The sequence below is a fragment of the Nonomuraea sp. NBC_00507 genome (assembly GCF_036013525.1).
Classification (GTDB): domain Bacteria; phylum Actinomycetota; class Actinomycetes; order Streptosporangiales; family Streptosporangiaceae; genus Nonomuraea.
In genome coordinates, this window is the sequence record NZ_CP107853.1 from 5196650 (window position 1) to 5653418 (window position 456769).

Annotated in this window: 430 protein-coding genes, 6 tRNA genes, 3 rRNA genes, 3 pseudogenes and 1 riboswitch (2 of these 443 cut by a window edge); of the genes and pseudogenes, 239 read left to right on the forward strand and 203 right to left on the reverse strand. The window is 69.2% G+C overall.

From position 1 onward, the window contains the following. Together OHA25_RS25315 and OHA25_RS25320 are read left to right on the forward strand one after the other, a co-directional pair. Positions 1-1184 carry the end of a helix-turn-helix transcriptional regulator gene (locus tag OHA25_RS25315; protein ID WP_327589989.1) on the forward strand. 1657 nt of this gene lie to the left of the window's left edge, so the window shows 1184 of its 2841 coding nt (coding positions 1658-2841); the start codon falls outside the window, past its left edge; it ends in the stop codon at positions 1182-1184. Between the two features lie 112 nt (positions 1185-1296). After that, positions 1297-1764, forward strand: a complete 468-nt coding sequence (locus tag OHA25_RS25320; RefSeq protein WP_327589990.1) for a general stress protein — start codon at positions 1297-1299, stop codon at positions 1762-1764. Between the two features lie 72 nt (positions 1765-1836). Here the strand turns inward: OHA25_RS25320 and OHA25_RS25325 are convergent, their stop codons facing one another. Continuing rightward, positions 1837-2268 (reverse strand): CBS domain-containing protein, encoded by a 432-nt coding sequence (locus tag OHA25_RS25325; RefSeq protein WP_305915259.1) that lies wholly within the window; start codon positions 2266-2268, stop codon positions 1837-1839. 141 nt (positions 2269-2409) lie between these two features. Here OHA25_RS25325 and OHA25_RS25330 point away from each other — a divergent pair, with 141 nt between their 5' ends. Beyond that, positions 2410-3870, forward strand: a complete 1461-nt coding sequence (locus tag OHA25_RS25330; RefSeq protein WP_327589991.1) for a hypothetical protein — start codon at positions 2410-2412, stop codon at positions 3868-3870. Positions 3871-3917: 47 nt separating this feature from the next. Here the strand turns inward: OHA25_RS25330 and OHA25_RS25335 are convergent, their stop codons facing one another. Both OHA25_RS25335 and OHA25_RS25340 read right to left on the reverse strand, forming a co-directional pair. Then, positions 3918-4337 carry an SPW repeat protein gene (locus OHA25_RS25335; RefSeq protein WP_327589992.1) on the reverse strand — a complete coding sequence of 140 codons (420 nt, stop codon included), beginning with the start codon at positions 4335-4337 and terminating at the stop codon, positions 3918-3920. A gap of 86 nt (positions 4338-4423) precedes the next feature. Continuing rightward, a complete protein-coding gene (locus OHA25_RS25340) occupies positions 4424-5392 on the reverse strand; it encodes a CapA family protein (RefSeq protein ID WP_327589993.1) in 969 nt (322 codons plus the stop codon). Positions 5393-5588: 196 nt separating this feature from the next. On the opposite strand from OHA25_RS25340, the gene OHA25_RS25345 reads away from it, so the two are divergent. Together OHA25_RS25345 and OHA25_RS25350 are read left to right on the forward strand one after the other, a co-directional pair. Further along, positions 5589-5822, forward strand: coding sequence for an antitoxin (locus OHA25_RS25345; RefSeq protein ID WP_305915255.1), 234 nt, complete (start codon positions 5589-5591; stop codon positions 5820-5822). A gap of 76 nt (positions 5823-5898) precedes the next feature. After that, positions 5899-7386, forward strand: a complete 1488-nt coding sequence (locus OHA25_RS25350; RefSeq protein ID WP_327589994.1) for a cobyric acid synthase — start codon at positions 5899-5901, stop codon at positions 7384-7386. On the opposite strand, the gene OHA25_RS25355 is transcribed toward OHA25_RS25350, so the two are convergent. Then, a complete protein-coding gene (locus OHA25_RS25355; RefSeq protein ID WP_327589995.1) occupies positions 7328-8362 on the reverse strand; it encodes a 1-acyl-sn-glycerol-3-phosphate acyltransferase in 1035 nt (344 codons plus the stop codon). The two genes, OHA25_RS25350 and OHA25_RS25355, sit on opposite strands and share 59 nt — an antisense overlap. Before the next feature lie 24 nt (positions 8363-8386). Continuing rightward, entirely contained in the window at positions 8387-9199 is an 813-nt protein-coding gene (locus OHA25_RS25360) for a patatin-like phospholipase family protein (RefSeq protein ID WP_327589996.1), read from the reverse strand. A 100-nt stretch (positions 9200-9299) separates the two neighbouring features. On the opposite strand from OHA25_RS25360, the gene OHA25_RS25365 reads away from it, so the two are divergent. Genes OHA25_RS25365 through OHA25_RS25375 form a run of 3 tightly spaced genes read left to right on the forward strand, consistent with a single transcriptional unit; the run spans position 9300 to position 12011 of the window. Beyond that, entirely contained in the window at positions 9300-10211 is a 912-nt protein-coding gene (locus tag OHA25_RS25365) for an ABC transporter ATP-binding protein (protein ID WP_327589997.1), read from the forward strand. Beyond that, positions 10189-10980, forward strand: coding sequence for an ABC transporter permease subunit (locus OHA25_RS25370; RefSeq protein WP_327589998.1), 792 nt, complete (start codon positions 10189-10191; stop codon positions 10978-10980). The genes OHA25_RS25365 and OHA25_RS25370 overlap by 23 nt, the downstream gene beginning before the upstream one ends. Continuing rightward, the gene (locus tag OHA25_RS25375; protein WP_327589999.1) at positions 10980-12011 is read left to right on the forward strand and encodes a PucR family transcriptional regulator; all 1032 of its coding nucleotides are present in this window, start codon (positions 10980-10982) and stop codon (positions 12009-12011) included. Before OHA25_RS25370 ends, OHA25_RS25375 begins: the two co-directional genes overlap by 1 nt. Here the strand turns inward: OHA25_RS25375 and OHA25_RS25380 are convergent. The 4 genes from OHA25_RS25380 to OHA25_RS25395 all read right to left on the reverse strand — a co-directional run bounded on the left by OHA25_RS25380 (position 12001) and on the right by OHA25_RS25395 (position 15174). After that, positions 12001-12621 (reverse strand): LysE family translocator, encoded by a 621-nt coding sequence (locus OHA25_RS25380; RefSeq protein WP_327590000.1) that lies wholly within the window; start codon positions 12619-12621, stop codon positions 12001-12003. The genes OHA25_RS25375 and OHA25_RS25380 overlap by 11 nt on opposite strands. Before the next feature lie 5 nt (positions 12622-12626). Further along, positions 12627-13574 carry a quinone oxidoreductase family protein gene (locus OHA25_RS25385; protein WP_327590001.1) on the reverse strand — a complete coding sequence of 316 codons (948 nt, stop codon included), beginning with the start codon at positions 13572-13574 and terminating at the stop codon, positions 12627-12629. Between the two features lie 470 nt (positions 13575-14044). Continuing rightward, positions 14045-14935 (reverse strand): Vgb family protein, encoded by an 891-nt coding sequence (locus tag OHA25_RS25390; RefSeq protein WP_327590002.1) that lies wholly within the window; start codon positions 14933-14935, stop codon positions 14045-14047. After that, entirely contained in the window at positions 14929-15174 is a 246-nt protein-coding gene (locus tag OHA25_RS25395; protein ID WP_327590003.1) for an ATP-binding cassette domain-containing protein, read from the reverse strand. The genes OHA25_RS25390 and OHA25_RS25395 overlap by 7 nt, the downstream gene beginning before the upstream one ends. Before the next feature lie 161 nt (positions 15175-15335). On the opposite strand from OHA25_RS25395, the gene OHA25_RS25400 reads away from it, so the two are divergent. Next, on the forward strand, positions 15336-15884 hold the full coding sequence (locus tag OHA25_RS25400; protein ID WP_327590004.1) for a TetR/AcrR family transcriptional regulator: 549 nt from the start codon (positions 15336-15338) through the stop codon (positions 15882-15884). Between the two features lie 18 nt (positions 15885-15902). Here OHA25_RS25400 and OHA25_RS25405 read toward each other — a convergent pair whose 3' ends face one another. The 6 genes from OHA25_RS25405 to OHA25_RS25430 are packed head-to-tail and all read right to left on the reverse strand — an operon-like array spanning position 15903 to position 22201. Then, on the reverse strand, positions 15903-17531 hold the full coding sequence (locus tag OHA25_RS25405; RefSeq protein WP_327590005.1) for a serine/threonine-protein kinase: 1629 nt from the start codon (positions 17529-17531) through the stop codon (positions 15903-15905). Continuing rightward, complete coding sequence (locus tag OHA25_RS25410) at positions 17521-18336, reverse strand: HAD family hydrolase (protein ID WP_327590006.1); 816 nt, start codon at positions 18334-18336, stop codon at positions 17521-17523. The genes OHA25_RS25405 and OHA25_RS25410 overlap by 11 nt, the downstream gene beginning before the upstream one ends. Next, entirely contained in the window at positions 18326-19399 is a 1074-nt protein-coding gene (locus tag OHA25_RS25415; protein ID WP_327590007.1) for an ABC transporter ATP-binding protein, read from the reverse strand. The genes OHA25_RS25410 and OHA25_RS25415 overlap by 11 nt, the downstream gene beginning before the upstream one ends. Then, positions 19396-20238, reverse strand: a complete 843-nt coding sequence (locus tag OHA25_RS25420; RefSeq protein WP_327590008.1) for an ABC transporter permease — start codon at positions 20236-20238, stop codon at positions 19396-19398. The genes OHA25_RS25415 and OHA25_RS25420 overlap by 4 nt, the downstream gene beginning before the upstream one ends. After that, positions 20226-21050, reverse strand: coding sequence for an ABC transporter permease (locus OHA25_RS25425; RefSeq protein ID WP_327590009.1), 825 nt, complete (start codon positions 21048-21050; stop codon positions 20226-20228). The genes OHA25_RS25420 and OHA25_RS25425 overlap by 13 nt, the downstream gene beginning before the upstream one ends. Further along, positions 21047-22201 carry an ABC transporter substrate-binding protein gene (locus OHA25_RS25430; protein WP_327590010.1) on the reverse strand — a complete coding sequence of 385 codons (1155 nt, stop codon included), beginning with the start codon at positions 22199-22201 and terminating at the stop codon, positions 21047-21049. The genes OHA25_RS25425 and OHA25_RS25430 overlap by 4 nt, the downstream gene beginning before the upstream one ends. A gap of 112 nt (positions 22202-22313) precedes the next feature. On the opposite strand from OHA25_RS25430, the gene OHA25_RS25435 reads away from it, so the two are divergent. The 5 genes from OHA25_RS25435 to OHA25_RS25455 all read left to right on the forward strand — a co-directional run bounded on the left by OHA25_RS25435 (position 22314) and on the right by OHA25_RS25455 (position 28977). Continuing rightward, entirely contained in the window at positions 22314-23081 is a 768-nt protein-coding gene (locus tag OHA25_RS25435; protein WP_327590011.1) for a GntR family transcriptional regulator, read from the forward strand. Positions 23082-23139: 58 nt separating this feature from the next. Continuing rightward, the gene (locus OHA25_RS25440; protein ID WP_327590012.1) at positions 23140-23406 is read left to right on the forward strand and encodes a DUF6504 family protein; all 267 of its coding nucleotides are present in this window, start codon (positions 23140-23142) and stop codon (positions 23404-23406) included. Further along, on the forward strand, positions 23406-27017 hold the full coding sequence (locus tag OHA25_RS25445; protein ID WP_327590013.1) for a DNA polymerase III subunit alpha: 3612 nt from the start codon (positions 23406-23408) through the stop codon (positions 27015-27017). The genes OHA25_RS25440 and OHA25_RS25445 overlap by 1 nt, the downstream gene beginning before the upstream one ends. Before the next feature lie 130 nt (positions 27018-27147). Beyond that, positions 27148-28332 (forward strand): AAA family ATPase, encoded by a 1185-nt coding sequence (locus OHA25_RS25450; RefSeq protein ID WP_327590014.1) that lies wholly within the window; start codon positions 27148-27150, stop codon positions 28330-28332. A 6-nt stretch (positions 28333-28338) separates the two neighbouring features. Further along, positions 28339-28977, forward strand: coding sequence for an RloB family protein (locus OHA25_RS25455; RefSeq protein ID WP_327590015.1), 639 nt, complete (start codon positions 28339-28341; stop codon positions 28975-28977). Between the two features lie 54 nt (positions 28978-29031). Here OHA25_RS25455 and OHA25_RS25460 read toward each other — a convergent pair whose 3' ends face one another. Then, on the reverse strand, positions 29032-30438 hold the full coding sequence (locus OHA25_RS25460; protein ID WP_327590016.1) for a sulfatase family protein: 1407 nt from the start codon (positions 30436-30438) through the stop codon (positions 29032-29034). Positions 30439-30553: 115 nt separating this feature from the next. Here OHA25_RS25460 and OHA25_RS25465 point away from each other — a divergent pair, with 115 nt between their 5' ends. Further along, positions 30554-31555 carry an LLM class F420-dependent oxidoreductase gene (locus tag OHA25_RS25465; protein WP_327590017.1) on the forward strand — a complete coding sequence of 334 codons (1002 nt, stop codon included), beginning with the start codon at positions 30554-30556 and terminating at the stop codon, positions 31553-31555. 43 nt (positions 31556-31598) lie between these two features. Here OHA25_RS25465 and OHA25_RS25470 read toward each other — a convergent pair whose 3' ends face one another. Continuing rightward, positions 31599-33536 carry an FtsX-like permease family protein gene (locus tag OHA25_RS25470; RefSeq protein WP_327590018.1) on the reverse strand — a complete coding sequence of 646 codons (1938 nt, stop codon included), beginning with the start codon at positions 33534-33536 and terminating at the stop codon, positions 31599-31601. A gap of 43 nt (positions 33537-33579) precedes the next feature. Beyond that, positions 33580-34257, reverse strand: coding sequence for an ABC transporter ATP-binding protein (locus OHA25_RS25475; protein WP_327590019.1), 678 nt, complete (start codon positions 34255-34257; stop codon positions 33580-33582). Positions 34258-34348: 91 nt separating this feature from the next. On the opposite strand from OHA25_RS25475, the gene OHA25_RS25480 reads away from it, so the two are divergent. Further along, positions 34349-34996: a response regulator transcription factor gene (locus OHA25_RS25480; RefSeq protein WP_327590020.1), complete on the forward strand. Its 648-nt coding sequence runs from the start codon at positions 34349-34351 to the stop codon at positions 34994-34996. Positions 34997-35042: 46 nt separating this feature from the next. Next, positions 35043-35753: a DUF4328 domain-containing protein gene (locus OHA25_RS25485; protein ID WP_327590021.1), complete on the forward strand. Its 711-nt coding sequence runs from the start codon at positions 35043-35045 to the stop codon at positions 35751-35753. Between the two features lie 67 nt (positions 35754-35820). Here OHA25_RS25485 and OHA25_RS25490 read toward each other — a convergent pair whose 3' ends face one another. Continuing rightward, complete coding sequence (locus OHA25_RS25490; RefSeq protein ID WP_327590022.1) at positions 35821-36522, reverse strand: FadR/GntR family transcriptional regulator; 702 nt, start codon at positions 36520-36522, stop codon at positions 35821-35823. Positions 36523-36582: 60 nt separating this feature from the next. Here OHA25_RS25490 and OHA25_RS25495 point away from each other — a divergent pair, with 60 nt between their 5' ends. The 3 genes from OHA25_RS25495 to OHA25_RS25505 are packed head-to-tail and all read left to right on the forward strand — an operon-like array spanning position 36583 to position 39234. Further along, on the forward strand, positions 36583-37314 hold the full coding sequence (locus OHA25_RS25495; protein ID WP_327590023.1) for a (Fe-S)-binding protein: 732 nt from the start codon (positions 36583-36585) through the stop codon (positions 37312-37314). After that, on the forward strand, positions 37311-38702 hold the full coding sequence (locus tag OHA25_RS25500) for a lactate utilization protein B (protein WP_327590024.1): 1392 nt from the start codon (positions 37311-37313) through the stop codon (positions 38700-38702). The genes OHA25_RS25495 and OHA25_RS25500 overlap by 4 nt, the downstream gene beginning before the upstream one ends. Beyond that, on the forward strand, positions 38689-39234 hold the full coding sequence (locus OHA25_RS25505; protein ID WP_327590025.1) for a LutC/YkgG family protein: 546 nt from the start codon (positions 38689-38691) through the stop codon (positions 39232-39234). The genes OHA25_RS25500 and OHA25_RS25505 overlap by 14 nt, the downstream gene beginning before the upstream one ends. On the opposite strand, the gene OHA25_RS25510 is transcribed toward OHA25_RS25505, so the two are convergent. Together OHA25_RS25510 and OHA25_RS25515 are read right to left on the reverse strand one after the other, a co-directional pair. Then, entirely contained in the window at positions 39224-40234 is a 1011-nt protein-coding gene (locus tag OHA25_RS25510; protein ID WP_327590026.1) for a baeRF2 domain-containing protein, read from the reverse strand. The two genes, OHA25_RS25505 and OHA25_RS25510, sit on opposite strands and share 11 nt — an antisense overlap. Positions 40235-40237: 3 nt before the next feature. After that, complete coding sequence (locus OHA25_RS25515) at positions 40238-40648, reverse strand: DUF2795 domain-containing protein (protein ID WP_327590027.1); 411 nt, start codon at positions 40646-40648, stop codon at positions 40238-40240. A 77-nt stretch (positions 40649-40725) separates the two neighbouring features. Here OHA25_RS25515 and OHA25_RS25520 point away from each other — a divergent pair, with 77 nt between their 5' ends. The 12 genes from OHA25_RS25520 to OHA25_RS25575 all read left to right on the forward strand — a co-directional run bounded on the left by OHA25_RS25520 (position 40726) and on the right by OHA25_RS25575 (position 57711). After that, complete coding sequence (locus OHA25_RS25520) at positions 40726-41805, forward strand: GNAT family N-acetyltransferase (protein ID WP_327590028.1); 1080 nt, start codon at positions 40726-40728, stop codon at positions 41803-41805. Positions 41806-42009: 204 nt separating this feature from the next. Continuing rightward, positions 42010-43185, forward strand: a complete 1176-nt coding sequence (locus OHA25_RS25525) for a bifunctional cobalt-precorrin-7 (C(5))-methyltransferase/cobalt-precorrin-6B (C(15))-methyltransferase (RefSeq protein ID WP_305915221.1) — start codon at positions 42010-42012, stop codon at positions 43183-43185. Positions 43186-43255: 70 nt separating this feature from the next. Continuing rightward, positions 43256-44098, forward strand: coding sequence for a sirohydrochlorin chelatase (locus OHA25_RS25530; protein ID WP_327590029.1), 843 nt, complete (start codon positions 43256-43258; stop codon positions 44096-44098). A 60-nt stretch (positions 44099-44158) separates the two neighbouring features. Continuing rightward, positions 44159-45229 (forward strand): nicotinate-nucleotide--dimethylbenzimidazole phosphoribosyltransferase, encoded by a 1071-nt coding sequence (cobT, locus tag OHA25_RS25535; RefSeq protein ID WP_327590030.1) that lies wholly within the window; start codon positions 44159-44161, stop codon positions 45227-45229. Between the two features lie 60 nt (positions 45230-45289). Further along, positions 45290-46258 carry an agmatinase gene (gene speB, locus OHA25_RS25540; protein ID WP_327590031.1) on the forward strand — a complete coding sequence of 323 codons (969 nt, stop codon included), beginning with the start codon at positions 45290-45292 and terminating at the stop codon, positions 46256-46258. A gap of 80 nt (positions 46259-46338) precedes the next feature. Next, complete coding sequence (gene cobA, locus OHA25_RS25545) at positions 46339-47571, forward strand: uroporphyrinogen-III C-methyltransferase (RefSeq protein WP_305915217.1); 1233 nt, start codon at positions 46339-46341, stop codon at positions 47569-47571. Then, positions 47568-50480 (forward strand): dynamin family protein, encoded by a 2913-nt coding sequence (locus OHA25_RS25550; protein ID WP_327590032.1) that lies wholly within the window; start codon positions 47568-47570, stop codon positions 50478-50480. Before cobA ends, OHA25_RS25550 begins: the two co-directional genes overlap by 4 nt. After that, a complete protein-coding gene (locus OHA25_RS25555) occupies positions 50477-52099 on the forward strand; it encodes a GTP-binding protein (RefSeq protein ID WP_327590033.1) in 1623 nt (540 codons plus the stop codon). Before OHA25_RS25550 ends, OHA25_RS25555 begins: the two co-directional genes overlap by 4 nt. A gap of 245 nt (positions 52100-52344) precedes the next feature. After that, complete coding sequence (locus OHA25_RS25560; RefSeq protein WP_327590034.1) at positions 52345-52935, forward strand: single-stranded DNA-binding protein; 591 nt, start codon at positions 52345-52347, stop codon at positions 52933-52935. Positions 52936-54122: 1187 nt separating this feature from the next. Then, positions 54123-55202: a GGDEF domain-containing protein gene (locus tag OHA25_RS25565; RefSeq protein ID WP_327590035.1), complete on the forward strand. Its 1080-nt coding sequence runs from the start codon at positions 54123-54125 to the stop codon at positions 55200-55202. Positions 55203-55475: 273 nt separating this feature from the next. Then, a complete protein-coding gene (ettA, locus tag OHA25_RS25570; RefSeq protein WP_327590036.1) occupies positions 55476-57140 on the forward strand; it encodes an energy-dependent translational throttle protein EttA in 1665 nt (554 codons plus the stop codon). Between the two features lie 319 nt (positions 57141-57459). Next, positions 57460-57711: an SCO4226 family nickel-binding protein gene (locus OHA25_RS25575; RefSeq protein WP_327590037.1), complete on the forward strand. Its 252-nt coding sequence runs from the start codon at positions 57460-57462 to the stop codon at positions 57709-57711. Positions 57712-57715: 4 nt separating this feature from the next. On the opposite strand, the gene OHA25_RS25580 is transcribed toward OHA25_RS25575, so the two are convergent. Next, positions 57716-58162 carry an NUDIX hydrolase gene (locus OHA25_RS25580; RefSeq protein ID WP_327590038.1) on the reverse strand — a complete coding sequence of 149 codons (447 nt, stop codon included), beginning with the start codon at positions 58160-58162 and terminating at the stop codon, positions 57716-57718. An 88-nt stretch (positions 58163-58250) separates the two neighbouring features. Between OHA25_RS25580 and OHA25_RS25585 the strand changes: the two genes are divergently transcribed. The 3 genes from OHA25_RS25585 (at position 58251) to OHA25_RS25595 (ending at position 60520) form a co-directional block, all read left to right on the forward strand. Further along, on the forward strand, positions 58251-58862 hold the full coding sequence (locus OHA25_RS25585) for a TetR/AcrR family transcriptional regulator (RefSeq protein ID WP_327590039.1): 612 nt from the start codon (positions 58251-58253) through the stop codon (positions 58860-58862). 78 nt (positions 58863-58940) lie between these two features. After that, positions 58941-59360 carry an acyl-CoA thioesterase gene (locus OHA25_RS25590; protein WP_371825740.1) on the forward strand — a complete coding sequence of 140 codons (420 nt, stop codon included), beginning with the start codon at positions 58941-58943 and terminating at the stop codon, positions 59358-59360. Beyond that, positions 59357-60520 carry an MFS transporter gene (locus OHA25_RS25595; RefSeq protein ID WP_327590040.1) on the forward strand — a complete coding sequence of 388 codons (1164 nt, stop codon included), beginning with the start codon at positions 59357-59359 and terminating at the stop codon, positions 60518-60520. Before OHA25_RS25590 ends, OHA25_RS25595 begins: the two co-directional genes overlap by 4 nt. Here OHA25_RS25595 and OHA25_RS25600 read toward each other — a convergent pair. From OHA25_RS25600 to OHA25_RS25615, 4 genes are all read right to left on the reverse strand, one after another. Continuing rightward, complete coding sequence (locus OHA25_RS25600) at positions 60515-62017, reverse strand: glycoside hydrolase family 13 protein (RefSeq protein ID WP_327590041.1); 1503 nt, start codon at positions 62015-62017, stop codon at positions 60515-60517. The genes OHA25_RS25595 and OHA25_RS25600 overlap by 6 nt on opposite strands. Before the next feature lie 18 nt (positions 62018-62035). Further along, on the reverse strand, positions 62036-62416 hold the full coding sequence (locus OHA25_RS25605; protein WP_305915204.1) for a globin: 381 nt from the start codon (positions 62414-62416) through the stop codon (positions 62036-62038). 10 nt (positions 62417-62426) lie between these two features. After that, complete coding sequence (locus tag OHA25_RS25610) at positions 62427-63290, reverse strand: mechanosensitive ion channel family protein (protein WP_327590042.1); 864 nt, start codon at positions 63288-63290, stop codon at positions 62427-62429. 564 nt (positions 63291-63854) lie between these two features. Further along, a complete protein-coding gene (locus tag OHA25_RS25615) occupies positions 63855-64139 on the reverse strand; it encodes a hypothetical protein (protein WP_305915202.1) in 285 nt (94 codons plus the stop codon). 275 nt (positions 64140-64414) lie between these two features. Here OHA25_RS25615 and OHA25_RS25620 point away from each other — a divergent pair, with 275 nt between their 5' ends. The 5 genes from OHA25_RS25620 (at position 64415) to OHA25_RS25640 (ending at position 70487) form a co-directional block, all read left to right on the forward strand. Continuing rightward, positions 64415-65965: an XRE family transcriptional regulator gene (locus OHA25_RS25620; protein WP_327590043.1), complete on the forward strand. Its 1551-nt coding sequence runs from the start codon at positions 64415-64417 to the stop codon at positions 65963-65965. Continuing rightward, positions 65962-66459: a GNAT family N-acetyltransferase gene (locus OHA25_RS25625; protein ID WP_327590044.1), complete on the forward strand. Its 498-nt coding sequence runs from the start codon at positions 65962-65964 to the stop codon at positions 66457-66459. The genes OHA25_RS25620 and OHA25_RS25625 overlap by 4 nt, the downstream gene beginning before the upstream one ends. A 331-nt stretch (positions 66460-66790) precedes the next feature. Continuing rightward, positions 66791-68053: a DMT family transporter gene (locus OHA25_RS25630; RefSeq protein WP_327590045.1), complete on the forward strand. Its 1263-nt coding sequence runs from the start codon at positions 66791-66793 to the stop codon at positions 68051-68053. Positions 68054-68324: 271 nt separating this feature from the next. Then, positions 68325-69962, forward strand: coding sequence for a tetratricopeptide repeat protein (locus tag OHA25_RS25635; protein WP_327590046.1), 1638 nt, complete (start codon positions 68325-68327; stop codon positions 69960-69962). Positions 69963-70034: 72 nt separating this feature from the next. After that, positions 70035-70487 carry a hypothetical protein gene (locus OHA25_RS25640; RefSeq protein WP_327590047.1) on the forward strand — a complete coding sequence of 151 codons (453 nt, stop codon included), beginning with the start codon at positions 70035-70037 and terminating at the stop codon, positions 70485-70487. Between the two features lie 19 nt (positions 70488-70506). On the opposite strand, the gene OHA25_RS25645 is transcribed toward OHA25_RS25640, so the two are convergent. Then, a complete protein-coding gene (locus OHA25_RS25645) occupies positions 70507-72243 on the reverse strand; it encodes an NmrA family NAD(P)-binding protein (RefSeq protein WP_327590048.1) in 1737 nt (578 codons plus the stop codon). 86 nt (positions 72244-72329) lie between these two features. Here OHA25_RS25645 and OHA25_RS25650 point away from each other — a divergent pair, with 86 nt between their 5' ends. From OHA25_RS25650 to OHA25_RS25660, 3 genes are read left to right on the forward strand one after another with little or no spacing between them, the layout of a single operon-like run. Further along, complete coding sequence (locus OHA25_RS25650) at positions 72330-72956, forward strand: TetR/AcrR family transcriptional regulator (RefSeq protein WP_327590049.1); 627 nt, start codon at positions 72330-72332, stop codon at positions 72954-72956. Positions 72957-72972: 16 nt separating this feature from the next. Further along, complete coding sequence (locus tag OHA25_RS25655) at positions 72973-73743, forward strand: hypothetical protein (protein WP_327590050.1); 771 nt, start codon at positions 72973-72975, stop codon at positions 73741-73743. After that, a complete protein-coding gene (locus tag OHA25_RS25660; RefSeq protein ID WP_327590051.1) occupies positions 73743-74486 on the forward strand; it encodes an MBL fold metallo-hydrolase in 744 nt (247 codons plus the stop codon). The genes OHA25_RS25655 and OHA25_RS25660 overlap by 1 nt, the downstream gene beginning before the upstream one ends. On the opposite strand, the gene OHA25_RS25665 is transcribed toward OHA25_RS25660, so the two are convergent. Then, positions 74467-74910: an NUDIX hydrolase gene (locus tag OHA25_RS25665; protein ID WP_327590052.1), complete on the reverse strand. Its 444-nt coding sequence runs from the start codon at positions 74908-74910 to the stop codon at positions 74467-74469. The genes OHA25_RS25660 and OHA25_RS25665 overlap by 20 nt on opposite strands. Next, positions 74903-75265 carry an ArsR/SmtB family transcription factor gene (locus OHA25_RS25670; RefSeq protein ID WP_327590053.1) on the reverse strand — a complete coding sequence of 121 codons (363 nt, stop codon included), beginning with the start codon at positions 75263-75265 and terminating at the stop codon, positions 74903-74905. Before OHA25_RS25670 ends, OHA25_RS25665 begins: the two co-directional genes overlap by 8 nt. A 33-nt stretch (positions 75266-75298) precedes the next feature. Between OHA25_RS25670 and OHA25_RS25675 the strand changes: the two genes are divergently transcribed. Beyond that, on the forward strand, positions 75299-76180 hold the full coding sequence (locus OHA25_RS25675; protein WP_327590054.1) for an LLM class F420-dependent oxidoreductase: 882 nt from the start codon (positions 75299-75301) through the stop codon (positions 76178-76180). Positions 76181-76228: 48 nt separating this feature from the next. Then, complete coding sequence (locus OHA25_RS25680) at positions 76229-77194, forward strand: SDR family NAD(P)-dependent oxidoreductase (RefSeq protein WP_327590055.1); 966 nt, start codon at positions 76229-76231, stop codon at positions 77192-77194. A gap of 9 nt (positions 77195-77203) precedes the next feature. Here OHA25_RS25680 and OHA25_RS25685 read toward each other — a convergent pair whose 3' ends face one another. Beyond that, on the reverse strand, positions 77204-77836 hold the full coding sequence (locus OHA25_RS25685) for a DUF47 domain-containing protein (protein ID WP_327590056.1): 633 nt from the start codon (positions 77834-77836) through the stop codon (positions 77204-77206). Positions 77837-77861: 25 nt separating this feature from the next. Then, positions 77862-78809 (reverse strand): inorganic phosphate transporter, encoded by a 948-nt coding sequence (locus OHA25_RS25690; RefSeq protein ID WP_327590057.1) that lies wholly within the window; start codon positions 78807-78809, stop codon positions 77862-77864. A gap of 238 nt (positions 78810-79047) precedes the next feature. Between OHA25_RS25690 and purU the strand changes: the two genes are divergently transcribed. After that, a complete protein-coding gene (purU, locus tag OHA25_RS25695; protein WP_327590058.1) occupies positions 79048-79923 on the forward strand; it encodes a formyltetrahydrofolate deformylase in 876 nt (291 codons plus the stop codon). Here the strand turns inward: purU and OHA25_RS25700 are convergent. The 4 genes from OHA25_RS25700 to OHA25_RS25715 are packed head-to-tail and all read right to left on the reverse strand — an operon-like array spanning position 79920 to position 83550. Continuing rightward, positions 79920-80339 (reverse strand): cupin domain-containing protein, encoded by a 420-nt coding sequence (locus OHA25_RS25700; RefSeq protein ID WP_327590059.1) that lies wholly within the window; start codon positions 80337-80339, stop codon positions 79920-79922. The genes purU and OHA25_RS25700 overlap by 4 nt on opposite strands. Next, positions 80336-80686, reverse strand: a complete 351-nt coding sequence (locus OHA25_RS25705) for a VOC family protein (RefSeq protein ID WP_327590060.1) — start codon at positions 80684-80686, stop codon at positions 80336-80338. Before OHA25_RS25705 ends, OHA25_RS25700 begins: the two co-directional genes overlap by 4 nt. A 5-nt stretch (positions 80687-80691) precedes the next feature. After that, entirely contained in the window at positions 80692-81483 is a 792-nt protein-coding gene (locus OHA25_RS25710) for a helix-turn-helix domain-containing protein (protein WP_327590061.1), read from the reverse strand. 9 nt (positions 81484-81492) lie between these two features. After that, complete coding sequence (locus OHA25_RS25715; RefSeq protein ID WP_327590062.1) at positions 81493-83550, reverse strand: prolyl oligopeptidase family serine peptidase; 2058 nt, start codon at positions 83548-83550, stop codon at positions 81493-81495. A gap of 280 nt (positions 83551-83830) precedes the next feature. On the opposite strand from OHA25_RS25715, the gene OHA25_RS25720 reads away from it, so the two are divergent. The 3 genes from OHA25_RS25720 to OHA25_RS25730 are packed head-to-tail and all read left to right on the forward strand — an operon-like array spanning position 83831 to position 85398. After that, positions 83831-84340, forward strand: coding sequence for an HNH endonuclease (locus OHA25_RS25720; protein WP_305915182.1), 510 nt, complete (start codon positions 83831-83833; stop codon positions 84338-84340). Positions 84341-84396: 56 nt separating this feature from the next. After that, a complete protein-coding gene (locus OHA25_RS25725) occupies positions 84397-85194 on the forward strand; it encodes a GNAT family N-acetyltransferase (protein ID WP_327590063.1) in 798 nt (265 codons plus the stop codon). A gap of 3 nt (positions 85195-85197) precedes the next feature. Continuing rightward, positions 85198-85398 (forward strand): FmdB family zinc ribbon protein, encoded by a 201-nt coding sequence (locus OHA25_RS25730; protein ID WP_327590064.1) that lies wholly within the window; start codon positions 85198-85200, stop codon positions 85396-85398. Here the strand turns inward: OHA25_RS25730 and OHA25_RS25735 are convergent. From OHA25_RS25735 to OHA25_RS25750, 4 genes are all read right to left on the reverse strand, one after another. Then, positions 85395-86270 carry a serine hydrolase gene (locus OHA25_RS25735; RefSeq protein ID WP_327590065.1) on the reverse strand — a complete coding sequence of 292 codons (876 nt, stop codon included), beginning with the start codon at positions 86268-86270 and terminating at the stop codon, positions 85395-85397. The genes OHA25_RS25730 and OHA25_RS25735 overlap by 4 nt on opposite strands. A gap of 68 nt (positions 86271-86338) precedes the next feature. Further along, positions 86339-86833 carry a helix-turn-helix transcriptional regulator gene (locus OHA25_RS25740; RefSeq protein WP_305915178.1) on the reverse strand — a complete coding sequence of 165 codons (495 nt, stop codon included), beginning with the start codon at positions 86831-86833 and terminating at the stop codon, positions 86339-86341. An 89-nt stretch (positions 86834-86922) separates the two neighbouring features. Next, positions 86923-88761 carry a dihydroxy-acid dehydratase gene (gene ilvD, locus OHA25_RS25745; protein WP_327590066.1) on the reverse strand — a complete coding sequence of 613 codons (1839 nt, stop codon included), beginning with the start codon at positions 88759-88761 and terminating at the stop codon, positions 86923-86925. A 168-nt stretch (positions 88762-88929) separates the two neighbouring features. Further along, positions 88930-89757: a nuclease-related domain-containing protein gene (locus OHA25_RS25750; RefSeq protein ID WP_327590067.1), complete on the reverse strand. Its 828-nt coding sequence runs from the start codon at positions 89755-89757 to the stop codon at positions 88930-88932. Positions 89758-89960: 203 nt separating this feature from the next. Here OHA25_RS25750 and OHA25_RS25755 point away from each other — a divergent pair, with 203 nt between their 5' ends. Together OHA25_RS25755 and OHA25_RS25760 are read left to right on the forward strand one after the other, a co-directional pair. Next, complete coding sequence (locus OHA25_RS25755) at positions 89961-90251, forward strand: hypothetical protein (protein ID WP_305915175.1); 291 nt, start codon at positions 89961-89963, stop codon at positions 90249-90251. A gap of 8 nt (positions 90252-90259) precedes the next feature. Further along, positions 90260-90625, forward strand: a complete 366-nt coding sequence (locus OHA25_RS25760; RefSeq protein WP_305915174.1) for a TPM domain-containing protein — start codon at positions 90260-90262, stop codon at positions 90623-90625. 221 nt (positions 90626-90846) lie between these two features. Here the strand turns inward: OHA25_RS25760 and OHA25_RS25765 are convergent, their stop codons facing one another. The 11 genes from OHA25_RS25765 to pepN form a co-directional block, all read right to left on the reverse strand. Next, a complete protein-coding gene (locus tag OHA25_RS25765; protein ID WP_327590068.1) occupies positions 90847-91797 on the reverse strand; it encodes a hypothetical protein in 951 nt (316 codons plus the stop codon). Positions 91798-91826: 29 nt separating this feature from the next. After that, positions 91827-93101: a serine/threonine-protein kinase gene (locus OHA25_RS25770; RefSeq protein ID WP_327590069.1), complete on the reverse strand. Its 1275-nt coding sequence runs from the start codon at positions 93099-93101 to the stop codon at positions 91827-91829. 76 nt (positions 93102-93177) lie between these two features. Then, positions 93178-96006, reverse strand: a complete 2829-nt coding sequence (locus OHA25_RS25775) for a TIM-barrel domain-containing protein (RefSeq protein ID WP_327590070.1) — start codon at positions 96004-96006, stop codon at positions 93178-93180. Between the two features lie 11 nt (positions 96007-96017). Continuing rightward, positions 96018-99299: a TIM-barrel domain-containing protein gene (locus OHA25_RS25780; protein ID WP_327590071.1), complete on the reverse strand. Its 3282-nt coding sequence runs from the start codon at positions 99297-99299 to the stop codon at positions 96018-96020. 12 nt (positions 99300-99311) lie between these two features. Continuing rightward, entirely contained in the window at positions 99312-101741 is a 2430-nt protein-coding gene (locus OHA25_RS25785; protein ID WP_327590072.1) for a glycoside hydrolase family 31 protein, read from the reverse strand. Continuing rightward, positions 101738-102820, reverse strand: a complete 1083-nt coding sequence (locus OHA25_RS25790) for a glycoside hydrolase family 15 protein (protein ID WP_327590073.1) — start codon at positions 102818-102820, stop codon at positions 101738-101740. Before OHA25_RS25790 ends, OHA25_RS25785 begins: the two co-directional genes overlap by 4 nt. A gap of 19 nt (positions 102821-102839) precedes the next feature. Further along, entirely contained in the window at positions 102840-104099 is a 1260-nt protein-coding gene (locus OHA25_RS25795) for an ABC transporter substrate-binding protein (protein ID WP_327590074.1), read from the reverse strand. A 12-nt stretch (positions 104100-104111) separates the two neighbouring features. After that, entirely contained in the window at positions 104112-104918 is an 807-nt protein-coding gene (locus OHA25_RS25800) for a carbohydrate ABC transporter permease (RefSeq protein WP_327590075.1), read from the reverse strand. Next, on the reverse strand, positions 104911-105840 hold the full coding sequence (locus OHA25_RS25805) for a carbohydrate ABC transporter permease (RefSeq protein WP_327590076.1): 930 nt from the start codon (positions 105838-105840) through the stop codon (positions 104911-104913). Before OHA25_RS25805 ends, OHA25_RS25800 begins: the two co-directional genes overlap by 8 nt. A 37-nt stretch (positions 105841-105877) precedes the next feature. Further along, a complete protein-coding gene (locus OHA25_RS25810; protein WP_327590077.1) occupies positions 105878-107122 on the reverse strand; it encodes an ROK family transcriptional regulator in 1245 nt (414 codons plus the stop codon). Positions 107123-107257: 135 nt separating this feature from the next. Continuing rightward, positions 107258-109822: an aminopeptidase N gene (pepN, locus tag OHA25_RS25815; protein ID WP_327590078.1), complete on the reverse strand. Its 2565-nt coding sequence runs from the start codon at positions 109820-109822 to the stop codon at positions 107258-107260. Positions 109823-109912: 90 nt separating this feature from the next. Here pepN and OHA25_RS25820 point away from each other — a divergent pair, with 90 nt between their 5' ends. Next, complete coding sequence (locus tag OHA25_RS25820) at positions 109913-110533, forward strand: DsbA family protein (RefSeq protein WP_327590079.1); 621 nt, start codon at positions 109913-109915, stop codon at positions 110531-110533. A gap of 129 nt (positions 110534-110662) precedes the next feature. Further along, positions 110663-112066 carry an aldehyde dehydrogenase family protein gene (locus OHA25_RS25825; protein WP_327590080.1) on the forward strand — a complete coding sequence of 468 codons (1404 nt, stop codon included), beginning with the start codon at positions 110663-110665 and terminating at the stop codon, positions 112064-112066. On the opposite strand, the gene OHA25_RS25830 is transcribed toward OHA25_RS25825, so the two are convergent. Beyond that, on the reverse strand, positions 112063-112794 hold the full coding sequence (locus tag OHA25_RS25830; protein WP_327590081.1) for an SDR family oxidoreductase: 732 nt from the start codon (positions 112792-112794) through the stop codon (positions 112063-112065). The two genes, OHA25_RS25825 and OHA25_RS25830, sit on opposite strands and share 4 nt — an antisense overlap. Before the next feature lie 9 nt (positions 112795-112803). Continuing rightward, positions 112804-113289 carry a peptide deformylase gene (def, locus tag OHA25_RS25835; RefSeq protein WP_305915159.1) on the reverse strand — a complete coding sequence of 162 codons (486 nt, stop codon included), beginning with the start codon at positions 113287-113289 and terminating at the stop codon, positions 112804-112806. Positions 113290-113379: 90 nt separating this feature from the next. On the opposite strand from def, the gene OHA25_RS25840 reads away from it, so the two are divergent. Next, a complete protein-coding gene (locus OHA25_RS25840) occupies positions 113380-113847 on the forward strand; it encodes a ribose-5-phosphate isomerase (RefSeq protein ID WP_327590082.1) in 468 nt (155 codons plus the stop codon). A 10-nt stretch (positions 113848-113857) separates the two neighbouring features. On the opposite strand, the gene OHA25_RS25845 is transcribed toward OHA25_RS25840, so the two are convergent. Next, on the reverse strand, positions 113858-114007 hold the full coding sequence (locus OHA25_RS25845; RefSeq protein ID WP_305915157.1) for a hypothetical protein: 150 nt from the start codon (positions 114005-114007) through the stop codon (positions 113858-113860). Between the two features lie 14 nt (positions 114008-114021). Then, on the reverse strand, positions 114022-115248 hold the full coding sequence (locus OHA25_RS25850; RefSeq protein ID WP_327590083.1) for a GNAT family N-acetyltransferase: 1227 nt from the start codon (positions 115246-115248) through the stop codon (positions 114022-114024). A 118-nt stretch (positions 115249-115366) separates the two neighbouring features. Here OHA25_RS25850 and OHA25_RS25855 point away from each other — a divergent pair, with 118 nt between their 5' ends. From OHA25_RS25855 to OHA25_RS25865, 3 genes are all read left to right on the forward strand, one after another. After that, positions 115367-116482 (forward strand): PP2C family protein-serine/threonine phosphatase, encoded by a 1116-nt coding sequence (locus tag OHA25_RS25855; RefSeq protein WP_327590084.1) that lies wholly within the window; start codon positions 115367-115369, stop codon positions 116480-116482. 116 nt (positions 116483-116598) lie between these two features. Next, complete coding sequence (locus OHA25_RS25860; protein WP_327590085.1) at positions 116599-117903, forward strand: M50 family metallopeptidase; 1305 nt, start codon at positions 116599-116601, stop codon at positions 117901-117903. Between the two features lie 7 nt (positions 117904-117910). Beyond that, on the forward strand, positions 117911-118267 hold the full coding sequence (locus tag OHA25_RS25865; RefSeq protein WP_327590086.1) for an MmcQ/YjbR family DNA-binding protein: 357 nt from the start codon (positions 117911-117913) through the stop codon (positions 118265-118267). Positions 118268-118794: 527 nt separating this feature from the next. Here the strand turns inward: OHA25_RS25865 and OHA25_RS25870 are convergent. From OHA25_RS25870 to OHA25_RS25885, 4 genes are all read right to left on the reverse strand, one after another. Beyond that, entirely contained in the window at positions 118795-119256 is a 462-nt protein-coding gene (locus tag OHA25_RS25870) for a GNAT family N-acetyltransferase (protein WP_327590087.1), read from the reverse strand. A 557-nt stretch (positions 119257-119813) separates the two neighbouring features. Further along, entirely contained in the window at positions 119814-120272 is a 459-nt protein-coding gene (locus tag OHA25_RS25875) for a deaminase (RefSeq protein ID WP_327590088.1), read from the reverse strand. Continuing rightward, positions 120269-120928, reverse strand: coding sequence for a RibD family protein (locus OHA25_RS25880; protein ID WP_327590089.1), 660 nt, complete (start codon positions 120926-120928; stop codon positions 120269-120271). Before OHA25_RS25880 ends, OHA25_RS25875 begins: the two co-directional genes overlap by 4 nt. 67 nt (positions 120929-120995) lie before the next feature. Beyond that, positions 120996-122423: a helix-turn-helix domain-containing protein gene (locus OHA25_RS25885; protein WP_327590090.1), complete on the reverse strand. Its 1428-nt coding sequence runs from the start codon at positions 122421-122423 to the stop codon at positions 120996-120998. 136 nt (positions 122424-122559) lie between these two features. Between OHA25_RS25885 and OHA25_RS25890 the strand changes: the two genes are divergently transcribed. From OHA25_RS25890 to OHA25_RS25980, 19 genes are all read left to right on the forward strand, one after another. Then, positions 122560-122877 carry a hypothetical protein gene (locus OHA25_RS25890; RefSeq protein WP_327580676.1) on the forward strand — a complete coding sequence of 106 codons (318 nt, stop codon included), beginning with the start codon at positions 122560-122562 and terminating at the stop codon, positions 122875-122877. A 179-nt stretch (positions 122878-123056) separates the two neighbouring features. Further along, positions 123057-123272: a hypothetical protein gene (locus OHA25_RS25895; protein WP_327590091.1), complete on the forward strand. Its 216-nt coding sequence runs from the start codon at positions 123057-123059 to the stop codon at positions 123270-123272. A gap of 118 nt (positions 123273-123390) precedes the next feature. Further along, positions 123391-124335: a hypothetical protein gene (locus OHA25_RS25900; RefSeq protein WP_327580674.1), complete on the forward strand. Its 945-nt coding sequence runs from the start codon at positions 123391-123393 to the stop codon at positions 124333-124335. A 92-nt stretch (positions 124336-124427) separates the two neighbouring features. Then, positions 124428-125165 (forward strand): FtsK/SpoIIIE domain-containing protein, encoded by a 738-nt coding sequence (locus tag OHA25_RS25905; protein ID WP_327590092.1) that lies wholly within the window; start codon positions 124428-124430, stop codon positions 125163-125165. A gap of 167 nt (positions 125166-125332) precedes the next feature. Then, positions 125333-125506 carry a hypothetical protein gene (locus OHA25_RS25910; RefSeq protein WP_327590093.1) on the forward strand — a complete coding sequence of 58 codons (174 nt, stop codon included), beginning with the start codon at positions 125333-125335 and terminating at the stop codon, positions 125504-125506. After that, positions 125496-125696 (forward strand): hypothetical protein, encoded by a 201-nt coding sequence (locus tag OHA25_RS25915; RefSeq protein ID WP_327590094.1) that lies wholly within the window; start codon positions 125496-125498, stop codon positions 125694-125696. The genes OHA25_RS25910 and OHA25_RS25915 overlap by 11 nt, the downstream gene beginning before the upstream one ends. After that, a complete protein-coding gene (locus OHA25_RS25920) occupies positions 125693-126061 on the forward strand; it encodes a hypothetical protein (RefSeq protein ID WP_327590095.1) in 369 nt (122 codons plus the stop codon). Before OHA25_RS25915 ends, OHA25_RS25920 begins: the two co-directional genes overlap by 4 nt. Before the next feature lie 94 nt (positions 126062-126155). Further along, on the forward strand, positions 126156-126515 hold the full coding sequence (locus tag OHA25_RS25925) for an RRQRL motif-containing zinc-binding protein (RefSeq protein ID WP_327590096.1): 360 nt from the start codon (positions 126156-126158) through the stop codon (positions 126513-126515). After that, positions 126512-126769 carry a hypothetical protein gene (locus OHA25_RS25930; protein WP_327590097.1) on the forward strand — a complete coding sequence of 86 codons (258 nt, stop codon included), beginning with the start codon at positions 126512-126514 and terminating at the stop codon, positions 126767-126769. The genes OHA25_RS25925 and OHA25_RS25930 overlap by 4 nt, the downstream gene beginning before the upstream one ends. Continuing rightward, entirely contained in the window at positions 126766-127257 is a 492-nt protein-coding gene (locus OHA25_RS25935; RefSeq protein ID WP_327590098.1) for a hypothetical protein, read from the forward strand. Before OHA25_RS25930 ends, OHA25_RS25935 begins: the two co-directional genes overlap by 4 nt. Further along, positions 127241-127834: a DUF2637 domain-containing protein gene (locus OHA25_RS25940; protein ID WP_327590099.1), complete on the forward strand. Its 594-nt coding sequence runs from the start codon at positions 127241-127243 to the stop codon at positions 127832-127834. The genes OHA25_RS25935 and OHA25_RS25940 overlap by 17 nt, the downstream gene beginning before the upstream one ends. Before the next feature lie 3 nt (positions 127835-127837). Then, positions 127838-129463, forward strand: a complete 1626-nt coding sequence (locus tag OHA25_RS25945; protein ID WP_327590100.1) for a replication initiator — start codon at positions 127838-127840, stop codon at positions 129461-129463. A gap of 30 nt (positions 129464-129493) precedes the next feature. After that, positions 129494-129709 (forward strand): helix-turn-helix domain-containing protein, encoded by a 216-nt coding sequence (locus OHA25_RS25950; RefSeq protein ID WP_327590101.1) that lies wholly within the window; start codon positions 129494-129496, stop codon positions 129707-129709. Continuing rightward, complete coding sequence (locus OHA25_RS25955) at positions 129709-130368, forward strand: hypothetical protein (protein ID WP_327590102.1); 660 nt, start codon at positions 129709-129711, stop codon at positions 130366-130368. The genes OHA25_RS25950 and OHA25_RS25955 overlap by 1 nt, the downstream gene beginning before the upstream one ends. Before the next feature lie 376 nt (positions 130369-130744). Next, positions 130745-131713: a copper transporter gene (locus tag OHA25_RS25960; RefSeq protein ID WP_327586887.1), complete on the forward strand. Its 969-nt coding sequence runs from the start codon at positions 130745-130747 to the stop codon at positions 131711-131713. A gap of 241 nt (positions 131714-131954) precedes the next feature. Continuing rightward, positions 131955-132590: a helix-turn-helix domain-containing protein gene (locus tag OHA25_RS25965; protein ID WP_327586888.1), complete on the forward strand. Its 636-nt coding sequence runs from the start codon at positions 131955-131957 to the stop codon at positions 132588-132590. Positions 132591-132645: 55 nt separating this feature from the next. Then, positions 132646-134076, forward strand: a complete 1431-nt coding sequence (locus tag OHA25_RS25970) for a DDE-type integrase/transposase/recombinase (RefSeq protein WP_327586889.1) — start codon at positions 132646-132648, stop codon at positions 134074-134076. A 185-nt stretch (positions 134077-134261) separates the two neighbouring features. Further along, positions 134262-135077 (forward strand): ExeA family protein, encoded by an 816-nt coding sequence (locus tag OHA25_RS25975; protein ID WP_327586890.1) that lies wholly within the window; start codon positions 134262-134264, stop codon positions 135075-135077. A 71-nt stretch (positions 135078-135148) separates the two neighbouring features. Beyond that, entirely contained in the window at positions 135149-135757 is a 609-nt protein-coding gene (locus OHA25_RS25980) for a site-specific integrase (RefSeq protein ID WP_327590103.1), read from the forward strand. A gap of 84 nt (positions 135758-135841) precedes the next feature. On the opposite strand, the gene OHA25_RS25985 is transcribed toward OHA25_RS25980, so the two are convergent. Then, positions 135842-135915 (reverse strand) — tRNA-Pro (locus OHA25_RS25985). 89 nt (positions 135916-136004) lie between these two features. On the opposite strand from OHA25_RS25985, the gene OHA25_RS25990 reads away from it, so the two are divergent. After that, positions 136005-136078: transfer RNA gene (locus OHA25_RS25990), tRNA-Gly, on the forward strand. On the opposite strand, the gene OHA25_RS25995 is transcribed toward OHA25_RS25990, so the two are convergent. After that, on the reverse strand, positions 136047-136424 hold the full coding sequence (locus OHA25_RS25995; protein WP_327590104.1) for a hypothetical protein: 378 nt from the start codon (positions 136422-136424) through the stop codon (positions 136047-136049). The genes OHA25_RS25990 and OHA25_RS25995 overlap by 32 nt on opposite strands. A gap of 76 nt (positions 136425-136500) precedes the next feature. Between OHA25_RS25995 and OHA25_RS26000 the strand changes: the two genes are divergently transcribed. Both OHA25_RS26000 and OHA25_RS26005 read left to right on the forward strand, forming a co-directional pair. Beyond that, complete coding sequence (locus tag OHA25_RS26000; RefSeq protein WP_327590105.1) at positions 136501-137154, forward strand: uridine kinase; 654 nt, start codon at positions 136501-136503, stop codon at positions 137152-137154. 86 nt (positions 137155-137240) lie between these two features. Then, on the forward strand, positions 137241-138551 hold the full coding sequence (locus tag OHA25_RS26005; RefSeq protein ID WP_327590106.1) for a TrpB-like pyridoxal phosphate-dependent enzyme: 1311 nt from the start codon (positions 137241-137243) through the stop codon (positions 138549-138551). Positions 138552-138587: 36 nt separating this feature from the next. Here the strand turns inward: OHA25_RS26005 and OHA25_RS61495 are convergent, their stop codons facing one another. After that, positions 138588-138665 carry a 50S ribosomal protein bL37 gene (locus OHA25_RS61495; RefSeq protein WP_371825749.1) on the reverse strand — a complete coding sequence of 26 codons (78 nt, stop codon included), beginning with the start codon at positions 138663-138665 and terminating at the stop codon, positions 138588-138590. A 146-nt stretch (positions 138666-138811) separates the two neighbouring features. Here OHA25_RS61495 and OHA25_RS26010 point away from each other — a divergent pair, with 146 nt between their 5' ends. From OHA25_RS26010 to OHA25_RS26025, 4 genes are all read left to right on the forward strand, one after another. Further along, on the forward strand, positions 138812-139591 hold the full coding sequence (locus tag OHA25_RS26010) for a DeoR/GlpR family DNA-binding transcription regulator (RefSeq protein ID WP_327590107.1): 780 nt from the start codon (positions 138812-138814) through the stop codon (positions 139589-139591). Then, positions 139588-140661 (forward strand): galactose-1-phosphate uridylyltransferase, encoded by a 1074-nt coding sequence (galT, locus tag OHA25_RS26015; protein ID WP_327590108.1) that lies wholly within the window; start codon positions 139588-139590, stop codon positions 140659-140661. Before OHA25_RS26010 ends, galT begins: the two co-directional genes overlap by 4 nt. 68 nt (positions 140662-140729) lie before the next feature. Then, positions 140730-140866: riboswitch (cyclic di-AMP (ydaO/yuaA leader) on the forward strand. A 6-nt stretch (positions 140867-140872) separates the two neighbouring features. Further along, the gene (locus OHA25_RS26020; protein WP_327590109.1) at positions 140873-141862 is read left to right on the forward strand and encodes a coiled-coil domain-containing protein; all 990 of its coding nucleotides are present in this window, start codon (positions 140873-140875) and stop codon (positions 141860-141862) included. A gap of 36 nt (positions 141863-141898) precedes the next feature. Beyond that, complete coding sequence (locus OHA25_RS26025) at positions 141899-142399, forward strand: DinB family protein (RefSeq protein WP_305915146.1); 501 nt, start codon at positions 141899-141901, stop codon at positions 142397-142399. 21 nt (positions 142400-142420) lie between these two features. On the opposite strand, the gene OHA25_RS26030 is transcribed toward OHA25_RS26025, so the two are convergent. The 3 genes from OHA25_RS26030 to OHA25_RS26040 all read right to left on the reverse strand — a co-directional run bounded on the left by OHA25_RS26030 (position 142421) and on the right by OHA25_RS26040 (position 144623). Then, positions 142421-143362 carry a VOC family protein gene (locus tag OHA25_RS26030; RefSeq protein ID WP_327590110.1) on the reverse strand — a complete coding sequence of 314 codons (942 nt, stop codon included), beginning with the start codon at positions 143360-143362 and terminating at the stop codon, positions 142421-142423. Continuing rightward, on the reverse strand, positions 143352-144047 hold the full coding sequence (locus OHA25_RS26035; protein ID WP_327590111.1) for a TetR/AcrR family transcriptional regulator: 696 nt from the start codon (positions 144045-144047) through the stop codon (positions 143352-143354). Before OHA25_RS26035 ends, OHA25_RS26030 begins: the two co-directional genes overlap by 11 nt. Positions 144048-144143: 96 nt before the next feature. Then, a complete protein-coding gene (locus tag OHA25_RS26040) occupies positions 144144-144623 on the reverse strand; it encodes an ATP-binding protein (RefSeq protein WP_327590112.1) in 480 nt (159 codons plus the stop codon). A gap of 233 nt (positions 144624-144856) precedes the next feature. On the opposite strand from OHA25_RS26040, the gene OHA25_RS26045 reads away from it, so the two are divergent. The 25 genes from OHA25_RS26045 to obgE all read left to right on the forward strand — a co-directional run bounded on the left by OHA25_RS26045 (position 144857) and on the right by obgE (position 177579). Next, positions 144857-145723, forward strand: a complete 867-nt coding sequence (locus OHA25_RS26045; protein WP_305915142.1) for a helix-turn-helix domain-containing protein — start codon at positions 144857-144859, stop codon at positions 145721-145723. A gap of 168 nt (positions 145724-145891) precedes the next feature. Continuing rightward, positions 145892-147268, forward strand: a complete 1377-nt coding sequence (tig, locus tag OHA25_RS26050) for a trigger factor (protein ID WP_327590113.1) — start codon at positions 145892-145894, stop codon at positions 147266-147268. Positions 147269-147823: 555 nt separating this feature from the next. Beyond that, on the forward strand, positions 147824-148456 hold the full coding sequence (locus OHA25_RS26055) for a ClpP family protease (protein WP_305915717.1): 633 nt from the start codon (positions 147824-147826) through the stop codon (positions 148454-148456). Between the two features lie 11 nt (positions 148457-148467). Beyond that, entirely contained in the window at positions 148468-149091 is a 624-nt protein-coding gene (locus OHA25_RS26060; RefSeq protein WP_305915140.1) for an ATP-dependent Clp protease proteolytic subunit, read from the forward strand. A gap of 184 nt (positions 149092-149275) precedes the next feature. Beyond that, on the forward strand, positions 149276-150559 hold the full coding sequence (gene clpX, locus OHA25_RS26065) for an ATP-dependent Clp protease ATP-binding subunit ClpX (RefSeq protein ID WP_138718359.1): 1284 nt from the start codon (positions 149276-149278) through the stop codon (positions 150557-150559). Positions 150560-150719: 160 nt separating this feature from the next. Continuing rightward, entirely contained in the window at positions 150720-153293 is a 2574-nt protein-coding gene (locus tag OHA25_RS26070) for a valine--tRNA ligase (protein ID WP_442942136.1), read from the forward strand. A 436-nt stretch (positions 153294-153729) separates the two neighbouring features. Next, a 16S ribosomal RNA gene (locus tag OHA25_RS26075) occupies positions 153730-155253 on the forward strand. Positions 155254-155559: 306 nt separating this feature from the next. Beyond that, positions 155560-158666, forward strand: a 23S ribosomal RNA gene (locus OHA25_RS26080). A 74-nt stretch (positions 158667-158740) separates the two neighbouring features. Then, positions 158741-158857, forward strand: a 5S ribosomal RNA gene (rrf, locus tag OHA25_RS26085). The 16S, 23S and 5S rRNA genes sit together here, the layout of an rRNA operon. A gap of 141 nt (positions 158858-158998) precedes the next feature. Continuing rightward, positions 158999-160288, forward strand: a complete 1290-nt coding sequence (locus OHA25_RS26090; protein ID WP_327591041.1) for a bifunctional folylpolyglutamate synthase/dihydrofolate synthase — start codon at positions 158999-159001, stop codon at positions 160286-160288. Between the two features lie 32 nt (positions 160289-160320). Further along, a complete protein-coding gene (locus OHA25_RS26095) occupies positions 160321-160665 on the forward strand; it encodes a DUF4233 domain-containing protein (RefSeq protein WP_327590115.1) in 345 nt (114 codons plus the stop codon). Between the two features lie 11 nt (positions 160666-160676). Further along, positions 160677-162470: a hypothetical protein gene (locus tag OHA25_RS26100; protein ID WP_327590116.1), complete on the forward strand. Its 1794-nt coding sequence runs from the start codon at positions 160677-160679 to the stop codon at positions 162468-162470. A 158-nt stretch (positions 162471-162628) separates the two neighbouring features. Then, positions 162629-163039, forward strand: coding sequence for a nucleoside-diphosphate kinase (gene ndk, locus OHA25_RS26105; RefSeq protein ID WP_138669422.1), 411 nt, complete (start codon positions 162629-162631; stop codon positions 163037-163039). A 326-nt stretch (positions 163040-163365) separates the two neighbouring features. Next, a complete protein-coding gene (locus OHA25_RS26110) occupies positions 163366-164397 on the forward strand; it encodes a rod shape-determining protein (RefSeq protein WP_305925431.1) in 1032 nt (343 codons plus the stop codon). Then, the gene (gene mreC, locus OHA25_RS26115) at positions 164397-165296 is read left to right on the forward strand and encodes a rod shape-determining protein MreC (protein WP_327590117.1); all 900 of its coding nucleotides are present in this window, start codon (positions 164397-164399) and stop codon (positions 165294-165296) included. The genes OHA25_RS26110 and mreC overlap by 1 nt, the downstream gene beginning before the upstream one ends. 148 nt (positions 165297-165444) lie before the next feature. Continuing rightward, a complete protein-coding gene (gene mreD / locus OHA25_RS26120; protein WP_305925433.1) occupies positions 165445-165909 on the forward strand; it encodes a rod shape-determining protein MreD in 465 nt (154 codons plus the stop codon). Beyond that, the gene (mrdA, locus tag OHA25_RS26125; RefSeq protein WP_327590118.1) at positions 165906-167951 is read left to right on the forward strand and encodes a penicillin-binding protein 2; all 2046 of its coding nucleotides are present in this window, start codon (positions 165906-165908) and stop codon (positions 167949-167951) included. Before mreD ends, mrdA begins: the two co-directional genes overlap by 4 nt. Continuing rightward, positions 167948-169114, forward strand: a complete 1167-nt coding sequence (gene rodA / locus OHA25_RS26130; RefSeq protein ID WP_305925435.1) for a rod shape-determining protein RodA — start codon at positions 167948-167950, stop codon at positions 169112-169114. Before mrdA ends, rodA begins: the two co-directional genes overlap by 4 nt. A gap of 4 nt (positions 169115-169118) precedes the next feature. After that, entirely contained in the window at positions 169119-169298 is a 180-nt protein-coding gene (locus OHA25_RS26135; RefSeq protein WP_327590119.1) for a hypothetical protein, read from the forward strand. Between the two features lie 20 nt (positions 169299-169318). Then, positions 169319-171229: a TIGR03960 family B12-binding radical SAM protein gene (locus tag OHA25_RS26140; RefSeq protein ID WP_327590120.1), complete on the forward strand. Its 1911-nt coding sequence runs from the start codon at positions 169319-169321 to the stop codon at positions 171227-171229. A 168-nt stretch (positions 171230-171397) separates the two neighbouring features. Next, positions 171398-172159, forward strand: a complete 762-nt coding sequence (locus tag OHA25_RS26145) for a TIGR03936 family radical SAM-associated protein (protein ID WP_327590121.1) — start codon at positions 171398-171400, stop codon at positions 172157-172159. A 145-nt stretch (positions 172160-172304) separates the two neighbouring features. Next, positions 172305-175322 (forward strand): Rne/Rng family ribonuclease, encoded by a 3018-nt coding sequence (locus tag OHA25_RS26150; protein ID WP_327590122.1) that lies wholly within the window; start codon positions 172305-172307, stop codon positions 175320-175322. Positions 175323-175533: 211 nt separating this feature from the next. After that, a complete protein-coding gene (rplU, locus tag OHA25_RS26155; protein ID WP_049575732.1) occupies positions 175534-175836 on the forward strand; it encodes a 50S ribosomal protein L21 in 303 nt (100 codons plus the stop codon). A 15-nt stretch (positions 175837-175851) separates the two neighbouring features. Further along, positions 175852-176109 carry a 50S ribosomal protein L27 gene (gene rpmA / locus OHA25_RS26160; RefSeq protein WP_012893687.1) on the forward strand — a complete coding sequence of 86 codons (258 nt, stop codon included), beginning with the start codon at positions 175852-175854 and terminating at the stop codon, positions 176107-176109. Positions 176110-176226: 117 nt separating this feature from the next. After that, positions 176227-177579: a GTPase ObgE gene (obgE, locus tag OHA25_RS26165; protein ID WP_327590123.1), complete on the forward strand. Its 1353-nt coding sequence runs from the start codon at positions 176227-176229 to the stop codon at positions 177577-177579. Between the two features lie 233 nt (positions 177580-177812). Here obgE and OHA25_RS26170 read toward each other — a convergent pair whose 3' ends face one another. Beyond that, complete coding sequence (locus tag OHA25_RS26170; protein WP_327590124.1) at positions 177813-178583, reverse strand: SDR family oxidoreductase; 771 nt, start codon at positions 178581-178583, stop codon at positions 177813-177815. Positions 178584-178662: 79 nt separating this feature from the next. Between OHA25_RS26170 and proB the strand changes: the two genes are divergently transcribed. From proB to OHA25_RS26190, 4 genes are all read left to right on the forward strand, one after another. Then, the gene (proB, locus tag OHA25_RS26175) at positions 178663-179790 is read left to right on the forward strand and encodes a glutamate 5-kinase (RefSeq protein WP_327590125.1); all 1128 of its coding nucleotides are present in this window, start codon (positions 178663-178665) and stop codon (positions 179788-179790) included. 32 nt (positions 179791-179822) lie between these two features. After that, positions 179823-181121: a glutamate-5-semialdehyde dehydrogenase gene (locus OHA25_RS26180; RefSeq protein WP_327590126.1), complete on the forward strand. Its 1299-nt coding sequence runs from the start codon at positions 179823-179825 to the stop codon at positions 181119-181121. Positions 181122-181180: 59 nt separating this feature from the next. Continuing rightward, positions 181181-181357, forward strand: a complete 177-nt coding sequence (locus tag OHA25_RS26185; protein WP_305925444.1) for a hypothetical protein — start codon at positions 181181-181183, stop codon at positions 181355-181357. Between the two features lie 82 nt (positions 181358-181439). Further along, a complete protein-coding gene (locus OHA25_RS26190) occupies positions 181440-183278 on the forward strand; it encodes a serine/threonine protein kinase (protein WP_327590127.1) in 1839 nt (612 codons plus the stop codon). 144 nt (positions 183279-183422) lie between these two features. On the opposite strand, the gene OHA25_RS26195 is transcribed toward OHA25_RS26190, so the two are convergent. Continuing rightward, positions 183423-184454 carry a M48 family metallopeptidase gene (locus tag OHA25_RS26195; RefSeq protein WP_371826013.1) on the reverse strand — a complete coding sequence of 344 codons (1032 nt, stop codon included), beginning with the start codon at positions 184452-184454 and terminating at the stop codon, positions 183423-183425. 87 nt (positions 184455-184541) lie between these two features. Between OHA25_RS26195 and nadD the strand changes: the two genes are divergently transcribed. The 4 genes from nadD to OHA25_RS26215 all read left to right on the forward strand — a co-directional run bounded on the left by nadD (position 184542) and on the right by OHA25_RS26215 (position 186610). Then, positions 184542-185159, forward strand: a complete 618-nt coding sequence (nadD, locus tag OHA25_RS26200) for a nicotinate-nucleotide adenylyltransferase (protein ID WP_327590128.1) — start codon at positions 184542-184544, stop codon at positions 185157-185159. Between the two features lie 92 nt (positions 185160-185251). After that, a complete protein-coding gene (gene rsfS / locus OHA25_RS26205) occupies positions 185252-185647 on the forward strand; it encodes a ribosome silencing factor (RefSeq protein WP_305925448.1) in 396 nt (131 codons plus the stop codon). Between the two features lie 76 nt (positions 185648-185723). Then, positions 185724-186353 (forward strand): histidine phosphatase family protein, encoded by a 630-nt coding sequence (locus OHA25_RS26210; RefSeq protein ID WP_327590129.1) that lies wholly within the window; start codon positions 185724-185726, stop codon positions 186351-186353. Between the two features lie 181 nt (positions 186354-186534). Continuing rightward, a tRNA-Ala gene (locus tag OHA25_RS26215) sits at positions 186535-186610 on the forward strand. 304 nt (positions 186611-186914) lie between these two features. On the opposite strand, the gene dctA is transcribed toward OHA25_RS26215, so the two are convergent. The 5 genes from dctA to OHA25_RS26240 all read right to left on the reverse strand — a co-directional run bounded on the left by dctA (position 186915) and on the right by OHA25_RS26240 (position 193344). Then, positions 186915-188222 (reverse strand): C4-dicarboxylate transporter DctA, encoded by a 1308-nt coding sequence (gene dctA / locus OHA25_RS26220; RefSeq protein ID WP_327590130.1) that lies wholly within the window; start codon positions 188220-188222, stop codon positions 186915-186917. A gap of 228 nt (positions 188223-188450) precedes the next feature. Then, positions 188451-189500: a glycosyltransferase family 2 protein gene (locus OHA25_RS26225; protein ID WP_327590131.1), complete on the reverse strand. Its 1050-nt coding sequence runs from the start codon at positions 189498-189500 to the stop codon at positions 188451-188453. A gap of 444 nt (positions 189501-189944) precedes the next feature. Continuing rightward, positions 189945-191219: an extracellular catalytic domain type 1 short-chain-length polyhydroxyalkanoate depolymerase gene (locus OHA25_RS26230; protein ID WP_327590132.1), complete on the reverse strand. Its 1275-nt coding sequence runs from the start codon at positions 191217-191219 to the stop codon at positions 189945-189947. Between the two features lie 156 nt (positions 191220-191375). Further along, positions 191376-192308, reverse strand: a complete 933-nt coding sequence (locus tag OHA25_RS26235; protein ID WP_327590133.1) for a hypothetical protein — start codon at positions 192306-192308, stop codon at positions 191376-191378. A gap of 58 nt (positions 192309-192366) precedes the next feature. Beyond that, positions 192367-193344, reverse strand: coding sequence for a helix-turn-helix transcriptional regulator (locus OHA25_RS26240; RefSeq protein WP_327590134.1), 978 nt, complete (start codon positions 193342-193344; stop codon positions 192367-192369). A 46-nt stretch (positions 193345-193390) separates the two neighbouring features. On the opposite strand from OHA25_RS26240, the gene OHA25_RS26245 reads away from it, so the two are divergent. Beyond that, positions 193391-193831 (forward strand): hypothetical protein, encoded by a 441-nt coding sequence (locus OHA25_RS26245; protein WP_327590135.1) that lies wholly within the window; start codon positions 193391-193393, stop codon positions 193829-193831. On the opposite strand, the gene OHA25_RS26250 is transcribed toward OHA25_RS26245, so the two are convergent. From OHA25_RS26250 to OHA25_RS26270, 5 genes are all read right to left on the reverse strand, one after another. Next, positions 193818-194153 (reverse strand): hypothetical protein, encoded by a 336-nt coding sequence (locus OHA25_RS26250; RefSeq protein ID WP_327590136.1) that lies wholly within the window; start codon positions 194151-194153, stop codon positions 193818-193820. The genes OHA25_RS26245 and OHA25_RS26250 overlap by 14 nt on opposite strands. A gap of 106 nt (positions 194154-194259) precedes the next feature. Further along, positions 194260-194718, reverse strand: coding sequence for a hypothetical protein (locus OHA25_RS26255; RefSeq protein WP_327590137.1), 459 nt, complete (start codon positions 194716-194718; stop codon positions 194260-194262). 36 nt (positions 194719-194754) lie between these two features. After that, positions 194755-196551: a Na+/H+ antiporter NhaA gene (gene nhaA / locus OHA25_RS26260; RefSeq protein ID WP_327590138.1), complete on the reverse strand. Its 1797-nt coding sequence runs from the start codon at positions 196549-196551 to the stop codon at positions 194755-194757. Positions 196552-196578: 27 nt separating this feature from the next. Beyond that, entirely contained in the window at positions 196579-197268 is a 690-nt protein-coding gene (locus OHA25_RS26265) for a GAP family protein (RefSeq protein WP_327590139.1), read from the reverse strand. Positions 197269-197457: 189 nt separating this feature from the next. Then, on the reverse strand, positions 197458-198828 hold the full coding sequence (locus OHA25_RS26270) for a Dyp-type peroxidase (protein ID WP_327590140.1): 1371 nt from the start codon (positions 198826-198828) through the stop codon (positions 197458-197460). Between the two features lie 111 nt (positions 198829-198939). Between OHA25_RS26270 and OHA25_RS26275 the strand changes: the two genes are divergently transcribed. Next, a complete protein-coding gene (locus OHA25_RS26275; RefSeq protein WP_327590141.1) occupies positions 198940-199476 on the forward strand; it encodes a hypothetical protein in 537 nt (178 codons plus the stop codon). On the opposite strand, the gene OHA25_RS26280 is transcribed toward OHA25_RS26275, so the two are convergent. Beyond that, positions 199421-199915 (reverse strand): DUF523 domain-containing protein, encoded by a 495-nt coding sequence (locus tag OHA25_RS26280; RefSeq protein WP_327590142.1) that lies wholly within the window; start codon positions 199913-199915, stop codon positions 199421-199423. The two genes, OHA25_RS26275 and OHA25_RS26280, sit on opposite strands and share 56 nt — an antisense overlap. Positions 199916-200053: 138 nt before the next feature. Between OHA25_RS26280 and OHA25_RS26285 the strand changes: the two genes are divergently transcribed. From OHA25_RS26285 to OHA25_RS26315, 7 genes are all read left to right on the forward strand, one after another. Then, positions 200054-200416, forward strand: coding sequence for a hypothetical protein (locus OHA25_RS26285; RefSeq protein ID WP_327590143.1), 363 nt, complete (start codon positions 200054-200056; stop codon positions 200414-200416). Beyond that, on the forward strand, positions 200413-200799 hold the full coding sequence (locus OHA25_RS26290) for a hypothetical protein (protein WP_305922432.1): 387 nt from the start codon (positions 200413-200415) through the stop codon (positions 200797-200799). Before OHA25_RS26285 ends, OHA25_RS26290 begins: the two co-directional genes overlap by 4 nt. Before the next feature lie 31 nt (positions 200800-200830). Then, on the forward strand, positions 200831-201271 hold the full coding sequence (locus tag OHA25_RS26295; protein ID WP_327590144.1) for an SRPBCC family protein: 441 nt from the start codon (positions 200831-200833) through the stop codon (positions 201269-201271). Between the two features lie 191 nt (positions 201272-201462). Continuing rightward, a complete protein-coding gene (locus tag OHA25_RS26300) occupies positions 201463-202686 on the forward strand; it encodes a CynX/NimT family MFS transporter (protein ID WP_327590145.1) in 1224 nt (407 codons plus the stop codon). Continuing rightward, positions 202683-203510 carry a metal-dependent hydrolase gene (locus OHA25_RS26305; RefSeq protein ID WP_327590146.1) on the forward strand — a complete coding sequence of 276 codons (828 nt, stop codon included), beginning with the start codon at positions 202683-202685 and terminating at the stop codon, positions 203508-203510. The genes OHA25_RS26300 and OHA25_RS26305 overlap by 4 nt, the downstream gene beginning before the upstream one ends. A gap of 118 nt (positions 203511-203628) precedes the next feature. Next, complete coding sequence (locus OHA25_RS26310; RefSeq protein ID WP_327590147.1) at positions 203629-203844, forward strand: helix-turn-helix domain-containing protein; 216 nt, start codon at positions 203629-203631, stop codon at positions 203842-203844. Positions 203845-203848: 4 nt separating this feature from the next. Beyond that, complete coding sequence (locus OHA25_RS26315) at positions 203849-204379, forward strand: Clp protease N-terminal domain-containing protein (RefSeq protein WP_327590148.1); 531 nt, start codon at positions 203849-203851, stop codon at positions 204377-204379. 3 nt (positions 204380-204382) lie between these two features. Here the strand turns inward: OHA25_RS26315 and OHA25_RS26320 are convergent, their stop codons facing one another. Then, positions 204383-205276, reverse strand: coding sequence for an RNA polymerase sigma-70 factor (locus tag OHA25_RS26320; protein WP_327590149.1), 894 nt, complete (start codon positions 205274-205276; stop codon positions 204383-204385). 75 nt (positions 205277-205351) lie between these two features. On the opposite strand from OHA25_RS26320, the gene OHA25_RS26325 reads away from it, so the two are divergent. Together OHA25_RS26325 and OHA25_RS26330 are read left to right on the forward strand one after the other, a co-directional pair. Beyond that, positions 205352-205424, forward strand: a tRNA-Ala gene (locus OHA25_RS26325). A gap of 481 nt (positions 205425-205905) precedes the next feature. Further along, complete coding sequence (locus OHA25_RS26330) at positions 205906-206637, forward strand: NYN domain-containing protein (protein ID WP_327590150.1); 732 nt, start codon at positions 205906-205908, stop codon at positions 206635-206637. 507 nt (positions 206638-207144) lie between these two features. On the opposite strand, the gene OHA25_RS26335 is transcribed toward OHA25_RS26330, so the two are convergent. From OHA25_RS26335 to OHA25_RS26355, 5 genes are all read right to left on the reverse strand, one after another. After that, a complete protein-coding gene (locus OHA25_RS26335; RefSeq protein WP_327590151.1) occupies positions 207145-207618 on the reverse strand; it encodes an AAA family ATPase in 474 nt (157 codons plus the stop codon). Positions 207619-207621: 3 nt separating this feature from the next. Beyond that, positions 207622-208143: a nucleoside-triphosphatase gene (locus tag OHA25_RS26340; RefSeq protein WP_327590152.1), complete on the reverse strand. Its 522-nt coding sequence runs from the start codon at positions 208141-208143 to the stop codon at positions 207622-207624. Between the two features lie 12 nt (positions 208144-208155). Next, positions 208156-208566 carry a VOC family protein gene (locus OHA25_RS26345; RefSeq protein WP_327590153.1) on the reverse strand — a complete coding sequence of 137 codons (411 nt, stop codon included), beginning with the start codon at positions 208564-208566 and terminating at the stop codon, positions 208156-208158. Between the two features lie 184 nt (positions 208567-208750). Continuing rightward, positions 208751-208939 carry a DUF4236 domain-containing protein gene (locus tag OHA25_RS26350; RefSeq protein WP_327590154.1) on the reverse strand — a complete coding sequence of 63 codons (189 nt, stop codon included), beginning with the start codon at positions 208937-208939 and terminating at the stop codon, positions 208751-208753. A gap of 66 nt (positions 208940-209005) precedes the next feature. Beyond that, positions 209006-209209, reverse strand: a complete 204-nt coding sequence (locus tag OHA25_RS26355) for a DUF4236 domain-containing protein (protein ID WP_138666837.1) — start codon at positions 209207-209209, stop codon at positions 209006-209008. A 188-nt stretch (positions 209210-209397) separates the two neighbouring features. Between OHA25_RS26355 and OHA25_RS26360 the strand changes: the two genes are divergently transcribed. Continuing rightward, positions 209398-210159, forward strand: coding sequence for a metallophosphoesterase (locus tag OHA25_RS26360; RefSeq protein WP_327590155.1), 762 nt, complete (start codon positions 209398-209400; stop codon positions 210157-210159). Between the two features lie 469 nt (positions 210160-210628). Here the strand turns inward: OHA25_RS26360 and OHA25_RS26365 are convergent, their stop codons facing one another. Beyond that, positions 210629-214027 carry an alpha-L-arabinofuranosidase C-terminal domain-containing protein gene (locus tag OHA25_RS26365; protein ID WP_327590156.1) on the reverse strand — a complete coding sequence of 1133 codons (3399 nt, stop codon included), beginning with the start codon at positions 214025-214027 and terminating at the stop codon, positions 210629-210631. 197 nt (positions 214028-214224) lie between these two features. Here OHA25_RS26365 and OHA25_RS26370 point away from each other — a divergent pair, with 197 nt between their 5' ends. The 12 genes from OHA25_RS26370 (at position 214225) to araA (ending at position 228982) form a co-directional block, all read left to right on the forward strand. Next, positions 214225-215238 carry a LacI family DNA-binding transcriptional regulator gene (locus OHA25_RS26370; protein ID WP_305922446.1) on the forward strand — a complete coding sequence of 338 codons (1014 nt, stop codon included), beginning with the start codon at positions 214225-214227 and terminating at the stop codon, positions 215236-215238. A gap of 76 nt (positions 215239-215314) precedes the next feature. After that, entirely contained in the window at positions 215315-216301 is a 987-nt protein-coding gene (locus tag OHA25_RS26375; protein ID WP_327590157.1) for an ABC transporter substrate-binding protein, read from the forward strand. 176 nt (positions 216302-216477) lie between these two features. Continuing rightward, positions 216478-218013, forward strand: coding sequence for a sugar ABC transporter ATP-binding protein (locus tag OHA25_RS26380; RefSeq protein ID WP_327590158.1), 1536 nt, complete (start codon positions 216478-216480; stop codon positions 218011-218013). Beyond that, positions 218010-219023 carry an ABC transporter permease gene (locus OHA25_RS26385; RefSeq protein WP_327590159.1) on the forward strand — a complete coding sequence of 338 codons (1014 nt, stop codon included), beginning with the start codon at positions 218010-218012 and terminating at the stop codon, positions 219021-219023. The genes OHA25_RS26380 and OHA25_RS26385 overlap by 4 nt, the downstream gene beginning before the upstream one ends. Further along, on the forward strand, positions 219020-220003 hold the full coding sequence (gene yjfF / locus OHA25_RS26390; protein WP_327590160.1) for a galactofuranose ABC transporter, permease protein YjfF: 984 nt from the start codon (positions 219020-219022) through the stop codon (positions 220001-220003). The genes OHA25_RS26385 and yjfF overlap by 4 nt, the downstream gene beginning before the upstream one ends. Positions 220004-220202: 199 nt before the next feature. Then, complete coding sequence (chvE, locus tag OHA25_RS26395) at positions 220203-221312, forward strand: multiple monosaccharide ABC transporter substrate-binding protein (RefSeq protein WP_305922451.1); 1110 nt, start codon at positions 220203-220205, stop codon at positions 221310-221312. Between the two features lie 58 nt (positions 221313-221370). Further along, entirely contained in the window at positions 221371-222903 is a 1533-nt protein-coding gene (gene mmsA, locus OHA25_RS26400) for a multiple monosaccharide ABC transporter ATP-binding protein (protein WP_327590161.1), read from the forward strand. Then, positions 222900-224159, forward strand: a complete 1260-nt coding sequence (gene mmsB, locus OHA25_RS26405) for a multiple monosaccharide ABC transporter permease (RefSeq protein ID WP_305922453.1) — start codon at positions 222900-222902, stop codon at positions 224157-224159. Before mmsA ends, mmsB begins: the two co-directional genes overlap by 4 nt. 34 nt (positions 224160-224193) lie before the next feature. Beyond that, positions 224194-225213: a LacI family DNA-binding transcriptional regulator gene (locus OHA25_RS26410; RefSeq protein WP_305922454.1), complete on the forward strand. Its 1020-nt coding sequence runs from the start codon at positions 224194-224196 to the stop codon at positions 225211-225213. 54 nt (positions 225214-225267) lie between these two features. After that, positions 225268-226887, forward strand: a complete 1620-nt coding sequence (gene araB / locus OHA25_RS26415) for a ribulokinase (RefSeq protein ID WP_327591042.1) — start codon at positions 225268-225270, stop codon at positions 226885-226887. Next, positions 226884-227531, forward strand: coding sequence for an L-ribulose-5-phosphate 4-epimerase (locus OHA25_RS26420; protein ID WP_327590162.1), 648 nt, complete (start codon positions 226884-226886; stop codon positions 227529-227531). Before araB ends, OHA25_RS26420 begins: the two co-directional genes overlap by 4 nt. Beyond that, positions 227528-228982 carry an L-arabinose isomerase gene (gene araA / locus OHA25_RS26425; RefSeq protein ID WP_327590163.1) on the forward strand — a complete coding sequence of 485 codons (1455 nt, stop codon included), beginning with the start codon at positions 227528-227530 and terminating at the stop codon, positions 228980-228982. Before OHA25_RS26420 ends, araA begins: the two co-directional genes overlap by 4 nt. Here the strand turns inward: araA and OHA25_RS26430 are convergent. Next, complete coding sequence (locus OHA25_RS26430; RefSeq protein WP_327590164.1) at positions 228979-229326, reverse strand: PLD nuclease N-terminal domain-containing protein; 348 nt, start codon at positions 229324-229326, stop codon at positions 228979-228981. The two genes, araA and OHA25_RS26430, sit on opposite strands and share 4 nt — an antisense overlap. Before the next feature lie 80 nt (positions 229327-229406). Between OHA25_RS26430 and OHA25_RS26435 the strand changes: the two genes are divergently transcribed. The 3 genes from OHA25_RS26435 (at position 229407) to OHA25_RS26445 (ending at position 231904) form a co-directional block, all read left to right on the forward strand. Beyond that, entirely contained in the window at positions 229407-230615 is a 1209-nt protein-coding gene (locus OHA25_RS26435; RefSeq protein ID WP_327590165.1) for an FAD-binding protein, read from the forward strand. An 89-nt stretch (positions 230616-230704) separates the two neighbouring features. Then, on the forward strand, positions 230705-231475 hold the full coding sequence (locus OHA25_RS26440) for an LLM class flavin-dependent oxidoreductase (protein WP_327590166.1): 771 nt from the start codon (positions 230705-230707) through the stop codon (positions 231473-231475). A gap of 36 nt (positions 231476-231511) precedes the next feature. Beyond that, entirely contained in the window at positions 231512-231904 is a 393-nt protein-coding gene (locus OHA25_RS26445) for a DUF3224 domain-containing protein (protein ID WP_327590167.1), read from the forward strand. A gap of 53 nt (positions 231905-231957) precedes the next feature. On the opposite strand, the gene OHA25_RS26450 is transcribed toward OHA25_RS26445, so the two are convergent. After that, entirely contained in the window at positions 231958-233616 is a 1659-nt protein-coding gene (locus OHA25_RS26450) for a hypothetical protein (RefSeq protein ID WP_327590168.1), read from the reverse strand. Between the two features lie 100 nt (positions 233617-233716). Here OHA25_RS26450 and OHA25_RS26455 point away from each other — a divergent pair, with 100 nt between their 5' ends. The 4 genes from OHA25_RS26455 to OHA25_RS26470 all read left to right on the forward strand — a co-directional run bounded on the left by OHA25_RS26455 (position 233717) and on the right by OHA25_RS26470 (position 238833). Further along, positions 233717-235876 (forward strand): DEAD/DEAH box helicase, encoded by a 2160-nt coding sequence (locus OHA25_RS26455; RefSeq protein WP_327590169.1) that lies wholly within the window; start codon positions 233717-233719, stop codon positions 235874-235876. Between the two features lie 314 nt (positions 235877-236190). Next, a complete protein-coding gene (locus tag OHA25_RS26460) occupies positions 236191-236805 on the forward strand; it encodes a hypothetical protein (RefSeq protein ID WP_327590170.1) in 615 nt (204 codons plus the stop codon). Next, positions 236789-238042, forward strand: coding sequence for a WD40 repeat domain-containing protein (locus OHA25_RS26465; RefSeq protein ID WP_327590171.1), 1254 nt, complete (start codon positions 236789-236791; stop codon positions 238040-238042). The genes OHA25_RS26460 and OHA25_RS26465 overlap by 17 nt, the downstream gene beginning before the upstream one ends. Further along, positions 238039-238833, forward strand: a complete 795-nt coding sequence (locus OHA25_RS26470; RefSeq protein WP_327590172.1) for a hypothetical protein — start codon at positions 238039-238041, stop codon at positions 238831-238833. The genes OHA25_RS26465 and OHA25_RS26470 overlap by 4 nt, the downstream gene beginning before the upstream one ends. 114 nt (positions 238834-238947) lie before the next feature. Here OHA25_RS26470 and OHA25_RS26475 read toward each other — a convergent pair. The 3 genes from OHA25_RS26475 to OHA25_RS26485 form a co-directional block, all read right to left on the reverse strand. Next, positions 238948-239020, reverse strand: a tRNA-Ala gene (locus OHA25_RS26475). A gap of 102 nt (positions 239021-239122) precedes the next feature. Continuing rightward, entirely contained in the window at positions 239123-240610 is a 1488-nt protein-coding gene (locus tag OHA25_RS26480) for a vWA domain-containing protein (RefSeq protein WP_327590173.1), read from the reverse strand. A 189-nt stretch (positions 240611-240799) separates the two neighbouring features. Then, positions 240800-241819: a type III polyketide synthase gene (locus OHA25_RS26485; RefSeq protein ID WP_327590174.1), complete on the reverse strand. Its 1020-nt coding sequence runs from the start codon at positions 241817-241819 to the stop codon at positions 240800-240802. A gap of 42 nt (positions 241820-241861) precedes the next feature. On the opposite strand from OHA25_RS26485, the gene OHA25_RS26490 reads away from it, so the two are divergent. Then, positions 241862-242839, forward strand: coding sequence for a helix-turn-helix domain-containing protein (locus OHA25_RS26490; protein ID WP_327590175.1), 978 nt, complete (start codon positions 241862-241864; stop codon positions 242837-242839). Here the strand turns inward: OHA25_RS26490 and OHA25_RS26495 are convergent. Then, the gene (locus tag OHA25_RS26495) at positions 242820-243914 is read right to left on the reverse strand and encodes a class I SAM-dependent methyltransferase (protein WP_327590176.1); all 1095 of its coding nucleotides are present in this window, start codon (positions 243912-243914) and stop codon (positions 242820-242822) included. The two genes, OHA25_RS26490 and OHA25_RS26495, sit on opposite strands and share 20 nt — an antisense overlap. A gap of 104 nt (positions 243915-244018) precedes the next feature. Then, complete coding sequence (locus OHA25_RS26500; RefSeq protein WP_327591043.1) at positions 244019-244348, reverse strand: DNA glycosylase AlkZ-like family protein; 330 nt, start codon at positions 244346-244348, stop codon at positions 244019-244021. Between the two features lie 70 nt (positions 244349-244418). Here OHA25_RS26500 and OHA25_RS26505 point away from each other — a divergent pair, with 70 nt between their 5' ends. Continuing rightward, a complete protein-coding gene (locus tag OHA25_RS26505; protein WP_327590177.1) occupies positions 244419-245321 on the forward strand; it encodes a bifunctional helix-turn-helix transcriptional regulator/GNAT family N-acetyltransferase in 903 nt (300 codons plus the stop codon). Here the strand turns inward: OHA25_RS26505 and OHA25_RS26510 are convergent. From OHA25_RS26510 to OHA25_RS26525, 4 genes are all read right to left on the reverse strand, one after another. Then, positions 245260-246177 carry a pyridoxamine 5'-phosphate oxidase family protein gene (locus OHA25_RS26510; protein WP_327590178.1) on the reverse strand — a complete coding sequence of 306 codons (918 nt, stop codon included), beginning with the start codon at positions 246175-246177 and terminating at the stop codon, positions 245260-245262. The genes OHA25_RS26505 and OHA25_RS26510 overlap by 62 nt on opposite strands. Beyond that, positions 246177-246620 (reverse strand): VOC family protein, encoded by a 444-nt coding sequence (locus OHA25_RS26515; RefSeq protein WP_327590179.1) that lies wholly within the window; start codon positions 246618-246620, stop codon positions 246177-246179. The genes OHA25_RS26510 and OHA25_RS26515 overlap by 1 nt, the downstream gene beginning before the upstream one ends. A gap of 90 nt (positions 246621-246710) precedes the next feature. Beyond that, positions 246711-247280 carry a CGNR zinc finger domain-containing protein gene (locus OHA25_RS26520; protein ID WP_327590180.1) on the reverse strand — a complete coding sequence of 190 codons (570 nt, stop codon included), beginning with the start codon at positions 247278-247280 and terminating at the stop codon, positions 246711-246713. A gap of 68 nt (positions 247281-247348) precedes the next feature. Continuing rightward, positions 247349-247963, reverse strand: a complete 615-nt coding sequence (locus tag OHA25_RS26525) for a TetR/AcrR family transcriptional regulator (protein WP_327590181.1) — start codon at positions 247961-247963, stop codon at positions 247349-247351. Positions 247964-247990: 27 nt separating this feature from the next. Here OHA25_RS26525 and OHA25_RS26530 point away from each other — a divergent pair, with 27 nt between their 5' ends. Beyond that, a complete protein-coding gene (locus OHA25_RS26530; protein WP_327590182.1) occupies positions 247991-248362 on the forward strand; it encodes a hypothetical protein in 372 nt (123 codons plus the stop codon). Between the two features lies 1 nt (position 248363). Here the strand turns inward: OHA25_RS26530 and OHA25_RS26535 are convergent, their stop codons facing one another. Both OHA25_RS26535 and OHA25_RS26540 read right to left on the reverse strand, forming a co-directional pair. Continuing rightward, positions 248364-249191 carry an SAM-dependent methyltransferase gene (locus OHA25_RS26535; RefSeq protein WP_327590183.1) on the reverse strand — a complete coding sequence of 276 codons (828 nt, stop codon included), beginning with the start codon at positions 249189-249191 and terminating at the stop codon, positions 248364-248366. A gap of 85 nt (positions 249192-249276) precedes the next feature. After that, complete coding sequence (locus OHA25_RS26540) at positions 249277-250227, reverse strand: GlxA family transcriptional regulator (RefSeq protein ID WP_327590184.1); 951 nt, start codon at positions 250225-250227, stop codon at positions 249277-249279. A gap of 71 nt (positions 250228-250298) precedes the next feature. Here OHA25_RS26540 and OHA25_RS26545 point away from each other — a divergent pair, with 71 nt between their 5' ends. Both OHA25_RS26545 and OHA25_RS26550 read left to right on the forward strand, forming a co-directional pair. Further along, positions 250299-251570, forward strand: a complete 1272-nt coding sequence (locus OHA25_RS26545) for an MFS transporter (protein WP_327590185.1) — start codon at positions 250299-250301, stop codon at positions 251568-251570. Next, the gene (locus OHA25_RS26550; RefSeq protein ID WP_327590186.1) at positions 251567-252232 is read left to right on the forward strand and encodes a peptidyl-tRNA hydrolase; all 666 of its coding nucleotides are present in this window, start codon (positions 251567-251569) and stop codon (positions 252230-252232) included. The genes OHA25_RS26545 and OHA25_RS26550 overlap by 4 nt, the downstream gene beginning before the upstream one ends. A 15-nt stretch (positions 252233-252247) precedes the next feature. Here OHA25_RS26550 and OHA25_RS26555 read toward each other — a convergent pair whose 3' ends face one another. Then, positions 252248-253207, reverse strand: a complete 960-nt coding sequence (locus tag OHA25_RS26555) for a DUF3616 domain-containing protein (RefSeq protein WP_327590187.1) — start codon at positions 253205-253207, stop codon at positions 252248-252250. A 170-nt stretch (positions 253208-253377) separates the two neighbouring features. Here OHA25_RS26555 and OHA25_RS26560 point away from each other — a divergent pair, with 170 nt between their 5' ends. From OHA25_RS26560 to OHA25_RS26575, 4 genes are all read left to right on the forward strand, one after another. Then, entirely contained in the window at positions 253378-254175 is a 798-nt protein-coding gene (locus OHA25_RS26560) for a hypothetical protein (RefSeq protein ID WP_327590188.1), read from the forward strand. Positions 254176-254211: 36 nt separating this feature from the next. Beyond that, the gene (ftsH, locus tag OHA25_RS26565; protein ID WP_327590189.1) at positions 254212-256122 is read left to right on the forward strand and encodes an ATP-dependent zinc metalloprotease FtsH; all 1911 of its coding nucleotides are present in this window, start codon (positions 254212-254214) and stop codon (positions 256120-256122) included. An 83-nt stretch (positions 256123-256205) separates the two neighbouring features. Continuing rightward, complete coding sequence (locus OHA25_RS26570; RefSeq protein ID WP_327590190.1) at positions 256206-256859, forward strand: DUF937 domain-containing protein; 654 nt, start codon at positions 256206-256208, stop codon at positions 256857-256859. 19 nt (positions 256860-256878) lie between these two features. Further along, a complete protein-coding gene (locus OHA25_RS26575) occupies positions 256879-257460 on the forward strand; it encodes a nucleoside triphosphate pyrophosphatase (RefSeq protein ID WP_327591044.1) in 582 nt (193 codons plus the stop codon). Between the two features lie 534 nt (positions 257461-257994). On the opposite strand, the pseudogene OHA25_RS26580 reads toward OHA25_RS26575, so the two are convergent. Further along, positions 257995-259560 (reverse strand): annotated as a pseudogene (locus OHA25_RS26580) (zinc ribbon domain-containing protein); the annotation flags it as partial. A 156-nt stretch (positions 259561-259716) separates the two neighbouring features. Here OHA25_RS26580 and OHA25_RS26585 point away from each other — a divergent pair. Together OHA25_RS26585 and OHA25_RS26590 are read left to right on the forward strand one after the other, a co-directional pair. Then, complete coding sequence (locus OHA25_RS26585; RefSeq protein WP_327590191.1) at positions 259717-260481, forward strand: EI24 domain-containing protein; 765 nt, start codon at positions 259717-259719, stop codon at positions 260479-260481. 127 nt (positions 260482-260608) lie between these two features. Continuing rightward, positions 260609-261718: a DUF4192 domain-containing protein gene (locus tag OHA25_RS26590; RefSeq protein WP_327590192.1), complete on the forward strand. Its 1110-nt coding sequence runs from the start codon at positions 260609-260611 to the stop codon at positions 261716-261718. A gap of 580 nt (positions 261719-262298) precedes the next feature. On the opposite strand, the gene OHA25_RS26595 is transcribed toward OHA25_RS26590, so the two are convergent. The 3 genes from OHA25_RS26595 to OHA25_RS26605 form a co-directional block, all read right to left on the reverse strand. Next, the gene (locus OHA25_RS26595; protein WP_327590193.1) at positions 262299-262565 is read right to left on the reverse strand and encodes a hypothetical protein; all 267 of its coding nucleotides are present in this window, start codon (positions 262563-262565) and stop codon (positions 262299-262301) included. A gap of 328 nt (positions 262566-262893) precedes the next feature. Continuing rightward, the gene (locus OHA25_RS26600) at positions 262894-263250 is read right to left on the reverse strand and encodes a hypothetical protein (RefSeq protein ID WP_327590194.1); all 357 of its coding nucleotides are present in this window, start codon (positions 263248-263250) and stop codon (positions 262894-262896) included. A 523-nt stretch (positions 263251-263773) separates the two neighbouring features. Then, complete coding sequence (locus OHA25_RS26605; RefSeq protein WP_327590195.1) at positions 263774-264334, reverse strand: DUF5994 family protein; 561 nt, start codon at positions 264332-264334, stop codon at positions 263774-263776. 794 nt (positions 264335-265128) lie between these two features. On the opposite strand from OHA25_RS26605, the pseudogene OHA25_RS26610 reads away from it, so the two are divergent. The 3 genes and pseudogenes from OHA25_RS26610 to OHA25_RS26620 all read left to right on the forward strand — a co-directional run. Continuing rightward, positions 265129-265326: pseudogene (locus tag OHA25_RS26610) on the forward strand (hypothetical protein); the annotation flags it as partial. Between the two features lie 3 nt (positions 265327-265329). Beyond that, positions 265330-265635: a hypothetical protein gene (locus OHA25_RS26615; protein ID WP_327591245.1), complete on the forward strand. Its 306-nt coding sequence runs from the start codon at positions 265330-265332 to the stop codon at positions 265633-265635. Then, positions 265632-265811, forward strand: coding sequence for a universal stress protein (locus OHA25_RS26620; RefSeq protein ID WP_327590196.1), 180 nt, complete (start codon positions 265632-265634; stop codon positions 265809-265811). Before OHA25_RS26615 ends, OHA25_RS26620 begins: the two co-directional genes overlap by 4 nt. A 60-nt stretch (positions 265812-265871) precedes the next feature. On the opposite strand, the gene OHA25_RS26625 is transcribed toward OHA25_RS26620, so the two are convergent. The 7 genes from OHA25_RS26625 to OHA25_RS26655 form a co-directional block, all read right to left on the reverse strand. Further along, entirely contained in the window at positions 265872-266075 is a 204-nt protein-coding gene (locus OHA25_RS26625) for a hypothetical protein (protein WP_327590197.1), read from the reverse strand. After that, complete coding sequence (locus OHA25_RS26630) at positions 266072-266419, reverse strand: hypothetical protein (protein ID WP_327590198.1); 348 nt, start codon at positions 266417-266419, stop codon at positions 266072-266074. The genes OHA25_RS26625 and OHA25_RS26630 overlap by 4 nt, the downstream gene beginning before the upstream one ends. Before the next feature lie 504 nt (positions 266420-266923). Beyond that, positions 266924-267223, reverse strand: coding sequence for a hypothetical protein (locus OHA25_RS26635; RefSeq protein ID WP_327590199.1), 300 nt, complete (start codon positions 267221-267223; stop codon positions 266924-266926). A 55-nt stretch (positions 267224-267278) separates the two neighbouring features. After that, positions 267279-267563 (reverse strand): GlsB/YeaQ/YmgE family stress response membrane protein, encoded by a 285-nt coding sequence (locus OHA25_RS26640; protein ID WP_305922495.1) that lies wholly within the window; start codon positions 267561-267563, stop codon positions 267279-267281. Positions 267564-267790: 227 nt separating this feature from the next. Next, positions 267791-268762, reverse strand: coding sequence for a LysR family transcriptional regulator (locus OHA25_RS26645; RefSeq protein ID WP_327590200.1), 972 nt, complete (start codon positions 268760-268762; stop codon positions 267791-267793). A 138-nt stretch (positions 268763-268900) separates the two neighbouring features. Beyond that, a complete protein-coding gene (locus OHA25_RS26650) occupies positions 268901-269080 on the reverse strand; it encodes a CsbD family protein (protein WP_327590201.1) in 180 nt (59 codons plus the stop codon). A 12-nt stretch (positions 269081-269092) separates the two neighbouring features. Next, positions 269093-269647, reverse strand: a complete 555-nt coding sequence (locus tag OHA25_RS26655) for a UBP-type zinc finger domain-containing protein (protein WP_327591045.1) — start codon at positions 269645-269647, stop codon at positions 269093-269095. Positions 269648-269770: 123 nt separating this feature from the next. Between OHA25_RS26655 and OHA25_RS26660 the strand changes: the two genes are divergently transcribed. Beyond that, a complete protein-coding gene (locus OHA25_RS26660; RefSeq protein ID WP_327590202.1) occupies positions 269771-269920 on the forward strand; it encodes a hypothetical protein in 150 nt (49 codons plus the stop codon). A 292-nt stretch (positions 269921-270212) separates the two neighbouring features. Here OHA25_RS26660 and OHA25_RS26665 read toward each other — a convergent pair whose 3' ends face one another. From OHA25_RS26665 to OHA25_RS26675, 3 genes are all read right to left on the reverse strand, one after another. Further along, positions 270213-270992 carry a transglutaminase-like domain-containing protein gene (locus OHA25_RS26665; protein WP_327590203.1) on the reverse strand — a complete coding sequence of 260 codons (780 nt, stop codon included), beginning with the start codon at positions 270990-270992 and terminating at the stop codon, positions 270213-270215. Positions 270993-271244: 252 nt separating this feature from the next. Continuing rightward, on the reverse strand, positions 271245-271613 hold the full coding sequence (locus OHA25_RS26670; protein ID WP_327590204.1) for a hypothetical protein: 369 nt from the start codon (positions 271611-271613) through the stop codon (positions 271245-271247). Between the two features lie 167 nt (positions 271614-271780). Next, positions 271781-272125, reverse strand: a complete 345-nt coding sequence (locus tag OHA25_RS26675) for a hypothetical protein (protein ID WP_305922499.1) — start codon at positions 272123-272125, stop codon at positions 271781-271783. A gap of 224 nt (positions 272126-272349) precedes the next feature. Between OHA25_RS26675 and OHA25_RS26680 the strand changes: the two genes are divergently transcribed. Next, on the forward strand, positions 272350-272862 hold the full coding sequence (locus tag OHA25_RS26680; protein WP_442942137.1) for a DUF1707 and DUF4870 domain-containing protein: 513 nt from the start codon (positions 272350-272352) through the stop codon (positions 272860-272862). 41 nt (positions 272863-272903) lie between these two features. Here OHA25_RS26680 and OHA25_RS26685 read toward each other — a convergent pair whose 3' ends face one another. The 3 genes from OHA25_RS26685 to OHA25_RS26695 all read right to left on the reverse strand — a co-directional run bounded on the left by OHA25_RS26685 (position 272904) and on the right by OHA25_RS26695 (position 276122). Then, positions 272904-273530: a septal ring lytic transglycosylase RlpA family protein gene (locus tag OHA25_RS26685; protein WP_327590205.1), complete on the reverse strand. Its 627-nt coding sequence runs from the start codon at positions 273528-273530 to the stop codon at positions 272904-272906. A 537-nt stretch (positions 273531-274067) separates the two neighbouring features. Further along, complete coding sequence (locus tag OHA25_RS26690; RefSeq protein ID WP_327590206.1) at positions 274068-275591, reverse strand: ATP-dependent DNA ligase; 1524 nt, start codon at positions 275589-275591, stop codon at positions 274068-274070. A gap of 156 nt (positions 275592-275747) precedes the next feature. Next, a complete protein-coding gene (locus OHA25_RS26695) occupies positions 275748-276122 on the reverse strand; it encodes an FKBP-type peptidyl-prolyl cis-trans isomerase (protein WP_305922501.1) in 375 nt (124 codons plus the stop codon). Positions 276123-276200: 78 nt separating this feature from the next. Here OHA25_RS26695 and OHA25_RS26700 point away from each other — a divergent pair, with 78 nt between their 5' ends. Further along, a complete protein-coding gene (locus tag OHA25_RS26700) occupies positions 276201-276962 on the forward strand; it encodes an SDR family NAD(P)-dependent oxidoreductase (protein ID WP_327590207.1) in 762 nt (253 codons plus the stop codon). Positions 276963-277023: 61 nt separating this feature from the next. Here OHA25_RS26700 and OHA25_RS26705 read toward each other — a convergent pair whose 3' ends face one another. Next, positions 277024-278463: a GuaB1 family IMP dehydrogenase-related protein gene (locus tag OHA25_RS26705; protein ID WP_327590208.1), complete on the reverse strand. Its 1440-nt coding sequence runs from the start codon at positions 278461-278463 to the stop codon at positions 277024-277026. A gap of 96 nt (positions 278464-278559) precedes the next feature. Between OHA25_RS26705 and OHA25_RS26710 the strand changes: the two genes are divergently transcribed. Next, entirely contained in the window at positions 278560-279012 is a 453-nt protein-coding gene (locus OHA25_RS26710; protein ID WP_305922504.1) for a GyrI-like domain-containing protein, read from the forward strand. Positions 279013-279040: 28 nt separating this feature from the next. On the opposite strand, the gene OHA25_RS26715 is transcribed toward OHA25_RS26710, so the two are convergent. Next, complete coding sequence (locus OHA25_RS26715; protein ID WP_327590209.1) at positions 279041-279565, reverse strand: TetR/AcrR family transcriptional regulator; 525 nt, start codon at positions 279563-279565, stop codon at positions 279041-279043. Positions 279566-279639: 74 nt separating this feature from the next. On the opposite strand from OHA25_RS26715, the gene OHA25_RS26720 reads away from it, so the two are divergent. After that, positions 279640-280914 carry an FAD-dependent monooxygenase gene (locus OHA25_RS26720; RefSeq protein ID WP_327590210.1) on the forward strand — a complete coding sequence of 425 codons (1275 nt, stop codon included), beginning with the start codon at positions 279640-279642 and terminating at the stop codon, positions 280912-280914. Here OHA25_RS26720 and OHA25_RS26725 read toward each other — a convergent pair. Next, positions 280841-281962: a CaiB/BaiF CoA transferase family protein gene (locus OHA25_RS26725; protein ID WP_327590211.1), complete on the reverse strand. Its 1122-nt coding sequence runs from the start codon at positions 281960-281962 to the stop codon at positions 280841-280843. The genes OHA25_RS26720 and OHA25_RS26725 overlap by 74 nt on opposite strands. Positions 281963-282071: 109 nt before the next feature. Between OHA25_RS26725 and OHA25_RS26730 the strand changes: the two genes are divergently transcribed. The 4 genes from OHA25_RS26730 to OHA25_RS26745 all read left to right on the forward strand — a co-directional run bounded on the left by OHA25_RS26730 (position 282072) and on the right by OHA25_RS26745 (position 287395). Next, entirely contained in the window at positions 282072-283598 is a 1527-nt protein-coding gene (locus OHA25_RS26730; RefSeq protein WP_327590212.1) for a serine/threonine-protein kinase, read from the forward strand. Then, entirely contained in the window at positions 283595-284578 is a 984-nt protein-coding gene (locus OHA25_RS26735; protein ID WP_327590213.1) for an NAD(P)-dependent oxidoreductase, read from the forward strand. Before OHA25_RS26730 ends, OHA25_RS26735 begins: the two co-directional genes overlap by 4 nt. A gap of 203 nt (positions 284579-284781) precedes the next feature. Further along, entirely contained in the window at positions 284782-286131 is a 1350-nt protein-coding gene (locus tag OHA25_RS26740) for an FAD-binding oxidoreductase (protein WP_327591047.1), read from the forward strand. Between the two features lie 4 nt (positions 286132-286135). After that, positions 286136-287395 carry a class I SAM-dependent methyltransferase gene (locus OHA25_RS26745; RefSeq protein WP_327590214.1) on the forward strand — a complete coding sequence of 420 codons (1260 nt, stop codon included), beginning with the start codon at positions 286136-286138 and terminating at the stop codon, positions 287393-287395. 45 nt (positions 287396-287440) lie between these two features. On the opposite strand, the gene OHA25_RS26750 is transcribed toward OHA25_RS26745, so the two are convergent. After that, entirely contained in the window at positions 287441-288349 is a 909-nt protein-coding gene (locus tag OHA25_RS26750) for a zinc-binding dehydrogenase (RefSeq protein ID WP_327590215.1), read from the reverse strand. Between the two features lie 103 nt (positions 288350-288452). On the opposite strand from OHA25_RS26750, the gene OHA25_RS26755 reads away from it, so the two are divergent. Further along, complete coding sequence (locus tag OHA25_RS26755) at positions 288453-289097, forward strand: TetR/AcrR family transcriptional regulator (RefSeq protein ID WP_327590216.1); 645 nt, start codon at positions 288453-288455, stop codon at positions 289095-289097. 105 nt (positions 289098-289202) lie between these two features. On the opposite strand, the gene OHA25_RS26760 is transcribed toward OHA25_RS26755, so the two are convergent. From OHA25_RS26760 to OHA25_RS26775, 4 genes are all read right to left on the reverse strand, one after another. Next, on the reverse strand, positions 289203-289328 hold the full coding sequence (locus OHA25_RS26760; protein ID WP_305922513.1) for a hypothetical protein: 126 nt from the start codon (positions 289326-289328) through the stop codon (positions 289203-289205). A gap of 104 nt (positions 289329-289432) precedes the next feature. Continuing rightward, positions 289433-290395, reverse strand: a complete 963-nt coding sequence (locus OHA25_RS26765) for an aminoglycoside phosphotransferase family protein (protein WP_327590217.1) — start codon at positions 290393-290395, stop codon at positions 289433-289435. 10 nt (positions 290396-290405) lie between these two features. Continuing rightward, a complete protein-coding gene (locus OHA25_RS26770; RefSeq protein WP_327590218.1) occupies positions 290406-291062 on the reverse strand; it encodes an HAD family hydrolase in 657 nt (218 codons plus the stop codon). A 50-nt stretch (positions 291063-291112) separates the two neighbouring features. After that, on the reverse strand, positions 291113-292651 hold the full coding sequence (locus OHA25_RS26775; RefSeq protein WP_327590219.1) for a long-chain-fatty-acid--CoA ligase: 1539 nt from the start codon (positions 292649-292651) through the stop codon (positions 291113-291115). 125 nt (positions 292652-292776) lie between these two features. Here OHA25_RS26775 and OHA25_RS26780 point away from each other — a divergent pair, with 125 nt between their 5' ends. Together OHA25_RS26780 and OHA25_RS26785 are read left to right on the forward strand one after the other, a co-directional pair. Then, the gene (locus OHA25_RS26780) at positions 292777-294318 is read left to right on the forward strand and encodes a GMC family oxidoreductase (RefSeq protein WP_327590220.1); all 1542 of its coding nucleotides are present in this window, start codon (positions 292777-292779) and stop codon (positions 294316-294318) included. A 33-nt stretch (positions 294319-294351) separates the two neighbouring features. Beyond that, on the forward strand, positions 294352-295605 hold the full coding sequence (locus tag OHA25_RS26785; RefSeq protein WP_327590221.1) for a cytochrome P450: 1254 nt from the start codon (positions 294352-294354) through the stop codon (positions 295603-295605). A gap of 147 nt (positions 295606-295752) precedes the next feature. Here the strand turns inward: OHA25_RS26785 and OHA25_RS26790 are convergent, their stop codons facing one another. After that, positions 295753-297153, reverse strand: a complete 1401-nt coding sequence (locus tag OHA25_RS26790) for an MFS transporter (RefSeq protein ID WP_327590222.1) — start codon at positions 297151-297153, stop codon at positions 295753-295755. Positions 297154-297229: 76 nt separating this feature from the next. Between OHA25_RS26790 and OHA25_RS26795 the strand changes: the two genes are divergently transcribed. Further along, positions 297230-298069 carry an alpha/beta fold hydrolase gene (locus OHA25_RS26795; protein WP_327590223.1) on the forward strand — a complete coding sequence of 280 codons (840 nt, stop codon included), beginning with the start codon at positions 297230-297232 and terminating at the stop codon, positions 298067-298069. 3 nt (positions 298070-298072) lie between these two features. Here the strand turns inward: OHA25_RS26795 and OHA25_RS26800 are convergent, their stop codons facing one another. Next, positions 298073-299296, reverse strand: a complete 1224-nt coding sequence (locus tag OHA25_RS26800; RefSeq protein ID WP_327590224.1) for an RNA methyltransferase — start codon at positions 299294-299296, stop codon at positions 298073-298075. A gap of 229 nt (positions 299297-299525) precedes the next feature. Here OHA25_RS26800 and OHA25_RS26805 point away from each other — a divergent pair, with 229 nt between their 5' ends. Continuing rightward, positions 299526-300767, forward strand: coding sequence for a cytochrome P450 (locus tag OHA25_RS26805; protein ID WP_327590225.1), 1242 nt, complete (start codon positions 299526-299528; stop codon positions 300765-300767). Between the two features lie 3 nt (positions 300768-300770). Here OHA25_RS26805 and OHA25_RS26810 read toward each other — a convergent pair whose 3' ends face one another. Then, on the reverse strand, positions 300771-302477 hold the full coding sequence (locus OHA25_RS26810; RefSeq protein ID WP_327590226.1) for a hypothetical protein: 1707 nt from the start codon (positions 302475-302477) through the stop codon (positions 300771-300773). Between the two features lie 520 nt (positions 302478-302997). Between OHA25_RS26810 and leuS the strand changes: the two genes are divergently transcribed. Next, positions 302998-305478 (forward strand): leucine--tRNA ligase, encoded by a 2481-nt coding sequence (gene leuS, locus OHA25_RS26815; protein WP_327590227.1) that lies wholly within the window; start codon positions 302998-303000, stop codon positions 305476-305478. A 100-nt stretch (positions 305479-305578) separates the two neighbouring features. Here the strand turns inward: leuS and OHA25_RS26820 are convergent, their stop codons facing one another. After that, positions 305579-306544, reverse strand: a complete 966-nt coding sequence (locus OHA25_RS26820) for a TIGR03557 family F420-dependent LLM class oxidoreductase (RefSeq protein ID WP_327590228.1) — start codon at positions 306542-306544, stop codon at positions 305579-305581. A 422-nt stretch (positions 306545-306966) separates the two neighbouring features. Between OHA25_RS26820 and OHA25_RS26830 the strand changes: the two genes are divergently transcribed. Further along, on the forward strand, positions 306967-310107 hold the full coding sequence (locus OHA25_RS26830; RefSeq protein WP_327590229.1) for a S41 family peptidase: 3141 nt from the start codon (positions 306967-306969) through the stop codon (positions 310105-310107). 241 nt (positions 310108-310348) lie between these two features. Here the strand turns inward: OHA25_RS26830 and OHA25_RS26835 are convergent, their stop codons facing one another. Further along, on the reverse strand, positions 310349-311359 hold the full coding sequence (locus OHA25_RS26835; protein WP_327590230.1) for a MalY/PatB family protein: 1011 nt from the start codon (positions 311357-311359) through the stop codon (positions 310349-310351). A 163-nt stretch (positions 311360-311522) separates the two neighbouring features. Between OHA25_RS26835 and OHA25_RS26840 the strand changes: the two genes are divergently transcribed. The 3 genes from OHA25_RS26840 (at position 311523) to OHA25_RS26850 (ending at position 315246) form a co-directional block, all read left to right on the forward strand. Then, positions 311523-312368 (forward strand): aminoglycoside adenylyltransferase domain-containing protein, encoded by an 846-nt coding sequence (locus tag OHA25_RS26840; RefSeq protein WP_327590231.1) that lies wholly within the window; start codon positions 311523-311525, stop codon positions 312366-312368. An 89-nt stretch (positions 312369-312457) separates the two neighbouring features. Continuing rightward, the gene (locus tag OHA25_RS26845; protein ID WP_327590232.1) at positions 312458-313810 is read left to right on the forward strand and encodes a glycoside hydrolase family 43 protein; all 1353 of its coding nucleotides are present in this window, start codon (positions 312458-312460) and stop codon (positions 313808-313810) included. Continuing rightward, complete coding sequence (locus OHA25_RS26850; RefSeq protein WP_327590233.1) at positions 313807-315246, forward strand: family 43 glycosylhydrolase; 1440 nt, start codon at positions 313807-313809, stop codon at positions 315244-315246. The genes OHA25_RS26845 and OHA25_RS26850 overlap by 4 nt, the downstream gene beginning before the upstream one ends. 261 nt (positions 315247-315507) lie before the next feature. On the opposite strand, the gene lexA is transcribed toward OHA25_RS26850, so the two are convergent. After that, positions 315508-316215: a transcriptional repressor LexA gene (gene lexA / locus OHA25_RS26855; protein ID WP_327590234.1), complete on the reverse strand. Its 708-nt coding sequence runs from the start codon at positions 316213-316215 to the stop codon at positions 315508-315510. A gap of 1155 nt (positions 316216-317370) precedes the next feature. On the opposite strand from lexA, the gene OHA25_RS26860 reads away from it, so the two are divergent. The 5 genes from OHA25_RS26860 (at position 317371) to OHA25_RS26880 (ending at position 323665) form a co-directional block, all read left to right on the forward strand. Further along, positions 317371-317883, forward strand: a complete 513-nt coding sequence (locus OHA25_RS26860) for a LysM peptidoglycan-binding domain-containing protein (protein ID WP_327590235.1) — start codon at positions 317371-317373, stop codon at positions 317881-317883. Between the two features lie 542 nt (positions 317884-318425). Next, complete coding sequence (gene nrdR, locus OHA25_RS26865) at positions 318426-318881, forward strand: transcriptional regulator NrdR (RefSeq protein ID WP_327590236.1); 456 nt, start codon at positions 318426-318428, stop codon at positions 318879-318881. Further along, a complete protein-coding gene (locus OHA25_RS26870; RefSeq protein ID WP_327590237.1) occupies positions 318878-321691 on the forward strand; it encodes a vitamin B12-dependent ribonucleotide reductase in 2814 nt (937 codons plus the stop codon). Before nrdR ends, OHA25_RS26870 begins: the two co-directional genes overlap by 4 nt. A 232-nt stretch (positions 321692-321923) precedes the next feature. Then, a complete protein-coding gene (locus tag OHA25_RS26875) occupies positions 321924-322244 on the forward strand; it encodes a helix-turn-helix transcriptional regulator (RefSeq protein WP_327590238.1) in 321 nt (106 codons plus the stop codon). A gap of 185 nt (positions 322245-322429) precedes the next feature. Continuing rightward, on the forward strand, positions 322430-323665 hold the full coding sequence (locus OHA25_RS26880) for a PP2C family protein-serine/threonine phosphatase (RefSeq protein WP_327590239.1): 1236 nt from the start codon (positions 322430-322432) through the stop codon (positions 323663-323665). Positions 323666-323844: 179 nt separating this feature from the next. Here the strand turns inward: OHA25_RS26880 and OHA25_RS26885 are convergent, their stop codons facing one another. Continuing rightward, complete coding sequence (locus OHA25_RS26885) at positions 323845-324672, reverse strand: glycerophosphodiester phosphodiesterase (protein ID WP_327590240.1); 828 nt, start codon at positions 324670-324672, stop codon at positions 323845-323847. Between the two features lie 336 nt (positions 324673-325008). Between OHA25_RS26885 and OHA25_RS26890 the strand changes: the two genes are divergently transcribed. Both OHA25_RS26890 and OHA25_RS26895 read left to right on the forward strand, forming a co-directional pair. Then, positions 325009-325626, forward strand: a complete 618-nt coding sequence (locus OHA25_RS26890) for a hypothetical protein (protein WP_327590241.1) — start codon at positions 325009-325011, stop codon at positions 325624-325626. Positions 325627-325934: 308 nt separating this feature from the next. Further along, positions 325935-327329, forward strand: coding sequence for an MFS transporter (locus OHA25_RS26895; protein WP_327590242.1), 1395 nt, complete (start codon positions 325935-325937; stop codon positions 327327-327329). On the opposite strand, the gene OHA25_RS26900 is transcribed toward OHA25_RS26895, so the two are convergent. Beyond that, entirely contained in the window at positions 327289-327759 is a 471-nt protein-coding gene (locus tag OHA25_RS26900; protein ID WP_305922539.1) for a TIGR03618 family F420-dependent PPOX class oxidoreductase, read from the reverse strand. The genes OHA25_RS26895 and OHA25_RS26900 overlap by 41 nt on opposite strands. Before the next feature lie 16 nt (positions 327760-327775). Continuing rightward, entirely contained in the window at positions 327776-328174 is a 399-nt protein-coding gene (locus OHA25_RS26905; protein WP_327590243.1) for an ester cyclase, read from the reverse strand. 37 nt (positions 328175-328211) lie between these two features. Here OHA25_RS26905 and OHA25_RS26910 point away from each other — a divergent pair, with 37 nt between their 5' ends. Both OHA25_RS26910 and OHA25_RS26915 read left to right on the forward strand, forming a co-directional pair. Continuing rightward, positions 328212-329423, forward strand: coding sequence for an amidohydrolase (locus tag OHA25_RS26910; RefSeq protein ID WP_327590244.1), 1212 nt, complete (start codon positions 328212-328214; stop codon positions 329421-329423). A gap of 60 nt (positions 329424-329483) precedes the next feature. Continuing rightward, positions 329484-330569, forward strand: a complete 1086-nt coding sequence (locus OHA25_RS26915; RefSeq protein ID WP_327590245.1) for a PrsW family intramembrane metalloprotease — start codon at positions 329484-329486, stop codon at positions 330567-330569. Here the strand turns inward: OHA25_RS26915 and OHA25_RS26920 are convergent, their stop codons facing one another. After that, positions 330570-331433 carry an alpha/beta fold hydrolase gene (locus OHA25_RS26920; protein WP_327590246.1) on the reverse strand — a complete coding sequence of 288 codons (864 nt, stop codon included), beginning with the start codon at positions 331431-331433 and terminating at the stop codon, positions 330570-330572. Positions 331434-331489: 56 nt separating this feature from the next. Between OHA25_RS26920 and OHA25_RS26925 the strand changes: the two genes are divergently transcribed. Together OHA25_RS26925 and OHA25_RS26930 are read left to right on the forward strand one after the other, a co-directional pair. Next, entirely contained in the window at positions 331490-332077 is a 588-nt protein-coding gene (locus OHA25_RS26925) for a winged helix-turn-helix transcriptional regulator (protein ID WP_327590247.1), read from the forward strand. After that, positions 332046-332669 carry a pyridoxamine 5'-phosphate oxidase family protein gene (locus OHA25_RS26930; RefSeq protein ID WP_327590248.1) on the forward strand — a complete coding sequence of 208 codons (624 nt, stop codon included), beginning with the start codon at positions 332046-332048 and terminating at the stop codon, positions 332667-332669. The genes OHA25_RS26925 and OHA25_RS26930 overlap by 32 nt, the downstream gene beginning before the upstream one ends. A gap of 45 nt (positions 332670-332714) precedes the next feature. On the opposite strand, the gene OHA25_RS26935 is transcribed toward OHA25_RS26930, so the two are convergent. From OHA25_RS26935 to OHA25_RS26945, 3 genes are all read right to left on the reverse strand, one after another. Next, complete coding sequence (locus tag OHA25_RS26935; RefSeq protein ID WP_327590249.1) at positions 332715-332882, reverse strand: hypothetical protein; 168 nt, start codon at positions 332880-332882, stop codon at positions 332715-332717. Between the two features lie 320 nt (positions 332883-333202). Next, positions 333203-333646 carry a carboxymuconolactone decarboxylase family protein gene (locus tag OHA25_RS26940; RefSeq protein ID WP_327590250.1) on the reverse strand — a complete coding sequence of 148 codons (444 nt, stop codon included), beginning with the start codon at positions 333644-333646 and terminating at the stop codon, positions 333203-333205. Positions 333647-333737: 91 nt separating this feature from the next. Further along, positions 333738-334184, reverse strand: coding sequence for a hypothetical protein (locus tag OHA25_RS26945; RefSeq protein WP_327590251.1), 447 nt, complete (start codon positions 334182-334184; stop codon positions 333738-333740). Between the two features lie 76 nt (positions 334185-334260). Here OHA25_RS26945 and OHA25_RS26950 point away from each other — a divergent pair, with 76 nt between their 5' ends. Together OHA25_RS26950 and OHA25_RS26955 are read left to right on the forward strand one after the other, a co-directional pair. After that, positions 334261-335355 (forward strand): MFS transporter, encoded by a 1095-nt coding sequence (locus tag OHA25_RS26950; protein ID WP_327590252.1) that lies wholly within the window; start codon positions 334261-334263, stop codon positions 335353-335355. Positions 335356-335451: 96 nt separating this feature from the next. Continuing rightward, positions 335452-335703 (forward strand): hypothetical protein, encoded by a 252-nt coding sequence (locus tag OHA25_RS26955; RefSeq protein WP_305922549.1) that lies wholly within the window; start codon positions 335452-335454, stop codon positions 335701-335703. Here OHA25_RS26955 and OHA25_RS26960 read toward each other — a convergent pair. The 8 genes from OHA25_RS26960 to OHA25_RS26995 form a co-directional block, all read right to left on the reverse strand. Further along, entirely contained in the window at positions 335700-336803 is a 1104-nt protein-coding gene (locus tag OHA25_RS26960; protein WP_327590253.1) for a DNA glycosylase AlkZ-like family protein, read from the reverse strand. The two genes, OHA25_RS26955 and OHA25_RS26960, sit on opposite strands and share 4 nt — an antisense overlap. Positions 336804-336873: 70 nt before the next feature. Further along, positions 336874-338562 (reverse strand): ABC transporter family substrate-binding protein, encoded by a 1689-nt coding sequence (locus OHA25_RS26965; RefSeq protein ID WP_327590254.1) that lies wholly within the window; start codon positions 338560-338562, stop codon positions 336874-336876. 18 nt (positions 338563-338580) lie between these two features. Then, entirely contained in the window at positions 338581-340596 is a 2016-nt protein-coding gene (locus OHA25_RS26970; RefSeq protein ID WP_327590255.1) for an ABC transporter ATP-binding protein, read from the reverse strand. Then, positions 340593-341495: an ABC transporter permease gene (locus OHA25_RS26975; protein ID WP_327590256.1), complete on the reverse strand. Its 903-nt coding sequence runs from the start codon at positions 341493-341495 to the stop codon at positions 340593-340595. The genes OHA25_RS26970 and OHA25_RS26975 overlap by 4 nt, the downstream gene beginning before the upstream one ends. Then, positions 341495-342478 carry an ABC transporter permease gene (locus OHA25_RS26980; protein WP_327590257.1) on the reverse strand — a complete coding sequence of 328 codons (984 nt, stop codon included), beginning with the start codon at positions 342476-342478 and terminating at the stop codon, positions 341495-341497. The genes OHA25_RS26975 and OHA25_RS26980 overlap by 1 nt, the downstream gene beginning before the upstream one ends. A gap of 80 nt (positions 342479-342558) precedes the next feature. Beyond that, a complete protein-coding gene (locus tag OHA25_RS26985) occupies positions 342559-344907 on the reverse strand; it encodes an AAA family ATPase (protein ID WP_327590258.1) in 2349 nt (782 codons plus the stop codon). Between the two features lie 64 nt (positions 344908-344971). Beyond that, positions 344972-345868: a haloalkane dehalogenase gene (locus OHA25_RS26990; RefSeq protein ID WP_327590259.1), complete on the reverse strand. Its 897-nt coding sequence runs from the start codon at positions 345866-345868 to the stop codon at positions 344972-344974. Between the two features lie 15 nt (positions 345869-345883). Continuing rightward, positions 345884-347623, reverse strand: coding sequence for a tetratricopeptide repeat protein (locus OHA25_RS26995; RefSeq protein WP_442942138.1), 1740 nt, complete (start codon positions 347621-347623; stop codon positions 345884-345886). A 251-nt stretch (positions 347624-347874) separates the two neighbouring features. On the opposite strand from OHA25_RS26995, the gene OHA25_RS27000 reads away from it, so the two are divergent. Then, the gene (locus OHA25_RS27000; RefSeq protein WP_327590261.1) at positions 347875-349419 is read left to right on the forward strand and encodes an MFS transporter; all 1545 of its coding nucleotides are present in this window, start codon (positions 347875-347877) and stop codon (positions 349417-349419) included. 53 nt (positions 349420-349472) lie between these two features. Continuing rightward, positions 349473-350144, forward strand: coding sequence for a DoxX family protein (locus OHA25_RS27005; protein ID WP_327590262.1), 672 nt, complete (start codon positions 349473-349475; stop codon positions 350142-350144). 70 nt (positions 350145-350214) lie between these two features. Here the strand turns inward: OHA25_RS27005 and OHA25_RS27010 are convergent, their stop codons facing one another. From OHA25_RS27010 to OHA25_RS27045, 8 genes are all read right to left on the reverse strand, one after another. Beyond that, complete coding sequence (locus OHA25_RS27010; RefSeq protein ID WP_327590263.1) at positions 350215-351138, reverse strand: DMT family transporter; 924 nt, start codon at positions 351136-351138, stop codon at positions 350215-350217. A 135-nt stretch (positions 351139-351273) separates the two neighbouring features. After that, positions 351274-352689 carry a Si-specific NAD(P)(+) transhydrogenase gene (gene sthA, locus OHA25_RS27015; RefSeq protein ID WP_327590264.1) on the reverse strand — a complete coding sequence of 472 codons (1416 nt, stop codon included), beginning with the start codon at positions 352687-352689 and terminating at the stop codon, positions 351274-351276. 107 nt (positions 352690-352796) lie between these two features. Then, complete coding sequence (locus OHA25_RS27020) at positions 352797-353645, reverse strand: biotin-dependent carboxyltransferase family protein (protein ID WP_327590265.1); 849 nt, start codon at positions 353643-353645, stop codon at positions 352797-352799. Next, positions 353642-354247 carry a 5-oxoprolinase subunit B family protein gene (locus tag OHA25_RS27025; protein ID WP_327590266.1) on the reverse strand — a complete coding sequence of 202 codons (606 nt, stop codon included), beginning with the start codon at positions 354245-354247 and terminating at the stop codon, positions 353642-353644. Before OHA25_RS27025 ends, OHA25_RS27020 begins: the two co-directional genes overlap by 4 nt. Positions 354248-354252: 5 nt before the next feature. Continuing rightward, positions 354253-355008 (reverse strand): LamB/YcsF family protein, encoded by a 756-nt coding sequence (locus OHA25_RS27030; RefSeq protein WP_305922564.1) that lies wholly within the window; start codon positions 355006-355008, stop codon positions 354253-354255. 36 nt (positions 355009-355044) lie between these two features. Beyond that, entirely contained in the window at positions 355045-355833 is a 789-nt protein-coding gene (locus tag OHA25_RS27035; RefSeq protein WP_327590267.1) for a thioesterase family protein, read from the reverse strand. Between the two features lie 12 nt (positions 355834-355845). Then, positions 355846-357336 carry a hypothetical protein gene (locus OHA25_RS27040; RefSeq protein ID WP_327591048.1) on the reverse strand — a complete coding sequence of 497 codons (1491 nt, stop codon included), beginning with the start codon at positions 357334-357336 and terminating at the stop codon, positions 355846-355848. Between the two features lie 298 nt (positions 357337-357634). After that, positions 357635-357859, reverse strand: a complete 225-nt coding sequence (locus OHA25_RS27045) for a hypothetical protein (protein WP_305922567.1) — start codon at positions 357857-357859, stop codon at positions 357635-357637. A 154-nt stretch (positions 357860-358013) separates the two neighbouring features. Between OHA25_RS27045 and OHA25_RS27050 the strand changes: the two genes are divergently transcribed. The 3 genes from OHA25_RS27050 to OHA25_RS27060 all read left to right on the forward strand — a co-directional run bounded on the left by OHA25_RS27050 (position 358014) and on the right by OHA25_RS27060 (position 362792). Next, positions 358014-358583: an HhH-GPD-type base excision DNA repair protein gene (locus tag OHA25_RS27050; protein ID WP_327590268.1), complete on the forward strand. Its 570-nt coding sequence runs from the start codon at positions 358014-358016 to the stop codon at positions 358581-358583. Between the two features lie 217 nt (positions 358584-358800). After that, the gene (locus tag OHA25_RS27055; RefSeq protein WP_327590269.1) at positions 358801-360894 is read left to right on the forward strand and encodes a SpoIIE family protein phosphatase; all 2094 of its coding nucleotides are present in this window, start codon (positions 358801-358803) and stop codon (positions 360892-360894) included. A 242-nt stretch (positions 360895-361136) separates the two neighbouring features. Next, positions 361137-362792 carry an RNA polymerase sigma factor gene (locus tag OHA25_RS27060; protein ID WP_327590270.1) on the forward strand — a complete coding sequence of 552 codons (1656 nt, stop codon included), beginning with the start codon at positions 361137-361139 and terminating at the stop codon, positions 362790-362792. Between the two features lie 70 nt (positions 362793-362862). Here the strand turns inward: OHA25_RS27060 and OHA25_RS27065 are convergent, their stop codons facing one another. Next, on the reverse strand, positions 362863-363609 hold the full coding sequence (locus OHA25_RS27065) for a YaaA family protein (protein WP_327590271.1): 747 nt from the start codon (positions 363607-363609) through the stop codon (positions 362863-362865). A 151-nt stretch (positions 363610-363760) separates the two neighbouring features. Here OHA25_RS27065 and OHA25_RS27070 point away from each other — a divergent pair, with 151 nt between their 5' ends. After that, complete coding sequence (locus OHA25_RS27070; RefSeq protein WP_327590272.1) at positions 363761-364459, forward strand: GNAT family N-acetyltransferase; 699 nt, start codon at positions 363761-363763, stop codon at positions 364457-364459. A 191-nt stretch (positions 364460-364650) separates the two neighbouring features. Here OHA25_RS27070 and OHA25_RS27075 read toward each other — a convergent pair whose 3' ends face one another. Beyond that, positions 364651-364881: a DUF7455 domain-containing protein gene (locus OHA25_RS27075; protein WP_305922573.1), complete on the reverse strand. Its 231-nt coding sequence runs from the start codon at positions 364879-364881 to the stop codon at positions 364651-364653. 246 nt (positions 364882-365127) lie between these two features. Here OHA25_RS27075 and OHA25_RS27080 point away from each other — a divergent pair, with 246 nt between their 5' ends. Continuing rightward, positions 365128-367194: a DNA gyrase/topoisomerase IV subunit B gene (locus tag OHA25_RS27080; RefSeq protein WP_327590273.1), complete on the forward strand. Its 2067-nt coding sequence runs from the start codon at positions 365128-365130 to the stop codon at positions 367192-367194. A 197-nt stretch (positions 367195-367391) separates the two neighbouring features. On the opposite strand, the gene OHA25_RS27085 is transcribed toward OHA25_RS27080, so the two are convergent. Then, a complete protein-coding gene (locus OHA25_RS27085) occupies positions 367392-367886 on the reverse strand; it encodes a beta-class carbonic anhydrase (protein ID WP_327590274.1) in 495 nt (164 codons plus the stop codon). Between the two features lie 141 nt (positions 367887-368027). Here OHA25_RS27085 and OHA25_RS27090 point away from each other — a divergent pair, with 141 nt between their 5' ends. Beyond that, positions 368028-368345: a hypothetical protein gene (locus OHA25_RS27090; protein ID WP_327590275.1), complete on the forward strand. Its 318-nt coding sequence runs from the start codon at positions 368028-368030 to the stop codon at positions 368343-368345. Positions 368346-368874: 529 nt separating this feature from the next. Here the strand turns inward: OHA25_RS27090 and OHA25_RS27095 are convergent. After that, positions 368875-369438, reverse strand: a complete 564-nt coding sequence (locus tag OHA25_RS27095; protein WP_327590276.1) for a thioredoxin family protein — start codon at positions 369436-369438, stop codon at positions 368875-368877. Between the two features lie 39 nt (positions 369439-369477). Between OHA25_RS27095 and OHA25_RS27100 the strand changes: the two genes are divergently transcribed. After that, positions 369478-369849 (forward strand): VOC family protein, encoded by a 372-nt coding sequence (locus tag OHA25_RS27100; protein WP_327590277.1) that lies wholly within the window; start codon positions 369478-369480, stop codon positions 369847-369849. Between the two features lie 97 nt (positions 369850-369946). On the opposite strand, the gene OHA25_RS27105 is transcribed toward OHA25_RS27100, so the two are convergent. Continuing rightward, the gene (locus tag OHA25_RS27105) at positions 369947-372451 is read right to left on the reverse strand and encodes a DNA gyrase/topoisomerase IV subunit A (protein WP_327590278.1); all 2505 of its coding nucleotides are present in this window, start codon (positions 372449-372451) and stop codon (positions 369947-369949) included. A gap of 459 nt (positions 372452-372910) precedes the next feature. Here OHA25_RS27105 and OHA25_RS27110 point away from each other — a divergent pair, with 459 nt between their 5' ends. Next, a complete protein-coding gene (locus OHA25_RS27110) occupies positions 372911-373735 on the forward strand; it encodes a TauD/TfdA dioxygenase family protein (protein ID WP_327590279.1) in 825 nt (274 codons plus the stop codon). A gap of 227 nt (positions 373736-373962) precedes the next feature. Then, positions 373963-376080 carry a RecQ family ATP-dependent DNA helicase gene (locus OHA25_RS27115; protein WP_327590280.1) on the forward strand — a complete coding sequence of 706 codons (2118 nt, stop codon included), beginning with the start codon at positions 373963-373965 and terminating at the stop codon, positions 376078-376080. Positions 376081-376138: 58 nt separating this feature from the next. Here the strand turns inward: OHA25_RS27115 and OHA25_RS27120 are convergent, their stop codons facing one another. Further along, entirely contained in the window at positions 376139-377032 is an 894-nt protein-coding gene (locus tag OHA25_RS27120; protein WP_327590281.1) for a carbohydrate kinase family protein, read from the reverse strand. Between the two features lie 167 nt (positions 377033-377199). Here OHA25_RS27120 and OHA25_RS27125 point away from each other — a divergent pair, with 167 nt between their 5' ends. From OHA25_RS27125 to OHA25_RS27140, 4 genes are all read left to right on the forward strand, one after another. Next, positions 377200-380070, forward strand: a complete 2871-nt coding sequence (locus tag OHA25_RS27125; protein WP_327590282.1) for a bifunctional acetate--CoA ligase family protein/GNAT family N-acetyltransferase — start codon at positions 377200-377202, stop codon at positions 380068-380070. Between the two features lie 128 nt (positions 380071-380198). After that, a complete protein-coding gene (locus OHA25_RS27130) occupies positions 380199-380789 on the forward strand; it encodes a DUF5998 family protein (RefSeq protein WP_305922583.1) in 591 nt (196 codons plus the stop codon). A 316-nt stretch (positions 380790-381105) separates the two neighbouring features. Further along, on the forward strand, positions 381106-382281 hold the full coding sequence (locus OHA25_RS27135; RefSeq protein WP_327590283.1) for an alkaline phosphatase family protein: 1176 nt from the start codon (positions 381106-381108) through the stop codon (positions 382279-382281). Next, positions 382278-383138, forward strand: coding sequence for a sulfurtransferase (locus OHA25_RS27140; protein ID WP_327590284.1), 861 nt, complete (start codon positions 382278-382280; stop codon positions 383136-383138). The genes OHA25_RS27135 and OHA25_RS27140 overlap by 4 nt, the downstream gene beginning before the upstream one ends. Here the strand turns inward: OHA25_RS27140 and OHA25_RS27145 are convergent. The 4 genes from OHA25_RS27145 to OHA25_RS27160 form a co-directional block, all read right to left on the reverse strand. Beyond that, a complete protein-coding gene (locus OHA25_RS27145; RefSeq protein ID WP_327590285.1) occupies positions 383078-385672 on the reverse strand; it encodes a CHAT domain-containing protein in 2595 nt (864 codons plus the stop codon). The genes OHA25_RS27140 and OHA25_RS27145 overlap by 61 nt on opposite strands. A gap of 47 nt (positions 385673-385719) precedes the next feature. Then, a complete protein-coding gene (locus OHA25_RS27150) occupies positions 385720-386175 on the reverse strand; it encodes a hypothetical protein (protein ID WP_305922587.1) in 456 nt (151 codons plus the stop codon). Beyond that, the gene (locus OHA25_RS27155) at positions 386172-386702 is read right to left on the reverse strand and encodes an RNA polymerase sigma factor (RefSeq protein ID WP_327590286.1); all 531 of its coding nucleotides are present in this window, start codon (positions 386700-386702) and stop codon (positions 386172-386174) included. The genes OHA25_RS27150 and OHA25_RS27155 overlap by 4 nt, the downstream gene beginning before the upstream one ends. A gap of 72 nt (positions 386703-386774) precedes the next feature. Next, positions 386775-387788, reverse strand: coding sequence for a S8 family peptidase (locus tag OHA25_RS27160; RefSeq protein WP_327590287.1), 1014 nt, complete (start codon positions 387786-387788; stop codon positions 386775-386777). Between the two features lie 164 nt (positions 387789-387952). On the opposite strand from OHA25_RS27160, the gene OHA25_RS27165 reads away from it, so the two are divergent. Together OHA25_RS27165 and OHA25_RS27170 are read left to right on the forward strand one after the other, a co-directional pair. Further along, the gene (locus tag OHA25_RS27165; RefSeq protein WP_327590288.1) at positions 387953-388447 is read left to right on the forward strand and encodes a DUF3145 domain-containing protein; all 495 of its coding nucleotides are present in this window, start codon (positions 387953-387955) and stop codon (positions 388445-388447) included. Between the two features lie 387 nt (positions 388448-388834). Then, positions 388835-389443 (forward strand): dihydrofolate reductase family protein, encoded by a 609-nt coding sequence (locus OHA25_RS27170; protein ID WP_327590289.1) that lies wholly within the window; start codon positions 388835-388837, stop codon positions 389441-389443. Positions 389444-389450: 7 nt separating this feature from the next. Here OHA25_RS27170 and OHA25_RS27175 read toward each other — a convergent pair. From OHA25_RS27175 to OHA25_RS27215, 9 genes and pseudogenes are all read right to left on the reverse strand, one after another. Then, positions 389451-389610 (reverse strand): annotated as a pseudogene (locus OHA25_RS27175) (carboxyl transferase domain-containing protein); the annotation flags it as partial. A gap of 279 nt (positions 389611-389889) precedes the next feature. Continuing rightward, positions 389890-391122 carry a beta-ketoacyl-ACP synthase II gene (fabF, locus tag OHA25_RS27180; protein WP_305922592.1) on the reverse strand — a complete coding sequence of 411 codons (1233 nt, stop codon included), beginning with the start codon at positions 391120-391122 and terminating at the stop codon, positions 389890-389892. Between the two features lie 127 nt (positions 391123-391249). Beyond that, positions 391250-391489 carry an acyl carrier protein gene (locus OHA25_RS27185; protein ID WP_127935306.1) on the reverse strand — a complete coding sequence of 80 codons (240 nt, stop codon included), beginning with the start codon at positions 391487-391489 and terminating at the stop codon, positions 391250-391252. Between the two features lie 76 nt (positions 391490-391565). After that, positions 391566-392522, reverse strand: coding sequence for a beta-ketoacyl-ACP synthase III (locus tag OHA25_RS27190; RefSeq protein ID WP_327590290.1), 957 nt, complete (start codon positions 392520-392522; stop codon positions 391566-391568). After that, a complete protein-coding gene (locus tag OHA25_RS27195) occupies positions 392519-393415 on the reverse strand; it encodes an ACP S-malonyltransferase (protein ID WP_327590291.1) in 897 nt (298 codons plus the stop codon). The genes OHA25_RS27190 and OHA25_RS27195 overlap by 4 nt, the downstream gene beginning before the upstream one ends. Before the next feature lie 103 nt (positions 393416-393518). Continuing rightward, on the reverse strand, positions 393519-394643 hold the full coding sequence (locus tag OHA25_RS27200; RefSeq protein ID WP_327591049.1) for a PucR family transcriptional regulator: 1125 nt from the start codon (positions 394641-394643) through the stop codon (positions 393519-393521). 91 nt (positions 394644-394734) lie between these two features. After that, complete coding sequence (locus OHA25_RS27205; protein ID WP_327590292.1) at positions 394735-395166, reverse strand: DUF350 domain-containing protein; 432 nt, start codon at positions 395164-395166, stop codon at positions 394735-394737. Positions 395167-395191: 25 nt separating this feature from the next. Continuing rightward, on the reverse strand, positions 395192-396337 hold the full coding sequence (locus OHA25_RS27210) for a glutathionylspermidine synthase family protein (protein ID WP_327590293.1): 1146 nt from the start codon (positions 396335-396337) through the stop codon (positions 395192-395194). 3 nt (positions 396338-396340) lie between these two features. Continuing rightward, positions 396341-396730 carry a hypothetical protein gene (locus tag OHA25_RS27215; protein ID WP_327590294.1) on the reverse strand — a complete coding sequence of 130 codons (390 nt, stop codon included), beginning with the start codon at positions 396728-396730 and terminating at the stop codon, positions 396341-396343. A 101-nt stretch (positions 396731-396831) separates the two neighbouring features. Here OHA25_RS27215 and OHA25_RS27220 point away from each other — a divergent pair, with 101 nt between their 5' ends. Further along, complete coding sequence (locus OHA25_RS27220; protein WP_327590295.1) at positions 396832-397854, forward strand: PHP domain-containing protein; 1023 nt, start codon at positions 396832-396834, stop codon at positions 397852-397854. On the opposite strand, the gene OHA25_RS27225 is transcribed toward OHA25_RS27220, so the two are convergent. Then, a complete protein-coding gene (locus OHA25_RS27225; protein ID WP_327590296.1) occupies positions 397851-398216 on the reverse strand; it encodes a YciI family protein in 366 nt (121 codons plus the stop codon). The genes OHA25_RS27220 and OHA25_RS27225 overlap by 4 nt on opposite strands. A 267-nt stretch (positions 398217-398483) precedes the next feature. Here OHA25_RS27225 and OHA25_RS27230 point away from each other — a divergent pair, with 267 nt between their 5' ends. Then, entirely contained in the window at positions 398484-399212 is a 729-nt protein-coding gene (locus OHA25_RS27230; protein WP_305922599.1) for a helix-turn-helix transcriptional regulator, read from the forward strand. Positions 399213-399286: 74 nt separating this feature from the next. After that, the gene (locus OHA25_RS27235; RefSeq protein ID WP_327590297.1) at positions 399287-399646 is read left to right on the forward strand and encodes a VOC family protein; all 360 of its coding nucleotides are present in this window, start codon (positions 399287-399289) and stop codon (positions 399644-399646) included. A gap of 217 nt (positions 399647-399863) precedes the next feature. Here the strand turns inward: OHA25_RS27235 and OHA25_RS27240 are convergent, their stop codons facing one another. The 3 genes from OHA25_RS27240 to aceE form a co-directional block, all read right to left on the reverse strand. After that, positions 399864-400601, reverse strand: coding sequence for a maleylpyruvate isomerase family mycothiol-dependent enzyme (locus tag OHA25_RS27240; protein WP_327590298.1), 738 nt, complete (start codon positions 400599-400601; stop codon positions 399864-399866). Positions 400602-400611: 10 nt separating this feature from the next. Next, complete coding sequence (locus OHA25_RS27245; RefSeq protein ID WP_327590299.1) at positions 400612-402120, reverse strand: alpha/beta hydrolase; 1509 nt, start codon at positions 402118-402120, stop codon at positions 400612-400614. A gap of 112 nt (positions 402121-402232) precedes the next feature. After that, positions 402233-404980, reverse strand: coding sequence for a pyruvate dehydrogenase (acetyl-transferring), homodimeric type (aceE, locus tag OHA25_RS27250; RefSeq protein WP_442942139.1), 2748 nt, complete (start codon positions 404978-404980; stop codon positions 402233-402235). A 554-nt stretch (positions 404981-405534) separates the two neighbouring features. On the opposite strand from aceE, the gene OHA25_RS27255 reads away from it, so the two are divergent. The 8 genes from OHA25_RS27255 (at position 405535) to OHA25_RS27290 (ending at position 409257) form a co-directional block, all read left to right on the forward strand. Then, complete coding sequence (locus OHA25_RS27255; protein ID WP_327590300.1) at positions 405535-405714, forward strand: hypothetical protein; 180 nt, start codon at positions 405535-405537, stop codon at positions 405712-405714. 209 nt (positions 405715-405923) lie between these two features. Beyond that, positions 405924-406106, forward strand: a complete 183-nt coding sequence (locus OHA25_RS27260) for a DUF1918 domain-containing protein (protein ID WP_127935293.1) — start codon at positions 405924-405926, stop codon at positions 406104-406106. A 9-nt stretch (positions 406107-406115) separates the two neighbouring features. Next, positions 406116-406529 (forward strand): secondary thiamine-phosphate synthase enzyme YjbQ, encoded by a 414-nt coding sequence (locus OHA25_RS27265; protein ID WP_327590301.1) that lies wholly within the window; start codon positions 406116-406118, stop codon positions 406527-406529. 115 nt (positions 406530-406644) lie between these two features. Further along, entirely contained in the window at positions 406645-407073 is a 429-nt protein-coding gene (locus tag OHA25_RS27270; RefSeq protein WP_305922605.1) for a DUF3052 domain-containing protein, read from the forward strand. 85 nt (positions 407074-407158) lie between these two features. Continuing rightward, positions 407159-407620, forward strand: a complete 462-nt coding sequence (locus tag OHA25_RS27275; protein WP_305922618.1) for a peroxiredoxin — start codon at positions 407159-407161, stop codon at positions 407618-407620. A gap of 14 nt (positions 407621-407634) precedes the next feature. Next, positions 407635-407952 carry a hypothetical protein gene (locus OHA25_RS27280; protein ID WP_327590302.1) on the forward strand — a complete coding sequence of 106 codons (318 nt, stop codon included), beginning with the start codon at positions 407635-407637 and terminating at the stop codon, positions 407950-407952. A 241-nt stretch (positions 407953-408193) separates the two neighbouring features. Then, the gene (locus tag OHA25_RS27285) at positions 408194-409165 is read left to right on the forward strand and encodes an ROK family protein (protein ID WP_327590303.1); all 972 of its coding nucleotides are present in this window, start codon (positions 408194-408196) and stop codon (positions 409163-409165) included. A gap of 17 nt (positions 409166-409182) precedes the next feature. Next, a tRNA-Val gene (locus OHA25_RS27290) sits at positions 409183-409257 on the forward strand. Between the two features lie 68 nt (positions 409258-409325). On the opposite strand, the gene OHA25_RS27295 is transcribed toward OHA25_RS27290, so the two are convergent. The 13 genes from OHA25_RS27295 to OHA25_RS27355 form a co-directional block, all read right to left on the reverse strand. Next, on the reverse strand, positions 409326-410492 hold the full coding sequence (locus OHA25_RS27295) for a tyrosine-type recombinase/integrase (RefSeq protein WP_327590304.1): 1167 nt from the start codon (positions 410490-410492) through the stop codon (positions 409326-409328). Further along, entirely contained in the window at positions 410492-410707 is a 216-nt protein-coding gene (locus OHA25_RS27300; protein WP_327590305.1) for a helix-turn-helix domain-containing protein, read from the reverse strand. The genes OHA25_RS27295 and OHA25_RS27300 overlap by 1 nt, the downstream gene beginning before the upstream one ends. A gap of 31 nt (positions 410708-410738) precedes the next feature. After that, positions 410739-412352 (reverse strand): replication initiator, encoded by a 1614-nt coding sequence (locus tag OHA25_RS27305; RefSeq protein WP_327590306.1) that lies wholly within the window; start codon positions 412350-412352, stop codon positions 410739-410741. Beyond that, positions 412349-413446, reverse strand: coding sequence for a hypothetical protein (locus OHA25_RS27310; RefSeq protein ID WP_327590307.1), 1098 nt, complete (start codon positions 413444-413446; stop codon positions 412349-412351). The genes OHA25_RS27305 and OHA25_RS27310 overlap by 4 nt, the downstream gene beginning before the upstream one ends. Positions 413447-413568: 122 nt before the next feature. Next, the gene (locus OHA25_RS27315) at positions 413569-414252 is read right to left on the reverse strand and encodes a hypothetical protein (protein WP_327590308.1); all 684 of its coding nucleotides are present in this window, start codon (positions 414250-414252) and stop codon (positions 413569-413571) included. Further along, positions 414236-414727, reverse strand: coding sequence for a hypothetical protein (locus OHA25_RS27320; protein WP_327590309.1), 492 nt, complete (start codon positions 414725-414727; stop codon positions 414236-414238). The genes OHA25_RS27315 and OHA25_RS27320 overlap by 17 nt, the downstream gene beginning before the upstream one ends. Beyond that, positions 414724-415053: a hypothetical protein gene (locus OHA25_RS27325; RefSeq protein WP_327590310.1), complete on the reverse strand. Its 330-nt coding sequence runs from the start codon at positions 415051-415053 to the stop codon at positions 414724-414726. Before OHA25_RS27325 ends, OHA25_RS27320 begins: the two co-directional genes overlap by 4 nt. A gap of 84 nt (positions 415054-415137) precedes the next feature. After that, on the reverse strand, positions 415138-415491 hold the full coding sequence (locus OHA25_RS27330) for a hypothetical protein (protein WP_327590311.1): 354 nt from the start codon (positions 415489-415491) through the stop codon (positions 415138-415140). A gap of 23 nt (positions 415492-415514) precedes the next feature. Beyond that, positions 415515-416360: an FtsK/SpoIIIE domain-containing protein gene (locus OHA25_RS27335; RefSeq protein WP_327590312.1), complete on the reverse strand. Its 846-nt coding sequence runs from the start codon at positions 416358-416360 to the stop codon at positions 415515-415517. Positions 416361-416441: 81 nt separating this feature from the next. Further along, positions 416442-416903, reverse strand: coding sequence for a hypothetical protein (locus OHA25_RS27340; protein WP_327590313.1), 462 nt, complete (start codon positions 416901-416903; stop codon positions 416442-416444). Between the two features lie 117 nt (positions 416904-417020). Then, positions 417021-417989, reverse strand: coding sequence for a hypothetical protein (locus OHA25_RS27345; protein ID WP_327590314.1), 969 nt, complete (start codon positions 417987-417989; stop codon positions 417021-417023). Between the two features lie 115 nt (positions 417990-418104). Beyond that, positions 418105-418287 carry a hypothetical protein gene (locus OHA25_RS27350; protein WP_327590315.1) on the reverse strand — a complete coding sequence of 61 codons (183 nt, stop codon included), beginning with the start codon at positions 418285-418287 and terminating at the stop codon, positions 418105-418107. Positions 418288-418410: 123 nt separating this feature from the next. Beyond that, the gene (locus tag OHA25_RS27355) at positions 418411-418734 is read right to left on the reverse strand and encodes a hypothetical protein (RefSeq protein ID WP_327590316.1); all 324 of its coding nucleotides are present in this window, start codon (positions 418732-418734) and stop codon (positions 418411-418413) included. A 147-nt stretch (positions 418735-418881) separates the two neighbouring features. Between OHA25_RS27355 and OHA25_RS27360 the strand changes: the two genes are divergently transcribed. Next, positions 418882-419682: a GntR family transcriptional regulator gene (locus tag OHA25_RS27360; RefSeq protein ID WP_327590317.1), complete on the forward strand. Its 801-nt coding sequence runs from the start codon at positions 418882-418884 to the stop codon at positions 419680-419682. A gap of 10 nt (positions 419683-419692) precedes the next feature. Next, positions 419693-420334, forward strand: coding sequence for a 2'-5' RNA ligase family protein (locus tag OHA25_RS27365; RefSeq protein ID WP_327590318.1), 642 nt, complete (start codon positions 419693-419695; stop codon positions 420332-420334). 1515 nt (positions 420335-421849) lie between these two features. Here the strand turns inward: OHA25_RS27365 and OHA25_RS27370 are convergent. Further along, on the reverse strand, positions 421850-422695 hold the full coding sequence (locus OHA25_RS27370) for a tyrosine-type recombinase/integrase (RefSeq protein WP_327590319.1): 846 nt from the start codon (positions 422693-422695) through the stop codon (positions 421850-421852). Positions 422696-423607: 912 nt separating this feature from the next. Here OHA25_RS27370 and OHA25_RS27375 point away from each other — a divergent pair. Next, a complete protein-coding gene (locus OHA25_RS27375; protein ID WP_327590320.1) occupies positions 423608-424033 on the forward strand; it encodes a Clp protease N-terminal domain-containing protein in 426 nt (141 codons plus the stop codon). Positions 424034-424177: 144 nt separating this feature from the next. Here OHA25_RS27375 and OHA25_RS27380 read toward each other — a convergent pair whose 3' ends face one another. From OHA25_RS27380 to OHA25_RS27390, 3 genes are all read right to left on the reverse strand, one after another. Beyond that, on the reverse strand, positions 424178-425170 hold the full coding sequence (locus tag OHA25_RS27380) for a bacteriocin fulvocin C-related protein (protein ID WP_327590321.1): 993 nt from the start codon (positions 425168-425170) through the stop codon (positions 424178-424180). Between the two features lie 1134 nt (positions 425171-426304). Continuing rightward, the gene (locus OHA25_RS27385; protein WP_327590322.1) at positions 426305-426760 is read right to left on the reverse strand and encodes a hypothetical protein; all 456 of its coding nucleotides are present in this window, start codon (positions 426758-426760) and stop codon (positions 426305-426307) included. Beyond that, positions 426757-427104, reverse strand: coding sequence for a hypothetical protein (locus OHA25_RS27390; protein WP_327590323.1), 348 nt, complete (start codon positions 427102-427104; stop codon positions 426757-426759). Before OHA25_RS27390 ends, OHA25_RS27385 begins: the two co-directional genes overlap by 4 nt. 125 nt (positions 427105-427229) lie before the next feature. Here OHA25_RS27390 and OHA25_RS27395 point away from each other — a divergent pair, with 125 nt between their 5' ends. Both OHA25_RS27395 and OHA25_RS27400 read left to right on the forward strand, forming a co-directional pair. Continuing rightward, complete coding sequence (locus tag OHA25_RS27395) at positions 427230-428444, forward strand: helix-turn-helix domain-containing protein (RefSeq protein WP_327590324.1); 1215 nt, start codon at positions 427230-427232, stop codon at positions 428442-428444. Positions 428445-428474: 30 nt separating this feature from the next. Beyond that, a complete protein-coding gene (locus OHA25_RS27400) occupies positions 428475-428951 on the forward strand; it encodes an NUDIX hydrolase (RefSeq protein ID WP_327590325.1) in 477 nt (158 codons plus the stop codon). Positions 428952-429051: 100 nt separating this feature from the next. Here the strand turns inward: OHA25_RS27400 and OHA25_RS27405 are convergent, their stop codons facing one another. Both OHA25_RS27405 and OHA25_RS27410 read right to left on the reverse strand, forming a co-directional pair. Beyond that, positions 429052-429204, reverse strand: a complete 153-nt coding sequence (locus OHA25_RS27405) for a hypothetical protein (RefSeq protein WP_327590326.1) — start codon at positions 429202-429204, stop codon at positions 429052-429054. A gap of 468 nt (positions 429205-429672) precedes the next feature. Further along, positions 429673-430401, reverse strand: a complete 729-nt coding sequence (locus OHA25_RS27410) for a LysR family substrate-binding domain-containing protein (protein WP_327590327.1) — start codon at positions 430399-430401, stop codon at positions 429673-429675. Between the two features lie 54 nt (positions 430402-430455). Between OHA25_RS27410 and OHA25_RS27415 the strand changes: the two genes are divergently transcribed. Continuing rightward, positions 430456-430827: a DUF5997 family protein gene (locus OHA25_RS27415; RefSeq protein WP_327590328.1), complete on the forward strand. Its 372-nt coding sequence runs from the start codon at positions 430456-430458 to the stop codon at positions 430825-430827. Positions 430828-430935: 108 nt separating this feature from the next. Here OHA25_RS27415 and OHA25_RS27420 read toward each other — a convergent pair whose 3' ends face one another. The 5 genes from OHA25_RS27420 to OHA25_RS27440 form a co-directional block, all read right to left on the reverse strand. Next, positions 430936-431694, reverse strand: a complete 759-nt coding sequence (locus OHA25_RS27420; RefSeq protein ID WP_442942141.1) for a glyoxalase — start codon at positions 431692-431694, stop codon at positions 430936-430938. A 155-nt stretch (positions 431695-431849) separates the two neighbouring features. Next, positions 431850-435218, reverse strand: coding sequence for a putative Ig domain-containing protein (locus tag OHA25_RS27425; RefSeq protein ID WP_327590329.1), 3369 nt, complete (start codon positions 435216-435218; stop codon positions 431850-431852). Between the two features lie 14 nt (positions 435219-435232). Continuing rightward, positions 435233-437014, reverse strand: a complete 1782-nt coding sequence (locus OHA25_RS27430) for a putative Ig domain-containing protein (RefSeq protein WP_327590330.1) — start codon at positions 437012-437014, stop codon at positions 435233-435235. Between the two features lie 296 nt (positions 437015-437310). After that, the gene (locus OHA25_RS27435) at positions 437311-437889 is read right to left on the reverse strand and encodes a dihydrofolate reductase family protein (protein ID WP_327590331.1); all 579 of its coding nucleotides are present in this window, start codon (positions 437887-437889) and stop codon (positions 437311-437313) included. A 178-nt stretch (positions 437890-438067) separates the two neighbouring features. Next, positions 438068-439537 (reverse strand): hypothetical protein, encoded by a 1470-nt coding sequence (locus OHA25_RS27440; RefSeq protein WP_327590332.1) that lies wholly within the window; start codon positions 439535-439537, stop codon positions 438068-438070. Between the two features lie 480 nt (positions 439538-440017). Between OHA25_RS27440 and OHA25_RS27445 the strand changes: the two genes are divergently transcribed. The 4 genes from OHA25_RS27445 to OHA25_RS27460 all read left to right on the forward strand — a co-directional run bounded on the left by OHA25_RS27445 (position 440018) and on the right by OHA25_RS27460 (position 444502). After that, entirely contained in the window at positions 440018-441940 is a 1923-nt protein-coding gene (locus OHA25_RS27445; protein ID WP_327590333.1) for a hypothetical protein, read from the forward strand. 78 nt (positions 441941-442018) lie between these two features. Continuing rightward, the gene (locus tag OHA25_RS27450; protein ID WP_327590334.1) at positions 442019-442996 is read left to right on the forward strand and encodes an aldo/keto reductase; all 978 of its coding nucleotides are present in this window, start codon (positions 442019-442021) and stop codon (positions 442994-442996) included. Between the two features lie 13 nt (positions 442997-443009). Then, positions 443010-444020 (forward strand): LacI family DNA-binding transcriptional regulator, encoded by a 1011-nt coding sequence (locus tag OHA25_RS27455; RefSeq protein WP_327590335.1) that lies wholly within the window; start codon positions 443010-443012, stop codon positions 444018-444020. 5 nt (positions 444021-444025) lie between these two features. Beyond that, positions 444026-444502, forward strand: a complete 477-nt coding sequence (locus OHA25_RS27460) for a GNAT family N-acetyltransferase (RefSeq protein ID WP_327590336.1) — start codon at positions 444026-444028, stop codon at positions 444500-444502. 54 nt (positions 444503-444556) lie between these two features. Here the strand turns inward: OHA25_RS27460 and OHA25_RS27465 are convergent, their stop codons facing one another. Continuing rightward, on the reverse strand, positions 444557-444847 hold the full coding sequence (locus tag OHA25_RS27465; protein WP_305922254.1) for a hypothetical protein: 291 nt from the start codon (positions 444845-444847) through the stop codon (positions 444557-444559). Between the two features lie 203 nt (positions 444848-445050). Between OHA25_RS27465 and OHA25_RS27470 the strand changes: the two genes are divergently transcribed. The 5 genes from OHA25_RS27470 to nirD are packed head-to-tail and all read left to right on the forward strand — an operon-like array spanning position 445051 to position 452519. Next, positions 445051-446361 carry an MFS transporter gene (locus OHA25_RS27470; protein ID WP_327590337.1) on the forward strand — a complete coding sequence of 437 codons (1311 nt, stop codon included), beginning with the start codon at positions 445051-445053 and terminating at the stop codon, positions 446359-446361. A gap of 2 nt (positions 446362-446363) precedes the next feature. Next, entirely contained in the window at positions 446364-448385 is a 2022-nt protein-coding gene (locus tag OHA25_RS27475; protein WP_327590338.1) for a molybdopterin oxidoreductase family protein, read from the forward strand. Further along, positions 448382-449776 (forward strand): FAD-dependent oxidoreductase, encoded by a 1395-nt coding sequence (locus tag OHA25_RS27480; protein WP_327590339.1) that lies wholly within the window; start codon positions 448382-448384, stop codon positions 449774-449776. The genes OHA25_RS27475 and OHA25_RS27480 overlap by 4 nt, the downstream gene beginning before the upstream one ends. Continuing rightward, positions 449773-452202: a nitrite reductase large subunit NirB gene (gene nirB / locus OHA25_RS27485; RefSeq protein WP_327590340.1), complete on the forward strand. Its 2430-nt coding sequence runs from the start codon at positions 449773-449775 to the stop codon at positions 452200-452202. Before OHA25_RS27480 ends, nirB begins: the two co-directional genes overlap by 4 nt. After that, complete coding sequence (nirD, locus tag OHA25_RS27490) at positions 452199-452519, forward strand: nitrite reductase small subunit NirD (protein WP_305922259.1); 321 nt, start codon at positions 452199-452201, stop codon at positions 452517-452519. The genes nirB and nirD overlap by 4 nt, the downstream gene beginning before the upstream one ends. Before the next feature lie 68 nt (positions 452520-452587). Here the strand turns inward: nirD and OHA25_RS27495 are convergent, their stop codons facing one another. Next, positions 452588-452737: a hypothetical protein gene (locus OHA25_RS27495; protein WP_327590341.1), complete on the reverse strand. Its 150-nt coding sequence runs from the start codon at positions 452735-452737 to the stop codon at positions 452588-452590. Positions 452738-452914: 177 nt separating this feature from the next. Here OHA25_RS27495 and OHA25_RS27500 point away from each other — a divergent pair, with 177 nt between their 5' ends. Next, positions 452915-453466: a YybH family protein gene (locus OHA25_RS27500; protein ID WP_327590342.1), complete on the forward strand. Its 552-nt coding sequence runs from the start codon at positions 452915-452917 to the stop codon at positions 453464-453466. A gap of 85 nt (positions 453467-453551) precedes the next feature. Beyond that, a complete protein-coding gene (locus tag OHA25_RS27505) occupies positions 453552-454268 on the forward strand; it encodes a hypothetical protein (RefSeq protein ID WP_327590343.1) in 717 nt (238 codons plus the stop codon). A gap of 94 nt (positions 454269-454362) precedes the next feature. Here the strand turns inward: OHA25_RS27505 and OHA25_RS27510 are convergent, their stop codons facing one another. Both OHA25_RS27510 and OHA25_RS27515 read right to left on the reverse strand, forming a co-directional pair. After that, positions 454363-455022 (reverse strand): FadR/GntR family transcriptional regulator, encoded by a 660-nt coding sequence (locus OHA25_RS27510; RefSeq protein ID WP_327590344.1) that lies wholly within the window; start codon positions 455020-455022, stop codon positions 454363-454365. A gap of 47 nt (positions 455023-455069) precedes the next feature. Beyond that, positions 455070-456155, reverse strand: a complete 1086-nt coding sequence (locus tag OHA25_RS27515; protein ID WP_327590345.1) for an ADP-ribosylglycohydrolase family protein — start codon at positions 456153-456155, stop codon at positions 455070-455072. A 75-nt stretch (positions 456156-456230) separates the two neighbouring features. Between OHA25_RS27515 and OHA25_RS27520 the strand changes: the two genes are divergently transcribed. Continuing rightward, positions 456231-456769, forward strand: the start of a protein-coding gene (locus OHA25_RS27520) for a Xaa-Pro dipeptidyl-peptidase (RefSeq protein WP_327590346.1). 1384 nt of this gene lie beyond the right edge of the window; only the first 539 of its 1923 coding nucleotides appear in the window; the start codon lies at positions 456231-456233; its stop codon lies off the right edge, out of view.

The following is a 456769-nucleotide window of genomic DNA, read 5'->3' on the forward strand; positions in this document are numbered from 1 at the left end:
GCGACCGCTACGAAGTGCGCCTCACCACGGCCGCCATCCTCACGGACGTCCGCCGGCTCGACGAGGCCAGGGCCATGCTCCGGCAGGCACGTAAAGAGATGTTCGCCGGCGGCCATCTGGCCTGGGCCGCGGACGCCTCGGCGCTGGAAGCCCGCGCCGAGCTGGCCGCGGGCCGGCTCGACAGCGCGGCAGGCGAGGCCGAGCGCGCGCTGGACCTCGCCGGAGCGCTCGACACGCCCCTGACTGCCACGGTGGCACGCTCGGCGCCCGGCTCTGCGCCCGGCTCTGCGCCCGGCTCGGCGCCCGGCTCGGCGCCCGGCACGAGGGCAGGCATGGTGGCCGGGGCTGTGCTGGCCGCCGTGGCGCTGCGGCGTGGCGACCTGCGCGAGGCGGCACGACAGGTCGCCGAGCCGCCCGAGGGATCGCTGGAGTCACGTACCCGTCACGCCCTGCTGGCCGCGCAGATCACCGAGGCCCGCGACGGCCCGCATAGCGCCATGACCCTGCTCGCCGGCCTCTCCCGCCCGCTGGCGCTCGCCATGGAGCCGACGGCCGCCCCGTGGCTGGTGAGGGTCGCGCTCGGCGCGGGCGACCGATCGGCGGCCGAGTCCGCTGCCGCCGCGGCGGAAGCAATCAGCCGGGCCAACACGGGGTTCCCCGCGCTCGCCGCGTCCGCCGCGCACGCCCGGGGCCTGCTCGACGGCGACCGGGACGCTCTCGCGCTGGCCGCCGGGCAGGCCGTGGACACGTGGGCGCGCGCCTCCGCGGAGGAGGATCTCGGCGTGGCGCTCGAGAAGGCCGGGCAGCGTGAGGAGGCGGCCGGCAGCCTGGAGCGCGCCCTCGCGGGGTACGTCGAGACGGGATCCGTCAGGGACGCTGCCCGCATCCGGCAGCGGCTGCGCGGCATGGGGGTACGCCACCGGCACTGGAACTCCGCCAAACGGCCGGACTCAGGCTGGGACAGCCTCACCGAGACCGAGCACACCGTTTCCCTGCTGGTCGTGGACGGTTGGACCAACCGGCAGATCGCCGAGCAGATGTTCATCAGCGTGCACACGGTCACGTTCCATTTGCGGCAGGTCTACCGCAAGCTGAGCATCAACTCGCGCGTCGAGCTCGCACGTCTCGCGGTCGCGCAGGGGCGGGTCGACCCCGGCCGGGCGCGGGAAGGAAGACGGGGCTGACTACACGTCTGGGGGATGTGGCCGGGAAGCGCCAGGAGCAGGGTCGAAACTGTAGGCACAGGACGTCTCCGCATGTCTTGGCATGGGGAGGAGAGGAGGAGCCGTGTCTCACATGGTGTCGTCGACTCTCATCACGACCAACAAGGAACCGATCGCGACCTATCGCAGTTACCAGGAAGCCCAGAAGACCGTCGACTTCCTGTCCGACCACGGGTTCCCCGTCAAGGGCACACTCATCGTCGGTGTCGGGCTCCGCTCGATCGAGCAGGTCGTGGCGCGCATGACGTACCTGCGCGCGGCCGGCTGGGGCGCGCTGAGCGGAGCCTGGTTCGGGCTCCTCATCGGCCTGTTCTTCGCGATCTTCACGGCCACGGCCATGCCACAGATAGCCCTGGTGCTGTACGGGCTGCTGTGGGGTGCGGTGGCCGGAGCGATCTTCGGCCTGATCGCCCACTCGGTGCACGGCGGTCGCCGGGACTTCGTCTCGGAATCCGGCCTGGTCGCTGACAAGTACGAGGTCCTCGTCGACTCCGATCACGCGGCCAAGGCCCACGAGCTCCTCGGGAAGACGCCTCACTAGGCCGCTCGTTCGGGGAGTGGGGGGTTGCGGGGCGCACCAACCCGTTGATGAACGTGCTGGTGCACCTCCGTATCACGACGGCGCGTAGACCCGGTGGACGAACTCGGCGAGCTTGTTGTCCGGCAGTTCCTTCGCCAGGTCCGACTCGCTGACCATACCGACGATCCGGTGGTTGTCGATCACCGGCAGGCGCTTGATCTGGTGCTTCTCCATCTTCTGCAGCGCCTCTTCGACGCTGCTGTGGGCATCCACCCAGACCAGCCCGTGGGCGAGTTCGCTTGCCGTGGTCCGGTCGAGGTCCTTGCCCTCGGCGCAGCACTTGATCACGATGTCCCGGTCGGTGATGATGCCCTTGAGCCGGTCGTCGTCACCGCAGATCGGCAACGCGCCGACCCCCAGGTCGCGCATCATCTGCGAGGCCCGGCGCAGGCTGTCGCTCGCGCCGATGCACTGCGCTCCCTGGTGCATCACGTCCTGAACCGTCTTGCCTTGCGTTGTGCCCATTCTTTTTCGCCTCCCTGAGAAGAAGGATGGGATTTTCAGGGCACCCCTACCCAGCAGATTCCAGATCAGTGGTGGGCCGCCCGGCGAAATGCCCTGTGAACAGCGGATATGTTCGCCCAGGCCCTGGTTGTGGGGGTTGTCGTGGACGTGTGGCGTCGTTCTCCCGCGGTGACGGTCCCGCGTCCTGGCGCGGCCCTTGCCGCCCCCGAGCCCGCCGTGCGCCCGGTCGTGCTGCTGGCGGGGGTGAGCGTCCTGTACGGCGTGGCCCAGCTGTTGCTCGTCTCGCCGTATCTGGGCATCGGGTGGGACGAGGCCGTGTACGCCAGCCAGGTCGCCCCGCACGCGCCGCCTGCCGTGTTCAGCGCACCACGGGCGCGGGGCGTGCCGCTCCTGGTCGCCCCCGTGGTGGCGGTGACCGATTCGGTGTTCGTGCTGCGCCTGTATCTGACGGTGCTCTCGGTGGCGGCCCTGTTCGGGGCGTTCTACGTCTGCCTGCGGGTGCGGGCCGATCATGTGGTGCCGCTGGCCGCCCTGCTGTTCGGCGGCTGCTGGCTGACGGTGTTCTACGGCAACCAGGCCATGCCCAACCTGTACGTCGCGCTGGCCGCCGTCGCGGCCACCGGTTTCCTCGTCCTGGCCGGGCGTTCCCGGCCGGCACCGGTGGGGCTGGCGGCAACGCTGGCCGTCATGTCGTTGATGCGGCCATCCGACGCGCTGGTCGCCGCGGCGGCCCTGGCGGTGGGGGCGCTCGCCCTGGTGCCCCGCCGCCTGCCGGCCGTGCTGGCCGCCATCGTGGCCGGACTGGCGGTGGGGTGGGGCCAGTGGGCGATCGAGGCGCAGGCGAGCTTCGGCGGGTTCGCGACCCGGCTGCGGGACGCGGGCGAGCACAACGCCATGGGATGGAGCGTGTCGTTCCTCGAGCACGCCAGGGCGCTTGACGGGCCTACGCTGTGCCGGTTCGGCGCCGACTGTGGCCCGGTCTCCCCGGTGGCGCTCATCTGGTGGCTGGCCATCCCCATGATGGCCGCGCTCGGCCTGTGGGTGGCCTGGCGTGAGCACCGGCTGCCTCCGATGCTCCTGGCCGCGGGCACTGGTGTGGCGATGGCGCTGCCGTACCTGTTCTACGTGGACTACGCGGCGCCGCGCTTTCTGACGCCGGCGTACGCGCTGCTGTCGTTGCCGGTGGCGGAGGCGGCGGTGGCGGGACTGCGGCTGCGCCGCCTCGTCGCCGTGGCGGTGATCGCCGGACTGCTGGCGCACCTGGGGCTCCAGGGTGCGTACGCCTACGGGCATGGAGTCGGCAACCGTCACGGCAGGGACGACATCGGCCGGGCCGCGGCGGAGCTTCGCAGTCTGGGGGTGCGTCCGCCGTGCCTGATCTACGGGGAGAACGGCGTGCAGATCGGCTACCTGCTCGGCTGCGACTCGCAAGGAGTCATCCAGCGCTTCGCGCAGCGACTCCCGGCCCGCATCCGTCAGGCGTTGGAAGGCCGGACGCAGGTGGTGGCGGTGCACAAGGATCTGCGGCTCCCGCCGTACATGCTGACCTGGGTTGAGACCGATCTGTCCGGTCCTTGGACGGCCAGGTTCGCCCGCCGTTGAGTGCGCACGTGGCCGGGCCGGAGGTCATCCGGCCCGGGACAGGTTTCTCACCGCCTTCTTCTCGTCATGCCCATGCCCACGGTGACCAGGCCGAGGACGGTGATGATGGCGCCGACGATCACGTTGGTGGTGATCGCGCCGGCCGTGACGGCCTCGCCCCGGATCAGCCACGGGGCCACTATGGTCCACAGGCCGATGAGCGGGGCGGTCCAGGCTATGCCGTACGTGCGGCCGAATGCCGAGCTGAAGCCCAGCGCCAGCAGCGCGACGGCGATCCCGGTGACCAGGTTGTTCACGGTGAGGGATCCGAGGTTGACGAATCCCACGATCCACGGCGACAGCGCCAGGAACAGTCCGGCTACCAGGGTCAGCCCGTCCGCCAGTTGAACGGCCGGATTGGCCGCGGCGACCTCGTACCTTTCCCGCATACGGATGATGTCGGGATGACTCTCCATCTCGCGGGTCATCGGTGACACCACCTCCCCCTCGCGATGACGGGACCTTTTCCCGTTTCCCCGGATCAAACTACCCAAGCCGGGCATACGCACTCGCGTTAGCGCATGTCCGCGGTCAGCAGGCCGTCCTCCCAGATGGCGCTGGCGCCGAAGTCCGCGCACGCACTGGTGAAGCGACGGCCCAGCCAGGCGCGTTCGTCCCCCTCGGCCAGGACGGTCCGGGCGTACTCGAGCTTGAGCGGAACGGCCCGCAACCGCACCGGGCCGAGCTCGTCGACCGTCACCAGGAACAGGAACGACAGGTCGTTGCGCAGCTCGGGATCCACGATGTAGTCGTCGAGGAAGTCACCCATGTCGTACAGGACCGGCGGCGCGAGGCCGTGCACCACGTGCGCGGAGTGGCCGGCGACCAGGCTCGCTCCGGCATCGACCAGGGTCGTGGCGGCGGCGCTGATGTAGGGCTGCGGACCGGCCGTCATGTTGGGACCCCAATGGGGCGTCACCAGCACGGCGTCCGCCTCCGCGCGCATCGCGGCCACCGCGTCCGTCAGCCAGGACGGCACCCCGGAGGACAGGTCCGCGTAGGCCACGCCCGGCCGGTCGGGGCGGGCCGCGTAGTCCAGCGGATGATCGGTCGCGCCGATGACGCCGATGCGCAGTCCCCGCACGGACAGGACGACCGGCTGCCGCGCCTGCGCCTCGTCGGCGCCTGCGCCCACCGCGTGGACCTCCACGCGTTCCAGGTGCGCGCGGGTGTCGAGCAACGCGTCGTAGCCGTAGTCGAGCGCGTGGTTGTTGGCCAGCGTGACGCAGCTGACACCGATCTCGGCGAGCAGGTCCGCGGCCTGCGGGGGCGCGCGGAAGTGGAACGGCTTGCCGGGCGAGAGCCAGGGGCTGCCACGGTCGGAGATGCAACATTCGAGGTTCAGCACGATCGCGTCGGCCTCGGCGAGGTGCTCGCGGACTCCGTCCGACAGGTACGCGTCCGGATCCGTGGACGCGGCCAGCAGGTCGGCCACGCCGCGGCCGAGCATGGTGTCGCCCGCCAGCGCAAGCGTGACAGTCACGAGGGTCCCCTGCCTCACGAGGGCCCGTCCAAACCCGCTCCACCAGGCTAAACAGCAGGCCATCAGCGGCAAAACCCCGGTCAAGGCGGTGCGCCTCGCCGGCGGCGATCTGCGCAGCCGGCTCTGGCGGGTCCCGTGATTGTCCCGGTCGCTCGGGTAGGGGCGAGCGGTAGTCGCGAGAACGGGGAGAACGGTCATGAGCCGTATCGGGGAATGGCTGAGAAAAGCGGAGAGCTTCGCCAGAGGGCACTCCAAGCAGGCCGATCACCTGCTGGACCGGGTCGAGCGGTTCGCGAAGGAGCGGACCGGACACAAGTACGACCGGCACATCGAGAAGGGGACCGACGCGGTGCAGCGTCGCTACGGTGGCGCGTCCCGGCGCGGCAGGCCCCGGGGCCACGACCAGAACCCTCCCGGCCCGCAGGGCTGACGCCGATGGGGGAGGCCGTCCGCAGGCTCAGCCGCGGGCGGTCTCCTCGTACGTCCGCTCCCGGTACGGTGATCCCATGGTCACCGGGGGATTGCTGGTCGCGGGCACCACGTCGGACGCGGGCAAGAGCGTGGTCACCGCCGGCATCTGCCGCTGGCTGGCCCGCCAGGGCGTGCGCGTCGCGCCCTTCAAGGCCCAGAACATGTCGCTCAACTCCTACGTCACCGCGGAGGGCGCCGAGATCGGCCGGGCCCAGGCGATGCAGGCGCAGGCCGCGGGCCTGGAGCCCGTGGCGGACATGAATCCGATCCTGCTCAAGCCCGGCAGCGACCGCCGCAGCCAGGTCGTCCTCATGGGCCGGCCCGTCGCGGACGTGGACGCGACGGAATACGGCACGCTCAGGGACCTGCTGCGGACCGCGGCGCTGGAGGCGCTCGGCCGGCTGCGCGAGCAGTACGACGTGGTGGTGTGCGAGGGCGCCGGCAGCCCGGCCGAGATCAACCTGCGCCGCGGTGACATCGCCAACATGGGCCTGGCCAGGGCCGCCGGCCTGCCGGTCGTCGTGGTCGGCGACATCGACAGGGGAGGGGTGTTCGCCGCCTTCTACGGCACGGTGGGCCTCCTCGACGCCGAGGACCAATCCCACATTTCCGGTTTTGTCATCAACAAGTTCCGCGGTGCCAAGGAGCTGCTGGAGCCGGGGCTCGACATGCTCAGGCAACTGACCGGGCGCCCGGTATACGGCGTGCTGCCCTGGCTCGACGGGCTCTGGCTGGACGTCGAGGACTCCCTGGCCCTGGACGGCCGCCGGGTCGCCGCCCGCGCCCCGCACGGCAGGCAGACGCTGCGGGTGGCGGTGGTGCGGCTGCCGCGGATCTCCAACTTCACCGACCTGGACGCGCTGGCCGCCGAGCCCGGCGTCGTGGTGCGCTTCGTGAGCGAGCCCGCCGAGCTGGACGACGCCGACCTGGTGGTGCTGCCCGGGTCGCGGGCCACGGTGGACGACCTGGCCTGGCTGCGGGCGCGGGGGCTGGCTGCGGCGATCATCGGCAGGAAGGGGCCCGTGCTCGGGATCTGCGGCGGGTTCCAGATGCTCGGGCGCGAGATCGTCGACCACGTCGAGTCGGGCGCCGGCACGGTCGAAGGACTCGGCCTGCTGCCCGTACGGGTCGCGTTCGAGGGGGAGAAACGGCTCGGCCGTCCGGAGGGCAGCGCCTACGGGCACCCGGTGCGCGCGTACGAGATCCACCACGGCCGGGCCACGGTGGAAGGCGGCGAGCCGTTCCTCGACGGCTGCCGGGCCGGCGACGTCTGGGGGACCACGTGGCACGGCGCCATGGAGAACGACGCGTTCCGCCACGCGTTCCTGGCCGACGTGGCCGAGCGGGCCGGGCGCGACTTCGTCCCGGCTCCCGGGACGGACTTCGCCGCGCTCAGGGAGGAGCGGCTGGACGCGCTCGGCGACCTCGTGGAGCGGCACCTCGACACGGAGGCGCTGCTCCGCCTCATCCAGCACGGCCCGCCTGAGGTCCCTTTTCTCCCACCGGGAGCCGTTGGGCGCTGATCCAGGCGTCGATCTGCTCCCAGTGGTCGTACAACCAGCGAACGCGCTCCTCGCGCGTGCGCGGCACCTGGGCGGCGGGCACCCGCCACCATTTGGCGGTGATGTGCGCGCTGAAGGGCAGCTTGCGCCAGACGTCCCCCAGCGTGACCAGGTCGTCGAGTCCGGTGTGCGCGACGAACACGACGTCCGCCGACGGGCAGGCGTCGATGGCGGCGATGGCGCCGTTCGGGCGGGGCGGCAGCAGGTGGTCCATGCCGCGGGCCCGCTCAGCCTCCTCGGCCAGCCCCTTCTCCTCCAGCCGCCTGATCGCCAGCCGGTGGCGGCGCGGGGTGAAGTTGCCGCCTTCCGGGAAGATCACCAGCGCGTCCTGGTCGCCCATCGTCGCGGCCAGCCGCCGGATCTCCTCGACGACGCCCTGCTGCCCGGACTTGCGGGGCACGAACGCGTTCGGCAGGCGGTTGATCACTACGTCAAGCGAGGGGTCGTACTGGAGGGCGGCCTTCATGACGATGCGGGGGCGCCGCCGGTAGAGCGCCAAGAGGTGATAAATCAGCAAGAAGGAGTCGCCGGGGCCGGCGTGCCGGGACAACACGATGACCGGCCGCGTCAGCCGGGCGGCCTGCTCCTCCTCGGTCAGCTCCGGCTCCTGGACGTCCAGGGTCAGCCGGAAGATCCGCACCGCGGCCGCGTACACCTTGGACAGGAACCACCTGATCAGTTCGTAGTGCCGCTCCTGGCGGCGGGCGCCGCCCGCGGCCCACAACCACAGGCAGGCGATCAGCACCGCCGACTCCAGCGTCAGCCACGCCACCCCGAACCACACGAACCTGAGCCCCCTGCGTTGCGGCGGCGGCAGGCGAAGCGAGGCGGCGGCCGTGACGACCAGCCAGAACGGCAGGGTGACCAGCATGAACACGGTCACCACGATGACCAGCGGAGCCAGCACGAGCCGGCGCAGGATGCGCGGTGGGAGCAACGCGGCCTCCCTTGACGTCTCCTCTCATCCTCCTCCGTCGGCCAGGTAGCGGGAAGACGCTTCGTAAGCCCGCTCGATGCAGGCCGACAGCTGCGACAGGTCCCGGTAGCGCAGCGGCGAGAGCGGCTCGGTCACCCCGGCGGGCAGCACGTGCACCTCCACCCCGGGCGGCAGGCTCGCCATGTCCTCGGCGAAGCGGTGCCGCCGCGCGATCTCGAACGCCACCAGCCCCACCTCCCAGAACCGCCGGGGCGGCGACAGCGGCCGCTCGATCCGGCCGACGTGCAACACGTACACGCGCTTGGCCCCGAGGTGCACGGCCCGCCCGACAGGAATGCTGTGCACCAGCCCGCCGTCGTAGAAGTGCTCGCCGCCGATCACGACCGGCGGCAGCAGGCCGGGCACCGCGCACGACGCCAGCACCGCCTCCACCAGCGGCCCGCTGGTGAACCAGTGCGCCGCCGCCCGCTCCACCGACGCCGCCACGCACTGGAACGGCACCTCCAGGTCCTCGATCCGCGACACCCGCACCGTCTCGCTCAGGACGTCCCTGAGCGGCCCCATCGGGTGCAGGTGGGTGCCGGTCCTGGCCAGCGTCGACAGCCGGGCCACCCACGACCCGGCGAAAGCCGTACGGACGATGTCGGAACGCCACAAACCCGTCAGCCTGGCGACGGCCTCGGTTGGAGCGGCGGCGATCACCGCTCCGTTGAGCGCGCCGACCGACGTGCCCACCACGAGGTCGGGCCTGATGCCCGCCTCGTCGAGCGCCTGCAGCATGCCCACCTCGTGCGCGCCGAGCACGCCGCCGCCACCGAGCACGAACGCGGTCTCCACGTTCCCACCCTCTCGTTGCCACCCTCCGGAAGCAAAGACCTCCCGCAGGCTGCCGGATCCAGCCGATGACGGGCGGCGTGGCGAGCGGGACGATGCGGCCATGACAGCAGTGGTGCAGGCCGAAGGGCTGACCAAGTACTACGGGAAACGCCGGGGCCTGGAGGATCTCACGCTCGAGATCCAGCCGGGCGAGATCTTCGGCTACCTCGGGCCGAACGGCGCCGGCAAGACCACGACGATCAGGCTCCTGCTCGACGTGATCAGGCCCACCCGGGGCCTGGTACGGGTGCTCGGCGCCGACCCGCGCGAGCCCGCGATCCGCTCCAGGATCGGCTACCTGCCGGGCGAGCTGGCCCTGGAGGGCCGCGACCGGGCCAGGGACTACCTGCGCTTTCTCGGCCGGGTACGCGGCGGCGTGCCGCACGCCCGCATCGACGCGCTGGCCGAGCGGTTCGACGCCGACCTGTCCGTGCCGATGCGCAAGCTCTCCAAGGGCAACAAGCAGAAGGTCGGGCTGATCCAGGCGTTCATGCACGAGCCCGAGTTCCTCATCCTCGACGAGCCGACCGGCGGTCTGGACCCGCTGGTGCAGCAGGAGTTCCTGGCCCTGGTACGAGAGGTGCGCACCTCGGGCCGCACCGTGCTCATGTCCTCGCACGTGCTGGCCGAGGTGGAGAGCGTCTCCGACCGGGTCGGCATCGTCCGCGACGGCCGCCTCGTGGCCGTGGAGAACGTCACGGCGCTGCGCGAGAAGGCGGTGCGCCGCGTCGAGCTGCACTTCGAGTCGCCCGTGCCGCGCGCCGCCTTCGAGGACCTGCCGGGCGTGCGGGACCTGCGGGTGGAGGGCGCGAGCGTGAGCTGCACGATCGACGGCCGCCCCGACGCCCTGATCAAGGCGGCCGCCCGGTTCACCGTGGTGCACCTGGTCAGCGCGGAGCCGGACCTGGAGGAGATCTTCCTCACCTACTACAGCGACGAGGAGCGGCACCATGATCGCCAAGAGTCTGCGTGACTACCGGCGGGCGCTCATCTGGTGGACGATCGGCATCAGCGCGTTCCTGACCGTCTACCTGAGCATTTACGAGAACGTCCGGCAGGACCCCGCGACGTTCAACGCCCAGGCCATGGCCAAGTTCCCGGGCGCGCTGCGCGACCTCATGGGCGGTTTGAGCGACCTGAGCGTCGGCGCCGGATACCTGCAGTCGGTCGTCTACCAGCTGTTCGTGCCGACGTTGTTCATCGTATGCGCGACGTTGCTGGCCAACCGGGCGATCGCGCAACCGGAGGAGACCGGCACGCTGGAACTGGTCGTGACCTTGCCGGTGGACCGCAAGCGGCTGGTGCTGGAGCGGTTCGCCGCGCTGGTCGTGGCCCTGCTGGCGGTGGCCGTGGTGACGCTGGCCGTGGTGTGGGCGGTGGGCGAGTCCGTCCAGCTCGGGGTGCCGTTCGACCGTCTCCTGGCCGCGCACACCGGGGTGTTCCTGCTCGGGCTGTTCTCCGGCACCGTGGCGCTGACCGTCGGCGCCGCCACCGGGCGCAAGGTGTTCGCCTCGGCCGTGGTCGGCGTATGGATCGTGGCCGGCTACATGGTCATCACCGTGGGCCGGTCCGTGGACGCGATCTCCTGGCTGAAGTGGGTCTCGCCGTTCCACTACTACGCCGACGGCCGCCCGCTCTTTGAGGGTCTGCCGGTCGGCGACTACCTTGTGCTGGCGGGCGCGACGGCCGTGCTCGCGCTGACCGCGGTCCTCGCCTTCGACAGGCGCGACGTAGGGGTGTGATGGCGATCTCCGAGATGCCCGCCGACCTGCTCGGCGGGCATCGCCAAGTACTGGCCGACTGCGCCGCGACCGGCCGGTCACCGGACCGAGCGGCGCTCGACGCCTGCCGCGCCGCCGGCACGCGCGCCGCCGAGCTGGGGATATCGCTGCGGGCGCTGGTGGACGCCGCGCTCGCCGCCGCCGAGGGCCTGCCTGCGGTGCTGCCTGCGGTGCTGCCCGCGTTACGGCGATCGGTCTCGGCGCTGATGGAGGGGTACGAGCAGGCGCAGCTCGCGGCCATCCGCGGCGAGGAGGCGGCACGCAGGCAGTTCGTGGACGACCTGCTCCAAGGGCGGGCCGAGCGGCTGGCCGAGCGGGCCGAGCACTTCGGGCTGCGGCTGGCCGAGTCGTACGTGGTCGCCGTGGCCCGCGGCATGCGCGACGGCGACGAGGAACGCATCGAGCGTGACCTGATCGCCCGCTTCGGCTCGCACAACGTGCTGGTCGCCGTGCGCGACGGGCTGCTGGTGTGCGTGACGCCCGCGACGTTGCCGGCCGCCGTGGGGGAGTTCACCCACCACGTACGCACCCGCTTCCCTGCCGGGTGGCGGGTCGGCGTCGGCCGGGCGCACCGGGGGCCCGGCGGCGTGGTGACCTCCTTCAGGGAGGCGGCCGACGCCCTGGGGCTGGCGGACGGGCTGGGCCTGCGCGCGGACGTGGTCAAGGCCGCCGACCTGCTGGTGTTCCCCGTGCTGCTGAGGGACAGGAGCGCCATCGAAGACCTGGTCACCAGCGTGCTGAGCCCGCTGCTCGAGGCGCGCGGCGGGCACCAGCCGCTGCTGGAGACGCTGGAGGCGATCTTCGCCTCGCAGGGTAATCAGACGGCCGCCGCGCGGCGGCTGGGGCTCAGCACGCGGGCGGTGACGTACCGGCTGGAACGCATCCGCCGCCTGACCGGCTTCTCACCCGACGACCCCACGCAGCGTTTCACCCTGGAGACCGCGGTGCTCGGCGCTCGCCTGCTGGGCTGGCCCAACGGGTTCAGTCGCTGACGGCCAGCCGCACGCCGAACCCGACGATCACGACCCCCGTCAGCCGGTCCAGGAACCGCCGCACCCCCGGGGACCTTAGGAACCCGCTCATCAGCGACGCGAACCCGATCAGCGCCGCGCTCCACACCAGCCCCTCGGCCACGTGCACGCCCGCCAGCAGCAACCCCATGACGGCGTGCGGCGCCTCGTCCGGGATGAACTGCGGCAACATGGCCACGTAGAACGCCCCGACCTTGGGGTTGAGCAGGTTCGTCATGAGCCCGCGCCCGAATCCCTTCCCGAACCCGACCTCCTGCGGTTGCTCGGGCAACTCCTGGGCGTCGTGCCTGGTCAGGACCATGCGCAGCCCCATCCACACCAGGTAAGCCGCCCCCGCCCAGCGCAGCGCGGTGTACGCCGGCTGCGAGGCCGCCAGCAGCGCCGACAGCCCCGCCGCGGTCAGCAGGCCCCAGAGGAGCGTGCCGAGCTGGATGCCCAGCGTCACCCCCCAGGCCGGCCGCCTCCCGGCCACCAACGACGTCCGCAGGATCAGGGCCGTGTCCAGGCCCGGGGTGATGGTCAGCAGAGCCACCACGGCGGCGAACGACCAGACAGATCCCGCGATGTCCATGGACGTCAGGGTATGAGAAGCAGCTTTCCGGTGGTACGGCGGGCCGCCAGATCGTCGTGCGCCTGCCGCGCGTCGGCCAGCGCGTAGCGGTGCGAGACGTTGATCGTGAGCTGCCCGGACGCGATCCAGCCGAACAGGTCGGACGCGCGCTGGAGCAACTCCGCGCGCTCGGCGATGTAATGCGCGAGCGTGGGCCTCGTCAGGAAGAGCGAGCCCTGCTTGTTGAGCGTCTGCGGATCCACCGGCGGCACCGGGCCGCTGGCCGCGCCGTACAGGGCCATGAGGCCGCGCGGACGCAGCGCCTCCAGCCCGCCGTCGAACGTGGTCGCGCCGACGCCGTCGTACACGACGTTGATCGAGCCGCGCAGCGCCTCGGCGAAGCTGTCGTACCGCAGCACCTCGTCCGCGCCGGCCTCGCGGGCGAGTTTCTCCTTCTCGCTGGAGGAGACCGTCGTGGAGACCTGGGCGCCCTTGAGCTTGGCGAGCTGGATCAGCAGTTGCCCCATGCCGCCCGCGCCCGCGTGGATGAGGACCTGGTCGCCCTCCTTGACCACGTACGTGGAGTGCGTCAGGTAATGGGCGGTCAGGCCCTGCAACATCGCCGCGGCCGCCACCTCGGCGGGCACCCCGTCCGGCACCGGCACCACCCGATCGGCCGGGACCACGGCCTTCTCGGTGTAGCTGCCCAGCACACTGGCCCAGGCCACGGTGTCGCCCACGGCCACGTCCCGCACCCCCGGCCCGACGGCCGACACGGTCCCCGCGCCCTCGGAGCCGATCGTGGTGGGGAGGGGGAGCGGGTAGGCGCCCGAACGGTGGTAGATGTCGATGAAGTTGACGCCGCTGGCGGCGACGTCCACGACGACCTCGCCGTCACCGGGGACCGGATCGGGACGTTCGGCGTATTCGAGAACCTCTGGGCCGCCGGGGGCGGAGACGATGATGGCATGCATGCCCCTAGTCAACTCCGCCCGCCGCCGCCCATGCCACCCGGGGCCCGCATGTGCAGGTGCAGCCGACACACAAGCACCTACCGGCCCAATCGGACAGGGCCGCTCCATGCACGCGCACCGAGGCGACCTGACCCTGGGCCCAGGTGGGACCAGTCAGGCTCAAGAGGGTTCCAAGAAGCTCCGTGTTGCATGATGCTCATGAGAACTCGTATGTCATCCATGTCCCGCGGTGCCCGCCGAGCCTTGGCGCTGGCCCTTCTCGCCGTGACCACCGTCATCACCATCGGGGTGACGAGCGCACCTGCTCAGGCCATGCCTAACGAGTGGTACCGCTGCTGGATCTCGGGCCACGGCTGGATGTGGTGCATGGACGTCTAAGGCCGAACCGAACCGCCGCCCTCCCGTGTGGGGAGGGCGGCTTCTTCGTGTTGAGGGCGGACCGGGGCGCCGGCTGCCCGGCCTGCGCTCGGTCAGCCGAGGCGAGCCAGGGCGCCGGCTTCCAGCGCCACCCAGATCGCCCCGTCAGGCCCCACCGTCAGCCCATGAGGCTCGGCCTTCCGGACACCGTCACCCTCTCCCGCCACCCCTTTCTCCGGCAGCCGCGGAAGAGGATGCTCTTCGATGATGCCGTCGGTGGTGATGCGCCCGACGCGGTCGGCGGCCCACTCGGTGAACCACAGGGCGCCGTCGGGACCGGCGACGATCGCATGCGGTCGTGACTCCTGGTCGGGAAGCGGGAATTCCTCGATCTTCCCCGACACGTCGATCCGCCCCACCTGACCAGCACCGATCTCAACGAACCACAACGCCTCATCGGGCCCGCACGTGATCCCCACCGGCCCGGCGGCCTCCGTGGGAAGCGGATGGACGACCACGTCACCCTCCAGCGAGACCCGTCCCACCGCGTTGCCCTGGTTGAGCGTGAACCACATCGCACCGTCCGGCCCCGCCGTGATGAACGCCGGCATCCCGCCGCCCTCCACCGGCACCTCGAACTCCGCCAACGACCCATCCGTCGCGATGCGCCCGATCCTTCCGCTCCGCATCTGCGTGAACCACATGGCGCCGTCCGGACCCGCGGCGATCCCGTACGGCGAGTCCGCCGCGTGCGTGGTCACCTGCCCGTCGGCGGTGATACGGCAGACCCGTCCGCCCTTGCCTTCCGCGAACCACATCGCTCCGTCGGGTCCGGGCGCGATCACGGTCGGCTGGCCGTCGGCCGGGTCGAGCTGGTGGATCACCGGCTCCTGGCCGGGCATCAGCCTGCCGATCCGTCCCTCGTGGACGAGCGTGAACCAGAGGGCCCCGTCCGTCCCCGTGGCGATGCCGTACGGCGCGCCGGCGTCGATCCTGGTCAACATATGCGTCCTCCCGAGAGGTGGAGTTCTTTGCCCCGGAAACGCCGCGTGAGCGCCCGGTCGTGCGACACCACGACCGGCGTGCCGCGGTAGCCGACGTCGCCGGACACGACGACCTCGCCGTCGTCGTGGCGCTCGACCCCGGCCAGCAGCCGGAGCAGCGTGGACGTGCCAGAGCCGTTTTCGCCGACGATGCCCGCGCGCTCGCCGGGCTTCACGGACAGGGTCAGCTCGGTGAGCACGGCACGCTCGCCGTAGGACTTGGAAACACTTTGGAGGTGGATCAGGATGGAACTCCAATCGCAACTGATGTAGCTTTAGTCTCTCATGGGAGAGACATCAAACGCAACTGGAGTAGTTTTTGGGAGCGAGCGGCAAGCGTCCCGGAGGGCGGAGCGCGCGGGTGCGCGACGCCGTGCGGCAGGCCACGCTGGGGGAGTTGGCCGAGCACGGCTATACGGGGTTGACGGTCGAGCGGGTGGCCGAGCGGTCAGGCGTGCACAAGACGACCGTCTACCGGCGCTGGGGCAGCGTCGAGGGGCTGATCTCCGACGCGCTGGAGCTGGCCAAGGACGAGCCGTGGCCGATCCCCGACACCGGCACGATCCAGGGTGATCTGCGGGGGATCGTCCAGCTCGTCCGTTCCGGCTTCGCGGACCCCGAGCTGGGCCCGGTGTCGTCGGCCTTCGTGGCCGCGGCCGTGCAGAACGCGGAGGCGGCCCGGGCGCTGCACGAGTTCTTCGTCGCCAGGCATGATCAGTCGGCCGAGGTCGTGCGCCGGGCGATCGCCCGGGGCGAGCTGCCGGACGTCGTGGACGTCAGGGAAGTGATCAGGGTCGCTGTGGCGCCCGTCTACTACCGGTTGTTCGTGGCCCACGAGCAGGTGACGGAGCAGGACGCCGACCGCGCCGCCGACGCCGCCCTGGCCGCGGCCCGCGCCGGCGTGCTGTAGGAGTCCTGCGGCCGGCGCCTAGGAATCCTCTTTCGTCCCGCGCAGCTCGAAGTCGTCGAACGTGGTCTTCAGCACGGAGTCGCTGCCCTTCGGCGTGCGCGCGAACAGGCCGACGAACCCGTTCCCGATGCCGTTGGGATCGTCCACCTCGTGGATCTGCTTGTCGTTCACCCACATCGTCAGCCGCACGGCCGACCCGCGCTGCTCGCAGGAGGCCACGATGCGGACCGGTTTGCCGATCACGTCGTCGACTGGGACCGGCTGGGCCAGCGTGCCGCCCGCCCCGTCGACGATGCGCCGGATCCTGGCCATCCCCTTCGTGTCGAGCCCGAACTCGTAGTAGGTGTCGTCATCGTCGGAGTTATGACAGTAGACGCCGTATTCGCCGGTGCCCGACGATCGCTTGACGTCGGCGGTGACGCCGACGACGACGCTCGAGGGCAACATCGGGGTCGGCGTGGCCGAAGGGTCGGGCGTGGTCGTGGGCGTGGCGACGAGGAAGGGGATGGGTGCCTTCGCCCACCGCTCCTCGTAGCCGTTCTCCACGTCCAGCCCGTACGTGCCGTCGGTGCGGTAGCCGTAGCTGGTGGACGCCTCGGGATCGTACGTGCCGCTCCAGCCGCCAGAGGTCTGGGTGAAGTCCTCCGCGTAGAGCACGCCCAGATCGGGCGGGCCGCTCGGGCCGAGCACGCTCCAGGCGGCCACGCCGGCGCCAGCCAGGAGGACGGCGGCGCCCGCGACAGCCCCGTACAGCTTGCCGCGGCCCGCCTTCTTCTCCGGCCGGACCTCCGTGTACGCCGCGGTGGCCTGCTGCCAGGCCACCTGCACGGTGTGCGCGGCCTGCTCGGGGCCGGCCGACCGCCCGACGAGGTGGTCGAGCAGCTGCTGGGCGGTGGGCCGCGTGGCCGGGTCCTTGCGCAGCGCCGCCGCGACCAGCTCGCGCAGGCCGGGGTCGACGGCGTCGAGGTTGGGCTCGGTGTTGAGCACCTGGTAGACGATCGCCGGCAGCGTGTCCCCGCCGAAGGGGGCCCGCCCGCTGGCGGCGAACGCGATCAGGGATCCCCACGAGAACACGTCGCAGGTCGGCGAGATCGGGTCGCCCCGCAGCACCTCGGGCGCCATGTAGCGGGGCGTGCCGATCAGCTCGCCGGTGCCCGTGACACCGCCCAGCGTGTCGAGCGCCCGCGCGATGCCGAAGTCGATCACGCGCGGGCCGACCGGGGACAGCAGCACGTTCGACGGCTTGAGGTCCCTGTGCACCACTCCCGCCCCGTGGATGGCGGTGAGCGCGGTGGCCACGCCGACGGCCAGCGCGTCCAGGCTGGAGCCGCGGAGCGGGCCCGACTGGCGTACGGCCTGCTCCAGGTTGGGTCCTGGCACGTATTCCGTGACCACGTAGAGCTGGTCGCCGTCGAGCGCGGCCTCGAGCACCGCGGCCGTGCAGAACCTGCGCACCCGCCGCGCGGCGTCGGCCTCCCTGCGAAAGCGCATGCGGAACTGCTCGTGCTGGGTCAGCTCGGGGTTGATCACCTTGACGGCGACCTGCTGCCCGGCAGGATCCTCGGCGAGATGGACCGTGCCCATCCCGCCTTGGCCCAGCACGCTGAGCAATCTGTAGCGCCCGATGTGGGAGGTTTTACCACTCACGGCGGGCAAGCTTACCGACACGGCCCGGTTCGGCGCAGGCCCCTCGTACGCGGTCGAGCGACGGCAGGCCGTTCCCCGGCTCCACCACGAGCACGCGGCACCCCGCCTCCCGGGCCGACCTGACGCCTACCGGGCTGTCCTCGACGGCGACGCAGCGTGCCGGGACCGTGCCGAGCCGCCGGGCGGCTTCCAGGTACGGGTCCGGGTGCGGCTTGCCGCGGGCCGTGTCCTCGTTCGTGATCACCAGGTCGAACGCGTGGTTCAGGCGGGGGAGCACCAGATCGACCACGCGCCGCGGGGAGGCGGTGACCAGCGCCGTCGGGATGGCGGCGGCGGCCAGGCCGTCGAGGAGCTCGCGGGCGCCGGGCATGAGCGTGACATCCGCCGCGACCCGGTCGGCGAAGGTGTCGGTCAGCCGCCCGGCCACCGCCCCGAACGCCCGCCTGGCCGTGTCGTCCGGGATCGCGCGTCCGGGCACATCGTCCGGGATCGCGCGTCCGGGCACATCGTCCGGGACCGGGGGCACGGGCGGTTCGTCCCGCACCAGGTAAGCGGCCACGTCCTCGACGGTGTGACCGTGAACGTGCGGCACGTCGGCCGGGCTCAGGCGGCGGCCGAGGGATTCGGCGACGGTGGCGGCCGCCTGCCACCACAGTCCCTCGGTGTCGACGAGGGTCCCGTCCATGTCCAGCAGCACAGCGTCGGGCCCAGGCCCTGCGGGCTCCGCGGGGGGCGAGCTGGGCTCGGGGGCCGGGAACGGAGCGCCGGGCCGGTCAGGTCGGCGGCCGCCGGGGTCAGACGGCATCGGCGGCCACGACGGGTACGGGGACCGTGACCGTGCGGGCGGCCACCAGCACCGGCCGCTCCACCAGCCGGACCGCGACCCGCGTGCCGGGCCCGAGCGTGGCGGCCTCGTGCCCGGGCACGTCCGCGAGGACCTCCCCGCCCTCCACCGCCAGCCGGAGCCGTACGGAGGCGCCGCGGAAGGACGCGGTGACCACCTCGGCGGCCCCGTCCTCGTCCGGGATGACCCGCACCGCTTCCGGACGGATCAGCACGTCCACGGACGGATCCGCAGGAACGGCCCCATCCACGGGCAGGAGCTGCCCGAGCACGGATACTTGATCCCCGGTGACATGCCCGGCCAGGTGGTTCATCGTGCCGACGAACTCCGCCACGAACGGCGTGGCCGGCCGGTCGTAGACCTCGGCCGGTGAACCCACCTGTTCGAGCCGCCCGTCACGCAGCACCGCCACCCGGTCGGCGACCGACAGGGCCTCCTCCTGGTCGTGGGTGACGAAGATGGTGGTGATGCCGAGGTCCAGCTGGAGGCGGCGGATCTCCTCACGCAGCGCCACGCGTACCTTGGCGTCCAGCGCCGACAGTGGCTCGTCCAGCAGCAGCACCCGCGGCTCCAAGGCGAGCGCGCGGGCCAGGGCGACGCGTTGCTGCTGCCCGCCGGACAGCTGGTGCGGGTAGCGGTCGGCGTGCTGGGGGAGCCCGACGAGCTCCAGCAGCTCGTCCGCCTTGGCGTGCCGCACCGCCGCGGGCGCCTTGCGCACCCGCAGGCCGAAAGCGACGTTGTCGCGGGCGTTGAGGTTGGGGAAGAGGGAGTAGGACTGGAAGACCATGCCCGCGTCCCGCTTGTTGGCCGGGACGTTCGTGATGTCCTTGCCGTCCACCAGCACCGCGCCCGAGTCCGGCCGCTCGAAGCCGGCCACGCACCGCAGCGCCGTCGTCTTGCCGCAGCCCGAGGGCCCGAGCAGGGCGACGAACTCGCCGGGCGCGATGACCAGGTCGAGGCCGTCCAGCGCGACCGTCTTGCCGAACTCCCGCCGGAGCCCGCGGAACTCCACCGATGCGGTCATTTCTGTTTCTCCCTACCGAAAACGGTGGACACGGCCAGCAGCAGCAGCCAGATGAGCAGCAGACTGAGGATGGACACGGCGACCGAGAGCTGCCCTTCGGACCCGCTGACGGTGACGATCCACACGGCGAACGGCGCGTACCCCAGCAGGCTGGCGACGGTGTACTCGCCCAGCACCAGCGCCAGCGTCAGGAAGGACGCGCTGGCCAGGGCCGAGCGCAGGTTGGGCACGACGACCCGGAACAACACCTGCGGCCACGAGGCGCCCAGATTGCGCGCCGCCTCCACCAGCGTCCGCACGTCCATCGTCCGCAGCCCGGCATCCAGCGACCGGTAGACGAACGGCAGCACCAGCACCACGTACGCCAGCACCAGCACCACGGGGAACCCCGGATCCTGCACCGCGATGATCGTGCCCCAGAACGGCGTCGGCGCCAGCACGTCGGTCCCCACCCGCAGCGACGTCCCCATCCCGGCGACGAACGTGATCGGCGGCACCACCAGCGGCAGCGTGCAGAGCACCTCCATCACCAGCCCCAGCCGCGGCGCGAACAGCCGCACGGCCAGCATCGCGGGCAGCGACAGCAGCAGCACCAGCACGATCGTGGCGGCCGCCAGCCCCAGCGACAGCAGCAGCGACCGCACGAACCCGTCGGCCGTCAGCAACTCCCCGTAGGCGGACAGCGACACCCCTTCGACGGGTGTGTAGACCGTGTACCAGAAGGAGGCGCCGAGCGGGATCAGGAAGTAGGCGGCGCCCAGCAGGAACACCACGCCACGCCAGACCCGAGGCCGCGCGGAACCCCCGGAGACCCGCTCCAGCCCGGTCAGTGCAGCCATCGGGAGCTCCTCCTCTGCAGCGGCAGGTAGATCGCCATCACCAGCCCGGCCACCACGATCATGTCGAGGCTGAGCGCCAGCGCGATGTTCTCGTAGCCGATCAGCACGTCGCCGGTGAGGGCGCTGGCGATCTTCAGGGTGACGAGCGGCACGACGGTGCCGACCATGGCGTTGGCGGTGGCGTACGCGGAGAAGGACGATCCGAACAGCAGCACCACCCCGCCCAGGATGGACGGCGTCAGCACCGGCAGCGTCACGAAGCGCCAGTAGTGCCAGGCGGTGGCGCCGTTGTTCGCGGCCGCCTCGCGCCACTGCGGACGCAGCCCGTCCAGCGCCGGCGCCATGACCAGCACCATCAGCGGGATCGAGAAGTAGAGGTAGACCACGACCAGGCCCCAGAGCGTGTAGAGCGAGCCCGACGGCAGCCCGATCAGCCCGCTGACCACGCCCGAGTTGCCGAGCGTGGCGATCCAGAAGAACGCCAGCGGCACCCCGCCGAAGTTGGCCAGCACCCCGGAGGCCGTCAGCACCGCCTCCCGCAGCAGCGTGAAACGCGAGGTCACGACGGCGTAGGCGAGGAACGTGCCCAGTACGGCCCCCAGCAGCGCGACCACGGCCGACAGCCGCACGCTGCCGATCATGGCGGTGAGGTAGCCGCCCTGCAGGCTCTGCGCCAGGTTCGCCAGACTCGGCCGCCCCTCAGCGGTGAACGCCCCCGCCACCAGTGCGATGGCGGGGACGCCGAAGACGAGCGCGAAGAACGCCAGCAGAGGCAGCGCCCCCAGCCAGCCCTTCGAACGAGTCCTGCTCATCCCGAGATCGCGGCGTCCCAGCCGCTGGCCAGCTTGGCCTTGGCCGCGTCCACCTGCGCGGTCGTCGGGAACGCGGGCGAGCCGTCCACCGAGGGCAGCTTCTCGGCCAGCGCCTTGTCCACGGTGCCGTCGGCGGTCATCGTCGGCAGCAGCACGGGGCGGGCGAAGCCCTTGAGGAACAGGTTCTGGCCCTCGGCGCTGTAGAGGTATTCCTGCCACAGCCTGGCCGCCGCCGGGTGCGGGGCGTCCTTGTTGATGGCCTGGGCGTACATCTGGAAGTACTTGCCGTCAGTCGGCACGTTGACCTTCCAGTCGATGCCCTTGGCCGTCATCTGGGGCGCGTAGGCGGCGTTGTTGTAGTCCCAGTCGATGCTGATCTGGGTCTCGCCCTTCTCGATGGTGGCCGGCGTGGTCTCGACCGGGTTGTAGTTGCCGGCCGCGTTCAGCTTCTTGAAGAAGTCGATGCCGGGCTGGATGTCGTCGAACGAGCCGCCGTTGGCCAGGGCGGCGGCGTACACGCCGGCGAAGGCCGAGCCCGCCTTGGTCGGGTTGCCGTTCATCGCGACCTTGCCCTTGTACTCGGGCTTGAGCAGGTCGGCGAAGCTGGTCGGGCAGGTGGTGATCTTCTTGGCGTCGCAGCCGATCGACACGTAGCCGCCGTAGTCGTTGACCCAGAGCCCGGTCGCGTCCTTCTGACCCTCGGGGATCTTGTCGAACGTCTGCACCTTGTACGGCGCGAACAGCCCCTCCGCCGCGCCGCTGAGCGCGAACGACTGGCCGAGGTCCAGCACGTCGGGGGCGCGGTCCTGGCCCTTGCGGGTCTTCACGGCGTTGATCTCGTCGGCGCTGGCCGCGTCCGGGGTCTCGCTCTCGATCTTGATGCCGTACTTGGCCTGGAACTTCTCGATGATCTCGCCGTAGTTGGCCCAGTTCGGCGGCAAGGCGATGACGTGCAGGTTGCCCTCTTTCTTGGCCGCCTCGACGAGCTTGTCGAGGCCGCCGAAGTCGGCGGCGGAGGTGGCGGTGGCCGCGTTGACGCCGCCTTGTGACGCCTGGGTGGTGGCCTGGGTGCCGGGAGCGGCGCCGCAAGCCGCGGTGACTACCGTAAGGGCGGCGGCAGCGCCGGCCGCGCGGGCGCGAGATGTGAACACAACGCCTCCACTGTGCAGGGGGTGTGGAAAGAAACTAGGGGAACTTGTACAAACAAGCGAGCACTAGTAAGTCGCATGAATGTTGCTCTTTCGTGAATGGGAGGGGGCGGACTTGGTTGCGCGCTATGAACTGATCGCCGATGAGCTGCGGGAAGAGATCCTCTCCGGCGCGTACCCGGTCGGTTCCCAGCTCCCCAGCGAGGCCGAGCTGGCCGGGCGATTCGGCGCGGCGCGCGGCACCGTGCGGCAGGCGGTGGCCGTGTTGGTCGCCGAGGGCCTGGTCGGCTCCAGACAGGGCGCGAGGCGCATCGTGCTCGGCGCCGCGCGCAGCCAGAGCTTCGCCGAGCTGCACAGCTTCGCGCAGTGGGCGCGCGCGGGCGGCTACCGCTTCGGCGGCCAGGTGATCGAGCAGCGCCGCCGCCGGGCGAGCGCCGCCGAGTCCGCCAGGCTGGGCGGTGGCGAGGTGCTGGAGGTGCTGCGTCTGCGCACACTGGAGGCCGAGCCCGTCCTCGTCGAGCGCACGGTGTACGCCGAGTGGGTGGCCCCGGCCGTCGAGGGGCTGCCCGCCGACTGCGAGTCGGTCACCGAGGCGCTGTACGAGGCGATCGGGCTCGTGTTCGCCTACGGCGAGCACCTCATCGACGCGGTCTCCGCCGGAGTCCAGGACGCCCGCCTGCTGGGGGTGCGCCGCGGCAGTCCGCTGCTGCGCCAGCGCAGGACCACCACCACCCACGAGGGCCGCCCCGTGGAGACCTCCGACGACCGTTACCGCGCAGGCAGCGTGGCCTTCAGCATCCGCAACTCGATCGGCGCGAACCCTCTCGTGCGGCAGGCGATCGACTTGCGATCTAGGGCCGGAGAACATATGTTCGAGTTATAAGCGCCCGCCTTCCCCCGGGTGGCTCAGACAGAGGACCAGAGCCGCGGGGAGAAGCGACTTGAGCAGACTCTATGGCGATCCGATAGAGGTGTGGACCAGGGACGGGGAGCCGACCCAGTTCGTCTGGCGCGACCGGCTCTATCTCGTTCGCCGTGTCCTGGACCACTGGGTGGTCGCGCGCGAGTGGTGGAAGACCAGCGAGGGTGACCCAGGCGAGCGCCAGTTCTGGCGGGTGGAGGCCAGCCCGGGACGCGAGGTCGGCTCCTACGAGCTGCGTTACGACACCGCCGGCAACGGCTGGCTGCTGCTGAGGGCGTGGGACTGATGGCGCCCCCGTTCCCGCACCTCAACGTGTGCTCCGCCTACTCCATGCGCTACGGCACCGCCTTCCCGCAGGCGCTGGTGAGCCGGGCGTCCGAGTTCGGCATGGACATCCTGGCGCTGACCGACCGCGACGGCCTCTACGGCACCATCAAGCATGCCCTGGCGTGCGCCGCGGCCGGGATCGCCCCGGTGCTCGGTGTGAACCTGGCGCTCACCACCCCGCCCCCGTCGCTGCTTCCCGGCATTCCCGCCCCCCGCCCCAAGACCGGGCCGAACGCCGAGGACCGGATCACCGTGCTGGCCCGCGGCCGCGGCTGGTCACGCCTGTGCCGCCTGGTCACGGCCGCCCACCACGCGGGGGAGCGGGGCAAGCCGGAGGTCACTCGCGAGCTGATCGGCGAATGGGCCGGCGAGCCCGGCGACCACGGGTTCGGCGCCGAGGACGGCCTGGTCGTGCTGCTCGGCCCCAGGTCCGATGTGGGCCGCGCGGTGGCAGAGCGGCGCGACGAGCAGGCCAGGACGCTGCTCGGCCTGTGGCGATCCACGGTGCCCGGCGTCGTGATCGAGCTGGTCGACCAATACGGCTACCGCGACGCCGGCACGGCCGTACGCATGCTCGGCCTGGCCGAGTCCATGGGCGTGCCCGCCGTGCTGACCAACGCGGCGCGCTACCTGGACCCGGCCGATCACCAGGTCGGCGACGTGCTCGACGCGGCCCGCCAGCTCGTCCCGCTACACCCCCGGCACCTCGAACGCACCACCTCGCACGCCTACCTCAAGAGCACCAAGGAGATGTGGCAGGTGGCGGCCAAGGTCTGCGGCGCGGACCAGGAGCGGGTGGCGCGGCTGCTGTACACGACCAGGCGGCTGGCCGAGGCGTGCTCGATGGAGCCGCTGGACCTGCTCGCGCTCCGCAACGACCAGCCGAACCTGCACCTGCCCGAGATCGGCCGCGACCCGGTGCCGCTGCTGCGCCACCGCGTCGAGGACGGGCTGATCAGGCGGGGCCTCGACCGCTCGGCCGACGCCGAGCGGCGTCTGCGGGACGAGATGGCCATCATCGAGAAGAAGCGCCTGTCCGGATATTTCATCGCCGTGGCCGGCATCACCGACATGATCCGCGGCATGGGCATCCGCTGCGCCATCCGCGGCTCGGGCGCCGGCAGCCTGGTCAATTACCTCATCGGCATCGGCGAGGTCAACCCGCTCGACCACGGCCTGCTCATGGAGCGGTTCCTGTCCGAAGGCCGCATCGGGCTGCCCGACATCGACGTCGACGTGGAGTCGGCCCGCCGCCTCGACTGCTACAAGGCCATCTTCGACCAGTACGGCGAGGCCCGCGTGGCTTGTGTGTCCATGATGGAGACCTACCGGGCGCGCAGCGCCATCCGCGACGTCGCCGCCGCGATGGGCCTGCCGCCGCACGAGATCGACGCGGTCGCCAAGGCGTTCCCGCACATCAGGGCCAAGCAGATCACCGCGTCGCTGCACGACCTGCCCGAGCTGCGCGACAGCCGGCTCAACGAGGCGGGCCTGGACCGGGTGTTCCGGCTGGCGGAGAAGCTCGACGGCCTGCCCAGGCACATCGCGCTGCACCCGTGTGGCGTGCTGATCGGCAACATGGGGCTGCGGGACCGGACGCCGGTGGAGCGCAGCCTGCTGGAGTTCCCGATGTCGCAGTTCGACAAGGACGACGTGGAGGAGGCCGGGCTGCTCAAGCTCGACGTGCTGGGCGTGCGGATGCAGTCCGCGATGGCGTACGCGCTGAACGAGATCAAGCGCGTGGACGACGTCGTGGTCGAGCTGGACACCCAGCGCGGCGACGACCCCGACATCCAGTACGTCCCGCACGACGACCAGACCACCTACGACATGATCTGCGCCGCCCGCACCCTCGGCTGCTTCCAGATCGAGTCGCCGGGCCAGCGGGAGCTGGTGGCCAAGCTGGAGCCGCGCACGCTGCACGACCTGATCGTGGACATCTCGCTGTTCCGTCCTGGGCCGGTCAACTCCGACATGGTCACCCCCTACCTGGAGGCCAGGCACGGGTGGCGGCAGCCGCGTTACCCGCACGAGCGGCTGCGGGAGGCGCTGAAGGAGACGCATGGCGTCGTGGTGTTCCACGAGCAGGTCCTGAAGATCATTTCGGAGATGACCGGGCGGGACCTGTCGTACGCCGAGATGTTGCGGCGCACCCTGGACACGCCGGAGGGGCGGGCGCGGGTGCGCCGGGCGTTCGTGCCCCTGGCCCAGGCCAACGGCTTCGACGACGCGGCCGTGGAGCGGGCCTGGCAGGTGCTGGACGCGTTCGGGGCGTTCGGGTTCTGCAAGGCGCACGCGGCGGCGTTCGCGCTGCCCACATACCAGTCGGCCTGGCTGAAGCGGCACCACGCGGCGGCGTTCTTCGCCGGGGTGCTCACGCACGAGCCCGGCATGTACCCGCCGCGGGTCATCATCGACGAGGCCAGGCAGTGCGGGATCAAGATCCTGCCGCTCGACATCAACAAGTCGGGCAAGGACTGGCAGGTGGAGCGGCTCGGGCCGCGCGCCCGGGTCCGCACGCGCTCTTCGGAAGGCCGGCGGGTGGAGTTCAGGATCGGGGAGATCGGCAAGGGGTACGCGCTGCGCGTGCCGTTCTCGGCGATCAAGGGGGTGAGCGAGGCGGAGGTCGAGCGGATGGTCGCCGGGCAGCCGTACACGTCGCTGGCCGACTTCTGGGACCGCGCCCGCCCCTCGCGGCCCACGATCGAGCGGATCGTCCAGGTCGGCGGCCTGGACGCGCTGCACGACCTGCACCCGGGCGGGCCGCGCTGGCGGCCCGGCGAGCTGACCAGGCGCGACCTGATCGCCCAGGTCGGCGCGCTGGAGCGGGCCTCGTCGAGCGGCGTGCGGTCCGGTCCGCGCACCTCCAAGCGCTATACCTCCGCGCGCCCTTCCCCGCCGGAGAAGCCCTCCGTGCAGCTCCCGCTGGGCTTCACCGAGCACCTGCCGCCGGGGGAGTTGCCCGAGATGACGGAGGCGGAGATGGTCCAGGCCGAGCTGGAGATCCTTGGCATCGACGTCAGCCGGCACATCATCAGCTTCCACGACGAGCTGCTCGACCTGCTCGGGGTGGTACGTTCCAAGGATCTTCTCGCGCAGCGCAACGGGGCTGAGGTGCTGGTGGCGGGGGTCAAGGTGGCGACGCAGACGCCTGCCGTGCGCTCGGGCCAGCGCGTCATCTTCACCACGCTCGACGACTCGACCGGGCCGATCGACCTGACGTTCTTCGAGTCGGTGCAGGGGCGGTGCGCGGCCACCGTCTTCGGGTCGTGGCTCCTGCTGGCCAAGGGCGTGGTCCGGCGCACGGGCACGCGGGCGGTGTCGATGCGGGCGGTGGACTGCTGGAACCTGGCGGACCTGGACGCGCTGTGGCGCGCCCAGGGGATCGACGCGGTCCGCGCGCTGCTCGCCCAAGAGCACGAGCAGCTGGAGGGGGTCAGCGGGCGCAGCATCGAATACCCCAACGGCTTCCGCCTGTCGCCCTACTCCGACCTCGGCCCGGCCATCGTCACGCCGCCCCGGCGACTGTGGCACGCCAGCCCGGGCAGCTCCGGCCCCTCAGCCGCCTGATCTCGCCGCGAACCGCTCGGTGCAGAGTTCTGGCACCCCTCACGCGCTTAGACGCTGACTTACAGGGAATCTCTTCGTAGAGCCGCTTGAAAGTGTAAGGTGACAACCGGTTCACCGTGGGGAGAACGCTATGTTGCTGCGATTCAGGGTCGCCAATCACCGGTCGGTCCGCGATGAGCAGACCCTCTCCTTCATCGCGGCTCCGCGCCGGGGGGAGCCGGGACGGATGAAACCGTTGTCGGTCGCGGGAATCTATGGTGCGAACGCGTCGGGGAAGTCCAACGTTCTCGATGCCCTGCGGTGGATGAGCGACGCTGTCTCGTGGTCGCACACTCAGTGGGAACCGACCGCAGGAATACCCAGACAGCCCTATAAATTCTCGAAACCCGGACTTGAGGCTCCATCGTTTTTCGAGATCGATTTTCTGCTCGATGACGTTCGCTATTCGTATGGCTTCGAGGTGGACGATGAGGCTGTTCTCGGCGAGTGGCTGAATTCCTTCCCTCATGGAAGGGCGAGAAAGCTCTTCGAGCGCACCAGCCCGACCGATGTATCCTTCGGGCGCGGACTCGGCGGTGAGTTGCACCGCATATGGCGGCTCACGCGCCCGAACTCGTTGTATCTCTCATGTGCGGCATCCAATAATCATCCGCTGCTGAGTGCCATCTTCAACGTGCTGGGAGGCCACACTCTCTTTGCCCGGCATGGCGAGCGAGACGAAAAACTTCGACTGAGCATTACGAGTGTGCTGCTGCACGGGAACGCTGCTCCGGAGCTCAACGAGCTGCTCCGGATAGCCGACCTGGGAATCGAGCAGGCCGAAATCGTGAAGACGACGTCGAGTTCGAAAATCGTCTTGCGCAGGCCAGGGCAACCTGTCCTCCTCGACCTGGAGGAAGAGAGTGCAGGAACCCGAGCTTGGCTGTCCCTGCTGGGTTACGCGCTGTTCGCACTCAGGACGGGCGGCGTTCTGGTTGCCGATGAGATCGACTCAAGTCTCCATCCCCTTCTGAGTTCGACGTTGATCCGGATGTTCAAGGACGCCGACATCAACGAGGAAGGAGCGCAACTCGTCTTCGCCTCGCATGACACAACACTCCTCGGCTCTCTGCTGAACGACGAGATTCTGGCAAGGGACGAGGTGTGGTTCACCGAGAAGGATGAATCCGGCGCCACTAATCTCTACTCACTTGCCGAGTTTCATACCCGACGGGATGAGAACATCGAGCGCGGCTACTTGCAAGGCCGTTATGGTGCGATGCCGTACCTCAACTTCGAGAACGTCCGCCAAATATTTCTGGAAAGGCGCCGATAGCAAGCCATGAGCCCCAGGCGTAGCCCCCCGCGCCTAGATCGAGTCGTCGGTCGGCGAGAGCCGAAGAAACGCGTTCTCATCGTATGCGAGGGCGAAGTAACCGAGGTCGAGTACTTTAAGGGAATTCGTGACTACTTTCGCTCCCTTCCTGTCGACATCCGAAATTGCAAGGTGGTCGGTCTCGGTCGGGATCCCGCGAAGCTGGTCGCGTACGCCCTGAGCGAGCGTGACAAAAAGGACCGGGAAGCGCGTGCTCAGCGGGATGCCAACATCACCTACGACGAGGTGTGGTGCGTCGTCGACGTCGACGAACACAAGACTCTCGAGCAGGCTCTGATCACGGCGCGTAGAGAGCACGTCAACCTAGCGGTCTCCCTACCTTGCTTCGAGCTATGGATTCTTTATCACTTCGAGGACTGCGTCACCGCCTGTGACCAGGTCAGAGTCGGGCGCAAGCTCAGAAACCACATCAAGGACTACGACAAGCACCTCGGCCGGGACTTTCCCTTCGCTAACCATGAGGTGGCACGAGAACGTGCCCGGAGGGCGGACCCGGAGCATTGCGAGCCCAACCGGAAGGGTCGAAACCCATCCACCAACGCATGGCTCGTCGTGGAGGTAATCCGCAAATCGGGTAAGAGCTGATACCCCGTCCCTTCCTGTGGGGAGGGGGCGGCTGCTGTCCTCACCGGGATCACGTCATTCCCGCATATCGGCCTCCCTACAGCTAACCCCGGAGCAGGCGACCATCCCAGCCAGCCGCTTGTCGAGATCGGCCAGCAGGGCGGGATCGGCGCTGCCCGCCAGGTTCCGCAACTGGTACGGATCCGTCTGCAGGTCGTACAACTGCCGCTCCCCCGTGTCGTACCGCACATACGTGTACCGATCAGTCCGCAACGCTTGATAAGCCGGCACAGGCGTCTGCTTGGCCGACGCCCGGTTGGTCGGCCTGGTGAACTCGACCAGCACGTTCTTGCGCCACTCTCCCGGCGACCGGCCCCGCAGCAGCGGCACCAGCGAGCGCCCCTCCGCGAACGCCGGCACCGCAGCCTTGCCGAGCTCGGCGACCGTGGGCGCCAGGTCCACCGTGGCCCCCATGCGCGAGATCGTGGAACCCGGCGCGACCCCCGGACCGCGCACCACGAACGGGATCTTGATCGCCTCCTCGAACGGGGTGGTCTTGCCCTGCGCGAGCCGATGCGTCCCGAGATGGAAGCCGTTGTCCGAGGTGAAGATGATGTAGGTGTTGTCCAGCCGCCCGGCCTCCCGCAGCGCCTCGACGACGGAACCGACGAGATCGTCCACACCGAGCATGGCCCGCAGTCGGGCGCGGAAACGCTCGTCGATCGCGTCGATCCTCGACTGGTCGAGCAGGGGCAGGCTCTGCATCCACAGCGGTTCCGCGCTCACGTCCTGCTGGTTGAACGACGGCGTCCGCGGCGCCGTGGCCAGCGGGAACGCCCCCGCGTGCTGCCAGGCGGGGTTGGCTGGGTTGTGCGGGGCGACCGGCCCCAGGTACAGGAAGAACGGGCCCTCGGACCCGGCGATGAAGTCGCGGCTCTTGCGGGCCAGCACGTTGGACAGGTAGTCATCCTCGGTCCAGCCGTAGTCGGCCAACGCGCCGTTCTCGTTGAGCCGGTAGCCGTACTCCTCGTAGAGGTTGCGCACCGGCACGGCCCACTCGTCCCAGCCGGGCGGCACGTACGTCTCCTCCGCGGCGCTGCCGGGGTAGTGGTTGAGGAACTTGCCCATCAGCGCCGTGCGGTACCCGGCACCCTGCATCCACGTCCCCAAAGTAGAACGTTCCAGACCTTGGGCATGGAAGCGGTCGAAGCCCCCTTCCGGCGCGGTATTGGTGAGAACTCCATGGCTGTGCACGTACTGGGAGCGCAGGATCGACACCCTGGACGGACAGCACCACGAGTTCGTCACGAAGAACCGGTCGAACGAGGCGCCCTCGCGCACCAGGTGCTGGGTGATGTTGGGGAAGTACGCCAGCGTGCCCGCCTCGAGGTCGTCGACCACGATGACGACGACGTTCGGCCTGGACACGCTCGCGGCCGCAGGCGGCTCGGCCGCCGGGAGCAGCAGAAGGAGCGAGAGCAAAAGGCAGGCAACGCGACAGAGACCCTTGACCACGGAGTGTGACTTCCCCGGAAGATCCTCCATTGACACCCGCGCCCGCCACAGCCGTAATAGAACTTAATTCCGGAGGTGTCCTATGAAGCTCGGGCTCCAGTTGGGTTACTGGCAACGCCACGCCGACGACGCGACCGAGACAGTGCTCGCGGCCGAGCGGCTCGGCTACGACTCGGTGTGGACGGCGGAGGCGTACGGGAGCGACGCGTTCACGCCGCTGGCCTGGTACGGAGCGCGTACCAGCCGCATCAAGCTCGGCACGTCGGTCGCGCAGCTCTCGGCCAGACCGCCCGTGACGACGGCGATGACCGCGATGACCCTCGACCACCTCACCGGCGGCCGCCTGCTGCTCGGCGTGGGCGCCTCGGGCCCGCAGGTCGTGGAGGGCTGGTACGGGCAGCCGTTCGCCAAGCCCCTGGCCAGGACGCGTGAGTACGTCGAGATCATGCGCAAGGTGTGGCGCCGCGAGGAGCCCGTGACGAGCGAAGGCCCGCATTACCCGCTGCCGCTGGCGGGCGGCCTGGGCAAACCGCTCAAGCTCATCACGCATCCGCTCCGCTCGGACATCCCCGTCTATCTCGGGGCGGAGGGCCCGAAGAACGTCGCCCTGGCCGCCGAGGTGGCCCAGGGCTGGCTGCCGCTGTTCGCGTTCCCCGCCAAGATCGAGGAAATGTACGGGGAGTCGCTGGCGGGGGCCTCCGAGGGCTTCGACGTGGCCGCCATGGTGATGGTGATCGTCTCCGACGACGTGCGGTCGGCGCTGGACGGCGTGAAGCTGATGCTCACGCTGTACATCGGCGGCATGGGCGCCAAGCAGCGCAACTTCCACGCCGACATCATCGGCAGGATGGGCTACGCCGAGGCCGCCGAGCACATCCAGGCGCTCTACCTGGCCGGGCGGAAGGACGAGGCGTTCCGGGCGATCCCGGACGAGCTGGCCGACGGCATCTCGCTCGTCGGCCCGCCCGGCCGGATCAAGGAACGCCTCGAGTCGTGGCGCAAGAGCCCGGTCACGAGCCTGCTGGTGATGGGACCGCGCGACGAGCACTCGCTGAAGCTGATCCGCGACCTCGTCCTGGGGTAGCACCGCGTCAGTCCTGGGCGAGGCCGGGGCGTGGGGTCCGGGGTCAGTCGGGGCGCGGAGCCGGGTCGGCGGTGACCGATCTGAGCAGCGGCCTGCTCATGGCCCCCGCCCCGACCACCCCGGCGAACCCGGCGACGACGCACGTCACCAGCGTGATCACCCCGACCGTGCTGACCTGGCCCATCATGAACGGCGTGGCGCAGAACGCCCCCACCAGGATCGCCCCGCCGCCCATCACGGCCAGCGGGATGAGCGTCTCCGCGCGCCGGGCCCGGTCGAGCACCTCCAGCGGCGTGCCGGCCAGCCGCAACAGCCCGTACGTCTGCCGCCGGTCCAGGATCGACGACGCGGCCGTGATGCCCGCGCTGGCGATGGCCACCAGGAACGACACCGACAGCACGACGATCGTGCCCACGCGGACGTCGGCCAGGATGCCGATGCCGAACCGCTGGTCGTCCGTCTCCGTCGTGGGCGTGCGGCCGGGGACGAGCCCGGCGAGCGCGGTGCGCGCCCGGTCCACCGTTGTCGCGTCCGCGGAGCTGCCCAGGGCGGCGACCACGGTCTGCTTCGACGCCTGCACGGTGGCCGGCACCTTCGCCGCCGCCAGCCGCTCGCGCGCCTGCTCGGTCACCTGCTCCACCCGCCCGGCGGGCGCCGTGACGCGCAGCTGGGGAGGCGCGGCGGCATCCCCGGTGAACGCGTCCGGGCTGAGCAGGCCGAGGAAGCCCGCCACGAAACCGGTCAGCGCGACGCCGCTCACCGTGCGCCAGGCCGAGCGCGGGTCGTCCACCAGCCTCCGGCCGGCCAGCAGCCGGGCCGGGCCGCGTGCGGTGCCCGCCGTGATCCTGCCGATCAGGCCCACCACCCACGGGCCGACCAGGTTGACGCACAGGAACGCCAGGGCGAGCGCCACGGCGACGATCGCGACACTGGTGCCCCTGGTCAGCATCGGGAAGACGGCCAGCACCACGAGCAGGACGAGCACCCGTACGAACCGCAGGGCGGGCGGCGTCTCCCGCTTGGCCACACCGAGCGGGCTCACCACGACCCGGCGCAGCCCGGCCACCGCCGACAACCCCACCAGCAGCGGCACCGCGACCAGCACCCCGGCGAGGACGAGCGGGCTCGGGAACAGGTCGCCGGCGAACCACGGCCCGCCCTGCATCTCGATCCCGGCCAGCAACGGCACGGCCAGGGCGAAGGCCGCGGCGCCCGCGAGGGCGCCGGCCAGCGCCACGATCATCGCCTCGGCCACCGTCATCGCCACGACCTGCCCCGGCGTCGCGCCGACCAGCCTGAGCGCGGCGAGGCGCTGGTCGCGCCTGGCCACCGTGAGCCTGGCCGCGGCGCCGCCGAACACCAGCAGCGGCACCACCATGAGCACGCTCGCGACGAGCGCGAGCGCCTTGTACGCCTCAGCGTCCTCGCTCGGTGTGCCAGCCAGGCTCGACACCCTGGTCGGCGGCTTGGCGATGATCCAGTCATCGCTGCGGGGCGCGGTCATCTCCAGCGCGTCCGGCGCGTGGCCGACGACCGCGACCAGCTCGTCCGGGTGGACCAGCGCCTCGTCCCCGAGGATCCCGCGCGGGTCCGGGTAACGCTTGGCGAGCTGGTCGGCGGGGAGCTGCCTGGCCAGCTCGGCGAGTGCGGGCGACAGCCACACCTCGCCCGGTTGCGGGAAACGCGGCATTCCGGGCGGAGCGGGCACACCTGGTTTCAAGGCGGCCAGGCCGACCACGGTGATCACCTGGTCACGCACGTAGTCGAAGCGCGACGCCTCGATCGCGACCGCGCCCGACGCGGCGGGGACCGGGTTGCGCCAGGCGCCGCGTTCGGCCCTGGCGTCGAAGGCGGAGTTCGCGGCCACGGCGAACAGCAGCAACGCCGTGGACACCGCGACCGCGCCCAGCGTGAGCCAGGTGCCCAGCAGGCCCCTGCGGCCGCCGCCTTTGAGCAGCCGCCAGGTCAGCTCGAGGTTCACGCGGCTCTCCCGCCCGCCGCTCGCGCCCCGTGCGGTACGCGGGTCATGCGCGTGCTCCGGTCGCCAGGAGCAGGCCGTCGCGGACCTCGACCGTGCGGTCGCACCAGGCGGCCACGTTCGGGTCGTGGGTGACCACGATCAGCGAGGCGTCGTTGTGCTTCGTGGCCTCGACCAGCAGGCGCATCGTGTCCTGCCCGGTCTGCTGGTCGAGCGCACCCGTGGGCTCGTCGGCGAACACCACGGCCGGCCTGCTCACCAGCGCCCTGGCGATCGCCACCCGCTGCGCCTGGCCGCCCGACAGCTCGCCCGGGCGCCTGGACTCCATCGTGTGCAGGCCGAGCGGCGCGAACCAGGCGCGCGCCTGCCGTACCGCCTGAGCCCTGGGCACGCCGCCCAGCATGAGCGGGAGCGCCACGTTCTCCTCGGCGGGCAGCTCGGGCAGGAGCTGGCCGAACTGGAAGACGAAACCGAAGCGAGTACGGCGCAGCGCGCTGCGTTTCCGCTCGCCCATCGCGTCGATGCGCTGCCCCAGCAGCTGCACCTCGCCCGCGTCCGGCTTCATGATCCCGGCCAGGCAGTGGAGCAGGGTCGACTTGCCGGAACCGCTCGGCCCCATGATCGCCACGGCTTCACCGGCCCGCACCGTGATGTCTACGCCGCCCAGGGCGACCGTCTGCCCGAACCGTTTGGTCAGGGCTCGTCCAACAAGCACATCGTTCATGACGTACAGGGTCCCGGCGGGCCGGGGGGCGGGGGATCGGCCGTGCGTCCATACCGCCATCGGCCGAACGGCTGATCTCTAGAGTTGGGGCGTGACTATTCGGGTTCTCATCGCCGACGATCAGCAACTGGTACGCACGGGCTTCCAGATGATTTTGGACGCTCAATCCGACATGGAGGTGGTCGCGGCGGTGGCCGACGGAGCCGAGGCCGTCGCCGAGGCGAGACGGCTGCGGCCGGACGTGTGCCTGCTCGACATCAGGATGCCCAAGCTCGACGGGATCGAGGTGACCAGGATCCTGGCCGGTCCAGGGGTGGACAATCCGCTGCGGGTGGTCATCGTCACGACGTTCGATCTGGACGAGTACGTGTACGGGGCGTTGCGCTCGGGCGCGACCGGGTTCCTGCTCAAGGACAGCGGGCCCACGCTGCTGATCGAGGCGGTCAGGGCGGCCGCGGCGGGCGACGCGCTGGTGTCGCCGTCGGTGACGGTACGGCTGCTGCAGCATCTGACCCAGCCCCGGCGCGCCATGCTCCCGGCGAACGACCCGCTGACCGACCGCGAGCTGGACGTCGTGCGGCTGGTGGCCAGGGGACGCACCAACCAGGAGGTGGCCGCGGAGCTGTTCGTGTCCCTGTCGACGGTCAAGACGCATCTGGGAAACATCCAGGCCAAGCTCGGTGTCAGAAATCGGGTGGGAATCGCAGCTTGGGCGTGGGAATCCGGCGTGGTGAGCTGATTAACGACGGGGCTCCCGGGATAGAAGTGAATGAGAACCTCAGCGCATGGCCCGGGGGGAGAACATCGTGCGCTACACCCAGGCATCGCCTACGAGAGCCGCCTCTGCCGTATACGTGACGCTCGCCGCGCAGGTCCTCTCCCTCGCCGCTCTCGTGGTCTTCGAACACGCCCGCGGGCACCGGCTGGCCGCCCAGCTCGCCGAGTTCGGCGGGCGGCCGCATGGGGCCGACGCGGAGGCGGTCGTGGGCGCCGTGACGGTGTTCGCGCTGCTGATGATGCTGGTTGCGGGCACGTCGATCGCGGCGGGCGCCGCCTACGTGACGTGGCTGGTGCGGGCCAGGCAGGCCAACGACCGCTCCGCCCCGACAGGTCCGGTCGCGGCCGCGTGGCTGATCCCCGGCATGAATCTGTTCGCTCCCGTGATCCTGGTCGACGAGGTGTGGCGGGGCGCGAGGCCGCCCGCGGGGCAGCGAGGGCGATGGTTGTCGCTGCTCGCGGCGTGGTGGGTGAGCTGGCTGGCGATGCTCGCGCTGATCACCGTCCGGCTGCCGCTCGACGCGTCCGCCGGGGATCTGACAGGGGTGGGGGTGCTGGAGCTGGGGTGCGCGGCTGTGGCGGCCGTGTTGTGCGCGTGCACCGTGCGGGAGCTGACCCGGCTGCAGCGTGGCGCCCGCTCTCCGCTCGCCACCATCCGCACGTTCTCCCACGAGTCCCATCCAGCCCCAGGCTCCACACCGCTCGGCCGCACCAGCTGACCGCCGCCAGGCGCGGGTGGCCTGCGCCGTGCCCTCCAACAGGGCTGGTCAACATGCGGAATGACGATCAATGGCCGCTCGAGAACAGCGACGGGTACGCGTGCGCCAGGTGCTCGGAGACGGCTCGGGCCGCTTCGTCCGCCTCTCCCCGTTCGATGGCCTCCAGGATACGTACGTGGTCGGCGCGCAGGATCGACGTGTCGCCCAGCCGCTCGACCGCTTCGACCGCATACCTCCGCATCGAGTCGCGGAGCGAGCGCATGATGGCGGCGATGAGCCGGTTGCCCGACGCGTCCGCGATCGCACAGTGGAAGGCCGTGTCGTGCTCCACGAACTCCTCCGCCGTCCGCGCCTCGTCCATCCCGGAAAGCGCGGCGGCGAGCGCCGAGGTGTCGGCCCGCGCCGCGGCGGCGCGGGAGGCCGCCCACTGCTCGATCATGTGCCGGGTGTCGATCACCTCGCGCAGCTCCAGGCTCGCCAGCCCCAGATGCAACCTGAGCAGGTCCGTCAGCGCCGAGTCCGGGCGCGAGATCAGCACCGCGCCCGCGTCCGGGCCTCGGCCCACCTGCGAGGACACGACGCCGAGCGTCTCCAGCACGCGCATGGCCTCCCGTACCGACGAGCGGCTGACGCCGAGCTGCTCGGCGAGCTGGCGCTCGGCGGGCAGGCGGTCGCCGGCCGTCAGGCCGTCCTCGGCGATGCGCCGCTCGATCTGCGCGAGCACGTCCTCGAACGTCCGCGTGCGCTTGACCGGACGCCAGCCCTCCACAAGAGCCTCCTGATATGGTCGGACCATACTGTGGTCAGACCATACCTTGGAAGGAGAGCCGTGCGAGTCGCCCTGTTCATCACGTGCGTGAACGACACGCTCTTCCCCGGCACCGGAAAGGCGGTGGTGTCGCTGCTGCGCAGGCTCGGCTGCGACGTGGACTTCCCCGCCGCCCAGACGTGCTGCGGCCAGATGCACGTCAACACGGGCTACCGCACGGAGGGCGTGCGGCTGGCGCGGCACTTCACCGAAGTCTTCGCCGGGTACGACGCCGTCGTCGCGCCGTCGGGCTCGTGCGCGGCCATGGTTCGCGAGCAGTACCCGAAGCTGGCGCGCCCGGGCAGCAAGGGGGCGGCGGCGATCGCCGAGGTCGTGCCCAAGGTGTATGAGCTGTCCGAGTTCCTGATCGATGTGCTGAAGGTCGAGGACGTCGGCGCATATTTCCCGCACCGGGTGACATATCACCCGACGTGCCATTCGCTGCGCGGACTGCGCCTCGGTGACCGGCCGACCCGGCTGCTCCAGCACGTCCGGGGCCTGGAGCTGGTGCCGCTGCCCGAGGCCGAGGAGTGCTGCGGTTTCGGCGGCACGTTCGCGGTGAAGAATCCGGCCGTCTCCGCCGCGATGGGCGCCGACAAGACCCGCAGCATCCTGGACACCGGCGCCGAGGTGTTGTGCGCGGCGGACAACTCGTGCCTGATGCACATCGGCGGCACGCTGAGCCGCCAGAAAACCGGGGTCAGGACGATGCACCTGGCCGAGATCCTCGCGTCGACGGAGGAGGCCCAGTGAGTGCGACATTCCTCGGGATGCCCGGAAATTTCCCAAAAAACGCTGAAAAAGCTGTACAGAACTCTCAGCTCCGCTTCAATCTCCGCAAAGCCACCCACACCATTCGCGGCAAGCGGGCGAGCGTCGTCGGCGAGCTGCCCGACTGGCAGGAGCTGCGCGCGGCCGGCAAGGCGATCAAGGACCACACGCTCCGCAACCTCGACCGCTACCTGGTCCAGATGGAGGAGGCCGTCACCAGGGCGGGCGGCACGGTCCACTGGGCCAGGGACGCGGCCGAAGCCAACCGCATCGTCGCGGACCTGGTCAAGGCCACGGGCGAGACCGAGGTGGTCAAGGTCAAGTCCATGGCCACCCAGGAGATCAACCTCAACGACGCGCTCGCCGCGGAGGGCATCACCGCGTACGAGACGGACCTGGCGGAGCTGATCGTGCAGCTCGGCGACGACTTCCCCAGCCACATCCTGGTCCCCGCCATTCACCGCAACCGCTCGGAGATCCGGGAGATCTTCCTGGAGAAGATGCCCAAGGTCCCGGACAACCTGACCGACGACCCGCCCGCCCTGGCCGAAGCCGCCCGGCTCCACCTGCGCGAACGGTTCCTCAAGAGCAAGGTCGCGATCTCCGGCGCCAACTTCATGGTCGCCGAGACCGGCACGCTGGTGGTGCTGGAGTCCGAGGGCAACGGCCGCATGTGCCTGACCCTTCCGCGGACGCTCATCAGCGTGGTCGGGATCGAGAAGCTCCTGCCCTCCTGGCGGGACCTGGAGGTGTTCCTCCAGCTCCTTCCGCGCAGCTCCACAGGCGAGCGGATGAATCCCTATACGAGCATGTGGACAGGGGCGGTGGAGGGCCAGGACTTCCATCTGGTGCTGCTCGACAACGGCCGCACCGACGTGCTCGCCGACGAGGTCGGCCGCCAGGCGCTGCGCTGCATCCGCTGCTCGGCCTGCCTGAACGTGTGCCCGGTCTACGAGCGGGCGGGCGGTCACGCGTACGGCTCAGTCTATCCGGGCCCGATCGGCGCGATCCTCACGCCGCAGCTGCGTGGCATGGGCTCGGACCTGGACGCCTCGCTGCCGTACGCCTCCAGCCTGTGCGGCGCCTGCTATGAGGTCTGCCCGGTCGCCATCGACATCCCGGAGGTCCTGGTGGACCTGCGGGCCAAGGCCCCGCACGCGGCGGCCGAGCGGGCCGGCATGAAGGTCGCCGGCTGGATCTTCAACGACCACACCCGGCTGGCCAAGGCCCAGCGGGTGGCCACCCGGCTGCGCAAGCTCGTGCCGAAACGGCTGCCGGGCCCGCTGTCGGCGTGGACCGACACCAGGGACATCCCCGACATCCCGGAAGAATCCTTCAGAGACTGGTGGGAGCGGAATGAGCGCGCGTGACGAGATTCTCGCCAGGATCGGCAGAGCCGTCGCCGGGGCGCAGGACGTCGAGATTCCCCGCGGCTACCGTACGACGCAGCAGGTGGAGGACCTCGTCGGCCTGTTCGCCGAGCGCGTGGACGACTACCGGGCGATTGTGCACGTCCTGCCCGCGGCGGAGGTGCCCGCCAAGATCGACGAAATCGTCGCCGGGCGGCGCATGATCAGGCCAGGCGGCGACGGGTGGGAGGATCTCAACACCGCCGACGGCGTGGTGACCAGCTGCGCCGTGGCAATCGCCGAGACCGGCACGATCGTCCTCGACCACGGCCCCGGCCAGGGGACCAGGGCGCAGACGCTGGTCCCCGACTATCACCTGTGCGTGGTCAGGGCCGACCAGATCGTCTCCGGCGTCCCCGAGGCCATCGCCAGGCTCGACCCGGCACGCCCGCTGACCTGGATCAGCGGCCCGTCGGCCACCAGCGACATCGAGCTCAACCGGGTCGAGGGCGTGCACGGCCCCCGAACGCTGGAAGTGATCATCAGTACCTGAGTACGGCCGCCACGTCCTTGACGTCGTCGGTGAACCACAATTCGGCGTCCGTCATCGCCGCCGCCCTGGCCAGCGCCGAGTCCGCGCGCTCCCGGACCGGGTCGTCCACACCCCAGCGGCGCAGCTCCTCCGGGTCGGTGGCGAGCTGGGTGCCGCCCTCACCGATCCAGACGGGCTTTGGCAGCTCGCCTGGCGAGAGTACCGCGTGCACCCGGCCCTCGCGCAGGGCGTGCGCGACGCGGGACACACCGACCGGGCCCGACGCCTCCTGATGGCGTTCGAGCAGCTCGGCCCGCCTGCGGTCGAGCCAGTCGTCGAGGGCCTTCTCCACGTCCTTCTCGAACTGGCCGTGGTCGGCGCGGCTGCCGTGCTCGACCATCAAGACGCGGTCGGCGGACTTGGTGCCGAGATGATGCAGCAGGTACGAGCGCGACTTCGGCTCGCCGGCCACCAGGATCAGGTCCGCGCCGATCCGGCGTACCTGCTCGTCGATCTCGTGCGCGACGGCCACCGCGTTCTTCTCCCACGTCTCGTCGACCGCCCGCTCGTACCGCTTCTGCGACCAGCCGCCCTGCGCGGTCTTCTGCAGCGGCCACTCCTCGGCCTCGACGATGGTCCGGCGCGGCGACCCGCCCCCGAACACCGTCACCTCGGCGCCCGCGTGGTCCACGATCACGCGAAGGTGCGGCACGTTTTCACCCCGCTGCATGAGCATGGGCGTGACGTGCGGCAGCGGCGACCACACGGCCAGCTCGTACGGCGCCCGCAACAGCGACTCGGCCAGCGCCACCTCACCATGCGTGGCGAACAGAGCCCGCCCGGCCGCGGCCTCCTTCGCCTCGGGCTCCAGCGCGTCCAGCGTCGCCGAGTCGGCCCCGTCGAGCTGGTCGCGCATGGCGCGCCACTGCTTTTCCCGCTCGGCGCCGGTGAGCGCGCCCAGGTACACGGACGCGTAGGGGCCACGCCTCTCGTACAGCGGTCGGATGAAGTCGAGCCGCACCAGTCACCACCTCCGCTTTTCCACGCCGAGCCCAAGTGCCTTCGCCACCTCGGCCACGTTGGCGTACCGGCGATCGGGGAGGGACCCGACCATGTCCGCCACCCGGTCCGGCGCGCCCGCACGCTCCGCATGGCTCACCAGGTCGTCCTTCGACGCGGGCCACTTGCAGTCGCTGAGCCACTTGGCCAGGTCGCTACGGACGTCGACGCCCCGCTGGGTGATTCCCTCGGGGGTGCCGGGCTCGTGACCGGGCGGGTACGACTGCTCCGACCTCTCACCGGGCGCCGGCATGTCCTCGGGCTCCTTCCATTCCTCGGCGTGCGTCGTGCCGCCGCCGCGGACCATGCCCTTGGTCTCCTGCTTCTGCTGGTCGTCCAGACGGGGGCCGTGCTTGTCGCTCCCACGTTGCTCCATCGTTCCCTCACTCCTCTCAACTGCGCCCCTACCCCCGCTTTCGTGGGCAAACATCGCGAGTGTGTACCCTGCCGACCGTGTTCGATCCCGACGTCAGCATCGTGACGGCCCGGCTCACACTGCGGCCGTTCGGCCCTCAGGACGCCGCCCGGATCCGGTCGATCGTGGAGTCCGGCGTGCGGTTCCTCCCGCCCGGCGCTCCCTCCCATGTCTCCGGCGTCGCCCCATGGCTGGCGCACGGCGTGCACGAGCTCCGCAAGTCAGGTCAGGGCGTCCATCTGGCCATGACGGACGTCGACGGGGTCGTGGTGGGCGCCATCAGCCTGTTCAAGACCTCGTGGAGCGCGGGCACGACCGAGGTCGGGTACGGCGTGCACCCCCTCTACCGGGGCCGCGGCCTCGCCACCGAGGCGGTGCGCGGGCTGGTCGAGTGGGTGTTCGAGGCCACCGAGCTGCGCAGGATCGACCTGACGGCCAACCTGGACAACGCCGCCTCGCTGCGCGTCGCCCAGAAAGCGGGCTTCACCTGGGAAGGCGTGCTGCGTTCCGCGGTCATCGACGACGACGGCCAGCATGATCTGGTCGTGTTCGGCCTGCTGCGCGGCGACGGCCGCCGCCCGGCTCCCACGCTGCCCCGGGCGGAGCTGCATACCCAGCGTCTGCTGCTGCGCCCGCTCGCGCCCGCCGACGTGCCCGACCTGGCCGCCACCGCGGCGGACCCGCTCACCCAGGCCAGGACGGGAGTGCCGCGCGGCTACACCGAGGAGCACGCGCGGACGTTCATCGAGAGCGTCGAGCGGCTCCGGCTGCGGGGCGCGGGCATCGGCTGGGCGGCCGTACATCCGGAGACCGGCCGGTTCGCCGTCAACGTGGACCTCAGGGACATCGATTGGACGAACCGGACAGCCGAGGTCGGCTATATGACGGCCCCATGGGCACGCGGCCGCGGCTACGCCGGCGAGGCCGTGCTGGCGGTCGCGCGCTGGCTGTTCGAGAGCCACGGCTTCCACCGGCTCCAGCTGCGCGCGGCCGTCGGCAACCCGGAGTCCCAGCGGGTGGCCGAGAAGGCGGGGTTCACCCGCGAGGGCGTCGCCCGCGCCAGCCTCGCCGGCGAGGACCTCGTCGTCTTCAGCCTCGTCCCCTCCGATCTCGTCTAGGGCGAGCGGCCGCTCTCCGCCCCGGCTCGCCGCTCTGTGTTTATGGTCGCGCTCGCACGGGGCTCCGCTGGTTACGCAAGCTACCGCTCTCCGCCCCAAGCTCGCCGCTCCGACCTGGCCCGGGGGCATACCGGACTGACCCTTGCACCCTTTGTGAAACCCGTCCGCAACCGTCACCCTTGAGGTGGAGGAGAGTGAGGCGCCATGATCACGGTTGTCGGCTGGGACGGATCCGAGCTGTCGGCCAAGGCGGTGGACCGGCTGCACGAGGCGAGGCTCGTTGTGGGACCCGACGCCATCGTCGGGCAGCTCACGCTGACGGCGCAGACCGCGGCCGACGAGTCGCTGCTCCAGACACTCGACGACCACCTCGAACAGGGCGAAGGGCCCGCCGTCGTGATCGCGGAGGGCGATCCCGGCTTCTTCGGCGTCGTGCGCACGCTGCGGGCGCACGGCATCAAACCCGAGGTGCTGCCCGCGAAATCGCTGGTCACGCGGGCTTTCGCCTGCGCCGGGCTCAACTGGGAGGACGCGCTCGTCGTCGCCCCGGCCGGCCCGCACCAGCTCAACCGCGCGGTGAACGCCTGTCGCGCCCATCCCAAGGTCGCCTTGCTCGTCGCGCCGGGCGTGGGCCCCGGTGAGATCGCCAGGGAACTGGCCCCCACCACGCCCCGCGCGCTGATCGTCTGCGAGGATCTCGGCGGCCCCGACGAGCGGGTCACGCACAGCCGCATGGGCGAGGCCACGACCCGGCCGTGGAAGGATCCCGACGTGGTGCTCGTCATCGACCCGCTGCACCAGCCCAAGGAGCACAGCTGGGTGGCGGGGGCGCAGCCGGGTCCCGCCGAGTGGGCGCTGCCGTTCGAGAGTAGGATCCCGGCGGAGGCGCGGGCGTACATCCTGGCCAAGCTGGGCCCCCGGCTCGGTGACCTGGTGTGGGACGTGGGCGCCGGCGTCGGCGAGATCGCCGTGGAATGCGCCAGGATGGGCGCGGCCGTCGTGGCCGTCGAGCGCGAGGAGTCTCTGTGCGCCAAGTTGCGCGCCAACGTGCTCGAGCACGGTGTGAAGGTGGCCTTGACCAGGGGACAGGCGCCGCCGGCGCTGGAGCCGCTGCCCGACCCGGACGCGGTGTTCGTGGGTGGCGGCGGGCCGGACGTGGTCGTGGCCTGCGCGGCGCGCCGCCCGCGCTCGCTGGTGTGCGCGCTCAACAAGATCGAGCAGGTCTCGGCCGTGCTGGAGCGGCTGCGCGAGCAGGGCTACCGCGGCGAGGGCACCCAGATCCTGGCCTCGAAGCTGACGCTCAACCCCGACGGCTCGCACCGTTTGACCACCGCGGACCCCGTGTTCGTGGTGCATGCGACGCCATTGCACGCAGCGTGACCTGTTCCGTACCGGGGCCTATCGGTTATCCTCTCGTGACTTTGTCCCCCGCAATGGAGATTCCCTCACGATGAAGCCGCCGCTCCTGCTGATCGGGCAGGGCTCGCACGATGACGCCTACGCTGCGGAGTTCGGTAGGTTCGTCCACCGTCTCCGCTGCCGCCTTGACCATTTGGCCGCCGATGTCTCTGGCGGCTATCTGGAGCGGGCCACGCCGCGGCTGAGTGATTCCGTCGCCTCCCTGGTCGCCAGGGGGCATCACCGCCTCGTGGCGCTGCCGCTGAGCCTCAGCCGGGTCAGCGACGACTTCAGCGCCGCCATGGAGCTGGAGCAGAAGCGGCACCCGACGCTGATGTACGACTACGGCCGCCCGCTCGGGCCCGACCCCCGGGTCCTCGCGCTGCTGGCCGAGCGGCTCAACGAGGCCGCCGCCGAGATCTCCAAGCCGGCGCGCCCGCTCGAGCTCGTGGGCGCCCGGCCCCGGCTGCGTGCCGTCGACACCCTGCTCGAGGAGTCCCTGCACGTGGAGCCGGGCGAGACCGCTGTCGTCCTGGTGGGCGAGGGCTCGACGGACGCGTCCGCCAACGCCGAGGTCCACCGGGTGTCCAGGTTGTTCTGGGAGATGCACGCCTACGACTTCATGACCGTGGAGACCGCGTTCGTGTCGGTCACTCCTCCGGGGGTGCCCGGCGGGCTGGAGCGCTGCCGCCGCCTGGGGGCCAAGCGGGTGATCGTGGTGCCCTACCTGCTGTTCGCGGGCGGCATGCTGGAGCGCGTGTGGGCGCAGGCGCTGGCCTACGGCGCGGGACATCCCGATCTCGACATCCGCTGCGCCGAGGTGATCGGCGACTGCGAGACCCTGGCTGACGTCGTGATCGACCGATACGAGGAAGCGCTCCAGTTCGTTCCGTAGGCCTTCCGACCTCATCCCCTCAGCCTTCCCACCCCGAAGGCATGTCAGTGGAGGTACGCCATGCTCGCTGAGACGCTCGCCGCGATCCGCCCCGCCGATCCGGTGGCGGTCGCCGAGGCGCGTGCTCACCAGGATCGCCTCACCAAGCCCCGAGGCTCACTCGGCGCCCTCGAGGAGCTCGCGATCCGCCTCGCGGGCGCTGCGGGCCTCTGCCCGCCGCCGATGCCCGCTCCCGCGGCGCTGGCCATCTTCGCGGCCGACCACGGCGTACACGCCCGCGGCGTCACCCCGTGGCCGCAGGAGGTCACGGTGCAGATGGTGGCCAACTTCCTGGCCGGCGGCGCGGTCGCCAACGCTTTCGCCGCGCAGGCCGGCGTGACCGTGACCGTGGTCGACGTCGGCGTCGCCGCCGACCTGCCCGACGCGCCCGGCCTGGTCAAGCACAAGATCGGGTACGGCACCGCCGACCTGTCGCAGGGGCCCGCCATGACCGTCGACCAGGCCGTCCGAGGGCTGGAGGCCGGGATCACGGTGGCCCGTGACCTGGTGGCCTCGGGGGCGCGCTGCCTGATCACCGGCGACATGGGCATCGCCAACACCACCGCCTCCGCCGCCCTGATCGCCGTCTTCACCGGCAAGGACGCGGCCGAGGTGACCGGCAGGGGCACCGGGATCGATGACGAGACGCACGCCCGCAAGGTGGCCGTCGTCCGCGACTCCCTGCGGATGAACGGGCTACCGGCCGACGTGTCCTCCGCGAGCGAGGCGCTGCGCGCGCTGGCCGCCGTCGGCGGCTACGAGCACGCCGCCCTCGCGGGTTTCATCCTGGGCGGCGCGGCGGCGCGCGTCCCGGTGATCCTGGACGGCGTCATCGCCGGCGCCGCCGCCCTCGTGGCCGCCGCGCTGGACCCGGCCGCGCCCGACCACTGCGTCGCCGGGCATCGCTCGGCCGAGCCCGGTCATGCCGCCGCGCTCACCCACCTCGGGCTGCGCCCCCTGGTGGACCTGGAGATGCGGCTCGGCGAGGGCACCGGCGGGCTGCTCGCCCATCCGATGGTGTGCGCGGCCGTGCGGGTGATGCACGATGTGGCCACGTTCGACTCGGCAGGAGTGACCGAGAAGCCGGAGTGATGGAGGTCGGGTTTGTCCCGTTATGGCGCGATGTATGGCCCGGATGTCACGTTCTTGGGCGTGGACCGCTGCAATGTCGGCGACCCAGCGAGCTACGAGGGCGCCGATGTGGTGATCATCGGGGCTCCGTTCGACGGCGGCACCTCCAACCGGCCCGGCGCCAGGTTCGGCCCGAACGCGTTGCGTCAGGCGTGCTACCTGCCCCACGACGGGTCCAGGCCGAGCCTGGCGCTGCGCGTGGACGCGCTGAAGGACCTGCGCGTCCTCGACGCCGGTGACGTGGAGTGCTATTCGGGCGACGTCGAGGGCTCACTGACGGCGATCGAGGAGGCCGTGCACCGCGTCGCCTCCTCGGGCGCGATCCCGCTGGTGCTGGGCGGTGACCACACCATCGCGCTCCCTGACGCGCGCGGCACGGCCAGGGCTCACGCGCCGGGCCGCACCTCGATGATCCACTTCGACGCGCACGCCGACACGGGCGACCACACCTTCGGCCACCACCTGTACGGCCACGGCCAGCCGATGCGGCGGCTCATCGAGTCGGGCGCCATCCGCGGCGACCGGTTCCTGCAGATCGGGCTGCGCGGCTACTGGCCCGAGCCCGCGACGCTCGAATGGATGGCGCGGCGGAACATGCGCTCGTACGAGATGACCGAGGTCGTCGCGCGCGGGCTCGACGAGGTGCTGACGGAGTCGTTCCAGATCGCGCTCGACGAATGCGACCAGGTCTTCCTGTCCGTCGACATCGACGTCTGCGACCCCGGCCACGCGCCCGGCACCGGCACGCCCGAGCCGGGTGGACTCACGGCCCGGCAGCTCCTCGACGCGGTGCGCAGAATCTGCTACGAGCTTCCTGTGGCGGGGATGGAGCTGGTGGAGGTGGCGCCGCCGTATGATCATGCGGACATCACCGCGTACCTTGGGAACCGGGTTATTCTTGAGGCACTGTCAGCGATGGCCAGACGCCGGAAGGACGATGAGGGCGGGCCTCGCTGGGATCCCCGACGGCCACTTCTCGATGGTCGTTAACCCAGGCGCAGCAAATGAAGGATTGAGAGCCGGTAGGTTTACCTCCTAAACACAACCTTCGCGAATGGGAGATTCCCCTCATGGGTCCCTACCTCCTCGGCCTGCGGCTTTCCGGCCGCCGGGTGCTCGTCGTGGGCGGCGGCCGCGTCGCCCAGCGGCGTGTCCCCGCGCTGCTAGAGGCCGGTGCGGAGGTCACCGTCGTGTCGCCGAGCGTGACTCCGGCGCTCGACGACCTGATCGCCGCCGGGCGGGTCACCTGGCACGCCCGGCCCTACGAGGTCGGCGACTGCGACGGGGCCTGGCTCGTCCAGGCCTGCACCGACGAGAGATCCGTCAACACCGCGGTCGCCGCCGAGGCGGAGGCCAAGCGCGTGTGGTGCGTGCGGGCCGACGACAAGGACGCCTCCGCCGCGTGGACGCCCGCCTCGGGGCGGGTCGACGAGATCAGCGTGGCCGTCACCGCGGGCGGAGACCCGCGCAGGGCCGCCGGCATCAGGGACGCGGTCGTCGAGGCGCTGCGTGACGGCACGGTCGAGGCCCGGCGCAACCGTACGAAACCGGTCGGTGTGGCCCTGGTCGGCGGCGGGCCCGGCGACCCCGGCCTGATCACCGTGCGGGGACGGCAGCTCCTGGCACAGGCCGACGTGGTGGTGGCGGACCGGCTGGCCCCCCGCGCCCTGCTCGATGAGCTCGCGCCCGACGTCGAGCTGGTCGACGCCGCCAAGGTGCCCTATGGCCGGTCGCTGTCTCAGGAGACGATCAACGAGCTGCTCGTGGACCGGGCCAGGCAGGGCAAGTTCGTGGTCCGGCTCAAGGGCGGCGACCCGTTCGTGTTCGGGCGGGGCGGCGAGGAGATGATCGCCTGCGCCCGGGCCGGCATCCCCGTGCTGGTCGTGCCCGGCATCACCAGCGCCGTGGCGGTGCCCGCGGCGGCCGGGGTGCCGGTGACGCATCGCGGGGTCAGCCAGGAGTTTCACGTCATCTCGGTGCACGTGGCGCCGGACGACCCCAAGTCGACCGTCGACTGGCCCGCGCTGGCCCGTTCCGAGGGCACGCTGGTGCTGATGATGGCGGTCGAGCGGCTGGCGAAGGTGGCTGAGGCACTCGTTCGCGACGGACGTTCTCCGGAGACTCCCGTAATGGTGGTACAGGACGGTACCCTTCCGACCCAGCGGGCGGTTATCGCCTCGCTTTCCACCGTGGCCGACCGCGTGTCCGCGGCTGGGATACGGCCGCCGGCGATCGTCATCGTCGGCGACGTCGTCAGGGTCGGCCAGGAGGTCGAGATGGTTCGAGCGGAGCGCTTGCCGTGAACACGGCCATGGATGACGGACGACCGGAGTCGCTGGGGGAGCAGACATTGAGCTTCCGGCCAGTGCGGGACGACGACACGTTCGACGCCTTCGCCCCGGCCGGCGGAGCCAAGGCCACGCGGCCTGAGGCCCCACACCCGGCCGGCGGCCGGACCGGGCGCGAGGAGCCGGCGCCCGAGGACAGCCGGCCCGGCCGGGCCGAGCCGTCGGCTGGTGATGGGCGGGCTGGCCGTCCGGGGCCGTCGGCTGGTGATGGGCGGGCTGGCCGTCCGGGGCCGTCGGCTGGTGATGGGCGGGCCGGCCGCGAGGAGCCGCGGGCCCAGGAGGCGGGCGCGCCTGGTGAGTCCCCCCAGGGCGAGGCCGTCGCCGACCGTTCCGGCGCCCAGAAGCCCGCCGAGTCCGTGAACTTCTTCGCCCCCCGCCGACCCGCCACCGGCACCGGCCGCTCCGCACCGGAGCCGCCGCCCGCCTCCGCGGGGCGTTCCACAGCGGAGCCGCCGTCCGCTTCCGAGCCTGAAACGCTGGCCGCTTCCGAGCCCGAGACGCCCGCCGCTTCCAAGCCTGAAGCGCCGGTCGCTCCCGGGCCCCGCCCGGAGCCGAGGAAGCCCGAGGCACCCGCCAACTCGACCCCGTCCGGTGGGCCCTCCCTCTTCGTGAAACCTGCCGCACTCGACGGCCCGGCCGTCGGCGAGACCTCCGCCGAGCAGGAGACGCTCGCCCGTGACGAGCCGGCGACCGCACCGGCCGCCGAGCAATCGGACGGCGAGCTGCTGAACACCGAGCAGCCGGTGGACGCGGGACCGTCTGACGAGCCACCAGGCGATGCGGAGGCGCCCGGCGAGGAGCCGCACTCTCAGGAGCCGTCTGCCGGGGAAACGGCCGACGCGAAGGCATCGCCGGACGCTGAGGCATCGGACGCTGAGGGCCTGCACGACGCTGACGAGTCGCATGTCGAGGATCAGCCGTCACCCGAGGATGAGCCGGTCGCAGCGGAAGAGCAGCCGCCCGCCGGCGATCCGCCCGCTGAGGGACCCGGCGCCGACGAGCCCGAAACCCCCGAGCCCGAAACGCACGAGCCCGAAAGGCACGAGCCCGAAACCCCCGGGCCCGAAACGCACGAGCCCGAAAGGCACGAGCCCGAAACCCCCGGGCCCGAAACGCACGAGCCCGAAACGCACGAGCCCGAAGCCCATGAGCCTGAGGCCGGCAGCTTGGGATCCGACGGGAACGAAGGCTCTGGCGAGGCCTCGGCGACCCGCACCGAGGAGTTGCCGGCAGAGGCCGCGGCGGCACTCGCGGCGGCACTCGGCACGTTGCGAGAAAGCGTCGCCGACCTCCGCTTCGGCCTGGACCTGCCCGGCGCCGAGGAGGCCAGGCAGGCGCAGGCCGACCTGCTGACCCAGCTCGAGGACTACGTGCTGCCCCGGGTCAAGACCAGCACCGCCCCCGCCCTCATCGTGGTCGCGGGCTCGACGGGCGCGGGCAAGTCCACCCTGATCAACTCCCTCGCCGAACGCAACGTCTCGCGCACCGGCGTACGCCGCCCGACCACCGGCACCCCCGTGCTGGTCTGCCACCCCGAGGACCGCGACTGGTTCACGGGGGGCGAGCTGCTCGGCAACCTGGAGCGGCTCGACCAGCCCTCCCCGAACTCGGGGATGCGCGGCATCGTCATCGTCGCGACGGAGAAGCTCCCGCAGGGCGTCGCGCTGCTCGACACCCCCGACATCGACTCGGTGGTCGAGGAGCACCACGAGGTCGCGCACCGCATGCTCGACGCCGCCGACCTGTGGATCTTCGTGACCACAGCGGCCCGATACGCCGACGCCCCCGCCTGGAACCTGCTGAAGCTGGCCAAGGAGCGGGGCGCCCGCCTGGCCATCGTGTTGTCGCGGGTACAGCAGAGGTCCGCCGACGTGGTGCTGAAGCATTTCGTCCGGATGCTCACCGAATACGGCCTGGGCGAGATCGACCGGTTCGTGATTCACGAGTCGAAGGTCGAGGACGGCAGGTTGCCCGACAGCGAGGTCACCGACCTGCGAATGTGGCTGGCCGAGCTGTCGGTGGACGAAGAGCGGCGCGCCCAGGCCGTACGCGAGACGCTCAACGGCGTGCTCGACAGCTTCCGCACCCGCGTACCGGCGCTGGCCAAGCATCTGGAGGCGCAGGCCGCGTTCAGGACCGAGCTGCGCAGCGACGTGGAGGCGGCTTTCTTCAGCGCGCTCAGCGCGATCGACAAGGCGTCGAAGAACGGCTCGCTGCTGCACGGCGAGGTGCTGGCCCGCTGGCAGGACTTCGCCGGCTCGGGCGATCTGATGCGCTCGCTGCGGCTGCGCAAGCGGGGCAGGGCCGCCAGGCAGGCACCCGAACGGGTGCTGGCGTTCAAGGCGGCGATCCGCACCGGCCTGGAGTCGGTGATCGTGGCCGCCGCCAACCGTGCCGCTGAGGAGGTGGCCGCGCGCTGGCGGCACCGCTCGGAGCTGGGGGCCAAGCTCGGCGAGGGCCTCGACAGGCCTTCGGACGATCTCGTACGGCACACCAGCCGGGCCATCGCGTCCTGGCAGGAGCACCTGAGCGAGCTGGTGCGGACGGAGGGTGTGGCCAAGCGGTCGGTGTCGAAGCTGGTGTCGTTCGATCCCGACTCGCTGTCACTGATCTTCATGGTCGCGATGTTCCACGGCAGCAACGGCGAAGGAGTGCCGCATCGGCTGGTCAACGCCCTGCTGGGCGCGGAGTCGCTGCGCGGCATCGGCGCCAAGGCGCTGAGCGACCTGCGGGCCAGGATCGGCATGCTGTTCGACCAGGAAGCGCTGCGTTACGCGCAGGCGCTCGATTCCGCGGGCATTCCCGACGAGTCCGTCGCGACTCGGCTTTACCAGGCAACGTACAACCTTGAGGTCGCTCGATGACCACGATGACCACCAGGCCGGGCCTCGCCGCGCGGCTGACCGCGCTCACCAAGGTGGTGGAGCTGGGCCCGGGGCGGCTCGACAGGAAGCTGCTCAACGAGACCAACGCGCTGCTGCAGCGGGCCGGAGAACGCCTCAAGCTGTCGTCCGAGCACACCGTCGTCGCCCTCGCGGGCGGCACGGGCAGCGGGAAGTCGTCGCTGTTCAACGCGATCTCCGGGCTGGAGCTGTCGCCCACCGGCGTACGCCGGCCGACCACGGCCCGCACCCACGCCTGCGTCTGGGGACTGGAGGGCGCGGCGCCACTGCTCGACTGGCTGCAGATCCAGTGGCGGCACCGCTTCTCCCGAGCCAGCGCGCTCGACAAGGGCGACAGCCAGCTCCACGGACTCATCCTGCTGGACCTGCCCGACCACGACTCGATCAGGGCACTGACCGACACCGAGGCCGACCGGCTCATCGGGCTGGCGGACCTCGTGGTGTGGGTGCTCGACCCGCAGAAGTACGCCGACGCCTCCACGCACCGGCGCTACGTGACGGAGCTGGCAGGGCATGACGCGGTGACGGTGTTCGCGCTCAACCAGGCCGACCGGCTCACGACCGAGGAGCTGGCCGAGCTGGTCATCGATCTCAACGACCTGCTGCGCCGTGAGGGCGTCGAGCATCCGAGCGTCGTACCCACCTCGTCGGTCAGCGGGCGCGGCATCGAGAGCCTCAAGAGCGTCATCGCGACCGCCGTCGCCCGTCGGCGTGCCGCCATCCAGAAGCTCGAGGCGGACCTGCACCGACTGGAGCAGCGTCTGGCCGAGGCCATGCCGCTGGGCGAGTCCCTGACCGCCCCGTCGTCGGTCGACGAGGCCCGCAGGATGGGGCTGACCGACGCGTTGTGCGACGCGGTGGGCGTGCCGGCCGTGGGCGAGGCCATGGAGAACGTCTACGCGGAGCGGTCCAGCCAGTGGGTCGGGTGGCCGTATCCACGGTGGTTCGACAAGTTCCGCTCCGATCCGTTGAAGAGCCTGCGTCTTGAGGACGTGGGGGATGAGATCCGCGGCATCACGGCGGGCTCGGTCAGCGCCCAGTCGGCCGAGGTGGCCAACGCCGTGCACGCGCTGGCCGACGGGCTGTCCATGGGCATGCACCCGGTGTGGCGTACGGCGGTGCACCAGGCGGCCAGGTCCCGCGCGGGCCAGTTGCCACAGGCCCTGACCGAGGACCTCACGGAGGTGGCGCCCCAGCTCGACCGGGTGCCGGGGTGGTGGCGGCTGCTCAAGGTGTGGCAATACTTCCTGGTGGCGGCATTCCTGGCCGGGGCGGCCTGGCTGGCGGTCGGCCTGATCATGCCCGGTCGGCTGCCGGCGGGGCTGGAGCTGCTGGGCGACAGCGCGGCGCTGCCGTGGGTGGGGCTCATGATGGCTTCGGTGCTGGGCCTGGGCGCGCTGTCGGGCATCGCGTCCCGCAACTTCGTGGAGCTGGGGGCGTCGAAGGAGCGGGAACGGCTCGAGCGCGAGATGAGGCGACGGGTCGCGGCCGTGTCGGCGACGATGGTCGTGGAGCCCGTCGAACGCGAGCTGACCCGCCACCACGCCTTCTACACGGCTCTGCGCGATCTGTCCGGCTGACATCTCATCCTGCACCCTCTTGCCGGCCGGGACCGGCGTCTCGGCCTGCGGGTTGTGGCGGGCGGATGTTCTCGGCTTGCGTGCTGGGCGGGGCGGATGTCCGGGGGTCGTGGATGGTCCACAGGCTCAACCCGCGCCGACACCTTCATCCACAGAATCCCGTTCGCCCGCCCCTGCACCCGCCCTCTCACGGCACCGTAAGGCCAGGTCGCGGGCAGCCCGCCCGCCGCATGGGGAGGCACGGGATGAACGACATCTACATCACGCTCACCGGCAACGTCGCAGCAGAGCCCCGGCAATACACCTTCGATGACGGCCTCAGGGTCACCTCGCTGAAGGTGCTCACTTCGCACCGTTACTTCGACAAGAAGACAGGCCAGTGGACCGATGGCGAGCGGGTCTGCTTCACCGTCCGCTGCTGGCGCGCCTTGGGAGAAAACGTCGCCACGTCCGTACGGGCGGGGCAGCCTGTGGTGGTGTCGGGCAGGCTCCGCATCCGCGAGTTCGGCCAGGAAGGCGACCGCCGTTTCATGCCTGAGATAGAGGCCAGCGCGGTGGGCCACGACCTGCGCTGGGGCACCGGAGTCTTCACCAAGCCGGAGCGGGGCGCTGGCGTGGCCTCGATGAGCAAGGAAATGCGTGACCGCCTCGACGAGGAAACCCAGGACTGGGCCATGGGCTCCCGGCCCCTCCGCTCCCTCCCTCGCCCCGGCGCCGCGCCGACCGAAAGCCACCCAGTCCGCGTGCTTGGGCCGGAGGGCGCGAACGACAGCGCCGGCGATGAAGACGACGAGAACGTCGAGCCGCTGACGACCGAGGATCGTGCGGCAGCGTAGAACACCGAGCCATCAGGGGGCGCCGTCGGCCACATGCGGTGCTCCCTGGTGCTTCGGGCGCAGAGGTGCTGAAGGGGCTGAGATGTTGGGGCGCTGGTGGCGCTGCGAGCGCTGAGGTGTGAGGGCGCTGGGCGCTGCGGGCGCTGAGGTGCTGAGGGCGCTGCGGGCGTTGAGGGCGTTGATGTGTGACGGCGCTGACTATGGGGGCGCTGAGGTGCTGAGGGCGCTGCGGGCGTTGAGGGCGTTGAGGGTGCTGAGGTGCTGAAGGCACTGAGGTGCTGAAGGTGCTGAAGGTGCTGAAGGTGCTGAAGGCGCTGAAGGCGCTGAGGTGCTGAAGGCGCTGAGGTGCTGAGGGCGCTGAGGTGCTGAGGGCGCTGAGGTGCTGAGGGCGCTGAGGTGCTGAAGGTGCTGAGGTGCTGAAGGCGCTGAGGTGCTGAAGGTGCTGAGGTGCTGAAGGTGCTGAAGGTGCTGAGGTGATGAAGGTGCTGAGGTGCTGAAGGTGCTGAGGTGCTGAAGGTGCTGAGGTGCTGAAGGTGCTGAGGTGCTGAAGGTGCTGAGGTGCTGAAGGTGCTGAGGTGCTGGAGCGTTGGGAGCGGTGACGTGTGACGGCGCTGACTATGAGGGCGCTGAGGTGTTGGGCGTCGGGACGGCCGCTAAGGCGCAGGCGGTTGAGCAGTTGATGATGCGCACAGGGGAGTTGGCTAAGGGAGGGGGGAGGAGGAGGGGAGGGGGCACCGGCCGAAATCCCGTTGATCGCCCCGAGGGCGGCCGATGGCGTTGACCCGTGTGGCGGCCCGCGTCAGATCGCGAGCGCATCTGTCAGGCCCAAATCACGCCCCGCACCATGGCTGCTCCTTTCCAGCACGGCCCGCTCGCGGATTGAGCAGGTGTGGTCTCTGTCAACGTATCGGTTCCCATCGCGCAACGCACACTCCGCAATTATTGTGTTACACATCGTTAGTCAGGGAGGAGACGAGATGGCAGCGACCAGTCACGCCTCGATAAAGTCTCGCAACGGTGTGTCAACACTGGTCGACCGCTGGCCATTGCTAGGGCAACGCCGCCCACTCGTGATCTACTTGTGCGCGATAGTGGCTCTCGATCTCGTCGCGATCATGGTGTTCGCGTCCAGCACCGAGTTCCGGTGGCCGGATGCGGGCACGTTTGCTGCCCTCATGGGGTGTGGCATGGTCTGCATCGAGGCCACCAGACGCCTGGGGATGCCCGCCGGGGTCTCGCGGGACCTGCTGTCGGCCTGGTGGCTGCCGGTGGCCTTGCTCTTGCCCCCCGTCTACGCGCTGTTCGCGCCGATCGTGCTGCAGGTCCTGCTGCAGCTACGAGTCCGTGCCACGGTGCTGCACCGCCGGGTGTTCACCTCGGCCGCTATCGGCCTGGCCGGGTGTTCGGCATCGGTCCTGTTCCACGAGTTCGTCCCCGACCCGTCGGCGTTGTCGCGCGGCAGTGGCCCGCCCATCATGTACGCGGTGGCGGCGGCCGTGCTCTTCTCGCTGCTCAACATCGCGCTCATCGCCATCGCCGCCCATATGGCCAACCCGGACATCACCTGGCGGGAGGTGCTGTGGGACCGGGAGAGCGTGCTGCTGGACATCGTCGAGCTGTGCCTGGGGGTCACGGTGTCGATCGCCTGCGGCCTCAACCTCGCCCTGCTGCTGCTCGCCCTTCCGCCGGTGGTGCTCCTGCAACGCAGCCTCCTGCATGCCCAGCTGCAGGCGGCGGCACGTACGGACGCGAAGACCGGCTTGCTGAACGCCGCCGCCTGGCAACGCGAGGCCGACACGGAGATCGTCCGCGCCCGCCGCACCGGTGACACGCTGGCGCTTCTGATCATCGACATCGACCACTTCAAACGCGTCAACGACGCGCATGGCCACCTGGTCGGCGATCAGGTCCTGGTCGGGGTGGCGGCCGCGTTGCGCAGCCAACTGCGCGACTACGACGTGGTGGGGCGTTTCGGCGGTGAGGAGTTCGTCGTCCTGCTGCCCGGCGCCGACATTCACGAGGCCCGGCAGGTTGCCGAGCGCCTGCGCACCCGCATCGGCCACATGGCCATCCCTGCCGATGACACCCTCGTCAAGGTCACCATTTCGGCTGGCGTCGCGTTGATGAGCGTCCACGGCGATGAGCTGATCGATCTGCTGGCCGCCGCCGATCTGGCGCTGTACCGAGCGAAGGAGCTGGGCCGCGACCGCGTCTGCATCCCAGCCGTCCACCCCCCGCCCCGCCCCCTCCCTGAGGAACCCTGCTGACCGCCCCGGCACCTGTCCCTACAGGTCCGGCAACGTCTCACAGGCGGACGTTCGCACGCGCCGGTTGAGGGGCGGTGTTTGCGCCGCAGTGCTGCGGTGCAGTCCCATGGCCTGGTGCAGGGCAGTCTGGCCGCAGCGCTGCGGTGCCATTCCGTGGCCTGGTGCTGCCATCTGATGGTGTCGCCCAGCGGCCGGCCTGGTCGTGTTGGGGCCTGGGGCGCTCCTGGGGAGGAGCGGCGGAAGCCCGGGTCGGGAGCCCCTAAGCTAGAGGACATGCCGGAGTACATCTACACGCTGCAGCGCGTGCGCAAGGCGCACGGCGACAAGGTTGTCCTTGACGACGTCACGCTGTCGTTCCTGCCCGGAGCCAAGATCGGTGTCCTGGGGCCGAACGGCACCGGGAAGTCGACGCTGCTCCGGATGATGGCCGGCCTGGAGCAGCCGTCCAACGGCGAGGCCCGGCTCATGCCCGGCTTCACGGTCGGCATGCTCCAGCAGGAGCCGCCGCTCAACGAGGAGAAGACCGTCCTCGGCAACGTCCAGGAGGGCGTAGCCGAGACGATGGCGATGCTTCATCGCTTCAACGAGATCGCCGAGCAGATGGCCACCGACTACAGCGACGAGCTGATGAACGAGATGGGCAAGCTGCAGGATCAGCTGGAGCACCGCAACGCTTGGGATCTTGACAGCCAGCTGGAGCAGGCGATGGACGCCTTGCGGTGCCCGCCGCCCGACGCCGAGGTGACCAAGCTGTCCGGTGGCGAGCGGCGCCGGGTCGCGCTGTGCAAGCTGCTGCTGGAGGCGCCCGACCTGCTGCTGCTCGACGAGCCCACCAACCACCTCGACGCCGAGAGCGTGCAGTGGCTGGAGCAGCACCTGGAGAAATACGCCGGCACCGTCCTGGCCGTCACCCACGACCGCTACTTCCTCGACAACGTCGCCGGCTGGATCCTGGAGTTGGACCGCGGCCGCGCCTACGCCTACGAGGGCAACTACTCCACCTACCTGGAGCTCAAGGCCCAGCGGCTCAAGGTCGAGGGGCAGAAGGACGTCAAGCGCAAGAAGCGCTTGGAGGACGAGCTCGAGTGGGTCCGGTCCAACCCGAAGGCCCGCCAGACCAAGAGCAAGGCCCGCCTCCAGCGCTACGAGGAGATGGCGGCCGAAGCGGACAAATACCGCAAGCTGGACTTCGAGGAGATCCAGATCCCGCCGGGCCCGCGCCTGGGCACCACGGTGATCAAGTCCGACGAGCTCACCAAGGGCTTCGGTGACCGGCTGCTGATGGAAGGGCTGACGTTCGACCTGCCCCGCAACGGCATCGTCGGCATCATCGGCCCCAACGGCGTCGGCAAGACCACGCTGTTCCGCATGATCACCGGTGGCGAGACGCCCGACAAGGGGTCGATCACGGTCGGCGACACCGTCAAGATCTCGTACGCGGACCAGAGCCGCGGCGGCATCGACCCGAACAAGAATGTCTGGGAGGTCGTCTCCGACGGGCTCGACCACATCAAGGTCGGCAACGTGGAGATGCCGTCGCGGGCGTACATCGCGGCGTTCGGTTTCAAGGGCCCTGACCAGCAGAAGAAGGCGGGGGTGCTGTCGGGCGGCGAGCGCAACCGGCTCAACCTGGCGCTCACCCTCAAGCAGGGCGGCAACGTCCTGCTGCTCGACGAGCCCACCAACGACCTCGACACGGAGACGCTGTCTTCGCTGGAGAACGCGCTGCTGGACTTCCCGGGCTGCGCCGTCATCACCTCGCACGACCGGTGGTTCCTCGACCGCATCGCCACGCACATCCTGGCGTGGGAGGAAGGCTCCAACTGGTTCTGGTTCGAGGGCAACTTCGCCGACTACGAGAAGAACAAGGTCGAACGGCTCGGCGCCGACGCGGCGCGCCCGCACCGGGTGACCTACCGGAAGCTGCACCGCGACTGAGTCGCGCGAATCAACAGGCGTGTGAGCGGCCGGCCCGCCGCTCACACGCCTGTTGTCGTGTGAGCGGCGGACATGTCCACCCACGGCGCCGACTTCGAGACCGCTCAACCGCGGCAACGGCGTCGCCAGTCCTTGAGGGTCTCCTCAGCCCCGCGTCCGCGTGCTGGAGTCCGCGTGCTGGAGTCCGCGTGCTGGAGTCCTCGCCCTCGAGTCCGCGTCCTGGAGTCCCGACCGACCGCCCCCACCCGGCCTCCTCGGCGGGGGAGACGATTTGGACCGACTATCCGGGAAAGGTCACTAATAAGGGGAGGGATACACGATGGCGAAGTTCATGGACGTGCACACCGGATTCGCCGGCGCGACGGAGGGCCAGTTGCGCGAGGAGCACGAGCGGGACCTGGCGATCGAGGAATCCGAGGGCGTGCACTTCGAGCACGCCTGGCTCGACCCGGAGTCGGGCAAGGTGTTCTGCCTGTCGACCGGGCCGTCCAAGGAGGCGGTCCTGCGGGTGCACGAGCAGGCCGGGCACCCGACGAACGAGATTTACGAGGTTCCCGTCGAGATCGGATAGCGCGCTAAAGGAGCCGGCCGGTCCGGTGGAGCTGGTCGAAAATGATCTGATCGACCGGGGCCACGCGGTCCCGGTCGGCGTACGTGAGCCAGACCACCTCGTCGATCTCGCTGCTCGGCGTCGGAGTGCCCTGGTGCCGGGCGGTGTAGCAGATCATCCGCACGATGACCCCGTCAGGGTGACTGTCGGCCTGCGCCTCGAACGTACCGAAGTGCGCCGCGCTGCTCGGGACGATGGCGACGGCGAGCTCCTCGTCGATCTCCCTGACCAGGGTGTCGAGGTCGCTCTCACCCGGTTCCCGTTTGCCGCCGGGCAGGTAGTAGACGTCCTTGCCGCGCGATCGGGTGCTGAGGATCTTCCGGTCCTCCAGGTGGATCCAGGCGACTTTGTCGAAGATCGTGGTCAATGCCGTCCTTCCGTTCGTGCTCATGGGCGCCTGCCGGCCCTTCATGCCATGATCCTCCTACCGGCACGCGTCGCGCTGGAAACATGACGTCGTAGAGCGGGATTCTAGAATTAGTCAGCGGTACGATCCCCTCATGGCACGTAAGTCCTCGTGGGAGTGGAGCCGTACGGCACAGACCCGCAAGAGCATGCTCCAGGCGGCACGCGAGGTCTTCAGCGAGCACGGATTCGCCGACTCCAGCGTCTCCGAGGTGGTCGCCCGCGCCGGGTCCAGCGTCGGCAGCCTCTACCACCACTTCGGCGGCAAGACCGAGTTGTTCCTCGCTCTCTACGAGGACCACCAGGCGGCGCACGAGCAGGCGTCGGCGGCCAGCGTGGCCGCAGCCAAGAAGGCCGGGGTGGACGATCCGGTCGAGTTGCTGATCGCGGGGGCGAGGGCGTACCTCGACGGGGCCTGGGAGCGGCGGGACCTGGCCAGGTTGTTCATCGACGGGGATGGGCCGCCCGGGTTCGAGCTGATCCGCCGGACCAGAGGGCGGGAGTGGGTACGCCAGAACGCCGTGCTGCTCGGCGCCGGTGGGGATCCGCTCGACCGGTTCACCGTGGCCGTGTTGACCAGCATCATCGGGGAGGCCGCCCGCGAGGTCGCCACCTCCGACACGGAGGACGAGGCACGCGAGGTCATCGAGGCCGCGATGGCCCTGATCCGCCGGCTCGACCCGCTGAAGGTCCTCGAAGACGGCTGACCCACGGCTGAGGGGTGACGGGCCAGGCGCCGGGGGCGGCATGGTTACCGCCGACGGGGGGCCGATACGGTGGCGGACGTGGTTGAACGTACCCCGGCCCAGCGGCACACCTATCCCCGCACGGTGAGATTCGCCGACATCGACTCCCAAGGCCATGTGAACAACGTGCGCTTCCTCGACTACCTGGAGGACGCCCGCTTCGGCATGTTCGCCATCGACCTCCACAACGCGGGTGAGGAGCCGTTCAAAGGCCTGGTCGTGACCCGACACGAGATCGACTACCGTCGCCCGCTCGGCTTCCGCCCCGACCCGGTGCGGGTGGAGACCTGGGTGGAGGAGATCAGACCGGTACGGTTCACCCTGCGCTACGAGATCCGCGACGACGACCAGGTCTACGTCACAGCCATGTCGGTCATCGCCGCGTACGACGTCGAGCGGGCCGCCCCGCGCAGGCTCAGCGAGAGCGAGCTGGCTTACCTCAAACGTTTCTCCGTATGAGGCGCTGGTGGATGCTGGCGCTGGGCGTCAACGCCCATGCCAGTGTCACCTTGGGGTTGTTCGCCCTGCCCCTGGTCATGCCGGAAATCATGCGACATTTCGGTGTGTCGCTGACGGTGGCGGGAATCATGGCGAACGCCCCGGCCTTTGGCATCCTCCTCGCCCTCGTCGCCTGGGGAGCGCTCGCCGACCGGCACGGCGAGCGGCTGGTCCTGGGCATCGGCGTGAGTCTGGCCGCCGTGTCATTCGCCGCCGTCGCGTTCGTCGACCGGGCATGGGCCGTGGTCGTGTTGCTCGCCCTGGCCGGCGCGGCGGGCTCGGCCGCGATGGTCGGCGGCGGGCGGATCGTGCTGCGCTGGTTCCAGCCCCCCGAGCGCGGCGTCGCCATGGGCCTGCGCCAAGTCTCGTTCACGCTCGGCATGGCCGTCGGCGCGTTCACGCTGCCGCCCGTCGCCCGGGCGCACGGCCTGCCCGGCGTGCTCCTGGTCTGTGCGGGCACGAGCCTGCTCGCCGCCGTGCTGGCCGCGATCTTCCTGGCCGAGCCGCCGCACGAGCTCGCCGGCCGCGGCACGTCGCCGGCGGGCTCGCCGTACCGGCAACCGGCGTTGTGGCGGGTGCACGCCACCAGCGCGTTGCACGTGGTGCCGCAGATCGTGGTCAGCACGTACGGCGTGAGCTGCCTGGTCGAGCTCTACGGCTGGGACGATGTGGAGGCCGGGCGCTTGTTCGGCGTGGCGGCGATCGGCGGGGCCGTCATCCGCATCGCGGCGGGGCGGTGGTCCGACCGGACGGGGCTGCGCATGCGGCCCCTGCTGCTGATCACGTTCGCCAATGTCGGCGTGCTGGCGCTGCTGGCCGGCGGGACGCTCACCCGCACCTGGCTCGGGCCCGCGATGCTCGCGCTGGCCGCGGTGATGACCGTGGCCGGCAACGGGCTCGCCTACCTGGCGGCGGGCGAGCTCGCCGGCCCCGCGTCGGCGGGCAGGGTGCTCGGCACCCACAACACCATCCAGAACTCCGTTTCCCTGGTCGCCACTCCGCTGGCCGGGGTGTTGATGGAGAGCGTGGGGTTCTGGGCGGGCTTCGCGGCGGGGCTGGTGTTCACGCTGCTGTCCGTGCCCGTCGTCCCCGTTCGCAGCGAGCGCCCTAAGGGCTTATGACGACAACCACACGGCCGTGTCGGGCGGCAGCAGGTCCCGCTTGAGCGGCCCGCTCGCCATCAGCACGGTGTCGTGCTCGGGCAGGCGTACCGGCCGGGTGCCGCAGTTGATCGCGCAGATCAACCGGCCGCGGGTGAAGAAAAGCGCACCCTCGGGAGAGTCCAGCCACTCCAAGGTGTAAGGAATTTCCCTCACCACGTCCCGGCGGCAGGCCAGCGCCCGCCTGTAGAACTCGAGCGTCGAGTCGGCGTCCCCCTCCTGCTTCTCAACGCTCAGCTCGGCGAACGTCGCCGGCTGCGGCAGCCACGGCTCCACCCCGCCCGGGGCGAACCCGTACGAGGGCGTGTCCACCGTCCACGGGATCGGCACCCGGCACCCGTCCCGCCCGGGCAGCTTGCCCTCCGACTGGAAGAACACCGGGTCCTGCCTGGCCTCCGCCGGCAGGTCGGTCACCTCGGGCAGCCCCAGCTCCTCGCCCTGGTAGAGATAGGCGGAGCCGGGCAGGGCCAGCATGGTCAGCAGCGCCGCCCTGGCCCGCGCGAGGCCGGTGCCGGGGTCGGCCGTCTCGTAGCGGGTGCGGTGCCGTACGACGTCGTGGTTGGACAGCACCCAGGTCGCGAACGGCACGGTGCCGAGCGTGTCGTCGATGACCTTCTTGAACGCCGTCGGCGACCACGGCGCCTGCAGCCAGGCGAAGTTGAAGCTCTGCTGCAGCTCGTCGGGACGCACGTAGAGGGCGAGGTCCTCGGAGCTGTCGGTCCACACCTCGCCCACGGCCATGCGCTCGCCCGGATAGCTGTCGAGCAGCCGCCGCCAGTCGCGGTAGACGTTGTGCACCTCGGGCTGTCCCCACACCGGGGAGACCGCCTTGAACGACTGGTCGCCGACGTCCGGCAGGCCCGCCGCCTTGTACAGGCCCATCGCCACGTCGATGCGGAACCCGTCCACGCCCCGGTCCAGCCAGAACCGGAGGATGTCCAGGAACTCCCGGTGCACCTCGGGATTGCGCCAGTTGAAGTCGGGCTGCCCGGGAGCGAACAGATGCAGGTAGTGCTGGCCGTCCGCCACCCGCGTCCAGGCAGGGCCGCTGAAGGTGGACTGCCAGTTGTTGATCGTGTCGCGGAAGATGTATCGGTCACGGCCCTCGCCCCGCAGCGCCGCCTGGAACCAGGGATGCTCGGAGGAACTGTGGTTGGGCACGATGTCCACCAGCACCCTGAGCCCCAGCTCGTGCGCGTCGGCGACCAGCGCGTCGAAGTCGGCCAGCGAGCCGAACAGCGGATTGACGCCGCGGTAGTCGCTCACGTCGTAGCCCCCGTCGGCCATGGGGGAGGGGTAGAACGGCGTCAGCCAGATGGCGTCGACCCCCAGCCGTCGCAGGTACGGCAGGTGTTGCCGCACCCCGGCCAGGTCGCCGACGCCGTCTCCCGAGGCGTCGGCGAAGCTGCGAACATAGATCTCGTAGACGACGGCATCACGCCACCAGGGGATATCCATGTGGCGTCTCATGCCCCGTTATACGGCTGAGTTCACCAGGCTGTGGGCCGCGTAGACCAGATAGTCCCAGAGCTTGGTCTCCAGCTCGTCCGGGAGATCGAGCGAGTCGACCGCGTCCCGCATGTGCCGCAGCCAGGCGTCCCGCTCCGGCTCGCCGATCACGAACGGCATGTGCCGCATGCGCAGCCGCGGGTGGCCGCGCTGCTCGCTGTAGGTCTTGGGGCCACCCCAGTATTGGATCAGGAAGCCCCGCAGCCGCTCCTCGGCGCCCGTCAGGTCGGGCTCCGGGTAGAGCGGCCGCAGCACCGGGTCTTCGGCGACCCCCTCGTAGAAGCGGTGCACGAGGCGGCGGAAGGTCTCCTCGCCTCCGACGGCGTCGTAGAAGGAGGTCTCAGTCACGCTCATTAGCTTATGCGGTGGGGACCATCGTGATGCCCGCGGCGTCGAGCGCGGCCTTGACCCTGAGCCTGAGCTCCCTGGCCACCTCCGCCTGGGCGGAGGGCAGCGTCTTGGCGGTGATGCGGAACACCAGCGAGCTGTCCGACAGCTGCTCCACGCCGAACACCTTCGGCTGCTCCACGATCTTGGCCTCGCGCAGCTCGGGGTCGGCCCAGATCTCCTCCGCGACGTGCTCCAGCAGCACCTTCACGCTCACGATGTCGGCGTCGTAGGCCACCGGCACGTCCATGTACGCCCGCGACCAGCCCTGCGACTCGTTGCCCACCCTGGTGATCGTGCCGTTGCGGACATACCAGACGCGGCCGTCCACGTCGCGCAGCCTGGTGACGCGCAGCGTCACGGCCTCGACCGTGCCTACGGCGGGGCCCACGTCGATCACGTCGCCGACGCCGTACTGGTCCTCCAGCAACATGAACATGCCCGCGATGAAGTCCTTGACCAACTCCTGAGCACCGAAGCCGATGGCCACGCCGAGAATGCCGACGCTGGTCAGCAGCGGCGCGATCGGGACGGTGAGCCGCTCGAGCACGGTCAACGCCGCGGTGCCCATGATGACGATCGAGGCGACGTGCTTGAGCACCGACCCCATCGTCTCGGCCCGCTGCTTGCGCCGCTCGTGCAGCAGCGCGTCGATGCCGTCGGTCGCGGCGGCCCTGCGGAACCTGTTCGTGAGCGAGCCACCTGTCGCCGCGCGACTGACCACCCGCGCGATCACCTTGTGGGCGATCTTGCGGATCACGAACGCGAGCACGACGATCAGCACGATCACGATCGCGCTCGACACCAACCCCGCCCAAGGTGCATTCCCAAACATCCCGACCAGGCTAGAGCAAAGCGGGTCGTCTGTGCAGGTCGTGGCCATCTGCTGAGCCACTTTGTCCATGTCGGGAAGGCCTGATGGCGTCGACTCGGGCGGTGGCGACGGCGTCACCAGCAGTAACACTGAGTGGATCCCCCTCCGGAAGCGGTTCGGCCCGGCTGCTTGGACCGTTTCGATCTCGATCCAAAATACCGCCGACCGAACCGCCCGCCGTCACATCACGCCGGGGAAGACGGGGTCGCCTGCTCTCTGGGCCGCGGAGGGAGAGAGCCGGCGCTCCGGTGACGGACGGCTCGGAGCAGGACACACACCCGGAAGCATGTCCCGCGCCGGTTCCGAGAGGGATCCCTCAAACACCCGCCCGGCGGACCGGTCGGGTGGCTTGGTGCGTACGGGTGCGAGCCGTACGGAAGGTCACGCGATGAAAAGCGGAACCGGCGGAGTGACCAGGGCCCCGGAATACCAGGACCCTCCGCACCGGTCACCCCGCCGGCTCCGTATGGCCGCGGTGGGTGCGGTGAGCCGCGGTGGCTGCGCTCCACCCGGATCACCGCGTCGTCACTCTCCCACCGCGGCGAGCACACGGGCGACCTTCGTCGCCGCACCGGCCGGGTCGTCGGCCGTGTGCATCCGCTCGCCCCAGGACCAGCAGTACCACCAGTCCGGGATGTCGGACACGGCTGTCGGCCGACAGGTCACGTTCTCGGACAGGCTGGTCGCGTTCGGGTTGATCACCCGTACGAACCGGCGCCCGCTCTGCGCTCTGACCACTCGTGCGAGCAAGCCGAGCGCGCCGAGTTCGGCCACGAGACGCTCCAATAGCTCGAAGTCGTCGTCCCCCACCGTTCTCGTCCTCCCTACGATCGCTGCTGGTGGGCCAAAGATGTCTCATGTCGGCGGCGGACGCAACGCGTGGTTCCTCGCTACAGGGAGTTGCTTTTCCCTCGTGGGTTGTAAGAAACAGCCCCTCGGAGGACGATCCTTAACCGTAATCTGGAGAACGGCGTTTCCAAGCCGCCCTCATTGCTTCATAGTCATGGGTAGGCGCACAGCAACCTGGCGACTACCATCAGTCACCAGTTGTGGACCGGTCGAGACTTGCGTTGAGAGGGGCCGGGATGACCGGCAGGCAGCACAGGGAGACGGAGATCGCGCGACGGATCCGGGCCGCGGGCCTGGCCGCCGGGCGCACGTCGGCCCAGATAGCTGATGAAATCCATGAGGCGTGCACGACCCACTTCAGCACGACCCGCATCAAGGCGCACCGTCTGTCCCAAGGAATCGCGCTGGCCGATGTCATCGAGCAGGTCAGAGCCCTGTTCGAGCGTGACAAGAAGCCGATGCCGGGGATCGGCGAGACGCTCCTGTCGGCGTACGAGAGCGGGCTCAAGCGTCCCGGACCCGAATACCTGCACTACTTGTGCACCGTCTACCGCGTCGAGCCGGCCTCGCTCGGCTACGAGGGGCCGTGCATCTGCGGCCACGGCCATCGGATGCCTGCCCTGAACGGTGAGGTGCGCGAACGCGCCCCGGTCTTGCCGATGGAGCGCGAGCTCGTCATCCATCCGATGGGGCCCGACCCGGACGCCCAGGAAGACGAGAACATTCTTCGCCGCATGCTCTTAAATCTTCTCAACGTGGACACCTCCCCCCTTGCGGAGCTCGACGGTCCTGTTCTCGGAGCCTGCGAGGGCATCAGGCGCCGGATGGACGAGACCCTCGTGTCGGCCACCGTGTCGGCGGCGATGCTGGACCAGTGGGAGGAGGCGACGAGTAGTTTCGGCCGCCAATACACCACGACGGCCCCGCTGCGACTGCTGTGCGACGTGCTGCTGGAGCTCAGCGCCGTGCGCACGGCCATGTCCCGCCGCCAGCCGACGGACCTGGCCGAACGCCTGTGCAGGATGGCCGCCCAGCTGTCCGGGCTGAGCGGCATGATTCTGATCAACCTCGGCGATCATCGGCTGGCCCGCGCGTTCTTCCGCACCGGGCGCACCGCGGCCGACGAGACGGGCGATCGCGCGCTGCGTGCGTGGGTGTGCGCCCGCGAGTCTCTCGTCCCCCTCTACTTCGGCGACGCCCGTGAGGCGCTGCACTTGGCCAAGAAGAGCCGGGACCTGGCCGGCTCGATGCCGTGCCCGGCACAGGCCATGGCGCCGGTCGTCGAGGCCAGGGCGCTGGCCATGATGTCCGGGGCGGACAGCAAGAAAGAGGTCGTCGACCAGGCCAAGCGCGCGCTGGCCCGGGCCAGGAACGCCTTCTCTCACATGCGCGAGGAGGACCAGGAGGACGTGGCGTTCGGCTACACCGAGAAGCAGCTCTTCTTCTACCAGGGCGACGTGCTCACCAAGCTGGGCCAGACGATCGAGGCGGAGGTGGTTCTCGACCAGGCCCTGACCAAATACGAGGACCACATCGTCGACCAGACGCTGATCAGGCTCGACCAGGCGCAGTGCCGCCTCATCGACGGCGACGTCGACGAGGCGCTCTCCATCGGCACCAAGGCGCTGCGGCTGGTGGGCGACGAATACCTGACCGATTTCATCGTGCGTCCGGCCCTGGCGCTGGAGCAGGCGATCATGTCCAAGAACGCCAACGCTCCAGGGCTCGAAGATTTCCGGTCCGCGTTGCGGCGGTCCAAGAACCAAGTGAAAGGGGGCGGTGCATGAAGTTGACGATCCGGCGCTATCGCTGGTCCGATCTGGACACCATCCTCGCGCTCCATCGGATCTGTCTCGCTGAGGTCGGCCTGGTCCCCGGCGACGGCGTCTACTACGAGGACGACTTCCCGCGCATCCAGGAGATCTACCTGGCATGCGGCGGGGACTTCTTCGTGGGCGAGGTGTCCTCGCGGGTCGTCGCCATGGGCGGGCTGAGACCCGTGGACACCATGACGGCGGAGATCTGCCGGCTGAGAGTCCATCCCGAGTTCCAGCGGCGTGGTTTCGGCGCGGCCATGCTCGTCGCGCTCGAGCAGCGCGCAGTGGAGCTCGGGTTTCACAGCGTCATCGGAGACACGACACTCAACCAGGAGGCCGCGCTCGCGTTGTACGAGCGCCGGGGCTGGCGAGAGCTGTCCAGGCGGCGCGTGGGCGACCTGACCGTCGTCTACCTCGAGAAACGTCTGGTCCTGTCGGCCGTCTCGAGCTCTGACCGCCCATAGATGACGTCTGCGGGCGAGATCCCCGCGGCTCCCGAACGGCCCCACCGACCCCCTCCTGGGGCCGCACCCCCGGTGACCACCCCCGGATACCCCGGCGTGACGTCCCCGCCGATCTCCGCCGTCAGACGGCGTGACTTGCTCCGGTGCATTTCCCGCAGGAAGAACTCATTTCCCATTTACGGGACATGATGGAAAATCCGCGGCTCAGGCGGTCTCCTGGTATGGATGTGCAAGCCCGTGGGTGAGGGTCTTAACTCCGAGTGGTAGAGGAACCTCACCGGCTGCTCCCTGTACATCACCGGCTGCAAATTGTAGTGAGATGCTTTTGGGCATGACAGTCGTGCCTGCTCCCCGCCCCCTCCTGGGAGCCGTGCTTCTGTTGTTCGTCAGCGCCGCTTGGGGGTCGGCCTTCCCACTGATGAAGGATCTCATCGAGCGGTTACCAGTGGAGGATCTGCTCGCCGAGCGCTATCTGATCGCCGCGCTGACGCTCCTCCTCATCAAGCCAAACTGCTTTCGCGGGCTTCCACAGGGGACGTGGATCAACGGGGCCGTTCTCGGGGTCATGTTCGGGATCGGGCAGACCGCCCAGGCCATCGCGCTGGGAAGCCTGCCGTCGGCCGTGTCGGGGTTCGCCGTCGGGTGCAGTGTCGTCATCACGCCGATCCTGGCGCTCATCCTCTTCAAGTCCAGGGTGCCGCGCCGGATCTGGGCAGGCGTCGCGCTGGCCCTGGCCGGAATGACCGCGTTCACCCTGATGCGCGGGGTCGAACAGCACGAGTTCTCGCTGATCGCGCTCGCGGCCACGCTCTTCGCGGCCGGACTCTACGCCGGCCACACGCTCATGCTCGGCCAGTTGTCCAAGCGCGGCACGTTCCACCCCTACGCGCTGACCGTGATCCAGCTCTTCACCATCGGGCTGCTGACGGGGGTCGCCGGGGCGCGCGACGGGATCACGCTGCCCGCCGACGCGCCGGACTGGCTGCTGCTGGCGCATCTGTCCGTGATCTCGTGCGCGCTGGGCTTCCTGGCCCGCTCGTACGGCCAGGCGCACGTTCCTCCCGTGCCGAGCGCGATCATGATGTCGTCGCAGCCCCTCTGGGTGGCGGTGATCGCCGTGATCTGGTTCAACGAGCAGGTGGGCTGGAGCATGCTGGTGGGCGGCGGGCTGATGGCGGGGGCGATGTTGCTCGCGCTGCCGTCCCGGGAAACCGCGCTCGGCAGGGAACGCAAGCGCAAGAACCACGATCTTCTCGTCGTTTCCCGCGCGGCCGCCAAGGCGCTGGCCGACCTGAAGATCAAACGTACGGACCCGCTCCGGCTCGACAGGGGGGCGGCGGCGCCGCTCGTCGCCAAGGGCGCCTGCGCGGACGTCGCGTCGTGCCCCTGGAACACTCGCTCGCTCAAGGGCGGCGGGGAGCCGAGCGTGGAGCGGCTGATCGAACGGGCCACCCTCATCGTCCGCGCCAAGAACCTGCCGGGGCCCGGCTGCTGCCGGTCGGTCACGCTGCTGGGTCGCTGCCTGTGCGACTTGATGGGGGAATCCGACCAGGGGCGTAGCACGGGATTGCTCCGCTGGTTTCGGTCCAAATAGGTTACATTATCCAATCAAAAGGCAACTGCTTCTTATCCATGCGCCTCGGGCTTATTCACCGCGAACCTTGATATTCGTAGGGGTGCCCTAATAATGGGGAATCACCCCCGAGTGGAGAGGTACGCGTCATGAAGCGCATCGTCGTCCGCAAGCCTGGAACCGCGAGGCTCGCAGGGATCTCCAGCGTCATTCACAAGGGGTGACTGAGGCGAGCTCCCATCTCAGGGTCCAGGGCGAACCACCTTCCAGTTGGGGGGCCGCGCGGCTGCTGATGCCACCGATAGACGGGCATCGGCGGGCGCGCGGCCCTTACACCGTCGCCGCGGCCCTGTTGCGCCGCCTGGTGCCGCAGGTCCTGGAACGATCCGCCGATCTGGTGCGGGCCCATGACATCGAGATCCTCGCGGCGGCGCCCGAGCTGGCCGATCTGGTCCCTGCCGAGCGGGTCACGATCGACGCGGGACTGGCCGACGACGAGCGCATCCTCGTGCCGGCGCCCCGCCGTACGCTGCGGCTGGCCAACGGAATCACGGAGTTCGTCCGCGACGCCGTGTCCCCGGGGCGAGCGCTGGCCGTGTGCAACGTGGCCGAGGCCGACCCGACCGACGTGGAGCTGCTCGACGTCATGGTGCGGCGGATCACACCGGCCACGCTGGCGATCATGCTGTACTCGGACGGACCCGAGCCCGAACCCGACACCCGCGGCGCCGACGAGCTGTGGGCGACGGTGGATCGCTCCATGCGGGAGGGCTACCTGCACGCCGTCGTCGAGCTGGGGGAGCGCGGCATGGCCGGCACAGAGCCGGGCGGGGCGCGGTGGTGGGCCTTCGCCCAGCGCACCGCGACCGCGCTCGGCGGGCTCGGACGCACCGCGGAGGCTCTTGCGGTGTGGGACCGGGTGCGCGCAGTCAGCCAGGATCCGGCGATGCACGCCGCCAGCGCGTACGGCACCGCCATGCTCGACGCCCGCCACCCCGACCCCGCGCAGCGCGACCTGGCCAGGGCCAGACGCTGGATCAACGAGGCGATCGCCATCTCCACCATCCTGCCCGACCCCGCGCAGCGGGCCTTCAAGCTCGGCTTCGACCGCAACGGGCTGGCCCTGATCGAGCTGCGGCTCGGGCGCCTCGGCTCCGCCTTGTCGCTGGTCGAGTCGGCCATCGAGCTGGCCCGTGAGCTGGGGGAGCGGCATCCGCTGCACCGGATGGTGCTGCTGGCCAACCGGGCCCAGCTGCTGGCCGCGCTGGGGCACACCAAGGAGGCGCTGGAGGACTACGCGGCCGCGATCGCCATCGACCCCGCCTTCCCCGACTACTACCTGGAACGCGGGAACCTGCTGTTCAAACTCGGGCAGCACGAGGAGGCCCTGGCGGACTACGAGCGGGCCATGCGCGCCGGGCCGCCGCTGCCCGAGGCGCACTACAACCGGGCCGAGCTGCGCATCATGCGCGGCGACACCGGCGGCGCGCTGGCCGACCTCGGCCGGGTGATCGAGCTGGACCCCGACTACCTGGACGCCTACATCAACCGGGCCGGGCTGCTGGCCGCCGTGGGACGGGACGAGGAGGCCATGGCCGACGTCACGGCCGGGCTCGCCCTGGTGCCGGGCAACCCGCACCTGCTCACGGTCCTGGGTCAGCTGGAGACGACGTCCGGCCGGCTCGCCGAGGCCAGGGCGGCGCTGGACCTGGCCGTGGAGGGCGCGCCCACGCTGGCCGCGGCCTGGGGGAACCGGGGAGTACTGCGGTACACGGCCGGGGATCTGGAAGGCGCGGTCGAGGACCTGAGCCGGGCCATCGAGTTACAGCCGCAGCCGGATCTCTACCTCAACCGGGCCATCGCCCTGCGCGCGCTGGGCCGCGACGCCGACGCCGACGCCGACGAGCGCCGGGCGAGCCTGTTCTCCTGACGGTGCCTGTGGCTGCCTGGACCGCCGCACAGGGCAGAGCGCCGGGCTTCGGCTGGTGGGAGTATTGGTGGCATGACGGGGCGGATGGGGCGGGCGTGTGCGGTGTGCGCGGCCCTGGGGATGCTGTGGTGGGCGACCGTCCGCCTGGCCTGGGCAGGCGTGGGCTGCGAGGACTGGGGATGCCTGGTCCCGGCCGTGGGGGTGGTCATGGTGATCTCGCTCGCCCTGCTCGCCGGGGCCGCGCTGGTGCTGGAGCGGGTGGACGTACGGCCCGGGCGGCGGGTGGCGCTGGTGGCGGCCGGCGCGCTGGTGGCGTTCAGGCTGGCCGGGGAGACGCTGCCGTCGTGGACGTCCCAGGTGGCGGACGCCGTCGCGGCCGGGGCGGCGTTCGCGAGCGCGGGGGCCGTGGCGGCGTTCGTGACGGAGGCGGGGGTGGCCAGGCGCTGGAAGGTGGCGGCGGCCGTGGCGCTGGTGGCCCTGGGGCCGGTCGCGCTCGCCGTGTCACTGGCGAGGTCCGGTCTCTGAGGCGCCGGGGGGACGCCCGTCAGAGGCGGCTCCGGAGGAATGACTCGAACGCCGTGAGGCCCGGGTGCTCCTTCCTGAGAGCCTCGAGGTCGGCCTGGTAGCCGCTCTCCTGGAACCACTCGTACATCCGCTCCCCGCCGGCCGGTTGCGGCGCGAAGCGGGTGGCCACGCCGGTGACCCGCTCGTACACCTCGGCGATCTCGTCCCCGGTGGGGGCGTCGCCGGCGATCTCCAGCCGCCTGCCCACGTAGTCGGCCGGGTGGTCGAACGCCTCGGCCGCGAAGTACGCGATGTCCTCGGGTGCGATCATCTGCATGCGCTGCCCGGGGAGGAACGGCAGTTCGATCACCCGCTCGCCGTCCGGCGCGTCGGCGTAGTAGAGCAGGTTCGTCATGAAGAAGGTCGGGCGCAGAATCGTGGCGGGCACGCCGGCCGCCGCGATGTGCTGTTCGACGGCGAACTTGCTCGCGAAGTGAGCGATCCCGGTGTCGCGTTCGGCGCCGCCGACCGAGCTGTAGACCAGGTGTGCCACGTGGAGCTCCTTGGCCGCGTCGGCGATCGTCGTGCCCTGGCGGACCTCTCTGGCCAGCTCTTCCTCCGTCCACGCGAACGCCTGCATGCTGAAGGCGCCGTGGACGCCTGCCATGGCCGTGCGTACGGAGTCCGCGTCGTTCAGGTCCCCTTGGACCGGTGAGACGCCGGCGGGGAGGCGGGCGGAGTCCGGGTCACGGACCAGGGCGCGGACCGACCAGCCCCGGGCGAGCAGCTCACGGGCCACCGCCCCGCCCTGGTTGCCGGTCGCGCCGGTGACCAGGATGGTCCGCGCCCGTGCGGGCAGCAGCAGGGTCTTGCCGGTGACCGCGCGCGATTCGATGGCCGCGTGGGCCTCGGCGGCGGACTCCAGGGGGAGCACGGCGCCGATCGTGGGACGCAGGCGACCGGCCACGGCCTCCGCCAGCGCTGCCCTCGACAGCTCGCGCAGGTCCGTCTGCGGCCAGGGGACGGCCGTCACGCGGGGGTCGGGGGTGGTCATGGGGCCGCCGGCCATGCCGTACGCGCTGAGCCTGCCCCCGTCCTTCAGCAACCCCTGGGCCGCCGCGCCGATCTCGCCGCCCACGCCGTCGAAGACGACGTCCAGGCCGCCGGTCGCGGCGCGCACCACGTCGGTCCAGCCGGGGTCGGTGTAGTCGACGGTCAGTTCGGCGCCCAGGCTCGCGGCCAGGTCCCGCTTGCCCGCGCTGCTGGCCGCGCCGATCACGCGTGCTCCGGCGGCGCGGGCCAGCTGCACCAGCAGGCTGCCTACGCCGCCGCCCGCCGCCTCCACCAGCACCCACTCGCCGGGCTGGGGCGCGGCGGCCCTGAACAGGCCCACGGCGGTACGCCCGTCGGCCAGCAGCGCCACCGCGGTCTCCAGCGACAAGCCATCGGGCACGGGGATCAGGTCGCCGGTGCTCGCCACCGCCAGCTCCGCGTAACCCCCGGAGCCGCCCAGCGTGCTGACCACCCGCGTGCCGACCAGCGATGCTTCCACGCCCTCGCCCACCGCCAGCACCGTGCCCGCGATCCCGTTGCCCAGGATCGTGGGCAGCTCGGCCCGCCGCGGCCCCCGGTCGGCGCGCACCTGCGTCTCCACGAACGTGACACCCGCCACCGCGACCTCCACCAGCACCTGCCCGGGCCCGGCGACGGGATCCGGCACCTCCTCGGCGACCAGCGCATCCGGCCCGCCGTACTGCCTCAAGACCATCGCACGCATGACATACCTCCACAGTTATTCGGAGCGATCCGCTCCGAAATCTATATCGGAGCGGATCGCTCCGCAACCGGGCTATCCTGGGCGGCATGGCGACACGCGGCAGGCAGGCCGAGGCGGCGCGCAACGATCTGCGGCTGCTGCAGGCGGCGCACGAGGTGTTCACCACGCAGGGGTTCGACGCGCCGGTGTCGGCCATCGCCAAGCGGGCCGGCGTGGGCATGGGCAGCCTCTACCGCCGCTACCGGACCAAGGAGGAGCTGCTCCAGCGGCTGTGCCTGATCGCCATGGAACGCGTCGTCGAGGCCGCCGAGGCCGCGCTCGCGGAGGAGAACCCGTGGGCCGGCCTGGAGCTCTACGTACGCACCTGCGTGGGCCTCAGGTCCGGCGCGCTCGCGCCCGTCGCGGGCACCATCGAGGTCACCGACGAGATGTGGCGGACCTCGCGGAAGGCCACGGAGCTGGCCGACCGGCTGATCAGCCGGGCACGCGAGGCCGGCGTGCTCAGGAACGACGTGACCATGCTCGACGTCTCGCTGCTCATCGAGCAGTTCAGCCGCCCGGCCCCCGGGCCCCCCAGCGAGCAGCACCAGCAGGTCAAGCAGCGGTTGCTGGCCATCGCGCTCGACGGCCTGCGCGCGCCGGCGCGGACGGAGCTGCCCGGCGACCCACCGAGCCTGGAGTGGTACGAAGGCCGTTGGGGACGGCACCCGTAGGTCTACGGTTGGGTACGTGGCGTTCAACGAGCTGCTCGACGACCTTGATCACAGTGCCGGCGTCCAGGCCGCCGGCATCAGGCGCGGCTACGGCGGGCCGCCCGCCCGCACGGTCGGCGTCAGATCCGGCCTGGCGCGGCTGCGCTGCGCCTCGCTGCTCAAGCCTCTGTACGCGTGGGTGAGCGCGGACCACATCCCCGACGCCGACCGGTGGCGCCGCCACGCCGAGCCCGCCGTCGTCGTGTCGTCCAACGCCGACACGCTCAACCTCTGGCTCGCCGTCGGGCCCGGCGTCATCCTCGACGGCATCCGCCGGCGCACCGGCGTCGCCTGGTCGCCGCCCAACGGTGACCCGTCGCGGTTCGGCTCCGTCGAGGTGGCCGCTGACGAGGTCGCCACCGCCTACGCGGCGTTCGCCCAGTCCGCCGTCGCGGGCGATCCGGTGGCGGCGACCGTCCTGGGGTGGATGCGGCAGGTCGGCGCGGAGCAGGCGTTCGGCGTGCGGGACGCGCTCGGGGCGGCCGACGCCGGGATCAAGTGCGGCTGGTTCGGCGCGCCCGAAGAGACCTGCCTGCGTACGCATGCCGTCGCCGTCTTGCCGAAGGGCGGCACCCGGGTCACCGTGATCGTCGGTATGACCGCACTGCCTTACACCGACGCACGCGAGCGCGAGATCTACCGCGAGCGAGTGGCCAAGGGGCTGTCCGTGGAGCACACGCACGAAAAGCTCGCGGGCACGCTGTTGCGCGGGCTGATGGCGACCACGCTGGCCGAGCTGGGGGGTTGATGAGATTCACCGTGCTGGGCGGGTGCGGTGCCTGGCCCGCGGCCGGTCAGGCGTGCAGCGGGTATGTGCTGGAGCACGAGGGCTTTCGCGTCCTCATCGATCCCGGCTACGCCGTGCTGCCGCGGCTGCTGGAGCGGATGAAGGCCCACGAGGTGGACGCGGTGCTGGTCACCCATGGCCACCCGGACCACTGCGCCGACCTCAACCCGCTGCTGCGCGCCCGCGCCCTGGCCGATGCGCCGGCGGCGAGGCTGCCGGTCCACGCGCCGCCGGGCGCGCTGGACGCCGTGCTCGCGCTGGACAATCGCCGCATGCTGGCGGGGAGTTTCTCCTTACAGGAGCTCCGTCCCGGCACGCCGGTCGAGATCGGGCCTTTCCGCCTGGACGTCTTCGACCTGCCGCATCACGTGCCCAACGCGGGGCTGCGGCTGAGCGGCGGCGGGCGCGTGATCGCGTATACGGGGGACACCGGGCCGTCGGCCGAGTTGCTCTCCCTGGCCAAGGACGCCGACCTGCTGGTGGCGGAGGCGACCTACCCGCAACGGGTGCCCGACGAGGACGCGCCTTTCCTGTCCAGCGCGCTGGACGCGGGGCGTACCGCGTCATCGGCCGGTGCGGCGCGGTTGCTGCTCACCCACCTGTGGCCGGACACTCCGGCGGAGCCCGCGCTCGCGGCGGCGGGCCGCTCCTACTCCGGCCCGCTGTCGGTCGCCTCCGGCGGCCTCACCCTCGATCTCGGGTGAGCATGTCGATGACCTTCGCCAGCTCCGGCGGGTCGACCGCCGCGGGCAGCTCCTCTGCCCACGCGCAGCCCAGGTATGCCTGACGCTCCTCCTCCGTGAGCTCTCCCGGATCGACCGCCGGGCGGGCTGTGCCGAACCTGGCCAGGTAGAAGGGCTCGGTCTTGACGTAACGGACGCCCAGCCAGGTGAAATCCCGCTCGACCTGGACGCAGTGGTCCAGGACGGCCTCGCCGGGCAGCCCGGTCTCCTCGGCCAGCTCCCGCCTGGCCGCCTCCAGCGGGGTCTCGCCGGGATCGATCCCGCCGCCCGGCGGCTCCCAGACGTCGCTGCGGCTGACGTGGTCGTACCAGTGCATCAGCAGCACCCTGCCGTCCCGGTCCAGGCAGACGACGCGCGCTGCGGGGCGGTCGCTCGGGTCACTCATCGGGAGCCTGCTCCTCGCTCAGAACCAGTGCGAGCAGCCCGGGGAACCGCTCCTCGAACTCCGCCCTCCTCAGGCGGTTGAGCCGGCGGCTGCCCTCGTCACGCTGCTCCAGCAGGCCGACATTGCGCAGCACGGCGAAGTGGTGGCTGAGCGTGGACTTGGCGACCGGCAGGTGGGTGAACGTGCCGCAGGGACGGGTCCAGTCGGGCACGCCGGCCAGCTCGCGGACGATGCTGCGGCGTACGGGGTCGCCGAGGGCGTCGAGGGCGGCCTGGAGGGAGACCTCGAGGGGGGAAGTGTGCGTGAGGGCGCGTGCCCTGTTCGACGTCGGTCGAACACTCGTGTAGTGTTCCATCTCGATCGAACATCCTACGCGAGGGGAGCGACCGTGGACATCGGCCGCGTCGGAGTCTGGCATCCCATGATCGGCAAGGCCCCCGCCGAGGAGGCCCGGCGGGCGGCGGCCCGGATCGAGGAGCTGGGTTACGGCACCGTCTGGGTCAACGAAGGCTGGGGCAGCAAGGAGCCGTTCACGGTGGCGGCCATCGTGCTGGCCGCCACCGAGCGCATCGTCGTCGGCACCGGCATCGCCAACCTCTGGGCCCGCGACGCCATGACCATGACGGCGGCGGGTGTCGCGCTGGCCGACGGCTACCCGGGCCGTTTCCTGCTGGGCATCGGCGTCAGCCACGCCCCTCTGGTGGGACGGCGCGGGCACGATTACGGCAAGCCGCTGAGCACGATGCGGGCCTACCTCGAGGCCATGGACGAGGCCGCGCAGAGCCTGCCTGCGGCGGACTCGCCGAGGATCCTGGCCGCGCTGCGCCCGAAGATGCTGGAGCTGTCCCGGGACCGGGCGGCCGGCGCCCACTCCTACTTCGTGCCGCCGGAGCACACCGCCCAGGCCCGCCGCATCCTCGGGCCCGACCGCCTCCTGATCCCCGAGCAGGCGGTCGTCCTGGAGTCCGACCCGACCCGCGCCCGCGAGATCGCCCGCACCCACATGGCCTACTACCTGACCCTGCCCAACTACCTCAACAACCTGCGCACGCTGGGCTTCACGGACGCCGACTTCGCTGACGGGGGCAGCGACCGCCTGGCAGACGCCATCGTGGCCTGGGGCGATGCGGACGCCGTCGTCAAGCGGGTCCGCGCCCACCTGGACGCCGGCGCCGACCACGTCGCCATCCAGCCTTTGTCGCCCGGCGCCCCGGACCTCGCCGACGCTCTCACCCAGCTCGCTCACCTCGCCCCTGCCCTGCCCCTGTAGAGGCACGCGGGTTGACCTGGAGCGCGCTCCACTTCGTAGCGTGGGGACATGACAACGCCACAACACAAGATCGGGTCGGGCTTCGGCGCCAGGAGCACCGCGGACGACGTGCTTCAGGGGATCGATCTGTCCGGGAAGCTGGCGATCGTCACCGGCGGCTACTCCGGCCTTGGGCTGGAGACCACACGTGCGCTCGCCCGGGCCGGCGCCCGCGTCGTCGTTCCCGCCCGCCGTCCCGACACCGCTCACAAGGCGGTCGAGGGCCTCGACGGGGTCGAGGTGGACGAGCTCGACCTCGCTGACCTGGAGAGCGTACGGCGGTTCGCGGAGCGTTTCCTCGCCACCGGTCGCAGCGCCGAGTTCGTCATCGCCAACGCGGGCATCATGGCCTGCCCTGAGACGAGGGTCGGTCCTGGCTGGGAGGCGCAGTTCGCGACCAACCACCTCGGGCACTACGCACTCGTCAACCGCCTGTGGCCGGCCATCGCCCGCGGCCAGGGCCGGGTCGTGACCGTCTCGTCCGGTGGTCACCGCCTTTCAGGCATGCGGTGGGACGACGTGCAGTTCGAGCGGGGATATGACAAGTGGCTGGCATACGGGCAGGCGAAGACCGCCAACATCCTGTTCGCCGTGCAGCTCGACGCGCTCGGGCGGGACGCGGGGGTGCGGGCGTTCTCGCTGCATCCCGGTGCCATTCTCACACCGCTGCAGCGGCACCTGCCCAAGGAGGAGATGGTGGCGGCCGGGTGGATCGATGATGCGGGCAACGCGCTGGACCCCAGCTTCAAGACGCCCGAGCAGGGCGCGGCGACCCAGGTATGGGCGGCCACCTCGCCGCAGCTGGCCGGCATGGGCGGCGTCTACTGCGAGGACTGCGAGATCGCGGAGGTGACCATCGAAGAGAACCCTGGGCGGGGAGTGCGTCCCTACGCGGTCGACCCGGATGAGGCGGCCCGTTTGTGGCGGCTCTCGGCCGGCCTGACCGGCGTCGACGCCTTCGCCCCGATCCGCTGACCACGGGGTTCACCGCTTCATCGCCCCGTCCGCGATCGCGTCGGCCGCGTCGCCGATGGCCATGCCGACGATCTCCAGACGGCGCACCAGCTCCCGCTCCTTCATGACGTCCGCCGTCAGCTCCCCAGAGAAGATCCGTGAGATCTCGTACTGGTACATCCGCCGGATGGCCCCGCCCGCCTTCTTCGCCTCCAGCGCGTCGGCCGCCACCCCGGCGGTTCGGGCGGCCAGGCCGCGGACCGCGCTCTCGAGCGCGTCGATGCCGACGATGACCTGGTCGAGCAGGGGAGAGAAGCGGATCTGGTCGGGCACCCGGTAGAGGTGGGACTCGCGGACGAAGTCCCGCAGCGAGTCGAGCACGTCGTCGATCGACCGGGACAGCCGGAACAGGTCCTCCGGATCGATGGGGGTGACGAGAGCGGTCTTGAGCTCGTCGATGAGGCGGGCACGCTCCTCGTCGCCGAGGTGCTCGATCGAGCGCATCTGCTCGTGCGCCCCCGTACGGCCCACCTCGCCGCCGATCATGGCCATGGCCAGCCATGCTCCCTCCTTGGTGGCATTGAGCTGCCCGAGCAGGGCCTCGGTGACCGCGCTGTCCATGCGGCCGGCCATGAGATCCCTGATCCGCCGCAGCCGCTTCATCGCCTGCCTGCCTTCCCGTACGCGTTCACGCCTGCGTCATCCCCTTCACCACGAAAGCCCCCACCCCGCCCAGCAGCGCGCTCGCCGGGAGGGTCAGCATCCAGGCCGTACCGATCTTGACGGCGGCGTACCAGCGGACCCGTCCGCCGCCCTGGGCGATGCCCGCGCCGACGAGTCCTCCGGCGACCGCCTGTGTCATGCTCACCGGCATGCCGACGGCCGCGCAGCCGATCACCGCCACGCCTGCCGCCAGCTCCGCGGCGACCCCGTGCGTGGGCCGGAAAACGATGATCTCGCGGCTGAGCGTGCGTCCGGCCTTGGGCAGCCCGTACAGGGTGCCGAGCGCGAACAGGGCGGCCACCAGCGACGTGTACGCGATCGGCGCGCCCGGGAAGCCCAGTGCGATCATGAACACGGCGAGCATCTTCTGGCCGTCGTTGGCCGCGTACGCGAGGGTCTGGAGCAGGAACCCCGCCCGATGCCAGCCCCCCAGCCCCCGCGCCGTGGCCACCGCCACCAGCACCCGGATGAGCACCCAGGCCAGCAGCCCGCCGACGGCGGGCGCCGCCAGGCCGAACGCCAGCACCAGCGCCACCCACCCCGGCGAGACCGGCAGCCCCCAGCCGAGCCCGGCCCCGGTGAGGCCGCCCACGATGGCCAGGGTGAGGCTGGTCGGGCGGCCCTTCGCGCTGAGCACCGCCGCCACGGCCAGGGCCGCGATCACCGCGATCGTCGTCGCGATCTTGCCGCCGGGCTCCTGGAAGCTCGCCAGCCTGGTCACGAATGTCCGCGCCACCTGGTGCGTGACCAGCGGCACGACCGCCACCATCACCACCAGGGCGAGGATGCCGGTGGCAGGGCGCACCGTGGGCAGCTTGAGCCCGGTGGCGAGAAGGGCGCCCCCGTCGTTGACCCCGGACACCACCGCGAACAAGCCCGCGACCACGATCAGAACGGCGGCTTCCAAAAGCATGCGTTCCTTTCCCGCCCGCCCGGTTGTGGCAAGGCGCGCCAAATTCCCGGTGAGTGTCCGTAATGCCCGACTACTACCCAAGATCCGGGAGATCAGCGCCATCGCCGGGGACACCGCGTCGCGCCGGGTACGCTCGATCGTGCCCGCCACTGCCGGTGCTCAACGGGGGAGGCGGCGGACGGACGGGCCGGGCGACCGGTAATCTGCCCAGATCAGCCGCAAGGCACCCGACGATCCCATGTCCGCGAGAGTGAACGAAGTGACCAGCCCAGCCGAATACATCCTGACGCTGTCCTGCCCCGACCGGCCCGGTGTGGTGGCCGCCGTCTCCGGCCTGCTGGCGCGGCACGGATGCAACATCATCGAGAGCCAGCAGTTCGGCGACAGGGTCGCGCAGCGCTTCTTCATGCGCGTGCAGTTCGCCGGGCCGCTGGGTGAGGACGAGCTCAACGCGGACTTCGCGGCGCTGGCGCCCGACTTCGCCATGGAGTTCACGGTGCGCGGCGTGGCGAGGAAGCCGCGGGTGCTGATCATGGTCAGCAAGTTCGACCACTGCCTCAACGACCTGCTCTACAGGGTCAAGGCCAAGACTCTCGACATCGACATCGTGGCCGTGGTGTCCAACCATCCCGACCTGCGGCCGCTGACGCAGTCGTACGGCATCGACTACCACCACCTGCCGATCGCCGCGGGGACCAAGCTCAAGCAGGAGGCCGAGGTGCTGGCGCTGGTCGAGCACTATCAGGTGGACCTGGTGGTGCTGGCCCGCTACATGCAGGTGCTCTCGCAGGACCTATGCGAGAAGCTGGCCGGGCGGGCGATCAACATCCATCACTCGTTCCTGCCGTCGTTCAAGGGCGCCAAGCCTTACCACCAGGCCTACGACCGCGGCGTCAAGCTGATCGGCGCCACCGCCCACTACGTGACCTCCGACCTGGACGAGGGGCCGATCATCGAGCAGGAAGTGGCCAGGGTCAACCACAGCCACTCGCCCGAGGACCTGGTGGCGATCGGGCGGGACGTGGAGTGCGTGACCCTGGCCAGGGCGGTCAAGTGGCACGCCGAGCAGCGGGTGCTGCTGGACGGCCACAAGACCATCGTCTTCCCGCGCTAGCCCCTCTCCGCCCACAGGTCCGGCAGGTACTCGCATCCGTGCCGTTCGAAGAGCTCCCGCAGCCGTTCCCCCGAGCGGTCCGGCACCGAGTGGACCTCCTCGATCAGCCGCACCGTCCCCGGCGACATCACCACCAGGTATCGGGCCGGCGAGCGCGACGGGTTCCAGAACGTGTGAGGCACCCCCGCGGGCCCCACCACCGCCGCTCCCGCTTCGGCCTCCACCTCGTCGTCGCCCAGCCGGAACCTCAGTGTGCCCTCCAGCACGTACCAGATCTCGTCATCGCGTAAATGCCGGTGCGGCGGGGCGATGTATCCGGGGGTCGAGCCGGGGTCGCTCCACTCCGCGACCAGGAACGACCCCTCCATCCGCCCGGCCGTCCGCCCGAGCAACGCCTCCGCTTTGAGCAGGCTCATGGCCGGTACGTTCCGAACCACCAGGAATTGCCCTGCGGGTCCGTGCAGCCGTACTCGCGCGACCCGTACGGCTGGTCGACCAGCTCCATGGTGATCGCGGCCCCCGCCGCCTTGGCACGGTCATGGTGGGCGTCGACGTCGGTGACCGCGACGTAGATGCCGGGCCCGCCGGGCCGCCCTTCGCCGATCATGATCAGGTCGTTGCCGACGAGCAACTCGGCGTGGTTGACCTTGCCTTCGTCGTTCTTGGACGCCTCGTGCACCCGGAACCCGAACGCGCTGGTCAGGAAGTCGATCGCGGCCTGGCAGTCCTCGTAACGGGCTAGTGCGTAAACGGTTCGCTCCATGACGCTCAGGATGCCCGGCCGGCGCCCTCCGGTCTTGGATAAATCTGACCCGGCGTCGTGTCCCCTAGCACCCGGAACTCCCGGTTCATGTGCGCCTGGTCGTAGAAGCCGCACTCCGCCGCCACCTGCGCGATAGGGGTGCCGGAGCGCAGCAGGCGCATGGCCCGCCCGAACCTGATCACCCGGGCTGCCGTCTTCGGCGGCAGCCCGATCTGGTCCTGGAAACGCGCCACGAGGTGCCGGTGGCTCCAGCCGAGCGACTCCGCCAGCGAAGCGGCGCTCAGCCGGCCGCCCGATGCCAGCAGCCGCGCCCACGCCCACGGCACCTCGGGTCCCAGCGGGGGCTCCTCATGGATGCGGGCCGTGAGCAGCCGGTCGGCCAGCGCCAGCCGCTCCCGCCACGACGGCGTCCCGGCCAGCCGGCCCACCACCATGTCCGCCCACGGCCCCAGCAGGTCCCCGACCGGCACGGTCAGGTTCGTCAGATGCCGGAGCGGCAAGCCGTAGAGGCGCCTGGCCCCGAACGGCGTGAGCACCACCTCCACGCCCTCGCAGGGCCCGCTCACGCGGGTGACGGTGAACCGGTCGCCCAGCCCGCCCGTGAACGCCGTGAACCGCTCCCCGCCCACCTCCATCGGCGCACCGAACGCGAGGATGAGCACGGCCCCCGGCATCGCGGCCTCCGACCGCGTGACCGGGGAGCCGTAGTGCTCCCGGTAAGCGCACAGCCGCGTCACGTAGGGGCGCAACGCAGCGCTGGGTGCGGCCTCCACCATGGCCGGCCCCAGCGTGCTCATGTGTCCAGACTAGAGTCCGGTGTGCGTGGCGAGGAAGGTCAGCGTGTCGGCCGACAGGTCGACCGTGCGGCTCACCGCGCGCGCTCCATGCCCCACCTCGGCCTCGTTACGCAGCAACACCGGCCGCTCCGCCGTGGAGGCATGCTGGAGCGCCGCGCACATCTTCCACGCGTGCAGCGGGTGCACGCGCGTGTCGGACTGGAAGACGGTGAACAGCGTCGCCGGGTACGTCACCGCCTCCTGGACATGATGGTAGGGCGAGTATCCCAGCAACCAGCCGAATTGCTCGGGGTCCTCGGCGCTGCCGTACTCGACGTTCCAGGTGGCGCCGAGGCCGAACTGCTCGTACCTGATCATGTCGAGCAGCGGCGCGGAGCACACCACGGCCGCGTAGAGCTCGGGGCGCTGCGTCAGCGCGGCGCCCACGAGCAGGCCGCCGTTGGAGCCGCCGGAGATGCCGAGCTGGGCGGACGTGGTCACCCCGGTCTCGATGAGGTGCTCGGCGGCCGCGTGGAAGTCGTCGAACACGTTCTGCTTATGGGCCAGCATGCCCGCGCGGTGCCAGTCCTCGCCCTCCTCGCCGCCGCCGCGCAGGTTGGCGATGGCGTAGACGCCGCCGGCCTCCACCCAGGCCAGGACCGACGCCGAGTAGCCGGGGGTCATCGACAGCCCGAAGCCGCCGTAGCCGTAAAGGATCGTGGGCCGCGGGCCCGAGCTCTCCTCGAGAGGAGAGATGATCAGCATGCGGACGTCCGTGCCGTCCTTCGACTGGTAGACGACCTGCCGGGTGCGCACCTCCGGCACCTCGACGGCCCCCGGCGAGGCCGCCCACAGCGTCGTCTCGCCGGTCCTGGCGTCGTAGCGCTGGATGGTGGGCGGCGTGGTGTTGTCGGTGTAGCCGAACCAGGCCTCGTGGCCGCCCTCGGGGCGCTCGGAGATGCCGCCGATCGTGCCGAGCCCGGGCGTGGGCACCTCGCCGACCCGCTCGCCGGTCTCCAGGTCGTGGACGGTGATCTCGCTGATCGCGTGACGGGTCCAGCCCACCAGCATGACCGGGCGTTCGAGGTCGTCGAGGATCGCGAAGTCGCTCAGCACGGCCTCGGGGTCCTCGGGGATCAGCTCGCGCCAGGTGTCGTAGCCGGGCGTGGACGGGTCGGTGACGCACACCCTGGCCCTGGGGGACTCGCGATCGGTGTGCACGTAGAGCCTGCCGTCGCGGCCGAAGGCCAGCCCGGTCTGCCCGTCCACGCCTTCCTGGACCACCGTCAGCTCCGGCCGCTCCAGCGGGGAGGCGGTCAGGTCGGCCACCCAGAGGTCGTTGCGCGGCGCGGTGCCCTCGTGCGCGGACACCTGCAGCCAGCGGCCGTCCCGCGAGACCGAGACGCCGTAGTAGTTGGTCATCTTCAGCCCCTCGCCGAAGATCATCACGTCGTCCTCGGTGGAGGTGCCGACGCGGTGCAGGTAGACGCGGCGGTGGAACTGCGTCTCGTTCTCCGGCACCTCGGTGCTCGGCAGCCTGCGCACGTAGTAGAACGCCTCGCCGCCCGGCATCCAGGCGATGGGGGAGTAGCGGCAGCGGTCGATCGGGCCCTCGACGCGCGTGCCCGTCGCCACGTCCATGACGTAGAGCGCCGACTCCTCGTCGCCGCCGACCGAGATCTGGTAGGCCAGCAGGCGCCCCTCCTTGTCAGGCTGCACGGCGTCGAGCGTGGTCAGCCCGGACGGGTCGATCCCCATGGGGTCGACCAGCGCCCGCTCGGTCCCGTCCGGCTCGACGACGTAGTAGACGGCGTGCTCCTGGTCGGGGGTGCGGCGGCTGAAGAAGTGGCGTCCGCCGCGCCAGGCCGGCGTGCCGACCGAGCCGGACCTGAGCAGCTCGGCGATGCGGCTCTTGAACCGCTGCGGGCCCCTTCCGCGGGAGAACAGCTCAGCCTGCGCGAGGAGCCATCCCTTCGTCTCCGGACTGTCGGGGTCCTCAAGCCACCGATAGGGATCCGGAACGGGCGTTCCGTGCAGGATGTCGACGGTCTCTTCGCGGCGTGCAGTTGGATACGGCTCTCGCGTCATGCACGGAACCCTACTGCCAATGGGGAGGGGTAAAGCGCTGGTGAAGCGGGCATAAAACGTATCGTGCGTCCCTCTAGTCATTCCGGCCAGATGTTTTTGGGGTGGCGGGGACCACGGTGCAAACGCCAGACTTGGTGACAGGACGGTGCCGTGGTGACCATCCGCTGGGCCGTCCGGCGGAGGTCCACGTGACGGAAGCACGAGTGCCCCAGGAGGGGCCGACAGGCGGGACATGCCGCGGCATGTCCCCTTTGATACGCGCGCAGCAGGGAGAGGCACGATGACGCGCCAAGTCCTGCTGCTCAATGCCACTTACGAGCCCATGACCACCCTCTCGCTGCACCGTGCCATCGTGCTCGTGCTGCGGGAGAAGGCCGACATCGTGCATCGCGATGGCAGGGGCGCGGTGCTGCGCTCGGCCAGCTGCACGCTCGACGTGCCCTCGGTGATCAGGCTCCGCAGATACGTCCGCATCCCCTACCGGTCGCGCATCCCCCTGACCAGGGCGGCGCTCATGCGCCGTGACAACTACCGCTGCGCCTACTGCGGCCAGCGGGCCGAGACCATCGATCACGTCATCCCACGGTCGCGGGGTGGCGCCCACACCTGGGAAAACTGCGTCGCGTCCTGCACGACGTGCAACCACAGGAAGGCCGACAAATACCTGGAGGAGCTGGGGTGGACGCTACGCGTCAGCCCTGCGGTGCCACGGGGCGCCCACTGGAGGCTGATCGGCGCGTCACTCGTCGGAGACCCCCTGTGGGCGCCCTACCTCGAGGCCGCCGCATAAAGGGGCCCCGAAATCCGCTTTGAACGAGGCGGTCCCGGCCTGGCACCATGCCAGGCATGTGGACCTTCACATCGGACGTCGAGGCCTACGCCGCGGTCGCCGAGCCCTTCCTGCTCGGCGACCCGGTGGGCAACACTGTCGCGCTGACCGTCCTTGCCAACCTGAGGGCCGGCATGTCCGCCAAGGACGCCCGTTTCGGCTGGTGGACGGTGGACGGCGAGGTGCGCGGGGCGGCCTTCCACACCCCGCCCTACCCGATCGGGCTCGCCGTCATGCCGGTCGAGACCGTCGCGCCGCTGGTGGAGGCGCTCGATCGTGACATCCCCACACTCGTCGGCCCGGTGCGGCTCACCGACGAGGTCGCGCGCCTGATGGGGCCGCCCAGCCGGGTCCTGTCCGAGCGGCTCTACCGGCTCGGCACGCTGCGGATCCCCGGCGTGCCCGGCCGTGGCCGGCTCGCCACGCCCGCCGACTATCCGCTCCTGGTCAGCTGGCATCAGGCCTTCGGCGAGGAGGTGGAGCTGCCCGATGGCGATGCCGCCGACCGCGTCGCCCGGCGGATCGCGGCCCGGGAGTTGTTCCTGTGGGAGGCGGACGGTGTGCCGGTCTCGCTCGCCGCGCTCTCGCCCGCGGCCGGCGGCGTCTGCCGCATCGGGCCCGTCTACACGCCTCCGTCGTGCCGTAAGCGCGGCTACGGCTCCGCCGTCACGGCCTATGCCAGCCAGGCCGGGCTGGAGGAGCGCTGCGAGCAGGTCGTGCTCTTCACCGACCTGAACAACCCCACGAGCAACGCCATCTACCAGGCGATCGGCTACGAGCCCGTGTCCGACTACGCGCATATCGCCTACGCTTAGTCCATGCCGCGTTACGACTTCCGCTGCCGCGCCTGCGGCTCCACGTTCGAAGTGTCCCGTCCCATGTCGGCCTCCGACGACCCGGCGGCCTGCCCGGAGGGCCACGACGACACGGTGAAGCTGCTGTCCACCGTGGCCATGACGGGCGGCGCGGCCGCGCCCCGGGCGACCGGCGGCTGCTGCGGCGGCGGCTGCTGCTCCTAGGACGAGACCGTCGTCTCCGCCCGGGTCGTCAGGGCGCTGACCGCCACCTTGGCCAGATGCTCCACGGTGGCGACGCCGGTCTCCATGTCCGGGCTGCGCTCCGACAGGACGGCGATCAGCAGCTCGTGCCCGCGCACGCGGAGCCGTCCCACGCTGTTGATCGTCCACAGCCCGCCGTGCACGTGAGCCGGCAGCCATCCGTTCTTCAGCGCCTCGCCGCCGGCCGCGCTGACGCCCCACGCCTGCTCGGGCACGACCGATGACATGAGCTTGAGCGCGTACCGCCGGTGAAGCTCCGACAGCGGGCCGCTCGGGTCCGTGAGCCGCTCCAGGACCTTCACCTGGTCGGACGGGCGGCTGCGGGTCGATCCCCAGGAGAGCCCCGGCCCGGGTCGCGTGTGCTGGACACCGAGCGTGCGCAGCACCCGGGAGAGCCCGTTCTGGCCGCCGATCATCATGTAGAGCTCGTGCGCGCAGTCGTTGTCGCTGTTGCGGATCATGCGGTGGGCCAGCCGGTGCTCGTAGGCGGTCAGCCGCCGTCCCTCGCGCTGCTTGTCCAGCAGGAACGCCAGCAGGATGTCCACCTTGGCCACACTGGCCAGCATGTACGGTGTGCGCTCGCGGAAGGCGTACCTGATGCCCGTCGTCTTGTCGTAGACGGCCACCGAAGCCCGGCCGGGCCGCTGGCGCAGGTAGCGCTCCAGCGCCCGGTCGAGGGCGCGCCGCCTGTCCGGCGGCAGCGCGCGCTCGACGACGACAGGGGCCTGCACACGGGGCACCACGGTGACCGGGCGCGGCGTCCCGGACGACGGAGCGGCGCACCCGGGCGCCATGATCAGTAGGGCAAAGGGCCAGATCCCCCGTACGCGCATGTGCGGGAGCTTGTCACCCCCGACCCCAAAGGCCGGGGGTGCGAACGGTCAAGAGCAGGTCAGTTTCTTTACGCGGCCCTGCTGCGCCTGCGGCGCTGGAACGGCAGGAACCGGTCGGCGAGATGCGGACGGGACGGCGTGAGCGTGGGCTCGACCGCGATGATCCGGTCGAACCGGAAGGCCCTGATCGCCCGGCGCATCCTGCACACCCCGACCAGATACCAGTATTCGCGGTGGACCAGGCACGTCACCGGCTCGACGTCACGGCTGGTGACGACGCCCGAGGCGTCCTGGTAGTGCAGGCGGATCATGAGGCGGCTGGTGATGGCGTCGGCCATGAGCCTGGCCCTGGAGGCGATCTCCACGGGCAGCGGCTCGGTCAGCGTCGTGAGCGTGGTGGTGATGACGTCGTCGTCGAGCTCCAGGTGCTCGAACGCGTGCTGGAGGCCGCGCCGGGCGGTGACGGCCTGGGGGCCGGCTCCGAGGTGGGCGAGGGAGAGTGCGAGGGCGGCGATCTCGGCGGTCGTCAGCGGGCGAGTATCGTGCTTCACGACTGTCGTCATACCCCAACAATAGGGATGACCACCGACATTTTTCGAAAGTCTGTGCGGCAGGCGAGAACCCTGTCACCTGCCGCACAGGCCGTGCTTACTTACTTCGACAGCTGCGACAGGTCGCGGGAGGCGCCCGTCGAGGCGGACGTCGTCATCGCCGCGTACGCCTGCAGCGCCACGCTCACCGGCCGGTTGCGGTCCCGCGGCCGGTATCCGCCCAGGTCGGCCAGCAACCGCTCGCGCCGGGCCGCCAGCTCGGCCTCCGGGACGCGCAGCTCCATCGCCCGGTTGGGGATGTCGATGTCGATGATGTCGCCATCCTCGACCAGCGCGATCGCGCCGCCCTCGGCCGCCTCGGGTGAGGCGTGACCGATCGACAGCCCCGACGTGCCGCCGGAGAAGCGGCCGTCGGTGATCAGCGCGCAGACCTTGCCCAGGCCCTTGCCCTTCAGGAACGAGGTTGGGTAGAGCATCTCCTGCATGCCGGGCCCGCCCTTGGGGCCCTCGTAGCGGATGACCACCACGTCGCCCGCCTTGACCCGGCCGCCCAGGATGCCCTCGACCGCCTGCTCCTGCGACTCGAACACCACGGCCGGCCCGCTGAACGTCCAGATCGACTCGTCGACGCCGGCCGTCTTCACCACCGCGCCGTCCCGCGAGATGTTGCCGTAGAGCACGGCCAGCCCGCCATCCGCGGTGTAGGCGTGCTCGAGGTCGCGGATGCAGCCTGCCGCCCGGTCGAGGTCGAGGTCGTCCCAGCGGTTGTCCTGCGAGTATGCCTTGACGGTGCGCACGTTGCCGGGCGCCGCGTGCCACAGCTCCACGGCCTCGGGCTTCGCCGACGGCGACTTCACGTCCCAGGCGGCCAGCATGTCGGCGAGCGTGCCGCCGTTCACGGTGGGCACGTCGCGGTGCAGCAGGCCGGCCCGGTCGAGCTCGCCCAGGATGGCCGGGATGCCGCCGGCGCGGTGGACGTCCTCGACGTGGTATTTGTTCGTGGCCGGGGCGACCTTGCACAGGCAGGGCACGCGCAGCGAGATCTCGTTGATCTCCTTGAGCCCGAAGTCCACCTGCGCCTCGCGGGCCGCGGCCAGGATGTGCAGGATCGTGTTGGTCGAGCCGCCCATGGCGACGTCGAGGGTCATGGCGTTCTCGAACGCCTCGCGGGTGGCGATCGAGCGCGGCAGCACCGACTCGTCGCCGTCCTCGTAGTAGCGGCGGGTGATCTCCACGAGCTGCCGGCCGGCGTCCTCGAAGAGCGTCTTGCGCGCCTTGTGCGTCGCCAGGATCGTGCCGTTGCCGGGCAGCGCCAGCCCGATGGCCTCGGCCAGGCAGTTCATGGAGTTGGCGGTGAACATGCCGGAGCAGGACCCGCACGTGGGGCAGGCACTCTCCTCCATCTCCAGCAGCTCGGCGTCGGAGACGGAGTCGTCGGCGGCGGCGATCATCGGGTCGATCAGGTCGAGCTTCTTGCCCGGGGTCTTGCCGGCCTCCATGGGGCCGCCGGAGACGAAGATCGTCGGAATGTTCAGCCTGAACGCCGCCAGCAGCATGCCCGGCGTGATCTTGTCGCAGTTGGAGACGCAGATCAACGCGTCCGCGCAGTGCGCCTCGACCATGTATTCCACGGCGTCGGCGATCAGCTCGCGCGACGGCAGCGAGTAGAGCATGCCGCCGTGGCCCATCGCGATGCCATCGTCCACGGCGATCGTGTTGAACTCGCGCGGGATCGCTCCCGCCTCCCTGATGGCCACCGAGACGACGTCGCCGACTTCCCTGAGATGCACGTGACCCGGCACGAACTGGGTGAAGCTGTTGGCCACCGCGATAATGGGCTTGCCGAAGTCGCTCCCGGCTACGCCGGTCGCCCGGAGCAGGGCCCGGGCACCGGCCATGTTCCTGCCGTGGGTGACTGTACGTGACCTGAGGGCGGGCATTGGGCTTCTCCCATCGCTAGCAAGTCTTCACATGTTACGACCACCGCCCGGCAACTGAGACAACCGTCCACGCATCGGACGGCCGGTTACCGGATCGTGGCGCAACCGAAGCCAGGCCAACATGACGCCGCGCACGGTGGGAGCGCCGGACGCGTCGTGGGGAGTGGGTCAGTCCTCACCGTAGCGGGCGGGAAGCTCCCTGGCGGCGATGTCGTAGATCCGGTCGATCTCCATGGTGGTCAGCGCCCGCTCCCGCTTGGTGATCCATTTGCGGGCACGGTCACCCTGGTAGACGTCCACGCCGCGGATCGTCATGATCTTCCAGGGCACGGCAGGGCCGTAGATGGCGAGCGAGGGCACGACCGACACCTCGCGGCCGAACGACCTGCTGATCAGCTCGCCTGCCTGCGACGCCTCCCACTTGGCCTCGTTGAGCCTGGCCTTCTGGTCGAAGGGGCCGTGGAAGAGCTTCTTGCCCATCTGCACGCGTACGGGAAGGCGTTTGTCCCACTTCTCGGAGTCGACCGCGTACACGCCTGTGGGGCCCACCACGAGGTGGTCGATCTGGGCCTCGCTGTTCGGGATCGCCCGGGCGTGCAGCGTGCGGTAACCCAGGCGCTCCAGCTTGCGCAGCTGTGCCTCGGTGCGTCGCTCCGCCACGGACGCGCGCCGCCAGGCGGGCACGGAGGAGTTGGAACGCGCGCGGTAAACCGCCTCCAGGATCGCCGCGACCACGCCCGCGGTCACGCCGACCCGCCAGTCCCCCACGAGGAAGCCCACGACCAAGGCCACGCCGACGGCCGCCAGCAGGCGGTTGCGCAGGCGGCGGAAACGCGGTTGCTGCAGCAGGCTACGCACGGACGCGCGCTCGACGGGCGCGTAGGTGGAGGTGGGCGCCGATGGCTTTGCGGCGGCGGTCTGCTCGCTTTCTGGCCGGTCGCTCACCCAGATAGGTGACGCGTTGTGACCGTCTTCTCGCTGTTTGTCGGAGTCCACGTCACTCACCGTAGCCCGCACATCTGACTGATTCCTAGTGTTGCCCTGTCCATAGTTTTATGGCCCAGCTCTTCGTGTTCTACGCCCGGTTTCCGGGTATTACTAACGTTCTTCTCTAGAGAGGCTTACGGGTCGTACAAGATCCTAACCCTTCGCCCGTATGGGGTCTGGCCGGACTCGCTCACGAGGTTTACGTTCATGGTGTGGACGGCGCAGCAGAGATCCTGCTCTTTCTCTTCGGGGTTTCCATGGGGCTGTTCGTGCTGATCAGCCTGCTGGTCATGGTGCCTGGACGCAGCGTGCAGCGGAGGGTGGAGTCCGGCCCCGTGTGGCTGGGCGGCCCGTCGGGCAGCGAACGCGGCGTGAGCACCTCGGGCCTGGTGCTGGCCGACCGGGTGGCGCACTGGGCCACCGTTCCCGAGGCCGACTGGGTGGCCGCGGCCGAGACGGCGGAGCCGGGCCGGCACGTCGGCGGCGCGTCCGCCGGATGGTGAGGCTGACGATGCGAGGACTGACCACCGCTCAGGCGGACGACATCAGGAAGGCCCTGCGGGCTGCCGAGCAGCGCAGCGGGCTCCGGTTCGGGCTGTTCCTCGGGGAGCCGGTCGGCGGGCGGCGGCACTTCGCCGAGCGCCTGCACGCCGCCCTCGGCGAGGAAGCGGACGACGCCGTGGTGATCCTGGTGGACGTCAAGGGGCGAGGGCTGGAGATCGTGACGGGAGAGCGCGCCAGGCGGCGGCTGAGCGACAACGCCTGCCGCCTCACCGCCATGTCCATGGCCACCGCGTTCAGCGTCGGCGACGTGATCGGTGGCATCTTGTACGGCATCGCGTCGCTCGGCGAAGCATCGACCTCTCGCCGTCCCTAACCCCAAACAACCATCCTTTACGGTCGCCCAGCGTCACCGCGCCTTGAGGACAACCATCCTTTACGGTCGCCCAGCGTCACCGCGCGCCTTGAGAACAACCGTCCTTTACGGTCGCCCAGCGTCACCGCACGCGCCGTAGTTCCTGCCGTCTGTCATGGCCGGTCGTGAAGGCTCACGGGTTGCTCGCCGTGACGGAGCGTCTAGTTGACCGGCTCCGTGGTTCAGAGCCGCTCCAGCAGCGTGACGATGTGGTCGCTCACGCCGTTCAGCAGTGTGGCCGGCTGGATTTCGGCGGCGGCGATCGAGGAGAAGAGGGACGGCAGGCCTGGCAGGGGGAAGCCGTCGTCCTTCATGGCGGCACCGCCTATCGGGTTCTTGTCCAGGGCGGTGCGGCTGCGGTCCCAGGCGTCGAGGACCTCTTCGGGTGAGGGGACGCCGAAGCCGTGGCCTACCGGTGCCGCGTGGCGCAGCCTTACCAGCGGGGTGTCGGCGAAGGACAGGGCCGTGCGGGCGCGTAGTTGCAGGTCGGCGTAGGGTTCCGGGGCGATCCAGTCCATGGCCGTGCAGGGGTTGCGGCAGGCGGCGACGCATACGGCGAGTGCTCCGGCCACCTGGCTGTGCTGGCGGTCGAAATACGCGCGCCAGCCCTCGTTCGGCTCCGTGGAGACCCGCAGTGTCCGGTTGGTGGCGGACTGCTCGGACTTGGTGTGGTCGCATTCGCGGTCGCCGATCACGCCGAACCTGCTGCCGGTCGCGCTCAGCCCTTCGGGCCAGCGGGCGGGGTCCCCGGCATGGCCGAGCTGTGGCTCGAACGCCAGCAGCGGCAGGTATTCGCTGGCGATGTGCACGGCGGCGATCATCGGGCTCAGCTCGCGACGGTGCCAGCGTACGGCGATCACCTCGAGCAGCAGCCCATAGGCCGGCCGCAGGGACTCCAGCGCCCCCCGCGGCTGCTCGCGCGGCGTCTGCGGCATGTGGCAGGCCCGCGCCCGCCGCCGCAGCTCGGCGGGCACCACCTTCGCCTCGACCGCGAAGTCCTCCGCGTCGAGCGAGAGCAGCCGTTGCCCGAACTCGCACACCTCGGAGATCTCCGCCGCCGGCGCGAGCGCTCCGAGGTCGGCGAAGGCGTAACGGCGGGCGAGGGCGATCAGGAGGTCACGAGTGGTATCCACGCGACGACTTTCTCACGAGCGAGAAGCGATTACGGACATGGCTCACGTATGCACTGAATGTCGCTCGTCGGCTTGCCCTCGGTGGGCTCGGACGACGGCTCCTCGGGCCCGGGCGTGGTCGGCTCCTGAGACGGCTCCTGCGTGGGCTCGGACGTGGTGGGCTTGGAGGTGGGCGAGCTGGTCGGCTTGGTCGGCGTGACCGTCGCCGAAGGGCTCGGCGCCGGGGTCGTCACCCTGGTCGGCTTGGAGCTCGGGGCGCGCCTGGTCGGCGGTGCGGACTGTTGCCTGGTCGAGGGCGGCGCGGTGGGCGCGGCCGTGACCGAGGTGCCCTGCACGGTCGGCGGCACCTCGTCGAGGACCGTGGGCGTGACCGGGCGCAGCCAGACGGCGCCTGCCACGGCGGCGGTCACGACCACGGCGGCTGCCGCGGTGAGCGCCGCTCTCATGGCACGGCCGCGGCGCGGCGCGGGTGCCGTGCCGGGTGTGGCCAGCGCCCTGCGCGCGGCCTCGGCCATCAGCGCAGCCGAGGGCCAGCGCCGGTCCGGCGCCTTGTCCAGCGCACGCTCGACCACCTGCCGCGGCCCTGGCGGCACCTCGGCGGGCAGGGGCGGCACGGGAGAGTTGAGATGCTTGAAGATGATCTGCACGGGCGTGTCGCCCTGGAACGGCAGGCGACCGGTCAGGCACTCGTAGGCCACCACGCCCAGCGCGTAGACGTCCACCGCCGGCGTCACCTCGCTGGCGGTGGCCATCTCCGGCGCGCAGTAGCCCGCCGAGCACAACATCGTGCCGGTGGCCGTCAGGTGGCCTGCCGAGACCGAGTGGGCGATGCCGAAGTCGGTGAGCGCCACGCCGCCGTCGGGCCTGATCATGAGGTTGGCGGGTTTGACGTCGCGGTGCACGATGCCCTGCGCGTGCGCGGCGGCCAGCGCGTCGCCGACCTCCGCGACCAGGCGCATGGTGGCCTCCACGCCCAGCGGGCCACGCCGCAGCACGCGGTCGAGCGACTCGCCCGGCACGTGCTCCATGACCAGGAAGCTCACCTGGCGGCCGTTGACGTCAGCGATGCCGTAGTCGTAGACGTCGACCACGCCGGGGTGGGTCAGCGTGGCCATGGCCCTGGCCTCGTTCTGGAAGCGCTGGGCGAACGTGGGGTTTTCGGTCAGGGCCGGGATGAGCACCTTGACGGCGACGGCGCGCCCGAGAACCGTGTCGTCGGCACGCCACACCTCGCCCATGCCCCCACCGCCGAGGCGGTGGGCCAGCATGTAGCGGTCATTGAGGGTGGTCCCCGCGCCTAGCACGCCATCGAGGCTAACACCGGGCGTTCGCTGACATGGCCAAACTCGGGGGAGCGTAACGGCGATGTCGCCGTAGGTTTCAGAAGGAGCCGGTGGTCGTGCCGCCGTTGCCGGTGGCGGGGGTGGTGAAGGAGGTGTTGGCGCCTGGTTCCCACAGGTCAGCGGTGTCTGGATAGCCGGATTCCTGGCGTTTGACGCACTTCCACTCGACGGCGGTGTTCGGCGGCAGTGTGCCGATGGTGCCGGTCCAGGTCGGATATGCCGTGGGTGACAGCTTGACCGCGCTCGCCACGGACCAGGACCCGAGCTGCGGGGCGCTGCCGACGGCGTAGACCGACTGGCCGGGAGCGGTGGTGCCGTTGTCGCACCTGAACGTCATCGAGGCCGGCGCCTGGCCGAGCGTGAACGCGAACGTCTTGGCCGTGGTGACGCTCGCGCTCGCCGCCTTGGCGACGATGAGGTTGCCGCCCGCGTTGTACCAGCCGGCGGCGGCCGCGTCGAAGGCGGTCTTGGTGGCGTGCTGGGTGAGCGGGGATCCGTTCAGCGTGACGGCCGACGCCTGGGTGCCGGCGACCAGCTCCACCACGGTCGGCCTGCTGGACGGCGCGCCGCTGTAGTCGCCGCTGGAGGCGGCGACGGTGACGGTGGCCGTGGCGCCGCTGAGCTGCTGGCTGATCTGTGTCGTGCGGACGGAGCCGCTCTGGTACGCCGTCGTGGCCCCGTCGTCCTCGTAAAGGGTGAAATCGGTGGACGTGGTGTCCGGGTACACGCGGGCGATCAGCTCGTTCCTGGTCGTGCCGTCGGTCCGCTTGCCCATCGCGTTCATGGTCTTGTCGTCGACGTGCGCCTTCGGGATGATCGCCCCCGCCCGGGCGAAGGCAGGCAGCCGGAACACCCCGTTGACCCACAGCGGGCGGTCGGTGAACCACTGGCCGGAGCTGGTGAGCTTCTCGCCGGTGGCGTAGTCGTACCAGGTGCCGGCGGGCAGGTAGACGTCGCGGTCGCGTTCGCCGGCGCCTGCCACGACGCCGACGAGCAGGTCACGGCCGATGAGCTTCTGGTGGCCCATCTCGCGTACGTTCGGGTCGTTCTGGTGGTAGTGCACCAGCGGCGGCACCACGGGCTCGCCGAAGCGGTGGGCGCGGTGGGCCAGCGAGTAGTAGTAGGGCGCGAGCTCGTACCGCTGGCGTAGGTTGGCCAGGTTGCTGGCCTTGTGGCCGATCTTGTCGGGCGAGGTCTGGGCGCAGTTGCACAGGTTCTCCGTGTGCGGGCGGACCGGCACCTCGAACCAGGCGCCATTGGCGAACCACTGCGTGTAGAGCTCATTCAGGTCTGAATTCAGCATTTCCCTGCGGAAGCCGCCGATGTCGGAGCCGAAGTAGTCGATGCCGGACATCGACATGTGCATCTGCACGTTCTGCTGCTGGGCCAGCGCGGTCAGCTTGGAGCCGATGTCGGCCGACCACATCGCGACGCCGTGCCGCTGGATGCCGGCCGCGCCGGAGCGGGCGAGCATGAACGGGCGCTTGGTGCCGGAGGCGTAGCCGCGGGCCACGCTCTCGGCCCACTTCAGGTTGTAGACGTTGTGGTAGTCGGCGTGGGCGTGCTTGCCGGGCAGCACGCCGGAGGTCCAGTCCCCGGCGTCGTACATCTCCGGCTCGCCCAGGTCCAGCCAGTGGCCCTGGACACCCTGGTCGGCGAGGGGTTGCCGCTTGAGCGTGTGCCAGTAGTCGGCGGCCGCGTCCTGCGTCCAGTCGATCATGCCGCCCCGGCCCCACCAGTCATTGGTCGTCAGGTAGACGGGGGCGCAGCCCGGGCAGCCCGATCTGACGAGATAGCCGCGCGCGGCCAGGTCGGCGTGTTCGGGCAGGTTCTTGCCGACGTACGACTCCTCTATGGTCATCAGGCCGATGCCCTTGTTCGTCGCGTAGTCGTTGATCGTGGCGGAGGTGTTGGGGAAGGCGGTCGGGTCCCAGGAGAGCGTGCCCATGCGGGTGTTGTCCGAGCCGGCCGTCACCCCGCCGAACCAGGGCAGGTCCAGCACGAACCCGTCCACCGGGAACGCGTCGGCACGGAGCCCGCTGAGCCGGTTGTCGATCTCGGCCCAGTTGTCGTAGCCGAACTCCGACACCCACATGCCGAACGCCTTCTTCGGTGGCACCGGCGGCCTGCCGGTCAGCTCCATGTAGTCCTTGCGCAGGTCCGGCAGGTCGGGCCCGGTCATCGTGTACCAGCGGAGCTGGTCGCCCCAGGTGTCCACCGTCCAGGGGGAGCCGGTCAGGTTCCACTCCTGCTTGTAGACCTGGTCGAGCAGGAGGCCGTAATTCAGGTTCGACGCCCCCACCGCGAAGAGCACCGGGATCTGCGTGTTGCCGACCGGGCCGTTGTCGGTGTCGAAGACCATGGCGTTGCCGTAGGCGCCGCCGGGGGAGCGGGTGCGGCCCACCCAGTCGCCGTCGGCGCTGCCGCCCATGAAGAACTGCTCGCCCAGGCCGTAGGCGTTCTGGATCGAGCTCTTGGTGATGGTCAGGCCCTTCCACGCCTGGGCGAGATTGCGCGGGCACGCCTCGTAGAGCAGCCTTGCCGGGTCCGAGACCTTGACGCACAACGTCCCGGCCGTGACTTCGACCTTCATGGCGGGCGTGGTGAGCGTGTTGCCCGACTGGGTGAAGCTGGTCGGGCCCAGGTAGTCCTTCTTCGCGACCTGCGGCGTGGTGAAGATCGAGTCGTTCACGCCGGGGCTCGTCCCGTTGGCGAGCTCGAAGTGCACGAGGTCGTCGTCGAGGAACTCCACGATCAGGTACGCCGGCCCGCTGGTGAACTGCACGCGCTGGACCGCCGCCTGGGCGGAGGACGCCACGAGGGAGGGCATGAGCAAGGCCGCCAAGAAGACGAGCGCGCGGGTCATGGCGCCCCCCATCATCGGGCCACCACCAGGTTGTCGAGGTTGATCCCGCCGGTGTTCGCCGTGTCATAGGCGATCTTGACGGTATGGGCGCCCGCGGTCAGGGACGTGGTGAGCGTGGCGGTGCCCCACGTGTCCCAGTTCGCCAGCGCGGGCAGTGACAGCGTGCCGGCGGACACGCCGTCCACGTAGACGGTCCTGGTGGCGTTCACGGTGGTCGAGTAGCGGAAGATGAGCCGGTGGCTGCCGGCCGCGTCGGCCTTGACCTGGAACGTCACCGCGTCGCCCGACGTCGCGAAGCCGTCTGCGAAGCCGGTCCCCGTGAAGCCGGCGTGGTCGGTGTTCGTCGAGGTGCCGGTGCCCGTCGCGAACTCGGCCTCGTAGCCTGCCTTGTCCACGCCGTTGAGGGTCACTGTCCTGCTGGAGCCGCTGCTTGCGAGCTTGACGTGGGTGAGCTGCTGGACCGGGTCCCACCACCAGCCCTCGGCGGCGGCCTTGAGGTCGGCCAGCGAGGCGCGGGCGCCGAGCTCCGTCGCGCCCGTGACGGAGGCGGGCTTGGTGCTCGCCACCTGCAAGGTGCTGGTCGTGGTCAGCGGCGGCACGGTGACGGTCACCGCGTGCCCGGCCCAGTTCTCCGCCGAGGTGACGGTGCGGGTGGCGTTCGCGCTGTCCTCGAAATATGCGTATGAGGTGGTGCCCGACGGATAAATCCGGAAGGTCAGGTTGGTGTAGGTGTCCACGCTGTTGCCGATCTCGCCGCCGAGCTGGTAATCGGCGTTGAGGTTGAGCGGGATGATCGCGCCCGGCTTGGCGTAGACCGGGATCGTGTCCAGGCCGGCGTTGTAGGTCTTGGTGCCGGGACCGGTGAAGCGGCCGCCGTTCCACAGGTCGTACCACTCACCGGCGGGCACGTACACGTTCTTCGAGGTCGCGCCCTGAGCGGTGATCGGCGCGACGAGCAGCTGCGAGCCGAAGATGTACTGCTGGTCCAGGGCCGCGGCCGTCGCGTCGCCGGGGAAGGCGAAGCTCATCGCGCGCATCATCGGCACGCCCGTGGTCGCGCTCGCCTTGGCCTCGGTGTAGAGGTAGGGGATCAGGTTCATGCGCACGTTGGCGAACCTGCGGAAGGCCGGCACCACGCTCGTGTCGCCGGTGCGGGCCTGCACGTTCCACGGCGTGCGGGCCTCCGACGTGCCCGGATCGGCCTTCTCCGAGTGATACTGCATGATCGGGGAGAATGTCGCCTGCGCCGCCGAGCGCAGGTAAAGCTCCGCGCTCGGGAAGGTCCCGGTGAAGCCCGCCATGTCCCAGGCCGTGTACGGCACCCCCGACTGGCCCGCGCTGAGCTGCGCCCTGACCGCCTCCTGGAAGGCGGAGAAGCTCGAGTTCTGGTCGCCGGCCCAGAAGATCGACCTGGTCTGGGCGCCTGCCGTGCCGGCCCGGCTGAAGACCGCGCCATCCGGCCGCTTGCCCTTGACGTAGGTGTTGTATGCGCCGGTGTAGCTGTTGGGGTAGGCGTTGTGCATCTCGTCGCCCTTGCGGCCGTCGGCGAACTGCACGCCCCGGCCGAAGATGGCCTCGCTGCCGTCGGTTTTGAAGCCGTCGATGCCGATCTCGTCGATCAGGTAGTCGCGTTTGCTCATCCACCAGGCGGTCGCGGCCGTGCTGGTGAAGTCGGGGACCATGCTGTCGCCGAACCACTGGCCGGTCGGGATGCGATAAGGGCCGTTAGCCGGATTTTTCGCGACGTAGCCCTGCGATTCCGCGTATGCCTTGTCGTTGAGGTGCTGCTGCGGAGCGGTCGGCGGATTGGTGTCGAAGTTCTCCTTGAACACCGGGATCTGCCAGAGGATCATCTTGATCCCCTTGCTGTGGGCGTTGTCCACCATCGCCTTCGGATCCTGCCACGCCGTGCCGGCCGGGAAGGTCAGGTCGCCGTAGGAGAGCTTGCCGCTGCCCGGCTTGGGGGTGTACGTCGCGCCGTGCCACACGTAGAAGGTGGCCTCGTCACTCCACTGCTCCAGCACCATGGCCGTGTGCGGGATCTTGTACGCCGCCACGTTGGCCAGCGCGGCGTTCACCTCGGCCTGGGTGTTCCACTCGTTGGCCGACATCCACACGCCGAAGGCCCACTTGGGTGGCAGTAGCGGACGGCCCGAGGTCGCCGTGTAGTCGTCCAGGATCTCGGCCGGCGTGCCCGCGTAGAAGTGGTAGTCCAGCGTCGAGTCGAGGCCGCCGCCGGTGTCCACCGTGAATCCGGCCAGGTCGGGCAGATGCGTGCTGAGGTTGAAGATCGCGTACCGGTTGGTCGGGAGATAGACGCCGTAGCCTGCCGAGTTGAGGAAGAACGGCACACTCAGGTAGGTGCGCCGGGTGGCGCCCTGGTCCCTGTACTGGTTGTAGACGTAATTGTGCACATCGGTGCCGCGCTGGTCGAGCCGGTCGTAACGCTCGCCGAAGCCCTCGAAGCGCTCGCCGGCCGGGGACATGAAGTGGTCCTCGATCTTGATGATCGTGGTGGCGCCGTCGCTGGCCCAGCCGATGTTCCTGAACGTCGCGGGATCGTATTGGCGGGTGATCAGCGTCGTGCCGTCGCCCTTGTAGACCGACAGCCGGTACGGCGACTTCTGGATCTTCAGGACGAGCGAGCTGGTGGAGATCGTGAGCGTGCTCGCCGAGTCGGTCACCGTATAGCCGGACACTCCGGAAATGTTCAGACCTTGCCCGCTGGGGGCGATCTGGGTCCTGAACCGGTCGGGCGCCGGGAACGCGAAGCGGATCTTCGGCGTGAAGCTCCCCGCGCTGTCCCCGGTCGTGACATCCACCGACGTGCCGTTGTTGGTGAAGCCGGTCACGTTCGTCACCGTGCTCCAGGAGGTGACGGTGAACGTGAACGGGCCGACGCTCTTCTGCCCGCCCCCGTTCACGTCCGCGTTGACCGTGTAGGAGATCTTGTCGCCTCGGGCGAACGTGCCTAAGTTGATCTTCCAGTAGCTGTTGCCGCCGCTGTTGTAGTCCCAGGCCGCGCCGACCGGGGTCTGGTTCGCCCCGTTCTTGGTCCACGTGACCCAGACCGTCTGGCCCGGCTCGATCGGCCAGGTCGTGGCCTTGATCTGGACGGCCTCGCCGGCCATCGGGTCACGCGGCACCCGTTCCGTCGGCTCGGCCGAGTAGAGATCGTCGATTCCGGTCGGACTGTGGTGCACCCCCGCGAGCGCGAGGGCGGCGGGGACGGAGACGAAGGACGCTGACAAGGCGATCACCACCACGATGACGGCCGACCGTAACCGGCTCACGGATACTCCTTCTCAGGCAGCGAACACGGGGGAGAGGCGGGACCAGTGCTCGGCGGCACAGAGGACGGGCGGGCGGTCGAGCGGTGCGGGCAGTCGTACCTCCCTGCCGCCAGAGAGGGCGCGTCCCGTCCAGACGTCGATCCACTCGCCTTCTGGTAGATAGACGGAAATTTCCGAAACCTCAGGCTCGGTGACGGGGGCGACGAGCAACGCGTCCCCGAGCTTGTACTGCAGCGGATACCGCCACACGTCCGGGTCGTGCGGGTGGTCGAAGAACAGCCCGCGCATCAGCGGCACCCCGCCGCCCACGGCCTGCCGCGCCTGCTCCGCCAGGTACGGCACCAGCCGCTCGCGCACCTCCACGAGCCGCCTGAACACCGGGATCACCCGCTCGTCCCCGGTCCGGCCGGCCACGTTCCACGGCGTGCGGTCCCTGATGGGCGTGCGGTGATGGTTGAACTCCGAGTGGTACTGCATGATCGGCATGAACGCCGCCGCCCCGGCCGCCCGCAGGTACAACTCGGCGTCCGGCACCTCGCCGGAGAACCCGGCCAGGTCCCATCCCCAGTACACGATCCCGCAGGCCGAAGCCGTGATCCCGGCCCTGACGGAGGACCGGAACGCCTCCCACGTGGAGTCCTCGTCCCCGGCCCAGAACGCCCCGTGCGGCTGCGACCCGGCGAACCCGGCCCTGCTGAACGTCACCGGCGCCTTCCCGCACGCCCGCAGCAGATCGCCGAAGGCGCGGGCGTAGTGGACGGGAAAGAGGTTGTTGCCTTCCGCGCCGTCCCGCCCGTCGGCATACCGCAGGTCGTGCCCCCAGGCGTGCTCGCCGCCGTCGGTCTTGAACCCGTCGACCCCGACCTCCTCGACCAGATAGCGGCGCTTGGCCGTCCACCAGTCGCGGACCTCCTGCGACGACAGGTCGGGCATGAGCGCGAGCGGGAACCACCACCCTCGGTTCCGGTACGGCCGGCCGTCCGCCTCCCGCACCCCGTACCCGTGCTCGACGAGCTGCCGGGCGTCCACGGCGGCCTGATGCCGGGGATGCGGGCGCATCTTCTGCAGCGGGATCTGCCAGAGCAGCACCTTGATGTCGCGCTCGTGCAGTTCGTCCACCATGCCCTTGGGGTCGGGCCATGGGCCGTCGGCCGGGAAGGTGTAGTCGGCCAGGCGATGCGGCTCCTCCGACGCCTCGTACGCGGCCCCGCGGAAGGCCGTGAACGTCGTCTCGTCGCTCCACGCCTCGATGACCAGCGCGCCGACGGGGATCCCGTGCTCGCGGTGCCGGTCCATCTCGGCCATCACGCGTTCCTGCGTGTTCCACTCGTTGCCGCTGGCCCAGAGCCGGAACACCCACGACGGCAACTCGGCCGGCCGCCCGACGTCGTCCAGGAACCCGCGGAGCACGTCCGCAGGCTCGGGCCCGTCGTGGAAGCGCACGCCGAGCATGCCGTCGCGCCCCACCTCTGCCTCCACCAGCAGCCGATCGCCGACGTCGTACCAGGTGCGCCGCGAGGTCGCCACGTGCAGCCCCCAGCTCACCTCCTCGCCCACGACCAGCGCGAACGGCATCGGCAGGTAGGTGCGCCCGTGCCGCCCCTGCGCCTTGTACTGCTCGAAGACGACCGCGTCGAGCCGAGCTCCGTCGCGCCCGCGCTGATCCACGGCGTCGAACCGCTCGCCGAACCCGACCACGTGTTCTTCGGGCGCGAGCGCCACCTCGAACCGCACCCGCAGCACGCCGTCCGCGTCCGCCAGCCACCGCACGCTCCCGGGCACGATCCGGTCGGCGCCCCTGACGTCCAGCTTCCCGCCGTCGTCCGACCAGCTGGCCGCCGACACCTCGAACCACCGGCTGGTACGGCTCCCGCCGCCGGCCAAGGTGGCCCGGAAGCGGTAGGAATAGCGGCGCCCTGCCTCCAGGACCGGCGTCCGCACGGCCCACGATCCGGCCGCGGCGCGAGCGGCCCTGGCCTGCGCGGCGGCGAGATGCCCGCCGTCGACCGCCCCGTCGGCCCCGCTGACCGCGCCAGCACCCACAGCCCCGCCAGCCCCGCCACCTTCAGCACCGAGGCCGTCAGCAGCGAGGCCGTCAGCACCGATAGCTCCGCCAGCGCCGCCAGCCATGCTCGGCGCGCTAGCACCGCCAGCCGTGTCGGGCGCGCCAGCACCGCCAGCCGTGCCCGGCGCGCTGGCGCCCGGCACCGCCTGCGTGCCCGCGTCCCGGCCGGCCCCCGGCTCGGCGTTGCGAGGGGCCAGCGACAACTCCAGTGGCGCGTCCCCGTCCACGACCCACTCGCAGACGACCGCCTCAACACCCGCCGAGGCCCGCACCCGCAACTCCACCGCCTCGCCGTCGAGCGGCCGGGCGGGCACCCGCTGGTCCTCGGTCGTCGCGTACGGATGCCCCGACCCGAACGGCCGATGCCTCATGCTCATGCCCGCACCCCCAGTTCGTCCGCGAGGATCAGGTACATCCCGTGCGACCACAACAGCGGCGTCGCCACCGGCCCCCACCGGTGGAGCCACTCCTGCAGCCGCCCGGGGGCCAGCAGCAGGTCCGACACCTGCTCGGGCAGATCCCCCTCCGGCGTCGCCTGAGCCGCCATCCAGTCCAGATAGCGGCGGGCCTCGGCAGGCCGCCCCGCCGCCGCGTGGTTCCAGCCGAGGAACCCGGCAAGCAGCACCCACCGGCCCCCGCCGTAGAAGGTGTCGGCGAGGTAGCGGTACACGCCGCCGTCCCTCGCCAGCTGCCGCTCGACCTCGGCAACCGTCGCCGCCCCGACCGGATGCCCGGCCGGATACAGCCCGAACGGTTCCACGCACGCCAGCAGGCTGCCGTCCACGGCGTCGCTCCCGAGCCACTTACGCAGCCGCCCGCCGGTGACGCCCTCGCGCTCGACCAGCTCGGCGACGCCCTCGACCGCCTCCAGCGCGGCCGTCTCCTCCGCCGAGCTCAGCACGCCGAGCGCGAGGGCGGCCCGCAGGCCCCCATGGACCGAGCCCAGCGTGGCCACGTGCCGCTGCTCGACGTGCTCCTCCCACCAGTCGTAGCAGGGCAGGTGCCAGAACGCCGTCAGATACCTGGCCGCCGCCCTGACCCCCTTCTCGACTCCGGGCACCGCCCTGCCGTGCCGTACGGCGTGCTCGCGCAGCGCCCAGAGCCACGTGCCGTACCCGTCGAGCTGGAAGTCCCACCAGTCGTCCGCGCCGTCCATCCCGTCGAGCGTGAAGCGGGTCGGCAACATCTCCGAGACGGGCACGCTCTCACCGCGCGCGGCCCGGGAGACCAGCGAGTCCACCTGGCCCGCCCGGTCGCCGACCACGCGGGCGCACCAGGCGTGGAAGGCGTCCGCCCCGGCCACGTCACCGTGCCTGCTCACCCCCTCAGCGATGAACGCCCCGTCCCGCAGCCAGGAGTAGCCGCGGTAGGCGGAGAAGGTGGGCGAGGCCGGATAGGCCCCGGTGGGCGACTGCAATCTCGTGATCACGTCGAGGCTGTGCGCGACGAGGGACAACGGGTCTTCTCCTTACGAATTACGCGAGCAGGGCGTCGACGTCGGCGGCCGCGGCCTTGAGCGCGTCCTCCACGGACGTGCGGCCGGCGGCGGCCTCGGTCAGCTGCTTGGTCACTGCGTCCTGCATCTCCTGCTGACGCTTGATGACCGGCGGCAGCGCGATCGACTTGAGGGAGTCGAACACGGCCTGCCGGTTGGCCGGCTTCGGGTCCTTGAGGTAGCCGGAGAGCACCTGCTGATCGGCGACCGGCGGCAGCTCCCAGGACGACTGGATGCGGGTGGTGGCGGCGACGTTCGACGACGACAGGAAGCGGGCCCACGCGTAGGCGTCCTTGCCGGCCTTGGTGCCGGACGAGACCGCGACGGCGTTGTGGAAGACCGCGCTGGCCTTGCCGGCGTCACCGGGCTCGACGACCACGTCCCACTCGAACGGCACGTCCTTCAGGCCCGCGAACTGCCAGATGCCGTTGTGCCACATGGCGAGCTTGCCGGACTTGAACAGGTTCGTGTCGTAGTCGGCGGTGCCGCCGATCTCGGCCTCGGTCGGCATCGACTTGCCGACCTTGCCGACCAGCCACGTGGCGGCCTTGACGCCCTCGGGGCTGTTGAAGGCGGACTTCTTGCCGTCGGCGGACAGGAACTCGCCGCCCGCCTGCTTGAGCGTCTTGTAGAACTCGAAGAACTGCACCGGCTGGAAGTCGCCGTACACGCCCTTCTTCCTGTCGGTCAGCTTGGCCGCGGCGGCCTGCTCGTCGGCCCACGTCCAGTCCGCCGTGGGCTCGGCCACCCCGGACTTCTTGAAGAGGTCCTTGTTGTAGAAGAGCACGACCGTGGAGAAGGAGGCGGGCAGCGCGTACTGCTTGCCGTCCCGCTTGAACGCGTTGAGCGACTCCTGCGCGTAGACCGAGGTGTCGCCGTCTCCGCCCACCGTGCTCAGGTCGAGCAGGGAGCCCGCGCTGGCGTAGGTGACGAAGTTCTCGTAGTTGAGCTCGAACGCGTCCGGCGCGGTGCCGCCGGCGATGCTGGTCTGGAGCTTGGTGAAGTACTCCTCGAAGGGCGCGGTCTCGACGACCACGTCCACCTTCGGGTTCTCCTTCTCGAAGGCCTTCTCGATCGTGTCGAGGTCCTTGAGATGGTCGGGGGCCGCGGAGAAGGTGAAGTAGCGCACGGTGGTCTTGCCGTCGGCGCCGGAGGGGGCCTTGGTGGCCGACCCTTGGGAGCAGGCGGAGGCGAGCAATGCGAGGGCTGCCACGGTGGCGATGGTGACTTTTCTGGTCATGGGGGGATTCCTTTACTTGAGCCCGCTCTGCGCGACGCTGGCGATGACGTGCTTCTGCGCGAAGACATAGAGGATGAGGATCGGTACGACGCTGATCACCGACCCCGCCATGACCACGTCCCACTGCGTGGTGAACTGGCCGTGCAACGTGGCCAGGCCCAGCGGGAGCGTCATGAACTCGGGCGACTTGATGATGATCAGCGGCCAGAGATAGCTGTTCCAGCTGGCCATGAAGCCGAAGATGGCGAACGTGGCCAGCGCCGGCCGGATCAGCGGCAGCACCACGTACAGGAAGATCCGGAAATGGCCGGCGCCGTCCAGCACGGCCGCTTCGTCGAACTCCCGCGGCACCTGGTTGATCGCCTGTCGCAGCAGGAACACCCCGAACGCCGAGGCGATCGTCGGCGCGAGCAACGCGAAGTACGTGTCGACGAGACCGAACGTGCGCATCTCGATGAACAGCGGCACGACCAGCACCGGCAGCGGCATCATCAACGTCGCCAGGTACACCGCGAACAACGCGCCCCGGCCGGGGAACGGCAGCCGGGCGAACGCGTAGGCGGCCATCGCGCTGGTGATGAGCTGCAACAGGGTCGAGGCCGCGCCGATCCAGGCGCTGTTGGCCACGATCCGCCAGAACGGCAGCGTCTCGAGCAGTTTGCCGTACGCGTCCAGGCTCGCGCCCTCGGGCGTGAAGTCAGGCGGCACGGCCAGCACGGCGTCGCCCGGCGTGATGGAGGTGATCACCGCCCACGCGAACGGGAACAACATCACCAGCGCGCCCAACCCGACCAGGAGGTAGCGGAGGATCTTACCCATACGTCACCCACCGCCTCTGCCCCCGGATCTGCACGATCGTCACGATCAGCACCACCGCGAACAGCAACCAGGACAGCGCCGAGGCCGCGCCGGCCCGGCCGTACCTGAAGGTGAGGTCGTAGATCTGCGACACGACCACCTGCGTCGCCCCACCGGGCCCGCCCCCCGTCATGATCTTGACCTGGTCGAAGACCTGGAAGCCGTTGATGAGCGAGATCACGACCACGAAGAACGTCGAAGGGGACAACAACGGGAGCGTGATGTGCCGGAACCTGCGCCACGCCGTGGCGCCGTCGACCATGGCGGCCTCCTGGTACTCGCGGGGGATCGCCTGGAGTCCGGCCAGCAGGATGATCATCACGAAGCCCAGGTCCTTCCAGGCCGAGGCGAGGATGATCGACGGCATGGCCCAGTCAGGGTCGGTCCACCAGCCGGGGCCGCTGATCCCGAACAGGCCGAGGGCCCAGTTGACGATGCCGCTGGCCGGGTTGAGCAGCCACTTCCACATCAGCGCCACGACGACCCAGCTGGTGATCACCGGCAGGAAGTACACCCCGCGCAGCAGGCTCCGCCCGGCCATCGCCCGGTTGAGGAGCACCGCCAGGCCCAGACCGCCCACATAGACGACCGGCAGATAGCCGGCGATGAAGTACAGCGTGTGCAGGAAGGCCGCCCGGGTCTCCGGATCGCCGATCAGCTCGATGTAGTTGCCCAGGCCGACCCAGCGCATCTCGGTGATGAGGTCCCACTCGTGCAGGCTCGTCCAGAGCGAGCCGAGCATGGGGATGATCGTGTAGAGCGTCAGGGGGACGAGGCTCGGCAGCAGGAACACCGCGACGGTCCCGGCGTACCGCCAGCCCTTGCGCGGTTTGGCCCGCTGGTGCGTGGCCCGCGCTTTCGGCGGGGCCGCGGTGAGGGTCATGGGGTCGTCTCCTCGCTCGTGCGGGCGGATGGGGCGCTCATGGGGTGGCTCCGATCAGCCGGGCACGCACCAGGCGGCCCTGCTCTCCCGCCGCGCCCGCCGCGTCGAACGGGGTCGCCAGCACCAGCGCCGCCGCCCCCTGCGCCCAGCTCGTGTCGTCCCAGCTCTCCACTTCGACGGAGATGTCGCGCCGCCCCGGGTAGAGCTGCGCCCTGAGGGCCTGCTCGAAGCCGTCCCGCCAGAGCGGCCAGTCCGCCGTGCCCTCGCCGAGCACGACCACGACCTCCGGATCCACGACGTTGATCAGCCCGGCGGTGGCCCGCCCCAGGATCGCGCCGGCCTCTTCGAACACGGCACGTGCCACCGGGTCGCCGCCCGCGGCGGCCCGCCCTAGCGCCGCCACCGCCCCGAGCGGATCACGCCCGCCGCGCCCGTCCCTCCCGTCGGGTGCGGCGGGTGCGTCCGCGCGATCGCCGGATTTGGCGCGGGCCGCCGCGAGCAGGCCCGCCGATCCCACGAACGCCTCCAGGCAGCCGCGGGCGCCGCAGCCGCACACCGGTCCCTCCGGGTCCACCGGCAGGTGGCCGAACTCGCCCGCGCCGCCCCGCGCCCCCCGGTACACCCGGCCGTCGGTGACGATCGCCGCGCCCACGCCGCGGCCGATCGTCACCACGAGGAAGTCCCGGTGCGTACGCCCCCGCCCATACAGCCGCTCGGCCACCGCCAGCGCGTTCACGTCGTTCTCCACCAGCACCGGGAGCCGCAGCCGCCGCCGCAGCCGCTCGCCGACCGGCATCGCCTGCCACCCCAGCGTCGGCGCGTTCACCGTGCCGGCCGCCTGGTCCTCCACGCTGCCCGGCACCCCGACGCCGACCCCCAGGAGCGGTGGCCCGTCGCCCGGCACCGCCGACTCCACGGCCGCCGCCAGCTCGTCCAGCGCATCGGGCCCGGACGGGTCGAACGGCCGCTCCCACGACCCCAGCACCTCGCCGTCCAGGCGAACGTCCACGAGCACCAGATGATCGGCCGTCACCTTGACGCCCAGCGCCCGCCCGGCCCCGCCCACCAGCCCGAGCCGCACGGCGGGCCGCCCGCCACGCGACGGCTTGAGGTCGAGCTCCTCGAGCATCCCGTGCCCCATGAGCTCGCGGGTGAGCTGCGTGACGGTGGCGGGGCTGAGGTCCAGCTCGCGTGCTATCTCGGTCCGGCTCAGCGGCCCGCCGGTGCCCAGCAGGGCCAGGATCGCCGTCCTGGTGAGATCGCCGCGGTCAGTGGCTGCCATGAAGTTCAGGGACTTTCTTTAGAAGTAAAGTTAGTACCGAAATATTCTCGTCCAGGCGCCCTCTGTCAAGAGCCGGAAACATCACGGAAACGCAAAAGGCCCCCGCCAGGCATGGCGGGGGCCTTCAGCTGAGGATCAGGCGGACGCGGCGTCCTTCTCGCGGTTGCGCAGCGCGCGGCGGACGCCGTCGGCGCCCTCCAGGATCATCCTGCGCAACGCCTGCGGCGGCTGCTCGTCGGCCAGGTAGTCTTCCGCGGCCTGCACGGTCGCCTGCTCGATGAGCAGCGAGGGGAAGCACCCCACCGCGAACGACGACGCCTGGTCGAACGTCCACTCCTTGTAGATCCGCCCGACCTCGGCGAAGTATTTCGCACGGAACGGCTCGAGCAACTCGGGGTGGTGCGGGTCCTGGAACCCGCCGATCGTGGTCCTGGCGATGGCGTTGGCCAGCTTGCCGCCCACGATCCGCTCCCACGCCGCGTTCTTGGCCTCGGCCGCCGGGATCGCGGCCCGGCACTGCGCGGCCGAGCGCTCACCCGTCGCCGTAGGGTCCCGCTCCAGCTCGGCCTCGATGTCGGGCTCACCCCGCCGCCCGCCGGTCACCAGCGCGTGCAGCAGCGTCCAGCGCAGATCGGCGTCCACGCTCAGTCCCTCGGGCACCTCCGTGCCGTCCAGGATGCTCTGCAGCAGGTCCAGGTCCTCCGCCGACGTGGCCACCGGCGCGAACGCCTGCAGGAACGCCAGCTGGCGGTCCGACCCCGGCCCCGCCGTGCCGATCAGCGAGCGCAGCTCACCGGCCAGCAGCGCCAGGCCCTCCGGCCGCCACGCCGGGTCCGCGTACTGCTGGGCGGCCATGCGCGCCTGCCGCAGGATCGTCTGCAGCACGGTGATGTCCGTGACCGTGCCCGCGCCCGAGACCACCAGCTTGACGTAGTCGCGCGTGGACATCTCGCCGTCGCGGGTCATGTCCCAGGCCGCCGACCAGCACAGCGCCCGCGGCAGCGACTCGGTGAACGTCACGATGCCGCCGTCCACCAGCGTCCGCAGCGAGTCGTCGTCGAGCCGGACCTTGGCGTAGGTCAGGTCGTCGTCGTTGAGCAGCACCAGGGCGGGCTGCTCCTCGCCGACCAGCTGAGTCACGTTCGTCCGCGCGCCGACCACGTCGAGCTCGACCCGCCTGGTCCGCGTCAGCTTGCCGTCCACCAGGGAGTAAAGGCCGATCGCGATGCGGTGCGAGCGCAGCGTCGGGTAGTCGGCCGGCGCCTCCTGCAGCACCTCGAACCGGGTGAACCGGCCGCCGGACACCTCGAACGAGGGCCGCAGCGTGTTGACCCAGGACGTCTCCAGCCACTCCTTCGACCAGGCGGACAGGTCCCGCCCCGAGGTGCGCTCCAGGGCGTCGAGCAGGTCCTTCAGCTCGGTGTTGCCCCAGGCGTGCTCGGCGAAGTAGTCGCGCACGCCGGCCAGGAAGTTGTCCAGCCCCACGTACGCGACCAGCTGCTTGAGCACCGAGGCGCCCTTGGCGTACGTGATGCCGTCGAAGTTGACCTCGACCGCCTGCATGTCCGGGATGTCCGCGGCGATCGGATGCGTGGACGGCAGCTGGTCCTGGCGGTAGGCCCAGGCCTTCTCCACGTTCGCGAACGTCGTCCACGCGCCCTTGCCCCACCGGGTGGCCTCGGCCTGGGCGAGCACGGACATGTACGTGGCGAACGACTCGTTCAGCCACAGGTCGTCCCACCAGCGCATGGTGACGAGGTCGCCGAACCACATGTGCGCCATCTCGTGCAGGATCGTCTCGGCGCGCCGCTCGACCACCGCGTCGGTGACCCGGGAGCGGAAGACGTAGTCCTCCAGGAACGTCACGCAGCCCGCGTTCTCCATGGCGCCAGCGTTGAACTCGGGCACGAAGAGCTGGTCGTACTTGCCGAACGGGTAACGCACGCCGAACACCCGGTGGAAGAAGTCGAAGCCCTGCCGGGTGATCTCGAAGAGGTTGCCGGCGTCGAGGTGCTCGGCCAGCGAGGCCCGGCAGTAGAGGCCGAGCGGAATGCCGTCGTGCTCCGAGGTGACCTTGTGGTAGGGCCCGGCCACCAGCGCCGTGATGTAGGTGGACATGACCGGCGTGACCGCGAACTCCCACCGCTTGGCGGCGTGCACAGTCCCGTGCTTGCCGGCCTGCTCCGGCAGGTCCACCACGTCGACGGCGGCGGCGTTGGAGATCACCTCCCAGTCGGCCGGGGCCAGCACGGTCAGCTGGAACGTGGCCTTGAGGTCGGGCTGGTCGAAGCACGCGTACATGCGGTGGGCGTCGGCCGTCTCGAACTGGCTGTGCAGGTAGACGCGCTGGTCGACGGGGTCGACGAAGCGGTGCAGGCCTTCGCCGGTGCGCATGTAGGCGCAGTCGGCGTCGATCCGCAGCTCGTTGGACTCGGCCAGCGAGGGGAGCGGGAAGCGGCCCTTCTCCGCGTCGTATGCGGTCACGTCGAGGTCCCGGCCGTTCAGCGTCACCTTGCGCACCTGCGCGCCGTGCAGGTCGATGAAGGTGGACGCGCCCGCGGTGGCGCTGCCGAAGCGGACCGTCGTGACGCTCTCGAAGCGCTCCTCCCCTTCCGTCAGGTCGAGTGCGACCTCGTACGACTCGACCTTCAGCAGCCGGGCGCGCTCGCGTGCCTCGTCCCGGGTCAGGTTGCCTGCCAAGTTGCGCTCCTTTTCACCACTTCGTCGGGGTTGTCCGTCATCCTGTCACGGTGGGAATAGGACCCGAACCCCTTCAGGTTATGGCCAGACATGGCTGAGAAGATTCCCGTGGACCTCTGGTTCGACCCCGCGTGTCCGTTCGCCTGGGTCACCTCGCGGTGGTTGCTCGAGGTCGAGCAGGTACGCCCCATCGAGCCCCGCTTCCGATTCATGTCACTGCACTTCCTCAACGAGGACAAAGACGTTCCGGAGGACTACAAGGCCCGGGCGGCCAAGGCCATGGGATCGATCAGGGTGGTGGCCGCGGCCGCGGCCAAGCACGGCGAGGAGTACGTCGGGCGCCTCTACACCGAGCTCGGCACCCGCCTGCACAACCAGGGAATGGGCAAGGAGCCGGAGCGCCTGCGCGAGATCAACGAGGCCGCGCTCGACGCCGTCGGCCTCGACAAGAACCTCGCCGACGCGATGGAGTCCGAAGAGTGGGACGAGACCATCCGCGCCTCGCACGACGAAGGCATCACGCTCGTCGGGCAGGAGGTCGGCACGCCGATCATCCGCGTGGGGGCCAACGCCTTCTTCGGGCCGGTCATCACCAAGATCGTCAGGGGCGAGGATGCCGGCAGGCTGTGGGACGGCGTGCTGGCGGTCACGGAGTTCGATGACTTCTTCGAGTTGAAGCGCACGCGTACCCGCAGACCGGTCTTTGACTGACAAATCCATTTTGTCCGCGCAATAGCCATACCCTGGCGGGGGAAAAGAAGCTGGTAGCGGTGTAGAAGACTTATCCCGGGCGGAGACCGGCCCTCGCGGCCGGTCCCCGGCACTGTCAGGATGGTGGCCATGCGTCAGCTGTATATCGGCGGCTCCTGGACCGCGTCGGCGTCCGGCGAGCCCATCGAGGTCGTGAACCCGGCCACGGAAGAGATCATCGACCGCGTGCCCGCAGGCTCCCCCGACGATGTGGAATCGGCCGCGAACGCCGCGCGACGTGCCTTCCCCGTCTGGTCGCAGACGGCCCCCGCCGAGCGCGGCAAGCTCCTCGCCGACGCGGCCGAGCTGCTGAAACAGCGTTCCGACGAGATCGCCAAGACCATCGCGACGGACATGGGCTCGCCGCTGGGCTTCGCCCTCAAGGTCCAGACGCTGATGCCCGCCGGTGTGCTGGCCTCCTATGCCGCGCTCGCCGAAGGCCACCCGCGGGAGTCCCGTGTCGGCAACTCGCTGGTCGTCAAGGAGCCGATCGGGGTGGTCGCGGCGATCACGCCGTGGAACTATCCGCTGCACCAGATCATCTGCAAGGTCGGTCCCGCGCTCGCCGCCGGGTGCACCGTCGTGCTCAAGCCGAGCGAGGTCGCGCCGCTGGCGGCGTACGCGCTGGCGGAGATCTTCGACGAGGTAGGCCTGCCCCCGGGCGTGTTCAACCTGCTCAGCGGGCGTGGCCCGGTCGTGGGCGAGGCCATGGCCGCCCATCCCGAGGTGGACATGGTCTCCTTCACCGGCTCGACGGCCGCAGGACGCCGCGTCGCCTCGCTGGCCGCCGAGTCGGTCAAGCGGGTCGCGCTCGAGCTCGGCGGCAAGTCCGCCAACGTCATCCTGCCCGACGCCGACCTGGAGACGGCCGTCAAGGTCGGCGTGGCCAACTGCTTCGTCAACGCGGGCCAGACCTGCTCGGCGTGGACCCGCATGCTCGTCCACCGCGACCAATATGACACCGCCGTCCGCCTGTCCGTCGAGGCCGCGGGCAAATACACCGTCGGCGACCCGTTCGACGAGTCCACCAGGATCGGCCCGCTGGTCTCCCAGGTGCAGCGCGACCGCGTGATCCGCTACATCAACCGCGGCCAGGAGGAGGGCGCCCGGCTGGTGGCCGGGGGGACCGAGCGGCCGCACGAGCGCGGCTACTACGTCGAGCCCACCGTGTTCGCGAGCGTGGAGCCCGGCATGACGATCGAGCAGGAGGAGATCTTCGGCCCGGTGCTGTCGCTGATCCCCTACAGGAACGAGGACGAGGCCGTCAAGATCGCCAACGACACCAAATACGGCCTGGCCGGCGCGGTCTGGTCGGGCGCCGAGGACCACGCGGTCGCGGTCGCCCGCCGGCTGCGCACCGGCCAGGTCGCCATCAACGGCGGCAAGTTCAACCCGCTGGCCCCCTTCGGCGGCTACAAGCAGTCCGGCGTGGGGCGGGAGCTCGGCGAGCACGGCCTGGAGGAATACCTGGAGATCAAGTCGCTCCAGCTCTAGACGATCAACCCGCCGCTGGCGAGGAGATTGTGGCCGGTCACCCACCGCCCGTCGGGACCGGCTAGAAACGCGACCACCGCCGCGATGTCCTCGGGCCGCCCGAGCCGCTGCAGCGCCGTGAAGGCCTGGGTCTGCTCCAGCGCTTCCGGCGGATTGGCGTTCCGCAGCATGTCGGTGTCGGTGGCGCCGGACGAGACGACGTTGACGGTGATCCCGCGCCCACCCAGCTCCCGCGCCGCCACCTTGGCGAACTGCTCGATCGCGCCCTTGCTGCCGCAGTAGAGCGCCAGCGCGGGCGCGGGCACCTGGGTGTTGAGCGTGGAGATGTTGACGATGCGCCCGCCGTCGCGCATCGTCCGCGCCGCCCACTGCATGGCCAGGAACACCGCGCGCGTGTTCACCGCGAACGCCCGCTCGTAGTCCTCGTCCGTGACCTCCGCCATGGGCTTCTGCCCAGCGGTGGTGGCGGCGTTGTTGATGAGGATGTCCAGCCCCGGCAGCCGGGCCTCCGCCTCGGCGAACAGCCGCTGCAGGTCGTCCTTGCCGCCGAGATCCGCCCGTACGGCCTGCGCGCCGGTCTCCTTGGCGACCTGCCGCGCCGCTTCCTCCGAGTGCTCGTAACAGAAGACGACCTCGGCGCCGTCCTCCCGCAGCCGCTCCACGATCGCCTTGCCGATGCCCCGGGAGCCTCCTGTGACCAATGCGCCCTTTCCAGAAAGTACGCTCATGGCCCCAACCTACGCGTTGAGGACGATCTTGCGTGCTTCGTTCTTCGGGAGGCGGTCGACGTACAGCTTGCCGTCGAGGTGCTCGGTCTCGTGCTGGAAACAGCGCGCCAGCGAGCCGCGGGCCTTGATCCGCACCGGCCGCTGCAGCCGGTCGAGCCCTTCGACGGTCACGCCCACGGCGCGCGCCACCGGGGCGTAGATCGGCAGGCGCGTCCGGCGGTCGGGCACCGACAGGCAGCCCTCCTCGTCGACGATCTCCTCGGGGTCGTCGACCGTCAGCGTCGGGTTGATCACATGGCCCTTGCGCTTGTTGATGTCGTAGACGAACAGCCGCCGCGACACGCCGATCTGCGGGCCGGCCAGACCCACGCCGTTGACCGCGTACATCGCCTGGAACATCTCCTCGATCAGGCGGCGCAGCTCGCGGTCGAAATCCGTGACCGGCTCGGCGGGCGTGCGCAGGACGGGATCGCCGATGACGCGGATCTCTCGCATGGGTTCCTGCCTTCGTAAGGACTGGACAACCAATCAGATCCTTACTCTAGCCCGCGAACCCAAGCGCCGGGGCTGTGGAAGACTGGTCGGGTGCGTGTCTACATCGGTGCCGACCATGCCGGCTATGAGCTCAAGAACCACCTGGTGTCCTGGCTGAAGGATCACGGGCACGAGGTGACCGACTGCGGTCCCTTCGTCTACGACGCCGAGGACGACTATCCCGCCTTCGTGCTGCGTGCCGCCGAGGGCGTCGCCGGCGACCCCGCCAGCCTCGGGGTCGTGATCGGCGGCTCGGGCAACGGCGAGCAGATCGCCGCCAACAAAGTGCGCGGCATTCGCGCGGCCCTGGCCTGGAGTGAGGAGACGGCCGGCCTGGCCCGCGAGCACAACAACGCCAATGTGGTCAGCATCGGTGCGCGCATGCATTCCATCGAGGACGCCACCAGGTTCGTCGAGGTCTTCCTGACCACGACGTTCTCCGGCAGCGAGCGGCACAGCAGGCGGATCGCCCAGCTGGCCACCTACGAGACGATCGGCCAGCTGCCCTCGCTGCCGTGACCATCCGATCTCATCGGCTCTTGCCCTTGGTCTCGCGCCTGGGCATCTCATCGCGCAGGGGCCGCCGATCGGCGGCCTCCTGCTGTTCCTTCGACGGTCTCGACACGTCACGCGCCCGCATGGCGATGGTCGCGGTGATCTGCAAGCTTTGCAGCGCCATCGTTTGACCCTACGTCAAAAGACCCGGCCGGCCCACGGTTTGGGACTCCAGGACATGGCCGTGGCCAGCGACCGCACCGCGCCCTGCCGGTGCTCGCGCAGCAGCCCCGCCTCCAGCTGCTGGACGAGCTGCCCGTCGCCCATGTAGGCCGACCCGAGCGCGGCCACCGGCACGGTCAGGTCGGGCTCGTCGTCGACCGGCTTGCAGGCGGCGCCCGTCGTGTCCGCGGTCAGCCGCCAGCGGCCCGCGTTCCACGGGCACACCTCGTCCTCCACCTCGATCACCAGGTCCACCGGCGCGACATAGGCGCGGCCGGCCAGCGCTCGGTCCACCTCGACCACGCGTACCCATAGCTCGTCGCTCCAGCCGGCGCGCAGCTGCCGCTGGTCGGCCAGCAAGGAGATCAGCGGGTCGTCCACCGGCCTGACCGCCCGCACCGTCGTGATGAGGTCGCGATCCAGGACACTGCGCCACAGCAGGGCGTAGGCCGCCGGGTCCGCCGCCTCGAGCTCATGCAGCTGCAGCTCCCCGGTAGGCAGGTCGTGGTCGTCCCAGGAGCCCTTGACCCTGAACACCGCGTAGCCGCGCACGCCCCGATCGTCCTCGGCCAGCACCGCGCGCAGCGGGCCCGACCCCCGCTGGTCGAACTCCTCATCCGCCAGCGTGCTGTCCCAGAAGGCCGCGTTGCGCTCGTAGCGCCCCGGCCGGGCGGTCACCACGGACGCGTACACCTTCTCGAGCTCGGCGCGCACGGCGGCGGGCTTGGCCACCCTGATCCGCAGCGACGGGTCGACCGGCGCGTTCTTGACGAACGCCGAGGCGCGCTTGCTGATGCGGAATGTCAGCATGCTGGCGGCCCTGCCGTACCCGAACCTGCTGTAGATCACCGACTCGGAGGCGTAGAGCGCGGCGACCGGCTCACCGCGCTCGCGGATGTCGGCCAGCTGCCTGCGCATCATCGAGGACAGCACCCCGCGGCGGCGGTGCGAGGGCAGCACGCTGACGGCGGTCACGCCGCCGACGGGCAACTGCCCGCCGGGCACCGTCATGGTGAAGCTGAGAACCGCGGTGACCCCGACCATGAGATCACCGTCGAAGACGGCGAGCGTGCGGTCGAACTCCGTCTCGGCCTTCCACCGCTCGGCCTGCTGCGGCTTCGGGGTCCAGTTGAACGCCTCTTCGAGAACCTGGGTGAACACCGGCCACTCGGTCTCATCGATGGGACGGATCGGATACGTCATCAGTCCACCGTAGGAGCGCGCAAAGGGGGAAGGCCACTGAATATCCGTCCTTAATGATCAAGGTGTTGGTCAAGTGGGCTGCCCAAACACGGGCCAGACCGATACAGTCAGGCGCATCATGAGTTCCCGTCCGGCGCCGCTGATCCCGCCACGGGTCCGTGCGGTCCTCGTACGGGTGCCCTTCCTCGTGCCCATTGTCCGATTCGTTCGCAGAGGCCCGCTGGCCCGCGATCGCAACCTGCTCATCGCCCTGTCCACGCTCGCGATCGTCATCGGTGCGCTGGCCGCGAGGGTCTCGACCGAGTGGTTCTCGCCTTCGCTGCTCATCCTCGTCACCCTGCTCGGCGGGCTCCAGCTGCGGCTGCGCAGCCTGATCAAGCTGCTCGTGGCCGTGGGCGTCGCGCTCGGGTTCATCGCGATCACGCTCGGTGTGGCCAGGATCGGGCTGGGGCTCACCGTGACGATCGCCTTCACCACCGTGCTCGCCCTGCTCATGGCCCGCACCAGGGGCAAGCTGGGCGTGCAGGGGCTGCGTGGCGACGCGATGCTGCTGGAGCTGCGCGACCGGCTCAAGAGCCAGGGTGAGCTGCCTCCGCTACCCAAGGACTGGGGCGCCAAGGTGGTGCTCAAGCAGGCCGGCGGGTCCTCCTTCGGCGGGGACTTCCTGGTCTCCATGCGTGATGGGAACACCGTGGAGATCGCCCTCGTGGACGTGTCCGGCAAGGGCGTGGACGCGGGCACCAGAGCGCTGCTGCTGTCAGGCACGTTCGGCGGCCTGCTTGGCTCGGTCGACGACTTCCTGCCTGCCTGCAATACGTACCTGCACCGCCAGCGGGGCGACGAGGGCTTCGTGACCGCCGTGCACCTGCGCCTCGACCTGGCCACGGGCGACTACACGATCACATCGGCCGGGCATCCGCCGGTGGTGAAGTTCGACGCGGGCACGGGCAACTGGCAGGTCGCCTCGGCCAAGGGCGTGGTCCTCGGCGTGGTGCCCGACCTGCACTGCGAGCCCGACAGCGGCACCCTGCGCAAGGGCGACGCGCTGCTGTTGTTCACCGACGGGCTGATCGAGCAGCCCGGCCGCGACATCGACGCCGGGCTGGACCGGCTGCTCGGCGAGGCGGAGCGGCTGCTGCCGTCCGGCTTCCGCGACGGCGCCAGGGCCCTGGTCAACGCCATGGCCTCCGGCCACAACGACGACTGCGCCCTCGTGCTGATCTGGCGCCCGTAGCAGTCTGCCCGGCGCCGCCGAGCCATGCCTGGCTTCACCGGCGCCACGTCGGGCGGGGGGAGTTCGACTACCCTGGGGCTGTCGGGACCGTCCGCCTTGCCCTGGAGCGCGCATAGATGAACTGGCTCTATTTGGTGGGGATCATCATCTTCCTGCTCGGGTTGATGCTCTCCATCGCCTTGCACGAGGTCGGCCATCTCGTGCCCGCCAAGCTCTTCGGCGTCAAGGTGACCCAATACATGGTCGGCTTCGGCTCGACCGCGTGGTCCCGGCGTAAGGGCGAGACCGAATACGGCATCAAGTGGATCCCGTTCGGCGGCTACATCCGCATGATCGGCATGCTGCCGCCGCGTCCCGGCGACGACCCGGCGAAGGTCAGGAGCACCTCGACGGGCCCGTTCCAGGCCCTCATCGAGTCGGCCCGCGACGCCGCCCAGGAGGAGGTCCAGCCCGGCGACGACGACCGCGTCTTCTACCGCAAGAAGTGGTGGCAGAAGGTCATCATCATGTCCGGCGGGCCGCTGATGAACTTCGTGCTCGCGTTCGTCTTCTTCAGCATCCTGCTGGTCGGCATCGGCCTGCCGAGCTGGGCCCCGGTCGTGTCCCCCAAAACCCACACCTGCGTGATCCCGGTCTCGGAGCAGCGCACCACGTGCAAGCCCGACGACCAGCTGACCCCCGCGGCCCAGGCCAAGATGAAGCCCGGCGACCGCATGGTCTCCTTCGACGGCCAGAAGATCAACACCTGGGAAGACGCGACCCGCCTCATCCGCGGCCACGGGCCCGGCCCGGTCCAGCTCGGCATCGTCCGCGACGGCAAGGCGATGACGCTCAACGTCACCCTCATCGCCCAGGACCGCCCCAACCTCCAGGACCCCCAGAAGATCGACAAGAACGTCGGCTTCCTCGGCGTCCTGCCGACGGAGGTCATGGAGCGCCAGAGCATGGGCGAGGTCGTCGGCTACATGGGCGCGCTGACGGCCCGCGTGGCGGGCTCGCTGCTCAACCTGCCGGAGAAGATGGTCGGCGTCTGGCACGCGGCCTTCTCGGGCGAGGAACGCGACCCTGAGGGCCCGGTCGGCGTCGTGGGCGCGGGCCGGATGGGCGGTGAGATCCTCGCCTCCGACCTGTCCAACGAGAAGAAGATCGCCATCTTCGTCAACCTGCTGGCCGGCTTCAACCTGGCGATCGGCATGTTCAACCTCATCCCGCTGCTGCCGCTCGACGGCGGCCACATCGCCGGGGGCCTGTGGGAGGGCATCAAGCGGGCGTACGCCAAGATCATGCGCCGTCCCGAGCCGAAGTACGTGGACATCGCGAAGGTGCTGCCGCTGACGTACGCGATCGCCATCGTCATGATGATCATGGCGGGCCTGCTGGTCTACGCCGACCTCGTCAACCCCCTCACGCTGACGGGCTGACGCTGCCGTGGAGGCCGCGCTGGACCGGCTGCGCGCGCTCTGCCTGGCCCTGCCGGAGGTCACCGAACGGCTGAGTCACGGAGAGCCGACCTGGTTCGTCCGGGACAAGAAGACGTTCGTGATGTTCGCCGACCACCACCACGACGACCGCCTGGCGTTCTGGTGCGCGGCCCCGGCCGGGGCGCAGCAGGAACTGGTGGCCGAGGCCCCCGAGCGCTTCTTCCGGCCGCCGTATGTGGGGCATCGTGGGTGGCTGGGCGTCTATCTGGATGTGCCGGAGGTGGACTGGGCGGAGGTGGCCGAGATCGTCGCCGACGCCTATCGCCAGATCGCCCCGAAGTCGCTCATCGCCCGCATGCCCTGAGATGTGCGCTTTCATGCGCCGCGCTGCAGCCGGCCTTCCGTCCTCCGCCGGCCTCTCGGCTGTGTGGGACGGACGCACAAGGGCCGCCTCCGGATCGGATGCGGCCCTTGAGCTGGTCGGGGCGACAGGATTTGAACCTGCGACTTCTTGCTCCCAAAGCAGTGCCAGCGATCAAGAGCCCTGACGATTTGGCTGGTCAGGTTGCATGTGATGTGCACCGGTGTGCATGATCGAGCGGTGGCATGCTCCCCCGATGTCACTCATTTTGTCACTCGCTCCGTGACTGGACTTGAACCAGGATTGCGCGGTGTCGATCAGTACGCGGGAAATCGGGCAGGCGGTCAGGCCAGTCAGGCGAGTTCTGATTCGTTCGTTCGGGATGCCAGCCAATCGCGGGTGGTGAGGCGCAACGCACGGTGATCAGTTCTCTGGACTCGATGCCCCGGTCGCTGATCGATTCGAGCGGTCGATGGGTAGTTCCGCTGGCTGTGGTCGGCCCCGTCAAGGTTGCCCCTCCTGGTTGCCTCTCAGTGCTGGGTGGAGGTCTGATTCGCGTCACGCCGGTAGGTGTAGAGGATGAGCCCCTTGTGGAACTTGCCCACCTTGTCGTACAGCGCGCGAGCCGGGGCGTCTTCCAGCGTGTTCCAGTAGAGGCCTGGGAAGCCGCGCTCCTTGGCGTCCCGCGCCACCCACTCGATCATTGCCGTCGCGATACCCCGCCGCCGGACTTCCGCGTCCACGAACAAGTCCGCCAGATAGCATCTCCCGGAGTACCAAACACTGGCGTGGAGCAGGTAGTGCGCGATGCCGACCATTTTGCCGTCCAGTCGGGCGGCGATCCCGCGTATCTGCTCGTCGTCGAGAAGGCGTCGCCAGGTCGGTTCGTAGTCGTCGTCGCTGCGTTCGACCTCGAAGTATGTGTCTTTACCACGGGCCAGCACTTCCCAGCAGGCGCGGTCGGATTCGGACAGCAAGTTGATCTCCAACATGGCGCCCATCCTGCCGTACGGTCAGGTCTGCGTCGCGCGTATCTGGAAGCCGGTAGCGCATATCAATAAATGTCACCAGAGCTTGCCTGCCCGTCTGCCGTCGTCCCACCCGCCAGGGATAGCGGGCCAGCCGCGGGGCTGCCCCAACCGCGCGCCCGATGCCAGAGTCGTGATGGAGCATGGGCGGCCCCGCGGCTGGTCTGCTAGGGCTCGTCCTGGGGCGACGGCAGGCGGGCAGGCTTCCACCGCAACCACTCCACCGCCGCACGCCGCGATCTTGGCCAGCCCGGAGCCGGAGCGCCCCCGCCGGAGGCATGCCGTAACCCCGGCCCCGTGACTGGCTCAGCTTGCGCTTAGCGAGCTCGACCCCGTGAGCAGAGCACCGCGCCTCAAGCGGCCCTGCCTTCGTTCGCGCCAGCCGACCGGCGTTCGTGCGGGCCGGTCACAGAGCCCAAGCGGCGTGAGCCGGCCCGCGCCGAGTCGGCGGCGCGTGCGGCCCGGTCAGGGCCGCTTTAAGTATGTAGAGAAAGTTCTCACAGGTCACATTCGCATATTCGTTACCGGCTCATTGGCATGCCGACGGCGGCGGCCAAGTCAGTCAGTTCGGGCAGTTCGACGACCTCGACTCCCCGCTCTCGAAGCAATTCGACGCCTTGGCAGTCAGCTACGAATAGGGAGGGCTCTCGCCATGCGATCACGACCCGAGGAATACCGGCTGCCAGGATGAGATCTGTACAGGTTGTTGGACGCGATTTCCGGAATGAGCAGGGTTCCAGAGTGCTGTAGATGGTTGCCTCACGGAGGGAGGCATGTCCGACTCTCGATAGAGCTGATTCTTCAGCATGGACATGCAGGTCGATGTCTCTTGAGTACCCGCTGGCAATCTCGTTCCCGTCTTTGCCCACGATGATCGCGCCAACGGAGAAGGCTGTTGATGATGGTGGGCACTTCTTGGCTAGCTCGATCGCCTTCATGAGCCACCGGTGATCGATGTCAGTCACTTCTGCTGGGTTCATGAAGTGCTGTCTCCGGAGGACTGTTTGGGCAGATAGCGGATCAAGACAACATCGCCGACAGTCTGGACGTCAGCGATTTTCATCCGATGGGCAGTCCCGCCTGGGAACATGCCATTACTGACGAATCGGGGAGCCTTCGAGTCGCCAACGAAGATGGGCGCGATTGCGAGGTGAATCTCATCAGCCAGGCCCTGGGTGAGGAACTGCGTATGGATGGTGCTGCCGCCCTCGACCATGAGGCGGTGCACATCACGCGATCCCAGATCGTCAAGCATCGTTGGCAGGTCCAGATTAGGCCCGGTTCCCACTACATCGGCGAGATCGTTCAAGCTCTTCCGGACCTTCGACACGGTCGAATCGGGACAGTAGACAACTTTGTCGCCGCCGTGGTGCCAGAACCGGAGGTCGGGATCCAGATCCCCGCTGTTGGTAACGGTGACCTTGAGAGGGTAGGCCGGAAGTCCCCGCGCTACTCGCTGAGTACGCCGTTCTTCGGAGTTGACCAGCAGACGTGGGTTGTCTTTCCGCATGGTGGTCGCGCCGATGAGAATCGCGTCGCTCTCGGCGCGAACCTGATCGACTCGGTCGAAGTCCGCCGCGTTGGACAACAAGAGCCGCTCGGGTGTCGTGTCGTCGATGTAGCCATCGACTGACATGGCACAGCTCAGGAGTACGTACGGGCGTTGCTGCATTATCTGAAGATCCTCTGCTCGATGGGCAAGCTCATGTTTGGTGGGCAATGAGTCCGTCGAAGGCTTCCCGGAACTCAGCGATGGCGGGTACTGAGTGCCATCGCTCCAATTGTCCATCGAGTTTGGTTAGCTCCGTGATGATCCGCGCTGACCCGGTCGCCTGACCGATGCCGAGCGCCTGTAGGCCGGTGGAAGCCGCTTGTTCAGGCTCGTGGGCACCGACGTACGCGAGTGATTCGCGGGCGAGGTAGACACCCCGATCACGGTGGTACATGGCCGGAAGGTTCTCGATCGCTGTGCGGAACCCCTCTGCCGCCTCGGTGTACTGGCCGACCGTGTAGAGGCTTCGCGCGCGGTGGATCTCGATGTAGGCGTCATCCATCCATGAGCCCCAGGAGAACGCTGGATCCATGTCCTGGTTGCTGATGAGATCGTGTGCGAGATCAAGCATCTGGTGGGCGTTCCGATTGTCGCCTATCAGCGCGTAGCCGTAAGCACCGTTAGTGGCGGCGATGGCACCGAGCCGAGTGTCAGGACGAGCTTGTCGGGCAGCTGCGGTTGCAAGGTCGATCGCAGTGACCCCGTCGCGCATGTCGCCGGCGAGCTGGCTCTTACGAGCGAGGATGAACGTCGTGAGGTCAGGTACCCCTGCGGCGTACGACCATTCCAAGGCTCTGTCGGTCCAGAACTGTGCAGAGCGGAAGTCCCCGGTGTCCTGATAGAGCCATCCGCATAGCTCGGCGTACTGCGTCTGGATGTACAGCAGTTCGCTGGCGTCGGAACCCCTGTAGCTGAGTCTCAGTTGGCGGATGGCGTCGATCTGACTTTCGACGGTGGGGATGGCCCGGAGCGGCCCCAAGAGGTTGTCGTTGTCGATGAGGACGCGGCGCAGCTGGCGGAAATGCTCGGCAGGTTTGAGATCGGGAGCCGAGATGGCCTGAGGTGAGCCGAGAGCTCTTGATTGAGCGGAAGCCGATGGGCTGGCGGATACTGCCGCCATAGTGCCCAAGCCCAGGCCGCTGAGGAACGTACGGCGAGGCAGAGTCACGAAGATGATCCCTCCGTCTTGTGTACGGCAGGGGATGGTGACCCCCGCCTCATCTGACTCTGCGGGGAGCTCGGACGTTGGGGCCACAATCTGGCGCATGTTGGCCACATGGTCAGGGTGATTGGCCACATGGTTGGAGTGACGAATGCCATTCGGGTTGGAGTCGATGAGTTCCCACAATCGGAGAAGAGCTCCGCTGGTGTTGAGTTCTCGGTCCGCTGCCTCAGCGAGTTCGCGTGGTGGTTTTCGTTCTCCACGTTCAATTCGAGCCAAGTAGCTGGGGTTATAGCGGATCAATTCACCCATCTTGGCGAGAGAGAGTTCTCGACGATCACGCCATGCTCGCAGCTCAGAGCCCCACAGGTGCAAGGGAGAACGATCAGGTGTCAGTTCTCTTCTCGGCTGCCCCATGTTGCCTCCGTGAGGTCAATGTGGTCATCCGCCTGGGCCACTTAGAAAGTATCGCCGAATTCATCGGGACGCGCCAACCTCGAAACATGGGAATTCGCACCACAGGGGTGCGGCCCTCGATCCGGAGGTGAGCTCTGTGAAGCTCTTCATCGACGTCACCGGCAAGTCGTTCATGGTGACGAAGGAAGCGGTCGAGAAGTCCGACCAGAACGGGCGTCAGAAGTCCGAGCGGGAGACCGGCCGACCGATGTGGGTCACGCAGGTCATGGCGCTGGACGAGACGGGCGGCGAGATGATCAACGTCACTACGGCCGGTGAAAGGCCCACGGTGACCGTTGGTTCTCAGGTCGCCCTGTTCAAGCTGGAGGCACTGCCTTGGGCGACCAACGGTCGCAACGGCGTGGCCTTCCGCGCGGCTGACATCAAGCTCGCTGGTGCTTCGGCTACCAAGTAGACCGCGTTCCTGATCTTCGTCAGCCGAATCGTCGAAGATCGCACAAAAGAGATCACCTGGAGATTCGTTGCCACATCTCCAGGCAACCAACCGGAGATTCGGGATCGGCGCTGATGCTCACATCCAGGCCGGTCCCGGCCTCGGAGCAGCAGTCAGCGCCCGTTTGAAACGGAGACTGCATGAACGCCAACACGCAAACCACCACGCGGTACATGTACCTCATGACCGTGGTTATCAGCGGTCGCCACATCACCGCCACCGGCACCCTCGACGTGCAACCGGGAACCAGCCGTTTGGCTGTCTTGACCCACATCGTCGAAAACAACATCAAGCGAGAGCTCGGTGCACAGGAGTTCAGCATTCTGTACTTCAGCCTCGAACGTGACGCCCTGTAGGCGTTATTCGCCCCTCGCGTCAGGACTCACGGATTCCTGAACGCATGAGCGGGACCGTGCCTGTTGCCACACGCCACGGTCCCGCCTCAACCCCCCCACCCTCGACAGGAGGAGAGCCATGTCCAAGGGTACCTTTGGCACGCGCCACAACAACAGAGGCGGCATCGGCCGTCGCGGTAACTCCGTCACGGTGATCCAACAGAACGTGCAGTACAGCTACCTGCGCACCGCAAAGATCACCTTCTACGTGGTGATGGCCATCGTCGGCCCCTTCACCGCCGTCATCGCCACCCAACACCTGCACCCGCTCGCCGCCGTGCCCCTCGGCCTGATAGCCGGCACCATCATCGGCGGCATCACCGCCTGCATCATCGCCATCTGGCCCGTCCTGCGCGCCATCTGGTGGTGGCTGCCGGAAATCACCCTCGCCATGCTGCTGATCGGCGGCTGGGTGTACCTCCAAGACCAGATCAACCCAATCATCACAGGCGTCATCTACGCCAGCACCATCGCCTCCATCGGCCTCGTCCCGGCCGTGCGCCGCTACACGCTGGCGCTGCTGTGGTGCCTCATCGTCCGGCACCGCCTGCGCACCTGCTTCAACTCCTTCCTGCCCGCCGACCGGCACGGCCACCTGCCCTTCATCGGCCTGGCCAAGCCCATCCCGGTCGGAGAACGCGTCTGGGTCTGGCTGCGTCCCGGCCTGTCCCTGGAGCAGATCGAAAACCAGCTCGACAGAATCGCCGTCGCCTGCTGGGCCGCCTCGGTCACCGTGACCAAGGCCCACACCTCCAACTCCGCCGCCATCTACCTGGACATCAAACGCCGCGATGTCCTCGGCGGCCTGGTCGGCTCCCCCCTCACCGAGGACCTGCCGACCGACGTTCCGGCCCTACCCCGGCCGGTCCCAACTGTTCCGGCTCAGCTCGATCTCGCTGACGTGCCGGAAACCGACGACACCGACACCACCGAGCGTCCGGCCAGGAAGAACGGCCGACCCCCGGCCGTCACCGGCATCCCCGCCAAGACGGCTACGGAAAACCCTGACCTCGACTGGATCTGACGCGTCGTCCGCTACCGGGAGAAGCCCCTTGTTTTGCCCCTCCCGGTAGCACTTCACATCGCGCCTTCAGACACGTAAGAGGTGACGCTGCCATGCACGCGGCTCTTCCCGAACTCCCGGACACGATCCCGGTAGCGCCGTCCATGTCCATGTTCGACCCGGTGTTCATCGGGATCGACGAATTCGGCAACCCGGTCTACCTCGACCTGGTCTACCACAACCTGCTGGACGCCGGAGAACCCGGCGGCGGCAAATCCGTACTGATCCAAAACCTCGTCGGGCACGCCTTCCTGTGCCACGACTTCACCCCGGTCCTGCTCGACCCCAAATGGGTCGAACTGGGGATGTGGATGGAAGCCGCCGAAGCAACCGGCGGCGTCTTCGTCGGCCCCGACATCGACAAGGGCCTTCGCGTCCTTAGGCGCCTGCAAAAGGTGATGGACCGACGCTACTCCTGGCTGCTGGCGAACGGCCGCCGCAAGTTCCTGCCGAGCGACCTCATCAAAGTCATCGGCATCTTCATCGACGAACTCGCCTACTACACCGCCACCACCGGCACACCCGAGCAGCAGAAAGAGTTCATCGCCCTCGTCCGCGACCTGGTCGCCCGAGGCCGAGCCTGCGCCATGCCGGTCATCGCCGCCACCCAGCGCCCCAGCGTGGACATCATCCCCACCTCGCTACGCGATCTGTTCGGTTACCGGGCAGCCTTCCGCTGCACCACCCCCAACAGCTCCGACATCATCCTCGGCCACGGCTGGGCCTTGGCCGGATTCAACGCCCAAGCCATCAGCCCGGAAACCCCCGGGTGTCTTCTACCTCATCGCTGAAGGCGGCATCCCCCATTTGGTCAAAGCCGCCTACCTGACCGACGCGCAGATCCACCAGCTCGTCGACTACGTCACCTGGATCCGCCGCAACGGCGATCCGGACCCCATACAACTCGCCGCTTGAACGGAGAACCACCATGCCCCATGACCACGACACGGTCCCGGCCTTGAGTGAGGTGCCCTGGCCCGACCAGGCACCTCACGACCTGGAGGTGCTCGCCCTGTGCTGCGTCGAGTGCAGCAATGACACCTTCATCGAAATCACCATCACCACCGACCGAGGCCGCGAAAGTGCCCTGGAATGCACCTGGTGCCGGGAGGTGTACATCAATGACCGCTGACTCCACCGCTGCGATCACCTGGCTGGAAAGCCCGGAAATCATCGGCCACACCCGCTGGTACGACGAACTCAGCCGCCCTTGCACCTGGCTCCTGCCGATGTTCTGGCTCAAGAACGACATCGGCGAGAACACGATCGCGATGACCGTGCCGGCCTCTGCCTACGACGACCCCCACTGGAGGCCGCTGTGATCCACAAGGCCTACCACGCCAACGGCAGCCCGGACCTTCGCAACTGGATGGTCCAGTGCGACAACCGCTGCTCCAACATGATCCCCATCCTGAACGCGACACAATCCGGCTGGCTCATCGGCAGACGCGAAAACTCGCGCTGCTACTGCCCCGCCTGCGCCGAGGTGCTCGCTATGTGCCTGATCTCCTGGATCGTGGCCTGCCCGGTCTGCGGCTCTCCGCAACTCACCCTCGGCACCGACAGCCACGGCACCGCTGAATTCGTCCTGTGCGACGGAGAGTGCCGCTCCACTTATCTGGCCGCCGACGGCTGGCACTGCGCCTGCTGCGGCGACCCCATCACCCTGCCTGACGGCACTGACTGACACACGCAAGCGAGGGCCGGACCTCTCGCCAAAGATCTCCGGCCCCCGCCTCTCAAGTCCACTCCCAGCGACCAAGCAAAGGAGCAGAACTGTCATGCACTCTATTCCCGCGTCGGCTGCCCGGATACCGCAGCTCGACCGGCTCAACGCCACCCCCGGTACTCGCGTCGTCTTCTACGACCCCACCGGCAGCCAATATGGCCTGCCCACCTACCCCTGGAAGTGGGCCCCCAAGCACCTGAAGACCCGACGCCAACTTGCCGCCCTCGGCCTGCGCCCCGGCGGACAAGCCCCCGTCGCCAAGATCCTGTGGCGCAAAGGCGGCCGCGTCGCCTACCTCTACGACATCACCCGTGCGCTACCCAAGCGCAAGCCCACCAGCAAGCAGCTCGACGCCCTCGGCAAAGCCCTGCGCGCTCGTCGCACCAAGCAGAGCGAGCGGAGCGCATCGTGAGCCGCTCCATCGAAAACCCCGACTACGCCGCCTTCCTCAAGCGCATCATCCGCGCCTACACCAAGCGCATCGCCGAAGGCGACATCGAAGCCCTCGCCGACCTCACAGGCGTCGTCGCCGAACTCGACCACGCCATTGCCCAAGCCGTCACCCAGCTCCGTGCCGAGCACGGCTACTCCTGGGCCGATATCGCCCGCCCCCTCGGCGTCACCCGCCAGGCCGCTCAACAGCGTTGGGGTGGTGAGTCCACATGAGCTCCAGCGGAACCGTCTACCTGCTGCACTTCGACCGAGCGTACAAACACGCCCGCCACTACATCGGCTGGACGCCGGGAGACCTGACCCGGCGACTCCGCCAGCACCGCAACGGCACCGGCGCCCGTCTACTGCAAGTCATCACCGCCGAAGGCATCGACTTCGCCGTCGCCCGCGTCTGGACCGGCGGACGCAACCTCGAACGCTCCCTGAAGAACCGAGGCGGAGCCTCACGATCCTGCCCACTGTGCGGCATCACTCCACGCGTCAGCGGCTGGGAGCTGGCCGACAACGACCATGCGGCACCGGCAGCCACCACCACGCCCTACGCGATCAACCTGGTGTCTGCCACCTGCACATGCAACCGGATCATCACCGTTGCCGCCAACCTGCTCGCCACAGCCTCCTTCACCTGTGCCGAGTGCCACCAACCCGTCGTCCCACTTAGTCGCGACGCACAGGGAGAACACCATGCCCTCACCGTCTAACCGAGCCGAACGCATCGAATCGAGCGTCCAGCTCCTCATCCTGCTCCTCGTCGGCCTCATGGCCGGAGCAGCCTCCTTCACCCACGTCCACGACTGGACCATGGCCAACAGCCCCGAAGGAACCGGCGAATGGTTCGGCTGGGCCAACGCCGTCATCTCCGAACTCACCCCCACCGCCTCCGGCCTGGAAGTCCGACGCCGCAAGCGGAACGGCCAACGCACCGTCTACCCGATGATCGTTCTCATCGCCTCGGCCATCCTGTCCGTCGCGGCACAGATCGCTGTCGCCAAACCCCACCCCACCGGATGGCTGATCGCCGCCATCCCTGCACTGGCCTTCCTCGCCCTTACCAAGCTGGTGCTCTCACGCACCCCCACCACTGAACCGGCGACACTCCAAGCGGCCACCGCACCCGAACCCGATCCTGAGCCGGAAACCACGCCTCAACCTGCGGTAACGTCCCTCGGCCACGAGCGCCAGGACTACGCGCACACCGACGACCGTACTCGCCAGGAGCGGACCCCGGCCTTGCCGGTCTTGCACTTGCCCACTCACGTCCTGGAAGGACAGCACTAACCCATGCCTATCCAGCTCGACACCGCTTCGGCGCTGGCTCTCACCCCCGGGACCGCTTCCCCGGCCCCGGGCGTGGGGGCGAACACCGAACCCCACCTGTTCAGCCCCTTCGTGCACGAACCTCGCCAGCACGTCCGCACCGCCCTGGAACGCGTCGCACGCCCCGACTACCCTGCCTGGCTCCGCCACGTCGAATCAGCTGCCAGCTGCACGAATCCGATCCGCCTCCACGGCAGTCTCGCCACCGTCAACACCCACACTGGCGAGATCCTCGCCCACCGGCACACCTCCTCCCTGCCGGACGGCGTCATTTATAAGGCCTGCGGCAATCGACGCCACACCGTCTGCCCCGCCTGCGCCACCACCTACCAACACGACGCCTACCACCTGGTACGCGCCGGACTCGTCGGCGGCAAAACCGTCCCCGACAGCGTCCGCACCCACCCGGCCGTCTTCGCCACCCTCACCGCCCCCTCCTTCGGCCTCGTCCACACCCGCGACGTACGCCACTGCACCTGCCGGGACAAAACCCGCTGCATCTGCCGAGCGGCCCCCTGCCACGCCCGCCGCGACGCCCCGAGCTGTCCCCACGGAACTCCGCTGGTCTGCTGGCAACGCCACGCCGCTGGTGACGAGCAGCTTGGCCGGCCCCTCTGCGCCGACTGCTACGACCACGCCCACCACGTCGTCTGGAACCACCACGCCGGAGAACTCTGGCGCCGCACCAAACAACACGCCGAACGCCACCTCAACCAGCTCGCTCGGCAACGCGGCCTGACCAAAATTCGGCTCTCCCACGGCAAAGCCGCCGAATACCAAGCACGCGGCGCGGTCCACTTCCACATCCTGCTCCGCCTGGACGGCATCGACCCCGACAACCCCGACGCCATCACTGCACCCCCGGACGGCATCACCGCTGACGACATCATCGCCGCCGTCACCCTGGCCGCCACCACCATCGCCTACACCACTGATTCCCACCCCACCCGCCTCGATGGCTGGCCCATTGCCTGGGGTGGCCAATACGAGATCCGACCCATCACCCTGTCGGCTTCCGGCGACGCCCTCGACGACCAGGCCGTGGCCGCCTACCTTGCCAAGTACTCCACCAAAGGCACCGAAGCCACCGGCCACACTTCCCGGCGACTCACCCTCGACACCATCGACCTGTACGCCAGCCCCCACGGCACTCACCCTGAACGCCTCATTGCCGCCGCCTGGACCCTCGGCCAAACACCCGAATGGGCCGGATTGCGCAGGTGGGCCCATATGCTCGGCTTCGGCGGACACTTCCTCACCAAAGCCCGCCGCTACTCGATCACCTTCGGCTCCATCCGCGAAGAACGAGCCGCCTACAAACGCGCACAAGCCCTCAACGACGGCCACCCAAGGCCAGAGGGACACCCCGAAACAACGCGATTCCACCGTCAAGCAAACCTTGACACCAAAACCGAGGAAACCACTCTCGTCATCGGGTTCCTCACCTACGCAGGCACCGGCTGGCACACGACCGGTGACCAACTCCTCGCCAACACGGCAGCGGCGCAAGCCCGCGAACGCACCCGAGCAGGACGCGAAGAACTCGCCTACGAACAGGCACGCAGTTTGTCCACACCGCTCGCCGCCTGACCAACCTCAGAACGCGAACGGACTACCACCATGCCCACCAACGGCAAGACCGTCCACTACCCGGGCCAAGCGCTCTACGACGTCAACGAAACTGGCGTCGTCCTGCGCCTGTCCCGGCGTTACCTCTACCAAGAGATCCGCGCCGGACGCCTGCGCACCGTCAAGGCCGGACGTGCCCGACGCGTCCCGGCCGACGCCATCGCCGAGTACATCAAGCTCCTGGAGCAGGAAGCGCAGGCGGCCTGATGCCCAAGCAACGCGCACACGGCGACGGCGGGCTGTACTGGAGCGAAACCCGCCAGCGATGGATCGCCGAAATCACCATCGGCTACACCCCGGCAGGCCGACGCATCACCCGCAAAGCCGCCGGACGAACCAAGACCGAAGCCAAGACCAAACTCAAGGAGGTTCTACGTGATCACGAGGACGGCCTTGCGATCGCACCCAGCGACTACACCGTGGAACGAGCCGTGAATGACTGGCTGGCCTACGGGCTCAGTGGACGCGACGAGGACACGATCAAGCTCTACACCAACATCTGCCGTCTTCACGTCGTCCCGGCGCTGGGCAAGCGCAAGCTTCGGGATCTCCGCGCCGATGATGTCGACAAATGGCTCGCCAGCAAGTCCGGCAGTTTGAGCACCCGGACGCTGCAGATTATGCACTCATGCCTGAATAGGGCCATCAAGCGAGCCATGGCGCGCGACAAGGTGAAGCGGAACGTGGTCGAATTGTGCAGCGTGCCCACCGGTACGGCGGGACGGCCTTCGAAGGCACTCACTTTCGCGCAAGCGGAAGCCGTACTCACTGCCGCAGAAGGCACCCGCATGCACGCCTACATGTTCCGCGCCACGCTGCATGAGGACGTAGTGGGGTTGTCGGTCGCTGATGGTGTTGATCAGTGACCGAGGGGTGGGTTGGGCGTGTCCGGTTTCGTGTGCGACGCCATCGTGAGCACGACCGCCCGCGTCTGAACTCGTGATCATGGTTTCAGTCGGGTGGCTTGGGCTTTGGGTTGCTCATGGCGCTCAGGGCCGCATGTCCCCGAGGCGTATTCCAGGGGTGTGCTATGCCCGACGGTGCGAGGTGTGGTGGACGGTTGCCGACCGGATCGACCGGGACACGGTTGCCGTTCCCGTCACCGTGGGGGCGTGAGAAATCCTGGCGTTCAACAAGTCGGGATGATCCCATTTCTATAGGCTCGCAAGACATGACGAAACCCTCCGGCCGCTCTGCCTTGATGGCCCAACTCGCTGCCACTTGCCGATCGGATTCCTCGGATTGATCGATTTCCGGTATCACATCGCCTCCATCGTCTCGATCTTCCTTGCGCTGACGGTGGGCATCGTGCTCGGCACCTCACTGCTCCAGGAACCGGCACTCAAGACGACCCAGGACCTCACGGCACAGCTGGCCACGACGAAGGAGGAACTGCGCACTCAGATCAAAGCGCTGGAGCGCCTCCAAGCGGAGAATGACGCGTTCATCGCCGCCGCGACGCCAGAGCGAGTAGCCGAGTTGCTCAGGGGTGAGCGGGTCCTACTCATGGAGGCGCCGGATGCGAACCCCGCCGAGCGCGAGGCGATCCTGGACACGCTCATACAGGCCGGCGCCGACTACGCCGGCCAGGTCACGCTCAAGGACGCGTACGTTGACCAACAGCGTCTCGACCAGCTCGGCATGCTGGTCAACAGACTCATGCCGGTCGACATGCCCACCGATACCGCAGCCACCCCCTATGAGAAGGCTGCCATGCTGCTCGGCGCCGCGCTCATGACCAACGACCCCGCTCAAGCGGGAACTCTCAACAAGGAAAACCCCACAGTGCTCGACGAGTTCGAGCGGGCTGGACTGCTCAGCATCGACCGGGAGCCGGGCAAACGCGCGACGATCGCCGTCATGATCCCTCCCGAGGATCCGTACGAAGGCGAGCACGCCGAGGCGCAGGCCAGCGCACTCGTCTCGCTGGCAGCCAGGCTCGACGCAGCGAGCCGAGGCACCGTACTCGCTGGCGGCAACACCGCCACCCTCCCTGGCGGCCTCATCGCTGCCTTGCGCGACAAGAACGAGACCATCAAGCACATCACTACCGTCGACACCGCCGATACCCCGTTGGGGCGTATCACGGTCGTCTACGCCCTGCGAGAGCAGCTGACCGGACGGGCCGGCCATTACGGCACGGGCCCCGGAGCTTCGTCATTCCCGCTCACGACGCCCTCGAAGGCATCGACCCCATCGCCTCACCGGTAAGGGATTGCACCATCACCGAATCGAGATCAACGATCGGGATGTGACACGAGCATTGAGATCCCGGGTGAAGGCTGCGGGTTGGTGACGGTAGGAGATCAATCGGATCGTCCTGGTTGATCGTCGGGGAGGCCGGCCGTCACGGTGACCGTGTTCTGAGTGACGTGAGTCACATGGCAACGGCCCTCCCGGTATCGATTGGCAGCGAGCTCGGAAGGGCCGTGCGTGCGTGCCCGGAGGCACCTTGATCACGGTAGAGGTCGACGCGGCTGAGGTCGAGCGGCGATTACGAGCAGGTGAGATCACGTGCCCGTCGTGCGCTGGCGTGCTGACCGGGTGGGGCTTCGGGCGTCGGCGCCGGCTGCGGAGTATGGGCGAGGCGCTGATCGAGATCAGGCCGCGGCGGACGCGATGCGGCTCGTGCGCGCGGACGCACGTGTTGCTGCCGGTCACGGGGTTGCTGCGGCGAGCTGACGGGGTCGAGGTGATCGGGGCCGCATTGGAGGCGAAGGCCCGTGGCACAGGGCATCGCCGGATCGCCGCCGACCTGGGCCGTCCGCCGTCGACGGTTCGAGGCTGGCTGCGACGCTTCGCCGCGTCGGCCGGGCGGGTGCGGGCCGCCTTCACCACGGTGCTGGTGCGGGTGGCGGGCAGCACGCAACTGGTCCTTCCCGCGGCGGCGCCGACCGCGTTCGCCGACGCGGTGGCCGCCGTCGTCGCCTTGTCCATGGCCGTGGGGCGGCGCTTCGCCAAGGGCTTCTTCGTCAACGCGTTGTCCCCATGGCTGGTGGCCTGCGCGGCGACCGGCGGCCGTCTGCTGGCGCCGCCCGGGCGAGGCGAGTTGATCAACACGAGTGCGCTCTTGGGAGCGATGATGTGAGCGCGGCACGATTCCCGGTGATCTTTGTTGTCGATCATCGAGGAGTGGTGCGAGGGTGTCGAAGGCCGATGAGGAAGCGCGTCGGCGAGCCGAGCGCGCCCAGAAGGTGGGGCTGTGGCGATATCAGCTCATCCGGGAGGCCGCTGATCCGGAGCTGACGACCAGGCAGCGGGGCCGGCTGGTGCGGGCGCTGGCCGACAGCACGCGCGAGGGCCCGTTCGGGGAGCCGATGCTGGTGTCGCGGGGGACGATCGATCGGTGGATCCGCGATTGGCGGGAGGGCGGGTTCGAGGCGCTGGTCCCGCATCCGCGTAACGTGACGCCGCGCACGCCGGAGCAGGTGCTGAACCTGGCGGCGGCGTTGAAGCGGGAGAAGCCGGAGCGGACCGCGGCGCAGATCGTGCGGATCTTGCGGTCCACCTCGGGCTGGTCGCCGTCGGCGCGGACGCTGATCCGGCACTTCGACCGGCTCGAGCTCAACACCCGCCCGGACGGCCAGGCCCCGCGCGCGTTCGGCCGGTTCGAGGCCGACCACCCAAATGATCTTTGGACCGGGGATGCGCTACACGGCCCCAAAATCGCAGGTCGAAAGACGTTTCTCTTCGCGTTCATCGACGACCACAGCCGCCTGGTCGTCGGTCATCGGTGGGGCTATTTCGAAGACACCGTCCGCCTGGCCGCCGCGCTTCGCCCGGCGCTCGCGGCGCGCGGCGTCCCGCAGATGATCTACTTCGATAACGGCAGCGCGATGGTCGATGCCGCGGTGAAGCGAGCCGCGGCCCGCCTCGGCATCAAGATCGCGCATTCGGCGCCGGGCCGGCCGGAAGGCCGGGGGAAGATCGAGCGGTGGTTCGGCGAGGTCAGGCGCCAGTTCCTGGTCGAGATCGCTGGTGACGGGGAGACGTCGGGGACGAAGGTCACCAGCCTGACCGAGCTGAACCGGCTGTTCACGGCCTGGGTGGAGACCGCCTATCACCGGCGGATCCACTCCGAGACCGGTCAGACACCCCTGCAGCGCTGGATGGCCGGTTGCGCGGACGCGCCGTTCCCGACCCCGACCCCGGCGGCGCTGACCGAGGCGTTCAAGTGGAGCGAACGCCGGCAGGTCCGCAAGACCAGCACGGTTCAGCTGTTCTCCAACTTCTACGAGGTCGACGCGTCCTTGATTGGCCGCACCGTTGAGCTGGTCTTCGACCCGTTTGATCTGAACATGGTGGAGGTCCGCTGGAACGGCAGGCCGCAGGGGATGGCGATCCCGCAGGCCATCACCCGCAACGCCCACCCCAAGGCCAAACCCGAGATGCCCGCGGCTCCCGAGCCGGCATCGACCGGCATCGACTACCTGCGGCTGCTGGAGACCAGCCACGACCAGCAGGTGGCCACCGGCATCAACTACGCCGCCCTGATCGACCCTGCTCAGCAGGCCTCTGACCAGGGCAGCGGTCACGATGTTGACGAAGAACACCCGGGCGATGACGCGCAATGACCGGCCAGGTCGACACCCAGCTCGGCCTCGACCCCGGCAGCGATCCTGCACCTGATCCCGGCCCGCAGCCTCTTGACCGACCTGCCCCGCAGGCCGGCACTCCGGTCCTGCCGACCCCAGTACCTGACCCCTCCAGCGCCCGCTCTGCCCGGTCTCGGCGGCGAGAAAGTGACGACGACTCTCCCATGATGGACAAGCTCCAGGGCTACTTCGGCCTATCGAAGACCCCGTTCGGGCGGGGCCTGGCCCCCGCCATGCTGCACCGCCATGCAGCCCACTCCGAAGCCATCGCCCGCATCGCCTGGTGCGTCGCCGAACGAGCATTGGGCGTGGTCACCGGCGAAGTGGGAGTCGGTAAGACCGCCGCGACCAGGGCCGCGATCTTCGGTCTCGACCCGGCCCGGCACCTCGTCATCTACCTCGGCAACCCCGACGTCGGAGTACGCGGCATCCACACGGCCATCGTCACTGCCCTGGGCGGTGTCCCCAAGAACCAGAAGGCCACCCTGATCCCCCAGGCCAGCGACATGCTGGCGACCGAGCAAGCAGAGCGGGGCCGCACACCCGTGCTCGTGATCGACGAGGCGCACATGCTGGCCCACGATCAGCTCGAATCGGTGCGTATGTTGACGAACTTCGACATGGACAGTTCCTCTCCGTTCGCCACGCTGCTGATCGGCCAGCCCACGCTCAAACGCAAGATCAAGCTCGGGGTGCTGGCCGCCCTCGACCAGCGCATCTCCGTCCGCTACCACATGACCGGGATGACGATCGAGGAGACCGCCGACTACGTCCGGCACCACATGACCCTGGCCGGCCGCTCCGACCCGCTCTTCAGCGACGACGCCATCGCTCTCATCCACGAAACCGCCCGCGGCTATCCCCGCTCGGTCAACAACCTCGGACGGCTGTCCCTGCTGGCCACCTACGCCGCCGGCAAGACCATTGTCGACGAATCCGCCGCCCGCACCGCCGTCAACGAATCCGCCGCGCCAGAGTGAGCATCACCACGCCAGCTTGAACACCACGACCCCGCCCGAGCACCCTCGGTGGGGTCGTTCCACATCTGGCCATGCTCAACGCCGGTGTCACTTTCATCAACATCTTGAGTGACCGCGCACACTACATCGTGCTCTCGCTCCTCACGGGAGCACGCACCGAGGAACTACGGCCCCTCACATGGGATCACGTAGATCTCGACGGGGATCCTCAAGCCACTCCGCTGGTTCCGCCCTACATGGCGGTCTGGAGATCTGTACGGGCTGGTGGTGACACCAAGACCCCCAGGTCTCGACGGACGCTCGCGCTGCCTACGAAGTGTGTCGAGGTGCTGACCGAGCACCGCGCTCGCCAACAGCAGGCTCAAGGGGATTCATGGTCAGACAGCGGTCTGGTCTTCCCCTCGGAGAACGGCACCGAACTGGATGCCTCCAATGTCCGGCGCGCGTTCCGCGCTGTCATCAAGAAGGCCAAGGGACTGGACCCCAAGGAGTGGACTCCTCGTGAGCTGCGGCATAGTTTCGTGTCGCTGCTCTCCGACAACGGCCTACCGCTGGAAGAGATCTCTCGCTTGGTGGGCCACAGCAGCACGGCGACGACTGAAGCGGTCTACCGCATGCAGATCCGGCCTGTGGTCCAGTCCGGAGCTGTGGCTATGGATCGCATTTTCGGCGCGTCGTAGGCGCTGCCTGCGGACATGTCACTCAGTTTGTCACTCAGAAGGCCCCTTCCGATCTTGGAGGGGGCCTTCCTGCTGGTCCTGAAGTCGGGGCGACAGGATTTGAACCTGCGACTTCTTGCTCCCAAAGCAAGCGCGCTGCCAAGCTGCGCCACGCCCCGTCTCGTCGAGTGCGCATGCGCTCCGGGACTCCGGTACGCTTACGCCCTGACGACCGGATGAAGTCTAGACCAGAGTTCGACCGGTTCGCGCGGACGTAGCTCAATGGTAGAGCCCTAGTCTTCCAAACTAGCTACGCGGGTTCGATTCCCGTCGTCCGCTCCAAGCACCAAAAGGCCAGGTCAGCCGCATGAGGCGACCTGGCCTTCGTGTTCTCCGCAATTTCTTCAGAGATCGACGGGATCAGCCCCCTCGTCTGCTCGATCACCAGAATCCAGGCGCGCCGCTTACGCACCACGAAGCGGACCCGATCCCCGTTTCGCAACACGATCGCCAGGCCGTTCGGGACGATCCCGAGGGTGTTGACCGGCGCGGTCGACACGATCTCCTCGATGGGCCACGCCCAGACGCCCCTCTGGGCGTTCACCGCATGCGAACGGAACACGAGCGACCGGCTCGTCAGCCACAGACGGCCGCCCACCGCCTCAGGCCCCGCCCACAGGTTCGCCATCCATGCGCACATCCTCAGCGCATCAGGAGCACGCCTTCAAGGCTGCCGCGAGATCGGCGATCGTAAGCTAGGGACGATGCGTGCGCGACCGATCTCCCGTGACGTCCTCATCGAGGAACTGGCCCAGCTCATCTCCGCGCGGCCGGGGGAGGAATGGGTGCGGGTGGCCGTGGACGGGGCGCCCGCCGCGCGTCCTCAGACGCTCGCTGACGACCTCGTGGCGCCGCTCCGGTCGCGGGGGCGGCCCGTGCTGCGGGTGTCGGCGGGCGACTTCCTGCGGCCCGCGTCGCTGCGCCTGGAGCACGGCAGGACCGATCCCGACGCCTTCTACGAGGACTGGCTCGACGTGAAGGGCCTGCGGAGGGAAGTGCTCGAGCCGCTGGAGGCCGGGGGATCGGGGCGGGTGCTGCGGGCGCTGTGGGACAGCCGGGTGGACCGGGCGTACCGGGAGCCGTACCAGGAGCTGCCCCAGGGCGGCGTGGTGCTGGTCGACGGGACGTTGCTGCTGGGACGGGGGCTCGCGTTCGACGTCAGCGTGCACGTGTGGCTGTCGGCGGGGGCTCTGGAGCGGGGGACACCTGAGGAGGAGCGGTGGCGGCTGCCCGCGTACGAGCGATATGAGCATGAGGTCCGCCCGCAGCAGGCGGCGGACGTAGTGGTGAGGGCCGATCATCCGGATCGGCTCGCCGTCCTGGTCCTCGGCGACCGAGCACGGCCCGGCGGCTCGTAGCACGGCCCAGCAGCTCGTAGCCCCGCCCGTCGGCCCGGCGCGCTGGGATGCTGGAATGCCGCGCGTTCCCGGCGCAGACTGGGGCGATGATCCCCAGCAACTGGTACAACATCGTTCCCGACCTGCCCGCTCCGCCGCCTCCACCACTGCATCCCGGCACCAGGCAGCCCATCGGGCCGGACGATCTGACTCCGCTCTTCCCCATGGAGCTGATCGCGCAGGAGGTCAGCGGGGAGCGGTTCGTCGCGATCCCGCAGGAGGTGCTCGACGTCTACCGGCTCTGGCGGCCGACGCCGCTGATCCGGGCGCGGCGCCTGGAGAAGGCGCTCGGCACGCCGGCGAGGATCTACTACAAGTACGAGGGCGGCTCGCCCGCGGGCTCGCACAAGCCGAACACGGCCGTGCCGCAGGCCTACTACAACGCGCGCGAGGGCGTACGGCTGCTCACCACCGAGACGGGCGCCGGGCAATGGGGATCGGCGCTGGCGTTCGCCTGTTCCCAGTTCGACGTCGAATGCCAGATCTGGATGGTCCGCGCCTCCTACGACCAGAAGCCGTACCGCCGCTCCCTCATGCAGGTGTACGGCGCCACCGTGCACGCCAGCCCGTCCTCCGTGACGGGCGCGGGCAGCAAGGTGCTGGCCGACCACCCCGACTCCCCGGGCAGCCTGGGCATCGCCATCAGCGAGGCCGTCGAGGTGGCCGCGGCGACCCCCGACGCCCGCTACGCGCTCGGTTCGGTGCTCAACCACGTGCTCATGCACCAGACGGTGATCGGCGAGGAGGCGCTCGAGCAGCTTCCCGAGATGCCCGACCTGGTCATCGGCTGCACGGGAGGCGGCTCCAACTTCGCCGGCCTGACCTTCCCGTTCCTGCGGGAGAAGCTGGCGGGACGGATCTCGACCGTGTTCCGTGCGGTCGAGCCCGCCGCCTGCCCGTCGTTCACCCGCGGCGTCTACGCCTATGACTTCGGCGACACTGCCGGGCTCACGCCGCTGCTCAAGATGCACACGCTGGGGCATTCGTTCGTGCCTGACCCGATCCACGCGGGCGGCCTGCGGTACCACGGCATGTCGCCGCTGTTGTCGCACATGTACGAGCTGGGCCTGTTCGAGGCCGTCACCCGATCCCAGAGCGAATGCTTCGAGGCCGGCGTGCGTTTCGCCAGGACGGAGGGCATCGTGCCCGCTCCTGAGCCCACGCACGCGCTCGCCGAGACCATCGCCGAGGCGCTGCGCTGCAAGGAAAGCGGCGAGGAGAAGGTCATCCTCACCGCGCTCTGCGGCCACGGGCACTTCGACCTGGCCGCCTACGATCGTCATCTGGCCGGGCAACTGGAGGACTACACCCTCCCGCAGGACCGCATTGACCAGGCCCTCACCGAACTACCGGGGTGAAATCGGGTGGCCGCCGGGCAGAGGCGGCCACCCGGGTCAGCGTGCGGTGGGCCGCTTGCCGTGGTTAGCCTTCTTCTTCTTGCGTGCTTTGCCCTTGCGTGCGCGCTTGGCCATACGCTCGCCTCCGATGATCGGGTGCTACGGCATTGATCCCTCACCGTCTCTCGCCTGCGCCAACCAGGCAAGCGACGCCACCCGACCTAACATTCCCCGAACTAATCCGTGTCATAATTTGGTGGAATCTGTTGGAAGGAGGAGGCGTGCTCGCACAGCAGCGTCAGCAGGCGATCCTCGAGCGCGTACGCAGCGACGGCGGTGTCCGGGTGGCCGATCTCGTCCGCGAGCTCGGCGTCTCCGACATGACCATCCGCCGCGACCTCGAGGTGCTGGCCGAGCGGGGCCTGCTGGAAAAGGTGCACGGCGGCGCGACCGCCCTCGGCCCGGGATCGACCGAGGAGCCGGGCTTCACCGCGAAGTCCGCCCGCCAGCAGCAGGAGAAGCAGGCCATCGCGCGCTGCGCGGCGCAACTGGTGCGCCCCGGCACCGCTGTGGCGCTGTCCGCGGGCACCACCACCTGGGCGCTGGCGCACCACCTGATCGGTGTGCCCGAGCTCACGGTGATCACGAACTCCATCCCCGTCGCCGACGTTTTCCACCGCAATCCGCGCGCCGACCGCACGGTGGTGCTGACCGGCGGCGTACGCACGCCATCGGACGCCTTAGTGGGCCCGGTGGCCGTGGCCGCCATCCGCCGCCTGCACGTGGACACGCTCTTCCTCGGCGTGCACGGGATGAGCGTGCGGGCCGGGTTCACCACGCCCAACCTGCTCGAGTCCGAGACCGACAGGGAGCTGGTGGCGGCCGCCAACCGCCTGGTCGTCCCGGCCGACCACACCAAGTGGAACACGGTGGGCATCAGCACCATCGCCGAGCTGAGCGAGGCCGACGTGGTCATCAGCGACCCGGGGCTGCCGGAGGAAGCACGTACGCATCTGGCCGAAACGGCCGGGGAACTGATCATCGCGGAGGGCTCGCTTTGAAGCGCACCATCACCAACCTGGCCGACGGCCGAGAGCTGATCTACTTCGACCGGCGGGACGACGCCGACAGGAGCGCGATCGACCGGCGGTCGCTGGACCCCCGGCCGGTGGCCTCTGAGCTGCGCTACGACCCGCTGACCGAGGAGTGGATCGCGATCGCGGGGCACCGGCAGACGCGGACGCACCAGCCGACCGGCACGGCGGCCGAGTGCCCGCTGTGCCCGTCGTCGGAGACGCGCTCGACGGAGATCCCGGCGTACGACTACGACGTGGTGGTGTTCGAGAACCGCTTCCCCTCTTTTGCCGAAAATATCGGGACTTATGGGGAAGTGGGCGGGCTGAGTGAGGTCCGTCCGGCCGTGGGCCGCTGTGAGGTGGTCTGCTTCACCTCCGAGCACTCCTCGTCCTTCTCCCGGTTGTCTGACGCCCAGGTCGAGCTGGTCATGGAGGCATGGGCCGACCGCACGGCCGAACTGTCCGCCATCGAGGGCGTGGAGCAGGTCTTCTGCTTCGAGAACCGGGGCTCGGAGATCGGCATCACGCTCGCGCACCCGCACGGCCAGATCTACGCCTATCCGTACGTCACCCCGCGGACCAAGCTGCAGCTGGGCGCCGCCTCTCGCTACAAGGGAAACCTGTTCGCCGACGTGCTGGCCGCCGAGCGCGCCGCCGGCACGCGGGTGGTGGCGGCCAACGAGCTGTGGACGGCTTTCGTGCCCGCCGCCGCGCGCTGGCCGTTCGAGGTGCACCTCTACCCGCACCGGCAGGTGCCCGACCTTGCGGCGCTGACGGAGGCGGAGCGCGCCGCGTTCGCGCCGCTGTACACGTCGGTGCTGAAGGCGTTCGACGGGCTGTTCGGGGTCGTGATGCCGTACATCGCGGCCTGGCACCAGGCGCCGGTACGGAAGGGCCGTGAGCTGGCTTACCTGCACCTGGAGCTGTTCACCATCAGGCGGGCGCCGGAGAAGCTGAAGTATCTGGCGGGGTCGGAGTCGGCGATGGGGGCCTTCGTCAACGACGTGCTGCCGGAGGAGGCCGCACGCATGCTTCGATCACGAGTAGATCACTAATAGATTTCTACTTAAGGTCGCATGACTCGGGATCTACCACTAATATCCCGATAAGCACCGGCCGTAACGGCCGGTGCCCGCCTAATCCCGGGCGAGTTGCCCGGGAGCCGGGGACCCATCGCACGTGGGGTGAATCCACTTCGGTGGTAGGGATCTCCCATGCCCGAACCCGTCAGCTAACCCGGCCGGCAGAGGGAGAGGAAACATCTACGTGGCGGCTGCCCTGATTCGCTCGGGAGCTCCGCTCCCTTCGCCGTCCCTCGCGAGTCTTGCCATCAGCCTCATCACCGCCGCCGCCGTCGCCTTCTTCCCGGCGACCTCGGCGTCGGCGGCCCCCAAACCGACGGAGTCCGAGCTCCGCGCCCAGCTCAAGCAGCTCAACAGCAAGGTCGACAAGCTCATCGAGCAGTACAACCTCAAGCGCGTCGAGCTGGCCAAGGCCCAGCAGGCCGCCAAGACGGCCAATGAGCGCCTCGCCACCGCGGAGCAGACGCTGGCCGCGGCCGAGCAGCGGGTCGCCGAGATCGCCCGGCTTCGCTACCAGAACGGCAACCCCCCGGTGCCGGGTTTCATGCTGCCCGCGAGCGGCGGCAGCGCGGCCGTGCTCAACCAGCTCACCGTCGAACAGCAGGCCTTCGTGCAGGGCGTGGCCAAGGCCCGCGACGACAAGGAGAAGGCGGCCAAGGACGCCGCCGCGCTGGCGTCCGAGATCCGCGGGGACGCGGCCCAGGTGGACAAGCAGCGTGACGAGGCCGAGGACGTCATCGAGGACATCAAGAAGAAGCTCCAGGACCTCGTGCCGTACGGCACCGGCCGCAAATCCGACGGCAGCTGGGCTCCCGAGCTTCCCTCCGGCTCCGACAACATCACTCCCCGCACCCGGCTCATGCGCGAGCAGGTGGGCAAGAACTTCTCGCTGCCGTACACGGTGGGCTGCTTCCGCTCGGGCTCCGGCGGCGAGCACCCGCTCGGACGCGCCTGCGACTTCATGATGAGCACCGGAGGCTCGATGCCGTCGGCCGCGAACCTCGCGCTGGGCGACCGGATCGCGGAGTGGGCGATCAAGAACATGGACAAGCTCGGCATCAAGTACGTGATCTGGAAGCAGCGCATCAACCACGGCTCGGGCTGGAGCGGAATGTCGGACCGCGGCAGCATCACCGAGAACCACTTCGACCACGTGCACATCTCCATGCACTGAAAGCCGCACACCAGGCCGAAGGTAAAGTCAGGGCTCATGATCGACTCCCGCACCCCACCACCCCTCACCGGCGACGAGCTGACGGTGCTCAACAACTGGCTCGAATGGCACCGCGCCACCCTCGCCGTCAAATGCGCGGGCCTGTCGGACGAGCAGTTGCGCCTGCGCTCGGCCCCGCCCTCGACCCTGTCCCTCCTCGGCCTGGTCAGGCACATGGCGCACGTCGAACGCTCCTGGTTCCGCCGCGTGCTGAACGGCGAGGACATCCCCAAGCTGTGGGACAAGGACCGCGACAACGACGCCGACTTCAACGACGTCGACACCGCCTCGGCCGAGGAGGCGTTCGCCACGTGGCAGGACGAGATCGAGCGCGCCCGCGCCATCTCGGCCGCCACGCCGCTGGACGCCGTCGGCGACCGCAACGGTCGGGACTGCACGCACCGCTGGATCCTCGTCCACATGATCGAGGAGTACGCCCGCCACAACGGTCACGCCGATCTTCTACGCGAGCGTATCGACGGCGTTACCGGCGAATAACGGTCCCCTGCCGCTCCGCCATCATCCCTGACGGAAGACGATCGCGGTGCCGAGCGCCTCGCGGGCGGGCACGAAGATCTCGCCCGCGGCGGTCTCACCGACCGTCATCCCGGCCTCGCCCAGGAACCGCCCGGTGGCCGCGACGTCCCGCACCGCCACCGCGTACGCCGCGAACCCGGGCAGCGCCACCGCACTCTCGCCCGGCAACAGCACGTCCAGCCCGGACGCGCCGACCAGAGTGATGCGAGCACCGCCGTCGCCGAGCGCGAACGTCCGCACGAGCCCGTCCCGCGATGCCGTACGTCCCACATAACGCTCATAGCGCCGCTCGGCCTCGTCCAGCTCGTCGTCGGCCACGCACAACACGCATTCGACCAGCTCGACCGCGCCATTGGGATGGTCGGCGGCCTCATGCGCGGAGGCGTTCTCCGCCAGCCCGACCCGTCCCTCCGGCACGAGCCCCGGCCCGGAGCCGTCGATCTCCAGCCACCGGACGGGATCCATCCGCACCCCGTCCGCCGTCTCGATCGGCCGCTGGGCCGCCTGCACCCCGCCGTGCCCGACGCCGCCGGCCGTCAGCCGGGCGGCGGCGCCGTCGATGCCGAGTGCGTCGAACATCAGGATGTGCACACCCTCGAAGCGCCGCAGGCACGCTTCCAGGTTGGCAGCCGTGCCGCGGACGGCCTCCTTGAGCGCGGGCAGCCGCTCCGCGGGCGCCCGCAGCGGGATCAGCCGCGCGTCGCCGGGAACCCGCCCCGCCCCGGCGACGGTGACCAGCTCGAGGAAGCCGCCGGTGAGGTACGCGTGCGTATTGCCCACCCCGACCGGCTCGGGCGGCTCGCCCACCACCGGGTACGCGGGCCCCGGCAGCGCGAACCCCATCCGCCGGTATCGCTCGAGCGCCTGCCCCATGTCATGCACCACGTGTCCCACGTGGTGCAGCCCACGGATGTCATGTCCCATCGCCGCCTCCATAAGCCGCGTCACGGAAGTCACGGGAGAGCCCTTCGAAGATCTCGATCACCCGCTCGGCCGCCGGCGCGCAGTCGGGCAGCGGCTCCGGCTCGAACGTCCTGCGCAACGTGTCGGCCAGGACGCCGGCCTTCTCCTCCAGGCCGAGCGTGACCTCGGCCGGCAGCAGCGGCTCGACGGCGAAGAACCCGAACACGATCGTCGGCAGCGGATAGTCCAGGTCCTCGGGCCGCAGCCCCTTCCGCAGCAACCCGTGCCGGGCGAGCACGCCCAGGTAGTCCCGCGAGGCGAGCAGCTTGGCGCCCTCGAGCGGTTTCCTGGCCGGGCTGGCGAGGAACTTGTCGAGCATCTCGGCGTCCCTGGTGAAGATCGCCCGCAGCACCGGCCGCCGCATCGCCTCCAGGAAGAACCGGCGCATGTACCGGTGCAGCGCGATCTCGTCGGGATCCGCCCGCATGCCCGCGACGACCGCCTCCAGCATGGCCACCGCCTCCCTGGCGCCGACCGCGAAGAACAACTGCTCGCGGGTACGCCAGTGCAGGTAGATCGTGCCCTTGCCCACCCCGGCGCGTTTGGCGATCTCGTCGATCGTCACTCGCCGGTATCCCCAGCGCAGCAGCAGCTCCTTGGCCGCGTCGAGGATCCGGTCAGCCCGCCCGCGGTGCTCGGCATCCACAAAGGCCTCCTCGTGACTGTTGACCGATGACCAATTTAGCACTCTGGTCACGAGAGAGAACGCGGAGACGTCGTACCAGGTGATCTAAAGGTTGGGTCAGGATTCCGTGCGGAACAGCGCCCAGACGGCCTTGCCGCCGCGAGCCAGGGGGTCCCAGCCCCAGCACTGGCTGTACGTTTCGACGATGTAAAGGCCGCGCCCGTTCTCGGAGATGAAATCCGGCTCCTTGGGCCGCGGCACCTCGTCGCTGGGGTCGGCCACCGCGAGCAGCACGTGCGGCGCGACCCGCATGAGCAGCAGCTCGATCTCCCGCCGCCCGGCCGCGTACATCGCGTACCTGACGGCGTTGGTCACCAGCTCCGACACCACGAGCGCGGCGTCGTCGCTCAGGTCGTGCAGTCCCCAGCCCTGCAGTGTGGAGCGGGTCACGTCCCTGGCGGTCTTCACAGAGTCGGCCTGAAAGGGCAACGGGCACGCGGTGGTGTACGGCTTGCCGCCGCCCGAGAGCAGATGGTCGAAGCCCACTTCGCGGGTGATCTGCAGGCAATCGGCAGTGGCCAGAGGATCCTCCACCATGCCGCCGATACCTCCCCGTTCAGCCTTGGTTAGTGCATGTTTGGCCCAATATGCACTAAGCCATCATGGGTCACGACCGCTGCGGCTGCAAGACCCAAATGCACGTGCAGCTGCAATGTGCAATAGCAAACACCGTTTTTGGGCATAGATCCCGGAATCGGACACGAGGTTGAGACCTTGTCATTCAAGGCGATGTGGTGTCACTGTGTGTGCGGACCTTGATAGGAGGCAAAGTGACGCAGAACCAGCCGGGTTCCGGGCCGACGGCGCTGCGCATCCTCCTGGGCTCCCAGCTGCGCAAGCTCAGGGAAGCGAAGAACGTCACTCGTGAGGAGGCCGGCCACCTCATCCGTGGCTCGGAATCCAAGATCAGCCGCATGGAGCTGGGCCGAGTGGGGTTCAAAGAACGCGACGTGGCCGACCTGCTGACTCTGTACGGGGTCGTGGACCAGCAGGCCCGCTCCGCCGTGCTCGACCTGGTCGCCACCGCCAACGAGCCGGGTTGGTGGCACCGGTTCAACGATGTCCTGCCCACGTGGTTCCAGGCGTACGTCGGCCTCGAAGAGGCGGCCGCCAGGATCAGGACCTACGAAGTCCAGTTCGTGCCGGGACTGTTGCAGACCAAAGAGTACGCAAGGGCTGTGGTGACCGCCGGTGCGGCGGGCATTGGGGCTGAGGAGATCGCCAGGAGGGTCGATCTCCGGCTGGAGCGCCAGAGGATCTTGGACAAGCCGGACGGGCCGGTCTTCTGGGCGGTGATCGACGAGGCCGCGCTCCGGCGGCCGATCGGCGGAACCGAGGTGATGAGGGCCCAGCTGGAGCACCTCATCGACCTCATGCGCCAGCAGAACATCACGATCCAGATCATGCCGTTCAGTTTCGGCGGTCACAGTGCCGAGGGCGGGGCGTTCAGCATCTTGCGCTTCCCCGATCCCGACCTGCCCGACGTCGTGTACGTCGAGCAGCTCGCCAGCGCGCTCTACCTGGACAAGCGTGAGGATGTGGACCGATACACCGAGGTGATGGAGCGGCTGTGTGCCGTGAGCACCACCCCCGATGAGACGATCGAGCTACTGCGGACGATCTCGGAGGAGTTCTGACGGCGGCGGGCGTCGTTGTTGGGTGTGCATCTGCCCTAGACTGGACCATCGGCGTTGGATGCGGCCGTGGCAGAGCATGCCCCAACACCGCACATGTGGGCGCGGCGCGTGGGCCGTACCGATGGACGCGCCCGCGATCACTCGTAGCTTGATCAAGGAGACCATTCCGTGAAGACCGCTGTCGAGGAGCTCAGCCCCACGCGGGTCAAGCTCACTGTCGAGGTGCCGTTCGACGAGCTGCGCCCGAGCATGGATGCGGCATACAAGAAGGTCGCGCAGCAGGTGCGCGTCCCCGGGTTCCGGCCTGGCAAGGTTCCGGCCCGCATCATCGAGCAGCGCTTCGGCCGGGCGGTAGTGCTGGAGGAGACCCTCAACGACGCGGTGCCCAAGCTGTACGGCCAGGCCGTCGACGAGGTCGACGTCTTCCCCGTCAGCCAGCCCGACATCGAGGTCACGAAGATCGAAGACGGTGAGCAGATCGAGTTCACCGCCGAGGTCGACATCCGGCCCAACTTCGAGGTGCCCGACTACGCCGGCATCGAGATCACGGTCGACTCCGCCGAGGTTTCCGACGAGGACGTCGACACGCAGCTCGACGCGCTGCGCCAGCGCTTCGCGACGCTGACCGGCGTCGAGCGCCCGGCCGCCAATGGCGACTTCGTCGTCATGGACCTGCGCGCCGAGATCGACGGCACGAACATCGAGGAGCAGCAGGCCAGCGAGGTCTCCTACGAGGTCGGCGCCGGCTCCGTGCTGCAGGGCCTCGACACCGCGCTCGAGGGCATGTCCGCAGGCGAGGAGAAGAGCTTCAAGACCGAGCTGGTCGGAGGCGAGAACGCCGGCGAGGAAGCCGACGTGATCATCACCGTCAAGTCGGTCAAGGAGAAGGTCCTGCCGGAGCTGGACGACGAGTTCGCCCAGCTGGCCAGCGAGTTCGACACGCTCGACGAGCTCAAGGCCAGCATCCGCGAGCAGGCCCGCCGCAACAAGCTCATCGACCAGGTCGTGCAGGCCCGGGAGAAGTCGCTCGACGCGCTGCTCGAGCAGATCGACATCCCGCTGCCGGACAGCGCGCTCAAGGCCGAGGTCGACGCCCGCAAGCACAACCTCGACCACCAGGTGGCCGAGAGCGGCCTGAGCCGCGACGCCTTCTTCCGCCTCTACCAGACGACGGAAGAGGAGCGCTTCGACGAGTTCGAGAAGAACTCCGCCCGCGCGCTCAAGGTCGGCTTCGTGCTCGACAAGATCGTCAAGGCTGAGGAGCTGGGCGTCTCCGAGCAGGAGCTGACCAACTTCGTGGTGCGCCGCGCCATGGAGATGGGCGTCCAGCCCAACGAGCTGGCCAAGCACCTGGCCGACAACGACCAGCTCACGCTGGCCATGGTCGAGATCGTCCGCGACAAGGCCAAGTCCGTGATCGGCGACGCCGCCAAGATCGTGGACACCGAGGGCAACGACGTCGACCTCAAGGCGATCTACACCGAGATCAACGGTGAAGAGCCTGCTCAGGAAGAGGCCGAGGCCGAGGACAAGCCCGAGGCGTAAGCTCCCGCCCTTCGCTGGGCAACACGAAGCCCCTGGATCGAATCGGTCCGGGGGCTTCGACGTTCCGGCGCCCCCCGCCACCGCTACGGGGGATGCTTCCGCCCTTTCCCGCGCCCCCGCCACCGCTGCGGGCGATGCTTCCGCCCCTTCCGCGCCCGCACACGACCCGCGGGCACCGTGGCTGCCAGGGACGGCCCGGCCGCCAGGCGAGGCCGTCGCGCTGCGGGGACGCCGCCGGCGCGGTCGGCCTGCCGTCGACAGGTCGTCGTGGCTACGGGACGTCTCCCAGGCGACGCTGGGGGCGCTCAGAAGGCCCATGAGGAGCGCCAAGGGCGCGAGGCCCTCCTCGACCGGCCACCGCCTCCTGGTCGGCGAGGACCGCCGTCTGAGGGCTGCCAGGGGTGGGCTCCGGCTGGATGGCCCGGACACCCGGGCGCAAGGCCCCGAACATGCGCCGTCAGCGAACAGTACGGGGGACCGGGCATGACCTGTGGGCGGCGCGCGTTAAGGTCACAAGCAAAGCCAATCGATTACGACGCATCGGAAGGTGACGCTGTGACCAGCCCGCCGACCTTCTATCAGCCTGAGTCTCGAGGCCGTGAGAACGGCTCCGCCTTCCGGCTTGAAGACCAGCTTTACCAGCGCCTGCTGAGGGAGCGCATCATCGTGCTCGGGCAGGAGGTCAACGACGAGATCGCCAACCGCATCTGCGCCGAGCTGCTGCTCCTTGCGGCCGACGACCCAGAGCGCGACATCACGCTCTACATCAACTCGCCGGGGGGCTCGGTGAGTGCAGGCATGGCGATTTACGACATGATGGAATACGTGCCGAACGACGTATCGACGGTTGTGATGGGCATGGCGGCCTCGATGGGGCAGTTCCTGCTCACCGCCGGGGCCAGGGGCAAGCGCTTCGGCCTGCCGCACGCCCGTGTCATGATGCACCAGCCGTCCGGCGGCATCGGCGGCACCGCTGCCGACATCGCCATCCAGGCCGAGCAGATGCTCTACGTGAAGAAGACGCTGGCGGAGCGGATCGCCTTCCACACGGGGCAGCCGCTGGACCAGATCGAGGCCGACTCCGACCGGGACCGCTGGTTCACGGCCGAAGAAGCCAAGGACTACGGCTTCATCGACCACGTCGTCCGTAGCGCACGACAGGTGCCCTCACAGGGCCCGGTTTCCTAGGGGGAGCTGACATGAACATCGAGAGCCGTTACGTTCTCCCCTCCTTCGTCGAGCGCACGTCATACGGCGTGAAGGAGATGAACCCGTACAACAAGCTCTTCGAGGACCGCATCATCTTCCTCGGAGTGCAGATCGACGACGCGTCGGCCAACGACGTGATGGCCCAGCTGCTGACGCTGGAGTCGCTCGATCCCGACCGTGACATCAGCATCTACATCAACTCGCCCGGCGGCTCCTTCACGGCCATGACGGCGATCTACGACACGATGCAGTTCGTCCGGCCGGAGATTCAGACCGTCTGCCTCGGCCAGGCCGCCTCCGCGGCGGCCGTGCTGCTGTCCGGCGGCACCCCGGGCAAGCGGTTCGCGCTGCCCAACGCCCGGGTGCTGATCCACCAGCCGTCCACCGAGGGCGGTGGCCAGGGCAGCGACATCGAGATCCAGGCCAGGGAGATCCTGCGCATGCGGACTCTCCTGGAGGACATCGTGGCCCAGCACACGGGCAAGACCTCCGCCGAAGTCCGCAAGGACATCGAACGCGACAAAATTCTCAACGCGGACGAGGCAAAGGCGTATGGTCTGATCGATGACATCATCCCGTCCAGGAAGAAACGAGCTCAGGCCGTAGCTTCCTAGACGAGACGTGACGCACCGGAGCGCTGCCCAATAGGGCACGTTCCGGTGCGACTCGCCGCTAGGGGGCTCACTGAGGGCCCAGAAGACGGTAACGTCGAAACCTGAGCGGTTCGGCCAAGTCCGGAGGATGTCCGGAGACACTGCTCGCAAGGGCAGGGCGGTCCCACGCAAAGGAGTATCTGGGGTGGCACGCATCGGCGACGGGGGAGACCTGCTGAAGTGCTCTTTCTGCGGAAAGAGCCAGAAGCAAGTCAAGAAGCTCATTGCCGGTCCAGGCGTCTACATCTGCGATGAGTGCATCGATCTCTGCAACGAGATCATCGAGGAGGAGCTGTCGGAGTCCTCCGAACTCAAGTGGGACAACCTGCCCAAGCCGAGGGAGATCTACGAGTTCCTCGACGCCTACGTCATCGGTCAGGACAAGGCGAAGAAGGCGCTCTCGGTGGCGGTCTACAACCACTACAAGCGGGTGCAGTCCGGCGACCGGGGCAGAGACGACGGCCTGGAGCTGGCCAAGAGCAACATCCTGTTGCTCGGGCCGACGGGCTCGGGCAAGACGCTGCTGGCGCAGACCCTCGCGAAGATGCTCAACGTGCCCTTCGCCATCGCCGACGCCACCGCGCTCACGGAGGCCGGCTACGTCGGCGAGGACGTGGAGAACATCCTCCTCAAGCTCATCCAGGCCGCCGACTACGACGTCAAGAAGGCCGAGACCGGCATCATCTACATCGACGAGGTCGACAAGATCGCCCGCAAGAGCGAAAACCCGTCGATCACGCGTGACGTCTCCGGCGAGGGTGTTCAGCAGGCGCTGCTGAAGATACTGGAGGGCACCACGGCCTCGGTGCCTCCGCAGGGCGGCCGCAAACACCCGCACCAGGAGTTCATCCAGATCGACACGACCAACGTGCTGTTCATCTGCGGCGGCGCGTTCGCGGGTCTGGAAAAGATCATCGAGTCGCGCATCGGCAAGAAGGGCATCGGCTTCAACGCCATCATCCGGTCGAAGGAAGAGGTCGACATGGCCGACATCTTCGCCGACGTGATGCCGGAGGACCTGCTGAAGTTCGGCATGATCCCCGAGTTCGTCGGCCGCCTGCCGGTCATCACCTCGGTGCACAACCTCGACCGTGAGGCCCTCATCCAGATCCTCACCGAGCCGCGCAACGCGCTGGTCAAGCAATACCGCAAGCTGCTGGAGCTCGACGGCGTGGAGCTGGAGTTCACCGACGGCGCGCTCGAGGCCATCGCCGACCAGGCCATCCTGCGCGGGACCGGCGCCCGCGGCCTGCGCGCGATCCTGGAGGAGGTGCTCCAGTCGGTCATGTACGAGGTGCCCTCCAGGCAGGACGTCGCCCGGGTGGTCATCACCCGCGAGTCGGTGCTCGAGCACGCGATCCCGACTCTCGTACCACGCGACCAGCTCGCCGCGAAGCAGCAGCGCACGCCTCGCGAGAAGTCGGCCTGAGCCGTCCTCCCCGCGCACCGAGCGCCCCGTGGCAGTCCGCCACGCGGGCGCTTTCGGCGTATTGGGCCCTCTTCACCTCAGGGTGGGCCGTCATACGCCATGCCCCCAGTGCCCCGCCTTCGGGGCTTGGGGCCTTTTCCGCTCGTACGTCTCCCTAGAATTGGTCACTGTGACAACGCCAGAGCTGCCTACGCAATACACACCGGCCGACGTCGAGACCCGGAGCTATGACCGCTGGGTATCCGAAGGCTACTTCGGCGCCGATCCGGGCAGCTCGGGCGAGCCATACAGCATCGTCCTGCCGCCGCCCAACGTCACGGGCGTCCTGCACATCGGGCACGCACTCGACCACTCCATCCAGGACGCGCTCACGCGCCGCGCCCGCATGCAGGGGCGCGAGACGCTCTGGCTGCCCGGCATGGACCACGCGGGCATCGCTACACAAAACGTCGTCGAGCGTGAGCTGGCCAAGGAGGGGCTGTCGCGGCACGACCTGGGACGCGAGGCGTTCGTTGAGCGGGTCTGGCAGTGGAAAGAGGAGTCCGGTGGCCGGATCCTCGGCCAGATGCGCAAGCTGGGCGACGGCGTCGACTGGTCACGCGAGCGCTTCACCATGGACACGGGTCTGTCGCGTGCGGTGCAGACGATCTTCAAGAGGCTCTTCGACGACGGGCTGATCTACCGCGCCGAGCGCATCATCAACTGGTGCCCGCGCTGCCTCACCGCGCTGTCCGACATCGAGGTCGAGCACAGCGAGGACGAGGGCGAGCTGGTCTCGATCCGCTACTCCGACGAGATCGTCGTGGCCACCACACGAGCCGAGACCATGCTCGGCGACACCGCCGTGGCCGTTCACCCCTCGGACGAGCGTTACGCCCACCTGATCGGCACGATGGTCGAGCTGCCGCTCACCGGTCGCATGATCCCCGTGGTCGGCGACGAGCACGTCGATCCGGCCTTCGGCACCGGCGCGGTCAAGGTCACCCCCGCCCACGACCCCAACGACTTCGAGATCGGACGGCGTCATTCCCTGCCGTCGCTGACCGTCATGGACGAGCGCGGCGTGATCACCGCGCACGGGCCGTTCCAGGGGCTCGATCGCTTCGAGGCCCGGCCGGCCGTCGTCGCCGCGCTGCGCGCGGACGGCAGGATCGTCGCCGAGAAGCGCCCCTACGTGCACTCGGTCGGCCACTGCTCGCGCTGCAAGACCGTCGTCGAGCCGCGGCTGTCGCTGCAGTGGTTCGTCAACGTCGGGCCTCTGGCGAAGGCGGCCGGTGACGCGGTTCGCGACGGGCGCACCCGCATTCACCCGCCGGAGCTGGCCAAGCGTTACTTCGACTGGGTCGACGACATGCACGATTGGTGCATCTCCCGCCAGCTGTGGTGGGGGCACCGCATCCCGGTCTGGTACGGGCCCGAGGGCGATGTCGTGTGCGTGGGCCCCGACGAGGAGCCGCCCGCCGGCTACACGCAGGACTCCGACGTCCTGGACACCTGGTTCTCCTCCGCGCTGTGGCCGTTCTCGACGATGGGCTGGCCGGACGCCACGCCGGAGCTGGCCCGCTTCTACCCGACGTCCGTGCTCGTCACCGGCTACGACATCCTGTTCTTCTGGGTGGCCCGGATGATGATGTTCGGGCTCTACGCCATGGATGGCGAGCCGCCGTTCCGCGTCGTGGCGCTGCACGGAATGGTCCGCGACCAATACGGCAAGAAGATGTCCAAGTCGTTCGGCAACGTGGTCGACCCGCTCGACTGGATCGAGCGCTTCGGCGCCGACGCCACCCGCTTCACGCTGCTGCGTGGTGCCAATCCCGGCGCCGACGTCGCGGTGAGCGAGGAGTGGGCGGCCGGCTCACGCAACTTCTGCAACAAGATCTGGAACGCCACCAGGTTCGCGCTCATGAACGGCGCCGCTGTGGGGTCGCTCGACGGCGCCGACCTGACCGCGGCCGACCGGTGGATCCTGTCGCGCCTGCAGACCGTGGTGACGGCCGCGGACGCCGCCTTCGAGGACTATGAATTCGCCAAGGCGGCCGACCTGCTCTACCACTTCGCGTGGGACGAGGTCTGCGACTGGTACCTGGAGCTGGCCAAGATCCAGCTCGGTGAGGGGCTCGACCACACGCGGCTGGTGCTCGGCCACGTGTTCGACGCGTTGCTGCGGCTGCTTCATCCGCTGGTGCCGTTCGTGTCCGAGGAGCTGTGGCGGGCCGTCACGGGCGGCGAGTCGATCGTCGTGGCGCCGTGGCCGGTTGCCGACTCCCGCTACGCGGACGCCGCCGCCGAGGCGGAGATCGATGCGCTGCAGGAGCTGGTGACCGAGGTGCGCAGGTTCCGCTCGGATCAGGGCCTCAAGCCGGGCCAGAAGGTGGCCGCCCGGCTCGGGCTCGCCGGCACGCCGCTGGCGGATCAGGAGACGGCGGTCCGCGCGTTGCTGCGCCTGACGCAGCCGACGGAGTCGTTCAGCGCCACAGCGCGGCTCTCGGTGGGCGACGTGACGGTGGAAATCGACACCGCCGGCGCCATCGACGTCGTCGCCGAGCGCAAGCGGCTGGAGAAGGACTTGGCCGCCGCGCGCAAGGAGGCCGCACAGGTGGCCGCCAAGCTGGGCAACGAGCAGTTCATGGCCAAGGCGCCGGACGACGTGGTGGCCAAGGTCAGAAGCCGGGCCGAGCAGGCATCCGCCGACATCGCGCGGCTGGAGGCACAGCTCGCCGGGCTCGGTGTTTGAACCGTACGTACGCGGGGAAGGTTCATTCGTTACCGAAGATGGACCTTCCGGGCCGTTGAGGCTGCTACAGTCTTCAACGCAGGGCTGGTTGGCCCTGGCATCCCTCCGAACGAACCCCGGCTTCGGGTTGCGTCCACCACGCGGTTGGACAAGAGCCGAAAGTCAGGGTAAGTTAGCAGGGTTGCCTCGAAGAGAGGCAGGTCCGGAAGCTCCCGGATCGGGCGGTTTGACAGGAATCGTCCGGGTCTGGTAGTCTGAAGGAAACGAAGTATGAGGAGCCTCCACACTTGGATCTCGAGAGATCCTGGTGGGGATGTACGCGTCCGTTTCTTGAGAACTCAACAGTGTGTTAAAAGCCAGTGCATGTGCATCACACATGTATGACCCCGTCATTTTTGACGGTTATTGCTTGGATGATTCATCCGAACATGATCATTGTTTGGAGAGTTTGATCCTGGCTCAGGACGAACGCTGGCGGCGTGCTTAACACATGCAAGTCGAGCGGAAAGGCCCTTCGGGGTACTCGAGCGGCGAACGGGTGAGTAACACGTGAGCAACCTGCCCCTGACTCTGGGATAAGCCCGGGAAACTGGGTCTAATACCGGATACGACCGCCTCCGGCATCGGGTGGTGGTGGAAAGTCTTTTCGGTTGGGGATGGGCTCGCGGCCTATCAGCTTGTTGGTGGGGTAGTGGCCTACCAAGGCGACGACGGGTAGCCGGCCTGAGAGGGCGACCGGCCACACTGGGACTGAGACACGGCCCAGACTCCTACGGGAGGCAGCAGTGGGGAATATTGCGCAATGGGCGGAAGCCTGACGCAGCGACGCCGCGTGGGGGATGACGGCCTTCGGGTTGTAAACCTCTTTCAGCAGGGACGAAGTTGACGTGTACCTGCAGAAGAAGCGCCGGCTAACTACGTGCCAGCAGCCGCGGTAATACGTAGGGCGCAAGCGTTGTCCGGAATTATTGGGCGTAAAGAGCTCGTAGGTGGCTGGTCGCGTCTGCCGTGAAAGCCCGCAGCTTAACTGCGGGTCTGCGGTGGATACGGGCCGGCTAGAGGTAGGCAGGGGCAAGTGGAATTCCTGGTGTAGCGGTGAAATGCGCAGATATCAGGAGGAACACCGGTGGCGAAGGCGGCTTGCTGGGCCTTACCTGACGCTGAGGAGCGAAAGCGTGGGGAGCGAACAGGATTAGATACCCTGGTAGTCCACGCTGTAAACGTTGGGCGCTAGGTGTGGGGGTCTTCCACGATCTCCGTGCCGGAGCTAACGCATTAAGCGCCCCGCCTGGGGAGTACGGCCGCAAGGCTAAAACTCAAAGGAATTGACGGGGGCCCGCACAAGCGGCGGAGCATGTTGCTTAATTCGACGCAACGCGAAGAACCTTACCAAGGTTTGACATCACCCGGAAAGCCCCAGAGATGGGGCCCTCTTCGGACTGGGTGACAGGTGGTGCATGGCTGTCGTCAGCTCGTGTCGTGAGATGTTGGGTTAAGTCCCGCAACGAGCGCAACCCTTGCTCCATGTTGCCAGCACGCCTCTTCGGGGGTGGTGGGGACTCATGGGGGACTGCCGGGGTCAACTCGGAGGAAGGTGGGGATGACGTCAAGTCATCATGCCCCTTATGTCTTGGGCTGCAAACATGCTACAATGGCCGGTACAGAGGGTTGCGATACCGCGAGGTGGAGCGAATCCCTAAAAGCCGGTCTCAGTTCGGATTGGGGTCTGCAACTCGACCCCATGAAGTCGGAGTCGCTAGTAATCGCAGATCAGCAACGCTGCGGTGAATACGTTCCCGGGCCTTGTACACACCGCCCGTCACGTCACGAAAGTCGGCAACACCCGAAGCCCGTGGCCCAACCAGCTTGCTGGGGGGAGCGGTCGAAGGTGGGGCTGGCGATTGGGACGAAGTCGTAACAAGGTAGCCGTACCGGAAGGTGCGGCTGGATCACCTCCTTTCTAAGGAGCATCTTCACCCATCGCCACCGAACGTGTGGTGGGGTGACAGCTCACTAGTGGAGCACTGGCTACTCAACCAGGCCGGGTCGCCTGCGGGTCAGTACCGCCTGCCCTCTCAAAGGGGTGGGAGTGGGAACGCCTGATCAGGGGGTTCGGGTTGGTTGGACACACTGTTGGGTCCTGAGGGAACGGGCATTGCGCTCGGTTTCTTCGGACACAGGACCGCTGAAGGATCACCTGCTGGTGGTCTGGATGCGGTTGCTGTTTGTTGTTTGAGATTTGCATAGTGGACGCGAGCATCTTTGTGGCCAAGTTTTTTAGGGCACACGGTGGATGCCTTGGCATCAGGAGCCGATGAAGGACGTGGGAGGCTGCGTTAAGCCTCGGGGAGTCGCCAACCAGACGTTGATCCGGGGATGTCCGAATGGGGAAACCTAGCACCAGTCATGTGGTGTTGCCTCCGCCTGAATGTATAGGGCGGTTGGTGGTAACGCGGGGAAGTGAAACATCTCAGTACCCGTAGGAAGAGAAAACAAGAGTGATTCCGTGAGTAGTGGTGAGCGAAAGCGGATGAGGCTAAACCGGGCGTGTGTGATAGCCGGCAGGCGTTGCACGTCCGGGGTCGTGGGACCCTCTGGCAGTCTCTGCCGAGTCTGCAAGAAGTGATAAACCTTCGAGGTAGTTGAAAGCTCTGGGAAGGGCTGCCGTAGACCGTGAGAGCCGGGTAGGCGAAATCTTGAAGGCTTCTTGAGGGGATCCCAAGTAGCACGGGGCCCGAGAAATCCTGTGTGAATCTGCCAGGACCACCTGGTAAGCCTAAATACTCCCTGGTGACCGATAGTGCACGAGTACCGTGAGGGAAAGGTGAAAAGTGCCCCGGTGAGGGGTCGTGAAAGAGTACCTGAAACCGTGTGCCTACAAGCCGTAGGAGCTTACATGAGGTTCGCCTTGTGTGTGATGTGACTGCGTGCCTTTTGAAGAATGAGCCTGCGAGTTATGGTGTGTGGCGAGGTTAACCCGTGTGGGGGAGCCGTAGCGAAAGCGAGTCTGAAGAGGGCGTTTGAGTCGCATGCTGTAGACCCGAAGCGGAGTGATCTACGCATGGGCAGGTTGAAGCTCAGGTAAGACTGGGTGGAGGACCGAACCCACCAGGGTTGAAAACCTGGGGGATGATCTGTGTGTAGGGGTGAAAGGCCAATCAAACTCCGTGATAGCTGGTTCTCCCCGAAATGCATTTAGGTGCAGCGTCACGTGTTTCTTGCCGGAGGTAGAGCACTGGATGGCCGATGGGCCCGACAAGGTTACTGACGTCAGCCAAACTCCGAATGCCGGTAAGTGAGAGCGTGGCAGTGAGACTGCGGGCGATAAGGTTCGTAGTCGAGAGGGAAACAGCCCAGATCACCGACTAAGGCCCCTAAGCGTGTGCTAAGTGGGAAAGGATGTGGAGTCGCAGAGACAACCAGGAGGTTGGCTTAGAAGCAGCCACCCTTGAAAGAGTGCGTAATAGCTCACTGGTCAAGTGATTCTGCGCCGACAATGTAGCGGGGCTCAAGCACACCGCCGAAGTCGTGGCACTGGCAGCTATGTGCTGTTGGTGGGTAGGGGAGCGTCGTGCAGCCGGTGAAGCAGCAGAGTGATCTAGTTGTGGAGGCTGTGCGAGTGAGAATGCAGGCATGAGTAGCGAATCGAGGGTGAGAAACCCTCGCGCCGGATGACCAAGGGTTCCTGGGGCAGGCTAATCCGCCCAGGGTAAGTCGGGACCTAAGGCGAGGCCGACAGGCGTAGTCGATGGACAACGGGTTGATATTCCCGTACCCGCTTCAATGCGCCCATATCGAACCCCTTGATACTAAGAGTCCTTAAGTCCCTGACGCTCTTCGGAGTGTGGGTGAGGCTGAACGCTCGACCTGATTGGGTAGTAGGTAAGCGATGGGGTGACGCAGGAAGGTAGTCCAGCCCAGGCGATGGTTGACCTGGGGTAAGCATGTAGGGCGGAACGTAGGTAAATCCGCGTTCCATTCAGCCTGAGATGTGATGCCGAGCCGATTGTGGTGAAGTGGATGATCCTATGCTGCCGAGAAAAGCCTCTAGTGAGTGTTGTGGCGGCCCGTACCCTAAACCGACTCAGGTGGTCAGGTAGAGAATACTAAGGCGATCGGGTGAACTGTGGTTAAGGAACTCGGCAAATTGCCCCCGTAACTTCGGGAGAAGGGGGACCTCTGCTGGTGATCGGACTAGCTCTGTGAGCTGGTGGGGGTCGCAGTGGCCAGGGGGAAGCGACTGTTTACTAAAAACACAGGTCCGTGCGAAGTCGTAAGACGATGTATACGGACTGACGCCTGCCCGGTGCCGGAACGTTAAGGGGACCGCTTAGTCAGCGCAAGCTGGCGAAGGTGAGAACTTAAGCGCCGGTAAACGGCGGTGGTAACTATAACCATCCTAAGGTAGCGAAATTCCTTGTCGGGTAAGTTCCGACCTGCACGAATGGCGTAACGACTTCCCCGCTGTCTCAACCGCAGACCCGGCGAAATTGCACTACGAGTAAAGATGCTCGTTACGCGCAGCAGGACGGAAAGACCCCGGGACCTTCACTACAGCTTGACATTGGCGTTTGGAGCGTCTTGTGTAGGATAGGTGGGAGACTGGGAAGCTCGGACGCTAGTTCGGGTGGAGTCATTGGTGAAATACCACTCTGGTCGTTTTGAACGTCTAACCCTGGTCCGTGATCCGGATCGGGGACAGTGTCTGGTGGGTAGTTTAACTGGGGCGGTTGCCTCCTAAAGAGTAACGGAGGCGCCCAAAGGTTCCCTCAGCCTGGTTGGCAATCAGGTGTCGAGTGTAAGTGCACAAGGGAGCTTGACTGTGAGACTGACGGGTCGAGCAGGAGCGAAAGCTGGGACTAGTGATCCGGCATCGGCATGTGGAAGCGGTGTCGCTCAACGGCTAAAAGGTACCCCGGGGATAACAGGCTGATCTTCCCCAAGAGTCCATATCGACGGGATGGTTTGGCACCTCGATGTCGGCTCGTCGCATCCTGGGGCTGGAGTAGGTCCCAAGGGTTGGGCTGTTCGCCCATTAAAGCGGTACGCGAGCTGGGTTTAGAACGTCGCGAGACAGTTCGGTCCCTATCCGCTGCGCGCGCAGGAGACTTGAAAGGGGCTGTCCCTAGTACGAGAGGACCGGGACGGACGAACCTCTGGTGTGCCAGTTGTACCGCCAGGTGCACGGCTGGTTGGCTACGTTCGGAAGGGATAACCGCTGAAAGCATCTAAGCGGGAAGCTCGCCTTGAGATGAGGTCTCCCACCACGAGAGTGGGTAAGGCCCCCGGTAGACGACCGGGTTGATAGGCCGGAGGTGGAAGCGCGGTAACGCGTGGAGCTGACCGGTACTAATAGGCCGAGGACTTGACCACAAAGCAGACTTTTCTAGTCGTTGCTCGCGTCCACTACGCAATTCTGAGACAGCAAACAGGCTGTTTCTCAGGGTTACGGCGGTTATGGCGGGAAGGAAACACCCGGTTACATTCCGAACCCGGAAGTTAAGCTTCCCCGCGCCGATGGTACTGCACTCGGGAGGGTGTGGGAGAGTAGGTCACCGCCGGACAATCTTTATAGGAAGGGCCCGGACCAGGCATGGTCGCGGGCCCTTCTTGCGTTGTGCCCTCGGGAGCGAGGGCGAGTACGGACTGCCCCCGGCAGTCAGTAGGGTTGAGTTGTGGATTATCGTGCGGTTGAACGCGCGATCATGGAGCGTGGCGTCGAGTGGGATTTCGAGCCGACGCTCGACAGGATCGCGGCCCTCCTGGATGTGCTCGGCTCTCCGCAGCGGGCGTACCCGGTGATACACATCGCCGGCACCAACGGAAAGACGAGCACGGCGCGGCTCACCGAGGCGCTGCTACGGGAGCGCAACTTGCGGGTGGGGCGGTTCACCAGCCCTCACCTCATCTCCATGCGCGAGCGGATCACGGTGGACGGAGAGCCGCTGAGCGAGGAGCGGTTCGCTGAGGTATACGAAGAGATCGCCCCATATGTAGAGCTCACTGATGCTCAGGGGCGGCGTATCCAGTTCTTCGAGCTGCTGACCGCGATGGCCTTCGCGGCGTTCTCCGACACCCCAGTCGATGTCGCGGTCGTGGAGGCCGGGATGGGCGGGTCGTGGGACGCCACCAATGTGGCGGACGGCATCGTGTCGGTCATCACGCCTATCTCCCTTGACCACACCGATCGGCTCGGGCCGGACATCCCGAGCATCGCCTCAGAAAAGGCCGGCATCATCAAGCCCGGCGCGACGACCGTGCTGGCCCAGCAGGAGTTGGCCGCGGCGGAGGTGCTGATGCGGCGGGCGGCCGAAGTGGGTGCCGTCGTGGCGCGGGAAGGGCTGGAGTTCGGAGTGATGAGCCGCGAGGTCGCGATGGGCGGCCAACTGCTCACGCTGCGCGGCCTCAAGGGTGTATACGATGAGGTCTACCTGCCGCTCTACGGTGCTCACCAGGCAAGCAACGCGGTCTGCGCGCTGGCCGCCGTCGAGGCGTTGACCGCTGGTGATGACCCCCTCGACGTCGAGCTCGTACGGCAGGCGTTCGCCCAGGCGTCCTCTCCGGGGCGCATGGAGGTCGTGCGCCGCACGCCGACGGTGGTGATCGACGCCGCGCACAACCCCGGCGGGATGCAGGCCACCCTGGAGGGGCTGCACGAGGCGTTCGACTTCGCCAAGGTCATCGGCGTGGTCGCGGTCATGCGCGACAAGGACGTCCACACCTTGCTCGACCTGCTGGAGCCGGTCCTCGACGAGATCGTTGTCACGCGTAACTCGTCTCCTCGGTCGATGTCGCCCGACGAGCTGGCGTCGCTGGCGGAGCCGCTCTTCGGCGAGGACCGGGTGCACATCGAGGACCGGCTCGACGACGCCATCGACAAGGGGATCGGCATCGCCGACGCGGAAGGCGAGTTCAGCGGCACTGGGGTGCTGATCACCGGGTCCGTCGTCACCGCCGGCGACGCGCGGCGGCTCCTGAACGTGGATGGCGCCTAATGGGCGGCATGTCGCAAAGTGGGTGGTTCGCGATGAAGGACTTCCAAGTCACGCCCGGGATGCGCCGCCTCGGCGCCAGCGTGCTCGGCATGGAGGCCATTGTCGCCGGACTGATCACGCCCGTGGCGATCACCGTGGGCGGGGTCGCGCCCGCGCTGGCCGTGAGTGTCGGCATCGGGCTGGCCGTGTTGTGCGTGGTAGCCGCGGGCCTGCTCAAGAGGCCCTTCGGCTATGTCCTCGGCAGCGTCGTACAGGTGCTGGCGATCTGCACGGGTTTCCTGGTGACAGCGATGTTCTTCCTCGGAGCGATATTCACGGCACTATGGATCACGGCGATTATCGTCGCTCGCCGTGTCGAGGGCGTCACTAGCCGCTAAAGTCGGCCTACATGGCCGTCCCCCCGATCCAGCGGTCGCCCCGTCCGGCCGACCCCAGGCACCCGTGGCTGCTCGACACGGTGCTCGGGCTGCTCGTCGTGGCTGCGCTGCCACTGGCGATCATCACGATCCCCAACACGCTCTCCGTCGTCGCGAAGCTGCTGCCCGGCGACATCGATCAGGTCGGCTTGATGCGTACGCACGGGCTCGCCCTGCCCGCGCTCATGCTGACCGTCCCGCTCGCGGCCGTGGCGCTGCGGCGAGTCAAGGCGGCCCATCTCATGCTCGGCGGCCTGGCCTTGGTGGCCCTTTCCGACGCCGCGGGCGGGTACGCCGCCTCTGAGCTCGTCGTCGGAGCCGTCCGCGTGCTGCGCGGCATTGGGGCCGGGGTCATCATGCCCGCCACTCTCGCGGCCGTCTGGGGCCGCGTGGCGGTGCTGCGGGCCTTGTGGGTGGGAGTGTTCAGCTTGAGCCTGCTCGCCGCCCAGTCGCTCGCGCTCTGGCCGCTCGACGAGGTGAGCAGCTGGAAGGTGACGTTGCAGCCGTACCCGCTGGTGACGGGGGTGGCGCTGGGCCTGGCAGCCGTCTATCTGCTCGCTTGGACACTCCTCGGCCGTCCCGCCGAGCCTCGCCTCCACCTACGGGAGCGCAGCCGGCTGCTGCTGGCCGCCGTGCCCGCGGCGGGCATCGCGGTCGTGGCGATCAGCACCGCGACCGAAGGGTGGCGGGCCGTCCCGGTGATCATGCTGGCGGCCACGGCGATCGTCGGGCTGCTGGCGTTGGCCTCGATCGGCACGGGCGAGAGCCGCACGATGGCGTACTCGATGGTGGCGGTCGGTGTCGTGCTGGTGCCGAGCGCGGCGCAGGTCACGCTGGTGGAGATGGGCGGCCTCGGCGGGCCGGGGCTGCGTGGGCTCTGGATCCCCTTCGCGGTCGCCGGGGTGCTGGCGGTCGGCGCGTCGGTCGTGGTGCGGCTGTTCGCGCGCGCCGCTGGACGGTGGCTGGCGCCATTGGGACTGTTGTCCATGGTCGGGGGGCTGTCTTCGGTGCGGCTGGTGGTGCCGTCGGCCGACGGTCTCGTCTTGGCGGTGCCGTTCACGCTGCTCGCCGTCGGGGCGGCGGTGGCGTTGACGGCCACGCTGCAGGAGGTTGGGTACGGGACGGCGGCGTTCGGTTTGTCGCTGTGCTTCGCCGGCGTGCTGGCCGGTTTCCTGCTGGGCACGGGTGTGCAGATGGTCATGCTGGACGGCGTACGGTCGGCTCAGGAGCTGGTCGACAACTATGTCGGGGCGCTGCGGTGGTGGGCGTTGGTCGGCGGCTTCCTTCTGGTGGCGATCATCGTGCTCGCGGCTGTGATGGTGCGGCGGCCCGGCGCGGAGACGCTGATCCGGGTGGAGGGTGATCCGCCACCCCCGGGTACGGGACCAGAGCATGGCGATGATGGAGAGGCGCCGGCTGGAGACGGTGCGGGCCCGTCACAGAATGCCGAAGGCGGTGCCCGGACGGTCGTCGGGGTCGCGGAGGCGTCCAGCGGAGGCAGCGAGGGCGGCAGGCGTAAGTGGGGGGACGCCTCGCAGAGCGATGACGACAGCGGCGAGGCCGTGCCTGGCGGGAGCGAGGACCAAGCAGGCGACGAGGACGGGCCGACCGGAATCGTGCCGCGGGTCGTGGCGGCCGCGTCGTCTCAGGGAGCCTTCGACAAGGGGGAATCGCGGCGCGACGGCGACGAGGCGCCCGGTTCTGAGGGAGCGGTGCCCGCTGTGCCGCTGCCAGGGCAATCGCCTGAAGACACCACATCCCCATAGGGCGCCGAGATCCACACGGGAAACGAGGGTACGGGCGCGGGGCGGTAAGCTGAGGGCCCAGCTACGGCGACGCGCGGGCCGATGCCCCCGTGACGCGTCCTCGCGGTGCGGCCGGCGCCGATAGCCGCGACCCCGATCTCTTCGAAGGAGAACTTCAAGTGTCCGAGCGCACTCTTGTCCTGATCAAGCCCGACGGGGTGAAGCGTGGCCTCATCGGTGACGTGATCGCCCGTGTGGAGCGCAAGGGCCTCAAGGTCGTGGCGATGGACCTGCGCACCCTCGACGCCGACACCGCCAAGGTCCACTACGCCGAGCACGCCGAGCGGCCGTTCTTCGGCGAGCTCGTCGAGTTCATCACGTCGGGCCCGCTCGTGGCCATGGTGCTCGAGGGCCCGCGCGCCGTCGAGGCCTTCCGCGCGCTGGCAGGCGCCACCGACCCGGTGAAGTCGGCGCCCGGCACGATCCGCGGCGACCACGCGCTCGAGATCGGCGAGAACGTCGTGCACGGCTCCGACTCCCCGGAGTCCGCCGCCAGGGAGATCAAGATCTTCTTCCCGGACCGGTTCTAGCCGCTTCGCGCTCCGCCCGCGCCCGTGCCAGCTGTCCAGCTGCGCGGGCGCGTGGTTTTTGGGCTGGGCGGGGCGGCGAGGTTTCCGTCGGCAGGCTGCCGTACGCTGTGGCGCAGTGTCGGCGGTGCGTCGTCCAGGCCTTTGGAACGTTCCAGCTATCGGCCGGATGTTGTGGTGCAATCCGGGCAAAATTGCGGTTGAGGTTGAGGCTGGAGATTTTTGAGGAGCGCGGGGCCTGATCACACCCATCGGCGGGTACGTCACGTTACGATTCGAATTCATTCCGTAGTCACTCGCGAACGACGTTACGGAGGGCTCCGTTCCCCATGGGCAGCAAGCTCGCGTTCCTCGGCCGTGACATGGCGGTCGACCTGGGCACCGCCAACACGTTGGTCTACGTGCGCGGCCGGGGCATCGTGCTCAACGAGCCGTCAGTCGTGGCGATCAACACCACTACGGGCAAGATCGTTGCGGTTGGCATCGAGGCCAAGCGGATGATCGGTCGCACGCCCGGCAACATCATCGCGGTCCGCCCGCTCAAGGACGGTGTGATCGCCGACTTCGACGTCACCGAGCGCATGTTGCGATATTTCATCCAAAGGGTGCATAGGCGTCGGCATTTCGCCAAGCCGCGCATCATCATCGCCGTGCCCAGCGGCATCACCAGCGTCGAGCAGCGCGCGGTGAAGGAGGCCGGCTACCAGGCGGGCGCCCGGAAGGTCTACATCGTCGAGGAGCCCATGGCCGCCGCCATCGGGGCGGGGCTGCCCGTGCACGAGCCCACCGGCAACATGGTCGTCGACATCGGTGGCGGCACCACCGAGGTGGCGATCATCTCGATGGGCGGCGTGGTCACCAGCCAGTCGATCAGGATCGGCGGCGACGAGCTCGACCAGGCGGTGATCGCGTTCGCCAAGAAGGAGTTTTCCCTGATGCTCGGCGAGCGCACCGCCGAGGAGATCAAGATGGCCATCGGCTCGGCCTGCCCCAACGGTGAGGAGGCACACGCGGAGATCCGCGGCCGCGACCTGGTCAGCGGGCTGCCTAAGACGATCATCGTGTCCGGTGAGGAGATCAGGAAGGCCATCGAGGAGCCGGTCAACGCGATCGTGGACGCGGTGAAGAGCACGCTCGACAAGTGCCCGCCCGAGTTGTCCGGCGACATCATGGACCGCGGCATCGCGCTCACCGGCGGAGGCGCCCTGCTCAAGGGGCTGGAGGAGCGGGTCAAGGCCGAGACGGGCATGCCGGTGCACCTCGTCGACAACGCACTCGACTCGGTGGCCATCGGCTCGGGCAAGTGCGCCGAGGAGTTCGAGGCGCTCCAAGACGTCCTTGTGCCGGAGTCGCGACACTGATGAGAGACTCGCGCCGGGCCCGGCTGATCCTCGGAGCGCTGCTGACAGCGGCTTTGGTCATCCTGACCATCGACCACCGCACCGGCGAGAGCTCGCCGCTGCGTCCGCTGCGCGCTGCCGGGGCATGGGTGTTCGGCACGGCCGAGCAGTTCGGCAGTGGGCTGGTGCGGCCGGTCGGCGGGTTCGTGCGCGCCATCCTGACGGCGCCGAGCGCCCAGGAACGCATCGAGGTGCTCAAGGAGGAGAATGCGAAGCTGCGCACGGAGCTGCTGACGGACAAGCTCGACGGCGCCCGCTCCAACGAGCTCAAGAAGGTGCTCGGGCTGTCGGGGACGGGTGGATACAAGGTCGTCGCGGCCAACGTGGTCGCCAGGCGCGGGCAGCCGGGGTTCGAGGACACCGTCCAGATCGACGCCGGCACCAGTGACGGCGTGCAGCCTGAGATGACCGTGCTCAATGGTGATGGGCTGGTCGGACGGGTGATCCACGCATCCGCCCGCACGTCGACGGTGGTGCTGCTCAGCGATCCGGCCTCGGCCGCGGGAGCGCGGCTGGAGGGCGGGAGGGAGATCGGGGTGGTGCACGGGGTGGGGGAGCACGGCAGGCTCGTCCAGTTCCGCCTCCTCGACTCCACAGCGCCGCTGACCAGGGGCGCGCGCATCGTCAGCTTCGGCTCCCAAAACGGCCGACCGTACGTTCCGGGGGTGCCGATCGGGGTGATCGAGCGGGTGGAGTCGACCCCTGGGGAGCTGACCCGCATCGCGTACGCCCGGCCGTATGCGGATCTGACGGCACTCGACGTGGTGGGTGTGGTGGTGGAGGCGCCCAAGCGGGATCCGCGTGACGCGGTGCTGCCCGCCAAGCGTGACGCGGTGCCCGCCAAGGAGGGGTCCCGATGATCGGGTCGGGAGCGCTGATCGCGTGGCGGCATGTGGCTGGTGTGACTGAAGGCGTCCGGAGGTGCCGGCGGGCCGCGGGTGTGGCGGTCGAGCGGTGTCGGCCGAGAGGGGGCGCGGTGAGTGGAAGGGCCGGTCGGAAGGGGGCGCTGTGATCGGCGGGATCTCCGTGCTGCTGGCGTTGCTGGCTCAGGTCATGCTGGTCAATCGGCTGCCACTGCCGGCGGGGGGCGCGCCTGACCTGGTGTTGCTGGCCGTCGTCGGCGCGGCGCTGGCACGGGGGGCTTCGTCCGGGGCGATGCTCGGCTTCTTCGCCGGGCTGCTGGTCGACGTCATGCCGCCGACCGCGCACCTGGTGGGCCAATACGCGTTCGTGCTGGCGCTCGCCGGCTACATCGCCGGGCGCGGTGCGGGCGGGCCGGTGACGACCGTGGTGCTGTGCGTGCTGCTGGCGCCGTTGCTGGCCGCGGCCGTGGGCATGCTCATCTCCGATCCCCGGGTGACCATGTCCACGCTGATCGAGCAGGTGCCGGTCACCGTCGTCTACACGCTGCTCGTTTCGCCGATCGTGATCTGGCTGACGACGCGGGGCAGATGGTCGAGGTACTCGACATGATCAGGATGCGGGCCCGGCTGCTGGTGCTGCACGTGCTGGTGCTGGTGCTGCTCGTCGTGCTGACTGTGCGCCTGTGGCAGGTGCAGGTCGTGCGCGGAAACGAGTTCGTGACGCGGGCGACGGAGACCAGGACGCGGACGGTCATCGTGCCGGCCGTGCGCGGGCAGATCCTCGACTCGTCGGGACGGCCGCTGGTGCGCAACAAGACCGCGCTCGTCGTGTCCGTGGACCGGGCCATGCTGTCGCGGATGCCCGACGGAGGGATGACGGTGCTGCGCAAGTTGTCCGCGGTGCTCGGCATGCCGGTCGCGGACCTGCAGCAGCGGATCACGCCGTGCGGGCCGGGAGTGGGCAAGCCATGCTGGACGGGATCGCCATACCAGCCGGTTCCGCTGGATGAGAAGGTCGACCCACGCAAAGCGCTGCAGATCCTGGAGCGGCAGGAGGAGTTTCCCGGTGTGACGGCGGAGATCCACTCCGTGCGGCAATATCCCGGCGGCAGGGCCGGCGCGCAGATGCTGGGTTACCTGCAACCGGTGACCGAGCAGGAGCTGGAGCAACGCGAAGGGCTCAAGGCCAGCTTCTCCGGTGTGGACCTGGCCGGGCGCGACGGGCTCGAATACGTCTACGACGACGCGCTACGCGGCAAGTCGGGCCTGCGCAGGGTGCAGGTGGACCGGATGGGCAAGGCCCTCGGGCTGGAGGAGCAGGTGCCGCCCATCCCCGGCGACCACTTGGTCACCAGCATCGACTCACGGATCCAGACCATCACCGAGAGGGCACTGAACAAGGCGATGAAGTCTGCGCCCGCGGCCGACGGCGGGGCCGGGGTGGTGCTGGACGCGCGCTCGGGGCGGGTGGTGGCGGTGGCCAGCGCGCCCGGCTACGACCCGGCGATCTGGGGTGGCGGGATCTCGGCCCGCGGATACCAATGGCTGCTGTCGGACAAGTCCGGTAAGCCGCTGGTGTCGCGGGCCATCAACGGCCAGTTCGCGCCGGGCTCCACGTTCAAGATCTCCTCTGTTTCGGCGATGTTGCGGGCCGGCTATCCGCTCAATGGCAAATACGGCTGCCCGGGCTCCTACACGGTGGGCGGCCGGGCCTTCAACAACTTCCGCGGCATCGGGCTGGGCACCCTCGACCTGCACACGGCGCTGGTCAAGTCCTGCGACACGATCTTCTACCGGGCGGCGTACGAGCAATACCTCAAGGACGGCGGGCGGCAGCCGAAGAAGAAGCCGAAAGAGGTGTTCTCCAACATGGCCAGGTCGTTCGGGTTCGGCAGCCCGACCGGCGTGGACCTGCCCGGCGAGTCGGCCGGCCGCATTCCCGACCGCGCCTGGAAGCGGGATCTGTGGAACAGGACCAGCGCGGTCAACTGTGAGCGGTCGCGCAAGGGATATCCGGAGGTGAAGGACCGGGCGCGGGCCGAGTTCCTCAAGCGGCTGGCGCTGGAAAACTGCACCGAGGGATTCCTGCTGCGGCCGGGCGACTCGGCCAACTTCTCCATCGGCCAGGGCGACGTGCTGGTCACGCCGATGCAGCTGGCCAGGGCGTACATGGCGCTGGTGAGTGACGGGAAGCTGCGCAGCCCGCGCATCGGATGGGCGCAGGTGCGGCCCGACGGCAAGGTGGTCAGGACCTTCCCTGTGCCCGTGGTGGGCAAGCTGCCGCTCAGCGAGAAAGAGCGGCTCTACATCAAGAACGCGCTGAGCCAGGTCGCCCAGGACGGCACCGCGGCGGGGGCGTTCGCCGGGTTCCCGATGAACAAGGTCCGCATCGGTGGCAAGACCGGCACCGCGGAGGTGTGGGGCAAGAAGGACACCTCCTGGTTCGCCTCCTTCGCGCCCACGAAGAACCCTCAGTACGTGGTGGTCGTCATGGTCTCCCAGGGCGGGATGGGCTCGCAGACCGCGGCGCCGGCCGTGCGGGAGATCTACGAGGGCATTTACGGCATCAAGCGTCCCGCGGCCGTGCCCGGCGGGAAGCTGACCACCAAGCTGCCGACGTTCAGGCCGGACGGGACGGTGGTCCCGGGATGATCGCGCGCACCGCTGTCATCCGGCGGCCCTCGCTCCTGCGGCGGATGGCGCACGAGAATTCGACCATACGCCGGCTCGACGGGCTGATGCTGGTCGCGGTGGCCGGGTTGTGCGTGATCGGCACGCTGCTGGTGTGGTCCTCCACCAGGACCTGGGCGCCCGGAGCCACGGGACTGGTGAAGAAGCACCTGCTCAACGAGGTCATCGGAGTGGTGCTGTGCGCGGTGGTGGCCACGATCGATCACCGGGCGATGCGGGCGTACGCGCCGCTGGTGTTCCTGGTGTCCTTGGTGGGCTTGGGGCTGGTGCTCACGCCACTGGGGGCGACGATCAACGGGTCGCATTCGTGGATCCTGCTGGGCGGGGGTTTCGCGGTGCAGCCGTCGGAGTTCGCCAAAGTGGGGCTGCTGCTGATCATCGCGATGCTGCTGGCGCAGCCGGCCGAGGGCACCGATCGGCCCCGCGGGCTCGACGTCACGCTGGCGCTCGTGGCCGCGGTGATCACGATGGGAATGGTGATGCTCCAGCCCGATCTCGGCACGGCCATGGTCCTGGCCGTGATCACGGCGGCTGGGCTGATCATCGGGGGCGTGCGCAAGCGAGTGATCATCGCGATGACGCTGGTGGCCGCAGCCGGGATTTTCGCGGTGTTCAAATTCGAGATGCTGGAGCCTTACCAGGTGGCGCGGTTCACCGCGTTCGTGGATCCGAGCGTCGATCCACGCGGAGTGGGCTACAACAGCACTCAGTCGCTGATCGCCATCGGATCCGGGCAGTTGCTGGGCAAGGGGCTGCTCGGCGGCGGGCAGACGACCGGCAGGTTCGTGCCCGAGCAGCACACCGACTTCATCTTCACGGTGGCGGGAGAGGAGTTCGGCTTCCTCGGGTCGGTCACCGTCGTGTTGTTGCTCGGCGTGGTGCTGGTGCGCGGGCTGAAGATCGCCAGGAAGTGTGAGGACCGGTTCGGGACGCTGGTCGCAGGGACGATCGTGTGCTGGTTCGCCTTCCAGACGTTCATCAATGTCGGGATGACGATCGGGATCATGCCGATCACCGGGCTGCCGCTGCCGTTCGTGTCATATGGCGGGACCGCGACATTCGCGAATCTCATCGCGATTGGGCTTCTCCAAGCCATCAAGATGCGCGGCCAGTCGTTTAATTAGATGTATGTTCTTGGCCTATTGCGATGAGTGCGGGGAGCGCTTTCTGCTGCCCGCGAACCACGTGGTCGCCCTGCACAACCTGGAAAGCGGCGTGATCGCCGTGGAGCTGACCTGCTACGAAGGGCACCACGTCCTGGTGCTCAGCGGAAATGACATCGACATCACCGGACCTGCCACCGTCTGACCGCCGCTACCCTGGACCGTATGCCTGTCGAGTCGATTTTCCACCGCCTGGAAGCGCTGCTGCCCAAGGTGCAGAAGCCGATCCAGTATGTGGGAGGTGAGCTCAACTCGACCGTCAAGGACTGGGACTCCGCCGACGTGCGGTGGGCGTTGATGTACCCGGACGCCTACGAGGTCGGGCTGCCCAACCAGGGCGTGGCGATCCTCTACGAGATTCTCAACGAGCTGCCCGGGACTCTGGCCGAGCGCACCTACGCGGTGTGGCCGGACCTCGAGGCGCTCATGCGGGCCGAGGGCGTGCCGCAGTTCACCGTCGACGCGCACCGGCCGGTGCGTGCCTTCGACGTGCTGGGGGTGTCGTTCTCCACCGAGCTCGGCTACACCAACATGCTGACCGCCCTCGACCTGGCCGGCATTCCGCTGCATGCGGTCGACCGGGGCGAGGACGACCCGATCGTGCTCGCGGGCGGCCACGCGGCCTTCAACCCCGAGCCGATCGCCGACTTCCTCGACGCGGCCGTGCTCGGCGACGGCGAGCAGATTGCGATCGCCATCTCCGAGGTCATCCGCGAGTGGAAGTCCGAGGGCCGGCCCGGCGGGCGGGACGAGCTGCTGATGCGGCTCGCCGAGTCCGGCGGCGTCTACGTGCCCAAGTTCTACGACGTCGACTACCACCCGGACGGGCGCATCAAGCGTGTCGCGCCCAACCGGCCCGACGTGCCGTGGCGGGTGCACAAGCACACCGTGATGGACCTGGACGAGTGGCCCTATCCGAAGAAGCCGCTGGTCCCGCTGGCGGAGACGGTGCATGAGCGGTTCAGCGTGGAGATCTTCCGCGGCTGCACCCGCGGGTGCCGGTTCTGCCAAGCAGGCATGATCACGCGCCCGGTGCGCGAGCGGTCGATCACCACGATCGGGGCGATGGTCGAAAACGGCATCAAGGAGTCCGGCTTCAACGAGGTCGGGCTGCTGTCGCTGTCGTCGGCCGACCACTCCGAGATCGGCGATGTCGCCAAGGGCCTGGCCGACCGCTACGAGGGCACCAACACCTCGCTGTCGTTGCCCTCGACGCGGGTGGACGCGTTCAACATCGACCTGGCCAATGAGTTCTCCAGGAACGGCAGGCGCTCGGGCCTGACGTTCGCGCCGGAGGGCGGCTCGGAGCGGATGCGCAAGGTGATCAACAAGATGGTCACCGAGGAAGACCTCATCCGCACCGTCACCACGGCATATTCGCAGGGGTGGCGGCAGGTCAAGCTCTACTTCATGTGCGGCCTGCCCACTGAGCAGGACGAGGACGTGCTGGGCATCGCCGATCTGGCCAAGAAGGTCATCAAGGCGGGCCGCGAGGCCACCGGCAGCCGGGACATCCGCTGCACGGTCTCCATCGGCGGCTTCGTGCCCAAGCCGCACACCCCGTTCCAGTGGGCCGGGCAGGCCGACCACGAGACCGTCGACCGGCGGCTCAGGGCGCTGCGTGACGCGCTCCGGAGCGACAAGGCATACGGCCGGGCCATCGGCTACCGCTACCACGACGGCAAACCCTCGATCGTGGAGGGCCTGCTGTCGCGTGGCGACCGCCGGGTCGGCGCCGTGATCCGCGCCGTCTGGGAGGGCGGCGGCAGGTTCGACGGCTGGAGCGAGCACTTCTCCTACGAGCGCTGGATGGCGGCCGCCGAGAAGGCCGGCATCGACGTGGACTGGTACACCACGCGTGAGCGGGAGGAAAACGAGGTCCTGCCATGGGACCACCTCGACGCCGGGCTCGACCGCGAATGGTTGTGGCAGGACTGGCAGGAGGCCGTCTCCGGCGGCGAGGTCGAGGACTGCCGCTGGACTCCCTGCTATGACTGCGGCGTCTGCCCGACCATGGGCACGGAAATTCAAATCGGTCCCACGGGGCGAAAACTCCTTCCTCTGACGGTGGTCTAGCGCGCTCAGTGGGCGAGCCGTGCCTCGGCGTACACATACATACGCTGGGGCGGCTTATCCTGAGACGAAGGGACCTGAAAAGAAGGAACTCTGACAAGGGAAGGACGACAAGCTCTGAAACCTGTTCCCGAAGGGCCTCCGCCCGCGCCCACGGTGCAGCGCCTTCGCGTGCGTTACGCCAAGCGCGGCCGCCTGCGCTTCACCAGCCACCGCGACATTTCGCGTGCCGTCGAGAGGGCGGTTCGCCGTGCCGGCATTCCGGTGGCTTACAGCGCGGGATTCTCGCCCCACCCGAAGATCTCCTACGCGGGCGCGGCGCCGACCGGTGTCGCCAGCGAAGCCGAATACCTCGAGATCGGTGTCACCACGCACTGCGACCCCGAGCAGGTCAGGTCCGGTTTGGACCGGTCGTTGCCGCCGGGGCTCGATGTGATCGACGTCGTGGAGGCGGGTCAGGGTGGACTGGCCGACCGCTTGGAGGTCTCCGACTGGGAGGTGCGGCTGCCTGGTGCCGACCGCGAGCTCGCCGAGGTGGCGGCGGAGAAGTTCCTCGCGGCGGGCACCGTGGAGGTCGAGCGCCTCACCAAGAAGGGCCCCCGTCGCTTCGACGCGCGCGAGGCCGTCCTGGGGCTGACGGTGTCCGAGGGAACAGACAGAACAGACAGAATCGCAGCTCAGGTGCTTGGAGGACCGTGTGTCATACTGCGCATGGTTGTTCGGCACATGACGCCTGCCGTTCGACCCGACGATGTGCTCACAGGGCTGCGCCTTGTGGCCGACTTCGCGCCGCCGGTTCCCCCAGAGGTGACCAGGCTGGCGCAGGGGCCGCTCGACGTCAGCACCGGTGCGCTTGCCGATCCGCTCGACCTGGACCGCGACACAACGCGCGGCGGCGAGGCGGGACCGGCGGGTGAGCACGCCGTCGGTTAAGGACGCGCCCAGCATGAGCCGGGCACGACCGCTGACAGGACTTGGCGCCGGTGCCTCCGACATGGAGGCGCTGGCGGACAACTGAGACACGAGGGCTCCTGCGCGGCGCGGCGACGCGCCCGGGAGCTGACGGGAGAGCGCCCGCATGCTCGACAACGAGCCCAACGCCGGGGCCACTGGCCCTGACGGGGAAACAACTGAACAGACCAAGGTGACCGCGCGTCGCCGCTCCGCCAGCCGCCCGGCCGGTCCGCCGCCCGAGCTGCCCGAGGAGCCGGCTTCCGTTCCGGTCACCCTTCCCGCCGCGCAGGCCGCGCCGTCGGTCGCGGAGGGCGCGCCGGTGCAACGCACCGTCGTGCAGCGCGCTGCCGGCGAGCCTGATCCTGACGTTCTCGCGGCGGCTGCTGCCGCCACGGCCGGCGAGGCCCCACTAGAGAGAGCAGTCGAGAGCCCGGCCGAGGGCATCTTCGCCGAGGCCGTCGCCGAAGCTGAAGACAAGCCCAAGAGGGCTACGAGGACCCGGTCCACCGCGACGACTCCGCGGCGGCGCACCACGAAGAAGGCCGCCGAGGACCAGCCGGAAGAGGCACAAGCGCTCCAGGAGGGTGCTGTGTCCGCCGAGGCCGAGGCGGCGCCCGTGAAGCGGCGCAGGACCACGCGCAAGAAGGCCGAGCCGGAGGAGACCGAGGCTCCCGCTGCCGTCGACGAGGCGGTTGCCGGGGAGACGGCTGGTGCCGGTGACGTGGAGGCCGCCGCACCGAGGGCCGGCCGCACCAGGACGCGCGCCGGGCGTGGCGCTGCGGCGCGAGCGGCAGCCGGCGGTGACGCCGGGGTCGGTGCCGAAGCAGCGGAGGCCGAAGGCGCGGCGGTTTCGCGCCCGAAGGCCGCCGAGGCGGACGCTTCCGGTGCCCAGGCGGTGGTTTCCGGCGGTGACGTCGAGGGCGAAGAGGACATCATCGAGATCCTGCCCGAGGACGAGCCGCTCGACGATGAGCCCGCAGGCGAGGACCTCGACGAGGAGCTCGAGCGGCCGAGTCTGCTCGCCGACCCGTTCGGGTTCGCGGTCCGCACCCAGGACGAGGCGGGCGGCACCGCGTTTCAGCGGCCGGCGGCCATTTTCGCGCCGCTGTTCCAGGCGCCCGACCCCAGCCAGGCCAAGCCCGCCGTGGTCCGGCGGCCCGAGCCGCAGCCCGCTGCCGCCGAAGCTCGCCCCGCAGAGGCGGAGGACGTGGCCGAGGAGGCCGTGAGCGAGGAAGAGGCCGACGTCGACACCTCCGATGAGCAGGAGGAAGAGGCCGGTGGCCGTCGCCGTCGCCGCCGCCGTGGCGGTCGCGGCCGTGGCAAGGCCCGCGAGCGCGATGAAGCCGAGGACAGCGAGGAGTCCGAGGAGGAGACCGACGAGGAGCAGGGCGAGGAGGCCCAGGACGAGGAGGGCTCCACGTCGCGTCGCCGTCGTCGCCGTCGCCGCCGCGGCTCCGACGAGACCCCTGAGCCGGCCAGCGACGACCCGCCGAACACAGTGGTGCGCATCCGCGCGCCGCGATCCGGCCGTGCGGCCTCGCTCGACACCGCCACCGACGGCGTGCAGAGCGTGCGCGGCTCCACCAGGCTGGAGGCCAAGAAGCAGCGGCGCCGCGAGGGCCGCGAGCTCGGCCGCCGGCGCCCGCCGATCATCACGGAGTCGGAGTTCCTGGCCCGCCGCGAGTCCGTCGACCGCATGATGGTGGTGCGCAGGCAGGGCGACCGCACGCAGATCGCGGTGCTGGAGGACGGCGTGCTCGTCGAGCACTACGTCAACCGCGAGGCCAGCCAGTCCTACGTGGGCAACGTCTACCTCGGCAAGGTGCAGAACGTGCTGCCGTCGATGGAGGCGGCGTTCGTGGACATCGGCAAGGGCAGGAACGCTGTCCTGTACGCCGGTGAGGTCAACTTCGACACCGCCGGAATGGAAGGCCAGCCCAAGCGGATCGAGTCGGCGCTGAAGTCGGGTCAGTCGGTGCTCGTGCAGGTCACCAAGGACCCGATCGGGCACAAGGGCGCGCGGCTCACCTCGCAGATCAGCCTGCCCGGGCGCTACCTGGTTTACGTGCCCGACGGCTCGATGACCGGCATCAGCCGCAAGCTGCCCGACAAGGAGCGCACGCGGCTCAAGAGCATCCTGAAGAAGGTCATGCCCGAGAACGCCGGCGTGATCGTACGCACCGCGGCCGAGGGCGCCTCCGAGGACGAGCTGGCCCGCGACGTGGCCCGGCTGTCCGCCCAGTGGGAGAACATCCAGAAGAAGGCCAAGTCGGCGAGCCCGCCCGAGCTGCTGTCCGCCGAGCCCGACCTGACCATCAGGGTCGTACGGGACGTCTTCAACGAGGACTTCACCTCGCTGGTCGTGCAGGGCGAGGAGGCCTGGGACACGGTCGACGACTACGTCAAGTACGTCGCGCCGCACCTGGGCGAGCGGCTGTCGAGGTGGGACGGCGAGCAGGGCGACGGCGACGTCTTCGAGTCGTACCGGATCGACGAGCAGCTCGGCAAGGCAATGGACCGCAAGGTGTGGCTGCCGAGCGGCGGCTCGCTGGTGATCGACCGTACCGAGGCGATGACCGTCGTCGACGTCAACACCGGCAAGTTCACCGGACAGGGCGGAAACCTCGAGGAGACCGTCACCAGGAACAACCTGGAGGCGGCCGAGGAGATCGTGCGCCAGCTCCGGCTGCGCGACATCGGCGGCATCATCGTGATCGACTTCATCGACATGGTGCTGGAGTCGAACCGGGACCTCGTGCTGCGGCGGCTCCTGGAGTGCCTGGCGCGCGACAGGACCAAGCACCAGGTGGCCGAGGTGACCTCCCTGGGTCTGGTCCAGATGACGCGTAAGCGGGTCGGTCAGGGGCTCCTGGAGGCCTTCTCGACGCCGTGTGAGTGCTGCAACGGGCGTGGCCTGCTGGTCTCCACGGAGCCGGTGGAGTCCAAGCCGGAGCCGCGCGGCACGCAGGGGAAGATGGCCGTGGAGAAGGCGGTCTCCGACAAGGTTTCCGCGGCCAAGGAGTCCGCAGGCCGTGATACGGTGACCGGTGCGCTTGAAGACGTCCCGGCAGAGGACGACCAAGCCGGTCAGACTTCTGGCAGGGGGCGGCGACGCTCCCGCCGAGCCAAGTCCGCCGAGTAGCCCTCGGCGGACGTCCGACGACCCGTCCGGTTCGCCGGGGGACCGTTAATCCGGTACCCTGGTGAATCGGTGCGTCAGGTGACGTGCCCTGTTGGCGCGCCTACTCGGATCGTCGGTTCCAGACAGGACCGAATGACAAGGCGCAGCATTCGGCGGCCGTCCCCGTTGTGGGATGGCCGTGACAACAGCGAGTCAGTAGAAGGGTTCCGCGGTGTACGCGATCGTTCGTTGCGGCGGCAGGCAGCAGAAGGTCTCCGTCGGTGACGTCCTCGAGGTGGACAAGGTCGCCGGCGAGGTCGGCTCTTCGGTTTCGCTGCCGACGGTGCTCGTCGTCAACGATGGCGACGTGACGACCGAGGCGGGCAAGTTCACGGTCAGCGCCGAGATCCTCGGTGAGACCAAGGGCCCGAAGATCCGCATTCTCAAGTACAAGAACAAGACCGGTTACAAGAAGCGCCAGGGTCACCGCCAGCGGTACACCCAGGTGAAGATCACCGGTATCGACCAGGCCTGATCGGGAGTTTGAGAGATGGCACACAAGAAGGGCGCGTCGTCCACCCGGAACGGCCGTGACTCCAACGCGCAGCGCCTGGGCGTCAAGCGTTTCGGTGGCCAGCTGGTCAACGCGGGCGAGATCATCGTCCGCCAGCGTGGCACCCACTTCCACCCCGGTGACAACGTCGGCCGTGGTGGCGATGACACGCTGTTCGCGCTGGCCGCTGGTCACGTGCAGTTCGGCGTCAAGCGCGGCCGCAGGGCCGTGAGCATCGTTCCCGTCGCGGAGTAGCTTTTCCTCCTCCCGACCTGGGGATCTTCTGGGGTGGATCGAGCGGTTTCGATCCACCCCTTTTGCGTTGTGTGGGAACTATGAGAGGCCCCTGGTGGGGCGATGGAGGAGAACGGCATGCCGGACTTTGTGGACCAGGTGGTCCTGCATATCAAGGCCGGTGACGGGGGGAACGGGTGTGCCTCCATCCACCGGGAGAAGTTCAAACCGCTCGGCGGCCCCGACGGGGGCAACGGCGGACGCGGCGGCGATGTGATCCTCGAGGTCGATCCCAACACCGCAACCCTGCTCGACTACCACCGGCGGCCCCATCGCAAGGCCGACAACGGCAAGCAGGGGCAGGGCTCCAACCGGGACGGCGCCAACGGGGAGGACGTGGTCCTGCCCGTCCCCAACGGCACCGTCGTCAAGAACGCCGACACGGGCGAGGTGCTGGTGGACCTCGTGGGAGCCGGCACCCGGTATGTGATCGCCCAGGGCGGGCACGGCGGGCTGGGTAACGCCGCCCTGGCCAGCACGAAGCGGAAGGCGCCCGGGTTCGCGCTGCTCGGGGAGCCGGGCGACGGGCTCGACGTCATGCTGGAGCTGAAGAGCGTCGCGGACGTGGCGCTGGTCGGGTTCCCGAGCGCCGGCAAGTCGTCGCTGATCGCCGCCCTGAGCGCGGCCAAGCCGAAGATCGCCGACTATCCGTTCACCACGTTGATCCCGAACCTCGGGGTGGTGACGGCCGGGGACACCGTGTTCACCGTGGCGGACGTGCCCGGGCTGATCCCCGGGGCGTCGCAGGGGAAGGGGCTCGGGCACGAGTTCCTGCGGCACGTCGAGCGGTGCGACATGCTCGTCCACGTCATCGACTGCGCCACCATGGAGCCTGGGCGCGATCCGATCACGGATTACGAGGTGATCGAGGCGGAGCTGCGGGCGTATGGCAAGCTCGAGGACCGGCCGCGGATCGTCGTGCTCAACAAGGCCGACGTGCCGGACGCTCGGGAGCTGGCTGAGCTGGTCACGCCCGAGTTCGAGGCGCGGGGGCTGCAGGTGTTCACGATCTCGGCGGCCACCCATGACGGGTTGCGGGAGCTCACGTACGCGATGGGCGAGTGGGTCGCGGCCGCCCGGGCCAACAAGCCGATCGAGGAGCCTACACGGCTCGTGATCCGGCCCAAGCAGCTCGGCGACGCCGGGTTCCGGGTGCGCCGGGTCAACGAGAACCTGTTCCAGATCACCGGCGAGAAGCCGGAACGGTGGATCAGGCAGACGGACTTCACCAACGACGAGGCGGTCGGATACCTCGCCGACCGGCTGGAGCGGCTCGGGGTCGAGGAGCAGCTCGCCAAGGCCGGCGCCACCGCGGGGGCCGAAGTGGTCATCGGGCCGATGGAGGGCGGGTACGTCTTCGACTGGCAGCCCACGCTGCACGCCGAGTCGGTCCGCCAAGGGCCGCGCGGCTCCGACAACCGGCTCGGGTAGGACCTGGGAGGGCTGCGGGCCTCCACAGTTGGCTCCCGCCGCTCCGGCTGACCTGGGAGGGCTACGGCCCTGCACAGCCAGCTCCGGCCGGGCCGCCTGGGTTTCCATCGGGTGCCGAGCGGCTGCGGGCGCCGTGGGTGGCCCCGCGGGGTGCGGGGAGCAGCCGGGCACGTGGAACGGTGCCGAGAGGGCGCCCTATGGCGTCGTCAGATGGGTGCGGGGGTGGGGGCGGTTTACGAGCGGAGGGCGGCCTCGGCGCCGCCGTCGGCGTACAAGATCTGGCCGGTCATGAAGGAGTTGTCCGCGCTCACCGTCCACGCCAGCAGGGACGCGACGGCCGAGACCGGACCGGGGAAGCCCAAGGGCTGAGGCATCGCGGCGGCCACGAGCTCGGTCGTAGCCGGATCGGCCAGGAGCGTCCTGCGGGCCGTCTCCGTGTCCACCACACCCGGCGCCACCGCGTTCAGCGGGATGCCCGCCCCCGCCCAGTCAGGGCCGACGGCGGCGCTCCGGAGCCACTGGTTGAGTGCGCGCTTGCTGGACGGGTAAACGATGCGGCCCTGCCCTGCCTCCACGACCGCGGTGGCGGCGGTAGCCGCGGCCTCCTCGTCCAGAGCCAGGCAGGCTTCGACGATGCTCTCGTCCGCGGCCACGATCGCGCTCAGCGAGGACACCGCGACCGCGCGGGGCCGGTCGGACTCGGTCAGGAGCGGGCGCAGGCCCTCCAAGGTGGCGAGGGTGCCGAAGAAGTTGAGCCGTACGGTGAGCGGGGACGGCAGGCCGACACCCGCGACGGCGACCACGCCGTCGATCCTTCCGCCCGACGCGGCCCTGACCTGCGAGGTGAGCCTCTCGCGCCCCTCCGCGACGGTCAGATCGGCGATCACTTCGGCGTCGCGCACGTCACAGCGGATCACTCGCGCTCCGGTGGCCGCCAAATGGTCGGCAGTGGCCGCGCCGATGCCCGAGGCGGCGCCCGTGACGACATAGGTCCGTTCGCTCATGAGTCAATGACTACATCCAATGAAGTAATTCAGTCAATGTAGTAATGTTCGGAACTGTGGCTCAGATAGGCTTCGAGACGTGCGGGAACAGATCAGCTCGGCGTCGAAGGTCGTTGTCAAGGTCGGCTCCTCCTCGCTCACCACCCCCCAGGGAACGATCGACGTCGATCGTGTGGACGCCTTGGTGGACGTGCTGGCGGCGAGGCGCCGCGCCGGGACGCAGCTCGTCCTGGTCTCCTCCGGGGCGATCGCGGCGGGCCTCGGCCCGCTCGGGCTGAGCGCGCGACCGCGTGACCTCGCCACCCAGCAGGCGGCCGCCTCGGTCGGCCAGGGCGTGCTGGTGGCCCGCTACACCTCCTCCTTCGCCCGGTACGGCCTGCGTGTCGGCCAGGTCCTGCTGACCGCCGACGACATGATGCGGCGCGCGCACCACGTCAACGCCCAGCGCACCCTGACCCGGCTGCTGGAGCTGGGCATCGTGCCCATCGTCAATGAAAACGACACCGTGGCCACCGATGAGATCCGCTTCGGCGACAACGATCGGCTGGCGGCGCTGGTGTCGCACCTGATCAGGGCGGATGCGCTGGTGCTGCTGTCGGACGTGGACGCGCTCTACGACGGCCCGCCCAGCCGAGGCGGCCGAGCTCCGGCGCGCCGGCTGGCCGAGATCCGCGGCCCTGAGGACCTGGCCGGCGTCGAGCTGGGCAAAAACGGAGCGAGCGTCGGCACCGGCGGCATGGTGACCAAGGTGCAGGCCGCCAGGATCGCGACCGGGGCCGGTGTCCCTGTGGTGCTCACCGCGGCCGCTCACGCGGCCCAGGCGCTGAGCGGGGCCGACGTCGGCACCTACTTCCACCCCGGGGGTCGCCACCCTGGCACGCGCCTGCTCTGGCTCGCGCACGCCGCCACCGGGCGCGGCCTGCTCCACCTCGACCAGGGCGCGGTCGAGGCCATCGTGACGCGCCGCAAGTCGCTGCTGCCTGCCGGGGTGACGTCCGTGGAAGGCGACTTCGCCGCGGGCGATCCGGTGGACCTGTGCGGGCCTCAGGGGCTCGTGGTGGCCCGCGGCCTGGTCAACTTCGACGCCGCCGAGATTCCCGGGCTGCTCGGGCGCTCCACGAGAGAGCTGGCGAGCGCCCTCGGACCGGAATACGAACGCGAGCTCATCCACCGCGACGACATCGTCATACTGGAAGCCCACAACTAACCCATAGAGGCCCTGGACAGCGGAGCGTAGCCATGAGCACAGAGTTCCTGAGGGTAGCCCAGGCGGCACGAGAGGCCGCCGCCGAGCTGGCCCCGTTGCCGCGGGCGCCGAAGGACCGGGCGCTGCGTGCCGTGGCCGACGCCCTGGTCGCGCACGCGGCCGAGATCGTCGAGGCCAACGCCAAGGACGTCGAGCAGGCCAGGGCGCAGGGCACGTCCGAGGCGATGGTCGACCGGTTGCGGCTCGACGAGGCCCGGATCGCCAAGATCGCCGACGCTGTGCGCGAGGTGGCCGACCTGCCCGACCCGGTCGGCGAGGTCGTCCGCGGCTCCACGCTGCCCAACGGGCTGGAGTTGCGCCAGCTCAGGGTGCCGCTGGGCGTCATCGGCATCATCTACGAGGGCCGTCCCAACGTCACGGTCGACGCCGCCGCGCTCTGCCTCAAGAGCGGCAACGCGGTCCTGCTCAGGGGCTCCTCCAGCGCCTACTCCTCCAACACGGCGCTGGTCCGCGTCATGCAGGACGCGCTGGAGGGCACCGAGGTGCCTGCTGGGGCCGTCCAGCTCGTGCCCGGGCAGACCCGGGACTCCGTCAAGGAGCTGATGCGGGCTCGCGGCCTGGTCGACGTGCTGATCCCGCGCGGTGGCGCGTCACTGATCAACTCGGTGGTCGAGGAATCGACGGTGCCGGTGATCGAGACCGGCGTCGGCAACTGCCACGTCTACGTCGACGCCGAGGCCGACGTGGACCTGGCCGTGCAGATCCTGGTCAACGCCAAGGCGCAGCGGCCGTCGGTGTGCAACGCGGCCGAGACGTTCCTGGTGCACGAGGGCGTCGCGGACACGTTCGTGCCCAAGGCGCTTGAGGCGCTCGCCGAGGCAGGCGTGACCGTGCACGGCGACGAGCGGATCGCCCGCCACGGCTCCGGCGTCGTGCCCGTCACCGAGGACGACTTCTCCACCGAATACCTCTCGCTCGACATCGCCGCCGCCGTCGTCGGCTCGCTGGAGGAGGCGGTGGCGCACATCAGGCGCTACGGCTCCGGGCACACCGACGCCATCGTCACCCGCTCGCAGCAGGCCGCCCGCAGGTTCGTGGCGCTGGTGGACTCGGCGGCCGTGGCGGTCAACGCCTCGACCAGGTTCACCGACGGGGGCGAGTTCGGATTCGGGGCCGAGATCGGCATTTCCACGCAGAAGCTGCACGCGCGCGGCCCGATGGGGCTGCCCGAGCTGACCTCCACCAAGTGGGTCTACACCGGTGATGGGCATATGCGCACGTCAGAAGGCACGGTGATGGCGGAGGGAGCGCCGAACGGAGTGAGGCCATGAACGCGCTGACCGGCGTGTCGGCCTGACCGGCGCCCCTCGCCGCGGCTTGACTGGGAGACATGGACATTGTCGTCGCCCTCGTCTTCTCGGCCGCGGTGTTGTTCGGCGCCGACCGGCTCATGCTCTGGCTGGAGAGCCGCGGCCACGTCAACTGGCGCAGGAAAGGCCGCAGGCGGCTGTCGGAGGAGCCCACGGCCGGGCTCGACGCCATGCTCTCCGACCACACACGTCGATAAACCATCGGCGTGCCTCGAGCGGCAACTCGTATCCCGGCGCTAGGGTTGTGTCCCTTATGGGCGCGCCCGGCGGGGAGGGACGGTGAGCAAGCTCGGCAAGGTCGGGCCGTATACCCTGGTCGAGCGGCTCGGCCGGGGCGGGATGGGCGAGGTCTACCTCGCGACCATCCGCCGGGGCGAGCGCGTCGCGCTCAAGGTCCTGCACGATCTGGCAGAGGACGAGACCTCGCGCATCAGGCTCGAGCGCGAGGTCCGCGCGCTGCGCAGGGTCGAGAGCCCTTACGTGGCCAAGGTGCTGGACGCCGATCTCAACTGCGCGCGACCGTACTTGGTCATGGAGCACATCGAGGGCGCCACGCTGCTGGAGCGGGTGCGCCAGAGCGGACCCCTCGACGTCTCCGACCTCGTTGACATGGCGCAGGGCATCGCCGCGGCGCTCGCGATCATCCACGCGGCCGGGGTCGTGCACCGCGACCTCAAGCCGGGCAACATCATCATGGGCACCGAAGGGCCGGTGCTGATCGACTTCGGGATCGCGCAGGTGCTCGACGCGACCCGGCTGACCATGACGGGCACGTTCCTCGGCACGCCCGGCTACACGGCTCCGGAGATCTTCGCCGACGAGAACGTCGACTCGCCGGCCGACGTGCACGCGTGGGCGGCGACGGTGGCGTTCGCGGCCACGGGGCGGCCGACGTTCGGGCGGGGCACGGCTGAGGCGCAAATGTACGCGGTGCTGAACGGGCAGGCCGACCTCAAGGGCGTGCCCGTCGCATTGTTGCCGCTGGTACGGGCCGCACTCAACCGGGAGCCGGGCAAGCGGCCCACGGCGGCGCTGCTGGCCGACCGGCTCTCCCGGCTGGCCAAGGCCACCGGCGCCACGGAGCCCGAGCCGCCCACGGCCCCCGAGGCGGTCGAGGAAGCAGGCAGGTCGACGCCGGCGCGCGGCCGCACCACCGACGAGGCGGCCGCCAAGTCCGCCCGCGGCAGGCCCAACAACACGGGCGCGGACGGGAAGGTGCCCGCGCCGCGCCGTCGCCCGGCCGCCGACGCCGGCCGTAGCGGCACGGACGGCAAGGGAGCGGCGGCACGCGGCCGCGCCGGCCAGGACGGGGCAGCCGTACGCGGCCGCACGGGCGCGGACGAAGCCGCGGCCCGCCAGCGCTCGCCCAGGACGGGCACGGCGGCGGAGGGGGCCGTGGCGCGAAGCCGGATGGACGGGACCGTGGCGCGCGCCCGGACGAGCGCGGACGGGAAGGTGCCCGCACCGCGGAGCCGGGGGAGCGCCGACGGGAAGAACACGGGGCCGCGCGCCAAGATGACCACGCCGCGCCAGAGCGCCGCGGCGGCCGTCCGGAGCAGGGCCAAGCCGCATAGCAAACGCACGACGGAGTCCCACACCACGCTGCCCGCGGGCAACGGCGCCCTGCTGCTGCTCGCGGTGCTGGCCGTGCCGTGCGTGGTGACCTCAGTGATCTGGCCGATCGCCTCCATCGCGATCACGACCGTGTTCGTGGTGCTGACCAGGACGTTGTGGATGAGCCACTGGCTGATCAGAAACCGCAGCTCGCCGCGTACGCGGGTCGCGCTGCGCGTGCTGCTGTTCCCGCTGGCCCTGGCCGGGGCGGCGGCGACCGCCGTGGTGTGGCCGGGCGTGCCCGTCGCGGTGGCGTCGGGCGGGGCGCTCTGGGTGACCGGAGGCGGTCAGATCGACACCGACTGGTGGCAGCAGCCCGCTCCCGTGACGGTGGCTGGCGTGGTGTTCGGGATGCTGTGCGGCGGCATCACCGGGCGCGAGATCGAGCGGATCGGTGGCCGGCTGCCTGATCTCCGCAGAGAGGGGCTGCGCGCGCTGGCCGTGCTCGGCGGGTTCGTCGCCCTGTGCGCGGCCGCCGTGCGGGCGCTCGCCCTGCTGCTCTGACCTGCGCCGTTAGCCGATGCGTGTGCTGGTTCTGCGACCTGCGCCGTTAGCCGATGTGTGTGCTGGTTCGGCCCGCCGCCCGGCGATCGGGCGGCGGGCCGAACGCGGCCGATCAAGCGGGATCGGCCGCGTACGGCGATCGGGCTAGCCCTGGCCGCCGTCGCGGCGCGAGAAGCGGTTGAAGATGCGCTCGCCCGCGTTGACGGCGCCCTCGGCCACGTCGCGCAGTACGCCGATGAACGGGTCCTGCGACTGTGACCAGGATGCGCGGTAGGACTCGGCCGCCGCCTTGATCTCGTCGGTCACTCGTGCGTTGGGGTCATCCTCGCGGCGCGGGTAGTCGCCGCCGATGATGCGGTCGTACTCGCCGCTGCGCTGCCACTTGTCCAGCTCGGCCACGCGCACCACCGCGAACGGGTGGGTGGTGCCGAGCAGGTTGAGCACCTTGAGGAAGCCGTCGCGAAGGTCGCCCGCGGTGTCGTACTCCTGGTATTGCTCCAGGAAGGCCTCGATGTTCATCTCGTGGGTGTAGTCGCCGCCGGCGAGCTTCATCAGCGCCCTCTTACCCGCTTCGGGGTCCTGGCCGACGAGCAGGCCGCCGCGGTCGGAGGACAGCTCCGACTTGCGGTACCACTCCTCCAGACCCGCGACGATCGCCCGCAGGCCGATGTAGCCGAGCGGGATCCACGCGACGCGGGCGGCGAGCATGGTGAGGATGTCGAGCATCGTCCGGTAGACCGCGTGCCCCGACAGGATGTGCGAGGTCTCGTGGCCGATGACGAAGCGCTGCTCCTCCTCGTTCATGAGGTTGAGCAGACCGGTGGTCACGACGATGAACGGGTCGTCGAAGCCGATGGCCTTGGCCTGGACCTGCGGGTCCTGCTGGACGTAGACCTCGGGGATCCGGTGCAGATCCAGGATGTACGCGGCGTCGCGGCCCATGTCGTAGACCGAACGGAACTGTGTTTCGCTCACGCGCACGGCCGAGGCCAGATACATCAGGCGCAGGCGGCGCTCGCTCACGAGGCCGGACATCTGCTTGAGAACCGTGTCGAACCCACTCAACTTACGCAGAGCGACCAGCGCGGACCGGTCTGCGGGGTGTTCGTAGGCTCGAGACGAGATGCCGGGCAGTTGGACGCGGTTGCGGTCCGGGGTGGTCGTCATGCCCGGCATGCTACGTCCGCAACGGAAGTGGTGCGCGGCCATCGTCAAGGGGGGTGCCATCATGTTGTCGGAAGGTGTCCGCGTAAGGTCCGTTTCATGATGAATGCGCCTGGTGTGCAGGGGATTAGGCGAGTAGGAGTGATGGGCGGGACGTTCGATCCCATCCATCACGGGCACCTTGTCGCGGCCAGCGAGGTCGCTCACCACTTCGACTTGGACGAGGTCGTTTTCGTGCCGACCGGTCGCCCGTACCAGAAGTCGGAGCGCGAGGTGTCCGCCGCCGAGGACCGCTATCTGATGACGGTGATCGCGACCGCGTCGAATCCCCGGTTCTCTGTGAGCAGGGTGGATGTGGACCGGCCGGGACCGACGTACACCATCGACACTTTGCGCGATATTGCCGAAATCTATGGCCCGCAGGTCGAGCTCTACTTCATCACCGGCGCCGACGCGCTCGAGGCCATTCTCGGCTGGCAGAACGCCGACGAGCTGTTCGAGCTGGCCCACTTCGTCGGCTGCACGCGTCCGGGGCACACCCTGCACGATCCCGGGCTGCCTGCGGGAAAGGTCACCTTGCTGGAGATTCCCGCCCTGGCCATCTCCTCGTCGGAGTGCCGGCAGCGCGTGGCCAAGGGGGAGCCGATTTGGTACCTGGTGCCGGACGGAATCGTCCAATACATCAACAAGCGGGGGCTGTATCACGGCCACGGGTGAACGGATCTGTGCCGGTACGTGAGGGGTTTCGGGCCGGAAGGGTACCCTCAACATAAGGGCATGCTGCCGACACAGGAGGACAGACCCGCATCGTGACCGCATCTGACAGATCCGTCCAGCTCGTGCGCATCGCCGCGGAGGCGGCGGCCGACAAGCTGGCCGATGACATCCTCGCCTACGACGTGAGCGAACAGCTCGTCATCACCGACGCCTTCCTGCTCTGCTCCGCCACCAACGACCGCCAGGTCCGCGCCATCGTCGACGAGATCGAGGATCGGCTGCGCACCGAGGCCGACGCCAAGCCCGTGCGCCGCGAGGGCGAGCGCGAGGGCCGCTGGGTGCTGCTCGACTACATCGACATCGTCGTGCACGTCCAGCACGAAGAGGACCGCACGTTCTACGCGCTCGAGCGCCTGTGGAAGGACTGCCCGGCCATCTCGCTGCCGGAGAGCGTCATGCAGGCCAACCTCCAGCGGGCGCGCGCGTGAGTGACCGGAGCGAAGCAACCATCAGACGCAGGAGCCACGCTCATGCCGATTTCGCGCCCTTTGGCGAGGAAGCTGCATGAGCAAGCGCATTGTATGCCTGCGACATGGGCAGACGTTGTGGAACGTTGAGCAGCGGTTCCAAGGACACTCCGACATCCCGCTCGATGAGACCGGTGTCGCGCAGGCCGCCAGGGCCGCGTCGCTGCTGGCCTCGCTGCGGCCCACGCTCATCGTCTCCTCAGACCTGCAACGGGCCAACGACACCGCGCTGGCGCTCGGGCGTGTCGTCGGGCTCGACGTGGCGGTCGACAAGGACTTCCGCGAACGCGGCGGCGGCCAGTGGGAAGGGCTGACGCGTGAGGAGATCGCCGCCCGCTGGCCCGTGGAGTACGCCGCCTGGGAGGCCCCGGACGGCGAGCCGGTCACGGACGTCGCCGCACGCGTGGGGGCGGCCATGCGCCGGTGGGCAGGCCGGCTCGACGACGACGGGCTGCTGGTCGTGGCCTCGCACGGCGCCGCGCTCCGGCTCGGCATCTGCGAGCTGCTCAGGCTGCCCGAGGAGCTGTGGCCGGCGCTCGGTGGGCTGGGCAACTGCTCCTGGTCCGTGCTGCAGGAAGGGCGCAAGGGCTGGCGGCTGCTCGAGCACAACGCCGGGACCCTGCCGGAGCCGGTCCACAGCGACGACCGGCCGGACGCCGAAGCATAACGACCCCGTACGGCTCGGGGGCCGTACGGCGGCGGATCTCGGAGCAGTCCATCGACGGCGGCCTCCGTCGTCTCCCGCACGGCCTGGCCAGAGCACGGACGGGCGGCGCGATTAGGCGAATCGGCGCGGATGGCTATATGCTCTCGGAGCGCCGCAACGGGTGGACCCGTAGCGGTGACCAGGGGCTATAGCGCAGTTGGTAGCGCGCCTCCATGGCATGGAGGAGGTCTGGGGTTCGAATCCCCATAGCTCCACCAACGTTCCGTATGCAAACATGCGGAACGATCGTCACAGGGCGGTCGGAAGGCGTCATCGCCGACCCGGCCGCCTTTGATCTTTATATGGGTGAAGAGTGCCTTGTTGAGCCGGATTCGGTCGCGGGCGGTGCCAACCCGGTAGGCGTCGCCGGTCCCGGTGCAAGGGTCTTGGCAGTTCGCAGAGGCACAACGACGGGTCCACGTGCCGTCGACCCGTCGGCGATGGACGCCGCGCACCTGGCAGGACAGGCGCGCGGCACACATACGGCGCGGCGATGTCAGGCCCGAACGCGGGCGGGCGGTTCTAGGCCGGCACGGTCGCCGGCTCCTCCTCCGTGCTTGTCGGGGCGACCTCCTGGCCGTCCAGGACCTTCGCGGCACGGTCCTTGTCGATGTCGCCCTCCCAGGTGGCGATGACCACGGTGGCCACCGAGTTGCCGAGCAGGTTGCCGGCCGCACGGGCCATGCCCATGAACCAGTCCACCGACAGCACCAGGACCAGGCCCGCGACCGGGATCGTCGGAATCGAGGCGAGCGTGGCGGCGAGCACCACGATGGCCGAGCCGGGGATGCCGTGTGCGCCCTTGGAGGTGACCAGGGCCACGAGCAGCACCACCAGCAGGTCGCCGATGGACAGCGGCACGCCGGTGGCCTGCCCGATGAAGACGGCGGCGAGGGTGAGGTAGATCGAGAAGGCGTCCAGGTTGAAGGAGTAGCCGGTCGGGATGACGAGGCCGACCGTGGACTTCTTGATCCCCATGTGCTCCAGCTTCCGCATGACCTGCGGGAGCACGCTGTCAGACGAGGCCGTGCCCAGGACGACCAGGACCTCCTCACGGAGGTATCCGATCAGCTTGAAGATGTTGAACCCGGCCAGCCTGGCCACGAAACCGAGAATCACCACGACGAAGATCACGACTGCGGCGTAGAAGAGCACGACGAGCCAGCCCAGCCGGACCAGGGCGTCGCCACCCGAGTTGCCCGCGGTGACCGCCACCGCGCCGAGCACGCCCAGCGGGGCGAGCCGCACGATCAGCGAGACGACCTTGAACAGCACCTCCGTGGTCGCCTCGATGAACTGGCCGACCGGGCGCGCCTTCTCCCCGACCAGCAGCAGGCCGCAGCCGAACAACACGGCGAACAGCAGCACCTGCAGCACGTTGCCCTCGGCGAAAGCGCCCACCACCGAGGAGGGGATGAGCCCCAGGATGAAGCCGACCGGGCCGCCTTCGGCGAGTTTGGCGGCGTTGTCCTGTTGGGTCGCGAGCTTGGAGGCGTCGAGGGAGGCCGGGTCGACGCTCATGCCCGCGCCCGGCTGGAAGACCAGGGCGAGCACCAGGCCGAGTATCAGCGCGATGGTGGTGATGACCTCGAAGTAGATGATCGTCTTGAGGCCGACCCGGCCGACCCGCTTGAGCTCGCCCGCTCCCGCGATGCCCGCGACGACCACGCAGAACACCAGCGGTGTGATGACCATCTTGATCAAGGTGATGAAGCCGTCGCTGAGGGGTTTGAGCTCGGCAGCGAAGGCCGGGAAGAGCAGGCCTACCGCCGCGCCGATGACGGCGGCGATGAGGACCTGGCCGAACAGAGAGGTGACGAACCTTCGCACAGTGCTCCCTATGCCACGCGCCCGCGGTCTCCCGCACGCACGCTCGGGAGTGGCCGCTCGAGCGCCATTGCTGATCGGGGGTTACGACGGATGTACGGTAGGTGACTTTCCCGTCGTGGATAGCACCCTATGGACGGGCAAATGCGCCGTCTAGGGGACGAAACGTACTCGAAACCTAGATAACAGCGAATTTACGAAACTCGACAAAGGCTGTGGAGGCGGGTCTGGTCAGCGGCCTTTCTCGTACGTGAGGAGGCCGGGGGACAAGTGCAGGGGGACCATGATCAGCTCGACCGCCATGGCCTTCCAGGCGTAGTAGAGGTTGACGGCCTTGTTCAGGTAGACGAACGGCAGGTTGAACAGGACCTGGTGGAGGGGGAGGCGGCGGCGGCCGGCGGCGTAGAGGAGGGTGGGAGTGGTGAGGAGCAGCTCACTGCCCGCCCACCACGTCATCGTGCGGGCCACCGGCTCGTGCAGGGCCAGGGTGAGGATCAGCGGGGTGGCCCACCACAGCGGGGCGAGGAGGATCTCCAGGAGCGCGATCACGATCCAGGTCGCCAGCATGGGCTTGCGGGTGAGGAGGCGGGGGAGGTGCAGGCGGACGTTCTGCATGAAGCCCGCCATCCAGCGCCACACCTGCTTGCGGAGGTAGGTGAGGGTTTCCGGGTCGGCGGCCCAGGCCATGGCGTCGGAGACGTAAACCGCCCTGCGGTCCTCCAGTTGCTGGCTCCAGGTGAAGTCCATGTCCTCGACGATGGTCCGCTCGGGGAAGCCGCCGAATGCCGCGAGGGTGCTGCGCCTGAACACCGAGCAGCAGCCCGAGCAGACCATGGGGCTGTTGGCCAGTTGCTGGATCGGGCGGTGCCAGTGGAAGCCGAAGAGGTATTCGGTGGATCTGCCGCGCTCCCAGGGGGTGCGGGCGAATCGGGTCTGCACGTTTCCCGCAGCCACGCCCACCTCCGGGTCGTCGAAGGCGGGCTTGATGCGCTCGATGTAGTCGGGGGCGAGCACCGTGTCGGCGTCCACGGCCAGGACGAGGTCGGTGTCGCAGTGAGGGAGCGCGTGGTTCTGGGCCTTGGCCTTGCTTCCCAGGTTGCGGGGCGGGCGAAGGACCGTTGCGCCGTGGGCGGCGGCCACCTTGCTCGTGCGGTCGGTCGAGCCGTCGTCGATGACGATGACCTTCTCGGGTGGGACGGTCTGGGCGGCTATGGATCGCAGGGTCGCGGGCAGCCCGTCCTCCTCGTTGTGGGCCGGGACGATGATCGTGAGGGTCTTCACCTGCGCCTCCTTCGCAGCTTGAGAGCGATCAGGGTGACCAGGCCGACCATGGCGTAGATGATCATGCTGAACCCGAGCGTGGGCGGGCCTCCGGGCATATCGTGCTTCCTCTCGACGGGAGGGTGTGGTGGTGGGCGTCGTTCGTGCTGGTCGATGTGGCAACGAGGATGCCGGGCCGGCCGGGGTCGTGATGGGGGCGAATCGCATTCTGTGGATGCCGGGCGAGGGTGGGAATTGTCCTGTGGACAAGCCGCTCGGTGGCGCGCTCAACGCGGCCTGACGCCGCCCTGCGGTTGCGCCGCAGTGCCGGTGCCCGGCCCCCGGCCCCGGGTGCCCGGCCCCGGGTGCCCGGCCCCCGGGTGCCCGGCCCCCGGCGCCCGGCTCCCGGCCCCTGTGCCCGGTGCCCGGCGCCGGGTGATCCGGCGCCGGGCGGACAGGGGATCGTCAGGTGCAGGCGGCCCCGTTGAGCGTGAAGGCCGGCGGCTTGGCGGTGTTGCCGTTGTGCGTGGCCTGGAAGCCGAACTGCGTGGAGGCGCCCGGTGCGAGGGTGCCGTTGTAGCCGACGTTCCTGGCCGTGACCTGGCCGGAGTTGGGAGAGAGCGTCGCGTTCCACACGGAGGTGACCGTCTGGCCCGCGGGCAGCGTGAAGCCCAGGGACCAGGAGGACAGGTGCGTGGTGCTCGTGTTGGTGATCGTGGCGGCGGCCGTGAAGCCGGTGTTCCACGTGTTCATCGTGTACGTGACCTGGCACGCCCCCGGCGGCTGCGGACTCGGCGACTGCGACGGGCCGCCGCCCCCGGTGTTCAGCCCGAGGAACGCGATCGCGGCGGCGGCCATCCCGCCCATCGGCAGGTTGTGCCCGACGCCCTGAAGGCTGATGCCCTCGACCGGGACGGTCGTGCCGGTGCCTCCGTACCTGGTCCGCGTCCAGCCGGACTGGGGCTGGTCGGTGAGGCTCGGGGTCTGGCTCAGGCCGTGGACGTTGGTCCACTGCTTGATCTGCTCCTGGAAGTTCGGATAACGCAGCGTGGAGTCCTCGGTGCCGTGCCACACCTGCATGCGCGGACGGGGGCCGCTGTAGCCGGGGTACGCGGCGCGTACCAGGTCGCCCCACTGCTGCGGGGTCATGATGCGCTGGCCGTTGGCGCACTGGCTGTTCCAGCTCGACCCGTCCGTGGTGGCGAAGCAGCCGAAGGGCACGCCCATGAACGACACGCCTGCCTTGAACACGTCGGGGTAGGCGCCCAGCAGCACGTTCGTCATCATGCCGCCAGAGGACGCGCCCGTGGCATAGGTACGCTCGGGGTCGGTGTTGTAGCGCTGCTGGACGTACCTGACCATGGAGACGATGCCCACCGGGTCGCTGCCGCCGTCGTGCCGCAGTGCCTGCGGCGAGGAGACGTCGTAGCAGGAGCCGCTCCTGGTCGCCGACGGGTAGATCACGATGAACTTGTGCTGGTCGGCCAGCGCGGCGAACTCGGTGCCCGAGTAGAAGGCCGGGCCGGAGCCCGTGCAGTAGTGGACGGCCACCAGCAGTGCCGGGCGGGCGGGGATTCCGTCGGGGACATAGAGGTGCATGCGTAAGTTGGTGGGGTTGGTACCGAAACCGGTCACCTCCGTCAGCTGCGCCGAGGCCGCCGGCGGCGCCGTGATCAAGCTCGCGATGACGAGTGTCACCGCGGCGATCACGGCGCCCGCGATGCGGGCTGTCACCTTCATGGGACTCCTCTCTTCTTTGGAAACGTTGCGAGTAAGCGATGAAAGTTTCATACTGGCAACGTGCCTGATTGAGCTCCTGTGAGTGTCTCTTTGTGCGCTCGATCAGGGCATGAATCAAGCGGCGAACGGTACGAAACTTTCGGCGAGCGGTCGTCCTCAGGCCGTGAGCGCCGCCGCCGCCGTGAGCTCCCGCCACCACCGCTCCCGTTGCGTGGCACGCAGCAGGCGGTGGTGCAGGCGATGCAGGACCTTGGCGTTGTGGGTGTTGACCTCGAGCTCCTCGGCCCGCGCCAGCTCGCGCAGCGGGCGGCCGTGGCAGGTGGAGCAGCCGCACGTGCCCGCGCCGAGCCGCTCGACCGGCACGAACTCCAGCCGCTCCGGTACGAACGCGCTGCGTGCCCCGCCCCGCCGCCAGCCGCCGCTCGCCGCGTGCGGCTCTGAGCTCATGGTCGCGCTTGCTGCGGCCTCCGTTGGCTCGTCCCTCGCTCTCTCCGGCCTATCGCGCCGCTCCGGGTAGAGGTGGCGCAGCACCTCGCGGACGCCGACCGCGGCCCACTCGGCGCCGTGCGCCAGCGCGGCCAGCGCCGGCACGCCCGCCGAGAGGAGCGGGAACGGCAGCGGCCGGTACGGCGGCCCGTCCTCGACGACCAGCGCCACCGGCATCCCGTAGCCGGCGACCGCACGCAGGAGAACGGGCCGGTCCTCGGCGACCCACTGCGCGTGGACGGGAAGCACGGCGATCACACCGTCCCATTGGGCGGCCTGCTCAAGGATGGCGTGCAGGGCTTCATGGTCCCCTTTGCCGATATATCCGGAATCGGTGAGCGGGGCCGTCGCCCCCGACTCCACCTGGTCCGCGATCCAGTCCGCCGACAGCCTGGCCGTGCCCCGTACCCGCGCCGACCCCGCGTAACGCCGCCGATCGGCGAGCAGCGGCCCGTCGTAGCCGCTCCGGCGCACCATGCGGACCGCGTCGTGCCCGGCCTGGCCGGTGAAGACCAGGCCGGAGCCGGGATGCCCGGCCAGCGCCACCGCGTCGTAGACGTCCCTGACGCTGACCTGGACCAGCAGACGGTCGCGCAGGTCCATGGCGCGCTCTCCGGGGCGGGGGAGTCTTTACAGCGAAATATCCCCATAAATAAGGGGTTCAGGCGCTCCCGTACCGTTCCCCGAGCACCTTCGCCACGCCCGCCAGCCGATCACGCAGCTCGCCGGGGGCCAGCACCTCGGCGTCCACGCCCAGCCTGAGAAACTCCCCGAGCGCATGCTCGATCGACTCGATCGGCACCGTGACCCGAGTCCAGCCCTCCTGGTCCGGCGGCCCAGCGCTCTCCCGCGCCGCGGCCACCACCCCCGGCGTCATGAGGTTCGCCAGCCGCTCCAGGCCGCGCGGCGAGAGCCGGACCACCGCCTCACCCCACCGCAGGCTGGCCTCGAACGCGGCCAGGTATTCCTGCCAGTACGCCGCCAGATCGAAGCCCTCCGGCCGGGTGAACCCCTCCTCCAGCGGATGCAGCTCGAGGATCTGCGAGACCCGGTACGTGCGCACGTCCTCGCCCGCGCGCGCCACCAGATACCACCGCCCCGCCTTGACCACCAGCCCGTACGGGTCCAGCCGCCGCTCCACCTCCTGCGGCGCCTTCCACCGCCGGTATCTGACCTGGATGCGCCGCTCGTTCCAGACGGCGTCGGCCACGGCCGGCAGGTATGTGACCGGCTCCCGGTCCCGATACCAGGTGGGCGCGTCCAAGTGGAAGCGCTCCTGGATGCGTCCGGCCCGATCGCGCAGCTCGACCGGCAGCGCGGCCATCAGCTTGAGCTGCGCGGCCGTCACCACCGCGCCCAGCCCCAGCTCCGCCGCGGGACCCGGCAGCCCGGCCAGGAACAACGACTCCGCCTCGTCCGCGGTCAGGCCGGTGAGCCTGGTGCGGTAGCCGTCGAGCAGTTGGTAGCCGCCCTGTGGTCCGGCGTCGCCGTACAACGGAATGCCGGCCGCGTGGAGGGACTCGACGTCGCGGTAGATGGTGCGTACCGAGACCTCGAGCCGGTCGGCCAGCTCCCGCGCGGTCAGCCGGCCGCGCGTCTGCAGGAGCAGCAGGATCGAAACAAGGCGAGAAGCCCGCATATTCGCTGACATTACCTGTCAGTGACCCCGGCCTACGGTCGGCCGCATGAACGATTTCGACTTTCTCGCCGGCCGCTGGAACGTCGTCAACCGCCGCTTGGTGAAGCCGGGCGAATGGGACGAGTTTCCCGGGCGGTCGGTAGCGACCCGGCACTTCGACGGGGCGGCCAGCTTCGACGAGATCACCTTCCCGACCAAGGGCTCCAGCGGGCTGACCGTCCGCGTGTACAACCCGGAGACGCGGCAGTGGTCGATTTACTGGGCCAGCAGCAGGCTCGGCGTGCTCGACACCCGTCCCATGGTGGGCGCGTTCGAGGGGAACCGGGGCGAGTTCTTCGGCGAGGAGACCTACGAGGGCAGGCGGGTGCGGTGCCGGTTCATCTGGACCGTCATCGACCGGGACACGGCCCGGTGGGAGCAGGCCTTCTCGGAGGAGGGCGAGGAGGCCTGGGAGACGAACTGGGTCATGGAATTCACGCGCGCGTGACGCCGTGGAGCGCGCGCGGCATGCCGGTGGGCGTCGCGTCGGCGGTGCTGCGTACCCACAAGAGCGCGGCCACGGCCACGGCCGCGATCAGCAGCACCAGTCCGCCGACCACGATCACCCACCACCAGGCGGACTTCGGAGGCTTCGCCTCGTAGTGGGGCACGTCGGGCAGCATGTCCGGGGTGTACGGCAGGCGCTGCGTGGACGGAGAGTCCTGCCGATGCGGCGGTTGCGTGGGATGGGGGTAACGGTGCCTGATCGTCTGGTCGGGATCCGGGTCCTGCCGGTCAGGCTGATCTGGATTCATGAGGCCCTCGAGCACGCTGCGGAGTGTCGGGTTTTCCGCCCACATTGTCACACTCTCGCCGGTTTTCCCGTCCAGGTGGCATGACATCGGGACGCGCGACGGGAGCCGGCGGCCGGCGAGATCAGCTGGGACGCGTATCCCAGGGGTTGAAGGGTGGATTCGGCGGGTTCTGCCGGCCGGGCGGCTGCTGCTGGAAGGGCGGCTGCCCCCACTCGGGCTGCTGCTGCGGCGGCTGTCGGCCCGGCCCCTGGGGTGGCGCGGGCTGCTGTGGGTTGCGCCGGGTCACCACGGCCCCGATCAGCAGGGCCGTGCCGGTGAGGTTGAAGAGCAGGGAGATGGTGTTCGAGATGGTGAGCGCCGGCGCCAAGCCCACGAGGTCGGCCACCGCCTCGTCGACGAGGCCCCGTGCGATGTTGAACACCGTTCCCACCAGTAGCACGACGCAGCCCATGATCCCGATGACCGACGCGCGCCCGTGGTCGCGTCTGCGCATCGCCATCATGATGATGCCGCCCACCAGCAGCACGCTCAGCAGGATGAGGCCCGCGATGGTGACGATGGCGAAGGACGTGCTGATCATCAAAGGGCTCCCGCAGGTGAGGCGACGCCGAAGACCTTACGGGGATTTGCGTAGTTCTTCCAAGGCCCGGCTGATCGAAGCCAGGTTCAGCGGACCCTGGTAACGCACGCCGTTCAGGAAGAGCGTGGGCGTGCCACGCACCCCGCTGTCGCGCCCCGACGCCTCGTCGAGCCCGATCCTGGAGACGTGTCTCGGCACGTCGGACCAGGGCTCGACATCCAGCTGGGCGGCATAGTGCGCCAGGTCGGCGTCCGTGAGGAAGCGCTGGTTGTCGTAGAGGATGTCGTGCATTTCCCAGAACCTGTCCTGATCGGCCGCGGCCTCGGCGACTATCGCGGCAGGCGCGGCCCGGGGGTGCAGGGTCCTGAGCGGGAAGTGCCGGAACACCAGCCGTACGTCGGGGTTCTTGTCGCGGAGCTCCTCCAGCACGGGATGGAGGCGGCCGCAGTAGGGGCACTCGAAATCGCCGTACTCCACGATCGTGATCCTGGCGTCCTGCGGACCCCGCACGTGGTCGCCGGGCCCCACGGGTACGGACAGCAGCTCCGACAGCTCCTCGTCCGGCTCGGCCTCGGGCGGAGCGCAGACCCCGCCCCGATCCCAGGCCATCCGGAAGATCGCCCAGCCGAGCAGGGCGGAGAGCAGCGACCCGGCCAGGATGCCGATCTTCGCCTCGGCCTGGATCGCCGGATCGTCGAAGGCCAGGTCCACGATGAACAACGCCACGGTGAACCCGATCCCGGACACGGCGGCCCCGCCCAGCAGCTGACCCCACACCAGGTTTCCGGGCAGGATGCCCCATCCGAACCTGAGCGGCAGCCACGTGCCGAGCGAGATCCCGATGAACTTCCCCAGCAGCAGCCCCAGCGCCACGCCGATGGCCACCGGCGACGTCAGCGCCGCACGCAGGGTCTCGGCGTCGAGCCGCACGCCGGCGTTCGCCAGTGCGAACACCGGCACGATCACATAGCTGCTCCACGGGTGCAGCCGCAGCTGCAGCCGCTCGTTCACGGAAACGGCCATCTGGACCCGCCGCGCGGCCTCCCTGGCCGCCCGCGCGCTCGGCTCGGTGGTGAACTCGTGCACCGCCTCGCCGGCCATCAGCAGCTTATGGTCGGTCGGGGCGTATACGAAGACCAGGACGCCCAGCGCGATCCCGATGAGCGTGGGGTGGATCCCGCTCTCCAACGTGGCCACCCAGAGCCCGAACCCCAGCACGATGTACGCCGGCGCGCGCCAGATCTTCAACCACCGCAACGTCACGATCGCGGCCAGCAGCACGGCGGCCACCACGAGGGCGGGCAGGGCCAGGCTCTCGGTGTAGAACAGGGCGATGATGATGATCGCCAGCACGTCGTCCACGATGGCCAGGGTCAGCAGGAAAGCCCGCAGCGGATCGGGACACCGGGCGCCCACGACGGCCAGCACGCCCAGCACGAAAGCGGTGTCGGTGGCGATCGGCACGCCCCACCCGGCGGCTCCGGGCCCGCCGAAGTTGAGCAGCAGGTAGATCCCGGCCGGCACCAGCATCCCGCCCAAGGCCGCCACCGCCGGCACCGCGATCAGCCGCCGATCCCGCAGCTGCCCGAGCCGCATCTCGTAGGAGACCTCGAGCCCGACGACGAAGAAGAACAGCGTCATGAGGCCGTCGTTGACCCAGTGCCGCAGATCCAGCGAGAAGACGGCGTCCCCGAAGGACAGACCCATCGGCGTGTGCCAGAAGGCCTCGTACGTGTCCCCCCACGGGGAATTCGCCCAGAGCAGGGCCAAGGCGGTGGCGACGAGCAACACGCTCGTACTGCCGGCCTCGGTCCTGAAAAAGGCTCGCAACATCTCAGATCTCCCCCTGGAGATCTGATCCTAGGGTCCCTTGGAGAACAGGTAGGACGCCGCATCCAAGGCAAGCAGCAATCCGACGATGGCCAGGGCCCAGCTGACCATCGAGGCCGAGTTCTTGGTGAGCCACGCCCGCAGCCGCTCCAGCTTCGGCTCCAGCCAGGATGCGGCCACCGCGCGCAGCCCCATGAGCGCCAGCGGCGGCACGATCATGATGAGCACGTAGCCGGCGAGCAGCGGCAGCCACTGCCCCGGGGGCAGGCCGGAGGTGGTCATGATGCCGACGGCCGCCAGGTACGGCACCATCGTCGCCACCTCGACCACCCCGGCCGTCAGCCCGAGCATCACCATGACGCGCGGGCCGCCGGTGCGCGGCTCGAACCGGCGCTCCGGCTTGCCCAGCTTCGCCCGCCTCTTGGGGTCGAACCTGTAGCTGAGCGCGAACAGCCCCACCCCCAGGACGAGCTGCACCCAGTACGCCGGGCGGCTGTACAGCGCGTCGCCGAAGCTCTCCATGGCCGCCGCCAGCCCCATTGTCAGTGCCACCCCGAGGAGGAAGTAGAAGAGCGCGATGGTGCCGAGGTAGATCAGCAGCCGGGACACGCGGGATCGTTCCGAGGCCAGCAGGAGGTAGATGGGGATGACCAGGGTGCCGAAGCTGGTGCTGTCGACCACCGCCAGGGCGGCGAGGGTGAGCATCAGTCCGATCGTCATGTGACGATCCTCTGGTCTCGGGGGCGCGGGCGCCTCCTCCACCGGACCGAAACCGGCGTACATCCTTCGATGCATCCTCACTCGTCCTTGGCCAGGTCTGCGTCCTTGGCCCGTTCCTCGCGCCGCTGTCGGGCAGCAAAGGCGCCGGCCGCGCACCCTCGGTCTCACGGGTGTGCGGCCGGCTGATGATCAGAGATTGCGCAGATACGCGAGGGACGGCGCGAAGAAGTACTCCCCGCCCTTCATGGTGACCGTCTGCGCCACCTGGGCCTGCGGGGGCGACATCTCCGGCTTGCCCCAGACTTTGGGGAAGGCGACCTTGATGTCCCGGTCTCCCTGGCCGATGACCGGGTCGTGGCCGGTTGCCGGGTTCTCGAAGTCCGGGTTGTTCGCCCAGGTCTGCTGCGTGAACTCGAACTGGCTGATCAAGCTGCTGTTGAACGCCATGAACAGCAGTCCGACCTCGCCGCTCGGCCGGTTCTCCGGCGGCGAGTCGTCCGACGGGTCGTCCGCGCGCTCCCCGTACGTCTGCCCGCGCCTGGCCATGATCACCTCACGCCCGAACGAACGCGGGTTCGTCTTCCTGACGTGGCCGCTGAACGGGCACTTGCCGCCGTCGTCTCCGTCGTAGGTGAAGTCGTTGGCCACCGGCCCGCCGGCCGCCTTCGCCTTGCTGGTCAGCGGCGTGCCGTCCTTGAAGCGGCCGACCAGCATGGCGCCCGCCCGGTCGCGGTCGGCGCCGGTCAGGCCGAGGCCGTCGGCCAGGTCCCGCTCGATCTCCTTGAACGCCCTGACGTTCTGCTCCAGCTTCCTGAACACGAAGTAGCTGCCGTGGTGGCGCACGGGGTTCGGCGCGAGCGGGTCCGGCACCAGCACGTTGGCCAGCGGGAACGCCGGGTCCCAGCGCTTGCGCGGCTCCCGTTCCACCTCGTCCTTCAGGAACAGCGGCTGGCTGCGGCCGTCCACGTACCCGAAGTGCTCGATGCCGTCGCCGGCCGGGTTGCGCATGCCCTGCCCCGTCTCCTCGCCGAGCAGCCGGGCGCTGTCCGGCAGCTCGGCGAGGATCTCCTCGCGCAGCGCCGCCACCGACTCGGGCTCGGCGTCGCCGATGAGGATGACGGCGTGGATCTCCCGCTGGAAGACCCACTCCCACTGGTCCACCGGCGGGTCGTTCACCTCGGCGATCCGCCGCTTCATGCCGTCACGGAACACCTTGTCGCCGAACTTGCGCACCTCGTCCAGCGAGTGGCCGAGATCGATGTATCCGGCCTTGCTGATGCCGATGCCGACGTACGGCGTGCCGGGGCGGCCGCGGGCGGCGAACTCGCGTACCTCCTCCAGGTGCTTGCGCGCCGACTTCATCTTGGTGGTCGCGATGTGCCGCAGGAACGCCCTGCCCTCGGGCACATCGTTGAACCGGACGAACAGAACGGACAGGTGCTCGCGTACATGCGCGCGCAGGATGTTCGGCTGGAGATTGTCCAGCATCGCTTTGGTGTCCGCGTTGAGCGTGGCCGAGTCCCAGGCCAGGGGTCGTTCATTGTTCAGGTCGACAGGCATTGTCGAATCCCTTTCCCCGTTTCCGAATGAATCGGGCCCCCAGGCGCGTCCCACCGATCCAACGCGCCCCATCTGTACGACTCGTGGGAGGCTGGGAAGGTTTCCGGAAAAATGAGGATTTCTCCCGCGCGGCTCTACTGCGCACGTAGTACCGCGACGGCCTCCCTGGGGACGATGGCCGGGACGGGCCGCGGTGGGACCGTGGTCGGCATGGACGCACTGCGCAAAGCCTTGGGCGGGCTCTCGCTGCTCTATGCGCTGGTCTTCTTCGCGGCCATGCTGCTGCACTCCGGGGTCGCGCTCGGCCCGCTGACCCAGCCCGTGATCATCCCTGCCTCGATCGTGGAGACGGTGTGCAGCCTCGCCATGCTCGCCGGGTCGTACGGCGCGCTGTCCGGGCGGGAGTGGGCCTGGGACGGGCTGATCTACACGCACGCGGCCGCGCTGGGCGGTGTGCTGATGGGCATGCTGGCGATCGCGATGAAACCGGGGGCCGAGGCCACCACGCTGCTGCTCTGGTATCACGGCACGATCGCGGCCGCGCTGGCCGGCGGCCTCGGCGCGGCCTTCTACGTCTCCCGGGTGCGCCCGGTCACGACTCCAGGGTCCGCAGGTAGGCGGCGGCCTCGTCGACGTGCTCCTCGGTGAACACCCGGATGCCGTTGGACTCCAGCAGCGCCGTCGTGACACCCTGACCGGGCGTGCGACGGCCGCGGAACGTGCCGTCGTAGATCGACAGCGCGCCGCACGACGGGCTGCCTTCCTTCAAGACCGCCAGCCGGATCCCGAAGGACCGGGCGACGGCGAGCGCGGCGTGCGCGCCCGCCAGGAACTCGGCCGTCACGTCGGACCCGCCGGTCGCCACCACGCGGGCGGCGCCGGCGAGCACCGCCGCCCCGCCGGCCCCACCGGCGATCTCGGCGGCCGGGCGCGGGATCGGCAGCCCACCCTCCACCTCCGGGCAGAACGGCACCAGCCGCCCCTCCTCGCGCCAGCCGGCCAGCAAGGCGTCCGAGCTGGTCTTGGCGCCGCCGTCGTAACGCACCCGGCGGCCCATCAGGCAGGCGCTGACGAGGATCCTCTCCACGTCTTCGATCCTATGAGCAACCAGCCCTGCCACCGCCACACCACGTGGCCCCTTGGCATCGGTGAGCCCGCGGCCGGCGCCGACGATCGAGCCGGGTGTGCCGGGAGGGCGGCCCACCCTGGCGATACCCTTACCGCGATGAACACCACCGTCTCCACGATCGTCATCGCCGGCTCGCTGGTCCTCATGCTGGCGAGTGCGATCGTCGCGATCCGCAACCGGCCGATGGGCATGGTGCTGCTGATCGGCTTCGCCGTGCTCGAGGTGGCGGTGCTGGTGCAGCTGGGCTTCGTGATCGCGGCCGTGGCCAGGGGAGAGGGCCCCGAGGACAAGGTCACGCTGTGGGGCTACCTCGCCGGCCAGGTCGTGATCCCGCCGGCCGGGGTGTTCCTGGCGCTGGCGGAGCGGAGCAGGTGGGGGTCGGCGATCCTGGCCGTGGCCGGGTTCGCGATCGCGGTGATGACGGGCCGGCTGCTGCAGATCTGGCAAGGAGTGGCGTGAGCGCGTCCTCCTCGCTCGGCACCGGGCCCGGGCGTGCCCTGATCGCCGTCTACGGGTTGTTCTCGCTGGCCGCCGGGGCGCGGGCGGCGGTGCAGATCGCCGGCAGGTTCCAGGAGGCGCCGCTGGCGTACTCGCTGTCGGCGTTCGCCGCGCTGGTCTACATCCTGCTCACCGTCGCGCTCTGGCGCGGGGCCCGGCGCGTGGCGCTGGTCGCGCTCGGCATCGAGCTGGCGGGCGTGCTCGTCATCGGCACCGCCAGCCTCCTCGACCCGGCCGCCTTCCCCGACGAGACCGTCTGGTCCGCCTACGGCAAGGGCTATCTGTTCATCCCGTTGGTGCTGCCCGTCGTCGGCCTCTACTGGTTGCTGCGCCGAAGGCGTTAACGGGCGGCGTGCCCGGGCAGAGGCGCACCCCATGAGCACGATCGAGCACTCAATCGACGTCGAGGTCCCCATCACGGTGGCCTACAACCAGTGGACGCAGTTCGAGAGCTTCTCCGAGTTCATGGAAGGCGTGGAGTCGGTCAAGCAGATCAGCGACACGCGTACGGCCTGGGTCGCGGAGATCGCCGGAGTGCGGCGCGAGTTCGAGGCCGACATCACCGAGCAGCACCCGGACGAGCGGATCGCCTGGCGCACCACCGACAAGCCGCACCAGGCCGGCGTGGTCACCTTCCACCGGCTCGACGACAACACGACCAGGGTCACGCTGCAGATGGAGTACGACCCCGAGGGCTTCGTCGAGACCGCCGGCGACTGGCTGCAGCTGGTCCGCCTGCGCGTGGTGGGCGACATGAAGCGCTTCAAGATGTTCATCGAGTCGAGACCCCCGGAGGGCCCCCGCCCGGTCATGTGAGCCACGGCGGCCGCCCGCGCGCCCCTGCGCCGCGGCTGTCCGTCCGTTCGCGCCCGACGGCTGCGATCGCGGCGCTACGTGAGCCGCGCCACATCACAAGCCCGGCACGGCGGCCAGGAATAAACGTATGTTTCGGTCCTGTTACACTGGCCATTCATCCCATGATTAGATGAGTGGAGGACCGTGCTCACATGAGCGTGCTCACCCAAGAGCCTCGGGGGAGAACTGCACCCCTCGCCTGGCTGCTCGTGTTGGGAATCGTCCTCGCCGCACTCAATCTCCGCACCGCCGTCACCAGCGTCGGTCCTCTTCTCGATCAACTCGCCGGCGCGCTCGGCATGTCGAGCGTGGGCACCGGACTGCTCACTGCCCTGCCCGTCCTGGCCTTCGCCGGCGTGGGCGCCGTCACCCCGGCGCTGGCCAGCCGGGTCGGGGAGCACCGGCTGCTCCTGCTGGCCCTGCTCACGCTGGGCGCGGGCATGCTGGTCAGGGCGCTGGTCGAGTCCGCGCCGGTGTTCCTGCTGAGCAGCGCGGTCGCGCTGTCCGGCGGGGCCGTCGGCAACGTGCTCATCCCGACGCTGATCAAGCGTCACTTCCCGGCCCGCACCGGGATCATGACCACCGTCTACACCACGGCCCTGGCGACGGGCACCATGCTGGCCGCCGCCGCGACCGTGCCGATCGAGCGTGCCTCGGGGGACTGGCACATCGCGCTCGGCGTGTGGGCGGCCCTGGCCGCCGTCGCCGCCATTCCGTGGCTTGCGCTGCTGCGCAGTGAGCCGGAGCGGGACGCGGGCAGCAGGGACTCGGGCATCCGCCGGATGCTCCGCAGCCGGATGGCCTGGATGATCGCGACGTACTTCGGCACCCAGTCGATGATCGCCTACATCATGCTCGGCTGGTTCGCCACGATTCTCGTCGACGGCGGCTACAGCACCTCGCAGGCCGGGCTGATCCTCGGGGTGTTCACCGCGCTGAACATCCCCGTCTCGGCCGTCGTGCCCATGGTCGCCGCCCGGTTCCGGGACCAGCGTCCCGTGGTGGTCGGGCTCGTGGCGTTCTACGCGGCCGGGTTCCTCGGGCTCTGGGCCGGGCCGATGTCGTGGGCGCTGGTGTGGGCGGTGCTGATCACCGTCGGCATGGGGTCGTTCCCGCTGGCGCTGATGATGCTGGGCCTGCGCACCCGTACGCCGGAGACCACGGCCGGGTTGTCGGCGTTCGGCCAGAGCGCCGGCTACCTGATGGCGGGTGCCGGCCCGCTGCTGGTCGGCGTGCTGTACCAGATGACGGGGGGTTGGGCGCTGACGTACACGATGATCTTCGCTGTCCTGGTCGTGCAGCTCCTCACCGGCCTGTACGTCGGCCGCGACCGCTACCTGGAGGACGAGCGGCCCGCTGGGACAATGACGAGGTGAAATCCACTGCCGTCACCTTTCCCGGCGGCCAGGTCTCGGGCCGCTCTCAGATCGTCGGGACCGTGCCGGCGGGGGACCGGCACGGCCTCGTCGTCGCCGAGACCCCGTTCCATCCCCTCGACCACACCTGGCCTGACCAGCCGGCCGACCGCGGCACGGTCGGCGGCGTGCCGGTGCTCGACTGCGTGACAGGGGCCCAGTCGAGCACTGGCGAGGTCTTCCTTGGCGAGGCCATCCCGGTGCAGCGCGGCGCCGAAGGCTGGGAGTGGCTGGTCGTCCACGTGACCGAGACGCCGCTGCCCGTGGGGGCCGAGGTGGAGCTGGAGGTCGACGCCGCGTTCCGTACGGCGCTCTCGGCCGGGCACACCGCGTGCCATCTGGCCGCTCTCGCGCTCAACGCGGCCCTCGCCGGCCTGTGGCGCAAGCAGGCGCCGCTGGACGCGCTCGGGCACCCCGACTTCGACCAGGCGGCGATCACCTCCTCGCGGATCGCCGAATACGGCAGCGTGGACGTCTACCGCCTGGGCAAGTCGCTGCGCAAGAAGGGGTTCTCCGCGGAGGGCCTGGACCCTGAGCTCGTCGCCCAGCAGGCGAACGACCGGCTCAAGGCCTGGGTGGCCGCCGACGCGCCGGTCCGGCTGGACGTACCGGGGCCCGGTCTGACGGCGCGCCGTACCTGGCACTGCTCGTTGCCCGAGGGTGAGGCGTCGATCCCGTGCGGTGGCACGCACGTCACCCGCACGGCGGAGCTGGGCCGGGTCGAGGTCACGCTCTCCCTGGAGGACGCGACCTTGACCATGCACACCACGACCCGCGCCGTCTAAAGACCGGGCAGGAAGCCGAGCACCCGCTTCCAGGCGTCCTCACAGGCCGCGGAGATGCCGGGAAATTCGTTGTCAGCATATGCTGACAACGGGCCGCGTGTCAGCATATGCTGACACTATGGAAGTCACCGAACTAGCCGTGGCGGCCGCAGATCACGATCCCGGGGTGGGCCTGGCGGCGGTGGCCGCGCTCAGGACCCTGCTGGAGGAGCTGGAGGCGATGCACGTGTCGAACGCCCGCGCTCAAGGCTGGTCGTGGGAGCAGATCGCCGACGCGCTGGGGGTTCGGCGGCAGACCGCTCATCGCAAGCACGCTCACCGGACAAGGGGGTAGCGCGGTGTTCGCCAGGTTCACAGAAGACGCCCGCCGGGCCGTGGTCAGGGCCGGGATCCTCGCACTCGACGCCGGACGGCCGGCGCTTGAGGCCGACCTGATGCTGTTGGGACTGGCCGAGGTGCGGCCGTTCACGCTCTCGTCGTTCACCGCGTCCGCGAGCGACGTGCGCCAGCGTGTGGACGTCGGCGACCCCCGGTCGTTGCTCGCCACGCTGGGGATCGACCTCGACCTGGTGCACCGCCGCACCAGAGCCGGTGCCGACGCACCCGAGGCGTGGCGGCTGCGGCGCTCGCGGCTGCGGCCGCTGCGGGTGACGTTGTACGGGCCGCTCGGCCAGATCCCCCTGGCCATGCACGCCAGAAAGGTCATCGAGGTGGCCCAGTGGCGGCCCGGCCCGGTCATCGGGGAGCACCTGATCTGGGGACTGTTGGCCGACGGCTCCAACGGCGCCGCCAGGATCCTCCGGGACGCCGGAGTCGACCTGCTCGAGCTGGTACGTGAGATCGGCATGCCGGTCCGCCGCGCCGCCTGACGTTCAACCCGCCGCCCGCAGGTGCGCGATCTTCTCGGGGTTGGCGAGGAGGTAAATGGTCTCGATCTTGCCGTCCGTGACCACCAGCGAGATGACCGTGATCACCTTGCCGTCCGCCGAGGCCACGATCGCCGGTCCGTCGTTCACCTCCGCCATCTCGAACGACAGGCCGGCGGCCTCCGCCATGCCGATCGAGGCCATGAAGCGCGCGATGTTCGCCGGCGTGTTGATCGACAGCAGCCAGCGGCTGACGTTGTCCGCGCCGGTGATGATCCGCAGTGCCGCTCTGGCCTTGCCGCCGCCGTCGCTGACCATCGTGACCTCGCTGGACAGCAGCTCGATCAGCCCGTCGAGGTCGCCGTTCGCGGAGGCGTTCATGAACCGCTGGGTCATGCGCCTCCGCTCGTCCCTGTCCACGTCGAACCGCGGCCGCTTCTCCTGCACGTGCTCCCGCGCCCGCCGCGCGAGCTGCCTGGTGGCCGGCTCGGCCCGCCCGATGATCTCGGCGATCTCCGCGAACGGCAGGTCGAACGCCTCCCGTAACACGAACACGGCCCGCTCCAGCGGCGACAGCGTCTCCAGCACCACGAGCAGCGCCAACTCCACCGACTCGGCCAGCTCGGCGTGCTCCGCGGTGTCGGGCTCGGTGCTGATCGGCTCCGGCAGCCACGGCCCGACGTACGCCTCCCGCCGCGACTTCGCCCACCGCAGCCGGTCGATGGCCAGCCGCGAAGTCACCCGGATCAGATAGGCCTTGGGGTCGTCGACCGTCGCCTGATCCACTCCTGACCAGCGCAGCCACGCTTCCTGAACGACGTCCTCAGCGTCGGCGACACTGCCCAGGATTCGGTACGCGACGCTGGTCAACAGGCTGCGATGATCTTCAAAGGTGGACATAAAACCTAAGACGTACCACAGGATCTTCGGCGTGACACGGGCGCTTCAGGATTCCGATACACTTGGTGATCGCAAGGGGCTATAGCGCAGTTGGTAGCGCGCCTCCATGGCATGGAGGAGGTCTGGGGTTCGAATCCCCATAGCTCCACCTGTGTTCCATATTCGGACATGTGGAAGAGATCGTCGAAGGGCGGTCGGAAGGCGACATCGCTGATCCGGCCGCCCTTGATCTTTATGCGGGTGAAGAGATCCTTGTTGAGTTGGGTACGGCTGTGCCTGGTGCCCATCCGGTAGGCGTCGCCGATCCTGGTGGAGAGATGGGCGGCCAGGGTGAGGATCCACTGCCACTCGGTCGCTCTGCTCGCGCTGGGCGGTGGGGTCGTGCTGGCGTCGGATCGCTTCCGGCCGCATCGCCTCGCTTCGCGGACCTCAGCTACGGCCTCGGATCCTGTGAGTTCCACCAGCGGGAGCCTCGTCGTCGAGATCTGGCGTCGCCAGACCGAGCTCTGCCCAGGGGTCCGCTGCGATCGCCAGTAGGAAGTGAGCGAGCCTGGCTGGACTTACAAAGCGCCCTGGCTCGTTGTCGAGATTCGGCTACGGAAAGTAGGCGAATCGGGTACGGTCGCCGCATGCGGGTCGGGATCTACGTGGACGGCTACAACCTCTACTATGGTGCGCGGGGCCTGTGTGGGCGGGGTACACCAGGCTGGCGCTGGCTCGACCTTCGTGCGCTGGCAGCCGATCTGGTCGCCCGGCGAACCAACTGGCAGGGCTCACAAGTCGCGCGGATCGTGTACTGCACGGCTCGCATTGACGGGGCCGACAACCCCGGCGGGCAGCGCGACCAGAGCGTTTACCTCAATGCCCTGCTGGCCGGCGGCAGTGTCGACCACATCGAGTTCGGCTACTACGTCTCACGGGTGAAGTACGCGCCGCTGGCCGTACGGGATCGCACGGGTCGGCCCGTGCTCGCGCGCTCAGCCTGGCCGGTGCAGGTCTGCGATTCCCAAGGCACGCCGGTTCCAGACGCGAGCTTCATGGTCTCCTACGCCTATCGGGAGGAGAAGGGCTCCGACGTCAACGTGGCCTCCCATCTCCTGCTCGATGTCTTCACCGGTGTCATCGACGCCGCAGTGGTCATCTCCAACGACAGCGACTTGCGCTTTCCCATCGAACAGGCACGTCAGCGAGTTCCGGTCGGACTGGTCAACCCCAGCGGCAACTACCTCGCGGGCGCGCTGCGCGGGCAGGCCTCGGATGGCGTGGGGCGGCATTGGTGGTATCAACTGACCGCAGCCGATTTGACCAAGTGCCAGCTCCCCTCGGTCGTCGGCGCCTACACTCGGCCGCCGGACTGGTGAGGGCGATCGGCCGCACGTTCGCGAACCCAGCTGATATGCTGAAAGCACATACCACCCGGCTCCTTGTGGGCCGGGTTTTCTTATGCCTACTCAGGTGCAGCCGCACCGGATCATGTCTCCGCGTTAGCGTTCTTCAGGGCAGCAAGCAGCTGATTGGAGCTCAGCGGAGTACGAATAGCCACTCGCGAGTGACCCAGCCCTTCCCGTAGGCCTGGCCGAAGCGACCCGAGCGCACGATGAGTCACACGTGCGCCGACGTGCGTGCTGTCCGGCGAATACGGAACCCCTCGCGCGCAGTTCGCCCTGTCCGCCATCCAGAACCTCGCCCTCATCGGCGACACGTTGCCGGCAGCCGTGACCTGTCAAAGAGCCAGAACGTTCTGGGTTTTTGACAGATTAGGTTTCAGAGCCATGGCCCCCAACAGAGGTTTCTCATGGGCGGAGAAGGCGCCCCCGCGTCCATACGAGAAGCATGTCAAGGTCGGACATGCTCCGACGACAGGGGCCCTAAGCGTCGTACCGGGCCAGCTCCTCGGGCGTCGGGGGCTCGAAGATCTTCGCCCAGCGGTCGAGCAGGTCGCGGGTGATCGGCACTGTGCCCCAATCGCCGGCCGCGTTGCGGCTCTCCAGGCGGCGGTGCAGTTCCTCCAGGGGCACGGCGAGATAACGCAGCTCGACGGCCGCGCCCAGGGCACGCGCGCCGAGCCGCATCGCCTCGCGTTCTTCGCGCGACCAGAAGCCGTACTCCAGGATGACGGTCTGGCCGAGTCGCAGCAGGTCCTGCGCGTGCCGCCAGAGTTGCCTCTCCAGCCGGTCGCGGGCCGGCTCGTCGTAGAGGTCGACGCCGAGGTGGGTGAGCCATTCGTCGGGGCAGAGACGAACGGCCGGGAGCTCGGTGGCCAGCCGCCGGGCCAGCGTGGTCTTCCCCGAGCCGGGCAGTCCGCAGAGCAGGATCAGCCGTCCCGGCGGTGTCGTATGCACCGGCTAGGCCGACAGCAGGCGGCTGAGTGTGCGGGGCAGGTCGTCGCGGTTCTGCGGAGTAACGGTGATCAGCTCCGCCTCGATACGTGACTTCAACGACGGCCGGCTGCGCTGGTGGATGGTGGCCACGACGGGGATGTCGGCGGCGAAGAGCGCGAGGCAGCGTGGCATGAACGCGGGCGACAGCAGCTCCATCGGCCCGATCTCGTCGATGAGCGCGACCGCGCCCTTCGTAGTGAGCGCACGCTCCATGGCGGGCAGCGCGATGCGTTCGAACTCGGGCACGTTGACGCCATATTGCCCGACCCGGGGGCCTGACACCCACGAGACGTGGGCCATGACCGCCTTCTCCCCGCCGAACTCCTCCACCGTGAAGCCCACACGGTGGCCGTGCTCGCGTAGCTCGTCGCTGACGAACCCGCGCACCGGTACGCCCGCCCCCTCCAGCAGCTCCGCCAGGCGGCGGATCACCGTGGTCTTGCCGGTGCGGGGAGGGGCGGTGAGCAGGATGTGCGGGCGCGACACGGGTCCAGGATGTCAGACCGGCCGCTTGCCGGTCAGCACCTCGAGGTAGTGCGGATTCCGCATGACGCCCAGGATGTTGCCGAACGGATCCACCACGGACGCGGTCACGAAGCCCTTGCCCTCGCCTCGTTCGGTGATGGGCTGGTATTCCTTGGCCCCCATGCTGAGCAGCCGGTCGAACGCGGCCTGCAGGTCGTCCACGTGCCAGTACATGATCGAACCCGCGGGCCCGTCGGTCGCGCCCTCGGGGGCGAAACGGCTGTTGATCAGGCCGAGCTCGTGCTGATAGTCGCCGAGGCGGAACTCGGCGTAGGCGCCCGGGACCTCGTAGTACGGCTCGATGCCGAGCAGCTCGGCGTACCAGCTCTTGGCCGCCTCGAAGTCGGCCGCGTAGAAGTTCAGCGTCGCGAATCCTCGCAGCATGTCGGTTTCCTCTCTCCGATTCCTGATGCTGCGATTCTTGCGGTCAAAGTGCTCACCAAATGAGCACTTTCATCCGGCCAGTGTGGCGTGCTCACGGTGCATCTGGGCACACGCCTGCTCCACGTGCCGCCGCTCCGTGGCCGGGCCGGAGGTTTTCACCTCCGGCCCGTTCTATGGCGAGCGGTCAGCGGCGACCGCCGAGGGTCTTGCGCCAGTGGAAGCCGCCGGGCAGGTTGACCGACAACGTACGGCGGCCGTCCGCCGTCCGCGTCACCCGGAACAGCCGGTTGCCCCAGCTGTGTCCCACGCCACCGCGGGAAAGGTTCAGCCGGAACGGCCCGAGCTTGATCGACTTTCGGTAGCTCCAGCCCATCGCATTCCTCCCATGAGATTCGCGAATGAGCCCTCTGCTACCCCGACAAGGCGCGATATATCGGGTTTAGTAATGCCTGTAGTACTTGCGCTTTCCGAACGTCTTACCGACGTGGAAGCCCCCAGGCAGGCGCAGGGACACGTGCCGACGGCCGTCCGGGGTGGCCGTCACGTGGAAACGCCGGTTGCCGAAACTGTGGCCGACTCCGTGCCGCGACAGGTTGATCCGGAACGGTCCCACCTTGATTGACTTGTTGTAGTGCCAGCCCATGTCCCTCCTTCGGTGTTCATGGAGAAGAACGGCCGGCCGGCCCGCCGAGTTCCGTCCCGCGTCCCGGCCAGGGCGTCCTCGCCTCCGGAACTGGTCCTGGGCTTTCCGCCCGGAACTGGATCTACGGTCTGTCCGGTCGTCCGGCGTACCGTAAGGGAGGCCTGCGAGAAGGGGAAGGACCTCCAGTCATGATCGTGATCGCCCATCTGAGCGATATCCACATCGGCGCCACACCCGGCAGCGTCGATCGCGCCGACGCCGTGATGCGCTATCTCGACGCCCTGCCCGGGGATCTCGACGCGGTGCTCGTCACCGGCGACATCGCCGACCACGGGGTCGCGGAGGAGTACGAGGAGGCACGCAAGCTGCTCACTTCACGCCACCCCGTCCTGGTCGGTCCCGGCAATCACGATGTGCGGGAGGAATTCCGCCGGGTGCTGCTCGGTGAGCCGGCCGACCCCGGCGGGGAGCCGATCAACCAGGTTTACCGCAGCTCCAAGGCGGTCTACGCGATGTGCGACTCCTCCATTCCGCCCCGTCAGAACCCGGGGCTGCTGGACGATGAGACGATCGCCTGGCTTGAGGGTGTGCTGGAGGGGGAGCGCGAGCTGCCGGTGTTCGTCGCGTTCCACCATCCGCCGGTGGTGCTGCACAGCCCGATCGTGGACGCCATCAGGCTGCGGCGGCCCGAGCCCTTGGAGTCGTTGATCGCCCGGCACCCGAACGTGGCCGCCGTCCTGGTCGGGCACGCCCACACGGCGGCCGCCACCACCTTCGCCGGCCGTCCGCTGCTGGTCGGGCCGGGGGTCATCTCGACGCTGAAGCTGCCGTGGGAGGAGGGCGGGACGTCCCCGGAAATCTGCGCCGACTACGACTTGCCTCCGTCGATCGCCTTCCACGTCCTCGACGACGACGGCCGCCTGACGACCCACTACCGAGTGATCCAGTAACCGGCGGGAGCGGCCCGCCCCGGCCAACGTGCCGGCGCCCTGCGACGTGGTGCGCCTGCGGTGTGGTGCGCCTGCGGTGCGGTGCGTGTGCCATGCGATGCGCGCTTGCAGTGGGGGTGCGCTGCGGTGCACTTGCGGTGCGATGCGCCTGCGGTGCGGTACGCGTGTGGTGTGGTGCGCCTGCGGTGCGGTGCGTGTGCCATGCGATGCGCGCTTGCGGTGCTGGTGCGCTGCGGTGCACTTGCGGTGCTGGGGCCTGCGATGCGATACGCCTGCGGGTGTGGTGCTCATGCGGTGCGCTGCGCCTGCGGTACAGATGCGCTCTGATGCGGTGCACGTGCATTGCGGTGGTCTTGCGATGCGGCGGGACGCGGTGCGCCTGCGACGCGGTGCGCCTACGACGTCGGCGGAAGCATGTTCGCCTGCGCGGAGGCGTGGGGCGGCGCCGTTCGCGGCGCCGCCCCCGGTCTCACCGTTCCGTGAGCTTCACGAACGTCACCGATTGGGCAGGGAAGTCGTAGGTGAAGGACGAGGAGAAGCCGTTCTCCCGCCACTCCACCGGCGCCACCCGCTCCGGGTCCGCGATCGAGTTCATGTCCGACGGTGCCCCGGTCAGCGACGTGACCTTGGCCGTGGGACGGACCTGGAGCCCGCCGAGGTCGACGGTGCTGCGTACGGCGGTGTCCTGGGCGTTGACGACCTTGAGCGTCACCGCGTCACCGTCTCTGGACACCACCTGGTACAGCGGCTCGACCCGGCCACTGTCCACGAACTCGTTGACCTTCTGCCCGTCCAGCCAGGTCGTGATCTTGCGCCCGCTCACCTCGATCTTCAGCCGGTGGTCCCGGCCGGTCTCGACCGTGGTGGCGGACGTGGCGATCGAGGACTTGCCGCCGTTCACGGCCTTCTCGATGGCGGACTGGGTGTTGTTCCAGCCGCCGACGTTCCACCAGTAGAAGTTGCCGGTGTCCCGCACGCCGAACATCACCAGGAAGCCCTCGGCCCCGCCGGTCTTGCGGGCGGTCACCTCCATCGTGTAATTCGACCAGTCGGCCGAGCCCGCCGTGGACCTGGCGTCCTCGACGAGCGCGGACTGCACGTACGCGCCATCCTGCACGGCCCACGTCCCCAGCCCAGGGGTCCACTGGGACGCGCCCGCCGAGAAGTCGTCCGACAGCAGGACGGTCCCGTCCTTCGCGGTGACCTTCACGTCGTCGTAGCGCACCTGGGTGCGCCAGGCCCCGAGGCCCACCGCGCCCTTGATGTCCTCCACCGGCTGCGCCTCGGCCTCGAACGAGCTCGGCACCACCCGGTCGCCGACGTTCGTGGAGAACAGCCGCTGCACGTGGTAGCTGGGCGAGCCGTAAGCCTGGTCGTTGTCGAACCAGATGAGGTCGGGCGTCCAGTCCACGTAGTCCACGTTGGCCAGCAGCGGCGCGTACGAGGCCAGCTCCACCACGTCGGAGTTGCGCTCCAGGCCCGTGATGTACGAAGCCTCGGCCAGCGCGTTCCCGAAGGTGTTGCCGCGGGAGGCGTACTCGCCCACGAACACCTTCGGCCCGTTGCGGTCATAGGAGTCGTAACGGTGGTTGTTGGTCAGGAACCAGTCGGGGTTGTTGTAGTAGTGCTCGTCGACCAGGTCGGCCTTCTGATCGCGGGCGAACTGCCACATCCGGTCGAACCAGGCGCCTCCCGACGTCTGCCCCGAGTTGCTGATGATCTTGATGTCCGGGTACTTGGCCCGGATGGCGCTGGCGAACTTCGGGTAGTTCGTGAAGAACTCGGGGTAGATCTCCTCGTTCCCCAAACCGATGTAGTCCAGCCCGAACGGCTTGGGATGCCCCATCTCGGCCCGCTTCTTCCCCCACTCGGAGGTGACCGGCCCGTTGGCGAACTCGATCAGGTCGAGCGTGTCCTGCACCCACGTGGCCAGCTTGGCCTCGTCGGTCAGCGGCCGGTTCTCGCCGCAGCCGTTGACGCCCACCGACAACACCGGCAGCGCCTCGGCCCCGATGTCCTCGGCGAACTGGAAGTACTCGAAGTAGCCGATTCCATACGTCTGGTTGTAACCCCAGAAGTTGAAGTTCGTCGGCCGCTCCTCGACCGGGCCGATCGTCTCCTTCCACTGGTAGATGCGCCGCCGCTCCTGGTTCAGCGAGTACGGGTCGTACGTGCCGACGTTCGTCACGCAGCCGCCGGGGAAGCGCAGGAACCGCGGCTCCAGGTCGGCGATCATCTTGGCCAGGTCCGTCCGCATGCCATGCCCCTTGAAGGTGTCATGCGGGAACAGCGAGACCATGTCCAGGTCGGTCCGCCCGGCGGGAGCCTGGATGATCAGGCGGCCGGCATCCGTGGTGGCCGACGCCGTGAACGAGGCCGTGTACTTGGCCCAGCCGCCCGCCTTGACCTGCAGCGTCGCGGTGCCGAGCACGGTGGTCCCGTCCTCGGCCGTGACCGTCAGCGGCGCGTCCTGCGCCCGCCTGGCCCACAGCGACAGGTCGTACCGCTTGCCGGCCTTCAGCGGCAGGCCACGGTTGAAGCCGGCGTTGCTCACCCCGGCCGTGCCGTCGCCGGCGACATCGAGCCGCAGGTAGTTGCGGTTGCTGGGGTTCAGAGGGTCTTCACCGGTGACCGCGAGGGTGGCGGTGGCGCCGCGCTCGGCCTTGCTCCAGGCGGTCAGGCCCGTGTAGGAGCGCTCGTCGACGGAGTTGAACTCGAACGAGCGGTTCTGCACCAGCTCGGCGTACAGCCCGCCGTCGGCGGCGTGGTTGATGTCCTCGTAGAACACCCCGTAGAGGTTCGGGCTGACCTTGGTGCCTGTGGCCTTGGCGTCCACGGTGAGCTTGCCGGACAGGTAGTCCTCGACGCGGAACTTCGTCGCCTCCGTCCCCATGACGAGCCTGCCGTCGCTGATGGAGACGTTGCGGTCGCCGGAGGAGAGCGTGACCTTGCCGCCGCCGGCGTCCTTGAGCTGGAAGACCGACGCGGTCGCGCTCAGCCGCACCTGGTCGGTGGCCTGCAGGTATTTCCCCGTGTCCACGTCCTTGAGCGTCACGCCGTCGCCGCTGGCCGTGGCCGTGACGGCCAGGCCGGTCATCGGCGGCCGCGCCGTGGCCCGCACCGCGCCGGACTTGCCGGCCGACAGGTACGGCAGCGCCGTCGCCCGCAGGGTGAACGCGCCCGCCGGCACCACGGCCTGACCCTCGGCCGCCTTCACGGCGATGTAGTCGAAGTCGGCGCGCATGGACGTGCCGTTCTGGGCCGACAGCGCGAACAGCCCGAGCTGCTTGACGTTGAGCCGTGCGGTCATCTTGGCCGCCTGCACCCACGCCGAGCCGTCCCAGTAGGAGGAGGTGAACTCGTCCCCGGTCCGCGCCAGCTTGACGATCTCGGCGGAGGAGCCGGGACGGGCCGCGAAGGTCGAGGTGAAGGCGGCTCCGACCTCGGTCGCGGTCTCGATCACCGGGCCGCCGGCGAAGCCGACGTGGGCCAGCCCGGCCCGTACGTAGTTGTCCCAGTCCTGCCAGGCCAGCAGGCCCGCGCTCTGGTAGTCGAGCGCGACCGGCGCGCTGAGCTTGGTGACCACCTCGAAGTCGCCCGCGGGGACGTCGACGAGGAAGAGGTTCCTGGCGTTGTTCGTGCCTTGGTGGGTGTCGCCGGTCAGGGTGTCCACGTGGAGCGCGCTCGCGGACACCGACCAGCGGGAGTCGTCGGGCGACAGGACCGTCCAGTCCTCACCCAGCGTGGTCCCGTCGAACTGGTCGACGACCGCGCCTTCGGGGATGGGATCCGCCAGCGCGGCCGCCGCCGGTGGTGGCGCCACCAGCAGACCCGCTACGAGCAGGGCGGATAAGGCGATTCGCGTCATGAGTGGGGGGCTCCTCGGGTCTTGTTAGCGCTAACATTTTAGTTAGCGTTAACAACTGCGATTCGCGACAAGTTAAGGACTGGTCGGCGACCCCGTCAAGAGCCCGGCTCATGTAATCCGACCGTAATCCGGCGACCCTTGACGAGACCGGTTGTTAACGTTCACAGTCGTGGCCAAGCCAGGAAAGGAGTACGGCAATGAGACCCGCCCTGGGGCGCCGCCTGCCGGTCATGGCCGACGTGGCCAAGGAAGCCGGCGTGTCGCATCAGACGGTCTCGCGCGTGCTCAACGATCACCCGAACGTGCGCAGCGAGACCCGCACCCGGGTGCTCGAGGCGATCGACAAGCTCGGCTACCGCCGCAACCTCGTCGCCCGCGCCCTGGTCACCAAGAGGTCGAGGACGCTCGGCGTGGTGAGCTTCGACACCACGCTGTACGGCCCGGCCAGCACGGTGTACGGAATCGAGCAGGCGGCCAGGTCGGCCGGCTACTTCGTCAGCATCGTCAGCCTCAAGTCCATCGACAAGGGCGGCGTCCGCGACGCCCTCGACTACCTGGCCGACCAGGGCGTGGACGGGGTCGTGGTGGTCGCGCCGCAGCGCTCGGCCGCCCGGGCCCTGGCCGACCTGCCGCTCGGCATCCCCACGGTCGCCGTCGAAGGCGGCGAGGCGGGCGATGTGTCGGTGGTCTGCGTGGACCAGGTCGCGGGCGGCAGGCTCGCCACCGAGCACCTGTTGTCGCTGGGCCACGAGACGGTCTGGCATGTCAGCGGCCCCTCCGACTGGCTGGAGGCCGAGGGTCGCGTGGCCGGGTGGCGGGCCGCGCTGGAGCAGGCGGGCCGCGAGGCCCCGCAACCGCTCGCCGGGGACTGGAGCCCGCGCTCGGGATACGAGGCGGGTCGCAGCCTGGCGCGCATGAAGAACGTCACCGCGGTCTTCGTCGCCAACGATCAGATGGCGCTCGGGGTGCTGCGGGCGTTCACCGAGCAGGGGGTGAGAGTGCCCGGACAGGTGAGCGTCGTCGGCTTCGACGACATCCCCGAGTCGGCGTACTTCTCGCCGCCGCTCACGACCATCAGGCAGGACTTCGACGCGGTGGGAAGACACAGCATCGAGGTGCTCGTACGGCAGCTCGAAGGCGGTCCCGAGGAGCGGCAGCGGCTCGTGGTGCCGCCGACGTTCGTACTCCGGGCCAGCACGGTCCGGGTCTGAGCCGTACTGGAAGGTAGCAGGCGCCGGCGTCCGGTCCCCGGACTGTTAGCGTTCACATCAGAAGGGAACTCCCCAAGTGTTCAAGAGGATCTCGGCGTTGGTGGTCGCCGGTCTCGCCGCGATGTCGGTGGCGGCCTGTGGCAGTGGCGGCAGCACGACGGCCGGCACGAGCGGTGGCGGCGACAGCACGATCACCATGGGCTTCTCGCAGGTCGGCGCGGAGAGCGGCTGGCGGACGGCGAACACCAAGTCCGTGCAGGACGCGGCCAAGAACGCGGGCATCGAGCTCAAGTTCTCCGACGCCCAGCAGAAGCAGGAGAACCAGATCAAGGCCATTCGCTCCTACATCCAGCAGAAGGTGGACATCATCGCCTTCTCGCCGGTGGTGGAGTCCGGCTGGGACACGGTGCTCAAGGAGGCGCAGAACGCGAAGATCCCGGTCATCCTGACCGACCGCGCCGTGGACTCCAAGGACACCTCCCTCTACAAGACCTTCCTCGGCTCGGACTTCGTCGAGGAGGGCCGCAAGGCCGGTAAGTGGCTGATGGAGGAGTACAAGGACAGCACCGACCCGGTGAACATCGTCGAACTGCAGGGCACGACGGGTTCGGCCCCGGCCAACGACCGCAAGGCCGGCTTCCAGGAGATCATCGGCGCGGAGTCGAAGTTCAAGATCGTCGCTTCGCAGACCGGCGACTTCACCCGGGCCAAGGGCAAGGAGGTCATGGACGCCTTCCTGAAGTCCAACCCGGACATCGACGTGCTGTACGCGCACAACGACGACATGGGTCTGGGCGCCATCGAGGCCATCGAGGGTGCGGGCAAGGTGCCCGGCAAGGACATCAAGATCATCACTGTCGACGCCGTCAAGGACGGCATGCAGGCGCTCGCCGACGGGAAGATCAACTACATCGTCGAGTGCTCCCCGCTGCTTGGCCCGCAGCTGATGGACCTGGCCAAGAAGGTCGTCAAGGGCGAGCAGGTGCCGGCCCGCGTGGTGACCGAGGAGACCACGTTCGACCAGGAGCAGGCCAAGCAGGTCCTGTCCACCCGCCAGTACTGATTCCCGGACCAGACCGCCCACCGCACTTCGGCCGGGGTCCTTCGAAAAGGGACGTCGGCCGGGGTGCGGGGCGGCGCGCAAGTAGAGCAGCGGCATCCGCCGCCGTCTGGACGGCGGGGCGGAGAAAGCGTAGTGACGAGGCAGGGTGCAGACCTGATGACGACGGAAGGGGCGACATGGCAGTTCCCGCGCCGGTCCTGACGATGAGCGGGATCGGCAAACAGTTCCCGGGGGTGAAGGCCCTGGACAGCGTGGACCTGCGGCTGCTGCCCGGCGAGGTGCACGCACTCATGGGAGAGAACGGCGCGGGTAAGTCCACCCTGATCAAGGTGCTCACCGGCGTATACCCCGCCGACGCGGGCACCATCGAGCTGGGCGGCGCGCCGGTCGCGTTCGGCAGCCCCCTGGAGGCGCAGCAGGCCGGCATCAGCACGGTCTACCAGGAGGTCAACCTCTGCACGAACCTGTCCGTGGCCGAGAACATCTTCATCGGCCGCGAGCCGCGCCGCTTCGGGCGCATCGACTGGAAACGCATGCGGGCCAGGGCTAACGAGCTGCTGGCGCGACTGGAGCTGAGCCTGGACGTGTCCGCGCCGCTGTCGACGTACTCGCTGGCCATCCAGCAGATGGTGGCCATCGCGCGGGCGATCGACGTCGAGGCCCGGGTGCTGATCCTGGACGAGCCCACGTCCAGCCTGGACGCGGGCGAGGTCGAGCAGCTGTTCAGAGTGATGAGGCGGCTCAAGGAGGAGGGCATCGCCATCCTCTTCGTCTCCCACTTTCTCGACCAGATCTATGAAATTTCGGACCGTATGACGATTCTTCGCAATGGGAAGCTCGTCGGCGAGTACCTCACGCGCGAGCTGAGCCAGATCCAGCTCGTCTCCAAGATGATCGGCCAGGAGCTGGCCGCGCTGGAGCGCCTGCACGGCGAGGCCAAGGTCTTCGACCGCCCTCTGATCGAGGCCCGCGAGCTGGGCCGCACCGGGGCGATCGAGCCGTTCACGCTGACGATCCACGAAGGCGAGGTCGTCGGCCTGGCCGGGCTGCTCGGCTCCGGCCGTACGGAGATCGCCAGGCTGCTGTTCGGCGCCGACCACGCCGGCACCGGGGAGATCGCCATCAGCGGCTCGTCGGCGTCGTTGCGCACGCCGCGCGTCGCCATGACCCACAAGATCGCGTTCTGCTCGGAGAACCGGAAGGCCGACGGCCTCATCCCCGACCTCACGGTCAGGGAGAACATCATCCTGGCACTCCAGGCCACCAGGGGCTGGACCAGGCCGGTGCCCCGCGAGCAGCAGGACGAGCTGGTCGGCAAGTACATCAAGGCGCTGAAGATCAGCCCGGCCAACCCCGAGCACCTCGTCCGCAACCTCAGCGGCGGCAACCAGCAGAAGGTCCTGCTGGCCAGGTGGCTCATCCTCGAGCCCAGGCTGCTCATCCTCGATGAGCCCACCCGGGGCATCGACGTCGGGGCGAAGACCGAGATCCAGCGGCTGGTGACGGAGTTGTCCGACGGCGGCATGGCGGTGCTGTTCATCTCCGCCGAGCTGGAGGAGGTGCTGCGGCTCAGCCACAAGGTGGAGGTCCTGCGTGACAGGCGCCTGGTGGCCGAGTTGCCCAACGACGACTCCTTGACGACGGACGTGCTGATGGAGACCATCGCGAGCGGTGCGAGCAATGGGAGCGCGAGCGGAGGGCGAGCCTCATGAGACGCCTGCTGTGGCCGGTGGTGGTCCTCGTGCTGCTGCTGGCGCTGAACGTGTTCTTCACGCCCAGCTTCTTCTCGATCGAGGTCAAAGACGGCCACCTGTACGGCAGCCTGATCGACATCCTGCGCTTCGGCGCTCCACTGATCCTGGTCTCGCTCGGCATGACCCTGGTCATCGCCACGGGCGGCATCGACCTGTCGGTGGGCTCGGTGGTGGCGATCTCGGGCGCGCTGGCGTGCCTGCAGATCAGCCAGGACGCGAGCGTGTTCACGGCCGTGGTGTCGGCGCTCGTGCTGTGCCTGGTGCTGGGGGCCTGGAACGGGTTCCTGGTCGCCGCCGTCGGCATCCAGCCGATCATCGCCACGCTCATCCTCATGGTGGCCGGGCGCGGTCTGGCCCAGCTCATCACCGATGGGCAGATCATCACGGTCAACAGCCCGGCGTACAAGGTGATCGGCGGCGGTTACTGGCTGACCGTGCCGGTGGGCATCCTCATCGTGATCGGCGTGCTGGCGCTGACGGCGTTCCTGACCCGGCGACTGGCGCTGGGCATGCTGCTGGAGTCCGTCGGCGGCAACGCCGAGGCCAGCCGGCTGGCCGGCATCCGGGCACGCGGGATCATCATCATGGTGTACGCGTTCGCCGCCCTGTGCGCGGGCGTCGCCGGCCTGATGATCAGTTCGAACGTCTCCAGCGCCGACGGCAACAACGCCGGCCTGTGGATCGAATTGGACGCCATCCTGGCCGTGGTGATCGGCGGCACGTCGCTGGCCGGCGGCCGGTTCTCGCTCAGCGGCACCGTCCTGGGCGCGCTGATCATCCAGACGCTGACCACGACCATTTACTCGATCGGCGTGCCGCCGGAGACCACGCTGCTGTTCAAGGCGCTGGTCGTGACGGCCGTCTGCCTCATCCAGTCCCCGTCCTTCCGCGCGAAGGCGTTCCACCGACGCGGGCGAACCGCACCGCCCAGCCCGGCCCCCGAGGAGAAAGTGCGGGTGACCGCGTGACCGCGATAGCCATCGGCCGGACGTCCATTCCGGCCAAGTACCTCCCTGTCCTGGTGACGGCCAGCCTGTTCGCCGCCATGTTCGTGGTGGGTGGCATCCGCTACGAGGGCTTCGCCACCGGGCAGATCATTCTCAACGTCTTCATCGACAACGCCTTCCTGCTGGTGGTGGCGGTCGGGATGACGTTCGTGATCCTGACCGGGGGCATCGACCTGTCGGTCGGCTCGGTCGTGGCGCTGTCCACGATGATCTCGGCGAGCCTGATGGCGGGGCCGGGGTGGCCGCCGTACCTGGTGGTGCCGCTGGTGCTGGCCATCGGGTCCGGGCTCGGGCTGGTGATGGGGTACATCGTGCACGCCTTCGACATCCAGCCGTTCATCGTGACGCTGGCGGGCATGTTCCTGGCGCGCGGGTTGTGTTACACGATCGGAACGGACTCGATCCCGATCGAGGACGCCACGTTCACGGCCTTCGCCCAGACGCGGATCGACCTGTTCGCGGACATGTGGATCTCACCGAGCGTGATCATCGCGCTGGTGGTCGTGGGCGTGGCGGTGTACGTCCTGCACTACACGCGCCTGGGCAGATCCGTGTACGCGACCGGCGGCAGCGAGCAGTCGGCGCTGCTGATGGGGCTCCCCGTGGGGCGGACGAAGATCACCGTCTACACGATCAGCGGTTTCTGTTCGGCGCTCGGCGGGGTGCTGCTGTCGTTCTACATGCTCTCCGGCTACGGCCTGCACGCCGTGGGCATGGAGCTGGACGCGATCGCAGCGGTCGTGATCGGCGGTACGCTCCTGACCGGCGGGAGCGGCTTCTTGCTGGGCACCGTGCTCGGAGTGCTCGTCCTGGGCCTGATCCAGACGATCATCAGCTTCGAGGGCACGCTCAGCTCATGGTGGACAAAGATCTTCATTGGATTGTTGCTCTTCGTCTTCATCTTGCTTCAACGTCTGTTCTCGTCTCGGTCACGCCGCTGACCTGCGTAGAGTGTTACCGGAAAGTTTCCGTGCGGTTATGGTCGGCCGTTGACATAGACTTTGTTAGCGATAACAATCGGCGGAAACGAAACGCGAACTTTGTACTGATTCGTCACGTTCAAGTGATCAAACTCGCTGTTTCATCGGCAGCCGCCGCGTTCCAGCGCTGCCGCGACCCCCATCGCAAGGAGATGCATTCATGAGGTTGGGACGAATCGGGGGCGTGGTGTCCGCCATCGCGCTCGCCGCGACCATGACGGCCTGTGGCTCCAGCCAGAAGACCGTTGACGCCGAGGCCTCCACCTCGGCGTCGGCCGGCAGCGCGGGCGCACTGATCGGTGTCACCATGCCCACCAAGTCGTCGGAGCGCTGGATCCACGACGGCGACAACGTCAAGAAGCAGCTGGAGGCGCTCGGCTACAAGGTCGACCTCCAGTACGCCGAGAACGACATCCCCACCCAGGCCAACCAGATCGAGAACCAGATCACCAAGGGCGCCAAGCTCCTGATCATCGCCTCGATCGACGGCACGGCGATCACCTCGCAGCTGCAGCAGGCCGCCGACAACAAGATCCCGGTCATCGCCTACGACCGGCTCATCCGTAACAGCCCCAACGTCGACTACTACGCCACGTTCGACAACTTCAAGGTCGGCGTGCAGCAGGCCACCTCCCTCCTGAAGGGCCTGGGCGTCGAGGACGGCAAGAAGGGCCCGTTCAACGTCGAGCTGTTCGGCGGCTCGCCCGACGACAACAACGCCACGTTCTTCTGGAACGGCGCCATGTCGGTGCTCAAGCCGAAGATCGACGACGGCACCCTGAAGGTCGCGAGCGGCCAGACGGACTTCAAGCAGGCCGCCATCCTGCGGTGGGACCCCGCCACGGCGCAGAAGCGCATGGAGGACATCCTCACCAAGACCTACACCGGCGGCACCAAGGTCGACGGCGTGCTCTCCCCGTACGACGGCCTTTCCATCGGCATCCTGTCGGCGCTGAAGAGCTCCGGCTACGGCAAGCCGTACCCGATCGTGACCGGCCAGGACGCCGAGCTCCAGTCGGTGAAGTCGATCATCGCCGATGAGCAGTACTCCACCATCTTCAAGGACACCCGCAAGCTCGCGGAGCAGACCGTGAAGATGGCCGACGCCGTGCTCAAGGGCCAGAAGCCCGAGGTCAACAACGAGAAGGACTACGACAACGGCAACAAGGTCGTCCCGTCGTACCTGCTCGACCCGGTGATCGTCGACAAGTCCAACTACAAGGACGTCATCATCGGCGGCAACTACTACACCGAGGACCAGCTCAAGTAAGGGCTTTGGCCCCGGGGACGCCTGCGCGTCCCCGGGGCTGCTCTGAGTGAGGGGCACTATGACCGAGCACATCTTGCGGATGAGCGGGATCACCAAGACGTTCCCAGGTGTCAAGGCGCTGCAGGACGTCAACCTGTCCGTCCGGCGGGGCGAGATCCACGCGATCTGCGGCGAGAACGGCGCCGGCAAGTCGACGCTGATGAAGGTGCTGTCCGGGGTCTACCCGCACGGCGAGTACGAGGGCGAGATCACCTTCGAGGGCAAGCGGAGCGAGTTCAGCGGCATCCGTGACAGCGAGCACGCCGGCATCGTCATCATCCACCAGGAGCTGGCGCTCAGCCCGCAGCTGTCGATCGCCGAGAACATCTTCCTCGGCAACGAGCGCGCCAAGCGCGGCGTCATCGACTGGAACCGCACCAACTACGAGGCCGGCGAGCTCATGAAGCGGGTCGGCCTGCGAGAGAACCCGACGACGCCGATCTCCGACATCGGCGTGGGCAAGCAGCAGCTCGTCGAGATCGCCAAGGCGCTGTCGAAGGAGGTCAAGCTCCTCATTCTCGACGAGCCGACCGCCGCGCTCAACGACGACGACTCCGCCCACTTGCTGGGCCTCCTGCGCGGCCTGCGGGACGAGGGCATCACATGCGTGATCATCTCCCACAAGCTGAACGAGGTCATCGCGATCGCCGACTCCGTCACGATCATCCGCGACGGGCGGACGATCGAGACGCTGGACATGGCCTCGGACCACGTGACCGAGGACCGCATCATCTCCGGCATGGTCGGCCGCGCGCTGGACAACCGTTTCCCGCCCCACGAGTCCACGATCGGGGAGGAGGCGCTGCGCATCGAGGACTGGACCGTCTACAGCCCCAGCCAACCAGGCAGGAAGGTGGTCGACGGAGCCAGTCTCACGTTGCGTCGCGGTGAGATCGTGGGCCTTGCGGGGCTGATGGGCGCCGGGCGCACCGAGCTGGCGATGAGCGTGTTCGGCCGCACGTACGGCGTGCACATCTCCGGCAAGATCTTCAAGGACGGCCGCCCGGTCGAGATCCGCAACGTGCAGGACGCGATCAGGCACGGCATCGCCTACGCCACCGAGGACCGCAAGAGGTACGGGCTCAACCTCATCGAGGACATCAAGCGCAACATCAGCGCGGCCGGCCTCAAAGGCCTGTCCAAGCGGGGCTGGGTCAACGAGAACGAGGAATACCGGGTCGCCGAAGAGTTCCACCGGAGCATGAACATCAAGGCGCCCAGCGTCAACAGCGTCGTCGGCAAGCTCAGCGGCGGCAACCAGCAGAAGGTCGTGCTCTCCAAGTGGATCCTGACCGAGCCCGACGTGCTCATCCTCGACGAGCCGACCCGAGGCATCGACGTCGGCGCCAAGTACGAGATCTACACGATCATCAACCGCCTGGCCGACGAGGGCAAGGCCGTGCTGGTGATCTCTTCTGAGCTGCCCGAGCTGCTGGGCCTGTGCGACCGCATCTACACCCTCTCCGAGGGACGCATCACCGGCGAGGTGCCGCACCAGGAGGCCACGCAGGAACACCTCATGTACTTGATGACCAAGGGACAGGAAAGATGAGTAGCATCACGCCCGCCGACGTGCAGGTCGGCGCCAAGGGCGACGGGGGAGCGCCACGGCAGCCGGGACGGGTGTCGCTCGGCGGACTGTCGCTGAACCTGCGTTCGAGCGGTATCTACATCGCCTTCGCGCTGATCATCGCGCTGTTCTCGGTGCTGACCGACGGCGCGCTGCTTCAGCCGCAGAACATCTCCAACATCATCGTCCAGAACTCCTACGTCCTGATCCTCGCGATCGGCATGATCCTGATCATCATCGCCGGGCACATCGACCTGTCGGTCGGCTCGGTGGTGGCGGTCACCGGGGCGCTGGCCGCCGTGCTCATGGTCAACATGGGCATGCCGTGGCCGCTGGCGCTGCTCATCACGCTGGTGGCCGGCGCGCTGATCGGAGCCTGGCAGGGCTACTGGATCGCGTACTTCGGCATCCCCGCGTTCATCGTGACGCTGGCCGGCATGCTGCTGTTCCGGGCGCTCACCCTCACCGTGCTCGGCAACCAGGGCATCGGCCCGTTCCCCGACCAGGTCCGCACGCTGGCCAACGGCTTCACCAACGGCTACCTCGGCAACATCGGCCTCGGCCCGCTCGGCGGCGCCGACCTGTTCAGCCTCCTCATCGGCCTGGTCGCGATCGCCGGCATGGTGACCTCGCAGTGGCGCACCCGGGGCGCCCGCAAGGGCTACGGCCAGTCGGTCGAGCCGATGGCGCTGTTCGTGCTGAAGATGGCGGCCGGGGCCGCGCTGATCCTCTTCCTCGTCGTGCAGCTGGCCCGCTTCAAGAACCTGCCGTGGGTGCTGGTGCTGCTGGCGGTGCTGGTGCTGGCGTACTCGCTGATGGCCAACCGCACGGTCTTCGGCCGGCAGATCTACGCCATCGGCGGCAACCTCCAGGCGGCCGTCATGTCCGGCGTGAAGGTCAAGTCGGTGGTCTTCTGGATCTTCGTGAACATGGGCGTGTTGTCGGCGATCGCCGGCATCATCTTCGCCGGCCGGCTCAACCAGGCGGGTCCGACCGCTGGTAACAGCTTCGAGCTGGACGCCATCGCCGCGGCCTTCATCGGCGGCGCGGCCGTCCAGGGCGGCGTCGGCAAGGTGGTCGGCGCGATCACCGGCGGCCTGATCATGGCGGTCATCAACAACGGGATGTCCCTCATCGGCTCCCCGAGCGAGCGGGTCATGCTCGTCAAGGGCGCCGTGCTCCTCGCCGCTGTCGCGTTCGATGTCTGGACCAAGCGCAGGGCAGGCGCGTCGCGATAAGTAAGATCCTCGGAGCCCCGCGAAAGGAGAGACCGTGACCACCCCCAAACGTCGCCTCCCGGTCATGGCCGACGTGGCCAGGGAGGCAGGCGTATCGCATCAGACGGTCTCCCGGGTGCTCAATGACCACCCGAACGTCCGGCCCGGCACCAGAGCCAGGGTGGAGGAGGCGATCACCAGGCTGGGCTACCGGCGCAACCTGGTCGCCCGCGCCCTGGTCACCAAGCGGTCCCGGACGCTCGGCGTGGTCAGCTTCGACACCACGCTGTACGGCCCGGCCAGCACGATCTACGGCATCGAGCAGGCGGCCAGGACCGCGGGCTACTTCGTCAGCATCGTGAGCCTGAAGACGATCGACGCCCACAATGTGCGCGACGCCATCGACTACCTCACCGAGCAGGGCGTGGACGGCGTCGTGGTGGTCGCGCCGCAACTGTCGGCCACGGCCGCTCTGGAGGGGCTGCCGCCCGGCATGCCGGCGGTGGCGGTCGAGGGCACCACCTACCGGGCCGACGTGTCGGCGGTCTGCATCGATCAGGTCGAGGGCGCCAAGCTCGCCACGCGGCACCTGCTGGAGCAGGGCCACGAGACGGTCTGGCACGTCAGCGGCCCGCCGGAGTGGCTGGAGACCGAGGGCCGGCTCCAGGGCTGGCGCGCCGCCCTGGAGGAGGCCGGCCGGCCGGTGCCCGAGCCGCTGGCCGGTGACTGGAGCCCGCGCGCCGGTTACGAGGCGGGCAAGAGCCTGGCCGCGATGGACGGCGTCACCGCCGTCTTCGCGGCCAACGACCAGATGGCGCTCGGCGTGTTGCGCGCGCTCGGCGAGCTGGGCGTGCGGGTCCCCGAGCAGATCAGCGTGGTCGGCTTCGACGACATCCCCGAGTCCGAATTCTTCTCGCCACCGCTCACGACCGTCAGACAGGACTTCGACGTGGTAGGCAGGCACTGCATCGAGGTGCTGCTGCGGCAGATCGATGTGGGCCACACCGCGTTCGAGCGTCTGGTCGTGAGACCCAGCTTCGTGGTGAGGTCGAGTACAGCCTGTGCCGGTAGATGATGGGCATGCCCCCGGAAACCCCCTCTGGAGTTCAATGTGAACGCTAACAATTACGTGGTCGGAGTCGACTTCGGCACGCTGTCCGGGCGTGCGGTCGTCGTCCGCGTGAGCGACGGCGCCGAGCTGGGCAGCGCCGTCCACGAGTACACCCACCGCGTCATCGAGCAGACCCTCCCCGGCTCCGGCATGAAGCTGGGCCCGGACTGGGCGCTGCAGTCGCCGCAGGACTGGATCGACGTGCTCAAGATCGCCGTGCCCGCGGCCATCGCCGCCGCCGGCGTCGAGCCCGAGCAGGTCATCGGCATCGGCACCGACTTCACCGCCTGCACCGTCCTGCCGACCACGGCCGACGGCACGCCCCTGTGCTTCGAGACGCCCGAGCTGCCGCACGCCTGGCCGAAGCTCTGGAAGCACCATGCCGCGCAGCCGCACGCCGACCGGATCAACGAGCTGGCCGCGCGCCGTGGCGAGAGCTGGCTGCCGCGTTACGGCGGCAAGATCTCCTCCGAGTGGGAGTTCGCCAAGGGCCTGCAGCTGCTGGAGGAGGCCCCGGACGTCTACGCCAGGGCCGAGCGCTGGATCGAGGCCGCCGACTGGATCATCTGGCAGCTCACCGGCGTGGAGAGCCGCAACATCTGCACGGTCGGCTACAAGGGCATCTTCCAGGACGGCGTCTACCCGTCGGAGGAGTTCCTGGCCGAGCTGAACCCGGGCTTCGCCGGCTTCGTCGGCAAGCTCGCCACCGGCCAGGTCGGTGACGACGTGGGCGGCGTCACGGTCGCCCCGCTCGGCGGCCTCGCCGGCCGGCTGACCGATCAGGCCGCCGCGTGGACGGGCCTGCCCGAGGGCGTCGCGGTGGTCGTCGGCAACGTGGACGCCCACGTCACCAACGCCGCCGCCGACGCCGTGCGGCCCGGCCAGATGGTGGCCATCATGGGCACCTCGACCTGCCACGTCATGCCCAGCGACCAGCACGCCGAGGTGCCCGGCATGTGCGGTGTCGTACGCGACGGCATCGTCCCGGGCCTGTGGGGGTACGAGGCCGGTCAGTCCGCGGTCGGCGACATCTTCGCCTGGTTCGTGGACACCTTCGGGACCGACGGGCACGAAGCCCTCACGGCGCTGGCCGAGAAGCAGGCGGTGGGCCAGCACGGGCTGGTGGCGCTGGACTGGTTCGGCGGCAACCGCTCGGTGCTCGTGGACCACAACCTCTCCGGTGTGATCATCGGCCAGACCCTGGCCACCAAGCCGGAAGACGTCTATCGCGCCCTCATCGAGTCCACCGCGTTCGGCGCCCGCATGATCGTGGAGACCTTCGAGAAGTCGGGCGTGCCCGTCGAGGAGTTCATCGTCGCCGGCGGCCTGCTCAAGAACCCCTTCCTCATGCAGGTCTACGCCGACGTGCTGCGCCGCCCGCTGTCGGTCATCGGCTCCGACCAGGGGCCCGCGCTCGGCTCGGCCATCCACGCGGCCGTCGCCGCCGGCGCCTACCCGGGCATCGAGGAGGCCGCTGCGGCCATGGGCAAGCGCACCGAGGCCGCGTACGTGCCCGACGAGGCCCGTGCGGATGCCTACGACCGGCTCTACGCCGAATACCGCAGGCTCCACGACTTCTTCGCTGACGGACAGATGCTGCACACGCTGCGCGCGATCAGGAACGAGGCACACGCATGAGAAAGATTGTCGCTGACCTGCATGCCGAGCTGGTCCGCTACAACCTTGTCGTCTGGACTGCTGGAAACGTTTCCGGCAGGATCCCGGGCGAGGACCTGTTCGTCATCAAGCCGTCCGGGGTCTCCTACGACGAGCTGACGCCGGAGAACATGGTCGTGTGCGATCTCGACGGCAACCTCGTGGAGGGCGAGCACGCGCCGTCCAGCGACACCGCCGCGCACGCCTACGTCTACCGCAACATGCCGGACGTCGGCGGCGTCGTGCACACCCACTCGACGTACGCCTCCGCCTGGGCCGCCCTCGGCGAGCCCATCCCGTGCGTGCTGACCGCGATGGCCGACGAGTTCGGCGGCGAGATCCCGATCGGCCCGTTCGCGCTGATCGGCGACGACTCCATCGGTCAGGGCATCGTCGAGACGCTCAAGGGGCACCGCTCGAAGGCCGTGCTCATGCAGAACCACGGCGTGTTCAGCATCGGCAAGGACCCGAAGTCCGCGGTGAAGGCGGCCGTGATGTGCGAGGACGTGGCGCGTACCGTGCACGTGGCCCGCCAGCTCGGCGCCCCGCTGCCCATCGCGCAGGACGACATCGACCGCCTCTACGACCGCTATCAGAACGTCTACGGACAGAGGAGCCCGCGTTGAAGATTTGGTTTCTGACCGGCAGCCAGGGACTGTACGGCGAGGACACGCTGCGGCAGGTGGCCGAGCAGTCGCAGCGTATCGCCGAGCAGCTGCCCGTCTCCGTCGAGTGGAAGCCCGTGCTCACCGACGCCGCCGCGATCCGGCGGATCATGCTCGAGGCCAACGCGGACGACTCGTGCGCCGGCGTGATCGCGTGGATGCACACGTTCTCCCCGGCCAAGATGTGGATCGCCGGCCTCGACGCGCTGCGTAAGCCGCTGCTGCACCTGCACACCCAGGCCAATGTCGAGCTCCCGTGGAGCACCATCGACATGGACTTCATGAACCTCAACCAGGCCGCCCACGGCGACCGCGAGTTCGGCCACATCCAGACCCGCGTGGGCGTGCCGCGCAAGACCGTCGCCGGGCACGTCAGCGACCCGGCGGTGGGCGAGCGCATCATGACCTGGGTGCGCGCCGCGACGGGCCTGGCCGAGGTCCGCACGCTCAAGCTCGTGCGTTTCGGCGACAACATGCGCGACGTGGCCGTCACCGAGGGCGACAAGGTCGAGGCCCAGCTGCGCTTCGGCGTCTCGGTCAACACCTACGGCGTCAACGACCTGGTCGAGGCCGTGGACGCGGCCTCCGACGCCGACGTGACCGCGCTGGTCAAGGAGTACGCCGAGCAGTACACCGTCGCGCCCGAGTTGCTCAGCGAGCGCAACGAGTCGCTGCGCTACGCGGCCAGGATCGAGCTGGGCCTGCGGAGCTTCCTCGAGGCCGGCGGCTACAAGGCGTTCACCACCAACTTCGAGGACCTCGGCGGCCTGCGCCAGCTCCCCGGCCTGGCCGTGCAGCGGCTCATGGCCGACGGGTACGGCTTCGGCGGCGAGGGCGACTGGAAGACCTCGGTCCTGCTGCGCACGCTCAAGGCCATGACGCCCGGCGGCACCTCCTTCATGGAGGACTACACCTACGACCTGACGCCCGGCAATGAGCTCATCCTCGGCGCGCACATGCTGGAGGTCTGCCCGTCCATCGCGGCCGGCACGCCGTCGTGCGAGATCCACCCGCTGGGCATCGGCGGCAGGGAGGACCCGGTCCGGCTGGTGTTCGACGCCGAGCCGGGACCCGGCATCGTCGTGGGCCTGGCCGACATGGGCGACAGGTTCCGCCTGGTGGCCAACGAGATCGACATCGTGGCGCCGCCGCAGCCGCTGCCCAAGCTGCCGGTGGCCCGCGCGGTGTGGAGCCCTCGCCCCAACCTGCGGACGTCCACGGAGTCGTGGCTGACCGCCGGCGCCCCGCACCACACGGTGCTGTCCACGGCCGTCGGCCGGGCGGAGCTGACCGACCTCGCCGACATGCTCGGCGTGGAGCTGCTGGTCATCGACGCCGACACCACGACCGAGCGGTTCACCAAGGAGTTGCGCTGGAACCAGGCGTACTACCGCCTGGCCCAGGGCCTCTAATCCTCGTCGGCGGGTTTCTTCGGGGCGTTCCTGCGCTGCTCCTCGGCACGTTCGCGGCAGCGGCGCAGGAACTCCTCGTCGTCGTCCGGGTTGGTCGCGGCGAACCGGCCCGGGCGGTCGTACTCGGGAAACGCGCTGGGCCGCGTCGGCGTCTCAGCCCGCTGCGGCCGCCCCGCCACCAGCCAGATGATCGAGCCGACCAGCGGGAACAACAACACGATCACCACCCACGCGATCTTGGGCAGATTACGGCAGAGCGTGTCCGGCGTGGTGATCACGTCGAAGAGGCAGTAGAGCCAGAGCACGAGCGTGACCAGGCCGAGAGCCTGGGACAGATAGAGCACGGCACACCTCCGTCAGCGGGTCATGAAACTAGCGACACCCGGCCGGGCTGACAAGGTGTTCGCTGTGGGAAGGTAAGGCCGTGACGCTGACCAACTGGGCGGGAAACACCGCATTCCGGGCACGAGACGTTCATCACCCGACCTCGCTCGACGAGCTCCAGCGGCTCGTCTCGGCCAGTTCCCAGGTGCGGGCGCTGGGGAGCGGCCACTCGTTCAACGACGTCGCGGACACCACCGGCGACCTGGTGGTCCTCGACCGGATGCCGGACGCTGTGGAGATCGACAGTGCGGCGGCCCAGGTGCGGGTGCCCGCGCGCATGACGTACGCGCGGCTCGCGCCGATCCTGCACCAGGCCGGCTTCGCGCTGGCGAACATGGCCTCGCTGCCGCACATCTCCGTGGCCGGCTCGGTCGCGACCGGCACGCACGGCTCCGGCGACACGATCCAGGGGCTGGCCGCCGCCGTGGCGTCGCTCGACCTCGTCACCGCCGACGGCTCGGTGCTCACCCTGTCGCGCGGCGACGCCGACTTCCCCGGCGCGGTCGTGGCGCTGGGCGCCCTCGGCGTCGTGACGTCGCTGACGCTCGACCTGGTGCCCGCCTTCGAGGTGCGCCAATACGTCCGCGAGGGCCTGTCCGTCGACGCGCTCACCGACTTCGACGAGATCATGTCGAGCGGCTACAGCGTCAGCCTCTTCACCGACTGGCGCGACACCCGCGTCTGGCTGAAGCGCACCGAGGAGCTGACCAGCCCCGACTGGTACGGCACCCGCCCTGCCGACGCCCCACGCCACCCGCTGCCGGCCATGCCGGCCGACAGCTGCACTCTCCAGCTCGGCGTGCCGGGACCGTGGCACGAGCGCCTGCCGCACTTCCGCCCCGACTTCGAGCCCAGCGGCGCGGGCGACGAGCTGCAGTCGGAGCTGATCCTTCCGAGGGAGCACGCCGTCAAGGCGCTCCGCGAGCTGTACGCGATCGGCGACAGGATCCGCCCCGTCCTGCAGATTTCGGAGGTCCGCTCGATCGCCGCCGACGACCTGTGGCTCAGCCCCTTCCGCGGGCGTGACAGCGTGGGGATCCACTTCACCTGGGTCAAGGACCTGGCAGGTGTGCTGCCGGTGCTGGAGTTGGTGGAGGAGACGCTGGCGCCGTTCGACCCCCGCCCGCACTGGGGCAAGCTGTTCACCCGGTGGCCGTCCTGCCCGGACCGGTTCCGCTCGCTGGCGCGGCGGCTGGACCCGGCGGGCACGTTCGCCAACGACTTCACGCGGATACTTCTGGGGGAGTAGTCCGCCCCGGGCGGCTGCACCGCCGGATGTAGCCGGTCACCGGCCCCCGGGACGATGTCATCGGGGTGCCGGTCGGCGATCGTTAGGGCATGACCGATCACCTGTTCAGGTTCGGCGCGGTCGCCGGACACGCCCCCGACTGGACCGGCCTGGCCCGCCGGGCCGAGGACCTCGGCTACGCCACGCTGCTGGTGCCCGACACGCTCGGCACCCTCTCGCCCTTCACCGCCTGCGCCGCGGCCGCCGCGGTCACGACGACCCTGCGCGTCGGCACGTACGTGCTGAGCGTCGCCAACCGCACCCCGCGCGCCATGGCGTGGGAGACCGCCACCTTGCAGACCCTCACCGGCGGGCGGTTCGAGCTGGGCCTCGGCGCCGGCCGGCCGGACGCCGAACGCGACGCCGCCGAGCTCGGCGTCAGGTTCGGCACGCCGAGCGAGCGGATCGAGCGGCTCTCCGAGACCATCGACGCCGTCAAGGACGTGCCCATCCTGCTCGCCGCGTCCGGCACCCGGCTGCTCAGGCTGGCCGCGGCCAGGGCCGACACGGTCGCTCTCGGCGTGCCCCCACAAGCCACAGAGGAGCAGGTGGCGGCGAAGCTGGACGAGCTGTACGAGCTGGCCGGCGACCGCTTCGACGATCTCGAGCTCGGCATGAACCTCGCCGCCGCCGGCACCGAGCCGCCCGCCTGGCTCGGCTCCCTCGACGACTCCGCCACCGGCGTGCTCCGGGGGACGCCCGGCGAGATGGCCGACGTCCTGCTGCGGCGCAGGGACCGGCTCGGGGTCTCGTACGTGTCGGTGAACGCCCAATGCCTGGACGCCTTCGCGCCGGTGGTGGAGCGCCTCACCGGTACCTGACGGAAGCTGACAGGTAAGCCCGGCACGATGAACCGCATGACCGCCAAAGGCACCTTCGACACCGCAGACTGGAACGCCAAGCCGCCTTACGAGGACCGCGACGGCGTCACCCTCGGACTTGTGACCATGTCCAAGACCTTCCACGGGGACCTGACCGGCACCAGCGTCGTCACCTTGCTGGTGGCGAGCACTCCGGTGGAGGACTCGCGCTCCTACGTGGCGCTCGAACGCATCGAGGGCACGCTGCACGGCCGATCCGGCAGCTTCGTCGTCCAGCACAACGCGGTGAGCGACCAGGGTGAGCAGTCGCTGCGCATTTCCGTGGTGCCGGACTCGGCGACGGGGGAGTTGCGCGGCCTGAGGGGCGAGATGGGCATCGTCATCGGCCCGGACGGCGGGCACTTCTACACCTTCGACTACCGGCTCTGATCCAGCAACGTACCGACCGGCCGGTACGTCGCGGGAGAGGAGCGCCGCCGCGCTCAGGTCACATCGAGGTTGAACAGGAACCCCATGGAATCCTCCCGGATGCGTTCGACGGTGTCGTAGAACAACCGGGCGGCCAGGTCCTTGTAGTGGGCCCGCGGGTCCTGCGAAGGTTCAGGGACGAATCCGACGGACAGATATTCCAGCGCGATCAAGTGCTCCTGCCAGGCTCTGTCGGTGACCGAGATCCACACCCGGCGCGCCACCTCGGCGGCGAGGTCCTCGCCGAGGTCGTGCCGACGGCGCCGTAAGGCCGCCTGCGCGTCGGTCCGGACGCGTTCGATGACCTGCTCCCGCTCGCCGGTCAGGTCGTCTTCCGTCAATCGTGTGGGGTACAGATCGTGCAGGTGCCGGTGGAGGCCATGAGCGTCCGGGTGAAACATGGCCACATAACGGTCGACGACCGAGTCCAGCGTCCCAGGCACCCAGTCGCCGTCCTCGCCGTGCAGGGCCGCCCTCCGTCGCGCGTAGATCGTGTCCCGCTGAATGCGGCGCACTTCCGTGAATTCGAGCAGGTCAGCGATCCATTGGCGAGCGGAGCGTGCGGTCGGGCCGTCCGGAGCGGGTAGGACGTCGTCGTCATGCGTGATCATGACCACCGTCGCTCCGGCGAGAGCGTCCAGCATCGACGCGTGCGGGCCGGCCGTCGGCGACAGGCCGACCAGCGTGTCGTAGGTCCGGTAGTAGTCCCAGGGCAGGATCTCTCCGAGCGTCTGGGTCTCGTCGGTGATCTCGAGCCCTTCCTTCGCCTCCAAGGCATGCCGGATTTCCGCAGGAACATCACCCACGACCGCGCCTTTGCGAACGGTGTAGTCGCGGTTCACGTGGTAGCAGTGGGCCGCCGCGAGTGCCTCCTCCACCCGGCGGCGCCGGATGAGGGTGAGAGGGTGCACACCATGGTCCAGACCCAGATGATCGAGGCCACGCGGGGTCAGCCGGGCCTGCCGTCCGGAGACGTGGAAGTGTTCGCCCGGCCGCAGGTATGGCACACGCTCACGGGAGTCGCGATATTGGTCCGGCCGGCTCTCGGTGCGGCTGACGACAGCCGGGGACCTGCCGTGCTGGATGAGGATGCCGTCGATCCCATCGAGGATCGCGACCTGGCGGCCCCGCTGAACATACTCGTCGACCTGCCATGCCAGGTGGTCCCGCACGTAGTCGTAGCACAGCTCGTAGGCCGGGCTGTAGAGAACATCCGCCCCATACGCCTCCTTACGTTCCTCCGGCGTTGACCGGTCGGCGAGGAGCGCTGCTCGCAGCCCCAGGCGGTCGTACATCAGGGTGAACCGTTCGAAGTCCCGATCGGCAGGCTGCAGGCCGGTGACGACGTGCACGTCCGAATGCCGCACGGCGTAAACGCACGCGGCTAGCGCGGCCGCCATGGACCTGTCGGCGGCGTCCTTCACATCCGCGACACAGCCGTCGCAGAGCACGGCCGCGGCCGTCAGGTGCGCGGGGCGGACCGGCCCGAGGCTTGCCCGGACGGCCGCCTCCCGCGCCAGCGCCAAGGCCTCCACCGTCATGTCCGTACCCGACCCGAGCCGGCGACGCAGGCCAGACATGGCCGCAGGAAGATCGACATGAGTGAGCTCGTCCTGCTCCTCCACGCCCGCCATCACACGCGCCCACCGATCTGGCGTCCAATCTGTCGCCATGGCCGTATGAAACCACCGGCGGCACCATCGCTCCATCCCTCAGTTCGCCGCGACACGCGCCGATCGCCGCAGGCGTCCTCTAAGCGCTACCTTCTGGCCTATGGAGTCATGGTCCACGGGGGACGTCCGGAGCTTGTTACGCCGGGCGGTGCGGCTGGCCGGCGACGCGCGGGAGCTCCTCGACGAGCATGACAAGGCGGTGGCGGAGGTCCGTGCCGCGCTCGAGCCGCTGCGCGGGCGGCATGCCCGGGCGGAACTCGCCGCCATGCCGGTTTCCCGGCTGAAGGACGTCACAGGCGGACGGCTGCGATTCGGGGCGTTGGAGGAGGCCGGCTACACCACCGTGGTCAGCGTGCTCGACGCGACGGCGTACGAGCTGCAGAAAGTGCCCGGCGTCGGGCCGCAGACCCGATGGAAGGCGCAGAGAGCGGCCCAGCGCATCGCGCAGGCCGTGCGCGACTCCAAGATCGCTCACATCGACGTCGAGAGCCGGGACGCCGACACCACGCGGTTGCTCATCGCCCTGCACCGGTTGGTCGTCGCCGGTCCCGACCTGCCGCGTGCTCGGCACACTGCCGAGGTGGTCGTGCAGCGGCTCGACCGGTTGATCCCGCACGCCCGGCCCCTGAGCAATTGGTTACGCAGAATGTTCTCGGGAAAGCGGCGCCGCGCCAGGGCCGAGGAGGCCACGGAGCGGATCGCCGGCCTGCTGGCCGACGAGACCGAGACTAGGCTGCTCATCGCCCAGGCCACCACCGATCTGCTGCGGCCATTGCCGGATGGGATGCAGGCGTGGATCGACTTCGAGATTCGCGCCGCCGACTACTACAACCTCCTGGCGGAGCTGTCCGCCCTCGCCGCGCCGGACCGGGCCGCCGCGGAAGGGTTTCTGCCTGCAGACCTGGCGGAGCAGGTCAGGGAGCATGAGCTCGACGACAGTCTGCGGCGGGTTTCGCTCCGGGGATACCAGGCGTTCGGCGCGCGGTTCGCGCTCGTCCAGCGCCGGGTGATCCTCGGTGACGAAATGGGATTGGGCAAGACGATTCAGGCCATTGCCGTTCTGGCGCACCTGCACGCCAACGGCACGACGCATTCCTTGGTGGTGTGTCCGGCGAGCGTACTGATCAACTGGCTGCGGGAGATCGAGGCCCGCAGCTCCTTAAAGGCCTATCGGCTGCATGGCGATGAGCGGCCCCTGGCGCACGCCGCCTGGCGGGAGAACGGCGGGGTCGCGGTCATCACGTTCGACGGGCTGCACCGGCTGGACCTCGTGCCGCAGATGGGGATGCTCGTCGTGGACGAGGCGCACTACGCCAAGAACCCGGAGACCCGCCGCTCCAAGGCGGTGGCCCGGTGGTGCCGTGTGGCCGGGTGGGCGCTGTTCATGACCGGCACGCCGATGGAGAACCGGGTCGAGGAGTTCCGCGCTCTGGTGGATCACCTGCAACCCGGGTTGTTTTCCAAGATCGAGCTGGGCGACGGGATCGAACGGGCGCAGGAGTTCCGCCGCGCCGTCGCGCCCGTCTACCTGCGGCGCAACCAGGTGGACGTGCTGACGGAGCTGCCCGAGCTGGTCCACGTGGACGAGTGGGAGGAGTTCAGCGCCGCCGACGCCGCCGCCTACTGCCAGGCGGTGGAGTCGGGGTCGTTCATGGCGATGCGCCGCGCCGCGTACGCGGTGCCGGAGCGGTCTGCCAAGCTGGAGCGGTTACGCGAACTGGTCGACGAAGCGGCTCGTACCGGGCTCAAGGTCGTCGTGTTCTCCTATTTTCGCGATGTTCTCACCACCGTCGGCGCGGCCATCGACTCGCCGATTCATGGGCCGCTCCGTGGCGACCTCGGACCCGAACGCCGCCAGGCGGTGGTCGACGCTTTCACTGCGGCGCGGGGGCACGCGGTGCTGCTCGCGCAGATCCAGACCGGCGGGGTGGGGCTCAACCTGCAGGCGGCCTCGGTCGTCATCATCTGCGAGCCGCAGGTCAAGCCGACGGTGGAGAGCCAGGCCGTGGCCCGCGCCCACCGCATCGGCCAGGTGCGCCGGGTCCAGGTGCATCGGCTGCTCACGCCCGGCAGCGTGGACGAACGGCTGCTGCGGATCCTCTATGCGAAGGCGGAGCTGTTCGACGCCTACGCCAGGCGCAGCCACCTCGCCGAGTCCACGCCCGAGGCAATCGATGTCTCGGACGAGGCCCTGGCCGAGCGGATCGTCAAGGAGGAGCAGGAACGCCTCACCGCCGCGGCGAAGCCTGCGGAAACGTAACATTCCGTCGGGTGATCCGGTGGCCGGTCAGCTGGTCCGACGATCTTCCGCCGCGGCGCCTCCTTCCGTACGATCATCCACGTGTCTGGCACTTGGACCGGCTTAGCACGCCGCTCCCGTCGCTCCCGAGCCGGCCGCCGCGCCGCGGCGCTCCTGCTCGTTGCCGGCTGGGGCGTCTATGCCCTGTGGCCGTCGAGCGTCACGAATGAGCCCATCCTGTACGGGGCGCCGGTCCACGACGAGGGTTGGGTGCTTCACCTACGATCCGGGCGCAGCCTAGAGCTCGGCGAGGTGCAGGCAGACACCCTCTCATCGTGAGCGGCGACGGTCACACGATCGTCTACGTCCAGAGCAACCGCGTGCAGGCACGCGACCTGCGGGACGGAACGGTCCACGACCTCGCCGACGCGGGCCGCCTTACCGACCTGCACGTCTCCTTCGACGGCCGGGATGTCACGGTCTCGTACCGGGATCGCACGCTGATCGCGAACCTCCGGACCGGCGAGCGCCGCACGGTTCCCGATATCTGCAGGGTGTCCGGCTTGTCCGCCACCGTCGTGTGGGGTGCGCCCGGCTGCGAACGCCGTGGGGAGGACGCCCGGCTCGTGACCGTGCGGCGCGATGGCACGGGGGCGTTCGTCGGCAAACTGACCGACGGGCTGGTATCGCCGGATCTGCGGCTTGTGGCGTCATATGACTTCGACGGCGTTCTGATCAGCGACGCCATGTCCGGCAAGAAGATCAAATTGATCAAGAGAGAGAATCCGGGCATCATCGCCTGGTTCAACGATCACGAAGTCATCGTTGAAGGATCGCCGTACCAGCTCATCGACGTCAGGACGGGCGACAAGCGCCACGACCCGGCGCTGCCGGACGAATGGATCCCTTACCTCACGTGGCCGGGGGCGGGTAATGACTGGCTGGGCTGAACAGCAGGCACGCGCCGCGTCCCTGCTCGCCGGCCGATCGGCGGCGAGACTCGCCAGGGGCGGCGGCACCCCTGCCAGCTATTTCCGGATGTTTCGCCGCTTCCTGTCGCCGCTGCGTCTCTGGGATGCGCCCGCCTGGGGTCATGGACTGTCCCGGCGGCAGCGGGCGATCCTCGTGGCGACGCTGCATGAGGGATGGGACGAGGAGGACACCGCCGAGCTGTGCGGGTTGAGCCGGGCCAAGGTACGAGCGCTCGCCGTACCGCAGGAGGAAAGGGCGGCGCTCGCCGCCCGGCTTCGGGAGGCGGCCACGATGCCGGCACCGGCGTCGGCGCGCTTTCCGAAACTCGTCGCCGGCCTCTGCCTGCTCGGAGTGGCCGGCTCGGCTGCCGTCGTCCCGCTCGCCTCTCCAGCGCCGCCGCTGCCGGTTCTGCCCGCCGTGGCGGCCGAGCCCATTCGGTACGGCATGCGCGTCCGGGAGGAGCTGTTCCCCGAACGGATCGAGCCGTTCGCCTCAGCGGATCCGTCCGAAGGATGGCTGGTGGTCGGCACGTCGGGACGGCGCTGGCGGCTACCGGACGCCCTCCCGCAAACCGACGTGCAGGTGAGCCCGGATGGCCGCAAGCTCGCCTACTACAGCCTCGCCCGGATGCAGGTCGTGATCCAGGACGTCATGACCGGTGCGATCATTCCCGTTCCGACCGCCTTCTACAAGGCTGCCCTGGCTTTTTCCGCCGACAGCCGCCATCTGGCCATGGAACAAGCGGACGACGTGGTCGTCACCGACGTACGGTCGGGCGTCGTCACGCGTATACGGGTCGACGAGTTCCTTCTTGGTTGGGCGGGCGATCATCTGGTGGTGAGCTACTCCTACGACGGGATCAAGGTCCTGGCCCTGGACGGCTCAGTGATCGCGAAGCTACGGGCAGCGGAACTGGATCCTCAATGGGAGCTGGCCGTTTCGCCGGATGGCGAGGCGGTCGCCGTGCCCTCCGGCGGGCGTGTCCTGATCCTCGACCTCGACGGCAAGGTGATTCGCAAGGTCGACGCCCACCTGCCGCCGACCGCCGAGCTCAGGCGCGTCTATCGATGGGTGGGACCTGGCGAGGTGCTGCTCTATGCGCCTGGTTACGGTTCAGCCACCGTCTACCTCATGGACGTGCTCACCGGCGCGACCCGGCCGGTCGCGCACGCTCCGCAGGTGGCCGGGCACGACATCACGATCGGAGCGGTATGAAGGTCCGGCTCGCCCTGGCGGCACTCCTGCTGACGGCCTGCTCTTCCGCCGCCCCCGAGGATCCGAGCCCGTTCGCGCCTACGCAGTCCCCCGTCCGCTGGGTCCGCACATCAGGCATCGCCCGCCTCGCATCCGGCCAGGATGTGGCGATCCCGAACGTCGCGAAGGTCGTGGCCGTGAGCCGCGATGGTCATCGCATCGCCTACATCGACGACGTCTCGGATCGTTACATCGCGCTCGACCTGCGTACCGGTCAGATCCGGAAGCTCAACGCGAAACCGGTAGGCCGGGTCATGGCGCATGAGCCGCACCTGGCCATCTCGGGCGACGGCGTGTTCTTCGCCACCTCGCCTGCGGAGGTCGCGGAAACCACGATCACCAACTTTGATACCAGCGAGACCAGGATCATTAAAAATGTCTGCCGCCTCTACGGCGTGACCGCTTCGGGGGTGCTCGGCACGCGGGACTGTGAGGGCGACAGCGACCTGCGCTGGGTCTCTCCAGGCAAGAAACCGCGCGTCTTCGAGTTCCTCAACCGCAACGACGGGCCGTCGCTCTCACCCGATGGGAAGGTCATCGCGGTTCGAGGCTTCACGCTCATCGATTTCGCGACCGGTAAGGCGGTGCGGGACTTCCCGATCCCGGCCACCGAACAGTGGCTCGATGCCGATCACCTTCTGGCCAGGACCGGCAACGGGTATTACGCCGCCGATATCGGAACCGGCACCCTCACCAAACTCACTGTGGAAGCGCCCCCGTACGAGACGGTCCTGTTCGGCCGGTGGCAGTAGCGGCCACCCCCTTAATCGCCATCTGGGCATACAGGGCAGTCTTCACCCGCATAAAGATCAAGGGCGGCCGGATCAGCGAGATCGCTGACCGACCGCCCTCTGACGACGATGTTGTGGAGCTATGGGGATTCGAACCCCAGACCTCCTCCATGCCATGGAGGCGCGCTACCAACTGCGCTATAGCCCCTTGCCAAGTACGAGTTTATCGGACTCCACGACTCCCAAAGTACGCTCTGGACATCTCACGAGAGAAGGGCCCGGCCCCAGGGTTCAGGGCCGGGCCGGTGGCCTAACCGACCGAGCGGGCCTTCTCGATGAGCGTGGCCAGCTCCGACACCATCGGGTCCTCGGAAGTCGCGGCCAGCCGCGAGGCGTGCTCGCCGAGCTCGGGCAGGTCCATGCCGAACGCCTTCCTGTCCCGCAGATAGACGGCGAACGCCGCTGCGACCACGTCCACCTGGAGCCGGACCGGTGTCGCCTTGGCCCAGACGTCGGCGGCCAGATCCTCGGCCTGGAGCGACTTGCTCGCTTCGGAGGCGGCGCGGGTGTCGGGGTGTTGCCAGCGGACGGTGGCCTGGGCGAGCTGCCCGGTAGCGCCGGGCTTGAGGCGGATCGAGTAGAGGGCGGTGACCGCGTGGCCGGGGCCGATCTCGCCGCCGTCCTTGCTGTCGTCGCGGAACTCCTCGGTGGCCAGGGCGCGGTTCTCGTACCCGATGAGCCGGTAGCTGTCCACGACCGACGGGTTGAACACCACCTGAGCCTTGGCGTCGCGGGCCCGCAGCTCGATAGTGGCGGGCAGCTGGGTGGTGAAGATCTTGTCGGCTTCCTCCTGGGAGCTGACGTACACGGCCAGGCCGTCGCCGTTGTCGGCCAGTTGCTCCATCAGCTCGTCGCCGTACTCCCTGCCGACGCCGACCGTGAGCAGCGCGACCTGCTTGCCCGCGTACTCCTTGACCTGCTCCAGGATCTCCTGCCACTCGGTGCTGCCCTGGTTGGCCAGGCCGTCGGAGAGCAGGACGACCCGGTTGGTGGCGGCGGGGCGGAACGCCTTGGACGCCTCCTCGTACCCGGCGACCAGACCGGCCTCCAGGTTCGTGCCGCCGTCGACGACGAGCCGGTCCACCGCGCTCTTCAGCTCGCCCCTGGCGGTCAGCGGGGTCATCGACGCCAGCACCTCGGCGGCGTCGTCGAAAGCCACGATCGACACCTGGTCACCGGGCGCGAGCTGGTCGAGCAGCGTGTGCAGGGCCGACTTGACCAGGTCGAGGCGTCCGGGCTCGGCCATCGAGCCGGACACGTCCACCACGAACGTGAGGTTGGCGGGCCGCCGCGCCGCCGTGTCGGACGCGCGCGTCTGCAGGCCGACGCGCAGCACGGCCTCGTCGCGACCGGGCAGCTTCGCGCCGTCCACGTGCACGGCGAACCCGTCGTCGGGCGGCTGCGCGTAGTCCTGCCTGAAGGCGTTGACCCACTCCTCGGGGCGGATCTCGCCGGGCGCGGGCCAGCGGCCCTCCTGGAGCGTACGGCGGGCGTAGCCGTACGAGGCGGTGTCCACGTCCAGTGCGAACGTGGAGATCTGGGCCGTGGTCGTGTCCTGCTCGTCGTTCTCCTGAATGGGCGACTTCGTGGGGGCCGGCCGGTACGGGGACGCGGCCGGCTGCTGGGCGTGCTGGGGAGCGTTCTCGTCGCTGGTCGACATGCTGCCGGAGCCGCCGCAGGCCGCGACGGCGAGGAGCACAATGAGCCCGGTGCCGACCGCTAACGGGCGAATTCTCATCTCAACCACCTCCGCCCCGTACGACGGAACTGGATCTTCAGCGGCCGGGCCGGTGACTCAAGCGAGCACAAACCGCGATCGATACGTGATCAGTTGTGACAGTTGGTGCCACCGAGGCGTCAGTTCCGGGCGGCCGGCGCAGCCCCTGGGCCATGAGCATGACCAGGACGATCAGGACCAGGTAGGCGATCACCAGTGCAGCAGGAGCAACTCGGCGGAGAAGCCCGGCCCCAGGGCGAGGAGCACGGCGGGCGCGTCCGGCCGGGCCTGGGTCTCCTGCAGCACGTGGAGCACCGAGACCGACGACAGGTTGCCGTGCTCACGCAGCGAGCGCCACGTGACGTCGAGGGCCCTGGACGGCAGGCCGAGCGTGTCCACGATCTTCTCGATGACCTTGGGCCCGCCGGGATGGCAGATCCACGTGGCGACCTGGTCCGGGGTCAGGCCGTAGTCGGTGAGAAAGAGCCGGATGTCGGCGGCCAGCGCCTGCTCCACGAAGGCGGTCAGCTCCGGGTCCAGCACGATGCGGAATCCGCGGTCGCTCACCTCCCAGCCCATGAGGTGCTCGGTCCCGGGGTAGAGGCGGCTGCGGGTGGCCACGACCTCGGGTCCGGGCCCGCGCCCGGTCGCCACGACGGCCGCCGCGCCGTCCCCGAACAGGCCGCTGGCCACGAGGTTCGCGATCGAGGTGTCGTCGCGCTGGATCGTCAGTGAGCACAACTCCACGCACACCAGCGCCGCGGCGTGTCCCGGCCAGCCGCGCAGGTAGTCGTGCAGGCGCGCCAGCCCGGACGCGCCGGCCGCGCAGCCGAGGCCGAACACGGGCATCCGCTTGACGTCCGGCCGCAGCCCCACGCGCTGGGCCAGCCGGGCGTCGAGCGAGGGCGTGGCCAGGCCCGTGGTGGAGCAGAACAACAGGTGGTCGATCTTCTCGGGGCGTACGCCGGCCTTGTCGAGCGCGCCGCGCAGCGCCTGCTCGGTCAGGTCGAGGGCGATCTCGGCGTACATGTCGTTCGCGCGGGCGAAGGAGTCGAGCTTGGCGTAGTCCTCCAGCGGGAGGGCCAGGTTGCGGCCCGTCACGCCCGTCGCGGCGTGGAAGCGCCGCAGGAGCTCCTCGTCGCAGTCGGTCAGCCGGGAGAACGCCTCGGTGATCTCCTCCTGGTCGTAGCGGTTTTCCGGCAAAACCGTCTGTACACCCGAAATGTGCATATATCACTCCTGCCGCGGAGAGGCTCCGGCTAACATGCGGGCATGGCGCTGCCCGACCCGTACCGGCCCCACAGGGTGGCCGTGCTCGCTTTCGCTGGGATGGCGCCGTTCGAGCTGGGCTGCGTCGTGGAGCTGTTCGGGCTGCCCCGGCCCGAGCTGGACGTCCCCTGGTACGACCTCAAGGTGTGTGCCGAGACGCTGGAGCCGCTCAGGGTGGTGGGCGGGTTCACCATGCGGGCCGAGCACGGGCTGGACGTGCTGGCCGGGGCCGACACGGTGATCGTTCCCGGGGCGGACGTGCACACGCCGGCATCCGGAGAGCTGGTCGCGGCGCTGCGACAGGCCCACGCGCGTGGCGCGCGCATGGTGTCGATCTGCTCGGGCGCGTTCGCCCTGGCCGCCGCCGGGCTGCTGGACGGACGCGTGGCGACCACGCACTGGAGGTACGCCGACCTGCTCCAGGACCGTCACCCCGCGGTGCGGGTCAACCCGTCGGTCCTGTACGTGGACGAGGGGGACGTGCTGACCAGCGCCGGCAGCGCCGCGGGGCTCGACCTGCTGATCCACCTCGTCCGCACCGACCACGGCCCCGGCGTGGCCAACACCGTGGCCCGCCGCCTGGTCGTGCCGCCGCACCGGGAGGGCGGGCAGGCGCAGTTCATCGAGGCCGCGGTCACGGCGGTCGAGGACGATGACGCGGTGGCCAGGGCGATGTCGTGGGCCATGGACAACCTGGCCCGGCCCATTGCCGTGGCGGACCTGGCCAGGGTGGCCAACATGTCTCAACGGTCGTTCATCCGGCATTTCAAGCGCCAGACCGGCACCAGCCCGTTGCGGTGGGTGATCGCGCAGCGGGTGGCCGCCAGCCTGACGATGCTGGAGTCCACGGCGGCGCCGGTCGAGGAGATCGGGGCGGCGGTCGGGTTCGAGAGCCCGGTGACGTTCCGCCACCATTTCTCCAAGACCATGCGTACGTCCCCCTCGGCCTACCGGAAAGCATTCAGCGGGCACGCGGGGTGAGCCGCCAGAGCGACGTCACCTCGGCGGCGCGGGCCGCGTGCAGGGGGTCCGCCGCGTCCTTCGGCCTCCGGTGGCGCGGCGCGACGTCCCGGCGGCCGGCGACCCGCAGCCCCGCCCGCTCGAACGCGCCCAACAGCTCGTCCCGCCTGCGCAGCCCCAGGTGCTCGGCCAGATCGGACAGGATCAGCCAGCCCTCGCCCTCGGGCTCGAGGTGCTCGGCCAGCCCGTTCAGGAACCCGCCCAACATCCGCCCGCCTGAATCGTAAACGGCCTGGTCGAGGGGCGAGATCGGGGTGGCGGGCAGCCACGGTGGATTGCACACGACCAGCGGCGCCCGCCCCGGCGGGAACAGGTCAGCCCGCACGATCTCCACCGTGCCGCCCAGCCTCAGCCGCGCGACGTTGTCCTCGGCGCAGTCCACCGCCCGCTGCTCCAGGTCGGTGGCCACGACGTGCCGGACGCCGCGCCTGGCGAGCACCGCCGCCAGCACCCCCGTGCCCGTGCCGATGTCGAACGCCAGCCGGTCGGCGGGCAGCGGCGCCTCCGCGACCAGATCCACGTATTCGCCCCTGATGGGGGAGAACACACCATGGTGCGGGTGGACGCGGGCGCCGAGCGCGGGGACGTAGACGCCCTTTTCGCGCCACTCGTGGGCGCCGATCAGGCCGAGCAGCTCACGTAGCTGGCCCACGCCCGGGGGCGCCTGCGGACCGTAGACCTCGGCGCAGGCCTGGCGCACGTCCGGCGCCCTGCGCAACGGCACCACGTGGCCGGCGTCGTAGGGGATGAGCAGCATGCCCAGCGTGCGGGCACGCTGCGATCGGGCCTGGCGGTGACGGTGGAATCCCGATCCCGGAGCGGCGGGCTTGCAGCGGCGGCCCATGGCGCTCAGGAGCTGACGGGCGTTGTGGAAGTCGCCGCGCCACAGGAGGGCGGTGCCTTCGCAGGCGAGACGATAGGCGGTGGCGGCTCTCATCCGGTCGTCGGCGACCACGACACGCTGGGGTGGCGGCACTCCCAGCGCCGAACGCCACTCTGCCGACCGTTCCCGCCCCGCCTCGGTCCATCGGATCATCAGGACTCGACCGTTTCATAGACCGCGTCCTCAGGCGATCCATTTTCCACTTCGCAGTGGTACGGGCCGGCGCTCTCCATACGTTCTTCGCGCCACCGTCCTGATCATGTCCCCGTGAACCGCACGCGGCAGCCGGAGGCCCCGCCACGTCGCCACCAGCCTTCCGTCCGCCAGCACCGTGCCGGGCTCGCCAGTCGTACGCCAGATCCGCCGGTGCAGGCTCTGGAGACCGGCGCGTCCTGCGTCGGGAACAGGAACGGCGCGCCGCGCATGCACCAGGTCTGCAGGAGCGTCTTGTCGGCCTCGATCGCCTGGGCGATCTCCTCCGAGGTGACGCCGGCGACCCTGGCGTGCAGGGCGAGCAGAGCCGAGCCCGGCGGGGTGTTCTGGATCGCGCACGCCCCGGCACGCCCCTGCCGGTCTGGGGCGACGATGCCGAAGGCGTGAGGTCCTGATTCAGCTGCCCCTCTCCCGGATCCGGAATTCTCTGACTAGAGTCAGAGAATGGACGTTTCGACGATCGCGCAGGTGCGCAGGTTCCAGCGGACCGTGACGCAGCGGATCGGCGCACTCGACGACAGGTTCCTGGCCAGGGACCGCCCGCTCGGCCAGGCGCGGGTGCTGTGGGAGATCGGCGCGGCAGGGAGCGAGGTACGCGCCCTGCGGGCGCGGCTGGAGCTCGACTCGGGATACCTGAGCCGGTTGCTGCGCTCGCTGGAGGCCGACGGGCTGGTCGTCGTCGACGACGGGGGCGGCTCCGACGGGCGGGTCCGCACGGCCCGGCTCACCCCTTCGGGCCTCGCCGAGCGCGAGGAGCTGGACCGCAGGTCCGACGAGGCGGCCACGTCGATCCTCGAGCCGCTCTCCGCCCGGCAGCGCGAGCGCCTGGTGGCCGCCATGGCGGAGGTCGAGCGGCTGCTCCTGGCCTCGACGGTCGCCATCGACGTGCTCGACCCGCGCCACCCGCACGCCCGCCACTGTATCCAGGCGTACGTCGACGAACTGGCCGACCGGTTCGATGGCGGCTTCGACCCGGCTCGGAGCATCTCCGCCGACGACCACGAGCTCCGCCCGCCGGCCGGGATGCTGCTGGTCGCCACGCTCCGCGCCGAGCCGGTCGGATGCGTGGCGCTCAAGCTGCACCCCGGCGGCGGGTACGCCGAGCTCAAGCGCATGTGGGTGGACCCCTTCACGCGCGGTCTGGGCCTGGGACGCCGCCTGCTCGCCGAGGCCGAGGGCCGGGCGGCCGCGAACGGGCTGCTTACGGTGCGGCTGGAGACCAACCGGTCGCTCACCGAGGCCATCGCCCTGTACCGGGCGTCGGGCTACCGCGAGGTGGAGCCCTTCAACGACGAGCCGTACGCTCACCACTGGTTCGAGAAGCGTCTCCAGGAACCGGCGGGTTGAAACGGTGGTAGCCCGGGGCCGTCCAGCCCGGTGCGACGGTCCCCGCGACGTGGACGTACTCGTCCAGCTCGAACCGCACCAGCCGCTGCGCGCCCGGCACGTCGCCCGGATCCCAGTCCACCTGGGCCCGCCCGGTCAGGTGCAGCGTCTCCCCGCGTTCCCAGTCCACGAACAGCAGCCCGGCGGCCGGGTTCAGCTCCAGGTTGCCGAGCGTCATGTACATCGAGTTGCCGGCGTAGTCCGGGAACACCAATGATGCCTGCCCCGTGATCTGCACGAACCCGGGATTGCCGCCGCGGTGCGACACGTCCGCGCCGAGACCTTCGACGCCGGTGGCGATGAAGAACGTGTCCGCCGTGCCGATCCACTCCTGGTGACGGGCCAGGAGCGTGGTCCCGCCACCGAGTCTCGCCGGCGTGCCGGGAGGCTCCGAGGTGGGCTCGCGGGTCTGGATGTACTTGGGGCAGTTCGAGTAGACCTGCTCCGTCCACACCACCAGCGCATCTCCCGCCTGTACGGCGGTGCCGTTCACGCGCATCCTGCGCCGCGTGTGCGGTTCGATGGCCAGCAGCCCGATGGCGCGTTCCCTGGCGAACAGCCCATCCAGCGGCGGACCGGGCAGGGCGTGCACCACGATCGTGCGGTCGTCCTCGGGTGAGGCGAAGCCGGGCGGGCCGGTCATCGCACCGGCCCAGAAGCGGCCCCGGTCGTCGGCCGCGCCCGCGACGAGCAGGTGCTGCTCGCGCAGGAAGGCGGCCGCCACGTCCGGGATCTCGGGGCGGGTGCGGGAGCTGCCGCGGTCTTCTCCGCGCACCCCTGCCCGCCGCTGCACGGCGATCTCGCCTGGGTGCCGCATTAGAAGAACCCGCAGGTCGGTGCCCCGGACGTGGGAGCGGGCCGGTCGCCGGCGGCATCCGGAGCGTAGATCTCCAGGCGGATGCCGTCAGGGTCCTCGAAGAACACGCCACCCGATGAGGCGCCCTCGCCGTGCGGCACGACGCCGTCGTGGTGCAGGGTCGCCCCGATCTCCCTGATGACCGCCTCGGCCTCGCGTACCGCGGCGAGGTCGGCGACCTGGAACGACAGGTGGTGCAGTCCCGGCTGGGCGGTGGCGAAGCGTCCCTCGCTCTGCTGCCAGAGGGTCAGCACCAGCGTGCCGTCCTGTGCCAGGAACGCGTAGCGGCGATCGTCCTGCCGCGACTCGCCCGCCACCGTGAAGCCGAAGACCCGACGATAGAACTCCTTGGACTTGTCGAGGTCGGTGACGTTGAGCCCGATGTGCCCGGTCTGGAACGACATTCCGCACTCCTTCAAATCTAACGAATGCATGGCCGGCTAGCCGTTAGGAATACTATAACGGCAAATCGGCTCTGCAAGCGTTAGATGGAGCTATTTCTTGTGTTCCCGGTAGTGTCTGGCCGCTCTCGCACGGTTGCCGCAGGCCGTCGAGCACCACTCCTGACGTGGGTGTTCCTTGATGAAATAGAGCACGCAGCGCGGCGCCTGACAGGTACGCAACTGTGTGCGCTCCGGCGATGCCAAGAACTCCACGGCGGCCGTCGCGAGCGCGCCACGCACCCGTACAGACGGCTCGGCCTCCACGGCGGGGACCGTGAGGAGGGTCGGCTGCCCGTTCCAGGACAGTTGCGGGGCCCGGGGCGCGCCCAGGGCGGTGGCGTTGACCAAGGCCAGCGACTCCGCGAACGTGGGCAGGCCGGCCGCATCTGCCCGGCTCGGCGGCTCCGGGGCCACGGCTCTGGCGAACAGCGCGCGTACGGCCTGGCGCAGCCGCACGGTCTCCTCGCGCGCCTCCTCCGTCGCGGTGAAGCCGGGACCGACGTCCAGTTCGGCCGCATGCTCGCGCACCCACGCCGTCATGGCGTCCACGTCGGCCAGCAGGTCGATCAATCCGGAACGATCGGCCCTGATCGTGCTGACGAAATCGAGGGTCAGGGACATGTCCTCAATCTAACGCGTACGGGCACACTGGCCCGTGAGAGTCCATAGGGGCAGCGCTCGCCGCGTCCTTAGAGACGTGGTTCGACGAGCGTCTGGAGATGGCGGCGGAGCGCCTGGACCATCAGTTCGGGCGTCATCCGCTCGGGATGCAGCACGCCCTCCATGGTGAGCCCGTCGATCAGCGCGCACAGCCGCTCGGTCTCCACCTTCGGGTCCCCGGCCAGTCGTCGGCGCCGGGCGATCCCGTCCACGATCCGCCGCACCAGGGTGCGCATGCCATCGTAGGACTCGCGTGCGAGCGGCCGCAGCTCGGGCCGGGTGCGGGCGGCCGTCGCGAACGCCAGCCAGACGGTGGCCTCGTCCCGCCGCCGCTCGTCCAGCGGCAGGAGCTCCGACAACATCAGCTCGACGCCCTCAGTCCGCTCGTCCTCGTCCTGGGTGGCCAGCAGCGGGCCGACCCGCTCCGTCAGCCGGGCGCTCACCCGGTCGAGCGAGGCCCGCATCGCGAACACCATCAGGTCCGTGTGGCCGTCGAAGTAGTGCCTGACCGAGCCGATGGCCAGTCCGGCCTCCTCGGCCACGTTGCGCAGGGACGCCTGCTCGAAGCCCGCGCGCCGCACGACGCGGAACACCGCGTCGACGACCTCGTCCCGGCGTGCCTCCGGATCGACCACTTTCGGCATTAGCCGCTCGTCGCCAAGGATGTCTACGTGCCGCCGGTCGTGCTGGTCGCGGTCGGCGTGCACGGCCTGGCGAAGCAGGGCCTGTCCGCGCTCGACGTGGGATGGCTCGCCGTCACGGTGCTGCTCGGCGTCGCCTTCGGCGCGGTCCGGGCCGCCACCACGGTGCTGTACGCGAGGAACGGTGTTCTGTGGCAGCGCTATACCGCGAAGACGCTGGTGGTGTGGGTGGCCACGTTCGCCGCCGGCGTGGGCGTGGGCGCGCTGGCGATCACGGTCGGCATGCACCCCGAGGCCAGGTCCATGCCGCTGTCGATCGGCGTCGGGCTGCTGGGCGAGGCGCTGGTGGTCCTGCTCAGGTCGAGGGTGGCAGGCGTGCCGCTCTCGACCGGCAAAAGATGATTTATCCGCGTACGCGGCCCACGCCGGCCAGGATGCCGGACCTGACGAGGTCGTACGAGCCGTCGGGGGAGGCGTCCGGGGCCCAGTCGGCGACCGGCACGACGCCGGGGCCGAGCAGGTCCAAACCGTCGAAGTACGCGGCGATCTCGTCGTAGCCGCGCCGCGCCAGGCCGCCCGGCGAGGTGCGCGAATAGACCTGCCGGCTGGCCTCGGTGACGTCGTCCGCGGCGTCGCCCGCGTACAGGTGCGACAGCACCAGATAGCCGTCCGGGCCCAGGCGCTCGCGGAGGCGGGCGACGATCCGGCGGGCCTCGGCGTCGTCGGTGATGAAGTGCAGCACGGAGACCAGCAGGACCGCGTACGGCTGGGACAGGTCGAGATGCCCGGCCACGCGCGGGTCGTCCAGGATCGCGTCCGGGTCCTTCAGGTCGCCTTCCAGTGCTAGCACGTCCGGGTCCCTGGCCAGCAGCGCGCGGGCGTGGACGAGCACGATCGGGTCGTTGTCCACGTACACGACGCGGGAGCCGGCCCCGTGCCGCCGCGCCACCTGGTGGACGTTGTCCTGGGTGGGCAGCCCCGCGCCGATGTCGACGAACTGGCGCACGCCCGCCTCGGCCAGCATCCGCACCGACCGGCCGAGGAAGCCCCGGTTGGCCAGGGCGATCTCCCGGGCGTCGTTGCCCATCTGCCGGCCGATCTCGATCATCTTCTCGGCCGCTTCGCGGTCGGCGGCGAAGTTGTCCCGGCCACCGAGGTAGTAGTCGTACATGCGGGCGACGCTGGGCACGTTCGGGTCGATCCCGGCGGGTACGCGGTCCGCCTCGGTCATGCGACGACCTTTCCTTGGCGATCTTCCTCGCGCCGATTGTAGGGGCAGAAGGGAGTATTCGGGCAAGGGACGCGGTGGAGGGGGATCAGGTGCGGCGGAACGTGTGCCGATAGGCCAGTGGCGCCACCCCCACCGCCGCGTGCAAGTGCTGGCGCAGCGAGACCGCCGTGCCGAAGCCCGCCCGCCTGGCCACCTCCTCCACCCCGAGGTCCGTCGTCTCCAGCAGGTGCCTGGCGTGCTGCACCCGCTGCCCGGTCAGCCACTTGGCCGGGCTCACGCCGGTCTCCTCGCGAAAGCGCCTGGTGAACGTGCGCACGCTCATCCTGGCGTGCTCGGCGAGCGCGCTCAGATCGACCGGGGTCTCGAGATGGGCCAGCATCCACGCGCGGGTGGCGGCGGTGCCGCCGGCGGCCTCGTACGGAAGGGGGCGCTCGACGTACTGTGCCTGGCCGCCTTCCCGCCACGGCGGCATGACGCAGCGGCGGGCGGCGCGGTTGGCCACCTCGCTGCCGTGGTCGCGCCTGATCACGTGCAGGCACAGGTCCATCCCTGCCGCCACCCCAGCCGAGGTCAGCACGTCGCCGTCGTCCACGAACAACACGTCGGCGTCCAGCTTCACCTCCGGGAACAGCGCGGCGAAGCGGGCCGCCTCGCGCCAGTGCGTGGTGGCCGGGCGCCCGTCGAGCAGGCCGGCCGCCGCCAGCACGAACGACCCCGTGCAGATCGACATCGTCCGCGGGCGGCCCTGGAGCGCCGCGTACAGGGTGTCCGAGATCGTGCCGTCCTTCATCGCCCGGCCCGCGTGGATGCCGGGCACGAGGACCGTGTCGGCCGTGTCCAGCACGTCGAGGCCGTGGTCGGGCAGGACGCTGTAGCCGGCCGAGCAGCGGACCGGCTGCCGGCCCTCGGAGCAGGTCACCACCTCGTACAACTTCTCGCCCTCGGGCGTCTCCGCCGACCAGAACACCTGGCCGGGCACGCCGAGGTCGAGCGGGGCGAAGTGGTTGAGCACCACGACGGCGATGCGATGCGGCATGGCCAGATTCTTTCACATATTGACTTTCCGGCCACTCGCGACCATGTAAGGAGATAAATCATGATTGGCGCATGACGTTGAGCACCACCCCCGCGGCCACCACCCGCCGCAAGCTCCACAGGGCCTGGTACGTGGCGGCCGTCGCCTTCGTGGCGATCCTGGGCGCCGCCGGCTTCCGCGCTACCCCAGGCGTGCTGATCACCCCGCTGCGGGAGGAGTTCGGCTGGTCCACCGGCACGATCTCGCTGGCCGTGTCGATCAACCTGGTGCTCTACGGGCTGACCGCGCCGTTCGCCGCCGCGCTGATGGACCGCTTCGGCATGCGCCGCGTGGTCGCGATCGCCCTGCTGCTGATCGCGGTGGGCAGCGGGCTCACCGTCGTGATGACCGCGAGCTGGCAGCTGCTCCTGCTCTGGGGCGTGTTCGTGGGGCTCGGGACCGGGTCGATGGCGCTCGTGTTCGCCGCGACCGTGGTCGACCGGTGGTTCGTCAGGCACCGCGGGCTGGTCACCGGCATCCTCACCGCGGCGGGCGCCACCGGGCAGCTGATCTTCCTGCCGGTGCTGGCCCACCTTGCCCAGGGGCCGGGATGGCGGGTCGCCTCGCTCGCCGTCGCGGGGTCGGCGCTGGCCGTAGTGCCGTTCGTGTGGTGGTTGCTGCGCGACCATCCAGCGGACGTCGGTACGACGGCCTTGGGGGCCGAGCCGGGCGCGGTGCGTACCGAACCGGGCAAGGTCAACGCGGCCGTCCGGGCGGTCACCGTGCTCGCCCAGGCGGCCAGGACGCGGCCGTTCTGGCTGCTCGCGGGTGGTTTCGCGATCTGCGGGATGAGTACGAACGGGCTGGTCGGCACCCACTTCATCCCGGCCGCGCACGACCACGGCATGGCCGAGCCGGTCGCGGCCTCCCTGCTGGCGGTCATCGGGATCTTCGACATCGTGGGCACGGTCGCCTCCGGCTGGCTCAGCGACCGGATCAACCCCAAGATCCTGCTCGGCGTCTACTACGGGCTGCGTGGGCTCTCGCTGATGGTGCTGCCCAGCCTGTTCGCGGCCACGACCGAGCCCAGCATGCTGATCTTCATCGTGTTCTACGGGCTGGACTGGGTGGCGACCGTGCCGCCCACGGTGGCGCTGTGCCGGCGCATCTACGGCGCCGACGGGGCCGTGGTCTTCGGCTGGGTGTTCGGCTCGCACCAGATCGGCGCCGCGATCGCGGCCGTCGGCGCCGGCCTCACCCGCGACCACCTCGGCGCCTACGACCTCGCCTGGTACGGCGCCGGCGCCCTCTGCCTCCTGGCCGCCGGCATGTCCCTGGCGATCGGGCAAGCTAGAGGGCGATGAACGAACTGTATGTGCTGCCGCTCGTGGTCAGGATCGAGCGGGCCACACCCCCTGAGCGCACCGACGCGCTGGAAGCCGCCGCCATGGCGGTGCTGAGCCTGCTCGACGACCCGGGGGAGTGGGCCGCCGAACTCCATGCCTGGCAGTCCACCGGCAAGATCCGCAAGGTCGTGCGCCGGGCCAGGGGCGCCGAGTGGCGCCGCGCGATCGCGCTGCCCGGGCGCACCGTCGAGCACCGCACGGCGGAGGTGCGCGTGCACCCGCCCGTGCCACTCGACGGCTGGCCGAAAGACCTCGCGCGCCTCCAGGTGGGAGGCACCGAGCTGGTCGACAGCGCCGAGCCCCCGCCGGCCGAGCCGCCGATCCTGTGGGCCAACCCGGAGCTGGAGATGTCCGCGGGCAAGGCCATGGCGCAGGCCGGGCACGCCGCCCAGCTCGCCTGGTGGGCCAGCGACGCGGCCGAGCGGGCGGCCTGGCGGGCGAACGGGCTCGCCGTCTCGGTCCGCACGGCCGCCCGGGACGATTTCCCCGCCAAGGTGGCCGCCGGGCTGCCCGTGGTGCGCGACGCCGGGTTCACCGAGATCGAGCCGGGCTCGTGCACGTTCGTGGCGGACGCGCCCTGGCTCTACGGCGGGTCGCGTTCAGCGACTCACCGCAGGTAGCGCACGGGCAGGTCCCTAGATCGTGAACACGTCCGCCAGCACGCCGCCCGCCGGGGTGATCCGCGCGGGTGACGGGCTGTCGTAAACCACCATGAGCCTGCCATCCTCCAGCCGCGCCAGGCCCTCGGGATGGTCGCAGCCCACGCCGTAGGGGAGCTCGCGCACGATCTCCAGCTCGTCCTTGGGCACGACGCCCTGCCGCTCGGCCGGCCGCCAGCGCACGATGCGCACCGGGCCGTCGAGGTCCATGGTGGGGCCGGTGAGCAGCAGCAGCGAGTCGCCGTCCGGGCACAGGTCCCGCACGCCCAGCCCGTCCAGGTCCAGGAAGTGCTTGCGGTACGGCTCCCGCAGGCGCAGCCGACGCCGCCCGGAGTCGTCGAGCCGCAACTCGAGAACCACCGCCCAGCCGCGCAGCACCGGGCCGCGCAACCCAATGTAGATCTGCTCGGAGATGACGGCGATGCCCTCGACGTCGAAGCCGTTGTCCTTGCCCGGCAGCGCCAGGAACGGAGCGAGGTGCCGGTCCTCGCGCAGGTGTGCGGTGAGGTTGTGCGTCCCGGCCAGGATCGCGCCGGGACCGGGGACCTCGTCGTGCAGCGGCAGACGGGCCAGGATGAACCGGTTCTCCTCCCTGATCACCGTGGCGAGCCGGTCGGCGGCCTTGTCCGGGTCCTTCGACTTGACCCGCTTGCGCTTCATGCTGTGCGAGCCGACCAGCCAGAGCCAGCCGTTCGCCCGGGCCATGCCCTCGATGTCGGCCTCGTCCTCCGGACCCGCGGGCAGGTCGACGTAGTCGGCCAGCCGGTAGGTGCGCTGGTCTCCGAAGTGGTCGCCCGACCACGCCAGATGCTCGAAGGTCGCGGTCTCGTCGCCGGCGACCCAGAGACCGTTCGCGCTCTGCCGGATCGCTGAGAGATTCGTGTGTGTTTGAGACGCTTGCGAGGCGTGGTCGAATCGCAGCTCCACCTGTTCCACGAGCCCATGATTGCACTTCGGTAGCTTCCGGGGCGTAATGGCGGGATATGTCGTACGCTCCCGTCGTGCTCGATGGGGAAGATGAGATCAAGGGTTCCCGAGTGAGAACCGTCACCAGGCCTGGAACCCCTGTTTCTCCGCCCAGACGCTCCCGCATCGGAGACCTCCGCATGCGGGACGTGTACCGGGGGCTCGCCGTGGTCGCCGCCGTCGTGGCAGTCGCCGTGACGGTGGTCGCGGTGCTCCCGCCCGAGCCGGACGAGGTCGTCGCGCGGCCGGTAACCGCGCCGCCGGCCGCGCCGTCCTCGTCCGGCCCCACCGTTTCGGCGAGCGCCACCGTGTCGGCCGGCGCCACCGTTTCGGCCAGCCCCGCGGCCGGTGACGCGCCTCTGGAACGGGCCACGCCGAGCCCCGGCCCGACCCTCGCGCCCGGCTACACGCCCATGGAGGCGCTGGCCGCCGACCCGCGCGTCCCCCGCCTGACCGGCGCGGTCAAGCGCATGTCCCTGTCGTCGCCGTCCCGGCAGGTCGTCAAAGATGAGCGCACCGGCCTGGCGGTGCCCAACCTCCCCAAGCCGTGGAAGTCGTACGGGCCCGCGCCGTTCAGCACCAAGCAGGTGCTTCCCAAGACGCGCGGGACCACCCTGCGCGGCATGGTCGTCACCTGCCCGCTGCCGATCATGGCGCAGGACTCCGCGCGCGACACGGCGTTGCTGGCCGCCCGTTGGACGCTCAACCACCACCCCAAGGGCGCCAAGATCAACTGGCTCGCCTCGCAACCCGTCAAGCGCGGCTGGATGCTCGTCTATCGCGTCACCTACGGCAAGCACACGTCGCGGGCGGCGGTCGTGATCATGGATGGGGGAATGAGCAAGCCCGGTCTGGTGTTCGTCACAGTGCCTGACGCGCAGCGAAAGCAGTGGCGGGACATCGGTCGAGTGGTGTCCGGGGTGCGTGTTCTAGGCTAGAAAGATCATGGTTGCGGCGATATGGGGAGTGACGCCGTGGAACGCTCTGGACCGCCGCAGTCAGCGGAGAAGGGCAAGGGCAAGCCGCCCTGGCGCTCTGAAGGGCTGCCGGGAGGCAAGCCCAAGATCAACTGGTGGCGATTCGTCGTCACCTTGCTTGTGGTGTACGCGGCCTTTTTCGTCGTGTCGTCCTTCGTTGACAGCGGATCCGTCGAGACGATCTCGTACACCGAGTTCACCAAGCAGGTGGACGCCAAGAATGTCAAGGACATCTATGCCCAGGGCCTGTCGGTCGAGGGTGACCTGAGGTCTGCGGCGAAGAACCCCGAGACCGGTGAGTCGTACACCAAGTTCGCCACCGAGATCCCGGCCTTCGCCAACACCGACGAGCTCGACCAGCAGCTCGGGACCGGCCAGGTCGAGATCACCTCACAGCCGATCACCCGCGGATTCTTCTCCAACCTGCTGCTGTCGCTGCTGCCCGTGCTGCTGCTGGCCGGCCTGTGGATCTGGATCATGCGGCGCGGCGCGAGCATGATGGGCGGCGGCCTGGGCGGCCTCGGCAAGTCCAAGGCGGCCAAGCCGGTCGAGGCCGCGAAGGTGCGGGTCACGTTCGAGGACGTCGCGGGCATCGACGAGGTCGAGAACGAGCTCGTCGAGGTCGTCGACTACCTCAAGGACCCCGACAAGTACCGCAGGCTCGGCGCCAAGCTGCCCAAGGGCGTGCTGCTCGCCGGTCCTCCCGGCACCGGCAAGACGCTGCTGGCCAGGGCGGTCGCGGGCGAGGCCAAGGTGCCGTACTTCTCCGCCTCCGCCTCCGAGTTCATCGAGATGATCGTCGGCGTCGGCGCCTCGCGCGTGCGCGACCTGTTCGAGGAGGCGCGGAAGGTGGCGCCGTCGATCGTGTTCATCGACGAGATCGACGCCATCGGCCGCGCCAGGGGCGGCGCCGGCGGCATCGGCGGCCACGACGAGCGCGAGCAGACGCTCAACCAGATCCTCACCGAGATGGACGGCTTCTCCGGCGCCGAGGGCGTGATCGTCATCGGGGCCACCAACCGTCCCGAGGTCCTCGACCCGGCGCTGCTGCGTCCCGGGCGCTTCGACCGTACGGTGCAGGTGGGACTGCCCGACGCGGCCGGACGTACCGCGATCCTCGGGGTGCACTCGCGTGGCGTGCCGCTTGACGGGGAGGTGGCCCTCGACCAGCTCGCCAAGACCACGCCCGGCATGACCGGCGCCGACCTGGCGAACCTGGTCAACGAGGCCGCCCTCCTCGCCGCCAAACGCGGAAAGGAGAAGGTCACGATGGCCGACTTCGCCGACGCGCTGGAGAAGCTGCAGCTCGGCGCGGCCCGCAGCATCGTGATGCCCGAGGAGGAGCGCACCAGGACCGCCTACCACGAGGCCGGCCACGCGCTGCTCGGCATGCTCCAGCCGGGCGCCGACCCGGTCAGGAAGATCTCGATCATCCCGCGCGGCCGGGCGCTCGGCGTCACGCTGTCCACCCCGGACACCGACCGGTACGCCTACGACGAGCAATATCTTCGCGGCCGCATCACCGGAGCACTCGGCGGCATGGCGGCCGAGCAGGTCGTGTACGGCGTCATCACCACCGGCGCCGAGAACGACCTCGAACAGGTCACCATGATCGCCCGCAGCATGGTCGGCCGGTGGGGCATGTCGGAGAAGATCGGCCCGCTGACCATTCTTCCCAACGACGGTCAGCCGCCGCAGGCCTCGCCCGTCACCCTCGCCATGGTCGACGAGGAAGCGCGGCGCATCGTGGACGAGTGCTACGAACGCGCCATCCAGGTGCTCTCCGACAACCGCGACAAGCTCGAGGGCATCGTGGCCGCCCTGCTGGAGCACGAGACGCTCGACGAGGTGAGCGCGTACGCCGCCGCCGGCGTGGCCAGCCGGTCCACGGCCGCCGTCCAGCAATAGTTTTTCCGAGAATTAGCGCAAGACGGGCATTGACTCGATGGTGTCTCGGGAAGCTCTCCCCCGACGAGGATCGGGGGAGAGCGGTGACGCTGCACGACGAGCTTCTCGAGCAGCTCGGAGAGCCGGGTGTTGAACAGGTCGCCGGAATGCTCGGCACCGGCCCGGCCCAGGCCCGCGACGTCGTCCAGGCCGTGAGCGGCATCATCGTCGGCGGCCTTGCCCGCAACGCCCAGCACCCGGACGGCGCCGAGGCGCTGCGCGGGGCGTTGGAAGACCACGTGGACGCCGACCCGTTCAACGGCGACGTGGCCTCGCTGACCCGAGACGGGCACGGCATCCTCGGGCACGTCCTCGGCGGCCAGGGCACCGAGCAGGCCGCGGCCGGGTTGGCGCGGCTCGCCGGGATCGACACCGGCGCCGTCATGAAGCTGCTGCCGCTCATCGCCCCCATGGTGATGTTCCTGCTGGCCGACCGGGCGGCGCGCCACGACATGGACGCCAGGGACGTGGCCCGCGAGCTGGAGCGGGAGCGGGCGGCGGTGCCCGGCGGCCTGGGGGAGGCGCTCGACGGGCTGCTATCGAACATCTTCGGCAGCGCCGTGCCGGGCTGGCCGTACGTGGGAAGGGAGCTCGCGACGGACATGTCGTACGGGGCGTACGGCGAACTGGAGCCGGGACCCTCGCGCGAGCCGGAGCAGGGGCACCCCACCCCGGGCAGGTCGAACTCCGACTGGTGAGGGCCGGTAGGCTAGTGCGGTGATCGTTCTGGCCTCAGCTTCCGCCGCCCGCCTGGCCCTCCTGCGCAGTGCCGGCCTCGACCCCAAAGTGATCGTCAGCGGGGTCGACGAGGACGCCTACACCGCGCACAGCCCTGCCGCGCTCAGCCTGATGCTGGCCAAGGCGAAGGCGGAGGCCGTGGCGAGCGGGCTCGACGAGGGGCTGGTCATCGGCTGCGACTCGATCCTCGAGCTCGACGGCCGCCCCTACGGCAAGCCGGCCTCCGAGGAGGAGGTCGTGCAGCGGTGGCGGCTGATGCGTGGCCGCACCGGCCGCCTCGTGACGGGCCACTGCCTGATCGACGTCGCGACCGGGCGGCAGGTCGCGGAGGTGGCCAGCACCGTGGTCCGCTTCGGCCAGCCGTCCGACGAGGAGATCGCCGCTTACGCCGCCACCGGCGAGCCGCTCAACCTGGCCGGGGCGTTCAGCATCGAAGGGCGCGGGGGGTGGTTCGTCGAGGGCATCGAGGGCGACCACGGCAACGTGCTCGGCATCTCGTTGCCGCTGCTTCGTGACCTGTTCGCGGAGCTGGGCTACGCGGTGACCGCCTTCTGGCGTTAGCGTCTGCGATTCTCTGTGTTGTCTGAGGATCTCAGGCAATCCGGGTGGGCGTGGCGCGTGGCGGCCATCTGCGTACGTTCCGAGGGGGAGTACGGGGGTGGCTGCGACACGGTGGAAGCCGGACCGGTGATGAGGGTCGCGTATAGGCCCTGTGCGTCCCGCTGGTGGGCGGGTTGTCTGGGGTGCCTGGCCCGCCGGACGCTGTCCCGTCCCGGGGGTGCCGGGGGCGGGGGCGGGCACCGTGCGCCGGTCGGGCACACGGCTGAACGTCATGTGATGGGTCGTGGCAGGGCGGTTGGCCTGCCGTCGTTTTGGGGTCGGCCGGTCCTTGTTGCGGGACCGGGCTTGCGGGCGGGGATGCATATCGGTGCGGGTGCGCCGGGCCCGCCGCGCCGCCCGGGTGGGCTTTTTCCTGCGGCGCGCGCGGGCAACGTTCCCTTCCACGATCGTGTGGATGGTGCGAGCGCCGGTGCTGGGGTCGGTGCGGGTGTGCTGTTGGGCGAGCAGCCCGCGGGCTGCGATCCGCTCTGCCGCGGCGTGATCCCGGTCGCACGACAGCCCGCAGGCGGGGCAGTAGGCCCATTTCCAGCCGCGCTCGCCTAGCCGGTCGGGCGCGGGAACATGGCGCAGCACGCTGGCCCCTTCGCCGCAGCGGGGGCAGTAGCGGGAGGTGCCCCGAGCGGGCACCGTCACCACCGCGATGCCGTCCTTGGCGGCCAGATACCGGATGGCCTCGATCACCGTGCCGCGCACCTGCCCCGACAGCGCGGCGTTGCCAGATCGGATCCCGCGTGCCTCGAGCGTGGCCAGATCTTCCAGGTAGATCACTGTTGCGCCGAGCGCGCTGGCCTGGTCGACCGCCCACCGGGCTGCCGACCAGGCCAGCGCCTTGTTCAGGTGCCGGATCCGGGCGCACACCCGCTCATGCTCGACCGCCAGCACCTGATGCCGACGCTCCAGCGCCGCACGCCGGGCATCACCGGCACTGCCACCGGACAGGAGCGCCGCGCAGTGGTCGCGTTTGGCGGCCAGGTGTTCGCGCAGGCCGCGCAGCCGGTGCAGCTTGGCCGAGATCGCGGTGGCGTCGTAGCGCAGCATCCGCCCATCAGCGCACACCCGGCCATCGTAGAGCCGGGCGATGGCGCCGGTCAGTAGCGTGTTCAACCCCCAGTCCAGGCCCAGCGCCACGGTGTGCCCGGTGGCCGCGGCGGCAGGGACCGGCATCTGGAACGGCAGATCGATGCGCACCTTGCCGACGGCCACACGCACCGTGGGAGTGCACAATTTCGCCTCACCGGGGACGGTGGGAGGCAGCGTGAACGCGATGGCATGCCACGCCCAATCCTTGCGGGATGCGGGCGAGGCGGTCAGCGGCAGCTGAACCCGCAACACCGCGCCGGGAGCCTCGGCAGCGCCAGTGCGGCTCAGGGTGACCAACTGCCGGTCGGCCGCCGCCAGCACCGCCTGCGCGGCTACCTGGGGCGGCTCCTCTACCTCGGTGATGTCGCCCGGCAACACGCCCTCGCGCGCCAGCACGGCGCGGACCTGGCGGGTACGGTTCCGGATCTCCGCGGCGGTAACCCCTGCTGGCAGCGCCGCCCGCAACGCCTTCCACTCCACCTCCGTGCGCCGCCGCGGGTTCTCCGGCCAGGTGGCAAGGATTGCCGCCACGATGTCCCGCCGATGCAGCGCCGCCCGCAGCATGCGGGCAGCCTGCTCCTCGGCACACCGCCGCACCCGGTCTGACGCATACACCCCACCATCCGCCACTGCGCCGGTTACCCCGCCGCCGGTCACTGGGGCGGTACACCCCCAGTCCAGCCTGCGCAGCGCCATCCACCCCTTGGCCGGCAACACCCGCCCGTCCAGCCCGACACCGGCGGCCAACAGGTCCAGATCCCGCGCATTCCACCGGTCGGCGACGATCCCGGCGGTCATGGCCTGGGTCAGCGCGGCCAGCCAGGCCACTCGTTCGGCCAGCACCGGCCCGGCCACCACCTGCCCGGTTGCCTCCAGCACGGCCCGATGCCCGGTACAGGTCGCGGTCGCGACAATCGTCGCCATGCGCACCCGCCCCTCCCCCCGCGCCGAACCCGTCATATCAATGCGCGCACGTCACGCTACAGAGCGCCACCGACAATTTCCGCCACCTCGCCACCCGAAATCCAGGCCAAGGAAGCCTCACAGGGATCCGAAAACACACCCCCACCCGCGCTCGCCTAGCCAATCAGGACCAAGGTATATACCCTGCCGGGCATGCGATCACTGCGTGACTTCACCTCTGGCGTCGGGTTCTTCCTCCAGGGGTTCGGGTGGGTGGCCAGGAATGGGCGGTGGTGGGCCTTCGGGCTGATCCCGGCGCTGATCGCGTTCTCCGTGTACGCAGTGGCGCTGATCTTCCTCGGCACCAACGCCAGTGATCTGGCTGCGTTCGTGACGCCGTTCGCGGACTCGTGGAGCTGGCGTGAGGTGTTCCGCGCGCTGGTGGGGATTATGTTGTTCCTCGGAGGGCTGGCGCTGGCGGTGGTGACGTTCGCGGCGGTCACCCTGGCGATCGGGGAGCCGTTCTACGAGAAGTTGTCATCGGCGGTGGACGCGCTCGAGCACGAGACCGAGCAGCCGTTCTGGCGTACGCTGCCGCGCTCGATTAGGGACAGCCTGGTGACGCTGTTCTATGTGCTGCTGTTCACGGTGCCGCTGTTCATCCTGGGCTTCGTGCCCGTCATCGGGCAGACTGTGGTGCCGGTGCTGGGGGCCGCTGTGTCAGGATTTTTCCTGACAGTTGAGCTCACCACGCTTGCTCTGGAGCGGCGGGGCATGGTCCGCAAGCAGCGGTTCGCGCTGCTGCGTGCCAACAAGGCGAGTGCTCTGGGGTTCGGCGTGGCGGTGTTCCTGCTGTTCCTGGTGCCATTCGTCGCAGTGATCGCGATGCCGGCCGCGGTAGCGGGCGCCGCGCTCCTCGTACGCGACCGGCTGGTTCCCGCCCAGTCCGGACCCCACGGACCTGCCACTCCCGCGTAACGGTCGGCGGGCGGCAACGTTGACCGGGACGGCGTTGTCCACAGGCCAGGGCGGGAAGAGCACTCTCATCCCCAGAACCGCGTTCGCGCCCGCGCCGTTACCCGTCCGCCCGGCACCCTTACCGTCCATGACGACCAACACCTCCCCGTCCGCCTCCTCTGCTTCCCCGTCCTTTTCCGGGTCGTGCCTCACCCTCACCAGCCCCGCCGACATCCTGGCCGCCGTCCCCTACCTTGTCGGCTTCCACCCGAGCGACAGCCTCGTCATCATCGGGCTCGACCGCGGCCAGGCCAAGATGGTGGTCAGGTGGGGTCTGCCGCTCCCACCGGACGCGCTCGCCCCACTGCCGCCCCTGCTCGACCGAGAGGGCGTCACCCAGGTCGTCATCATCGGCTACGGCGCAGGAGACGTGGTCACGCCCGTAGTGGACGAGGCCAGGCTCCTGGCGGCCAAGGCCGAGGTCCACGTTGGTGAGGCACTGCGGGCCCATGAGGGCCGCTACTGGTCATACGTCTGCGATCTGCCGGCGTGCTGCCCGGCGGAGGGCACGCCCTACGACCCTTCGACGAGCCAGATCGCAGCCGAGGCGACTGTGCGGGGTCTGGTCGCCCTTCCTGACCGCGAGGCCCTGGAGCGCACCGTAGCGCCCGTCACGGGCCCCGTACGGATGGCGATGCGCCGCGCCACGGCCGACGCGATCGCGGAGCTCAGGTCCAGACTGGCGGCCGGCGCGGACCTCGACGCCTTCGCCCGGCACTACGTGGCGGAAGGGCTGGCACGCGTCCGATCGGCGCTGACCACGCACGCCGAGGGCGGCCGACTGCGCGACGAGGAAGCGGCGAGGCTGGGCCTCGACCTCGCGATCACCAGGGTTCGCGACGAGGCGTGGACGCTCATGCGCGATTCCCATGCCTCGCTGTGGAAAGACCTGACCCGCAGGCTCGAGCCCCGTTTCATCCCGCCTGCCGCGTCCCTGCTGGCCATGGCGGCCTGGCGGGCGGGAAACAGCGTGCAGGCCACCATCGCCCTCGAACGCGCTCTGACCATCGACCCCGCCTACTCGATGGCGAATCTCCTCATGCACGCGGTCCAAAACCTGCTGTCCCCGGCCATCATGCGAGACCGCATGCCCACCCCTGCCGAGCTCGACGCGGCCATGGGCCGCGCGCACGCAGGCTGGCTCCTCCCACTGGTCAACCTCCTGGACGAGGAAGACCCGCCCATCCCACCCGAATGACCCACACCTCTCGACCCCCCACGGTCCGTCAGTCTGGACCGTCGTAGGGTTCGTGACCCTTCTTGCTCGGAAGCGTGCTGTCAAGTGCTCAATCAGCAAGCTGGTCACAGCGTGATGATCGTGCTTGGTCTGGAACTCGGCATCGCGATATCGGCAGAACAGGGTTCACACAGGTAAGAATCTTCCTGAAGATGTAATTCCGCTGCTGAGATTCGAGGCTCCGCGAAGCTGCAAGGCTACGGGGGTTGGGGTCTACGCCCAGCCACGCGGCGCGACGAAGGCCGGGGTCCTGCACCTCGTCGCACACGGTCGTCTTCTTGAGGGACGCGACGAGATACTCGTACACGCACCATCCGTGGGTGAGAAACCCGGGGCGATTTAGAGCACCGCACCACCAGCAGGATGCCTGAGACCAGACCATGTGCTCGAGCTGTGAACCTACAGGTCACCCCTGACGACCGAAATCGCCGCACCCCACAGGACGACGAGTTCGCTGATCCAGGGCCGGGCTGGTGCCGGGAGGGGGAAAAGGCTAGGGCGGAACGATGCGCCGAGGTGAGCCGCGCCTTTCGTACCGATGTCAGTCTGTGGGCCCCAGCCCGGCGATGCGTTGCTCACGCACGTCCTGCAGGGCCCGCAGGTAGCCGATCTCCAAGGCCCGACAGATCAGGTTATTCATCTCAGCAGAGCCGTCGAGTCGTCCCCAACTGGAGAACTCGTTGGACACCGCCTCATCGGCCGACCGCTCGAGGCCGGCATCACCAGAACGTGGCCCGTCGTAACGGACACGGCCGATGAACTCGCTCCATTCCTCCAACTCGGCACGCGCGCCATCATCGTTGCTCATACCGGCCATCGTGACCCACGATCACTCTCTTCGTGAGCCCTCCGGCCTGCTCGGCAATGAAGCATTCCTCCTCGAGGAGGCAGTGGCTGAGAGGATCGAACATTGTCTCGCCGGCTCCTGCGTGAGGACCAAGCTGGAGCTGCCGACTTTGATCGCCGGCTTCCAGGTCCAGCCCAGATCGCCTTACCGTGTTCGACCAGGCACGATGTCTGCCACAGGAACGGCCCGATCATCGCGAGTTGGCTTGGAACAAATGAGCCACAGTCAGGACCTCCCGCCGCTGAAGCCGCGATTACCCCATCGCCGGGGAATCGCTACCTTGTGGCGCTCAGTCACCTGCTCCCTCATCGAGCCGCCTACCATCCACACTGGTGTCGAGAAGGTAGGCCCCGGCATCGTGCAGGGTGATGCCATAGCCAGGCGTCTGGCCAGGAGGCGACCACTCGTTTGTCGCGCTGATCGCCTTAAAGCGGGTGTCGCGGGTCGGGCCGTCGCCAACGAGGTGGCCGCGCAGATGGCCGTCACGGTCGTACACGGCCCACCGGCCGGCGCCCACCTGCGGCATGGCGACCGGGTTGTCCTTGAGCCACTGCGCGTTGGCCGCGTGATCGGGCCCCTCGTCGGCCCCCTTCGGCTGGGAGTGGCCGCCTGTGGCATGATCTTCGGTGTTGCGAGCACTACTCATGTTGCGTCTCGCTCTCTGATTGTGGCTGTTGCCTCCGAGACATCGGAGAAGCACTTTCAGCCTCGGAACACAAGGTATGGCACAGATCGCACTCAGCCCGACACCGTCGGGATGCGCCTCCAGGAGCTTGATCCGACTCGAGCTACCCCAGGGGGCATCAGATGCGAGGTCAGTCCCGGACAGGAGCTGGGACGCACAGCCATTCCGATGTTCGGTCGGCCGGCCCGCCGCGAGCGACGAACACGTCCGCCTGCCCTCCGCCGCCTGCGCGGAGCTGGCGGGGCCGCACTCGCGGCGGCGGTGCCGGGCGATGATCGCGAAGTGCGCGGCCACCGTGGCCAGGCCGGCGTGGCGAGCGGGGTTGTCGAGCTCATGGTCGTTTCCTCTCTTGGCAGAGCATTGGAGGAAGGCGCGGAGGAGCGCGCCTCGGCGACGGGACGTCCCGGATCCGCGTCGAGAGATCGGGCCGTGTCCTTCTTCATCGGAAGTCGGTGACCGCCTGGAACGGCAGCACGGCGCGGGGTCAGGTGGCGGCGGGCCGTGCGGGCACGAGATCGGCGACGCGGCCGCCCTCGTTCTCCCATGCGGCTGAGCCGTCGCGGCCGGGTATGCCCTCGTCCGGAGCCGCAGGGTGGAGGATGTCAGCAGGACGGACGCCGACCGTGCCTGCGGTGGCAAGCGTGAGGGCTGCCGCGGCCGGATCGTTTGCGGTGCCGGGGGGAATGACCAGCAGACTGATGGGCGCGGTTCCCGCGATGCTCAGGGTGATCAAGTGCGGGTCCGCGCTGCGGAACCAGCCCACTCTGACGTGGCGACCGCGGGCCGGGATGCGGCGTGGGATGTGATCCCACGCGTCCTGATACAGGCCCACACGCAGGACGGCCCTGCCGAGCCGCTGGTCGACGGCGGAGATGAGGGTGGGCAGTTCGGCGGCGGCGTCGCGGGTGCGGGGCCACCACGCCCCGTCGACGGTGCCTCTCCGGTCAATGAGGGGGTTCAGGCTGAGCCTGGGCGCGGAATGGGCCGTGGGGGCGTCAGCGGTAACGGGGTTTGACGATGTGGACGGGGAGAGAAGCGTTGTCATCATCGTTGCCTGGCCTGTCAGGCCCTCACCATGGGCCGAAAGCGGTCTATCGCCGCGGGCGACGCTAACCTGAATGCCAACGCACGAAATGTCCTCGGTTTTTTATCGTACCTCGTTTCGCAAGGAAAGGAGATGCATTAAGTGGCCACTGGCGAAAATCGGTGCCGTTATCGATTGCGGTGATAACCAGGTCGGCGGTTGCTTGTTTCCTGTTATCGGTCCGGAAGAGCACCCTTGGGCCAGGGCCGCGTTGCGGCCGTAAACGCCGGCCGGGCATGGTGCCCGGCGACGGCGGGTCCACGACTCTCCGGGACGGACACCCGAGAGCCGCTGAAGGGAAACACTGTGAGTCTGACAAGGAAGATCAAGTCCAATACGCGGGCCGCCCAGGGTTGGATCATGCTCTACTTCGGCCGCGCCACCGGAAACCAGCACCTGGCGTCGAAAGGCGTGGCCAGCCGACCTAGAAATAATCTGGGGCAGCGCAGCGGAAGGATCAAAGGCATGTTCAAGCGTTGACCGCGGCCACCATCAACGACATCGACGGCAAGCGCCCAATGCGCCCGCCGGCGGGTCGGCACATTCCCGCTTCGAGCGATGGCAAATAGATCGTGCAAATCTGGAGGAGCCATGAATCGTGTCATTGTCGTGGGCACCGACGGTTCGGCCGCCGCGACCGCAGCCGTCGAGTGGGCGGCCGACGCCTCCGCGCGCGGAGGCCCGGCTGCGGATCGTGCACGCCGTGGACCGTTCACCGTACGAGATCGCGAAGTTCTCCAACGCGGGTCCGGGCGATGCCGTCGCCCTCAGCGCGGAGAGCGTGCTGGCCGACGCCGAGGCGGTCGCACGCAAGCGACAGCCCTGCATCGAGGTCGCCGGCGAGCTGTTTCAGGGCTCCGCAGCGGCGGTGTTGCGGACTCACGCCGGCAAAAGCCGCCGAGATCGTGATCGGCGGCAGAGGCATTGGCGGTTTCCCCGGGGCCGTGCTGGGCTCGGTGAGCGCTCACGTAGCCGGACATGCGCACGGCCCGGTGGTCGTCGTCCGCTCCAATCCCGACACCGCCTACGGGGAGATCGTCATCGGGCTCGACGACTATCACGCCGGCGAACCAGCCCTCGCCTACGCTTTCGAGCAGGCGATACTCCGCGCGAGCACACTACGCGCCGTCTACACGTGGCAACCACCGGCGCACGCCCACATCCCCGCAAGCGCCCATGACCTGGAGGAGATCCACGCTGTCCAGTGCCGGATCGCGGCAGGTGTCCTCCTGGGGGGCAGCAATATCCGCAGGTTCAGGTGATCGAGGACGTCCAGCGCGCCCACCCTGTCGACGCTCTCGCCAGCGTTTCCGCTATGGCGGATCTGGTCGTCATGGGCTCCCAGGGCCGAGGGGCGATCGGCACCGTGATGCTTGGATCCGTTACCCTCGGCGTTCTGCACCACGCGCGCAGCTCCGTCGCGGTGGTACGGCCATAAGGGCTTCCTGCTCGCCCTGGCTGTAGATGTGATATCCGAGCCGGCGGCCGTCGGGGTGAATCAGTCGGCAGGATCGCTGTTGAGCAGCGGCTCGGACAGCACCAGCGGTGCGTCGGACTGGATCGCAAGGCCGAAAACGAGCTTGTCGGACGGTGGTGGCAGCCTGCTCTTGGCGTCATTGCCGCGCCTCAGCACGGACTCAGGCGGGAGCGGCGGCAGGTCGGCGGTTTCATCGAGGCGTTCGTCGTCGTTGTGCATGTTCATGCAGCGTCACCTTGTCTCGAGCCGTTTCGGGAGTCTCCCTGGGATGTCGGCTGGTTGTCGCGGGTGTGGTCGGCGAGCTGAGGGTGGTGTGCGCCAGTGTTGTCGAGCAACTCCTGGAACAGGACGTGATAGTGCACCATGGCCTGCCGCAGATCCTCGGTGGAGGCGCTGCCGTGGGCGACGCCCCCACTGATCTCGTGAGCCTGCCGGTAGCGGTGCAGCGTGCGCCCGTGAGCCGTCGGCAATTCTGGTTGCCACCGCTCGAAGTCTTCGGTGGGATATCCGCACTCGGCCATGGCGGCGGTGACCAGCCGATCGGCCGCACGTACCGCGAGGCCAGGCACGATGGCGAACTGCTTCTGGATCGCTGTCCAGCGTTCGGCGCAGGCCTGCTGTGACTCGAAGGTGAGCGGCTTGATGTCGAAGGTGGCGCCCCGCCGTCGCCGGGTTCGCGGTACCTGCTCGGCCCCGCCGCGATTGTCTCCTTCGTTCGGGGCGGCTTTGTTTGCCGCGGCCGACGTGCCGGCGAATGCCTTCCCAGCGCTGCTGCACCACGACGAAGCTGATTGCCGCGACCAGGATCGCCACCATAGCGACGGCGACGATTGTGGTCATCGTGGGCATGTCTGCCTCCAGGAGTTGCTTCTGCCCTCACCCGCCTGCCGAAGGCCGGAGGGTGAGGGCAGCGGATTAGCTCGGGTCGACCTTTCGACGGCGGGCCGAGGGATGTCAGCTCCCGCGTACGGGCGACAGCGGCGCGCCTAGCCTTGCGTGAGGAACGGTGTGACGGTCGCCGCTGTCCAGCCCGCCTGGCCGACCGTCCCGCCTGGCCAGCCGTCCGGCGCTGGTCAGGGCCGGCGATTGCCGTGAGGCCTGCGGCCGCGGCCTTGCCCGGCGTCGTGGCCGGGCGGATCAACCGGGCTGTGCGGTGGTCGGTCATCGATGGTGTCCCGCAGGCTGCGAGCGGTTGACTGGCTCCAGCGTGACGGGGTGCGGAGCAGCAAGGGCAGCAGGAGCCCGAGGGCGCCGCCGAGCATCAGGATGACACCCGCGACGCGCAGGTCCAGGCCGCCCACCGAGCCGTCCGCCAGGGCGAAGGTGAGGACGGCGCCGAAGGCGATCACCGTGAGGGCTCCGCCTGTGGGCATCACGCAGCACCTTCGCCACGGCAGGACCGTGAACTCCCGGGGGTGCTGGGCGAGGTCATCGGCGACCGGCCCGGCGGTCCGGACGCGGACCGGTGATCAGGTGGTAGCCGCCCAGCAGGACTGCCGCGCCGACGATGGCACAGAGCCAGGTGGACAGGTGGAAGAACCCTTGGATGCCGGAGACGTGCAAGATCTGGGTGGCCACGAGGCCACCCAGCAGCGCCCCGGCGATGCCGAGCACGAACGTGATGATCAAACCTTGCGGATCCTTGCCGGGGACCAGCATTCTGGCCACCGCCCCGACGACCAGCCCGAGGATGATCCAAGCGATGATGCCCATGGCCGAGCTCCTTTGGCGGTGCATCGATGTCTGCATGGGATCGGTTTTCCGGACCGGTCGAAGCAGGAGGGCCGGCCGCCGCCTGGTTGCCGGCGCCGACGGTCGAACTCATTCACTTTGAGCCAACACCCGCGCGTGCCCTGCCGAAACAGGCGATCTGGAAAGGATCCATCTCCAGAACCGATCACCAGGGTTTCGTGGTGCACGCAGCGTTCAGCGCTCGCGAATCAGACAGGCTCATCACTGGGGCTGGCGGCGCTCGGAGCCCCTCCGCCGGGCGCCGGCCCGGTGGCGGGGCTGATGGGTTCCAGCCAGCCGAGCCGCTCGGCCAGCCGCCGGGCGCTGTCGATGACGGTGGCTATGTGGGGAGAGGGGTTGGCGTCGTGCCACAGCAGCGACCAGGGATAGTGCGTGGCAGGTTCGATCAGGGGCCGCCACGTGGTTCCCAGCCGGTTGGAGGTGCGGAAGGAGGAAGGGACGCAGTGCACGCAGCGGTGCTGAAGGACGAGGTCAGCCGCGGCGCGGCTGCTCTGAACAGTGCCCTCGTAGATTGTGGGCGCGAACCCGGCCGAGCGGCACAGCGTGATGACGAACTGGTTGAGCTCTGGGGTCTGTGTTTCTTCGCCGAGTAGCAGGAGTTCGTCGGAGAGGGCGGCGACGAGTACACCGTCGAGCTCGGCGAAGCTGTGGTCGTCGGGCACCAGCACGCCGAGCGGATCGAGCCTGATCAGCTTGGAGGTCACCTCGGCTGGAGCCTGAGAGGCGTGTCCGATGGCGATGTCCAGGCGGCCGTCGGCCAGCTGCCGGTATTGCTCGGGGGTGCCTGCTTCAACCTGATGGATCGTGATGTCAGGATGGTTGCGCTGGAGTTCGCGCAGGATCTGCGGCATGGTGTCGTAGCCGGCGTCGATGATGCCGACACGCAGCGTGGGCGTCGACGCGACGGCGTTGCGTGCGGCTTGTCCGGCGCGGCCCACGTGGTCGAGGATCTGGCGCGCCTCGATGAGGAAGGCAGCGCCCGCCGGGGTCAGATCGACGTGGTGGGTGCTGCGATCCAGCAGTCGCACGCCCAGCTCGCTTTCCAGCCGCTGGATCTGCTGGCTCAGCGCGGACTGCACGATGTGCTCGCGGGCCGCGGCCCGGCCGAAATGCAACTCTTCGGCCAGCGTCACGAAGTAGCGCAGCTGACGTAACTCCATGCCCGCCACCCCTTCCCGCCCGGGCGGCGCCCATTCGGGCCGTCTCCCCACTCTAGGTGCCATGTGGTGGCGTAGGGCTCGTGGAGGAGGCTTGGCGTCACTCGCTGGCCAAGGCGGTAGAGGGGTCTGCCAGGCTCGCTACCGTGGTGGTTTAGGGGCGTCGTTGACCCTCCCATCGGGCTGCTCCAGATGGCCCACGACCCGATCGGTCTTGCCCGCAGCCTGGTGACGCTGGTTACCGGTGGCGCGGCCAAGGCGCTGCCTGACCCAGCCCTTGAGGGCCTGTACCTTGTTGTTGATCTCCCATCGCACACTCATCGCGGTTTCCTTTCACCGCTCAGCTCGGCCATCGGGCCGGGACGCGGACCCTCGTTGGTCCGTCCACCTCCATGAGCCGTGACCTTTGCCGGTGGACACCAGCCGCGGACACGCGGCGTGGAGTCCCAGACGGCGGTGCACGTAGCACCAGCGCCATGTCGACCTTGGTTCCAGGGTGGCGACCACCGGGTGGTCGGTCTCCTGGTAGTGGGCGCGGACGTGGCCGCCCCGTGAATCGTCGGAACAGGCTACCCACCCGCAGGTCAGGCAGACCAGCAACCGCGTCCAGGTCTGGCCGAGGGCTAGACATTCCTTGCATTCGGGTGGTCCGTACTCCACAGCCGGGAGCTGATCGACGTGATCGCAGCGCGAGGCCTGACCGTTCAGGCCTGCGCGGTCGGTCGCGTTCGTTCCTTGTGCGTCCAGGGTCATGACGACCCCCTCACGGTGACAGCGACGCAAGCTGCGCCGACTGCTCACCCACCAGTCAAGGTGATCAGCGAGCCGGCGGACACACGCAATCCCAGCTAACCTCATCATCTGCGGCGATAGCGAGCCTGCCGGCATGTTGCCGACGCGCCGTATCCGGCTCGATCCCCCTCTCGACAGACCTCCACCAAGCGATCGATCGGAGATCTCTGTCACGGACTCCGACGGGCTTTCGCAGTGGGTGCCGCCTTCATCGTGTTCATGCTGAAGGACACCACCGCCACGCAGGTGTCCTTCCTCGGCCTGCCCGGCACGCCGCCGCTGGCGGTCGCGATGCTGATCGCCACGCTCAGCGGGATCTTGCTCACGCTGGTGCTCGGCACCCCCCAATCACCCAGCTCCGCCCCCTAGCCCGTCCGCGCCGCCGCCGGAACGCACATCAACGTGCGCGTCATCCCACCCGCCGCCACTGCCAACGCGCTCGGCACCTGATCACGCGTTTCGGTGCAGACCGCACTTCGGCTCCGGCCGCCGCGGAGGCCGATCATTCAACACCATTCACCGTGCCGTCCTTGAGATCCGAGTGTTGTCCGATCCCGTCGTGCCCATCAGGCCGGGACTCTGCAGAGCGGCCCCTTCCCATGACACAGCACGAGTGGCCAGGCGTCAGGAAGCGCGGACCTCGATCGCCCCGGGATCCGCATCATGCCAGCACCTCCTCCGCGTACACGATCATCGACTCCAGTAGTGGTGCGCCGAAGGTGGTGACCATGGCCACGTCGGATGCGTCCCGTCCACGTCCGATCACGATGCGGCCCTTGCGCCTGCGGTTGTTGCGCGGATCGAAGGTCCACCACCGATCCCCCAGCCACACCTCCATCCAAGCGGCGAAGTCCATGGGCGCCGGGTCCGGCGGGACATCTACATCCGGCAAGTAGCCGAAAACATAGCGAGCCGGGATGTTGAGTGCCCGGCAGAACGAGATCGCCAGGTGAGTGAAGTCGCGGCAGACGCCGAACCCGGAGGTGTTGACATCAACCGCCGTCGACAACGGGCCACTGCTGCCATAGCGAAAGGTCAGGTGGCGATGGACGTGGTCGCAGATCGCCTGTGCACGGGGAAATCCGGCGGGAACGGCGCCGAAGCGCGACCAGGCTTCGTCGCCTAGCATGTCGGGCAGGCAGTAGCGGCTGGGCAGAGTGTAGATGAGGACCCCGTCGGGTAATTCTTCCGGCGGCAGTTCCGGCGCCTGTTCATCGGCATCCTCGGTCGCGTCGGGCACGAGTGCCACGGCTTCATAGCGCAGCGAGGACCGCCCCGTGGGGAGTACTGCTCGTGCGCACAGGTTGCCGTATAAGTCGCGGTAGCGGCGGATGCGCAGCTGCGGCTCCGACGACCACTGCTGTCCGACGAGACTGACCGGCCCCGCGTCCTCCGGTTCTATCTGGAAGACCGTCGAGGTATTGACCGCGGCGACGTACACGAACTCGCACCCGACTCGTACGCGTCGCACATCCACGGGCCCATGGTGCGCTCTCGATGTTTCGACCACGTTACCCGCTCACAGCCCTTCTCGGCTTCACGGAACTCCTTCGGCAATCGTTGTCCAGCACCATGTCCGTAGCCGGTGACACCGTCGGCGCGGTTGCTACACCGACACCGCGCCCCAGGCCGACCGCACAAGCGCGCTCCCGTGGAGGGTGGGTTCGCGGTGTGGTCCTCATCCGGGAGGCCCTCAGAAGCACGGTGTCGAGCCGGCGCTGATGGCGGTGGCCGGGCCGAACTTGTTGCCGCCCTTGCCGTTCCAGATGTTCGGCGTCCCGGGTTCGGCGTGCACGGCGCCTATGTCGGTGTGACCGTCCTCGTTGACGTCCCCCAGCGACATCAACGTGCGCGCATACGGTTCCCACCCGGGGCCGAGCTCGATGGCGCCGGTGAAGCTGTCGGAACCCCTTGCCGTTCCAGACGTCAGACCCGGCACCCTGCGGATGAGCGACGCCGTCGTCGGCTGCTTGACCTGCTTCTCGAAGGATCGGTCCTCGAAGACGTCATCACGGCGGGGACGACGTGCCCGCCCGGGTTCGCGCTGAGCGCATTCCTGCACCCCCCTCGACCCTCCTCCTCAAAGACCCGCCGAACTACGGCGAAAGGGCGGACAAGCAAACGTAGGTACGTGGCCGTGGTGACGAGCGGGAAACGATGCTGGGGGTCGGAAGGGGAGTGAGTGGGGACGAAACGAGGTCAAGGGTGGGGCGGGACGAATGGGCTGGACTAGAGGGTTCCCTCCTCGCGGCGCCTTCGCTCGTTATAAGCACGCATGCGCGGCGGATACCCCGTGAGCTGAACGTCGTACACCGGCAGGGCAAGATCACGGGCGACCTTGTGAATCACCGCGGGGGATCCGACCCTTCGCCTGGTCCACTCACCGTCGTCGGCCACCGCCACAGCCGTGGTGTCGGTGGCGAACGTCTCTGGCTCGACATAGAACTCGACGCCACGCCGCGAACGGGCAAAGGCGATAAGCGCTTCGATGTCGGCGTCTGTCGCCTCACGGTCGAACTTCGCAACCTTAGGGCCGCGCTGCCGACGAAGGCCGTAGCGGTCTCGCCATCTCATGCATCCTTTTTATACCGTCTGGAGCCCGCGTGCGTCGGGGATGATCTAGGGGACATATCCGGGATTCTCCCGATACCACCCGCGGCATTGGCGACGCAGTATGAGGAGGACTGCCCAATTACCTAAGGAGAGGCATGGCGACTATGGCTGGGGTACCGACAACCCCCGGGCCGGGACAGGTGCCGCCAGCGCATTTGCGCGCCACCAACCAGGACCGAGAGCACGTGGTCGAGCACGTCAAGGCGGCGTACGCGGAAGGCCGCTTCGACAAGCTCGAGTTCGACGACCGGCTGGAGCGCGCGATGACCGCGCGTACCCACGGGGACCTGATGCCCATCATGACCGAGCTGTACGGCACCCAGGTCGCGCCCCAGCTCGCCCCGCGGCCGGCTCCGGTGCGTCCGCAGCCGATCACCGGCGCGCCGGAGAGCAACGAGCGCCTCGGCGCGGCCGCCGCCCACCTCCTCGTCCTTCTCGGGATTCCGATCGCGGGCCCGTTGATTCTGCTGCTCACCGGCGGCAAGACGTCGCCCTACATTCGCAGGCACGCACTGGAAGCGCTCAACTTCCAGATCACGGTGGTCGGCGCGACATTCTTGCTGCCGATCACCGTGATCGGCATCGTGCTGGTGCCGGTCATTTGGGTCGCGTCCGTCGTGCTCGCCATCGTCGGCGGCGTCTCCGCACTCTCGGAGAGCAACTTCCGCTATCCCATGACCATTCGCCTGGTCAAATGAGCTCTCGCCCATATTTCGCGTGATCGTGATTTCTGCGGCCGTCAGCGGGCCAGGACCTCATACCTGACCCTCATGACGCCCGCGCCGGTGTTGCCGATGGCGGAGAAGGCGGCGGCGGAGAGGTCGAGGCAGCGACCGCCGATGTACGGACCCCGGTCGTTGATGCGGACCGTGACCGATTCGCCGGTGTTGGGGTTCGTCACGCGGACCTTGCTGCCCAGGGGGAGGGTCTTGTGGGCGGCGGTCATGGCGGAGGGGTTGAAGCGCTCGCCGCTGGCCGTCATCTGGGGTTCGTCATAGAACGAGGCGCCGCATGAGCCGGACGACAGGACGCGGACCTTGGGCTTCGCGGGCTCGGTCTTGGCCTTGACCGGCTGCTGCGAGGGCTTGGCCGACGCCTCGGTGGGCTTGGCCGGCTGATCAGTCGGCTTCACCGATTGTTCCGCGGGTTTGGTCGGGTTCGGGAGGGCGGCCGACGGCGGCTTGGGGGCGGGGGAGGGGGTCTTCGGGGCGGATTGGCGGGCGGCTTCGTTGGCCGCCGCCGGTCCGGTGCTGGGGGCCGATCCCTGGGCTGCTGCGGCAGAGGCGGCGGTGTGCTTGGGGAAGTCGTCGTTGGCGAGGGCCGCCCATGCGGCGGACGAGGCGGTGGCGAGGACGGCGGTCCCCACGGCTATGGCGGTCCAGCGGCGTCTGCCTGCGGGGGACGGCTTGTGGGAATGCAGGCCCAAGGTAAACCACGGTCCTAGGTAGGGGATAGGGAAGGGAAAGGCCGGTCCGCAGGGTGGGAGGGGTGTGCGGTGGCCGATCCGTCGGCGCGGCAGGGGGTCCGCGCGGTGAGGACGAACATATGCGACAAACGGCAGGTAAAGACAACGTAATGCGACATTCAGTGATGTATCTCACTTAGCTCGCAAGATCGCCCATAACGCCACCGTGTGCCATGGATCTTGGGAGTTCGGGACAACCGTGCCGCGTCACGTCACCGGCTGGCAGTGCGCGGGTAACGTCCATAACCGGTCGGTAGGAGTCAGAGATCAGAACGTGAGCCCGTGAGGCCTCAGAACGTGAGGGGCCGTCAGCGGCCGGAAGAGGGGCGACATCCAGCGGCGGCCGGGACAGGGGAGACGTTCAGAGGTCAGACGTGAGGCCCTGAGGCGTCAGAACGTGAGGGACGTCAGCGCTCTGAACATGAAGGACATCAGAGGTCAGAACATGAGGGAGCGGACCGTTTCCACCGTGTCGGCGTCCTCCACCCGCTTGTCCAGGCGGTAGCGCAGGACCCGGGCGAAGCGCAGGGCCATGCCGCCCGGATAGCGGGGCGAGCGCTGGACGCCGTCGAAGGCGATCTCCACCACCAACTCGGGCCGGACGTTGACCGTCCAGGTGTCGGTCGGCCCTTCGGCCAGCTCCAGGAAACGCGCGGTCTGCCAGGCCAGCAGCTCGTCCGTCAGGCCCTTGAAGGTCTTGCCGAGCATCACGAAGCCGCCCTCCGGATCCCGGGCGCCCAGGTGGAGGTTGGACAGCTTGCCCTCGCGCCGGCCATGGCCCCACTCGGCGGCCAGGACCACCAGGTCGAGGGTGTGGCGGGGCTTGACCTTGATCCAGCCTGCGCCCCGGCGGCCCGCCGCGTAGGGGGACGACAGGGACTTCACCACCAGGCCCTCATGGCCGGCCTTCACCACATCGGTGAAGAACTTCTCCGCCTCCGACACGTCCCCCGTGACCAGCCGCGGCGTCAGCAGGCCCTGCGGGACCGTGCGGGCCAGCGCCTCCTGCCGTTGCGCATAGGTGAGATCGAGCAGGTCGGCGCCGTCTACGCGCAGCGCGTCGAAGAAGAACACGCTCAGCGGCGTCTGCTCGCGCAACTGGGCGACGTTGGTCTTGCTGCCGGCCCGGCTCGCCGTGACCTGGAACGGGTGCGGGCGGCCGTCGGGGCGCAGCGCGATCACCTCACCGTCCAGCACCAGATCCTCCGACGGCATCTCCAGCACGGCCTCGACCAACTCGGGCACTTGCGGCGTGATGTCGTCGAGCGTACGGGTGAAGACTTTCACCTCGGAGCCGGAGCGGTGGGCCTGAACGCGTATGCCATCGAGCTTCCACTCCAGCGCCGCCGGCGTGCCCGCCTTGTCCAGGGCCGCGGCGACGTTGGGCGCGCTGCCGGCCAGCATGGGGGCGACCGCCCGGCCCACCTCCAAGCGGAACGCGTGCAGCGCCACCACCCCACCGCTCAGCGCGGCCGCGCCGACAGCGGGGAGCCAGCCGCGCAAGGTCAGCGCGCGCCGCACGTCCGCCGACGGCGCGCCGGACGCCTTGGCCACCGCTTCGATCATGACGCCGTCGAGCGCGCCCTGCCGCAGCTCGCCATGCAGCAGCCGGCGCATGAACTGCTGCTCCTGGCTCGTCAGCCCGGCGAACAGCTCGGCCACCAGGGCCCTGCGCGCCGCCTGTGAGCCCGGGCCTGAGACGGCCTTGATCCTCGTCAGCAACGCGTCGACCGTGGTCAGTGTGGCGGTGGCGGCCAGTTTGGGCTCGGGCAGGTCCTCCAGTGTGCGCCAGCCGACGCCCACCTGCCGCTGCGGCAGCTCGCCAGAAAGGTAGGAGATCGCGATCTCCGCCTCGTCCGGGCCGACCCGGCCCAGCAACTCCGCCAGGTGGGCGATCTTGCCAAGCCTGGCGGACGTGCGCGTCACCGCCTCGGAAACTCGCACCACGTCGATCAGAAGCACACGCCTATCGTGCCTCACGCCGCCGACATTCCCTACCCGGTCTCGAGCGCCGTGTGTCGAGCGCCGTGTGGTGACTGGCCGCGTGACGGCTGATCGCCTGCCGGCGTCCGTCAGCTGACGGTGGTGAAGGTCGTCAGCTGACGGACGGGACGCAGGTCAGCTGACGCCGAGCAGGTCGACGACGAAGATGAGCGTCTCGTTCGGCTTGATGCGCGCGCCCGCGCCCCGGCTGCCGTACCCCAGGTGCGGCGGGATGACGAGCTTGCGCCGGCCACCGACCTTCATGCCGGCGACCCCCTGGTCCCAGCCCGCGATGACGCGCCCCCCGCCGAGCGGGAACTCGAACGCGTCCCCGCGGTTCCACGAGGCGTCGAACTCCTCCCCGGTCGAGAAGGCGACGCCCACGTAGTGGACGCGGACGCGATGCCCGGGCTTGGCCTCCGGGCCGTCGCCCTCCACCAGGTCGACGATCTCCAGGTCGGTGGGCGGGTTGCCTTCGGGGAAGTCGATCTCGGGCTTTTCGAGTGCCACGACGTGCTCCTGATAACGATGACGGACGATGAAAAGTGAACCCGACGACTCTATGCGCTCGGGATATCGTCATCGTTCATGACCGCCATCACACCCGACGCGATCCTGCTCACCGGGCGCGTCGCCGTGGTCACCGGGGCGGCCCGGGGCATCGGGCTGGCGATCGCGGAGACGTTCGCCGCGTTCGGTGCCCACGTCGCGAGCTGCGACCGTGACACGCCGCACGCCGAGGTGGCGATGACGCTCGACGTGCGCGACCAGGCGGCGGTGGAGGTGTTCGCCCAGGCCGTACGGGAACGGTGGGGCCGCGTCGACGTGCTGGTCAACAACGCGGGTGGCACTTTCCACGCCGCGTTCGCCGACACCTCACCGCGCGGCGAGCAGACCCTCATCGAAGAGAACTTCACGCAGGTCACCGGCATGATCCGGCATCTGTTGCCGATGATGCTCCCCGGCTCCTCGATCATCAATGTGACGTCGAGCGAGGCCCATCAGGCGGCGCCGGGATTCGCGGTGTACGCGGCGATGAAGGCCGCCCTGGAGAGCCTGACGAAGTCCCTGGCCCTGGAGCTGGCGCCCAGGGGCATCAGAGTGAACGCGATCGCGCCCGACGCGCTGCCGACCGAGGGTGAGGCGGGTGTGCGCGAGCACATGCTGGCGCACCCGCTGCCCTACGAGCCGGTACGCAATCCGCCCCTCGGCCACCTCGGCGACCCCGCGGACGCGGCGGGGGCGGCCGTGTTCCTGGCGAGCGACCTGGCGCGGTTCGTCACGGGGACGACGGTGCACGTGGACGGCGGCATCCACGCGGCCGGCGGCTGGCGGCGCACCGAACCCTGATCGCCCGCCACGCCCGCCCCGCTCCGCCCAACGCGACCGCCCGCCCGCGCCCGCTGGGATGTCACCAGCTCTGGTGCAACGGCATCCCCTCGGCGTACCCCGACGAGCTCTGGATCCCCACGACCGCCTGCGCGTGGAACTCCTCCAGATCCGAGGCCCCCGCGTACGTGCACGCCGACCGCAGCCCCGCCACGATCGCGTCGATCTGGTCCTCCACGCTGGGCCGCTTCGGATCCAGGTACATCCTGGACGTCGAGATGCCCTCCTCGAACAACGCCTTCCTGGCCCGCTCGAACGCCGAGTCCTCGGCCGTCCTGAGCCGCACGGCCCGCGCGGAGGCCATGCCGTAGTTCTCCTTGTACTTGCGCCCGTTCGCGTCGGTGTGGGTGTCGCCCGGCGACTCGTACGTGCCGGCGAACCACGACCCGATCATCACGTTCGCCGCCCCGGCGGCCAGCGCCAGCGCCACGTCGCGCGGGTGGCGCACGCCGCCGTCCGCCCACACGTGCCGCCCCAGCCGGCGGGCCTCGGCGGAGCACTCGAGCACGGCGGAGAACTGCGGCCGCCCCACCCCGGTCATCATCCGCGTCGTGCACATGGCGCCCGGGCCCACCCCCACCTTGATGATGTCGGCCCCGGCGTCCACCAGGTCGCGTACGCCGCCCGCGGTCACCACGTTGCCCGCCGCGACGGGCACGCCGGGGTCGAGGGCCTTGACGGAGCGCAGGGCGGAGAGCATCTTCTCCTGGTGGCCGTGCGCGGTGTCCACGACCAGGCCGTCGATCCCGGCCTGCAGCAGCTCCTTCGCCTTGGCGGCCACGTCGCCGTTCACGCCGACCGCCGCCGCGATGCGCAGCCGTCCCTGGGCGTCGACCGCGGGCTGGTAGAGGGTGGCGCGCAGCGCGCCGGTGCGGGTGAGGATGCCGACCAGCCGCCCGTCGGCGTCCACGATGGGCGCCAGCCGGTGCCGGCCCTCGTGCAGCCGGTCGAACGCGGTCCGCGGATCGAGGCCGGCCGGCAGCGTCAGCAGTTCGCTCGACATGACCTGCGACAGCTGCGTGTACATGTCCACGCCCTGGCAGTCGGCGTCGGTGACGACGCCGACGGGCCGGTTGTCCCAGTCGACCACGATGATCGCGTTGTGCGCCCGCTTGGGCAGGAGCTGCAGTGCCTCGCCCACGGTGTCGTGCGGCGTCAGCGTCAGCGGCGTGTCGTGGACGAGGTCGCGCTTCTTGACCCAGTCGACGACGTTCGCCACGACGTCCAGCGGTATGTCCTGCGGGATCACGGCGAGGCCGCCCCGCCGGGCCACGGTCTCGGCCATGCGCCGGCCGGCGACCGCGGTCATGTTGGCCACGACGACGGGGATGGTCGTGCCGGTGCCGTCGTGGGTGGACAGGTCGACTGTGAGCCGTGATCCGATCGAGGAGCGCGACGGGACCATGAATACGTCGCTGTAGGTCAGATCGTGGTGCGGCTCGAGGCCATTAAGGAATTTCACGTTCGTCCATCATATGCGGTGATTCGTCACCAAGGAGTTTCCCCCTTTCGCGGGGGCTTATGATCGGCCGGGACACTTTTGGGGGAGGGAGGGTCTGTGGATGTCACCGAACGGGCCGAGTTGACCGTCGTCGGCTACGTCATACGCACCACCAATGCCGACGAGATGGATCCGGCACGGGCCAAGCTGCCGGCGTTGTGGCAGCGGGCCGGCGCGCCCGGGGCCTTCGCGCATGTGCCCGGCCGCGTCGATGAAAACCTTTATGCCGTGCTGACCGACTACGAAAGCGACCATAACGGGGCCTACACGCAGATCGTCGGCATCGGCGTGCGCACGGTGCCGCGGCTGCCCGAGGGCATGGTGGCCGTGCGGGTGCCCGCCGGGCAGGCGCTGAGGGTGGAGGCGCGCGGGCCGATGCCGCAGTCGCTCGTCGAGGCGTGGCAGCGGGTGTGGAAGCACACCGAGTCGGGCGGCACGCCGTCGCGTTCGTACACGACGGACCTCGAAGTGCATCACCCGCAGGGCGCGGACCTCTACATCGCCATCTAGGCAGGTTCGGGCTTGGACAAGCCCGGACCTAGGAAAGGTCGAGCGCGGCGGCCGCCGCCTCGACGGCCGTCGGTTTGACCTGCTCCATCGGCAGGTGCGCATACTCGGCGGAGCAGTCCGACATCCCGCCGAGCGCCACCGTCGCCCGGATCTGCTGCTCGAGGGTGACCTCCGGCCCGAACAGCAGGCGGACCAGCGTGCGCCGCCACTCGAACATGCGCGTGCCCAGGTCCAGGTAGCCCAGCGTGGACATCTCCCGCACCATCATGACGATCACCTCGCGGTGCCGCCAGGTCAGCTCGAAGTAGTCCTCGAGCAGCTCCCGCGCGTCGCCCCCCGGCTCCCGCGTGGCCACGAACCGCTCCACGTCCTCGACCATCGGCTGGACGATGCTGCGCACCAGGTCCTCGCGCGAGGCGAAGTGGTAGTAGAGCGCGGGCTTGGTGATGCCCAGCCGTTCGGAGATCTGGCGCAGGCTCGTGTTCTGCACGCCCTGCTGGACGAACAGCTCGCGGGCCACCTCCAGGATGCGGGACTTGGTATCGCTGGGCATGGCCCAAGACTATCGCTTACTTACCGTTAAGTATGCTAGCGTCGATTTACCTTCCGTTAAGTAAGGGGGTTGGAATGAGAGTCCTCATCTCCGGCGCGAGCATCGCGGGACCGGCTCTCGCCTACTGGCTCACCCGGTACGGGTTCGCCGTCACCGTCGTGGAGCGCGCCCCGGCCCTGCGTAAGACGGGCGGGCACGCGATCGACCTGTTCAGGCCGGCGATGGACATCGTCGAGCGGATGGGCGTCCTGGAGCAGGTCGTGGCCAAGAAGACCGGCCTCGAGCACCTGACGGTCCACAGGGTCGGCTACGACCGCCCCATCCGCCTGGAGGTGCGCCGGCTGATGGCGGCCGTCTCCGACCGGCACGTCGAGATCATGCGCGACGACCTGAGTGAAATCTTCTACGACGCCACCCGCGACGACGTCGAGTACGTCTTCGGCGACTCGATCGCCTCGATCTCCGACGACGGCGAGGTGACCTTCGACAGCGGGCGGGCGGCCCGCTTCGACCTGGTGATCGGTGCGGACGGCCTGCACTCCAACGTGCGCCGCCTGGTCTTCGGTCCCGAGTCCGCATTCTCCACCTGGATCGGCGGCTACCTCGCCGTGGTCTCGGTCCCCAACTTCCTGGGCCTCGACGGCCGCATGGAGGCCATCGCGGGGGTGGGCAGGATGGCCGGCATGGGCGCGCCGCACATGGCCGATGCGCGGGCGGTGTTCCTGTTCAGGACGCCGGAGCCGCTCGACTACCACCACAGGGACGTGGCCGCGCAGAAGGGGTTTCTGCGGGAGCACTTCGACGGGATGGGCTGGGAGGTGCCGAGGATCATGGCGGAGCTGGACGACACCCCCGCGTTCTACTTCGACTCGATCACCCAGCTCCGCCTGGACACCTGGTCACGCGGCCGGGTGACGCTGGTGGGCGACGCCGGCTACTGCCCGGGGCCCGCCGTCGGCGGCAGCACGAGCCTGGCCGTCGTGGGGGCGTACATCCTGGCGGGGGAGCTGGCCGCGCACGGCGGCGACCACACGCGGGCCTTCCCCGCCTACGAGGCGGAAATCGGCGACTACGTGCGCCGCAGCCGCACGTTCGCCGTCAACGCGGCCAAACGCATCGTCCCGGGCAGCCGCTTCGAGCTCTGGGCGCTCGGCGCGGCCGTGGGGCTGGTCACGCATCTGCCGGCCGCGCTGACCAGGGCCGCCACCAAGATCACCAGCAAGGGCGTGCGCCTGCACGACTCGATCCGGCTGAAGGACTACTCCGCGCACGAGATCAGGCGAGCACCCCTTCGCCCCGCAGCTTCTCCGCCTCCCCCTGGGACAACCCCCACTCCGAGAGGTCGGTGAGCCGGGTGGCCGGCGACAGGTCGGGGCCGGCGGCGCCCAGCAGGCGGGGCGCGGGCACGGGCATGGTGACGCCGCCGACCTCGGCGAAGCTGCCGCGCGCGACGTTGTGCGGGTGGGCGGCGGCCTCCGACATGGACAAGACGGGCGAGACGCACGCGTCGGAGCCCTCGAAGAGCTCCTCCCACTCGGCCCGCGTCCTGGTCTTGAACTCCGCGGCCAGGCGGGCCTTCAGCGCGGGCCACTGGGCCCGGTCGTTCCTGTCGGGCAGATCCGTCAGGCCCATCAAGGACACCATCGTGTCCCAGAACTGCGGCTCCAGCGCTCCCACGGCCACGTGCAGCCCGTCGGCGGTCTCGTACGTGTCGTACTGCGGGGCTCCCGTGTCCAGCAGATTCGTGCCGCGCGGCCCCCAGAAGCCGCTCTGCACGCCCTGGTAGAACATCGCGAACAGCACCGACGCCCCGTCCACCATGGCCGCGTCGATCACCCGGCCCTTCCCGGTGCGCTCCCGCTCGAACAGGGCCAGCAGCACCCCGTACGCCAGCATGAGCCCACCGCCGGCGAAGTCGCCCAGGATGTTGATCGGCGGGGTCGGCTTGTTCCCGTCGCGTCCCAGCATCGACAGGATGCCGGAGATCGCGATGTAGTCGATGTCGTGCCCGGCTGTCGAGGCCAGCGGCCCGTCCTGGCCCCAGCCGGTCATCCGGCCGTAGATCAGGCGCTCGTTCACCGCGTGCAGGTCGGCCGGGCCGATGCCGAGCCGCTCGGCCACGCCGGGCCGGAACACCTCGATCACCACGTCGGCGTGCCTGGCCAGCTTCTTGAACGCGGCCACGCCCTCGGGTGCCTTCAAGTCCAGCCCGATCGTGCGCTTGCCCCGATCCATGACATCCCTGCGCGGCTCGTCGGAGACCGCCTTGACCCGATCCACCCGCAGCACCTCGGCGCCGTGGTCGGCCAGCATCATCCCCGCGAACGGCCCGGGGGCCAGGCCCGCGAGCTCCAGCACGCGGACTCCGGCCAGCGGGCCTCGGCGAACTTCAGACATACGGACAGTAGAACAACATTCGGTGATCTCTGGCAAGCGGCTCCCCGGCGAAGCCCTATCAGGTATGGGAAACTTGCCCACTGTTCGTGGTGGTCTACAGGGGACGGACATGGTTTCGGAAGACAGCCGGCTCATCGCCAGGCGCTACGAGTTAGTGCGCGAACTGGGCCGCGGGGGGATGGGCGTGGTCTGGGAAGGCCGGGACACGCTGCTCAACCGGCAGGTCGCCATCAAGGAAGTCGTGCTGCCCGACGGGCTGTCGCCCGGCGATCAGGAACGCCAGCTCATGCGCACCGTCCGCGAGGCCCGTACGGCCGCCAAGCTCAACCACCCGTCCGTCGTCGCCGTCTACGACGTCGTCGAGGAGGGTGGCCGCCCCTGGATCGTCATGGAGCTGCTCAGTCACCCCACGGTCGAGCAGGTCGTGCTCGGCTCGGGAGCTCTGCCCGTGCGCGAGGCGGCCGACGTCGGCCGGCAGGTGTTGTCGGCGCTGAAGGCCGCCCACGCGGCCGGGATCCTGCACCGCGACGTCAAGCCCAGCAACATCCTCATCACCGACGACGGCCGCGCGGTCCTCACCGACTTCGGCATCGCCACCGTCGAGGGCGACGCGTCGCTGACCAGGACCGGCATGGTCACCGGCTCGCCGAGCTTCCTCGCGCCGGAACGGGTCCGCGCCGCCGAGGCAGGACCGGCCTCCGACCTGTGGTCGCTGGGCGCCACGCTGTACGCGTGCATGGTGGGGCGCTCGCCGTTCGAGCGAGGCGACCCCATGGCGACGCTCAACGCGCTGCTCACCGAGGAGCCCGACTACCGGCGCATCCCGCCGATCATGCATCCGATCCTGCGCGGCCTGCTGCGCAAGGAGCCCGAGGAGCGGGTGGACGCCGAGGAGGCCGACCGGCTGCTCGCGGCCATCGTCGCGGCCAAGCCCGCCGCCGCCGACCGCGACGTGCCCGAGCGGAAGAGTGGCCGCGCGCGGGCGCTGCTCGCGGCGGGCGCGGCGGCGGTCGTCGTGATCGCGGGCGGCTCGGTCGCCTACTTCAAGCTCGCCACCCCCGCCGAAGGCGCGCCGCGCGCGACCGCTCTGCCCGCCGCGGCGACCAGTCCGCTCACGCCGAGCGCCACCCCCACGTCGGAGCCGACTGTCTCGCCCACGCCCAGCGTGACCCGGATGGCGCCGGTCGTACGGGCGTGGACGTCGCCTGACGGCTGGTCGATCCTGCGGCCGGTCGGCTGGAAGGGCGCGCGGCGAGAGGCCGGCACCGAATGGACGCGCCGGGACAGGAACGCCCATCTCGGCATCGAGGCCGTCTATTCCAACCTCGACGTCAACGAGCTCCTGCGCGCCTCGGAGGACACGATGCGGCAGAACGCCGAGCGCGTGGTGACCCGCGGCCGCCGCACCGTCACACACCAGGGCGTCAAGGGCGTGGAGTGGGAGTTCTCCTGGACGGCGGGCGCGGCGGGCGGGGCGCGGTGGGCCGCGGTCGGCACCCGCTACCGGGAGGTGCGCCGGGCCCTGGCGATCGGCGACACCGCGTACATCGTGTCCTGGACGGTCGCCGAGAACCAGTGGCCGCGCAACAGGGGACTGATGCGACAGGTGATCAGTAGCTTTACGGTGGGGGCATGAGGCCCTGGAACCTGCTCGCCCTGCCCCCGCTCCCGGAGGAGCTGATGCGGGGCCTGCTCGCCCCGCTGGGCGAGCGCGTGCACGTCCGCGTGCCCGCGGCCCGCGACAGGGACGCGCTCCTCGCGGCGCTGCCGGAGGCGGAGATCGTGCTCGGCGACTGGACGGGCACGCTCGTCATGGACGCGGCGGCGGTCGCGGCCGCGCCCCGGCTGGCTTTCGTGCAGCAGCCGTCCGTGGGCGTGGACGGTCATGACCTCGGCGCCCTGGCCGCGGCCGGGGTGCCGCTGGCCAACACGCCCGGCGTCAGCGCCGTGGCGGTCTCGGAATGGTGCTTGGGTGCCACGCTCTCGCTGTCGCGCAAGCTCGCCGCGGCCGACGCCGCCGTACGCGCGGGCGAGTGGCCGCAGCAGGGCCTGCAGCCGCATGAGCTGCGCGGCCGCCGCGTCGGCATCGTCGGGTGGGGCCCGATCGGCCTCTCCTGCGCCGAGATCTTCCGGGCGCTCGGCTGTCACGTGACGTTCTGGACCCGCACGCCGCGCGAGGACCCCGCCTTCGAAGACCTGGAGACGCTCGTCTCCGGCAGCGACGTGGTGGTGGTCGTCATCGCGCTGTCCGACCAGACCCGCGACCTGATCGACCCGGCCCGCATGAAGCAGGGCGCCCTGCTCGTGAACGCCGCCCGAGGCGGTGTCGTCAACCAGCCGGCGCTGGTCACCGCGCTGCGTGAGGGGCATCTGGGGGGAGCGGCGCTGGACGTGTTCGACGTCGAGCCGCTGCCCGCCGGCGACCCGCTGCGTGACCTGCCGAACGTCCTGCTGTCCCCGCACGTCGCCGGCGTCACCCCTGAGGCCACCGGGCGGCTGCTGACCGCCACCCTCGCCAACCTGACCGCCGCCGTCGAGGGCCGCGAGGTGGACGCGGTGCTCAATGGCGTAGCGCCCATCGTGCGGAGGAAGTTTACGGAATCGTCTACCACATAGGCATTTCACCTGGCACCATGAACAGTTTTCGTGTCTTTAACGACCCCGGTCTGTTCGAGGTGCCGTGTGGGAGATACGGTCTTACGGACGATCTCTACCGGCTCAAGGGGGTGCTTCGTGAACGAGCGTAACGAGCGTCGCACAATCGAACGTAGCACGACCGTCGTCACGGCCCCGACGAAGGAGGGGCCGTGACGACGACGATGTCGACACACCAACGGGCAGTAGAGCAGATCCGGCACTCCTACGCCGAGATCCCGGGTGGCGCCGCGCCGCGGCTGGCCAAGTCGACGTCCAACCTGTTCAGGTTCCGCGACGCCACGAAGACGGCCAAGCTCTCGGCCAGGGATCTCGACGAGGTCATCAGCGTCGACCCCGAGACCATGACGGCCGAGGTCCAGGGCATGACCACGTACGAGCACCTGGTCGACGCCACGCTGCCGCACGGGCTCATGCCGTACGTGGTGCCGCAGCTCAAAACCATCACGCTCGGCGGCGCCGTGACGGGGCTCGGCATAGAGTCCACGAGCTTCAGGGACGGGCTGCCGCACGAGTCGGTCGAGGAGCTCGAGATCCTCACCGGCGACGGGCGCGTCGTCGTGGCCCGCCCCGACAACGAGCACAGCGACCTCTTCCGCGCCTTCCCCAACTCCTACGGCACGCTCGGCTACGCGTTGCGCATCAAGATCAGGCTGCGCAAGGTCCAGCCGTACGTGCACCTCACGCACGTCAAGTTCACCGACGCCGCCAAGTGCATGCTGGCCATGCAGGAGATCTGCGACACCATGGTGCACGACGGCGAAAGCATCGACTTCGTGGACGGGGTCTTCTTCGGCCCGGGCGAGATGTACCTCACGGTCGGCCGCTTCGCCGACCGCGCGCCCTACGCCTCCGACTACACCGGCATGCGCATCTACTACCAGTCGATCAGGCACCGCAGCCGCGACTGGTTGACCATCCGCGACTACCTGTGGCGCTGGGACACCGACTGGTTCTGGTGCTCGCGGGCCTTCGGCGTGCAGCAGCCGGTGGTGCGCTCGCTCATGCCGCGCCGCTGGATGCGCTCCGACGTCTACCGCCGCCTGGTCGCCCTCGACCGCAAATACGGCGTGACCGCCCGCGTCGACCGGTGGCGCAACCAGCCGGTCCAGGAATCGGTCATCCAGGACGTGGAGGTGCCGGTCGAGCGCGGGGCGGAGTTCCTGGAGTTCTTCCACGACAAGGTCGGGATGACGCCGGTGTGGATGTGCCCGCTGCGATCAGGCACCCGCTGGCCGCTCTATCCCCTCGAACCCGGCAAGCTCTACGTCAACTTCGGCTTCTGGGGAATGGTGCCGCTGCCACGGGGGCAGTTCGACGGCTACTACAACCGGCTCATCGAGCATGCGGTGCACGACCTCGACGGGCACAAGTCGCTCTATTCGACGTCCTTCTACGCCCGTGAGCAGTTCTGGCAGCTGTACAACGGCGACGCCTACTGGCCGGTCAAGCGGGAATACGACCCGAACGGGCGCCTGCTGGACCTGTACGACAAGTGTGTGCGGGGAAGGTGAGTGGATGGCTCTCGCAACCATCTTTGAGAAGATCGTCGGTACGGACGCGAACGTCGCGTTCCTGGCGTACGACGGCAGCAAGGCAGGGCCCGACGGGGCCGACATCACCCTTGAGGTCAAGTCCCCGATCGCGGTGGCCTATCTGGCGCAAGCCCCGGGGGAACTGGGCTTGGCCAGGGCGTACATCGCCGGTCACATCGACGTGCACGGCGACATGTACACATTGCTCGACCGCATGTGGAACATCACTACCAACGACCTGACAACATCCGAGAAGATCGCCGCTGTCCGCTCGCTGGGCGTCAAGCCGCTCCTCATGCGCGTGCCGCCGCCCCCACAGGAGATGCGGCAGAGCACGCTGGCCAAGCTCGGCTCCCGGCACGCCAAGCAACGCGACGCCGAGGCCATTCATCACCACTACGACGTCTCCAACCGCTTCTACGAGTGGGTCCTCGGCCCGTCGATGGCCTACACCTGCGCCGCCTTCCCCGAGGAGGACGCGACGCTGGAAGAGGCCCAGTACACCAAGTTCGACCTGGTGGCCCGCAAGCTGGGGCTCGAGCCCGGCATGCGCCTGCTGGACGTGGGCTGCGGCTGGGGCGGCATGGCCATGCACGCCGCCAAGCACTACGGCGTCAAGGTGCTCGGCGTGACGCTGAGCAAGCAGCAGGCGGAGTGGGCCCAGCAGGCCATCGCCGACGCGGGCCTGCAGGACCTGGCCGAAGTGCGCCACATGGACTACCGCGACGTCCGGGAGACCGGGTTCGACGCGGTCAGCTCCATCGGCCTCACCGAGCACATCGGCAAGGCGAACCTCCCGGCGTACTTCTCCTTCCTGTACAGCAAGCTCAAGCCCGGCGGCCGCCTCCTGAACCACTGCATCACCCGGCCGACCGGCAAGGAGAAGACGTTCAACAAGGGCGGCTTCATCAACAAATACGTCTTCCCCGACGGGGAGCTGGAGTCGGTGGGCCACCTCATCAGGGAGATGGAGGACGTCGGCTTCGAGATCCGCCACGAGGAGAACCTCCGGGAGCACTACGCGAAGACCCTGCGGCACTGGTGCGACAACCTGGACGCCAACTGGGAGGACGCGGTCCAGGAGGTCGGCATGGGCACGGCCCGCGTGTGGGCGCTCTACATGGCCGGCTGCATCGTCGGCTTCGAGCGCAACAAGGTCCAGCTCCACCAGGTCCTGGGCGTGAGACTGGACGAGCAGGGCCGCTCCGGCGTCCCCCTCCGCCCGTCCGTCACCTGGCCCTGAGTCCGATGGCAGTGTCCTTGCGTAATCTGCACGCTTGCGTGCAGATTACGCAAGGACGTCCAGGACCGCTTTGCCGCCGATCCGCCGGTCGAGCAGCGCCTGGCCGGCCTCGGCGAACCGCTCCCACGAACCACGCCAGTCCACCTCCGGCGACAGCTTTCCGGCCGCGACGAACCCGAGCAGCGTCGCCAGGTCTGGACCGACCTCATGAACGTCGCCGAAGGTGCTCATCGTCTTGGCCGGGCCGATGGAGAACAGCGAGTACGGCTCGAACACGGCGGGCTCGCCGGACGCCCACCCGATGTTCTGAACGCCCCCGCCCGGCGCGAGCAGCTTCCAGGCGTCGGCCAGCTGCGGCCCGCCCACGTTGTCCAGGATGAGGTCGACCGGCCGGTCGACGCCGTCCAGGCCGATCACCACTTCGTCGGCGCCCAACTTGGCGAGGCCCTCGGCACGGGCCGCCGAACCCACCGACGCGATGACGTGGGCGCCGCCGAGTGCCGCCAGCTGGACCGCGTACCGGCCGACCCCGCCTGCCGCGCCGGTGATCAGCACCCGCCGCCCCAGGATGGAACGGGACCGCAGGGTGCGCAGTGCGGTGACGCCGGCCATCGGGAGTGCGGCGGCGTCGGCCAGATCGACCTGTGCGGGGACCGCGGCCACGGCGGTGGTGTCCACCGCCATCCGCTCCGCCCAGGCTCCGGTGCCGAACGCCGCCACCCTGGTGCCCGGGACCGGTCCGCTGCCGTCCGCTGCCGGGTGGGTGACGACCCCGGCGGCGTCGTAGCCGTGCACGGTCCCCGGTGGCAGCTGCCCGGCGAAGGCCACCTCCCCGCGATTGAGTGAGATGTGCCGGACCTCGACCACCAGCTGGTGAGGCCCGGGCACCGGCTCGGCGGCCGTACCGAGGCGAAGGGAACCGGGTGCGTCCGGATCGACGATGAGAGCGCGCATGGCCATCTCCAGGTTCAGGGGATATATCCGGACTGTTGGTCCGGATAGTACGGCACGCTATCATATGCGGACTGATAGTCCGCAACAGGGAACAAGGATGGCAATGCCCGAAAACCGGACCGAAGACGGTCGTAGCGGGCGGCGCGTCGAGCGCGCCGATGCCGCGCGTAACCGCCACGCCGTTCTCCGTGCCACCGAGCAACTGCTGGCCGAGGGTGGCGGCGACCACGTGTCGCTCGATCGCGTCGCCGCCCTGGCCGGGGTCGGGAAAGGCACGGTGTTCCGCCGTTTCGGCAGCCGTGCGGGGCTGTTGCAGGCCCTCCTGGAGGAACGGTCACAGGACCTGCGCGACGCGATCACGAACGGCCCCCCGCCGCTCGGCCCAGGGGCGCCCGCGCGAGAGCGACTGCTGGCGTTCCTCGAGGGGCTGGGTGCGATCGCCGAGGGCAACGCCATTCTGCTGGCCGCCCACGAGCAGGCCTGCGCCGAGGACAAGTACGACGACCCCAGCTACCGCTTCTGGCACGCCCACGTGGGTGCCCTGCTCGCCGCCGAACGCTCCGACCTCGACGCGGACTTCCTGGCGCACGCCATCCTCGCGGTCTTCGACGGCGCCCTGATTCGCCACCTCACCCAGCCCGGCGACCCGCGCCGCTTCACCCATTCAGTCCAGGAGATGGCCAAGGCCCTGCTCGGCGCCACCTCGGCGGGGACGGGAGAACCTCCGCCGAGGCGGCGGGCTCGCTGATCGAGTGCGGCTACCACGTGCGCGTCTGGCGCGGCCGCCGCTGGACCAGGACGGACCTGGTGAGCACGCGACGGCGCAACTACCTCTGCACCGGCACGCCGTGATCTATTTCTTGTCCTTCGGCGGAGCGGCGTGTTTGCCCCGGCTCTCCTGATGCTGGCTGGCGTTGGAGCCCTCTTTGGTCTCGTCCGGCTTGTCCTTGGGGCTGTGTGGCTTCTCGTGCCGGCCCACGCGACCTCCTCTTGCCTGGCTCGAATGCTTAGCGTGACCGCAAGATTACAGTCAGCATGGCCGGGTGGCGAATTGCGTCACGAACAGGCGCCGAGGCCGGCCGCTTACGGGCTCGGGCGTTGGGCCGGGAGCGTACCGGCCAGTCCTTCGAGGGTCCCGGTGAGCCCCGCCCAGCTCTGCTCGGCGTCCGGCGTGCGGCCGTGCGGCGAGCGGAAATACGCCACGAACTCGGCCACGTCGTCGAGCGCCCATCGCAACCGGTAAAGCTCCAGGGCGGCCGGATCCGGGGTGCGGCCTACGGCGTCGGCGTATCTGGCGAGGTCGGCGGGGTCCTTGGCGACGAGCCACAGGTCGCGCTCGGGGAGGGCCATCCCGACCGTGTCCCAGTCCACGAGCAGCAGCCGCCCGTCCGCCTCCCGCAGCAGGTTGCCGGGGTGCGGCTCGCCGTGGGTGACGACGGGCTCGCCGCCCTTCTCGGCCATCCGGTCCAGCTCCTCCAGACGGCGGCGCAGCGTCACGGCGTGGTCGGCGATCAGAGCCCGGGCAGGCTCGGCGTACGGGCCGCCCAGCCACGGGCGGTCCTTCTCCCTGATGGCGTCCTCCAGCCAGGCCCGTCCCGCCAGATCGACCGGCCGGTCCGGGGTCGAGAGCGGGGGTGGGGTCCGGTGCAGCTCGGCCAGCAGGTCGATGACCCGGCCGCGTTCCTCGGCGGACACCTCGTCGCCGAAGTCGCCGCCGGCGCCGTCCAGGTAGGGGAACACGCTCATGACGTAACGGTGGCGGTCGAGCCTCCGGAGCGTCGTGCCGTCGGCCGCCCGCATCGGCGCGACGACGAAGCCGAGCCCCGCCTGCTCGCTGAGGACCGCCGCTGTCTCCATGGCCTGCTGGAGCCCGTCGTACGGCCTGCGTCGCACGTCCGCGACCGTGACGAACCACCGCCCGTCCGCCACCCAGTGATAGTCCCCGAATCCCACCGGCGCGTAGTCCAGCGCGACGGCGTCGATGCCCCACTCGCGCAGCGCGGGCCGCAGCAGCCCTTCGTCCAGTCCTTCCGGCCGATCTCGCATGCCGATCACGCTATAGGCCCGGGCCGCCCGGCTTCATCTCCATTAAGAGCCCTAGGGCGGCCTGGACGTCGCTCACCACGTGGTCGGGCTCCTCGCAGGGAACCACCCCGCGGTCGATCCAGATCGTCCGCAACCCCGCGGCCCGCCCGCCGGCGACGTCCTTCTCCGGATCGTCCCCGACCATCCATCCGCCCCCGGCCAGCGACCTCCCGCACCGCCTGGCCCCGATCTCGAACAGCCGCACGTCTGGCTTCCGCACCCCCTCCGCCCCGGAGATCGCCCACCCGTCCACCCGCTCGGCCAGCCCCGTACGCCGGATCTTGCCCGTCTGGTTGTCGGCCATCCCGTTGGTCACGATCCCGACCGCCCACCCGGACGCTCGCAGCCGGTCGAGCCCGTCGAGCACGTCGTCGGGGCACGAGACCAGGTGCGGCAGCCGCGCCCGGTAGGAACGCCACAGCTCCTCTGCCGGTTCGGCCAGCCCGAACCGCTCCCGCACCCGTGCGAAGAACACGTCCATGGGCACGGACCCGTCCGCGTCGGTCTCCACCAGCCACGCCGCCGCAGCCGCGCCCAGTCCTCGCTCCCCGGCGAACTCGGCGGCCCACCGTTCGAACGCCGCCAGCCGGTCGATCAGCGTGTTGTCCAGGTCGAAAAGGACGAGCATGATCGCCAGTGTAGGGCGCGGGCGGAGGCCCGCGCCCTCCGCGGGGACGGTTACCGCAGTTCGCGCTTGAGGATCTTGCCCGTGGCCGTCATCGGCAGGCTGTCGCGGAACTCGATGATCCGCGGATACTTGTAGGCCGCCATGTTCTCCTTGGCCCAGGCGATCAGCTCGTCTTCGGTGATCGTGGCGCCCGGCGTGCGGATGACGTACGCCTTGACCTCCTCGCCGAGGGACTCGTGCGCCACCCCCACCACGGCGGCCAGCGACACGGCCTCATGGGTCAGCAGGACCTCTTCGAGCTCTCGAGGGTAGACGTTGAAGCCGCCGCGGATGATCATGTCCTTGGCCCGGTCGATGATGGAGTAGTAGCCGTCCGCGTCCCGGGTCGCGATGTCGCCGGTGCGGAACCAGCCGTCGTTCATGACCTCGGCCGTCGCCTCCGGACGGCCGTAGTAGCCCTTCATGATGTTGTGACCGCGAATGGCGATCTCACCGGGGCCCTCGCCCTCGACGGTCTTCCAGTCACCGTCGATCAGCTTCATCTCCACACCCCAGATCGGGGTGCCGACCGTGCCCGGCTTGGTCGGCCGGCCGAGCTGGTTGAAGCTGGCCACCGGCGAGGTCTCCGACAGCCCGTACCCCTCCAGGATGCCGATGCCGAAAGTCGTCTCGAAGTCCTTGAGCACCTCCACCGGCGACGACGCGCCGCCCGCGACCGCCACGCGCAGCGACCGGGGCACCTCCGCCCCCTCAGCGTGGATCTTGGTGAGCATGCCCCAGTACATCGTGGGCACCCCGGCGAAGAAGGTCACGTTCTCCTTGACCATGAGCGCGAGCGCGTCGCCCGGGTCGAAGCGCGGCATCAGCACGACGGTGGCGCCGCGCAGGAAGCCGGTGTTCATGACCACGGTCTGGCCGAAGGAGTGGAACAGCGGCAGAACCGCCAGATAGGTGTCGCCCTCCTCCTCGCTCCGCGGGAACATCTTGTCGCTGACCATGGCGTTCATCAGCATGTTCTGGTGGCTGAGCTCGGCGCCCTTGGGCTGGCCCGTGGTGCCCGAGGTGTAGAGGATCACCGCGGTGTCGTCGGGCGCCGTCTGCACGGTCTCGAACGTACCGGCCGTCCCGCCGAGTGCCGCCCAGATCGACTCGCCGTACTCGGACTCGGTCGCGAGCGGCGTCGCCGGCAGCACGAAGAAGTGCTCGCATCCCGCCGCCGCCTCGAAGCCGCTCCTGCCGCGCTCGCCCAGTGGCAGCTCCGGCGTGCCCTCGAAGCAGAACAACGCCTTGGCGTCGCTGTCGTCGAGGTGGTAGGCGATCTCACGCGACTGCAGCAGCACGTTCAGCGGCACCACCGTCGCCCCGGCCTTCAGGATGCCGAAGTAGACGAACGGGAAGTACGGCAGGTTCGGGCAGGCCAGCGCGACCTTGTCGCCCTTCTGGATCCCGCGCGCCACCAGGAGGTTCGCGACCTGGTTGGCGATCGTGTCGATCATCGAGTACGGCAGCCGCATGTCGCCGAAGACGATGGCCGTGCCGTCCGGGTTGTTCCTGGCGCTGTCCTCCAGGACGATCGACAGATTCAGCATGACGCCTTCCTCTCTCTAAGCCTGCTTGGGCGCCATCTAAGCAGCCACCTCATACCGGCCGGTAGGTAAACGCAGGTTACAACTGGATATGGACGCGCCCCGCCGTCGGGAGTAAGCAAGGGGTTATGGAGTACGACTACGTGATCGTCGGCGCGGGTTCCGCGGGGTGCGTGCTGGCCAACCGGCTGTCGGCGGATCCGAACGTGTCGGTCGCACTGGTCGAGGCCGGCGGGCAGGACGACAAGCTCGAAATCCGCATGCCCGCGGGCTTCGCCAAGCTGTTCAAGACCGAATACGACTGGAACTACACGACGGCCAAGCAGAGCGAGATGTCCGGCCGGGAGCTCTACTGGCCGCGCGGCCGGGTCATCGGCGGCTCCTCCTCGCTCAACGCCCAGATGTGGGTGCGCGGCTGCCAGCGCGACTACGACGAGTGGCAGGTCCCCGGCTGGTCGTACGACGACGTCCTGCCGTACTTCACCAGGGCCGAGCACCGCGTCGGCAGCAACGGCGGCAACGTCTACGGCACGTCCGGCCCCCTGTACATCTCGGAGCTGCGCAGCCCCAACGTCACCACCGCGGCCTTCCTCAAGGCGTGCGAGGAGCTCGGCTTCGAGCGGCTGGGGGAGCTCAACGGGCGCTCCAACGAGGGCTACAGCCCGACCCCCGTCACCCAGAACCGCGGCCGGCGGTGGAGCGCCGCCGACGCCTACCTGCGGCCGGCGGCCGGGCGGCCCAACCTGACGGTGATCACCGCGGCGACCGTCGACCGGGTGCTGTTCGACGGCAGGCGCGCGATCGGCATCCAGCACGACGGCGGCGCCCAGGTCAAGGCAAGGGCTGAGGTCATCCTGTCGGCGGGGGCGATCGGCTCTCCGCACCTGCTCATGCGCTCCGGCGTGGGCGCGGCCGGCGAGCTGCGCGAGGCCGGGATCGAGGTCGTGCGCGACCTGCCCGAGGTCGGCAAGAACCTGCAGGACCACCTGGCGAGCGGCGTGTACGTCGAGTGCAAGCAGCCGGTCACGCTGACCAAGGCGGAGTCGCTCGGCAACCTGCTGCGTTACCTCGTGCTGCGCTCCGGCATGCTGACCACGAACGTGGGCGAGGCGGTCGCGTTCATCCGCACCTCCGAGGAGGAGCCCGCGCCCGACATCGAGCTGATCTTCGCTCCCGCTCCGTTCATCGACCACGGCCTCACCCCGCCGACCGGCCACGGGCTCACCGTCGGCGTGGTGCTGCTGCAGCCGGAGAGCCGCGGCAGGATCGGGCTGAACGGCGGGGATCTGACGATCGACCCCGGCTACCTGACCGCGGAGGCGGACGTCAAGCGGCTCGTCGCAGGCCTGAAGACGGCCAAGCAGGTGTTCGCCACCGCCGCGATGAAACCGTACGCGGGCGGGCCGATGGCCCCGTACTGGGCGCCGGAGAGCGACGAGGAGCTCGCCCAGTGGGTGCGTGAGCGCGGCGAGACCCTCTACCACCCGGTCGGCACGTGCCGCATGGGCGCCGACGACGCCTCCGTCGTGGACCCCTCCCTGCGGGTGCGCGGCATCGAGGGGCTGCGGGTCGTGGACGCATCGATCATGCCGACGCTCAACCGCGGCCACACCCACGCCCCCGCTATCATGATCGGCGAAAAGGGGGCCGATCTGATCCGTTCCTCTTGACGTAAGTGACCACTTGCAGAAGGCTTGTCTGATATGACGCTGTCCGCGGACCTGGACCTGTCGCAGATCCCGTTCTGGGGGTTGCCGCAGTCCGAGCGTATGGAGGCCTTCCGCAGGCTGAGGCAGATGGACCGCCCGGTCTTCATGCGGGAGCAGATCGTGCCGTTCGTCGGCGGCGGGCCGGGTTTCTACGCCCTCGTCCGCCACGCCGACGTGATCGAGGCCAGCAGGAACGCGGCCGTGTTCAGCAGCGAGCCGTGCTCCAACAGCATCCCTGACATGCCGCGCTGGCTGAGTGTCTACTTCGGCTCGATGATCAACATGGACGACCCGCGGCACGCCCGGTTACGCCGGATCGTGTCGAGGGCGTTCACGCCGCGCATCCTGGCGAAGATGGAGGAGGACCTCGCCAGGGCCGCCGCGGAGATCGTGGACCGGGCGATCGAGGAAGGGCCGCGCGACTTCGTCGCCCAGGTGGCCGCGAAACTCCCCGTACGGGTCATCTGCGACATGATGGGGATCCCGGCGGAATCTCATGACCTGGTGCTCCAGCAGACCAACGTCATCCTGGGCAACATCGACCCCGAATACACCGGCGTCGCCCCCGACCTCACCCGCCGCAACGTCGCCAAGGGCCTGGCCAAGCTGCTGCGCGCCGGATACACGCTCAACCGGCTGGCAGCCCGCCTGGGCGACGAGCGGCGCAAGCGGCCCACGGGCGACCTGGTCAGCCTGCTGGTCAACGGCGAGGAGAGGCTCACCCCGCAACAACTGGGGTCGTTCTTCATCCTGCTCGTGGTGGCGGGCAGCGAGACCACCCGCAACGCGATCGCGCACGGGCTCAAGCTCCTCACCGACCACCCCGACCAGCGCGCGATCCTGCTCGGGAATTTCGAAGGACTCATCGGCACCGCGTGCGACGAGATCATCCGGTACGCGACGCCGGTGATCCAGTTCCGCCGCACGGTGACGCAGGACTACGAGATGAACGGCACCTCATACCGGAAGGGCGACAAGGTGCTGCTCTTCTACAACTCCGCCAACCGCGACGAGGCGGTCTTCTCGGACCCGGACACGTTCGACATCACCCGCGACCCCAACCCGCATGTCGGCTTCGGTGGGCCGGGGCCGCACTACTGCCTGGGCGCGCACCTGGCGCGCAGGGAGATGACCGTGATGTTCCGCGAGCTGTTCACCCGGTTGCCCCGCCTCAGGTCCGCCGGCGAACCCGACTACCTGCTGTCCAACTTCATCAACGGCGTCAAGCACCTGCGTTACACCTTCTGACCGCCTCAGTGATCGACGCTGTCACCGACTCCGGCAGCCCGTCCTCGCCGCGCCAGGCCACGAATTGACGAGCCGGCCCGCGCTGGCCCAACTCGCTCCGGCGTCTGCAGCACGCGCTCGCCGCGGCGGCGCCGCGGACCCTGGACATCACCCGGGCGGCGGCCCTGATCGGGACGATCGGCGATTACGTGCTCGACGCCGTGGCCAAAGAGCCGGCCGAGCAGGAGGCGCGGTGGCGTACGGGGCTGCCGGAGGAGGAGTGGCGGGCCGCGGCCGGCCCCTGAGCGCCACCGGGAGCAGCGCTCCGGCCAGCGCCAGTGCGGCCGCGATGAGCAGCAGCGGGACGACCCCCGAGCGGTACGGCGCCGCCAGCACCGCCACGCCCACGGCCGTACCGACCTGTTTGAGTGTGTTCACGATCCCGGTCGCCATCCCGACCCGGTCCATCGGCGCGGTCAGCCCGACCTGGTTGGCCACGACGTTTCCCGCGCCGAGCCCCAGGCCGCCGAGGAACAACCCGAACATAATCGGAGTCCACGGGTCGGCCGCTGGGACGGCCATGACCAGCAGCGCGACCGCGATGACCGCCGGGCCGACCGCGATCAGCACGCCCATCGGCCACTTGTGCAGCACCCGCCCGATCGCGACGGGCCCGATGACCGCCGCCACGCTGAAGGCCAGGAAACGTGCCCCCGCCTCCGCGGGGCTCGTGCCGAGCGGGCCCTGCACGTACAGCGTGAGGTAGGTGAACGCGCCCAGCAGGGCCGCCAGCATGAGCAGCGTCGTTGCGGAGCCGACCGCGAACACCGGGTTCCTGAACAGCCCGAAATCGATCATCGGATTGGCGGCGCGCCGCTCGACGAGCACGAACACCACCAGCAGCACCAGCCCGGCCACCAGCAAGGCCGGCAGGTCATGGATGAGCGCCGGGATGATCGCGAACAGCGCCGCTGTGATCAGCAGGATGCCGAGCGGGTCGAGATGTCCTCTGCCGCGCGACTCGGCCACCCGCTGGCGCAGCGCCACCAGGACGAACGCGCCGATGGGCAGGTTGATCAGGAAGATGGCCCGCCAGCCGAACACGCCCGTCAGCGCCCCGCCGACCACCGGCCCCAGCGTCATGGCCAACCCCGAGACCGCGCTGAAGATCCCGAGCGCCTTGCCCCGGTCCGGGCCCTCGGGGTAGACGGAGGCGATCAGCGGCGTCGTGGTGCCGTACAACGCGGAGGCGCCCAGACCCTGCACGCCCCTGGCCAGGTCCAGCAAGGGCGCCGTCGGGGCGAGCGCGCAGGCCAGCGAGGCCACGGTGAAGATCGACACGCCGACCACCAGCAACCTGCGCCTGCCGTACCTGTCCGCCAAGACCCCGGCGGGCAGCAGCGCGGCGGCCAGCGTGAGCGCGTAGGCGTCCACCACCCACTGCACCTCGGCCAGGCTCGCGCGCAAGTCGGCGCGTATGGCGGGCAACGCGATCGTCACGGCGGTCAGGTCCACCACCACGAGCACGATCGTCATGGAGGCGAGAGCGAGCACCCATCCCCGTCGCATGCGCGTCTCCTCGTGATGCGGGGGCCCCTTGAATAGTGGTACTCCCAGGACTGACCGAATGCTAGGTTTCGCAGTCATGGAGATCAGGACTATCCACGCCAATGGGGTGGAGTTCGCGTATCTAACCGTCGGTGAAGGGCCGCTCGCGCTGTGCCTGCACGGCTTTCCCGACACCGCGCACACGTGGCGCCACCTGATGCCGGCGCTGGCCGAGCGCGGTTACCGCGCGGTCGCGCCGTTCACGCGCGGTTACGCGCCCACCGAGGTCCCGGCCGACGGCGCGTACGAGGACGCCGCGCTGGTCGCCGACGTCCGTGCCCTGCACGAGGAGCTCGGCGGTGACGCCGACGCGGTCATCATCGGGCACGACTGGGGCGCCTTCCCCGTCTACCCTCTGGCCGGCCGCTTCCGGCGCGCGGTCACGCTCGCGGTGCCGCCGCCCGGGGCGCTGGCCGGCACGTTCCTCGACTACGAGCAGCTCAAGCGCTCGTTCTACATCTTCCTCTTCCAGACCGCGCTGGCGGAGACGGCCGCCGCCGGCCCGGGCTTCCTCGAGAACCTGTGGCGCGACTGGTCCCCGGGGTACGACGCGAGCGAGGACCTGGAGTTCGTACGGCGCAGCATCGGCGCGCCCGCCAACCTGAGCGCGGCCCTCGGCTACTACCGGGCCATGCTGGGCACCACGCCGCGGTCCGGTCGCTACCCCGCCGTCGAGCCCGGGGCGACCGGGCCCGTCCTCTACCTGCACGGTGCCCAGGACGGCTGCCTGGGCGCCGACCTGGTCAAGGACGTGCTCAGCCACCTTCCGGCAGGCTCGCGGGCCGAGCTGGTGGGGGACGTCGGTCACTTCCTCCACCTCGAACGGCCCGCCGAGGTCAACCGCCTGATCCTGGACTGGCTCGGTCCCGTCTCCTGAGCATCACCCGCGGCCCTTGCGCAGGACCGCGATCACCGGGTGCCGGCCCGACAGGCTCACCCGGATCGCCTCCTCCACGGCGAACCCGTGCGGGATCCCGTCGTGGACCAGCGCCACGGCCAGCCCGTCGGCGGCCAGGACCCGCCGCACCTCACGCCACAGCAGGCCGAGGTCCCGGGCGAGCAGCCCCCTCGGCGGCACCTGGCGCCCCCAGGGCGGGTTCACCAGCACGCGCTCGGCGCCGCCGTCGGGTATGGGGATCCGCCCGCCATCCGCCAGACCCCACCCGAACGGCGACCCGACGCCTCCGGCCGCCCTACCGCCCGCAGGTGCCGACTCGCCGCGTCCGGTCGGCCGGCCGCCCGCTGGCGTCGGCTTGCTGGATGGTGGTGCGCTTGCCGGAGGTCGCCCGCCTTCGATGGGCGATCGACTCGTCAGGGCCGCGTGGGCGTTGGCGGCGGCGGCCGAGAGCGCGGCCGGGTCGTGATCGAAGCCCAGCAGCCGCAGGTGCGGCGCGAGCGCGTGCGCCTCGATCAGCGTGGTTCCCGCGCCGCAGCACGGGTCGAGCACCGTGTCCGCGCCCTCCAGTCGCGCCAGCTCCGCCATGGCGGCCGCCACCGGTGGATGGAGCGTGCCCCGAATGGACGCCGTCTTGTACGGCCTGCGATGCAGCGGCCGGTGGGCCGGCCGCAGCGCGATGACGGCCTGCTCGCCCTCGATCGTGACCCGCCACGACATCGCGTCCAGCGGTGGCCGTCCACCCCCACTCCTGGAGTGGTACGGCGCCCGCAGCGCCCGCGCCAGCTCGGCCCCGACCGCGTCCTCGATCTCGAACCTCGTGTAATTGCGCCGCCCCACGAACGACGCCGACACCTCCAGCCCACGACCCGCCAGCCCACGACCCGCCGGCCCCCGACCCGCTGGCCCAGCACCCGCTCCCAACTGCGCACCGCCCAGGCGCGCCAGCCGGGCCGCGTCCACCTCCCGCGCCGCCTCGGCCAGCCGGGCGAGCGCCGTGCGGCCGGGGCCGATCCCGTCCACCACGGCACCGGCCAGCAGCACATCGTCCGCCATACGTAGTCCCATGAGCCCGGCCTCGTCCGCGGCCTCGAACCACACCTCGCGATGCCGCACCCCGCGCACCACGCCCAGCCGGGAACGCCGAATCTCCGTGGCCACCAAGGGCTCGATGCCGTGCACCGCCCTGGCCACGGCAAAAGTATGCACGTGTCCTTCTCCCACGTCGCGAACCCGGGACGGCGGTCGCTCAGCCGTCCCGCATCGCCGGCGGTGGGGTGTCCGCGACCCGCCGACGGCTCGCTAACGCAGGTAGAAGAAGGTCATGGCGATCACCATAGGTCCGGCCGCCACCTCCCGCCACCCGTTTTCCAGGCCCTACGTACGCCGTACGTCATAACCATTGACGTAAGTGGCCGCTTTTCCGAATGATGGCCTTATGAGCGTCCTCGACTTCGACCTGTCGGACCGTGACTTCTGGGCCAGGCCCATGGAACAGCGCGAGGAGGCGTTCGACCGCCTGCGTGCCCGCGCCACCCCCGCGTTCTTCGAAGAGATGGACATCGGCTTCGCCCCCAAGGGTCCGGGCTACTACGCGCTGGTCAAGCACGCCGATATTCTGGATGCCAGCCGCAACCCGGAGATCTTCTGCTCGGGTGACGGTGGAGCGACGGGCATTCCGGACATGCCAGCGGAATTCGCCGAGTACTTCGGCTCGATGATCAACATGGACGACCCGCGGCACGCCAGGCTCCGCAGGATCGTCTCCCGTGCCTTCACTCCCAAGATGATCAAGCAGTTCGAGTCGGACGTCGAGGCGGCGGCGGTCGGCATCGTGGACGACCTGCTCGCCAAGGGGCCCGGCTGCGACTTCGTGACCGAGGTGGCCGCCCGCCTGCCCTTGAAGATCATCTGCGATATGATGGGCATCCCGGAAAGCGACTACAAGTTCGTCTTCGACCGCTCGAACACGATCCTCGGCGGCTTCGACGCCGAATACGGCGGCACCGACGTCAGCGAGATCGCCACCCGCCTGCTCAACGCCGGGATGGAGCTGCAGCAACTCGTGCAGGACCTGGCCGCCCACCGTGCCGAGCACCCCACCGACGACCTGACGTCGTCCCTGGTCAACGCCAACATCGACGGCGAGCGGCTCACCATGCAGGAGCTCGGGTCGTTCTTCATCCTGCTCGTCGTGGCCGGCAACGAGACCACGAGGAACGCCATCTCGTACGGCCTGCGCCTGCTCACCAAGAACCCCGACCAGCGCGCCCTCTGGCTGCAGGACCTCGACGGCCATGCCCCCGGGGCCGTGGAGGAGATCGTCCGCCTGGCCTCCCCGGTGAACTTCATGCGCCGCAAGGTCACCAGAGACTTCGAGATGAACGGCAACCTCTACCGCAAGGGCGAGAAGGCGGTGCTGTTCTACTGGGCCGCGAACCGGGACGAGTCCGTGTTCGCGAACCCGTACCGCTTCGACATCACCCGCACCCCCAACCCGCACGTCGGCTTCGGCGGCCCGGGCCCGCACTTCTGCCTCGGCTCGCACCTGGCCCGGCGGGAGATCACGGTGATGTTCCGCGAGCTGCTGCGCCGCGTCCCGCAGATCGAGGCGGGCAAGCCGGACCGGCTGCACTCCATGTTCATCAACGGCATCAAGCACATGGAGTGCACGTTTTAGCGTTTAGCCCTGCGTGGAGAGCCTGAGCTGGTTCATCACCGTGCGGATGTCGGGCAGGAGCTGCTTGCTGTCCGACGGGATCGACATGTAGACGATCGCCGGGACGCTGCCGCCGGTGTTGATCGCCATCGTGACGATCGTGGCCTTCTCGGTCTCCGACGTCAGCGAGTACGCGATCAGCCGGCCCGTCTGGTCGCCCACCTTGATCGGCTGCTGGGCGATCTTGCGGACCTTGTTGTCCGCAGGGAAGAAGCGCTTGCGGGCGGTCAGCACCACCTGCTTGATGACCGGCTCCAGGTTGTCCTGCTCGTAGTACGAGGCCAGCTTCGGCATGAGCGGGCCCGACATGAGCTGGGCGTACCGCTCGGGCGCGACCTCGACGTACTGGCGGGTGTCGAAACCGAACGTGCCCTTGACCGTGACGCGCTGGTCCAGCTGCCACTTGCCGCCGAGGCGCGGGACGGAGATCCCCGCGGCGGCGTCCGGCACCCTGCCGAGGACGGGGGAGGCCTTGCCGGGGTAGGCCGGCAGCTTGCCGATCGTCGTCGAGGACTTGGTGGCGCTCGGCTTCGGCGAGGCCGTGGGCTGGCCGGAGGCGACGGCGGAGGTCGGGTCCTCACCGGCCAGCGGGCCCGCGAGGAACGCCCACAACAGCGCGATGACCAGCGCGACCGCCACGGACCCGCCGAGGGCGTAGATCCAGACGGGCCTGCCCTCGCCCTCGTCGTCGTCCAGGACTTCCTGGTCGCCCATGGCCTGGTAGTTCTCGCCGAAGACGGTGTTCCAGAGCTCCTGCTGGCGCTCGGGCGGAGGGGTGCGGGAGCCGCTGATCTGGCCCGCCGTCACGAACCGGTGCTCCGGGTCCGAGGGGTCGCGGCTCAGGTTGGAGCCCGGGCGGGATGCCGGAGACTCGTTGCCGTCCTCGGTGGGGGGCGTGCCTATATGGGTGGAATCCATCGGGGTGGAGGGGACCGCGCGATCGTTGAGCTGGTTCCCGGAGTGCTGGGCGGGGTGGGGCTGGGGCGGTGGGCCGTGGGGTGCGGACAGCGCGTCGTGCGGCGGGGGTCCGGCCGGGGCGGCCTGGTCGTACGCCGCCGTGCGCGGGTCCGGCGCCTGGCTCGCATGGCCGCGCTCGCCCTGCGGCCAGGGGGCCGGGGCGGACAGGTTGGACCAGGCGCCGGGGGCCGGGGTCGGCGGCTGCGCCCACGCGGGCACCGGGTCCGGCACGGGAGGCTGCGCTCCCCCGGAGTTGAACCCGGCATCGGCACGCGAGCCGGCCGGGGCGGACGGTCCGGCGGCATGCTGTGGCGCGGCCTCGGGCCACGAGGTTGGCACGTCCTGGGGCTCCGCCCAGGACGCGGGTCCACCCTGCGGGGAGACGTTCGGCGACGATGACGATGGTCCGGGCTGCGGTGCGGCGTCGGGCCAGGAAGAGGACGGTCCGGGCTGCGGTGCGGCGTCGGGCCAGGACGTCGGCATGTCCTGGCGCGGCGGCTCCGGCCAGCCGGCGTCCTTACGCGGTGGCTCGGGCCAGCCCGCGTCCTGGCGGGGCGGCTCCGGCCAGGACGGGCCGGAGTCCTGGCGGGCGGCGTCGCGGCGCGGCTCGGGGCGTGACGGCTCGGGCCAGGATGCGTCCTGGCGCGGCGGCTCCGGCCAGGCGGGGTCCTGGTGCGCGGCCGGCCGCGGGGTCTCCGGCCACGACGTCGGCACGTCGGACGCGGGGGAGCCCGGCCACGGAGAGGGAGACGACTCAGGCCAGGATGGGGGCAGGTGAGGTCCGGAGTTATCCGTTGCCATTGCTGCCGGCCCTCCCGAAGTTGTGTCCGGATCAACCCTTATATCCGGATTTGACGTACCAGGCATGATCTCATGGGATTTTCCAGGAGATGCCGGTGGTTCCGCAGCGAAACGAGTGAAGCCATGAGGATCGGTGGGCGGATCCTGCAAGGGCAGGCCGTCCTCCGGTCGATCAGGCTTAGCTCGGTACACCACGGCGACAAGGGTATTCTTGAGGGACGAATGAGGTCACAACGGATACATCACCATCAGGTCTCGCTGGACCTGAAGGGTCCATTGTGCATGCGCACCTCGATCGAGAACCTGCATTCATCCGAAGAGGTGCGCTAGGCTTGACACATGCGTTCCGCGACCCTGCTTCTTAGCGGGCCGCGACGGCCCTGAGATCTCGCCGTCGCGGCTACCCCTCGTCGTGTGCACGGGGGGTTTTCTTATGGGTCCGAATCAAGCCAGAAGGACAGTAGCCGTGAGTGAGTACGACCCGCAGGCGCTGCAGGCCAAGTGGCTGCAGCGCTGGGAGGAGCAGGAGCCCTTCCGGGCGAGCGAAGAGCCCGCCGACCCCCGCGAGCGGCGCTACATGCTCGACATGTTCCCCTACCCGTCGGGTGACCTCCACATGGGCCACGGCGAGGTGTTCGCCATCGGCGACGTCGTCGCGCGCTACTGGATGCAAAAGGGCTACAACGTCCTGCACCCGATCGGCTGGGACTCCTTCGGCCTGCCCGCGGAGAACGCCGCGATCAAGCGCAACGCCCACCCGGCCGAGTGGACCTACGCCAACATCGAGACGCAGGCGCACTCGTTCAAGCGCTACGGGATCTCCTTCGACTGGTCGCGCCGCCTGCACACGAGCGACCCCGACTACTACCGCTGGAACCAGTGGCTGTTCAACCGCTTCTTCGAGCGTGGCCTGGCCTACCGCAAGGGCGGCCTGGTCAACTGGTGCCCCAACGACCAGACGGTGCTGGCCAACGAGCAGGTCGTGGCCGGAAAGTGCGAGCGCTGCGGCGCCGACGTCATCCGCCGCGAGCTGACGCAGTGGTACTTCAAGATCACTGACTACGCGCAGCGGCTGCTGGACGACATGGACCAGCTGACCGGCTGGCCGGAGCGGCTGCTGACCATGCAGCGCAACTGGATCGGCCGCTCCGAGGGCGCCGACGTGCTGTTCACGATCGAGGGCCGCGAGGAGCCGGTCCACGTCTACACGACGCGGCCCGACACGCTGTTCGGGGCCACGTTCTTCGTGGTCGCCGCGGACGCGGCGCTGGCCGACGAGATCGTCACCGACGAGTGGCGGGAAGCGTTCGAGGCCTACCGCACCGAGGTGGCCCGGCTGAGCGACATCGAGCGCCTGGCCACGGACAAGGAGAAGACCGGCGTCTTCCTGGGCCGCTACGCGATCAACCCGGTCAACGGCGAGCGCATCCCGGTCTGGGCGGCCGACTACGTGCTGTCCGACTACGGCCACGGCGCCATCATGGCCGTGCCCGCTCACGACCAGCGCGACCTGGACTTCGCGCTGAAGTTCGACCTGCCAGTGAAGGTGGTCGTGCACACCGGCCTGGCCGACCCGGGCGAGACCGGCGAGGCCACGCCCGGCGAGGGCACGCTGGTCAACTCCGGCCCGCTGGACGGGCTGGAGAAGGCCGAGGCCATCCGCAAGATCATCGAGGTCTTGGAGGCCGAGGGCAAGGGCACGGGCGCGATCAACTTCCGGCTGCGCGACTGGCTGCTGTCCCGGCAGCGTTACTGGGGCACGCCGATCCCGATCATTCACTGCCCCGACTGTGGCGAGGTCCCCGTCCCCGACGAGCAGCTGCCCGTCACGCTGCCCGACCTGCGCGGCGAGGCGCTGTCGCCCAAGGGCGTGTCCCCGCTGGCCAGTGCTACCGACTGGGTCAACGTCGAGTGCCCCAAGTGCGGCGGACGCGCCCAGCGCGACACCGACACGATGGACACGTTCGTCGACTCGTCCTGGTATTTCCTGCGTTACTGCTCGCCGGGCTACACCGACGGCCCGTTCGACGTCGAGCAGGTGCGCAAGTGGGGCCCGATCGACCAATATGTCGGCGGCATCGAGCACGCGGTGCTGCACCTGCTCTACTCCCGGTTCTTCACCAAGGTCCTGCACGACATGGGCATGCTGGACTTCAGCGAGCCCTTCCAACGCATGCTGAACCAGGGGCAGGTGATCAACGGCGGCAAGGCCATGTCGAAGTCCCTGGGCAATGGCGTGGACCTGGGCCAGCAGATCGACGACTTCGGCGTCGACGCCGTACGCCTGACCATGGTGTTCGCCGGGCCGCCCGAGGACGACATCGACTGGGCGGACGTCTCGCCGCTGGCCTCGCAGAAGTTCCTGGCCCGGGCCCTGCGCGTGATGTCGGAGGTGACCAGCGAGCCCGGCGTGGCAGTCGAGGGCGGCGACGTCGAGCTGCGCAAGGTCACCCACCGCACGATCGACGAGGTCACCCGGCAGATCGACTCCTACAAGTTCAACGTGGCAGTGGCGCGGATGATGGAGCTGACCTCGGCCGCGCGGCGGGCCATCGACGTGGGCCCCGGCCCCGCCGACCCCGCCGTCCGTGAGGCTGCGGAGACGCTGGCGATCATGCTGTCACTGGTGGCTCCCTATACCGCCGAGGAGGGCTGGGAGCGGCTGGGCCGCACCGGCCCCGTCGCCTTCGGCGGGTGGCCGAGCGCCGACCCCGTGCTGCTGGTGCAGGAGTCGGTCACCTGCGTGGTGCAGGTGGCGGGCAAGGTGCGTGACCGGCTGGAGGTGTCGCCGGACATCACCGAGCAGGAGCTGCGGGAGCTGGCCCTGGCCTCAGAGAAGGTGTCCGCCTACCTGACGGGCATGCCCCGCAAGGTGATCGTCCGGGCGCCCAAGCTGGTCAACATCGTCCCGTAGCGTCGTCCCGCCCGGAGAGCCCACGGCCCTGGGAGTCTCGGCTCTGGGAGTCCCGTCCGTGGGAGTCCCGTCCCTGAGATTCCAGGGCCGGGGATCCTCGTCAGAGGGTGCGCAGGGCCGGGAGCAGTTCCTTCTCCGCCCAGTCGAAGAAGGGCTGCTGCTGGTCGTGGCCGATCTGGACCAGCGCCACGTGCGTGTAGCCCGCGTCGGCGAACTTCTGGACCCCCTGGACGACCGCGTCCACGTCGTTGCCGCACGGCACGCTGTGGGCCACGTCCTCAGGGCGTACCGTGCCGGCCGCGGCGGCGAAGTTCACCGGCGCGGGCAGCTCGGCCATGACCTTCCAACCGGCCGCGGCCCAGCGCCACAGCTGGTGGGCGCGCCGTTCTGCGGCCTCGGGGTCGGTGTCGTAGGCGAGCGCGAGCTGGCCGTAGACCGGCTTGCCCTGGCCGCCCGCGGCGTTGAACTGCCGGACGACGTCCGGCATCGGCTCGTTGACGACCAGCAGGTCGCCGTACTCGGCGGCGATCTCCGCCGACTGGCCCCCCGAGGCGGCGATGCCGATCGGCACCCGCTCGTCCGGCAGGTCGTAGAGCTTGGCCGAGTCCACGTCGAAGAATTCGCCTTGGTAGGTCACGTAGCCGCCGCCGAACAGCTCCTTGATGATCTGGATGGCCTCGGCGAACATCCGGTGCCTGGTGTCCACGGGCGGCCACCCCTCGCCGATGACGTGCTCGTTCAGGTTCTCGCCCGCGCCGAGGCCCAGCGTGAACCTGCCGTGGCTCAGCACGCCCATCGTCGCGGCCTTCTGCGCCACCACGGCCGGGTGGTACCGCATGATGGGGCAGGTCACGTACGTCATGAGCGGCAGCCGCTCGGTGACCTGGGCCGCCGCGCCGAGCACCGACCAGCAGTAGGGGGAATGTCCCATCTCCTCGAGCCACGGGAAGTAGTGGTCGGAGATGACCGCGTAGTCGAAGCCGATCCGCTCGGCTGTCGCGGCGTAGTCCACGAGCTCGCGGGCCGGGGTCTGTTCGGACATCAAGGTGTAGCCGATTTGCACCATGCGTCCGGACTACCCGTGTTTGTCCGTATTAGCGGCGCCGGGCCGGAGATCATCGATGGCCGAGCTCCTCGAGCACCAGCCCCAGGCCGATGCCCAGAAGCCAGATGTCCTTGGAGATGCCGATGCCCTCTTGGGGCGGGCACGAGCAGGACCGTGCCGAGGACGATCTCGGCCCGCGACAGCAGCCGGGCGAAGGTCACCGGGTCCATGCGGCCGAGGAACGGGTACGTGCCTGCGGCCATCCCGTGCAGGCCGGCGGCGCCCTGATCGTCCACGCTCGTCTTGTCGAGTCCGGAGCTCAGGATGATGGCGGCGGCCAGACGGGGCGGCACACCCTGGACTTGACCGTTCCCTGGGCCTGGTGGGTCCGCCAGGAGGGGAATTCATGGGCTGGGCTTGGTGTCGGGCATTAATGTTCAGCTGTGACGAACGGCGCATACCTGAGATATCCACATCTGCACGGTGACCTGGTCACCTTCGTAGCTGACGACGACGTTTGGCTGGCTCCCCTCGCGGGGGGAAGGGCCTGGCGCTTCACCGCCGATCGGGTGCCGGTGTCGGATCCGCGGTTCTCGCCCGACGGCAGCCACATCGCGTGGACCGGCGGCAGGGAGGGTGCCCCGGAGGTGTTCGCGGCCGAGATCGACGGACCCGAGGGGGAGCGGCTGACCCACTGGGGCAGCGACACGACCCGGGTGCGCGGGTGGACCGAGGACGGAGCCGTGCTGGCGATCAGCTCGACGGGGCAGAGCCATCGCGTCAGGAACTGGGCCTACGCGGTGCCGCTCGACGGGGGACCGGGGACGCGGCTGCCGTACGGATGGGCCAGCGACGTCGCCGTCAGCGACGGGCGGGTCGCCACCGTGTCGGCGATGTGGCGCGAGCCGTCGCAGTGGAAGCGATACCGGGGCGGGACCGCGGGCAAGATCTGGGTGGACGCCGACGGGAGCGGGGAGTTCGCCCGGTTGTTCGCCGACAGCACGGCGCAATACTGGTCCGTCAGCTGGGTGGGGGACAGGATCGTCTTCCTGGCCGACCTCGACGGGACCGGGAACCTCTACTCCGCCCTGCCGGACGGCTCCGACCTGCGCAAGCACAGTTCCCACGAGGAGTTCTACGCCCGCCACGCCACCGCCGACGGACAGCGGGTGATCTACAGCCACGCCGGGGACCTGTGGTTGCTGGAGAGCCTGGACGCGGAGCCTCACCGGCTGGATGTCCGGCTCGGCGGGCCGAGGCCGGGACGGGCCAGGCGGCCGGCGCCCACGCGGGTCGGCTCCTACGCGCCCGACGCCACCGGGCGGGCCAGCGTGGTCGAGATCCGCGGCACCGCGCACTGGGTGCCCCACCGTGACGGCCCGGCGGGTGCGCTGCGTGTCCAGCCGGGCGTTCGCGTACGGCTGCCGCGCGTTCTCGACGGCGACGGGCGCGCCATCTGGGTGTCGGACGTCAGCGGCGAGGACGGGCTGGAGATCGGCACGCCCGGCGGCGAGATACGCACGCTGGCCACCGGGCAGCTCGGCCGGGTGCTGGAGCTGGAGGCCGCGCCCGACGGCAAACACGCGGCCGTCGCCACGCACGACGGGCGGTTGCTGGTCGTCGACCTCGAGTCCGGCGGCCTCCGGGAGCTCGACCGCACCACGCAGGGAGACCTCAGCGGACTGACGTTCTCGCCCGACTCGCGCTGGCTGGCCTGGGAGCATCCGCACCAGCGCCCGCTGTCGCAGATCAAGATGGGGCGGGTGGACGGCACGTCGGTGATCGACGTGACGCCGGTGCGGTTCGACGACTACGACCCGGTCTTCACCAAGGACGGCAAGTATCTGGCGTTCCTGTCAGCGCGGACGTTCGACCCCGTGTACGACTCCCACGTCTTCGACATGTCCTTCCTCTACGGGTGCCGGCCGTACATCGTGCCGCTGCAGGCCGGCACGCCGTCGCCATTCGACCCGTCGCTGCAGGGGCGGGGCTTCAACGGCGAGGACGACAAGCCGAACAAGGACGACAAGCAGGACGACGCGCCGCCGCGGACCGAGGTGGACCCTGAAGGGCTCGGCTCGCGCGTGGTGCCCGTGCCGGTGCCCGCCGGACGCTACGGCAACCTGCGCACCGCCAAGGACGCCCTGCTCTGGCTGCGATACCCGCTCACCGGGCAGCACGGGGACGAGCCGTCGCAGGAGATGGTGCTGGAGCGATACGACCTGAAGAAGCGGGCCAAGAGCGAGCTGGGCAAGGAAGTGCGCTCGTTCCAGGTCAGCGGCGACGGCACCAGGCTCGTCACCCATGGCAAGAACGGCCTGCAGACCCGCGCCGCCACCGAGGGCGACGAGGTCGTCACCGTCGACCTGGACCGGATCACCGTCCAGATCGACCCGGTCGCCGAGTGGCGGCAGGGCTTCCACGAGGCCGGTCGGCTCATGCGCGACCACTTCTGGCGTGCGGACATGGGCGGCGTCGACTGGCAGGGCGTGCTCGACCGGTACGCGCCGTTCGTCGAGCGCATCGGCGCCCACTCGGAGCTGATCGACCTGCTCTGGGAGGCACAGGGCGAGCTGGGCACCTCCCACGCCTACGCCGCCGCCCCCAACGGCGGCTCCGACCCGCGCCGCCGCCAAGGGCTACTCGGCGCCGACCTGACCAGGGACGCCGACGGCGTGTGGCGGGTCGAGCGCATCCTGCCCGGCGAGTCCTCCGACCACGCCGCCCGCTCGCCCCTGCTCGCCCCCGGCGTCGCCGTCCGTCCGGGCGACGCGATCGTCGCGGTGGGCGGGCGTCCGGTCGATCCCGTACGCGGGCCGCTCGCCCTCCTGGCCGGCACCGCGAACCAGCCCATCGAGCTCACCGTCCGGCCCGCCTCCGGCGGCGACCCGCGCCGCGTCGTGGTCAGCCCGATCGCGGACGAGACGCCGCTGCGTTACCACGACTGGGTGGAGGGCCGGCGGACGCTGGTGCGGGAGGCGTCGGACGGGCGGCTCGGGTATCTGCACGTGCCGGACATGGTGGGGACGGGGTGGGCCCAGTTCCATCGCGACCTGCGTACCGAGATGGCCTTCGACGGGCTGATCGTGGACGTGCGGCACAACGGCGGTGGGCACCTGTCGGAACTGATCCTGGAGAAGCTGTCCCGCAAGGTCACCGGGTGGGCGCGGGCGCGCGGGTACGAACCCCGGCGGTATCCGATGGACTCCCCGCGGGGACCGATCGTGACGATCACAGACGAATTCGCGGGCTCGGACGGGGACATCGTGAGCGCGGGGATCAAGAACCGCGGCATCGGGTCGCTGGTGGGGACGCGGACGTGGGGCGGGGTGATCGGGATCGACTCCCGGTACAACCTGGTCGACGGGACCCGGGTCACCCAGCCCCGGTACTCGTTCTGGCTCGACGGGCCTGGATGGGGCGTGGAGAACTATGGGGTTGATCCGGACATCGAGGTGGTGATCACGCCGCAGGATCGGGCGGCGGGGCGGGATCCGCAGCTGGACAAGGCGATCGAGCTCGCGCTCGCCGCCCTGGCGGAGAACCCGCCCGCCACCCCGCCCGACCTGCCACCCCTGCCCTGACGCCCCGCGCGGGGCCGCGCCTGACGGTCCGCGGCGCCGCACGTGCGGCGGTGCTCACGTGCGGTGGTGCTCACGTGCGGTGGTGCTCACGTGCGGTGGTGCTCACGTGCCACGGTGCCCCGCGGCCACCAGCCTGGCTCGGCGTCAGGCCGGGAGTCGCCTGTCTGGGAGCGGCGGTGCCGCCGGGCGGGGCGCCGGGTCAGATGGTGGCCACGCGCCATAACGCGTGGCCGGGTGAGGGTCAGCGGAGGCGGGACAGGCGGTTGAGGATCTCGGCGAGGACGGGCTCGCTGGTGGCGAAGTTCAGGCGGACGTACTCCGCCCCACCGGGCCCGAAGCCCGCCCCGTCCGTCAGCAGCACCTTGGCCTCCCGTTCGATGACCTCCGCCATCCCCGTCCGCCCCACATGCAGCCACGCCAGATACGTCGCCTGGGGAATCCGATAGCCGAAGGTGGCGGGCAGGCGGGCGGCGATCGTGTGCCGGTGACGATCCAGCAGGAGGCGAACCCCGTCCAACCAGGCGTCGCCGTGCCGCCACGCCGCCACCGTCGCCTCGACCCCGAACAGGTTGGCGGAGCCGTACAGGAAGGGCGGCTGCGCCTCCAGGGCTTTGCGGACCCCCTGGTGCCCGAGGTGGGCGACCGAGAGGCGGATGCCGCCCAGGTTGAACGCCTTCGTCGCGGACGTGAGGGTGACGGTGCGTTCGGGGAGGATCGTGGCGAACGGGATGTGCCGGTGCGGCTCGAAGGTCAGGTCGGCGTGGATCTCGTCCGCGATCACGAGCAGATCGTGGCGTTCGGCCTGCTCGGCCAGGTGGGTCAGCTCCTCGCGAGTGAACACCCGGCCGGTCGGATTGTGCGGGTTGACCAAGAGCAGCACCCGGCAGCCCGACAGGTCGGGCACCTCGAAGCGCCACGAATCGCCGTCGGGCTCGGCCTGGATGGCGTGCAAGGGGCGGTCCATGACCTGCAGCGTCGTGAGGAACGGATGGTAGGCGGGAGTGTGCACGGCCACCCCGTCGCCGGGCTTGGTCCAGACGTGGAGCAGGACCTGGAGTGCCTGGTTGAGGTCGTTGAACGAACGTACCTGCGACGGGTCGGGCGACCAGCCGTACCGGCCCGCCATGCGCTCGGCGAACGCCTCGGCCAGCGGCCCCGCGTTGGGCTTGTCCAGCCAGGCCGGGTAGCCGAGGTCGGTGCCGGCCCGCCGGCGCAGCGCCTCGATGACCTCGGGCGCGGTGGGCAGGTCCATGTCGGCTATCCAGGCGGGAATGATCCCCGGACCCGCCTTCGCCCACTTAAATCCATCATTTCGTGCCTTGAGGTCGTCTAGGCGGTATGCGGTATTCACCTGGACATTCTAGGATTTAGATTGTGATGAGGCGGCGGCGTCGATTGTGGCAGGCTGAGCGGTGATGACGCCCCACCCGAAGATCGACGCGATTGTCGAGACATACCTGTCAGTGGCCGACGCGGCGGCTCCCGGGCTCATCGAAGGGCTCTACCTCGAGGGGTCGGCGGCGCTGGATGACTACCGGCCGGCCACGAGCGACGTGGACTTCGTCGCGGTCACGGCCGCCGGGCCGCCGATCGAGACGCTGGAGCGCATCCACACCAGCCTCGGCGCCCACCCGTTCGAAGGCGTCTACGTGACCTGGGACGACCTGCGCCGCAACCCCTTGGACCTCGGGGCGCGCCCGCAGGCCCACGCCGGCAAGCTCAACCCCCAGGGCGGCCTCAACCCGGTCACCTGGCATACGCTGGCCCGCCACGGGGTGACCTGCCGCGGTCCCAAGGCGGGGGAGCTCGACATCTGGACCGATCCTGCCGTCCTCGCCGCCTGGACCGACGCCAACCTCGACCGCTACTGGCGGCGCCTGGTGACCCGGGCTTCCCACCTGTTTTCGCCGTGGGGGCTGGCATCGCTGGGCCCGTACGCCACCGTGTGGATCGTCACGGGCGTCTCCCGGCTGCACTACACGCTCGCGACGGGCGAGCTCACGTCCAAGACGGGCGCGGCGCGGCATGCGCGGAAAACGTTCCCCGAGCGCTGGCACCGCGTGATCGACGAGGCGCTGCGGCTGCGGGCGGACGACACCGCGGAGCCCTCGCTCGGGTGCTTGGTCTCGGGGCTGGGTGAGCACTTCGGCACACCCCGGCGCTCGCTGTACGGCTCCCCGTTCGAACGGCGGCATGACGTGCTCGACTTCGCGGACCAGGCGATCAAGGCCGCGCACGACCTGTACACCGCTGGGGATTGACGGCGGATCGGCCCTGGGGTACGAATGCGATCACCGCGCCCTCGTCGGCGTGGTGAAATGTTAGCGCTAACATCACAGAGGGGCCGCGGATGCGTACACGTGGAGTCACTCGAAAGGCGTTAACCGGCGTCGTCGCGCTGCTCGCCGCCATCGCGGCCGTCGTGTTCGCACCCGGGGCGGCCCACGCCGCCGGGCCGGCGCCGCACTACCTGATGACCGCGTTCACCAACAGCAGCGAGTCCAACATGTACGTCTACGACTCGGCGAACGCCACCACCTTCTCGCTCGTCCGCGCCAACGCCTACACCCCGCCGTCCGGCCTGATCCGCGACCCGAGCGTGCTGCGGCACACCGACGGCTACTACTACCTCGTCTACACCACCAACTGGACCGGCGACACCATCGGCTTCGCCCGCAGCGCCGACTCCGTGACCTGGACCTTTCTCCGCAACGTCACCGTCGGCCTGAACGGCGCCACCGGCAGTACCTGGGCGCCGGAGTGGTTCAGGGACTCCGACGGCAGCGTCCACGTGATCTACTCGGCGTCGACGACGGGCACGGCAGGGCAATTCCGGCCCTACCGGATCACTGCCACGAACAGCGCCTTGTCGTCGTGGAGCGCCCCGACGCCCCTGGGCATTCCGGCGAACTACATCGACAGCTTCGTCGTCAAGGTGGGCTCCACGTACCACAACTTCCTCAAGAACGAGACGACCAAGTACATCGAGCACGCCACCGCCACCTCGCTCAACGGCCCCTGGCAGTTCACCGGCACCGGGAACTGGGCCGGCTGGGGCTCGGGCCTGGAGGGCCCGGCGCTGACGCGGCTGCCGGACGGCCGGTGGCGGATCTACTTCGACAACTACACCGGCGGTCGCTACTACTACGCCGACAGCTCGAACCTGACCTCGTTCGGCGCCAGGGTCGAGCTGGCCGGCCTGTCCGGCACCGCCAGGCACTTCACCGTGCTGCGGGAGGACGTCGGCGACACGACCGCGGTGCCCACCGGCAACCGCTCGCTGCGCTCGGCCAACTTCCCCGACCGGTACGTACGCCACCGCGACTACCTGGCCTACGTGGACCCGCTCAACTCCGCCAGTCCGCTCGCCGACCGCAGGGACGCCACGTTCGCCGTCGTCGCCGGGCTGGCGCATGCCGGCTGCTACTCCTTCCAGGCCGTCAACCAGCCCGGCTACTACCTGCGGCATTACAACATGCGGCTGACCCTGCAACGGGACGACGGGTCGGCGATCTTCAAGAGCGACGCCACGTACTGCGGGCGGGCCGGACTGGCGGGCGGGGGCACGATCTCGTTCGAGTCCTACAACCTGCCCGGCCGCTACCTGCGGCACTACAACTACGAGATGCGGCTGGACCTGTGGGCGTCCGGCTCGGTGTTCGCCGGCGACGCCTCCTACACCGTCACCTCGCCGCTGTCATGAACGCCACCCTCCGCAGGGTCGCCGCCCTCGTCCTGGCTACGCTCCTCGCCGTGATCGTCAACGTGACGCCGGCGGGCGCCTCGCCCGCCGTCCAGTACAGCAACCCACTGGCCGCCCAGCGCGCCGACCCGCACATCTTCCGCCACACCGACGGCTACTACTATTTCACCGCGACCGTCCCCGAGTACGACCGCATCGTGCTGCGCCGGGCCACCACCATCCAGGGTCTGGCGAGTGCGCCGGAGACGGTCATCTGGCGCAAGCACGCCACCGGCGAGATGGGCGCGCACATCTGGGCGCCGGAGATCCACTTCATCAACGGCAAGTGGTATGTGTACTTCGCGGCGGGCCGGGCCGACGACGTGTGGCGGATCCGGATGTACGTCCTGGAGAGCTCCAGCGCCAACCCGCTGACCGGCGCCTGGACCGAGCGGGGCCGGATCGCCACCCCCTGGGACACCTTCTCCCTGGACGCCACCACCTTCGTCGCGAACGGCGTGCGTTACCTGCTCTGGGCACAGCAGGAGCCGGGCATCGCGACCAACTCCAACCTCTACATCGCCCGCATGGGCGCCAACCCTTGGACGATCACCGGTCCCACGACCCGGCTGACCGTGCCCACGCTGGCCTGGGAGACCCGGGGCTACAAGGTGGCCGAGGGGCCCTCGGTGCTGCAGCGCAACGGGCGGCTCTTCCTCACCTACTCCGCCAGCGCCACGGACGCCAACTACTGCCTCGGCCTGCTGACGGCCTCGGCGTCGGCGGACCCGCTCCAGGCGTCCGCCTGGACGAAGAGCTCCAATCCCGTCTTCGCCTCCAGCGCCGCGACCAGCCAGTACGGTCCCGGCCACAACTCCTTCACCACGTCGGAAGACGGGCAGAGCGACATCCTCGTCTACCATGATCGCAACTATCGCGATATTTCAGGCGATCCCCTGAACGATCCCAACCGGCGGACCCGCGTACAGAAGGTGTACTGGCGGGCGGACGGCACCCCGGACTTCGGCATCCCCGTGCCGGATGGGGCGACGCCGGTGCGGCTCATGTCGTACGACACGCCGGGATCGGCGATCAGGCACTACGACTACAGGGCCCGCCTGGAGGCGAACGTCACGCCGCTGGCGGACTCCCAGTTCAGGATCGTCACGGGGCTGTCCGGGACGGGGACGGTGTCGCTGGAGTCGACCAACTTTCCCGGGTATTACCTGCGGCATCGCAACCATGAGGCGTGGGTGGAGCGGCGCGACGGCACGAGCCTGTTCAACGCCGACGCCAGTTTCCACCGGCGGGGCGGGCTCGCGGGCTCGGGCACGGTCTCGTTGGAGTCGGTGAACTTCCCCGGGTATTTCGTGCGACATCGGGGCGGTCAGGTGTGGCTCGAGCGGAACGACGGGACCAGCGCCTTCCGGGACAGCGCCAGCTTCATCCTGGAGTGACGCCCGCCTTGGGGCCGTGGGGCTGACGTCGGGGGCCCGTGCGCGCATGTGGCCTCCGACGCGTCGCCGTGCGCGACGACTCGTGTCCCGTGTGATGGTTCGCGTGCCACACGACGGTTCGTGTGCTGCGCTCCGAGTCGCGCGCGCCGCGGAGCGAGCCGGCGAGGTCGGCGGTGCGGTGCCGTGCCCCGTCAGTGCATGTTGTGGCGCGCGCCGGAACGCGGCGCGGCGAGGTGACGCGCGCCCAAGCCGCCGACCTGGTCAGAGCCGGCGCAGGACCGCTACGACCTTGCCCAGGACGGTGGCCTCGTCACCGGGGATGGGCTCGTAATTGGTGTTGTGCGGGACGAGCCAGACATGGCCGTCCTTGCGCTTGAAGGTCTTGACGGTGGCCTCGCCTTCGATCATGGCGGCCACGATGTCGCCGCTCTCCGCCACCGGCTGCTGGCGGACGACCACCCAGTCGCCGTCGGCGATGGCGGCCTCGATCATGGAGTCACCGGCGACCTGAAGGAGGAACAGCGTGCCTTCGCCGACGAGCTGCTTGGGCAGCGCGAAGACGTCCTCGACGCTCTCCTCGGCCAGGATCGGACCACCGGCGGCGATGCGGCCGACGAGCGGGACGTAGGCAGCCGTGGGACGGCTGATCGTCGACTCGTCATCCGCAGCGTCCGGGTCCACCCACAACACCGGCTCGCCCGGCAGGCGCACCTCAAGGGCGCGCGGCCGGTGCGGGTCGCGTCTGAGGTAACCCTTGCGCTGCAGCGCCGTCAGCTGATGGGACACGCTGGACGTGCTCGTCAGCTGCACCGCTTCGCCGATTTCCCGCATGGAGGGCGGATAGCCGCGCTGTTGCACCGAGTCGCGAATCACTTCGAGGATCTTGCGCTGCCTGGGCGTCAGGCCCAGAGAGTCGCGTCTGCGCACCGCGAGGTCGCTGACCCCGTTTGCGTCATCCCGCTCGGTCATGCCCTGCCTCCTCGCCCGGCCGCCCGCCTCACCGGCGGACCTGCCGTTCTGTGGTCTCGATGTCGCACACAGCGACGTTATCGCTGTTGAAGATCATCTTCAAACAATTGTTCGAGTCTTCCTCGAAATTGTCGCCAGTGTGGTGTACAACATCGTACGGGAGTTCGATCGACACCGTGTTCGATTTGCTGATCTTTATTCGGCCTTTTCCTCAGGCCACACGGCAGGAGGTCATCCATGCGAACGACCACAAACACGAACACGACCAGCGAAGACGCCAAGCGGCTCACCCTCATTGCCGATGCTACGCAGAGTAAGGACCGACGGGGAGACAATACGCGGACCGAGATCGCTTCCCGTGGAAATTCCGGTAAGAGGTTGGGGCTCCGTTCGAGTGACGGGGCAAGGCGCGGAGGGCCCTCGCCGGACGCGGCGGCGGCCCGGGGTCAGGGGAGGCCTCGCCTGCGCCTCGTCCCACCGCCGCATTCCGGGACGAACGCGGACGACACGCCCGCGTCGGGCGGCCAGGGTCGCCGAGGGCACGGAGCCGGTACGGGTCGGGGAGGGCCTGGAACCGGCGGGAGCCCCGGCGCTGCCGCGGGGCGCGGCAGGCTCGGGGCGAATGCGGGGCCAGGCGGTGGCACGGGCCGCGGAAGACAGGCGACAGGCACGAGACTAAGCGGTGCCGCGGGGAGCGGCAGTGCTGGGGCTGTGGCGAGATTGGCCGGGGTCGCGGAAAGCGGCGGCGCTGGGACCGTTGCGAGGCAGGGCGGCAGTGCGGGCAGCGGCGGGGCTGGGGCTGGTACGAGGCGGGGCAGCGTTGGGACTGGCGCGAGACTGGGCGGCGTTGCGGGCAGCGGCGGCGCTGAGACGGGTGCGAGGCCGGGTGGCGCCGCGGGCAGCGGCAGCGTTGGGGCTGATGCGCGGCTGAGTGACGCTGGGACTGGCACGACGCTAGGCGGCATTGTCGGCGGCAGCGGCGCTGGGACTGGCGCGAGGCTAGGCGGCACTCCGGGCGGCAGCGGGGCTGGGGCGAGGCTGGGCGGCACTCCAGGCGGCAGCGGGGCTGGGGCGAGGCTGGGCGGTGCCGCGGGCAGCGGGGGAGCCGGGACTCGTACTGGGATCGGTCGTGGTGTGGAGCGTGGTGGGCCCGGGGTGGGCAAGAAGCGTGGCGGGTCGGCCGCGGGCAGGGTGCGGGCCAAGGCGGCGTCGGGGGTCGGGCCGGGAACGGCTGGGTCGCGTCGCCGGCGGGGAGGCGGCGCGAAGGGCGCTGATCGCCGGTGGAAGCGCAGGGCCGGTGTGCGGCGTGATCGTCGCGCGGCGTCGCGGCTTGAGCGTCGCGCCGCGCCGCCGGTGCGGCTGACGCGCCGAGGGCGGGCCGTGCTGGTGGTGGCGGTTGCGTTACTGTCCCTGGGCGGGTTCTGGCTCGGCACACGTGCCGTCAGCCATGCGGCGGTGAAGGTCGTCGTTCCCAGCACGGCCGGGCTGCCGTGGGTGGAGGTGCGCCAGGGGGACACGCTCTGGGCCATCGCCGACGTGCTCTCCGGAGGCGAGGATCCCGGAGCCGTGGTCGCGGAGATCAAGCGCCTGAACGGGCTCCCCGACTCGATCATCCATCCCGGCACGCGCCTCTATGTCCCGAGGGACATCGCCGGAGTGGTGCGCTGATCGGCTATGTCCCGAGGGACATCGCCGGAGTGGTGCGCTGATCGGCGCGGATCCCGACGACGTCGTGGGAGTGACGACGTCATGGGGGCTACGACGTCGTGCGAGTGGCAACGTCGAGGGTGTCGTCTCGTGAGGTGACAACGCCCAAGGAGGGCGGCGTGGAGACGCTGCGGCGCGGTGTCTGAGGGATGGATCGAACAGCAAGTGGCCTGCGGTAGCGTTGTGAGGTTTGTTCACGCCCGTGACCGTTAGCAATACATGTGACACGGCCGCGCCTCCATCCTGCCATCCGGGAAGGCCGACACGCCCGAGGCTCCAGATGACCGTGGGCTGATCAGCGACTTCAGCCGGATGGGCCCGCCCAACTTGCGTTCATGGTCGCGCGCTTCTACGGTTGGACCACAACATCTAGTAGTTACACCGATGTAGTTCACCACACCTTGTGTTTCCGTGACCGCTCCATGGCCAGCCGTGGAGTGTGCGTGAGCGTCCCGTCACAACCCTTTTGCGTGTGTGGTGGCCGCAGGTCGAGGAGGCGAAGCGTGCACTGTCCGTTCTGTCGCCACCCTGACACCAGGGTCATCGACAGCCGCTCGACGGACGACGGCGCGGCCATCAGGCGCCGGCGCACCTGTCCGGAGTGCGGGCGCCGGTTCACCACGCAGGAGACCGTGCTGCTCATGGTGAGCAAGCGCAGTGGAGTGACGGAGCCGTTCTCGCGGGACAAGGTCGTCGCGGGCGTACGGCGGGCCTGCCAGGGAAGACCGGTCAGCGAGGACTCACTGGCGCAGCTCGGGCAGCGGGTGGAAGAGGCCATCAGGGCCAAGGGCGCGGCCGAGCTTCCCTCCAACGAGGTGGGCCTGGCGATCCTGGGCCCGCTGCGGGAGCTCGACGAGGTGGCCTACCTGCGTTTCGCATCGGTGTATCGCGGTTTCGAGAGCCTGGCGGACTTCGAGGCCGAGATCAAACAGTTGAAGGTGGAGAAGGGGGAGTCATGACGGAGACGGCCAGCGGTTCAGTAGCGCGCGGGGGCAAGCGTCCGCGTAAGGGGCTGAAGATGAAGCGGATCTTCACCAAGCCCGGCGTGCACCCGTATGACGAGATCCAGTGGGAACGCCGCGATGTCGTCATGACCAACTGGCGCGACGGCTCGGTCAACTTCGAGCAGCGGGGCGTCGAGTTCCCCGAGTCCTGGTCGGTCAATGCGGCCAACATCGTGACGACCAAATACTTCCGGGGCGCCGTGGGCACCCCGCAGCGTGAGTGGAGTCTGAAGCAGCTGATCGACAGGGTCGTCGGCGTCTACACGCGCACCGGGATCGAGCACGGCTATTTCGCCAGTGACGAGGACGCCGAGATCTTCGATCACGAGCTGAAGCACGCGCTGGCGCACCAGGTGTTCGCGTTCAACTCGCCGGTGTGGTTCAACGTGGGCACCCAGTCACCCCAGCAAGTAAGCGCTTGTTTCATCCTCTCCGTGGACGACCAGATGGAGTCGATCCTGGAGTGGTACAAGGAAGAGGGTGTGATCTTCAAGGGCGGCTCGGGGTCGGGGGTCAACCTGTCCCGGATCCGTTCCTCGAAGGAGTTGCTGTCGAGCGGCGGCACCGCGAGCGGGCCGGTGAGCTTCATGCGCGGCGCCGACGCGTCCGCGGGGACGATCAAGTCCGGTGGCGCCACCCGCCGGGCGGCCAAGATGGTCGTGCTCGATGTCGATCACCCCGACATCGAGGAGTTCATCGAGACCAAGGCGCGCGAGGAGGACAAGATCCGCGCGCTGCGGGACGCCGGTTTCGACATGGACCTGGGCGGCAAGGACATCGTCTCCGTCCAATACCAGAACGCCAACAACTCGGTGCGCGTCTCGGATGAGTTCATGCGGGCCGTCGAGAAGGGCGAGAAGTTCGGCCTGCGCGCTCGCCTCACCGGCGAGGTGATCGAGACGGTCGACGCCCAGGACCTGTTCCGCAAGATGGCCAAGGCGGCCTGGGAGTGCGCCGACCCGGGTCTGCAGTACGACGACACGATCAACGACTGGCACACCACCCCGGAAACGGGGCGGATCACCGCCAGCAACCCGTGCAGCGAATACGTCCACCTGGACAACTCCTCCTGCAACCTGGCCAGCATCAACCTGCTGAAGTTCCTGAAGGACGACAACTCCTTCAACGTCGCCGACTTCGTCAAGCTGACCGAGCTGATCATCACCGCGATGGACATCTCGATCACGTTCGCCGACTTCCCGACCGAGAAGATCGGCGAGACCACGCGGGCGTACCGGCAGCTCGGCATCGGCTACGCCAACCTGGGCGCGCTGCTGATGGCGACCGGCCACGCCTACGACTCCGACGGCGGCCGTGCCGTGGCGGGGGCGATCACGTCGCTGATGACCGGTGTGTCCTACCGCCGCAGCGCCGAGCTGGCGGGCGTCGTGGGACCGTACGACGGTTATGCCAGGAACGCCGAGCCGCACAAGCGCGTCATGCGCAAGCACTCGGCGGCGAACGACTCCATGCGCACGATCGGCTCGATGGACGCCAAGATCCACGCCGAGGCGTCGCGCCAGTGGGCGGAGTGCCTCAAGCTCGGCGAGAAGAACGGCTACCGGAACGCCCAGGCCAGCCTCCTGGCGCCGACCGGCACCATCGGGCTCATGATGGACTGCGACACGACCGGCATCGAGCCGGACCTGGCGCTGGTCAAGTTCAAGAAGCTCGTCGGCGGCGGCTCCATGCAGATCGTCAACCAGACGATCCCGCGGGCGCTCAAGCAGCTCGGCTACCAGCAGGAGCAGATCGAGGCCGTCGTCGAGTACATCGCCGAGCACAGCCATGTCATCGACGCGCCCGGCCTGCGCAAGGAGCACTACGAGGTGTTCGACTGCGCGATGGGCGAGCGGGCGATCGCGCCGATGGGGCACGTCCGCATGATGGCGGCCACGCAGCCGTTCCTGTCCGGCGCCATCTCCAAGACGGTCAACCTGCCCGAGTCGGCCACGATCGACGACATCGAGCAGGTCTACATGGAGGGCTGGACGCTCGGGCTCAAGGCGCTGGCCGTCTACCGCGACAACTGCAAAGTCGGCCAGCCGCTGTCGGCCGGCAACGGCGCCAAGAAGGAAGAGGCGGCCAAGGAGCCCGAGGTCAAGGTCATCGAGGTCAACCGGCCGACCCGGCGGCGCATGCCCAACCAGCGGCCGAGCATGACCACCCGCTTCACGGTGGGCGGCGCCAAGGGTTACATGACCGCTTCGTCCTACCCCGATGACGGGCTCGGCGAGGTCTTCCTCAAGATGTCCAAGCAGGGTTCGACCCTGGCGGGCGTCATGGACGCGTTCTCCGTCGCGATCTCCATCGGACTCCAGTACGGGGTGCCGCTGGAGACGTACATGAGCAAGTTCGTGAACATGCGGTTCGAGCCGGCGGGCATGACGGACGACCCGGACATCCGGATGGCCACGTCGGTGATGGACTACATCTTCCGCCGCCTGGCCCTGGACCACCTGCCCTACGAGGAGCGGGCGGCCCTGGGCATCTTCTCGGCGGCGGAGCGGGCCGCGCAGCAGCGCGGGGAGGACCCGGCGGCGTTGCAGGAGACGGTGGACCGCGAGGCGCTGGCCCAGTCGGCGCCGATCGAGGAGAAGCCGAAGGAGACCCGCCCGGGACCGGCGGCCCAGGAGCTGACGCTGGAGAGTCACCAGCGCTTCACGGCCGACGCGCCGCTCTGCATGACCTGCGGCACCAAGATGCGTCCCGCGGGCAGCTGCTACGTCTGTGAGGGCTGCGGCTCCACCAGCGGTTGCAGCTGACTCCCCGAAGTCCTCCGGTCTAACCGGAACTCGGCGCCTTGGCTGAGGCCTTGCTGATGCTGGGGTTGTGAAGAGGCCCGGCCTTTTGGCCGGGCCTCTCTGCTGCTGTGACCGACCCGCCAGTAGGTGGGGGTTACTCCAGAGGATCACCTGAAGATGTTTTCCTCATATAAACTTCAGGTGTGTGCCGGGGTTCTGGCTCTTCTCTGCTTGCCGAGGGACGGTCACGGACGTGGGCGACGCTGCTGATCGACGCTCCAGTTGGACATTTCTGACCAACCACGCCCGCGTGCTGCTGCTCATTGCGGCTGATCCGCAAGTGCGGGTCCGCGACATCGCCAAAGGCATCGGCATCACCGAACGAGCTGCCCAGAGCATCGTGACCGACCTGGTGGGGGCTGGCTATGTGGAGCGGGAGGGCCGCCGTAACCGCTATGCCATCCTTCCGGGTCGGCACCTGCGTCACCCCAGCCAAAGCACCATACCTGTTCAAGCGGTCATCGACCTGTTCGCCTGCTTCGGTTTGCCCGCCGGTGGCCCCGGTCCTCGCTGAGGACCGCCTTCCCGTTGGCGGGACCTTTGCCTGGCCCACCCGCCACGGTGATGACGATGAGCAGGCCGGCGATCGTAGCGTGGATCTCACCCCAGGGAGATCAACGGCGGGGTGGAAGCCCGGCCCGGCCGACAGGCTGCGCATGGTTCATGGGCCACTCCGGCGCGTGGTGCGGGAAAGAGGGGGTGAACCCGGCCATGGGCAAGGAGATCGTGGACCGGTCGGAGGGTTTCGGTGAGCGCCTGCTCGGCCTCCTGCTGGACAGGGCGCGGTTGTTGCCGCCGCAGCTGGTCGCTCCGCTGGTCGCGGAGGAAGTGGCCAGAATCGGCGGTCGTGATGTCTCCATTCTGCTCCAGGACTACGCCCAAGAGCTGCTGGTGCCGCTTCCGGGCAGGAAGCTGCACGTGGGCCAGCCCGAGCCGATCGCCGGCTCCCCCGCCGGCCGGGCCTTCCTGCGCGTGGATGTTGTCGAGGTGCCCCAGGCCCGCGGGGTACGGATGTACCTGCCCCTGCTGGACGGAAGCGATCAGGTGGGGGTGATGGCGCTGACCATGGACGCCGTCACCGATGACGACCGGCGCCTGCTGCGCCGGCTCGCCGGGCTGGTCGCGGACATGCTGGTCACCAAGAACTGCTACACCGACCAGTTCTTCCTGGCCCGGCGCCGGGAGCCGATGAGTGTGTCCGCGGAGATCCAATGGAGCCTGCTGCCGCCGCTGTCGATGTGCGTGCCGCAGGTCGAGGTGGCCGGCATGCTGGAGCCCGCCTACCGCGTCGCCGGCGACAGCTTCGACTACGCCCTGAACGACGACATCCTGCACGTGGCTGTGATCGACGCGATGGGCCATGGCCTGGACGCCGCCTCGATGGCGACCATCGCCATCGGCGCCTACCGGCATGCCCGGCGCGTGTTCGTCAGCCTGGCCGAGAAGTACACCTTCATGGACGATGCCGTCTCCCGGCAGTTCGGGCCCGACCACTTCGTCACGGCGCAACTGATGCACCTGAACATCACCACTGGTGAGCTGGAGCTGGTCAACGCGGGCCACCCCGCGCCGCTGCTGATCCGCGATGGCCGGGTCCTGTGCAAGCTGGAGAGCGCGACGACGCTGCCCGTCGGCTTCGGCGGTGAGGAGCCCCGGATCGCAGAGCACCTGCTCCAGCGGGGCGACCGGGTGCTGTGCTACACCGACGGCATCATCGAGGAGCACGTCACCGGCGGGGAGCCGTTCGGTGAGGAGCGCCTCATCCGCTGCGTCGACCGTCTGGGGGAAGAGCCGCCGGCGGGGGTGCGGGCGGATCTGCGCCGGCTCTCCCACACCCTGATGGGGGAACGGGGCCGGCGCACCAGCGACGACGCCACCCTTTTCATGATCGAGTGGCGCGGGGGCGCCGCCGACCACCTCGCGGTGCTTGACTGAGCAGCCCCGATCGGTGTTCGCCGTACGTGACCGTCGACCCCGACCCGGACCCCACTCACTGGCCGGGGAGTCGCGTTCTGGCTGGTGCGCCAGTAGCGTGACGAGATCAATCTCGACGACAGCGACGGCATCACCCGGCTCGCTTGCCACGATCCCCTGCGGGTCGGCCGTCCGGGACATCAGGTGTCCAGCAACTCGTGTAGCACGTCCGGCTTGTTGGTGATGATGCCATCCACCCGGTAGGTCAGCATTCGGCGCATGACGTCGGGGTTGTCCACCGTCCAGGTGAGGACCTGCATGCCGAGGCCGTGGACGCGGCGCACGTAGGACGCCGTGAGCGTGGTGTACGGCGGGTTGATCTGGTCGGCGAACGTCGCCAGCTCGGGCAGCTCGGCGGTGGAGGGTGTGCCGAGGAGCCCGATCGGCACATCCGGCAGCAGCCGGTGGAACCTCCGCATCGACTCGAAGGTGAACGACTGCACCACCAGCCGCCCCGGTGTGAGCCAGCTCGAGTGGCGGCGCAGCTCGTCGGCGATGCGCTGCTCGATCCCCGGGTAGAGGTCCGGCTTCTTGACCTCCAGCAGCAGGCCCATGCCGGAGCCGCTCATCGCGCGGAGCGCCTCGCCCAGCGTGGGCACCGGCTCGCCGGCGTACTCGTCGCTGAGCCAGGAGCCGGCGTCCAGCTTGCTGATCTGCGCGAGCGTGAGGTCGCCGACGTTCCACGGCGACAGGCCGGGGAAGACGCGCTCCACGTTGGTGGTGCGGGACAGGGTGGTGTCGTGCATGAGGACCAGCTCGTGGTCCTTGGTCTCCTGGACGTCGAGCTCGAACATGTCGGCCCGTTGCTTGCCTGCCAGCTCGAAGGCGGCGATCGTGTTCTCGGGAGCGTACGCGGACGCGCCTCGGTGCGCGACGTTGAGCACCGCCGGGGCGGCGGTGGCTGCGGTGGCGGGGGCTGCGAGAGCGGACAGGGCGGTGGCCAGGACGAGCACCAGACATCGGAACATGGGTCTCCTCAGGTGGAGAGGGGCCTACGAACCGACGGTGACAAGATTGCATGACCGATAGTTGATGGAAGACTAGACCAGCGGTGCCCAGGTGATGAGCAATCGACACCGGCGTGTCACCGTTGATGCACTTCACCTCCTCCGGCGGCCCCGCCGCGCCACGGTTGATCGCGGCTTATCTCTAGCTCGAGACTCATTCGAAGAAAATATCGAATCAAACTTGCCAATAATCTCATTGGGTTGGAAATAGTCGAATTCATACGTTTTGTAACTATTTGCGCCGTTATGTCCTGGTATGTTCGGATTTGCTGGGATAAGTTCCGGAAGGAGCAGCTCATGCCCGGATATCGCGCATTCGGCATCGTGGGAGCGGCACTCGTCGCCTCCCTCACAGCGCCTCAGGGCCTCGCCTCGGCGGCGTCCGCCGTCCCGTCCCAAGCGCGTCCAGCTGTCACAGACCTGTCGGCACACCTGGACCTCTACGCCGCAGGTCACGCAACGAGCTGGGAGGAAATCCTGTGGGGTGGCGCCCAGGCAAACAATGGCGACGAGGAGAACGGCTACGACGACAACGGAGACAACGGCGACAACGGGAATGAGGAGAACGGCGACAACGGCTACGACAACGGCGACAACGGCGACAACGGGGACGAGGAGAACGGGGACGAGGAGAACGGGGACGAGGAGAACGGGGACGAGGAGAACGGGGACGAGGAGAACGGGGACGAGGAGAACGGGGACGAGGAGAACGGGGACGAGGAGAACGGGGACAACGGCTACGACAACGGCGACAACGGGGATGAGGAGAACGGGGACAACGGCTACGACAACGGCGACAACGGGGATGAGGAGAACGGGGACAACGGCTACGACAACGGCGACAACGGGGACGAGGAGAACGGCGACAACGGCTACGACAACGGCGACAACGGGGACGAGGAGAACGGCTACTAAAGCCATCTAGAAAAAAGCCCGGCTGAAGCACGGAGTGCGCGAGGGCGCGGACGGTACAGTTCGCGCCCCGTGCGAATGCTGCCGCAGCATCCGTCGGCTTGGTCTGGGCATCAGTGGTTCGATGGCCTGACATTCGGCGTCGGCCATGTCCGCGGTGTAGCGGTGGATCCTGGGTGAGCCGACCTTGCGGAAGCGCCACGGGGGAGAGGCCGTGCGGTTGCGCTGTGGCGACAGGTCACCGGTGGAGGTGATGGGGATGCGGGCAGTCGGCGATGATCTCGTAGTGTTGACGATCTAGCCTGAATGTCGTGAAATCTGCTGGCGCGCTGGCCGTCCTCCTCTCCGCATGGTTCATGGCCCAGTTCGACTTCTTCGTCGTCAACGTGGCCGCCCCCTCCATCGAGCACGACCTGCACACCGGCCCCGCCGCCCTCGAGCTGATCGTCGGCGGCTACGCCTTCACGTACGCGGCCGGCATGATCACCGGGGGCCGGTTGGGCGACCGCTACGGCTACCGGCGCCTGTTCATCTGGGGCGTGGCCGCGTTCACCGTCGCCTCGGTGTTGTGCGGGATCGCCGTGAACCCGGCCCAGCTGGTCGCCGCCCGCCTCCTGCAGGGCTTGGCGGGCGCGGCGATGGTGCCGCAGGTTCTGGCCACGATCTCGGCCGTCTACCCGCCGGGGGAGCGGAGCAGGGCCGTCGGCTGGTACGGCGCGGTCGGCGGCCTGGGCTCGATCGCCGGGCAGGTGCTGGGCGGGCTGCTGCTGACGGCCGACGTGTTCGGCCTCGGCTGGCGGATCGTCTTCCTCATCAACCTGCCCGTCGGCCTGGTCGTCGTGCCGCTGGCCGCGTGGCTGCTGCCGCAGGTCGACACGGCCCGCCGGCCGAAGCTGGACCTGACGGGCGCGGCGGGCCTGGCCACCGGCCTGGGGCTGGTGCTGGTGCCGCTCGGCCTCGGCAACAGCCTGGGCTGGCCCGCCTGGACCTGGGCCAGCATGGCGGCGAGCGTCCCGGTGTTCGCGCTGACCTGGCGGTGGCAGCGGCTGCTCGGGGCGCGCGGCGGGCAGCCGGTGCTCGACCTGGCGCTGCTCAAGGTCCACTCCTACCTGGCGGGCGTCGGGTCGATCGTGGCCTTCATGGCGTACTTCGCCGCGTTCATGTTCACTCTGACGTTGCTGCTGCAGGGCGGGATGGGGCTGACGGCGTTCCAGGCGGGGCTGGCGTTCGCGCCGATGGGGGTGCTGTTCTCGGTCACCTCGGTGCTCGGGACGCGGCTGGTCGGGAGGTACGGGCTGATCGTCATCATGATCGGCGGCACGGTCACGGCGCTGGGGCTCGGCCTGCTGGTGGCCGCGGCCGGGCTCGGGCTGCCGTACGTCATGGCCGCGCTCGTGCTCGTCGGCGCCGGCAACGGCCTGATCCTGCCGCAGCTCATCGGGGCGGCGCTGGTGGAGGTCGAGCCGCACCAGGCCGGCATCGGCTCCGGCATGCTGAGCACGGCGCAGCAGTTCGCGGGCGCCGGTGGGGTGGCGGTGATCGGGGCGGTGTTCTTCGCGGTCGCGCGAGAGGGCGGGCATGTCGCCGCCATGCGCTGGTCGGCCGCCATCGACCTGGGACTCGTGCTGATCGTGATCGCGGCCGTGGCCTACAACAGGAGCCGGGCTAGAGGCCGAGTGCGGTCCCGTACAGGCGTGACGCCCTGAGCCTGATCACCAGCCGCCGGTCGGTCACCATCTGCCGCAGGAACGCCGCCTCGTCGGTCAGGCCCGTCTGCATGGCGAGCAGCTCCATGCCCACTTCGTCCCCGGGCTCCGTGGTCACCGGCGACAGCTCCGCCTCGCCCTCGGCCACGGCGTACGACCAGAAGTCGTTGCTGGTCACGTAGAGAGCGCAGAGCGGGTCCTTGTGCAGATCCCGTACTTTGAGCCGGTCGGCGATGGTCGAGATCCGCACCACGCGCTGGCCCGGGTCCCACGTGTAGAGGACGGTGGACAGGTGGGGGTGGCCGCTGCTCTTGTTGGTGGCCAGCGCGCCGAAACGCTGCTGCGCCAGCAGCAGCGTCATCTCCTCGTCCGTCAGCGACCTCAGACCCGCGCCCGGTTCGATTTCCTGCGGCACCTCATCGTCCTCCATCGGGGTTGGGGACAATTCACCCTATCCCAAGCTGCTGGTTGAACGTCTGGGCGTCCGAGATCACCCAGTATTCGGCGAACCTGTCGCCGTCGGCTCGCAGGATGTCGTGGCCGCTGAAGGCCACCCGCGTCCCCGCCGCGGCGCTCGCGCCGGGCAGGCCGCCCCGGTAGGCGCCGCTGAACGTCCACCGGGCCGCCACCCGGTCCCCGTCCACGATCGGGCCCACGTCCAGCGTGACCTTGACGTCGTCGAAGGGCGCGTGCCCTTGTCGCAGCGCCTCCACCAGCCCATCGGGTCCGTGCACGTCCATGCCGGGCCAGTGGCCGACGAAGCCGGGGGTGACGAGGTCGTGGGCGAGCTTGAAGTCTCCGTTCCACATCTCGAGCAGCCAGCGCTCGTATCGTTCCGCGATCATTCAGGTCCGCTACCCACTGCCCGATAAGTTACGAGTCGTGAATTTTGCTATTACTGGCGGATATGTCGTGCGCGTCGACGGTGCCCCCATCGACGGCGGCGTCGTTCTCATCGTGGACGGGAGGATCGCCGAGGTCGGCGCGGACGTGCGGATCCCCGACGGCTTCGAGGTCGTGGACGCCGCGGGCGGCTGGGTGCTGCCCGGCTTCGTCGAGGCCCACGGCCACCTGGGCGTGCACGAGGAGGCCGAGGGATGGGCCGGCAGCGACACCAACGAGATGACCGACCCCAACGGCGCCCGCCTGCGCGCACTCGACGCGATCAACCCGGCCGACCTCGCCTTCGCCGACGCCCTCTCCGGCGGCGTGACGACCGCGGTGATCAAGCCGGGCTCGGGCAACCCCATCGGCGGCCAGACGGTCGCGGTCAAGTGCTGGGGCAGGACGGTCGACGAGATGCTGATCAAGGAGCCGGTGAGCGTCAAGAGCGCGCTCGGCGAGAACCCCAAGCGTGTGTACGGCGACCAGAAGAAGCTGCCCTCCACCCGCCAAGGGGTCGCGGCGGTGATCCGCGACGCGTTCATGAAGGCTCAGGACTACAAGGCCAGGAAGGCCGCCGCGGCGGACGAGGGCAAGCCGTTCGACCGCGACGGCACGTTGGAGGTCCTCGTCCGCGTGCTGGACGGCGAGCTGCCGTGGTGCCAGCACACCCACCGGGCCGACGACATCGCCACCGCGCTGCGGCTGGCGGCCGAGTTCGGCTACCGCCTGGTGATCAACCACGGCACCGAAGGGCACCTGCTGGCCGACACGCTGGCCGCCAGGAACGTCCCCGTGATCATCGGGCCGCTCTTCACCAGCCGGTCGAAGGTCGAGCTGCGGCAGCGCTCGCTCCGCAATCCCGGCATCCTGGCGCGGGCCGGGGTCGAGCTGGCCATCACCACCGACCATCCCGTCGTGCCGATCCACTTCCTCGTCCACCAGGCCACGCTGGCGGTCAAGGACGGGCTCGACCGCGACGCCGCGCTGCGGTCGATCACCGTGAACCCGGCCCGCATCATGGGCATCGACGACCGGGTCGGCGCGCTGCGGCCGGGGCTCGACGGCGACGTGGTCATCTGGTCCGGGGATCCGCTGGACGTCATGAGCCGGGCGCTGAGAGTGTTCATTTCCGGCCGGGAGGTGTATTCGTACACGGAGGGTGAGCCCATCGTGGCGGATCCGTACTACCGAGATTCAAGTCATCGTTAAGCGCCTGTAGATGCGCGGCGCGCATAGTGGGCGGATCGGACGGGAAGAGAGGCGCCAACCATGACTGCTCCTTTGCTTGCTCAGCGACCCAGCAAGGCGCTGGTGATCGGCTTGGTCGTCTCGGGAATCCTCGCGCTGCTCGTGCTGGCCGTCATGCTGATCTCGGGCGGGCCCGCCGGGTTCGCGTTGTCGGCGGTGCTCGCGGTGGCGCCGCTGCCGGTGCTGCTGGCCGCGGTGCTCTCCCTTGATCGGCTGGAGCCGGAGCCGAAGCTGCATCTGGCGTTCGCGTTCGCGTGGGGTGCGGGCGTGGCCGTCGTGGTCGCCGTGGGGTTCACGCTGCTCGGCCAGCAGTTGTTCGTCAGGGCCGGCTACGGCGCCGCGGTCGCCGAGAACATGGGCACCGTCCTGCTCGCCCCCGTGATCGAGGAGGCGCTCAAGGGCTCGGCGCTGCTGCTGCTCCTGCGCAGGAGGCGCGAGATCGACGGCCTGACCGACGGCATCGTGTACGCCTCCATGGCGGGCCTGGGCTTCGCCGCCGTCGAGAACGTCGGCTACTACCTGCTCGCGTTCGGCGAGGACGGCGTCGGCGGCGCGATCCAGCTGTTCGTGTTGCGCGGCCTGATCGACCCGCTCGGCCACCCGGTCTACACCTCGATGATCGGCCTCGGCGTCGCCTACGCGCTGACGAGCCGCTCGCCCGCCAGGTTCGCCGCGATCCCGCTCGGCTATCTCGGCGCGGTCTTCCTGCACGCGCTCTGGAACGGCTCGGCCACCACGGGTTCGCTGGCCTGGCTGGGCGTGGCGTACCTGGTGATCATGGCGGCGCTCGTCCTGCTGATCGTCGTGACCGTCGTCGAACGCCGCCACCTCGTCGGCAAGATGGCCGTCTACCTGCCCGGCTACCGGCCCACCGGGCTCGTCACCGACCAGGACGTCCGGATGCTCAGCACGTTGTCGGCACGCAAGGCGGCCCGCAGGTGGGCCAGGGGAGCAGGGCTCGGCCGGGCCATGAGCGACTATCAGCAGGCGGCGACCGAGCTGACCATGCTGCACCTGCGGGCCGAACGGCGGGGCATGGACCCGGCCAGGTTCGCGGTGGAGCGGGACGCCTACCTGGGGGCGATGGCGCACGCCCGCCGCTGGTGATCAGCGGGGCAGCAGGAAGTTCGACAGGTGGGCGAGCACCGCGTCCGGCTGCTCCTCGGCCAGGAAGTGCCCGCACTCGGGGATCTCGGCCCCGCGCACGTCCAGGGCGTAATCCCGCCAGATGTCCAGCACCGGCACGCTGCTCGGCAGCCCGGCGGCGCCCCACAGTGCGAGGACCGGCATCTCCAGCCGCCGGTCCGCGTCCCAGTCGGCGTCGTCGTGCTGGGCGTCGTGCGGGAACGAGGCCCGGTAGTCCTCGAACCCGGCCCGCAGCGCGCCCGGCTGCTCGAACGCGCGCACGTACTCTTCGACATCCAGCCGTGAGCGCTGCACCGCCCACTTCTCGAAGAAATAGCCCAGGTAGCCGCGGACGTCCTGGCCCGCCAGCCGCTCCGGGAGATCGGGCTGCAGGTGGAACGTCCAGTGCCAGGTGCCCGACGCCAGGCCGCTCGTCATGTCGAACCTGCGCCACATCTCCCTGGTCGGGATGATGTCCATGACCACGAGCCGCTCCACCTCGCCTGGGTGGTCGAGCGCGTAGCGGTGGGCGACCCTGGCGCCCCGGTCGTGGCCGGCGAGCACGAGGGTGGAGTGGCCGAGCGAGCGCGCCAGGGCGCGGATGTCGGCCGCCATCGTGCGCTTGTCGTAGCCGGTGACCGGCTTGTCCGTGCGGCCGTACCCGCGCAGGTCGGGGGCGACGACCGTGAAGTGGCCGGCCAAGGCGGGGATGAGCCGCCGCCAGCAGTGGGAGGTCTGCGGCCAGCCGTGCAGCAGGACCAGCAGCGGCCCTTCGCCGGCGATCAGGTAGTGCAGGCGCAGGCCGTCGAGGTCGGCCATGCGCGATTCGATGGCCGGTTCGGTCATTGAACTCATGGTGCCGCACGCTAGCACGGTTCGGTGAATGAACTAACATGCGCCCCATGGCGCTCGGCAAGAACTACGACGGTCAAGACTGCTCCCTCGCCAAGGCCCTGGAGGTGATCGGCGAGCGGTGGACGCTGCTCGTGGTCCGCGACGCCATGTACGGCGTGCGGCGCTTCGGCGACTTCCAGGTCCACCTCGACATCCCGCGGGCCGTTCTCTCCCAGCGGCTCGCCACGCTCGTCGCGGCCGGCGTCCTCGGCCGACGCCGCTACCGGGACGCGCCGCCGCGCGACGAGTACGTCCTGACCCCCATGGGCCGCGAGCTCTGGCCGCCCGTGCTGGCCCTGACGCAGTGGGGCGAGCGCCATCTCGCCGCGGACGGCCCCCGTCGCCTGTACCACCACGTGACCTGCCGGACCCGGCTCGACCCCCAGTCCGGCTGCCCGGCCTGCCGCCGGAGCGTCCCGCTGGAGGAGGTCGAGGTCCGCCCCGGGCCGGGCCTGCGCCACGACACGCGCGAGGACCTGGTCAGTCTCGCCCTTCGGACACCACACCGGATGTTGGCCCCCATTCCTGACAAAATCATCAGGGAAACCCTCGAAGGGAGATCACATGAGCTGGGCGGAGATCGGGTCCGAGGCTGAGCTGCGCGAACTGCTGGGGGAGGTCATGCCGAGGGCGGCCACCAAGGAGCGGGTACGCCTGCACGAGCGTGACCGGCAGTGGCTGGCGGCCTCGCCGTTCTGTCTGATCGCCACCTCCGACGACCAGGGCAACTGTGACGTCTCGCCCAAGGGCGACCCCGCCGGGTTCGTCCACGTCATCGACGACGCCACGATCGCCATCCCGGACCGCCCAGGGAACCGCAGAGCGGACGGATTCCTCAATATCCTGAAAAATCCGCATGCAGGGTTGGTCTTTCTCATTCCCGGCCGCAATGAGACCCTCCGCATCAACGGCCGGGCGCGTCTCGTCCGCGAAGCCCCGTTCTTCGATGAGATGATCGTCAAGGGTCACCGCCCGCATCTCGCCCTCGTCGTGGAGATCGAGCAGATCTTCTTCCATTGCGCCAAGGCGTTCCTGCGCTCCGGGCTGTGGAAGCCGGACACCTGGGGCGGCGACGACCTGCCCTCGCACGCGCGGCTGGTCAAGGACGTGCAGGCGGTGCAGGAGAGCCTCGAAGAGCTCGAGAGCTACTACGGCGAGACGTACGCCAAGAAGCTGTACGCCTCCTGACCTGCGACGACCCAGGCCGCACGCCGGCCTGGGTCGTCCGGTGGGCTAGGCGGCAGGCGTGGGACCGCCGGGGAAACGGATCACATTCCTGCCGGTGTAGGCCCGCAAATCGATCACCTTGGGATCTGCGGGCGGCTTGCGGCGGTCTGCCGACCGAATGTCGCGGACCTTGTGCCTGGCAACGTGTGGCGGCACCGCCACAAGCCTCTTCATCGTGAGCCCCCCGTGATGTTCTTGTTATCTATGTTATCTACAGATACCCCCGTAAGTTTGCTGTAAGGAGCAAGTCAGTAGGGGAGTCTGCGACCTGCCGGTGAACGCAGGTCCAACTCCATGGCCGGCCGCGGACGCCGCCTGGCCGTCGCCTTGGTGACTTTGACGCGTTTCACGGTGTATCCCCCTTCCGAAGCGCGTCGTTCTCCTTCCACGACTGTGCGCCGCGCCGTTTGGCGACGGCTTGGCGGGCGCTTGCCACCCGCCATGCGCGCCAACCTAGCTCCAGTGCCGGTCCGGCTCAATGCATTTCTACGAGGTCAGGTACCGGGCGTGAGCCGGGCGGTGACGCCGATCCGGTTCCAGGCGTTGATCATGGCGATCGCCGCGATCAGCAGGGCGAGCTGCTTCTCGCTGTAGTGCTGGCCGGCCTGCTGCCACACGGCGTCCGGCACGGCCTCCCGGTCGGGCAGCCTGGTCGCCTCCTCCGTCAGCGCCAGCGCGGCCCGCTCGGCCGGCGTGAAAACCGTGGCCTCACGCCAGGCCGCCACCATCCACAACCGCTCGTCGCTCTCGCCCGCCTTCTTCATGTCGCGGCTGTGCATATCCACGCAGTAACCGCAGCCGTTGATCTGGCTGGCGCGCAGCTTGACGAGCTCGATGGTGCCGGCCGGCAGCTCGCTGTCGTGCAGGATCTTCTCCACCGCCAGGAAGTGGTGGTACACCTCGGGGATGTTCTTGGCGACGTTGATCCGCTGGGTCATGTGGGCCTCCTCAGTTTTCGCTCTTACATCTACAGGACGGGGTAGGCCGCCCGGTTGTGACAGCTTCGGAGGAAAACCTTGGATGCCGCGGTCAGCCCAGGCAGTTGCCCCAGGACTGACGGCCGCCCCACGCCTCGACCCGGCCGGCGGGGTCGCGGGTCCAGCCGGCGTAGCGTACGCACTTCCAGCTCCCGTCGAGGTGGCCGGTCTCGGCGTAGTAGCGGTACTTCTGCTCGTCCTGTGACTTGCCGCCGCCCTTTACCTCGAGGTAGGCGCCGGTCACCGAGCGGATGCCCTGGTAGACGGTCTTGATCGCGGCGACGCAGTTCTTGCCGGAGTGCTTGTTGTACATGAGGTACACGTGTCCGAACACGGCGCCGCGCGTCTTCATCGCCCGGTGCCCGTCCTTGACGCGGTGGAAGCCGGGGCCGCAGATGCGCTCGGGCGTGTAGCGCGCCGTGGCGGCGTAGGCGGAGGAGGGAAGGGCGGCGATCCCGGTGGCGACCAGAGCGGCCGCGATGACCGTTCGCGTGAGCACGGTTTTCCCTTCGACAGGGGATATAAGGACATCGATGATCTTTACTGTGACTTAACCGTAATTGCAAGGGGGTGGGATGCCGCTCATCGCGGTTTGTGCGGCCTGGGCCGTGTTCTGGGGCTCCTGGTCGGCCCTGCTGCCCGCCATCAAGCTGGAGCTGGGCATCTCGGCGGGCGACCTCGGGCTGGCCCTGAGCGCCGTACCGGTGGGGGCCCTGCCCGCGATGGCGTTCACCGGGCGGCTGGCACGGGGGCGGGAGCGGTCTGCCCTGATGGTGACCACGACATTGTTCGCGCTCAGCGTCGCCTGCGTCGGCCTGGTCGGCTCGCTCTGGCAGCTGGGGGCGGCGTTGCTGCTCGTGGGCGCCACCAGCGGCGCGCTGGACATCGCGCTGAACCTGGCCACCGGGCGGGTCGAACGCGAGAGCGGCCGCCAGCTCTTTCAGTTGGTGCACGCGGCGTTCCCCGTCGGGGTCATCGCCGCCGCCCCGGCCACGGGGCTGGCCCGCTCGCTCGGGTACGGCGCCGGCGCGGTGCTCGCGGTCATCGCGGTGATCGTGGTCGTCACGTCGTTGTCGCTGCTGGCACTGCCCATGAGGCGTACGGCAGCCGAAGCCCCTTCGCACACCGGCAGACGCGGGCTCTGGGGGATAGCAGCCGTGCTCGGGGCGCTGGCAGCCTGCGTGCTCATCATCGAGAACTCGGTCGAACAGTGGTCGGTGCTGCTGCTGGAGGACCATCGCGGCGCCACGCCGCTCGTGTCGAGCGCCGCGCCCGCGGTCTACATGGGGGCGCTCACCGCCGGGCGGCTCATCGTGCAGGCACTGCCGCGGGTGCCGCTCAGGGCGATGTACCTGGTGGCGGGGGTGGGTGGCGGGGCGGGCATCGCGCTGGCCGCGCTGGGCGGCACCGTGGTGATCTCCATGGTGGGGTTCGCGGTGACCGGGCTGGCGCTCGGGCCGCTGGTGCCCGCCCTGCTCAGCCGCTCGGCCGCCGACGATCCGAGCGGGACGCTGGTGTGGGGGGTGTCCACGATCTCGTACACCGGCTTCGTGGTCAGCCCGCTGCTCGTGGCCGGTCTGAGCGGGTGGTTCGGCCTGCCCGCGGCGCTGGCCGCGCTCGGGCTGCTGGGACTGCCGCTGGTGGCCCGCTTCGCGGTGGAACGTTCGTGACGGGCGGAGACGGCCTGATTATGGTGATGCTTTGGGGAAAGGAGAGCACGGAACGGGGTATCCCCCCGGGCGGACACGACTGCAAAGGGGATCACCATGGCTGTCTGTGAGAGCTGCGGCAACGATTACGACATGGCGTTCGAGGTGCACGCGCAGGGATCGGTGCACACCTTCGACTGCTTCCAGTGCGCGATCGAGGCCATGGCACCGGTGTGCGAGCACTGCGGCACCAAGGTCATCGGGCACGGGGTCCAGGCCGGTGACCACTGGTATTGCTGCGCCCACTGCGCCCGCGAGGAGGGCACCAAGGGCATCGTCGACCGCGTCATGGCGGGCACCACGTCCTAGGGTTTCAGGAGGCCGCGCACGCGGGCGACGGCCTCCTCCAGCGACCCCTGGGGCACCGGTGCGTCGAGGTCCAGGGCGATGTCGCCGTTTCTGGCCTCCCAGACGCCCGCCACCCGGCCCTCGTGGACGACCACGGGGGAGATCCAGCCTGCCTGCCGGCTGACCTTGGGTTTGAGCGACGGCGGGAGGAGCGGGGCCAGCGTGCGCGGGGCGGCCAGAATGTATTGATCGAAGCCCGGCAGCAGGTGGACCTCGGCGGACGGCCGGGTGCCCGCCAGGTCGTCCAGGTGCTCCTTCAGCGCCGGCAGGGTCGTCCCGTCCTCGGTCTCGACCTCGGTCAGCTCCGGCGCCAGGTCGCGGAACCAGCCCTTCAGCACGGTCTTCCTGGCCACGCCGCCGAACAGCCAGGTGTCGAACATCTCCGGCGTCGCCGGGCCGTGCGCGCCGAGGAACGCCCGCGCCACGCGGACGCCCGCCTCCTCGAACGGCGGCGGCTCGGAGGGCCAGCCGGGGATCCAGGCGCGCGGGGCGGTGAACGTCACCCTGCCTTCGCGGGGCGGGCCGTAGCACAGCTCGCCCAGGCGGCTGAGCGGCTTGAGCAGCGCGCCCCAACCGGAGGTGAGCGCCTGCCGCAGGTGAGCGTTGCCGGTCACCTCCACCACGGCGTCGACCAGCTCCTCGCGGGTCAGCGGGCGCTCAGCTCCATCGCTCAGCGCCTGCGGGACCGCCTCGATGATCGCCGCGATCTCGGCGGCGGTCACCCCGTGGCCGCGCTGCCACGACCCCTTCTCCCAGAACCGCAATGTGCTCAGGGCGGCGCAGTATCCGGCCAGCTCGTCGGCGGGGACGAGATGGAGGGTGCCGCGCATGATCCACGTCTTGGCGAGCGTCCGGTCGGTCCACAGGGCGCGGTCGATCTCGCCAGGCTCGGGCTTGGCGCTCCTGACCGCCACCGCCAGCTGCGCCGACGACGGGACCTGGGTCTGCACGCCGCACAACCTCCGGGCCACGCTCACGGCGTCGGGCCCGCCGGCTCCGCTCACGAACTGCCTGCGCAGGCGCCACGCGAGGATCTGCGCCCAGGTCACCTTCGTCGTCACTCGCCCTTTGTACACCCGCCCACCGACAGTCCCGCCGCGACGGGCTGTCCGGCCCCCGGTGCCCGCAGGGTCAGCGCATGAAGCCGATGTTCTCGTAGCGGAGGTCGTAGAAGCCGCGCGCCCCCGCGTTGGCCAGCGTCGCCTTGGTCGCGACCAACTGCGGCCGCTGGTAGAGCGGCAGCACGTTCACCTCCTGCCAGATCAGCTCATCAGCGGCGTTGGTGGCCGCGCGCGCCCGCACCGGGTCCAGGCTCTGCGCGGCCCGGCTCATGGCCTGGTCGATGGCCGCCGACCCGGTACGCCCGAAGTTCGCGTTCCACGTCTTCCCGTCGGGCGAGTTCGCGTAGATCCCGTAACTGCTGGACACGGGGAACGGTGTCCCGATGTAGGCGAACGGCGTGATGTCGAAGTTCCCGGGGATCACGTAACTGGTGAAGAAGTCGTCACTCGGCACCGCCTTGATCGTCAGCTTCACCCCGATCTGCGCGAGCATGCTCTGCGCCAGTTCCCCTTCCGCCTTGCTGATCTGCACCCCCGACGGCACCACGAACCGCAGGTCCAGCGTCTTGCCGTTCTTCTGCCTGACCGCCCCGTTCAGCTTCCACCCGGCCGCGTCCAGCAGTTGCCGCGCCCGCTGGGGGTTGTACACCCCCAGCGCCCCCGCGTTGTCCTGGTAGCCCTCCTGGGTGTTCATGAAGAAGTGGTTGTTCAGCAGCGCGATCGGCCAGTTCAGCCCCTGCAGGTCGGACTGCGCGATGGCCTGGCGGTTGATGCCCAGCTGGATCGCCTGCCGCACGTTCCGGTCCCGCAGCAGCTCGCTCGACCCGTTGAAGGTGAAATGCCGGAAGTCGGGCCCCGCCGCCTGGCGTACCTGTGCCCCCGCCGTGGCCTTGGCTCGCGCGTAGTCGGGGGCGGACGGGCCTATGTCGATGATGTCGAGCTCGCCGTTGCTGAACGCCCCGATCAGCGAGTCCTGCTCGGACGCCCGATAAATGATCTTGTCGAGCTTGGCCCGCTCACCCCACCAGGCATCGTCCCGGACCAGCGTGATCGTCTTGGCCGTCTGGTCGAACCCCCCGAACTTGAACGGCCCGGCCGTCACGGGGATCTTGTTCAGCCAGGCGGTGTTGAACGCCTCCGGCGTGCGGTTCGTGGCGGCGGGCAGCAGCGGACCGAAGAGCGCCTGCCAGTCGCTGAACGGCCGGGCGAACGTGACGATCACCTCGAAGTCGTCCTTCCCCCGCGCCACCTTCTTGATGTCCTGGTAGCCGGTGGCCGAGACGATGCGGTAGGCCGAGTCCCGCCCGTTCAGTGCCTGCCACTGCGCCTGGTAGTCGGCCCATGTGATCGGCCGCCCGTCGGACCAGCGTGCCTTCGGGTTCAGTGTGTACGTCACCACCTGCTCGGGCCGCTGATCGGTGACCTTCGCGTCCAGCACGTAGTCCCGGTTGACGGAGATCTCCGCCTTCTCGTCCGACACGAACGGTGACGGCAGCAGCGCGTTGCTCACCGAGGCCGCCACGGCCAGGTTGCCGTCCACGTGGTTCCTGTTCCACTGCGCGGGGAACTCGTTGATCCCCCACCGCAGCGTCCCCCCGTCCTTGACCTTGTCGCGCGGCTGCGGGTTGATGTCGAAGGCCTTGACCGTATGGTCGTCGCCGGCTCCATCCCCGGTCCCAGGGCCGTTTCCCGTCCCGCCGCCGCACCCTCCCAGTGCCACGACAACGGCGGCGGCCGTGACAAGACGTGCTGCTTTCATCGAGCGATTCCTCCTGGTCTATACGACTTCACGCCGCTCGGCGTAGTGGCAGGCCGCGCCCTGGTCCTCGCCCAGCGGCCGCACCTCGGGCTCGACGTCCACGCAGCGCTTGCGCTCTTCGTCGGTCAGCTCGGCACGGAACTTGGGGCACCTGGTGCGGAAACGGCAGCCCGACGGAGGGTGGGCCGGGCTGGGCAGGTCGCCGTGGAGCAGGATGCGCCGCCGTGACCGCTCGCGTACCGGATCGGGCAGCGGGATCGCCGACAGCAGAGCCTGCGTGTACGGATGCGCCGGGGCCTCGTACACGGCGTCCACCTGGCCGATCTCGGCGATCTTGCCGAGGTGCATCACCGCGACCCGGTCGGCGATGTAGCGCACCACGGCCAGGTCGTGCGCCACGAACAGGTAAGACAGCCCGAGCCTGGCCCTCAGGGCGTCGAGCAGATTGATCACCCCAGCCTGGATCGACACGTCGAGTGCCGAGACAGGCTCGTCCAGCACCAGCAGCTGGGGCTCCAGCGCGAGCGCCCTGGCGATGCCGATGCGCTGCCGCTGCCCGCCCGAGAAGTCCTGCGGGTAGCGGGCGGCGTGCGAGAGGTCCAGCCCGACCAGGGATAGCAGCTCGGCGACCCGCCGCCCGGGGGCGCGCCGCCCGTGGGTGCGCAACGGCTCGGCCAGGATGTCGTGCACGGTCATGCGCGGGTCGAGCGAGGCCATCGGGTCCTGGAAGACGACCTGCATGTCACGCCTGATCGCGGTGCGCTCCCCTCGGCCGAGCCGGGCCGTGTCGTGCCCGAGCACGACGATGCGGCCCTCCTGCGGCTTGGCCAGCTCGAGTATCTGCGTCAGCGTGGTCGTCTTGCCGCTGCCCGACTCGCCGACCAGCCCGAGCGTCTCGCCCTCCCGTACGTCGAACCCGACCCCGGCCACGGCGTGCACAGTGCCCACCCGGCGCTTGAACACCGCCCCGCGCACCAGCGGATAGTCCTTGACCAGGTCGCGGACCTCCAGCACCGTGCGCTCGCCGCGCGCCGCCCGGGCCTCCCGCGGCCCCGCCGGCTCCGCGAGCCCCGGCGGATGCACTTCGTCCCACCGGATGCACGCCGCCCCGTGCCCGGCCCCCACTTCGAACAGCGGCGGCTCTCCCTCGTCGCACGCGTCCACCTTCATCGGGCAGCGCGGCGCGAACGGGCACCCCGGCGGCAGCGCCGCCGGCGAGGGCGGGTTGCCTTCGATCGGCACGAGCGGCCTCCGCCCGCCCCGGTCCACCCGCGGCACGGAGCCCAGCAGGCCCACGGTGTACGGCATGCGCGGCCCGTAGTAGATGTCGTCCACGTCGCCCACCTCGACCGGGCGCCCGGCGTACATGACCAGGACCCGGTCGGCGAACCCGGCGACCACGCCGAGATCGTGCGTGATCATGATGATGGCGGCGCCGGTCTTCCGTTGCGCCTTCTTGAGCACCTCCAGCACCTGCGCCTGGATGGTGACGTCGAGCGCCGTGGTCGGCTCGTCGCAGATGATCACGTCGGGGTCGTTGGCGATGGCCATCGCGATCACCACGCGCTGCCGCATGCCGCCGGAGAACTCGTGCGGGAAGGCCAGCGCCCGCTCGGCCGGATGCGGGATGCCGACGAGCTCCAGCAGCTCGATGGCCTTGACCAGGGCGGTCTCCTTGCTGACCCGCTGGTGCACGCGCACGGCCTCGGCGATCTGGTCGCCGACCCGGTAGACCGGGGTGAGCGCCGACAGCGGGTCCTGGAACACCATCGACATGGTCTTGCCGCGCAACGCGGTCAGCTCCCGTTCCGGGGCCCCGATCAGCTCCTTGCCGTGCAGCCGCACCGATCCGGTGACGCGTGCGCCGGGCGGCAGCAGCCCCATGACGGCGGCCGAGGTGACGGACTTGCCCGAGCCGGACTCGCCCACGATGCCGAGGACCTCGCCGGGGCGTACGGAAAAGCTGATCCCGCGCACCGCCGGCACGTCTCCGAACGCCACGTTGAGGTCGGTCACCTCGAGGACCGGGCTCATCGTTTGGCCGCCGGGTCGAAGGCGTCGCGCAAGGCGTCGCCCATGAGGTTGACCGCGAGCACCGTGACCACCAGCAGCCCGGCCACGAACCAGAACGTCCACGGCGCGTACGTGGCCGTCTTGGAGCCGTCGGCGATGAGCGTGCCGAACGACACGTCCGGCGGCTGGATGCCGAACCCGAAGTACGACAGCGAGGTCTCGGTGAGTATCGCCGCGCTGACGTTGAGCGTGGCGTCCACGATCAGCAGGGACGCCAGATTGGGGATCACGTGCCGGAACACGATCCGCGCCGGCGGCACCCCCATGTAGCGGGCGGCCTGGATGAACTCCCGCTCCTTCAGCGAGATGGTCATCCCCCTGACGATCTTCGAGGTGACCATCCACAGGAACAGCGCGAGCATGAGCACGAACAGCGGCCACTGCCCCGACTCGAACAGCGGCGACATGATCGCCAGGATGAGGAATCCCGGCAGCACGAGCAGCAGGTCGGTCATCCAGCTCAGCACCCGGTCGGTCCAGCCCAGGAAGTAGCCGGCGAACGCCCCGACCACGGCCGCGAGCGCCGTGGACACCAGAGCCGCCAGCAGGCCCACGACCAGTGATTTCTGCATTCCGCGCAGGGTCAGCGCGTAGACGTCGGCGCCGGTCTGGAGCGTTCCGAACCAGTGGGAGGACGACGGCGGCTGCAGGAACGCCGTGAAATCCTTGTCCGTGTAGCTCCACCGGCTGAACAGCGGGCCGGCGAACGCCAGCAGGAACATCACCACCAGCACCACGAACCCGGCCACCCCCTGACGGGAGCGGAAGAACCGCCCGGCGACCACCCGCACCCGCGATGGATAGGTGACCATGACGCCGTCGGACAGCTCCTCGGCCACCTCCTCCTCGTGCAGCGTCATCAGGCCCGCACCCTGGGATCGAGGGCCGCGCGCAGCAGGTCGGCGGCCAGCGAGGCGCACAACACGGAGATCGCGGCCAGCAGGGAGATGGCCGCGACGGTGTTGACGTCGTTGGTGAAGATCGAGTTGATCAGCTGCTCGCCCAGCCCGTGCCAGCCGAAGATCTTCTCCGTGAACGTCGCCCCCGTCAGCAGCGCGCCGAACATGAACGCGAAATAGGTCACCACGGGGATCAGCGCGGTCCGCAGCGCGTGCGTGACGAGCGCTCTGCGCCTGCTCAGCCCCTTGGCCATGGCCGTGCGCAGGAAGTCGGCGCCGAGCACGTCGAGCATCATGTTGCGCTGGTAACGGCTGAAGACCGCGATGAGACCGACCGACAGCGAGATCGTCGGCAGAATCAGGTGTTGCAGCCGGTCCACCACCTGACCCCAGAACCCGGCGGCCAGCCCGTCGCTGTATTCGCCGCTGACGAGGAACACCTGGCGGCCGAAGACGCGCTCGTTGGCCCAGGTGGCCACCAAGATCATCATGTTGGCCAGGACGACCACCGGCACCGCGAGGACGACGAACGACAGGCCGGTTGAGAGCCGATCGAACCACCCGTATTGCCGGACCGCCGCCAGCGCCCCGACGATCACCCCGAGCGCGCTGCCGAACAGCAGCCCCAGCATGACGAGCCGGAACGTGACGCCCACGCGTCGCTTGAGATCCTCATTGACGGGCGAGCCCACGACCGTTTTGCCGAAGTCGCCGCGGAGCACCCCGGTGCCCCAGGTGGCGTAACGCTGCAGCAGGGGTGTCTTGTCGTTGAGATTGAGCGCGGTGAGCTGGGCGTCGACCACGGCGGGCGGCGGCTTGGGCGTGCGGTCGGCGTAGTTGGAGCGCGGGTCGAGGGCGGTGGCCGCCAGGAGATAGGCGAGGCTGGCGGCCACCGCGACGAGCACGACGGACGAGAGCAGCCTGCGGACCAGAAACCCGGCCATCGCCTCCCCCTCTGACGCGCACGGCATGTAGTCATATAGCTACACCATGTGAGCGGTGCTGCGCACGCAGCCGGGGTAAGTCAGCGTCCGGAAAGCTCGTCCACGGCCGTGGCGACGTCCTCGCTCGTGATCGTGGTCAGGTCGGCGGAGCTGGCGGACCCGCCGCGCGCGGCGTGCGCGGCCAGTCGCACGTCGCGGCGCATGGCCGCGCGCTCGAACAGGGACCTGGCGAAGCGGCCGTTGCCGAGCCCGTCGATCAGCCGCTCCTCGCACACCCAGGCGAACACCTCGTCGAGGTTGCGCAGGGCGTCCTCGTCGAACGTGTCGCCCGACTTCTCGGCGAGCAGCACCGCGATCTCGGTCAGCTCCTGCGGCGAGTAGCTGGGGAAGGCCACCCGCTGGTTGAACCGGCTGGCCAGACCGGGGTTGGTGGCCAGGAACGCGTCCATCTCGCGCTCGTAGCCGGCCAGGACGATGACGAGCCGGTCGCGGTCGTCCTCGGCCCGCTTGAGGAGGGTCTGCACGGCCTCGGAGCCGAACGCGTCGCCGCCTTGGTAGCCGGGGTTGACCAGGCTGTAGGCCTCGTCGATGAACAACACCCCGCCGAGCGCCCGGTCGACCAGCTCGTTGGTCTTGATCGCGGTCGCGCCGAGGTGCTGGCCGACCAGGTCGGCCCGGTGCGCCTCGACCACGTCGGGCCGGGCCAGCAGGCCGAGCGCGGCGAAGATCCGGCCCAGCACCCTGGCGACGGTGGTCTTGCCGGTGCCGGGCGGGCCGGCGAACACGAAATGCCGCATCTGCTGCGGCGTCGGCAGGCCGCGCTCCTGGCGCATCCGCGCCACCTGCAGCTGGGCGGCGATCGCGTGCACCTGCCGCTTGACCGGCGCCAGGCCCGCCATCCTGTCGAGATCGGCCAGCGCCTCCTCGAGCGTGGGTGTGGCGACGTAGCCGCGGAAGCGCGCGGTCAGCTCCTCGAACGCCTTCGTCACGTCGGCCGTGGTGGTCGTGACCAGATCCTGTGTGCTCGGCGTGCCGCCGGCGCCCACCACGCGCACGTCGCGGGCCTGCGCGGCCGCCTCGACCAGGCTGCGCGCGAACCTGGCGTTGCCGAGCTCGTCGACCAGGCCGCGCCGGTGCACGTCCTCGTATCTGCTGAGCAGCACGCGCCGGGTCTCGGCGTCCATCGTGTCGCCCCTGCGCCGCTGGAGCAGCTCGGTGACCTCGACCAGCTCGGCGGGGGAGTAGCCGGGGAAGCGCACCCGGGTGGCGAATCTGCTGGCCAGGCCCGGGTTGCTGGACAGGAACCCGCTCATCTCCTGCTCGTAGCCGGCCAGGATGATGATCACCCGGTCGCGGTCGTCCTCGGCCCGTTTGAGCAGGGTCTGCACGGCCTCGGCGCCGAACCGGTCAGGCTGGCCGTCGGAGGAGTTGACCAGCCCGTAGGCCTCGTCGATGAACAACACCCCGCCGAGCGCCCGGTCGACCAGCTCGTTGGTCTTGATCGCGGTCGCGCCCAGGAACTCGCCCACCAGGTCGGCCCGCTGCGCCTCGACCACGTAGGGGGTCTCCAGCAGACCGAACGCGTAGAAGATCTTGGCGAGCGCGCGCGCCACGCTGGTCTTGCCGGTGCCCGGCGGACCGGCGAACACGAAGTGCCTGGTGGGCCGCTCGGCGGTGTAGCCGGCCTCGGCGCGCAGCCTGGAGGCCTCGATGGAGGCGGCGATGGAGCGCACCTGCTCCTTGACCGGGGCCAGGCCGATCATGCTCTCCAGCTCCCCGAGCGCCTCCTCCACGGAGATCTGCGGCGGCGCGCCGCCCCTGTCGTGCGCCGACTCCGGCCTGCCCTCGCGCACCCTGACCCGGACCTGCTCCTCCACGGCGGCGTTGGCCGCCTTCGCCTGGCGGGCGAGCACGAATCGGTAGACGAGCACGGCCAGCGCCGTGGCGTAGCCCGTCCACACGGAGACGGTGGGCGACACGGGCGACAGCGCGGCGGCGAGCATGCCCGCGGGAATGAGCGCCACCAGGGTGGTCACCCACGGCGTCACCCATCGGATGAGATGCGCGGCGGCGGCCACGAGGAGGGCCAGCCCGACCATCAGATGCACGGCCATGGAGCCGGGCGGATAGAGCGCTTGGAACAGATACAAAGCCACCACGCCCCAGCCCACGACCACCAGCGAGGTGGCGGCGGCGCGGGGGAAACGCATGGTCAGCGCGATGAAGGCGAGGAGCACCAGCGTGGTGACAAAGGTCGCGCCCAGGTTCCAGCCGAGCGCGGCGCCCACCCCCATGGTGGCGACGAGCACGACCACGTAGAGCACCCGGCGCATGGCAGGGGGAATCTGGAAATAGCGCTCTCGCACCTGCTCGAACAGATCCCGCGCTGCGGCCCGCCCCGCGGCCTGGGCCCTGCCGGACTCACGCATCACGCCTCCCCGGTCCGCCCCCGGTTATACCGCACCGGACCGACTCTTGGGCGCTCCTGACACGCTAGGTGGCGGTCACGAACACGGCGATCTGACGCCCGAGTTCCGCGCCCGCGTCCTCCTGAAGGAAGTGTCCCGCACCTTTGATCACGGGATGTGCCAGGCCGGACGTGCCTGAGATCGATTTGAGCAGAACAGGCGCCATGCCCCCGGTGATCGGATCGCCGTCGGAGAAGGCCACCAGGAACGGCCGATCGAGTGTCGTGAGGACCTCCCAGGCAGCGCGGTTGGCGGGGGCGGCGGGATCGTCGGGGGAGATCGGGACGAGCCCCGGCATGGCGCGCGGACCCGCCTTGTACGACTCGTCGGGGAACGGAGCGTCGTAGGCCGCCCGCACCTCCGCAGGCAGCTCGCTCGTGCAGCCCGCCTGGACCAACCTGGCGATATCGAGGACCGGAGCCTTCAGCACCGCGTCCTTGAACCGATGCCACACCTCGGGCATGGGAATGTCACCGGTGGGCAACCCCGTGTTGGCCGCCACGATCCTGGCGACGCTCCCGGGGTTCTCCGCCGCGATCCGCAACCCGATCAGCCCGCCCCAGTCCTGGCCCACCATGGTGACCCCGCTCAGCTCGAGCGCATCGAGCAGCAGGGTGCGGGTCCACTCGACGTGCCTGGCGTAGGTGTGGTCGGCGATCTCGGCCGGCTTGTCGGAGCGGCCGAACCCGATGAGATCGACCGCGATCGCGCGCAGTCCGGCCGCGGCCAGCTCGGGCATGACGTGCCGGTAGAGGAACGACCACGACGGCTCGCCGTGCAGCAGCACGACGGGCTCGCCGTCACCCGGGCCCGCCTCCACGTACGCCATGCGCAGGCCATCGGCCACGTCGGCGTACCGGGGCTCGTAAGGGAAATCAGGGAGATCCGCGAAGCGTTCCTCGGGCGTACGCAGGGTTCTCATAGAACGAAATTCTAGTCAGCGCCGCTGGTGCCGCCCAGGGAATTCGCCGACCAGCACCTCTTTGGGGGTGACGCGCAGGATGTCGGAGTCCGGCAGGGCGATGCCCCGTACCTCCACCCAGAACCGCCGCTGCAGCGGGTCGGCCGCGAACACCGCCACCCGCGGGTCGGCCTCGATCGCCTCCCACGCCTCGGTCTCCGCGATCAGCCGCAGCTCGCCGGTGGGCGTGACGGACGCGGCCGCGCCCACGACCCGGGGACCCAGCTGGTCGCCGTACGACAGGACGATGCTGCGGGCGTAGGAGAAGGTCTGGCGCACCTCAGGGGTCAGCACGATGGACGGAGCGGCGCCCATCGGCGGGTCGGACATGATCAGGGAGGCCCGCCACGGCCCCGGACCGCCCCGCCACCACGCCCGCAGCGCCCGCGCCGCGAACACGGCCATCGCCGCGCCGAGCGCGCCCAGACCGATCCGCCACGCCCACGCCGAGGCCAGCGCCCCACCCGCCGCGCAGGCCGCGGCCGCCAGCACGACGAAGCCCGTCGCGGCGGCCAGCCAGGCGTCGTCGCGGTAGCGGGCACGCAGGTAGCCGCGCACCATCGGGTACGGCACCGCCAGCGCCGCCACGGCGGCCCGGGGCTCCACCGCGAGCGCCCCGCACACCACCGGCACGAGGATGGACCAGGTCCTGCAGAGCAGGATCCAGAGCGTGACGCCGGTGTTCCTCCTGGCGGTGCGGTCGGCGCCGGCCAGGAGCAACTGCTCCAGCGCCGCCAGCGGCCTGCCACGCCACGCCTCGGCCAGCGCGCGCACGGCGGCCAGCGCCGGCCAGCCCAGCACCACGATGCCCGCCAGCCCCGCCCACACCGGATCGAACGAGGACGGCACCGCGGGCATCGCCCCCAGCAGCAACCATGCGGCGAACGCGAGCACCGACACCGCGGCCGACACGACGCCCGCACCCAGCCACGGGTCCCTGCCGAACATCGCGGGCACGTACGACCACAGCCTTACCCGCCGCGCCTGCCCGACCGTGAGCGGCACCAGCAGGACGAGCACCGCGAACCCGGCCAGCTGCGCCTGCGCGCCCAGGTCGAACAGCAGCGCCGAGACCGCGACGGCCACAGTGGCGACGGCGACCAGCAGGCGCGACTGCCGCGACCACACCTCCAGCGCCCGCCGGGCCCTGCCGGTGTCGCGCGGATCCACCGGCCAGGCCGGATCGTGGTGCGGGCGGGGCCGGTCCCAGCGCAGCAGCGACAGCGCCAGATTGACCCGGGCCTGCCGGTGCCCGGGGTCGGCGGCGAGGGCCGCCAGGTAGGAGCGCCCGGCGTCGGCATGATCGCCGCGCAGCAGCGCCAGGTCGCCCAGCATGACCTCGGGGTCGGGCTCCTCCGGCGCGAACTTCCTGGCCAGCTCCGCGTGCTCGACCGCCTCCCGCCAGCGGCCCGGTGTCCTGCGCAGGATCGCGGCCAGGCGCAGGCGGGCCGCCCAGGAGCCGCGGGCCAGCTCCACTGCCCGCTCCGCAGGGGGCACCGCGTCGGCGTCGCGGCCCAGCCGCTCGTGGGCGAGGCTGATCAGCCGGTACGCCCACTCCGCGCCCGGATCCAGGTCCGCGGCCCGGCGCGCGGCGTCCAGCGCGGACTCGGGCCGGCCGGCGTCAAGCCTGGTCAGGGCCTCGTCACACCATTCGCGTGAGGACCTATCTGGAATGTCGTCATTTCTGGTACTTCCATCGGTCCCCACGCGACCCATGATCGGCTGACGGGCGAATGTTGGATAGATACCGACATATGGCTGTATCTCTCTAGAGAGGTACGGGCCACCGTGGATCGGGCGATACCGCTATGACAAGCGCGCCGCATAGCCTAAGCTGCCACGCAAGCCGGAGCGCGCGAGCCGGAGCGCCAGAGCTCGAGAAGGAGCGAGTGTCGAGGCGCGGCACGCAAGCGGCCGACCGAATAGCACGTGCGGGCCCTGTCACGGATCGGCCTGCAAGGAGGCCCATGACCGTCACACAGGCCGCACCCCCCGTACGGACTGCCGATCGCGGGCGCGGTGACCACCGCTGGTCCATTCTTGTCCTGCTCTGCCTGAGCCTGCTGCTGATCACGGTCGACGCCACGGTCCTGCACATCGCGGTGCCCGCGCTCACGGCCGCGCTGGAGCCGTCGGCGGTGCAGCTGCTGTGGATCATCGACACCTACTCGCTGGTGGTCGCGCCCCTGCTGATCATGTTCGGCACGCTCGGTGACAGATATGGGCGCAAACGGCTGGTCCTGTGTGGCTTCGTGCTGTTCGGCGTGGCCTCGGCGGCGGCCGCGTTCGCCCCCACACCGCTGACGCTCATCCTGGCCAGGGCGCTGCTCGGTGTCGGCGGCGCCATGATCATGCCGGCCACGCTCTCGCTCATCCGCCAGGTGTTCACCGACCGGCGCGAGCGGGCCATCGCCCTGGGCGTCTGGAGCGCGGTCGCGGCCGCCGGGGCGGCCGTGGGGCCGCTCATCGGCGGCGTGCTGGTCGGCGTCTGGTGGGGCGCGGTGTTCCTCATCAACGTGCCGATCCTGCTGGTGCTGCTGCCCGCCGCCGTACGCCTGCTGCCCGAGTCGCCCGTGCACAAGGGACGGCCCTGGGACGCCGTCAGTGCGGTGCTGTCGGTGCTCGGGATCCTGGCGCTGGCGTTCGGGCTGAAAGAGGCGGGTTCGGGCAGTCTGATGCCGCTGTGGGCGTCGGCGCTGGTGTTCCTGGCCGGGCTGGCCCTGCTGGTCGTGTTCGTCCGGCGGCAGACCCGGCTACGGGTGCCGCTGCTGGAAGTCGGGCTGTTCCGGCGGCGGGAGTTCACGACCGGTGTTGCCGGCGTGCTGCTCGGCGTGTTCGCACTGGTGGGGCTGCAGCTCATGCTCGCCCAATACCTGCAGCTCGTGCTCGGCGACAGCCCGCTGCGTGCCGCCGTGAGGATGTTGCCGCTGGTGTTGTCGGCCATCGTCGGCGGGCTCGCCGCGGCCCATATCCTGCCCAAGGTCGGCATGCGGGCCACGATGAGCGGCGGCCTCGGGCTCGTCGCGCTGGCCATGACACCCACGCTGGGCTGGGGCGTCGAGGGTCACCCCGTCATGCTGGCGATCTGCTTCGTCGGCATCGGGTTCGGCGTGCAGGTGGCGCTGCTGGCCGCCTCCGACACGATCATGGCCTCGGCCACGGAGTCCCAGGCGGGCGGAGCCGCGGCCATCGAGGAGACCGCATACGAGCTCGGCGCGGGCATGGGCGTGGCCGTGCTCGGCACGATCACCGCGATCGTCTATGCCCCCGGACTGCCCGCCGTGCCCGGAGTGTCTGAGGGCGGCATGGACAAGGCCAGACAGTCACTCGCCGCCGCCGCGCACGTCGCGGACGAGGTCGGCGGCAGCGCGGGCGGCGCGCTGCTCGACGCCGCCCGCTGGGCCTTCGTCAACGCCCTGCACACGACCGTGGTCGTGAGCGTCGTCCTGCTGAGCTTGACCGCCGTCGCGGTGGCCATGCTGCTCAGCCGTGATGACGCGAAGGGAGCGTAGCTCCCGAGCCATGAGAAAGGTGTGTCATGTCCCCGTTAGGGCAGACAATTACCGTGAAACAGGTCCTTCGTGATCTTGCCGCTTTAGTCGCCCGCGTCGGAGTGGGCGGCATTTTCTTCGCCAACGGCTGGACCAAGCTGGAAAACGGTCTCATCAACACCGGGGCGAGATTTCTCGAGCAGGGCGCGCCCGCGCCCCAAGCCTGGGCAACGGTCACAATGCTCTCCGAACTCATCGGCGGCGCGCTGCTGATCGCCGGGCTGGCGGTGTCCATCACCGGGCTCATCCTGTTCGCCGAGGCCCTGGCGGTGTTCCTGGTTGCGACGCCGCTCAACCCGATTACCACGAACGAGCTGATCCTCCTGGGAGCCGCGTCCCTCCTGCTCGCCGCGGTGGGAGCCGGGCGGGTGTCGGTGGACCATATGGTGGTGATCCGCCGGAGGGAGTCGGAGGCGGCGGAGGAGTTCGCCGCCGACAACGAGGCGGACCGGGTCATCGCCTCGCTCCGCGCCCCGGACCCGTCCGCCCCGGCCAAGGCTCCGGAGGACGAACCGCCTTCGGAGGGGTCACCGACCGACGACACGGCCCCGCACCCCCGCCCCCGGGGCCAAGCGGCCGAACCCAAGCGGGGCGACGACCCGGCACCTGCTCCGGCGCCCGGTGACACGCTGGTGGCGGGCCGCAAGAAACCCGCCCCCCGCGGTCGCCGCCCCAGCGCCGACTGACCCACTCTCGCGAGGTCGGCGTCCCCGCCCGCGCTGCGTGCGGGGCCCGCCGACGTGCTCTGAGCCCGGCTCAGGCGGCCGGGGCGGTGGCGCGTTCGCGGGACCGCCTCAGGGCGCCCTGCGTGAGAGCGATGGCGGCGAGGATGATGACCGCGCCCACGGGCTGGTTCCAGCTGATCGTCTCGCCCAGCACCACCACGCCGGACGCCGCCGCGAACACCGGCAGCAGGTACGTCACCGTCGACGTCGTCGTCACTCCCGCCCGCGCCTGCACCCAGTACAGCAGCAGATACGCCAGCCCCGTCCCGAGCCCGCCGAGGGCCGCGAGACTCCACCACACCTGGGCAGGCGCCCCGAAGTCCACCAGCGGCACCCCCGCCAGCACCGTGACGGCGGCGAGCTGGAAGGTCCCCGCGACGAGCTGCCCGGTCGCCAGCGCCACAGCGGGCTCAGGACGGCGCCCGGTGATGAACCGCCCCATGTACGCGCCCCCGACCCCGTAGCACAGCGCCGCGCCGAAGCAGGCCAGGCTGCCGCCCAGTTGCCCGCCGTCCATCGGCTGCCACACCCCGAGCACCACCATGACCCCGGCGAATCCCAGCCCGAGCCCCGTCACCCGGCCGGGCGTCGATCGCTCGGCACGCAGCATGAGCGTGAAGGCCAGCGTGCACAGCGGCGTCGTGGCGTTCCAGATCGCGGCCACGACCGACGAGACGTACTGCTCGCCGTACGCGAACAGCGTGAAGGGGAGCGTGGTGAGCACCACGGACGCGATGAGGAAGTGTCCCCAGAGGCGGGGATCGCGGGGGAGCGTCCGCCGGGAGATCGCGAGCGCGACCAGCAGGACGGCGGCCCCGATGGCCATCCGGCCGAACGACACCTGCAGCGGATGGAGCGACCCCACCGCGACCTTGATGAAGAAGAAACTGTTGCCCCAGATGGCCGCCAGCACCAGGAATCCTGGCAGCCACCCCGTCAGGGTCTTGCTCCGCACGCACGCCTCCCGTCGATGAACCATCGCGAGCGTAGTGATCGGAGCCCCGGAGCGCGTAGGGATATATCCCTATTTCGGGACCTCAGATCGCGAAGCCAACCAGACGTGGACCTTCACGGAGGAAGAGGGCCCGGCTTACATGCCTGCCGTGAGCCGGGCCACCACCCGCATCTTGTTCATCGCGTCCAGCGCCGCCACCTTGTACGACTCCGCCAGCGTCGGATAGTTGAACACCGCGTTGACCAGGTAGTCCACGTTCCCGCCGCACCCCATCACGGTCTGCCCGATGTGCACCAGCTCCGTCGCCCCCGTGCCGAACACGTGCACGCCGAGCAGCCGCCGGTCCTCGGAGGACACCAGCAGCTTGAGCATCCCGTAGGAGTCGCCGATGATCTGCCCCCTGGCCAGCTCCCGGTAGCGCGAGATGCCCACCTCGAACGGGATCTTGTCCCGGGTCAGCTCGTCCTCCGACTTCCCGACGAAGCTGATCTCCGGGATCGTGTAGATCCCGATCGGCGGCAGGTCGGCCAGCTCCTCGACCGGCTCGCCGCACGCGTGCTGGGCGGCCAGCCGGCCCTGCTCCATGGAGGTGGCCGCGAGCGCCGGAAAGCCGATCACGTCGCCGACCGCGTAAATGTGGGGGACGGGCGTGGCGTAGTTGTCGTCCACCGCGATCCTGCCCCGCGCGTCGGCGGCCAGGCCCGCCGCCTCCAGGCACAGCTCGGAGGTCTTGCCCTGCCGCCCCGCCGAGTACATGACGCAGTCGGCCGGGATCTTCTTGCCGCTCTCCAGGAGGGTCAGCGCGCCGCCCGGGCGGCGCTCGACGGCGGCCACGTTCTCGCCGAACCTGAAGGTCACGGCCAGGTCCCGCAGGTGGTACTTCAGCGCCTCGACGATCTCCAGGTCGCAGAACTCCAGCATGCGCTCGCGCCGCTCCACGACCGTCACCTTGGTGCCGAGCGCGGCGAACATGGAGGCGTACTCGATGCCGATGACCCCGGCGCCCACGACGACGAGCGTCTCGGGCACCCGCTCCATGTGGAGGATCGCGTCGGAGTCGATGACCGTGCTGCCGTCGAACTCGACGCTGTCCGGGCGGGCCGGCGAGGTGCCGGTGGCGATGACGATCTTGTCCGCGGTGATCTTCTTCTCCGCGCTCTCGTCATCGTCATGGATGATGCCGATCGTGTGCGGGTCCAGGAACCGGCCGGTGCCGTGCAGGACGGTCACGTGGTTGCGGGCCAGCTGGCTGCGGATGACCTGGATTTCCCTGCCGATGACGTGCTGTGTGCGCATCCCCAGGTCCGCGACCGTGATCTCCTCCTTGACGCGGTAGCTGGCGCCGTACAGCTCGCGCTGGTTGAGCCCCGTCAGGTAGAGGACCGCCTCACGCAGGGTTTTGGAGGGGATCGTGCCCGTGTTGATGCACACGCCGCCGATCATGTGCTTTTTCTCGACTATCGCGACGCGCTTGCCGAGTTTCGCCGCCGCGATCGCGGCCTTCTGCCCACCAGGTCCGGAACCCAGGACCACAACATCAAAGTCCGCCACATCATACAGTCTGGGGGCGGCATGTTAACGGGGAAAGACCTGTACGGGAGACTCTGCCACTTGTTGCGCGCTTTCACCCAGGTCGCCGGGCGCGGTCATCACCTGCGTCACCGGCCGGGCCGCGTGGTGAACCACACCTCGTCGCCCGGCCTGAGCTGGGCGGCGAGCGCCAGATCCGCGGCGCGTACGACGCCGATCACCGGATAGCCGCCGGTCGGCGGGTGGTCGGCCAGGAACACGATGGGCTGCCCGCTCGGTGGCACCTGGATCGCCCCGGCGACCATGCCTTCGCTCGGCAGCTCGCCCTCCTTCGCCCGGGCCAGCTCCGGCCCGTGCAGGCGCACGCCGACGCGGTTGCTGTCCTGGCTCACGGTGTAGGGCCGCGCGCACATGTCCTCCAGCGCCTCGGGCGTGAACCAGTCGTCGCGCGGCCCCGGCAGCACCCGCAGCACGGCCGGTCGCTGCTCCGGCAGCGGCGCCATGTCCACCGCGATCACGCCCTCCGGCCGGCCCACCGGCAGCAGCGCGCCCGCCCGCAGCGGCTCGGGACCCAGCCCCGAGAGCGAGTCGGTGGAGCGGCTGCCGAGCACCGGCTCGACGGCGATCCCGCCGCGCACCGCCAGATACGTCCGCAGGCCCCGCTCGGGCATCCCCAGCCGCAGCTCCGCCCCCTCAGGAACCCAGAACGGCACGCCCATGCCCGCGCCCCGGACGGGACCGGCCGGCACGGGCGCCCCCGCCAGCGCCACCCACGCCCCCGCGCGGAACCGCAGCCGCGCCATGCCCAGCGTCAGCTCGATCCCCGCCATCCCTTCGGCGTTGCCCACGAGCCGGTTCGCCAGCCGCAGGCTCGCCGCGTCCGCCGCCCCCGAGTGCGGCACCCCCAGGTGGGCGTACCCGGGCCGCCCCAGATCCTGAACGGTCGCGTACGGGCCAGGCGCCAGGATCTCGATCATGCCCGCTCGAACCGCACGCGCATGCCCGGACGGAACAGCGACGGCGGGTCCGCCTCCACGTCCCACACCCGCACGGATGTGCGCCCCAGCAGCCGCCACCCGCCGGGTGAGGCACTCGGATAGACCGCCGAATACGGCCCCGCGATCGCCACCGACCCGGCGGGCACCGACGTGCGCGGCGTGTCCAGCCTGGGCGTCCGCAGCACCGGATCCAGCCCGGTGAGGTAGGCGAACCCCGGCGCGAAGCCCAGCCACCCCACCACCAGCTCCCGCCCGGCGTGCCGCTCGATCACCTCGGTCACGGGGATGCCGGCCAGTGCCGCTACGGAATCGAGATCCGCGCCGTCATAGACCACGGGAATCGTCACGACCGGTCCCTCGGCCGCTCCGGCCTGCTCCTTGCCGCGCTCCAGCGCCACGAGCGCCTCCAGTCGCGCACACAGCCGCGCCTGGTCCACGCCCGGAGCCACCACGAGGACGGTGTCCGGGCCCGGCACGATCTCCACGACGCCCTCGGGCCTGTCGTCCCGCAGCGCCGCGTCCAGCCGGTGCGACAGCTCCAGAGAACCCGTCTCCACGAGCAGCCCGTGCTCCCCGGCCATCCGGATCACGCGAAGGCCTGCAGGACCACTCCTGCCCCCAGCAACGCGTCCCGCACCCCCTGCGCCAGCCGGACGGCGTCAGGCGTGTCTCCGTGGACGCAGATGGAGCGGGCGGAAATCGGTACGGAACTCCCGTCCACGGCCGTCACAGAGCCCTCCACGGCCATCTGGAGGGCACGCTGGGCCACCGCCGCGGCGTCGTGGAGCACGGCGCCCGGCTCCCTGCGCGGCACGAGCGTCCCGGCAGAGGTGTAGGCGCGGTCGGCGAACGCCTCGTTCACCGTCGGCACGCCCTCGGCCGCCGCCACCTTGTGCACGACCGAGCCCGGCAGCGTGAGCACCGGCAGGGAGGGGTCGTAGTCGGCGACCGCGTCGATCAGCGCCGCCGCCTGGACCTCGTCGCGGACGACCCGGTTGTAGAGCGCGCCGTGCGGCTTGACGTACGACACCCGGCCGCCCATCGCTCTGGCGATGCCGTCCACGGCCGCGAGCTGGTAGAGGACCTCCGCGCACAGCTCCTCGGGCTCGACGTCCATCTCCCTGCGGCCGAAGTGCGCCAGGTCGCGGTAGGACACCTGGGCCCCGATCGTCACGCCCCGGTCCACGGCCGCGGCGCAGGTGCGCCTGATCGTGACGGGATCGCCGGCGTGGAAGCCGCAGGCCACATTGGCGCTCGTGACGATGTCGAGCAGCGCGAGGTCGTCGCCGAGGCGCCAGATGCCGAAGCCCTCGCCCAGGTCCGCATTGAGGTCGATCACCATGGCACCATCATGGCAACTCTCCGTCATCTTGGCGCCTCATCGCGGCGCGACGAACAGCGTCTGAGTCGCCGTGCCCACCTGGCCGGCCTCGTCATACAGGGTGGAGCGGGTCAGCCCACGGCCGGACGGGCCGATGACGGTCTCGGCGTCCATGCAGATCCACTCGCCTTCCGGGGAGCGGAACAGGGAGATCGTCAGGTCCACGTTCACGAACACGTGGGTGGCGAAGTCGAGGGCGAAGCTGACGCCGTTGCCGCTGTCGGCGAACACCGCCAGGCGCTCGAGCGGGGTCATCTCCTCGCCCTCGACCAGCGGGATCGTCAGCCTGCCCCACACCGTGGCCGGGCCGAGCTCCATGGGGCCGCCGGCGACGAAACGCCAGTCGAGCGCCCTGCCGTACCCGAAGCCGGAGCCCAGCCACGAGCGCGCCTGCGCCCCCGTGCCGCTCCCGTGCGGCGGCACGGGGGCGGGCGGGCCGGGGACCGGCGTCGCGGGCGTGCCGGCCTCGCGGAGCTCGCGGATGCGCCAGGCGCTCGCCCTGGCGTACTCGCGGCCGCCGGACGACACGCTCGCCGTGAGGCACTGGACGCGCTTGCCGTCGCGCGCCACCTCGGTCGCGATCTCCAGCTCGGCCACCGGCACCGGCGCGAACACGTCCACCACCAGCCTGGACAGCTCCAATCCCGGGCGCGGCGCGGCACGGGCCAGCTCGTGGACGATGAGAGCGGTGACCGGGCCCATGTGCTGGGTGGCCGGGTCCCAGGGACCCTGCGTGTGCTCGGACGCCAGGTAACGGCCCTCTGCGAGGCGGACGTACATCGACATAGAAGGGAGATTCTAGATTTCGTCGGGGATGTCGGCGATGTCGTCGAGGGCCGCGGCCAGCTCGTCGGGGTCGCCGCCGATCCGCTCGGCGATCTCGATCAGCACGTGGAGCACGTCGTGCCGGTCGTGGCCGAGGTCGAGCAGGCGTTGCACGGCCTCCCACAGCTGCGGCGGGTCGCCCTCCCACAGCCGGGTGGCGATCTCCTCGTGCCAGGCCAGGTGCTCCTGGTCGATCGTGCCGCCGTGGTCGATCTCGAGCAGCGTGCGCCGGTCGGCCTCGTCGGCCGGGTTGAGCCGGTCGAGCTCGATGCCGTCGTGCGTGCCCTGCAGATAGGGGAACGCGAAGACCCGCCTGGCCAGCGCCGACAGGTCGCCGTCCGGCAGCAGGCGCTCCAGCAGCACCCGGTCGAGCCCGAACGACGTCGGATCCCGATAAGCCTCTGGGAACTTGCCCGTGGCCTCCCACACCGCGTCCAGCGTGGCCTTGAGCCCCTGCTCGGGCAGCCCCGTGCGCTGCGCGGCGAAGCGCACCCACGCCGACAGCACGTGCGGCATGGCCTCCTGCTCGGCCGCGCTCAGCATCACCTTGCGCGGCAGCCAGTCCAGCAGGAACGTCTCGCACTTGGTCGGGCTGACCCGGAGCGGCCGGTTGAAGTCCTGCTCGCAGCCGTAGTCGATGATGTGGTCGGCGCACCGCGAGCCCGCCGAGGGGTCCGACAGGTGCTCGGCCGCGTCCGAGGCCAGGAACTCCGCCGCCAGCATGGCCCGCCGCTCGCGGCTGTAGGGCGCCTCGATGTGCAGAGGGGCCGGGCGCTTGCGGCCCGGTGGCAGCGCCTTGAGCCGGGCGCGGGCGAAGGCGTGGTAGGCGCTGTAGCTGTCGCTCACCGGGGGCGGCGTCTTGGGCTCCCTGGTGGCCTTCATCGCCGACTCGAGCAGCGCTCTGGCCTGCTCGGGCTGGATCTCCTCGAACAGCAACATCGGGTTGTCCGCCGCCTCGGCCCTGGCCTGCTCGAGGAGCTTGTCGACCTGTGAGGACACCCAGGCGTCGCGGGCCATGCCGCTCATGTTGTAGTCGACGACCATGACCAGCGCGTGCCGGTCCTTCAGCTGCGATGTTTCGTTCCAGCGGTAGGCGAAGGTGCAGATCACCGTGTCCTGGTCGCCGTAGGCGTCCCGGGAGACGTAACAGCCCGCGGGCTTGACGGCGCCGACCTTGTCGGCCCAGCCGGGCCTGGCCACCCCGGACTCCATCATCGCCAGCGCCGCGCCCTCGGCCTTGGCGCCCTGGCGGGCGGTGCCCAGATACGCCAGGCAGATGAGCAACGTCAGCGAGGCCGGTGTGCCGGCCTTGGCGGCGTAGTCGACGAGCCCCTCACCGAGCACCTGCTCCACGTCGCCGCCTCTGACCCGCCTGCCCCACCAGGCTCCGATCATGTCGGAGACCATCAGCTCGGCGTCCAAGGGGGTGCGTACGGCGAGCAGCTCGCGGGCCGCTTGCACCATCTCCTTGAACACGTCGTCTGGAGGGGTGCTCTCCCGGGGATCTCGTCGGTGTCGGCGCACACCCTCACTCTCTCGTATTCCAGGCGCAAACGGCGCGGAGATCTCGGCCTGGTGACCCCGATGTTATCGGGGTCACCTCGTGCCGGAGGCACAAATGGGGCAGCGACATGGGCACTGTGCCGGAGGCGCATATCGGTACGGTGCCGGAGGCGCATGTAGGCGCTGTGCCGAAGGCGCGCGAATAGGGGCAGTGCCCGGGGCGCTGCGCCCGGGGCGCGTCGTGCGCGCCGCTGCGCGGTTATCGCATGCCGCGCGGCGGAGGCGCCGAGTTGACGATGGCGAGCAGGTGCTCGCGCGCGATGCGTTCCACGATCTCGGGCGTCGCTGAGATGCCGAGATGCTGCGTGCACGCGCACACGTCCGCGACACAGCGGTCGATCGTGTCCACGGGCACGGTCAGGAACTCTTCGGCCAGCCTGAGACTGACCGGTTCCCGCAGGAACCGTGTGGCCAGAGCGAGCATAGATGTGAGATTCCTCTGGAGACCCAGGGGCAAACCCCCAGGAATGTCTGCAGGGTGACTTGCGCTCTCATTTCACCTTTTCTCGGGCGTGTGTCAAGCCTCCTCGACGGCTGTGTTCACGTCACCGGGTACCCATTCATGCGAAGCTGTCTCCATGCGCATCCAGCTCGCCCAGCAAAGCGAGGCAGACGAGCTCCTCGGCCGCAGCCCGCTCGCCCTGCTCGTCGGCATGCTCCTCGACCAGCAGGTCCCCATGGAGTGGGCGTTCACGGGGCCGTTCACCATCTCGCAGCGGCTGGGGCACGACCTCACGGCCGCGGAGATAGCCTCATATGATCCTGAGGCGTTCGCCGCGCTGCTCGCCGAGAAGCCGGCCGTGCACCGCTACCCGAAGTCTATGGCGGCCAGGGTCCAGCAGCTCGCGGCCTACCTCGTCGAACACTACGACGGGCAGCCGGAGAAGATCTGGGCGGATGCCACGGACGGCAAAGAGTTGCTGAAACGACTCATGACCCTTCCGGGATACGGCAAACAGAAGGCCCAGATTTTTTTGGCATTGCTGGGGAAGCAGTTGGGGGTCCGGCCATCAGGCTGGCGTGAGGCAGCCGGAGCCTACGGCGAGGAGGGGTCACACCGATCGGTCGCCGACGTCGTCGACGCCGAGAGCCTGGTCCGCGTGCGTGCCGGCAAGCAAGAGGCCAAGCGCGCGGCCCCGGCCGAGTAGCTGCGCTGTAACCTGATCTTGCTGCGCGACGTGGAGCGATTTTGACAGGATGCGTTGACCTTAGAGGCGACCGGGCCGCGGCGGGGGCTTCCGTCCGCACATGCCCATCGCCGATGATGTACTGCAGAATCCGGTCGCCCGGAGCTGTGCTACGCCGATACACGACTATGGAGATGTGCCGCGTGGGAGACCCTGGCACGCGACGGAGGTGCCGACCATGAGCGCCGAGACCTCCGTTCCCCGTCCCCGGGAGTCGGATGTGGACATCTCAGACTCCGCCCTCTTCCAGGGCCTGCTGTCGGAGGCCGAGTTCGCCTTCGCGTTCTTCGACGGCGACAGCCGCGTTCAGCGGGTCAACGACGTGTTCTGCGACGTCGTCGGCGTGCCCGCCGAGCGCTTGCTCGACCGGCAGCCCGTCGAGGTGCTCGCCCCCGATCTCAGCCAGATCATCACCCACGCCGTGCAGGCCGTCATCGAGACCGACGCGCCGGTCACCGAGGGCCGCGTGCGCGTGCGGTCGGCAGAGGGCGACACCAGGCACTGGTCGCTGTCGTTCTCGCCGGTCCACGACGAGGCGGGCGACCTGCGGGCGATCGCGCTGGTCGGGCTCGACGTGACCGAGAGCCGCCAGACCGAGGAGGCACTGCGCCGCAGCGAGGAGCGCTACCGCTCGCTGGTGGAGGCGCAGTCTCAGCTCGTCTGGATCACCTCGCCCACCGGCGCCGTCGTCGAGGACGCACCGCAGTGGCGCGCCATCACCGGCCAGGGCCTGGAGGAATACCTCGCCAACGGCTGGCTGGAGGTCGTCCACCCCGAGGAGCGGCAGGAGACCGAAGAGGCCTGGCGGGAGGCGCTGCGCGGGCGCACCATGTTCGAGTGGAACTACCGGGTGCGCACCCGGGCCAGCGGCTACCGCCACTTCGAGGTGCGGGCCGTGCCGATCATCAGGCACGGCCGCGTGGTCGAGTGGGTCGGCGCCAACACCGACGTCACCCCGCAGCGCGAGGCCGAGGAGATGCGCGGCCGGCTGACCGACCAGCTCGGCGCCGCCGCCCTGCGCACCGCCCGGCTGCAGGGCGCCACAGCCCAGCTCGCCGAGGCATTGACGGTCGAGCAGGTGGTGCAGGTCATCATCGACGTGGGCCGCACCGCCCTGGCCGCCGACCGCTCGGCCGTGGCGCTGCTCGACACCGACCGCGCGGCGCTCAAGCTGATCAACGGCGAGGGCATCCCCGAGGCGTCCGGCGCCTTCGGCGAGGAGATCCCGCTGTCCAGCTCCAGCGTGATGACCATGGCGGTCAACAGCCGCAGGCCGATGTTCGCCGAGTCGACCGACAGCCTCAAGGCGCAGTTGCTCGAGGCCGGCGGCGACGAGGAGGTCCTGGCCAACTACCTGGCCAACAGCGACGAGCGGGCCTGGGTCGGGCTGCCGCTGCTGGCCGCAGGGCGGGCATTGGGAGCGCTCAGATTCTCCTTCACCCGGCCGGTGAAGATCTCCCAGGAGGACGGCGTCTTCCTGGAGGCGCTGGCCGGCCAGTGCGCGCTGGCGGTCGAGCGGGCCACCCTGTTCGAGCGCGAGCACCGCACCGCCGAGACCCTCCAGCGCAGCCTGCTGCCCGACCGCCTGCCCGTGGTCAAGGGCCTGGAGCTGGCCCAGCGCTTCCGCTCGGGCAGCCGCCACGTCCAGGTCGGCGGTGACTGGTACGACGCCTTCGTGCTGCAGGACGGGCGCGTGGCGGCCGTCGTCGGCGACGTCATGGGCAAGGGCGTCAAGGCCGCGGCGGGGATGGGCCGCATCCGCAATGCCATGCGGGCGCTGGCGCTGACCAACCCGCCGCCCGCGGCCGTGCTCACCGGCCTGGATCGCGTCTTCGAGGCCACCGAAGAGGAGGAGCAGGTCACGACCCTGGCCTACATGGTCGTGGAGCCTGTGACCGGCGAGGGCACGCTCGCCCTGGCCGGCCACCCACCGCCCGTGCTGGTCTCTCCGCAGGGCACGGCGATCCTGTGCGACGCCGAGCCCGGCACTCCGCTAGGCTGGCCGACCAGCCGTAGGCAGTTCCGGTTCGTGGTGCCGCCCGGCCATACCGCCGTGCTCTACTCCGACGGTCTCGTGGAGAACAGGAAGCGCGGGCTGGATGCCGGACTCGCCGAGCTTTGCAGTGTTGTGACCGAAGCGCCGCCTGAGGTCGTAAGTAGTCCGCACATGTTGCTGGACTTCCTGGTTGACCGGATGTTGTCTGGATATGAACAGGATGATGACGTTACTGCGCTAGCAATTCACGTCCCGCCAGCCACGAAGAGTGACTGAATGAAACAGTCATAACGGTTGCTTTCGGGTATCAGTGACCCGCTTACGTACGCACTACTGTCTCGGTCGGCCTAGGGTGGAGGTCAACCGCCGGGAGGTGGCCGTATGGAGTGCGGGGTCGTGCCACAATGCTGTGCAGGTCCGTCGCGGTCCGCACGGCCTCACTGATCTCCGAGAGAGGGAGCAGCCCCCCAGCGGGCATCTGGGTCCATTGTCGCCACGCGTTCGTTCGAGAGGTGTTCGTGTCGCCTGCAAGTTCGACTCGCTCGAAGCCACAAGAGCTGAACGAGCCCGTCATTCAGCGACTGCTCGAGCGTGGGCGCTCGCAGGGTTTCCTCGAGTCTGAGGATGTCCGTCAGGCCTTCGAGGAGGCGGACATCCCCATGTCGCACGCCGCCGCGTTCTTGCGGAACCTCAGTAAAGAGGGCGTGACCGTGGTGGTGACCGCCGCGGATTCGGCTGCGCCGAAGAAGTCTCGTGGTCCAGCAAAGCGCCGCACCGCCGCCCCCGTCAAGACCAAGACGGCGGCGGCCGCCAAAGAGCAGCAGCCCGAGACCGTGACCGCGGTCGTGGGCGCCGCTGAAGCCGAGCCGGCCGCCAAGAAGGCGGCCCCTGCGAAGAAGGCCGCTCCGGCGGCGAAGAAGGCCGCGGCTCCCGCCGCCGCCAAGAAGGCCGAGCCGAAGAGCGCTGGGCCTGCCGAGACCAAGCCGAAGGCGCCCGAGTCCGCCGACGCGGACAACGACGACGAGGACATCGAGCTCGACGGCGACGTGGAGCTGGAGGACCTCGAGGACATCGAGGTCGACGACGAGGTGATCGTCGCCGAGGAGTCCGACGCCGAGGGTGACTCCGACTCCGACGACGAGACCGAGGAGGGGCCCAAGCCCTCCGAGATCGCGGCGACGGAGAAGACCGAGGACGAGGTCCTCATCCTGTCCGACGACGACGATGACGCCCCGGTCGCGCAGGTCGCAGCCGCCGGCGCCACCGCCGACCCGGTCAAGGACTACCTCAAGCAGATCGGCAAGGTCCCCCTGCTCAACGCCGAGCAGGAGGTCGAGCTGGCCAAGCGCATCGAGGCGGGCCTGTTCGCCGAGGAGCAGCTGGGCGGCGACGAGACCGGCAGCCTGCCGGTCGACGTCCGGGCCGAGCTGGAGTGGATCGCCGAGGACGGCCGCCGGGCCAAGAACCACCTGCTGGAGGCCAACCTCCGGCTCGTGGTCTCGCTGGCCAAGCGCTACACCGGCCGCGGCATGCTGTTCCTCGACCTGATCCAGGAAGGCAACCTGGGCCTGATCAGGGCCGTGGAGAAGTTCGACTACACCAAGGGCTACAAGTTCTCCACCTACGCCACGTGGTGGATCCGGCAGGCGATCACGCGTGCCATGGCCGACCAGGCGCGGACCATCCGCATCCCGGTCCACATGGTCGAAGTGATCAACAAGCTGGCCCGCGTCCAGCGGCAGATGCTGCAGGACCTCGGCCGCGAGCCCACGCCGGAGGAGCTGGCCCGCGAGCTGGACATGACGCCCGAGAAGGTCGTCGAGGTCCAGAAATACGGTCGTGAGCCCATCTCGCTCCACACGCCGCTGGGCGAGGAGGGCGACAGCGAGTTCGGCGACCTCATCGAGGACTCCGAGGCCATCGTTCCGGCCGACGCCGTCAGCTTCACGCTGCTCCAGGAGCAGCTGCACTCCGTTCTCGACACGTTGTCGGAGCGGGAGGCGGGCGTCGTCTCGATGCGCTTCGGGCTCACCGACGGACAGCCGAAGACGCTGGACGAGATCGGCAAGGTTTACGGGGTGACCCGTGAGCGCATTCGCCAGATCGAGTCCAAGACCATGTCCAAGCTGCGTCACCCGTCCCGGTCGCAGGTGCTCCGCGACTACCTCGACTGATCGGGCTGGACTGATCGGCTGAACGAAGAAGCCCCGCACGGGTATCCGTGCGGGGCTTCTTCGCGGTGGCTCACGTAGGGTCGTTGACGTGCACGTCCAGCGTCCAGGGGCGGTTTGCGCGAGCGGGGGGCGTCAGCGTGACGATGTAGCCGAGGGCGTCCAGGATCTTGGCCAGCTCGTCCGGGGTGGCCGGGGTGGCGTCCTGGTGGAGAAGGGCGCGGGCGATCTCGCCGCGGGTGGCCTTGGCCATGTGGCTGACGACCTTGCCGTCCCTGAACACCCGCACCGTCACCGAGCGCTCGCCCGGCTGCCAGGCGGCCGCGTACGTCGCCGAGCGCAGGTCCACCACCAGGCCCGGGAGCGTGTCCAGCGCCTTGGAGATCTGGGGACGCCAGAACGCGGCCAGCCCGCCCACGGGTGAGAGGTTGACGCCCATCGAGAGGCGGTACGGCGGGATCCGGTCAGTGATCCGGACCACGCCCCACAGGCCGGAGAAGATCAGGACCGATTCGGCGGCCCGGGCCCGGGCGGCGGGATCCAACGTGTCCAGTCCGAGATTGTCGTAGAGCACGCCGGTGTAGAGCTCGGCGGCGGGGAGGGTGGGGGCCGCCGGCAGCGCCGTGTTCTTGGCCAGCTCGCCCGCCAGACCGGGGGACAGGCCCAGCACCTCGAGGGCGTCTCGGCGTTTGGAGGCCCGGATGAGCGCGGTCTGCACCCGCTTGCGGGGCTTGTCGAGCGACGAAAAAGACAGCTGCCCGACGGGCGGGCCGCTCCCCTCGGAGGCCTTCCCCTCCGACGGCGGCAACACAATCAGCACGTCCCCAGCCTATTGGTGCTGGTCTTTCCTTCTGTACGGCGGGCCACGCGGGCCGTTCGCTTCGCTGAAACCTGGACCAATGGTGCGGCGACACGCCCGGGTGTCACGGGGCGGCTGGGCGCTTGGCTAGGCTGCGCGAGTGGATTTCGACATGCTTGTGCACGAGGCCTGGCCTGCCTATGAGCAGCTCGTTTGCGACGGGTGGGTGTTGCGTTACGCGGGAGGCGTGACCAAGCGGGCCAACTCGGTGCTCGCGTTGGGGCGGCCGGTTGATCTGGGCGGGGCCATCCAGAGGGCTGAGCGGTTCTACCGGGAGCGTGGGCAGCGTTGCGTCTTCTCAGTGGGGCTGGGGGCCACGCCCGGTCTCGATGAGGAGCTGGAGGCTAGGGGCTACGAGCTGGTCGACCCGACGCTCGTCATGGCGGCCGGCTCTCTCCGTCCCGAGGTGCTGGGCGAGGCGGAGCGCGAGCTCAGGATCGAGGAGCGGCCCTGGCGGGGGTGGCTCGACACCTGGTGGGCCGTGGACGGGCGGTTCGGCAGCGGGCTCGAGGAAGCCGAGCGCATTTGCACCGGCGTACCGGCCTGGTATGGGGCCTACGAGGAGGGCGGCGTGGCACTCGCCGTCGGGCGGGCCGTACCGCAGGGCGGCACGCTGGGGATCTACTGCATGGCCACCCGGCCGGAGGCGCGCCGTCGTGGGCTGGCCCGTACCGTGCTGCGGGCGCTGGCGCGGCACGCGGGCACGGACTCCGCGTATTTGGTCACCACCGCGCCCAACCAGGCCGCGCAGGCGCTGTATCGCGGCGAGGGGTTCGAGATCGCGGGCCGGTATCACTACCGGGTGCGCTGACCGCCGGGCGGCGGCCTACGGGAAGTTGACCGCCGGGCGGCGGCCTACGGGAAGCTGACCGCCGGGCGGCGGCCTATTGGAATAGGCGCGCCGGCCACGGCGTCTTACGCAGGACGGCGACCCCGGGCACGCCCAGGGTCGCCGTCACTGTCACGCGATATGTGGTTATCTCATCACGACCAGCGCTGGGGTCAGCGCTCGTCGTTGGGGGCAATTGAATCGGTCTTGCTGAGTCGAGCCGACTCGTCCAGGATGTCGGCGCCCTTTTCGCGCAGCGCCGCAATGTGCTGACGCCCGTGGTGGGCGCAGAACAGCAGCTCCCCGCCTATGGGCAGGGTCGCGCGAATGTAGGCCTGGGCACCGCAGCGGTCGCAGCGGTCGAGGGCCGTCAGCGGCTTAACGGGGGCGAGAGCTCCAGTCACGTATCGCCTTTCGGGTCACCCCCGCCGAAGCGAGGATCTGGCGTCAGTCACTTGGACAACATCTAACCGGACGTGGAGCTTCCCAACCTCCCCCTCTCTACGCCCAGAGCAGAATGTGTCCGATAGTAATGACGATCAGCCGGTTGGTAACGGCAAACGTGTCGCCATGGCAAGCTTGTACGCGTGCGTATGGGAAGAACGGTAGGCTACGCACACGTGTTCGATGCTTAGACCTGGGGAGCTGGAGTGACGCTAGTGGAGGCGGGTTACACGGCTCGTCACCTGTCGGTGCTTGAGGGCCTCGAGGCCGTCCGCAAGCGCCCGGGGATGTACATCGGGTCCACCGACAGCCGCGGGCTCATGCACTGCCTCTGGGAGATCGTGGACAACGGCGTCGACGAGGCGCTGGCGGGGCACTGCGACCGGATCGAGGTCGAGCTCTACCCCGACGGCTCCATCGAGGTGCGCGACAACGGCCGCGGCATCCCGGTCGACAACGAGCCCAAGACCGGCCTGGCCGGTGTGGAGCTCGTCTTCACCAAGCTGCACGCGGGCGGCAAGTTCGGCGGCGGCTCCTATGGCGCCTCCGGCGGCCTGCACGGTGTGGGCGCGTCCGTGGTCAACGCCCTGTCGGCGAGGCTCGACGTCGAGGTGGACAAGGACGGGCGCGTTCACGAGATCAGTTTCCGCCGCGGCGTCACCGGGATCTTCGATGGTGATGGGCCGACGGCGAAGTTCAAGAAGAAGTCCGGGCTGCGGGTTGGCGCCACGCTCCCGCGCAAGGTCACCGGCACCCGGGTGCGCTTCTGGGCCGACAAGCAGATCTTCCTGCCCGAGGCCGAGGTCTCGATGGACGAGATCCACGTGCGCCTGCGGCAGACCGCGTTCCTGGTGCCCGGGCTGACCCTGGCCGTCTACGACAGCAGGCACGAGGAGCGCGTGGAGGAGGAGTTCCGCTTCGACGGCGGCATCTCCGAGTTCACCGAGTTCCTGGCCCGTGACGAGCCCGTCTGCGACGTGCTGCGGCTGCAGGGCGTGGGCCACTTCCACGAGACCGTGCCGGTCCTCGACGACCAGGGCCACATGACGCCCACCGAGGTGCAGCGCGAGCTGACCGTGGACGTGGCGGTCCGCTGGGGCAAGGGCTACGAGTCCACCGTGCGGTCGTTCGTCAACGTGATCGCCACCCCCAAGGGCGGCACCCACCTGAGCGGATTCGAGCGTGGCCTGGTGCGCACGGTCAACGAGCTGCTGCGCGAGACCCGCCTGCTGAAAAACGGCGACGACCCCGTCACCAAGGACGACATCTCCGAAGGCCTGACCGGCGTGGTCACGGTCAGGGTGCCCGAGCCGCAGTTCGAGGGCCAGACCAAGGAGGTGCTGGGCACCTCCGCGGCCACCCGCATCGTCTCCCACGTCGTCTCGCGCGAGCTCAAGGAAATCTTCACCAACCCGCCGCGCGGCTACAAGCAGCCGCTGCGAGCCGTTCTGGAGAAGATCGTCGCCGCCGCCAAGGCCCGCATCGCCGCCCGCGAGCACCGCGACAACCAGCGGCGCAAGAGTGCGCTGGAAAGCTCCGCGCTCCCCGCCAAGCTCGTCGACTGCCGCAGTGAAGGCGTGGACCGCAGCGAGCTGTTCATCGTCGAGGGCGACTCGGCGCTGGGCACCGCCAAGCTGGCCCGCGACTCGGAGTTCCAGGCGCTGCTGCCGATCCGGGGCAAGATCCTCAACGTGCAGAAGGCGTCCGTGAGCGACATGCTCAAAAACGCCGAATGCGCCGCCATCATCCAGGTGGTCGGCGCCGGCTCCGGGCGCTCGTTCGACATCGAGGCGGCCCGCTACGGCAAGGTCATCCTCATGGCCGACGCCGACGTGGACGGCGCCCACATCCGCACCCTGCTGCTGACGCTCTTCCACCGCTACATGCGGCCGATGCTGGAGGCCGGGCGGGTGTTCGCGGCGGTGCCGCCGCTGCACCGCATCGAGCTCACCAACCCCGGCAAGGGCAAGGAGAAATACATCTACTGCTACTCCGACGCCGAGCTGCAGCGGGTGCTGCGGGACCTGGAGCGGCGCGGCAAGCGGTGGAAGGACCCTGTGCAGCGCTACAAGGGTCTGGGCGAGATGGACGCCGACCAGCTGGCCGAGACCACGATGGACCCGCGGCACCGGATCCTGCGCCGGGTGCGCATCGAGGACGCCGAGGGCGCCGAGGGCATCTTCAACTTGCTCATGGGGAGCGATGTGGCGCCGCGGCGGGAGTTCATCGTCAACAGCGCCGCCGAGGTCGACCGCGACCACATCGACGCCTAGAGGCCGCCAGACGGCGTTCCGTCCCTCCTGCACCATGTTCGAGGTGCAGGAGGCCTAAGAGCCGTCTGGGCGCGTTCCTGGGGCCGTCCTAGGCCTCTCTGGAGCTGGTGCGCCCTGTCTCGCGCCGGCACGTACGAGATCGTGCTGTATGAGAGGGCGGCGCCCCGCGCCTGGAAGCAGCAGCCTGGTCTCGCCCTTCAGAACTCGGACGCGGTCAGGCGGCCCGTCCGGACGTCGTAGATCGCACCGGCCACCGGCATGTCCGCGGGCAGGAACGGGCTGGTGCGGATACGGGTCAGATCGTGGCGCAGCGCCTCGTACTGGTCGGGCACCGTATGAAACTCCAGGCTGCGGGTATCCACCCCGCGCTCGCTGGTGAGGGCGTGCACGTCCGCGTCCGTCACCTTGGCCATGCCGCAGTCGGTGTGCGGCATCACCAGCACGCGCTCGACTCCGAGCAGGTAAACGGCCAGCACCAGCGTCCGCAGCACGTCATCGGTCACGCGGGCGCCGGCGTTGCGGAGAATCTTGGCGTCGCCCGCCTGCAACCCGAGCAGGCCGAGCGGGTCGATGCGCGAGTCCATGCAGGTCACGACGGCCAGCCCGCGGGCTGCCCGGCCGGTGAGCTCGGAGCTCCCGAAGTCTTTCGCAAACTTAGCGTTGGCGGCATACAGGTCGTCGAACGCACTCATGTCCCAGATGATGACACCACCCTCAAAAGTGGCTGCTCCCGGGGTGGCGACAGGCGGGAGTTGGCAAAGGTCCCACGAAAGCGCGTCACCTTGCGTGATGATGTCGTAGCCGCATGTACGTGATCTAAGAAGGTTTCAGTCGTGACCAGGTCCGAATCGCTCGCCGCGTATCTCCGTGCTCAAGCCTGGCGCCGCCTTGACCGCGTGGAGTCCAACGACGACGGTCGCAATGCCAAGTGCGCGCTGGCCCTCATCGACACCGCCGCCTACGCCGCCAGCCTGCCCGATGACGATCCGCTCATCCTGATGCTGGACCAGGCGGGCTGCTTCGGGCCTTTGGGGTGTGAGGAGTTCGATCCCGGGGAAGCGGGCGCCCGGCTGATCCGGCACTGGCAGGGCGGCCAGCCGCACGAGCTCCTACTCGCGCTCCCGACGGCGATCTCCGCCTCCACCCGCTGACCGACCCCGTCATCCGGCCCCGTCATCCGATCCCGTCACTCGTGCTCGCCACTCGTGCTCGCCACTCGTGCTCGCCACTCGTGCTCGCCACCTGTGCTCGCCACCTGTGCTCGCCACCTGTGCTCGCCACCTGTGCTCGCCACCTGTGCTCGCCACCTGTGCTCGCCACCCGTGCTCATCACTCGTGCTCGCCACCTGTGCTCGCCACCCGTGCTCATCACTCGTGCTCGCCACCTGTGCTCGCCACCTGTGCTCGCCACCCGTGCTCATCACTCGTGCTCGCCACCTGTGCTCGCCACCTGTGCTCGCCACCCGTGCTCATCACTCGTGCTCGCCATCTCCACGGGTGCGCGCCGTCTTCAAGGGCAAAAGAGCTTTTGGGCAACCCCCTCGGGCTGGACGCCGCACTGCGTGCCTTCGGCCCGCTGGGCTCGCCGTAAACGCCGGTATCGGGTCGGCCGTCGCGGGCATGCCCAGCCCGGTGGTCTGGGCATGCCGAGCGGGGTCAGGCGCAAGCGTTCAGTGCCGTTCAGGCGGGCTCGTTGCCCGGCTTCCACTTGATGCTGCAGCCGAGCGACGGGCTCTGCTCCGCGGGCACCTCGCCGCCCTCCAGCAGGGCGTCGATGGCCGCCCGCAGCGACGCGCCGGTCACCGGCACCGAGTTGCCGGGGCGGGAGCCGTCGAATTCTCCCCGGTAGACGAGCTTGAGCCGGGAGTCGTACAGGAAGAAGTCGGGCGTGCAGGCGGCCTTGTACGCCTTGGCCACCTCCTGGGTGTCGTCCAGCAAGTACGGGAACGTGAACCCGGCTCGGGCGGCCTGCTCGGCCAGGTGTGTGGGATCGTCGTCCGGGTAATTAACGCTGTCGTTGCTGCAGATGGCGACGATCGACAGCCGGGCGCCGTAGTCCGCGGCCAGCGCGCCCAGGCCCTTCTCGATGTGCCGCACGTAGGGGCAGTGGTTGGAGAGGAAGACCACCAGTGTGGCGGGAGAGTCTTTGAGGTCTTCCAGCGAGACGCTGCCGCCGTCGATAGCGGTGAGATCGAAGTCGGGCGCGGGAGCGCCGAGCGGAACCATGAACGAGTTGACAGCCATGGCATCCATTGTCGCAACCACGTCAGAGAGAGGTGAATGATGAGCGGCATCGCGGAATTCCGGACCGTCGTGCTCGACACGCCCGATCCCCCAGGGCTGGCCGAGTTCTACTCCCGGCTGCTCGGCTGGCCGATCACGTCGGTCGAGGACGATTGGGTGGTGGTGACCGACGGGGGGCCGCCCCGGCGGCTGGCGTTCCAGCTCGCACCCGACTTCCGGCAGCCGACCTGGCCCGACCCCGAGCGGCCGCAGCAGTTCCACCTCGATCTCACCGTGGACGACATGGAGGAGGCGGAGAAGCGGGTGCTCGAGATCGGCGCGGTCAAGCATGAGCACCAGCCCAGCGAGGACGACAGCTTCCGGGTGTTCCTCGATCCGGCCGGGCACCCGTTCTGCCTCTGCCGGGACTGACCCGCCCCCGGTCCCTGCTACCAAGCCGGCCCCACTCCAACGCCAGGCCGTAGACTCCGACGCCCCCGGGGCTTGCCGGGGGCGTCGGGGGGTGTGGCTACTCGTCTTCGGGCGGCGAGGCCGAGGACTCGACGGCGGGCGGGAGGGTTTCCTGGCCGGAGCCGAGGGCGCCGCCGATGGCGCCGATGGTGTGTGTCAGGCGGACACCTGAGCCGTCCCGGCGCCCGATCTCCTCAGGCAACGGCACCGGCTTGCCGACCCCGGACACCGCCTTGGCCGGAGCAGGCCCCGCCCACGCCAGCAGCAACTCGTCCTCGCCCTTCAAGAACCGCTGTGCCCGCACCCCACCGGTGGCCCGCCCCTTGGCGGGGAACTCGGCGTAGTCGGACACCTTGCCACCGCCCACCTGCGTCCCCGGCAGGGCCGTCGATGACCCGGCGATCGTGACCACGTGCGCGGGCAGCTCAGGATCGACCACGCCGAACCAGATCGCCCTGGCCCCGTCCTCCAGCCGGATCCCCGCCATGCCGCCCGCCGGCCGCCCCTGCGGTCGCACCAGCGAGGCCGGGAATCGCAGCAACTGGGCGTTGGAGGCGATGAACACCAGGTCGTGCGACTCGGACACCAGCTCGACCGCGCCCACCACGCTGTCGCCGTCCTTCAAGGTGATCACTTCGAAGTCGTCGCGGTTGGCAGGATAGTCGGGCACCACCCGCTTGACCACGCCCTGCGCCGTGCCCACGGCCAGCCCAGGCCCGTCGGGATCCAGCGAGCCCAGGCCGATGACCTGCTCGTCGGGCAGCAGTGAGACGTATTCGGAGACCGGGTGACCGCCGGACAGCGACGGCGGGTTGGCCGTGGACGGCAGAGTCGGCAGGTCCACGACCTGGACCCGGATCAGCCGGCCCAGCGACGTCACCACGCCGACCTCGCCCCGCACCGAGGTGCGTACAGCCGAGACCAGCACGTCATGGGCCGAACGTTCGCCCTCGCCCGGCAGCGGCGTCGCGTCGGAGGTGCGGGCCAGCAGGCCGGTCGACGACAGCAGCGCCAGGCACGGGTCGTCGGCCACCTGGAGCGAGACGACGGGGGTCCGGGCCACGCCGGGGGCCTCCAGCAGGACCGTGCGGCGCGGCGTGCCGTATTTCTTGGCCACGTCGGCCAGCTCGCCCGAGACGACCTGGCGCATCTTGGCCTCCGAGGACAGGATCTCGGTCAGCTTGGCGATCTCGTCGCTCAGCGTCTCCTTCTCCCGGTCCAGCTCCAGCTTGTCGTAGCGGGTCAGGCGGCGCAGCGGCGTGTCGAGAATGTAGGCGGCCTGGATCTCGGTCAGGTCGAACACGTCCATCAACCGCGTGCGCGCCTGTGCCGAGTCGTCGGAGGCACGGATGACCTGGATGACCTCGTCGATGTTGAGCAGCGCGATGATCAGGCCGTCGACCAGGTGCAGGCGTTCTTCGCGCTTGCGGCGCCGGTATTCCGACCTGCGGCGCACCACCTCGAGCCGGTGGTCGACATAGACCTGGAGCAGCTCGCGCAGTCCCAGCGTGCGCGGCTCGCCGTCCACCAGGGCGACGTTGTTGATGCCGAACGTCTCCTCCATCGGCGTCAGCCGGTAGAGCTCCTCCAGGACGGCCTCGGGGATGAAGCCGTTCTTGATCTCGATGACCAGCTGCAGGCCCTTGTGCCGGTCGGTGAGGTCCTTCAGGTCGGCGATGCCCTGGAGCTTCTTGGAGGTGACCAGCTCCTTGATCTTGGTGACCACGCGCTCGGGGCCGACGTTGTAGGGCAGCTCGGTGACGATGATGCCCTTGCGGCGCGGGGTGATCTGCTCGACGGCGCACTTGGCCCGCATCCGGAACGTGCCACGCCCGGTCTCGTACGCGTCCCGCACCCCCTGCAGCCCGATGATCGAGCCGCCGGTCGGCAGGTCGGGACCGGGCACGAACCTCATCAGCTCGTCCAGCGTCGCGTCCGGCTTCTTGATCAGGTGCCGGGCGGCCGCCACGACCTCGGTGAGGTTGTGCGGCGCCATGTTGGTCGCCATGCCGACCGCGATGCCGCTCGTGCCGTTGACCAGCAGGTTGGGGAATGCCGACGGCATGACGCCGGGCTCGGTCTCCTGCCCGTCGTAGTTGGGCTTGAAGTCGACGGTCTCCTCGTCGAGCGACTCCACCATGAGCATGGCGGCCGGGGCCAGCCTGGCCTCGGTGTATCGCATGGCGGCGGGCAGGTCGTCGGGCGAGCCGAAGTTGCCGTGGCCGTCCACCAGCGGCAGCCGCATGGAGAACGGCTGCGCCAGCCGCACCAGCGCGTCATAGATGGCGGAGTCGCCGTGCGGGTGCAGCTTGCCCATGACGTCGCCGACGACGCGTGAGGACTTGACGTGCCCGCGGTCGGGGCGCAGGCCCATCTCGCTCATGGAGTAGAGGATGCGCCGCTGCACGGGCTTGAGGCCGTCACGCGCGTCGGGCAGGGCCCGCTGGTAGATCACCGAGTAGGCGTACTCGAGAAAGCTCGTGCGCATTTCGGAGGAGACGTCGATGTCGACGATCCGCTCCTCGAAGTCCTCAGGCGGGGGTGCAGTCGTACGTCGGGCCATCTTGTGCTGCGCGGCTGCCTCGGCCGTCGCGCCGAGGGGAAGCGCATCCTCCTTCTGCTCTCGTGCTGTAACCGTAGCCGTCAGCTCGCTGGAGAAGCGTCAGATCGGCGTGTGAGGCGTCGACGTCACCCGTCCCGGTCGCGAGGTGATGGCGGCCAGAGGCGCGTGGGTCACGCGACCAGGAGGGGTTCCGGTGTGTTCGCCTTTGGAGATGATGGCACGAGCCGGGTCCCCTGTGGCATATCCAGCCATGGAAGACGCCTCCTCGCCAATGACTGAGCTGGTCATCCACCCGGCAAGGAAGCCGGGAAAGGTATGACGGCGAACATCGTGCCCGAACCACGATGGTACTCGATGCCGGCCACTTATCGCAGACTTGTTCGATAGCGCGTTTCTGGTTGACCAAGCAATTGCTTGGTGTTACCTTGCCGACGAGGATTCCGCGTTCCCGGAGGCGTCATGATCGAGTTTCATCCCGTGACCAAGCACATCGGCGCCGAGGTCACCGGGGTCGATCTGCGCAAGCCGCTGTCGCAGGAGGAGGTCGCGACTCTGCGGGAGGGCTGGCTCAAGCACCTCGTGCTGTTCTTCCGCGACCAGCACATCGACGACGAGCAGCACCTGCAGTTCGCCCTGAACTTCGGCACGCTCAACCACCCGGCCTTCAAGAAGGACGCCGCCAGCCCCATCCATGTGCTCGACCAGACCTCACCCAAGGGCGAGGGGGGCGACGAGTGGCACAGCGACAACACCTTCGAGCCCACGCCGCCCATGGGCTCGCTGTTGCGCTGCGTCCAGCTGCCCAGCGTGGGCGGTGACACGTGCTGGGCGAACACCTACCTGGCGTACGAAACGTTGTCTCCGTCGCTGCAGCGGCTGTGTGACGAGCTGACGGCCGTGCACGACATCACGATGTCGATGAAGAAGGCGATCGCCAAGGGGCATCCGTTCGACCTGGCCGAGATCCAGGCCAGGTGGCCGCCGATCGAGCGGCCGGTGGTGCGCGTGCACGCGGAGACGGGCAGGAAGGCCCTGTTCGTGAACCGGTCCTCGACGACCCGCCTGGTCGGCCTGTCGGACCGGGAGAACGAGGCGCTGCTGCCGTTCCTGATTGATCACATCCGCTCGCCGGAGTACCAGTGCCGCCTGCGGTGGCGGCCCGGCACCCTCGCCTTCTGGGACAACCGGCCGACCCAGCACTACGCGGTGGCCGACTACACCGAGCGCCGCCGCATGCACCGGGTCACGATCAACGCCTTCCCGGAGCACGGGGATCCGTCCTGAGTGCGGTTCCGTACGTCCGCCCTGCCCGTCGTGCCGGCTCGCGATTCACCACGCGGCCGGTCCACGAGGCGCACGTATCGGCGCCCGGCTCGGTGAACCGGAGGAGCGTTCCCCTGGACGGGGCCCGGCCCCGTGCGGCGGGTGGAGCCCAGTCGGCGCAGCCGTACAGGATGGGGTTTCACGAGGAGGAGCGCGAACCACGGCGGGAAAGGTGGTAACAAGGGTGCATGATTGACGCCCCCGATGCCGGGATGCTGCGGCAAGAGGCCGAGGAACGCCTTCAAGCGCTGGCCGGAGCGCACGCGAGGCTCCGCGACGACCAGTGGTCGGCCATCGAGGCCCTCGTCCTCGACCGGCGCAGGGTGCTGGTCGTGCAGCGCACCGGCTGGGGCAAGTCGGCCGTCTACTTCGTGGCCACCGCGCTCCTGCGGGAGCTGGGTGAGGGCCCCACGGTCATCGTCTCGCCGCTGCTGGCGCTGATGCGCAACCAGATCGCCGCCGCCGAGCGGGCCGGCATCAGGGCCGTCACGATCAACTCCGCCAACCCGGAGGCGTGGGAGGAGATCTACGGCCAGGTCGCCGACGGCATGGTGGACGTGCTGCTGGTCAGCCCCGAGCGGCTCAACAACCCCGACTTCCGCGACAACGTGCTGCCCGAGCTGGCCGAGAGCGCCGGGCTCGTGGTGGTCGACGAGGCGCACTGCATCTCCGACTGGGGACACGACTTCAGGCCCGACTACCGCAGGCTGGCGCGGCTGTTCGAGGACCTGCCGCCCGGCATCCCCGTCCTCGCCACGACCGCCACCGCCAACGCCCGCGTCACCCGCGACGTGGCCGAGCAGATGCGCCTCCCCGCGGAGCTGCGGCCCGACGGGGACGACACGCTCGTGCTGCGCGGGCCGCTGGAGCGCGAGAGCCTGCACCTGTCCGTCGTACGCCTGCCCACGGCCGAGCAACGGCTGGCGTGGCTGGCCCAGACGCTGCGTGAGCTGCCCGGCTCCGGCATCGTCTACACGCTGACCGTGGCCGCCGCCCACGAGATCGCGGGCTACCTGCGCGAGCAGGGGCACGAGGTGGCCGCCTACTCCGGTCAGACCGACCCGGCCGAGCGGCTGGCGGCCGAGGAAGCACTGCTCAGCAACAAGATCAAGGCGTTGGTGGCCACGAGCGCGCTCGGGATGGGCTTCGACAAGCCCGACCTGGGATTCGTCGTGCACGTGGGGGCGCCGCAGTCGCCGGTCGCCTACTACCAGCAGGTCGGCCGGGCCGGACGCGGGGTGGAGCGGGCCGAGGTGATCCTGCTGCCCGGCGTCGAGGACCGCGACATCTGGGCCTACTTCGCCTCGCTGGCGTTCCCGCCCGAGCCCGTCGTCCGCGCCACGCTCCAGACGCTCGAAGAACGCGGCGGCGTCATGTCCACCCCGGCGCTCGAGACCGCCGTCGATCTGAGCCGCAGCCGCCTGGAGATGATGCTCAAGGTCCTCGACGTGGACGGCGCCGTCCGGCGGGTCAAGGGCGGCTGGGAGGCCACCGGTGAGCCGTGGGCGTACGACACCGAGCGTTACACCCGCATCGCCGCCGAGCGCAGGGCCGAGCAGGAGGCCATGCTCGGCTACCTGACCACGACCGAGTGCAGGGAGCACTACCTGCGCAGGCACCTCGACGACGAGTCCGCCCGGCCCTGCGGCCGCTGCGACAACTGCACGGGCAGGCACCGCTCGCCGGAGATCGCCGCGCAGGCCGTGGAAACCGCCCGCGAGCGGTTGAGCAGGCCCGGTGTCGAGATCGAGGCCCGCAAACAGTGGCCGACCGGCCTGGCAGACCTTTCCGGGCGGATCAAGCCGGAGCTGGGCGCGGAGCCGGGCCGGGCGCTCGGGCGGCTGACCGACATCGGGTGGGGCAACCGGCTGCGAGAGCTGTTCAACGGCGACGACGGGCCGATGGCCGACGACATGTTCGCGGCCGTCGTACGGGTGCTGTCCGCCTGGGACTGGCGTGAGCGGCCGGTGGCCGTGGTCAGCCTTCCGTCCGCGACGCGGCCGAAGCTCGTGCGCTCGTTCGCCGAGCGGCTGGCACAGGTCGGGCGGCTGACCTACCTCGGGGAGCTGGGCTATCGGGCCGGCTCGCCCGGACAGCAGTTCAACAGCGCCAAGCGCGTCCAGGCGGTCAGAGGCACCCTGGCCATGCCCAAGGACGTCGGCGCCCAGATCGCCCAGTGTGGTGGGCCCGTCCTGCTCGTGGACGACCGGGTCGACACTGGGTGGACGATGACGCTGGCCACCGCCCTCGTCCGCCACGCCGGCGCTCCGGCCGTGCTGCCGCTGGCCCTGGCGACCGTCAGCTGACGCCGGCGTTCAGCACGCCCGGCGTCTTGTCCTAGAGGACGGACGTGCGGCCAAATGTCTAGAAGGGCGGACGGGCGCCCAAATGCATGATCGCCTTGGCCGCCAGCCGGCATCCCGAGGCCAGCGCTTCGGCCGGCGGCTTGCCCTCCAGCCACGGCGGCAGGAAGCCGGCGGAGAATGCGTCGCCCGCCCCCGTGCCGTCAACGATTTTGTCGACCGGCTCGGCGGCCACGTGGACCGGCTCGGGGCGGCCGTTGCTGAACCACAGCGCGCCCTCGGCGTTCTGCTTGATCACGACCTGCGGGAACCACGCCGTCAGCACCTTGGCCGCGGCCTCCGGTTCGTCGCGGCCGGTCAGCACCTTCGCCTGGTCGGCATTGGCGAACAGCAGCTTGGCGCCGTTGGTCCACTCCAGGAACGGCTCGGCCCCAGTACGCTCGAGCGGCGCGGACGAGGCGCAGTCCACCGAAATCGACATCCCGCCGCGCCTGGCCATGTCGAGCGCCGCGAGACCGGCGTCGCGCGAGCCCTCGTTGATCAGCGTGTAGCCCGAAAGGTGCAGGTGCGAGCCCGAGGTGAACAGGTCGCGCGGCAGGTCCTCCGGCGACAGCGCGGCGTTGGCGCCGGGGTCGGAGAGCATGGTGCGCTCGCCCTTGTGCGTGACCAGCACCACGCAGGTGCCGGTGGGCCGCTCGGGATCCATGACGAGCCGCGCGTCCACGCCGTAGCCCATCAGCTCCATGTCGCGGTTTCGCCCGGTGATGTCGGCGCCTCTGCGGCCGATGAAGGCCACTTCCGCACCCTCGACGGCGAGCCACGAGGCGATGTTCGCACCCGAGCCGCCACCGTGCATCGTCACGATCGCCGGGGTGTCACTCGCCCTGGCGAGCGCATAACGGGCGCGCGCGACCGCGTCGGTCATGAGATCGCCCACCACGACGACCCGCGTCATGATGTCACCACCTTGCTGCCTTCAGTCCACCCTGGCCACGGCAAAACTAACAGCTTCCGGGCTGCTCGTGGGGCGGACCCATCACACCAAGCTGGAGTCGATGCACAAGCGTTGCCCAACTGGGCCCCGGGTCTTGGCATGTGGGATGCGGGTTTACGCTCGAGACTGTGGAGGCACAATATCCGGCTCATTGGGAGGCCGACGTCGTCCTTGCCGACGGCGGCACGGCGCACGTACGCCCGATCAGGCCCGCCGACGCGGACCGCCTCCGTGCCTTCTACTCGCGACTGTCGGACGAGTCGATCTATTTCCGGTTCTTCGGGCCGCGGCCGCGGTTGTCCGACCGCGACGTCGAGCGGTTCACCAATGTCGACTATCTCCACAGGGTCGCCCTGATCGCCACCATCGGCACCGAGATGGTCGCCGTGATCCGTTACGACCGCACCGGGCCGGGCGAGGCCGAGGTGGCCTTTCTCGTCGAGGACGCCCACCAGGGCAGGGGAGTGGCCTCCGTGCTCCTGGAGCACCTGGCCGCCACCGCCCGCGAACACGGCATCGAGCGTTTCATCGCCGATGTCCTGCCCGCCAACATGCGCATGATGGGCCTGCTGCGCCAGGCCGGCTACACCGCCCAGAGCCAGTTCGCCGACGGCGTCGTCCGCATGACGCTCGACCTCACCCCCACCGAGACCTCCGCCGAGGTGACGGCGGCCCGCGAGCACCGGGCCGAGTCCAGGTCGATCGCCAGGCTGCTCACTCCGGGCTCGGTCGCGGTCATCGGCGCCTCCCGCGAGCCCGGCGGGGTCGGCCAGACCGTCCTGCGCAACCTGCTGGCCGCCGACTTCACCGGTCCCGTCTACCCGGTGCACCGGGAGGTGCGGGCGGTGGCGGGCGTGCGGGCCTACCCGAGCGTCACCGCCATCGACGGCGACGTCGACCTGGCCGTGGTCGCTGTGCCCGCCGAGGGCGTGCTCGACGTGGTCAAGGAGTGTGCGGAGAAAGGCGTGCACGGGCTGGTCGTGGTCTCCTCCGGCTTCGGCGAGACGGGCGCGCCCGGCCGGGCCAGGCAGGACGAGCTGGCCCGCATCGCGCGTTCCTACGGCCTGCGCGTGGTCGGCCCCAACTGTCTCGGCATCGCCAACACCGACCCCGCCGTCCGGCTCAACGCCACGCTGGCCGCCACCGTGCCGGGGCGGGGCAAGGTCGGCTTCTTCAGCCAGTCGGGCGCGCTCGGCACCGCGCTGCTGCAGCGGGTGGCGCAGCGCGGCATGGGCATCTCGTCGTTCGTCTCCGCCGGCAACCGTGCCGACGTGTCGGGCAACGACCTCCTGCAGTACTGGGAGGAGGACGACGCCACCGAGGTGATCCTGCTTTACCTCGAATCGCTGGGTAACCCGCGCAAGTTCACCCGGCTGGCCAGGCGCATCGCGCGGAGCAAGCCCATCGTGGTGGTCAAGAGCGGCGGCACCCCGTCGGGGCACTCGGCGGAGGAGCTCGGGCTGCCGGACTCCGCGATCAGCTCCCTGTTCGCGCAGGCCGGGCTGATCAGGGTGGACGACCTCATCCAGCTGTTCGACGTGGGGCAGTTGCTGGCCTACCAGCCGCTGCCCGCCGGGCCCAGGGTCGCGCTCGTGACCAACTCCGACGCGCTCGGGCTGCTCGCCGCCGACGTCTGCCGCGCCGCCGGGCTCGAACCCCGGCCGCCGGTCAACCTGGGACCGGCCGCGGGAGCCTCGGAGTTCGGTACGGCGCTCGCCGGCGAGCTCGCCTCGCCCGACGTGGACGCCGCCGTCGTGATCTACATGCCGCCCCTTGCCGGTGACACCGAGGCGGTGGCGGCCGAGCTGGTACGGGTGTCGAAGGACGTCCCCAAGCCGGTGCTGACAACGTTCCGCGGCCATCTGGGCATGCATCCGGCGCTGCGGCTGGAAGGCCCTGCCGGTACGCAGGCCACGCCCGGGCGGGGATCCATCCCCTCCTACGCGGCCCCCGAGGAGGCGGTCCGGGCGCTGGCCCACGTGGTGCGGTACGCCACGTGGCGCGCGCAACCGGCGATGCCGCCGCCGGAGCTCGACGACATCGACACCGACCGCGCCCGCTCCCTGGTCCACACCCTCCTGACGACCACCCCGGCGGCTCCGGACACTCCGGCTTCTGCCCAAGCGACGACGCCGCCGTCCGTCCCGGGCTCGGCCCCAACGGACAAGGCAGCTGGTCAGTCGGCGTCGGGCACGGCCTCCGGTCCCGTGGGCGGATCGCAGGAACAGGCGAGCGCGCCGGCGGTCGCGTCGTATGACGCTCCCGGTCCCGCGAGCGCGGACCGGGCCGCCGCTGTGCGCCCGCGGCCCGTGGTCTTCGCGGAGCCGGGACCGCCGGTCGAGATCGACGCGACGGATCTGCTGTCCTGCTACGGCCTCACCGTATGGCCCGCCGAGGTGGTGCGCTCGCCCGACGAGGCCGTGGCCGCCGCGGAGCGCCTCGGGTGGCCCGTGGTCTTGAAGGTCGCCGACCCGGGCGCCTCGCGCCGCGCGGGCACCGTGCGCCTGGGGTTGGCGGGCCCGGAGATGGTGCGCCACGCGTACGCCGAGTTCGCCGACCAACTGGGCGAGAAGGTGCGGCTGGCCGTCCAGCCCATGGCGCCGCAACCGGCCGTGCCCACCGTGGTGGGCGTCATCGAGGATCCGGCGTTCGGCCCGGTGGTGTCGTTCGGGCTCGGTGAGGTGACCGCACGGCTCCTCCTCGACCAGGGGTTCCGCCTCGCGCCCCTGACGAGGGAGGACGCCGCCGCGCTGGTGCGCTCCGTACGCGCCACGCCGCTGCTCTTCGGCGAATACGGCTACCCGCCGGTGGCGGTCGACGCCCTGGAGGAGCTGCTCGTACGCGTCGGCCGACTGGCCAACGACCTGCCCGAGGTGGCCCGCCTGGACCTGGACCAGGTGCTCGTAGGGGAGTCCGACGCCATGATCCTCGGCGCCCGCGCCACCCTCCGCACACCGGCGGGCCCGCGCCTGGACGGCGGCCCGCGCCGCCTGTCATGACCGCGCCCCGGAGGTGAAGGCAAAGTGAGGCCAGTGCTCCGAAGTGGCCTTTGTTACCAATCTAAAGACGTTATAGAGCGTTATATCCGGCGGGTGAGTGTACTGCCCGGCCCTGGCAGGATGGACCCATGAGGGAAACCCGAGTCTCAGCCGCGGGCCTGCGTGAAGCGATCGAGCGCAGCGGCTACTATCCCGACCTCGTCACCGATGCGGTCGAATCCGCGCTGGGCAAGGAAGCCGTGACCGCGTTCGTGGTCCACCATGAGGCCACGTTCGATCCTGCGATGGAGGTGCGCAGGCACGTCACCGTGCTGGTGCTGACCACGACACGGCTGCTGGTCTGCCACACCGACGAGCACCCCGCGGTGGAGGGCGTCTCGACGTCCCATGCCTCCACGACCACGGAGGCCGTGCGCCTGAGCCGCATCCAATCGGTCGCCGTCACCCGCGTCGTGCCCGACCCCGCCTCCTACGTCCCGGGCGTGCCGCCCACGGAAGTCACGCTGACCATCGGCTGGGGTGCGATCTCCCACGTGGACCTGGAGCCGGCTACGTGCGGCGACGAAAACTGCGAGGCCGACCACGGTTACACGGGGGCGATCACCGCCGATGACCTGTCCCTCAGGGTCAGTGAGGCGGCCGACGGCCCGGAAGCGGTCACCCACGTCCTGTCCTTCGCCAAGTCCCTCTCCGAGGCCACCGCCCGCGCCGCCGCCTGACCCTCTCTCCTTCGGCGCCGGACGCGTTCCGGCCGGGGCACGGCCGCCTGCGCCGCCACGCCCGTCAGCGGGCGGACACGAAGACGATGGCCAAGACGTCAGCGAAGACGCAGGTCAAGAATGCGCTCGTCACGGCGAGCACCCCGTGAGCCTTCACGACCGGCCATGACAGACGGAAACCAGCGATGGCGAGTGCGGGTAACCTGGCCGGCCGTAAAACAAGGGGGGCGAGATCCCCGGCGAAAACGGAGAGGCCCGCGATCCTCATGAAGACCGACAATCTCATGAAGACGGACAGATGCCTAAGATGAGGGGCATGCTGGTGCCAGGGTATGGCGGCGGGTCGCTGGCGGATCTGCCTGGTGCGCTGCTGGCCGCGCTGGGAGTGCACGACGGCGACTCGAGCGTTCCTGAGCCCGTTCCCAGCGCTCCGACCACGCCGAACGAGCCCGGCACACCGAATTCGCCCCTCGTCCTGGCGCCCGCTGAGCGGGTCTGCCTGTTCCTGGTGGACGGCCTGGGAGCGGAGCTGTTGCGGGCGCACGCCGAGGCGGCGCCGTTCCTGTCCGGGCTGAGCAGCAGGACGCTCACGGCCGGATTCCCCGCCACCACCGTGACCAGCCTCTGCTCGCTGGGCACCGGCCTGCCGCCGGGCGAGCACGGCATGCTGGGCTTGACGCTGGCCGTGCCGGGCACCGGACACCTGTTCAACTGCCTACGGTGGACGATGCCCGACGGCCTCACGATGGATCCCGAGCAGTGGCAGCCCGCTCCGACCGTCTACCAGCGGGCCGCCCGGGCCGGCATCGAGCCCGCCTACGTCGCCCCCGCCGAGTTCGAGGGCACCGGCCTCACCAGGGCCGTCTACCGGGGCGTGCGCTACGTGGCGGCCGACACCGTGGACGAGCGCGTCGCCCGGACGCATCAGGCGATGCGCGAGCGGCCTGCGCACGTCACGGTCTACTACGGCGATCTGGACTCCGCCGGGCACCTGGCAGGCTGGGGCAGCGAGGAATGGCTGCGGCAGCTCGCCATCGTGGACGACATGGCTCAGCGGCTGGCCGAAGGACTGCCACCCGGCGCGGCCCTCTACATCACGGCCGACCACGGCATGGTCAACGCCACCGAGAAGGTCGACGCGGAGACCACGCCCGAGCTGGCCGAAGGCGTGGCGCTGATCGGCGGCGAGGCCAGGGCCAGGCACATCTACGCCGAGCCCGGCGCCGCGCCGCACGTGCTGGAGGCGTGGCGCGAGGTCTTCCAGGGCAAGGCATGGGTAGTGTCCAGGCAGGAGGCGGTCGAGTCCGGCTGGTTCGGGCCGCGGGTGCGCGAGGCGTGGCTGGAGCGCATCGGCGACGTCGTGGCCGTCCCCTACACCGGCCTGGCCATCATCGCGCCGAGCGCGAACCCGATCGAGGCCCTCTTCACCGGCTACCACGGGTCGATGACGCCGGCCGAGCAGAACATCCCGCTGTTGGAGGTACGCACGTGACGAGCTCGCCGACCAATCCGCCCACGAGCCCGACCGGCTCGCCGCCGAGTCCGCTGATCAGCCCGGACGGGCTCGCGGCGCTCGGCGACGTGGCGCTGTTGGACGTTCGCTGGCGGCTGGGCGGCCCGCCCGGGATTGAGCTCTACCGGGAAGGCCACATCCCAGGCGCCGTCTACTGCGACCTCGACACCGATCTGGCGGCCCCTCCAGGAGCGGGCGGACGTCACCCGCTGCCTGCGCCGGACGCGTTCCAGAGCGCGATGCGCCGCCTCGGGGTGGGCGAGGACCGGCCGGTGGTGGTCTACGACGACGTCGGCTCCACCGTCGCCGCCAGGGCCTGGTGGGCGCTGCGGTATTTCGGCCACCATGACGTCCGGGTGCTGGACGGCGGGTTGTCCGCGTGGAGTGCGGCCGGCCTGCCGACCACGAAGGAGGCCCCGGCGGTGAAGGAGGGCGACTTCACGGCGCGGCCGGGCGGTATGCCGGTGCTGACCGCCGGCGGGGCGGCCGACGTGGCCGCCGAGGGCGTCCTGCTCGACGCCAGGGCGGCGGAACGGTATCGGGGCGAAGTGGAGCCGGTCGATCCGGTGGCCGGGCATGTTCCCGGGGCCGTCAGCGCGCCCACCACGGAGAACGTCGGGCCCGACGGCAGATTCCTCGACGCCGCTGTGCTTCGGGCCAGGTTCGCGGAGCTTGGCGTGGGTGACGGGGTCCGGGCGGGGGCCTACTGCGGCTCCGGGGTGACGGCCGCCCACGAGGTGCTCGCGCTGGAGGTGGCGGGCCTGCCCGCCGCGCTCTACGTGGGCTCCTGGTCCAACTGGGTCGCCGATCCTTCGAGACCTGTCGCCACCGGCTGATACAGCGGGCGGTCGCCGGCTCCGAAGCTGGTGAACTCGTACACCCCGGTCTTGGCCGAGGCGTGCGCCAGTGCCGCGTCCGGCGGCTGCCCGGCCGCGACGAGCTCGTGGAACATGCTCATCACCGCCCGCGCCGCCTCGTCCTGCACCGGCACCATGCCTGCGATCACGCACGACGACCCCTTAGCCAGGAATGTCCCCGGCAGCCCCAGCGGAGCCCCCTCCATCGGCGTTCGTGACATGCCCGAATTGCAGGCGGAAAGCACCACGAGCTCTGGCGATCGCGTCACGTTCAGCAGGTCGTACGCCATGAGCGACCCGTCCTCCAGCGTGATCCCGGACACCAGCGGACTACGGGCGTGGAACACCCCGTGCGCCGCCAGATGCAGCACATCCGCGACCGCCAGCGCGTTCAGCACCGGCTCGATGCGCCCCGGCACCTCGCGCCCGCCCGGATGACAGGCCAGCACGTGCGCCACCTCGGCCTGCGCGTGAGCCAGCGCCGGCCCGGCCGCCGCGGCCACCGAGGGAGGCCCGGCCCCGCGAGCGCCTTCCCGTGCCCGCACCCAGGAGGCCGCGCTGGCCGCCACGCTCACGGGGCGCCCGCGCAGGAACGGCAGCGCACCCCACGGAAGCGTGTGCAGTGCGCCCACCGGCACCACCACCAGCGGCGCGTCGCCCAGGTCGGCCGCCAGCGGCCGGAACACCAGCTGCTCGAGCTCCCCGGCCACGATCTGGAGATCCTTGTCGCGCCGCAGATCCGGCCGCTCTCGCGCCTCCGACCGCCTGCGGACGGCGTAACGCAGCCGTACGATCGCCTCCTCGACCGCCCGCACGGCCCCCAGCCGCCGCAGCACCACCCGCTCCCCGGTGATCAACACCGCCAGCAGCGAGTCCCCGTCCACCACGAACTCCACCAGAGCCCGCCGCCCCAGCTCGGCCCGCACCCGTTCGGGGTCCGCCAGCGCACAGGCATGGGCGGGCGCCGTGACGGCCCGCCATCGCTCGGCCCATTCGAACACGTCGCACGGCCCGCCGGCGCGTACCGCCAGCCCCAGCCCGAACGCCGCAAGCCGCTCCCCGGCCCTGGCCACGTGCGCCCGCAGCGAAGGGTCGGCGAACGTCTCCACCTGCACGCTCACCTCGGCCAGCCCGTCGCGGACGGCCAGAAAGGCTCCGGGGATGTCCTCCTGCAGCGCCGCCTCCATCGCGAGCGCATGCTGGCGTACGGGGACCGGGATCTGCGACGCCCGCGCCAGCTGCCTGGCCTGCGGCTCCGACGCGAGCGAGGTCAGCCGGGCGCCCGCGGGCGCCCACCGCTCGCCGCGCCCGGGGAGGTCGGCGTGCCGGGTGAGGCGGGCCAGCTGCGCGGAGGCCGTCGGATGATCGTCGACGGCGAGTGCCGCCTCGGCCGCCACCAGGCGCAACGCCGCCGCCCCCGCCAGGTGGGCGCCTCCGTCCTCCAGCTCGTCCGCGCCCGCGATCAGCTCGGTGACCAGTGCTGGCGTGACGGGTTCGAGTGCCAGGCGCGAGCGCAGCACGACCTCCCTGGCTAGTGGCAGCCACGAGGTGCGGCCCTGCGCGGCCAGCTCGCCCGCCGCCTGCTCGGCCACCGCTCGCGCTCGGTGCGGGTCGCCGATCAGCAGCTCCGCCTGGGCGAGCTTCAGCCGCGCCTCGGCCAGCGCCGCCCGGGCCCCGCAGGTCTCCAGATCGGGCACGGCGAGGTTCAGCATGGCCCTGGCCTCGCCGGGCAGGTGGGCGGCCAGCAGGGCGCCGGCGAAGTCGGCCCGCATGGTGGCCAGCCGCTCGGGATAGCCGAAGAGGGTGTCCTCTGCCTCCCGGTAGTGGTGGAACGCCTCGGCGATGTCGCCCCGCCGTACCGCGAGGAACGGCAGGTTGGCGGCGGACAGGCGGGCCAGGTGACGCAGCCCGGCATGCTGGGAGATCTGGAGGCAGGCGGTGAGATCGCGCATGGCGGCATCCCAGTCGCCCCGGTAGGAGTGGACGAGGCCGCGGTTGAGCAGGCCGCCCGCCAGGAACCTGCGGTTGTCGAGGGTGCCGGGCGCGCCCGCCAGGGCTCGCAGCGCGCGGTCGCACGCGGCGACGGCCTCCTGCAGCCGACCGAGGTGGGCCAGCGCGACCGCGCGCTGGGTGTCGAGCTTGGCACGGTCGAGCGGGGACAGGTAGGCCCACGCCAGTGCGGCCACGCGCAGGGCCTGGACAGGATGGCCGCGCTCGGTGCGCACGGTGACGAGTGACAGCCGGGCCTGCGCCACCCGCTCCCGCGAGGCTCCCGGGGTGGCGATGGCCTGCCGGAGGTGCCGCTCGGCGCCCTCGAGATCGCCCAGCTCGCGGGCGGCCAGCGCCATCGCCCTGAGCGCGATCGCCGCGGCGTCGGAAGATCCGGTACGGCGGGCAGCCGCGAGCACGACGCCGCCCGCGTGCATGGCGTGACCGGGATCGACCAATGAACGCAGCATGGCGGCCTCGGCCGCCGCGATGAGCGGGTCGAGATCCTCCGAGGTGTCCCTCATGGGCGGGCCTTGATCGAAACGGCCGGGAGTCCCGGTCACGGGGGCGGTCAGGGCCGGATGCGCACCCACATGGTCTGCACGGGCACGTGGCCGGGCCGGTGGCACACCACGCTGACCCAGCCGGGAGGCAGGCCGGTGGCGGCGAACTGGCCGTTGTGAGTGATGCGCGTGGTCAGCGTGAGATGCGGGGTCTTCACATCGACGAGGGTGCCCTCGCCCGGGTGGGGGACGACCTGCCCGGCGACGTCGATGAGCCCGTCGCCCACCGTCATCTCCAGATCGAAGGTGAGGCCGCCCGTGACGAAGCGCATCACGTGCGAGCCGTCGTCGTCGCGTGTGCCCGAGCTCCTGCGGACCCCTGCGCACTCGACGGGGCCGGCGGTCCGCGCCCGGGGAACCCGGAGCCCGTAGACGTCCCGCGCGGCGGCCGACACATGGCTCGGAATGGGGTCGTTGCCGGCGGCGAGCCGGAGTGCGGCCAGAAAGTATTCGTCGTTGATCATCGCGCCGTCTCCTGTGCCGAGATCAAAGTGCGCAGTCTCTCCAGACAGCGGGCCCTGGTCGGGCCGACGCTGCCCATGGGCAGTCCGAGCCGCATCGCCGTCTGCCGGGTCCCGAGATCGATCGCGACCAGCTGGAGCAGCGTGCGGCAGGGCTCGTGCAGGGCGGAGACCGACTTCCAGAGCAGCTGCCTGCCGTCGGTCTCCAGAACGGCGGTGGCCGGGTCGGGGTCTTCGACGACCGCGGGGGAGAGGACCCGCGGGCGGTCCTTGCGCAAGAGCAGCAGGGCCTCGCGGCGCACGGTGGTCGCGAGCCACCCGCCCACCCCCGCCGGGTCCTTGATGCCGTCCAGGTGCTGGAGCAGGCGCAGCCAGGAGCCCTGGACCACGTCCGCGGCATCGGCCGGGCTCAGGCCGCACGCTCGGGCCACGGCCCACATGAGCGGCCCGAACCTGGACTCGAGCTCCTCCCACGCCGACCGGTCGCCCTCGGCCGCGGCGTGGACGAGCTCCGCCGGATCGCGCTGCACGCGGCCTCCTCTCACCCGGCACGGAGAGGCGATGATGCCCATCCGTGATCGACTGGGAACTGAGCGTAAACTCTACAGACTCGACGGGATGAGCACCCCCAGATCCGGAATTTGCCGGGTGCCCTCGCCGTCGAGAAGCCGGCGGACCACCTCCTTCGCCGGTTCGTTCCTGGCCGCGTCCGCAATAGTCCCCGCCACCAGGGCGGTGGCGAACGACGTGCCGCTCCACGCCGCGAAGCCGCCGAAGTCCTCCGTGTCGAGATAGCTGCTGGTCAGCCAGTCGCCCCGGGCACAGGCGTCCACCCACGTGCCGTAACCGGAGTAGGGGGCCCGGCCGGCCTGCGCGGCGTCCAGCGCCGCCACGCCGACCACGCTGGGCAGTGCGCCCGGCCAGAACAGCCGGTCGGAGGCGGTGTTGCCGGCGCAGGCCACCGTCACGGTGTCGGTCAGCCCGGCGATGGCGTCGGCCAGCAGCGGCGGCGGGCGGTCGTCGAAGGTGTGGCCGCCGAAGGACAGATTGAGCACCTGAGGGGGGTGCTCCCGTAGGCGGTGGAGCGCGCGCACGATGGACGCCTCGTCGCCGATGCCGTCGCCGTCCAGCACGCGCCCCACCCGCAGGGCCGCGCCGGGCGCGCTGCGCGTCAGCAGGCCGGCGAGGAACGTCCCGTGCCCGGCCTGCTGACCCTCGGACGCGTCGGCCTCCTCGGGGCCGACCTGGCCGTACCAGTCGGTGCCCAGCCACCACGGGTGCTTGGCGATGCCGGTGTCGAGCAGTCCCACCGTCACCTCCGACCGGGTCCTGCCCGGTTTGTACGAGATGGGCGGGGCGGGGAACGGCCTGGACGCCGGACCGCCGAAGAACAGCGGCTGGCCGCGGAGGACATGGTTCGGCGACGCTCTGAGCCCCTGCCCGCGCAGCTCGGCCGTGAGCTCGCAGGGATCGACGCCGGGCGCCAGGTGGACGACGCAGACCCCGTCCGCCTCGGAGACGGCCTGGGTCCAGCGGGCCGTCGCGGACAGGGCACTGCGGTCGATGAGCAGCTGACCTGGCCGGATGAAGGCCTCGCCGACAGATTGCATTTCCATGGCCGGGTATGTATCCCGCCTGTATCAGGTGTCACGCACCAACTTGGTATGGCCCCCCTCTGGTGTCGAGTAGCGACCGACGGTAGTCTCTCCCTAGTCACTTGTGATCATCCCGGGACGAGGCCGTTGGGGAAGGCGCACCTCGTACCGAAACGGGAGGTCCGGTGTCTGCTCGTGGCGTCCTTTACGTCCACTCGGCTCAGCCCGCGCTGTGCCCTCACATCGAATGGGCAGTCGCGGGTGTCCTTGGCGTGCCCGTAGATCTGACGTGGACTCCGCAACCCGCCGCGCCCAATGTCGTGCGGGCACAGGCGGAGTGGGAGGGCCGTGCGGGCATCGCGGCGGCCATCGCCTCCTCGCTGATGGGCTGGCAGCGCCTCAGGTTCGAGATCACTGAGGACGCCTCACCCGGGGTGGACGGCTCCCGGCATGCCTATACGCCGACGCTCGGCGCCTTCACCGCGGTCACGGGCGTCTCCGGCGACATCATGATCCCCGAGGACCGGCTCCGCGCGGCCATGATGATGGCGGGCCAGGGGCGGTGCGTGCTGGAGGAGGAGATCGACAAGATGCTCGGGCGCCCGTGGGACGAGGAACTGGAGCCGTTCAGGTACGCCGGCGACGGCGCCCCGGTCCGCTGGCTGCACGCCGCCGTCTGACCCGGGCCCGTGTCGACGGGTCCTCGTTGGTCACGCGATGCTGCCGCCCGCGGACCCTGCTCGTCGCCCGTGTCTATGGTCGCACTCCCGACGGGCCCTCGTTGGTCACGCGATGCTGCCGCCCGCGGACCCTGCTCGTCGCCCGTGTTTATGGTCGCACTCCCGACGGGTCCTTGTTGGTTACGCGATGCTGCCGCCCGCGGACCCTGCTCGTCGCCCGTGTCTATGGTCGCACTCCCGACGGGCCCTCGTTGGTCACGCGATGCTGCCGCCCGCGGACCCTGCTCGTCGCTCCGTAGGAAAGCATTAAGGATTCCGTAACGGGGTGTTGCGAGGCTGAAGGCGCAGGAAAGAAAAGCACCCTCACCTCGAGAGAAGGATCGACAGATGGCCAGCAAGCTCGTTGTCGGAACGTTCGTGACGCTGGACGGGATCATGCAGGCTCCCGGCGGGCCCGGAGAGGACCCGTCCAACGGTTTCCCGCACGAAGGCTGGTTGCCCCCGCACCTGGACGAGGGGTTCGGCCGCATCATGGGTCCCCTGCTGGACCGCGCGGACGCCATGCTCCTGGGCCGCAAGTCGTACGACATCCTCGCCTCGCACTGGCCCAACGTGCCGGACGAGGAGGGCGGCGCCCAGATCAACAACATGCGAAAGTACGTCACCACGCGGTCGCCGATGACGGCCGAGTGGCGCAACACCGAGGTCCTGGTGGGAGAGGCCGCCCAGACGGTCGCCGACCTCAAGCAGCGCACCGACGGCGTGATCCTCGTCCAGGGCAGCAGCGACCTGCTCCGGACGCTGCAGCAGGCCGAACTGGTCGACGAGTACCACCTGCTGGTCTTCCCCGTCGTCCTCGGCCAAGGAAAGCGGCTCTTCGCCGAGGGCGCCACGCCAGCCGGCCTGAAGCTCACCGGGTCGTCCACCACCGACGCCGGCGTCGTGTACGTCACGTACGAGTGGGCGGGCAAGCCCGCGTACGGTTCCGTCGCCTGAGGCCCGAGAACCAAAGGCACGACAACCAAAGGCACGCCGAACGCGTCACACATACGTACGAAGCGGGCGGCTTTCTCGGCGGACGTGGCGTCGAGGCAGCCGCCGAGCCGCATCGGCTTGCCGGCGATCACACCGACCGCCCGGCCGCCGAGGCGGCTCAGCGGCGTGGCGAACTGGCGCGCCTTGACGTCGGCGTGCGGCGACTCGACGCCTTCGGCGAGTCGCGCACCGCCGGAGTGCCGGATCCTGATGACCGGCACCCGTTCACGGACGACCACGTCATCTGCGTGGACGCTGTGCTCGCAACCCTCACTGCCCGCCGCCTTGGACGATGGCCGGCGCGCCTTCGAGGCGGCCCATCGCGGCCAGGCGGATGGCAGGATCGCGGAGATCGGCAGGCTCCTGATCGGAGCCGCGCGTCACCTCCGGTTGCCGAGCACGTTTATTCAGGCTCCCTTGAACACGACGGACACGTTGTGCCCGCCGAATCCGAACGAGTTGTTGACGGCGGCGATATCGCCTTGCGGCAGCGTACGGTTCTTGCCGTAGACGAGGTCCACCTCGATGCCGTCGTCGATGTTGTCGAGGTTGATGGTGGCGGGGACGATCCGCTCCTGCAGCGCCTTGATGGTGAAGACGGACTCGATGCCGCCGGCGCCGCCGAGCAGATGCCCGGTCATGGACTTGGTGGAGGTCACCAGCGGGTGGGTGCCGATGGCCTTGGCCACCGCCTGGACCTCGCCGACATCGCCCGCGGGGGTCGAGGTGGCGTGTGCGTTGACGTGCTTGACGTCGAGGCCGGTGATGCCCGCGTCGTTGAGCGCGTGGGTCATCGCCATGATGATGCCCCGGCCCTCGGGCTCCGGCTGGGTGATGTGGTGGGCGTCGGCGGAGTAGCCCACGCCGGCGCAGTAGGCGTAGATCCGGGCGCCGCGCGCCTTGGCGTGCTCCTCCGACTCCAGCACGACGATCCCGGCGCCCTCGCCGAGCACGAACCCGTCACGGTCGCGGTCCCACGGCCGGGACGCGCCCGCAGGGTCGTCGTTGCGGGTGGACATGGCCCGCGCGGCGGCGAAGGCCGCCAGGTTGAGCCCGTGGATCGCCGCCTCGGTGCCGCCGGCGACCACCACGTCGGCGCGCCCTGCCCTGATCATGTCCATGGCGTAGCCGATGGCCTCGGCCCCGGACGCGCAGGCCGACACGGTGGCGTGCACGCCTGCCTGGGCGCCCCGGTCGAGGCCGATCCAGGCGGCCGGCCCGTTGGGCATGAGCATCGGCACCGTGAAGGGCGACAGCCGGTTCCAGCCGCGCTCCCGGTAGGTGTCGTAGGCGGCCAGCGTGGTGTTGATGCCGCCGATGCCGCTGGAGACCACCACGCCGAGCCGCTCGGGCGCCACCTCGGGGGCGCCGGCGTCCTGCCAGGCCTCCCTGGAGGCGACCATCGCGAACTGCTCGCTGCGGTCGAGCCTGCGGGCCTCGGGCCGCGGCAGCACCTCTGCCGGATCCACCGCGGCCGTCCCCGCGAACTTCACGGGGACGGTGTCGATCCAGTCCGCGGTGAGCGTCTCGACACCCGACTGACCGGCGAGGAGCGCCGTCCAGGTCGAGGTGACGTCTCCACCGACGGGCGTCGTCGCTCCAAGCCCGGTGACGACGACACGTACCCGGTTCGCACTCACGTTTCGCGCTCCTTGCTAGTCAGATGGGAGGCCCTCCGGACAGGAAACCTGCTCATCGGACTGCCGCACTGTCGTGTCTGGTCGAGGCAGCCACGGCGGCGGTCCATTCAGCAGGTTTCTCCATCCGCTAGGCCTGGATGAAGGTGAGAACGTCCTTGACCGTCTTCAGGTTCTTGAGCTGGTCGTCGGGAATCTCGACGCCGAACTCGTCCTGGGCGGCCACGGCGATCTCGACCATGGACAGGGAGTCGATGTCGAGGTCGTCCACGAAGCTCTTCTCGGGCGTCACGTCGGAGGCCGGAATGCCGGTGATCTCGTTGATGATCTTGCCGAGGCCTTCGAGGATCTCCTGCTCGCTGGCTGCCATGTTATTGGTTCTCCTTTGGTTTCCTGGGTTCTGTGCGGCCGCGCCGCACAAGCCTGTGAGTGGTACGGGCGAGATCCTACGGAATCTCGATCACTTGGCCCGCGTAGGTGAGCCCCGCGCCGAAACCGAGCATGAGCGCGAGGCCGCCCGAGCGGACCTCGCCGCGCTCCAGCATGCGCGACAGCGCGAGCGGGATGGACGCGGCGGAGGTGTTGCCGGCGGTGATGATGTCACGCGCCACGACGGCCTTGTCGGCGCCCAGCTTGCGGGCGATGGCCTCGATGATGCGCAGGTTGGCCTGGTGGGGGATGAACGCCGCCAGCTCGGCCGGGTCCACCCCCGCTCGGGAGCAGGCTTCCAGCGCCACCGGATAGAGCGCGGTGGTGGCCCAGCGGAAGACGGTCTGCCCCTCCTGGTGCAGGAACGTCGTGCGGTCGTCGATGCGGATGGCCTCGGCCTTGTCGCCGGCGCTGCCCCAGACGACGGGCCCGATGCCGGGCGTGTCGGAGGGGCCCACCACCGCGGCTCCGGCGCCGTCGGCGAAGATCACGGCGGTGGCCCGGTCGGTCCAGTCGACCCACTGCGACAACTTCTCCGCGCCGATGACCAGCACGTGCTTGGCCGAGCCCGCGCGTACGGCGGCGTCGGCGGTGCCGAGCGCGTAGCAGAAGCCGGCGCAGGCAGCGTTGACGTCGAACGCGCCCGGCGCCTTGATGCCGAGGCGGTGCGCCACGATGGCGGAGGCGTTGGGGATCTGCGACTCGAGCGTGCAGGTGGCGACGATGACCAGGTCGATGTCCTCGGGCGACAGGCCGCTCGCGGCCAGCGCCTTGCCGCCGGCGATGGTGGCCATGTCCTCGAGCGACTCGCTCTCGGGAGCGACCCTGCGCTCTTTGATGCCGACGCGCGACTGGATCCACTCGTCGTTGGTGTCCATGGTCTTGGCCAGGTCGTCGTTGGTGACGACGTTGGCCGGCTGGTAGTGGCCGAGCGCCAGCACCCTGCCGCCGGGGGCGATGTCGGGGATCCTCATTTGATCAGCTCCCTGGCCGCGTCGAGGTCGTCCGGAGTCTTCAGCGCCACGGTCTGCACGCCGCGCAGGCCACGCCTGGCCAGGCCGGTCAGCGTGCCGCCGGGTAGTAGCTCGATCATCGTGGTGACCCCGAGCGCGGCCATGGTCTCCGCGCAGGCGTCCCACCTGACGGGGCTGCTGACCTGCTTGACCAGCCGCTCCACGAACTCGGCGCCGGTGGCGACGGGCTTGCCGTCGGAGTTGGACAGCAGCGTGACCCGCGGGTCGCCGGGCACGATGGCCCTGGCGGCCTCGCGCAGGCTCTCCACGGCCGGCGCCATGTGGTGCGTGTGGAACGCGCCCGCCACCGACAGCGGGATCAGCCGGGCGCGGGCCGGCGCGTCGTCCTTGAACGCGGCCAGCTGCTCCGTCGTGCCGCCGGCCACGATCTGGCCGGCGCCGTTGATGTTGGCGGGCGTCAGCCCGTGCCGCTCGATGGCGGCGAGCACCTCGTCCCCCACGCCGCCGAGCACGGCGGTCATGCCGGTCGCGGTGATGGCGGCGGCCTTGGCCATGGCCTGGGCGCGCTCGCGTACGAGGGTGAGCGCCTCCTCCGGGGTGAGCACCCCGGCCAGGGCGGCCGCGGCGAACTCCCCTACGCTGTGGCCCGCGAGCACGTCGGGGGCCACACCGAGCGCCTCGGCGGAGGCCAGGGCGGCGGCCACGAGCAGCGGCTGGGCGACGGCGGTGTCGCGGATCTCGTCGGCGTCGGCGGTGGTCCCGTAGGCGATCAGGTCGATCCCGGCGACCTCGGACCAGGCGCCGAGCCGGTCAGCGAGACCGGGCAGCTCGAGCCATGGGGTCAGGAAGCCTGGGGTTTGGGCACCTTGGCCCGGAGCGACGACTACAAGCACGAAATCCACCTTGCCCTGTAGAACTCCGACACGCGGATAGAGATCCGTACGAACTTTGTCCACGGCGATTTGTAGGAAGCCTACAGTGGGGATTTCGGCGCCATTACGTTAGGGCCCGCCAAGTTACGGCGCTCTCCGCGAGCCTGCCCAGAATCAGGCCGACCTGGAGCGTGAAGGCGGACCGGCCCTCCGTCGGCAGGTATCCGGTCAGCTCGGTGATCTTCTTGAGCCGGTAGCGGACGGTGTTGGGGTGGACGAACAGCAGCCGTGCCGTCGCCTCCAGCGAGGTGCCCTGCTCCAGGTACGTCGCCAGCGTGTCGAGCAGCGGAGTGCCGGCGAGCGGCAGGTAGACGTGCTCGATGAGCTGCTGCCTGGCATCGTCGTCGCCGTCGAGCGCCCGCTCGGCCAGGAGGTCCTCGGCGTGCACCGGGCGGGGCGCGTCCGGCCACCCGGAGGACGCCTTCAGCCCGGCCAGCGCGGCCCTGGCCGACCTGGCGGCCGCGTGCAGGTCGGGGACCTCGGGGCCGATCACGATGGGCCCGATGCCGAAGCGGGCCACGACCTGTTTGGCGGCGTCGTCAACGCTCTGCGCGCCGCCGACGATCACGATCAGCCGGTCGGCCTGCACGCCGGCCAGCAGGTCCATGCCGATGCGCCGGCCCTTCTCCCGCAGGCCGTCGATCACCGCGCGGGGGTCGTCTTCGGGGGCGTGGCCGGCGATGACGACCACGGGGGAGGAGGTCCAGCCGAGCGCGGCGGCCCACGAGTGCAGCCCGTCGTCCACCTCGCCGCGCACGAGGGCGTCCACGATCAGCGCCTCAAGCCGGGCGTCCCACGAGCCCCTGGCCTCGGCCTCGCGGGCGTAGACGTGGGCGGCGGCGAAGGCGACGTCCCGGGTGTAGCGGAGCATGGCCTGCTGCAGCTGGTCCTCGCCGCCGGGGGAGGCCAGCTCGTGGGTGCGGGCCTCGACGATCTCGACCACGACCCTGACGATGTCGACGGTCTGCTGGAGCGATATCGAGCGCTTCAGCTCGCGCGGGGCGGTGCCGAAGAACTCGATGCTCGGCGTGGGCGGGTCCTCCCCGGCGGTCGAGAACCACTCCACGAACGCCGCGATGCCGGCCTGGGCCACGAGCCCCACCCATGACCGGTCCTCGGCGCTGAGCGCGCGGAACCACGGCAACTGGTCGTCCATGCGTGCCATCGCCGCCGTGCCGAGCGAGCCCATGGCCCGCTCGAGCCTGCGCGTGGTGTCCTCCCGGGTCCGGTCTGTCACGTCTTCTAGAGTGCCAGTTCGGCCCAGGTGAATGCGACGCCCGTCAGATGACCGCGACAGCGGTGATCAGGCCGATCGCCACATGCGTCACCGCCAGCAGCCGCGCGCCCGGCTGCAACTGCTGCTCCTTGACCAGGTCGCGTACCGAGATCCCGACGATCTTGTCGAATATGAGCATCGCCACGGTCTGCACCACGATCCCGACCAGGCCGAACACCGCCGTGCCCGCCAGGCCCTCGGCGAGCCGGCCGCCGGAGGACCAGATGGAGGCGGCCACGATCAGGCCGACGGCGGCCAGGGCGGACGTGGCCAGCAGGGTGGCGTTCGGATTGCGCTCGCTGCGGATGATCTCGCTCAGCTTGCCAGGGGTGGCCCAGTCGATCACGTAGAAGCCGACGATCATCAGGATCACGCCGACGGCGGCGTACGAGGCGATGGCACCCGCGCCGCGGGCGAGGGTTTCGAGAAGGGTCACGTCAGTTCCTATCACGTGGAGGGTGTCAGCCCGCGATGCGATGCGGGACGAAGGAGGAGGTGTCGTCGGTGATCAGGCCGGTCGTCTCCCTGATGCCGAGGCCGGCCGACTCGTCGGCGACCATCCAGGCGCCGAGCACCGGCCGCTGCCCCTCGAACACGGGCAGCGCCTCGAAGCCCTGGAAGACGTAACCTTCCTGGCCGTATCTGCCGGGCGTCTCCTGAGTGCCCTCCGGGGTGACGATCCGCATGGAGGCGCCCTCCCTGCCGAGCAACGGCTTGGCGATGTAGGAGGTCAGCTCGCGCGGGCCGTCCAGGTAGGCGGGCAGCAGCGAGGGATGCCCTGGGTAGAGCTCCCACAACACGGCCAGCAGGGCCTTGTTGGACAGCAGCGCCTTCCACAGCGGCTCGATCCAGGTGGCGTGCCGCACCGCGTGCCGGCCGAACTCGTCGCTCAGCATCCACTCCCAGGGGTAGAGCTTGAACACCGAGCGGATCATCTGCTCGTCGAGGTCGACGAAGCGCATGTTGAGCGAGTCCCAGCCGATGTCCTCCATGGCGATGGCGGCCGTCTGCAGTCCCGCCTGTTCGGCGGTCTCTTGCAGGTAGGCCACCGTCATGGCCTCCTCGCCGGTCTCGTCCGCGTTCGTGAACGAGAAGTGCACCGGCCCCGGCGGCAGCCGCAGCTCGCGCCAGCGGTCGATGAGCCGCTCGTGCACGGAGTTCCACTGGTCGTCGTCCGGGTGCGTGTCCTGCAGCCAGAACCACTGCACGACGGACGACTCCACGAGCGAGGTCGGCGTGTCGGCGTTGTACTCCAGCAGCTTGGCCGGGCCGGTGCCGTCGTAGCGCAGGTCGAAGCGGCCGTACAGGTGCGGATCGCGGCGCTCCCACGAGCGCGCCACTTCCTCCCACGCCCACTCGGGGATGGCGAAGTCGGCGAAGCGCCCGGTGGAGATCACGTGCTCGACGGTGCGCAGGCACATGCCGTGGAGCTCTTCGACCTGCTCCTCCAGCGCCTCGACCTCGTCCATCGAGAAGACGTAGTGCACGGACTCGTCCCAGTAGGGCCGGCTCAGGCCCTCGGGGTGCGCGGCCCGGTGGTAGGCCAGGCCGTGGCTTTCGATCGTCTTCTCCCAGTCGTCCCTGGGAGTGCCATGTTCGCGGCGCACGTCTCAGCTCCCGCCGCTCCAGCTGTTGCCGAACCCGCCCCGCTGGATCGACTTGCCGTTACGAGAGGTGATGTTGACGTCAGAGGGCCGGTAGGTGGTGCCGCCCTCGACCCGGTTGCCGACCCTGCGGCCGCCGTAATACCAGATGTACGCCCCGCGGGAGCCGCCGTAATAGTGCGTGCGGCCGTCGTCATCCTCGCAGTTGTCGTCGTCGACGACCTCGTAGGTGCCGTCCGCAAGCTGGACGACGCAGTCCGCGGCGACCTCGTCGTCGTCCTGCACGGCGGAGCAATATCCGACCACCATCACGGATAGGACCCCGAGGACGACCAGTGGAACGACCTTCGACGATTTGCGCGGCTGCCCCGTGGGCGCCTGCGGCGGTTTTGCCATCAACTCCTGCTTTCCTGGGCCGATCAGCCTAGCGGTGGCCCGCGTCGCCGATCAATGTGTAGCGGCCCGCGATTGCCATTGGCTTGGGTATGACTTAACGCATGGAACCGACTGAGGCGCTGCGCGAGATCGCCTTCCTGCTGGAGCGCGCCGGCGAGCCCACCTACCGCGTGCGTGCCTTCCGTCGCGCCGCCGCCGTGGTCGCCGACCTCCCCCAGGACGAGCTCGTGCGGCTGGCCCGCACCGGCGGACTCGGCGACCTGCCCGGCATCGGGAAAGTCACCGCTCTTGTTGTGAACGAAAGCCTGGACGGCCAGGTTCCTACGTACTTGAGAAGGATGCGGGCCACTGCCGAGGTCGAGCTGGACGCCGAGACCGCCGTGTTGCGGGCCGCGTTGAAAGGCGACCTGCACAGCCACTCGGACTGGTCGGACGGCGGTTCCCCGATCGAGGAGATGGCCGAGGCGGCCATCGGCCTCGGTCACGACTACGTGGCGGTGACCGACCATTCGCCGCGGCTGACCGTGGCCAAGGGCCTGTCGGCGGAGCGGCTGGAGCGGCAGCTGGAGGTGGTGGCGAAGCTCAACGAGCGGCTGGCGCCGTTCAGGGTCCTCACCGGCATCGAGGTGGACATCAACACGGACGGCACGCTCGACCAGGATCCCGCGTTGCTGGAGCGGCTGGACGTCGTGGTCGCCAGCGTGCACTCCAAGCTGCGCATGGGCGGGGAGGAGATGACGCGGCGGATGGTCACCGCGATCGCCAATCCGCTGGTGGACGTGCTCGGGCACTGCACCGGGCGGGTCGTGCAGGCGGGCGGCAAGCGGGGCGTCAAGCGGCCGGAGTCGGAGTTCGAGGCCGAGCTGGTCTTCGAGGCCTGCCGGCGGTTCGGGGTGGCGGTCGAGATCAACTCCCGGCCCGATCGGCTCGACCCGCCGAAGCGGCTGATGCGGCTGGCGTACGAGATGGGCTGCGTGTTCGCGATCGACTCCGACGCGCACGCACCCGGGCAGCTCGACTGGCAGCGGTACGGGTGCGAGCGGGCGGCCAGGTGCGGCATCGAGGCCGAGCGCATCGTCAACACCTGGCCGCTGGACCGCCTGCTCGACTGGGCCGGCGCCTAGATCCTGTTGCCCGGGGCCTCGTGCGGGACCGGCCAGACCTCGACCGCGCCGACCGAGGCGAAGGGCAGCTCGGCGGCCAGGTCGAGGGCGCGTTGCTCGTCGTCGACCTCCACCAGATACCAGCTGGCCAGGTATTCCTTGGACTCCAGGTAGGGGCCGTCGGTGACGGCGGGCAAGCCGTTGCGCACCCGCACGGTCTTGGCCTGGACGGCGTCGGCGGTGCCGAACGCGCCCAGCAGCTCACCTGTCTCGGCGTACTTGCGGTTGAACGCGTCCTGCTCGGCGATGTGCTTCTGCGTCTCCTCGGCCGAGAACGACTCCCACAGTTCCTGGTTGCCGTAAATGATGATCATGTACTTCATGGTCTCCTGCCTCTTTCGGATGCTTGCGTCAGCGGGTCGGAGCCGGCGCGGCCTCTTCGACATCGCCGGCGGAAAAACCTGCGATCGTTTGCCGGGCGTGAAAGCGGGCTCCCCCACCCGGGGCTCAGGCGGCGGTGTGAGATGCGCCACAGGGGCGTCAGGACACTGGCCGAAACCGTGATAGCCGTGTGACCCGGCAGTGAGGAGGGTATCTCGGGGCTGCCCGGGCCCCGGCGATTGTCGGTGGCGCGGCGTAGCGTCACGGCTGTGAATCGTACCGACCGGCTCTACGCACTCGTCGAGGACCTGCGTGCCATCGCCCCCCGCCGCCGTTCCGCGCGGGAGCTGGCTCAGCGGTTCGAGGTCAGCGTGCGCACGATCGAGCGCGACATCACCGCGCTGCAGGAGTCGGGCGTGCCGATCTACGCCGAGCCGGGACGCAAGGGCGGTTACGCCATCGACAAGAAGATGTCCCTGCCGCCGCTCAACTTCACGCCCGCCGAGGCGGTGGCCATCGCGGTGGCGCTCAGCCGGGCCGGTGACCAGCCGTTCGGCCGGCAGGCCCGCAGCGCCTTACGCAAGGTGGTCGCCGCCATGCCGGGTCCCGAGGGCGATCTGGCCAGGGAGCTGGCCCGCCGGGTGCAGCTCATGCGGCTGCCGGAGGAGCCGGGCAGCGCGATCCAGCCGCTCGGCGGCGAGGGCATCTCCCGGGCCATCGAGGAGGCGCTGCTGCGCCGCCGGGTGCTCAGGCTCGAATACGCCGACGCCAAGGGGGCCCTCACCTCACGCGACGTCGAGCCAGGGGTGTTCCTGGGTGGCCGCGGCGGTTTCTGGTATCTCGTGGCGTGGTGCCGGCTGCGCGACGACGTACGCGTCTTCCGCCTCGACCGCATCGCGGCCGCCACCGTCACCGCCGAGCGCTGCCCCGACCGGCCGCTGGAGGGCTTCGCCACCGACCTGCCCGAGATGATCGTGCACGGCACTGTGCTCGATTAATCAATCGAAAACACCGACATAGGGTTGTCGCCAACACGCTACATCGTTGTCTTGTTCGAGAAAGCAAGGAGACGATGATGGACAACACGGTGACGTGGTTCGAGGTCGCGACCGACGACCCCGAGGGTGCTCAGACGTTCTACGGCGGGCTGTTCGGCTGGACGTTCATGCGCGACGAGGGCCCGATCGACTATCGGCTGATCGGCCATCCGGGCGGTGAGCAGCCGGTGGGCGGGCTCTACAACACCAAGGGCGAGTTCCCCAACCACGCGATCTTCCACGTGCACGTGGCCGACGTCGAGGCGACCTGCGCCCAGAGCGAGACGCTCGGCGGCAAGGTGATCACGAAGGTGATCGACGACGGCGCGGGCACGGACTTCGCCTATCTGCGTGACACGTCCGGCAGCGTCTTCGGGATCTTCCACCGCAGGTGATGACCCGTGGCCGGGCCGGGGAGAGCGCCTTCCCCGCCGACCCCGGCAGGCCATGGGCCCGCTTCCCAGGAGCGGTTCACCCCTCGCCCTGGGCACGCCGCCGATCGCCGAGCGGCGGCGCGCCCAGGGCCTCGACGACCGGCGGCTCCGGTCGGCCAAACCGGCCCGATCCAAGGCGACGGCCTCCGACGCCGGTCCGCTGGGGATCAGGCGCCGGTCAGAACGCGGCAGCGGTCAGCCAGCGCTCCAGCAAGCTGTGGTCGCCGTACACGGTGAGCGCCTCGGGGGAGCGCCGCCCGTACAGCATGAGGAGCAGGTCGCGCACCGGCCCCTGGACGGCGGTGTCGCCCTTGGCGTGGCCACGGGCCCATGCGATCGTCCCGGCGGGTCCCTGCGTGATCGTCCACTCGCCCTCGGCGTCGTTAGCGTGGAGGTGGATCGTGGCCCCCTCCACGCCGAGCTCGCCCAGGGACCGGGTGACCCAGGCCGCGGACGGCAGGTTGTGCAGGAACTCCTCGATGCCGTCCACCGCGGTCGCCGCCGGGATCACCGGGTCGACGCCGAGCGCGAGCTCAGCGTCGGCCCGGTGGATCACCAGCTCGAACACCATCCGCCGCGGCCACCAGGACGCCCGCTTGTCGGGACCCCAGGTCCACACCGCCAGCTCCGGGTCGGTCTCGCGCAGGGTTCGCAGCAGCTCCGCGGCTCCGGCCAGCAGCCACCGGGCGTCGCCGCTCTGACCCTCGGCAAGCCCGCTGGGCACCTGGCGCGACCAGACCCGCTCCTGCACCCGGTTGCGCAGCACGTGCACCGCCCACCGATGGGTTTGGCCGACGTGTGTGACCAACTCGGCGAGCGTCCAGCCCGGGCACGTGGGCACCGGGACCGAGAGGTCGCCCGACAACTCCGCGAGGCGTGCCGCCTCCGTCTCGATCTCTGACTCGTAGTCCTTCACCCGCCACACACTAGGCCGCCGGGCACGTGGCGCCCTTCTCCGGCACCTTGCCGTCGATCATGTACGCGTCCACGAGGCCCTGCACGCACTTGCTGCCCGACAGGTACGCCCCGTGCCCTTCGCCCATGTACGTGACCAGCGTGGCGGTCTTGAGCTGGGCCGTGAGCCTGGGCGCCCACTCGTACGGCGTGGCCGGGTCGCCCTTGCCGCCCACCACCACGATCGGCGCCGACCCGGTGGCGTTCACGTGCCGCGCCTGGTCGCTGCCCTGGGCCGGCCACACCCGGCACAGCCCGCCCGAGCCCTCGCTGCCGAACAGCGGGGAGATCCTGAGCGCGGCCTGCTCGGTGCGCCGCAACTCGGCCGGGGTCGGCCGCTCGGCGGTGTCGACGCAGGTGATCGCCGGGAAGCTGGTCATCTGCGTCGAGTAGGTGCCGTCCGGTTTGCGCCCGGTGTAGGAGTCGGCCAGGTACATCAGCGCGCCGCCCTTGCCCTTGAGCGCATCGCTCAGCGCCTGCTCCAGGAACGGCCAGGTCATCTCCGAGTACAGCGCGGCGGCCACGCCGGTCGACGCCAGCCCCTGAGTGAGGTCGCGGTTGCCGACCTTCAGCGGTTTGGCCGTCAGCTCATTCATCAGGTTCTCGACGTTGGCGTTGGCCGTGGCCGGGTCCCTGCCGATCGTGCATGAGTTCTTGACGCACGCCTTGAGGAAGCTCTCGTACGCCTGCTGGAAGCCACGCGTCTGGGCCAGCGTCCGCTGCTCGAACGTGACGGTCGGGTCGAGCGGCGCGTCGAGCACCATGCGGCCCACCTTCTGGGGGAACTGGGTGGCGTAGACGCCGCCGAGCTGGGTGCCGTAGGACATGCCGACGTAGTTGAGCTTGGCGTCGCCCAGGGCGGCGCGGATGCGGTCCAGGTCGCGGGCGGCGTTCACGGTGCCGACGTACGGCAGGATCTTGCCGGAGTTCTTCTGGCAGAGCGCGGCGAACTCCTTGTTGGCCGCTTCGCTCCGCTGGTGCGTCTCCTCGTTGGGCGGCAACGTGTCAAGCGAGGTGAATCGGTCCATATCGGCCCCGCTGCCGCAGCGCACCCCGGAGCTGCGCTCGACGCCGCGCGGGTCGAAGCTGATCAGGTCGTAACGGGCCCGCAGTGTGGTGAGCGCCTTGGCGGCCTGATCGAGCGTGTCCACCCCGGAGGCGCCCGGGCCGCCGAAGTTGAACACCACCGACCCGAGCCGCTGGCCCGTGGCCGGCAGCTTGATCAGCGCCAGGTCGATCGTCTCCCCGGCCGGCTGGGCGTAGTCGAGGGGCACCTCGAGCTTCCCGCAGCGCACCGAGGCGTCCTGGCGGGCCGGTAGCTCGCCGTCAGGGCGCTTGATGTCGGTGCACGGCCCCCATTCGACAGGGGCAAGGCTCCCACCGCCGGACTCCGTGGCGGACTCCGTGGCGGGCTCGGCGGCGGGCACACTGGAACAGCCGGCGGCCGCCAGGAGCAGGGTGGCGGCTAGGACGCGTCGCATGGCACAAAACTTCCCCTCAGTCTCTCCGGGGGGAAGTAGTGCCCACGATACGCGACGGCGCACATAAACAGGGTGAGGCGGCACGTAACCTGCCGCCTCACCAGCGCCGACGTCAGACGCCCATGGATTGGGTGTCGTTGCTCTCCGCGCCGCCGGCCTCGGTGACGCCGTTCTTGAGGTGGTAGCGGGCGATGGCCTCGCGCAGCACCTCGCCGTCGAGCTCACCGCGCTTGACGAGCTGGGTGAGCACGGCCAGCGTGATCGAGGCCGCGTCCACGTGGAAGTGGCGGCGCAGCGCCGAGCGGGTGTCGGACAGGCCGAACCCGTCGGTGCCCAGCGAGGACCAGTCGCCCGGCACCCACTGCGCGATCTGGTCCTGCACGGCCTTCATGTAGTCGCTGACGCCCACGATCGGCCCCTGGGCCTGGGAGAGCGCCTGGGTGACGTAGGGGACACGCGGCTCGGCGTCGGGGTTGAGCAGGTTGTGCTCGTCGCACGCCAGCGCCTCGCGGCGCAGCTCGGACCACGACGTCGCCGACCACACGTCGGCCGACACGCCCCAGTCCTCGGCCAGCAGCCGCTGCGCCTCCATCGCCCACGGGCCCGCCACGCCGGAGGACAGGATGTTGGCCTTCGGGCCCTGCGTCTGCGGCCCGTCGGCGAACTTGTACAGCCCCTTGAGCAGGCCCTGCACGTCGAGGTTCGCCGGCTGGGCCGGCTGCAGGTAGGGCTCGTTGTAGACGGTCAGGTAGTAGAAGACGTTCTCCGGCTGGTCGCCGTACATCCTCCTGAGGCCGTCCTTGACGATGTAGGCCACCTCGAACGCCCAGGACGGGTCGTAGGAGATCGCGGCCGGGTTGGTCGAGGCGATGAGCGGCGTGTGGCCGTCCTCGTGCTGCAGGCCCTCGCCGTTGAGCGTGGTGCGGCCCGCGGTGGCGCCGATCAGGAAGCCGCGACCCATCTGGTCGCCCATCTGCCACATTGAGTCGCCCGTGCGCTGCCAGCCGAACATCGAGTAGAAGATGTAGATCGGGATCATGTGCTCGCCGTGGGTGGCGTAGGAGGTGCCGGCGGCGATGGTCGAGGCCATGGAGCCCGACTCGCTGATGCCCTCGTGCAGGATCTGCCCCTGCACGGCCTCCTTGTACGACAGCAGCAGCTCCCGGTCGACGGCCTCGTACGTCTGGCCGTGCGGCGAGTAGATCTTCGCCGTCGGGAACATGGCGTCCAGACCGAACGTGCGGGCCTCGTCCGGGATGACCGGCACGAACCGGTGCCCGATCTCCTTGTCCCGCATGAGGTCCTTGAGCAGCCGCACGAACGCCATCGTGGTGGCGACCTGCTGCTTGCCCGAGCCCTTGGCGAAGCCGCCGTAGACCTCGTCGCCCGGCAGCTGGATCTGCTTGGCGCGCAGGACCCGCTTGGGCAGCACGCCGCCGAGCGCGGCGCGGCGCTCCTTCATGTACTGGATCTCGGGGTCGTTCTCGCCCGGGTGGAAGTAGGGGGGAAGGTCGCCCTCCAGCGCCGAGTCCGGGATCGGCAGGTAGAGCCGGTCGCGGAACTCCTTCAGCTCGGCCTTGGTGAGCTTCTTCATCTGATGCGTGGCGTTGCGCGCCTCGAAGTCCTTGCCCAGGGTCCAGCCCTTGATGGTCTGGGCGAGGATCACGGTCGGCTGGCCGACGTGTTCGCGGGCCGCCTTGAACGCCGCGTAGACCTTGCGGTAGTCGTGGCCGCCGCGCGACAGCTTGCGGATGTCGTCGTCGGTCAGGTGCTCGACCATCTTGCGCAGGCGCGGGTCGGAGCCGAAGAAGTGCTCGCGGATGTAGGAGCCCGACTCGACCGAGTAGGTCTGGAACTGCCCGTCCGGCGTGGTGTTCATCTGGTTGACCAGCACGCCGTCCACGTCGGCCGCCAGCAGCGGGTCCCAGTCACGGCCCCACACGACCTTGATCACGTTCCAGCCGGCGCCCCGGAAGTACGACTCCAGCTCCTGGATGATCTTGCCGTTGCCGCGTACCGGGCCGTCGAGCCGCTGCAGGTTGCAGTTGATCACGAACGTGAGGTTGTCGAGCTCCTCACGGGCGGCCAGGCCGATCGCGCCGAGCGACTCGGGCTCGTCCATCTCGCCGTCGCCCAGGAACGCCCACACGTGGCTGCGGCTGGTGTCCTTGATCTGGCGGTTGAGCAGGTAGCGGTTGAACCGCGCCTGATAGATCGCGCCGATCGGGCCCAGACCCATGGAGACCGTGGGGAACTCCCAGAAGTCCGGCATGAGCCGCGGGTGCGGGTAGGAGGGCAGGCCGCGGAAGCCGTGCGACAGCTCCTGGCGGAACGCGTCGAGCTGGCTCTCGTTGAGCCGCCCCTCGAGGAAAGCGCGGGCGTAGATGCCCGGCGCCGCGTGCCCCTGGAAGAAGACCTGGTCGCCCGACTCGCCGTGATCCTTGCCGCGGAAGAAGTGGTTGAAGCCCACCTCGTAGAGCGAGGCCGCCGAGGCGTAGGTGGCGATGTGGCCGCCCACGTTGGTGCGGGCGTTGGCCCTCGACACCATGATCGCCGCGTTCCAGCGAATGTAGGCGCGGATGCGGCGCTCGACGTGCTCGTCACCGGGGAACCAGGGCTCGCGCTCCGGCGGGATCGTGTTGATGTAGTCGGTGCTGCGCAGGCCCGGCACGCCGACCTGATGCTCGCGGGCCCGCTCCAGCATGCGCAGCATGAGGTAGCGGGCTCTGGTGCGGCCTTCGGTCTTGACGACGTTGTCGAGAGACTCGAGCCACTCGTTGGTCTCGCTGGGGTCGACATCAGGCAGTTGGCTGGGTAGGCCGTCGCTGATGATCGAGAATCGCTGGCGTCCGGAAGCCACTGGGTCTCGCCTTCCGAGGATGACTGATGTCTGGTCTGGGTCGCCTTCCATCCTGGTCGCTAGCCGTAGAAAACGCATCTCTACTGGCTGGTAACCAGAGTGTCCCTGCTGGCAGGGCCATCTTCGATGGCCTAGACCACCGATGGTAGGACGAATCGCATCACAGGTTACATCCCCGATCCAATTTAACAAGACGGGAAAACAAACGAAATTTTACGTGCTGTGCTCGCTGTGTCCGATGGCTACCCATGGCATCCCCCGAAGCGGGGAGATCATCACCGCTCCTGGGCGAGCTGCCGATATTAGCGAATCGCCATGAGTCGGGCCCGGGGCGGGTCCGGGTGCGCCCCGAACGGTGTTGGGCGCGGGGAACAGCGTGAGCCGGTCGCCTGTCTCCGGCGGGTCTTGCCGCCGTGGGGGCGTGCCTGCGGGGGCGTGCCTGCGGTCCCGGGCGGGCTCACGTCCCGTGCGCCGGCGGGCGGGATGCGGTCTGGCCGGTAGCTCTCCACGCTGCCTCCTCCGCAGCCGTTCGCGATCCCGGCGCAGCCGTGCTGGTGGGCGAGGTCGATCAGGTCGCTGATCGCCTGCCGCAGCCGCCCGTCGTGCCACTGCTGCTCGGAGAGATCAGCGTCGGCGAGGCGATGCCCGAGTTAGGCCAGCCTGCGGCCGCGCCGACCACGACCGCCGGACGGCCCGTGGCGATGCGGTCTTCCACGCGGGCCAGCGGGCGGTGAGCACCATGAGTCCGAGCTATTGGCTGGCGGCACCAGGACGATCATCACGTACGAGTCCGCCGTCGGTGCCACGCAGCCCGAAACGCCGCATCTGAGCAGCGTAACGTTTTGGTCATGTTTCTGACCTCCCCCGAAAGGGGGAGGCAAAATTCATCCGATCTCGGGATTCGCTCTTCTCGTAGGGCATTCCGCGTACCAGTGTGGGAGATATGAACGCGACGGTGGGCGACCGCCTCCTGGTGCACGGGAGCACCGTGGGTGAAAGGGACCATGGAGGCGAAATCGTGGAGGTCAAGGGCCCTGACGGCGAGCCTCCCTACATGGTGCGGTTCGACGACGGGCACACCGGGCTGGTGTTTCCCGGCCCTGATGCCGTGGTGGTGCATAAGTAAGATTTCCCTGTGAGATCTGAAATCATCTCTGTGGCCACGGGTTCGCGAGAGAGGGTGCACGACATCACGGCCGAATGCGCCGACTTCGTGCGCGCTCAGGGCGAAGGCGAGGATGGGTTGCTGCACATTTTCGTGCCGCATGCCACCGCCGGCGTCGCCCTGCTCGAGCTGGGCTCGGGCAGTGACGATGACCTGCTCGCCGCCTTGCGCGACGTCTTGCCCGCCGACGACCGGTGGCGTCACGCCCACGGCTCGCGCGGCCACGGCAGGTCGCACGTCATGCCCGCGCTGATCCCGCCGTACGCCACCATCCCGGTGCTGGGCGGGCGGATGGCGCTGGGCACCTGGCAGTCGGTGGCGCTCGTGGATCTGAACGTCGACAACCCGCAACGCCAGGTTCGACTGTCGTTTTTGTCTGATTGATTATGGCCGACTAGGGCCGTACCCGTGGCGACCGTTGACGACTGAGGGTCACAGCGTGTGGACTGTGCCGAAGCGATAAACCGCATATGCGGCCACTCAAGCAGGAGGGATAAACGTGAGCGCGACCGCGGGTCAGGCGCAGAGCGAGCGCGGCCTGGCCGAACGACTCGGCCTCAAGCCGGGTCAGGTGGTGCAGGAGATCGGTTGGGACGAGGACGTCGACGACGAGCTCCGCGACTCCATCGAGGAACTGACCGGCAACGAACTGCTGGACGAGGAGAGCGACGACGTCGTGGACGTGGTGCTGCTGTGGTGGCGCGACGGGGACGGCGACCTCTTCGACGCTCTCAGCGACGCCATGCGAGCACTCGCCGACGGCGGCCAGATCTGGCTGCTGACTCCCAAGGCCGGACGCGATGGCCACGTGGAGCCGAGCGACATCGGGGAGGATGCCGCCACTGCGGGTCTCTCGCAGACCAGCAGCATCTCCGCCGCGCCCGACTGGTCCGGGACCAGACTCGTGACGCCCAAGGGCAAACGGTAGATCGGGCCGCACATGGGTCGACGGCAGATCGGGTCGCACTTGGGCCAACCGTAGGGAGCCCGAGCGCCTGCCATGCGGCAGGATGATGCCCGTGAACGCACATCCTGCCGAGGTCGGCGCCCTGGCTCCGGATTTCGAGCTGCAGGACCAGCACGGCACTCCGGTGCGCCTGTCCCAGTTCCGGGGCAGGAAGGTCGTGCTGGTCTTCTATCCGCTCGCCTTCACCGGCGTCTGTAACAGCGAGCTGTCCGCGCTGCGCGATCATCCGTTCGACGACGCCCAAGTGCTGACGGTTTCGGTGGATTCGGTGTTCACGCACCGTGCGTGGGCGGAACGCGAGGGTTACACGTTTCCTCTGCTCTCTGATTTCTGGCCACACGGACAGGTCGCGCAGGCGTACGGTGTGTTCGATGAGGCGAAGGGGCTCGCGCTTCGGGGGACCTTCATCATCGACGGCGAGGGCGTGATCCGGTGGTCGGTGGTCAATCCGATCTCTTCGGCACGCGACGTCGCCGACTACGTCAAGGCACTCGCCGACATTCACTGACTTCGGAGGGAAGGATGCCCTGCTACCGGTGCGGGGCCCGGCAGACGGACCCGGTCCGCGGCGCCAGTCCGTGGCAGCGCGGGGTGCGCAAGGAATCCCAGGTCCTGATCTGCCCGGACTGTCAACGGCTGCACGACCTCGACCTGGACGCCTGCGGCACCTGCGGGTCCACGGCGCTGATCTGCCGGCTGGGCGAGGTGGAGTGCCGGTCCTGCGGGGCCGTGTGGATGGCACGTTCGGACACCCCGCTCTCCGGCTCCACGGGCCCGCCGCCGCCGGGGTTGTCGGCGGAGGTGGAGGCAGCGCTCAACCGGGTGCTGGGACGCGCCTGAGGGCCTCTGAAGGCCTCGCGAGATGTGCGCGACCATGGTGCGTTGACCCGCCACGGGGTCCTGGACAGGTGGCCAGGTGCCGTCAAGCCGAGCCGCCCATCATGACCCCGAGCCACGAGCCCATGACGTCGTGGACAGGACGCGGCCCTGACCGTGCGCCGGGAGGACGGGGAAGCGTGCGGCCGGATCGGGCATTCCAGGCATCTGCTGACCTGCGCTATCGTCTCCTACCGTGTCCGCAGTGAGCAGCACCAGGAGCAGTGGTACTACGAGCAGTGCGTTCGTTGTCGCGCTCGACGTCGGCGGCACGTCCATGAAGGGCGGCCTGGTCAACGACTCCGGCGCGGTGCTGCTGAGCGAGCGGCGCCCCACTCCGCGAGCGGACGGCCCGGAGGCGGTCGTCACCGCCATCTCCGACTTCATCAGCCACCTGGCCGCCGCAGGCGACGGCGACCCGGCCGGCGTGGGGCTGGCCGTGCCCGGCCTGGTGTCCGAAGACGCCGCCCTCTACGCGGCCAACCTGGGCTGGCGCGACGTCCCCGCCACCGACTTCACCACCCTGGACATCCCGGTAATGCTGGGACACGACGTCCGCACCGGCGGACTCGCCGAAAGCATCCTGGGTGCCGGCCGCGGCCTGTCCGACTTCCTGTTCCTCCCTATCGGCACGGGCATCGCCGGGGCCTCCATCATCCGCGGCGAGCCGTACGGCGGCTCTTCCGGCTGGGCCGGCGAGATCGGCCACACCCCGGTCTTCCCCGACGGCGAACAGTGCGCCTGCGGCCAGTTCGGCTGCCTGGAGACGTACGCCTCGGCCGCCTCGGTGGGCCGCCGCTACAGTCAGCGGGCGGGCGTCGAGGGCGTCAAGGCCGAGCAGGTGGTCACCTCTGACGACCCCATCGCCATCGAGGTATGGGACGAGGCCGTGGAGGCCCTGTCCTTGGCCCTGGCCACGTACACGCTGCTGCTCGACCCCTCGGTCATCGTCCTGGGCGGCGGCCTCGCCGAGGCCGGCCCCGCCCTCTTCGACCCCGTACGCACCCGCCTGGTCAAGCGCCTGGCCTTCCGCGAGGCGCCCCCGCTGATCCCGGCCGCGCTGGGTGTGGACGCCGGCATGCTCGGCGCCGCCCTCCTGGGGTGGCGCGCCGCCGGCCGTCCCGAGCTGGGGCCTGGCTGGACGGTGGATGTGCGATCGGCCCCCCTGGTGTCGTAAGGTGTAGTGCCGATCAGGGGCGGTTAGCTCAGCGGTAGAGCACTCGCCTTACAAGCGAGGGGTCACTGGTTCGAACCCAGTACCGCCCACCAGCGAAAACGCCCCGTCTCCGATCAAGGAAACGGGGCGTGAGTGACAAACTGAGTGACATGCTGGGTAGCTACGCATCATCCGCCACGGGGAAGATGCGATCCATCGCAGTCGCGCCTTCTTGGATGACCGGCCGGATCTGCTGACGGTAGACCGTCTCCGTGACGACCGTGTTGGAGTGTCCTACCAGGCGCGAGATGTCCTCGATCGGAATGTCATGATCCGAGAGCAACGACACGAAACTGTGTCGAAGCTCCCTTGGCGCCCAGTCCTCGCCGGTGAGCTTGGCGCTATCGAGCACCTTCCTGAAGTCCCGGCGGATGTTGTGGGCGGTCATCTTCGAGCCGTTCCGAGTAGAGAACACCAGCTCGCGATCGTCGTTCTGAGCTTCCTTGAGGGCTTTGAGAGCGTCTACGCAGCGTTTGGGTAGAGCAAGGCTGCGTCGGGACTTCGGGGTTTTGGTCTCGCCCTTCTTGCGGACCGATCGCCAGACATACAGGGCGAATTCCTTGTGATCCCAGCCGATCTCAGCCACTGATCGCCATGCCTTGGTCGTCTCGTCATAAGCGACTACATGGCTCCACTGAAGCGCCCGTACTTCCTCTGTCCGTGCTCCAGATAGCAGCGAGACCACGATGTAAGCCCGGATGCGGGACGGTGCGTTCTCTGCCGCCTTCAAGACAGCTTCCGCCTGGACCAGCGTGAGCGCTTTAGAGTTGCGCCCTGCTCGACCTTCCGGGACCTCACAGAGCTCCACCACGTTGCGTTTGACCTTGTCGCGCCGCATGGCGCTCTTGACGGAGCGGTTCAGAACGTTGTGGAGGATCTTGAGGGAACGAGTGCTGAGATCGCTCGTCTTACGCTGCAACCACTGATCCACATCTTCAACGGAGAGATCCCGAAGCTTCCGTTTGCCCAGTTCGGGGAGAAGATGCGTTCTGGCGTACGTTCGATACATCTCGACTGTGACAGGCTCACGTCCTGGTAGACCATGGTCCAGCCAGTAATTCACCGCATCGCCAACTGTGTAGTTGGTTGGCGCGATAGCCAGCCCGTCCTCGTGATCGCGTAGGACCTCCTTGAGTTTGGCCTTGGCTTCGGTCTTGGTTCGTCCGGCGGCTTTGCGGGTGATGCGTCGGCCGGCCGGGGTGTAGCCGATGGTGATTTCGGCGATCCATCGCTGACGAGTTTCACTCCAGTACAGACCGCCGTCGCCGTGTGCGCGTTGTTTGGGCATCAGGCAGCCTGCGCTTCCCGCTCTAGGAGCGCAACGTACTCGGCGATGGCGGAAGCAGGCACGCGACGAGCGCGTCCGGCCTTGACGCTGCGCAGGCGTCCGGACCGGATCTCTTCGTACAGGTACCGGCGGGACAGGCGGAGAACGACGCCGGCCTCGTCGACGTCGTACAAGGCTTGGCCCGGGTACACGACGGTCTTGCCGTGGGTTGGCATGGTGGTACTCCGTTCACAGTCTGAAGGTTGATCAGGCGGCGAGCGGTGTGGACGAACTGCATGCCTGTTGGTAGGCGAGTTCTTCGTGTCCTGCTCGGGTGTATTCGCGGGCTTGTGCCGCTGCCGTGTTGGCTAGGAGGGCGTCTCCGGTGGTTTTCCACCCGGTTCCGGCGTAGGTCAAGTCGCCGATGACGAGCGTGGTTTCGTCGTCAAGCTCGTCTTGACGGTCGAATGCGTCGGGGTTGTATTCGTTGCTGGCGTCCTGGGCGCGGCGGTAGTGGAGGCGTGCGGCGCGTAGGGCGGCGAAGGTAGTGGAGTAGCGGCGGGCTTTGGTGAAGAAGTGGCCGCCGAAGCCGAACATGTGTGCCCAGCGGCGAAGGCCATCAAATCCGGCATAGTCGGGGTGGCCGAGGTCCCAGCAGGCGGCGATGAGGCGTTCGGTGTGGGTGCCGGTGCGGTTGGCGTATTGCTCGATCGAGGCTTGGTCCAGGCGGCGGGAGGCGTGGCCGGTGATCTCGGTGCCTTTGGTGGCGTATTTGGCGAGGTAGGCGGCGACCATGACGTCGGTGACCAGGTTGTCTCCTCGGAGCCTCAGTGGGCGTACGTCGAGGCCTTTGTCGGGGTCGCCCCAGGCGATGGGCCAGCCCTCGGGGCGTTCTGCGTGTCCGTCGGTGGTGAACTGGGTGACGGTGGCAGCGTGCTGGACTGCGTCCTGTAGGTCGTCAGCTGTGAGCCCGTCCGGTGGAGGGATGACGGCGGTGGGGTCGTCGGGGTCCAGGCCGTCGAGGCGGAGGAGGACGTGGAAGTGGACGGCTCCGCGTCGCTGGTATTCGGCTGCTTTGCCGTGGGCGATGCGGATGCGGGGTAGTCCGCGACGGCGGGCGATCTGATTGAGGTGGCGTTCCATCGTCTGTTTGGTGCGGCGCCACAGTTCTCCGGCCTGGTTGTTCCAGACGACGTGGTGGTCGTGGTCGTAGCAGTCCAGGCAGAGCGGTTGCCCGATGCGCTGGTCGGTGGGCTCGTGGCGGGCGAAGCAGGCTTGCCGGATGCCGTGGGGGCAGGTGTCGATGGTGCGGCGGGCGTGGCAGGGTTCTGGCCGGCAGGTGCAGCGGGTCTTGTCGGTGCAGGTGTGGGTGCAGACGTGCCGGGTGTGGACGGGGCCGAAGCTGGGCGCGGTGAAGGTGGCGAAGACAGCCGGGTGCGTCGTCACCGTCTCGGGGACACCTTTGCCGCCGGTCAGGCCGGAGCGGACGAGCTGGTAGGCGTCGCGGCGGTAGGTCTCGGCGCAGGAGGGGCAGACGGTGGCGCGGCGATTTCCGCAGGCTTTGTAGATGACGCCGTCGGGCATGGCCGAGGTGAGCAGCGTGGCCAGGATGACGCCGGTGCGGGGGTCGACGGTATGCATCTGGCCGTGCAGGCGGATGGGGGCCGTGCATCCGGCGGCGGACCAGACGTGGTCGAGCCAGGCGTAGTAGCCGTCACCGGCACGGGTGAGGGCGCTGTCGTGGGCGAAGAGTGCAGCATCACCAGGGCGCCGGGTGATGTCGGGTTCGGTGTTCGCCCCCGTGCCCGGGAGAGTGAGCTGGTGCCCAATCTTCCCGGGGACGAGAACCGGCGTCGAAGGCGTCGGCAGCTCTGGGTTCATGCAACCTCCTGCTGGTGGAACAGGGGCGGCTGCACGTAACCGCGAGCGACGGTGCGGCATGGGTAGAGATTGCGAAGGTAGGTGTGAACGGCGGCTTGCCAATCGAGTCCAAGCACGGTGCCGAGTACTGCGGCGGCCACGGGCGGGGCGACGACGTCGGCGGCTTGCAGAAATTGCTTGGAGCGAGACCCCTGCCAGGGGTAGTCCGTTGGGAACCCGATCAACAGCCCAGCCTGCGCCGCAGTGAGCGGGGCACTGTCGGAGATGCGCTTCCAGGAGCGGGTCTTGCTCGTCAGACACCAGGCGGGCTTGTCGGCGGAGAACTCATTCCCGCCGGACGTGCGACGATTACCGCGGGTGTTGACGCGTTCGCCGGTTGACCAGCCGAGGGCGTCGGCCATGCTCATGGTGGGGAACAGCTCGCATGGGAAAACGGGCTCGTCCATGGGTGGAGGCCCGAACTTGCCGGTGTGCCAGAGCGAGCGCATCGGCAGGCCGGTCAGGTCGGGTGCGTAATCGCGGGTGGCGATCAGGAACGTACGGGTACGGCGGCTTGCCACGCCGAAGTCCTCGGCCGCCACCGAGATCACGCCGATGAAGCACCAGCCCGCAGTCATGGCCAGCTCGGCACCGATTTCTTTCCAGAGCTGGGCCATGGCGGGCACCTGCTCGGCGATGACCCATCGCACCCGTGGCATCAGGAACGCGAACCTCAGCGTCTCGATCACGAGCGCCGATCTCGGGTCGATCAAGCCGGTCAGCGCCTCGCGGTAGGCTCTCTCGGCCGCAGACCCGCCGATGTAGTCGCCCAGCAGACTGAGCGCGGTCGAGATGGTGGGGTAGTCCTTCAGGCCGCCGCCGAGGCCCGCGCGACTGTACGGCGGGCAGGGCGGAGTGATGACGACTCCAGTCGCATCGGGGAAGTCGTCGGGGTCCAGGTAGGGGACGCTCGCCTGCGTGCGGTGGAAACCGGCGGCGCGGGCGGTGGCGCAAGCGTCGGCGTCGATGTCATAGCCGTGAACGGCCTGGGGCAGGGAGAGGATGCGGGCGCCCTGGTCGATTCCGCCGGGTCCGGCATACAGCACGAGGATCATGGGTGGTCGTCTCCTTTGCTCGGCAGACAATTGGGCGTTCGCCCCCGTGCCCGGGAGGTGAGCGGGTGCCCACGTCTTCCCGGGGACGAGAGCCAGCGTCGAAGGTGCCGACGAGCTGGGGATCATGGGCGGCCCCCGTCGTGGGTGCCGTCGAGGTGGTGCAGCAGGGCGGTGGCCGTGCCGGTGTCTATGCCGAGGTGTTCGGCGAGGATGGCCGGGGTGATGGGTTGTTCACTGCGCTGCCGGTACGCGAAGACGGCCATACGAGCGCCCTGGAGGAGTTCGTCAGGGATGGAGGCGACAGGTTCGATTGCAGGAGCCTCGATGCGAGGGACTTCCGCTGTCACGGTGGTGATTGCCGGGTTGGCCCGCTCTTCGGGAGTGGTGTTGTGATCATCGATGCGTTTGCTGGCCTGGGTGCCGGAGAGGGCGAGTTTGGTGAGGGCGAGAAAAGCCAGTGCCGGGACGGCGCTGAGGAGCCATCCGCTGGGGCTGGGTTTGGCGACCGCGAGTTGTGCGGCGATGGACAACGCGGCGGCGGCGATGAGAACGACCATCGGGTAGATGACGGAGCCGCCGTTGCGTTTACGTCGGCGGATTTCCAGGCCGGCGGCGGTGGGGGTGAGTTCGGAGATGATGGCGTTGGCCCAGCCGAACCAGTCGCCGGTGCCGGCGGGGACGTGTTGCATGGTCCAGTCATGGACGTGGGTGAAAGAGGCGAGTCCGGCCATACCGCCGATGAGGAGCAGGATGAGGATTTGCACGGCGTTCTCGATGCGTTCGGCTCGGTTAGACGGTGAGGACATGGTGGGTTTCCTCGCTGTCGAGGTGGATGGGAACGAGTGGTCGGTGGCACTGGCTGCAGGTGAAGGAAGCAGTGGCCAGTAGGGATGCGGCGATGCTGGTGACTCGCTTGCAGCCGCAGGTGGCGGACACGAGGGTGATCTCGTACGGCGTGACGGTGTCTGCCGGGCTCGTGTCGTGGTTGTCGGGCTGGTCCCAGCCGGTGACGCGTGGGGTGATGCCGCACAGGGGGCAGGCGCGTGATGCTCCGCCGCGTCGTTTGAGGGAGCGTTCGAGGTTGCGTCCGCCGTCCCAGGTGCGGGCGAGGGCGAAGCCGATTCCGGCGGCGGTGATGACTTGCATCAGGCGGGCGCCGGTGCCGTTGCGGTGCTGGTGGAGTCGGCGCTTCAGGTCGCCGGGGGTCCAGCCGATGTAGTGGCGTGCGTGCTTGTAGGGCCGGTCGAAGTGCAGCAGGTAGACGGTTCCGCCGGTGCTCATGCGCTCTCACCGCCCCAGCGCTGTTGAGCAGCCTGGCGGGTGATCTCTAACGGGCGGGCGATGTCGGCCCAGGAGTAGCCCTGTTCGCGTAGGCCGGTGACGGCGTTCGCAATAGCCGTATCGAGTTCGTCGATGAGGGCGATGGCGTCGGCGAGTGCTTCGACGTCGCCGGAGGCGATGCGGCGTCCGTAGGCGCGGATGGCGCGTCGGAGGAAGGCGGCGTACTGGTCGTTTTCGACGACGCGTCGCGGGCTGTTGGGTGTCAAGGATGGGTTGTCGGTGCAGTCGGCTTTGGGCATGCCGGACTGGGTGCAGGTACGCTGCATGGATCCACGTCCTTCGCTTGAGGGTGGAGTGGTGGAGAGCAGGGGCCGGGAAACTTTGGTAGGTGGTTCCGGCCCCTGTGCCTGTTAAGGCAGAACCCAGCCGCAGAAGTCGCGGTTGGGGGTGACGATGAGCACGGCGTCGCAGCGCAGGCAGCTTGCGTAGTGCGGTCCGTAGTAGTCGTATCTGGACTCGTCGGGGTCCCAGAAGCACAGCTCAATGGCTTCGCATCGAGGGCAACGCACAACGCCGGTGATCAGGTCGTAGGCCTGGTTGTAGGTGCACCAGGGGCAGTAAATGGGCGTTTGCGGAACTGCTGTGATAAGCCAGTCGGCCGAGCCCAGCATGGGGGCGGTGGCGTCGCAGTCGTGGCTGTCGCATTGAACGAGCCAGTTCCTCACATCCGGGCTGCCGTCGGCCCGATAGACCTTGATGATCATGAGGTGTTCCTTTCACGAGGTGATCAGGCCGCGAGTCGCTGTCGGGATGAGCTGGTGTGGCCGTTGCGGCGGATGGCGACGGCGTAGTCGGCGATGTGGGCGATGTCGCTGTCGGTGAGGTAGGCGACTTTGATCTTTCGGGGGGTGCCGCCTTCGGCGATGAGGTAGCAAACGCCTTGGCTGGTGGGCAGGATGTCGGTGGCGCTGTAGCCGGAGCCGGACCAGCCGTCGCCGAGGATGATGTCGCTGGAGCCGGTGGAGGTGCAGCGGAAGGCGGCGCGGTAGCCGAACAGGTCGCGCATTGACTTGGGGATGATGTCGACGCTGGGGCGTTGGGTGGCGGCGACGACGATGATGCCGGCGGCTCTGCCGCGTGCGACCAGGTCGCGGAGCAGGGCGATGAATTCGCGTTGCTGGCGTTCGTCGCCGACGGTGGCGGAGAAGTAGGCGATCTCGTCGATGATGACGACGATGACGTTGACGTCGTCGTACTGGTCGATCTTGCGGCGGCGTCGGACGGTCAGCCAGGAGTAGCGGTTGTCCATGACGCGCTGGAGGCGGCGCAAGGTGATGATGGCCTCGTCGACGTCGGGGCCGACGAACTTGTCGGCGGCCTGGGCGAGCATGCCGAGCTCGACCTGTTTGCCGTCGAGGAGGATGAGGCGGGTGCGGTCGCACAGGGCGGCGTGGCAGGCGATGCATTGGACGAGGCCGGATTTTCCGCCGCCGGGTTCGCCGGCGGCGAGGATGTTGCGGTAGATGAGCGGCAGGTAGACGGGCCGTCGCATCTCGTCGATCCCGATGAAGATCGGGTCGTACATCGACATGATCGGCCCTATCGGCACGGCCGAGGCGAGAGCAAGAGTCATGATCGTGGCTTTCTGCGAGAAGTAGAGAGGCCGTGCGGGGTGCCACTGGGGCAGGGCCCGCACGGGCCGTCTGAGCGTTGGTTATGGAGTGACCTGGCCGTAGTAGGTATCCGAGGCTTGGATCTTGGTCATGTGTTCCTCGGTGATGGCGGTGACGTGGTATTCGACCGGGCCGAAGGCGCGCATGGCGGTGTAGTGTTCGCCGTCGGCCTTGAGTGCGGGGGTGACGCCGAGGATGGCGGCTACGCGGTCGACTTCCGCGCGTTTCGCGTCTTCGCTTCCGTCTTCGAGGTCGTTGGCGAGGACGCTGTAATGGATGTCGATCTTGGAGTTGACGGGTACGCCGGGCTCGTTCTCGAGGAAGTCGGCGAAGTCACGCAGCTGGTCGATGAGGTCGACTCGCGCGATCGTCTTTTCGACGTCGCGAATGCGCCGGTAGTACTCCTCGGCTGCGTCGGCACGGCCGTGGTATTCGTAGTAGCGGGCCCACTCAGACACTTCGCCGAGTTCCTGGTTGAGCTCGTATCTCGTGTTGAGATCCATCGCACGTTTCCTTTTCAAGGGATCAGAGGCATGGCGATGCCAGGGGACGGCCGGGCCAGGGAAGTGCTCAGCCGCCCCGCCGGCGGGTGTGATGGCTACGGGGCGAAAGCGGCTAGGTCAGTCGATGTAGTCGCTGATGTCTTCCGTGCCGCGTGCGGCCGGGACGGTGACTGCCTCGCGCGTGGAGGCGGGCTTCTTGCCGTTGTCGGTCCGGCCGTTCTTGGTCGTGGTCTTCGGCGTGTCAGTGACGGACGCTTCGGTGACGTCGTCCAGGTCCAAGCCACCGGTTACCGTGTCGAGGACGAGTGTCGGTGACTGGTTGATCGTGTTGTCCGCCCCGTTGATCTCGTCGGGTAGGGGTGAGACGACGCGTCCGGTGAGGGCGTCGCGTCGGCTGATGTTGATCCGCACGAGGGCGGAGTTGGACTGCGAGGCGCGCTCGGCGGTGACCTTGTCGGCCCAGCACGCGGCAGCGATTTGTTCGAGTCGGTTTTCCAGGTCCGACATGGCCAGGCCGGGGCGAAGCCACAGCCAGACCGATTCGCCGATGAGCGTGGGGCGCGCCCACAGGATGAACGGCAGTGAGGCGCGGTTGTTGCCGATGATGAAGGCGGCGAAGCAGGTCCGCAGGCGGTGCCGGGAGATGACGCACCAGGCGACCTTCATGACGTTGCGTCGGACCTGGGGGAATGCGAACGGCAGGACCAGTGTGGCGATGACCGCCAGGCGCATGGTCAGCGTGGTGTGTTGGGCCAAAATCGTGAAGCCGTAGACGAGGCCGGCGGCGGTGAGGATTTCCGGCAGCCACCAGACGATGACCCGCAGCAGGGGCCAGATGGCGATGACAGCGGCGATCGGCGAGGCCACGATCGCGCCGATGGCGGCTCCCAGGATGAGAGCGATGATCGGGTGCCAGTCGTCTGCCAGGACGGTGGCGGCCAGCAGGCCGACCACGACGGAGACCACCCAGAAGGCGATCTTGGCGTTACGGGTGTAGGACCGGGAGACGTGATCCTCGATCACGGTGACGGTGCCACGGCGGCCGGAGGCTCGCCGAGATGGGACACGGCCGCTATTCTTGGCCATGGATCGACTTCCTTCCGCTGGAGGAGATGTCGGTTTCTGGTGTGAATGCGGCGGGGCCAGATCTGGGCAGATTGGTGGCCCCGCTCGCATGTCGTGTGTCGATGGGAACGAATCGCTATCCGTCGGTTAGGGCAGCTTCCTCGCCCGACGAGTTGCCGATAGCGACGTTGTGGCCGAAGGCCGTGTCGGCGATGACTACGTGCGTGTCCTCGCCCGGGTCCGTTGACCCGCTGTTGTTTCCGATCGCGGCGCTGTTACCGAACGTGCTGCCGGTGATGACGATTGATTTGCGTCCCATGCGCTGACCTCTTTTCGTGAAGATGGACAGGCCGTTCGGCCTGGGTGTGATGCATCCGAATCCGTCTCGGTCTGGCATCACATGCGGACACCGCAGGTAGAACTGTGAGCGTCTGAAGTCTGGTCAGGCGGACTTGACCGCTGAAACCGTCGCTGCCTTGATCTCCTGAGCGCGGAACGCAACGCCGCTGCGCCCGTTGGTCGACCACGGCAGGGCCTCCAGCTTGGAGAGAGTGACGACCTGTCCTACCTTCACCTCGGGCCGGATGCCGGCCGTAGTGATGGTGATGACCTCGCCACCGTCCTCGTCCAGGATGAACACCTGCGTCGACCACATCGGGCGGCCCGTGTCGCGCTCGGTCTTCTGGCGACCGTTCTGGTCGGTCTTCTCGACCGACTCCTTCGACACCGTCACCTGCTTGTTGCTCGTGTCCACGTAGAGCTTCATCGAGCCCTTCCCTTCGTCTTGGGCCGCACCGCCTCTCGGTGCACTCCCCTAATGGACTTGTCCTCTATAGGACTACTGTGAGAGTTGCATGCCACCGACTTCTCGTCAAGTCCTCTATAGGAATATGCTTGGTGTCGGAGGAAATCTGTGACTGACGAACTCGGTGCAAAGGCACCCAAGTACCACCGAATCGCCGATGAGCTGCGACGCGACATCAGAGATGGCGTCTATCGGCCAGGCGACCGCCTACCGGCAGAAACCACACTCCTCGATCGCTTCCGATCCCAGCTGCCAAGCCTGAGCTTGCCGACGCTGCGCCAGGCCATCGCACTACTGCGCGCCGAAGGTCTCATCGAGTCCCGGCACGGTGTGGGAACGTTCGTGAAGGAAAACCGACGCCTGCAACGCCGCTCTCGTTCGCGGTACGGCAGAGCAAGAAGTGACAAGAAGCTTCTGACCTCACACCTTGAGCACGAGATCACGTTCGCCGGTACTGGCCCAGTGCCGCCACACATCGCCGAAGCGGCAGGTCTTGACGAAGGCACCCAGATGGTCATCCGGCGTCGGACTCTTCGAGATCGGGAGACCCGGAAACCTGAAGAGCTCGGAGGAAGCTACCTCCCAATGGAGTACGCCAACGGCACCTTCCTAGAGGAGCCTTCGGTCGTGCCCAAAGCACTCTTTCTCTGCATGGAGGATCTCAGCGGCAAGCAGTACGCGCACGCTCAGGATCAGTGGCTGGTTCGCGTCCCCACCGCCACCGAAAGCGATCTCCTCGACCTGGCCACCGGCAGCCAAGTCATCCATGTAATCCACGTCGCACGAGCCCACGATGGAACTCTCTTGGAGGTCTCAGAATCCGTCTGGCCTGCCGATCGCATCGTGATCATCGACGAATACCCGATCACGCAGGAGCCGGAGCCTCCTGACGTGCCGTCCGACATTTAGAAGGATCATCATGGATCACACCGCGATCGAGCGCGTGCCCGCGGTCCGTAACCACTGGTGGTGGCGGCCCGGCTGGCGCGAAGGACGGCACTACTACGCGTGCCATCTCTCTTTTGAAGACCAACCCGAGCTTCACAGCCTGGTTGATCATTACCAGGGAGCGTTGAAGACCTTCCCTGTTCTAGACCTGATCCCGCGCCCCTGGCTGCATCTCACCATGCAAGGCATCGGATTCACGGACGAAATCAGCAACGAGACAGTAGAGAAGATCGAGGACGCCCTTCGATCGGAGCTGCGACGGACAACTCCTCCTGTCGTAACCTTCCATCGGCCAGTCATCGTGCCGGAAGCCATCTACCTACCAGCCGTGCCTGCAACGCAGATCCAGGAACTCCGAACGACCTGCCGCACGGCCATCACAACGACGCAGGCCATAGAACCTGACTCACGCCCATACCGTCCGCATGTCAGCGTCGCATACGTCAACACGGAGAGCGCGACCGAACACATTGCACAGACCCTCGACATGATCGACGCGGACCCTGTCGAGGTCACGATCTCAGATGTGTCGCTCATGGTGTTCCACCGTGATCGCCGTATGTACGAATGGACCAAGGCAATCCGCATCCCGATCGGCAACAACCCTGCATGATGCGGCACCGGTGCCACAGCAGATTGCTGCTCTGCAGCTGCACATGCAGCTGCACCGAGAGCCTGTGAGAAGTTTCTGTACGTCTTCAAGGCGGCCCCGAGGGGGCCGCACGCGCCGCCGTCTCGGCAACGCCGCCGCCTCCCGCTGACGCTCCCGGCGGACGGCTAAAAGCACCGCCGGACGGCTGGCGCGGACGAGTGGAAGGGGGGCCGCCGTGCGACGGTACAGCGTGATCACAGGGGAGCGCACTTCTCGGGTCACGGGGGAGCCGGTCAGCGCACGCGTGCGCGGTCGCGAGGTCGGGCTTGACTGCATGCCTCCGGCGGGGGCGCTCCGGCTCCGGGATGGCGTCGAACGCAGGTGCGGGTTGTGGGGTGGCTGGTGTCGGGTCCATCCCGTCTGCCATCGACCCAGGCAAGCCCAGCAGACCGTCGCCTCCGCCGCGAGCCCGGCTGTGATCGTTGGCGTCAGATGTCTGTGGAAGGTGCCCAGGCGCAGGGACACGTCAAGCCGGGCTTGCACCTCCGGCGCCGGCCCGCTGCCGCTCCGCGGTGGGTCGATGGCAGACGGGATGGACACCTGCTGGCATGGCCCAGATGGGATACCGATCGGGTCCGCGATGACGGGTATTGGGGTGTGCATTTACCTCTTATTGGTTGCGTTGGAAATAGTGGCCAAGCAGCATGGAAGAGAAGGCATCTACGCTGGAGTTATCATGGGTACATGCGCTTGGCTCGCAACGACTAATGATATATTTATGCTAGAAAATAAAGGGGTGCATATTTGGCATCCCGACCAAGCGCTCGACAAAATGCCCGCCCGAACTGGAACAGACGTCGCGAGAGACCTTTCCGGTAGGCTCCTTATGCGCTATGTCGTTCCAGATTTGCAGCATGAGCCTGACATGCCCCAAGGTGTGACAAGGAAAGTATTCGTAACGCCTACGCCATACAATAAAGACGACCTAACAGAATGGTGTCAACTACCTATTGGCGAGACGGTACGACCCTATGTCATATTGATCGACCCCGCCAAACTAACGCGTGAAATTCGTGGGCCGCAATATATAGCTCGAGCAAGGGGTGTTCAGTACATTTTGCCGGAGGGTTACACGCAGGAGTCCATCGTTGGCCCGTACGGGCTTAAGATTTGCTAATGGAGGGTGTAATGTGGGAAATAGAACTCGTCACTGAAGAATTCGAGGCGCGAGCCGAGAGTAGAGATTATGCAGTTATCTACTCGGCCGTTGACAGGGGAGGGGCGTTTGAGTGGCGCGCGATGCGCGAGGCGGAGTTGAAGCGCTATGTGTCCTTCGCTATTCTGCCTGAGTGGCGACATGTTCGCATGCAGAACGACTTTAAGGGCGTTATGATAGACGTTGAGGGACGAGTGTCTGTGGACTCTGGGCACTCAAAGTCAAGTCGAGTAGTGCTAAAATACAGCGCCACCATGGATGACAATTTGTTTCATAAGATCCCTGAGCTCATAGCGCATGTATTCGATCAGGCTGAAATCCTATCCAGTAAGGATCTTGAGGTTGATCCGTTCCCATTGGCGTTGCATGCAAAAGACTAGTCTAGCCAGTCGGCAGCTCCTGATCTTCGGTGCTTTGTCGCTAGTAATGGACGATAAACCAAGATCGTAGGGTGGGACGCCGACGCCTGTTCCTTTAGCGCCCAAGCCCGAAAGACCTCGAGGCTTCGAGGGGCCAAGTGACAAACTGAGTGACATCAGGGGCGGCTCACCACAGCACGGCCCTGCACATGCGCGCACACTGGATGTAGGCCTGAACAGCCAAAACGCCAGCTCCAGTGCTGGAATAGCTACGCTTACAAGCGAGGGGTCACTGGTTCGAACCCAGTACCGCCCACCTGCGACAACAGCCCCGTCTCCGATCATGGAAACGGGGCTTCGTGCCATTAACGTGCCATAAGCCGGTGCGAGAGAGAGCCCTTCCGAAGATTCATTGGCGTTGTGCGCGATCTTCGTGTTCATCGCGTCGGCGATCCTGCGGTCAGCGTCCGCCGTGCTGTGCTGGTAGATCAGCGCGGCCCGGACCGAGTCATGCCCCATGCGCTGCATGAGATCTTTGAAGCTCGCGCCGGAACTTGCGGCGATCATGTTTCCGGTGTGTCGGAGATCATGGAAGTGCAGGCCCGGGAAGCCGATCTTCTCGGTGCTCTCGTCCCACTTGGCCGCCCGCCGGAAGTTGCTCCGGCGCAAGATGCCGCCTCGTGAGCCGGTGAAGATCAGCGCGTCGGCCTCTGGGCCGGTGAACTGGTCGAGGTGGTCGCGAAGTGCCGGGACGATCGCTTCCGGGATGGCGACCGTACGGACCCCCGCGCGGGACTTCAAGTCCACCTGCAACCGCGTTTGAGCAGGACCCCTGAACGGCCCCCTTGCTTCCCCTTTCGAGCCCCCAGCCGGGAGGAAGAACCGCAGATGCCCGACTACATCCCAAACGTTCGCCTGCGCGCCTGGAGAAACGAGCGGCGGCTATCCCGCGCGGAGATGGCCGACCAGATCAACGCCACCGCAATCGGCGTTGCCGAACAATTGGCATGCGACGAGGAACGCGTGCGCCGATGGGAGGCCGGTGAAGTCCGCTGGCCACGCACCCCCAATCGACTGGCGCTCACGCAGCTGACTGGCCTAGAACTGGAAGCGCTGGGGTTCTCCCAGAGTAAGCAAGCGGGTAGCGGCCTCATCGAGGCCCGTTGTGATCCCCGCCGACGCCCCTGCGCGCCGAGGCCAATCTGTACGGGACCATGGAACTTGCCCAGCAACTCCAGGCCTCCGACGTCGGAACCGGCACGCTGGAGGCACGAACGGTTCGTAACTGCACGTCGGGCCCTCATGAGCCGCCGCCCAGACCTGCTCGACTAGATTCGAGAGATCGTCGTCTGGCCACCTGCGCTCGCCGCGCAAGATCCTCGCCGACGGCACTCCGAAGGCGCCTGATGCCAGGGCCCTGACCGCATACGTGACTGGACTGCCGAGAGTGTGTGTGGAAACATCCAATTCCGAGACAGTGGTGCTGCTAGCCTGTCGAGCCAAGCACGAGACTTGAAGTGTCAATGAGAGCTGTTCGGAGATCAGATCATCGACCGCTTCAGCCTGTGTTGTGTTGAGGAATTCCTTGTGCATGATAACAGGTTGACATGAATCTTCCGCTGCCTATACTTCGGGAGCTGCCACATGCGGAGGGTATGGAGAAGAAGGCGTGTCCTACACCAACCTTTGGAGCACATACTCACACAAAGAGCAACTCAGGTGCTGGACTTAGCCAGTGAAGAGGCTGCGGCACACCATCACGAATGCGTGTCTCCCGAACATCTCCTGTTGGGACTAGTTCGGCTCAATAAAGGAGTCGCCCTCTATTCTCTGGCAAGGCTAGGAATCAGCTCGCAAGCCGTCCAGGAACAGATCCAACACTCAATCGCAAACGAGATAGGGGAGCGCGAAAGCGAGACCTTTTATACCCCTCGTGCCAAGCAAGTACTCGACCTGTCGCGTCGTGAGGCTTCTCAACTCGGTCACGGTTATATTGGTACCGAGCATATTCTGCTTGGGCTCATTAAAGAGGGCCAAGGAACTTCTGCACGTGTGCTAGAAGAACTGGGCGCCGACCTTCACCGCGTTCGCCAAAAGATCCTCGATGTCCTGAGAGGTCCAGTACCTCTCGAATGGGCTCAATAGTCAGCCGACTTCCCGAGGTGCAAGATCCCTGAAAGTGCAAGGCTTTAAATGCATCCGGTCCACGCAAGCTCACGTGGTCAAGGTTGCGTGGACCGGCTTTGATCGGGGGTTAGGAGCTATCTCGGATCGAGAGTTCGTCGGATATTAGCATCCGCATCCCACAGTGCACATTCCATTGCAGGCATACTGGTACCAGGTTCCGCACCCGTCGTAGGAGACAGTACAACTGGGGAGTTGTGAACAGATGTAGAGGCCTGTGCACCAATCGCTCTGAGTGGAGCATTCGCAGTCAACCGCCAGGGCAGCGTTGTTGTCTGGTTTTGCGGTGTCAGCATTGACTGGCTCTACCGGGCCCAACGTGGCTATAAGAGCGATGGTCTCGTCGTGACCGAACGCATCAGCCACGAGGAGTTTGAGGCGTTCGTCCTCGCTCCTCTCCGCGTCTGTGACATTGTGTGGATGGAATTTGGATACATTCCTCGCTTGCTCTTCGAGAGATGCGAGTATGCTTTCCTGTCTAGGCGAAAGATTTGGATGGTTCTGCCGGTAAGTCGCGAAGTGCTCAAGCCACAGTTTAGATCTGGCTGACGGGTCTAGTTGCTGATAGATCGCCCTGCGATAGGGCATCGTGTGCTCGGAGAAGGCGGAATAGGTCTTCGGAAGACGATCTTTGTTGGCCGCAACCCAGGCACGAGCCTTTCCGGGTTCGTCGGCCAAGGCTGGAGCTTCGCCAGTCAGGACGATACCAACAGCGATACCGAACCCGGCACCGAACCTGAAGAAACGTCGCCGGCCGATCGGGTCTTGGCCGGATGTCGCCGTCTGGTTCGCTCGGCTTAGTTCGCCTAAAGCGCCGAACAGCTTGATGGAGGCCTTCGGCCCGAGTCGGCCCAGCAGGCGCATACCCATTGCGGGGCCGGTCCAGGCACGAACCCGATTTTCATCAACTCGTAAGAGAGTCGGGGCCCACGGTGCTTCAGCACCCAGCGCTTCCTCGCGCCACCGCAGCACATCCGGGTGCGCGAGTGGCAGGACCTCCAGCTTTTCGCCGGCGGCAGCTTTGGCCGCTTTTGCGATTTCGTTACACCTCCCGCAAGAAGCGTCAAATCCGAGGATCCAGCGCGAGTGTGAACGCATTGATTTCACTCTCCGTTCTCCGTGATTGACTCGATGTAGGTGTTTGGATAGGCCTAACTCTCCAGCGACGTAAGCTTCTGAGACATGATCGGCAAACCCACCTGTCAGGATAATGGGGCCTAGTTACGCCAGTAGTCAAGATCCATCTACCTATTGTGTTGTTCGCGATGGCGTGATGTCGCCGCTTGGCCTTGGGTGGTCAAGCCCTTCATGTGCTCGCACGCTTAATCTACTTACCAGCTCGAATCGTGGCGTGGATGTGATTGCAGTCGTTTCCGTATTGCATATATGGGTGGACCGTAATCTGTGGCGTGGTTGTTCACGCTTTCAGTGCTGCTGAATTATTGCGTAGGCGAGCTCCCGCCTCCGTGGTAACAACTGGTTGGTGTCTGGTTGGTCTTTGCCGATTTTCGCTCATAGGGATCAAGCGGCGACGCGGCGCGCCGCCGTACCCCGGCCCGCCACCCGTCCGCCGTCCGGGCGTGCGGCCTGGGGGCCGGTCCCGGACGGCGCGGGACTGCGGGCCGTCCGCCGTACGCGCACGTGACCGCGCGGACCGGAGGCTCCAATCGGGGTTGCCGCGCCGCCGCATAGATACAGCACTTACGATCCCCACGGCATGGCTGGTCGCCGTACATGGTCGGGGGCGATCGAAGGTCCAGAGCTTCGTTCCTCAGCCCTGGCCCACTGAGCACTGTGTCTGATCATTACGTGCGGTTCTGACGCCGATGTTGCTCCCCGCGACGATCGCGACAGGCACCCGGAGGCCGGCGTGTACGTGTGTGCCATTCCCGTGCCATTCAGTGATCTCAGAGCGGTGTGAAAGCCCTGGTCGGTCGCCATGGTTGCAGGTTGGGGACACATGATCACCGTGCCGTTGGTTCTGACCGGAACGCTTCCGGCGAGGCTAAGTCCCGTCGAGCTGCCCCAGGTCGGAGGCATGCGAAGCCGATCTTGGCTCCTTACAAGCGAGGGGTCACTGGTTCGAACCCAGTACCGCCCACCTGTCAAACCGGCGCTCATCCCATGATCGCCGAGACGCCCAAGGGGACGAGACGGGGACGATCATGCAGGATCGCCCGCAGCCACGTCGCCCGGGCCTCGTCGAAGGTCACAGGTGTAGGGGATCACCTGTCAGCGGTTGACCTGTTCCAGCACGAGCCGAGCGCAGACAACACAAGCCCGTCCGGATGTGGGGGCGAAGGAGACGGACCAACCGCAGATGGGCAGCGGGTACACCTTCTGTCCGCACAGGCTGTCCTCGGTATCCGCTGGAACCGCATGTTGTATCGCCTCGCGGCCTGAGCCCGACAGACCAAGGAGATAGTCAGCGTCAGCGGCGTCTGGCCCGCTCTCTGCCGGGCAGATGAGCAGGTCGTCCCACTGGACTGGCCAGCGCCGCACCCCACCCGGAAGATCGGCCCAGTCCGCTTCCAGTTCCACCAGCGCCAGCGTGCCACTACGGAGGACCTCCGCCACCGTTCCGCGCTGCCCCATCAGCACATCGCCAACGGCCCGAGTACGGGCTGGACTGTGCAGCATGGCCACGATCTCAACCCGGCATCCCAACTTCTCGCGAGCCTCCTTCATCGGGGGCTCGCTTCCGCCGCTTCCGGGCAGAGAAGATCGCGGATCGTCTCCGAAAGGGGATGCTGTCTCCGGAGGTCCGCGTAGCGGAAGGCGATCCGCCGCGCGGCTCTTGACGGCTCGACGGTGGGATGGCGGGCGTACAGCACCCGTCTGCGCCGGTCGTCCCAGCCCGCACGCCACCAGTACCACTCGCCGTCGCACCAGACGACGAGCCCCACCCACACAGATACCAGGCTCAGACCGTAGCCATCGTGCACGTCTGCAGAGACGCCTTGGGCGGCCAGGGCGTCCGCCAGAGCTTCGGCGTGCTTCTCCGGCGTGGGGTGTCGGTTCGGTGGTTGCATCGGTGGACTCCCATCACGTGCGGCGGTGACGTAGCGTGACGGTATGTGACGGCTCAGCTGCTAGACCGGAAAGAAATTCCGGGGTCCGTCGTAGGCATCCAATGAGGATGAGGTGCATGCGGGGAATGACCAGCAACCTGTCCATCGGCCAGCGCGTGGCCTGGTACCGGCGACGGCGTGGGATGTCCCAGGACGTACTGGCCGGGCTTGTGGGACGGACCACCGATTGGCTGAGCAAAGTCGAGAACGACCGCATCACCTTGGACCGCTTGTCCGTCATCAAGTCTCTGGCGAGAGCGCTGGACGTGTCCCTTGGCGACATGCTGGCCGAGCCACACCTGTTCGAGTGGACGGACGAAAGCGGCGATCAAACCGTCCCCGCGCTGCGAGCGGCGATCACCGACTACCGGCAGCTATCGCCAATAGCCGAGCTGATCGAGAACACGGAGCCGTCGAGCCATGCCGAACTGCAGCGTGCCCTTGCCGAGGTGTGGCAGGCGTACCGGGGAGCCAGATACAGCTACGTGATACGCACCCTGCCTGGGCTTCTAGGAGAAGCACATCATGCTGTGCGTGCCGAGGACGGCGATGCGCGCATGGCGGCGATGGGAGCGCTCGGGCAGGTCTATCACGCCGCGGCCAGCATCCTGACCAAGGTGGGTGAGGCTGATCTCGCGTGGATCGCCGCCGAGCGAGGCCTGACCTTCGCGCGAGAATCTGGTGATCAGCTCGTCACTGCCTCATTGCTTCGCGCGGTCACCCACGCCCTCCTGTCCAATGGTCGCTACGAGGCAGCCAAGCAGCTCACGATGGATGCCGCCGAATTGCTGGCTCCTGACCTCCCGTACGCCACGCCTGAGCTGCTGTCGGTGTACGGCACGCTGTACCTCGCCGGGTCAATGGCGGCGGCGCGAGACGATGACCGCAGCACGACACGGGCGTTCGTGGCCGAGGCGGAGGTGTCGGCGGCGCGTCTGGGCAGGGATGCCAACTACGTTTGGACCGCGTTCGGGCCGACGAACGTCCGCATCCATGAGGTGGCGACGGCGATCGAACTGGGAGACATCCAGATCGCCGTCGATCTCGGGCCGAGACTGGACACCAGCGGACTTCCGATCGAACGTCGCGCCCGCCATGGTCTCGCCGTGGCGCACGCCCTGAGCCTGTGGAACCGCACCGACGATGCCCTGGCGGCGCTGCTGGAGGCCGAGACCATCGCGCCCGAGCAGGTACGCCATCATTACCTCAGCCGCCAGCTCACGATGTCATGGATCAGAAGGCAGAAGGGCAAGCCCAGTTTCCAACTCTCTGCGCTTGCCCGGCGTCTACATATCGTGTGACAGCGGCCTTCGTCGCGTAAGGTCAAGGCCGTGAACGATCAGGAGGCCGTACCGTTCGCCCAGGCCCGCGCCGCCGCTGGAGCGCTGTTCTTCGACGACATCGGCCGTGTGCTGCTCGTCCGGCCTACGTACAAGTCCTACATGGACATCCCGGGCGGGTACGTCGAGACGGGGGAGACTCCGTACGAGGCGTGTGCCCGAGAAGTGCACGAAGAGCTGGGCATCCGGCCGACCATCGGGCGTCTCCTCGTGGTCGATTGGGCACCTCTCCCGCACGAGGGCGACAAGGTCCTGTTCGTCTTCGACGGAGGCATTCTCGACGGCGAGGCGATCAAGCGGATCACGTTCGCTGACAACGAGTTGAGCGCGTACGAGTTCCGCCGCGTTGACGAGCTGGATGGTCTCCTGATCGAGCGCCTCGCCCGTCGTCTCAAGGCTGCCGCCACCGCCCATGAGCTGGGAGAGACGGTTTACCTTGAGCACGGCCGGGCCGTCCCGGCTGAATGATCATCTGGGTGACCATGGTCTGGGGCGAGGCGACAGTCGGGATCTCGGTGGAACGTTTGCCCAGGTAGAGACTCAAATTCCTCCAAACGGGTGGGCGCGCTCAAGATATGCGGCGGGAGGTCATCGCCGAGAGCAAGAACCACGAACCCGCCACGGTGCATCCCATCGCCAGAAGGTTCAGCGCCAGGGACAATGCGTGTGACCAGCCCATCACCGCATTGGACAGCGACAGGAAAACGGAGAAGAGACCCATGAATAGTTGTCCCAAGCCGTGACGGCGCGGCTCATATTGCGTACGCCTGCCCCTTAACGGGCGAGGGAGTCGCTTGGAAGCGAGTGTGTATATCCCGGATGCAGCAACGACGCACCCGAGCCCTAATATGAGTGCCCATGCCACTGTGAAGTCCACTTGAGTCAGCTCCTCGGGTCGCGGAGGTAAGCCCCTCTTTCGGTGGTAATCCTGCCGGATCGGTTTGATGAAGATCAAGCGGAGCGCACTGCCGTACGGCGGCTCGTCGCTTGCCCAAACGCCCGGCATGCCGATCCGAGGTCTGTCCCGGGCGGCAGCACCAGTACGCTGTGGCGCCTTCGGACCGACCGCAGCCACGGCACGGGAGCTGGGTAGACGGTCTTCCTGGAGCACGACCGAGCCGTTCCCGCTGAGTGACTATTTGAGCGACTCTCCCAAAGCGTGTCGGAACCGGAGCTTCGGGGCTGCAGGTTACCGAGGCCGGTGGCCTTTCCTTTTACGGCTGGCCGGCGCGGCCCGGCGGCCGGAGCCTTTCTGCGCGGGTTTTTGTGCCTGCCGCTGTGGCGGTTTCTCCGCAGAGGTGGCGGGGGTGCGGCCTCGCGAGCTGTTCACTGTCCGGCCGCGGACGATGCCGATGAAGTCTTCCACCAGGTCAGTGGTCGCGTCCGTGGGCCAGGCCAGCGCGACCTGAGACTGTGGCGCGTCCGGCACCGGCCGGTACGTGAGATCCTTGCGGTGGTGGAGGCGTGCCAGCGACTGCGGAACCAGGAGAAGCCCGGTGCCGGCCGCTACCAGTTCGACCGCGTTCGCCGTTGTGGCCGGGCGGGTGAACGCGGGCAGCCCAGGCCGGACCGTCCACTCGATGGTGTCGTCCAGAGGATGGAGCACCTCGTCGTCGGTCAGGTCGGCGATGGCCACCTCGTCGGCGGCGGTCACCGCGTGGTCCTTGGGCGCCACGACCACCGTGGTCTCCACGTAGAGAGGAATCACGCTGAGGCCGTCCCGGTCGACCGGCAGCCTGACGAATCCGGCGTCGGCGCCGCCATCCCGCAGCAGTCTCACCACCTCGGCGGCGGGAACCGCGACCAGGGTAATTGGCACGCCGGGCATCCTCTCGGTCCAGACGTTGACCCATTTCGCGGGTGTCACCCCGGGCACGTACGCCAGCCGGAACGCTCTGCCGGTCTCCCCATCAGTCACTTCCTCAGGGTACCGATGTCAGGAAACCCGTTCCGACTGACTACCCTTGGCGTTATGACCTCGCCCAAACCGAAGACTACTCAGACGATGAAGCCCGAGACCGCGGCCAAGAAGCTGGGTGTCCTCCTCTCGGCCACTCCCGCCGAGTTCCAGGAGGGTGTCGTCTCCAGGGACGAGCTGAACGAGTTGCAGTCGAGGCCACCCACCTGGCTCGCTGACCTGCGCCGTAACGGCCCGCACCCCAAGCAGGTCGTCGCGGCGAAGCTCGGGGTCTCCATTTCCGGCCTGGCCCGAGGCGGGATCACCGAACCGCTCACCACCGCTGAGATCGATGCGCTGAAAGCGGAGAACCCGGCGTGGCTGGAGCGCGAGCGGTCCATCCAGGCCGAGACCCGCAAAGAGGCACTCCGCCTCAAGCAACGCTAGACGCGCGACCAACTCGTTCACGTACCGGCTCATGAATACACGTGCCGGCTCATGAATTAATGTAACTGCGATCTGGTTGCATTTACTCGAGTTCTGGTTGCATTTGGTCTAGGGCAGCCAGTCCTGGAGGCAGGGAAGATGCCCGAGCTCGGACTCGATGCGCCGTAGGTCCTCGGCGGACAGTTCGAGTCCGCGCAGGTCCTCCAGCCACGGCGCGGTGGGCTCGCCGAGGGTAGTGGCCAGGTCGACCAGGTGACACAGAGCCAGGGCTCTCTTAACCACCGGGGCGTCCGCGCTGTGCCGCCGCACCGCGGATTTGAGCGCACGGAAGGCCTGCAGGTCATCGTTTTTGAACTCGCGCAGGATCCGGGCGTTGTCAAGCGCCTTGGCCAGGCCTGTCAGCTGTTTCGACCCGCCGTATTCCAGTTCGGCGGGCTCGTCTCGCTGGATGAAGATGATCGAGTTACCTGAAGGGTCGACCAGCGTGAACCGGCTCGCTCCCGGCCGGTATCGAGTGATTCGCGGACGCCCGGAACTCAGGACCTTCCCGTATGCCCGGCGCATCGCCGCGACGAACGCCGCGTGATACGGCGCCACGGCGTCGACCATGACCAGGCAGGCCCCCAGATCCTCCCGGGCCGGATCCAGGTCTTTGGGGGTTGCCACGAAATGCAGTTGGAATCCGCTCCACCGCATCGCCAGATACACATACGGCTTGGTCTGCTTGTAAATCGCCTCGAATCCGAGCGCCTCATAGAACGCGCAGGTCTCCTCCACCGACGCGCACAACATCGTCGGCACGGTGGACTCGTTCGGTCGAATTGCCGGCTCACCCGGCCGCTCCACGTTTTCGGTCACGCGGGGCATCCTTGCAAAAGTTCGGAAGACTCGCCTATGGATCGTTCCAGCGGGGCGCCGGCCCGGCCGTCCGGGTTCCGGGAATCCGCCGAGTGGCCTTGGAGCCGGCCTCCGGCTTCAAGGCCACTCGGCGTCCTCCGCGGGACGGCGATGTGCGGGTTGCCTCAGGAACGCACTGTGACCTGGTCGAATACGGCGGTGGCGAGGGTGTCCGGGCTTCCGGACGTCACGGCGAGGCCCGCGTAGTACGGGGCGTCGCCAAAGGCTGCCAGGGTGTCCTGGCCCACCGTCGTCCAGGTCTCGCCGTCGCCCGACACGGAGGCGGTGAAGACCAGGCCCGCGCGCCGCAGCCGCAACCACACCGGGCCGCCGGAGAACGACGGACCGTTCACCGCGGGTGCGCTGCCGGCCACCTTGGTGCGCCGGATCAACTGGCACACACCGCTTCCTCCCGTGGCCACCACCGTCCCGGCCATCAGGTCGAAGGGATTGAGCGACTTCGCCATCACCACCCCGATCCGGCCAGGTGCGCCGGTCGGCCGGGTCAGCCGGGCCGTGAGCTCCGCGTCCTGGGTCAGTGGCACGTAGGCGAAGTGGGCGCTCGCGCCCTGCCCGTTGACGTTGAGGTCGACGCCCGCGCCCCGCACGGTGAAGACCCCGTTGTCATGGTGGGTGACCCCAGGTGCGCGGACGAACGCCACGCCGTACGTACCGAGAAGCCGCTCGTCGTGGACGACATCGCCGAGGTCACGGTACGCCCAGGGGGCGGGTGGGGCGGCGGCCACGGACAGCGCCAGTGCCGCCGTTGCCGAGCCTTTCGCGTTCTCAGCCGCCAGCTGGACGGAGTACTCCCCGGCCGCAGCCGGGGTGCCGGAGAGGAGGCCGGTCCGGGCATCCAGGGTCAGCCCGCCGGGCAACCCTGTTGCGGTGAACCGCACGGGATCGCCTGTTGCGCGTACGACGAGGCGGAACGGCTGTGCGGCGTTGCCGTAAAGGGCCTTCGGGACGGACAGCGCGGGCGCCGCGGACGGCTGGGGCATCTGGGCGCTCACCGGACGTGAACGCGGCCCCGTTCCGGCCGTGTTGCTGCGCGCGACCACGTAGTGATACGTGCGGCCGGGCACGCCGGTGGCGTCCCTGAACCGGGTGCGGGTTCCGAAGCCGATCGGGGCGATGCCGGTGGCCAGCACCCGGTAGGGGCCGCGCTCGGTGTCCCCGCGCCACACCGTGTACCGGCCGGACAGGTCGTGGTCCCGCCACTCGAGCTCGACCGCGGAGCCGTCCGCTGCCGCCCGCACCTGGCTCACGCCGCCCCGCGGCTCCGGGACCGACCAGCCGGTGCCGCCCGCCTCCACTGTGACGTTGTCGAAGCAGGCCGTGCCGGTCTCCGCGTAGTCCTCGGACACCCCCAGGCAAGAGGAGAAGGCGAGCCCCACCAGGGCGTGCCGGCCCAGCGGCAGCTCGTCCGAACCCACTGTGGCCCACTCGTGTCCGTCCGGTGAGATCTCTCCTGTGAGGCGGTCTCCCTTGCGTGTGATCCGCACCCAGTAGGGCATCCGGAGCCGGTAGCCGTCACCCGCCGCTTCCACATAGGGGGATTCCAATGGCGTCGCCGACTCGGGCAGCGGCCCCAGCTCGGAGATCGGGAAAGCGGCATTGGTGGTGATCGCCGGGCGCTGTGACGGCGGCACGGGTAGGGAGCCGGTGCCGCGCGTGGCGCCGCCGGGCTTGGCTCGCACCGTCCACACCCCGCTCCAGGCGTGCAGGGGCAGACCCTGCAGCAGCATCGCCGCGTGCGGGGCGCCCGCTTCCAGGGAGCCGCGCACCATGACGCCCACCTGTGAGTACTGCGAACTGAGCGGGTACACGATCCGGGCCGTGACGACGCCCTCTCCCGGCAGCGGCAGCCAGGCGAAACGGAAGGAGTCGGCCTCGCCGGCGATTCCGGCGCCACCGGCCTCCATGGTGATGCGCTCACCGTCGTGCCCGGTCGAGCCCTTCGGCCGGACATCGCCGATGTCGCCGGTACGCCAGGGAGCGGGCAGTCCCGGGGCGGCCACGACGGGCAGCGACCGAGGCCCGGCGCCCTGGCCGGCCGACGCCGTGACCGTGTACGCGTACGCACGACTCGCGGCCGAGGTGCGGTCCGTGTAGGAGGTCGCGGTGAGCCCGTCCGCGAGCAGGGTGTACGTGTCGGCGTCCGGCTCCTTCCGCCACACCGCGTAGGTCTGGGCTCCGACGACCGCCGGCCACGCCACGTCGACACCCGCGCCGCCGGACGCCGCCGTCACCCCGGCCGGAGCGGTGGGCGCTCCCGTCGGCAGGCCCGAGCCGCGCTCCGTACCGGCGAAGGTGAGCGTCCCCCACGACGGGTGGTCGTCGTTGTAGCCCTCGACCACGCGCGTCCCGCCCGCACCCCGGAAGATCACCTTCTCGGTGTGGGGAGCGGACTTGCCGAGGCGTCCCGCGTAATGGGCGTAGGCCATCTCCCACAGCGGCCGGATCACTCCGCGCTGCCGGTTGGAGACGGCCGTCTTGATGTACTTGCCGGTCCGGTCGAGGTCGGGGGTGAACGGTACGGAGTCGTCGCCGAGGTTGTATCGGGCGAAATACTCGAAGTTGGCGAGGATCCGGTCGTCCGCGTAGCCGAAGAGGTCCACGCCCTGCTGCCAGGCGACCTGGGCGGCATCCGCGAGCAGTCCGACCGCGAGCTGCTCGTGGGCCTGGTCGCGGCCGGACTCCTGGCCCTGACCGGCAGCCGTGACGATGCGGCCCAGGACGGAGCCGTTGCCGGCGCCGGTCGTCGCGAACCGCATGGCGTCCTCGAACATCACCCGGTCGTCGCAGAACACGGCGATGGCGAGGATCGTACGGAGTGCGGCGAGGTCCCAGTTGCCGTTGGCGTACAGGCAGTAGCCGGAGACGGCCGGATACCACACCTCGGTGAAGGAGCGGGCGCAGCGCTGCACCGACGCCTCGGGCCAGCCGTCGTAGCCGCTGTGCCGGAGGATCTCGGCGGCGTTGACGAGCTTGAAACCCTGCAGGCCGGCGCCGAGCTGCCCGTCCGCGCCGGTGATGCCGGTGAGGGAGGCGGCCCAGGCGTCCAGGATGTCACGAGCCTTGTCGGCGTGGCGTACGTCGCCAGTGCTCGCCCACATCAGGGCGTTCTGGTAAGCGGCGGCCGCGTCGGAGGCGGCCTGGTTCGTGAAGTTGGTGGGACCGCGGCCCCAGGTCGTGATCTGTCCGGTGTTCTGGACGGCGTAGGTGTGCTGGGAACGGGCGTGGGCGGCCATCGCGGCGAAGCCGGAGGCGATCGGCTCGCGTCCGGCCGCGACCGCGGACTTCATCCGGTCGAGATCCGCGCGGGAGTGCAGGAGACCGGGATGCGCGAAGGCGAACGCCTCGTCCGCGTGCGAGGCTCCTTCCGGGTCCAGGGCCCACGCGGGCGTGGCGGAAGCGGACAGCAGCCCGCTCGTGGCCACGGCCGCGAGCCCCGCCGCACCGAGGAACGACCGCCGGTTGAGGGAAAGCACGGGCGACTCCTCGCTCATGCCGGGTGCCCGACGGTGAGGGAGAGGGACTTCGTCGCCGTGCCCACGGTGTTCGTGGCCGAGACGGTGACCGTGTAGGTGCCGGGGACCTGCGGGGTGCCGGAGATCAGACCGGTGTTTTTGTCGACCGTGAGCCCCTTCGGCAGACCCGCGGCGTCGAACGACGTCGGCAGCGCGGTCGCGGTGATCAGGTGGTTGACGATCTGGCGCGCGGTGGCCGTGGCCTCGCCCGCACTGGTGATCTCCGGGGCGACGGTGGACGCGGCGGTGGCGGAGTCCAGGAAGCGCAGGTCCTTCACGTGCTCGTTGACGAACATCGGCACCATGTCCTGGGTCAGGTACCAGCGCGGCTTCTGCATCGTGTCGGCGATGACCGTACCGTTGATCGCCAGGTTCTGGAAGGTGACGTTCTTGACGGGGCGGTCCGCGTCGTAGCCGACGATGACCGACATATTCGCGTTCTTGCCGTCGTACTTCAGGTTCCGGACGTACACGTTCTCGATGCCCCGGCCCGGCGAGGCGTTGTACCTGTTGGCCATGACGCGCATGTTGATCAGCTGGCCCCAGCGGAAGTCCTCCACCCGCACGTCCTGGATGCGGACATTGCGGATGAGGTTGCTGTCGCCGGTGTTCATGGCGAAGCAGCCCTGGTAGAGGATCTGGGGCTCGCGGTGGTCGAGGACGTCGATGTTGCTGAACACGATGTTCTCGATGACCTCGGGCTTCTCCGGGTTGCCGTGCGTGCCCATATTGACCGGGTGCGCGACGTCAGCCCAGAGGACGCAGTCACGTACGGTGACGTTGCGGGTGTCGCCGTAATAGTCCCAGCGGTGGGCGTAGATGGCGATGCAGTCGTCGCTGTTGCGCATGAAGACGCCCTCGATCAGGACGTCCTCGCTGCTGAACACATCGATGCCGTCACCCCACTGGCCGTGGCTGTAGGAGTGCAGATTGCGGACGGTGACCTGCTTGGACTGGCCGATCGTGCAGGCGTAGCCGCTGCGCGGGTTGAGCACCATGATGCCGTCGATCTCGATGTTCTTGGAGAACGCCGCCAGGACCCCGCCGTCCGCGTTCCACAGGATGCCGCGGCCGAGCAGCCGGGCGTTTTCGACGTTGCGGAACTCCACCCGGGCCTTCAGCACCGCGCCGCCGGCCAGGTACACCGTCTTGCCGCTCGGCACCATCACCACGTTGCCGGCGACGGTGTGCAGGCCGGGGCCGAAGTAGATGACGTCGGAGTCGCCGGGCTCCGGCCGCTGCGCCTCGATCGGGTTGGCGTGCAGCTGCAGGTTGTCGAAGATCTCGCCGTCGATCTCGATGGAGAGGTTGCGGGGCTCGCTGAGGGTGAAGCGCACGGTGTCGCCGGCTACTTCGTGCTTGATGTCGTACGACAGCGGGCGGATCCGCGCGGAGCCGATGGCGCCCTTGGACGAGGTGACCTCGACCTCCACGGTGCCGTTGAAGTCGAAGGTGGCGACCGAGGTGTTCCGGACGATGCCGGAGCCCGTCTTCTCGTTGATGGTCTTGGTCTGGCCGCGGAGGACAGGTACCGGTTGCCATTCGCCATGCGGCGTGCGCGCCTTGATGGAGAAGCTCGTGTTGGTCGGGACTCCGGCCGGGATGGGGTACACGACCAGCCGGTCGGCGACCTCGGGCCTGTCGTCTGCCCTCGCGGTGCCGGCCATCGCGCCGACCAGGGAGTACGCGGCAGCGCCAACGCCTGTGGCCTGGATGAAGGTGCGCCGGGTCAGCCCGATGCCGTGGGGGTCGGTCATTGGGGGGTTCCTCCGGGTGGGGGTCGAATGCTCCGGGGACATAGAAATCGGTTGCTATGTCTTGCGTAGATATATCGCGGATGCCGCCCGGAGGGAACCTGTTGACCGAAACTTTCGCACAGGCCGGCTTTCGCCTCTGTGCGTGAAACCCTCAGGTGCCTGCACCTCTGCTCGCGCTCTAGGTTCGACAGCGTCCGGGGGCTTTCCAGGACGTCGCACCAGCGCGCGATGAGCTGCCATGGCCACCACGCCCGCTTGCGCCGCGCCGCGCTGCGGGGCAAGCGGGCGTCATGGCGTCAGGGCTTCGGGATGTGGTAGCGCAGGTGGGTCACGGGCGCGGTCCCCGCCACGGGTTTCCCCACAGGGATCAGCTCGGCCCGGTCCCCGGCGAACAGCGGTGTGCCCGCTCCCAGCAGCAGGGGGACGAGGTGGAGCCATATCTCGTCGAGCAGGCCTGCCCTGAGCAGTTGCCGGGCGACGTCCGCACCCAGCACCAGGACGTCCTTGTCCCCCGCGGCGTCCTTGGCACGTCGGACTGCCGCCTCCAGTCCATCGAAGGCGAACGTCCCGCCGTTGTCGCCGAGGAGGTCGTCCCTGGTCCGGTGGGTGACCACGAAGCTCGGGACGCCGGGCCATGGCGTGCCGCCCCACGGGCCCAAGCCGAGGTCGAAGGTACGCCGTCCGATGACGGTGGCCCCTACCGCCGCGTCCACCTGCCGGCGGATGCCGATGTCGACCCCGTCATCCGGCCCCTTCGCGGCCATCCACTCGTGCAGCCGTTCGCCGCCGTCCCCCATAGGTTCCGCCTCCCGGACGTTCGGTCCGGCCGTGAACCCGTCTAGGGACATCGACACATCCAGCACGACCTTGCTCATCGCGGGCCTCCTTCTGCTCCACCGGCGCCGCCCTCCGGCGCCGTCACGAGAAGGTCGGAGCCGGACCGGCCGTCTCGACACCACCACGGCAAAATCAGTGGGGGCGAGGTGAGGCGTACTCGAGCCGGGGACGGCCCCTTATTGCTCTCCGGGACGTGCCGGACGGTAGCGGTCGCGATCACTCGATCAGGTCGCAGAGACCTGGTCCCATGTCGTCACCCACCATGCACAGGGCGGTCTCGGCGCGGGAGGCAAGGACGAGAGGCGGGACCCCGGCCACCAGGTCGGCGTGCGTCAGCCGGTCGAGTGCGGCTCCCACCAGGGGTGCGGTCACCCGGAGGGCCGCCTGGAGTGCCACCCCGCCGGTCGAGCCGCCGTGCAGGACGATGTTGCGGCTGCGGTAGAGCCTGCGCAGGGAGATCTCGACATAGCGGCGCACCCGGGCGAGCACCGGGGCCGGCTCGGCAAGCAGCGCCCGCATCCGGGCGACAGCCGCGATGTCGCTTCTCCGGCGCCAGGAACGTTCCAAGGGAAGTGAATGACCCTGTGCCAGCTCAGTAGCGATCAGGATGGCGCGTTCCCGGTTGGAGGCGCACTGCTCCAGCCGTTCGGCCAGATCTCCGTCTCCTGTGCGCCGGATGCGATAGGAGAGCGCGGTCAGCTCGGCCCGCGGCCAGGAGCAGGTGACGAGCGCGGCCGCGCGTGAAGCGGCGATGACGCGCTCTCGCTCGTCGGGGTCCCGCGCCTCGGTCAACAGCGACTCCAGAGCGCTCCACCCGCCGGCGACGGCCGGGGCGAGCGGGCCGTGGTTGAGGGCCGAGGCGATCTCCAGTGCCTCGTCCACGGCGCTGCGCCGCCGGTCGGCCAGGCGCTGCGGCTCGGCTCCGACCACGTAGAGCTGACGTTCGGCGGCCAGGGACAGGACCCGGGCGCCCCGTGCGGGCATCCGGAGCGGCATCGCGCTGCCCTGGTTGAGCACAATGGCCGTGTCGAACGGCGTCACCGACCCGGTCGAGGCGAAGCGGGCGCGCGCCTGAAGGCGCTCGACCAGATCCGAGACGATTTCCAGTGCCCGCTCCGCGTCTCGTGCCTCTACCTCGTACGAAAGGGCGCCGATGACGTGAGCGGTCGGCTTCGCTCCGGCGGAGGCCATGAGCTCCGTGGCCTCACGCGCGCCGATCCAATGGGGCAGCTCCGCGGCCAGCTCTTCCCAGTTGTGCAAGGTGGCGAAGGGAACGACCACCGTCCAGCAGGTCGGCGGCAGTGTCAGCAGCCCGGCGGCCTCGCTGATCAGCTCTGTGGCCGACAGGCCGAGCCTGTCCTCACGGAGCCAGCGGTTGAGGCCGTCCATGCTGTGGCCGCTGTCGAGCAGATGAGAGGCGACCGCTCTGGCGACCTTCTCCGGCGGTGGCGGGTCGGCCTCGGCCACACACGCGGCCCAGCGGTCGAGGTAGCCGGGACGGCCCAGGTCGATGAGGTGGCGCAGCTTCCTGCGGCCGTCGCTGGCGACCGTCAGTGTCGTCCGCAGGCATTCCTGGAGCTCCCGCCGGAAGGCCTTCGAACCGAGCGCCGGGTCGTTGCCCAGCAGCCGCTCCATCTCATGCCGTTGCCAGTCGAGCGCCGACTGGGAGAGCACCCGACGGTCCACCCATGCGCCCGCCTCATGCAGTTCCTCCAGAGCCAGAAAAGAACTGACATCCCAGAGACGGCGAGGCCAGGGGGTCGCGGTGCCGCTGAAGTTCATCATGCGCGCAGCGACGTGTCGGGAGTATGAAGAGGACGGATCGCGCCCGGGAGGCGTTTTGTGCATGCTGCGAACCTTGCAATGAACGGAGGAATATGTGAGCCCAAAGTGTCGACCTGACTACTGTGAGCATAGAGAAGTGGCGGGATCGGTGTATGCTGTACCATGAAAACGCCGTGTGAGACGGCGACAAGCTTGTCCGGGGCTACGGCCCCCCAGAGGGCGTGATCGTAGAGATCACGCCCTCTGTTTTTTGGCCAGGCTCAGATGCCGTCGCGCCGCGACGCGGCTGAGCGCGGGGACCGGCGAACGTCCTACTCCCGGAATGGTATTCGGGAGCCCGTCCGGACGCTCAGCTCAGATGAGCGACAGGGGAGCGGAAACGTGGGCGTAGCACAGCGGCCGGGGGTGCTGCCGGCCATAGGCTCGGATCTCAGGGTGGCGCTCGCGCTGGGCGAGCGTGCGCTGCAGGTGAACGGGGATCTGCAGACGGCGCGGCGCTGGTTCGACGCCGCCTACCGGCAGGCGGAGTTGTGCGGCGATCCGATCGCGCTCGGGGTGGCCGCCCTGGGGCTGGGCGGGGTGTGGGTGCACGAGCACCGTACGTGCGCCGAATCCGAGATGGTGCGCGCCCGCCAGCGGCACGCGTTGTCGCTGCTCGATCCCGCGTCGCCGCTGGCCTTCCGGTTACGCGTGCGGATGCGGGGCGAGGAGGACTACCGCGCCGGCGGGCACGTGGCGATCATGGGGTTGCTGCGGCAGGCCAGGGACTCCGGGGATCCGCTGGCGCTGGCGGAGGCGCTGAGCCTGGCGCACCACTGCCTGCTCGGGCCTGAGCACGGGGCGACCCGGCTGGAGCTGGCCAGGGAGCTGATCGGCCAGGCGGCGGTCACCGAGCGCAGGGGCGACCTGATGATGGGCTTACTGTGGCGGACGGTTGATCTCTATCTGGCCGCCGATCCGCATGCCGAGCGGTGCCTGGAGGAGTTGCGCGGCCTGCTGCACGCGAACACCTATCTCGCGGTGGGGTACGTCGTCGACGCCATCGACGTCATGCTGACCATCCGGGCCGGGCGGTTCGGGGAGGCGGAGCAGCTGGCGGGGGAGTGCTTCGAGCGCGGCGTCGCGGCCGGCGACATGGACGCCACCGGCTGGTACGGCGGCCAGCTCGGCGCCATCCGCTGGTACCAGGGCCGGGCCGCCGAGACGCTGCCGGCGCTCCAGGACCTGGTCAGCTCGCCCACACTCAGCCCGATCGACAACTCGTACGTGGCGGCTCTGGCGCTGGCCTCGGCGACGGCGGGGGACCGGCGGTCGGCGGCCGGGCACCTGGCGCGGCTGCGCGGGCGGGATCTGGGAGACCTGCCCAGGTCGAGCAGCTGGCTGGTCTCGATGTACTGCGTCGTGGAGACCGCGCACCTGCTCCAGGACGCCGCCACGGCGGCGCAGGCGTACGCGTTGCTGAGCCCTTTCGCAGACCTCCCGGTGATCGGCAGCCTCGGCGTGGTCTGCTTCGGTTCGGTGCACCACGCCCTGGGCATGGCCGCGCTCACCATCGGTGACCTGGAGCGGGCGGTCGGGCACCTGCGGACCGCCGTGCAGGCGAACCTGGCGCTGGGGCACTGGCCGGCGGCCGCGCTGTCCAGGTGCCGGCTCGGGCAGGCGCTGGCGCTGTGCGACGGGCTGCGGGACGAGGCCGCGCTCGCGGAGCAGGTCGCCGCCGCGCGGGAGGCCAAAGAGCTGGGCATGGTGCTGCCCGCCGTGGTGGGACGGGCGGACGGCGGGCGGCGCGCCTGCCGCTTCCACAGGCAGGGGCGGCACTGGCAGGTCGAGCTGGGCGGGCGGGTCACGCTGGTGGAGCATAGTGTGGGCATGGCGTACCTGGCCGCGCTGGCCGACAATCCCGGGCGCGAGATCCTGGCCGCCGACCTCGCCGCGGGGATGTGGTCGCGCGGAGCCGAGGACGTCTCGGCGCAGCCGGTGCTCGACGACCTGGCCAGGGACGCCTACCGGGAGCGGCTGGCGCAGCTGCAGGCCGAGATCGACGAGCTCGAGGCCATGAACGATCTGGCGCGGGTGGCGGCGCTGCGGCTGGAACACGAGTGGCTGGTGGCCGAGCTGTCCGCGGCGACCGGCATCGGCGGGCGGTCGCGGCCGTTCGCGGGTAACGAGGAGCGCGCCAGGATCGCCGTCGGCAAGGCCATCAGGCGGGCGTTGTCGCGCATCGCGGCCGTGGATTCGGTGATGGGGGAGGAGCTGCGGGCCACCGTGCAGACGGGCCTGCGCTGCAGTTACCGTCCCCGGTGACGCCGGCGCGCGAGCCGGTGGCCGCATCCCCATGGTGGAATACAGGGTGGGCAGTGTTGGACAGGAAGAGAGCCACCCATGGAACACCGCATGTTGGGACGCACCGGACGCCAGGTCGGCGTCGTCGGCCTCGGGGCCTGGCAGCTCGGCGCCGACTGGGGTGAGGTCTCCGACGATGAGGCCTTCGCCACGCTCGAGGCCGCCGTGGACGCGGGCGTCACCTTCATCGACACCGCGGACGTGTACGGCGACGGGCGCAGTGAGCAGATCGTCGGCAGTTTCGCCAAGGGCCGCCCCGAGCTCACCGTGGCCACCAAGATGGGCCGGCGCGTGGAGCAGATCCCCTCGAACTACGTGATGTCCAACTTCCGCGCCTGGAACGAGCGCTCCCGCCAGAACCTCGGCGTGGACACGCTCGACCTGGTCCAGCTGCACTGCCCGCCGACCCCTGTCTACTCGGCGGACGCCGTGTTCGACGCCCTGGACACGCTGGTGGCCGAGGAGAAGATCGCCGCGTACGGGGTCAGCGTGGAGACCTGCGAGGAGGCGCTGACCGCGATCGCCCGGCCGGGGGTGGCGAGCGTGCAGATCATCCTGAACGCGTTCCGCCTCAAGCCCCTGGAGCAGGTGCTGCCGGCCGCGCGGGCGGCAGGGGTGGGCATCATCGCCCGGGTCCCGCTGGCCAGCGGCCTGCTGTCGGGCCGGTACGACGAGCACACCACGTTCGCGCCCGACGACCACAGGACCTATAACCGGCGCGGGGAGTCCTTCGACGTCGGCGAGACCTTCTCCGGCGTGGACTTCTCCACCGGCCTGGAGGCGGTCCGCCGCCTGGCGCCCCTGGTGCCGGAAGGCGTGACCATGGCTCAGTTCGCGCTGCGCTGGATCCTGGACCAGGAGGGCGTCTCGGTGGTCATCCCGGGGGCGCGCAACCCCGCCCAGGCGACGGCGAACGCGGCGGCGGCGTCTGTCCCGCCGCTCCCCGCCGAGACGCTCGACGCGGTGCAGGCGGTTTACGACGAGCTCATCCGCCCCCAGGTCCACGACCGCTGGTAGATCAGGCTCTCGCATGGTCACCAGAGCTGACGTCGCTCGCCTCGCCGGTGTCTCGACCGGCACCGTCTCGCATGTGCTCACCGGGGCGCGGTCGATCCGCCCGGAGACCCGCCGCAAGGTGCTCGACGCCATGGAGCAGCTCGGCTACACCCCCAACGCCATGGCCAGCGCCCTCGCCGGGGGCCGCAGCCGGATCATCGCGATCGTCTTCCCCTCTCAGCCGCGCACGATCGTGGGGTCGGACCTGGAATATGTCCTGGCCGCCACCGACGCCGCCCGCGCGCGGGGCTTCCACGTGGTGCTGTGGACCTCAGGCCCGGACGACCTGCACGAGCTCCGCCAGCTGGCCAAGGCCGGGCTCGTCCAGGGGTTCCTGCTCATGCAGGTCACGCTCACGGACGAGCGGGTGAGCTTCCTCCAGTCGGCCGGCATCCCGGTCGGGCTGATCGGGCGCACCCACACGCCCGGCCACGTCCCCTACGCGGACGCCGACTTCCCGCAGATCGCGCGCATGGTGGCCGAGCATCTCGCCGGACTCGGACACCGGACGATCGGCATGCTCAACGCGCCGTACGAGCGGGGCTCGCACGGCATCGGCGCGGCCGTGCGCTTCGCCGACGACGTCCGCCGCACCTGCGCGGACCTCGGGCTCGGCTGCACGATCGTGGCCGGCGAGCACACCGTCAGGGCGGGCCGCGCCGCGCTGCGCGAGCTGCTGGACACCGCGCCGGAGACGACGGCGATCATCTCCTACAACTGGGAGGCCACGCTGGGCGCGATGCATGAGGCACGCGCGCTCGGGCGGCCCATTCCCGAGCGGCTGTCGCTCGTGTTGTGCTCCAACGGCGAGCCGGAGTCGACCGATCCGGAGCTGACGACGGCTACCCCGCCCGCCACGGAGATCGCCACCGCCGCCGTGGAGGCCCTCATCGACCACCTGGCCGACCCGGACAGCCCGCCGACGCAGCGCCTGGTCCCGAGCGTGCTCGTGGAACGCCGCAGCACCGCGCCCGCCGTACGCTGAGGGGCATGATTCGTCCCGCAACGCCCGCTGACGTGCCCGCGATCCTCGACATGATCCGTGAGCTCGCCACATACGAGAAGGCCGCCCACGAGGTGCGCGCCACCGAAGAGGACTTGCGTACAGCGCTCTTCGGCGACTCTCCCGCCACCTTCGTCCACATCGCCGAGCAGGACGGCGAAGCCGTCGGCTTCACCCTGTGGTTCCTCACCTTCTCCACCTGGAGGGGCGTGCACGGCATCTACATGGAGGACCTCTACGTACGCCCCCAGCACCGCGGCGGCGGCCACGGCCTGGCGTTGATGGGGGAACTGGCCAGGATCTGCAAGGAGCGCGGATACCAGCGCTTCGAATGGTCGGTGCTCGACTGGAACGAGCCGAGCATCGGCTTCTACGACAAGCTCGGCGCGCTCAGGCAGGACGAGTGGCTGAAGTACCGGCTGACCGACGAGCCGCTGCGGCGCCTGGCCGAGCGGCAGGACTGAGGACCAGGCCGCGCAGGTCACGCACGGTGACGTGACCTGCGTGACACATATGCGTTAAACCCCGGCGTGCGTCCTGGGCCTGATGCGCTGGGTCTCCTCGAACCTCTCCATGCTCGGCTCCTCGACGTCACGACGCGTCTCCTCCATGCGCAGCGCGACTCCGATCGCGAAGAACGTGGGCGCCCACTCGCCGACGAAGAGTCCCCACCGGTCGGCGCGATCAAGGCCTGAGTATTCGGTGCTTCGTGAGGCCATCCAGGACGTGCAGGCCAGCCCGATCGAGCACAGCCCCGCGAGATACATGTGGTTGGACTTGATGCCCATCTTGTGCAGCGTTTTGATCATGGTTCCCCCCTTGCTGTGAGAGCTGGTACCCGGGGGGCGCGGCTGTAACCGAACATTACGATCGTGTTTCCGCTGTGACGCTTGTGCGCGGCTTGTTACAACGGTGAATCACATGTAACGAGCGCACAGCCACGGACTGTCAAAGTGCGTAACGAGCCATTCCTACCTTGGAGATCCCCGGACGCCGAGCGTAGGAGAGATCGATGGCGCGCTGGATCGCCGACTGGCACCCCGATGACCCAGCTTTCTGGGAGAATTCAGGCAAGCGCGTGGCGCGCCGCAACCTGATCTTCTCGATCGCTGCCGAGCACCTCGGCTTCACGGTGTGGACGCTTTGGAGCATCGTGGCCACCAAATTGGGTGTCTACGAGTTCACCACGGACCAGTTGTTCTGGCTGGTGGCCCTGCCGAACCTGATCGGGTCCGTGCTGCGGATCCCGTACACGTTCGGTCCCGCCAAGTTCGGCGGACGCAACTTCACCGTCGTCAGCGCACTGTTGCTGCTCATCCCGGCCATCGGCCTCGGGATCGCGGTCAGCAACCCGACCACGCCGTACTGGATGTTCCTCGTGATCGCGGCGCTGGCCGGGTTCGGTGGCGGCAACTTCGCCTCCAGCATGGCCAACATCACCTACTTCTACCCCCGCAGCAAGCAGGGGGTGGCGCTGGGGTTGAACGCCGCGGGCGGCAACATCGGCGTCAGCTCCGTGCAGCTCGTCATGCCGCTGGTCATCGGCACCCTCGGGCTGGCCGCCGCCGGCTGGTTCTGGCTCCCGCTCATCGTCGTGGCCGCCGTCTGCGCCTGGTTCTTCATGGACAACCTGACCAGCGCCAAGGCCAACCCGCGTGAGCAGTTCGCGGTCGCCGGCAAGGCTCAGACGTGGATCATGTCCTTCCTGTACATCGGCACGTTCGGCTCGTTCATCGGCTACTCCACCGCCTTCCCGCTGCTGAGCAAGAGCCTGTTCCCCGAGGCTCCGTTCGCCGTCGTAGCGTTCGTCGGGCCGCTGGTCGGCTCGCTGATCCGGCCGGTCGGCGGCTGGCTGGCCGACAAGCTCGGCGGCGCCCCCGTCACGCTGTGGAACTTCGCCGCGATGGGCGGCGGCGTGCTGCTGGTCTGGGCGGCCAGCTCCTCCGGGAACTTCTGGTTGTTCTTCCTGTCCTTCCAGCTGCTGTTCCTCACCTCCGGCATCGGCAACGGCTCCACGTACCGCATGATCCCGGCGATCTTCCAGGCCAAGGCTGTGGCCGAGCGCGGCGAGGGCGAGGAAGCCCTCCTGTACGGCAAGCGTCAGGCCTCGGCCGCCATCGGCATCATCTCGGCGGTCGGAGCGCTCGGCGGGTTCCTCATCAACCGGGCGTTCGGAATGGCGTTCGCGGCGGCCGGCACCCCCGCCCCCGCCTTCCTCGCCTTCGGCCTCTTCTACGCCTCCTGCTTCGCGCTCACCTGGTGGTGCTACACGCGCAAGGTCGGCGTCAAGGTCGTGGCCAGCCTCGCTCACGCAAGGGTCTGAACGTGACGGACGCGGTGAAGACGCACTGTCCGTACTGCGCACTGCAGTGCGGCATGGAGATCGGTCCTGAGCTGGCCATCCAGCCCAGGACCGACATCCCGGCCAACGCCTCGGGCGCGCTGTGCCAGAAGGGATGGACGTCGGGCGAGCTGCTCACCAACGGCGAGCGCCTGACCTCCCCCCTTCTGCACGGCGAGCCCGTGGAGTGGGACGTCGCGCTCGACTACGTCGCGTCCCGGTTGTCCGCCATCCGCGCCGAGCACGGCCCCGACGCCGTGGCCGTGTTCGGCGGGGGTGGCTTGACCAATGAGAAGGCCTACACGCTCGGCAAGTTCGCCAGGGTCACGCTCGGCACCAGCCAGATCGACTACAACGGCCGCTTCTGCATGTCCTCGGCGGCCGCCGCGTCGATCAAGGCGTTCGGCATGGACCGCGGGATGCCCTTCCCGATCACCGACCTGGCCGAGTCCGACATCGTGCTGCTGGCCGGCGGCAACGTCGCCGAGACCATGCCGCCGTTCGTCCGGCACCTGTCGGGCCCCCGGATGATCGTCATCGATCCGCGGCGCAGCCAGACCGCCAAGCTGGCCTGGCTGCACCTGCAGCCCACGCCCGGCACCGACCTGGCGCTCGCTCTCGGGCTCCTGCACATGGTCATCGCCGAAGGGCTCGTGGACGAGGAGTACGTCGCCGCCCGCACCACCGGGTTCGACGAGGTCCGCACCTCGCTCGCCTCCTGGTGGCCGGAGCGGGTCGAGCGGGTCACCGGAGTGCCCGTCTACCGGATGCGGCAGGCCGCTCGGGCCATGGCCGCGGCGAGCAAGGCGTACATCCTGACCGGGCGCGGCGCCGAGCAGCACGCCAAGGGCACCGACACCGTCACCGCGTTCATCAACCTCGCCCTCGCGCTCGGCCTGCCGGGCCGGCACGGCTCCGGCTACGGCTGCGTGACCGGGCAGGGCAACGGGCAGGGCGGCAGGGAGCACGGCCAGAAGGCCGACCAGCTGCCCGGCTACCGCAAGATCGACGACCCGGCGGCCCGCGAGCACGTCGCCGGTGTGTGGGGCGTGCCCGCCGAGTCGCTGCCCGGGCCGGGGCGGTCGGCGTACGAGCTGCTCGACGCCCTCGGAACCCCGGGAGGGCCGCGGGCGATGCTGCTGTTCGGGTCGAACCCCGTGATCTCCGCGCCGGCCGCCGAGCACGTCTCCGAGCGCATCGCCTCCCTGGACCTGCTCGTGACCTGCGATTTCGTCATGTCGGAAACCGCCGCCATGGCCGACGTCGTGTTCCCGGTGACGCAGTGGGCCGAGGAGACCGGCACCATGACCAACCTCGAGGGCCGCGTCCTGCTGCGCAACCGGGCCGTCTCCCCGCCGGACGGTGTCAGGAGCGATCTCGACGTGCTCGCCGGTCTGGCCGAGCGGCTCGGGCACCGCTTGGAGACCGACCCGGTCAAGGTGTTCGACGAGTTGCGCCGCGCCAGCAAGGGCGGACCCGCCGACTACTCCGGCATCACGTACGAGCGCATCACCGAGGAGAAGGGCGTGTTCTGGCCCTGCCCCTCGACCGATCACCCGGGCACGCCCCGCCCGTTCCTGGACTCCTTCGCCACCCCGGACGGCCGCGCCAGGTTCGTGCCGGTCCAGCACCGGCCGGTGGCCGAGGAGATCGACGAGGACTATCCCGTCTACCTGAGCACGGGACGGGTGCTGGCGCACTACCAGAGCGGCGCGCAGACGCGCAGGATCGCCTCGCTCGTCAAGGCCGCGCCCGAGCCGTTCGTCGAGATCCACCCGGACCTCGCCGAGCAGCTCGACATCTCGGCCGGCGACGTGGTGCGGGTCACCAGCAAGCGCGGCGAGGCCAAAGCCGTCGCCAGGATCAGCGACGCCATCAGACGCGACACCGTGTTCATGCCCTTCCACTGGGAGGGCGCCAACCGGCTCACCAACCCGGCCCTCGACCCGACGTCGAGGATGCCGGAGTTCAAGGTCTGCGCCGTCAGGGTGGAGAGGGACTCATGAGGCTCGTCGTCGTGGGGAACGGGATGGCCGGTTCGCGGCTGGTCAGCGAGGTGCGCACCCGCGACCCCCACATGAAGATCACGATTTTCGGCGCGGAGTCGTGCCAGCCGTACAACCGGGTTCTGCTGTCCAACGTGCTGGCCGGCAGCTCGCGCCCGGAGCAGGTGCGGCTGCTCGATTCCTCCTGGTACGCCGCCCACAACGTCGAGGCCGCCTTCGGCAGCTCGGTCGCCCACATCGACAGGGAGACCAGGCACGTCGTCACCGAGGACGGGCGGCACGAGCCGTACGACCTGCTGGTGCTGGCCACCGGCAGCGACGCCATCGTGCCGCCGATCCCCGGCGTGGAGCGGGCGATCCCGTTCCGCACCCTCGACGACTGCGAGCGCATCATGCGCGTGGCCGAGCAGGCCCGCCGGGCGGTCGTCATCGGCGGCGGGCTGCTCGGCATCGAGGCCGCCCGCGGCCTGGCCGGGCGCGGCCTGCCCGTCACGCTCCTGCACCTGGCCGGACACCTCATGGAGCGCCAGCTCGACGTCGAGGCCGGCGAGGTGCTCGGCGAGACACTGGCCGGGCTCGGCGTCGAGATCCGCACCGGCGTCTCCACCTCCTCCGTGGACGCCGACGGCGTCCGGCTCGACGACGGCGAGCTGATCGAGGCCGACCTGGTGGTGCTGGCCTGTGGCGTGCGCCCCATCACGGGCCTGGCCGCCGAGGCCGGGCTGGAGGTGCGGCGCGGCGTCGTCGTGGACGACGAGCTGCGCACCGACGACCCGTCGATCTTCGCCATCGGTGAGTGCGCCGAGCACGACGGCACCGTGTACGGCCTGGTCGCCCCCGCCTGGGAGCAGGCCTCCGTGGCCGCCGACGTCATCACCGGCGGCAAGAGCCTCTACCGCGGCTCCAGACTCGTCACCCGGCTCAAGGCCAGGAGCGTCGAGCTGGCCGCCATGGGCGAGACCCAGCTCACCGAGGAGCACGCCGAGGTCGTGCGCTTCAGCCACCGGGCCCGCGGCACCTACCGCAAGCTCGTCATCCGCGACGGCCGCCTGGTCGGCGCGATCCTGCTGGGGGAGAGCGACGCCGTCGGCACGCTCACCCAGCTCTTCGACCGCGGCGGACCGGTGCCGGGCGACCGGGCGGGGCTGCTGTTCCCGGGGCTGTCGTCGGCGCCGGTGGCTGACAGTCCGACGCTGATGCCCGACGCGGCCAAGGTCTGCCAGTGCAACAACGTGACCAAGGGCCAGATCAGGGCGTGCTGGGAAGCGGGGGCACGGGATGTGGACGGAGTGGCGGCCGCTACCCGGGCCACGACCGGATGCGGTACCTGCCGCGACGCCGTGGAAGGCATCGTGAGCTGGCTCTGCGAGCAGGAAGGGATTTCCGTATGAGCAGGATCGTCGTCGTGGGGTACGGGCCGACGGCCCACCGGCTCGTCGAAACCCTCGTCAGCAAGGGCTTCGACGGGCAGATCACCGTGATCGGGGAGGAGCCGCGGCCCGCGTACGACCGCGTGGCCCTGACCTCCTACCTGTCGGGCACGACCGTGGAGGACCTCACCTACGACGTGCCGGCCGGCACGGTGACGAGGCTGAGCACGCGGGTCACCGGCATCGACAGGGACGCCCGTCTCGTCACCTTGTCGGACGGCGCCACCGAACCTTATGACGTGCTCGTGCTGGCCACCGGATCGGCGCCGTTCGTGCCGCCGGTGCCCGGGGCCGAGCACGCCTTCGTCTACCGCACGATCGAGGACCTGGACGCGATCAGGGTGGCCGCCAAGGACGCGGTCGAGGGCGTCGTGGTCGGCGGCGGGCTGCTCGGCCTGGAGGCGGCCGACGCGCTGCGGGCGCTCGGGCTGAAGGCGCACATCATCGAGATGAGCCCCTGGCTGATGCCGCGGCAGGTCGACGAGGGCGGCGGCTCGGTGCTCAAGCAGCACATCGAGGGCCTCGGGCTGAGCGTGCACGCCGGCGCCGGCGTCAAGGAGATCGTCGCCGACGACAACGGCCAGGTCATCGGGCTGCGCAAGCCGGACGAGACGCTGGTGGACGCCCAGGTCGTGGTGTTCTCCGCCGGCATCAGGCCGCGGGACGAGCTGGCCAGGTCGTCGGGGCTGGAGGTCGGCGAGCGCGGCGGCATCGTGGTCGACTCCGCGATGCTCACCTCCGACCCCGCCATCTACGCGGTGGGCGAGTGCGCGCTGGCCGGCGGCATGATCTACGGGCTGGTCGGGCCGTGCAACAACATGGCCGAGGTGGCCGCCGACCGGATCATGGGCGGGTCCGCGACGTTCGAGGGCGCGGACATGTCCACGAAGCTCAAGCTGCTCGGCGTGGAGGTCGCTCAGTTCGGGTCCATGACGGGGGCGCTGGATGTCACCTACATGGACCCGGTGGCCGGCGTCTACAAGAGGCTGTTCATCAGCGACGACGCGCAGACGCTGCTCGGCGGCATCTGCGTGGGCGACGCCTCGCCGTACACGCAGCTGCGTCCCTTCGTCGGCAAGGCGCTGCCGGCCTCGCCGTCCGACCTGCTCTTCAGCGGGGCCGGGGCCAGCCTGGACCTGCCGGACGAGGCGCAGGTCTGCTCCTGCAACAACGTGTGCGCGGGCGACATCCGCACCGCCATCGCCGACAAGGGCTGCACCGACGTCCCCGGGCTCAAGGCCTGCACCCGCGCCGGCACCACCTGCGGCAGCTGCGTGCCGATGCTCAAGCAGCTGCTGGAGAAGTCGGGCGTCGAGGTCAGCAAGGCGCTGTGCGAGCACTTCACGTACTCGCGGGCCGAGCTGTTCGACATCGTCCGCGTCCGCAACATCACGACGTTCTCCCAGCTCATCACCGAGCACGGGCAGGGCCGGGGCTGCGACATCTGCAAGCCGGCCGTGGCCTCGATCCTGGCCTCGCTGCACAACGGGCACGTGCTGGAGGGCGAGCGGGCCGCGCTGCAGGACACCAACGACCACTTCCTCGCCAACATGCAGAAGAACGGCACGTACTCGGTCGTGCCGCGCATCCCCGGCGGCGAGATCACGCCGGAGAAGCTCATCGTGATCGGCGAGGTCGCCCGCGACTTCGGCCTCTACACGAAGATCACCGGTGGGCAGCGGATCGACCTTTTCGGGGCCCGCGTCGACCAGCTGCCGGAGATCTGGCGGCGGCTGGTGGAGGCCGGGTTCGAGTCCGGGCACGCCTATGGCAAGGCCCTGCGTACGGTGAAGTCCTGCGTGGGCTCGACCTGGTGCCGCTACGGCGTGCAGGACTCGGTGGGCCTGGCCATCGCGCTGGAGCTGCGCTACCGCGGCCTGCGCTCGCCGCACAAGCTCAAGTCCGCCGTCTCCGGCTGCGCCCGCGAGTGCGCCGAGGCCAGGTCGAAGGACTTCGGCATCATCGCCACCGAGAAGGGCTGGAACCTGTACGTCGCCGGCAACGGCGGCTTCAAGCCCCGCCACGCCGACCTGCTGGCCGGCGACCTGTCCACCGAAGAGCTCATCAGGACCATCGACCGGTTCCTGATGTTCTACATCCGCACCGCCGACCGGCTGCAACGTACCGCCGCCTGGCTGGAGTCCCTGGAAGGCGGGCTCGACTACCTACGGGAGGTGATCATGGAGGACTCGCTCGGGATCTGCGCCGACCTCGACGCGCAGATGGAGCACCACACCGCGACCTACGCCGACGAGTGGGCCGCCACTCTGGACGACCCGGAGAAGCTGAGCAGGTTCGTCAGCTTCGTCAACGCACCCGGCGTCCCCGACCCGTCGATCGTCTTCGAGCAGGAGCGCGGCCAGATCAAGCCGGTGATGGCTCGATGAGCTGGACGCCGATCTGCGACTACGACAAGCTGATGCCGGAGCGCGGCGTGTGCGCGCTGGTGGACGGCCGGCAGGTGGCCGTCTTCCGCACCTACGACGGCACGCTGCACGCGCTGGACAACCTCGACCCGTTCAGCGGCGCGTACGTGCTCTCGCGCGGCATCGTCGGCACCAGGAAGGGCGAGCCGACCGTGGCCTCACCGCTGCACAAGCAGGTGTTCTCGCTGGTGTCCGGGGTCTGCCTGGACGAGAAGGACGTGTCGGTGCCCGTCTATCCGGTACGGGTGGCCGGCGGGTACGTAGAGGTGAGCCTCTAGGCGTACCCAAGGATCAGGCCCAAGTCGTCCGCTCGCACGACGGCTTGGGCCTGATTTTTTGTGTGTGGTCAGTCCTTGCCGTGCTCCACCGGCGGGTAGACGTGCGGGCTGCGGTGGGCCGCCGGCAGGACGCAGCGCCGTCCGGCCTCGACGCTGTCGCAGCGTTCGGCGTCCTCGCGCTGGGGGAGGGGCTCGGGGTTCGCCTGTGTACGTGCCACTGGACGGACGCTATCGGCGACCTCCGGTGCTCTGGTCTCGAGGCGGCAACGATCGCAGCTCTGAACGGTCTCCCTAGAACCGGTCATTTGGTCTAGTAATACCGGTCGAGGTAAAGAGGGCGTGCAAAGTGCCTAAACCGCGCATTCGGCGACGAGTGGCGCGGGCATCTAGCGGCCATGAGCAAGATTTCTCAGCGCAGGGCGCTTCTGATGGCCGCGATCATTCCCGCCATGCTGCTGGCGGGCTGCGCCGCGGGGGGCAGCGGCACGCAAGCAGCTTTGAAGGGGGCGGCGAGTCCGGCGACGCCGACCGAGGACATGATGTCGCCGGAGGAGACCGACACGGCCTCGCCCACCGAGACGGACGCCACGCCGACGGAGGGCGGGGCCACCGAGGCGCGCGCGGCCGTCGAGGGGTTCTTCAACGCGCTCAAATCGGGGAACGTGGACCAGGTCGCGGGCGCCTTCGCCGAGGACGCGGTGGTCGCCGTGAACGGGAAGGCCACGGCGGAGGGCACCGAGGCGATCCGCACGCTCTTCCAGGGCCAGATCAACGAGATGAAGCAGGCCACCCACACCATCGAGGAGGAGCGCGCGCTCGGCACCGAGAACGCCTTCGTCACCGCGACGAGCAAGCAGGGGCAGAACAACCTTCGCGAGCTGTTCCTGCTCTCGCAGGACGGCGGGGAGTGGAAGATCTCGCACTACATGAACAACCAGGCCGGCTGAACACGGCGGAGCGGCGCGCCGACGGTGCGCCGCATTCCTGGAACCTTGTCCTCTCAGGCGGTGTATCACCTGCGGAGGTGGTCCCATGAAGAGGATGCCGGCGATGTTCGCCGCACTGCTGGCCGCCGTGGTGGCGGCTCTGGTCACAGGGACTGTTCCGGCCGGTGCGGCGGGGAACTGGGCGGTGACGTACATGGATCCGCTGCCGGGCCGGTTCGACGGCGGCACGCCGTACGCGGTCGGGTTCTGGGTGTTGCAACACGGCAACCACCCGTACGAGGGGCAGCTCGGGACGGTCGGGCTGCGGCTCACCCGTGAGGACGACGGGAAGAGCCTGATGTTCGAGGGCACGGCCCTTCCCGAGGCCGGGCACTACGCCACGTCGGTGGTCGTGCCGGAGGGCGTGTGGAAGGTCGAGGGCATCCAGGGAGTCTTCATGCCGCACGAGGTGGGTCGGCTCAGCGTTCCCGGCGGGCTGAAGATCAAGCCCGTGCAGCAAGAGGTGATCGAGGGCTTCGTGTCGCTGCGGACGGACTATTGGGACGCCGTGCGCCCGCCCGGGTTCCCCGACCTGCCGGGAGACAAGGTGACGGCCGGGATCGGCCCCGGCCAGGAAGTCGCCACGGCGGCGCCCCCACCGGCCACGGCGGCGCCTCAGAAGGTGGCGGCGGCCCAGGAGCAGGGCTCCGGCGGGATCCCCGTGTACACACTGGCTCTCGCGGCACTCGGGGGCGCGCTGCTCGCGGTGGCGGCGCTGCGTCTGCCGGGCCGCAAGGACACGGCGTCGGTCGGCGCATCTTGACGATGAACCTGCGGATCTCGCGGAGGTCGCGCAGCCTGTGCTCGTACGTCGCCCCGGCCATGGCCGCTCGTGACAGAGGCCGGTGGGGGCGGCGTCAGAGCTCGCGTTCCTGCGCGTCCAAGATGGCGACCGACACCGCGACCGCCCTCGCCGGATTCCCGTCCTCGATCGCCCGCAGCAGCTCCTCGTGCGAGGTGTCCGGCTCCAGCATCGCCTCCTCCTGATCCCGCACGCTGTCGCGCAACGCGTCGCTCATGCTCCGGTAGAGGTCGGCGAGCAGCGCGTTGTGCGCCGCGTCGGCCACCAGCACGTGGAAGGCGACGTCAGCGTCCGCGTAGCCGTCCAGATCGCCCGCCTGCCCCGCCGCGTCCCGCCGGGCCAGCGTCTCGCGCAGCGCGACCAGGTCCTCCTCGCTGCGCCGGCCGGCCGCCAGCCGGGCCGCGACGAGGTCGAGCCCGCGGCGCACGTCGATGATGTCCATGGCGGCCGCCGTGTCCAGCCGCCGGCGCAGCGCGACCTTGGACTCGTCGGTGGCGGTCACGTACGTGCCGTCGCCCTGCCGGGTGTGCAGCAGCCCGGCATGGGCCAGCACCCGGACCGCCTCGCGCACGGACAGCCGGCTCATGCCCAGGCTCTGGGCGAGCTGGCTCTCGGACGGGATCTTGGTGCCGACCGGCCACGCCCCGCGGGCGATCTCCCGGCGGAGCTCGTCGATGGCGGCGTCAACGAGCGAGGTCCGAGCGACGTTTCGCATGCAATCCTCTTCCCATTTCGGCTGGGGAGTCCCACCTTAAGCGGTGATCAGGCCAGCTCGGCGGCCAGGCGCTCGATCGTGTCGCGGCCTTCCAGCGGACGCAGCCAGGCGGGCGGCAGGGCGGCGGCGCCGTGCAGCGTGCCCAGCAGGTTGCCGCAGACCGAGCCGGTCGAGTCGCTGTCCCCGGAGTGGTTGACCGACAGCAGCAGCGCACGCTCGACGGAGGTCTCGGCCAGGGCGCAGTAGACGCCGATGGCCAGCGCCTCCTCGGCCACCCACGCCCCGCCCAGCGACTCCACCCGCTCGGGGGAAGGCGGGCCGCCGAGCTCGAGCGCCGCGCGCAGCGCCGCCGTGGTCTCCTCGTGCGCCCGGTAGTCGGCCAGCAGCTCCAGCGTGCGGTGCACGGCGGGTTCCAGGGCCTCGCCCGCGATCAGGTAGGCGATGATCGCCGCGAACGCCCCCGCCGCCAGGTAGCCGGTGGGATGGCCATGGGTGATCTGCGCGCACGCCGCCGCCGTCTCAAAGGCCGACCGGGGGTCGGACGGCGTACGGAACAGGCCGAAGGGGGCCGAGCGCATCACGGTGCCGCAGCCCTTCGAGTCCGGGTTCACCGGCCCCGGCTCGCCAAGGGGCGACGGGCCGGGAAAGGGCCGGCGCAACCCCGACAGGCAGGCGTTGCCGGGCGCCCGGCGCGAGTACAGCCAGCCCTCCTCGCGCAGCCGCCCCGTACGGTGCGGCTGGTCTGCGGGCGGGGGAGCGTCGTGGCTCTGGGTGTCGTACCAGCGCAGGTATGCCTGCCGCACGGCCTCGACCACTTCCGCGTCGCTTGCCGCCGCGACTCCCGTGTCGCCTGCTCCTGGGGACGCCGCCACCGGCGCGCCGCCGGCCACCGCCGCCGATGATCCGCTAGCGTGATCGGCGCGGACGAGGCCTTCGACCGTGAAGAGCGTCATCTGGGTGTCGTCGGTGATGAGACCCGTTTTGCCGCGCCAATCGGCGACATATCCGGAAACGCCATCCGGGCCGTGATGCTTGCGGATCTCCCGCAACGATGCGAACTCGATGGGCGCCCCGAGCGCGTCGCCGATCGCGCCGCCGAGGAGGCAACCCCGGACTCGATCCTGACCATCCATACCCCGGATCTTGTCAGGTCCCGAGCCGTCTGAGAGATTGCCATGTATTTTCGCTCACTCGCACGGAGGTCACGCGTGCCACAATTACGCCCGGCCCTCATCGCCGTCGCCCTCACCCTGGCGATCGCGACGCCAGCGCAGGCCACTGCCGGACCTGCCCTCACCATCGAGAACGGCCGTACGCAGCCGGTCTTCTCCTATGCGGACGCGATCCGCGAGCACGTGTACGTCGAGTCCACTGTCGACAGCGACCTGGACGGCAAGCTCGACAAAGTACGTGTGGACATCATCAGGCCCAAGGAGTCCGGCCCCGGACTCAAGGTGCCCGTGATCATCGACGAGAGCCCGTACTACGACAACTCGGGCCGCGGCAACGAAGGCGAGCGCAAGGTCTACGACGCCGCCGGAAATGTCGCGAAATTCCCCCTCTTCTACGATAACTACTTCGTCCCCCGCGGCTACGCCGTCCTCAACGTCGACATGCTCGGCACCACCAGGTCCGAGGGCTGCCCCGACATCGGCGGCAAGGCCGACGTGCTGGGCGGCAAGGCCGTCATCGACTGGCTGAACGGCCGCGCCAAGGCGTACAAGGCCGACGGCGCCCCCGCCGTGGC

Coding starts and splice junctions, on each gene's coding strand:
- nirD (WP_305922259.1), top strand. CDS start 452,199: ATGAGCTGGACGCCGATCTGCGACTACGACAAGCTGATGCCGGAGCGC.
- OHA25_RS25410 (WP_327590006.1), bottom strand. CDS start 18,336: ATGCCGTCTGACCCCGGCGGCCGCCGACCTGACCGGCCCGGCGCTCCG.
- OHA25_RS26995 (WP_442942138.1), bottom strand. CDS start 347,623: ATGGGTCGCGTGGGGACCGATGGAAGTACCAGAAATGACGACATTCCA.
- OHA25_RS25785 (WP_327590072.1), bottom strand. CDS start 101,741: ATGAGCATGAGGCATCGGCCGTTCGGGTCGGGGCATCCGTACGCGACG.
- OHA25_RS26150 (WP_327590122.1), top strand. CDS start 172,305: ATGCTCGACAACGAGCCCAACGCCGGGGCCACTGGCCCTGACGGGGAA.
- mmsA (WP_327590161.1), top strand. CDS start 221,371: ATGACCGAGCACATCTTGCGGATGAGCGGGATCACCAAGACGTTCCCA.
- OHA25_RS27300 (WP_327590305.1), bottom strand. CDS start 410,707: ATGCCAACCCACGGCAAGACCGTCGTGTACCCGGGCCAAGCCTTGTAC.
- OHA25_RS25690 (WP_327590057.1), bottom strand. CDS start 78,809: ATGCTTTTGGAAGCCGCCGTTCTGATCGTGGTCGCGGGCTTGTTCGCG.
- OHA25_RS27340 (WP_327590313.1), bottom strand. CDS start 416,903: ATGGATCTCAACACGAGATACGAGCTCAACCAGGAACTCGGCGAAGTG.
- OHA25_RS25760 (WP_305915174.1), top strand. CDS start 90,260: ATGCGAGGACTGACCACCGCTCAGGCGGACGACATCAGGAAGGCCCTG.
- OHA25_RS26140 (WP_327590120.1), top strand. CDS start 169,319: ATGCCTGTCGAGTCGATTTTCCACCGCCTGGAAGCGCTGCTGCCCAAG.
- OHA25_RS25860 (WP_327590085.1), top strand. CDS start 116,599: ATGAACTGGCTCTATTTGGTGGGGATCATCATCTTCCTGCTCGGGTTG.
- OHA25_RS26495 (WP_327590176.1), bottom strand. CDS start 243,914: ATGATCCGATGGACCGAGGCGGGGCGGGAACGGTCGGCAGAGTGGCGT.
- OHA25_RS26885 (WP_327590240.1), bottom strand. CDS start 324,672: ATGTTCCGATGTCTGGTGCTCGTCCTGGCCACCGCCCTGTCCGCTCTC.
- OHA25_RS26515 (WP_327590179.1), bottom strand. CDS start 246,620: ATGTCGTTCCAGACCGGGCACATCGGGCTCAACGTCACCGACCTCGAC.
- OHA25_RS26210 (WP_327590129.1), top strand. CDS start 185,724: ATGAGCAAGCGCATTGTATGCCTGCGACATGGGCAGACGTTGTGGAAC.
- OHA25_RS26095 (WP_327590115.1), top strand. CDS start 160,321: ATGAAGGACTTCCAAGTCACGCCCGGGATGCGCCGCCTCGGCGCCAGC.
- OHA25_RS26725 (WP_327590211.1), bottom strand. CDS start 281,962: ATGTCTGAAGTTCGCCGAGGCCCGCTGGCCGGAGTCCGCGTGCTGGAG.
- OHA25_RS25505 (WP_327590025.1), top strand. CDS start 38,689: ATGAGCGCGCGTGACGAGATTCTCGCCAGGATCGGCAGAGCCGTCGCC.
- OHA25_RS26365 (WP_327590156.1), bottom strand. CDS start 214,027: ATGACGCGAATCGCCTTATCCGCCCTGCTCGTAGCGGGTCTGCTGGTG.
- OHA25_RS25700 (WP_327590059.1), bottom strand. CDS start 80,339: ATGAGCCTGCTCAAAGCGGAGGCGTTGCTCGGGCGGACGGCCGGGCGG.
- OHA25_RS25845 (WP_305915157.1), bottom strand. CDS start 114,007: ATGGCGCTGCAAAGCTTGCAGATCACCGCGACCATCGCCATGCGGGCG.
- OHA25_RS26770 (WP_327590218.1), bottom strand. CDS start 291,062: ATGCTCGTCCTTTTCGACCTGGACAACACGCTGATCGACCGGCTGGCG.
- OHA25_RS27215 (WP_327590294.1), bottom strand. CDS start 396,730: ATGGCAAAACCGCCGCAGGCGCCCACGGGGCAGCCGCGCAAATCGTCG.
- OHA25_RS26195 (WP_371826013.1), bottom strand. CDS start 184,454: ATGCCGGGCATGACGACCACCCCGGACCGCAACCGCGTCCAACTGCCC.
- OHA25_RS26595 (WP_327590193.1), bottom strand. CDS start 262,565: ATGAGCAACGATGATGGCGCGCGTGCCGAGTTGGAGGAATGGAGCGAG.
- OHA25_RS27460 (WP_327590336.1), top strand. CDS start 444,026: ATGATTCGTCCCGCAACGCCCGCTGACGTGCCCGCGATCCTCGACATG.
- OHA25_RS25945 (WP_327590100.1), top strand. CDS start 127,838: ATGCCTATCCAGCTCGACACCGCTTCGGCGCTGGCTCTCACCCCCGGG.
- OHA25_RS27245 (WP_327590299.1), bottom strand. CDS start 402,120: ATGCGACGCGTCCTAGCCGCCACCCTGCTCCTGGCGGCCGCCGGCTGT.
- OHA25_RS27320 (WP_327590309.1), bottom strand. CDS start 414,727: ATGAGCACCGGCGGAACCGTCTACCTGCTGCACTTCGACCGGCCCTAC.
- OHA25_RS27185 (WP_127935306.1), bottom strand. CDS start 391,489: ATGGCAGCCAGCGAGCAGGAGATCCTCGAAGGCCTCGGCAAGATCATC.
- OHA25_RS26485 (WP_327590174.1), bottom strand. CDS start 241,819: ATGCACATTTCGGGTGTACAGACGGTTTTGCCGGAAAACCGCTACGAC.
- OHA25_RS26110 (WP_305925431.1), top strand. CDS start 163,366: ATGGGCAGCAAGCTCGCGTTCCTCGGCCGTGACATGGCGGTCGACCTG.
- OHA25_RS26980 (WP_327590257.1), bottom strand. CDS start 342,478: ATGGCCGGGTTTCTGGTCCGCAGGCTGCTCTCGTCCGTCGTGCTCGTC.
- OHA25_RS26835 (WP_327590230.1), bottom strand. CDS start 311,359: ATGGACCTGCCCACCGCGCCCGAGGTCATCGAGGCGCTGCGCCGGCGG.
- OHA25_RS26465 (WP_327590171.1), top strand. CDS start 236,789: ATGACTGGCTGGGCTGAACAGCAGGCACGCGCCGCGTCCCTGCTCGCC.
- mrdA (WP_327590118.1), top strand. CDS start 165,906: ATGATCAGGATGCGGGCCCGGCTGCTGGTGCTGCACGTGCTGGTGCTG.
- OHA25_RS26275 (WP_327590141.1), top strand. CDS start 198,940: ATGAGGATTTCTCCCGCGCGGCTCTACTGCGCACGTAGTACCGCGACG.
- OHA25_RS26955 (WP_305922549.1), top strand. CDS start 335,452: ATGGCTGTCTGTGAGAGCTGCGGCAACGATTACGACATGGCGTTCGAG.
- OHA25_RS26135 (WP_327590119.1), top strand. CDS start 169,119: ATGTTCTTGGCCTATTGCGATGAGTGCGGGGAGCGCTTTCTGCTGCCC.
- OHA25_RS25390 (WP_327590002.1), bottom strand. CDS start 14,935: ATGTTGACCAGGATCGACGCCGGCGCGCCGTACGGCATCGCCACGGGG.
- OHA25_RS27450 (WP_327590334.1), top strand. CDS start 442,019: ATGGAACACCGCATGTTGGGACGCACCGGACGCCAGGTCGGCGTCGTC.
- OHA25_RS26170 (WP_327590124.1), bottom strand. CDS start 178,583: ATGAGCGAACGGACCTATGTCGTCACGGGCGCCGCCTCGGGCATCGGC.
- OHA25_RS25935 (WP_327590098.1), top strand. CDS start 126,766: ATGAGCTCCAGCGGAACCGTCTACCTGCTGCACTTCGACCGAGCGTAC.
- nadD (WP_327590128.1), top strand. CDS start 184,542: ATGATGAATGCGCCTGGTGTGCAGGGGATTAGGCGAGTAGGAGTGATG.
- OHA25_RS26440 (WP_327590166.1), top strand. CDS start 230,705: ATGACCGATCACCTGTTCAGGTTCGGCGCGGTCGCCGGACACGCCCCC.
- OHA25_RS26970 (WP_327590255.1), bottom strand. CDS start 340,596: ATGAGCCCGGTCCTCGAGGTGACCGACCTCAACGTGGCGTTCGGAGAC.
- OHA25_RS26310 (WP_327590147.1), top strand. CDS start 203,629: ATGGAAGTCACCGAACTAGCCGTGGCGGCCGCAGATCACGATCCCGGG.
- OHA25_RS25415 (WP_327590007.1), bottom strand. CDS start 19,399: ATGACCGCATCGGTGGAGTTCCGCGGGCTCCGGCGGGAGTTCGGCAAG.
- OHA25_RS26805 (WP_327590225.1), top strand. CDS start 299,526: ATGAGCGTCCTCGACTTCGACCTGTCGGACCGTGACTTCTGGGCCAGG.
- OHA25_RS26930 (WP_327590248.1), top strand. CDS start 332,046: ATGAGCTGGGCGGAGATCGGGTCCGAGGCTGAGCTGCGCGAACTGCTG.
- OHA25_RS25370 (WP_327589998.1), top strand. CDS start 10,189: ATGATCGCCAAGAGTCTGCGTGACTACCGGCGGGCGCTCATCTGGTGG.
- OHA25_RS27505 (WP_327590343.1), top strand. CDS start 453,552: ATGAAGAGGATGCCGGCGATGTTCGCCGCACTGCTGGCCGCCGTGGTG.
- OHA25_RS27435 (WP_327590331.1), bottom strand. CDS start 437,889: ATGAGCAAGGTCGTGCTGGATGTGTCGATGTCCCTAGACGGGTTCACG.
- OHA25_RS26345 (WP_327590153.1), bottom strand. CDS start 208,566: ATGCTGCGAGGATTCGCGACGCTGAACTTCTACGCGGCCGACTTCGAG.
- OHA25_RS25950 (WP_327590101.1), top strand. CDS start 129,494: ATGCCCACCAACGGCAAGACCGTCCACTACCCGGGCCAAGCGCTCTAC.
- OHA25_RS25740 (WP_305915178.1), bottom strand. CDS start 86,833: ATGACGACAGTCGTGAAGCACGATACTCGCCCGCTGACGACCGCCGAG.
- OHA25_RS25795 (WP_327590074.1), bottom strand. CDS start 104,099: ATGACCAGAAAAGTCACCATCGCCACCGTGGCAGCCCTCGCATTGCTC.
- OHA25_RS25645 (WP_327590048.1), bottom strand. CDS start 72,243: ATGCGTGCGATGGTCTTGAGGCAGTACGGCGGGCCGGATGCGCTGGTC.
- OHA25_RS27275 (WP_305922618.1), top strand. CDS start 407,159: ATGCCCGTGAACGCACATCCTGCCGAGGTCGGCGCCCTGGCTCCGGAT.
- OHA25_RS27350 (WP_327590315.1), bottom strand. CDS start 418,287: ATGGGACGCAAATCAATCGTCATCACCGGCAGCACGTTCGGTAACAGC.
- OHA25_RS25345 (WP_305915255.1), top strand. CDS start 5,589: ATGAGCCGTATCGGGGAATGGCTGAGAAAAGCGGAGAGCTTCGCCAGA.
- mmsB (WP_305922453.1), top strand. CDS start 222,900: ATGAGTAGCATCACGCCCGCCGACGTGCAGGTCGGCGCCAAGGGCGAC.
- OHA25_RS25555 (WP_327590033.1), top strand. CDS start 50,477: ATGACCACGATGACCACCAGGCCGGGCCTCGCCGCGCGGCTGACCGCG.
- OHA25_RS26775 (WP_327590219.1), bottom strand. CDS start 292,651: ATGCTGAATCTGTCGATCGTCCTGGAGGACAGCGCCAGGAACAACCCG.
- OHA25_RS27415 (WP_327590328.1), top strand. CDS start 430,456: ATGACCTCGCCCAAACCGAAGACTACTCAGACGATGAAGCCCGAGACC.
- OHA25_RS26445 (WP_327590167.1), top strand. CDS start 231,512: ATGACCGCCAAAGGCACCTTCGACACCGCAGACTGGAACGCCAAGCCG.
- OHA25_RS26950 (WP_327590252.1), top strand. CDS start 334,261: ATGCCGCTCATCGCGGTTTGTGCGGCCTGGGCCGTGTTCTGGGGCTCC.
- OHA25_RS25820 (WP_327590079.1), top strand. CDS start 109,913: ATGGCTGAGAAGATTCCCGTGGACCTCTGGTTCGACCCCGCGTGTCCG.
- OHA25_RS25380 (WP_327590000.1), bottom strand. CDS start 12,621: ATGGACATCGCGGGATCTGTCTGGTCGTTCGCCGCCGTGGTGGCTCTG.
- OHA25_RS25850 (WP_327590083.1), bottom strand. CDS start 115,248: ATGACGTATCCGATCCGTCCCATCGATGAGACCGAGTGGCCGGTGTTC.
- OHA25_RS25335 (WP_327589992.1), bottom strand. CDS start 4,337: ATGACCCGCGAGATGGAGAGTCATCCCGACATCATCCGTATGCGGGAA.
- OHA25_RS27310 (WP_327590307.1), bottom strand. CDS start 413,446: ATGATCCTCGTGCTGTATGCCGGACCCGGCGGAATCGACCAGGGCGCC.
- OHA25_RS25595 (WP_327590040.1), top strand. CDS start 59,357: ATGAGGCGCTGGTGGATGCTGGCGCTGGGCGTCAACGCCCATGCCAGT.
- OHA25_RS27470 (WP_327590337.1), top strand. CDS start 445,051: ATGGCGCGCTGGATCGCCGACTGGCACCCCGATGACCCAGCTTTCTGG.
- OHA25_RS25580 (WP_327590038.1), bottom strand. CDS start 58,162: ATGAAGGGCCGGCAGGCGCCCATGAGCACGAACGGAAGGACGGCATTG.
- OHA25_RS26675 (WP_305922499.1), bottom strand. CDS start 272,125: ATGAGATGGCGAGACCGCTACGGCCTTCGTCGGCAGCGCGGCCCTAAG.
- OHA25_RS26650 (WP_327590201.1), bottom strand. CDS start 269,080: ATGAGTGTGCGATGGGAGATCAACAACAAGGTACAGGCCCTCAAGGGC.
- OHA25_RS26545 (WP_327590185.1), top strand. CDS start 250,299: ATGACGTTGAGCACCACCCCCGCGGCCACCACCCGCCGCAAGCTCCAC.
- OHA25_RS27395 (WP_327590324.1), top strand. CDS start 427,230: ATGACCAGCAACCTGTCCATCGGCCAGCGCGTGGCCTGGTACCGGCGA.
- OHA25_RS25635 (WP_327590046.1), top strand. CDS start 68,325: ATGCCACCGATAGACGGGCATCGGCGGGCGCGCGGCCCTTACACCGTC.
- OHA25_RS25365 (WP_327589997.1), top strand. CDS start 9,300: ATGACAGCAGTGGTGCAGGCCGAAGGGCTGACCAAGTACTACGGGAAA.
- OHA25_RS25885 (WP_327590090.1), bottom strand. CDS start 122,423: ATGGGGCAGCCGAGAAGAGAACTGACACCTGATCGTTCTCCCTTGCAC.
- OHA25_RS26295 (WP_327590144.1), top strand. CDS start 200,831: ATGAGCACGATCGAGCACTCAATCGACGTCGAGGTCCCCATCACGGTG.
- OHA25_RS26510 (WP_327590178.1), bottom strand. CDS start 246,177: ATGCGGCACCCAGGCGAGATCGCCGTGCAGCGGCGGGCAGGGGTGCGC.
- OHA25_RS61495 (WP_371825749.1), bottom strand. CDS start 138,665: ATGGCCAAGCGCGCACGCAAGGGCAAAGCACGCAAGAAGAAGAAGGCT.
- OHA25_RS26490 (WP_327590175.1), top strand. CDS start 241,862: ATGGCGCTGCCCGACCCGTACCGGCCCCACAGGGTGGCCGTGCTCGCT.
- OHA25_RS25450 (WP_327590014.1), top strand. CDS start 27,148: ATGTTGCTGCGATTCAGGGTCGCCAATCACCGGTCGGTCCGCGATGAG.
- OHA25_RS25730 (WP_327590064.1), top strand. CDS start 85,198: ATGCCGCGTTACGACTTCCGCTGCCGCGCCTGCGGCTCCACGTTCGAA.
- OHA25_RS26655 (WP_327591045.1), bottom strand. CDS start 269,647: ATGCCGGCAGGCTCGCTATCGCCGCAGATGATGAGGTTAGCTGGGATT.
- OHA25_RS27380 (WP_327590321.1), bottom strand. CDS start 425,170: ATGCGTTCACACTCGCGCTGGATCCTCGGATTTGACGCTTCTTGCGGG.
- OHA25_RS25530 (WP_327590029.1), top strand. CDS start 43,256: ATGAAGCCGCCGCTCCTGCTGATCGGGCAGGGCTCGCACGATGACGCC.
- OHA25_RS25525 (WP_305915221.1), top strand. CDS start 42,010: ATGATCACGGTTGTCGGCTGGGACGGATCCGAGCTGTCGGCCAAGGCG.
- OHA25_RS26605 (WP_327590195.1), bottom strand. CDS start 264,334: ATGACAACGCTTCTCTCCCCGTCCACATCGTCAAACCCCGTTACCGCT.
- OHA25_RS26030 (WP_327590110.1), bottom strand. CDS start 143,362: ATGGGACATGACATCCGTGGGCTGCACCACGTGGGACACGTGGTGCAT.
- OHA25_RS25705 (WP_327590060.1), bottom strand. CDS start 80,686: ATGGAGCGAACCGTTTACGCACTAGCCCGTTACGAGGACTGCCAGGCC.
- OHA25_RS27135 (WP_327590283.1), top strand. CDS start 381,106: ATGCTGGTGCCAGGGTATGGCGGCGGGTCGCTGGCGGATCTGCCTGGT.
- OHA25_RS27335 (WP_327590312.1), bottom strand. CDS start 416,360: ATGACTCTTGCTCTCGCCTCGGCCGTGCCGATAGGGCCGATCATGTCG.
- OHA25_RS26635 (WP_327590199.1), bottom strand. CDS start 267,223: ATGCCCACAGGCGGAGCCCTCACGGTGATCGCCTTCGGCGCCGTCCTC.
- OHA25_RS26790 (WP_327590222.1), bottom strand. CDS start 297,153: ATGCGACGGGGATGGGTGCTCGCTCTCGCCTCCATGACGATCGTGCTC.
- OHA25_RS26540 (WP_327590184.1), bottom strand. CDS start 250,227: ATGCCGCATCGCATCGCCGTCGTGGTGCTCAACCACTTCGCCCCGCTC.
- OHA25_RS27510 (WP_327590344.1), bottom strand. CDS start 455,022: ATGCGAAACGTCGCTCGGACCTCGCTCGTTGACGCCGCCATCGACGAG.
- OHA25_RS26915 (WP_327590245.1), top strand. CDS start 329,484: ATGACTGCTCCTTTGCTTGCTCAGCGACCCAGCAAGGCGCTGGTGATC.
- OHA25_RS25625 (WP_327590044.1), top strand. CDS start 65,962: ATGAAGTTGACGATCCGGCGCTATCGCTGGTCCGATCTGGACACCATC.
- OHA25_RS26585 (WP_327590191.1), top strand. CDS start 259,717: ATGCGATCACTGCGTGACTTCACCTCTGGCGTCGGGTTCTTCCTCCAG.
- OHA25_RS27085 (WP_327590274.1), bottom strand. CDS start 367,886: ATGAGTGCGTTCGACGACCTGTATGCCGCCAACGCTAAGTTTGCGAAA.
- OHA25_RS26090 (WP_327591041.1), top strand. CDS start 158,999: ATGGAGCGTGGCGTCGAGTGGGATTTCGAGCCGACGCTCGACAGGATC.
- OHA25_RS27100 (WP_327590277.1), top strand. CDS start 369,478: ATGAGCGGCATCGCGGAATTCCGGACCGTCGTGCTCGACACGCCCGAT.
- OHA25_RS27020 (WP_327590265.1), bottom strand. CDS start 353,645: ATGATCGAGATCCTGGCGCCTGGCCCGTACGCGACCGTTCAGGATCTG.
- OHA25_RS25905 (WP_327590092.1), top strand. CDS start 124,428: ATGCACGCGGCTCTTCCCGAACTCCCGGACACGATCCCGGTAGCGCCG.
- OHA25_RS26600 (WP_327590194.1), bottom strand. CDS start 263,250: ATGAGTAGTGCTCGCAACACCGAAGATCATGCCACAGGCGGCCACTCC.
- OHA25_RS26925 (WP_327590247.1), top strand. CDS start 331,490: ATGGCGCTCGGCAAGAACTACGACGGTCAAGACTGCTCCCTCGCCAAG.
- OHA25_RS26820 (WP_327590228.1), bottom strand. CDS start 306,544: ATGGTGCAAATCGGCTACACCTTGATGTCCGAACAGACCCCGGCCCGC.
- OHA25_RS25720 (WP_305915182.1), top strand. CDS start 83,831: ATGACGCGCCAAGTCCTGCTGCTCAATGCCACTTACGAGCCCATGACC.
- OHA25_RS25455 (WP_327590015.1), top strand. CDS start 28,339: ATGAGCCCCAGGCGTAGCCCCCCGCGCCTAGATCGAGTCGTCGGTCGG.
- OHA25_RS26870 (WP_327590237.1), top strand. CDS start 318,878: ATGACGGAGACGGCCAGCGGTTCAGTAGCGCGCGGGGGCAAGCGTCCG.
- OHA25_RS26640 (WP_305922495.1), bottom strand. CDS start 267,563: ATGGGCATCATCGCTTGGATCATCCTCGGGCTGGTCGTCGGGGCGGTG.
- OHA25_RS27355 (WP_327590316.1), bottom strand. CDS start 418,734: ATGAAGCTCTACGTGGACACGAGCAACAAGCAGGTGACGGTGTCGAAG.
- OHA25_RS25420 (WP_327590008.1), bottom strand. CDS start 20,238: ATGGCTGCACTGACCGGGCTGGAGCGGGTCTCCGGGGGTTCCGCGCGG.
- OHA25_RS27045 (WP_305922567.1), bottom strand. CDS start 357,859: ATGCTCGCTCTGGCCACACGGTTCCTGCGGGAACCGGTCAGTCTCAGG.
- OHA25_RS27325 (WP_327590310.1), bottom strand. CDS start 415,053: ATGCAGCGTACCTGCACCCAGTCCGGCATGCCCAAAGCCGACTGCACC.
- OHA25_RS27515 (WP_327590345.1), bottom strand. CDS start 456,155: ATGGATGGTCAGGATCGAGTCCGGGGTTGCCTCCTCGGCGGCGCGATC.
- OHA25_RS26890 (WP_327590241.1), top strand. CDS start 325,009: ATGCCCGGATATCGCGCATTCGGCATCGTGGGAGCGGCACTCGTCGCC.
- OHA25_RS26355 (WP_138666837.1), bottom strand. CDS start 209,209: ATGGGCTGGCACTACAACAAGTCAATCAAGGTGGGACCGTTCCGGATC.
- OHA25_RS25630 (WP_327590045.1), top strand. CDS start 66,791: ATGACAGTCGTGCCTGCTCCCCGCCCCCTCCTGGGAGCCGTGCTTCTG.
- OHA25_RS26245 (WP_327590135.1), top strand. CDS start 193,391: ATGAACGATTTCGACTTTCTCGCCGGCCGCTGGAACGTCGTCAACCGC.
- OHA25_RS25350 (WP_327589994.1), top strand. CDS start 5,899: ATGGTCACCGGGGGATTGCTGGTCGCGGGCACCACGTCGGACGCGGGC.
- chvE (WP_305922451.1), top strand. CDS start 220,203: ATGAGGTTGGGACGAATCGGGGGCGTGGTGTCCGCCATCGCGCTCGCC.
- OHA25_RS27110 (WP_327590279.1), top strand. CDS start 372,911: ATGATCGAGTTTCATCCCGTGACCAAGCACATCGGCGCCGAGGTCACC.
- OHA25_RS27315 (WP_327590308.1), bottom strand. CDS start 414,252: ATGTCCTCACCGTCTAACCGAGCCGAACGCATCGAGAACGCCGTGCAA.
- OHA25_RS25715 (WP_327590062.1), bottom strand. CDS start 83,550: ATGACGCGAGAGCCGTATCCAACTGCACGCCGCGAAGAGACCGTCGAC.
- OHA25_RS26480 (WP_327590173.1), bottom strand. CDS start 240,610: ATGAGAATTCGCCCGTTAGCGGTCGGCACCGGGCTCATTGTGCTCCTC.
- OHA25_RS26235 (WP_327590133.1), bottom strand. CDS start 192,308: ATGGACCTGCGCGACCGTCTGCTGGTCCAGGTCAGCGTCAGGGACGTC.
- OHA25_RS26525 (WP_327590181.1), bottom strand. CDS start 247,963: ATGCCGAAAGTGGTCGATCCGGAGGCACGCCGGGACGAGGTCGTCGAC.
- OHA25_RS25620 (WP_327590043.1), top strand. CDS start 64,415: ATGACCGGCAGGCAGCACAGGGAGACGGAGATCGCGCGACGGATCCGG.
- OHA25_RS27000 (WP_327590261.1), top strand. CDS start 347,875: ATGACCGTCACACAGGCCGCACCCCCCGTACGGACTGCCGATCGCGGG.
- OHA25_RS26265 (WP_327590139.1), bottom strand. CDS start 197,268: ATGACGATCGGACTGATGCTCACCCTCGCCGCCCTGGCGGTGGTCGAC.
- rodA (WP_305925435.1), top strand. CDS start 167,948: ATGATCGCGCGCACCGCTGTCATCCGGCGGCCCTCGCTCCTGCGGCGG.
- OHA25_RS27130 (WP_305922583.1), top strand. CDS start 380,199: ATGAGGGAAACCCGAGTCTCAGCCGCGGGCCTGCGTGAAGCGATCGAG.
- OHA25_RS27305 (WP_327590306.1), bottom strand. CDS start 412,352: ATGAACCCAGAGCTGCCGACGCCTTCGACGCCGGTTCTCGTCCCCGGG.
- OHA25_RS27330 (WP_327590311.1), bottom strand. CDS start 415,491: ATGATCATCAAGGTCTATCGGGCCGACGGCAGCCCGGATGTGAGGAAC.
- OHA25_RS25775 (WP_327590070.1), bottom strand. CDS start 96,006: ATGACCCGCGCGCTCGTCTTCTTGGCGGCCTTGCTCATGCCCTCCCTC.
- OHA25_RS26000 (WP_327590105.1), top strand. CDS start 136,501: ATGCGTGCGCGACCGATCTCCCGTGACGTCCTCATCGAGGAACTGGCC.
- OHA25_RS27405 (WP_327590326.1), bottom strand. CDS start 429,204: ATGGGTCTCTTCTCCGTTTTCCTGTCGCTGTCCAATGCGGTGATGGGC.
- OHA25_RS25640 (WP_327590047.1), top strand. CDS start 70,035: ATGACGGGGCGGATGGGGCGGGCGTGTGCGGTGTGCGCGGCCCTGGGG.
- OHA25_RS25610 (WP_327590042.1), bottom strand. CDS start 63,290: ATGTTTGGGAATGCACCTTGGGCGGGGTTGGTGTCGAGCGCGATCGTG.
- OHA25_RS25600 (WP_327590041.1), bottom strand. CDS start 62,017: ATGGATATCCCCTGGTGGCGTGATGCCGTCGTCTACGAGATCTATGTT.
- OHA25_RS27120 (WP_327590281.1), bottom strand. CDS start 377,032: ATGACGCGGGTCGTCGTGGTGGGCGATCTCATGACCGACGCGGTCGCG.
- OHA25_RS26590 (WP_327590192.1), top strand. CDS start 260,609: ATGACGACCAACACCTCCCCGTCCGCCTCCTCTGCTTCCCCGTCCTTT.
- OHA25_RS27235 (WP_327590297.1), top strand. CDS start 399,287: ATGATGGACAACACGGTGACGTGGTTCGAGGTCGCGACCGACGACCCC.
- OHA25_RS25875 (WP_327590088.1), bottom strand. CDS start 120,272: ATGAACCCAGCAGAAGTGACTGACATCGATCACCGGTGGCTCATGAAG.
- OHA25_RS27050 (WP_327590268.1), top strand. CDS start 358,014: ATGCGCATCCAGCTCGCCCAGCAAAGCGAGGCAGACGAGCTCCTCGGC.
- OHA25_RS26240 (WP_327590134.1), bottom strand. CDS start 193,344: ATGCGGGCTTCTCGCCTTGTTTCGATCCTGCTGCTCCTGCAGACGCGC.
- OHA25_RS26850 (WP_327590233.1), top strand. CDS start 313,807: ATGAACGCCACCCTCCGCAGGGTCGCCGCCCTCGTCCTGGCTACGCTC.
- OHA25_RS26285 (WP_327590143.1), top strand. CDS start 200,054: ATGAACACCACCGTCTCCACGATCGTCATCGCCGGCTCGCTGGTCCTC.
- OHA25_RS26660 (WP_327590202.1), top strand. CDS start 269,771: ATGCTGAAGGACACCACCGCCACGCAGGTGTCCTTCCTCGGCCTGCCC.
- ilvD (WP_327590066.1), bottom strand. CDS start 88,761: ATGCCCGCCCTCAGGTCACGTACAGTCACCCACGGCAGGAACATGGCC.
- OHA25_RS25670 (WP_327590053.1), bottom strand. CDS start 75,265: ATGGAACACTACACGAGTGTTCGACCGACGTCGAACAGGGCACGCGCC.
- OHA25_RS27260 (WP_127935293.1), top strand. CDS start 405,924: ATGAACGCGACGGTGGGCGACCGCCTCCTGGTGCACGGGAGCACCGTG.
- lexA (WP_327590234.1), bottom strand. CDS start 316,215: ATGACCGAGCGGGATGACGCAAACGGGGTCAGCGACCTCGCGGTGCGC.
- OHA25_RS26385 (WP_327590159.1), top strand. CDS start 218,010: ATGAGACGCCTGCTGTGGCCGGTGGTGGTCCTCGTGCTGCTGCTGGCG.
- OHA25_RS25585 (WP_327590039.1), top strand. CDS start 58,251: ATGGCACGTAAGTCCTCGTGGGAGTGGAGCCGTACGGCACAGACCCGC.
- OHA25_RS26535 (WP_327590183.1), bottom strand. CDS start 249,191: ATGACCGAGGCGGACCGCGTACCCGCCGGGATCGACCCGAACGTGCCC.
- OHA25_RS25855 (WP_327590084.1), top strand. CDS start 115,367: ATGAGTTCCCGTCCGGCGCCGCTGATCCCGCCACGGGTCCGTGCGGTC.
- OHA25_RS25680 (WP_327590055.1), top strand. CDS start 76,229: ATGACAACGCCACAACACAAGATCGGGTCGGGCTTCGGCGCCAGGAGC.
- OHA25_RS26330 (WP_327590150.1), top strand. CDS start 205,906: ATGCGGGTCGGGATCTACGTGGACGGCTACAACCTCTACTATGGTGCG.
- OHA25_RS26985 (WP_327590258.1), bottom strand. CDS start 344,907: ATGCGTGAGTCCGGCAGGGCCCAGGCCGCGGGGCGGGCCGCAGCGCGG.
- OHA25_RS26180 (WP_327590126.1), top strand. CDS start 179,823: ATGAGCACAGAGTTCCTGAGGGTAGCCCAGGCGGCACGAGAGGCCGCC.
- OHA25_RS27480 (WP_327590339.1), top strand. CDS start 448,382: ATGAGGCTCGTCGTCGTGGGGAACGGGATGGCCGGTTCGCGGCTGGTC.
- OHA25_RS27150 (WP_305922587.1), bottom strand. CDS start 386,175: ATGATCAACGACGAATACTTTCTGGCCGCACTCCGGCTCGCCGCCGGC.
- OHA25_RS26900 (WP_305922539.1), bottom strand. CDS start 327,759: ATGGAGGACGATGAGGTGCCGCAGGAAATCGAACCGGGCGCGGGTCTG.
- OHA25_RS25800 (WP_327590075.1), bottom strand. CDS start 104,918: ATGGGTAAGATCCTCCGCTACCTCCTGGTCGGGTTGGGCGCGCTGGTG.
- OHA25_RS26100 (WP_327590116.1), top strand. CDS start 160,677: ATGGCCGTCCCCCCGATCCAGCGGTCGCCCCGTCCGGCCGACCCCAGG.
- OHA25_RS26040 (WP_327590112.1), bottom strand. CDS start 144,623: ATGGTGGAGGATCCTCTGGCCACTGCCGATTGCCTGCAGATCACCCGC.
- OHA25_RS25425 (WP_327590009.1), bottom strand. CDS start 21,050: ATGAGCAGGACTCGTTCGAAGGGCTGGCTGGGGGCGCTGCCTCTGCTG.
- OHA25_RS26505 (WP_327590177.1), top strand. CDS start 244,419: ATGGACGTTTCGACGATCGCGCAGGTGCGCAGGTTCCAGCGGACCGTG.
- OHA25_RS26560 (WP_327590188.1), top strand. CDS start 253,378: ATGCGGGACGTGTACCGGGGGCTCGCCGTGGTCGCCGCCGTCGTGGCA.
- OHA25_RS26700 (WP_327590207.1), top strand. CDS start 276,201: ATGACCGCCATCACACCCGACGCGATCCTGCTCACCGGGCGCGTCGCC.
- OHA25_RS27170 (WP_327590289.1), top strand. CDS start 388,835: ATGGCCAGCAAGCTCGTTGTCGGAACGTTCGTGACGCTGGACGGGATC.
- OHA25_RS27500 (WP_327590342.1), top strand. CDS start 452,915: ATGAGCAAGATTTCTCAGCGCAGGGCGCTTCTGATGGCCGCGATCATT.
- OHA25_RS25475 (WP_327590019.1), bottom strand. CDS start 34,257: ATGAACGATGTGCTTGTTGGACGAGCCCTGACCAAACGGTTCGGGCAG.
- OHA25_RS27295 (WP_327590304.1), bottom strand. CDS start 410,492: ATGCCCAAACAACGCGCACACGGCGACGGCGGTCTGTACTGGAGTGAA.
- OHA25_RS26735 (WP_327590213.1), top strand. CDS start 283,595: ATGAGGCCCTGGAACCTGCTCGCCCTGCCCCCGCTCCCGGAGGAGCTG.
- OHA25_RS26350 (WP_327590154.1), bottom strand. CDS start 208,939: ATGGGCTGGAGCTACCGAAAGTCGATCAAGCTCGGGCCGTTCCGGCTG.
- cobT (WP_327590030.1), top strand. CDS start 44,159: ATGCTCGCTGAGACGCTCGCCGCGATCCGCCCCGCCGATCCGGTGGCG.
- OHA25_RS27040 (WP_327591048.1), bottom strand. CDS start 357,336: ATGGTGCAAGCGGCCCGCGAGCTGCTCGCCGTACGCACCCCCTTGGAC.
- OHA25_RS25895 (WP_327590091.1), top strand. CDS start 123,057: ATGAACGCCAACACGCAAACCACCACGCGGTACATGTACCTCATGACC.
- OHA25_RS27430 (WP_327590330.1), bottom strand. CDS start 437,014: ATGACCGACCCCCACGGCATCGGGCTGACCCGGCGCACCTTCATCCAG.
- OHA25_RS25900 (WP_327580674.1), top strand. CDS start 123,391: ATGTCCAAGGGTACCTTTGGCACGCGCCACAACAACAGAGGCGGCATC.
- OHA25_RS26060 (WP_305915140.1), top strand. CDS start 148,468: ATGAACATCGAGAGCCGTTACGTTCTCCCCTCCTTCGTCGAGCGCACG.
- OHA25_RS27465 (WP_305922254.1), bottom strand. CDS start 444,847: ATGATCAAAACGCTGCACAAGATGGGCATCAAGTCCAACCACATGTAT.
- ettA (WP_327590036.1), top strand. CDS start 55,476: ATGCCGGAGTACATCTACACGCTGCAGCGCGTGCGCAAGGCGCACGGC.
- OHA25_RS26230 (WP_327590132.1), bottom strand. CDS start 191,219: ATGAAGGTGACAGCCCGCATCGCGGGCGCCGTGATCGCCGCGGTGACA.
- OHA25_RS26740 (WP_327591047.1), top strand. CDS start 284,782: ATGTCGACACACCAACGGGCAGTAGAGCAGATCCGGCACTCCTACGCC.
- OHA25_RS26320 (WP_327590149.1), bottom strand. CDS start 205,276: ATGTCCACCTTTGAAGATCATCGCAGCCTGTTGACCAGCGTCGCGTAC.
- OHA25_RS26785 (WP_327590221.1), top strand. CDS start 294,352: ATGACGCTGTCCGCGGACCTGGACCTGTCGCAGATCCCGTTCTGGGGG.
- OHA25_RS26745 (WP_327590214.1), top strand. CDS start 286,136: ATGGCTCTCGCAACCATCTTTGAGAAGATCGTCGGTACGGACGCGAAC.
- OHA25_RS25320 (WP_327589990.1), top strand. CDS start 1,297: ATGGTGTCGTCGACTCTCATCACGACCAACAAGGAACCGATCGCGACC.
- OHA25_RS25830 (WP_327590081.1), bottom strand. CDS start 112,794: ATGAGCGTACTTTCTGGAAAGGGCGCATTGGTCACAGGAGGCTCCCGG.
- OHA25_RS27280 (WP_327590302.1), top strand. CDS start 407,635: ATGCCCTGCTACCGGTGCGGGGCCCGGCAGACGGACCCGGTCCGCGGC.
- OHA25_RS26965 (WP_327590254.1), bottom strand. CDS start 338,562: ATGAAAGCAGCACGTCTTGTCACGGCCGCCGCCGTTGTCGTGGCACTG.
- OHA25_RS25375 (WP_327589999.1), top strand. CDS start 10,980: ATGGCGATCTCCGAGATGCCCGCCGACCTGCTCGGCGGGCATCGCCAA.
- OHA25_RS25665 (WP_327590052.1), bottom strand. CDS start 74,910: ATGAGTGACCCGAGCGACCGCCCCGCAGCGCGCGTCGTCTGCCTGGAC.
- OHA25_RS26255 (WP_327590137.1), bottom strand. CDS start 194,718: ATGATCAGCACGTCCTTCGCCATCGTCACCATCGCGGGCCTCATCCTG.
- OHA25_RS27190 (WP_327590290.1), bottom strand. CDS start 392,522: ATGAGGATCCCCGACATCGCCCCCGGCGGCAGGGTGCTGGCGCTCGGC.
- OHA25_RS25880 (WP_327590089.1), bottom strand. CDS start 120,928: ATGTCAGTCGATGGCTACATCGACGACACGACACCCGAGCGGCTCTTG.
- OHA25_RS26920 (WP_327590246.1), bottom strand. CDS start 331,433: ATGACCGAACCGGCCATCGAATCGCGCATGGCCGACCTCGACGGCCTG.
- OHA25_RS25725 (WP_327590063.1), top strand. CDS start 84,397: ATGTGGACCTTCACATCGGACGTCGAGGCCTACGCCGCGGTCGCCGAG.
- OHA25_RS25565 (WP_327590035.1), top strand. CDS start 54,123: ATGGTCTGCATCGAGGCCACCAGACGCCTGGGGATGCCCGCCGGGGTC.
- OHA25_RS25385 (WP_327590001.1), bottom strand. CDS start 13,574: ATGCATGCCATCATCGTCTCCGCCCCCGGCGGCCCAGAGGTTCTCGAA.
- OHA25_RS27200 (WP_327591049.1), bottom strand. CDS start 394,643: ATGGGCTCGCTCGGCACGGCGGCGATGGCACGCATGGACGACCAGTTG.
- OHA25_RS25445 (WP_327590013.1), top strand. CDS start 23,406: ATGGCGCCCCCGTTCCCGCACCTCAACGTGTGCTCCGCCTACTCCATG.
- OHA25_RS26975 (WP_327590256.1), bottom strand. CDS start 341,495: ATGACGCTGCACGAGGAGGAGGTGGCCGAGGAGCTGTCCGACGGCGTC.
- OHA25_RS25325 (WP_305915259.1), bottom strand. CDS start 2,268: ATGGGCACAACGCAAGGCAAGACGGTTCAGGACGTGATGCACCAGGGA.
- OHA25_RS25465 (WP_327590017.1), top strand. CDS start 30,554: ATGAAGCTCGGGCTCCAGTTGGGTTACTGGCAACGCCACGCCGACGAC.
- OHA25_RS26455 (WP_327590169.1), top strand. CDS start 233,717: ATGGAGTCATGGTCCACGGGGGACGTCCGGAGCTTGTTACGCCGGGCG.
- OHA25_RS26990 (WP_327590259.1), bottom strand. CDS start 345,868: ATGAGAACCCTGCGTACGCCCGAGGAACGCTTCGCGGATCTCCCTGAT.
- OHA25_RS25660 (WP_327590051.1), top strand. CDS start 73,743: ATGAGATTCACCGTGCTGGGCGGGTGCGGTGCCTGGCCCGCGGCCGGT.
- OHA25_RS25805 (WP_327590076.1), bottom strand. CDS start 105,840: ATGACCCTCACCGCGGCCCCGCCGAAAGCGCGGGCCACGCACCAGCGG.
- OHA25_RS27225 (WP_327590296.1), bottom strand. CDS start 398,216: ATGAAGTACATGATCATCATTTACGGCAACCAGGAACTGTGGGAGTCG.
- OHA25_RS26750 (WP_327590215.1), bottom strand. CDS start 288,349: ATGCGCGCTCTCATCGTCGATCCGGACGCACCCGGTTCCCTTCGCCTC.
- OHA25_RS25870 (WP_327590087.1), bottom strand. CDS start 119,256: ATGTTGGAGATCAACTTGCTGTCCGAATCCGACCGCGCCTGCTGGGAA.
- OHA25_RS27455 (WP_327590335.1), top strand. CDS start 443,010: ATGGTCACCAGAGCTGACGTCGCTCGCCTCGCCGGTGTCTCGACCGGC.
- OHA25_RS26765 (WP_327590217.1), bottom strand. CDS start 290,395: ATGCGAGATCGGCCGGAAGGACTGGACGAAGGGCTGCTGCGGCCCGCG.
- OHA25_RS25975 (WP_327586890.1), top strand. CDS start 134,262: ATGATGGACAAGCTCCAGGGCTACTTCGGCCTATCGAAGACCCCGTTC.
- OHA25_RS25560 (WP_327590034.1), top strand. CDS start 52,345: ATGAACGACATCTACATCACGCTCACCGGCAACGTCGCAGCAGAGCCC.
- nhaA (WP_327590138.1), bottom strand. CDS start 196,551: ATGTTGCGAGCCTTTTTCAGGACCGAGGCCGGCAGTACGAGCGTGTTG.
- OHA25_RS26845 (WP_327590232.1), top strand. CDS start 312,458: ATGCGTACACGTGGAGTCACTCGAAAGGCGTTAACCGGCGTCGTCGCG.
- OHA25_RS27160 (WP_327590287.1), bottom strand. CDS start 387,788: ATGGAAATGCAATCTGTCGGCGAGGCCTTCATCCGGCCAGGTCAGCTG.
- OHA25_RS26025 (WP_305915146.1), top strand. CDS start 141,899: ATGATCGACTCCCGCACCCCACCACCCCTCACCGGCGACGAGCTGACG.
- OHA25_RS25980 (WP_327590103.1), top strand. CDS start 135,149: ATGCTCAACGCCGGTGTCACTTTCATCAACATCTTGAGTGACCGCGCA.
- OHA25_RS25925 (WP_327590096.1), top strand. CDS start 126,156: ATGCACTCTATTCCCGCGTCGGCTGCCCGGATACCGCAGCTCGACCGG.
- OHA25_RS25575 (WP_327590037.1), top strand. CDS start 57,460: ATGGCGAAGTTCATGGACGTGCACACCGGATTCGCCGGCGCGACGGAG.
- OHA25_RS26005 (WP_327590106.1), top strand. CDS start 137,241: ATGATCCCCAGCAACTGGTACAACATCGTTCCCGACCTGCCCGCTCCG.
- OHA25_RS25955 (WP_327590102.1), top strand. CDS start 129,709: ATGCCCAAGCAACGCGCACACGGCGACGGCGGGCTGTACTGGAGCGAA.
- OHA25_RS27220 (WP_327590295.1), top strand. CDS start 396,832: ATGGAACCGACTGAGGCGCTGCGCGAGATCGCCTTCCTGCTGGAGCGC.
- OHA25_RS26625 (WP_327590197.1), bottom strand. CDS start 266,075: ATGAACATGCACAACGACGACGAACGCCTCGATGAAACCGCCGACCTG.
- OHA25_RS25735 (WP_327590065.1), bottom strand. CDS start 86,270: ATGCGCGTACGGGGGATCTGGCCCTTTGCCCTACTGATCATGGCGCCC.
- purU (WP_327590058.1), top strand. CDS start 79,048: ATGTCCGCGAGAGTGAACGAAGTGACCAGCCCAGCCGAATACATCCTG.
- OHA25_RS25810 (WP_327590077.1), bottom strand. CDS start 107,122: ATGGCAGCCACTGACCGCGGCGATCTCACCAGGACGGCGATCCTGGCC.
- OHA25_RS26450 (WP_327590168.1), bottom strand. CDS start 233,616: ATGGCGACAGATTGGACGCCAGATCGGTGGGCGCGTGTGATGGCGGGC.
- OHA25_RS26755 (WP_327590216.1), top strand. CDS start 288,453: ATGCCCGAAAACCGGACCGAAGACGGTCGTAGCGGGCGGCGCGTCGAG.
- OHA25_RS27420 (WP_442942141.1), bottom strand. CDS start 431,694: ATGCCCCGCGTGACCGAAAACGTGGAGCGGCCGGGTGAGCCGGCAATT.
- obgE (WP_327590123.1), top strand. CDS start 176,227: ATGCCGGACTTTGTGGACCAGGTGGTCCTGCATATCAAGGCCGGTGAC.
- OHA25_RS27115 (WP_327590280.1), top strand. CDS start 373,963: ATGATTGACGCCCCCGATGCCGGGATGCTGCGGCAAGAGGCCGAGGAA.
- OHA25_RS26720 (WP_327590210.1), top strand. CDS start 279,640: ATGAGAGTCCTCATCTCCGGCGCGAGCATCGCGGGACCGGCTCTCGCC.
- OHA25_RS27105 (WP_327590278.1), bottom strand. CDS start 372,451: ATGGCCCGACGTACGACTGCACCCCCGCCTGAGGACTTCGAGGAGCGG.
- nirB (WP_327590340.1), top strand. CDS start 449,773: ATGAGCAGGATCGTCGTCGTGGGGTACGGGCCGACGGCCCACCGGCTC.
- OHA25_RS25485 (WP_327590021.1), top strand. CDS start 35,043: ATGGCCCGGGGGGAGAACATCGTGCGCTACACCCAGGCATCGCCTACG.
- OHA25_RS27390 (WP_327590323.1), bottom strand. CDS start 427,104: ATGCAACCACCGAACCGACACCCCACGCCGGAGAAGCACGCCGAAGCT.
- OHA25_RS26420 (WP_327590162.1), top strand. CDS start 226,884: ATGAGAAAGATTGTCGCTGACCTGCATGCCGAGCTGGTCCGCTACAAC.
- OHA25_RS26730 (WP_327590212.1), top strand. CDS start 282,072: ATGGTTTCGGAAGACAGCCGGCTCATCGCCAGGCGCTACGAGTTAGTG.
- OHA25_RS25940 (WP_327590099.1), top strand. CDS start 127,241: ATGCCCTCACCGTCTAACCGAGCCGAACGCATCGAATCGAGCGTCCAG.
- OHA25_RS25825 (WP_327590080.1), top strand. CDS start 110,663: ATGCGTCAGCTGTATATCGGCGGCTCCTGGACCGCGTCGGCGTCCGGC.
- OHA25_RS27345 (WP_327590314.1), bottom strand. CDS start 417,989: ATGGCCAAGAATAGCGGCCGTGTCCCATCTCGGCGAGCCTCCGGCCGC.
- OHA25_RS27025 (WP_327590266.1), bottom strand. CDS start 354,247: ATGGCCGGGGAGCACGGGCTGCTCGTGGAGACGGGTTCTCTGGAGCTG.
- OHA25_RS27055 (WP_327590269.1), top strand. CDS start 358,801: ATGAGCGCCGAGACCTCCGTTCCCCGTCCCCGGGAGTCGGATGTGGAC.
- OHA25_RS26715 (WP_327590209.1), bottom strand. CDS start 279,565: ATGCCCAGCGATACCAAGTCCCGCATCCTGGAGGTGGCCCGCGAGCTG.
- OHA25_RS25650 (WP_327590049.1), top strand. CDS start 72,330: ATGGCGACACGCGGCAGGCAGGCCGAGGCGGCGCGCAACGATCTGCGG.
- OHA25_RS26940 (WP_327590250.1), bottom strand. CDS start 333,646: ATGACCCAGCGGATCAACGTCGCCAAGAACATCCCCGAGGTGTACCAC.
- OHA25_RS27385 (WP_327590322.1), bottom strand. CDS start 426,760: ATGAAGGAGGCTCGCGAGAAGTTGGGATGCCGGGTTGAGATCGTGGCC.
- rpmA (WP_012893687.1), top strand. CDS start 175,852: ATGGCACACAAGAAGGGCGCGTCGTCCACCCGGAACGGCCGTGACTCC.
- leuS (WP_327590227.1), top strand. CDS start 302,998: ATGGGTCCGAATCAAGCCAGAAGGACAGTAGCCGTGAGTGAGTACGAC.
- OHA25_RS26840 (WP_327590231.1), top strand. CDS start 311,523: ATGACGCCCCACCCGAAGATCGACGCGATTGTCGAGACATACCTGTCA.
- OHA25_RS27145 (WP_327590285.1), bottom strand. CDS start 385,672: ATGAGGGACACCTCGGAGGATCTCGACCCGCTCATCGCGGCGGCCGAG.
- OHA25_RS27365 (WP_327590318.1), top strand. CDS start 419,693: ATGGATCACACCGCGATCGAGCGCGTGCCCGCGGTCCGTAACCACTGG.
- OHA25_RS26370 (WP_305922446.1), top strand. CDS start 214,225: ATGAGACCCGCCCTGGGGCGCCGCCTGCCGGTCATGGCCGACGTGGCC.
- OHA25_RS26550 (WP_327590186.1), top strand. CDS start 251,567: ATGAACGAACTGTATGTGCTGCCGCTCGTGGTCAGGATCGAGCGGGCC.
- OHA25_RS27035 (WP_327590267.1), bottom strand. CDS start 355,833: ATGTCGATGTACGTCCGCCTCGCAGAGGGCCGTTACCTGGCGTCCGAG.
- OHA25_RS26645 (WP_327590200.1), bottom strand. CDS start 268,762: ATGGAGTTACGTCAGCTGCGCTACTTCGTGACGCTGGCCGAAGAGTTG.
- OHA25_RS26905 (WP_327590243.1), bottom strand. CDS start 328,174: ATGATCGCGGAACGATACGAGCGCTGGCTGCTCGAGATGTGGAACGGA.
- cobA (WP_305915217.1), top strand. CDS start 46,339: ATGGGTCCCTACCTCCTCGGCCTGCGGCTTTCCGGCCGCCGGGTGCTC.
- OHA25_RS26795 (WP_327590223.1), top strand. CDS start 297,230: ATGGAGATCAGGACTATCCACGCCAATGGGGTGGAGTTCGCGTATCTA.
- OHA25_RS27070 (WP_327590272.1), top strand. CDS start 363,761: ATGCTTGTGCACGAGGCCTGGCCTGCCTATGAGCAGCTCGTTTGCGAC.
- OHA25_RS26380 (WP_327590158.1), top strand. CDS start 216,478: ATGGCAGTTCCCGCGCCGGTCCTGACGATGAGCGGGATCGGCAAACAG.
- OHA25_RS27095 (WP_327590276.1), bottom strand. CDS start 369,438: ATGGCTGTCAACTCGTTCATGGTTCCGCTCGGCGCTCCCGCGCCCGAC.
- OHA25_RS26520 (WP_327590180.1), bottom strand. CDS start 247,280: ATGTCCCTGACCCTCGATTTCGTCAGCACGATCAGGGCCGATCGTTCC.
- mreC (WP_327590117.1), top strand. CDS start 164,397: ATGAGAGACTCGCGCCGGGCCCGGCTGATCCTCGGAGCGCTGCTGACA.
- OHA25_RS26935 (WP_327590249.1), bottom strand. CDS start 332,882: ATGAAGAGGCTTGTGGCGGTGCCGCCACACGTTGCCAGGCACAAGGTC.
- OHA25_RS25515 (WP_327590027.1), bottom strand. CDS start 40,648: ATGGAGCAACGTGGGAGCGACAAGCACGGCCCCCGTCTGGACGACCAG.
- OHA25_RS26270 (WP_327590140.1), bottom strand. CDS start 198,828: ATGCCTGTCGACCTGAACAATGAACGACCCCTGGCCTGGGACTCGGCC.
- OHA25_RS25915 (WP_327590094.1), top strand. CDS start 125,496: ATGACCGCTGACTCCACCGCTGCGATCACCTGGCTGGAAAGCCCGGAA.
- OHA25_RS25685 (WP_327590056.1), bottom strand. CDS start 77,836: ATGAAGCGGCTGCGGCGGATCAGGGATCTCATGGCCGGCCGCATGGAC.
- def (WP_305915159.1), bottom strand. CDS start 113,289: ATGCGAGAGATCCGCGTCATCGGCGATCCCGTCCTGCGCACGCCCGCC.
- OHA25_RS25710 (WP_327590061.1), bottom strand. CDS start 81,483: ATGAGCACGCTGGGGCCGGCCATGGTGGAGGCCGCACCCAGCGCTGCG.
- OHA25_RS26470 (WP_327590172.1), top strand. CDS start 238,039: ATGAAGGTCCGGCTCGCCCTGGCGGCACTCCTGCTGACGGCCTGCTCT.
- OHA25_RS27030 (WP_305922564.1), bottom strand. CDS start 355,008: ATGGTGATCGACCTCAATGCGGACCTGGGCGAGGGCTTCGGCATCTGG.
- OHA25_RS25995 (WP_327590104.1), bottom strand. CDS start 136,424: ATGGCGAACCTGTGGGCGGGGCCTGAGGCGGTGGGCGGCCGTCTGTGG.
- OHA25_RS26300 (WP_327590145.1), top strand. CDS start 201,463: ATGAGCGTGCTCACCCAAGAGCCTCGGGGGAGAACTGCACCCCTCGCC.
- OHA25_RS26780 (WP_327590220.1), top strand. CDS start 292,777: ATGGAGTACGACTACGTGATCGTCGGCGCGGGTTCCGCGGGGTGCGTG.
- OHA25_RS26185 (WP_305925444.1), top strand. CDS start 181,181: ATGGACATTGTCGTCGCCCTCGTCTTCTCGGCCGCGGTGTTGTTCGGC.
- OHA25_RS26360 (WP_327590155.1), top strand. CDS start 209,398: ATGATCGTGATCGCCCATCTGAGCGATATCCACATCGGCGCCACACCC.